The sequence below is a fragment of the Pseudomonas sp. ANT_J12 genome (assembly GCF_008370045.1).
GTDB lineage: Bacteria > Pseudomonadota > Gammaproteobacteria > Pseudomonadales > Pseudomonadaceae > Aquipseudomonas.
Genome location: NZ_VOBN01000005.1, coordinates 56,925 through 408,672, shown reverse-complemented (window position 1 = coordinate 408,672; position 351,748 = coordinate 56,925). Strand labels below are relative to the sequence as shown.

Annotated in this window: 302 protein-coding genes, 2 tRNA genes, 4 pseudogenes and 1 riboswitch (1 of these 309 running past the window's edge); of the genes and pseudogenes, 154 read left to right on the top strand and 154 right to left on the bottom strand. The window is 60.2% G+C overall.

All coding sequences use genetic code 11. The features are described 5' to 3' along the window. Positions 1 to 380: 380 nt before the first annotated feature. The 3 genes from FQ192_RS14860 to motA all read right to left on the bottom strand — a co-directional run bounded on the left by FQ192_RS14860 (position 381) and on the right by motA (position 3,538). Positions 381 to 1,547: a sterol desaturase family protein gene (locus FQ192_RS14860; protein ID WP_149659268.1), complete on the bottom strand. Its 1,167-nt coding sequence runs from the start codon at positions 1,545 to 1,547 to the stop codon at positions 381 to 383. 86 nt (positions 1,548 to 1,633) lie between these two features. Next, positions 1,634 to 2,683 carry a flagellar motor protein MotB gene (gene motB, locus FQ192_RS14855; RefSeq protein WP_149659267.1) on the bottom strand — a complete coding sequence of 350 codons (1,050 nt, stop codon included), beginning with the start codon at positions 2,681 to 2,683 and terminating at the stop codon, positions 1,634 to 1,636. A 3-nt stretch (positions 2,684 to 2,686) separates the two neighbouring features. Then, on the bottom strand, positions 2,687 to 3,538 hold the full coding sequence (gene motA, locus FQ192_RS14850; RefSeq protein ID WP_149659266.1) for a flagellar motor stator protein MotA: 852 nt from the start codon (positions 3,536 to 3,538) through the stop codon (positions 2,687 to 2,689). A 166-nt stretch (positions 3,539 to 3,704) separates the two neighbouring features. Between motA and FQ192_RS14845 the strand changes: the two genes are divergently transcribed. Genes FQ192_RS14845 through asd form a run of 3 tightly spaced genes read left to right on the top strand, consistent with a single transcriptional unit; the run spans position 3,705 to position 6,980 of the window. Beyond that, positions 3,705 to 5,243: an HDOD domain-containing protein gene (locus FQ192_RS14845; protein WP_149659265.1), complete on the top strand. Its 1,539-nt coding sequence runs from the start codon at positions 3,705 to 3,707 to the stop codon at positions 5,241 to 5,243. 42 nt (positions 5,244 to 5,285) lie between these two features. Next, on the top strand, positions 5,286 to 6,101 hold the full coding sequence (rhdA, locus tag FQ192_RS14840; protein ID WP_149659264.1) for a thiosulfate sulfurtransferase: 816 nt from the start codon (positions 5,286 to 5,288) through the stop codon (positions 6,099 to 6,101). An 18-nt stretch (positions 6,102 to 6,119) separates the two neighbouring features. After that, on the top strand, positions 6,120 to 6,980 hold the full coding sequence (gene asd / locus FQ192_RS14835; protein WP_149659263.1) for an archaetidylserine decarboxylase: 861 nt from the start codon (positions 6,120 to 6,122) through the stop codon (positions 6,978 to 6,980). A 282-nt stretch (positions 6,981 to 7,262) separates the two neighbouring features. On the opposite strand, the gene FQ192_RS14830 is transcribed toward asd, so the two are convergent. Then, positions 7,263 to 7,664, bottom strand: coding sequence for a hypothetical protein (locus tag FQ192_RS14830; protein ID WP_042932429.1), 402 nt, complete (start codon positions 7,662 to 7,664; stop codon positions 7,263 to 7,265). Positions 7,665 to 7,863: 199 nt separating this feature from the next. Here FQ192_RS14830 and FQ192_RS14825 point away from each other — a divergent pair, with 199 nt between their 5' ends. Further along, entirely contained in the window at positions 7,864 to 9,645 is a 1,782-nt protein-coding gene (locus tag FQ192_RS14825) for a molecular chaperone (protein ID WP_149659262.1), read from the top strand. Positions 9,646 to 9,818: 173 nt separating this feature from the next. On the opposite strand, the gene serB is transcribed toward FQ192_RS14825, so the two are convergent. Next, positions 9,819 to 11,033 (bottom strand): phosphoserine phosphatase SerB, encoded by a 1,215-nt coding sequence (serB, locus tag FQ192_RS14815; protein ID WP_054053330.1) that lies wholly within the window; start codon positions 11,031 to 11,033, stop codon positions 9,819 to 9,821. Positions 11,034 to 11,168: 135 nt separating this feature from the next. Between serB and FQ192_RS14810 the strand changes: the two genes are divergently transcribed. Further along, on the top strand, positions 11,169 to 12,695 hold the full coding sequence (locus tag FQ192_RS14810; protein ID WP_149659261.1) for an AhpA/YtjB family protein: 1,527 nt from the start codon (positions 11,169 to 11,171) through the stop codon (positions 12,693 to 12,695). Positions 12,696 to 13,001: 306 nt separating this feature from the next. Here FQ192_RS14810 and FQ192_RS14805 read toward each other — a convergent pair whose 3' ends face one another. The 9 genes from FQ192_RS14805 to FQ192_RS14760 form a co-directional block, all read right to left on the bottom strand. Then, positions 13,002 to 13,715: a membrane integrity-associated transporter subunit PqiC gene (locus FQ192_RS14805; RefSeq protein ID WP_133840556.1), complete on the bottom strand. Its 714-nt coding sequence runs from the start codon at positions 13,713 to 13,715 to the stop codon at positions 13,002 to 13,004. 176 nt (positions 13,716 to 13,891) lie between these two features. Beyond that, complete coding sequence (gene parC / locus FQ192_RS14800; protein WP_149659260.1) at positions 13,892 to 16,159, bottom strand: DNA topoisomerase IV subunit A; 2,268 nt, start codon at positions 16,157 to 16,159, stop codon at positions 13,892 to 13,894. Between the two features lie 7 nt (positions 16,160 to 16,166). Further along, positions 16,167 to 16,691, bottom strand: a complete 525-nt coding sequence (locus FQ192_RS14795; protein WP_149659259.1) for a TIGR02281 family clan AA aspartic protease — start codon at positions 16,689 to 16,691, stop codon at positions 16,167 to 16,169. Beyond that, positions 16,688 to 17,677, bottom strand: a complete 990-nt coding sequence (locus FQ192_RS14790) for an esterase-like activity of phytase family protein (RefSeq protein WP_149659258.1) — start codon at positions 17,675 to 17,677, stop codon at positions 16,688 to 16,690. The genes FQ192_RS14795 and FQ192_RS14790 overlap by 4 nt, the downstream gene beginning before the upstream one ends. Next, positions 17,677 to 19,581 (bottom strand): DNA topoisomerase IV subunit B, encoded by a 1,905-nt coding sequence (parE, locus tag FQ192_RS14785; RefSeq protein WP_054053318.1) that lies wholly within the window; start codon positions 19,579 to 19,581, stop codon positions 17,677 to 17,679. The genes FQ192_RS14790 and parE overlap by 1 nt, the downstream gene beginning before the upstream one ends. A gap of 42 nt (positions 19,582 to 19,623) precedes the next feature. Next, positions 19,624 to 20,232 carry a YqiA/YcfP family alpha/beta fold hydrolase gene (locus FQ192_RS14780; protein ID WP_149659257.1) on the bottom strand — a complete coding sequence of 203 codons (609 nt, stop codon included), beginning with the start codon at positions 20,230 to 20,232 and terminating at the stop codon, positions 19,624 to 19,626. Positions 20,233 to 20,803: 571 nt separating this feature from the next. Next, positions 20,804 to 21,619, bottom strand: coding sequence for a 3',5'-cyclic-AMP phosphodiesterase (gene cpdA / locus FQ192_RS14770; protein ID WP_149659256.1), 816 nt, complete (start codon positions 21,617 to 21,619; stop codon positions 20,804 to 20,806). Between the two features lie 99 nt (positions 21,620 to 21,718). Then, positions 21,719 to 22,171: a DUF1249 domain-containing protein gene (locus FQ192_RS14765; protein ID WP_149659255.1), complete on the bottom strand. Its 453-nt coding sequence runs from the start codon at positions 22,169 to 22,171 to the stop codon at positions 21,719 to 21,721. Next, the gene (locus tag FQ192_RS14760; protein ID WP_133840563.1) at positions 22,162 to 22,779 is read right to left on the bottom strand and encodes an NUDIX domain-containing protein; all 618 of its coding nucleotides are present in this window, start codon (positions 22,777 to 22,779) and stop codon (positions 22,162 to 22,164) included. Before FQ192_RS14760 ends, FQ192_RS14765 begins: the two co-directional genes overlap by 10 nt. Before the next feature lie 228 nt (positions 22,780 to 23,007). On the opposite strand from FQ192_RS14760, the gene FQ192_RS14755 reads away from it, so the two are divergent. Beyond that, complete coding sequence (locus tag FQ192_RS14755) at positions 23,008 to 23,751, top strand: RsiV family protein (protein WP_149659254.1); 744 nt, start codon at positions 23,008 to 23,010, stop codon at positions 23,749 to 23,751. Here FQ192_RS14755 and cytX read toward each other — a convergent pair. Beyond that, positions 23,720 to 25,000, bottom strand: coding sequence for a putative hydroxymethylpyrimidine transporter CytX (gene cytX, locus FQ192_RS14750; RefSeq protein WP_149659253.1), 1,281 nt, complete (start codon positions 24,998 to 25,000; stop codon positions 23,720 to 23,722). The genes FQ192_RS14755 and cytX overlap by 32 nt on opposite strands. A 289-nt stretch (positions 25,001 to 25,289) precedes the next feature. Next, on the bottom strand, positions 25,290 to 27,179 hold the full coding sequence (gene thiC, locus FQ192_RS14740; protein WP_149659251.1) for a phosphomethylpyrimidine synthase ThiC: 1,890 nt from the start codon (positions 27,177 to 27,179) through the stop codon (positions 25,290 to 25,292). Positions 27,180 to 27,347: 168 nt separating this feature from the next. After that, positions 27,348 to 27,453, bottom strand: a riboswitch (TPP riboswitch). Positions 27,454 to 27,645: 192 nt separating this feature from the next. Between thiC and FQ192_RS14735 the strand changes: the two genes are divergently transcribed. Next, entirely contained in the window at positions 27,646 to 29,085 is a 1,440-nt protein-coding gene (locus FQ192_RS14735; protein ID WP_149659250.1) for a TolC family outer membrane protein, read from the top strand. 161 nt (positions 29,086 to 29,246) lie between these two features. On the opposite strand, the gene waaA is transcribed toward FQ192_RS14735, so the two are convergent. Both waaA and FQ192_RS14725 read right to left on the bottom strand, forming a co-directional pair. Beyond that, positions 29,247 to 30,527 (bottom strand): lipid IV(A) 3-deoxy-D-manno-octulosonic acid transferase, encoded by a 1,281-nt coding sequence (gene waaA / locus FQ192_RS14730; protein ID WP_149659249.1) that lies wholly within the window; start codon positions 30,525 to 30,527, stop codon positions 29,247 to 29,249. Further along, positions 30,520 to 31,440, bottom strand: coding sequence for a LysR family transcriptional regulator (locus FQ192_RS14725; protein WP_149659248.1), 921 nt, complete (start codon positions 31,438 to 31,440; stop codon positions 30,520 to 30,522). Before FQ192_RS14725 ends, waaA begins: the two co-directional genes overlap by 8 nt. Positions 31,441 to 31,543: 103 nt before the next feature. Here FQ192_RS14725 and FQ192_RS14720 point away from each other — a divergent pair, with 103 nt between their 5' ends. The 4 genes from FQ192_RS14720 to FQ192_RS14705 all read left to right on the top strand — a co-directional run bounded on the left by FQ192_RS14720 (position 31,544) and on the right by FQ192_RS14705 (position 34,976). After that, positions 31,544 to 31,876 carry a multidrug efflux SMR transporter gene (locus FQ192_RS14720; protein ID WP_123402464.1) on the top strand — a complete coding sequence of 111 codons (333 nt, stop codon included), beginning with the start codon at positions 31,544 to 31,546 and terminating at the stop codon, positions 31,874 to 31,876. A gap of 114 nt (positions 31,877 to 31,990) precedes the next feature. Beyond that, complete coding sequence (locus FQ192_RS14715) at positions 31,991 to 33,166, top strand: FAD-binding oxidoreductase (RefSeq protein ID WP_149659247.1); 1,176 nt, start codon at positions 31,991 to 31,993, stop codon at positions 33,164 to 33,166. Further along, complete coding sequence (locus tag FQ192_RS14710; RefSeq protein WP_149659246.1) at positions 33,163 to 33,975, top strand: aldo/keto reductase; 813 nt, start codon at positions 33,163 to 33,165, stop codon at positions 33,973 to 33,975. The genes FQ192_RS14715 and FQ192_RS14710 overlap by 4 nt, the downstream gene beginning before the upstream one ends. Positions 33,976 to 34,007: 32 nt before the next feature. Further along, complete coding sequence (locus tag FQ192_RS14705; RefSeq protein ID WP_149659245.1) at positions 34,008 to 34,976, top strand: metal ABC transporter ATPase; 969 nt, start codon at positions 34,008 to 34,010, stop codon at positions 34,974 to 34,976. A gap of 117 nt (positions 34,977 to 35,093) precedes the next feature. Here the strand turns inward: FQ192_RS14705 and hldE are convergent, their stop codons facing one another. From hldE to msbA, 4 genes are all read right to left on the bottom strand, one after another. Continuing rightward, complete coding sequence (gene hldE, locus FQ192_RS14700) at positions 35,094 to 36,515, bottom strand: bifunctional D-glycero-beta-D-manno-heptose-7-phosphate kinase/D-glycero-beta-D-manno-heptose 1-phosphate adenylyltransferase HldE (protein ID WP_149659244.1); 1,422 nt, start codon at positions 36,513 to 36,515, stop codon at positions 35,094 to 35,096. 102 nt (positions 36,516 to 36,617) lie between these two features. Continuing rightward, entirely contained in the window at positions 36,618 to 37,229 is a 612-nt protein-coding gene (cysC, locus tag FQ192_RS14695; protein ID WP_149659243.1) for an adenylyl-sulfate kinase, read from the bottom strand. Further along, positions 37,222 to 37,926, bottom strand: a complete 705-nt coding sequence (locus FQ192_RS14690) for a sulfotransferase family 2 domain-containing protein (protein WP_149659242.1) — start codon at positions 37,924 to 37,926, stop codon at positions 37,222 to 37,224. Before FQ192_RS14690 ends, cysC begins: the two co-directional genes overlap by 8 nt. Before the next feature lie 184 nt (positions 37,927 to 38,110). Continuing rightward, entirely contained in the window at positions 38,111 to 39,913 is a 1,803-nt protein-coding gene (gene msbA / locus FQ192_RS14685; protein WP_149659241.1) for a lipid A export permease/ATP-binding protein MsbA, read from the bottom strand. Positions 39,914 to 40,069: 156 nt separating this feature from the next. Between msbA and FQ192_RS14680 the strand changes: the two genes are divergently transcribed. Both FQ192_RS14680 and FQ192_RS14675 read left to right on the top strand, forming a co-directional pair. Further along, positions 40,070 to 41,935 carry a bifunctional O-antigen ligase/aminoglycoside phosphotransferase family protein gene (locus FQ192_RS14680; RefSeq protein ID WP_149659240.1) on the top strand — a complete coding sequence of 622 codons (1,866 nt, stop codon included), beginning with the start codon at positions 40,070 to 40,072 and terminating at the stop codon, positions 41,933 to 41,935. Continuing rightward, positions 41,935 to 43,149 (top strand): acyltransferase, encoded by a 1,215-nt coding sequence (locus FQ192_RS14675; RefSeq protein WP_149659239.1) that lies wholly within the window; start codon positions 41,935 to 41,937, stop codon positions 43,147 to 43,149. The genes FQ192_RS14680 and FQ192_RS14675 overlap by 1 nt, the downstream gene beginning before the upstream one ends. 25 nt (positions 43,150 to 43,174) lie before the next feature. Here FQ192_RS14675 and FQ192_RS14670 read toward each other — a convergent pair whose 3' ends face one another. The 17 genes from FQ192_RS14670 to glnE all read right to left on the bottom strand — a co-directional run bounded on the left by FQ192_RS14670 (position 43,175) and on the right by glnE (position 63,148). Continuing rightward, positions 43,175 to 44,059: a glycosyltransferase gene (locus tag FQ192_RS14670; RefSeq protein WP_149659238.1), complete on the bottom strand. Its 885-nt coding sequence runs from the start codon at positions 44,057 to 44,059 to the stop codon at positions 43,175 to 43,177. Continuing rightward, the gene (locus FQ192_RS14665) at positions 44,056 to 45,210 is read right to left on the bottom strand and encodes a glycosyltransferase family 4 protein (RefSeq protein ID WP_149659237.1); all 1,155 of its coding nucleotides are present in this window, start codon (positions 45,208 to 45,210) and stop codon (positions 44,056 to 44,058) included. Before FQ192_RS14665 ends, FQ192_RS14670 begins: the two co-directional genes overlap by 4 nt. Then, positions 45,173 to 46,093: a DUF6625 family protein gene (locus FQ192_RS14660; protein WP_149659236.1), complete on the bottom strand. Its 921-nt coding sequence runs from the start codon at positions 46,091 to 46,093 to the stop codon at positions 45,173 to 45,175. Before FQ192_RS14660 ends, FQ192_RS14665 begins: the two co-directional genes overlap by 38 nt. Before the next feature lie 58 nt (positions 46,094 to 46,151). Then, positions 46,152 to 47,576, bottom strand: coding sequence for a PIG-L deacetylase family protein (locus tag FQ192_RS14655; protein WP_149659235.1), 1,425 nt, complete (start codon positions 47,574 to 47,576; stop codon positions 46,152 to 46,154). An 8-nt stretch (positions 47,577 to 47,584) separates the two neighbouring features. After that, positions 47,585 to 48,481 carry an antimicrobial resistance protein Mig-14 gene (locus FQ192_RS14650; RefSeq protein WP_149659234.1) on the bottom strand — a complete coding sequence of 299 codons (897 nt, stop codon included), beginning with the start codon at positions 48,479 to 48,481 and terminating at the stop codon, positions 47,585 to 47,587. Then, positions 48,481 to 49,611: a glycosyltransferase gene (locus tag FQ192_RS14645; protein ID WP_149659233.1), complete on the bottom strand. Its 1,131-nt coding sequence runs from the start codon at positions 49,609 to 49,611 to the stop codon at positions 48,481 to 48,483. The genes FQ192_RS14650 and FQ192_RS14645 overlap by 1 nt, the downstream gene beginning before the upstream one ends. Next, complete coding sequence (locus tag FQ192_RS14640) at positions 49,595 to 51,352, bottom strand: carbamoyltransferase (protein ID WP_133837954.1); 1,758 nt, start codon at positions 51,350 to 51,352, stop codon at positions 49,595 to 49,597. The genes FQ192_RS14645 and FQ192_RS14640 overlap by 17 nt, the downstream gene beginning before the upstream one ends. A 227-nt stretch (positions 51,353 to 51,579) precedes the next feature. Then, positions 51,580 to 52,446, bottom strand: coding sequence for a DUF3800 domain-containing protein (locus tag FQ192_RS14635; RefSeq protein WP_149659232.1), 867 nt, complete (start codon positions 52,444 to 52,446; stop codon positions 51,580 to 51,582). Between the two features lie 5 nt (positions 52,447 to 52,451). Beyond that, positions 52,452 to 52,787 carry a YceK/YidQ family lipoprotein gene (locus FQ192_RS14630; protein ID WP_178129125.1) on the bottom strand — a complete coding sequence of 112 codons (336 nt, stop codon included), beginning with the start codon at positions 52,785 to 52,787 and terminating at the stop codon, positions 52,452 to 52,454. A gap of 121 nt (positions 52,788 to 52,908) precedes the next feature. Next, on the bottom strand, positions 52,909 to 54,360 hold the full coding sequence (locus FQ192_RS14625; protein ID WP_149659231.1) for a lipopolysaccharide kinase InaA family protein: 1,452 nt from the start codon (positions 54,358 to 54,360) through the stop codon (positions 52,909 to 52,911). After that, entirely contained in the window at positions 54,360 to 55,112 is a 753-nt protein-coding gene (locus FQ192_RS14620) for a lipopolysaccharide kinase InaA family protein (RefSeq protein WP_149659230.1), read from the bottom strand. The genes FQ192_RS14625 and FQ192_RS14620 overlap by 1 nt, the downstream gene beginning before the upstream one ends. Next, a complete protein-coding gene (locus FQ192_RS14615) occupies positions 55,109 to 55,843 on the bottom strand; it encodes a lipopolysaccharide kinase InaA family protein (protein WP_149659229.1) in 735 nt (244 codons plus the stop codon). Before FQ192_RS14615 ends, FQ192_RS14620 begins: the two co-directional genes overlap by 4 nt. Beyond that, positions 55,843 to 56,649 carry a lipopolysaccharide core heptose(I) kinase RfaP gene (gene rfaP, locus FQ192_RS14610; RefSeq protein WP_149659228.1) on the bottom strand — a complete coding sequence of 269 codons (807 nt, stop codon included), beginning with the start codon at positions 56,647 to 56,649 and terminating at the stop codon, positions 55,843 to 55,845. Before rfaP ends, FQ192_RS14615 begins: the two co-directional genes overlap by 1 nt. Further along, positions 56,649 to 57,770: a glycosyltransferase family 4 protein gene (locus FQ192_RS14605; protein WP_149659227.1), complete on the bottom strand. Its 1,122-nt coding sequence runs from the start codon at positions 57,768 to 57,770 to the stop codon at positions 56,649 to 56,651. The genes rfaP and FQ192_RS14605 overlap by 1 nt, the downstream gene beginning before the upstream one ends. Further along, complete coding sequence (gene waaC, locus FQ192_RS14600) at positions 57,770 to 58,831, bottom strand: lipopolysaccharide heptosyltransferase I (protein WP_149659226.1); 1,062 nt, start codon at positions 58,829 to 58,831, stop codon at positions 57,770 to 57,772. The genes FQ192_RS14605 and waaC overlap by 1 nt, the downstream gene beginning before the upstream one ends. Position 58,832: 1 nt before the next feature. After that, positions 58,833 to 59,867: a lipopolysaccharide heptosyltransferase II gene (gene waaF / locus FQ192_RS14595; RefSeq protein ID WP_149659225.1), complete on the bottom strand. Its 1,035-nt coding sequence runs from the start codon at positions 59,865 to 59,867 to the stop codon at positions 58,833 to 58,835. Between the two features lie 341 nt (positions 59,868 to 60,208). Continuing rightward, positions 60,209 to 63,148 carry a bifunctional [glutamate--ammonia ligase]-adenylyl-L-tyrosine phosphorylase/[glutamate--ammonia-ligase] adenylyltransferase gene (gene glnE / locus FQ192_RS14590; RefSeq protein ID WP_149659224.1) on the bottom strand — a complete coding sequence of 980 codons (2,940 nt, stop codon included), beginning with the start codon at positions 63,146 to 63,148 and terminating at the stop codon, positions 60,209 to 60,211. 383 nt (positions 63,149 to 63,531) lie between these two features. Here glnE and aceE point away from each other — a divergent pair, with 383 nt between their 5' ends. The 5 genes from aceE to msrA all read left to right on the top strand — a co-directional run bounded on the left by aceE (position 63,532) and on the right by msrA (position 73,546). After that, complete coding sequence (gene aceE / locus FQ192_RS14585; RefSeq protein ID WP_133837944.1) at positions 63,532 to 66,177, top strand: pyruvate dehydrogenase (acetyl-transferring), homodimeric type; 2,646 nt, start codon at positions 63,532 to 63,534, stop codon at positions 66,175 to 66,177. 11 nt (positions 66,178 to 66,188) lie between these two features. After that, positions 66,189 to 68,174, top strand: coding sequence for a dihydrolipoyllysine-residue acetyltransferase (gene aceF / locus FQ192_RS14580; RefSeq protein ID WP_149659223.1), 1,986 nt, complete (start codon positions 66,189 to 66,191; stop codon positions 68,172 to 68,174). Positions 68,175 to 68,450: 276 nt separating this feature from the next. After that, positions 68,451 to 69,845 carry an alkaline phosphatase D family protein gene (locus FQ192_RS14575; RefSeq protein ID WP_149659222.1) on the top strand — a complete coding sequence of 465 codons (1,395 nt, stop codon included), beginning with the start codon at positions 68,451 to 68,453 and terminating at the stop codon, positions 69,843 to 69,845. A 290-nt stretch (positions 69,846 to 70,135) separates the two neighbouring features. After that, the gene (locus FQ192_RS14570) at positions 70,136 to 72,829 is read left to right on the top strand and encodes a GGDEF and EAL domain-containing protein (protein ID WP_149659221.1); all 2,694 of its coding nucleotides are present in this window, start codon (positions 70,136 to 70,138) and stop codon (positions 72,827 to 72,829) included. A gap of 69 nt (positions 72,830 to 72,898) precedes the next feature. Then, positions 72,899 to 73,546, top strand: a complete 648-nt coding sequence (msrA, locus tag FQ192_RS14565; protein ID WP_149659220.1) for a peptide-methionine (S)-S-oxide reductase MsrA — start codon at positions 72,899 to 72,901, stop codon at positions 73,544 to 73,546. 98 nt (positions 73,547 to 73,644) lie between these two features. Here the strand turns inward: msrA and FQ192_RS14560 are convergent, their stop codons facing one another. The 8 genes from FQ192_RS14560 to putP form a co-directional block, all read right to left on the bottom strand. Beyond that, the gene (locus FQ192_RS14560; protein ID WP_123402494.1) at positions 73,645 to 74,481 is read right to left on the bottom strand and encodes a 23S rRNA (adenine(2030)-N(6))-methyltransferase RlmJ; all 837 of its coding nucleotides are present in this window, start codon (positions 74,479 to 74,481) and stop codon (positions 73,645 to 73,647) included. Positions 74,482 to 74,713: 232 nt separating this feature from the next. After that, a complete protein-coding gene (locus FQ192_RS14550; protein WP_149659218.1) occupies positions 74,714 to 75,037 on the bottom strand; it encodes a hypothetical protein in 324 nt (107 codons plus the stop codon). A gap of 371 nt (positions 75,038 to 75,408) precedes the next feature. After that, on the bottom strand, positions 75,409 to 76,041 hold the full coding sequence (locus FQ192_RS14545) for a hypothetical protein (protein ID WP_256672283.1): 633 nt from the start codon (positions 76,039 to 76,041) through the stop codon (positions 75,409 to 75,411). Positions 76,042 to 76,109: 68 nt separating this feature from the next. Beyond that, positions 76,110 to 76,466: a hypothetical protein gene (locus tag FQ192_RS14540; protein WP_149659217.1), complete on the bottom strand. Its 357-nt coding sequence runs from the start codon at positions 76,464 to 76,466 to the stop codon at positions 76,110 to 76,112. 2 nt (positions 76,467 to 76,468) lie between these two features. Next, the gene (locus tag FQ192_RS14535; protein ID WP_149659216.1) at positions 76,469 to 81,256 is read right to left on the bottom strand and encodes an RHS repeat-associated core domain-containing protein; all 4,788 of its coding nucleotides are present in this window, start codon (positions 81,254 to 81,256) and stop codon (positions 76,469 to 76,471) included. Further along, entirely contained in the window at positions 81,256 to 81,993 is a 738-nt protein-coding gene (locus tag FQ192_RS14530; protein WP_149659215.1) for a DUF4123 domain-containing protein, read from the bottom strand. The genes FQ192_RS14535 and FQ192_RS14530 overlap by 1 nt, the downstream gene beginning before the upstream one ends. Next, entirely contained in the window at positions 81,983 to 83,995 is a 2,013-nt protein-coding gene (locus tag FQ192_RS14525; RefSeq protein ID WP_149659214.1) for a type VI secretion system tip protein VgrG, read from the bottom strand. The genes FQ192_RS14530 and FQ192_RS14525 overlap by 11 nt, the downstream gene beginning before the upstream one ends. Before the next feature lie 319 nt (positions 83,996 to 84,314). Then, a complete protein-coding gene (gene putP / locus FQ192_RS14520; protein ID WP_149659213.1) occupies positions 84,315 to 85,799 on the bottom strand; it encodes a sodium/proline symporter PutP in 1,485 nt (494 codons plus the stop codon). Between the two features lie 465 nt (positions 85,800 to 86,264). Between putP and putA the strand changes: the two genes are divergently transcribed. Together putA and FQ192_RS14510 are read left to right on the top strand one after the other, a co-directional pair. Next, complete coding sequence (gene putA, locus FQ192_RS14515) at positions 86,265 to 90,215, top strand: trifunctional transcriptional regulator/proline dehydrogenase/L-glutamate gamma-semialdehyde dehydrogenase (protein WP_149659212.1); 3,951 nt, start codon at positions 86,265 to 86,267, stop codon at positions 90,213 to 90,215. Positions 90,216 to 90,381: 166 nt separating this feature from the next. Continuing rightward, positions 90,382 to 92,184, top strand: coding sequence for an acyl-CoA dehydrogenase (locus FQ192_RS14510; protein WP_149659211.1), 1,803 nt, complete (start codon positions 90,382 to 90,384; stop codon positions 92,182 to 92,184). A gap of 379 nt (positions 92,185 to 92,563) precedes the next feature. Here FQ192_RS14510 and FQ192_RS14505 read toward each other — a convergent pair whose 3' ends face one another. From FQ192_RS14505 to FQ192_RS14495, 3 genes are all read right to left on the bottom strand, one after another. Next, complete coding sequence (locus tag FQ192_RS14505) at positions 92,564 to 94,501, bottom strand: methyl-accepting chemotaxis protein (protein WP_149659210.1); 1,938 nt, start codon at positions 94,499 to 94,501, stop codon at positions 92,564 to 92,566. Positions 94,502 to 94,601: 100 nt separating this feature from the next. Further along, positions 94,602 to 94,904, bottom strand: coding sequence for a cell division protein ZapA (locus FQ192_RS14500; RefSeq protein ID WP_123402505.1), 303 nt, complete (start codon positions 94,902 to 94,904; stop codon positions 94,602 to 94,604). Beyond that, positions 94,901 to 95,131 (bottom strand): hypothetical protein, encoded by a 231-nt coding sequence (locus FQ192_RS14495; RefSeq protein ID WP_008149645.1) that lies wholly within the window; start codon positions 95,129 to 95,131, stop codon positions 94,901 to 94,903. The genes FQ192_RS14500 and FQ192_RS14495 overlap by 4 nt, the downstream gene beginning before the upstream one ends. Positions 95,132 to 95,406: 275 nt before the next feature. Between FQ192_RS14495 and FQ192_RS35030 the strand changes: the two are divergent. From FQ192_RS35030 to trxC, 9 genes and pseudogenes are all read left to right on the top strand, one after another. Continuing rightward, positions 95,407 to 96,177, top strand: a pseudogene (locus FQ192_RS35030) (MCP four helix bundle domain-containing protein); the annotation flags it as partial. Further along, positions 96,160 to 97,032, top strand: a complete 873-nt coding sequence (locus FQ192_RS35025) for a methyl-accepting chemotaxis protein (RefSeq protein ID WP_371925560.1) — start codon at positions 96,160 to 96,162, stop codon at positions 97,030 to 97,032. The pseudogene FQ192_RS35030 and the gene FQ192_RS35025, both read left to right, overlap by 18 nt. A 296-nt stretch (positions 97,033 to 97,328) precedes the next feature. Further along, positions 97,329 to 99,071: a potassium/proton antiporter gene (locus FQ192_RS14485; RefSeq protein WP_149659208.1), complete on the top strand. Its 1,743-nt coding sequence runs from the start codon at positions 97,329 to 97,331 to the stop codon at positions 99,069 to 99,071. A gap of 34 nt (positions 99,072 to 99,105) precedes the next feature. Beyond that, positions 99,106 to 102,486 (top strand): mechanosensitive channel MscK, encoded by a 3,381-nt coding sequence (gene mscK, locus FQ192_RS14480; RefSeq protein ID WP_149659207.1) that lies wholly within the window; start codon positions 99,106 to 99,108, stop codon positions 102,484 to 102,486. Between the two features lie 48 nt (positions 102,487 to 102,534). Then, positions 102,535 to 103,998, top strand: coding sequence for a protein adenylyltransferase SelO (gene selO, locus FQ192_RS14475; protein ID WP_149659206.1), 1,464 nt, complete (start codon positions 102,535 to 102,537; stop codon positions 103,996 to 103,998). Positions 103,999 to 104,040: 42 nt separating this feature from the next. Then, positions 104,041 to 104,379 (top strand): hypothetical protein, encoded by a 339-nt coding sequence (locus tag FQ192_RS14470; protein ID WP_149659205.1) that lies wholly within the window; start codon positions 104,041 to 104,043, stop codon positions 104,377 to 104,379. A gap of 86 nt (positions 104,380 to 104,465) precedes the next feature. Then, a complete protein-coding gene (locus FQ192_RS14465; RefSeq protein ID WP_149659204.1) occupies positions 104,466 to 105,002 on the top strand; it encodes a hypothetical protein in 537 nt (178 codons plus the stop codon). 207 nt (positions 105,003 to 105,209) lie between these two features. Then, complete coding sequence (locus tag FQ192_RS14460) at positions 105,210 to 105,533, top strand: hypothetical protein (protein WP_149659203.1); 324 nt, start codon at positions 105,210 to 105,212, stop codon at positions 105,531 to 105,533. Positions 105,534 to 105,669: 136 nt separating this feature from the next. Next, entirely contained in the window at positions 105,670 to 106,104 is a 435-nt protein-coding gene (gene trxC, locus FQ192_RS14455) for a thioredoxin TrxC (protein WP_149659202.1), read from the top strand. Between the two features lie 126 nt (positions 106,105 to 106,230). Here the strand turns inward: trxC and FQ192_RS14450 are convergent, their stop codons facing one another. Beyond that, the gene (locus tag FQ192_RS14450) at positions 106,231 to 107,001 is read right to left on the bottom strand and encodes a ParA family protein (protein ID WP_054053184.1); all 771 of its coding nucleotides are present in this window, start codon (positions 106,999 to 107,001) and stop codon (positions 106,231 to 106,233) included. A 355-nt stretch (positions 107,002 to 107,356) separates the two neighbouring features. On the opposite strand from FQ192_RS14450, the gene FQ192_RS14445 reads away from it, so the two are divergent. The 21 genes from FQ192_RS14445 to FQ192_RS14345 all read left to right on the top strand — a co-directional run bounded on the left by FQ192_RS14445 (position 107,357) and on the right by FQ192_RS14345 (position 125,970). Next, positions 107,357 to 108,082, top strand: coding sequence for a beta-ketoacyl synthase chain length factor (locus FQ192_RS14445; RefSeq protein ID WP_149659201.1), 726 nt, complete (start codon positions 107,357 to 107,359; stop codon positions 108,080 to 108,082). After that, positions 108,058 to 108,867, top strand: coding sequence for a 1-acyl-sn-glycerol-3-phosphate acyltransferase (locus FQ192_RS14440; protein ID WP_149659200.1), 810 nt, complete (start codon positions 108,058 to 108,060; stop codon positions 108,865 to 108,867). The genes FQ192_RS14445 and FQ192_RS14440 overlap by 25 nt, the downstream gene beginning before the upstream one ends. After that, positions 108,848 to 109,108 (top strand): phosphopantetheine-binding protein, encoded by a 261-nt coding sequence (locus tag FQ192_RS14435; RefSeq protein WP_149659199.1) that lies wholly within the window; start codon positions 108,848 to 108,850, stop codon positions 109,106 to 109,108. The genes FQ192_RS14440 and FQ192_RS14435 overlap by 20 nt, the downstream gene beginning before the upstream one ends. 9 nt (positions 109,109 to 109,117) lie before the next feature. Next, positions 109,118 to 109,372, top strand: coding sequence for an acyl carrier protein (locus tag FQ192_RS14430; RefSeq protein ID WP_007947135.1), 255 nt, complete (start codon positions 109,118 to 109,120; stop codon positions 109,370 to 109,372). Beyond that, a complete protein-coding gene (locus FQ192_RS14425; RefSeq protein WP_149659198.1) occupies positions 109,369 to 109,914 on the top strand; it encodes a hypothetical protein in 546 nt (181 codons plus the stop codon). The genes FQ192_RS14430 and FQ192_RS14425 overlap by 4 nt, the downstream gene beginning before the upstream one ends. Beyond that, positions 109,911 to 111,590, top strand: a complete 1,680-nt coding sequence (locus FQ192_RS14420; RefSeq protein ID WP_149659197.1) for an AMP-binding protein — start codon at positions 109,911 to 109,913, stop codon at positions 111,588 to 111,590. The genes FQ192_RS14425 and FQ192_RS14420 overlap by 4 nt, the downstream gene beginning before the upstream one ends. Next, positions 111,583 to 112,317 (top strand): glycosyltransferase family 2 protein, encoded by a 735-nt coding sequence (locus tag FQ192_RS14415; RefSeq protein ID WP_149659196.1) that lies wholly within the window; start codon positions 111,583 to 111,585, stop codon positions 112,315 to 112,317. Before FQ192_RS14420 ends, FQ192_RS14415 begins: the two co-directional genes overlap by 8 nt. Beyond that, positions 112,314 to 113,261, top strand: coding sequence for a glycosyl transferase (locus FQ192_RS14410; RefSeq protein WP_149659195.1), 948 nt, complete (start codon positions 112,314 to 112,316; stop codon positions 113,259 to 113,261). The genes FQ192_RS14415 and FQ192_RS14410 overlap by 4 nt, the downstream gene beginning before the upstream one ends. Continuing rightward, the gene (hutH, locus tag FQ192_RS14405) at positions 113,242 to 114,786 is read left to right on the top strand and encodes a histidine ammonia-lyase (protein ID WP_149659194.1); all 1,545 of its coding nucleotides are present in this window, start codon (positions 113,242 to 113,244) and stop codon (positions 114,784 to 114,786) included. Before FQ192_RS14410 ends, hutH (FQ192_RS14405) begins: the two co-directional genes overlap by 20 nt. Further along, positions 114,779 to 115,204, top strand: a complete 426-nt coding sequence (locus tag FQ192_RS14400; protein WP_149659193.1) for a thioesterase family protein — start codon at positions 114,779 to 114,781, stop codon at positions 115,202 to 115,204. Before hutH (FQ192_RS14405) ends, FQ192_RS14400 begins: the two co-directional genes overlap by 8 nt. Continuing rightward, positions 115,201 to 115,803, top strand: coding sequence for an outer membrane lipoprotein carrier protein LolA (locus FQ192_RS14395; RefSeq protein ID WP_149659192.1), 603 nt, complete (start codon positions 115,201 to 115,203; stop codon positions 115,801 to 115,803). Before FQ192_RS14400 ends, FQ192_RS14395 begins: the two co-directional genes overlap by 4 nt. After that, positions 115,787 to 118,129, top strand: a complete 2,343-nt coding sequence (locus FQ192_RS14390) for an MMPL family transporter (RefSeq protein WP_149659191.1) — start codon at positions 115,787 to 115,789, stop codon at positions 118,127 to 118,129. Before FQ192_RS14395 ends, FQ192_RS14390 begins: the two co-directional genes overlap by 17 nt. Next, a complete protein-coding gene (locus tag FQ192_RS14385) occupies positions 118,126 to 119,286 on the top strand; it encodes a sodium:proton antiporter (protein WP_149659190.1) in 1,161 nt (386 codons plus the stop codon). Before FQ192_RS14390 ends, FQ192_RS14385 begins: the two co-directional genes overlap by 4 nt. Further along, entirely contained in the window at positions 119,273 to 120,520 is a 1,248-nt protein-coding gene (locus tag FQ192_RS14380) for an NAD(P)/FAD-dependent oxidoreductase (RefSeq protein ID WP_149659189.1), read from the top strand. The genes FQ192_RS14385 and FQ192_RS14380 overlap by 14 nt, the downstream gene beginning before the upstream one ends. Next, positions 120,517 to 121,242 (top strand): class I SAM-dependent methyltransferase, encoded by a 726-nt coding sequence (locus tag FQ192_RS14375; protein WP_149659188.1) that lies wholly within the window; start codon positions 120,517 to 120,519, stop codon positions 121,240 to 121,242. Before FQ192_RS14380 ends, FQ192_RS14375 begins: the two co-directional genes overlap by 4 nt. A 167-nt stretch (positions 121,243 to 121,409) precedes the next feature. Continuing rightward, positions 121,410 to 121,892, top strand: coding sequence for a DUF3261 domain-containing protein (locus tag FQ192_RS14370; protein WP_149659276.1), 483 nt, complete (start codon positions 121,410 to 121,412; stop codon positions 121,890 to 121,892). Beyond that, positions 121,889 to 123,085: a beta-ketoacyl-[acyl-carrier-protein] synthase family protein gene (locus FQ192_RS14365; protein ID WP_149659187.1), complete on the top strand. Its 1,197-nt coding sequence runs from the start codon at positions 121,889 to 121,891 to the stop codon at positions 123,083 to 123,085. Before FQ192_RS14370 ends, FQ192_RS14365 begins: the two co-directional genes overlap by 4 nt. Continuing rightward, the gene (locus FQ192_RS14360; RefSeq protein ID WP_149659186.1) at positions 123,082 to 123,540 is read left to right on the top strand and encodes a hotdog family protein; all 459 of its coding nucleotides are present in this window, start codon (positions 123,082 to 123,084) and stop codon (positions 123,538 to 123,540) included. Before FQ192_RS14365 ends, FQ192_RS14360 begins: the two co-directional genes overlap by 4 nt. Further along, the gene (gene fabG / locus FQ192_RS14355; RefSeq protein WP_149659185.1) at positions 123,540 to 124,268 is read left to right on the top strand and encodes a 3-oxoacyl-ACP reductase FabG; all 729 of its coding nucleotides are present in this window, start codon (positions 123,540 to 123,542) and stop codon (positions 124,266 to 124,268) included. The genes FQ192_RS14360 and fabG overlap by 1 nt, the downstream gene beginning before the upstream one ends. Then, on the top strand, positions 124,268 to 125,494 hold the full coding sequence (locus FQ192_RS14350; RefSeq protein WP_149659184.1) for a beta-ketoacyl-ACP synthase: 1,227 nt from the start codon (positions 124,268 to 124,270) through the stop codon (positions 125,492 to 125,494). The genes fabG and FQ192_RS14350 overlap by 1 nt, the downstream gene beginning before the upstream one ends. Positions 125,495 to 125,523: 29 nt before the next feature. Continuing rightward, complete coding sequence (locus FQ192_RS14345) at positions 125,524 to 125,970, top strand: excinuclease (protein WP_149659183.1); 447 nt, start codon at positions 125,524 to 125,526, stop codon at positions 125,968 to 125,970. 561 nt (positions 125,971 to 126,531) lie between these two features. Here FQ192_RS14345 and FQ192_RS34045 read toward each other — a convergent pair. Together FQ192_RS34045 and FQ192_RS14330 are read right to left on the bottom strand one after the other, a co-directional pair. After that, on the bottom strand, positions 126,532 to 126,861 hold the full coding sequence (locus tag FQ192_RS34045) for a DUF6124 family protein (RefSeq protein ID WP_178129119.1): 330 nt from the start codon (positions 126,859 to 126,861) through the stop codon (positions 126,532 to 126,534). A gap of 350 nt (positions 126,862 to 127,211) precedes the next feature. Next, positions 127,212 to 128,114, bottom strand: a complete 903-nt coding sequence (locus FQ192_RS14330) for a LysR family transcriptional regulator (RefSeq protein WP_149659181.1) — start codon at positions 128,112 to 128,114, stop codon at positions 127,212 to 127,214. Positions 128,115 to 128,232: 118 nt separating this feature from the next. Between FQ192_RS14330 and FQ192_RS14325 the strand changes: the two genes are divergently transcribed. Beyond that, complete coding sequence (locus FQ192_RS14325; RefSeq protein WP_149659180.1) at positions 128,233 to 129,510, top strand: MFS transporter; 1,278 nt, start codon at positions 128,233 to 128,235, stop codon at positions 129,508 to 129,510. A 78-nt stretch (positions 129,511 to 129,588) separates the two neighbouring features. Further along, a complete protein-coding gene (locus tag FQ192_RS14320) occupies positions 129,589 to 130,077 on the top strand; it encodes an ATP-binding protein (RefSeq protein ID WP_149659179.1) in 489 nt (162 codons plus the stop codon). Here the strand turns inward: FQ192_RS14320 and hemE are convergent. The 11 genes from hemE to FQ192_RS14260 all read right to left on the bottom strand — a co-directional run bounded on the left by hemE (position 129,998) and on the right by FQ192_RS14260 (position 145,895). Further along, the gene (gene hemE / locus FQ192_RS14315) at positions 129,998 to 131,065 is read right to left on the bottom strand and encodes a uroporphyrinogen decarboxylase (protein ID WP_133837894.1); all 1,068 of its coding nucleotides are present in this window, start codon (positions 131,063 to 131,065) and stop codon (positions 129,998 to 130,000) included. The two genes, FQ192_RS14320 and hemE, sit on opposite strands and share 80 nt — an antisense overlap. Positions 131,066 to 131,318: 253 nt before the next feature. Continuing rightward, a complete protein-coding gene (locus FQ192_RS14310) occupies positions 131,319 to 132,737 on the bottom strand; it encodes an FAD-dependent oxidoreductase (protein ID WP_149659178.1) in 1,419 nt (472 codons plus the stop codon). Positions 132,738 to 132,859: 122 nt separating this feature from the next. Then, complete coding sequence (gltB, locus tag FQ192_RS14305) at positions 132,860 to 137,305, bottom strand: glutamate synthase large subunit (protein WP_149659177.1); 4,446 nt, start codon at positions 137,303 to 137,305, stop codon at positions 132,860 to 132,862. A 351-nt stretch (positions 137,306 to 137,656) separates the two neighbouring features. Continuing rightward, positions 137,657 to 139,240 carry an AAA family ATPase gene (locus tag FQ192_RS14295; RefSeq protein WP_149659176.1) on the bottom strand — a complete coding sequence of 528 codons (1,584 nt, stop codon included), beginning with the start codon at positions 139,238 to 139,240 and terminating at the stop codon, positions 137,657 to 137,659. Between the two features lie 10 nt (positions 139,241 to 139,250). Then, positions 139,251 to 140,351, bottom strand: a complete 1,101-nt coding sequence (aroB, locus tag FQ192_RS14290; RefSeq protein WP_149659175.1) for a 3-dehydroquinate synthase — start codon at positions 140,349 to 140,351, stop codon at positions 139,251 to 139,253. 151 nt (positions 140,352 to 140,502) lie between these two features. Next, a complete protein-coding gene (gene aroK / locus FQ192_RS14285; protein ID WP_149659174.1) occupies positions 140,503 to 141,021 on the bottom strand; it encodes a shikimate kinase AroK in 519 nt (172 codons plus the stop codon). Between the two features lie 4 nt (positions 141,022 to 141,025). Continuing rightward, positions 141,026 to 143,107 carry a type IV pilus secretin PilQ family protein gene (gene pilQ / locus FQ192_RS14280; RefSeq protein WP_149659173.1) on the bottom strand — a complete coding sequence of 694 codons (2,082 nt, stop codon included), beginning with the start codon at positions 143,105 to 143,107 and terminating at the stop codon, positions 141,026 to 141,028. A gap of 13 nt (positions 143,108 to 143,120) precedes the next feature. Continuing rightward, a complete protein-coding gene (locus FQ192_RS14275) occupies positions 143,121 to 143,648 on the bottom strand; it encodes a pilus assembly protein PilP (protein WP_149659172.1) in 528 nt (175 codons plus the stop codon). Further along, complete coding sequence (gene pilO, locus FQ192_RS14270; protein ID WP_149659171.1) at positions 143,645 to 144,268, bottom strand: type 4a pilus biogenesis protein PilO; 624 nt, start codon at positions 144,266 to 144,268, stop codon at positions 143,645 to 143,647. The genes FQ192_RS14275 and pilO overlap by 4 nt, the downstream gene beginning before the upstream one ends. Continuing rightward, positions 144,265 to 144,831: a PilN domain-containing protein gene (locus FQ192_RS14265; protein ID WP_149659170.1), complete on the bottom strand. Its 567-nt coding sequence runs from the start codon at positions 144,829 to 144,831 to the stop codon at positions 144,265 to 144,267. The genes pilO and FQ192_RS14265 overlap by 4 nt, the downstream gene beginning before the upstream one ends. After that, positions 144,831 to 145,895, bottom strand: a complete 1,065-nt coding sequence (locus FQ192_RS14260) for a pilus assembly protein PilM (RefSeq protein ID WP_149659169.1) — start codon at positions 145,893 to 145,895, stop codon at positions 144,831 to 144,833. Before FQ192_RS14260 ends, FQ192_RS14265 begins: the two co-directional genes overlap by 1 nt. A 218-nt stretch (positions 145,896 to 146,113) precedes the next feature. Between FQ192_RS14260 and FQ192_RS14255 the strand changes: the two genes are divergently transcribed. Continuing rightward, positions 146,114 to 148,555 (top strand): penicillin-binding protein 1A, encoded by a 2,442-nt coding sequence (locus FQ192_RS14255; protein ID WP_372242345.1) that lies wholly within the window; start codon positions 146,114 to 146,116, stop codon positions 148,553 to 148,555. Between the two features lie 399 nt (positions 148,556 to 148,954). Here FQ192_RS14255 and FQ192_RS14250 read toward each other — a convergent pair whose 3' ends face one another. From FQ192_RS14250 to rpmE, 3 genes are all read right to left on the bottom strand, one after another. Further along, complete coding sequence (locus tag FQ192_RS14250; RefSeq protein ID WP_054054610.1) at positions 148,955 to 150,223, bottom strand: malic enzyme-like NAD(P)-binding protein; 1,269 nt, start codon at positions 150,221 to 150,223, stop codon at positions 148,955 to 148,957. Positions 150,224 to 150,403: 180 nt separating this feature from the next. Next, positions 150,404 to 151,207: a thermonuclease family protein gene (locus FQ192_RS14245; RefSeq protein WP_149659167.1), complete on the bottom strand. Its 804-nt coding sequence runs from the start codon at positions 151,205 to 151,207 to the stop codon at positions 150,404 to 150,406. Positions 151,208 to 151,221: 14 nt separating this feature from the next. Next, complete coding sequence (gene rpmE, locus FQ192_RS14240) at positions 151,222 to 151,449, bottom strand: 50S ribosomal protein L31 (RefSeq protein ID WP_123511093.1); 228 nt, start codon at positions 151,447 to 151,449, stop codon at positions 151,222 to 151,224. A 170-nt stretch (positions 151,450 to 151,619) separates the two neighbouring features. Between rpmE and FQ192_RS14235 the strand changes: the two genes are divergently transcribed. From FQ192_RS14235 to FQ192_RS14180, 12 genes are all read left to right on the top strand, one after another. Then, a complete protein-coding gene (locus FQ192_RS14235; protein ID WP_149659166.1) occupies positions 151,620 to 153,839 on the top strand; it encodes a primosomal protein N' in 2,220 nt (739 codons plus the stop codon). Between the two features lie 128 nt (positions 153,840 to 153,967). Then, on the top strand, positions 153,968 to 155,704 hold the full coding sequence (argS, locus tag FQ192_RS14230) for an arginine--tRNA ligase (RefSeq protein WP_149659165.1): 1,737 nt from the start codon (positions 153,968 to 153,970) through the stop codon (positions 155,702 to 155,704). A 1-nt stretch (position 155,705) separates the two neighbouring features. Beyond that, positions 155,706 to 156,413, top strand: a complete 708-nt coding sequence (locus tag FQ192_RS14225) for an SPOR domain-containing protein (protein ID WP_123402550.1) — start codon at positions 155,706 to 155,708, stop codon at positions 156,411 to 156,413. Positions 156,414 to 156,701: 288 nt separating this feature from the next. After that, the gene (gene hslV, locus FQ192_RS14220; RefSeq protein ID WP_007899242.1) at positions 156,702 to 157,232 is read left to right on the top strand and encodes an ATP-dependent protease subunit HslV; all 531 of its coding nucleotides are present in this window, start codon (positions 156,702 to 156,704) and stop codon (positions 157,230 to 157,232) included. A 54-nt stretch (positions 157,233 to 157,286) separates the two neighbouring features. Beyond that, positions 157,287 to 158,627, top strand: coding sequence for an ATP-dependent protease ATPase subunit HslU (gene hslU / locus FQ192_RS14215; RefSeq protein WP_133837878.1), 1,341 nt, complete (start codon positions 157,287 to 157,289; stop codon positions 158,625 to 158,627). Positions 158,628 to 158,708: 81 nt separating this feature from the next. Next, positions 158,709 to 159,086, top strand: coding sequence for a gamma-butyrobetaine hydroxylase-like domain-containing protein (locus FQ192_RS14210; RefSeq protein WP_149659164.1), 378 nt, complete (start codon positions 158,709 to 158,711; stop codon positions 159,084 to 159,086). 259 nt (positions 159,087 to 159,345) lie between these two features. Then, positions 159,346 to 161,025, top strand: coding sequence for a class II poly(R)-hydroxyalkanoic acid synthase (phaC, locus tag FQ192_RS14205; protein WP_149659163.1), 1,680 nt, complete (start codon positions 159,346 to 159,348; stop codon positions 161,023 to 161,025). Positions 161,026 to 161,181: 156 nt separating this feature from the next. Beyond that, complete coding sequence (gene phaZ, locus FQ192_RS14200; RefSeq protein ID WP_133837875.1) at positions 161,182 to 162,036, top strand: poly(3-hydroxyalkanoate) depolymerase; 855 nt, start codon at positions 161,182 to 161,184, stop codon at positions 162,034 to 162,036. 125 nt (positions 162,037 to 162,161) lie between these two features. Beyond that, a complete protein-coding gene (gene phaC, locus FQ192_RS14195) occupies positions 162,162 to 163,844 on the top strand; it encodes a class II poly(R)-hydroxyalkanoic acid synthase (protein WP_149659162.1) in 1,683 nt (560 codons plus the stop codon). Positions 163,845 to 163,903: 59 nt separating this feature from the next. Next, complete coding sequence (locus tag FQ192_RS14190; protein WP_149659161.1) at positions 163,904 to 164,524, top strand: TetR/AcrR family transcriptional regulator; 621 nt, start codon at positions 163,904 to 163,906, stop codon at positions 164,522 to 164,524. A 127-nt stretch (positions 164,525 to 164,651) separates the two neighbouring features. Continuing rightward, a complete protein-coding gene (locus FQ192_RS14185; RefSeq protein WP_149659160.1) occupies positions 164,652 to 165,746 on the top strand; it encodes a type IV toxin-antitoxin system AbiEi family antitoxin in 1,095 nt (364 codons plus the stop codon). Positions 165,747 to 165,750: 4 nt separating this feature from the next. Then, complete coding sequence (locus tag FQ192_RS14180; RefSeq protein ID WP_149659159.1) at positions 165,751 to 166,659, top strand: hypothetical protein; 909 nt, start codon at positions 165,751 to 165,753, stop codon at positions 166,657 to 166,659. 190 nt (positions 166,660 to 166,849) lie between these two features. Here the strand turns inward: FQ192_RS14180 and FQ192_RS14175 are convergent, their stop codons facing one another. The 3 genes from FQ192_RS14175 to FQ192_RS14165 all read right to left on the bottom strand — a co-directional run bounded on the left by FQ192_RS14175 (position 166,850) and on the right by FQ192_RS14165 (position 168,626). After that, entirely contained in the window at positions 166,850 to 167,677 is an 828-nt protein-coding gene (locus FQ192_RS14175) for a phasin family protein (protein WP_149659158.1), read from the bottom strand. Positions 167,678 to 167,687: 10 nt separating this feature from the next. Then, a complete protein-coding gene (locus FQ192_RS14170) occupies positions 167,688 to 168,110 on the bottom strand; it encodes a phasin family protein (RefSeq protein ID WP_149659157.1) in 423 nt (140 codons plus the stop codon). Between the two features lie 240 nt (positions 168,111 to 168,350). Further along, positions 168,351 to 168,626 carry a polyhydroxyalkanoic acid system family protein gene (locus tag FQ192_RS14165; RefSeq protein WP_149659156.1) on the bottom strand — a complete coding sequence of 92 codons (276 nt, stop codon included), beginning with the start codon at positions 168,624 to 168,626 and terminating at the stop codon, positions 168,351 to 168,353. A 155-nt stretch (positions 168,627 to 168,781) separates the two neighbouring features. Here FQ192_RS14165 and ubiE point away from each other — a divergent pair, with 155 nt between their 5' ends. The 11 genes and pseudogenes from ubiE to FQ192_RS35015 all read left to right on the top strand — a co-directional run bounded on the left by ubiE (position 168,782) and on the right by FQ192_RS35015 (position 177,270). Beyond that, complete coding sequence (gene ubiE / locus FQ192_RS14160; protein WP_007948968.1) at positions 168,782 to 169,552, top strand: bifunctional demethylmenaquinone methyltransferase/2-methoxy-6-polyprenyl-1,4-benzoquinol methylase UbiE; 771 nt, start codon at positions 168,782 to 168,784, stop codon at positions 169,550 to 169,552. Beyond that, positions 169,552 to 170,175 carry an SCP2 domain-containing protein gene (locus FQ192_RS14155; RefSeq protein WP_149659155.1) on the top strand — a complete coding sequence of 208 codons (624 nt, stop codon included), beginning with the start codon at positions 169,552 to 169,554 and terminating at the stop codon, positions 170,173 to 170,175. The genes ubiE and FQ192_RS14155 overlap by 1 nt, the downstream gene beginning before the upstream one ends. Beyond that, positions 170,172 to 171,776 (top strand): ubiquinone biosynthesis regulatory protein kinase UbiB, encoded by a 1,605-nt coding sequence (ubiB, locus tag FQ192_RS14150; protein WP_149659154.1) that lies wholly within the window; start codon positions 170,172 to 170,174, stop codon positions 171,774 to 171,776. The genes FQ192_RS14155 and ubiB overlap by 4 nt, the downstream gene beginning before the upstream one ends. A gap of 115 nt (positions 171,777 to 171,891) precedes the next feature. Next, positions 171,892 to 172,293 carry a phosphoribosyl-AMP cyclohydrolase gene (gene hisI / locus FQ192_RS14145; protein ID WP_149659153.1) on the top strand — a complete coding sequence of 134 codons (402 nt, stop codon included), beginning with the start codon at positions 171,892 to 171,894 and terminating at the stop codon, positions 172,291 to 172,293. Then, entirely contained in the window at positions 172,286 to 172,618 is a 333-nt protein-coding gene (locus FQ192_RS14140) for a phosphoribosyl-ATP diphosphatase (RefSeq protein ID WP_007899279.1), read from the top strand. Before hisI ends, FQ192_RS14140 begins: the two co-directional genes overlap by 8 nt. Positions 172,619 to 172,643: 25 nt before the next feature. Then, positions 172,644 to 172,922, top strand: coding sequence for a twin-arginine translocase TatA/TatE family subunit (locus tag FQ192_RS14135; RefSeq protein ID WP_149659152.1), 279 nt, complete (start codon positions 172,644 to 172,646; stop codon positions 172,920 to 172,922). A 10-nt stretch (positions 172,923 to 172,932) separates the two neighbouring features. After that, a complete protein-coding gene (gene tatB, locus FQ192_RS14130) occupies positions 172,933 to 173,385 on the top strand; it encodes a Sec-independent protein translocase protein TatB (RefSeq protein WP_149659151.1) in 453 nt (150 codons plus the stop codon). Positions 173,386 to 173,641: 256 nt separating this feature from the next. Then, positions 173,642 to 174,442: a twin-arginine translocase subunit TatC gene (tatC, locus tag FQ192_RS14125; RefSeq protein ID WP_149659150.1), complete on the top strand. Its 801-nt coding sequence runs from the start codon at positions 173,642 to 173,644 to the stop codon at positions 174,440 to 174,442. Then, positions 174,439 to 175,146, top strand: a complete 708-nt coding sequence (locus tag FQ192_RS14120; protein WP_149659149.1) for a 16S rRNA (uracil(1498)-N(3))-methyltransferase — start codon at positions 174,439 to 174,441, stop codon at positions 175,144 to 175,146. The genes tatC and FQ192_RS14120 overlap by 4 nt, the downstream gene beginning before the upstream one ends. Positions 175,147 to 175,353: 207 nt before the next feature. Continuing rightward, positions 175,354 to 176,412, top strand: a pseudogene (locus tag FQ192_RS35020) (methyl-accepting chemotaxis protein); the annotation flags it as partial. Beyond that, positions 176,398 to 177,270, top strand: a complete 873-nt coding sequence (locus FQ192_RS35015; protein ID WP_372242344.1) for a methyl-accepting chemotaxis protein — start codon at positions 176,398 to 176,400, stop codon at positions 177,268 to 177,270. The pseudogene FQ192_RS35020 and the gene FQ192_RS35015, both read left to right, overlap by 15 nt. Positions 177,271 to 177,305: 35 nt before the next feature. Here the strand turns inward: FQ192_RS35015 and FQ192_RS14110 are convergent, their stop codons facing one another. From FQ192_RS14110 to hutC, 24 genes are all read right to left on the bottom strand, one after another. Then, positions 177,306 to 177,776: an HIT family protein gene (locus FQ192_RS14110; protein ID WP_149659147.1), complete on the bottom strand. Its 471-nt coding sequence runs from the start codon at positions 177,774 to 177,776 to the stop codon at positions 177,306 to 177,308. Between the two features lie 61 nt (positions 177,777 to 177,837). Further along, positions 177,838 to 178,806, bottom strand: a complete 969-nt coding sequence (locus tag FQ192_RS14105) for a ThiF family adenylyltransferase (RefSeq protein ID WP_178129117.1) — start codon at positions 178,804 to 178,806, stop codon at positions 177,838 to 177,840. A 70-nt stretch (positions 178,807 to 178,876) separates the two neighbouring features. After that, positions 178,877 to 179,092, bottom strand: coding sequence for a hypothetical protein (locus FQ192_RS14100; RefSeq protein WP_149659145.1), 216 nt, complete (start codon positions 179,090 to 179,092; stop codon positions 178,877 to 178,879). Positions 179,093 to 179,301: 209 nt separating this feature from the next. Then, positions 179,302 to 180,036 (bottom strand): amino acid ABC transporter ATP-binding protein, encoded by a 735-nt coding sequence (locus FQ192_RS14095; RefSeq protein ID WP_123402566.1) that lies wholly within the window; start codon positions 180,034 to 180,036, stop codon positions 179,302 to 179,304. Further along, positions 180,029 to 180,988, bottom strand: a complete 960-nt coding sequence (locus tag FQ192_RS14090; RefSeq protein WP_149659144.1) for an amino acid ABC transporter permease — start codon at positions 180,986 to 180,988, stop codon at positions 180,029 to 180,031. The genes FQ192_RS14095 and FQ192_RS14090 overlap by 8 nt, the downstream gene beginning before the upstream one ends. A gap of 138 nt (positions 180,989 to 181,126) precedes the next feature. Beyond that, the gene (locus tag FQ192_RS14085; protein WP_149659143.1) at positions 181,127 to 181,924 is read right to left on the bottom strand and encodes a transporter substrate-binding domain-containing protein; all 798 of its coding nucleotides are present in this window, start codon (positions 181,922 to 181,924) and stop codon (positions 181,127 to 181,129) included. 302 nt (positions 181,925 to 182,226) lie between these two features. Then, positions 182,227 to 184,797 (bottom strand): glucans biosynthesis glucosyltransferase MdoH, encoded by a 2,571-nt coding sequence (gene mdoH / locus FQ192_RS14075; protein WP_149659141.1) that lies wholly within the window; start codon positions 184,795 to 184,797, stop codon positions 182,227 to 182,229. After that, positions 184,790 to 186,613, bottom strand: coding sequence for a glucan biosynthesis protein G (locus FQ192_RS14070; protein WP_149659140.1), 1,824 nt, complete (start codon positions 186,611 to 186,613; stop codon positions 184,790 to 184,792). The genes mdoH and FQ192_RS14070 overlap by 8 nt, the downstream gene beginning before the upstream one ends. Before the next feature lie 275 nt (positions 186,614 to 186,888). Further along, a complete protein-coding gene (gene dtd, locus FQ192_RS14065; protein WP_149659139.1) occupies positions 186,889 to 187,326 on the bottom strand; it encodes a D-aminoacyl-tRNA deacylase in 438 nt (145 codons plus the stop codon). After that, the gene (gene pip / locus FQ192_RS14060; protein WP_149659138.1) at positions 187,323 to 188,294 is read right to left on the bottom strand and encodes a prolyl aminopeptidase; all 972 of its coding nucleotides are present in this window, start codon (positions 188,292 to 188,294) and stop codon (positions 187,323 to 187,325) included. The genes dtd and pip overlap by 4 nt, the downstream gene beginning before the upstream one ends. Before the next feature lie 103 nt (positions 188,295 to 188,397). Further along, a complete protein-coding gene (locus FQ192_RS14055) occupies positions 188,398 to 189,315 on the bottom strand; it encodes an alpha/beta hydrolase (RefSeq protein WP_149659137.1) in 918 nt (305 codons plus the stop codon). A 190-nt stretch (positions 189,316 to 189,505) separates the two neighbouring features. Further along, entirely contained in the window at positions 189,506 to 190,453 is a 948-nt protein-coding gene (locus FQ192_RS14050; RefSeq protein ID WP_149659136.1) for a choline ABC transporter substrate-binding protein, read from the bottom strand. A 211-nt stretch (positions 190,454 to 190,664) separates the two neighbouring features. Next, on the bottom strand, positions 190,665 to 191,465 hold the full coding sequence (gene hutG, locus FQ192_RS14045; RefSeq protein WP_149659135.1) for an N-formylglutamate deformylase: 801 nt from the start codon (positions 191,463 to 191,465) through the stop codon (positions 190,665 to 190,667). A gap of 10 nt (positions 191,466 to 191,475) precedes the next feature. Next, positions 191,476 to 192,681, bottom strand: coding sequence for an imidazolonepropionase (hutI, locus tag FQ192_RS14040; protein WP_149659134.1), 1,206 nt, complete (start codon positions 192,679 to 192,681; stop codon positions 191,476 to 191,478). A 16-nt stretch (positions 192,682 to 192,697) separates the two neighbouring features. Next, positions 192,698 to 194,107, bottom strand: a complete 1,410-nt coding sequence (locus tag FQ192_RS14035; protein WP_149659133.1) for an amino acid permease — start codon at positions 194,105 to 194,107, stop codon at positions 192,698 to 192,700. A 145-nt stretch (positions 194,108 to 194,252) separates the two neighbouring features. Continuing rightward, entirely contained in the window at positions 194,253 to 195,785 is a 1,533-nt protein-coding gene (gene hutH, locus FQ192_RS14030; RefSeq protein WP_149659132.1) for a histidine ammonia-lyase, read from the bottom strand. A gap of 114 nt (positions 195,786 to 195,899) precedes the next feature. Beyond that, positions 195,900 to 197,423: a histidine ammonia-lyase gene (gene hutH, locus FQ192_RS14025; RefSeq protein WP_149659131.1), complete on the bottom strand. Its 1,524-nt coding sequence runs from the start codon at positions 197,421 to 197,423 to the stop codon at positions 195,900 to 195,902. 158 nt (positions 197,424 to 197,581) lie between these two features. After that, a complete protein-coding gene (locus FQ192_RS14020) occupies positions 197,582 to 198,412 on the bottom strand; it encodes a glycine betaine/L-proline ABC transporter ATP-binding protein (RefSeq protein WP_054054680.1) in 831 nt (276 codons plus the stop codon). Further along, positions 198,409 to 199,260 (bottom strand): proline/glycine betaine ABC transporter permease, encoded by an 852-nt coding sequence (locus tag FQ192_RS14015; RefSeq protein WP_133837848.1) that lies wholly within the window; start codon positions 199,258 to 199,260, stop codon positions 198,409 to 198,411. The genes FQ192_RS14020 and FQ192_RS14015 overlap by 4 nt, the downstream gene beginning before the upstream one ends. 70 nt (positions 199,261 to 199,330) lie before the next feature. Further along, entirely contained in the window at positions 199,331 to 200,299 is a 969-nt protein-coding gene (locus FQ192_RS14010; RefSeq protein WP_149659130.1) for an ABC transporter substrate-binding protein, read from the bottom strand. 70 nt (positions 200,300 to 200,369) lie between these two features. After that, positions 200,370 to 201,842 carry a cytosine permease gene (locus FQ192_RS14005; RefSeq protein ID WP_149659129.1) on the bottom strand — a complete coding sequence of 491 codons (1,473 nt, stop codon included), beginning with the start codon at positions 201,840 to 201,842 and terminating at the stop codon, positions 200,370 to 200,372. Positions 201,843 to 201,998: 156 nt separating this feature from the next. Next, positions 201,999 to 203,696 carry a urocanate hydratase gene (hutU, locus tag FQ192_RS14000; RefSeq protein WP_149659128.1) on the bottom strand — a complete coding sequence of 566 codons (1,698 nt, stop codon included), beginning with the start codon at positions 203,694 to 203,696 and terminating at the stop codon, positions 201,999 to 202,001. Between the two features lie 488 nt (positions 203,697 to 204,184). Next, positions 204,185 to 204,754, bottom strand: a complete 570-nt coding sequence (locus FQ192_RS13990) for a HutD family protein (RefSeq protein WP_149659126.1) — start codon at positions 204,752 to 204,754, stop codon at positions 204,185 to 204,187. Further along, positions 204,751 to 205,461: a histidine utilization repressor gene (hutC, locus tag FQ192_RS13985; protein WP_154505298.1), complete on the bottom strand. Its 711-nt coding sequence runs from the start codon at positions 205,459 to 205,461 to the stop codon at positions 204,751 to 204,753. The genes FQ192_RS13990 and hutC overlap by 4 nt, the downstream gene beginning before the upstream one ends. A 305-nt stretch (positions 205,462 to 205,766) precedes the next feature. Here hutC and FQ192_RS13980 point away from each other — a divergent pair, with 305 nt between their 5' ends. Continuing rightward, the gene (locus FQ192_RS13980) at positions 205,767 to 207,131 is read left to right on the top strand and encodes a formimidoylglutamate deiminase (protein WP_149659125.1); all 1,365 of its coding nucleotides are present in this window, start codon (positions 205,767 to 205,769) and stop codon (positions 207,129 to 207,131) included. Between the two features lie 134 nt (positions 207,132 to 207,265). Here the strand turns inward: FQ192_RS13980 and FQ192_RS13975 are convergent, their stop codons facing one another. After that, positions 207,266 to 207,835 carry a lipocalin family protein gene (locus FQ192_RS13975; protein ID WP_149659124.1) on the bottom strand — a complete coding sequence of 190 codons (570 nt, stop codon included), beginning with the start codon at positions 207,833 to 207,835 and terminating at the stop codon, positions 207,266 to 207,268. 31 nt (positions 207,836 to 207,866) lie between these two features. After that, a complete protein-coding gene (locus FQ192_RS13970) occupies positions 207,867 to 208,121 on the bottom strand; it encodes an outer membrane protein assembly factor BamE (RefSeq protein WP_149659123.1) in 255 nt (84 codons plus the stop codon). A 285-nt stretch (positions 208,122 to 208,406) separates the two neighbouring features. Between FQ192_RS13970 and FQ192_RS35010 the strand changes: the two are divergent. Together FQ192_RS35010 and FQ192_RS35005 are read left to right on the top strand one after the other, a co-directional pair. Further along, positions 208,407 to 209,441 (top strand): annotated as a pseudogene (locus tag FQ192_RS35010) (cache domain-containing protein); the annotation flags it as partial. A 93-nt stretch (positions 209,442 to 209,534) separates the two neighbouring features. After that, entirely contained in the window at positions 209,535 to 210,299 is a 765-nt protein-coding gene (locus tag FQ192_RS35005) for a methyl-accepting chemotaxis protein (RefSeq protein ID WP_372242343.1), read from the top strand. A gap of 125 nt (positions 210,300 to 210,424) precedes the next feature. Here the strand turns inward: FQ192_RS35005 and FQ192_RS13960 are convergent, their stop codons facing one another. From FQ192_RS13960 to FQ192_RS13935, 5 genes are all read right to left on the bottom strand, one after another. Beyond that, the gene (locus FQ192_RS13960) at positions 210,425 to 211,027 is read right to left on the bottom strand and encodes a DUF924 family protein (protein ID WP_149659121.1); all 603 of its coding nucleotides are present in this window, start codon (positions 211,025 to 211,027) and stop codon (positions 210,425 to 210,427) included. Positions 211,028 to 211,030: 3 nt separating this feature from the next. Next, the gene (locus tag FQ192_RS13955) at positions 211,031 to 212,041 is read right to left on the bottom strand and encodes a class 1 fructose-bisphosphatase (protein ID WP_149659120.1); all 1,011 of its coding nucleotides are present in this window, start codon (positions 212,039 to 212,041) and stop codon (positions 211,031 to 211,033) included. Positions 212,042 to 212,327: 286 nt separating this feature from the next. Then, complete coding sequence (locus FQ192_RS13950) at positions 212,328 to 213,701, bottom strand: DUF3999 domain-containing protein (RefSeq protein WP_149659119.1); 1,374 nt, start codon at positions 213,699 to 213,701, stop codon at positions 212,328 to 212,330. Continuing rightward, positions 213,698 to 217,324 carry a DUF2339 domain-containing protein gene (locus FQ192_RS13945; RefSeq protein WP_149659118.1) on the bottom strand — a complete coding sequence of 1,209 codons (3,627 nt, stop codon included), beginning with the start codon at positions 217,322 to 217,324 and terminating at the stop codon, positions 213,698 to 213,700. Before FQ192_RS13945 ends, FQ192_RS13950 begins: the two co-directional genes overlap by 4 nt. A 259-nt stretch (positions 217,325 to 217,583) precedes the next feature. After that, the gene (locus tag FQ192_RS13935) at positions 217,584 to 220,034 is read right to left on the bottom strand and encodes a glycogen/starch/alpha-glucan phosphorylase (protein ID WP_149659116.1); all 2,451 of its coding nucleotides are present in this window, start codon (positions 220,032 to 220,034) and stop codon (positions 217,584 to 217,586) included. A gap of 260 nt (positions 220,035 to 220,294) precedes the next feature. On the opposite strand from FQ192_RS13935, the gene FQ192_RS13930 reads away from it, so the two are divergent. Further along, a complete protein-coding gene (locus tag FQ192_RS13930; RefSeq protein WP_149659274.1) occupies positions 220,295 to 220,735 on the top strand; it encodes a YkgJ family cysteine cluster protein in 441 nt (146 codons plus the stop codon). 202 nt (positions 220,736 to 220,937) lie between these two features. Here FQ192_RS13930 and typA read toward each other — a convergent pair whose 3' ends face one another. Both typA and thiI read right to left on the bottom strand, forming a co-directional pair. Then, complete coding sequence (gene typA, locus FQ192_RS13925) at positions 220,938 to 222,758, bottom strand: translational GTPase TypA (RefSeq protein WP_064675456.1); 1,821 nt, start codon at positions 222,756 to 222,758, stop codon at positions 220,938 to 220,940. A gap of 139 nt (positions 222,759 to 222,897) precedes the next feature. Beyond that, entirely contained in the window at positions 222,898 to 224,352 is a 1,455-nt protein-coding gene (gene thiI, locus FQ192_RS13920; RefSeq protein WP_149659115.1) for a tRNA uracil 4-sulfurtransferase ThiI, read from the bottom strand. 330 nt (positions 224,353 to 224,682) lie between these two features. Here thiI and glnA point away from each other — a divergent pair, with 330 nt between their 5' ends. From glnA to ntrC, 5 genes are all read left to right on the top strand, one after another. After that, positions 224,683 to 226,089, top strand: coding sequence for a glutamate--ammonia ligase (gene glnA, locus FQ192_RS13910; RefSeq protein WP_149659114.1), 1,407 nt, complete (start codon positions 224,683 to 224,685; stop codon positions 226,087 to 226,089). 291 nt (positions 226,090 to 226,380) lie between these two features. Continuing rightward, on the top strand, positions 226,381 to 226,890 hold the full coding sequence (locus FQ192_RS13905) for a DUF4124 domain-containing protein (protein WP_149659113.1): 510 nt from the start codon (positions 226,381 to 226,383) through the stop codon (positions 226,888 to 226,890). After that, complete coding sequence (locus FQ192_RS13900) at positions 226,887 to 227,513, top strand: DUF4124 domain-containing protein (protein ID WP_149659112.1); 627 nt, start codon at positions 226,887 to 226,889, stop codon at positions 227,511 to 227,513. Before FQ192_RS13905 ends, FQ192_RS13900 begins: the two co-directional genes overlap by 4 nt. Positions 227,514 to 227,744: 231 nt before the next feature. Continuing rightward, positions 227,745 to 228,830: a nitrogen regulation protein NR(II) gene (glnL, locus tag FQ192_RS13895; RefSeq protein WP_149659111.1), complete on the top strand. Its 1,086-nt coding sequence runs from the start codon at positions 227,745 to 227,747 to the stop codon at positions 228,828 to 228,830. Continuing rightward, a complete protein-coding gene (ntrC, locus tag FQ192_RS13890) occupies positions 228,827 to 230,263 on the top strand; it encodes a nitrogen regulation protein NR(I) (protein WP_149659110.1) in 1,437 nt (478 codons plus the stop codon). Before glnL ends, ntrC begins: the two co-directional genes overlap by 4 nt. Positions 230,264 to 230,821: 558 nt before the next feature. Here ntrC and FQ192_RS13885 read toward each other — a convergent pair. Next, entirely contained in the window at positions 230,822 to 231,262 is a 441-nt protein-coding gene (locus FQ192_RS13885) for a hypothetical protein (protein ID WP_149659109.1), read from the bottom strand. Here FQ192_RS13885 and FQ192_RS13880 point away from each other — a divergent pair. Then, entirely contained in the window at positions 231,261 to 231,716 is a 456-nt protein-coding gene (locus FQ192_RS13880; protein ID WP_133837827.1) for a tRNA (cytidine(34)-2'-O)-methyltransferase, read from the top strand. The two genes, FQ192_RS13885 and FQ192_RS13880, sit on opposite strands and share 2 nt — an antisense overlap. Positions 231,717 to 231,911: 195 nt before the next feature. On the opposite strand, the gene secB is transcribed toward FQ192_RS13880, so the two are convergent. The 3 genes from secB to FQ192_RS13865 are packed head-to-tail and all read right to left on the bottom strand — an operon-like array spanning position 231,912 to position 233,111. After that, positions 231,912 to 232,403: a protein-export chaperone SecB gene (gene secB, locus FQ192_RS13875; RefSeq protein ID WP_149659108.1), complete on the bottom strand. Its 492-nt coding sequence runs from the start codon at positions 232,401 to 232,403 to the stop codon at positions 231,912 to 231,914. Positions 232,404 to 232,441: 38 nt separating this feature from the next. Beyond that, positions 232,442 to 232,696: a glutaredoxin 3 gene (grxC, locus tag FQ192_RS13870; protein WP_149659107.1), complete on the bottom strand. Its 255-nt coding sequence runs from the start codon at positions 232,694 to 232,696 to the stop codon at positions 232,442 to 232,444. A 1-nt stretch (position 232,697) separates the two neighbouring features. Further along, positions 232,698 to 233,111 carry a rhodanese-like domain-containing protein gene (locus FQ192_RS13865; protein ID WP_149659106.1) on the bottom strand — a complete coding sequence of 138 codons (414 nt, stop codon included), beginning with the start codon at positions 233,109 to 233,111 and terminating at the stop codon, positions 232,698 to 232,700. A gap of 153 nt (positions 233,112 to 233,264) precedes the next feature. Between FQ192_RS13865 and gpmI the strand changes: the two genes are divergently transcribed. The 4 genes from gpmI to FQ192_RS13845 all read left to right on the top strand — a co-directional run bounded on the left by gpmI (position 233,265) and on the right by FQ192_RS13845 (position 238,367). Beyond that, positions 233,265 to 234,794, top strand: a complete 1,530-nt coding sequence (gene gpmI, locus FQ192_RS13860) for a 2,3-bisphosphoglycerate-independent phosphoglycerate mutase (RefSeq protein WP_149659105.1) — start codon at positions 233,265 to 233,267, stop codon at positions 234,792 to 234,794. 136 nt (positions 234,795 to 234,930) lie between these two features. After that, positions 234,931 to 236,226 (top strand): murein hydrolase activator EnvC, encoded by a 1,296-nt coding sequence (locus FQ192_RS13855; RefSeq protein WP_123402605.1) that lies wholly within the window; start codon positions 234,931 to 234,933, stop codon positions 236,224 to 236,226. 34 nt (positions 236,227 to 236,260) lie between these two features. After that, entirely contained in the window at positions 236,261 to 237,589 is a 1,329-nt protein-coding gene (locus tag FQ192_RS13850) for a S41 family peptidase (RefSeq protein ID WP_149659104.1), read from the top strand. Position 237,590: 1 nt separating this feature from the next. Next, positions 237,591 to 238,367: a divergent polysaccharide deacetylase family protein gene (locus FQ192_RS13845; protein ID WP_149659103.1), complete on the top strand. Its 777-nt coding sequence runs from the start codon at positions 237,591 to 237,593 to the stop codon at positions 238,365 to 238,367. Positions 238,368 to 238,486: 119 nt separating this feature from the next. On the opposite strand, the gene FQ192_RS13835 is transcribed toward FQ192_RS13845, so the two are convergent. The 7 genes from FQ192_RS13835 to FQ192_RS13805 form a co-directional block, all read right to left on the bottom strand. After that, the gene (locus FQ192_RS13835) at positions 238,487 to 239,242 is read right to left on the bottom strand and encodes an ABC transporter substrate-binding protein (protein WP_149659102.1); all 756 of its coding nucleotides are present in this window, start codon (positions 239,240 to 239,242) and stop codon (positions 238,487 to 238,489) included. A 75-nt stretch (positions 239,243 to 239,317) separates the two neighbouring features. After that, entirely contained in the window at positions 239,318 to 240,088 is a 771-nt protein-coding gene (hisF, locus tag FQ192_RS13830) for an imidazole glycerol phosphate synthase subunit HisF (RefSeq protein WP_121731627.1), read from the bottom strand. Positions 240,089 to 240,198: 110 nt separating this feature from the next. Further along, positions 240,199 to 240,939 carry a 1-(5-phosphoribosyl)-5-[(5-phosphoribosylamino)methylideneamino]imidazole-4-carboxamide isomerase gene (gene hisA, locus FQ192_RS13825; protein ID WP_123596631.1) on the bottom strand — a complete coding sequence of 247 codons (741 nt, stop codon included), beginning with the start codon at positions 240,937 to 240,939 and terminating at the stop codon, positions 240,199 to 240,201. A gap of 100 nt (positions 240,940 to 241,039) precedes the next feature. Continuing rightward, positions 241,040 to 241,297 (bottom strand): DUF2164 domain-containing protein, encoded by a 258-nt coding sequence (locus tag FQ192_RS13820; RefSeq protein WP_008024930.1) that lies wholly within the window; start codon positions 241,295 to 241,297, stop codon positions 241,040 to 241,042. After that, positions 241,298 to 241,936 carry an imidazole glycerol phosphate synthase subunit HisH gene (hisH, locus tag FQ192_RS13815; RefSeq protein WP_149659101.1) on the bottom strand — a complete coding sequence of 213 codons (639 nt, stop codon included), beginning with the start codon at positions 241,934 to 241,936 and terminating at the stop codon, positions 241,298 to 241,300. Further along, positions 241,936 to 242,529, bottom strand: coding sequence for an imidazoleglycerol-phosphate dehydratase HisB (gene hisB / locus FQ192_RS13810; protein ID WP_003218037.1), 594 nt, complete (start codon positions 242,527 to 242,529; stop codon positions 241,936 to 241,938). The genes hisH and hisB overlap by 1 nt, the downstream gene beginning before the upstream one ends. A 306-nt stretch (positions 242,530 to 242,835) precedes the next feature. Further along, on the bottom strand, positions 242,836 to 244,500 hold the full coding sequence (locus FQ192_RS13805) for an OFA family MFS transporter (RefSeq protein ID WP_149659100.1): 1,665 nt from the start codon (positions 244,498 to 244,500) through the stop codon (positions 242,836 to 242,838). Positions 244,501 to 244,832: 332 nt separating this feature from the next. On the opposite strand from FQ192_RS13805, the gene FQ192_RS13800 reads away from it, so the two are divergent. The 5 genes from FQ192_RS13800 (at position 244,833) to FQ192_RS13780 (ending at position 249,057) form a co-directional block, all read left to right on the top strand. Then, positions 244,833 to 245,237, top strand: a complete 405-nt coding sequence (locus FQ192_RS13800) for an acetyl-CoA sensor PanZ family protein (protein ID WP_149659099.1) — start codon at positions 244,833 to 244,835, stop codon at positions 245,235 to 245,237. 76 nt (positions 245,238 to 245,313) lie between these two features. Further along, positions 245,314 to 247,545, top strand: coding sequence for an AsmA family protein (locus tag FQ192_RS13795; protein WP_149659098.1), 2,232 nt, complete (start codon positions 245,314 to 245,316; stop codon positions 247,543 to 247,545). Beyond that, positions 247,542 to 248,609 (top strand): A/G-specific adenine glycosylase, encoded by a 1,068-nt coding sequence (gene mutY, locus FQ192_RS13790; protein WP_123511222.1) that lies wholly within the window; start codon positions 247,542 to 247,544, stop codon positions 248,607 to 248,609. Before FQ192_RS13795 ends, mutY begins: the two co-directional genes overlap by 4 nt. Beyond that, positions 248,606 to 248,878 carry an oxidative damage protection protein gene (locus tag FQ192_RS13785; RefSeq protein ID WP_149659097.1) on the top strand — a complete coding sequence of 91 codons (273 nt, stop codon included), beginning with the start codon at positions 248,606 to 248,608 and terminating at the stop codon, positions 248,876 to 248,878. Before mutY ends, FQ192_RS13785 begins: the two co-directional genes overlap by 4 nt. Before the next feature lie 103 nt (positions 248,879 to 248,981). Further along, a tRNA-Phe gene (locus tag FQ192_RS13780) sits at positions 248,982 to 249,057 on the top strand. A gap of 266 nt (positions 249,058 to 249,323) precedes the next feature. On the opposite strand, the gene FQ192_RS13775 is transcribed toward FQ192_RS13780, so the two are convergent. Both FQ192_RS13775 and FQ192_RS13770 read right to left on the bottom strand, forming a co-directional pair. Further along, entirely contained in the window at positions 249,324 to 249,611 is a 288-nt protein-coding gene (locus FQ192_RS13775; RefSeq protein ID WP_149659096.1) for a YceK/YidQ family lipoprotein, read from the bottom strand. Positions 249,612 to 249,673: 62 nt separating this feature from the next. Beyond that, positions 249,674 to 250,204 (bottom strand): hypothetical protein, encoded by a 531-nt coding sequence (locus tag FQ192_RS13770; protein ID WP_256672282.1) that lies wholly within the window; start codon positions 250,202 to 250,204, stop codon positions 249,674 to 249,676. Between the two features lie 251 nt (positions 250,205 to 250,455). Here FQ192_RS13770 and FQ192_RS13765 point away from each other — a divergent pair, with 251 nt between their 5' ends. Together FQ192_RS13765 and FQ192_RS13760 are read left to right on the top strand one after the other, a co-directional pair. Continuing rightward, on the top strand, positions 250,456 to 251,880 hold the full coding sequence (locus FQ192_RS13765; protein WP_149659095.1) for an L-lactate permease: 1,425 nt from the start codon (positions 250,456 to 250,458) through the stop codon (positions 251,878 to 251,880). A gap of 30 nt (positions 251,881 to 251,910) precedes the next feature. Continuing rightward, a complete protein-coding gene (locus FQ192_RS13760; protein WP_149659094.1) occupies positions 251,911 to 253,365 on the top strand; it encodes a PLP-dependent aminotransferase family protein in 1,455 nt (484 codons plus the stop codon). On the opposite strand, the gene FQ192_RS13755 is transcribed toward FQ192_RS13760, so the two are convergent. Further along, positions 253,362 to 253,811, bottom strand: coding sequence for a carboxypeptidase regulatory-like domain-containing protein (locus FQ192_RS13755; RefSeq protein ID WP_149659093.1), 450 nt, complete (start codon positions 253,809 to 253,811; stop codon positions 253,362 to 253,364). The two genes, FQ192_RS13760 and FQ192_RS13755, sit on opposite strands and share 4 nt — an antisense overlap. A gap of 261 nt (positions 253,812 to 254,072) precedes the next feature. Here FQ192_RS13755 and FQ192_RS13750 point away from each other — a divergent pair, with 261 nt between their 5' ends. From FQ192_RS13750 to FQ192_RS13735, 4 genes are all read left to right on the top strand, one after another. Next, complete coding sequence (locus tag FQ192_RS13750; RefSeq protein ID WP_149659092.1) at positions 254,073 to 255,131, top strand: YhcG family protein; 1,059 nt, start codon at positions 254,073 to 254,075, stop codon at positions 255,129 to 255,131. Between the two features lie 66 nt (positions 255,132 to 255,197). After that, complete coding sequence (locus tag FQ192_RS13745) at positions 255,198 to 256,160, top strand: alpha/beta fold hydrolase (RefSeq protein WP_149659091.1); 963 nt, start codon at positions 255,198 to 255,200, stop codon at positions 256,158 to 256,160. A gap of 37 nt (positions 256,161 to 256,197) precedes the next feature. Next, positions 256,198 to 256,614 (top strand): hypothetical protein, encoded by a 417-nt coding sequence (locus FQ192_RS13740; protein ID WP_133837810.1) that lies wholly within the window; start codon positions 256,198 to 256,200, stop codon positions 256,612 to 256,614. A gap of 5 nt (positions 256,615 to 256,619) precedes the next feature. Further along, complete coding sequence (locus FQ192_RS13735) at positions 256,620 to 257,090, top strand: hypothetical protein (RefSeq protein ID WP_149659090.1); 471 nt, start codon at positions 256,620 to 256,622, stop codon at positions 257,088 to 257,090. 80 nt (positions 257,091 to 257,170) lie between these two features. Here FQ192_RS13735 and FQ192_RS13730 read toward each other — a convergent pair whose 3' ends face one another. Continuing rightward, positions 257,171 to 257,497 (bottom strand): hypothetical protein, encoded by a 327-nt coding sequence (locus FQ192_RS13730; protein ID WP_149659089.1) that lies wholly within the window; start codon positions 257,495 to 257,497, stop codon positions 257,171 to 257,173. Positions 257,498 to 257,872: 375 nt separating this feature from the next. Then, entirely contained in the window at positions 257,873 to 259,264 is a 1,392-nt protein-coding gene (gene gabP / locus FQ192_RS13725) for a GABA permease (RefSeq protein ID WP_149659088.1), read from the bottom strand. A gap of 551 nt (positions 259,265 to 259,815) precedes the next feature. On the opposite strand from gabP, the gene FQ192_RS13720 reads away from it, so the two are divergent. From FQ192_RS13720 to FQ192_RS13675, 9 genes are all read left to right on the top strand, one after another. Then, a complete protein-coding gene (locus FQ192_RS13720) occupies positions 259,816 to 260,589 on the top strand; it encodes an ABC transporter ATP-binding protein (RefSeq protein ID WP_133837806.1) in 774 nt (257 codons plus the stop codon). Positions 260,590 to 260,602: 13 nt separating this feature from the next. Then, positions 260,603 to 261,349, top strand: a complete 747-nt coding sequence (locus tag FQ192_RS13715) for an ABC transporter substrate-binding protein (protein WP_149659087.1) — start codon at positions 260,603 to 260,605, stop codon at positions 261,347 to 261,349. Positions 261,350 to 261,426: 77 nt separating this feature from the next. After that, positions 261,427 to 262,122, top strand: a complete 696-nt coding sequence (locus FQ192_RS13710; RefSeq protein ID WP_149659086.1) for an ABC transporter permease — start codon at positions 261,427 to 261,429, stop codon at positions 262,120 to 262,122. Continuing rightward, a complete protein-coding gene (locus tag FQ192_RS13705; protein WP_149659085.1) occupies positions 262,119 to 262,808 on the top strand; it encodes an ABC transporter permease in 690 nt (229 codons plus the stop codon). Before FQ192_RS13710 ends, FQ192_RS13705 begins: the two co-directional genes overlap by 4 nt. After that, positions 262,789 to 264,021 carry a methyltransferase gene (locus tag FQ192_RS13700; RefSeq protein ID WP_149659084.1) on the top strand — a complete coding sequence of 411 codons (1,233 nt, stop codon included), beginning with the start codon at positions 262,789 to 262,791 and terminating at the stop codon, positions 264,019 to 264,021. The genes FQ192_RS13705 and FQ192_RS13700 overlap by 20 nt, the downstream gene beginning before the upstream one ends. A 332-nt stretch (positions 264,022 to 264,353) precedes the next feature. After that, a complete protein-coding gene (locus FQ192_RS13695; RefSeq protein WP_149659083.1) occupies positions 264,354 to 265,190 on the top strand; it encodes an FkbM family methyltransferase in 837 nt (278 codons plus the stop codon). Positions 265,191 to 265,268: 78 nt separating this feature from the next. Beyond that, positions 265,269 to 265,344 (top strand) — tRNA-Thr (locus FQ192_RS13690). Positions 265,345 to 265,506: 162 nt separating this feature from the next. Continuing rightward, positions 265,507 to 266,829: an integrase arm-type DNA-binding domain-containing protein gene (locus tag FQ192_RS13685; RefSeq protein WP_149659082.1), complete on the top strand. Its 1,323-nt coding sequence runs from the start codon at positions 265,507 to 265,509 to the stop codon at positions 266,827 to 266,829. A gap of 901 nt (positions 266,830 to 267,730) precedes the next feature. After that, positions 267,731 to 268,711 (top strand): integrase domain-containing protein, encoded by a 981-nt coding sequence (locus FQ192_RS13675; RefSeq protein WP_149659081.1) that lies wholly within the window; start codon positions 267,731 to 267,733, stop codon positions 268,709 to 268,711. A gap of 395 nt (positions 268,712 to 269,106) precedes the next feature. On the opposite strand, the gene FQ192_RS13665 is transcribed toward FQ192_RS13675, so the two are convergent. The 6 genes from FQ192_RS13665 to FQ192_RS13640 all read right to left on the bottom strand — a co-directional run bounded on the left by FQ192_RS13665 (position 269,107) and on the right by FQ192_RS13640 (position 276,062). Beyond that, entirely contained in the window at positions 269,107 to 271,449 is a 2,343-nt protein-coding gene (locus FQ192_RS13665; RefSeq protein WP_149659079.1) for an AAA family ATPase, read from the bottom strand. Next, positions 271,433 to 272,128: an ABC-three component system middle component 1 gene (locus tag FQ192_RS13660; RefSeq protein WP_149659078.1), complete on the bottom strand. Its 696-nt coding sequence runs from the start codon at positions 272,126 to 272,128 to the stop codon at positions 271,433 to 271,435. The genes FQ192_RS13665 and FQ192_RS13660 overlap by 17 nt, the downstream gene beginning before the upstream one ends. After that, on the bottom strand, positions 272,125 to 273,405 hold the full coding sequence (locus FQ192_RS13655) for an ABC-three component system protein (RefSeq protein ID WP_149659077.1): 1,281 nt from the start codon (positions 273,403 to 273,405) through the stop codon (positions 272,125 to 272,127). Before FQ192_RS13655 ends, FQ192_RS13660 begins: the two co-directional genes overlap by 4 nt. 1,028 nt (positions 273,406 to 274,433) lie before the next feature. Continuing rightward, on the bottom strand, positions 274,434 to 275,144 hold the full coding sequence (locus FQ192_RS13650; RefSeq protein WP_149659076.1) for an SDR family NAD(P)-dependent oxidoreductase: 711 nt from the start codon (positions 275,142 to 275,144) through the stop codon (positions 274,434 to 274,436). Between the two features lie 43 nt (positions 275,145 to 275,187). Then, a complete protein-coding gene (locus tag FQ192_RS13645; protein ID WP_149659075.1) occupies positions 275,188 to 275,844 on the bottom strand; it encodes a DsbA family oxidoreductase in 657 nt (218 codons plus the stop codon). Beyond that, on the bottom strand, positions 275,841 to 276,062 hold the full coding sequence (locus FQ192_RS13640; RefSeq protein ID WP_123511287.1) for a 4-oxalocrotonate tautomerase family protein: 222 nt from the start codon (positions 276,060 to 276,062) through the stop codon (positions 275,841 to 275,843). The genes FQ192_RS13645 and FQ192_RS13640 overlap by 4 nt, the downstream gene beginning before the upstream one ends. A 229-nt stretch (positions 276,063 to 276,291) precedes the next feature. Here FQ192_RS13640 and FQ192_RS13635 point away from each other — a divergent pair, with 229 nt between their 5' ends. Both FQ192_RS13635 and FQ192_RS13630 read left to right on the top strand, forming a co-directional pair. Continuing rightward, positions 276,292 to 276,615: a helix-turn-helix domain-containing protein gene (locus FQ192_RS13635; RefSeq protein ID WP_149659074.1), complete on the top strand. Its 324-nt coding sequence runs from the start codon at positions 276,292 to 276,294 to the stop codon at positions 276,613 to 276,615. A gap of 584 nt (positions 276,616 to 277,199) precedes the next feature. Beyond that, positions 277,200 to 277,484: a DUF3077 domain-containing protein gene (locus tag FQ192_RS13630; protein ID WP_123598117.1), complete on the top strand. Its 285-nt coding sequence runs from the start codon at positions 277,200 to 277,202 to the stop codon at positions 277,482 to 277,484. 188 nt (positions 277,485 to 277,672) lie between these two features. Here the strand turns inward: FQ192_RS13630 and FQ192_RS13625 are convergent, their stop codons facing one another. From FQ192_RS13625 to FQ192_RS13610, 4 genes are all read right to left on the bottom strand, one after another. Then, positions 277,673 to 278,350, bottom strand: coding sequence for an RES family NAD+ phosphorylase (locus tag FQ192_RS13625; RefSeq protein ID WP_149659073.1), 678 nt, complete (start codon positions 278,348 to 278,350; stop codon positions 277,673 to 277,675). Then, on the bottom strand, positions 278,350 to 278,760 hold the full coding sequence (locus FQ192_RS13620) for an MbcA/ParS/Xre antitoxin family protein (protein ID WP_149659072.1): 411 nt from the start codon (positions 278,758 to 278,760) through the stop codon (positions 278,350 to 278,352). Before FQ192_RS13620 ends, FQ192_RS13625 begins: the two co-directional genes overlap by 1 nt. A 289-nt stretch (positions 278,761 to 279,049) precedes the next feature. Next, positions 279,050 to 279,364 (bottom strand): type II toxin-antitoxin system YafQ family toxin, encoded by a 315-nt coding sequence (locus FQ192_RS13615; RefSeq protein WP_123511297.1) that lies wholly within the window; start codon positions 279,362 to 279,364, stop codon positions 279,050 to 279,052. Then, positions 279,330 to 279,620 (bottom strand): type II toxin-antitoxin system RelB/DinJ family antitoxin, encoded by a 291-nt coding sequence (locus FQ192_RS13610; RefSeq protein WP_149659071.1) that lies wholly within the window; start codon positions 279,618 to 279,620, stop codon positions 279,330 to 279,332. The genes FQ192_RS13615 and FQ192_RS13610 overlap by 35 nt, the downstream gene beginning before the upstream one ends. Before the next feature lie 482 nt (positions 279,621 to 280,102). Between FQ192_RS13610 and FQ192_RS13605 the strand changes: the two genes are divergently transcribed. Then, entirely contained in the window at positions 280,103 to 281,029 is a 927-nt protein-coding gene (locus FQ192_RS13605) for a LysR family transcriptional regulator (protein ID WP_149659070.1), read from the top strand. On the opposite strand, the gene FQ192_RS13600 is transcribed toward FQ192_RS13605, so the two are convergent. The 6 genes from FQ192_RS13600 to FQ192_RS13575 all read right to left on the bottom strand — a co-directional run bounded on the left by FQ192_RS13600 (position 280,946) and on the right by FQ192_RS13575 (position 285,617). After that, a complete protein-coding gene (locus FQ192_RS13600; RefSeq protein WP_010464672.1) occupies positions 280,946 to 281,263 on the bottom strand; it encodes an AzlD domain-containing protein in 318 nt (105 codons plus the stop codon). The genes FQ192_RS13605 and FQ192_RS13600 overlap by 84 nt on opposite strands. Continuing rightward, a complete protein-coding gene (locus FQ192_RS13595) occupies positions 281,242 to 281,958 on the bottom strand; it encodes an AzlC family ABC transporter permease (RefSeq protein ID WP_149659069.1) in 717 nt (238 codons plus the stop codon). Before FQ192_RS13595 ends, FQ192_RS13600 begins: the two co-directional genes overlap by 22 nt. Next, positions 281,955 to 282,392, bottom strand: a complete 438-nt coding sequence (locus FQ192_RS13590; RefSeq protein WP_178129123.1) for a GNAT family N-acetyltransferase — start codon at positions 282,390 to 282,392, stop codon at positions 281,955 to 281,957. Before FQ192_RS13590 ends, FQ192_RS13595 begins: the two co-directional genes overlap by 4 nt. A gap of 13 nt (positions 282,393 to 282,405) precedes the next feature. Further along, a complete protein-coding gene (locus tag FQ192_RS13585) occupies positions 282,406 to 283,152 on the bottom strand; it encodes a 2OG-Fe dioxygenase family protein (RefSeq protein ID WP_149659068.1) in 747 nt (248 codons plus the stop codon). A 229-nt stretch (positions 283,153 to 283,381) separates the two neighbouring features. Further along, complete coding sequence (locus FQ192_RS13580) at positions 283,382 to 284,668, bottom strand: OprD family porin (RefSeq protein ID WP_149659067.1); 1,287 nt, start codon at positions 284,666 to 284,668, stop codon at positions 283,382 to 283,384. A gap of 277 nt (positions 284,669 to 284,945) precedes the next feature. After that, on the bottom strand, positions 284,946 to 285,617 hold the full coding sequence (locus FQ192_RS13575; protein WP_149659066.1) for a DsbA family protein: 672 nt from the start codon (positions 285,615 to 285,617) through the stop codon (positions 284,946 to 284,948). A 244-nt stretch (positions 285,618 to 285,861) separates the two neighbouring features. Between FQ192_RS13575 and FQ192_RS13570 the strand changes: the two genes are divergently transcribed. Next, on the top strand, positions 285,862 to 287,955 hold the full coding sequence (locus tag FQ192_RS13570) for a TonB-dependent siderophore receptor (protein WP_149659065.1): 2,094 nt from the start codon (positions 285,862 to 285,864) through the stop codon (positions 287,953 to 287,955). A 281-nt stretch (positions 287,956 to 288,236) separates the two neighbouring features. On the opposite strand, the gene FQ192_RS13565 is transcribed toward FQ192_RS13570, so the two are convergent. The 4 genes from FQ192_RS13565 to FQ192_RS13550 all read right to left on the bottom strand — a co-directional run bounded on the left by FQ192_RS13565 (position 288,237) and on the right by FQ192_RS13550 (position 293,833). Beyond that, positions 288,237 to 288,449, bottom strand: coding sequence for a hypothetical protein (locus tag FQ192_RS13565; protein ID WP_123598111.1), 213 nt, complete (start codon positions 288,447 to 288,449; stop codon positions 288,237 to 288,239). 244 nt (positions 288,450 to 288,693) lie between these two features. After that, positions 288,694 to 289,800: an agmatine deiminase gene (aguA, locus tag FQ192_RS13560; RefSeq protein WP_149659064.1), complete on the bottom strand. Its 1,107-nt coding sequence runs from the start codon at positions 289,798 to 289,800 to the stop codon at positions 288,694 to 288,696. A 5-nt stretch (positions 289,801 to 289,805) separates the two neighbouring features. Continuing rightward, the gene (gene aguB / locus FQ192_RS13555) at positions 289,806 to 290,684 is read right to left on the bottom strand and encodes an N-carbamoylputrescine amidase (RefSeq protein WP_149659063.1); all 879 of its coding nucleotides are present in this window, start codon (positions 290,682 to 290,684) and stop codon (positions 289,806 to 289,808) included. Positions 290,685 to 290,920: 236 nt separating this feature from the next. Then, the gene (locus tag FQ192_RS13550; RefSeq protein WP_149659062.1) at positions 290,921 to 293,833 is read right to left on the bottom strand and encodes an aminotransferase; all 2,913 of its coding nucleotides are present in this window, start codon (positions 293,831 to 293,833) and stop codon (positions 290,921 to 290,923) included. A 165-nt stretch (positions 293,834 to 293,998) separates the two neighbouring features. Between FQ192_RS13550 and rfbC the strand changes: the two genes are divergently transcribed. From rfbC to FQ192_RS13530, 4 genes are all read left to right on the top strand, one after another. Then, the gene (rfbC, locus tag FQ192_RS13545; RefSeq protein ID WP_149659061.1) at positions 293,999 to 294,544 is read left to right on the top strand and encodes a dTDP-4-dehydrorhamnose 3,5-epimerase; all 546 of its coding nucleotides are present in this window, start codon (positions 293,999 to 294,001) and stop codon (positions 294,542 to 294,544) included. A gap of 104 nt (positions 294,545 to 294,648) precedes the next feature. Further along, complete coding sequence (locus FQ192_RS13540; protein ID WP_149659060.1) at positions 294,649 to 296,457, top strand: ATP-binding protein; 1,809 nt, start codon at positions 294,649 to 294,651, stop codon at positions 296,455 to 296,457. Then, entirely contained in the window at positions 296,454 to 297,848 is a 1,395-nt protein-coding gene (locus FQ192_RS13535; protein WP_149659059.1) for a sigma-54 dependent transcriptional regulator, read from the top strand. Before FQ192_RS13540 ends, FQ192_RS13535 begins: the two co-directional genes overlap by 4 nt. Before the next feature lie 40 nt (positions 297,849 to 297,888). Then, positions 297,889 to 298,344, top strand: coding sequence for a YiiD C-terminal domain-containing protein (locus FQ192_RS13530; protein WP_149659058.1), 456 nt, complete (start codon positions 297,889 to 297,891; stop codon positions 298,342 to 298,344). A 116-nt stretch (positions 298,345 to 298,460) separates the two neighbouring features. Here FQ192_RS13530 and cysQ read toward each other — a convergent pair whose 3' ends face one another. Together cysQ and nudE are read right to left on the bottom strand one after the other, a co-directional pair. Beyond that, the gene (cysQ, locus tag FQ192_RS13525; RefSeq protein WP_149659057.1) at positions 298,461 to 299,294 is read right to left on the bottom strand and encodes a 3'(2'),5'-bisphosphate nucleotidase CysQ; all 834 of its coding nucleotides are present in this window, start codon (positions 299,292 to 299,294) and stop codon (positions 298,461 to 298,463) included. Beyond that, positions 299,291 to 299,857 carry an ADP compounds hydrolase NudE gene (nudE, locus tag FQ192_RS13520; protein WP_133837780.1) on the bottom strand — a complete coding sequence of 189 codons (567 nt, stop codon included), beginning with the start codon at positions 299,855 to 299,857 and terminating at the stop codon, positions 299,291 to 299,293. The genes cysQ and nudE overlap by 4 nt, the downstream gene beginning before the upstream one ends. A gap of 90 nt (positions 299,858 to 299,947) precedes the next feature. Here nudE and yrfG point away from each other — a divergent pair, with 90 nt between their 5' ends. Beyond that, positions 299,948 to 300,610 carry a GMP/IMP nucleotidase gene (yrfG, locus tag FQ192_RS13515; RefSeq protein ID WP_149659056.1) on the top strand — a complete coding sequence of 221 codons (663 nt, stop codon included), beginning with the start codon at positions 299,948 to 299,950 and terminating at the stop codon, positions 300,608 to 300,610. 197 nt (positions 300,611 to 300,807) lie between these two features. Here the strand turns inward: yrfG and lysM are convergent, their stop codons facing one another. Further along, a complete protein-coding gene (gene lysM, locus FQ192_RS13510; RefSeq protein ID WP_149659055.1) occupies positions 300,808 to 301,257 on the bottom strand; it encodes a peptidoglycan-binding protein LysM in 450 nt (149 codons plus the stop codon). Positions 301,258 to 301,393: 136 nt separating this feature from the next. Here lysM and FQ192_RS13505 point away from each other — a divergent pair, with 136 nt between their 5' ends. From FQ192_RS13505 to FQ192_RS13490, 4 genes are all read left to right on the top strand, one after another. Further along, positions 301,394 to 302,281, top strand: a complete 888-nt coding sequence (locus FQ192_RS13505) for a LysR family transcriptional regulator (RefSeq protein ID WP_149659054.1) — start codon at positions 301,394 to 301,396, stop codon at positions 302,279 to 302,281. 92 nt (positions 302,282 to 302,373) lie between these two features. Continuing rightward, positions 302,374 to 303,213: a formate dehydrogenase accessory sulfurtransferase FdhD gene (gene fdhD / locus FQ192_RS13500; RefSeq protein ID WP_149659053.1), complete on the top strand. Its 840-nt coding sequence runs from the start codon at positions 302,374 to 302,376 to the stop codon at positions 303,211 to 303,213. After that, positions 303,210 to 305,558: an FdhF/YdeP family oxidoreductase gene (locus FQ192_RS13495; RefSeq protein WP_149659052.1), complete on the top strand. Its 2,349-nt coding sequence runs from the start codon at positions 303,210 to 303,212 to the stop codon at positions 305,556 to 305,558. The genes fdhD and FQ192_RS13495 overlap by 4 nt, the downstream gene beginning before the upstream one ends. A gap of 322 nt (positions 305,559 to 305,880) precedes the next feature. Beyond that, positions 305,881 to 306,366, top strand: coding sequence for a glycine zipper domain-containing protein (locus FQ192_RS13490; RefSeq protein WP_149659051.1), 486 nt, complete (start codon positions 305,881 to 305,883; stop codon positions 306,364 to 306,366). Positions 306,367 to 306,435: 69 nt separating this feature from the next. Here FQ192_RS13490 and FQ192_RS13485 read toward each other — a convergent pair whose 3' ends face one another. The 3 genes from FQ192_RS13485 to FQ192_RS13475 form a co-directional block, all read right to left on the bottom strand. Next, positions 306,436 to 306,855, bottom strand: coding sequence for a thioesterase family protein (locus tag FQ192_RS13485; RefSeq protein WP_149659050.1), 420 nt, complete (start codon positions 306,853 to 306,855; stop codon positions 306,436 to 306,438). A gap of 132 nt (positions 306,856 to 306,987) precedes the next feature. Next, the gene (locus FQ192_RS13480) at positions 306,988 to 308,214 is read right to left on the bottom strand and encodes a 3-hydroxyacyl-CoA dehydrogenase (protein WP_149659049.1); all 1,227 of its coding nucleotides are present in this window, start codon (positions 308,212 to 308,214) and stop codon (positions 306,988 to 306,990) included. 115 nt (positions 308,215 to 308,329) lie between these two features. Continuing rightward, a complete protein-coding gene (locus tag FQ192_RS13475) occupies positions 308,330 to 310,258 on the bottom strand; it encodes an ATP-dependent DNA helicase RecQ (RefSeq protein ID WP_149659048.1) in 1,929 nt (642 codons plus the stop codon). Between the two features lie 268 nt (positions 310,259 to 310,526). Between FQ192_RS13475 and FQ192_RS13470 the strand changes: the two genes are divergently transcribed. Next, on the top strand, positions 310,527 to 311,579 hold the full coding sequence (locus tag FQ192_RS13470; RefSeq protein ID WP_256672284.1) for a S8 family peptidase: 1,053 nt from the start codon (positions 310,527 to 310,529) through the stop codon (positions 311,577 to 311,579). A 10-nt stretch (positions 311,580 to 311,589) separates the two neighbouring features. Here the strand turns inward: FQ192_RS13470 and FQ192_RS13465 are convergent. Next, positions 311,590 to 312,092 (bottom strand): annotated as a pseudogene (locus FQ192_RS13465) (polysaccharide deacetylase). Between the two features lie 297 nt (positions 312,093 to 312,389). Between FQ192_RS13465 and FQ192_RS13460 the strand changes: the two are divergent. The 5 genes from FQ192_RS13460 (at position 312,390) to FQ192_RS13440 (ending at position 315,717) form a co-directional block, all read left to right on the top strand. Next, positions 312,390 to 312,671: a hypothetical protein gene (locus FQ192_RS13460; RefSeq protein ID WP_149659046.1), complete on the top strand. Its 282-nt coding sequence runs from the start codon at positions 312,390 to 312,392 to the stop codon at positions 312,669 to 312,671. A 513-nt stretch (positions 312,672 to 313,184) separates the two neighbouring features. Beyond that, a complete protein-coding gene (locus tag FQ192_RS13455; RefSeq protein ID WP_149659045.1) occupies positions 313,185 to 313,484 on the top strand; it encodes a hypothetical protein in 300 nt (99 codons plus the stop codon). Positions 313,485 to 313,794: 310 nt separating this feature from the next. Beyond that, complete coding sequence (locus FQ192_RS13450) at positions 313,795 to 314,148, top strand: DUF1493 family protein (protein ID WP_149659044.1); 354 nt, start codon at positions 313,795 to 313,797, stop codon at positions 314,146 to 314,148. 82 nt (positions 314,149 to 314,230) lie between these two features. Beyond that, the gene (locus tag FQ192_RS13445; protein WP_149659043.1) at positions 314,231 to 314,719 is read left to right on the top strand and encodes a helix-turn-helix domain-containing protein; all 489 of its coding nucleotides are present in this window, start codon (positions 314,231 to 314,233) and stop codon (positions 314,717 to 314,719) included. Positions 314,720 to 314,862: 143 nt separating this feature from the next. After that, complete coding sequence (locus FQ192_RS13440) at positions 314,863 to 315,717, top strand: DMT family transporter (protein ID WP_149659271.1); 855 nt, start codon at positions 314,863 to 314,865, stop codon at positions 315,715 to 315,717. A 60-nt stretch (positions 315,718 to 315,777) separates the two neighbouring features. On the opposite strand, the gene FQ192_RS13435 is transcribed toward FQ192_RS13440, so the two are convergent. Next, complete coding sequence (locus tag FQ192_RS13435) at positions 315,778 to 317,319, bottom strand: phosphoenolpyruvate carboxykinase (RefSeq protein WP_149659042.1); 1,542 nt, start codon at positions 317,317 to 317,319, stop codon at positions 315,778 to 315,780. Between the two features lie 182 nt (positions 317,320 to 317,501). Beyond that, positions 317,502 to 318,404 (bottom strand): Hsp33 family molecular chaperone HslO, encoded by a 903-nt coding sequence (gene hslO, locus FQ192_RS13430; protein WP_123515852.1) that lies wholly within the window; start codon positions 318,402 to 318,404, stop codon positions 317,502 to 317,504. Positions 318,405 to 318,506: 102 nt separating this feature from the next. Here hslO and FQ192_RS13425 point away from each other — a divergent pair, with 102 nt between their 5' ends. Further along, on the top strand, positions 318,507 to 319,316 hold the full coding sequence (locus FQ192_RS13425; RefSeq protein WP_149659041.1) for a phosphatase PAP2 family protein: 810 nt from the start codon (positions 318,507 to 318,509) through the stop codon (positions 319,314 to 319,316). A gap of 114 nt (positions 319,317 to 319,430) precedes the next feature. Here FQ192_RS13425 and FQ192_RS13415 read toward each other — a convergent pair whose 3' ends face one another. Then, positions 319,431 to 319,838, bottom strand: coding sequence for an RNA-binding S4 domain-containing protein (locus FQ192_RS13415; RefSeq protein WP_149659039.1), 408 nt, complete (start codon positions 319,836 to 319,838; stop codon positions 319,431 to 319,433). Positions 319,839 to 319,954: 116 nt separating this feature from the next. Between FQ192_RS13415 and FQ192_RS13410 the strand changes: the two genes are divergently transcribed. From FQ192_RS13410 to rimK, 3 genes are read left to right on the top strand one after another with little or no spacing between them, the layout of a single operon-like run. Next, positions 319,955 to 320,734 (top strand): EAL domain-containing protein, encoded by a 780-nt coding sequence (locus tag FQ192_RS13410; protein WP_149659038.1) that lies wholly within the window; start codon positions 319,955 to 319,957, stop codon positions 320,732 to 320,734. Between the two features lie 34 nt (positions 320,735 to 320,768). Further along, entirely contained in the window at positions 320,769 to 321,230 is a 462-nt protein-coding gene (locus FQ192_RS13405; protein WP_177331474.1) for an ATP-dependent zinc protease, read from the top strand. Beyond that, complete coding sequence (gene rimK / locus FQ192_RS13400) at positions 321,227 to 322,132, top strand: 30S ribosomal protein S6--L-glutamate ligase (RefSeq protein WP_054047778.1); 906 nt, start codon at positions 321,227 to 321,229, stop codon at positions 322,130 to 322,132. Before FQ192_RS13405 ends, rimK begins: the two co-directional genes overlap by 4 nt. Before the next feature lie 107 nt (positions 322,133 to 322,239). Here the strand turns inward: rimK and FQ192_RS13395 are convergent, their stop codons facing one another. Both FQ192_RS13395 and ompR read right to left on the bottom strand, forming a co-directional pair. Next, positions 322,240 to 323,553, bottom strand: a complete 1,314-nt coding sequence (locus tag FQ192_RS13395; protein WP_133837757.1) for an ATP-binding protein — start codon at positions 323,551 to 323,553, stop codon at positions 322,240 to 322,242. A 102-nt stretch (positions 323,554 to 323,655) separates the two neighbouring features. After that, positions 323,656 to 324,396, bottom strand: coding sequence for a two-component system response regulator OmpR (ompR, locus tag FQ192_RS13390; protein WP_123402686.1), 741 nt, complete (start codon positions 324,394 to 324,396; stop codon positions 323,656 to 323,658). A 361-nt stretch (positions 324,397 to 324,757) separates the two neighbouring features. Between ompR and FQ192_RS13385 the strand changes: the two genes are divergently transcribed. The 7 genes from FQ192_RS13385 to tauD all read left to right on the top strand — a co-directional run bounded on the left by FQ192_RS13385 (position 324,758) and on the right by tauD (position 333,015). Beyond that, a complete protein-coding gene (locus FQ192_RS13385; RefSeq protein WP_149659037.1) occupies positions 324,758 to 327,082 on the top strand; it encodes a Tex family protein in 2,325 nt (774 codons plus the stop codon). Further along, the gene (locus FQ192_RS13380; RefSeq protein ID WP_140668028.1) at positions 327,082 to 327,465 is read left to right on the top strand and encodes a PaaI family thioesterase; all 384 of its coding nucleotides are present in this window, start codon (positions 327,082 to 327,084) and stop codon (positions 327,463 to 327,465) included. The genes FQ192_RS13385 and FQ192_RS13380 overlap by 1 nt, the downstream gene beginning before the upstream one ends. A gap of 214 nt (positions 327,466 to 327,679) precedes the next feature. Beyond that, complete coding sequence (gene gshA / locus FQ192_RS13375) at positions 327,680 to 329,263, top strand: glutamate--cysteine ligase (protein ID WP_149659036.1); 1,584 nt, start codon at positions 327,680 to 327,682, stop codon at positions 329,261 to 329,263. A 236-nt stretch (positions 329,264 to 329,499) separates the two neighbouring features. Continuing rightward, a complete protein-coding gene (gene tauA, locus FQ192_RS13370) occupies positions 329,500 to 330,477 on the top strand; it encodes a taurine ABC transporter substrate-binding protein (RefSeq protein WP_149659035.1) in 978 nt (325 codons plus the stop codon). A 15-nt stretch (positions 330,478 to 330,492) separates the two neighbouring features. Further along, positions 330,493 to 331,287 (top strand): taurine ABC transporter ATP-binding subunit, encoded by a 795-nt coding sequence (tauB, locus tag FQ192_RS13365; protein WP_149659034.1) that lies wholly within the window; start codon positions 330,493 to 330,495, stop codon positions 331,285 to 331,287. After that, entirely contained in the window at positions 331,284 to 332,117 is an 834-nt protein-coding gene (gene tauC / locus FQ192_RS13360) for a taurine ABC transporter permease TauC (protein WP_149659033.1), read from the top strand. Before tauB ends, tauC begins: the two co-directional genes overlap by 4 nt. 55 nt (positions 332,118 to 332,172) lie before the next feature. Beyond that, positions 332,173 to 333,015, top strand: a complete 843-nt coding sequence (gene tauD, locus FQ192_RS13355; RefSeq protein ID WP_149659032.1) for a taurine dioxygenase — start codon at positions 332,173 to 332,175, stop codon at positions 333,013 to 333,015. A 116-nt stretch (positions 333,016 to 333,131) separates the two neighbouring features. Here tauD and mgrA read toward each other — a convergent pair whose 3' ends face one another. Beyond that, positions 333,132 to 334,169, bottom strand: coding sequence for an L-glyceraldehyde 3-phosphate reductase (mgrA, locus tag FQ192_RS13350; RefSeq protein ID WP_149659031.1), 1,038 nt, complete (start codon positions 334,167 to 334,169; stop codon positions 333,132 to 333,134). A gap of 824 nt (positions 334,170 to 334,993) precedes the next feature. On the opposite strand from mgrA, the gene FQ192_RS13345 reads away from it, so the two are divergent. After that, the gene (locus FQ192_RS13345; protein ID WP_149659030.1) at positions 334,994 to 335,251 is read left to right on the top strand and encodes a hypothetical protein; all 258 of its coding nucleotides are present in this window, start codon (positions 334,994 to 334,996) and stop codon (positions 335,249 to 335,251) included. A 17-nt stretch (positions 335,252 to 335,268) separates the two neighbouring features. Here the strand turns inward: FQ192_RS13345 and betT are convergent, their stop codons facing one another. Together betT and epsC are read right to left on the bottom strand one after the other, a co-directional pair. After that, the gene (gene betT, locus FQ192_RS13340; protein WP_178129121.1) at positions 335,269 to 337,224 is read right to left on the bottom strand and encodes a choline transporter BetT; all 1,956 of its coding nucleotides are present in this window, start codon (positions 337,222 to 337,224) and stop codon (positions 335,269 to 335,271) included. A 418-nt stretch (positions 337,225 to 337,642) separates the two neighbouring features. Further along, entirely contained in the window at positions 337,643 to 338,569 is a 927-nt protein-coding gene (epsC, locus tag FQ192_RS13335) for a serine O-acetyltransferase EpsC (protein WP_149659028.1), read from the bottom strand. 190 nt (positions 338,570 to 338,759) lie between these two features. Between epsC and FQ192_RS13330 the strand changes: the two genes are divergently transcribed. The 13 genes from FQ192_RS13330 to FQ192_RS13265 all read left to right on the top strand — a co-directional run. Next, positions 338,760 to 339,752: a D-cysteine desulfhydrase gene (locus tag FQ192_RS13330; RefSeq protein WP_149659027.1), complete on the top strand. Its 993-nt coding sequence runs from the start codon at positions 338,760 to 338,762 to the stop codon at positions 339,750 to 339,752. Positions 339,753 to 340,086: 334 nt separating this feature from the next. Further along, the gene (tcyJ, locus tag FQ192_RS13325; RefSeq protein WP_149659026.1) at positions 340,087 to 340,887 is read left to right on the top strand and encodes a cystine ABC transporter substrate-binding protein; all 801 of its coding nucleotides are present in this window, start codon (positions 340,087 to 340,089) and stop codon (positions 340,885 to 340,887) included. Next, entirely contained in the window at positions 340,887 to 341,552 is a 666-nt protein-coding gene (gene tcyL / locus FQ192_RS13320; protein WP_178129110.1) for a cystine ABC transporter permease, read from the top strand. Before tcyJ ends, tcyL begins: the two co-directional genes overlap by 1 nt. A 4-nt stretch (positions 341,553 to 341,556) precedes the next feature. Then, on the top strand, positions 341,557 to 342,312 hold the full coding sequence (gene tcyN / locus FQ192_RS13315; protein ID WP_149659024.1) for an L-cystine ABC transporter ATP-binding protein TcyN: 756 nt from the start codon (positions 341,557 to 341,559) through the stop codon (positions 342,310 to 342,312). Between the two features lie 468 nt (positions 342,313 to 342,780). After that, positions 342,781 to 343,545 (top strand): hypothetical protein, encoded by a 765-nt coding sequence (locus FQ192_RS13310; RefSeq protein ID WP_149659023.1) that lies wholly within the window; start codon positions 342,781 to 342,783, stop codon positions 343,543 to 343,545. Positions 343,546 to 343,995: 450 nt separating this feature from the next. Next, a complete protein-coding gene (locus FQ192_RS13300; protein ID WP_149659022.1) occupies positions 343,996 to 345,237 on the top strand; it encodes an SfnB family sulfur acquisition oxidoreductase in 1,242 nt (413 codons plus the stop codon). A gap of 38 nt (positions 345,238 to 345,275) precedes the next feature. Continuing rightward, on the top strand, positions 345,276 to 346,469 hold the full coding sequence (locus FQ192_RS13295; protein WP_149659021.1) for an SfnB family sulfur acquisition oxidoreductase: 1,194 nt from the start codon (positions 345,276 to 345,278) through the stop codon (positions 346,467 to 346,469). Further along, on the top strand, positions 346,469 to 347,836 hold the full coding sequence (locus tag FQ192_RS13290; protein ID WP_149659020.1) for an LLM class flavin-dependent oxidoreductase: 1,368 nt from the start codon (positions 346,469 to 346,471) through the stop codon (positions 347,834 to 347,836). The genes FQ192_RS13295 and FQ192_RS13290 overlap by 1 nt, the downstream gene beginning before the upstream one ends. Before the next feature lie 156 nt (positions 347,837 to 347,992). Continuing rightward, positions 347,993 to 348,802, top strand: a complete 810-nt coding sequence (locus FQ192_RS13285; protein WP_149659019.1) for a MetQ/NlpA family ABC transporter substrate-binding protein — start codon at positions 347,993 to 347,995, stop codon at positions 348,800 to 348,802. Between the two features lie 2 nt (positions 348,803 to 348,804). After that, positions 348,805 to 349,926 carry a methionine ABC transporter ATP-binding protein gene (locus FQ192_RS13280; protein ID WP_149659018.1) on the top strand — a complete coding sequence of 374 codons (1,122 nt, stop codon included), beginning with the start codon at positions 348,805 to 348,807 and terminating at the stop codon, positions 349,924 to 349,926. After that, a complete protein-coding gene (locus FQ192_RS13275; protein WP_133840084.1) occupies positions 349,916 to 350,560 on the top strand; it encodes a methionine ABC transporter permease in 645 nt (214 codons plus the stop codon). The genes FQ192_RS13280 and FQ192_RS13275 overlap by 11 nt, the downstream gene beginning before the upstream one ends. Positions 350,561 to 351,099: 539 nt before the next feature. Beyond that, on the top strand, positions 351,100 to 351,444 hold the full coding sequence (locus FQ192_RS13270) for a DUF6124 family protein (protein ID WP_149659017.1): 345 nt from the start codon (positions 351,100 to 351,102) through the stop codon (positions 351,442 to 351,444). Between the two features lie 152 nt (positions 351,445 to 351,596). Continuing rightward, positions 351,597 to 351,748, top strand: the start of a protein-coding gene (locus FQ192_RS13265; protein ID WP_149659016.1) for a bifunctional 2-polyprenyl-6-hydroxyphenol methylase/3-demethylubiquinol 3-O-methyltransferase UbiG. The gene runs 478 nt beyond the window's last position; 152 of the gene's 630 nt are visible here — the first part of the coding sequence; it begins with the start codon at positions 351,597 to 351,599; the stop codon falls past the right edge of the window.

Sequence of the window (351,748 nt, the reverse complement as noted above, 5' to 3'; positions counted from 1 at the left end):
GAGAGGCCGAGTGGAGGTTCTGCGCAGTGGGCAACCCGGCATGGATGCCGGGTTAGCCGCCCCCGGCCATGGATGGCCGATGGCGGCGGGCCCACGGAGCAGGACCGGAGCGAGGGCATGCCGAGCCACAGCGAGGCACCGAACGAAAGGGGCAAAAGCGCTTTGGTTACTTTCGCGCTTTTCGAAAGTGACTCGCTGTAAGAGCGAAACCATAAGCGGCCGTTACCGCAGGAATGGATATGTAACCCCCCAAAAACCACGGCGCCTGACACAAAGCCTTCGCGGGCAAGCCTCGCTCCTACAGGGATCGTGCCCGCACTGAAAATGAAGTGGCCTCCAGGCACAAAAAAGCCGACATCACTGTCGGCTTCATCGCTAACTCAGGAAACCGCCGCCGGCGGCTTCGGCGCAACGACCTTCGGCTCAGGCTTCTGAAACGGATAAAGATGCTGACGCACAATCCCACCCGGCAACTCCTTGCCAAACACCCCGTAGCGCACCGGCCATTCCTTGGGCGGCAACTTGAACGTACCAAACAGCATGTCCACCAACGGCGTGTGGATCGCGTAGTTCTTGTAAATGTAATCCTTGTGCCGCGCATGGTGCCAATGGTGATAACGCGGCAAAACCATCACGTAGTTCAGCCAGCCACCATTGATCCGCACATTGGCATGGGCCAACACAGCCTGGACGCCGACCAGAATCACATAGGCATTCAACGCCTGCGGCGCAAAGCCCAGCAGCATCAGAGGCACCAGCACGCCGGTACGGGTCAGCAGAATCTCGATAAAGTGCACGCGCGAACCGGCAAGCCAATCCATGTGCGTGCTCGAGTGATGCACCGCGTGGATGCGCCACAGCCACGGCACCACATGATAGAGACGATGCAACCAATACTGACCAAGGTCGGCCACCAGCACGGCGAGGAAGAACTGCACAACAAGCGGCAGGCTTTGCACGCTGGCCTGCAATTCCGTCGACATCGCCCAACCCGCCACGTAGCTCGACGAGGCGGTGATGAAGATCAGGATGAATTGCACCAGCATGTGGCTGACGAAAAAATAGGTCAGGTCGGTTCGCCAGTGCGGGCGCAGGATGTTTTGCTCGGGGTCCTTGGAATAGAGTTTTTCCAGGGGGATGAAAACGATGGCCGACACCAACAGGGCCAGGACGAACCAGTCCAGCCCCAGCGAGTAAGGGGTCTGCCCGATCGAGCTGATCTGCACATTGGTGCCGCCGAGGAACACTGCCAGCCCCGAGGCCACCAACCCGGTGATCCCCAGGCGCTTGCGCTTGTTGAGCAGGATATTCAGGGTGCCGAGGCTGAACGACAGCACCAGCCCGAGCAACAGCGTGGTGCGTGCGAACTGCTCGTCGTAGACCTTGCGCAATTCGGCGGTGGTCAGCCACTCGGGAAACAGGAAGCAGAATACTGCGAGCAGGCTCAACAGCCCGAGCGTGGCCGAGATGTAGCCACTGACCCGGCCTTCACCGAATTTGAAGGGCGCATTGCCGTGTCGCTGGAAATAGGCTTTGAGTCTTTCCATCTCTGATCTTCCCTGATTCTAAAAAAACGTGCAGTGGTGACGCCGCCAGACACAAAAAAGCCACGATTACCGTGGCTTTTTTGAGGTTATTGCTTGGGTGGCTCCGCCGGTTTAGCCGGATCACCCGGCTTCGGCGCCGCGTCCTCGAACAGATTCAACCGCTCGCGAAGCTCATGGGCCGGCACCGGCTGCTTGTCCGCAGGCAACGCATTCGGATCAACCGGTGTGGCTGGCGCATTCGGCGCTTCACCCGGCGCGCCCTGCCCCGGCGTCGTTGTTGGATCGGCACCTTGCGCCCCTTCGATGGCCGCCTGTGCCTTCTTGGTCAGCACGACAATATCGATCCGCCGATTGACCGGGTTGAACGGATGTTCCCGATCAAACAACGCCGACGACGCATAACCCACCACCCGCGCCACTTGCGACTCCGGATAGCTGCCAGCCACCAACGCACGGCGAGCGGCGTTGGCGCGGTTGGCCGACAATTCCCAGTTGCCGAAATCACCGGTGCCGGTGTACGGCTTGGCGTCGGTATGGCCGCTGATGCTGATCTTGTTCGGCACCGCTTTAATGGTGTCGGCCATGGCCAGCAGGATGTCTTCGAAATACGGTTTCAGACGCGCCGAACCCGAGTCGAACATCGGCCGGTTATCCGCGTCCATGATCTGGATGCGCAAGCCGTTCGGCGTGATCTCGAACAGGATCTGGTCCTTGAACTTCTGCAGTTGCGGGTTCTCTTCGACCTTGTTCTGCAGTTCTTGCAGCAGCAATTCCAGGCGTTCTTTCTCGACCTGTTCGGCCATGCCTTCGACCTGATCGGTATCGACGGTCACTTTGTCCGGTTGGGGCTGGGATTTCACCTCGGGGTTGAGGGTGTTCTCCGGCGCCAGGGTCGGCGTGCCGCCCAGGTCGATGATGTAGGGCGTGCCGCTTTCGGAGAAGCCGACCGGGTCTTTGAAGTAACCGGCGATGGCGATCTTCTGTTCCGGGGTGGCGGTGGACAGCAGCCACAACACCAGGAAGAACGCCATCATCGCCGTGGCGAAGTCAGCGAAGGCGATTTTCCAGGCGCCCCCGTGATGCCCGCCGGCGATGCGCTTGACGCGCTTGATGATTATCGGCTGGTTATTTTCCATGGCTTAACGACCGCGAACCGCTTGTTCCAGCTCAGCGAAGCTAGGACGGTGCGCCGGGTACAGAACCTTGCGCCCGAACTCCACCGCCAACGATGGCGGCATGCCGGAAGCGGAGGCAACCAGCGAGGCCTTGATGGCTTCGTAGACGTTCAGTTCTTCCTTGGCATCGTGGGCCAGGGAATGGGCCAGCGGGCCGAAGAAGCCGTAGGCCGCGAGAATACCGAAGAAGGTACCGACCAGCGCCGCACCTACGTGCATGCCGATGGCTTTCTGGTCGCCTTCGCCCAGGGAGGCCATGGTCACCACGATACCGAGTACCGCCGCGACGATACCGAAACCGGGCATGGCGTCGGCAATGCCGTTCACCGCGTGGGACGGGTGCTCCAGGTCTTCCTTGAGGCTGTAGAGTTCCATGTCGAACAGGCCTTCCAGCTCATGAGGAGCCATGTTGCCGGAGGACATGATGCGCAGGTAGTCGCAGATGAACGCGGTCATGCGTTCGTCTTTCAAGACTGTCGGGTACTTGGCGAAGATCGGGCTCGCAGCGGCATCTTCGATGTCGCCTTCGATGGCCATCATGCCTTCGCGACGGCTCTTGTTGAGGATCTCGTAGATCAGGCCCAGCACTTCAAGATAGAAGGTGTGGTTGAAACGCGAACTGAACATGCTCAAGGATTTCTTGAGCACGTGCATGGTCATGTAGCCGGGGTTGGCCTGCAGGAATGCACCGAGGGCCGCACCACCGATGATCATCACCTCGAAGGGCTGAATCAGGGCGGCGATTTTGCCATGGGAAAGCACGTATCCGCCGAGCACGCTCGCGAATACGACGATGATGCCGATTATTTTAGCCATAGGTAGGAGAGCACTTACTGAGTCGGGTTCAAGGTCATATTCGGAAGTTAAAAAATCTCTTCTTCTACTTATCGGCAAAACTGCGCCAGACTATAGCCAGTTCAGGCGAAAAGCCAATTTAGCCCGCGCCGGGCGTGTTTACAGCCAATGATGATCCCGTCCAGCCATGGCTAACGAAACGAACGTTCCACCTCCAAAACCGACCACTCTCGAAGGCTGGGTCAAGCTTCTCGATGGCGTGCGCCTGCCGGTTCCGCAAGAGAGTCACGACCGGGTCTGCAAAGCCATTCGCAATAACCGCAGCTCGTTGCGCGACATTGCCGAATTGATGCAGGAAAGCCCGGCCCTGGCCTTGAGTGTGATTCGCGAGGCCAACCGCCACACCCACGGCAGCATGACGGAGCCGGCGGAAAACCTCGACGTGGCGCTCAATCGCCTCGGCCTGAAACGCACCGAAGAACTGCTCGATCGCCTGCCCGCCGAACCGCAATCCGAGATCCCCAAGGCCCTGCGCCAGCTGCAACTGATCAGCCAGCACGCGACGCAACAGGCCAACGGCTTCTTCGCCAATCGCCTGGCGCGGCTGTGGCAGGACATTCATTGGGGCAGCCTGCTGTTTCTCTCGCCGCTGTGGCCAATGGCGCTGACGCACCCGCATTTGCTCGAAGAGTGGGAACTGCGGGTCATCCATAAAGGCGAGTCGGCGCGCAAAGTCGAAAAGCAGTTGTTCGGCGTACGCCTGCTGGAAATCTGCCTGGCACTGGTGGACATCTGGCGGCTGCCGATCTGGGTGCAACAGGGTTATCGCCTGCTGCTCAACGAGCAGCGGGAATTGGTCAAAGTGCTGCGCATCGCCCGGGACAGCGAGCACCCGCTGCGTCAGCAAAACCGCCTCGACGACGATCCTACCCTGCGCCGCTGGCTCAATCAGCCGGCCAACACCGTGCTGCTGGCCAACGGCCTGGCGCTGTCGGCGCAACAGGCCTGGGACTGTCCGCACGCTGAGCGCTGGCAGTACCTGACCAGTCTTTATCTGCAAATATCGATGGACGAAGTACAGCAACAGTTGCACCAACAGGCCGCCAACAGCGCCCGCCAGCATGCGATGCCGGATCTGTGGCACCCGGCGGTTTCGCTGCTGTGGCCGTGGGGCATGAACCGTATTCACGCCGGGTTGCTGCCGGCCCCGGCACCGACCACTGAAGATTTGAGCCATTGGCGCAAACAATGCGCCGAGCTGCTGGTGGAACCGAGCCGCTTCTCCAACGCGATGCACCTGACCACCTCGGCCCGGGATGCACTGGTGGCCTGCGGCATGCGACGGGTGATGATCCTGATGGCCGACCGCACCCACGCCAATCTGCGGGTGCACCAGACCGCCGGGTTGCCGAAAGAAGCCGCCGGCCTGAATTTCCTGGTCAGCCAGAGCAGCGTGTTGCAGCGTTTGCTCTCGCAGCAGGCCCAAGTACGCCTGACGCCGGCCAACAATGCCCAGTTCTCCGCCCTGCTGCCCGCCAGCCTGCGCTCGCAGTTCAGCGGCGAACACTTGCTGTTGCGCTCACTGGTCAATAATGGCCGGGTGATCATGATTGTGGTGGCGGACCAGGGCGGCGGGCCGTTCTCGGAAATTACCGTGCAAGCCTTTGGCAAAACCGCGCAGTGCATCGAAAAGGCACTGAGTACTTTTAGCAGCCGCGGCCAATGATGCTGCGCTACAATCCTCCCTTTTTCGCCCTGGAGACCTCACATGTCTGACTTCTCTGGCTTGCCGCTGGTGATCGAGCCGAGCGACTTGCTCCCGCGCCTCGACGCCCGCGAACTGATTCTGGTGGACCTGACCAGCACAGCCCGCTACACCGAAGGGCATTTGCCCGGCGCGCGGTTTGTCGATCCAAAACGCACCCAGCTCGGCCAGGCTCCGGCGCCTGGCTTGCTGCCGACCCACGCGGCCCTGGAAACATTGTTCGGCGAACTGGGCCACAACCCCGATGCGGTCTACGTGGTGTATGACGACGAAGGCGGCGGTTGGGCCGGGCGTTTCATCTGGTTGCTGGATGTGATCGGCCACAACAAATATCACTACATCGACGGTGGCCTGCCAGCCTGGCTGGCGGCGGGCTTGCCGATGTCGATCCAGGTCCCGGCCCCGGTCGGCGGCCCGGTCAAACTGACCTTGCACGACGAACCCACCGCCACCCGCGAGTACCTGCAAAGCCGTCTCGGCGCCGCCGACCTGGCGATCTGGGATGCCCGTGGGCCGCTGGAGTACTCCGGCGAGAAAGTGCTGGCGGCCAAGGCCGGGCACATTCCGGGCGCCGTCAATTTTGAATGGACCGCCGGCATGGATCAGTCGCGTCACCTGCGCATCCGCACCGACATGCCGAAGATCCTCGAACAACTCGGCATCACCAAAGACAAAGAAATCATCACTCACTGCCAGACCCACCACCGCTCTGGCTTCACTTATCTAGTGGCCAAGTCCCTCGGTTATCCGCGGGTCAAAGGCTACGCCGGCTCCTGGGGCGAATGGGGCAACCATCCCGACACCCCCGTAGAGATTTAAGGTTTTTAAGGACAGTTAATGAATAAGCGTCTGTTTATCCTCAGCCAATACCTGCTGCCTCACCACTTGCTCTCGCGACTGGCCGGCTGCGTCGCCGAATGCCGCGTGCGCTGGTTCAAGAATGCGTTCACCGCGTGGTTCGCCAAGCGTTATCAGGTGGACATGTCCCAGGCGCTGGTCGAAGACCTGACCGCCTACGAGCACTTCAACGCGTTCTTCACCCGCGCCCTGAAAGACGGCGCGCGGCCGCTGGACGAAACCCCGGGCGCGATCCTCAGCCCGGCCGACGGTGCGGTCAGCCAGCTCGGCCCGATCGAACACGGTCGCGTGTTCCAGGCCAAGGGCCACAGCTTCAGCGTGCTGGAATTGCTGGGTGGCGATACCGCGAATGCCGCGCCGTTCATGGGCGGTGATTTCGCGACGATCTACCTGTCGCCGAAGGACTACCACCGCGTGCACATGCCGCTGGCCGGCACCCTGCGCGAGATGGTCTACATCCCGGGCCGGATCTTCTCGGTCAACCAGACCACCGCCGAAAACGTCCCCGAGCTGTTCGCCCGCAACGAGCGTGTGGCGTGCATCTTCGACACCGAGCGCGGGCCGATGGCCGTGGTGCTGGTGGGCGCGATGATCGTGGCGTCGATTGAAACCGTGTGGGCCGGGCTGGTCACGCCGCCGAAACGCGAGCTGAAAACTTTCCGCTACGACGAAGCCGCCCGTGCGCCAATCCATCTGGAGAAAGGTGCGGAACTGGGTCGCTTCAAACTGGGTTCGACGGCGGTCGTGCTGTTCGGGCCGGATCAAGTGAAATGGGTCGAAGGCCTCGGCGCGACGTCGCCGGTGCAGATGGGCCAGGCTTTGGGTTTGCCGAACGCCTGATCCCGGATGGCCGAATGAAGAACCTGTGGGCGAGCCTTTGTGGCGAGGGGGCTTGCCCCCGTTGGGGCGCGAAGCGCACCTGAAAACGAGTCAACGCGATCTAAATATAGAAGCACCGATTGGTTTTACGACTGCTTCGCAGTCGAACGGGGGCAAGCCCCCTCGCCACACAAGCTCGCACCTACATGGGTTGCGGCGCTCCACTTCTACACTGACTGGCATTCACCACAGTTCCGCCCTTTCGAACGTCTTCGAAGGGGCGGATACCACTCGGTGGTGCCGTTACTCTATCTGTCCACGGAAGCCGATCGGCCCTTCGTTGGCATAGGTATTGGTGCCACTGAGGTTTTTCCCTCCATCGCTGGAGGTCACGCTCAACGCCACAACGTTCTGATTATCGCGACCACCGATGACCCACTTGCCACCCGGGTGCCATGGAGCGTCGTTGCCGCCCCACTGATTTTCAACGTTGTACTGGTTCTGGCCCGTGCGCTGAGCCTTGAAGCCAATGGGACCTTCACCCGCATACGTCATGGTGCCGGTGAAACTCTTGCCGCCATCGCCTGACTTGATCTCGATCGCGACAACGTTCTGGTTGTCCCGCGCGCCCAGCGTCCAGTCTCCACCGGGATGCCAGGGTGCCGAACTACCGCCCCATTGATTTGCCACTACGTATCTAGACATGAACCTCATCTCCTTGAAGTTACAAAGAGACCTGCTCTGCGTAGGCAGCAGGCCGTACGACTGTGCGTATCCAGTCGCACGCCTGAGAGATTAGTCGGACGCTCGGCCCTCACTCAATTGGCAGACAAACGGTAACGACCAGCAAGTGCTACAGTCAGACCATTCACTGCCCATTTCCCGGTCGGAGTTTTTCCACGGCATGAATGAGAACAAGCCCACACTGTTGCTGCGCGCACCGATCCCCGCCGGCTTGCGCCTGTCGTTCTGCGAAGCCACCCCGCGCGACCTCAAGCGCTGGATCGCCAACCTGCCCAAAGCCAACATTGGCGAAACCGCTCGTCAGTTGTATCAAGGCTTGAGCGAACTCAATCAATTGCTGACCCCCAGCGATAATCGCCTGCAATTGCTCGAACTGCTGCGCCCCGAGGTGTATTACGTCTGCAAGCACCTGGAGCGGCATTTCCTGCATCAGGCGATTGTCCTCGACGAGCGTTCGCGCAAGATCGCCAACCTCTGCCAGGCGCTGCAAAGTCATTTGGCAATCGGCTACAAACAGATCGTCATGCGCATCGCCCCGCGCTTCAGCAAGGACCGCGCGCCGCTGCTGACCCAGGCGTTGCAACGGGCGATCCATTGCCTGAACGGCCCGTTGATCCGCGCTACCCAGTTGTATTGCCCGGTGCCGGAAGGGGTGTGGCTGGAGCTGCATCAGTTGTATCGAATCGGCTGCGAGCATCGGCTGCAAAACATCAGCGTGCGCGATGAACTGGCCAGCGAGACCCCCGACCTGAGCATCGAGCAGACCTACGTGGCCGCCCTGCTGCTGGGCGCCTCACGCTGCAATCAACTGCGCCAGAACCAGATCGCCCGCCTCGCCGAGGTGCTGGAACCCTGGAGCAAATGGATCAAGTTGCACCCCGGCAAACCGGGCAATGAGCTGTTTGCGGTGGCGCCGGAACTCGATGTCGGGCCACGCTATCGGTCCAAGTTCCGCGCCGAGCAGCAGGCGAGTTTGCTGGGAATTGATCCGCAGCCGCTGGTGGCCGCCATCGAGGCCCGGCTGCTGAACCCGACCGACACCGCGTTGCCCGTCCCGACCGGGCTGAACCTCGATACCTTGCAACACTTGAACGCCGCCTGGGGCCAGGCCGCCGAGCGCAGTTTCCAGCGCACCGCCGGCAACGGCACCTTGACCCTGTGCGTGGGCATGAGCGCGTTGCACTTCTACCTGGGCGGGCAACGTTCGTTCAGCGACATCCTGAAAAACCCCGCCGGGCGACTGGCGCAGTTTGCGGCGACGGCACCGGCCGGCGGCAAGGACAACTGGAGTCAGGCGTTCGACGCCGGGCCCAATGGCACCGCTAACGACCTGCTGCCCTACGAAGAAATCGAATACCCGACGTTGCAGAACGACGACAGCCATGAAGCCGCCGACCGCAACCGGCACTTCCCGACCTACGCCTTGCCGGTGATCAACCACAGCCCCGGCGGTTATTGCCTGGCATGGCCCGGCGCCGTGCCGCCCGAGCTGCAAGCCGGGGAAATGGTCGGCATCGAAGACGCTGCTGGCCAGGGCTGGAGCATCGCTGTGGTGCGCTGGATTCGCCAGGTTCGGGGCGGTGGGACCCAGATGGGCATCGAGCAGGTCGCGCCGTATGCCGAGCCCTGCGGCTTGCAATTGGTGCGCACCCGGGACGATCACAGTCAGTATCTGCGCGGCTTGTTGCTGCCGGCGATCAGCGCGATTGATCTGCCCGCCACCCTGCTGGCCCCGCGTTTGCCGTTCCAGGAAGGCAACAAGGTGCTGATCAACACCAACGGCCAGGAACGCCGCGCCGGGCTGGATCGGCGGGTGTCGAGCACCAACAGTTTCAACCAGTTTGCTTATCGCTCGCTGGAGGCGAGCAAAACCGAAAACAACCCGGGGAGCGGCGTGGTCGGGGCGGAAGAGGATTTTGATTCATTGTGGAAGTCGCTTTAAGAGAGACATAAACCCCTGTGGCGAGGGGGCTTGCCCCCGTTGGGTCGCGAAGCAGCCCCAAACCTGCCATCGAGTTATTTCAGGCACAACGCATTTACAGGTTTTGCGTCTGCTACGCAGCCGAACGGGGGCAAGCCCCCTCGCCACAGAGGACCGCTCAGGAAACCAAGAACTCAGAGCTGCCCATCACGATCCCTGAACCCCAACAAATACAACACCCCATCCAACCCAAGCGTCGAGATCGCCTGCTTCGCCGACTGTTTCACCAACGGCTTGGCGCGGAACGCCACGCCCAACCCGGCAATCGCCAGCATCGGCAAATCGTTCGCGCCGTCGCCGACCGCGATGGTCTGCTCCAGCCGCAAACCTTCCTTGTGCGCCAGCTCTTTCAGCAGATCGGCCTTGCGCTGGGCATCGACAATCGGCTCGACCGCCACGCCCGTCACCTTGCCGTCCACCACTTCCAGCTCGTTGGCGAACACGTAGTCGATGCCCAATTTCGCCTGCAACTGCTTGGCGAAGTAGGTGAAGCCGCCGGACAGGATCGCGGTCTTGTAGCCCAGGCGTTTGAGTTCGGCGAACAGGGTTTCGGCGCCCTCGGTCAGGCGCAGCGAGGCGCCGATGGAGTCCAGCACGCTGACGTCCAGCCCTTTAAGCAGGGCCAGGCGTTCCTTGAAGCTGGCGCGGAAGTCCAGCTCACCGGCCATAGCGCGTTCGGTGATTTCGGAGACTTGATCGCCCACGCCGGCAGCCTTGGCCAGTTCGTCGATGACTTCGGCTTCGATCAAGGTCGAGTCCATGTCAAACACCGCCAGGCGCCGGTTACGGCGGAACAGCGAATCTTCCTGGAAAGCGATGTCGACGTTCAGTTCCTGGGCGACGCTCAGGAACTCGGCGCGCAGGGCCTGCGGATCGGCCGCTTCGCCACGCACGGAGAACTCGATGCAGCCCTTGCCCTTGTCGGCCGGAGTGTCCAGCGGCATGCGCCCGGACAAGCGATCGATATGGTCGATGTTCAGCCCGTATTTGGCGGTGATCGAGCTCACAGCCTGCAATTGCCCGGCGGTGACCTTGCGGGTCAACAGGGTGACGATATGGCGTTTTTTGCCCTGATTGCCGACCCACTGCTGGTAATCCTCTTCGGACACCGGGGTGAAACGCACCTGTTGGTCGAGTTCGTAACCCTTGAACAGGATGTCCTTGAGCACCGACTTGCCTTGCTCGGTGTCAGGAATTTCAACCAGGATGCCGAACGACAGGGTGTCGTGGATCACCGCCTGACCAATGTCGAGAATGTTCACACCACCCTGGGCCAGAACGCCGGTAATGGCCGCAGTCAGACCCGGTCGGTCGACTCCCGTGATGTTTATCAGGACGATTTCGCGCAAGGCGCACCCCCGCAGGTGGAAAAAAACCGCATTCTACCCACTTTCAGTGACCATCGGGCACCGTCAGCGCTTTGCCGGTCTAGGGCCTGTCGCTATACTGCGCGTCAACTTCACGGACAAAAGAGCCGAGCTCAAGTGAACCGGCCCACGCCAGTAAAAACCGATAACTTCTTCCTGCTGATCTTCCGGGCACTGCGCCACCGCCGTGTACCGATTGCATTGCGCATTGCCAGCCATAACGTGATCCTGGTCGCTCTGGCCCTGGTGATTTATGCCTGTGTGATGGGTTTGCAGTTCAAGCAGGCCATGCACGAGCAGGCCGATGCGCTGGGCGAAAGCCTGACCACGCAGACCGCCACCTCGGCCACCGAGCTGTTGGTGTCCAACGACATCCTCAGCCTCAACGTGCTGCTCAACAACCTGACCAAGAACAAGCTGGTGGCCCACGCCGCTATCTACAGCGTGGACAACCGCATCCTCGCCGAGTCCGGCCAGCGCCCCAAGCACAGCCTGTTGGGCGAAGCCGAAGGCATGTATGAGAGCAAAATCACCTTCCAGGACGTGACCGCCGGGCAACTGCGCATCAGCCTGGACATGGATCAGTTCCAGCAGCCGATGACCATCAGTCTGCAAAGCATGGGCATCCTGAGTGCGATTTTGCTGGCACTGTCCCTGGCCTTGAGCCTGCGCCTGGGTCGCCACATCTCCACGCCGCTGATGCAATTGCGGGTGTGGCTGCGCAATATCGACGAATACACCCCGGCCATCGAGCGTCAGGATGAAATCGGCGATCTCGCCCGTCAGTTGCACGCCAACTTCGCCCCGGAGCCGGCCGAGCCTGAGCCCGTGCCGGAGCCTGAATTCGACGACGTCGATTACGACGAAGAGGCTGATCCAGCCTTCGAAGTGCGTAACCTGCGCGATCCAAGTTTTGATGAAACCAAGCCGGTGGCCAGTCTTAAGCCTGCGCCAAAGCGCAGTGTCAGCACCGTCGAAGACGATGACGACGATGATGCGTTCGCCGACCTGCGTGACGAGTCGGCAGACAACGCGCCGATCACCCTGGCCAAACCGGCGGTTTCCAACGTGCCGCAGCACAGCGCGGTGCTCGCCGTGCAACTGGGCGCCCAGGATCAACTGCGTCGCCTGCCCCGCACGCGCCTTGAGGAACTGCTCAAACGTTACCGTGACTGCCTTGACCAGGCGGCGTCGCTGTATCAGAGCGAACTGCACACCCTGAACGATGGCAGCACGCTGATGCTGTTCCACACCGAAGACAGCGGCGACGACTACCTGACCAACGCGATCTGCTGCGGTGAGTTGCTGCGCGCCCTGGGCCACCAGTTGCAGATCGAAGTCGCCGACAGCGGCATCACCCTGCAATTGCAACTGGGCCTGACCCTGGGCGACGAGTTGTTCGGCCTGAGCCAGATCGACCTGCTGCTGACCGAGTCGGCCCAGGACGCCCTGGCCCTGTCGCAACACAGCCGCAACCTGCTGCTGGTGGAGCGCAAGATCGGCGACGACGCCCTGATCCGCCAGCGTGCGCGGATCCGGCCGATCGCCAGCCCTGAGGGGGCTTGCTGTGTCGAGCGGTTGATGGAGCCTTATCCGTCGATGCTGGAGCGGCAACTGGCGCGGATGCATGAGCGCCGGGCGTAAAAGCCCTGCTGTGAAAAAGCCCGCCGACAAGTGATTGTCGGCGGGCTTTTTTGTTGTTCTCGCTGGCCCCTTCGCGGGTAAGCCTCGCTCCTACAGGGTTTACTGATCGTTCCCACGCTCTGCGTGGGAATGCCTCCAGGGACGCTCCGCGTTCCAGCCTCACCTCATAGGCGACGTCCGGTACCGATGTGACGCGGAGCGTCACGGGCTGCATTCCCACGCAGAGCGTGGGAACGATCAGCTCTCCAATCCGCAGAAACAACAAAGCCCGCATCTCTGCAGGCTTTGTGTTGGATCAATCCAGGCTCAGAACCTGAACACTTCCATATCGGTCCGAATCGGCGAGGCCATCGGGATCTTCGGCTGTTTGTCTTGCTCGGCGGCCGGAGCCACAGGCTTGGGCTCCTTTTTACGCGGTGCTTCGGCAATCGGCGGCTGGTTGGCCAATGGCTTCAGCGCCACGGACAATTGCTCGGCCAGACGCTGCACCAGCACACCTTGCGCTTGAACCTGAGCCGCCGTCCCGCCTGCATGTTGCTCTTGCAGATGAATGATGCGGTTATCGCGAACCTGACCACGACGGTCGATCAAACGCCATTGCGCATCCAGGATCGCCGGTTGCGACTCACCCGAATCCAGGCGCGTGATCGTCAGCAGCACCTGAACATCCGGGGTAAACCCCAAGGTTGCCGGTGCCAGCACTACGCGTTGACTGTCCAGATGACCGGCAACCTGACGCAGCAGCAACTGATCGATGTCCGAAGACAGGCTGCCCGCCCAACGCCCATCGGACGAAGCCTGGAGGCTGCCATCCGGCTGACGCTGCAGCAAGGTTTCGCGTTGCAGGTAGTCGGCAATGGTTACCGGGCCCAGCAATACAGCCATGCCCGCGCTTTGCGCAGGCTGAGCCGGACTTCCGCTGTCCAGCTGATACAGCGACACCGGTTGGTGAACGCTGCAACCCGCCAGGCCAAGAACGCCAGCGAGCATCAAAATTAACGGAAGGCGCAGAGCAGTCATCGTCCCATCCAGGTGGTTGCCACAAGGCTAACCACAGTGAAAATACTCAATAAATATGAAGAACGCTCGGCCACGCCGGCGCTTGAAAGGCCATATCATCCGTGAATATGCGTTCCGACTCCAGCGGCAAAGCGCCGATCTACGGGTTAAATCGTAGATCCGCGCCTCTAGCACGCCTAATTGAGGTTTTCGACGAGCAGCGCATCTACCCTCTGGAAGCCACGTGGCAATTTGTTACCACGACGTCCTCGCTCACCTTTGTAGTGTTCGAGATCGTCTGCTTTCAGTGACAAGGTACGTTTTCCGGCCTGCAGCACCAAGGTGGCACCTTCCGGCAGAACGGCGATGTCTGTGACGTATTCTTCGCGGCTGGCCACACGCTCACCGGAGATGCCGATGATCTTGTTGCCTTTGCCCTTACCTAATTGTGGCAGGTCGCTGATCTTGAAGATCAGCAGGCGACCTTCGGTCGTGACCGAAGCCAGCCAGTTGTTCTCACGATCAGCCACCGGCCGCGGCAGGATGACCTTCGAGTTGTTCGGCAAGCTCAACAGCGCCTTGCCGGCCTTGTTCTTGGCCTGGAAGTCTTCACCCTTGACCACAAAACCGTAACCGGCGTCGGAGGCGATCACGTACAGCGAATCGTCTTCCGGCATCAGCACGCATTCGAAGGTCGCGCCTGGCGGTGGCGTCAGACGACCGGTCAACGGTTCGCCCTGGCCACGGGCCGATGGCAAGGTGTGGGATGGCACCGAATAACTGCGACCGGTGGAGTCGATAAACACCGCAAACTGGTTGGAACGCCCCGGCGCCAGAGCCTTGAAGCCGTCCCCGGCCTTGTACGACAGCCCGGTGGCGTCGATCTCGTGACCCTTGGCCGAGCGAACCCAGCCTTTTTCCGACAGCACCACCGTCACTTTTTCGTTCGGCAGCAGGTCGTGTTCGGTCAGGGCCTTGGCTTCGGCGCGTTCGACGATTGGCGAACGGCGGTCGTCGCCATAGGTTTCGGCGTCCTTGATCAGCTCGGTGCGGACCAGTTTTTTCAACTTGGCTTCGCTGCTCAGCAAGGCTTGCAGCTTGGCTTGTTCCTTGAGCAGTTCATCCTGCTCGGCACGCAGCTTCATCTCTTCCAGTCGCGCCAACTGACGCAAACGGGTGTCGAGAATGTAGTCGGCCTGGATTTCGCTCAGGGCGAAACGGGCGATCAGCGCGGCTTTCGGGTGCTCCTCGGTGCGGATGATGTGGATCACTTCATCCAGGTTGAGGTAGGCAATCAGCAAACCGTCCAACAGGTGCAGGCGACGCTCGACCTTGTCGAGGCGAAATTGCAGGCGACGACGCACGGTCTGCACCCGGAACTCCAGCCACTCGACCAGCAACGCCCGCAGGTTTTTCAGCTGTGGCTTGCCGTCCAGGCCAATGATGTTGATGTTGACCCGGTAGCTCGACTCCAGCTCGGTACTGGCGAACAGGTGGGTCATCAAGGCATCGTGGTCAAAGTTCTTGCGCGCGCCGGGGATGATCACGATCCGGCACGGGTTTTCGTGATCGGACTCGTCACGCAGGTCGGCGATTTGCGGGGCCTTGGACGGCTTGGCCTGCATCATCGCCGCGATCTGCTCCAGCACCTTGGCACCAGATACCTGGTGCGGCAGCGCGGTGACAATGATGTCGCCGTCTTCGATGTGGTACACAGCGCGCATACGCACCGAGCCCTTGCCGGTTTCGTACATTTTCAGCAGGTCGGCGCGGGGGGTGATGATTTCCGCTTCGGTCGGGTAATCCGGGCCCTGGATGTGTTCGCAGAGCTGTTCGACCGTGGCTTTCGGCTCATCGAGCAAACGCACACACGCCGTCGCGACTTCGCGCAGGTTGTGCGGCGGCACGTCGGTGGCCATGCCCACGGCAATACCGGTGGTGCCATTGAGCAGGATGTTCGGCAAACGCGCCGGCAACACCAGCGGCTCGTCGAGGGTGCCGTCGAAGTTCGGGCCCCAGTCCGCGGTGCCCTGGCCCAATTCGCTGAGCAGCACTTCGGAATAACGGGACAACCGCGCTTCGGTGTAACGCATGGCGGCGAAGGACTTGGGATCATCCGGCGCACCCCAGTTGCCCTGGCCGTCCACCAACGTGTAGCGATAGCTGAACGGCTGGGCCATCAGGACCATGGCTTCGTAGCACGCCGAATCGCCGTGGGGGTGGAATTTACCGAGCACGTCACCGACGGTACGCGCCGATTTCTTGTGCTTGGAATCGGCGTCCAGCCCCAACTCGCTCATCGCATAGATGATGCGCCGCTGTACCGGTTTCAGGCCGTCGCCGATATGCGGCAAGGCACGGTCCATGATCACGTACATGGAATATTTGAGGTAGGCATTTTCGGTGAAGTCAGCCAGTGACCGGCGCTCTACACCGTCCAGGCTGAGATCAAGGGAGTCGCTCATGCGGGCCTCATCGGTTCGTTGTCTGGCGCAGCAGCATGGTGCCACCGCGCTGGGTAAATTCAAGTTTGTTCAGTGCGCTCATGCCTAGCAGCACCTGATTGCCATCCAGCCCTGGCGCGACCAGCGCGCGAACATCACGCAGCACGATATCGCCCAGTTGCAGCCGGTCGATGCGGGTTCGGTAACCCTGACTCAAACCGTTGGCCGTGCTCAGGGTCACCCCGAAGCCCTCCTCCAGTTTCAGCCGTTCGGCCAGGCTGGCCGGGATCGACACATCGGTCGCCCCGGTATCCAGCATGAAATCCACCGGCTGGCCGTTGATCTGGCCGCTGGCGACGAAATGACCCTGACTGTTACTGACCAGTTTCACTTCGACAAATCCTTCGCCCTGCTGTGAAGTGACCACCGCATTGGGGTTTTGCTGACGCTGTTCCCACTGCCCGAAAAACCGCGTGGCCAAAAACAGTGCCGCGCACCAGGCCAACACCATAAACACCCGACCGGCGCGTTTACCCGGCGGTTGCTGGCTCATGGCTTGGCGCTCCAGCCACCTTCCGGCGCGGCGAAGCGCCAGACAACCGGGCGGACTTCACCATCGGCACGAGGGCCGAAATTGTTGTCGACACCGATCCAGGCGCCATCGGCGTCGATGATCAATGCTTCCTCCAAACCAAAGTTCTGCGAATAACGCCGGTTTTCCTGCAACAGCTCAGCGGCATACGACCAGCAGCGCTCGACCTTGGCCGTCTGCGGGTCGCGGCGACAAATCTGATAGGCGTTGCGCTCAAGGGTAAAAAGCTTGCCCTCGAACAACGACAGGTCGGAAAAATCCCGGTCAACCGCGCGGGCCTTGGGAAACTGCGGCGGCTGCATTTCCTTGCCGGCTTCACTCAACAGCACACAGCGACCGTCGCAATCCCACACGGTCTGCTGACGTTTGATCAGCAGCAAGCCCCGGCTTTGACGCTCGGCGGCGAGCCACATCTGGTCGCCTGCCGGATTGATCGCCAGGCCTTCGAATATCGCATTGAATTGCAGCAACATGCCCCGAGCCCGTGCTTCGCGAACCATCATGGGCGAGATTTTCAGCCAGTTCGCCGGGCCCGTTGGCGGCACTTGCAAGACGGCCGCATGGCCTTCGCTGACAATGTAACGATTGCCGGCGCTGTCGCAGGTGATGCCTTCGAAATCCAGGTCCCCGCCGCGCACGAAAGACGCCGCCCAGGTCCGCGAACGCAAACCCCAGGGCAAACCGGTATCCGGCACCTCGGGCACATCGATGTGCACGGGTTCGGCTTGCCAGGTGCTGGCGGTCGTATCGAGGCGGTAGATTTGATCGTCGTCGCGATCGGAAACGGTCCACAGGTCCTTGCCACACTGGGCCAGCCCCGACAGGTTGCCACCGCGCATGCCATCGACGGCATGCTCGGACAACACGCGCAGCTCCGGCGCCGGCTCGGCAGACACCGTCAACGAGGTCAGCAGCAACGCACACGCCAGGGCAAAGCCAAACCGCATCAGCCCAGAACCTCGGCCAGGTTGCCCTTGGACTCCAGCCAGGATTTGCGATCACCGGCGCGTTTCTTCGCCAGCAGCATGTCCATCATTTCCGAGGTTGCTTCGAAATCGTCCAGCGTCAGCTGCACCAGGCGCCGCGTGTTCGGGTCCATGGTGGTTTCGCGCAGCTGCGGCGGGTTCATTTCACCCAGGCCTTTGAATCGTGTGACCTGCGGCTTGCCGCGTTTCTTCTCGGCCACCAGGCGATCGAGGATGCCATCACGCTCTGCTTCGTCGAGGGCGTAGTAAATCTCTTTGCCCAGGTCGATGCGGTACAGCGGCGGCATGGCGACGTAGACGTGACCGGCATCCACCAACGGACGGAAATGCTGGACGAATAACGCGCAGAGCAGCGTGGCGATGTGCAGGCCGTCGGAGTCGGCGTCGGCGAGGATGCAGATCTTGCCGTAACGCAACTGGGCGATGTCCGCCGAGCCTGGATCGACGCCGATGGCCACGGCGATGTTGTGCACTTCCTGGCTGGCCAGTACTTCGCTGCCGTCGACTTCCCAGGTGTTCAGGATCTTGCCGCGCAACGGCAGGATCGCTTGAAACTCTTTGTCCCGCGCCTGCTTGGCCGAACCGCCAGCGGAATCACCTTCGACCAGGAACAGCTCGGAACGCATCGGGTCCTGCCCGGCGCAATCGGCGAGTTTGCCCGGCAGTGCCGGACCGGCGGTGACGCGCTTGCGCTCGACCTTCTTACTCGCCTTCAAGCGACGGCCGGCGTTGTTGATCGCCAGTTCCGCCAGCAGCATGCCGGTTTCCGGGTTGGCGTTGAGCCACAGGCTGAACGCGTCCTTGACCACGCCGGAGACGAACGCCGCCGCTTCACGGGACGACAGGCGCTCCTTGGTCTGGCCGGAGAATTGCGGTTCCTGCATCTTCATCGACAACACGAAGGCGATGCGTTCCCAGACGTCTTCCGGCGCCAGCTTCACGCCCCGTGGCAAGAGACTACGGAATTCGCAGAATTCGCGCATCGCATCGAGCAAGCCCTGGCGCAAACCGTTGACGTGGGTACCGCCCTGGGCCGTCGGGATCAGGTTGACGTAGCTTTCCTGCACACTGTCGCCACCTTCCGGCAACCACAGCAGCGCCCAATCCACCGCCTCCTTATTACCGGCCAGGCTGCCGCAGAACGGCTCGTCCGGCAGGCGTTCGAAGCCGTTGACCGCGTCCACCAGGTAGGAGCGCAGGCCGTCTTCGTAATGCCATTCGACTTTTTCGCCGGTGGCCTTGTCTTCAAAACTGACCAGCAGCCCCGGGCACAGAACAGCCTTGGCCTTGAGCACGTGCTTGAGGCGGCTGATGGAGAATTTCGGCGAATCGAAGTACTTCGGGTCCGGCGCGAAGAAAACGCTGGTGCCGGTGTTGCGCTTGCCGACGGTGCCAATGACTTCCAGCTCGGTTTTCTTGTAACCGTCGGCGAAGGTCATCTGGTATTCGTTGCCGTCACGCTTTACGCGCACCCGGACTTCGTTCGACAAGGCGTTGACCACGGAAATACCCACCCCGTGCAAACCGCCGGAGAACTGGTAGTTCTTGTTGGAAAACTTGCCGCCCGCATGGAGCTTGGTGAGGATCAGCTCGACGCCCGACACGCCCTCTTCCGGGTGAATGTCCACCGGCATGCCACGGCCATCATCGCTGACTTCCAGGGAGTGATCGGCGTGCAGGATGACCTGCACCGAAGTCGCGTGCCCGGCCAAGGCTTCGTCGACGCTGTTGTCGATGACTTCCTGGGCGAGGTGGTTCGGCCGACTGGTGTCGGTGTACATGCCGGGGCGTTTGCGCACCGGGTCGAGGCCCGAGAGGACTTCGATGGCGTCTGCGTTATAAGAGCTAGCGCTGGGAGTGGCCATGGGGTCTCGTCGTCAGTGTTCGTTTAAATGGGGGGCGATGATTCACAGTGCGGTGAAATCGATCGACTGATACAAATCTGCGCCGATGCCGGCAAAACTCAACATGGCCGGCAATTGCCCGGCAAAACCCTGGAAACTATGGTCGCCGCCGGCCTGGATGCGCAAGGCACAGGCGCGGTAGTACTGCTGGGCGAGGCGATAGTCCAGCGTTTCATCGCCGGTCTGCAACCACACCTGATAACGCTGCGGGTCCCGGGGCGCCGGCACTTCCAGCTCGGCCAGGGCCGTCACATGGTCGTGGGTCAATTCCCAGGCCTCATCGGTATACAGGTTTTTCTGCGTCCCCAGATACCCGTCAAACATCCGGTGCGGACTGACGGCAGGGTTGATCAGCAGGGCCTTGAGGCCATGGTGCTCGGCCAAGTGAGTCGCATAGTAGCCGCCGAGTGAGCTTCCGACCAGCAGCGGCCGCCCAAGCTCCTCGATCGCCCGGTTCAACTGACCGATGGCCTCACGCGGGTGATGATGCAAGGCCGGAACCTGCAACCGATCGCTCAAGCCCAGGCGCTCCATCACATTGATCAACTGGCAGGCCTTCTTCGAGGCCGGCGCACTGTTGAAACCGTGGATATAAAGGATCGAACCGGACATTTGAACTCCCTGGGCGTCGGGTAAAGAGGCGCAGTTTACAGGGAGACGGAGGGATCGGGGATATCTCAGCGCTCAAGGGTGCCAAGACTGACGCCTTCGCGAGCAAGCCCGCTCCCACAATTGGACCGGGTACATTCGGGAGGGGCTGGTCGGCTGTCAGGCCGCCTTCGCGGGCAAGCCTCGCTCCTACAGGATTGATGTACACCGCCCCGCTCTTCACCACTCATTAGGCCGAGCGTTAGCTCGCCTGCTTTTGATTTACCCGCCCCTTCGGGAGGCTGAGTGGAGGTGTTCATCTGGGGGTGGGCGCGTAGCGCCGTGCGGCGAAGCCGCACACATCGAGAGGAGGTCGAAGCGAAGCCGACCGGAGGCGATGCCCCCAGATGGACACCGGAGCGAAGGAACGCCGAGCCTCAGCGAGGGGCCGGACGCCGGGGCGAGCCTTTTGGGGTACTTTTTTGGCGTTTGAAAAAAGTGCCTCGCCGTAAGGGCGAAACCGCCAGCCGCCGTTACCGCAGAAATGGATATGTACTCCAACCAAGAACATGGTCGGCCCAAAGGCCGCCAAGTCTCAGTAACCGTTGGAACCGTAATCAACCGTAAACTCGAAACCAGTGACACGCTCAACCCCAGTTTCAATCAGCCCATCCGGCATCAGTCGCAACCACCGATACCCCGGCGCCTGCTCCCCGACCTTGAAATCCTCACTCCCCGGCTCAAACTGAATGCAAGTCGAAGGCGAAGCCATCAACCGCACCCCCTCGCGCATCTGATCGATCTCCTGATGCACATGCCCCCACAAAACGGCGCGCACCTGAGGAAACCGATCCAGCACCGCAAACAACCCCTCAGGATTGCGCAACCCAATCGGCTCCATCCACGCACACCCGATCGACACCGGATGATGATGGAAACACACCAGATGATGCCGCTCCGGCGCCTCGCTCAGCGAACGAGCCAGCAACTGCAACTGCTCATCCTGCAAATACCCCGGCACCGACCCCGGCACGGCGGAATCGAGCAACGTCACCCGCCAGTTACCGATGTCCACCACCGGCTCCAACAACGCACTCTGCACCGCCGCTTCAGCCATGATCCGCGGTTCATCGTGATTGCCGGGAATCCAGCGCGCCGGGGCATCGAGCTGCCGGGTCAGATCGCGAAAAAGCTGATACGACTCCAGCGTGCCGTCCTGGGACAGGTCGCCACTGGCAATGATCAGATCGATTCGCGGCTGTTGCACACGCACCAGTTCAATGACCTTTTGCAGGCTCTCGCGGGTATTCATGCCCAGCAACGTGCCATCCGCCTCGGCGAACAAATGACTGTCGGAGATTTGCACCAGCAACGCCGGATCGGCGGTGGTCAATGTGGATACGCTCGGCAAGGCGTTCTCCCAGGGGTGAATCACGGGGTTGGATAGAGGCCGCAATTATGCTGGGGGACGGTCAAAAGAGGAAACCTGTGAACCGGACGCAGTTCACATCTATCGCACGACGGCGTACTCGTGCCCACACGCCAGACAGTGGCTCAGCCATTCCCCCAGGAACAGATTGAGCTGCGCCTTTTCATCAGGCTGATGCATCGCGGCGTTCGGGTAAGGATAGATGCCCCGGAAGCGTCTTGCATGTTCGGCGCTGACGACCTCGGCCATGCACGCGTCGTGGTAGACCTGGACTTCCAGTTGCGGCACCGGCAACCACGGCAGGCTGTGTTCCTGGCGCACTTGCAGGGTGGTGGTGTACGGATTGACTTGCAGCACTTCCAGGGCCAGCACGCCCAGCATCTGCTCGCCCTGGGTCACGGCGATGCGCCGGGCCTCGGGTTCGCTGCGCATGTCGGGCAGCAGTCGCATCAAACGCGCATAGTTCGCCTCGCAGGAGGCTTGCAGCCCCACGAGGTCCACCCGATAGCGATCGCGCAGCTTGTTTACGACCATAACCCCCTCACTTCAGCGCGGTTCAAAGCAAGCCATTGCAAAGCAATGATGCTGGCCGCGTTGGCAATTCGTCCGTCGCGTACGGCTTGCAGCGCATCTTCGAACGCCCAGACCGTGACGCGGATATCTTCCGCTTCTTCTGCCAGTCCATGCAGGCCGCCTACTCCGTTGGTTTCACAACGCCCCAGGTACAAATGCACGAATTCGTTACTGCCGCCGGGCGATGGAAAATATTTGGTCATCGGCCACAGCGCCCCGAACACAAGCCCAGCTTCCTCCTGCGCTTCACGGTGAGCAACTTCTTCCGGTTCTTCGTCTTTATCGATCAGACCGGCGACCAGCTCGATCAGCCACGGGTTGCTGGTCTTGCCCATGGCGCCGACCCGGAACTGCTCGATCAACACCACTTCATCGCGTTGCGGATCGTAGGGCAGCACGCACACCGCATCGTGGCGCACGAACACTTCACGATTGATCTCGCGACTCATGCCGCCGGCGAATAATTCATGGCGCAAATGCAGGCGGTCGAGCTTGTAGAAGCCCGCGTAGCACTGCTCGCGTCGAACGATCTCAACGGTGGTCGGAATGGCGTTGGCAAAATCAGTCATGACAATCCTCGTTTACTGCAATCCGTTACGAGGCGCCTTTTTTGTACCTGGCAGCCTCGACTTCGCGCCATCCTAACGCGCCGTTGATGTTTGATGCAGCCCCTTTACCTTCAGCGGGATAGACGGTGAGGGCGAAACCAACTCTAATTAGCTTAGTGGCGAACTGACTGCTTCGTTGACAGTCGAAGCGGTAACTTTTCGCCTTTCCCTGTTTTATGAAGGACGCCCATGTCGCTTTTTAAAATCGCCTCCGTGGCCGCTATCGCCCTGACGCTGGGCGCTTGCCAGAGCCTGTTCCAACCCAACTACCGCACGCCGCTGGAAACCACCCGCGATGCTTCGGAAATCCTGAAACCGGGTTGCACCACGCCTGACTGCCCACTGGTGAACATCGATACCCTGACATTCCCCGCCGAACCGCAACTGGACGGCATCGTTGAAAAGAACTTGCTGCAATTGACCCGCACCTCGGACGCTCCGGCGGCGCCGACCCTGGCCGCCTACCGCGATCAGTTCCTGCGCACCGCGGCACCGCGCTCCAGCAGTTACCTGCAAGCCAAAGTACGTGAGCAGCATGACGGCTTGGTGATCGTCGAGTTTTCCAGCTACCTGGACACCGGCGGCGCCCATGGCACGCCGGGCCGCAGCTTCATCAACTATTCGCGCCAGCAGCACAAAGTGCTGACGCTGTCGGACATGTTGCTGCCGGGTCAGGAAGAGGCGTTCTGGAAAGCCGCGCAGGTGGCACACAACAGCTGGCTGATCAGCACCAAACTCGATCAGGAGCCGGATTTCCTGAAGAACTGGCATTTCCAGAAAACCCAGAACGTGGCGCTGACCTACGGCGGGGTGATCCTCAAGTACGAAGTGAGCACCATCGCGCCTTACGCCCTGGGCCACATCGAACTGAAGATCCCCTACCCGCGCCTGAACGGTATTCTCAGGCCCGAGCTGTTTCCCGGCCGTAACTGAAGGCTCGACCGAGCACGAGTTGCAGCAGCCCTGCCAGTACCAGCGACGGCAGGGTTGCGCCGACATCCGGATACAGATTCGCCAGCAGATGATAAGTGCTCACCCCGCCCAGCCAGGCGAGCAACGCCGGCCAGCGCAACGCGGCTGACGCGACCTGGGCACTGCGTTTGCGCAGGATGAAGTGATCCACCAGCACCACGCCGAACAGCGGCGCAAACACCGAACCGATCAACAGCAGGAAGTTCTGGTACTGGGCCAAAGGCGCCAGGCAGGCGATCAGTGTGCAAATCACACCAATGGCCAACGCCAGATGCTCGACTTTCAAGCGCAACAGAATCCCGCTCGACACCGCCGCCGAGTGAATATCGGCGAAAGCGTTTTCCGACTCGTCCAGCAGAATCAGCAGCAGCGGAATCCCCAGGCCAGCCCCGGCCAACGCGAGCAGCAGGGCATTCACTTCACCACTTGGCGCGAACGCCAGCGTGTAGGCCACGCCCAGGCTCATCAGCCAGAAGTTACCGATAAAGAAGCCCAACGCCGTTCCGCCGAACACGTTTTTCGCGCGTTTGCCGAAACGCGAGTAGTCGGCAATCAGCGGCAGCCACGACAGCGGCATCGCAATCGCAATGTCGAAGCCCACGGCGAAGGGCATCGAACCGTCACCGGCCTGAGCCCACAACGCGGCCAGATCGGCTTTGGCGAACAGGTTCCAGGTCAGCCAGATGCACGCGGCCAGCAACAGCCAGATACCCCACTTGCGCAGGATCTGCCGCACGAACGTCAGCGGGCCGCTGACGGCGAGCAAGGTTGCCAAGCCACCGAAGAACACGGTCCAGAGCAAAGGGTTCGACAGCAAGCTGCCTTCGCTGAACGCCCGGGCGCCGAGCAGGCTGGCGGCGTCGCGCATGACGATGATTTCGAACGAGCCCCAACCGATCAGCTGCAGCAGGTTCAGTACCGCCGGCAGGCTCGCGCCATGTTTGCCGAGGCTGAGCTTGAGCGCGGCCATCGACGACAGGCCGGTGTCGCTGCCGATCACGCCCACGGCGGCCAGCAGCAAAACGCCGACCAGCGTGCCGAGGAAGATCGCCAGCAGCGAGCCAGAGAGGCCCAGGCCCGGCGCGAGCAATGCGCCGGTCTGCAAGACCATCAGGCCGATGCCGAGGGAAAACCACAGGGAAAACAGATCGCGACCGCCGAAGACGCGCCTATCGGCGGGTACGGCTGTGTCAGGGGAATAAGTGTTCAAGTCAGGTATCTCGAGGGAAAGATGGGTTACTAGTTTCAAGCGGCAAGCCTCAAGGAAAAGCAGATCCAGCCTTGCTTCTAACTTGCCGCTTGCAACTTGCCGCTTAGATCTTTTGATCGTTCCCACGCTCCGCGTGGGAATGCCTCCTGTGACGCTCTGCGTCACGCCGTTCGGGGACGCGGAGCGTTCCGGGCTGCAACATGGGTTACTAGCTTCAAGCGGCAAGCCTCAAGGAAAAGCAGATCCAGCCTTGCTTCTAACTTGCCGCTTGCCGCTTGCAACTTGCCGCTTAGATCTTCTTGTACAGCTGACTGCCTTCCTGCTTGAACCGCTCTGCCTGGTCCGCCAGTCCCTGGGCGACTTCGGCATCGATGGTTTCGATCCGCTGGTTGGCCGCGTATTCGCGGACTTCCTGGGTGATTTTCATCGAACAGAACTTCGGCCCGCACATGGAGCAGAAGTGCGCGACCTTGGCCGAATCCTTCGGCAGGGTTTCATCGTGATACGAACGGGCGGTGTCCGGGTCGAGGCCGAGGTTGAACTGGTCTTCCCAGCGGAATTCGAACCGCGCCTTGCTCAAGGCATTGTCGCGAATCTGCGCGCCCGGATGCCCCTTCGCCAGATCGGCGGCATGGGCCGCGATCTTGTAGGTGATGATCCCGGTCTTCACGTCATCCTTGTTCGGCAGGCCCAAGTGTTCCTTCGGCGTGACGTAGCAAAGCATGGCGCAACCAAACCAGCCGATCATCGCCGCACCGATGCCGGAGGTGATGTGGTCGTAGCCCGGCGCGATGTCGGTGGTCAGCGGGCCGAGGGTGTAGAACGGCGCCTCGTCGCAGCACTCAAGCTGCTTGTCCATGTTCTCTTTGATCAACTGCATCGGCACGTGGCCCGGGCCTTCGATCATGCACTGCACGTCGTGCTTCCACGCGATTTTGGTCAGCTCGCCGAGGGTTTCCAGCTCACCGAATTGCGCGGCGTCGTTGGCGTCGGCAATCGAACCCGGACGCAGGCCGTCGCCCAGCGAGAAGCTGACGTCGTAGGCCTTCATGATTTCGCAGATGTCTTCGAAATGGGTGTAGAGGAAGTTTTCCTTGTGATGCGCCAGGCACCACTTGGCCATGATCGAACCGCCACGGGACACGATGCCGGTCACGCGCTTGGCGGTCAGCGGCACGTAGCGCAATAGCACGCCGGCGTGGATGGTGAAGTAGTCGACGCCCTGCTCGGCTTGCTCGATCAGCGTGTCGCGGAACAACTCCCAGGTCAGGTCTTCGGCGGCGCCGTCGACTTTTTCCAGCGCTTGATAAATCGGCACGGTACCGATCGGCACCGGCGAGTTGCGGATGATCCACTCGCGGGTTTCGTGAATGTGCTTGCCGGTGGACAGGTCCATGACCGTGTCCGAACCCCAGCGAATGCCCCAGGTCAGTTTCGCCACTTCTTCTTCGATGGACGAACCCAAAGCGCTGTTGCCGATGTTGCCGTTGATCTTCACCAGGAAGTTACGGCCGATGATCATCGGTTCCAGTTCGGTGTGGTTGATGTTGGCCGGGATGATCGCGCGACCGCGGGCGATTTCGTCACGGACAAATTCGGGGGTGATGATTTTCGGCACGCTGGCACCGAAGCTGTGACCGGCGTGTTGCTGGTCCAGCAGCCCGGCGGCACGGGCCACTTCGAGCTTCATGTTTTCGCGGATGGCGACGTATTCCATCTCGGCGGTGATGATGCCTTTGCGCGCGTAGTGCATCTGGCTGACGTTGGCCCCGGCCTTGGCCCGACGCGGGTTGTTGACGTGGGCGAAACGCAGCTTGGTCAATTCGGCATCGGCGAGGCGTTCCTGGCCGAAGTTGGAGCTCAGGCCCGGCAGGCGCTCGGTGTCGCCACGGGACTCGATCCACGGCGAGCGAATATCGCCCAGGCCTTTGCGCACGTCGATGATGACGTTGGGGTCGGTGTACGGGCCCGAGGTGTCGTACACCACGACCGGCGCGTTGATCTCACCGCCAAAATCGGTCGGGGTTACGTCGAGGCTGATTTCGCGCATTGGCACGAGGATGTCCGGGCGGGAGCCCTGGACATAGATTTTTTGCGAGCGGGTAAACGGTTGAACCGATTGTTGATCGACTTGGGCCGAATCACTCAGGTTCGTCGTATTTTTTAGTTTTATCGTCATCACGGGCTCTCCAGACAGCATCCAGGCAGTGGAATTTTGTCGGAGTGAACCTGTAACGAATGGACGCGACCAATCAGCGATAGAAATGCCGTTGGTGCTGTGCTCAGTGCTCGAGGGGTGTTCGATTGTCGAACAACATCCCGGACGAAGCACAAGAGGACTCGCCGGGTGACGAGAAATCTTGTTCCCTACGCAGGCGCTAACCTGATCAGGTTCAACGGGATCCGAAATTATTCGATCTCAGCCTCATAGCAAGGCACCCCGACAAGAACCCGGCCAGTCTAGACACAACTGGCAAAGAACGCCAACACCGCGGTAAACACCATGATGAATGGCGCAATTACCAGATTGTTGCGGTACGCCCGTGCAACTACACTCGCTACGCCGTGCTGCGCCTTGACGCTGCGCGGGCCGCGCCTTACCTTTGGCGCTCAAATTATCAGCGTAATTTTTTAGGGATGGCCGCATGCTGCGCAAACTCTCACTGGCCCTTGCCGTGTCTTGTGCTTCCAATGGAATGGCCTGGGCAGCAGAAGCGCCCTTATCCACCAAGACCGATCTGGTCAGCGTCTACCAGGAAGCGGTGGACAACAACGCCGACCTGGCGGCCGCCCGCGCCCAATATGGCGCCCAGAAAGAAGTCGTGCCCCAGGCCCGCGCCGGGCTGCTGCCGAACCTGTCGGGCGGGGCCAATTTGAGTTCCGTGCGCACCCAGCTCGATCAACCGTCGGGCACCGCCAACCGCAACGCTCATTCCTATCAGGCGACCTTGGCCCAGCCACTGTTCCGTGCCGATCGCTGGTTCCAGTTCCAGGCCGCCAAGGACGTCAACGAGCAAGCCTCGCTGCAACTCTCGGCCACCGAACAGAACCTGATCCTGCAATCGGCGGAAAGCTATTTCAACGTGCTGCGCAGCCAGGACAACCTGGCCTCGACCAAGGCGGAAGAAGCAGCGTTCAAGCGTCAGCTCGACCAGTCCAACGAGCGCTTCGATGTCGGCCTGTCGGACAAGACCGACGTGCTGCAATCCCAGGCCAGCTACGACACCGCCCGAGCCAATCGGATCCTCGCCCAGCGCCAGGTGGATGATGCGTTCGAAGCCCTGATCACCCTGACCAACCGTCAGTACAACGCGATCCAGGGCATCGTCCACACCTTGCCGATCCTGCCGCCGGCACCGAACGACGCCAAGGCCTGGGTCGACACCGCCGCCAAACAGAACCTCAACCTGCTGGCCAGCAACTACGCAGTCAGCGCCGCCGAAGAAACTCTCAAGCAACGCAAGGCCGGCCACGCGCCGACGCTGGATGCGGTAGCGAAGTACGAAAAGGGTGACAACGACGCCCTGGGCTTCAGCAACCCGAGCGCCTTCGGCCAGCCTTACGGCGGCAACGTCGAGCAGACCACCGTCGGCTTGCAAGTGAACATCCCGATCTACAGTGGCGGCCTGATCAACTCCCAGGTGCGCGAGTCGTATTCACGCCTGGATCAAACCGAGCAACAGCGCGAGCAACTGCGCCGGCAAGTGGTGGAAAACACCCGCAACCTGCACCGCGCGGTGAACACCGATGTCGAGCAGGTGCAGGCGCGCAAGCAGTCGATCATCTCTAACCAGAGCGCGGTGGAAGCCACCGAAATCGGTTATCAGGTAGGCACGCGCAACATCGTCGATGTGCTCGATGCCCAGCGTCAGCTGTACACCTCGGTGCGCAACTACAACAACACCCGCTACGACTACATCCTCGACAACCTGCGCTTGAAGCAGGCAGCGGGCACGTTGAACCCGGGGGATTTGCAGGATTTGTCGCGTTATCTCAAGGCTGACTACAACCCGGACACAGACTTCCTGCCGCCGGATCTGGCGAAGGCTGCGGCCGAGCAATTGAAGGCTCGGCCGGGCAAGTAAACGCAAACCCCTGTGGCGAGGGGGCTTGCCCACGTTCGGCTGCGAAGCAGTCGTGAGATCAGCCGATGCGGTTTGCCTGGCAGACCGCGTATCCAGGTTTTGGGGCTGCTTCGCAGCCCAACGGGAGCAAGCCCCCTCGCCACAATGGATCTACGGCGGAGTCAAGATTTGTCAATCAACCGCCCGAGCCCATCCAACAACCGCTGCAATGCGCCTTGATTGGTGCGCATCACCTTCAACCCCGCCTCGGCCATGCGCTGCGCATCCCGCGGCAGTTCGAATAATCGCTGCACCGCCACCGCCAACCCTTCGGCATCATCGACTTCCGCCAACGCCCCGGCGCTGCGTAACTGCGCGGCGATTTCGAGGAAGTTGAACAGGTGCGGGCCGCTCAAAACAGGCTTGGCCAGTGCTGCCGGTTCCAGCAGGTTATGCCCGCCATTCGGCACCAGGCTGCCGCCAACAAACGCGCTGTCGGCCAATGCGTAAAGAAACAGCAACTCGCCCATGGTGTCGCCCAGCAGCACCGACGTATCGGCGGTGACCGGCTCGCCGGTGGAGCGGCGCACCGTGGCGAAACCCTGCTGCTTGCACAACTCGAACACCGAATTGAAACGCTCCGGGTGACGCGGCACCAGGATCAGCAACGCATCGGGGTGATTGGCCAGCAACCGGCGATGGGCGGCCAGCACCACTTCGTCTTCACCTTCGTGGGTACTCGCGGCGATCCATACCGGACGCTCCAGCGCCTGCCATTGCCCGCGCAACTCGGCGGCGCGCTCAAGCAATTGCGGGTCGATGGTCAGGTCGAACTTGATCGAACCGGTGACCTCGACCGTTTCCGCACGCGCACCGAGTGTACGGAAACGCTCGGCCTCGGCCTCGGTCTGCACCGCGAACAGGCTCATCTCGGCCAGCATCGGCCCGGTCAGTTTGTGGAAGCGGCCATAGCCCTTGGCCGAGCGCTCGGACAGCCGCGCATTAGCCAGCGCCACAGGAATCCCACGCTTGGCACATTGGTGGATGTGGTTGGGCCACAGCTCGGTTTCCATGATCACCGCCAGTTTCGGCTGAACCCGATCGAGAAACCGCGCCGCTGCGCACGGCAAGTCGTAAGGCAGATAGCAGTGCTGGATGCGCGGCTCGTTGGCGAACAAGGCGTGGATGCGCTCCGAGCCGGTCGGGGTCATGCAGGTCACGGTGATCGGCAGCGTGGGATAGCGTTGCAGCAAGGCGCGAATCATCGGCGCCGCCGCAATGCTCTCCCCCACGGACACGGCGTGCACCCAGATGCCGCCCGGCTGCATCGTCGGCAAGCCGTAGGAGAAGCGCTCGCCAATGCGTTTGGCATACGCCGGCGCCTTGCGCGAACGCAGCCATAGCCGAATCGCTACCAATGGCAGCCCCAGGTAAAACAGCGCGGTGTAGAGAGTTCTATTCATGGCGGCGGAGTTTATCGGTTTTTAAGCCGATCGCCTGCAAGTGCACGGCAAAACGTTCGGCCAACCAACGCGCCGCCGGCCCGAGGGGCTCGTCGCGGCGCCAGACCAGCTCCACCACCAGGGCCGGCGGGGTCCATTCGCTGACCAGTTCGACCATCTGATCCTGATACGTCGGGTACTGCACCACATGCCGGGGCAGCCAGGCCCAGCCGAGCCCGCGCACCAGCCATTCGGCCATCACATAAAAACTGTCGGCGCGCCAGACTTGCGGACTGGCGGGCTCGCTACCGGGGTAAACGCTAGACTCGGTGGACATCAGCAATTGCCGGTGCTGCGCCAATTGCTGGCAATCGACTTCGCCCATGGCCGCCAGCGGATGGCCCTTGCCGCACACGGTGACCATTTCGACGCTGCCGACGACGCGGCGTTCCAGCGCTTCGGGAATCTGATCATGGAAGAACAGCAGCCCCAGGTCGGCCCGGCGCTCCACCAGTTTGCGCGCCACATCGCCTTGGGCGGCGCTGGTCAGTTGCACTTCGAGGCTGGGAAATTTTTCCGCCAGGGCTTCGAAGCTTTCGATGATCGGCTGATAAGGCATCGCCTCGTCCTGCGCTACCCGCAGACGCGCTTCCTGACCGCGCATCATCGCCAGCGCCCGACCGTTCAGGCGTTCGCATTGACGCAGCACCTCCCGCGCCTCTTCCAGCAGCGCACCGCCGGCCTCGGTCAGCTTCGGCTGGCGGCCACTGCTGCGGTCGAACAGGCTTACGCCCAGGTCTTCTTCCAGCAACGCAATCGAACTACTGACCGCCGACTGCGCCTTGCGCTGGTCCCGCGCCACCGCCGAAAACGAGCGCTGTTCCGCTACGCTGACAAACAAACGCAGCTGTTCCAGATTCCATTGCATGTTCATGGCTCAACCCATCTCTACGGCAGATAGGTAATGACTTTACCGCATCTGGAGAATCTCTAGAATGCCGACCTCAGAGAGCAACACTTCATTCGAGGATTACCCCATGACCGCCTACTACTACCTGGCCATTGCCATCTGCGCCGAAGTGATCGCCACTGTTTCGATGAAAGCGGTCAAAGGCTTCAGCACACCCCTGCCGCTGATCCTGGTGATCGTCGGCTACGGCATCGCCTTCTGGATGCTGACCCTGGTGGTGCGCAGCGTGCCGGTGGGCGTGGCGTACGCGGTGTGGGCCGGCATGGGGATTGTGATGGTCAGCGTGGCGGCGCTGTTTATCTATGGGCAGAAGCTGGATGTGCCGGCGATGCTGGGGATGGGACTGATTGTGTTGGGTGTCGTCGTGATCCAGCTCTTTTCCAAAACCGCCGGGCATTAAGAGCGGCTACAAGCGACAAGCCATAAGCTGCAAGCAAGTGCGCGATGTGTTCTTGCTTGCAGCTTGCGGCTTGAAGCTTGAAACTTGCCGCTTCACTTAGCCTGAGGTTGCTGCATGCCATCCGTTATTTCCACCGACGTTCTGATTGTCGGCGCTGGTGTCGCCGGCCTCTGGCTGAATGCGCGTCTGCGCCGTCAGGGTTTTTCGACCGTGCTGGTGGAAAGCGCCAGCCTCGGTGGCGGGCAGAGCGTGAAATCCCAAGGCATCATCCACGGCGGCGCCAAGTACGCGCTGCACGGTGCGCTGACCGGCGCCTCGGAGGCCATCGCCGACATGCCACGGCGCTGGCGTGAAGCGCTGGCCGGTGACGGCGAGCTGGACCTGAGCGGCGTGCGCCTGTTGTCCGAAGCTCACTACCTCTGGTCCCCCGGCACGATCGCCGGCAACCTCACCAGTTTCTTCGCCAGCAAAGCCGTGCGCGGCCGCGTCGATCAGGTCAAGGGCGATCAACTGCCGCCAGCCCTGCAAGACAAGCGCTTCAAGGGCAAGGTCTATCGCCTGGCCGAATTGGTGATCGACGTGCCGAGTCTGATCCAGCGCCTGGCCGATCTGGCGGGTGACGGTTTGCTCGCCGGGCAAACAATTGACCCGTTGCTGGACGGTGGCATTCTGGTTGGTCTGAAGGTCGACGGACGCGAGATCCGCGCCCAGCGCATCGTCCTCAGCGCCGGCGGTGGCACGGCCGCGTTGCTCGAAGCGTTGGGGCTGACTCAACCCGCCATGCAGCGCCGACCGTTGCACATGATCATCGCCAAGGGCCCGAGCCTCAAACCGCTGTACGCCCATTGCCTGGGCGGCGGCACCAAGCCGCGCATCACCGTGACCACTCACCCGGCCGCCGATGGTCAGTGGGTCTGGTACATGGGCGGCGACATCGCCGAAGCCGAAGGCGTGGCCCGCGAACCCGCCGAGCAAATCGCCACCGCGCAAAAAGAACTTGGGCAATTGCTGCCGTGGATCGACCTCAGCACGGTGCAATGGGCAACCTTGCGCGTGGACCGCGCCGAGCCGCTGCAAACCGGCCTGAGCCGCCCGGACAATGCGTTCCTGGCCGAACAGGGGCGGTTGCTGGTCGGCTGGCCGACCAAACTGGCACTGGCGCCGGACTTCGCCGACCGCGTCATCGCCAGCCTCGCCCGGGACGGCATTCAACCCGGCCCGGCGGCGCCGTTGCCTGAACTGCCGAAACCACCGATGGGCGTCCCTGCCTGGGAGCAACTGCTGCCATGAGCGTACAAACCCTGCACGACTTGCATCGCCCGCTGGGCAGCACCGGCCAGCTGGTTTCGCCCCTGGGCCTGGGCACCGTGAAACTCGGTCGCGACCAAGGCGTGAAATATCCCAACGGTTTCCAGATCCCGGACGATGACGAAGCGCGCATGTTGCTCAAACTCGCCCGGGACATGGGCATCAACCTGATCGACACCGCCCCGGCCTATGGCCGCAGCGAAGAACGCCTCGGCCCGCTGTTGCGCGGCCAGCGTCAGGACTGGGTGATCGTGAGCAAGGTCGGCGAAGAGTTTGTCGATGGCCAGTCGAGCCACGACTTCAGCGCCGCCCACACACGCCTGTCGGTGGAGCGCAGCCTGCAACGTCTGGAAACGGATTTTATCGACCTGGTGCTGGTGCACTCCGACGGCAACGACCTTAGGATCCTCAACGACTGCGAGGTCTATGCCACCCTGGCCGAGCTGAAGAACGAGGGCAAGATTCGCGGCTTCGGCTTTTCCGGCAAAACCGTCGAAGGCGGTTTGAAGGCTCTGGAACAAGGTGATTGCGCCATGGTCACCTACAATCTGAACGAACAAAACGAAAAAGCCGTGATTGACTATGCTGCTGCCCATGGCAAAGCGATCCTGGTCAAGAAGGCCCTCGCCAGCGGTCATGTGTGCCTGAGCCCCGGCGTGGACCCGGTGCGTGCCAGCTTCGAGTTGTTGTTCCAACATCCGGGTGTTGCCAGTGCTATTGTCGGGACCATCAATCCGCTGCACCTCGCCCACAACGTCGCGACCGTTGCCCAGGTCCTTCGTAGTCACTGACGCCGCCCACGCGGCCTTAAGCAGGAGCCGACATGCCGCGTACGCTCATTAGAAAGAACCCGAGCAACTTCAAGACCCTGCCGTTGTACGTCGAAGCGACTCCCGAAGGCTTGAGTTACCAGAGCGTCGGGATGCCGCTCAATTTCTCCCAGACCCTGCAACGTCGCCGCCCGGTGGCCGTGGCCGACACCGAGCGCTTTGCCCTGGAACTGGCCAATCTCGGGGTCTCCGTGCGCCTGACCCTGCATTGGCAGAATCGCGATTACTGGGTGCTGGTGCGCCAGCGTCGGCAAGACCGTGGCGACGTGGTGCTCAAGCTGATTTCCGGTTACGTGCCGGCCCACGAGCTGAACCTGCCGCTGCACACGGCGATCCAGGAGATTGCCGAAGAGTGCCTGCTGGAAACCCCGGAAGGCTGGTTGACCGGGCGTTTCAATGACACCTGGCTACCTGCGCCCTACTCGTCCGCCCTGCATTATCGCGAAGCCCTGCCGTTTCGCCTGACGCCGCTGTCCGGCGCGGCGCGACCGGTGCGTTGCGCCAATATGCAGTTGATCGAACGGCCTCGGGCTTACGTGCATTTGCCAACCGCTTCGTTGCAACTGATCTACGACTTGCGCCTGGACGTGCCCAAGGAAGCCAAATCCCTGAGCCTGTTTCATGTCGACGAGCGCCTGGAGGGCGATCAACTGGTGGCGCGGCTGGACCGCAAGCGTCCAGACTTGTACTTGATGCCCCTGGAGGATGGCCAGCCGATGGCTGAGCTCTACACGCTGAAAAAGGATCAGCTGTACCCGGCGAGTACGCGTGGGTTGTACCTGGCGGAGAGCTTTGCCCAGCAGGAAGGCTGGCTGGTGCGCGATGAACGGATTCGCTGGAAGGATTGGGTGCGCCAGCAAGGGCTGGCGCCACCGGGAAAAGATTCGGGGTTGGCGCGGTTGCGGGGGAAGGCGAAGCAACTGCTGAAGAAAATCGTGCCGCGCAAGAAAGTCGGCTCTTGATTGATCGTTCCCACGCTCCGCGTGGGAATGCAGCCCGGGACGCTCCGCGTCCCAACAGCGGACGCAGAGCGTCCATTGAGGCATTCCCACGCAGAGCGTGGGAACGATCAACCGCAGTCAGTTATTGCGGATCTTCTCGACAATCGCCGTGGTCGAGCTGTTTTCCACCAGCCCCAACACTTTCACCGTGCCGCCGTAAGCGCTGACGATGTCTGCGCCGACCACTTGGTCGATCCCGTAATCCCCGCCCTTGACCAACACGTCCGGCTTGACCTCGCGCAGCAGGTTTTCCGGGGTGCCTTCAGGGAAGCTGATGACCCAATCCACTGCGCCCAGACCGGCCAGTACCGCCATGCGCCGGTCAACGCTGTTGATCGGGCGACCCGGCCCTTTCAAGCGGCTTACCGAGGCATCGTCGTTGACTGCGACGATCAGACGATCGCCCTGGGCCCGCGCCTGCTCAAGGTAGGTCACGTGGCCGGCATGCAGAATGTCGAAGCAGCCGTTGGTGAAGACGATCTTCTCGTTATGCGCACGGGCATCGTCGACTGCCAGCAGCAATTGCTCAAGACCGAGCACACCGCGCTCGGAACCTTCTTCACGCTGGATGGCGCGGCGCAGTTCCGGTGCGCTGATGCACGCCGTACCGAGCTTGCCCACCACAATGCCCGCCGCCAGGTTGGCCAGGGCCACCGCGTGGGGCAGTTCTTCGCCAGCGGCAATCGCCGCCGCCAGGGTCGAAATCACCGTGTCGCCGGCGCCGGTCACGTCGAACACTTCACGGGCGCGGGCCGGCAGGTGCAGCGCCGGATGATCCGGGCGCAACAATGTCATGCCGTGTTCGCCACGGGTCACCAGCAAGGCGCCGAGGTCGAGGTCGTGCATCAGGGTCGCGCCCTTGCTCACCAGTTCGTGCTCATCGGCGCAACCGCCGACGATGGCTTCGAATTCGCTGAGGTTCGGGGTGATCAGGCTCGCACCGCGGTAGATCGAGAAATCCTTGCCCTTGGGATCGGCCAGCACCGGAATGCCACGGGCACGGGCGGCCTGGATCAGCACCTGATGGTTTTTCAGCGCGCCTTTGCCGTAGTCGGACAGCACCAGCACCTTGATGCCTTCGAGCAGTTCTTCAACCTGTTCGCCCAGCGCCAGGGCGTCGGTGGCGAAGGGTTCTTCGAAGTCGATCCGCAGCAGTTGCTGGTGACGGCTCATGACCCGCAGCTTGACGATGGTCGGCTGGTGCGCGATGCGCTGGAACAACGCCCGCACACCAGCGCCCTTGAGGCTGTTGGCCAGGCTGTCGGCGGCTTCGTCGTCGCCGGTCACACCGACCAGCGAGGCCGGGGCGCCGAGGGCGGCAATGTTAAGGGCAACGTTGGCGGCACCGCCCGGGCGGTCCTCGATTTGCTCGACCTTGACCACCGGCACCGGCGCCTCAGGGGAAATCCGTGAGGTACCACCATGCCAGTAACGGTCGAGCATGACATCGCCGACCACCAAGACAGGGGCTTGATCGAATCGCGGCATGGACAACTTCATGGAGCAACCCACATACAAAATGAACAGGGGCGCGATATTACCACAGGGTTGGCGCAGGCTTGCGCGACGGCTGCAACAGGATGAATTGACAGGTTTTTTTGATCATTTATTGAGCAAAAAACTCGATAGCCGAGCGCAGGCGTCTTCCAGCGCCAGCCGCTGCGTGTCGATCTCGCACTCTGCGCTCAGCGGTGGTTCATACGGGCTGTCGATGCCGGTGAAGTCCTTGATCCGGCCTTGCAGGGCGGCCTGATACAAACCCTTGGGGTCGCGTTGCGCGCAGACCGCGAAGGACGTGCTCACGTAGACCTCGATGAAGTCATCTTCGGCGAACAGCTGCCGCGCCGCCTCACGCTCGGCGCGAAACGGCGAGATCGCCGCCACGATCACAATCAGCCCGGCATCGACCATCAGCCGCGCCACCTCGGCCATACGCCGAATGTTTTCCCGGCGACAATCAGCCCCCATCCCCAAATCGCTGCACAGGCCGCCGCGCAGGTTGTCGCCATCGAGGATAAAGGTGTGCAGGCCACGTTGATTGAGTTGCAGCTCCAGGGCATTGGCCAGCGTCGACTTGCCCGCCCCGGACAACCCGGTCAACCAGAGGCAACGCGGACGCTGGGACTTGAGCGCGGCCCGGGCCTGGCTCGACAGCGCCAATCCATAGGGGCGAATCCCAGGCATGGGTGCTGACATCGACGGGGCCTCATTCATAGCCGAGCATCTCGTAATCGCGCTGATAAACCCGGCGCACCAGGCGACGGGTCCGCACCGAACAGAAGTCACGGGCCAGCCTGGGCTGACGCTGCTGCGAACTGTTGATATGGGGCAGCGCCACCGGATGCTTCAACTGCTCGCAAACCAGCGCAAAATCCCGCGCCAGATGTTCTTGATAGCCGATAAAGTCCAAGGCCAGATGCCCCAGGGAATCGGTGAGAAAATCCGTTTGCGCGGCAAAATGCAGTTGTCGGCCAATCGTCTCCGGATGCAGCCAACGCGCCACGAAGTCATCGAAGTCGCGGTACTGATTGACCAGTTTCTGCGCAGCGTGATCGCGCCGACCCAGCTCATTGCCGCGCAGAAATGCGTAAGCCGAGTAGGCCCTTTCCAGCGGATCGCGAACGAAGGCGAACTTGAAACTGGCGGCAAACGCCTCGGGAAATTGCTCTTCGTACCAGTACAACGGCAAATGCCCGGGGCTCCAGTCGTCGAATAGCGCGGCACATACACTGCTTCCGGCGCATTTAGGGACGTGGATGAACAGGCAGGCGTGCCGGGCGAAGGACGGGGGGAATTGCAGATTGGCTGACATCGACTTGTTCACAACCTGGCGATCGACGACCGACAGGCGTCCCAGCAGGAAGGCCCGCTGCTGCTTGGGCAACAGTTTCCAGAGATAGCGTTGCAACATGACAGTACCCGCGCGACGGGGATGACCCCCTCGATGAAAGTCAGAAGTTCGTTCAGGAACCTTAACAAGCGCGGCGCAGAGATTTATTCAGGTTTGGTCAAGACGGGTAAGCATGCCGATACAAATCACCGCAAGCCTTGCACTTGCGGTGAACGAGGGTGAGACACGCTCACCCTCGCGCAGGTCAGGCGATGTCTTCTGCCGGGGCGTCGAGGCCCATGGCGTTCAAGCGGGCATAGTAGCCGTTCTGTGCAAGCAACTCGGCATGGGTGCCGCGCTCGACGATCCGGCCCTGGTCCATGACCAGAATCAGGTCAGCCTTCTCGATGGTCGACAGACGGTGAGCGATCACCAGGGTGGTCCGGCCTTTCATGACCTGGTCCAGTGCTGCCTGGATATGCCGCTCGGATTCGGTATCAAGGGCCGAAGTGGCTTCGTCGAGGATCAACAGCGGTGCGTTCTTGAGCAGTGCCCGGGCAATGGCCAGGCGCTGGCGCTGACCGCCGGACAGCAACACGCCGTTCTCGCCGACCTGAGTGTCCAGGCCTTCGGGCAACTGCGCGATGAAGTCCATGGCATAAGCGTCTTTCGCCGCTTTCTCGATGTCTTCACGGGGCGCGCCGGCCAGATCGCCGTAGGCGATGTTATTGGCCACGGTGTCGCTGAACAGCGTCACATGCTGGGTGACCTGGGCGATGTGCTTGCGCAGGTTCAACAGCTTGTATTGTTCGACTTCAACACCATCGATCAGGATCTCGCCCTTGTCGTGGTGATAGAAGCGCGGGATCAGGTTGGCCAGGGTCGACTTGCCGCTGCCCGAGCGCCCTACCAGCGCCACCATCTGCCCCGGTTCAACCGAGAAGCTGATGTCGTTGAGGACCTGGCGATCGGTGTCCGGGTAGGTGAAGCTCAAGTGGCGCACGTCCAGGCGACCAGTGACCGCATCGCGCTCAATGGTGCCGGTATCGATTTCCGGCTCGACATCCAGCTGTTCGAAAATGCTCTCGGCACCGGCCACGCCTTTCTGGATGGTCGAGCTGACTTCGGACAACTGGCGGATCGGCTTGGGCAGCAGGCCGGCCAGGGTGATGTAGGCAATCATGTCACCGGCCGAAGCATCGCCACGCAGGTACAGCACCAGGAACATCAGCACCGCCATGGCGGAGTAGATCACCAGTTGCAGCAGCGGCGTGTAGATCGCGCCGGTACGGGTCATGCGCAATTGCTTGTCGGTGTTGCCCTGGCTGGCGGCCAGGAAGCGTTTCTGCTCGTAGACTTCGCCGCCAAAGCTGCGGACCACGCGATAGCCCTGGATCGTCTCCGACGACACGTGGGTCACGTCGCCCATGGCGGCCTGGATCTTCTTGCTTTGCTTGCGGAATTTCTTGCTCGCGGTGCGCACCATGACGGCGATCAGCGGCAGGATCGCGATCATCACCAGCGTCAGCTTCCAGTTCATGAACAGCAGCGAGGAGAACAGGAAGATCACCGTCATGCCTTCACGGATTACGACCTTGATCGCATCTGTGGCCGCCCCGGTGACCATGGTCACGTTGAAGGTGATACGCGAAATCAGATGACCCGAGTTATGCTTGTCGAAATACCGGTTCGGCAGGACCAGCAGGTTGTTGAACAACTGCACCCGCAGGTCATGGACCAGCCCGAGGGAAACCTTGGCCAGGAAGTAGTTGCCCAGGTAGGAACCGAAACCTTGCCACGCCGCGATCAGGATGATCAGCAACGGGACCGCCTGCAGCAGTTGCAGGTCGCGCAGGTAGGGCACGGTCGGAAACAGCACGGCCTCCGGATTGGACAGGCCATCGACGAAGTACTTGAGGATGTAGCCGAGCATTGGCTGCGTCGAGGCGAAAATCAGAAAGCCTACAATGCTGATCAGGAACAGGCTGATATACGGCCGGACATAGCCGAGCAGACGGAAGTAGATTTTCAAGCTCGATGGGCTTGCGGAGAGACTGGAGTCGGTCATATCACGCGAATGTCGATAAAAAGGACGCTGACTTTAGCACAGCTTCTTCAGGGTTCTGGCAAACGCATAAAGGCTGTTATTGTTAGGCACTGCATTCAGCATCAAATAGCCATCACCCCGAAATGGCCGATCAACTTCAGGATTGAATCTCTCAGCATGCAACTCAGCGGTTTCAACAGCACGTCCAATCGAGTTTTCGACTTCATCTGCCTGTGGATACTTCCACTGGGCTATCTTTTGCTCCTGTGCGCGCTGTTCTTTCTGCCCGGGCGCAGTCTTCACCATAAGCTGTTTTATGGCCTGTTTAGCATTCCATCGCTGATTGCCCTGTGCCTGCGACCGCGGGAACTCAAGGAATTGGTGCGTGAGCCGGTGTTTGTCGCGCTATTGCTGTTCGCTGCCTGGGCCCTGCTGAGCCTGTGTTGGGGACCGGCGGATGACGAGAGCATCCCCGCCCAGTTCAAGCCGGCGCTGCATACGCTGTTGCTGTTCGCCGGTTCCTATCTGCTGGTGCGCCATCGCAGCGAAATCATCCAGCCGCTGCTGTTCAGTGCCGCGCTGGTCGGGTTGATTGCCTCGGTCTACAACCTGTTCATGTTTGCCCATATCTATCAGCCGGGCATGCGTCTGATAGGTGGCGGTGCGTTCGACAACCCGTTGCTTAGCTCGCACATCTTCGGCTTTTTCTGCGCCTACTGGTTAAGCCTGAGCATGACCTGCAAGCGGCGGCAGATGCTCTGGCTCAGCCTTCCGGCGATGGCCATCATGTTCGCCGCGGTCATCGCCACGGGCTCCAGAACCCCACTGGTGGCCTTGACGCTGGCAGCGCTGTGGCTGAGTTTCATCTGCTGGAATCGTCGCTCGATCGTATTGCTCGCCGCCCTGATCGTCAGTGGAGTCGGGGTCAGCGTGCTGTTTTCGCGGATGATCGTTGAGCGAGGCGACTCCTTCCGCCTCGAAATCTGGCAGTTGGTGCTGCAGCGAATTGCCGAGCACCCGTGGATCGGCCATGGCTACAACGCCAGCCTGTCACTCGACCCCGGCGTCGGCTACAACCTGCAAGAACCCCATAGTTTTGCCCTTGGCGTGCTCTATTACGTCGGCATTCTAGGCTTGTTGCCCTGGCTGTTCTTTCAGGGCTGGGCCCTGCTGAGCAGCTGGCGCAATCGTGTGCAGCCACTGTTTATCGTCGCGTCGACCTGGCTGATATTCGGCATCGGTGCGGGTTTGACCGAGGGCGGCGGCATCATTTCCCGTCCCAAGGAGCACTGGTTCCTGCTGTGGATCCCCCTGGCGCTGATCGCCGCACTGAGCATCAACCAACGCGCCAGGCGCCTGCTGGCCACGCCGGTCAACGGGCTGACGCCAACGGCATTCGAGCACATGACTGCCAATGCCCAGGTAATCGAAGAGGATGGCCTCGGGCCGAAAGTGCTGCGCCTGGTCGATGGCAGTTTCCTCAAGTTGTTCCGCCGTCGCCGCTGGTACACCTCGGGCAGTTTCAACCCTTATTCCGAACGTTTTGCCATCAACAGCGAGCAACTGCGGACCCTGGGCATTCCAACCCCACAGACCCTGGGCCTGTATCGCCTCGAAGACGGCAGCAGTGCCGTGCATTACTCGCCACTGCCCGGCAACACCCTGCGCCAGGTCCTGCAAGGGATCACCGCACCGGCGGTGCGTCAGGCACTGGTGGAGCGTTTCGGCAAGTTCATGGCGCAGTTGCATGAGCAAGGCGTGTACTTCCGCTCCCTGCACCTGGGCAATGTACTGGTGCTCAGCGACGGCGAGTTCGGCCTGATCGATCTGGCCGACATGCGCATCTACCCGTCGTCATTGAGCCTGTCGCTGCGTCAGCGTAATTTGCGCCATATGCAACGCTACAACGAGGATCGGCGCTGGCTGTTCGAGGATCACTTCCAGGCGCTGCTCCAGGGATACGCCGCCACCGCATCCACATCCGCCGTAGACAACCTGCACAGGCAAGTGCTGGCCGCCAGCAACACGGCCAAGGCTCATTGATGACCGAAACCAACCCCTTCATCGCGCTGGGCGCCTACCTGGTGGCCATCGTGACCGCCGCGTTACTGCTGCGCGCCGTTCCGAAAATCGCCCGGCACCTGCAGCATTCCGGCGAAAGTCGCTTTGCCAGCATCGACGGCCTGCGTGGCTATCTGGCGTTTGGGGTTTTTGTACACCACTCGATCATTACCTGGATCTTTCTGCGCACCGGCGTGATTGATTTTCCACCGAGCAACTTCTACTCGCAGCTTGGCCAGGGCAGCGTCGCGCTGTTTTTCATGATCACCGGTTTTCTGTTCTGGAGCCGACTGCTCACCCAAGGGCGCGAACATGACTGGCTGGCCTTCGCGGTCTCCCGCTTGTTTCGCCTCTACCCGCTGTACCTGCCACTGATGTTGCTGGTGTTTGTCTCCGTCTTCCACCTGCAGAACTGGGAGCTGAAGGAGACCGGCTTCCGGCTCGCCGGGCAGATTCTGGCCTGGCTGACCTTCGACCGCCCGGACATCAACCAGTACCACCAGACCGGCATGCTGATTTCCAACGTCACCTGGACCCTGGGCTACGAGGTGTTTTTCTATCTGGCGCTGCCCTTGGCCGCGATGGTGTTCATCTATCGCGGTAACTGGCTACAAGTGGTGTTGTGCCTGGTCGGCATTTACGCGCTGTACCAGGTCGTCGGCTGGGAGCATTCGCTCAAGAAGCACTTCCTGGCCAGCTTCCTCGGTGGCATCGGTGCCGCGTACTGGGTACGCCGCCCGCAACTGGTGGCCTGGAGCCAAACACGACTGGCGGGCATTATCGCGTTGCTCGCCCTCGCGATTGCCTTTACCGCTTTCAACCGGGCGTTCAGCCTGATTCCGCTGTTGCTGATGTCGGTGTTTTTCGTGATCGTGGCGTCGGGGCACACGCTATTCGGCGCCTTGAAGCCGCGCAGCATCCGCTGGCTCGGAGAAATCAGCTACAGCACTTACCTGCTGCACGGTTTCCTGCTCTGGATCATGTTGCAGCGTCTGCCACACATACTGCCCATCGATACGCGTGAAACCTGGACCTTCCTGCCGATGATGGCGCTGTGCGCGTGCCTGCTGATCATCATCAGCAGCGCGACCTTCCTGTACATCGAAAAGCCTGGCATCAACGCCGGCAAGCACGTCCTGAAGTGGCTGCGTCAGGGTCGGATGACAAAGAGCCTGAGAGAAAAGTTCGCTCGATAACATCGAGCGATCTTCCTCAGCGGATTCAGTCCTTTTCCAGCGGCGAAAAGAACAGTCGCCCCAGACCACGCCAGGTCTTCTTGTTCCAGGCCTTGAACGGGATCTGCGACAGCAGCTCCCGCGCCAGTTTGCGGTCGCGGTTGGCGGTTTTCAGGAACATCGAGCTGAGGAACTTGTAGCGCACCTCGTCGTACAGCGGATGATCGCTGAACAGCGCGTAGGACCGCAGGATGTTGTCGATCATGAAGCGGTGGTTCTTGTAGGAATTGGTGGCGTGCTTGCGATAGCGCGCCATCAGCACATTCAGGCCATCGATGAAGTAACCGGCACGGGTCACCTTCAGTTCGATCAGCAAATCCTCCAGGCGGATGTTCGTATCGAACCCGCCCACCTTGTCCAGCGCTTCACGACGGATCATCAGGGTCGGCGCCGGTGGATAGGGCTTGCGCTCCAGGAACATGTCATCGAAATCCAGACGACGGAACGGTACATCCCGGCGCTGGCGTTTCTCCGGGTACAGATTGCCGTCGGCGTCGATCAGCTCGATGTTGCCGGCGCAAATGCCGACCTCGGGCTTGCCGTCCATGTACGCCACCTGCGTGGCGATGCGTTCCGGCAACATGATGTCATCGGAACCGAACGGCACGATCAGGCTGCCCTTGGAGCGGGCGATCGCGCCGTTGAGCGTGTTGGTCAGCCCCTGATTCTCCTGGACGCGAAAGTCGAAGCCATGCTGCGCCTGCAACGCCTTGATGCGCTCGACGCTGTCGTCTTTTGAACCATCATCAACCACCAGAAATTCGATGTTCGGATAGGTCTGGTTGACGACGCTGAGGATGCTTTCCTCGATGTAGGGAGCGTGGTTGTACGACGCGATAATGACCGTGACGATGGGTTGCTCGTCGTTCATTTGGGTTCCTTGCGAGCCTGTTCCAGGCCGGAGTCGATCAGGTTCAGGTATTCCTGGCGGAACACCTCGATGTCGTGTTCGGTCTGCAGATATCGGAACGCCTGCTCGCCCTTGGCCTTGAGTTCTTCATCCGACAGGGCGAGGTAGTTATCCAGCGCCGCGACCAGACTTGGCACATCTTTCGGGGTAATCGCCAGACCACCGGCGCCCTCGATCAGCGGCAGCATCGCCGGCACGTTCGAAGCGATGACCGGCAGATGCCCGCTCATCCCTTCGAGCAGCGCCAGGCCCAGGCCTTCGGCCAGGGACGGCATGGTCCAGACATCGAACGCGCGAATGTACTGCAAGGCGATTTCCTTGAAGCCCAGCAGGTGCGCCCGGCCGGTCAGGCCCAGGCGTTCGATCTCCGCCGCCAGCTTCGCTTCTTCGCGCCCGGCACCGATGATCGCCAGTTGGGTGTCGGGGTATTTGTCCTTGAGCGCGGCAAACGCTTGCAACAGATAGGTGTGACCCTTGACCGGCACCAGACGGCCCAGTGCGCCGATCAGTCGCACCGACGGATCGATGCCCAGCATCTCGCGGGCGCGCTCGCGGCTGTGCTGCAAGCCTTCGGCCTGCTCGATGTCGATGGCGTTGGTAATGGCGTAGGTGTTCTGGTCGGTAAAGCCGCAGTCGGCATCCAACAGGTACTGCTTGACCGCCGGCGAGACGCCGACGAAGCGCCAGTGACGATCCACCAGGCGCTGGGTCTGGCGGCGCCGGTAAAACCGGTCGTACTCGCCGAAGCCGTGGGAGATGCCGATGCACAGCGGCACTTTCAGCCAACGGTTGAGCGTCAGCATCATGTTCACGGGTTTGAAACGGTTGCAGATCACCACGTCGAATTTTTCGGCGCGGCAAAACTTGTACAACGCCCACATCGCACGCAGGCGCATGCCCTTGAGGGATTTGTCGGAAAACTCGAAATACACCGAACGGTCGGCACGGCTCACCGCCTCGCCTGGCCCCGGCTTGCTGCGCAGGAACGCGGCAGTCACCTCATAGCGATCGCTTGGCAGCGCCTTGACGATCTGCTCTGCCAGGTCGGCAAAATCATGGGCTTTGACGTTGTAGTCAGGCTGCAGTTGCAGAACCTTTGACCGTTGACTCATAACTCTCCCCGTGGAAACCAGTCGCATCGATGACCCAGACCGGTTCGGCGGCGAGGCGCCTGACCTCGGCTGGATCGGGTGGGGTCAACCGTGACCACTCGTTGCGTTTCCAGCAAACGAAGTGGAAGTACGGAAACCGGCGATCGCCATCGCGATCGCGATCATTGCTCAAACTGCCATCGCGCCAATACCAGTGACGCGGAAAATCGTCCGTGCCGTCATGCCATTTGATGCAGCCACCCGGCGTGCTGAAGGCCTCGGTGAACTCGCTGCGGCGACGCCACGGATTGAGCTTGCCCACCAGGGTGAACAGAGGCTCGGGAAAATTCTTGCGCCAGTGGAAGATACGGCTGAAGGCCCCTTCGTCCAGCGCGTGATGCTCCTGGTCGGTAAAACGCTTTTGCCAACCCTTGATCTGCATGAACAACTCACGCTTGCGCGCGGTGTTGCGCATCAGGCACAAATGCCCCGCAACCCGCCGCTCATGGGTGGAAAACAGGTCATAACCGGCCAAGCGATCCGGGGTGAAGTAACTTCGCAGGTCACCATACACCAGATCAATATCGCCAAACGCCCAGAAATCATAGCCTTGCAGGCGGTCGACATGAATATGCCCCAACGCCGGCTTGATGTCGCACAGCTTGTAAGCGGCAGTGGGCGCAAAGTCGATCTTCAAGCGCCGTGAGACCAACGCACAATAATCACTGAAGGTCATGGCCTCGACGGTGACATTGGGTGGCAGATTTTCAGGCGTGCCGCAGTCACTGAACAGCAGCCAGTCGATGTCGGCGTTACGCCTGCAACTCTCCAGAAAGAACGGCATCCAGAACGGCCATTGGCCGAAGTAAGGAATCAGAAAAAGAATACGCGGGCGCTGGTCCATTACACAAAGTCACGGCTGGTTGATTTGACGCCATGCTAAACCGCGTCATGCTTCATTTTTACTGTGCAGATGTATCTGTATGCTTCAAAACCCACAACAATTCATGGCGTCTGACCGCTTTACGGAAGAACTCGTTCTCGCCATAAGTCGGCGGTACCCGCCCCGCCAACAGTCGCTGTATGCAGCGGCGCAAACGTCGCTTGAACGGCATGGGCGGTTGCAGGTCATGCATCATCCCCAGCGCCATCGCCTTGTCGCGCTGTTGCTCAATGGACATCGGCAGGCAGCACGGCTGCATGGGCATGGACGAATCGAACGCCGGCGGCAGCGCGACGCCATGGCCCTCATTGCCCATCGGCCAGCGATCGTTATCGTGCAGATGATTGGCGTAGCCGAGCAGCGTCGGCTGCCAGTCCAGGCCACGGAGCGCTTCGAGGACCGCTTCCTGGGCGCAGATATGATCGGGATGCGGATCGAGGGTCGGGTGCGGCAGCACGATCACCTCCGGACGGGCTCGCAACAGCACTTCACGCAGGTCGGCCAGCAGGTTGTTCCAGGTCGGCGCCCCGTCGGCGTCACCGGGCAGGGTAAACGGGTTCAACTGGCGGAACAGGCGGGTGTCGCCCAGCTCCGCTTCCCGTGATCCCATGGGTTGCGATGGCGCCGCTTTCATGGCCGCCAGTTGCAGGCAGAAATAACCCAACTGCACGCAATGCTCTTGCGGCACGCCAGCCCAACGCGGCACGGCGATGCTGTCCCAGGCGCGCAAGCGGCCCTTGAGCCGCGCCGCTTCAACCTTGTTCAGACCCATCTGCTGATAATGTTCGGCTTCGATTTCGCCGGCGGTAAGGGTGACGATCCAGGCTTCATTGGCCTGGCTGTACAAACCGTAGGCCGCCAGTTCGGCGTCGTCGGCGTGGGGCGCGATCACCATGACCCGCTGACGGTGGTAATCCGGTTGTTCAAAGGCCCAGAGCACCGGTTCGCCGAGCAACCGGCAGAAGCGCCCGCGCAAACGCAACTGCCCTTGGGACAGCACGTGCGACTGACCCGTCAGGTTCAAGTAGCGCAGGCCATCGACGCCGCGTTCGAAGGTTTGCCGGTCCGGGTGGTTACCACCCGCCAACTCGATCACCGGGTCGATAAAACGGCCCAGCCAGGTGCTCTTGACCCGCAACGCCAGGACCAGCGTGGCGTCGTCGACCAGCATCACGCCTTCATCCAGCCGCAGATGCTCGCCCACCAGATGGACCTTGGGCCGCTGGGTGTAGGGCGGGAAGCTGTACTGGTAATCGTCTTTGGGCGAATAGAACAAATGGTCGGCAAACCACGCCTCGTGGGCGATCCAGCCCAGGACCGCCAGCACCAGCGGCAACCACCAGGCCACCAGCAGACCGATGACGATCAACAGCGCCAGCGCGATCAGCAGGCCGATGCGCTTGTTGCGACGGTGACGCTTGAGCAGTTGCTGTTTGCGACTCATGGGCTGGCTCATACGGTGAAGACCGGCACAGGATTGCACCAGCGGTCCTTGTATTCACGGTCGGCCCGACCGAAGGAAAACCGCAACGGTTTACCCAACGCGCGAGCGTGTTCCCAGGCGCTTTGGGTATTGAGGAAACTCAGCACGCTGCCGGGGCTGAACTCGCGGGTTTCCGGGTCGACGCCGCCATTGATGTACTCGACACTGATCCACTCCGGGGCTTCGACGCGATACACCAGTTGAATCGCAATCGGCGCCTCGTTGAGGAATATCACCGAGCCGATCAGCAACTCGCGCAGCAACTCGATCACCTCGGCCATGCGCGCCGCGCCGGTCGCCGGGAAGCCCCAACGCCGCAGGAACAGGTCGCAGTAAATCGCCGCCAGTTCGCTGCTGGAAAACTCGCTGACCGGCCGCACCACGCCACCCGCCTCTTCCAGCAGGCGCAATTCGCGACGCTGGTTGTAGCGAAACTTCTTCGACAGTTCTTCGGGGGTGCGGGCCATGGCCAGTTGTTCGGTCTGCAACTTGATGCCGGTGAAGCGGCCTTCGTTCAGTGCGGACAAGTAACGCCCGCGATGACGCAACGGGGCCAGGGTCTCGGCGGCGGCCGGCAGGATCAGCTCGGCGTTGCCGAGGTCGAACAGGCCTTTTTTGCCGCTGCGCTTGAGCACGTCCTTGGACAGTGCGAGGTCGCGGCCCCAGGTCGGGATCGCGGCTTTGATGTCGCCATCGTGCTCCCAGGCCAGGTAGCGCACCGGAATCTGCGCCAGCGCGGCCAGGCGCTCGACGACGATGGGATGGGTAGCGACACTGCCGCCAAAACGCTGCCAGGCATCGGCATACGTCGAGGCGTCAACCGACGCCCAGCCTCGTTCGCGCCAGCCTTGAAATCGGTTGAGCATCAGCCCCTCTGTGCCAGTTCGGTAACGTGCGGCAAATGCCAGAAAGCCTCGCGTACCGCGCGGTCGGAGAAGCGCTCACGCAAGCGGTCGAGCATCAGCTCGGCACACTGGCGACGTTGCTGCTCGTTCATCGCGGCCAAATGTTGCAACCCTTGCGCCAGGTGCTCGGCATCGCCCAGCGGGAACAGAATGCCCACGCCTTCGACCACTTCCTTCGCCCCGCCACAGGCCGTGGCGAGCAACGGTACACCGGCGGCCATGGCTTCGAGCAGCACCATGCCGAACGGTTCGTGATCGGAACTCAGGGCAAATACATCAAAAGCGCGGAAGTAACGTCGGGCGTCAGGCACCTGGCCGAGGAACAGCACGCGATCGCCGATCCCGAGTTCACGGGCCAGGTCCTTGAGGTTCTGTTCCAGGCGACCGGAACCGAGAATCACCAGTTGGCTATTGCCCGGCAAACCCGGCAACGCTGCGGCAAAACCGTGGAGCAGCGTGGCCTGATCCTTGTCCGGGTGCAGCCGCCCGACGTTGCCGACCACCCAGGCGTCCGCCGCCAGACCGAGGGTTTCCCGGGCCTCGCGAGTCGACACCTGAGTGACCTGCAACGCCTGCACGTCGATACGGTTGTACAGCGTCTGAATCCGCGCCGCCGGCCATTTCGGCAGGCACTGGCGCATGTCGTCGCGCACCGCATCGGACACGCCGAGCAGGCTCAAGCGCTTGCGGAAGATGTGCGCGAACAGTTTGCGCGTACCGCGTTTGTAATCGCCAAACGCGTGGTGCACGCCAATCACCGGCAACGAGGTGCCGAGCAAGGCGATGTAGATCGGCTTGAAGCGATGGGCGATGCAGAAACTGAAGTTGCGCGAGGCGGCGATCTTGCGCAGATCGCCGATGGCGCCCAGCTTCAGGCCGCGAATGGCCTTGGAGCTGTATTCCATGAACAGCACTTCGTCGGAAGCGCAGCCCGCGGCGACTTCGCTATCGGCGGCCCCGGTCAAGAAGACCGTGGTCACCCGATAGCCAGTCCCCGCGAACAGGCTGGCGTATTGCCGGGCGCAGTCCAGGAACGGCCCGTCATAGCCGTGGCAGAACTGCAGCACATGGCGTTCAGCCGAGCGTGTCATAAGCGTCCGCGCCTTCTTTGACCACCAGAATGTCTTCCATGATCAGGTATTGCAGGTCGGAGCCGAAGAACATGTTCAGGGCGTCGGTCGGCGAGCAGATCATTGCCTCGCCACGACGGTTGAGCGAGGTGTTCAGCGACACGCCGTTGCCGGTCAGCACTTCCAGCGCTTTCATCATGTCGTAGTAGCGCGGGTTGTATTCGCGCTTGAGCACCTGGGCCCGGGACGTGCCGTCTTCGTGGACGACTTCCGGCACGCGGGTCTTCCACTCCTCCGCCACTTCAAAGGTGAAGGTCATGAACGGCGCCGGGTGATCGACCTTGATCATCTGCGGGGCCACGGTGTCGAGCATCGACGGGCAGAAAGGCCTCCAGCGCTCGCGGAACTTGATCTGGTGGTTGATACGGTCAGCCACGCCGGTGGCACTCGGGCAACCAATGATCGAACGACCGCCCAAGGCACGCGGACCGAACTCCATGCGCCCCTGGAACCAGGCCACCGGGTTGCCGTCGACCATGATCTTGGCGATGTTTTCCGGCATGTTCTCGATCTTGCGCCAGGCCGGCTTGCTCGGGTGACGGGCGCACGCGGCGATCACGTCTTCGTTGCTGTAGGACGGGCCGAGGTAGACGTGTTCCATCTTCTCGACCGGTACGCCACGGGCGTGGGACACATAGGCCGCTGCACCCACCGCCGTACCGGCATCACCCGACGCAGGCTGCACGAACAGTTCCTTGACGTCGTCGCGGGCGATGATTTTCTGGTTCAGCTTGACGTTCAACGCACAGCCACCAGCGAAGGCCAGCTTGCCGGTTTCCTTGAGCACGTCGCCCAGGTAGTGGTCGATCATCTGCAGCGAGATCTTTTCGAACAGCGCTTGCATGCTGGCGGCGTAGTGGATGTACGGCTCGTCGGCGATGTCGCCTTCGCGCTTTGGACCCAGCCACTCGATCAGCTTCGGCGAGAAGTAGAAGCCTTTGCCCTTCTCTTTATATCGACGCAGGCCGATGACGTTGGCGTAGTCGGTGTTGATCACCAGTTCGCCGTTTTCAAACGACGCCAGGCGCGAGAAATCGTATTTGCTGGCGTCGCCGTACGGCGCCATGCCCATGACCTTGAACTCGCCGTCGAGCATCTCGAAACCGAGGAACTCGGTGATCGCGCCATACAGGCCGCCGAGGGAGTCCGGATCGAAGAATTCCTTGATCTTGTGGATCTTGCCGTTTTCGCCATAACCGAAGAAGGTCGTGGCGTACTCACCCTTGCCGTCGATCCCCAGGATCGCGGTTTTCTCTTTGAAACCGGAGCAGTGGTAAGCGCTGGAGGCGTGGGCCAGGTGGTGCTCGACCGGCTCGATCTTGATTTTCTTCGGGTCGAAGCCCAGTTGCTCAAGGCAGAACACGATCTTGTTGCGATAGCGCTTGTAGCGACGGTTGCCCATCAGGATCGCGTCGAGGGCGCGGTCCGGGGCGTACCAGTAACGCTTGGCGTAGTGCCAGCGCGCCTTGCCGAACAGGCTGATCGGGGCGAACGGGATCGCGACCACGTCAACGTCGGACGGCTTGATGCCTGCCTGTTCGAGGCAGAACTTCGCCGATTCGTAGGGCATGCGGTTCTTTGCATGTTTATCGCGTACGAAGCGCTCTTCCTCAGCCGCCGCGACCAGCTTGCCGTCGATGTACAAGGCTGCGGAAGGATCATGGCTAAGGGCGCCGGACAGGCCAAGAATCGTCAATGCCACAGGGGTCTAGCCTCTTTAGTCTGCATTCAGGCGACAAGCGCCTCAAAAATTAATGTGCCCTCGCAAGGGGCGAGAGACAGCTAAAGGGCGGGATTATAGCGTAAAAGCGCTGGCAAACCTCTAGCGGGAAGCGGCGGGGTCGCGCGTTGACAGACACGCGACCACGACATAGACTCCTGCGCAAGTGGACTGGGAGAACCTGGTCGGCGTTCTAGCCTCGGTGAGTTTCATCGGGGCTTTTCGCTTTCTGAGCGCGGGAAAATCTTTAAACCCCAATTTTCGAAACCCTCTCCCACATGATTACGGCCACCACTGCAATAAAACTTACGTTTGAGCACGTCAAAGGCACGATTTTCCTGCCCCGACCGCAAAACGCTCATACCAATGGGTCTTGCAACGAGGTCCGCCAGCTGTAGCCCCGTGGAATTCACTTGTTTGGTTGCAAAGACGATTTCGAACGGCAGCTTAAAGCCCAATCGGTTCGCGCCATCGCGCATGCGGCGAAACTCCAAGTCAAGCTCGTTATCCTCTCTCTTCCCCCGTCGCTCGAAAATCACATGAGTCAATGCGCTCTGCTGGTTCTTTTCCTGCAAAAACTCATAAAGCGTTTCCAAGCAGAAGCCGAGTGCGACGTGATAAGGATTGTGAACAGATCCCTCTTTTTCGCGGAGGACGGCCTTGTCGATCACGCAACTGATCAGGACGAAATTGCTGGCCTCAATAATGTCCGTCAGCTCATCGAGAAAGGCATGTTTGTGTTGCCTGGACAGGAAGAGTCCGGAAAATTCGCCCTTTTCCCTCCGAATTTCCAATTCATGCAGACCGATCAGATCGTGCCCCATGTGATTGAATTTAAATTTCTGAAGGGAAGGAATGACCTTTTCGCAATAATGCCTTTTATGAAAAACACAGAATGCCAACACAAACATTGGATAGTTTGGGTCTAGCTTTTGCATTCCATGGTCGCCGCTCTCGTCGACATAAACGATGAAGTCGCTGTACTTCCCAGCCGAAGGCAACAGCCTCTTCCTATCAGCATTGGCTTCGCTATCGCTATCGCTTTGGTTTTCAAAAAGAAAGAGTTGTTGAGGCAAGTGAGTTACCCACGCCCCGCCCGCCAATAAATCGCGATATTGCCGTCGGTGCCCTGCCGATAGATCGTGTACGGCAAGACCACCGTATCCAGAGCCCCCGACAGGCCCAAATCCAGCAACACCAGCGGCACCAGAACCCCGGTGGGGTCGGGCGGTGCGTTCAGTACGCAGAAGTCATAGGCCAGGCCGCTGTAGACGCGGGGGATGGATTGGCAATAGGTCTTTTGTTTCCTGAGGCCGCGAGCGGCGTCGGCGTCGTCTTGCAGCACCGTCAGCGCGGTGCCGCAGCCGGATAAGGTCAGTGAACATGCGCCCAGTACAACCGCCATTTTCTTCATCAAAATCTGCCTGTCGAAATCGTCAGGCAAACTAGCATCGGGGTTGTTCAGGGCACAGTTCATGGGGTCTGTGGATCATGTAGGACAGTTCTTAAGAACTTGTCCTCCGATGACGGATCGGGATTCAGACCGGGCTGGAGATGTCCTTCGGCAATCGTTGATCAATCACCTGATACAGCGCGCTGCTCTCAGGCCAGTTGCGCATGAATCGCGCCCGATCCCGCGCATACGCCGGGGCGAAGCTGCCCGCCGAGCCGTGCTGACACATCGAATCCAGATCGATCAGCGCCCAACGATCCTGCTGCCAGAACAGATTGTGACCCTTGAAATCGCCATGGCTGATCCGCTCGCGAATCAGTTCCGCGAACAGATGATCCAGCGCCAGCAGTTCATTTTCCGGCGCAGCACCACTCTCAACATACGGCGCAAAGCGCTCGATGATGTCCGGCCCCGATAGGTACTCGGTCACCAGATAAGCCCGGCTGCGCAGCCAGAGAAAACGCTTCTCCAACACCGCCAACGGCTTCGGTGTCGCGATACCCAGGAATGCCAGTCGATTGCCTTCACGCCAGGAATGCCAGGCGCGGCTCGGGCGCCAGAAGCGTTTGAGCCAATGGGCAAAGCCCTTGATGTTGTAGCGCTTGATCACCAGCGTGCGCCCGCCCGCCTCAACCTTGCCGACGCTCGCCGCGCCGCCGGTCTTGTACAAGTGGCCCCGATCGAGCAAGGCATCGGCCTGCTCCAGCACAGGCACCATCGCGGCTTCTTCCTCGCGACGAATCGCCCGCAAGCCGAAGGCCCCGCGCTGGACGCTGAACAGCGTGCATTCGCGGCCGCACTTGATCAGGAAGTCTTTCAAACGCCAGCGACGAACCTTGTCGATCTGCTTCTGCAAGGCTTCCATCGGCAACGCGTGCTCGCCGTTGCTCAACAGGTAATACACCAGCAGTTCTTCGGTGAACGGTTCCAGCGACTTGGGCAACTGGGCGAAAAACACCCCGAGGTTTTCCAGGACTTTCTGTCGCGACAGCGGCTGGCCAGGGGTTTCGGCGCAGACGCCGCCGCCATCGATCAGGTACAACCGACCGCGCTGACGCAGCAGGTTGTCCAGATGCAAGTCTTCCTGCCACAGGCCCTTGCGATGCATTTGGCCAATGGCGCCCAACGCCTCGGCCAGCACGGCACCTTGCATGTCTGCCAGCACTGGCTGGTGTTCAACTTTTTTCCAGGTGTCCCCCAGGCTCTCGGCGCCTTCGATGAACTCGAACAGCAGCCAGCCGCCCTCGCCGTCCTTCAGCCCATCCGCCAACAACTGCGGCGTGGTCAGGCCCTGATCGGCGAGCAAACGCACGCCATCGCGCTCACGCTGGAAATGCCGCGCCGCTTTGCTGCCGACCAGCAATTTGGCCAGCACCGGCCGACCGCGCCAGACGCCCGCGCCCACATAACGCTGCCCCGGCAACACCCGCAACAGACTCAACAGTTGCAACTCGGCAGGCCCGGCGGCATCGGCCAATGGAATGTTCAACGGCAGGCTCGGGCTGCGGCCGGCGTTTTTCAGGTCGGACAAACGCATCAACGCGTCTCCTTGTGACTGCGCCGCGCGGTGAGTCGTGAAACCCAGGTGTCTACCAGCGAACTGGCTGGCGACTGATCCACATAGCCGGCCAACATCTCGCGCAGCTGGCTTTCGGTCCATTCCGGCGCCCGACGCAGCAACGGTTCCAGATCCTTGATCCGGTCACGCTGACCGAACAGCAAGGGCCGGGTCTTTTCCAGGTCGATCAATTGCGCCTGGTAACCGTCGCCGGTGGCCCGCAGGAAAATGTGTTTGGGGTAGAAGCAACCGTGGACCTGTCGCACGCCATGCAGGCGCCGCGCCAGTTGCCCACAGGCGTGCAGAATCGCCGAGTGCTGCGCCGGGCTCAGGTCCGACCAGCGCTGCAACAGCGAATCCAGGTCATCCCAGCCATCCAGGGCACGGGTCAGCAGAATCGCCCGGACTTCGCCGTCGACCTTGCGCTCACCGAAGAACGCCGCTTGCAGCGCCGGGATGCCCATCTTTTGATAGCGGGTGATGTTACGAAACTCGCGAGCAAAACTCGGTTCGCCGAACGGTGCATGCAAGGTCCGCGTCAGGTAGTTGCTCTGGCGCTTGAGGTAAAAGCCCTGACCTTCCAGGTCCAGCCGAAACACACTGCTCCAGCCGCCACCCGCGGTGTTGGGTTCATCCACCGCGTCGAGCTGCTTGGCCCAGAGGGCGTCGAAGGTGCTGAGACCATGGCGCTCAAGCAGCACCTGGTCTTCAGCGGCCAGAAAATCAGTCATTCGCGTCCCTCGAAGAATCTCACCACGTGCCGGATGCGTTTTTTGTCGGCCGCGTTGAGCCGGGTCCGTCCGCGATATTGCAGGTAAAAGCGCAGGCGCTGGGTAGCGGACAGGTGATACTTGGCCACCTTGTCGAGACAGGCCAGGTCCTTGGTGATGCGGTATTTGAGCCAGAAGCCGCGCCAGAAATCGCCGTTGGGGCAATCGATCAGGAACAGTTTGGCTTCGTCATCGATCAGCAGGTTGCGCCACTTCAAATCGTTATGAGTGAAGCGATTGTCGTGCATGGTCCGGGTGTAACCCGCCAACTGCCGACTGACACCGTCGACCCAGGCGCGATCCGCCAGTTTCGGGTCATGCCGGTCAGCCAGGGCCGACAAGTCTTCGGTGTGCGGCAACTCGCGGGTGATCATCGCCCCACGGTCGTACGCCGCACCACGACGTTCCAGGCCCCAGGCCACCACTTCGGCGGTGGGGATGCCCCACTTGGCGAAGCGCTTGAGATTCTGCCATTCGGCTTTCACTCGTGGCTTGCCCAGGTAACGACGCAGGCCTTTGCCAGCGCCGACGTAGCGCTTGACGTAATAATTGACGCCGTTGCGCTCGACTCGAATCACCTCGGACAACGGGTCGCGCGTCAGGCGCTCGCCCTGAAGCGCGAAGACCGCCTCAAGACTGCCAAAATCTTCCGCCAGATCGCTGTAAGCAGGTTCCAGTCTCCAACCCGGCATCAGAGCGCATCCCCGTATCGCAGTTTACGGTCGTAAAGCTTGTTGGCCTTGCCTTCGAGCCAGGCGAGCAGCGCCGCTTCCTCGGCCAGGATCTGGCGCAATGGCTGCTGGAAGTAGCCCTTGAGGAAACGCAATTTGTCGCGCTGGGTCAGGCCGATGTCCAGGGCCGAAAAGTACAGCGCCGCCAGGTCCTTGTTGCGCCAGCGCTGGGTAATCGCCGGGCGGGTCTGGGCGCGGTGCAGGTCGATCACCGAGAGCTTGAAGTCGTCGGCCGACACCGGTTTGTCGGTGTGCAGCAGGAAGTGGCAGATGTAGCAGTCGCGATGGTTGACCCCGGCGCGGTGCATCATGCCGGTCATGCGCGCGACTTCAGCGATCAGTGCGCGCTTGAGTTTCGGCTCAGGCGGACTCTTGACCCAGTCGATACTGAAATCTTCGAGGCTGACGGTCGGCGCCAGTTCTTCGGTGACGATAAACGAGTGCTGGTCCGCCGGGTTGCTGCCCTTCTCGCCGTACGCCACAGCGGTCATGGTCGGCACGCCGACGTCTTGCAGGCGCTGGATGGCTTTCCATTCCTGGCCCGCGCCGAGTACCGGCAGCTTGGCGGTGAGCAGGTTCTTGAAGATCTCGCCCCAGCCGATGCCACGGTGGATTTTCACGAAAAACCCGTTGCCGTTCACTTCAGTGCGCAGGGTCCGGCGCGCTTCAAGCTCGCGGTACACCTCGCCCTGCAAGCCCTCGACTTCGGCGAACGGGTCACGTCCGGCCCAAAGGCTTTTGAACGGTTCAGCCAGCATCAACTTCATTAAGCGTGCTCCGCCAGAATCACATCGGCCGCGTGTTGCGGCATGCTGTAGAGGTCGGCCGTCTCGGCGAAGGCCAGACCGTTGCGGCTCCAGGCCGCCCGTGCTTGAGCGTCATTCAACATGCCGGTCAGGTACTGCGTGAGTTGCGCCTGCTCGAAGGGGTCGTCCAGCACCAGGCCGGCGTCGGCCTCAGCGATGTAATGGGCGTAACCGCAGACCGCGCTGACCAGCACCGGCAACCCGGCGACCAGCGCTTCAAGCAGCACCGTGCCGGTGTTTTCGTTGTACGCCGGATGGATCAACAAGTCGGCGCCCAACAGGAAACGCGGGATATCGCTGCGACCCTTGAGGAACGTCACGTTGTCGCCGAGCCCCAGTGTGGCGCTCTGCATCTGGAACAATTTGGGGTCATCCTGGCCAATTACAAACAGCCGGGTGCGTTTCTTCAGATCAGCGGGCAACGCCGCCAATGACTTGAGGCTGCGATCCACACCCTTGGTCTTGAACCCGGAGCCGATCTGCACCAGCAGCAAATCGTCATCCTTGAGGTTGAACTCGCGACGGAATTCGGCGCGAATCTCGGCGGCATTCGCTGGCGCGCGACGGTCCTGGGAAATGCCCGGTGGCAGCAGATGGAAGCGTTCCAGCGGCGTGTCGTAATGCTTGATGAACAGCGGCTGCTGCACTTCGGAAATCATCAGCACTTCGGTCTTGGCGTCCTTGGCAAACACCGCGCGCTCGTATTCGGCGAAGTGCCGGTAGCGGCCCCAGCGCCGGTACAGCGAGTTGCGCAGGTTCTGCGCCTTGTCTTCGAAGCAGCCGTCGGCGGCGTAGTAGACGTCCAGGCCCGGCATCTTGTTGAAACCGATCAGGCGATCCACCGGACGCTTGGCCAGGTCGGCCTCCATCCATTCGCTGAGCTTTTCGTTGCGCCGATGGTTGAAGAACGCTTTGACCGGCGCCACCAGCACTTCAAAACCCGACGGCACGTCGCCTTCCCAGATCAGCGTGTAGACGCGAATCTGATGCCCGCGCTGCTGACATTCCAGGGCGATGCGCATGAAATCGCGCTGCAATCCGCCAAACGGGAAATATTTATAAAGGACAAAAGCCAATTGCATCAGCGCAGCTCCTCAGCCAGTAACAACGTGCTCAGTCGGCTGGCGACACGCTGGGGATTCAGACGCGTGAAGCACAGAGGCCACTCGCGTTTCAGGTCGAACTGACGGGCGTCTTCGGCCGTCGGTTGATAGGTGCATTTCTTTTGCAGGCACGGCGCGCAGGGAAAGTCGCTGGCGATGTGAATCTGCGCCTTGCCATAGGCGCCGGTCAGGCCCGGGTTGGTCGGGCCGAACAGCGACAGGGTCGGCACGTCCAGCGCGGCGGCCAAGTGACCGAGGCCAGTGTCCACGGCCACGCACGCTTGCGCGCCGGCCAAAACCTTGCCGACACCGGCCAGGTTCAATTTGGGCAGCACTTCGACATGGCGGAAACCGGCGGCGATGCGCTCGGCGCGGGCCTTCTCGATCGGATTGCCCCACGGCAGCTTCACCGCCACGCCGAGGTGACCGACACGCTCGGCCAACTCGCGCCAGTAAGCTTCGGGCCAGTGCTTGGTGTCCCACGTGGTGCCGTGCAGGAACAGCACGTACGGATTCTTGCGCGGCAGTTCCACCAGGCGCTCGACGCTCAGCCCGTAATCGCCCAAACCCTTGGGCAAGTCGTAGCCCAGAGCCAACGCAAACAACTGACGAACTCGCTCGACCGCGTGCTGACCACGGCCCACGGACAAACGTCGGGAGTAGAAACGCGCAGCCATCGGCTCGCGAGCCGAATCCTTGTCCAGCCCGGCCACCGGCGCCTTGACGTAGCGCGTCAGCCAGGCACTTTTCAGCAGGCCCTGGGCGTCGATCACCAAATCGTATTTAGTGGCGCGAACGCTTTGTTTGAAGCGTTTCCACTCGCCGCTCTTGATGGTCTGCCAGATGTTTTTGCGCCAGCGCCGGATCGCCACCGGGATCACCTTGCCCACAGCCGGGTGCCAGGTCGGAATCTCGGCGAAGCCTTCTTCCACCACCCAGTCGAACGTGATGCCGGGGATCGCCCGCGCCGCGTCGGTCAACGCTGGCAACGCGTGAATCACGTCGCCCAGCGAGGAAGTCTTGATCAACAGTACCCGCAAACTAATTGACCTCGACCACAGTGCCCTGCAACCGCTGCAAGGCTTCATTGACCGGTTGCGGCTCCAACTGACGCAGGCAGTTGTAATGGCCGAATCGGCAGGTGCGATCAAAGCACGGGCTGCATTCGAGGCCCAGGCGCACGATCTCGACGTGCTCGGCCAGCGGCGGCGTGAAGCCCGGCGAGGTCGAGCCGTAGACCGCCACCAGCGGACGGTTCAGCGCAGCGGCGACGTGCATCAGGCCGGAGTCGTTGGACACCACGGCATCGGCGCAGGACATCAGGTCGATGGCCTCGGCCAGGGACGTGCCGCCGCTGAGGTTCACCGACTCTTCACGCAAACCGGGAATCAGCCGCGCGCGGATGTCTTCGCCCACCGCGTGATCGTTTTTCGAACCGAACAGCCAGACTTGCCAGCCTTCGCGGATCTTGGTTTCGGCGACCTTGGCGTAGTGCTCGGACGGCCAGCGCTTGGACTCGCCAAACTCGGCGCCGGGGCACAGGGCCAATACCGGACGATCCAGGGTCAGGCCGAATTTGGCCAGTGCGGCTTCGCGGGTGATCGGGTCGATTTGCAGGCTCGGCCGTGGATACGGTTGCGGCAGCTCAGCGCCACGCTCGTAGGCCAGGGCCATGAAGCGCTCGATCATCAACGGGTAGCGTTCTTTATCCAGGGTGCGCACGTCATTGAGCAGGCCGTAGCGAAATTCGCCGCGCCAGCCGGTGCGTTTCGGGATGCCGGCGAAGAACGGCACCAGCGCCGACTTCAGGGAATTGGGCAGCAGGATCGCCTGGTCGTACTGGCCGGCCAGGGATTTGCCGATGCGCCGACGGGTCGCCAGCTCAAGGGCGCCGTGGCCTAGCGGGAAGCTCAAGGCCTGACGCACTTCGGGCATACGCTCAAGGATCGGCCGGCTCCACTCGGGGGCCAGCACGTCGATTTCGCACTGCGGGTGGCGTTGCTTGAGACACTGAAACAGTGTCTGCGCCATCACCATGTCACCGACCCAACTGGGCCCAACGATCAGAATTTTCATGTGGTTTCCAAAAACGAACCGGGGAGGCATACGCCTCCCCGCCTCGAGAATCCAGCACCTGCAGCCTTGGCCGGCAGGTCATTTGGACGAGCCGGTTGGGGCTCGTCGGATCAATTTCATGCATATTCGAGTCAATTTATACACATTGTATTTATGACATCTGTGTCAATTTACATAAATCTCGTGGCGAGGGAGCTTGCTCCCGCTGGGTTGCGAAGCAGACCCAAAACCTGCCACTGCATTTTCATCTGACGGACCGCGCAATCTGATTTGGGAGCGCTTCGCACTCTAACGGGGGCAAGCCCCCTCGCCACAAAAGCCAGCCACATTCCAAGTCAGCTTCAGCTTAGCCCCAGCTCACGCCAGATCCGCGACACTTGCCGCCGTTCGTCCACGAACTGGTCGCCTGGAATCACCCCGGGATCCTTCTGCAAGGCCTGTCGGTGCGCGGCGGAGCGGTAGGCTTTATAGGCCTCGCGCAGCAGGCTCGCGTCTTCGACGGGCATCAGTCCTGCCTTTTCCAACTCTTCCAGAATGCGGATGTTGTCGGTCCAGCGCAGCAATGACGGGTGCTGTTCGGACCACGCCAGGGCCGCGTATTGCACCATAAATTCAATATCGACGATACCTCCGGCGTCCTGCTTGAGATCGAACGGCGCCGTGGCCTCGAAGGCATTTGCCCCGGTGCCGGCGGCGGTGCTCTTGCTGCCGAGGTTATCGCGCATCTTGGCGCGCATCTCGCTGACCTCCTGGCGCAAGGTCGGCAGATCCCGGGCCTTGCCCAGAATCGCCGCCCGAACCTTCTCGAACGCCTGGCCGACTTCCTGACTGCCCACCAGCACCCGCGCCCGTACCAGCGCCTGATGTTCCCAGGTCCAGGCCTCGTTTTCCTGATACCGGGCAAACGCCCCGAGGGAACTCACCAGCAACCCCGACGCACCGGACGGTCGCAAACGCATGTCCACTTCGTACAGCTGGCCGGAGTTGGTCTGCGCCGTGAGCAAGTGAATAATCCGCTGCCCCAGCCGCGTAAAGAACTGCGCGCCATCAATCGGCTTGGCCCCGTCGGTTTCCGCTTGCGGATCGCCATCGTGGATAAACACCAGGTCCAGGTCCGAACCATGCCCCAATTCCAGGCCGCCGACCTTCCCATAACCGACAATCACGAAGCCGGGATCGCACAAGGTGCCATCGGTGCGCAGCGGCGTGCCGTATTTGGCCACGGTTTGACGCCAGGCCAGGGCCAACACTTGTTCGAGGATCGCTTCCGCGAGCCAGGTCAGGTAATCGCTGACTTTCATCAACGGCAGGCTGCCGGCGATTTCCGAGGCGGCAACACGCAAGCGGTGCGCCAGTTTGAAATGGCGCAGGGCTTCCATCTGCTGTTCGAGGTCGTCCTCGGGGATCCGCGTCAGGCGCTCGCGCAATTCGGCGGCCAGTTCCGGCGCCAGCGGTGGCTTGAACAGCCGGCCTTCGTTGAGCAACTCATCGAGCAACAACGGGAAACGGGTGATCTGCTCGGCAATCCATGGACTCGCGGCGCACAGGGTCAGCAAGCGACGCAGGGCGCTGGGGTTTTCCGTGAGCAACACTAAATAAGCCGAACGCCGGGCCACGGCTTCCACCAAGGGCAGCACCCGTTCCAGCACCAGGTCTGGATTGGCGTGTTCCACCGCCTGGGCCAGCAACCGTGGGATAAAGGCATCGAGGCGTTCGCGCCCCAAACGCTGCATGGCGCGCAACTGCGGACTGCCGCGCAGGCTGGCCAAGGTTTTCAGGGCCTTGGAAGCATCCGCAAAGCCGCCCTGCTCCAATTGCCGGCACGCGGCCTCTTCGTCCTGGGATTCTTCCCACAACGGCAGCCATTCACCACCGACCACCACTTCGGCCTCAGTGCCTTCCTCTTCATCGGGATCGGCAATCACCTGAGCGAAGTGCCAAGCCACGCGACCGCGCCAATACATCAGCCGCTCGTGGAACGCATCCCAATCGGCAAAGCCGAGCATGTAAGCAATCCGCGCCTGATCCTGTGCGCCGTCCGGCAGCATCTGGGTCTGGCGATCGGCAATCGCCTGGATCGCGTGTTCGGTGTAACGCAGGAATTCATACCCATTGCGCAGCTCGGCGATCACCGGTGCCGGCAGATAACCCTGACCTTCCAGGGTGCTCAAGACTTTTAATAGCGGACGTTGTTGCAGGCTCAGGTCGCGACCGCCGTGGATCAGCTGGAACGCCTGGGCGATGAACTCGACTTCACGAATGCCGCCGGAGCCGAGCTTGATGTTGTCGGCCATGCCTTTGCGCCGCACTTCCTGCTGGATCAGCTGCTTCATGGTGCGCAGCGCTTCGATGGCGGAGAAGTCCAGGTAACGGCGGTATACGAACGGGCGCAGCATTTCCTGCAATTGTGCGCCGGCCACTTGATCGCCGGCCACCACCCGCGACTTGATCATCGCGTAGCGTTCCCAGTCGCGGCCCTGATCCTGGTAATACTGCTCCAGCGCGTTGAAGCTCAAGACCAGTGCACCGGCGGAACCGTAAGGCCGCAGGCGCATGTCGACGCGGAACACGAAACCATCGACGGTCATCGGGTCCAGGGCCTTGATCAGACGCTGGCCCAGGCGAATGAAAAACTCCTGGTTATCCAGCGAGCGCTTCACGCCCACGGTTTCGCCGCCCTCGGGGTAGGCGAAGATCAGGTCGATGTCGGAGGACAGGTTCAGCTCCACGGCGCCGAGCTTGCCCATGCCGAGGATGACCATTTGCTGCGGCTCGCCGCTGCGCCGGCCGGTGGGCACGCCGAATTGCTGGCAATGCCGCGCGTACAACCACTGATAGGCCTGATCGATGCTGGCATCGGCCATGTCCGAGAGGTCGCGGCAGGTCTGGACCAGATCGGCCTGGCGGGTCAGGTCGCGCCAGATGATCCGCACTTGCTGGCGGGTGCGCTGACGGCGCAGGACCCGGCCGAGTTCATCTTCGCTTTCCGCCGCATTCACCGCCGCCGCAATCTGCGCGCACAGTTCGCCGGGGGCAAAAGCGCGATCCAGTTCACCGGACTGCACCAGCGCGAGCAACATCAAAGGGTCACGAACGCTCTGTTCAATCACGAAGTCGCTGGCGGCGCTGACGCGCGCGAATTGCTCCCAGCGCTCTGGCGTCCAGGTCGACAGACCATGATCGTCTTCTAATAAGGCAACGGCCGCACGGAACGACTGCTCGGCACGGGTGACCAACGGCTCAAGAATGGCGGGCAGTTCGGCAAGCGAAGGCAGGGTCATGGTCTATCCTTGATCGGCGTGTGAAGGGCTGCATGTAGTGATTCTTGAAAACACGCTACGTGACCGACTGTCGAACAAAGGTTAGAAATAGCTGAAATTTCTTTTATTTTGGCAGCCAACATCAAGCTTTCACCTTTTCTGGTTGGCAAAAGACCAACCTTAACGATTATTCTCACAACGCAGCCGGAGGCCACAAGCCATTCATCTGTAGTTTTACTACTCGTCTATACATTCGAAAGGCTGAAATGCCCGTTGATTTGTAGTAAAACTACACGCCGCCGGAACAACCTCTCGGCAATCCAAGAATTTATATCGTCTGCCCACAAGGCCAGTCGCAAACTCAGGCAACCGATTCTGGAAGCCTTTCCGCCCTGGAGCAAGCCATGCAAGACCTCGATCCCGTCGAAACCCAGGAATGGCTGGACGCCCTGGAATCGGTTCTCGACAAAGAAGGCGAAGACCGCGCTCACTATCTGATGACCCGTATGGGCGAATTGGCAACCCGCAGCGGTTCGCAATTGCCTTACGCCATCACCACGCCATACCGCAACACCATTCCTGTGACCCACGAAGCACGCATGCCTGGCGACCTGTTCATGGAACGCCGCATTCGCTCGTTGGTTCGCTGGAACGCGATGGCCATGGTGATGCGTACGAACCTGAAAGATTCGGACCTGGGCGGTCACATCTCCAGCTTCGCCTCCAGCGCCACTTTGTACGACATCGGCTTCAACTACTTCTTCCAGGCCCCGACCGACGAACACGGCGGCGACCTGATCTACTTCCAGGGCCACACCTCGCCAGGCGTCTATGCCCGTGCGTTCATGGAAGGCCGCATCACCGAAGAACAAATGAACAACTTCCGCCAGGAAGTCGACGGCCAGGGCTTGTCGTCCTATCCGCACCCTTGGCTGATGCCTGATTTCTGGCAGTTCCCGACGGTATCCATGGGCCTTGGCCCGATCCAGGCGATCTACCAGGCACGCTTCATGAAGTACCTGGAAGCCCGTGGCTTCATCCCTGAAGGCAAGCAGAAAGTCTGGTGCTTCCTGGGCGACGGCGAGTGCGACGAGCCGGAATCCCTGGGCGCCATCTCCCTGGCTGGCCGCGAGAAGCTCGACAACCTGATCTTCGTCATCAACTGCAACCTGCAGCGCCTCGACGGCCCGGTTCGCGGCAACGGCAAGATCATCCAGGAACTCGAAGGCGTGTTCCGCGGTGCTCAGTGGAACGTGACCAAAGTCATCTGGGGCCGTTTCTGGGACCCACTGCTGGCCAAAGACGTCGACGGCATCCTGCAACGTCGCATGGACGAAGTCATCGACGGCGAATACCAGAACTACAAAGCCAAAGACGGCGCGTTCGTGCGTGAACACTTCTTCAACTCGCCAGAACTCAAGGCGATGGTTGCAGACTTGTCCGACGACGAGATCTGGAAACTCAACCGTGGCGGCCACGACCCGTACAAGGTCTACGCGGCGTACCACGAAGCGGTCAACCACAAAGAACAACCCACCGTCATCCTGGCCAAGACCATCAAGGGTTATGGCACCGGTGCCGGCGAAGCGAAGAACACCGCGCACAACACCAAGAAGGTTGATGTTGAAAGCCTGAAGCTGTTCCGCGATCGTTTCGACATCCCAGTACGCGACGAAGAGCTGGAAAACCTGCCGTTCTTCAAGCCAGAACCCAACAGCGCCGAAGCCCGCTACCTGAGCGAGCGCCGCACTGCACTGGGCGGTTTCGTGCCACAGCGCCGCGCGCAAAGCTTCAACATCCCGACGCCGCCACTCGACACCCTCAAGGCCATCCTTGACGGCTCGGGCGACCGTGAGATTTCCACCACCATGGCCTTCGTGCGGATCCTCGCGCAACTGGTCAAGGACAAGGAAATCGGCTCGCGCATCGTTCCGATCATCCCGGACGAAGCCCGTACCTTCGGTATGGAAGGCATGTTCCGTCAGTTGGGCATCTATTCGTCCGTCGGCCAGCTCTACGAGCCAGTCGATAAAGACCAGGTGATGTTCTACAAGGAAGACAAGAAGGGCCAGATCCTCGAAGAAGGCATCAACGAAGCGGGCGCCATGAGCTCCTTCATCGCTGCCGGTACTTCGTACTCCAGCCACAACCAGCCAATGCTGCCGTTCTACATCTTCTACTCGATGTTCGGCTTCCAGCGTATCGGCGACCTCGCCTGGGCCGCTGGCGACAGCCGTACCCGTGGCTTCCTGATCGGCGGCACCGCCGGCCGGACCACGCTGAACGGCGAAGGCCTGCAACACGAAGATGGTCACAGCCACATCCTGGCCGGCACCATCCCGAACTGCCGCACCTTTGATCCAACCTACGGCTATGAGCTGGCGGTGATCATTCAGGACGGCATGAAGAAGATGACCGAAGAGCAGCAGGACGTTTTCTACTACATCACCGTGATGAACGAGTCCTACCAGCAGCCAGCCATGCCGGCCGGTGTCGAGGAAGGCATCATCAAGGGCATGTACCTGCTCGAAGAAGACACCCGCGAAGCGGCGCACCACGTTCAGCTGATGGGCTCCGGCACCATCCTGCGTGAAGTCCGCGAAGCCGCGAAGATCCTGCGTGAAGAGTTCAACGTCGGCGCTGACGTGTGGAGCGTTACCAGCTTCAACGAACTGCGTCGCGACGGCCTGGCCGTGGAGCGCAGCAACCGTCTGCACCCGGGCCAGAAGCCTAAGCTGAGCTACGTCGAAGAATGCCTGAACGGCCGTAAAGGTCCGGTCATCGCGTCTACCGACTACATGAAGCTGTTCGCTGAACAAATTCGTCAGTGGGTCCCGTCCAAGGAATTCAAAGTCCTGGGCACCGACGGTTTCGGTCGCAGTGACAGCCGTAAAAAGCTGCGTCACTTCTTCGAAGTCGACCGTCATTTCGTGGTGTTGGCAGCCCTGGAAGCCTTGGCTGACCGTGGTGATATCGAACCTAAGGTGGTGGCTGAAGCTATCGTCAAGTTCGGGATCAACCCGGAAAAACGCAACCCACTGGACTGCTGAGGAGACAATCTGTGAGCGAACTCATTCGAGTACCTGACATCGGCAGCGGTGAAGGTGAAGTAATCGAACTCTTTGTGAAGGTCGGCGACCGTATCGAAGCCGACCAGAGCATCCTGACGCTTGAGTCGGACAAGGCGAGCATGGAAGTGCCTGCGCCGAAAGCCGGCATCATCAAGAGCCTGAAAGTGAAACTGGGTGATCGCCTGAAAGAAGGCGACGAACTGCTGGAGCTGGAAGTCGAAGGTGCCGCTGCGCCGGCCCCTGCGCCTGCCGCTGCTGCGCCGGCTGCCAAGGCTGAAGCGAAACCGGCTGCTGCACCTGCCGCCGCTGCTCCGGCTGCCGCGCCTGCTGCCGCTTCGGTTCAGCAAGTGCACGTGCCGGACATCGGTTCGTCGGGCAAGGCCCAGATCATCGAGATCCAGGTCAAGGTTGGCGATACCGTCGCGGCTGACCAGTCGCTGATCACCCTGGAATCCGACAAGGCAAGCATGGAAATCCCATCGCCTGCCGCTGGCGTGGTCAAGGCCATCAGCGTCAAGCTCAATGACGAAGTCGGCACCGGCGATCTGATCCTGGACCTGGAAGTGGCGGGTGCTGCGGCCCCTGCTGCGGCCGCGCCAGCTCAGGCGGCTGCACCTGCTGCTGCGGCTGCACCTGCTGCTGCCGCTGCTCCAGCGCCAGCCGCTGCGGCCCCGGCTGCACCGGTTGCCGACAGCGTTCAGGACATTCACGTCCCGGACATCGGCTCGTCGGGCAAGGCCAAGATCATCGAAGTGCTGGTCAAGGCTGGCGACACCGTCACCGCCGACCAGTCGCTGATCACCCTGGAATCCGACAAGGCGAGCATGGAAATTCCATCGCCTGCTGCTGGCGTGGTGGAAAGCGTTTCCATCAAGCTGGATGACGAAGTCGGTACTGGCGACCTGATCCTGAAGCTGAAAATCAAAGGCGCTGCGCCTGCTGCTGCACCGGCCCCGGCCGCTGCTGCCGCACCTGCCGCTTCTGCTCCAGCCGCCGCTGCACCCGCTGCCGCACCGGTAGCGGCCGCACCTGCTGCTGCCCCGGCCAAGCCTGGCGCCAAGGTTCACGCCGGCCCGGCTGTTCGCCAACTGGCCCGTGAATTCGGCGTCGAGCTGAACGCGGTTGGCGCAAGCGGTCCGCACGGTCGCATCCTGAAAGAAGACGTGCAGGTTTACGTCAAAGCGATGATGCAGAAGGCCAAGGAAGCACCGGCCGCTGCGGCTGGCGCAACCGGCGGCGCGGGCATCCCGCCGATTCCGGTCGTGGACTTCAGCCGCTTCGGTGAAACCGAAGAAGTGCCGATGACTCGCCTGATGCAAATCGGCGCGTCGAGCTTGCATCGCAGCTGGTTGAACATCCCGCACGTGACTCAGTTCGATTCGGCTGATATCACCGACCTGGAAGCGTTCCGCATCGCACAGAAAGCCGTGGCGGAAAAGGCCGGCGTCAAGCTGACCATCCTGCCGCTGCTGCTCAAGTCGTGCGCGCACCTGCTCAAGGAACTGCCGGACTTCAACAGTTCGCTGGCACCAAGCGGCAAGGCGATCATCCGCAAGAAGTACGTGAACATCGGCTTCGCGGTCGACACCCCGGATGGCCTGCTGGTACCGGTCATCAAGAACGTCGACCAGAAGAGCCTTCTGCAGCTGGCGGCGGAGGCGGCCGTGCTGGCTGCCAAGGCCCGCGACAAGAAGCTCACTGCTGACGACATGCAAGGCGCCTGCTTCACCATTTCCAGCCTCGGCCACATTGGCGGCACCGGCTTCACGCCGATCGTCAACGCGCCGGAAGTGGCGATCCTCGGTGTTTCCAAGGCAACCATCCAGCCAGTCTGGGACGGCAAAGCCTTCCAGCCGAAACTGATGCTGCCGCTGTCGCTGTCCTACGATCACCGTGTGATCAACGGCGCCGCTGCTGCACGCTTCACCAAGCGTCTGAGCGACCTGCTGGCGGACATCCGCACCATCCTGCTGTAACAACCGATGGGCCCTCCTTCACCGGAGGGCCTGTTGTGTTCCAAGATTTCCGAGCGCCACGCTCGTACCTCAACCCCGCCAATTTGGCGGGGCTTTTTTTGCCTCGTAAAAACCTCGGCACTTTCCTACATTCCTGGCTGATTTCACCTACAACTCCAGTCCCCTTCGACTCGATATTTTTTGCCGGCCAGTAACTAGTCTTAGTTGCCATAAGTTCAGCACGAACTTTGACACCCTTAATAGCTTAGTTAGCATTACTTCGAACGGATTCGAAACATGTTCAAACCGACTGTCGGCCCGATCATTGGCCACACTACAACTCATCACGCGCGCATTTTCTTGCGCGGTAATACACAGGACAGCGACACCGTATTTGCCGGCATCCGTTACCGGCGCGCGGGCGATGAACGCTGGACTAAAGGCGTGTTTGCCAAACTGTCGCTCTTGCGGGATATGTCCGACGTTATTGCATTAAATAATCTGGGTGAAGATACCGAGTACGAATATCAGGCTGGCTGGTTCAGCCCGATGAACCCGGTGCATACCGTGGAAACGGTGCAGGAGTTGCCCTTGCAATGGCCGCGGGAGATCTATCAATTTCGCACTCGCTCCAGCCAGCACGCGCAGCCCCGAGCCTATATCGTCGGCTCGTGCCGCTACCTGCGCATGACGGCGGGCATTGCCTCGGCGCCGCATCTGGGCGACCGGATCTTCGCCTCGATCACGCAACTGGCGGAGCACGCCAATCCGCCGATCAGCGCCACGCTGATGACCGGAGACCAGATCTATGTCGATGACATGAACCGTATTGCCCCTGACCGTGAATACAAGGAAATCCTCAGCAAGTACCGGGCGGCGTTTTCCCAACCCAATATCAGTAAGTTGATGTCCGGCACATCGACTTACATGATCCTCGACGACCATGAAATCGAAGACAACTGGCCGGTCAATAAAAGCGGAAACGATGATTACTTGTATAAAAACGCCATCGCCGCCTATGAGTTGTATCAGGCCAGCCACAGCCCCGCGCATGAACTATTGGCTAACGGACAAATAAGCCGGAAGCTGGAACAGTATTGGTACCAGTTTGCCGAGGGTGATATTGAATGGTTTATCACCGATAGCCGGACCCGACGCAATTTGTCTGCCCAGGATCGACGGATCCTCGATGAAGAACAGGAGCAAGCGCTGCTTGAATGGCTGATCCACAGCCCGGCGCGGGTGAAGTTCGTGGTCACCAGCGTGATGTTCTACCCCGATCGTAAGCTTCATGGTGATGACGCGTGGAAGGCGTTCCCGGAACAACGCCTGCGGCTGCTGGAAACCATTCGTACGCATCGCATCCAGAACGTCATCGTCGTTTCCGGCGATGTCCACGGCTCCCTGACCAGTCGCCTGACCCACAGCGAAGATCCGGACTTCGAGGTGCACACCATCGTTTCGTCGCCGCTGTGCAACAGCAAGCTGCTGCCGTATGCCCACAAATCGACGTTCATCCTCGATCAGCCTTTGGCGCAAACAACCGCCGGGGACTATCGGCACGCACTGACGAGCAAGGTGGTCAGCCAGGATAACTTTGCGCATCTGGTGGTTGAGGCTGAGCAGATTCGGGTCAATTACCACGATCGGGAGGGCGGGCTGCTGCAATCCATCAGCATTCCCTTAAGGTAATTCGCAATCCCGTGGCGAGCGTGCTTGCTCGCGCTGGGCTGCGCAGCGGCCTCAGGATTTTTGTGAGCGCTGCGCACTCAAGCGCGAGCAAGCTCGCTCGCCACAGGGCTCCAAACGATTACTTTCACCCCCGCGCTGGAGAAATCCCCCCTCCTGCCGACATATTCTTATAGCACTTGGCCTTCATGTCTCTTGTCAGTCGGTGCCGCAATGATGCAACCTTGCCGCAGGCAACAGTTAAGAGGGCGAGAGCCCGGCGCGATCAGCATATTCGAAGCGAGTTCCCTCCCATGAAAAGCCAACCCGATGCCGCCAGCCGTATGGTGGCCGAGGTAGTGACGCAGTTGCCTGTGCCCTCGCGGCTCGGCATGCTGCGTTTCGAACGGCTGAATGAAGCGAGCTGGGCGCTGTTGTTTCTCGATCCCAATTGCGAACGCCAGTTCGGCCTGCCGGCGGTGGAGCTGTGTGCACTGGTGGGTTCGCCCTACGCCAGCCTGATGGAGCCCGAAGCGCGCTATCAACTGCATGACGCGATCCAGCTGCAACTCGCCGACAGCCCGCATTACCTGATTCGCTACACCCTGCACACCGCCGCCGGCACCTTGAGCCTGCTGGAACTCGGCGAAGCCTACAAACAACACAATCGGCACCTGCTGCGCGGCTACCTGCTGGTCGTCGATGGCTTGTTCGACGGTGAGCCGCTGCTGCCGGCCCTGGACCTGGAAACCCAGAACTCGCGCCTGCAAATCGCCCTGGAACTCAACCAGCGCGCGCAGCAGGAACAACTGCAGCACCTGGACCGGGTGCGTGCCCAGCAAGACTTGATCCTGCTGCTGACCCGCCAGCGCTACAGCACCGGCAATTCCCTGAAAGAAGCCGCCGAACTGATCACCCGCTGTGCCTGCGACATCTACGAAATCGACTGCGCCAGCCTGTGGAACCTCGAAGGCTCAACGTTGGTGCCGATCTCGGCCTATCACCGCGCCACTCAGGAATACCTGATGCCGGAGCCGATCGACGCCAGCAGTTTCCCCGATTACCTCGACGCCCTGCACACCAGCCGCGCCATCGATGCGCACAACGCGATCCGCGACCCGCGCACCCGGGACATGGCCGAAAGCCTGCGGCCACGGGACGTCAACGCCATGCTCGACGCCAGTATCCGCGTCGATGGCCAAGTGGTCGGCGTGTTGTGCCTGGAGCAGACCGGCGCCACCCGCGCCTGGCAATCGGACGAAATCGCCTTTGCCGGTGAGCTGGCGGATCAGTTCGCCCAGGTCATCAACAACCACAACCGCCGCACCGCCACCAGCGCCCTGCACCTGTTCCAGCGTGCGGTCGAGCAAAGTGCCAACGCCTTTTTGCTGGTCAATTGCGACGGCGTGGTCGAGTACGTCAACCCGAGCTTCACCGCGATCACCCAATACAGCACCGAAGAAGTCCACGGCCAGCGCCTGTCGGAACTGCCGGCGCTGGAGAATCTCAGCGAACTGTTGTTCGACGCGCCCTCGGCGCTGGCCAAGAGCAACAGCTGGCAGGGCGAATTCAAGAGCCGGCGCAAAAACCTCGAACCGTACTGGGGCCAGTTGTCGATCTCCAAGGTCTATGGCGACAACCGCGAACTGACCCATTACATCGGCATCTACGAAGACATCACCCAGACCAAACTGGCGCAGCAGCGCATCGAGCGCCTGGCCTACACCGACAACCTGACCAACCTGGGCAACCGTCCGGCGTTTATCCGTAACCTGGATGAACGTTTCGCCCGAGACAGCGATACCCCTATCAGCCTGTTGCTGGTGGACATCGACAACTTCAAGCGGATCAACGACAGCCTCGGCCATCAGACCGGCGACAAACTGCTGATCAGCCTCGCCCGGCGCTTGCGCAATAGCCTGAGCTCCAGCGGCAGCCTGGCGCGCTTCGCCAGTAACGAATTTGCCGTGCTGCTGGACAACACCGACCTCTCGGCCGGCCAGCAAGTCGCCAACCAGTTGCTGGCGACCCTCGACAAGCCGATGTTCGTCGATAACCAGCTGATCAGCGTCACCGGCTCCGTGGGCCTGGCCTGCGCGCCGCTGCATGGCCGCGACCCGCAGACCCTGATGCGCAACGCCGGCCTGGCGCTGCACAAGGCCAAGGCCAACGGTAAACATCAGGTCCAGGTGTTCACCGAAGCGTTGAACGCCGAGGCCAGCTACAAGCTGTTTGTCGAAAACAACCTGCGTCGCGCCCTGACCCAGAACGAGCTGGACGTGTTCTACCAGCCCAAGCTGTGCCTGCGCAGCGGTCGCCTGCTGGGCATGGAAGCCTTGCTGCGCTGGAACCATCCGGAAAAAGGCATGATCCGCCCGGACCAGTTCATCAGCGTGGCGGAAGAAACCGGCCTGATCATTCCGATCGGCAAGTGGATCGCCCGCCAGGCCTGCCGCATGAGCAAGCAATTGACGGCTGCTGGCCTGGGCAACCTGCAAGTGGCAATCAACCTGTCGCCTAAGCAGTTCTCCGACCCGGACCTGGTGGCGTCCATCGCCAGCATCCTCAAGGAAGAAGCGCTGCCGTCGAACCTGCTGGAGCTGGAGCTGACTGAAGGCCTGCTGCTGGAAGCCACCGAAGACACGCATTTGCAGCTCGACCAACTCAAGCGCCTGGGCCTGACCCTGGCCATGGACGACTTCGGCACCGGTTACTCGTCGCTGAGCTACTTGAAAAAATTCCCGATCGACATCATCAAGATCGATCGCAGCTTCATCCACGAGATCCCGGACAACCAGGACGACATGGAAATCACCTCCGCGGTGATCGCCATGGCCCACAACCTGAAACTCAAGGTCGTGGCCGAAGGCATCGAGACCGCCGAGCAGTTGGCGTTCCTGCGACGCCACCGCTGCGACGTCGGCCAGGGCTACCTGTTCGACCGCCCGATCCCGGGTTCCGAGCTGATCGAAAAGCTCAAACGCTACCCGCGCGGTCCTCTCGCCTGACAGCGGCGAAACACTCGGGCAAACTGCGTGTCTGACAATTTACATTCAACCTGACTGAGGGGACTGATCATGGTCTTGCGCTCGGAAATTCTGGTGAACAAAAACGTGCTCCCGACTAAAGAACAAGCTCTGCCCGGCCGTGAAACCCCGATGAACCTGCCGGAAAAACACTTCGTCCACGACGCGCCGCTGCTGGGCCCGTTCGCCATGGACGTGGATTTCGCAATTTTCGGCCTGGGCTGCTTCTGGGGCGCTGAACGCAAATTCTGGCAGCGCGAAGGCGTGGTCAGTACGGTGGTGGGTTACGCCGGCGGCTTTACGCCGAACCCGACGTATGAAGAAGTCTGCTCCGGCCTGACCGGCCACAGCGAAGTGGTCCTGGTGGTCTACGAACCGGCCAAAGTCAGCTACGAAGAATTGCTGAAGATGTTCTGGGAACTGCACAACCCGACTCAGGGCATGCGCCAGGGCAACGACATCGGCACCCAGTACCGCTCGGTGATCTACGCCACCAACCCGGATCAGCTGGCCGCCGCCAAGCACAGCGAACAAGTGTTCCAGGCTGAACTGACCAAGGCTGGCAAAGGCACCATCACCACCGAAATCGACGAAGCGCCGACGGTCTACTTCGCCGAGGCGTATCACCAGCAGTACCTGGCCAAAAACCCTGAAGGGTATTGCGGAATTGGCGGTACAGGCGTGGTTTGCCCGATCTGAAGATAGCTATAAGCGGCAAGTTTCAAGCTTCAAGCTTCAAGTAAAAGCCCTGCGCTAATCACTTTTACTTGTCGCTTGCCGCTTGCCACTTACCGCTGCTACTCCGCAATTAGCCAATCCATCTGCCACCCACCCTGGGTCTGCCCCAACTTCTGGGACAACCACGGCAACAACTCACGCAATTCCTCTTCCAGCCCCCACGGCGGATTCGCAATCGCCAACCCCGAACCGTTCAGGCTGTTCGGCGTATCCAGCGGATGCACCAACAACTCCACCCGCAACAACTTCGGCGCGCCCGAGCCCGCCAGGTCCTGATAGAAACGACGCAGCAGACGCTGGTCCTTCACCGGGTACCAAATCGCCGCCACGGTCTGACGCATCCGCCCCACCGCTTCTTTGAGCGACGCCGCACAACGCTGCATCTCATCGAGCTGCTCGAACGGCGGATCAATCAACATCACCGCGCGCTTCTCCTGCACCGGCAACATCGCGCGAGGCACATGCCAGCCTTCGCCCAGGTGAACCTTCACCCGACGATCACCGGCCATGTTGTCCTTGAGCAGCAAACCGTCTTCAGGGTGCTTCTCGTTGAGCATCACCCGATCCTGCGGCCGCGTCAGGCGCCGCGCCAACTCCGGCGAGCCCGGGTAATAGCGCAACTGGCCATCCGGGTTCATGTCGTGCAGCACCTTCATGTAATCGGCGGTCAGCGCCGGTAGATCCGGCTGATCCCACAACCGCGCGATCCCTTCCAGGTACTCCCCGGTACGGCTCGCCTGATCACCCTGCAGGTCATACAGACCAATACCGGCGTGAGTGTCGAGATAGGCAAACGGCTGCTCCTTGCGCGACATCAGGGCGATGAGGCGGGTCAAAGTCAGGTGTTTGAACACATCGGCGTGATTGCCGGCATGGAAGGCGTGACGATAATTCATGATTGCTCCTGCGAAGGCCGGGAAGTTTACCTTGTACCGAGCCGAACGTCAGGGGTTCACGGCCGAGCGGGCATTCCGCACTCTGATCGTTTCCACGCTCCAGCGTGGGAATGCCTCCCGGGACGCTCCGCGTTCCAGCTGCACCACCGATGCCGCGCCTGACACCGAAGTGACGCAGAGCGTCACGGGCTGCATTCCCACGCTGGAGCGTGGGAACGATCATCACGCAGCCTTACTCCGGCGACCGAGCCCGCAGCCGCCTCCCAATCACATCCAGCACATCACACCCATCCCGTAACGGAATGGCACAGAGCAACGCAAAATCACTAAGGATGAAGGACTCACATTCGATGGAATCGCGCATGGACAGGTTTTCCAGCACCTGGGTAACGGCGCGGATTCGATAGTTGGCAGCGTCATACAAAACATCGAGCGGGGCGTGGGTGTCGACGAACAGAGTGGGCATTTCGCAGCAATTGCTGGTGAGCGCCATGTAGCGGTTGTCGGGGTGAGGAACTGGTTTTTCGTAGGGTGGGTCGGGGTGAAGAGTTTTCATAATCAAATTCCAAAGGCAGAAATAGGAACTGCCATCAGCCTTCCTACAGGCTTGGGTGGCAGCTATGCGCGGGGTAGGAATATCGAGGCCTTTGGAAAACTCGACCACGCCGAAGCGTGCCCGCGCACAGCCGCCGCAACTGATCTTACGGACGCTCGTTAACGGCCGCAAACCAAGCTTCGACGCCAATACATTTCCAACGACTTTGAAGGGTTCCTACACCCTGCCACTGAGTTTTCAGCGACCACCAAAGACTATCGTTGGAAAATATTTCACACCAGTTCATGAAAGCCGCCGCAGCTTGAAGGAAACTTCCGATGACCTTGTCCGGAAATTTCGATACCACCACAAAATTTTTAAACACCTTCCGATTAGTCTGTGGTACTGGCAATCAAAGCACTGAGAGTTCGACGCTTTGGATTCCAAATCGTTAGGCACCACACTCCCCACCATTCCAAGCCAGCATCAAAATAATCGCTCCAAGACTCACGCCCTGGAATTGCATCATCATTATCAAGCCATTCCAACTTAAAGCCTTTAACCCAATTTATTACTACAACACCATCCTGCTCTTCGAGCCCCAGAGTTTGGCGCCACTCATGGAACAGCTCTTGTGCCTCGAGCTCTCCACCTTTGAATTTTGTACCATAAGGTGGCTCTTTAAAATGTCCATAAAGCGCCAGCGGCCCTCGCTCATAGTCGCCATCCAGCACCAAGTTATGTATTTCTTCTTTGCTCAATGGTGTAGCAACAGCCTTGTCTAGTTCCCATCTGAATTCTGGCTCTGTACGATCCTTATACTCTGGATTCTTAATGAGCTGATGATATCTATCAAATGCATCTTGTAAGAGCTTATCATGAAGTGCGATCAATACCCGACGGTGAGTCGACTCATCAACTAATGTATTTACGCCCGGCGCAAGTACAATAAATTCAAAAACACAACCTGCCTCCTCCATTCGCTCACGTAATGCTTCACTTTCCTCCTGCAAGATAACATCCAAAATAAAAACTCCTTGCATCACCAACATTCAACAAATTACATGGAACAAGCACAGATTTACTCACCCTATTACTTATGAATACTTCCGTCCTGATACCGCATCAAACACACATATAAAGTCCGCATAAATTCTCGACCATCATCTATTTCATCAGTAAACAAAAAGCTGCGCTTTTCAAGAACAGATCTAAAACTCTCGTCCTTCTCAAGAAAAAAACGTAGCGTGTCTATATGCCATTGCTGCTCATCTGTCAAAAACCGTTGATACATAGGTTTTAGGGCGAGATCCATAATTTTTGAAAGTGCAACCGGATCATTGACATCCGTAGCGCAAATCTCATCTAACAGGGACTCATCATGAGGATAGTCAATATCAAAGACAAAGAGCAATCCGGGCAAAATCGACATATCAGGTTTAAACGTCACAGTCAGTACTCCGCATATGCAGTTATCAGCTTACCGTACTCATTCATGATCACTACCGTTTTGGTAGGTTCAATATACACAAGCCCATCACTTTTATATCCCTCGCCAACCTTCCTGTGCATTTCCACGGGACGCTTAGACAGAGTTAAACTTCCAGTCTGCCTGAAAATCAATTGCGCACGATTTATCGCGTTCAGTTGATCCCTATGACTAATGAAACGTGTCGCAGCTCTAGGAATATTGGGCTCATCTAATTTTGTTTTTCTATTTTTCCTCATCTCTATTTTTCCCGTAGTCGGATTACGGGCCGTGTCCGCACGCTCAAGTTGAGACGCTAAAGAGGTTTGAGCACCGTGCTTATCCAAAAAATGAGCCGTAGGCTGGTGGGCTGCTTGAATTTTTACCAATTCCTTATAGGCGATATTTTCTGCAAGCTCATCAATCCTCGCCCGCCGCTGCTCCGCCGTCATCTTCGGCAGCGCTGGCTCACCCTCATCAACCCTAGCGCCAGTCGTATCACCCGGCACCGTACAACCCGATTTATTCGGCGGCGGACAATTCCCGCTCAACCCCAACGGATCAACCCACCCCGTCGGATTCGGCGTGTACTGGTACTGGTTCAGCCCACCCGCCAACTTGATCGGATCAGGCGTCAGGTACCGGCCAATGTCCGGATCATAGTACCGATGCCGGTTGTAGTGCAGGCCTGACTCGGCATCGAAGTACTGCCCTTGAAACCGCAATGGCTGTTCAAGTTGTTCGCCGGCCCCGCGTGTCAGGCGGGTGACGTTGCCGTAGGCGTTGTATTTCGCGGACCAAACGATTTCGCCGCTGTAGTCGGTCAGTTCCTGCGGGGTGCCGAGGTGGTCGAGTTGGTAGTAGAACGGGCAGGCTTTGCGCGGGCCTTTGCCGTCGAGCATGGCCAAGGGGCGGAAGGTGCCGGGTTCGTAGACGTAGCTGCGGTGGTGTTCGCGGCTGCTTTCGGCGACGACTTGGTCGCCTTGCCAGAAGAATTCGGTGGTTTTGCCGTCGACGGTTTTGGCGATGCGGCGGCCGAAGGCGTCGTAGCGATAATTCGTACAGCTGCCATCGGGCAACGTAACGCCCACCAACCGGTGCTGGCAGTCGTAGCGGTATTCGGTGACCCGTTTTTGCGCAGTACCACGGCGTTCGCGGATGAGGTTGCCGAAAGCGTCGTAGTCGTAATGCCGGTCGCCCTGCATCAGCAGGCGATTGCCCTTGATGGTCGCCGCGCCGGGGCGGTCCTGCATCAGCAGGTTGCCCGCCGGGTCGTGGGCGAAGCTTTCCGGTGGGTCGTCGCGGGTGTGGCGGACGCGGGTCAGGCGGTTGAGGGCGTCGTAACCATAGCTGCGCTGGCCGTGGCGGGTGTCGGCGATGTGGTCGAGGTTGCCATTGGCGCTGTAGGCATAGTCGCGGCGATACAACGGTTGCTGCTGTTGGCTGACAGCGTGAGCCTTCAAACGCCCCTGATCGTCGTAGGCATATTCGCTGAGCAGCAAACCTTGCTGGCGCTGACGCTCACGGCCGAATTGGAATTGATGAGCGGTGAGTCGCGCGCCGTTGAGGTCGATGGCCGTCAGCGCACCGCCCTTGGCGTAGTGGTAGTCGAGTTTGCTGTTGTCCGGCAGGCGCAGGCGTTTGAGTTGGCCGCAGGCGTCGTAGCTGTAACGCAACGTTCCCCAACCCTGGTGCTCGGTGATCAACCGATCCTGTTTGTCGTAGGCAAATTCCAGTGGATGATCGTGACCGTCATCGACGCTGACCAGGCGCCCGAGGCTGTCGTAGCGATACTCGACCTTGACGCCATCGGGCAGGGTCTTGACCAACAGGCGCCCGGCCGAATCCCGCGCGTAACCGGTGACCAACCGCGAGCCGTCATCGCCTAACTCGGTTTTCTCCAGCAGTTGGCCATTGAGGTCGTAGGCATACGCCGTGCGCTGCCCGTCGAATCCAGTTTCCTGTCGGATCAATCCATTGGCGGTGTAGTCCAGCTGATATTTTTCGCCGGATTCGTTTTCAATTTCTGTCAGCAGAAGTTGCGGATTGTCGTAACGGTATTTCAGCTGCGTGCCGTCGGGATTGATCCGGCGGCTGACCAGGTGCAGGTCTTCGGCGTATTCATAACGGGTGATGCGGCCGAGTTCGTCTTGCTCGGCGGTGATCTGACTGTAGGCGTTGTAACTGAAGGCGCGAGTGGCACCTGTAGGAAGGGTCGTCTGGATCAGTCGGCCAACGGCGTCCCACTGGTAACGGGTGACGGCGCCATGTTCGTCCTGGCTGGTAATCCGCCGCCCCATGACGTCGTAGGAAAACTTTCGCTGTCCGCCACCCGGCAAGGTCTCTTCTACCAGTTGCCCCAAACCATTCCAGACGAAGATGTGCCGACTGGTATCGGGGTAGCGGATCGTCAGCAACCGCCCTTGGACGTCGTAGTAGTAATGGGTGACCTGCCCGTCCGGATCGACCGCCTCGGTCACATCGCCCTGGGCATTGCGGCGATAGGTCCACACTGCGTCGCCGCGATAGCGCGCGTGTAGGAAGCCGTTGCGATACTCGTAGGCCGTTGGCTCGTCTTCCGGCGGAATCAGCGCCACCAGGCGTCCGACCTCGTCATAGCGGTATTCGGTGATCGCGCCGAGCGGGTCTTGCTCGGCAATCAATCGCCCCTGTTCGTCGTAGGACTTGAGGTGTTCGCCGCCGTCGAGTTCGACCTTGCGCACCAACCGCGCCCGGTCGTCGTGGACGTAAACCTCCTCGCTGCCGTCGATGTTCTTGACGGTGACACTGCCTTCGTCATCCCAGACATAACGCGTGTCCATCTGCGAAAACGACGCCCAATGCCGGACGCATCGCGCAGCCTTGCCGGACTTTTCCCACTCCCAAAAGAAACTCGCCCCACCGGTCAGTTGTCGCTGCAGGATGACGTGATGGTCGTCGTAGTCGTAGCGCTCGCTGTCGCCGGCCGCGTTGATGGCGGCGATCAGCCGGCCACGCTCGTCGTAGTCGTAACTGACCAGCGTTTGCTCGGTGTGCCAGGCCTCCTCGAGGGTGGCCGCCGGGCGGAATTGCTGGTAGTCGATGGCGATCAAATGGCGCCGCACATAGCGCAACAGCAAGGCGCGGCCCGCACTGTTGTCGAGGCGTTTGATCCGGCCCTGGTGGTCGCGGGTGATGCGCAACCGGTTGTCGTACCCGTCGCTGATCGCTGTCAGAAAACCGCTATGAAAGTGGTAGAAACGGGTTTCTTCGCCGGCCTGGGCGAGGATCAGTTCTTCAGGCTCTTCGCCGAGATAAATCGCCGCGCGCGACAGGCTGTTGTGGATGGTCGGGCGTTCGCTGCTCGGTAGCGGAAAGGTCGTACGCCGGTTTTCGTGGTCGATCCAGATGACGTGTTCGCCATCGATTTCCAGGCGATGGGCCAGGCTGTGGCTCCAGCCGAAACCGAGGCTGCTGTCGATCTCGGCGGCGCTGGTGCGGTAGAGTCGGGTGAAGTCGAACGGCAGCACGCCGTCGAGGGTGCCATCTGTCAACGTCAGCAGTTCTTCGCCAGTGACCATCGACACCGGGCAGCCATTTTTGCAGGTCGATGGCACACAGGTGGCGCTGTCGCCGTTGGGGTTTTTCGCTTGGTCGGAGGCGTCGTCGTGGTGTTCGTCTTTCTTCAGCGAAGTGTTGCGGCGGGCACGCCAGTTCAGCCGCATCCGGCCTTTTTGCATGCCGGCCGCGATGCCTCGTGCGGCGATTTTTTTATAGCGGTCAACGTAGCTGATGAAGGTGTTGATGATCGTGAAGATCGCCTTCACCAGACGCAGCACGGCACTGAGTAATTGCGCGCCTCGGTCCGCCAGACGCATCGTCAAGTAGGCGATGCCAGCAACCGCTCCGGCGAACGTCAGGACGATGCCGATCAGGATGTCGATCAACAACTGCACCACGATCATCGACATTGCTTCGGCGGTTTTACCGGCGATTTCGCTCGGTGGCAGCATGTCCAACCAGAGGCTGGCACTGCGCACCAGCAAGCACAGCGCGGCCTCGTCACTGGCCAGCAATTGGGCTTTTTCCATAACGTGCGGGGCGGTTTGCGCGAGGTCCTTCAGCGCTGCGGCGCTCTCGCCCAACCGCTCGGCAAACTTTCCGGGATCCTTGAGAATCTCCGACAGCAGGCTGATACCGTCCCACACGCCTTCGATAGCCGCCCAACTGCCCGCGAGCAGTCCATTGCCTACAGCCGCCGAAGAAGATTCCGACCACTTCGGTTTAAACGTCTGCCACTCATCCCGCAGCCACGTTTCCAGCTCCCTCGTCAGCCCATCGTAGGAAGAGAAGAGATCTTCAACCTGCTCCGGCGTGACTTCGTCGTGAACGTGAATACGGTAGAACTTGCCCTCTTCTCCTCTGAATGTCCCTTTACCGTTTTCATCCAGCGTGACCGGCGTCACCTCCCCGCCATCGGCCGCAATCACATCGACCTGGATATTTCCTACAGGGATGTCATAAACCGATTCGAACTTGCTCTCGATCTCGAGCGTTCCGCCCTTCGGGCACTGCACAACGGTGGAAATAAAGTCGTCGTCAGCACTGCCCACAATGGTGCTGGCATTGCCGAACCGGACGATCCGCTCCATCCCCATCAACGAAGGCAAATCAGCCGCATGACTGGCCGCGTCCGCCGTCCGGCTGAACCAATGCTTAAGCTGTTCACGGTAGAGGGAAAGGGTGTTCGGAAAACTGTCGAGCTCCTGCTCGATACGCACAATCTGATCCATCAATTCAGCTCCGCCGTCAGGTAATCCACCAAGGCTTGTTTCGGTGCTCCAGGAAGGGACGGCGCCCCAAGAAAACTCGCGACCTTGTGTCGCAAAACGCTGTAGGAAAAAGCTTCGAACAGATCACGATGGTCCTCACTCAGCCACTTCAGTAAGTTGTTGATCCGGGTGATTTCAGACTGTGTGGCGAGTTGTTCCAGCAGGGCCTCGGGGACCTGCCACCAAGGAAAAACCTGCGAACTCTTCAGTGCGCGTCCACCGATTTCGAGCGGCTGGCCGTTGATCAGGCAACGACTGATCAGCGGCAGCAGTTGCGCACCATCGACTTCGCCGGATTGCAGAATCGGCAGCAGATAACGCCCATCCCAGAAACGGAAAAACACCGAGTCGCCGTTGGGCAGCAGCGCTTGCGTGAGGGAGCGCAAGTGCTCGACCAGCGCTTCCTGGCTCGCGGAAGAAACCGCCAACCAACCCCAATCGCGAGACTCGGTGGTGGCGACCCACTCCAAAAACTCACTGTCAGCGGCAACGATTCCCACAAAGGGCATCACCGGTTCCCACTCGGCATACACGGTGTCAGCCCAGATCGGGCTCGGTGCTTGCGCGGTGATCGAGCGTTGCCAGGCAACGAAAGGTTCAGCGGCGCTGGCATTGCTGAAAATGGCGAAGAGTTTTTCCGAGGGCTTGAGCGGTTGCTGCTCCAGCCAGTCGCGAGGAGCCAAGAGATCAGGCTGCACAAACACCCTCCTTGCAGCGCTCGCATTCTTCACAGAACGGCGCATCACTTTTCAGGCTGAAAATCTGTGCGGTGCTGAGCAACGCCGCTGGCGCTGCGGCGAGTTTCAGTGGCACGTCTGGCGAACTCGCAACCGCCGCCATGGCCGCCATCGGCGCCCCGCCGACCTGGATCGGCACGCTGCTGAAAATCCCGCCGGGGCCGATGTTGATCCACTGCCCACCCGCCTGAATGGTTGCGCTGGCGCCGCCGTCGATGACTACTTGCTGGCCGGCGCGGACATGGAATTGCTGGCTGGCGTTGAGGGCCTGACTGTTCACGCGGATGTGGCGGTCGCCGGTCACCAGCAGGTGGTCGTCCTGGCGGATTTCGGTTTGGCGCTGGCCGTGGGTGATGCGTTGTTCGTCGGCCTTCAGCTCGTGCCGGGCGATGCCAGTGACGACGATGCTGCGGGCGTTATCCACTTGCACCTGTTGATCATTCAACACGTGCTGAGTCCAGTTTCGCTGGGCGCGCAGGTAAATTTCCTCGGCGCCTTTGCGATCCTCGATGCGCAACTCGTTGTAGCCACCGCCGCCGGGGCTGCTCTGGCTGCGGAAAATGCTGCGGGTCTTGTCGGCGGGAAGGTCCAGCGGCACGGGGGTCGCGGCGTTGGGCAGGCAGCCCATCACCACGGGTTTGTCGGCGTCGGCGTCGATGAAACCCACCAGCACTTCCATGCCGACGCGGGGTATCAATACGCTGCCGTAGCGGTCGTGCGCCCAACCGGTGGCGACCCGCAGCCAGCAACTGGAATGCTCGTTAAGTTGGCCGTCGCGGTCCCAGGCGAGCTGGACTTTGACGCGGCCATATTCGTCGCAATGGATTTCGCTGTCGGACGGACCGGTGACGACGGCATGTTGATAGCCGAGCATGCGCGGCTTGTCCGGCCCCAGCGGTGGGCGAAACGGCGCACTCCACGGCGTCGCGAGAAAGGTATTGCGGTAGCCCTGGAATCCGCCGTCGTCGGTGACGGACTCCTCAAGCACTTGCGGTTGACGGCCCTGGTGCTCGATTTCCGTAACCAGCCACAAGACATTCCAGTCGGCACGCGGATGCTCGGCCAGCTGCAGGAAATGTCCGCTGACCAATGCCGATTGATCGCTGCGACCTTCCGCCAGACGGTAATCCGCCGCATGGCGCTCCAGGGCTCGCTGGGTCAGTTGCTTGCCGGATTCGCGATCAGTGAATTGACCGGGGAAGTGGTAATCCTCCAGTACCGGCAGCTGTTCGCTGTCGACACGGCTTTCGAGTTGCAGGCGCGGTTTGTGGAAGTCGTAGTCCCGGCGTGTAACGGTTGTAGTCCGAGTTTCCCAACGCACGTTGAAACGCTTGATCGCCGGCGCGCTCGCGGCCATGCCGCTGCCGGGCAGGTACAGCGTGGGCTCGGGCAGCGGCGGGAACACGGTCTGGTCGTCGCCGAACACCAACAGATGCCCGTCGGGGCTGTGTTGAAAGTGGAAGTGAATGCCGATCTCGGCGCAGAGGCGCTGGATGAACGCCAGGTCGCTTTCCGCGTACTGCACGCAGTACTCGCGCTCGGGGTAGTCGCTGCCAAGTTGAAACTTGAAGGCATCGCGCTGGATGCCGTGGTCCTTGAGAACCTGCGCGATGATCGCCGGCACGCTTTTGTGCTGGAAGATCCGCTGATTGAAGCGCTGACCGAGGTAGGTCAGACGCGGGACCAGGCTGACTTGATAGCGTGTCAGACGTTTACCGCAATCCCCTTGGCCAATGCGATAGATCTGACCGTGAATACCGGAACCTTGCCCATCGAAACTCAGAAACGCCTGACGGTGCAGGAGGTTTTCCAGTTCCAGATCCGGCCGCTCGCTGACCAGTTCCAGGTCGAAACGGAACGGTTGGCTGATGGCTTCCTTGCCGGTGAACTCAAGTACCTTGAGCTCATTCTGGACGCCGTCGAGGGTCAACGTGAAACGCGGTTGATTGGCAGGCGCGAACATCCGATGTGTCTCTGCAGAATGAGGGCGGGCGATTCTGCATGAGCAACAGGGCGGTTTGAGCAGAGGGCAGGGAAATCAGATTTTCCCTACTTTTTTAGGGAATTGTCCTTCAAGAATCGGTGCCTTTAGCTACAGACATTTCCCTACGGAAGCAGTGTGGTGAAGCTGAAGACGCCTTCGCGGGCAAGCCTCGCTCCTACAGGATTGCGCTGGATCGTGAGCTGAACCCTGTCGGAGCGAGGCTTGCCCGCAAACAAAAAAAAACGGCCCGCCTCCACAGGAGACGGGCCGCTTTCCTACAAGCGATGGCGTTAAATCATCACTTGTTCAAGCGGAAATCCGCTTCAGCCGCCGCAAAGCGCATCAGCATGCCTTTGGTCGGCGCGCCCAGCTTGCTGACGATGTAGATCGCCAGGCTGGCGAAGATGAAGCCCGGGATAATTTCGTACAGACCCAGCAGTTCGAAATGTTTCCAGACAATCACGGTGATTGCACCGACCAGAATGCCGGCCAGTGCGCCGTTGCGGGTCATGTCTTTCCAGATCACCGAGATCAACACAACCGGACCGAACGCAGCGCCGAAACCGGCCCAGGCGTAGCTGACCAGCCCCAGTACACGGTTGTTCGGGTTGGCCGCCAACGCGATGGCGATCAGGGCAACCAGCAACACCATGGCGCGACCGACCCAGACCAGCTCGACCTGGGAAGCGGTTTTACGCAGGAAGGTTTTGTAGAAGTCTTCGGTCAGCGCGCTGGAGCACACCAACAACTGGCAGCTCAGGGTGCTCATTACGGCCGCCAGGATGGCCGACAGCAACACACCGGCAACCCATGGGTTGAAGAGGATTTTTGCCAGTTCGATAAACACACGTTCGTGGTTTTCGGTTACCGGCGCGGCCAGCTCAGGGTGAGCCGAGAAGTAGGCGATGCCAAAGAAGCCTACCGCGACGGTGCCGCCCAGGCACAGGATCATCCAGGTCATGGAGATGCGGCGTGCTTTAGCAATCGACTTGACCGAATCCGCCGCCATGAAACGCGCGAGGATGTGCGGCTGGCCGAAGTAGCCCAGACCCCAGCCCATCAGCGAAATCACGCCGATGAAGGAGGTGTTTTTCAGCATGTCGAAGTTGCTTGGGTCTTGCGCTTCGATCGCCAGGAACGTGGTGTCAACGCCACCGGTGGCCAGCAGCACGATGACCGGCGTCAGCAACAGCGCGAAGATCATCAGCGTCGCTTGTACGGTATCGGTCCAGCTCACGGCCAGGAAACCGCCGACGAAGGTGTAGGCAATTGTCGCCGCAGCACCGGCCCACAGCGCCGTTTCGTACGACATGCCGAAGGTGCTTTCGAACAGACGGGCACCGGCCACGATGCCGGAAGCGCAATAGATAGTGAAAAACACCAGGATCACGATGGCGGAGATGATCCGCAGCAGGCCGCTTTTATCTTCGAAACGGCTGGAGAAGTAGTCCGGCAGGGTCAACGCGTCGCCGTTGTGCTCGGTCTGTACCCGCAGGCGACCGGCCACGAACAGCCAGTTCAAATAGGCACCGACGATCAGGCCAATGGCAATCCAGCTTTCGGACAGGCCGGACATGTAGATGGCGCCGGGCAAGCCCATCAGCAACCAGCCACTCATGTCGGAAGCGCCGGCGGAAAGCGCGGTCACGACGCTGCCCAGGCTGCGACCGCCCAGGATGTAGTCAGAAAGGTTGTTGGTGGAGCGATAGGCCATGAAGCCGATCAGCACCATTGCTGCGATGTAGATCACGAACGTGATCAGGGTTGGATTGCTTACGCTCATTCGAATGCTGCCCTGGCTTTGTTTTTATGTAGTGGCGAAGTGTGAAACGCCGACAAACGACACTGTTTGTTCAGACGGTTTCCAGCCCCGCGCATTTATGACTGATGTTTCCCCAGGAAAGCCATCAGCCGGTGCACCTGTCTTTTTTTGACCGGTTGCACCTTGGGCGCGAATCCTATTCAACAACCCAAACGAGGTGCAACCCATTTCTTGAGAATAAGTTGCACCTAGTCGGATTTTCGTGAAAAAGCCTAGTTTTTGCTCCTTTTTAGAGCAGTCCTGGCCATTTACTAGAAGCAAAAGCACCAAGCAGAAGCGGCACGTTCGTACCGGAATTTAATTCCTGACGAGCTGCTTATTATTCCGACAAAAAAAGGGTTGCACCCGGTTGCACCTCTGCCAGCGCAGAGCTAATCTTGCCGCCAGCTGATGCCACGCAGTCGTGGCAAACATGAGGATAAAAATATGGCTACCACCACCCTTGGGGTCAAACTTGACGACCCAACCCGCGAGCGCCTCAAGGCTGCCGCGACCTCGATTGATCGCACGCCGCACTGGCTGATCAAGCAGGCAATTTTCAATTACCTGGAAAAACTCGAGGGTGGTGCAACCCTGACCGAGCTGAGCGGTTTGACCAAGGATGCCGACGACGCCGTCGATGCGCCAACGGATCACGCCCATCAGTGCTTCCTCGAATTCGCTGAAAGCATCCTGCCGCAATCGGTGCTGCGCGCTTCAATCACTTCCGCTTACCGTCGCCCTGAGCCGGAAGTGGTGCCGATGCTGATCGAACAGGCACGCCTGCCAGCAGCAATGGCCGAAGCCACCAACAAACTCGCCTCCTCGATTGCCGACAAACTGCGCAATCAGAAAAGCGCTGGCGGCCGTGCCGGGATTGTTCAGGGCTTGCTGCAGGAATTTTCCCTGTCGTCCCAGGAAGGCGTGGCGCTGATGTGCCTGGCCGAAGCGCTGCTGCGCATCCCGGACAAAGGCACCCGTGACGCACTGATCCGCGACAAGATCAGCACCGGTAACTGGCAGCCACACTTGGGCAACAGCCCGTCGCTGTTCGTCAACGCCGCCACCTGGGGCTTGCTGCTGACCGGCAAACTGGTCGCCACCCACAACGAAACCGGCCTGACTTCGTCCCTGAGCCGCATCATCGGCAAGAGCGGCGAGCCGATGATCCGCAAGGGCGTCGACATGGCCATGCGCCTGATGGGCGAGCAGTTCGTCACCGGCGAAACCATCGCCGAAGCCCTGGCCAATGCGAGCAAGTTCGAATTCAAGGGCTTCCGTTATTCCTACGACATGCTGGGTGAAGCCGCACTGACCGAGCACGACGCGCAGAAGTACCTGGCCTCGTACGAACAAGCCATCCACTCGATCGGCAAAGCCTCCCACGGTCGTGGGATTTATGAAGGCCCGGGCATTTCCATCAAACTGTCGGCCCTGCACCCGCGTTACAGCCGTGCGCAGTACGAGCGTGTGATGGACGAGTTGTACCCGCGCCTGCTGTCGCTGACTTTGCTGGCCAAGCAATACGACATCGGCCTGAACATCGACGCCGAAGAAGCCGACCGCCTCGAGCTGTCGCTGGATTTGCTCGAACGCCTGTGCTTCGAGCCGCAATTGACCGGCTGGAACGGCATCGGTTTCGTGATTCAGGCGTATCAAAAGCGTTGCCCGTACGTGATCGATTACGTGATCGACCTGGCTCGCCGCAGCCGTCATCGCCTGATGATCCGCCTGGTAAAAGGCGCGTACTGGGACAGCGAAATCAAGCGCGCCCAAGTCGAAGGCCTGGAAGGCTATCCGGTCTACACCCGCAAGGTGTACACCGACGTTTCCTACATCGCTTGCGCCCGCAAATTGCTGTCGGTGCCGGAAGTCATCTACCCGCAATTCGCCACGCACAACGCCCACACCTTGTCGGCCATTTACCACATCGCCGGTCAGAACTATTACCCCGGCCAGTACGAGTTCCAGTGCCTGCACGGCATGGGTGAACCGCTGTACGAACAGGTTGTAGGCAAAGTTTCCGAAGGCAAGTTGAATCGTCCGTGCCGCGTGTACGCACCGGTCGGTACTCACGAAACACTGCTGGCGTACCTGGTACGTCGCCTGCTGGAAAACGGCGCAAACACTTCGTTCGTCAACCAGATTGCCGATCAGTCGATTTCGATCCAGGCGTTGGTGGCCGATCCCGTGGCCAGCATCGAGCAGATGGCGACGGTGGAAGGCGGCTTCGGCCTGCCGCACCCGCGTATCCCGCTGCCCCGCGACCTTTATGGTGCCGAGCGCGCCAACTCCAGCGGCATCGACATGGCCAACGAACATCGTCTGGCTTCGCTGTCCTGCGCCCTGCTGGCCACCGCGCATAACAGCTGGAAAGCCGCGCCGATGCTCGGTTGCGCTTCCAGCACTGAAACCCCGGCGCCGGTGCTCAACCCGTCGGATCTGCGTGACGTGGTCGGCTATGTCCAGGAAGCCACCGTCGAAGACGTCGACAACGCGATCCAGTGCGCACTGAATGCTGGCCCAATCTGGCAGGCCACCCCGCCCGCCGAACGCGCCGCGATCCTGGAACGCGCCGCCGATCTGATGGAAGGCGAGATTCAGCCGCTGATGGGCCTGCTGGCTCGCGAAGCCGGCAAGACCTTCGCCAACGCCATCGCCGAAGTGCGCGAAGCCGTGGACTTCCTGCGTTATTACGCGGTGCAGGCACGCAACGATTTCACCAACGACGCCCACCGCCCATTGGGTCCGGTGGTCTGCATCAGCCCGTGGAACTTCCCGCTGGCGATCTTCAGCGGCCAAGTCGCTGCTGCCCTCGCCGCCGGCAACCCGGTACTGGCCAAGCCTGCGGAACAAACCCCATTGGTGGCGGCTCAAGCCGTGCGTTTGCTGCTCGAAGCCGGTATTCCGGAAGGCGTGTTGCAACTGCTGCCGGGCCGTGGCGAAACCGTTGGCGCCCGTCTGGTGGGTGACGATCGGGTTAAAGGCGTGATGTTCACCGGTTCGACCGAAGTCGCGCGCTTGCTGCAACGTAACGTCGCCGGTCGTCTGGATGCACAGGGGCGTCCGATTCCGCTGATCGCTGAAACCGGCGGCCAGAACGCGATGATCGTCGACTCGTCGGCACTGACCGAACAGGTTGTGATCGACGTGGTGTCCTCGGCCTTCGACAGTGCCGGTCAACGTTGCTCGGCTCTGCGTGTGTTGTGCTTGCAGGAAGATTCCGCCGACCGTGTCATCGAAATGCTCAAGGGCGCCATGGCTGAATGCCGTCTCGGCAACCCGGAGCGCCTGTCCGTGGACATCGGCCCGGTGATCGACGCCGAGGCCAAGGCCGGCATCGAGAAGCACATCCAGGCCATGCGCGACAAAGGTCGCAACGTGTACCAGGTGGCTATCGCCGATGCCGAAGAAGTCAAACGCGGCACCTTCGTGATGCCGACGCTGATTGAACTGGAAAGCTTCGACGAACTGCAACGGGAGATCTTCGGCCCGGTGCTGCACGTGGTTCGCTACAAGCGCAAAGACATCGATCAACTGATCGGCCAGATCAATGCGTCCGGCTACGGCCTGACCCTGGGCGTGCACACCCGGATCGACGAGACCATCGCCAAGGTGATCGACAACGTCAATGCCGGTAACGTCTACGTAAACCGCAACATCGTTGGCGCCGTGGTTGGCGTGCAGCCGTTCGGTGGCGAAGGCCTGTCAGGTACTGGTCCGAAGGCCGGTGGCCCGCTGTACCTGTACCGTCTGCTGTCGACCCGTCCTACGGATGCGATCGAACAATCCTTCGCTCGCGGTGACGCTATCGCGGCACCGGATGTGCGTTTGCGCGATGCCATGAGCAAGCCGCTGACCGCCCTGCAAACCTGGGCCGACAGCCACAAGTTTGCCGACCTGAGCACCTTGTGCGTGCAGTTCGCCGCGCAATCGCAAAGCGGGATCACCCGCGTCCTCGCTGGCCCGACCGGCGAGCGCAACAGCTACGCCATCCTGCCGCGCGAACACGTGCTGTGCCTGGCGGAAGTCGAAGGCGATCTGCTGACGCAACTGGCGGCGGTATTGGCAGTGGGCGGTTCGGCGGTCTGGCCGGAGGCTGACTTGACCAAGGCCTTGTTCGCACGTTTGCCGAAGGAAGTTCAGGCGCGGATCAAGCTGGTTTCCGACTGGAACAAGGACGAAGTGGTGTTTGATGCGGTCCTGCATCATGGCCATTCCGATCAGTTGCGTGCGGTGTGCCAGCAAGTGGCAAAGCGTGCCGGGGCGATTGTCGGGGTTCACGGGTTGTCCCAGGGCGAGACCAACATTGCGCTGGAGCGCTTGGTGATCGAGCGGGCGTTGAGCGTTAACACGGCTGCGGCGGGTGGTAATGCGAGCCTGATGACCATCGGCTAAGCAGCAGCGGCAAGTTATAAGCTGCAAGCTGCAAGTAGAAGCAAATTGCTTTTACCTGCAGCTTGAAGCTTGTAACTTGTGCCGCCCCATCACCCCCATCTATCTTCCTTCCCCATTTTTATAAGCCAACCTAGACTGCGGCATACTTTTTTAAAGGTAGGCCGACATGTCCGAGACGTTGCTCAGTTCCCGCAATCTGGCTTTTGAGCTGTACGAAGTCCTCGATGCCGAGGGCCTGACCCAGCGTGAGCGGTTCGCCGAGCACAATCGCGAGACGTTCGACGCCGCCATCGGCACCGCCCGCAACATCGCCGAGAAGTTCTTCGCCCCGCACAATCGTAAGGGCGACGAGAACGAGCCGCGCTATGAGAACGGTCAGGCGATTCTGATTCCTGAGGTGAAACCGGCGGTGGATGCGTTCCTCGAGGCTGGTTTCCTCAACGCCGCGCGAAGTTTCGACGCCGGCGGCATGCAACTGCCTACGCTGCTGTCCCAAGCCTGTTTTGCCCACTTCCAATCCGCCAATGCGGCGTCGACCTCGTATCCGTTCCTGACTATGGGCGCGGCCAACCTGATCGAAAGTTTCGGCACCGAGGAACAGAAGCAGCGCTTCCTGCAACCGATGATCGACGGTCGCTTCTTCGGCACCATGGCATTGACCGAACCCCACGCCGGATCGTCGTTGTCGGATATTCGTACACGGGCCGAGCCGGCGTCTGACGGCACTTATCGACTCAAGGGCAACAAGATCTTCATTTCCGGCGGCGACCATCCGCTGTCGGAAAACATCGTGCACATGGTGCTGGCCAAGTTGCCGGACGCACCGGCCGGGGTGAAGGGGATTTCGCTGTTTATCGTGCCCAAGTTTCTGGTCAACGATGACGGCAGCCTCGGTCAGCGCAATGACGTGTTGCTGGCCGGGTTGTTTCACAAGATGGGCTGGCGCGGCACGACCTCCACCGCGCTGAACTTCGGCGATAACGGTGAGTGTGTCGGCTATCTGGTGGGCAAGCCGCACCACGGTTTGAGCTACATGTTCCAGATGATGAACGAGGCGCGGATCGGCGTCGGCATGGGCGCGGTGATGCTCGGTTACGCCGGGTATCTGTACTCGCTGGAGTACGCCCGCGAGCGGCCGCAGGGCCGGGTGCCGGACAGCAAGGATCCGAACACCGCGCCGGTGGCGATCATTCAGCACGCGGACGTCAAACGTATGCTGCTGACGCAAAAGGCCTACGTCGAAGGTTCGTTCGACCTGGGGCTGTACGCGGCGCGGCTGTTCGATGACACCACCACCCTTGAAACCGAAGACGCACGCAAGCAGGCCCATGAACTGCTGGATTTGCTCACGCCGATCGTCAAATCCTGGCCGTCGGAGTTTTGCCTGAAGGCCAACGAACTGGCGATCCAGATTCTCGGCGGCCACGGCTACACCCGCGAATACCCGGTGGAGCAGTACTACCGCGACAACCGGCTGAACCCGATCCATGAAGGCACCCACGGCATACAGTCCCTGGACTTGCTCGGTCGCAAACTCGCGCAAAACGGTGGTGCCGGCCTCAAGCAATTGATTCGCCTGATCGCCCACACCGCCGAGCGCGCCCAAGCCCACGAATCCCTGACCCCACTGCGCGAGCCGCTGGAGAAACTGGTTGCACGCCTGCAAACCGTGACCATCGGCCTGCTGACGGATCTGGGCCAGGGCAAGGTCAACAGCAGCCTGGCGAACTCGGCGCTGTACCTGAAAGTGTTCGGTCACACGGTGATTGGCTGGCGCTGGCTGGAGCAGGCGATTCGCGCCGAGGAAGGGCTGGCCAAGGGTAATGCGGCGGATGTGAGCTTCTATAAGGGCAAGTTGCAGGCCGCGCGGTATTTCCTGACGTGGGAAGTGCCGGGTTGTCACCATGAGTTGGCGATTCTGGAGGCGCGGGATGATGTGTGTCTGAGCATGCAGGATGAATGGTTCTGACACCGGCCGATCGTTCCCACGCTCTGCGTGGGAATGCAGCCCGGGACGCTCCGCGTCCCATAAAAGCGTGACGCAGAGCGTCACAGGAGGCATTCCCACGCGGAGCGTGGGAACGATCAGTCAGGTGAGTTTGAACCCACCCATCTGCCGCGCCAAATCATCCGCCAACCGCTGCAACGTCTGACAATCCTCGCGACACGCCCTGATCTCCCCCGCCGTCGCCCGTGCCAGGTCGGAAACACCGACCGATCGTTCCCACGCTCTGCGTGGGAATGCAGCCCGGGACGCTCCGCGTCCCATTAACAGCGTGACGCGGAGCGTCACAGGAGGCATTCCCACGCGGAGCGTGGGAACGATCATTCGGCGTGGGAACGATGGGTCAGCTCAACTTGAACCCACCCATCTGCCGCGCCAAATCATCCGCCAAGCGCTGCAACGTCTGGCAATCCTCGCGACACGCCCTGACCTCTCCCGCCGTCGCCCGTGCCAGGTCGGAAATGCCCTGCACGTTGCGGTTGATTTCTTCGGTAACGGCGGACTGCTCTTCGGTCGCCGTCGCCACCTGATGGTTCATGTCGCTGATGCGCTCGATCTGCCCGGTAATCGCCGTCAACGAGGTCCCGGTACGCTGGCTCGATTCGACGCCGGTGCCGGTCGCGGCTTGCCCCGAATGCATCGACGACACGGCGTTTTCCGCGCCCTGCTTGAGGCTGCCGATCATCTGCTGGATCTCGTCGGTGGACGACTGTGTACGTCTGGCTAACGTGCGCACTTCATCCGCCACCACCGCAAAGCCGCGCCCCATGTCCCCGGCCCGCGCCGCTTCAATCGCAGCATTGAGCGCCAACAGGTTGGTCTGCTCGGAAATCCCGCGAATCACCGCCAGCACTTGATCGATAGACGCCACCTGATGCGCCAACTCGCCCACCGCCGTGGCCGCGACACCGATTTCATCGGACATGCTTTCTATATGCCGGATCGAACCACCGACCACTTCCCGCGCCTGCAGCGCTTCATCGCGAGCGCTTTGCGATGCCACTGCCGCGTTGCCGGCGTTCTGGGCAATTTCCTGCACGGTCAGGCCCATTTCGTGGACAGCGGTGGCCACCATGTCGGTCATTTCCTGCTGACGCCCGGAACGCTCGGCGGTGTTGTCCACCACCTTCGCCACTTGGCCGACGGCGGTGCGCAGACGTTCGCTGGTGGTCAAGACTTCGCCGATCATCTCGCGCTGACTTTCCAGGAAGCGGTTGAAGCCCCGGGCCAGGTCGCCCAGTTCATCGGCGTGGCTGGAATCTAACCGGTGGGTCAAATCTCCACCACCGCTACCGATGGCCACCAGTGCCGCTGTTACCTGACGAATCGGTCGCACCAAGCCACGGGCCAGCAACACCACCAGCATCAGGCACACCAGCGCCACCGCCAGACCGATTGCGCTGCTGGTCCACATCGCGCGGCGGGCTTCGGCGTAGATCTGCGACTGAGGCACTTCGGCCACCAGGGTCCATCCGAGATCCCGCAGCGGCAGGCTCAATGCCAGAAAATCTTCGCCATCGCGGACAAAACTGCTGTTGGTGGCAACTTTTTGACCCATCACCGCTTGGGCCGCCGGGCCACCAATTTGCTCGGCCAACGTGCGCTTGCCACTGAACTGCGCCTCGGGATGAACCTGGATCAAACCGTCGGAACGCACGAGATAGACCTTGCCGCGCGCTCCGAAGTTGAAGTTGTGGATGAGCTCCGACAGCTCTTTCATGCTCAGCCCCAAGCCCGCAACGCCCACGACTTTACCGGCCTGCTCGACCTTGAGGTCGATGAACAGCGCCAATTCTCCGGTCGCGGTGTCGTTATCGATATTGAGGGTGCGCGGCTGGTTGCTGTCGAGGAATGTGTAGAACCAGGCGTCTTTCGGGTTGGAGCGGCTGAGGGTGCGGTCCAGGCCTTTTTCCGTGAGGTAGTGGTTGGACGCGGTGCCGACGATCAGTGCGGTAAAGGCCTTGTGCTCGGCGCGGATGCCTTCCAGGTACTTCACGAAGGTGTCGGTCTGGGCACTGTTTTCACCCCCGGCCAACCAGTCGCGCACCATGCTGTTGCTGGCGATGTCCTTGGCGGCGGTGAGGGGTTGCACGAGGATGCGTTCGATGTCGTTGCGCATCGCTTCGATGCTCGACGGCAGCGCCTGTTCGACCAGATAGCTCTGGGCGAGACGGTTGACCACCAAGGTATAAACGCCAACCACGATCAGAATACTGACCAGCAGGGCGGTGCCCATACTCAGGATCAACTGCCATTGAATACTGCGTCGCCAGAACTGCATGGAGCACCCCCAAAGAATAAGAGGCTGAAACACTGCAACAGCCGTGCCGATTGTATACAACGCAAACGACAATTTTATTCTTTGGTTGTGCGCAAACCGATCAGGCCTGATTGATCGTCTTGGCGATTACTTCAACCGTGGCGCTGACTTGCTCTTGGTAACGGTCGAGTTCCTGCTGGTGCTGCTTTTTCATTTCGATCTGCTGGGAGCACAGATTCATCGCCGCCAGCACCAGCAAACGATCACCGATCAACGTCGGATATTTGCGTTTGGTGTCGGCCAGGGCAGCCTTCAACATCATGGCGGCGTCCAGCAGGGTTTGCTCTTCCCCGGCCGGCGCCTTGATCGAATAGTCCTCCCCCAGGATCGAGACGACTTTTACCCCTGCGGCGCCCTGATTCATGCGCTGACAGGGCCGGCGCTGACGCGCTCGACCAGGGCCTGGATGCGGGCGGCGGTGGCGCCTTGTTTCTCTTCCTGTTCCATCAGGCTCAGTTGCAGGCTTTCGTTTTCATCCTTGGCCTGGGCCAGTTCGGCGCTCAGGGTCTGGTTGGTGCCGAGCAGAGTCTGGTTCTGTTGCACCAGGTCGCTGACCAGTTGTTCCAATTGACTCAGGGATGCTTCCAACATTTTGATTTTCCAAGCTTTTTCAAAGGGCGCGTACGATAAAGAAAAGTCACCACGGATGCCAGGGTTATTGGGGCGCAAGGCCTTGATTTTCCTGGCGGGCAACCTTGCTCGCGAGTTTTAAAGACTGTGATTGGCGGATCTGGTTCCTGCACTTCGTCGCCGCAGCCCGCGTGCGACAAATACGCGCAGGGGCTCAAGACTTTAGTCGTAGAACCGATAAGTCACTCATACAGCAGTCTCAGCCCCGCACGGATGCGCCTTTCACGGTAAACACCATGTCCCTTCGTAATATGAATATCGCGCCGCGCGCGTTCCTCGGTTTTGCCCTGATTGGCGCCCTGATGCTGATTCTGGGTGTGTTCGCCCTGAACCAGATGAGCAAAATTCGCTCGGCCGGCGAAGACATCGCCAACGCCAGCGTGCCGAGCATCAAAAGCCTGGACGAGTTCACCCAACTGACCCTGCGCCTGCGCGTGCTGTCCTACCGTTTGCTGATCAACCGCGAACCGGACGTGCAGCAGAAAACCATGGACCTGTTCGAGGTGCGTAACCAGCAGATCCGCGACGCCCAGCGGGTTTACGAACCATTGATCGACGGCCCGCAGGAACGTGCGGCTTATGATCAGTACGTGCAGTTGCTGGCGCAGTACCGTCAACTCGAAGACCGGATGAAGAGCCTGTCGCGCAACAACCAGATCGATGAGTTGCGCAGCATGCTCAACACCGAACTGCTGGCCAACTCCGAGGCGGTCAACAATGCCCTGGCGAAGCTGCTGGAGATCAATACCCAGCAGATTGCCGCGACCGATCAAGGGGCGAGCGATCAGTATTCGTCGTCGTTCAACCTGGTGATCACACTGCTGGTGATCGCCACCGGCCTGACCCTGCTGTTCGCCTGGCTGCTGACCAACAGCATCACCAAGCCAATCGCCAACGCCTTGAGCGCTGCGGAAGAAATTGCTGAGGGCAACCTGACTCGTCCGATTACGGTCGATGGCGAAGACGAAGCCGGTCGCTTGCTGGCGGCCATGTCGAAAATGCAGGACAAGCTGCGCGACACCCTGCAGCGGATTTCCGGCTCGGCCACACAATTGGCCTCCGCCGCTGAAGAGCTGAACAGCGTCACCGACGAAAGCGCCCGTGGCCTGACCCAGCAGAACAACGAAATCGAACAGGCCGCCACCGCAGTCAATGAAATGACCAGCGCCGTGGAAGAAGTCGCGCGCAACGCGGTGAGCACGTCCGAAGCCTCGAAAAACGCCACCACTTCCGCCGGTGACGGCCGTGACCTGGTGCAGGAAACCGTCAGCGCCATCGAACGCATGAGCGCCGATGTGCAGAGCACCGCGACCCTGATCGGCGATCTGGCCAACGAATCCCGCGACATCGGCAAAGTGCTGGACGTGATTCGTGGCTTGGCCGACCAGACCAACTTGCTAGCCCTGAACGCCGCGATCGAAGCGGCCCGTGCCGGTGAAGCCGGGCGTGGTTTTGCGGTGGTGGCGGATGAGGTTCGTGCCTTGGCGCACCGTACCCAGCAGTCCACCAGCGAAATCGAACGCATGATCGGCAGCATCCAGAGCGGCACCGAACACGCGGTGGATTCGATGCGCAACAGCACCGAGCGCGCCGAGTCGACGTTGAACATTGCCCGGGGTGCCGGAATGTCGCTGGACACGATCAACAGTGCGATTGTCGAGATCAACGAGCGCAACCTGGTGATCGCCAGCGCGGCCGAAGAGCAGGCGCAGGTGGCTCGCGAGGTTGACCGCAACCTGGTAAACATTCGCGATCTGTCGGTGCAATCGGCGACCGGGGCGAATCAGACCAGTGCGGCGAGCAATGAACTGTCGCGGTTGGCGCTGGACCTGAACAACATGGTTGGGCGGTTTAGCCTGTAATCCGTCAAGAGCAAAAGATCGCAGCCTTCGGCAGCTCTTACAGGACGTACGCCGGACTGCGATCTTTTGATGATCGTCCCCACGCTCTGCGTAGGAACGCAGCCCGGGACGCTCCGCGTCCCATCAAGAGCCGATCGCGGAGCGTCCGTTGAGGCATTCCCACGCAGAGCGTGGAACCGATCGACACCACACCGTTAAAACCTTTTTGACAGCATCACATTTCAACAGGTTAGAATCGCTGGCACGCAGACTGCATGGTCAGTTTGTCCGCCTTTCAGCTTTCTGGAGTATTGCCTTTGAATGCGACGACCATCAACAGCCTGTTCTTGATCGGCGCGTTGCTGGTAGGTGCAAGCATTCTGGTGAGTTCCCTTTCGTCCCGCCTCGGTATCCCGATTCTGGTGATTATCCTGGCCGTGGGCATGGCCGCTGGCGTCGACGGCGGCGGCATTATTTTCGATAACTACCCCACGGCTTATCTGGTCGGCAACCTGGCGTTGGCCGTCATCCTGCTCGACGGTGGCTTGCGCACCCGGGTCTCCAGTTTCCGCGTGGCGTTGTGGCCGGCGCTGTCGCTGGCCACGGTCGGGGTGTTGATCACCACCGGGCTGACCGGCATGGCCGCAGCGTGGCTGTTCAACCTGAACATCATCCAGGGCTTGCTGATCGGCGCCATTGTCGGCTCTACCGACGCCGCGGCGGTGTTTTCGCTGCTGGGCGGCAAGGGCCTGAACGAACGGGTGACCGCCAGCCTCGAAATCGAATCCGGCAGCAACGACCCGATGGCGGTGTTCCTCACCGTAACCTTGATCGACATGCTCGCCAGCGGCCAGACCGGCCTGCACTGGAGCCTGCTCGGTCATCTGGTGCGTGAATTCGGCATCGGCGGCGTGATCGGTTTGGGCGGCGGCTGGGTCATGCTGCAACTGGTGAACCGCATCAACCTGGCCAACGGCCTCTACCCGATCCTGGTGATTGCCGGCGGCCTGCTGGTGTTCGCCCTGACCAACGCCTTGCACGGCAGCGGCTTCCTCGCCGTTTACCTGTGCGGGCTGGTGATCGGCAACCGCCCGGTGCGCAGCCGCCACGGCATTCTGCACATGCTCGACGGCATGGCCTGGCTGGCGCAGATCGGCATGTTCCTGGTGCTGGGCCTACTGGTCACGCCCCACGACTTGCTGCCGATCGCCCTGCCCGCTTTGGGCCTGGCGCTGTGGATGATCCTGTTCGCGCGGCCGCTGTCGGTGATGGTCGGCCTGCTGCCGTTCAAAGCCTTCCATGGTCGCGAAAAAGCCTTCATTTCCTGGGTCGGCCTGCGCGGCGCGGTGCCGATCATTCTGGCGGTGTTCCCGCTGATGGCCGGGCTGCCGCACGCCCAGCTGTATTTCAATCTCGCGTTCTTTATCGTGCTGGTGTCGCTGCTGGTACAGGGCACAAGCCTGCCGTGGGTCGCCAAACTGCTGAAGGTAACCGTCCCACCGGAGCCGGCACCTATCTCCCGCTCGGCGCTGGAAGTCCACGTCACCAGCGAGTGGGAGCTGTTCGTTTACCGCCTCGGCGCCGAGAAATGGTGCATCGGCTCGCCCCTTCGTGAACTGAAAATGCCCGAAGGCACCCGTATCGCGGCGCTGTTTCGTGGCCAGCAACTGCTCCATCCGTCGGGTAGTACGGTGCTGGAAGTCGACGATTTGCTCTGCGTGATCGGCCATGAACACAACTTGACGGCCCTCGGAAAACTCTTCAGCCAGGCGCCGCAACGGGGCCTCGATTTGCGTTTCTTCGGCGACTTCGTGCTCGAAGGAGACGCCCAGTTGGCCGCGGTTGCTGCGCTGTACGGGTTGAAAGTCGAAGGCATCGATCCGGACATGTCCCTGGGCCGCTTCATTGCCCAGAAGGTCGGCGGTGCACCGGTCGTGGGCGACCAGGTGGAGTGGAACAACACCATTTGGACGGTCGCGGTCATGGAAGGGAACAAGATCGGCAAAGTGGGCGTCAGATTCCCCGAAGGAAGTCGCCCGGGTCCCGGACTCTTCCTCTAAACTGCCATTCTTTTCACCTGATCGATCGGTCTCTATGCCAACCCTGCGCTCTTTGTTTGCCATTGCCCTGCTGGGCTTGAGTCTCTCCATCGGTACCTTGCAAGCGGCGGAACCGCCGTCCAGCGAAGCCGTGCAGGGCAGCCTGGACCGGATCGCCGAGCGCAAACTGCCGGAAGCCGATCAAAAGGCGCTGCAAAACATCCTGCAGAGCACGCTGACCCAGCTCAACAGCAAGCGCGATTACGATCAGAAACTGATCGATCTGAAGCAGCAATTGGCCACGGCGCCCAAGCAGAACATTGAAAACCAGCGCGAACTGGCCCGGCTCAAGGGCACCAAGGTCGTGCCGATCGAGCAACGCTACGCCAATTCGTCGATCCAGCAACTCGAACAGATGCTGACCGAGCGTTCCACCCAACAAGGCAATCTGCAAAAAGCCCTGGCCGACGCCAACAGCCTGATCATCACCGCCCAGACCCGCCCCGAGCGCGCCCAGGCGGAGATCGCCGGCAGCCAGACGCGTATCCAGCAGATCAACAACATCCTCAAGGCCGGCAAAGACAACGGCAAGGCCTTGAGCATCGAGCAGCGTGACCAGCTCAACGCCGAACTCGCGGCGCTCAACGCGCTGATCCCGCTGCGCCGCCAGGAACTGGCCGGCAACAGCCAGTTGCAGGATCTGGGCAACAGCCAGCACGACTTGCTCTCGGAAAAAGTCGCGCGCCAGGATCAGGAAATCCAGGAACTGCAAACCCTGATCAACCAGAAGCGCCTGGCCCAGTCCCAAGAGACGGTGACCCAACAGTCCATCGAAGCGCAGAAGTCCGGCAGCAGCAGCCTCCTGGCCACCGAAAGCGCGGCCAACCTCAAGCTCTCGGACTACCTGCTCAAAAGCACCGACCGCCTCAACGAAGTCACCCAGCAAAACCTGCAAACCAAGCAACAGCTGGACAGTGTGACCCAGAGCGATTCGGCCCTGGACGAGCAGATCAACGTGCTCAAGGGCAGCCTGCTGCTGTCGAAGATTCTCTATAAACAGAAACAGGCCCTGCCGCGCCTCAAGCTCGACCGCGACCTGGCGGACCAGATCGCCGACATTCGTCTGTATCAATTTGAAGTCAGCCAACAGCGCGAACTGCTCAGCAACCCGGCGACCTATGTCGACAACCTGCTGGCTACCCAACCGCCGGAGCAAGTCACCCCGCAGTTACGCAAGAACCTGCTGGAGCTGGCCAATACCCGTGCCGACCTGCTGGAACGCCTGAACCGGGAATTGAGCGCGGTACTCAACGAATCGATCACCCTGCAACTCAACCAGAAACAATTGCTCAGCACCGCGCAAAGCCTGCGGGCGACCCTCGACGAGCAGATGTTCTGGATCCCCAGCAACAAACCGCTGGACCTGGAATGGATGCACGCCGTGCCGGAGCGTCTGCAACGGCAAGTCACCACGCTGCCATGGACCTCGAGCCTGAGCGAATTGAGCGATGGCCTGTTCCAGCGACCGCTGCTGTTCCTACCCCTGGTGTTGCTGATTGGTGCCCTGCTGTGGCGACGCAAGAGTCTGTATGCCCGCCTGAACAAGGTTCACCAGGACATCGGCCACTTCAAGCGTGACAGCCAGTGGCATACGCCCCAGGCGATCCTGATCAATATCCTGCTGGCGATGCCGGTGGCGCTGGGCCTGGCCTTGTGTGGCCTGGCCTTGCAGATCGACGCCCGTGGGCAGAACGCCAATATGGGCGCGGCACTCCTGCAAATGGGCCAGGCCTGGCTGGTGTTCTACACCGCCTACCGGATCCTCGCGCCGGGTGGCGTGGCCGAATTGCATTTCCGCTGGGAAAAGCCCCAGGTCGAATTCCTGCAAGGCTGGGTCCGGCGTCTCGGGCTGGTCGTGATGGCTCTGGTTGCGGTGGTGGCCGTCGCCGAATTGCAACCGGCGGCACTGGCCGATGACGTGCTGGGCATGCCGGTGGTGCTGACCTGTTACGCGTTGATGGCCTGGCTGCTCGGTCGCTTGCTGATCAGCAGCCCGACCCATGAGAGCGCGTCGCTGTTCCGCAAGGCCGTGGGGATCATGTTCACCGTCCTGCCGGTCGCGCTGTTCGTCGCCGTGTGCTTCGGCTACTACTACACCGCGCTGAAACTCAGTGACCGGTTGATCAACACCTTGTACCTGCTGATGTTCTGGCTGGTGATCGAAGCCACGTTCGTGCGCGGCCTGAGTGTGGCGGCGCGGCGCCTGGCGTATCAGCGTGCCCTGGCCAAACGCCAGGCGGCGAAAGAGGCTGGCGAAGGCGAAGCGGTGATCGAAGAGCCGACGCTGGACATCGAAAAGGTCAACGAACAGTCGCTGCGCCTGATCCGCCTGGCGCTGCTGGCCGGCTTCATCGCGGCGCTGTATTGGGTCTGGTCGGACCTGATCTCGGTGTTCTCGTACCTGGACAACGTGACCCTCTACGAATACACCAGCGGCACGGGCGCCAACTTGAGCATGGTGCCGATCAGCATCGGCGACTTGCTCGGCGCGCTGATCATCATCGGCATCACCTTCGCCCTGGCGCGCAACTTGCCCGGGCTGTTGGAAGTGTTGGTGCTGTCAAAGCTGAACCTGGCCCAGGGCAGCGCCTACGCCACCACCACGTTGCTGTCCTACGTGATCGCCGGTGTTGGTTTCGTCTCCACCCTGTCCACCCTCGGCGTCAGTTGGGACAAATTGCAGTGGCTGGTGGCCGCGCTCTCGCTGGGTATCGGTTTCGGGATGCAGGAGATTTTCGCCAACTTCATCTCCGGCATCATGATCCTGTTCGAACGCCCGGTGCGGATCGGCGACACCATCACCATTGGCAACCTGTCCGGCACGGTGAGCAAGATCCGCATTCGTGCCACGACCATTACCGACTTCGACCGAAAGGACATCATTGTCCCGAACAAGACGTTCATCACCGGGCAACTGATCAACTGGTCCCTGACCGACACCATCACCCGGGTGACCCTCAAGCTCGGCGTCGATTACGGCTCGGACCTGGACCTGGTCAAAGCCTTGTTGCTGCAAGCCGCCCGGGAAAACCCGCGAGTGCTCAAGGAACCCGAGCCCCACGTGTACTTCCTGAACTTCGGCGAAAGCACCCTCGACCACGAGTTGCGCATGCACGTGCGCGACCTCGGCGACCGGAACCCGGTGCTCGATGAGGTCAACCGCTTCATCAACCGCGAGTTCAAGAAGCAGCACATCAACATCTCGTTCCGGCAGATGGAGGTGTACCTGAAGAACCTTCACGGCCAGGAATACAAGTTGGTACCGGTCGAGGAAGAGAACAAAACCATCATCTCCCGCGAAGCGCCCCGTGACGCGCCCCTTGAGTCCACGCCCGACGTTCCGGAACAAGAGCCGCCTCCGACCAAACTCGACTAACCGCCTTATCCCTAGCAGAATGCTCGGACATTCTGCTGGAGATGGCCGTTGAAAGCCCTCGACGAACTGACCTTCGACAATCGCTTCGCCCGCCTGGGCGATGCGTTCTCAACCCACGTGCTGCCCGAGCCCATCGCTGCGCCGCGACTGGTGGTCGCCAGCCCCGCCGCCATGGCGCTGCTGGACCTGGACCCGGCCGTGGCCGAGACGCCGGTGTTCGCCGAACTGTTTGGCGGGCACAAGCTCTGGGCCGAAGCCGAGCCCCGGGCGATGGTCTATTCCGGGCATCAATTCGGTTCCTACAACCCGCAACTGGGCGATGGTCGCGGCTTGTTGCTGGGCGAGGTGTACAACGAAGCGGGCGAGCACTGGGACTTGCACCTCAAGGGCGCCGGTCAGACGCCCTACTCTCGGATGGGCGATGGACGGGCGGTTTTGCGTTCCTCGATCCGCGAATTCCTTGCCTCCGAAGCGCTGCATGCCCTGAACATTCCGACCACCCGCGCCCTGTGCGTGATCGGCTCCGATACGCCGGTATGGCGCGAGAAACAGGAACGCGCGGCCATGGTCCTGCGCCTGTCGCCGAGCCACGTGCGCTTCGGCCATTTCGAATATTTCTACTACACCAAGCGCCCCGAACAGCAAAAGGCCCTCGGCGAACACGTGCTGGCCATGCACTTCCCCGAATGCCTGGAACAGCCGGAACCCTACCTGGCGATGTTCCGCGAAATCGTCGAGCGCAACGCCGAACTCATCGCCAAATGGCAGGCCTACGGCTTCTGCCACGGGGTGATGAACACCGACAACATGTCGATCCTGGGCATCACCTTCGACTTCGGCCCGTTCGCCTTCCTCGACGACTTCGACGCCAACTTCATCTGCAACCACTCCGACGACCAGGGCCGCTACTCCTTCAGCAACCAGGTGCCGATCGGCCAGTGGAACCTCAGCGCCCTCGCCCAGGCCCTGACGCCGTTCATCAGCGTCGACGCCCTGCGCGAAACCTTCGGCCTGTACCTGCCGCTGTACCAGGCTCACTACCTCGACCTGATGCGCCGCCGCCTCGGCCTGACCACCGCTGAAGATGACGATCAGAAACTGCTGGAGCGTCTGCTGCAATTGATGCAGAACAGTGGCGTTGATTACACGCTGTTCTTCCGCCGATTGGGCGATGAATCAGCCGAGTTGGCCGTCGCTCGCTTGCGTGATGACTTCGTTGATATCAAGGGCTTTGATGCCTGGGGCGAGCAGTATGTGGCCCGGGTTGGCCGCGAAGGTCCGCTTGATCAAGAACAGCGCCGGGTTCGGATGCATGCGGTTAATCCGCTGTACATCCTGCGCAACTATCTGGCGCAGAAGGCCATCGATGCGGCGGAGAGCGGTGACTACTCGCAAGTTCGTCGCCTGCATGCGGTGCTGAGCAACCCGTTCGAGGAGCAAGCCGGGATGGAAAGCTACGCCGAGCGGCCGCCGGAGTGGGGCAAGCATCTGGAGATCAGTTGTTCGTCGTGAGATCCATCAGGTAAACGCTTACTCAATGAACAGGGACGTTCCATGCATTACCAACAGCATCTCAGCGTCGGCGAACTGATCGCGATACTCAGAAAACAGGAAAAAACCCTGCATTTCTGTGTCTATGGCGCTCAGCACTCCAGCACCATCACCTTGCAGACCTTGTGCGTGATCGACGCCTTTCCCCAGATCACCGACAACGACGAAGAAATTTACCCGGACTTTGTCGTCCACCAAGGGCTGGAGTTCTGGTTCAGCGACGAACTACTGGAGGATGTGGTGATGAGCGCGTTGCATCACAAACCGTCAGTGACAGACTCCGAACTGCTCAAAGCAATCGGGCATTACGCCGAGCACGATTGCTTCATGAATTTCGACTGATCCCTTTCCAGTAAACCCGTGAAATTTCACGACAAGGACGTTCCCGTGCCTTTCTGTAACACCCCGCAGCAGGATGAGGTATTGGTGTGATCAGCAAAAGCGATCTTGAAGGGCTGCTGATCCTGGGTTTTGGAGTGATCGTGCTGCTCAAGGTGACTCCCATTGCCTGGGAGTATTTTTCCTTGGCCCTAACGACCCGAAGCGTAATCAGGAACGCCGTGCCGGTTCGTCAACTAAGCGACGAAGAAAGAGCCGCGCTCGCATTTCTTGGTGGTCCCGCCAGGTTTTATGTTGATTGGGTCGGCGTCACGCAACTGCCGCTGCACAAACTGGCCACCGCGCAAGGCGCGAAAGCTGCGGTTTATCAACTACGCGGGCCGTTAGGCGGATGGGGCTACCAGATGCACCCGGGGGGCGAGGTGCATTACGCGATACAAGGTGCAGAAGTATTTATGCCGCTCGAAGACATTACCGTCTGCACGACCAAGGACAACATTGTCGAGGTCGTGTTCTGCAAAAAAATCGGGGTCATCCTCACCTGCAATAACCAGTACTCCATTGTCGACACCAGCGATAAATGGCAGATATTGTTTCAATCACGCAAGGACGGCCCGTCGTCGTGATGATCCCCTTCTGGTGAAAAGGACTTCGCCACCCACGACCCGTATTCGACCGCACCCCCCACTGATGTGCTGGTCGGTCAAGGTCCAGACCCGGCCGACCGGAGCATGGAATATCGCCATGTCGGTACTTGTTCTGCCAGGAATCGTCGTTCTGGCCAACAGCCTGTATGAAAGCCACTTCGGCCCACCCGGCCATGGGGGAAATCCGTGCTGTTCAACAGCGTCTTTGGCGTGGCCTGGCTGCTGATCATGGGCTACTTGTGGGTCATGATGGGTCGCCGCAAGACCGTCCACCACTACAGCATCCACCACTGGCTAGGGCTGGACATTGAGGCGCGCTCGGAGATCTCGGTGCCCTGGAGTTCGTATCAGCGAGTGCTGATCGATCGCCCAAACAACCGGGTTGTCGCGTGTCAGGCGGACCGCAATGACAGGTTCGATGTGCATCTGCCGGAACACCTGCTGGATCGCTTCCTCAGCATCCTGGGCTCGTTGCTGCCAGACACCGCGCTGTTCATACAAAACCGCTGATTTCGCGCACCAGCCCTGGACCTCATTGCCAGTCTGAGTGCGCCAGTCCACGGTAGTGGATCTCTCAGGCAACTTGATATTCGCCCGCGCGCCACCATCTACCCTGCTTCTTATCGATTTTTGCGGAGCCGCACGCATGTCCGAGCCACTGCTAATCCCCTGCCCCCACTGCAACGGCCTCAACCGCATCCCCGCCGAGCGCCTCAGCGATCATCCGAAATGCGGGCGCTGCAAGGCCGGGGTGTTGCTGAGCAAGCCTTTCGAATTGAAGCAAGGCGATTACGCCAGCCAGATCAAGGGTGATCTGCCGTTGCTGGTGGACGTGTGGGCGGAGTGGTGTGGGCCGTGCAAGTCGTTTGCGCCGGTGTTTGAGCAGGCGGCGGGGCAGTTGGCGGGGAAGTGTCGATTGGCCAAGCTTGATAGTGAGGCGAATCAGCAGTTGTCGGCGCAGTTGGGGATTCGTTCGATTCCGAGCCTGATTCTGTTCAAGAACGGCCGGGAAGTGGCGCGCCAGAGCGGGGCGTTTCCGTTGCCGCAGTTGATGAGCTGGTTGCGTAGCCAGGGGATTTGAACGAGATCTCGAAAACACCGCGAAACCGTAGGAGCGTGGCTTGCCCGCGAAGGCGAACTGACATTCAACGACAGCGTTGAATGTTAAACCCTCTTCGCGGGCAAGCCACGCTCCTACAAAGGGCAGTCAGGCGTTTTCCAGCAAATTGTGCAACTCGACAAACTGCTGCGTCAGCTTGTGCCGCGGGTCGAGGTGGATCAGCGGCGTATTGGCCTGGTGCGATTCACGCATGCGCACCGAGCTGCCCAGGTACACCGGCAGCACCGGCAGGCCTTCGGCGATCAGTTCGTCGAGGATTTGCTGAGGCAGGCTCGCACGGGCCTGGAACTGATTGACCACAATGCCTTCGACTTCCAGCCCTTCGTTGTGGTCTTCCTTCAACTCTTCGATTTCCGCCAGCAGGCCGTACAACGCTTGACGCGAAAAGCTGTCGCAATCGAACGGGATCAGCACCCGATCAGCGGCAATCAACGCCGACACCGCATAGAAGTTCAGCGCTGGCGGGGTGTCGAGGTAGATCCGGTCGTAGTCTTCGCTCAACTCATCCAGCAGTTTGCGCAGCTTGTTGATCTTGTGTTTGGCCTCAAGCTTGGGCTGCAAGTCGGCCAGTTCGGCGGTGGCGGTGATGACGTGGAGGTTATCGAACGGAGTTTCGTAGATATCCACCTGGTTTTTCTTCGAGAACGGCCCGGAAGACAGGGTCTGCTTGAAGAAATCGGCAATGCCCATGGGGATGTCATTGCCGGTGAGGCCGGTCAGGTACTGAGTGGAGTTGGCCTGGGCATCGAGATCCACCAACAGGGTGCGATAGCCCTCGCTGGCACTGACCGCTGCCAGATTGCAGGCGATGCTGGATTTACCCACACCGCCTTTCTGATTGAACACCACGCGCCGCATGTCAAAACCTCCGTGTACCAAAGAATGACCGAGTGTAGTAGTCCAAAGCGCTGCTTAGCTACCTCGCGGGCATGGGGACTACACAGTCAGACGTAATCTCCTGGCGAAAAAGCCGCGAACTCGTCGGTTGATTGCAGACAGGGACGACAGACTTGCTTGCCGCAACGTGGATAATGGCCAAACGACAGCTTTTTCACGAACCAAGCGGTACATTTGTTTGCGCAAACTGTAACCAGTATTTGCTACACGCCGGCCGCACCGGGATAATGCGCGCCACTCGGCGTTAAGCGCCACGTCAGGTCGGCTGTGGATTTTGCGACCGGCCCGTCAAGGAAAGCCCGCAGGGGCGGGATGAATCTTTGTGATCAACTTCAACATCGCCCAATGGCGCGCATGGGCCCCTGGGCTCGAAAGCGTGGACGATTGGCAGGCCTGGAGCCGACAACCGGTCGCACTCCCATGCAGCGATGCCGCCCCCGATGTGTCGTTCCTGCCGGCCATGCAGCGTCGTCGACTCAGTCGCCTGGCGCGGATGGCCTTCAGTGTGGGCTGGCCGTTGGCCGATGGTCGGCAGGACCTACCGTTGGTCTTTATTTCCCGTCACGGCGAAACCCCGCGCACCTTCGACATTCTCAGTGACCTGGCGGCCGATCAGCCGCTGTCACCGACCCAATTCAGCCTGTCCGTGCATAACGCGGTCATCGGCCTGTGGTCGATCATGCGCGGCGAAACCAGCGAGATGACGGCCCTGGCCGCCGCTGGCGACGGCCTTGAACACGGCATGCTTGAGGCTGCGGCGCTACTTTCCGAGGGCGCGCCCGCCGTTCTGCTGGTGGTTACTGAAGAACAACCGCCCAAGGCCTACTCGGCCTGGATCGACGATGTGCCCTTCCCTTATGCGGTCGGTCTGCTGCTCACCCCCGGCACCGACTGGCAGCTGTCCCTGAACAGCAACCCGGATGCACTGTCCAACGCTCACTGGCCCCATGCCCTGAATCTATTGCGTACCCTGCTCGGCCAGCAGTCAACCTGCCAACATGCCTGGAAAAATCGTGTATGGACCTGGCAACGCAACCTGTAGCCGATAAAAACCGCGACGCCTATTACTGGCGCCTGCTGGCCACCGCCGTGAGCTTCACCCTGTTCGGGTTGGGCGGGCTGTGCCTGCGGCTGCTGGTTTTTCCGCTGCTCGGCTGCCTGCCCGGCGATGCCCAGGCCCATCGGCTGCGGGCGCGCAAAACCGTCAGTCGCTGTTTCTGGTTTTTTGTCCGGTTCATGGCCCGCGCAGGAGTGCTGACCTACGACATCCAGGGTGCGGAAAAACTCGGCCGTGCGGGGCAGATGATCATCGCCAACCACCCGTCGCTGATTGACGTGGTGTTCCTGATCGGCCTGGTGCGCCACGCCAACTGCGTGGTCAAAAAGAGCCTCTGGGAAAACCCCTTTACCCGCGGTCCACTGCGCAGCACCGAATACATCAGCAACGATGGCAGCATGGACATGCTCGACGCCGCGGCCGATGCCCTCAAAAGCGGCCAGACCCTGATCATTTTCCCCGAAGGCACGCGCACCCAACCCGGCCAGGCGCCAGCCTTTCATCGGGGTGCCGCGGCCATTGCCCTGCGCGGTGCGAAAATCCTCACCCCGGTGATCATCAAGGTCAGCCCGAGCACATTGACCAAGGCCGAGCCCTGGTATCGGATACCAAAACGTCGCGTGCACTTCAGTTTCCGTGTGGGTGCCGATATAGACCCACAAGCCTTCGCCGCGCAAGGCGCTCCCCCGCAGGCTTCGCGCAAGCTCAACGACTATCTGCATCACTACTTTATTAAGGAGCTCGCCGAAGATGAGCGATCTGCACCGTGACATAAAACTACTGATCATCGACGCCCTGGGCCTCGAAGACATCAGCATCGACGACATCGGCGACGACCAGACCCTGTTTGGCGAAGGCCTGGGCCTGGACTCGGTAGACGCCCTGGAACTCGGCCTGGCGATCCAGAAAAAGTACGGCATCAAGATCGACGCCGACGCCAAGGACACCCGTAATCACTTCACCAACGTGGCGAGCCTTGCGGCGTTCGTCACTGCAAAACAGGCAGCTTGAGACCGGACCATGCAAACTCGTGACGACATTTTCAACACCCTGCGCGATGCCCTGGTCGAACTCTTCGAGCTGGACCCAGCGCGTGTCAGCCTGGAATCCAACCTGTATCAGGACCTGGAAATCGACAGCATCGACGCCGTCGACCTGATCGACCACATCAAGCGCCAGACCGGCAAAAAAATCGCCGCCGAAGAATTCAAATCGGTGCGCACCGTCAGCGACGTGGTTGAGGCGGTCTACCGTCTGGTTCAACCGGCCGCATGAGCCGATTGATCGGCCTCGGCCTGCTGCTGGCGGGCCTGCTGTACCCCTTTGCGGTGTATTTCGGCATGGAGCACTTCGCCCCGTGGCAGTTTGGCTTGCTGCTGGGCAGCCTGTGGCTGGCGCGTGCGCTGACCGGCGTGCGGCGCCCGGGCAGTCGATGGATGGCCATTATCGCCATCGTGTTTTGCCTGCTGCTGGCGGTGTTCGATAGCCCGGAACTGCTGCGTTGGTATCCGGTGCTGATCAGTGGCTTCATGCTCGCGCTGTTCGGGCTGAGCCTGAAATATGGCCCGCCCATGGCTGAACGCCTGGCCCGTCTGCGTGAACCGCAACTGCCGGCCAAGGCAATCGTTTATACCCGCCAGGTCACGGTGGCCTGGAGCGTGTTTTTTCTTTGCAACGGATTGTGCGCCGCCGCGCTGACCCTCTGGGCGCCGCTGAGTTGGTGGATGTTGTACACCGGCCTGATCTCCTATGGATTGATCGGCCTGATGTTTGCCATTGAATGGCTGATACGACAACGGGTACGAGGCCACCCATGAATTGGATAACACTTGAGCATTTGCTGCTCAAGGCTCAGCAGGAACGTGCCATGACGGCCGAACCGGCGCTGAATCACGCGCAACTGTGCGAACAGGCCCTGAGCCTCGCCGCCGGCCTGCAAGCCCAGGGCGTGCAGCGCATCGCCGTGCACCTTGAAGATGGCGCCGAGCTGGCGATTGCCCTGCTGGGCGCCTGGCGTGCCGGGGTCAGCGTGCTGCTGCCGGCCGATCTGCAAGCCCAGACGCGCCAGCGCTGGTCGAGCGAAGTCGATCTGTGGCTGACCGATCAGGCCGACGATGCGCACCTTGGCGACTATCAGCATTCGCCGATGCCCGCCGCCGCGCTGGATCTGGATCGCTGCCAGCTCAGCCTGTGCACCTCCGGCTCCAGTGGCGAACCCAAGCGCATCGACAAAACCCTGCGCCAGCTGGCCAATGAAGTCCAAGCCCTGGAACAGCTGTGGGGCGCTGACCTCGGCCCGGCCTGCATCATCGGCAGTGTCGGCACCCAACACATTTACGGTTTGCTGTTCCGGGTGCTGTGGCCGCTGTGCGCCGGGCGACCGTTCGTGCGCAAGCAACTGGCCTTCCCGGAAGACTTGCAGCGCGCCAGCCGCGAACACCCGGCGTTCGCCTGGGTCGCCAGCCCGGCGCTGCTCAAGCGCATGGGTGACAACCTCGACTGGCCCGCCCTGAGCGCGGTGCGCCGAGTGTTTTCCTCCGGTGGCGCATTGCCCGCCGAAGCTGCCCGAAGCCTGTTCGAGCGCTTGCAGCAATGGCCGACAGAAATCCTCGGCAGCTCGGAAACCGGCGGCATTGCCTGGCGTCAGGGGCAAGACCTGTGGCAGCCGTTCGCCGACGTGCTGCTGAGCCAGGACAGCGACGGCGCGCTGCTGATCGCCTCGCCCTACTTGCCCGCCGACCACGTCGAACACACCGCCGACGCTGCGCGGATCGCCGCCGATGGCCGTTTCGAATTGTTGGGACGGCTGGACCGCATCGTCAAACTGGAAGAAAAACGTATCTCGCTACCGATGCTGGAACAGGCGCTGATGGCCCACGACTGGGTCGCCGAAGCGCGCCTCGGGGTGGTCCAGGAAAACCGCGCCTCACTGGGTGCGCTGCTGGTGCTCAGCCAAAAAGGGCTGCATGCCCTGCGCAATCAGGGGCGGCGTACGCTCACCCAAGAACTGCGGCAGCACCTGAGCCAGCATTGCGAAGCCCTGGCCTTGCCTCGGCGCTGGCGCTTGCTGCGACAACTGCCACTGAACGCCCAAGGCAAACTGCCTCAGGCCGAGGTCGAAGCGCTGCTACTGGCACCGCGTCCCAAGGGACCGGAGGTGCTGGAACAGCTCGAAACCGACGGCGAGTGGAGCCTGCAACTGGCCGTGCCACCGGACCTCGCCTACTTCAGCGGACACTTTCCCCAGGCACCGGTCTTGCCCGGCGTGGTGCAGGTGGATTGGGCGCTGAGCCTGGGTCAACAGCTGATGGACCTGCCGGCCAGTTTCGCCGGCATGGAAGTGCTGAAATTCCAGCAACTGGTGCGTCCGGGCGATGAAATCCAGCTGCACCTGCGGTTCGACCCGGTGCGCAGCAAGCTGTATTTCACCTTCCGCAATGACACCGCCACCTGCTCCAGCGGGCGGATTGTGCTGGAGGCAGCGGATGCATAACCCCTGCGCCATCATCCCGGTCTACAACCACGAAACCGCCATCACCACGGTGGTCGATGCCCTGCTCGCCAAAGGTTTGCCGTGCATTCTGGTGGACGACGCCAGCACCCCGGCCTGCGCCAAGGTGCTCGATCAACTGGCGCTGCGGGACAACGTCTATCTGATCCGCCTCACCGTCAATCAAGGCAAGGGCGGCGCGGTCATGACCGGTTTGCGCGAAGCCTCGCGCCTGGGCTTCAGCCACGCCTTGCAAGTGGACGCCGACGGCCAGCATGACCTGACCGACGTCGCCGCTTTCATCGAACTGTCCCGCGCCCACCCGGACGCGGTGATCTGCGGTTATCCGCTGTACGACGCCAGCGTGCCCAAGGGCCGTTTGTATGCGCGCTACCTGACCCACGTGATGGTGTGGATCAACACCTTGTCGTTGCAGATCCGCGATTCGATGTGCGGGTTCCGCGTCTATCCCTTGCCACCGACCCTGGCGCTGATCAGTTCGGCGAAGATCGGCAAGCGCATGGATTTCGACTCGGACATTCTGGTACGGCTGGCCTGGCAAAACCTGCCGATGCAGTGGCTGCAAACCAAGGTCCATTACCCGCTGGATGGCGTTTCGCACTTTCGCCTGTTCCACGACAACGTTTTGATTTCGAGCATGCACACCCGGCTGTTCTTCGGCATGTTGCTGCGTGCTCCGGTGATCCTCTGGCGACGGTGGCGGGCATGAGCACTGACGCGGATAAAAAGCATTGGGCCGACCGCCAGGAGCGCGGCAGTTTCTGGCTGATGAAATTCACCGCTGTCTGCGCCAAAGTGCTCGGTCGGCGGCTGTTGAGCCCGTTGCTGTACGGCATCGTTTTGTACTTTTTCCTGTTCGGCCGCAGCGCGCGCAAAAGCACCTGGCAATACCAGCAACGCCTCGCCGACTTCAGCGCGCGCCCAGAGTTGCGCCCGACCCATTGGCGGGTCTTCGGCCAGTTCATGGCCTTCGCCGATTCCATGCTCGACAAGCTCGACGTGTGGAACGGCAAGCTGAGCATCCAGCAGATCGAAATCGACGACCCGGCGCTGTTGCGCACCCAACTGCGCGGCGCCCGTGGGCAGATGCTGGTGGGCGCGCACCTGGGCAATCTCGAGGTCTGCCGTGCGCTGGCGGAGATCGGCGAACAAGTCACCATGAACGTGCTGGTGCACACCAAGCACGCCGAGCAGTTCAACCGCCTGCTCGGCGAAGCCGGGGCGACCAATTTGCGGCTGATTCAGGTCAGCGAACTGGACCCGGTGATCATGCTGCAACTGCACGAACGCCTGGAGCGCGGCGAGTGGCTGGCGATTGCCGGCGACCGCGTGCCGCTGCATGGCGGGCGTCGCGTGATCGTGGACTTCCTCGGGCATCCGGCGGCGTTCCCTCAGGGCCCTTGGCTGCTGGCCGGTTTGCTCAAGTGCAAGGTCAATCTGTTGCTGTGCCTCAAGCAACCGACGGGCGCCTACCGACTAAGCCTCGAACCCTTCGCCGAGGCCGTGGAGTGGAAGCGCAGCGACCGCGAACAGGTCATTCATCAGTGGGCTTCCCGCTACGCCGAACGCTTGGGTCACTATTGCCTTGAAGCGCCACAACAATGGTTCAACTTTTACCCTTTCTGGAAGACCGATGACGACGCCAACGCTTGAGCCGGTAACCTTCGGCGAACTCCCTTTGCGCATCGAAGACGTGCTGGCCCTGGCCAATCGTCAGGCGCCGACGCAGTTGCAGGGTGACCCTGAATTTCGCGAGCGCATCGCCAAAGGCGCGCGATTCCTCGATTCCCTGCTGGACAAGGAAGGCGTGATCTATGGCGTGACCACCGGTTACGGTGATTCCTGCGTGGTCGCGGTGCCGCTGCATCACGTCGAAGCGCTACCGCGTCATCTGTACACGTTCCACGGCTGCGGCCTGGGTAAACTGCTCGACGCCCAAGCGACCCGCGCCGTACTCGCGGCGCGTTTGCAGTCGCTGTGCCACGGCGTGTCCGGGGTGCGCGTGGAACTGCTGGAACGCCTGCAAGCCTTCCTCGAACACGACATCCTGCCGCTGATCCCGGAAGAAGGCTCGGTGGGCGCCAGCGGTGATTTGACGCCGCTGTCCTACGTCGCCGCGACCTTGTCCGGCGAGCGCGAAGTGATGTTCCGTGGCGAACGTCGCGAAGCTGCCGATGTGCATCGTGAACTGGGCTGGACGCCGCTGGTGTTGCGCCCCAAAGAAGCCCTGGCGTTGATGAACGGCACCGCCGTAATGACCGGCATCGCCTGCCTGGCCTTCGCCCGCGCCGATTACCTGCTGCAACTGGCCACGCGCATCACCGCGATGAACGTGGTCGCGCTGCAAGGCAATCCTGAGCATTTCGACGAGCGCCTGTTCGCCGCCAAGCCGCATCCGGGGCAGATGCAAGTCGCCGCGTGGTTGCGCAAGGATCTGGCGATCGACGCGCCGACCGCGCCGCTGCATCGCCTGCAAGACCGCTATTCCCTACGTTGCGCACCCCATGTGCTCGGCGTGTTGGCCGACAGCCTGAACTGGCTGCGGTCGTTCATCGAGATCGAGCTCAACAGCGCCAACGACAACCCGATCATCGACGCCGAAGCCGAGCGCGTGCTGCACGGCGGGCACTTCTACGGCGGCCATATCGCGTTCGCCATGGACAGCCTGAAAACCCTGGTGGCCAACGTCGCCGACTTGCTGGATCGGCAACTCGCGCTGCTGGTGGACGAGCGTTACAACCACGGTTTGCCGAGCAACCTGTCCGGCGCCAGTGCCGACCGCGCGATGCTCAACCATGGCTTCAAAGCCGTGCAGATCGGCACCAGCGCCTGGACCGCCGAAGCGCTGAAAAATACGATGCCGGCCAGCGTGTTCTCGCGCTCCACCGAGTGCCATAACCAGGACAAAGTGAGCATGGGCACCATCGCCGCCCGCGATGCCGTTCGGGTGCTGGAGCTGACCGAACAGGTCGCCGCCGCGACCCTGCTCGCGGCTAATCAAGGCGTGTGGCTGCGTGGCCAGGCCGAGGACGCACGCCCCCTGCCGCCGTCCCTGGCGGCGATGCACGAGGAACTGGCCAAGGACTTCCCGCCGGTCATCGAAGACCGCGCCCTGGAAGGCGAACTGCGCCTGTGCCTGAAACGAATCGCCGAGCAACACTGGAGGCTGCATGCGTAGCAAGGGAGTGCTTCACGCCGATACGGAAATCCTCGTGCCGTTCTTCGACGTAGACACCATGCACGTGGTCTGGCACGGCCATTACGTCAAATATCTGGAAGTTGCCCGGTGTGCGCTGCTGGACAAGCTCGGCCACAACTACACCGCCATGGTCGAGTCGGGTTTTGCCTGGCCGGTGATCGACCTGCAACTGCGTTATGTGCGCGGCGCGGTGTTCGGCCAGACGCTCAACGTGCGCGCCAGTCTGGTGGAGTGGGAGAACCGGTTGAAGATCAACTACCTGATCAGCGATCAGCAAACCGGCGAACGCCTGACCCGCGCCAGCACCGTGCAGGTCGCCGTCGACATGAGCAGCCGCGAGATGCAATTGGCCTCGCCGAAAGTCTTCACCGATGCTGTTGAAAGGATGCTGCCATGAACACCATTTTCAAATGCCTCGGCGCGTTGACGCTGCTCGGATTGTCATCGCTCGCCAATGCCTTCGACCTGCAACAGCTCAGCGATCAACTGGCCAAACCCGACGTGATCCACGGCCACTTCATCCAGGAAAAACACCTGCGCGCCCTGCCGCAGCCGCTGGTCAGCAAGGGCAGCTTCGTCCTCGCGAAAAACCACGGCTTGCTGTGGCTGCTGAAAACCCCGCTGCAACAGGATTACCGCATCACCGCCAAGGGTATCGCCCGGCGGGATGCCAACGGCTGGCAGTTGCTGCCGGGCAAGAGCGCGGGCGCGGAGCAGAACCGTTTGTTCCTCGCCGTGTTGCAAGGCGACAGCAGCGGTCTGCAACGGGATTTCGAGCTGTCGCTGAGTGGCGACGCTCAGAAATGGAAGCTGACCCTGACCCCGCGCTCGATGCTGCTCAAGCAGGTGTTCAACCAGATCAACATCGACGGCGGCGAACTGGTCAACAGCATCGAACTGCTCGAAACCCAGGGCGACAGCACCCTCATGCGCATGCAGGACAGCACCAGCGCCCAACCGTTAAGCGATGCGGAGCAACATGATTTTGCCGAGTGAACGGAGGCTCCCACGGCTGTTCCTGATCCTGCTGCTGGCGGTGCTCGCACTCGCCGGTTGGCAATGGCGTGACGGCGCCCCGCTGTCGGCCAACCTGATGGAACTGGTGCCCGGCACGGCGCCGGACGCGCTGGAACTGCGCGCCGAACAACGCATGCAAGAACCGCTGAACCGCGAAATGCTGGTACTGGTCGGCCACACCGATCGCCAGCACGCGGTGGCCATGGCGCAGAAACTCGGCGAACAGTGGCAGGCCAGCGGCCTGTTCGAAAAGGTCCAGTGGACCCTGCAAGCCGACTTGCCCGCTCTGCGCACGCAACTGCTGCAAGGCCGGCTGGCGATGCTCGCGGACGCGGATCGGCAACAACTGATCAAACATCCCGACGCCTTTATCCAGCAACGGGTGCAAGCACTGTTCGACCCCTTCACCGGTTTCAGCCTGGTGCCGAGCCAGGACGACTGGCTGGGCCTGACCGGGCGCATCCAGAACAGCCAGCCACAACATGGCGCGGTGCAACTGGACATCGGCAGCGGCGCCTTGATCGCCGATGCCGACGGCAAGAGTTGGGTGCTGCTGCGCGCGCGCACCACCGGCAACGCCTTTGACATGAACCTGCCGCTGCAAGTGGCCGACCTGCTCAAACACAGTCGCGAAGAAGCCGCCCAGGGCGACGTGCAATTGCTCGCCGCCAGTGGCTTGCTCTATGCGGCCAACGGTCAGCAACAAGCGAGCCGGGAGATGACCTGGGTCGGTGGCGGCGCCACTCTCGGCATCCTGTTGCTGCTGTTGCTGGCCTTCCGGCGTTTGCGTGTATTGCTCGCATTCGTCCCGGTGTTGGTGGGCATGTTGTTCGGTGGCGTGGCGTGCGTGGCGCTGTTCGGCCATATGCATGTGATGACGCTGGTACTCGGTTCGAGCCTGATCGGCGTCGCCGTCGATTACCCGCTGCACTACCTGTCCAAGAGCTGGAGCCTGAAACCCTGGAACAGTTGGCCGGCCCTGCGCCTGACCCTGCCGGGGTTGACCCTGAGCCTGATCACCAGTTGCATCGGCTACCTCGCCCTGGCCTGGACACCGTTCCCGGCGTTGACGCAAATCGCCGTGTTCTCCGCCGCCGGCCTGCTCGGTGCCTACCTGTCGGCGGTGTGCCTGTTGCCGGCGCTGCTCAAGGGTTCTGACCTGCGTCCGGCGCAATGGCCGTTGCGGGTGGCCGAATTTTTGGTGAACCTGCGCGAAGCGATGCTCCAGCGTGCCCGCACGCCGGTGTTGCTGGCCCTGCTGACCGCCTTCTGTATCGGCGGTCTGTTGCAGCTCAGCACCAAGAACGACATTCGCCAATGGGTCAGCATGCCGCAGCACTTGACCGACGAAGCGCAAGCCATCGCGCGCATCACCGGCTACCAGCCCACCAGCCAGTTTTTCCTGATCCGCGCCGCCAACCAGCAAGAATTGCTCGAACGCCAGGCCGCCCTCGGTGATCGCCTGGAGCAACTGGTCAATCTCGACAAGCTCCAGGGTTTCCTGTCCCTCAACCAACTGGTCAGCCAGCCGAGCGAACAGAAGCAAGTACGCGACGCGCTGAACAAGCTGCCGCAATTCTGGCAACCGTTGATCGACGTCGGTGTACCGGTCGAGGCGTTGCAAGCCGAGTTGACGAAGTTACAGGCGCTGCCCACCGAAGACATCGACGCAGCCCTGGCCGGGCCGTTGGCCGAACCCTATCGCACCCTGTGGCTGGGGCCGACCGATGACGGCGGCGTGGCGGCCATGGTCAGCCTGCAAGGCTTGAACAACCCGTCGCTGCTGCGGGTCCAGGCCCTGGACTTGCCGGGGGTGGAACTGGTGGATCGTCTGGGCGAACTGAATAAGGTGTTCGCTGAAACCCAGATCAGCGCGGCGGAATTGAAACTCGCCTCCTGCGTATTGATCGTGCTGGTGCTGATCCTGCCGTTCGGCCTCAGCGGCGCCTTGAGAATCGTCGCCCTGCCGCTGCTCGCCGCACTGTGCAGCCTGGCCAGCCTCGGTTGGCTCGGCCAGCCGCTGACCCTGTTCAGCCTGTTTGGCCTGCTGCTGGTCACGGCGATCAGCGTCGATTACGCGATCCTCATGCGCGAACAGGTCGGCGGCGCCGCGGTGAGCCTGCTGGGCACCTTGCTGGCGGCGCTGACCACGTGGCTGTCGTTCGGTTTGCTGGCGGTGTCCAGCACACCGGCGGTGAGCAACTTCGGGCTGTCGGTGAGCCTCGGCCTGGCGTTCAGCTTCATCCTCGCACCATGGGCGGGCCGTCAGACCCACGCCGTGGCAGTCGCGGAGCCAACAGCATGATGATCGCGCTGTTTTGGGCAATGGCCCTGGGGATGTTCGCCGTGGCCACCCGCGTCGGTCGGCATTTCGGCTTGATCCCGATTGTCAGCCAGTTGCTGCTGGCGACGTTCGGCCTGCCGCTGCTGATGTATTTCTGGATCGAACCGGGCTGGCAGCTCAGCGGCGCCGCGCTGATTTCCCCGGTGTGGCTGAAAAACCTCTACAGCCTGAGTTTCGCGCTGTTGCTGGGGCACATTCTCAGCGATGTGATCGACCTGAAGCTGGATCGCCAAAGCCTGAAAATCGCCCTGCCGAGTTTCTGCCTGCCGTTCGCCTGCGGCTTGGCGACGGCAGTGTGGCTGTTGCCGCCGCAAGCGTGGATCAGCTCGCTGGCCGTCGGTTTGGTCTTCGCCATCACCGCGATCCCGGTGTTGTACCTCTACCTGCGACACATCAACTACCCGCCCGACGCCACCCGGCGCCTGGTGCAGACCGCGATCCTGATCGACCTCACCTGCTGGACGCTGTTCGGCTTCGCCCAGGGCAGCCTGCATCTGAGTAGTCTGTTGCTGCCCTTGGCCGGCGCCTGTTTGCCGGTGCTGTTGCGCTTGCTCGGTTTGCGCCAACCGTTGTTGTACAGCGGCGGCTTCTTCGCGCTGCTGGTGGTGGCCGAGCACTTCAAGCTCAACGCGCTGATTTTCGGCATCGGCTATTTGCTGTGCATGGCCGCGCTCAAAATACCGCTGGTGTTGCCGTTGCCGGCGCTGTGGATGAATCGTTTGCAGACCTGGATCGCCATCCCGCTGATCCTCACATTCGGCATCGTGCAGATCGATGTGCACGCCGCCATGGCCAGCCTCGGTTGGTTGCCACTGATTGCGCTGTTGCTGTTACCGATTGCCAGCAAATTGCTGGGCAACTGGCTGGGCCTGGGCTGGGCCGGCGTTTCGGTGGATGGCGCCAACCGCTGGCGCGAAAGCCTGCTGCTGAATATTCGCGGGTTGAGCGAGATCGTCTTTCTCAACCTGCTGCTGCAACAACACCTCATCAGCCCGGCGCTGTACTTTGCGCTGATGCTGATGGGCCTGATCGCAACACTGCTGCCGGCACTGGCCGGCATGCATCGAATCCCGCTGAATATCGCCACCCCGGCAAGGAGTCCACGTGCCAATCGTTGAAATGGAACATCGTCAGGTAGTGGTCATCGGGGCCGGGCCTTCGGGCGCCATCGCCGCCGCGCTGCTCAAGCGCAAGGGTCACGATGTATTGGTGATCGAGCGCCAGCATTTCCCACGCTTTTCCATCGGTGAAAGCCTGCTGTCCCACTGCCTGGATTTCGTCGAAGAAGCCGGCATGCTCGACGCGGTGAACGCCGCCGGGTTCCAGCTCAAAACCGGTGCCGCATTCGCCTGGGGCGAGCAGTACAGTGCCTTCGATTTTGGTGACACGTTCAGCAACGGCAAGCCGACCACCTTCCAGGTGCAACGCGCCGATTTCGACAAGTTGCTGGCCGATCAAGCGGCGCTGCAAGGCGTGGAATTGCGCTATGGCGAAGCCATCGTCAGCGCCGATTTCAGCCTGGCGAAACCGCAGCTGACGGTGCTGCGCGAGGATGGCAGCGAGTACCGTGTCGAAGCCGATTTCGTGCTGGATGCCAGCGGCTACGGCCGGGTGTTGCCGCGCTTGCTCGACCTCGAAGCGCCGTCGAACTTCCCGGTGCGCCAAGCGGTGTTCACCCACGTCGAAGACCACATCGACCACCCGAACTTCGACCGCACCAAGATCCTCGTCACCACCCACCCGATTCATCGCGATATCTGGTTCTGGACCATCCCGTTCAGCAACGGCCGTTGCTCGGTGGGCGTGGTGGCGGCGGCCGAACATTTCGAAGGCCGCACCGATGATCTCGACGAGTGCCTGCGCGGCTTTATCGCCGAAACCCCAAGCCTTTCCGGTGTGCTGAACAATGCCGTGTGGGACACCCCGGCACGCACCATCGGCGGCTACTCGGCCAACGTCAAAACCCTCCATGGTCCAGGCTTTGCGCTACTGGGCAACGCGGCGGAATTCCTCGACCCGGTGTTCTCCTCCGGCGTGACCATCGCCATGCGCTCGGCGAGCATGGCCGCCGGTGTATTGCATCGGCAATTGCAGGGCGAAAGCGTTGACTGGCAGACCGAGTTTGCCGACCCGCTGAAACGCGGCGTCGACACCTTCCGTTGCTACGTCGAAGGCTGGTACGCCGGCACCTTCCAGGACGTGATTTTCCACGACGGCAGCTCCACCGATATCCGCCGCATGATCGCCTCGATCCTCGCCGGTTACGCCTGGGATGAACGCAACCCGTTCGTCAGCGAAGCGAAACGCCGGTTGAAGGTGATTTCGGAAATTTGCGCACGGGAAGCCACATGAGCTACCTGAGCGACAACTACGTCGAGGAAACCAAATTCGGTTTCTGGTTCCTGCGTAGCCATACCTGGCAGCACCATGTGCTGCGGGTGGCAATCAATGATTTGCGCGGTTTGTTCAGCGAGTCGCCACCCAGCCACCCGGTGTTGCTGGATGCCGGTTGCGGCCAGGGCAAGTCGTTCCAGTACCTGCGCCAGACCTTTGCGCCCCAGCGTCTGATCGGTGTGGATGCCGATCCGCACAGCCTGAACCTCAGCGGTGAAGAAGCGGCGCGCCAGGGCATGAGCGTGGAACTGATCGGCAGCGATTGCGCGACGCTCAACGTGCCGGACGCCAGTGTCGATCTGCTGTTCTGCCACCAGACCTTTCATCATCTGGTGGAGCAGGATCAGGCGTTGGCCGAGTTCTACCGCGTGCTTAAGCCCGGCGGCTATCTGCTGTTCGCCGAGTCCACCGAGGCTTACATTGATACGTGGGTGATTCGCTGGTTGTTCCGGCATCCGATGCACGTGCAAAAGAGCGCGGCCGGGTATCTGGAGATGATTCGCCAGCAGGGTTTCGAATTCGGCCCGCAGAATGTGTCTTATCCGTACCTGTGGTGGAGCCGCGCCAAGGATTTCGGTTTGCTTGAACGCTTTGGTTTGCGCAAGCCCAAGCCCTTTGGCCAACGGGAAGAAACCCTGGTCAATGTGGTGGCGCGCAAGCCGCTTGAAGGTGCTGTGTGATGTCTGGCGCAACTGAAGAGCTTTTGTGGCGAGGGGGCTTGCCCCCGTTGGGCTGCGAAGCGGCCCCAAAACCTGCAATCGCAAAATGTCTGGTTAACCGCATGCAATGGTTTCACGACTGCTGCGCAGCCGAACGGGGGCAAGCCCCCTCGCCACAGAGATTCTCACTGATTCGTTTCCTGCTCCTGGGTTGTGTCCTGCTGCTGAGCGCCTGCGCCAGCCGCGCCCCGCTGCCCGAGCACAGCCCGAGCCTGGCGCTGCCGCTGCAATTGCATATCCAGCGTCTGGCGGCGGACCAGCGTCAGGACTGGGTGTTGGTGATTCAGCAAGAAGGCCCGGCCCTGCGTTGGTCGATGATGGATTTACTGGGCATTCCCCAGGCCCGGCAGAAGCTGATCGACGGCGCCTGGCAGGCCGACGGTCTGCTGCCGCCGAATCCGGAAGCCCGGGAGCTGTTCGCCGCGCTGTTGTTTGCGTTGACGCCGGAAGGTGAGTTGCAAAGCAATTACCCCGTCGCCTGGCAGCATGGCGCGCAACGAACCTTGCCCGAGCGCTGGGACGTCCGATATTCACGCCCGATGAGCTTTGAATTGAACCTGCCCAAAGGCCCGAAATACCAAATCACGCCGCTGAACGGGGACACGCCATGACCGCCTGGTTGAACGCCTTGGGGGTGATCTGCGCCCTGGGTCGCGACAAACGGGAAGTCGCGCGCAACCTGTTTGCCGGCGATTGTTCCGGCATGCGTAGCGAGGCGGGCTGGGTGACGGGACGTTCATTGCCCGTGGCCGCGGTGCAGGGCGAACTCGCGCCGATTCCCCCGGAACTGGCCGACCAGCGCAGCCGCAACAATCAACTGCTGCTGGAAGCGGCGCTGCAAATTCGCCCGAACATCGAGCAAGCGATCCAGACCTACGGCCATGACCGCATCGGCATCGTATTGGGCACCAGCACCTCGGGCATCGACGAAGCCAGCCGCGGGTTGGCGCATTACATCCGTGAGCATGAATTCCCCGCCGACTACGATTATCGGCAGCAGGAACTCGGCGCACCGGCGAATTTCCTGGCCGACTGGCTGCAATTGAGCGGCCCGGCCTATGTGATTTCCACCGCGTGCACCTCCAGCGCCCGGGCCTTGATGAGTGCCCAGCGTCTGCTCGACCTTGGGTTGTGCGATGCCGTGCTGTGCGGCGGCGTCGACAGTTTGTGCAGACTGACCCTCAATGGTTTTTCGGCCCTGGAAGCGGTGTCCGAGCAGCGCTGCATCCCGTTCTCGGCCAACCGCAACGGCATCAACATTGGCGAAGCGGCGGTGCTGTTCTTGATGAGCAAGCAACCGGGCGACGGCCCATCGATTGCCCTGCTCGGCAGCGGCGCCAGCTCCGACGCGCACCATATTTCTGCGCCAGAACCGACCGGCCGTGGCGCCCAGCAAGCCATGCGCAAGGCCTTGAGCCGCGCGGCCCTGGAGCCGTCGCAAATCGCTTATCTGAACCTGCACGGCACCGCCACCCAGCACAACGACGCCATGGAAAGCCTGGCGGTCGCTGCGCTGTTCCCGGACGGCGTGCCCTGTTCGTCGACCAAACCGATGACCGGCCACACCCTCGGCGCCGCCGGGGCCCTGGAAGCGGCGTTCTGCTGGTTGAGCCTGAGCGCCGACAATCCCGAGCATGCCCTGCCGCCGCACCTCTGGGACGGCCAGCCCGACCCCGACTTGCCGCCATTGAACTGGGTGACGCCGGCCCATCGCCTGGCGTCCATTGCACCCCGCTACCTGATGAGCAATTCGTTTGCCTTCGGTGGCAATAACGTCAGCCTGATTATCGGAGACGCCCCATGATTGCCTGGCCGCTCGCCGAACTGCTGCCTCACGCTGGCGACATGATCCTCATCGAGCAGATCCTGTCGTTCGATGACGAGCAGATTCACACTCGCCTCACCGTCAAACCCAATGGCCTGTTCAACCGCCCCGACGGCAGCCTGCCGGCCTGGGTCGGCATCGAACTGATGGCCCAGAGCGTCGCCGCCTACGCCGGTTGCCATGCCCGGGCCCGTGGCGATGCGGTGGAGCTGGGCTTTTTGCTCGGCACCCGCAAATTCGAATGCAACGTCGAACACTTCCCCGCCGGCACCGAGCTGACCATCCACGGCCTGCGTTCGCTGGAAGACGACAGCGGCATGGGCGTGTTCGAATGCCACATCAACGCGCCCGGCATCCACGCCACCGCCCGGCTCAACGTGTATCGCCCGCCGCAAGCGGCGCAATACCTTCAAGAAATCCAAGGAGTCGAGTGATGACTGAATTCGTACTGGTCACCGGCTCCAGCCGTGGCATCGGCCGCGCCATCGCCTTGCGCCTGGCCCAGGCCGGGCATGACATCGTGCTGCATTGCCGCAGCGGCATGGCCGAGGCGATCGCTGTTCAAGGCGAAATCCAGGCGTTGGGCCGTAATGCCCGCGTGCTGCAATTCGACGTGTCCGACCGCGCCAGTTGCAAAGCCATTCTCGAAGCCGACGTCGAAGCCCATGGTGCCTATTACGGCGTGGTGCTTAACGCCGGGCTGACCCGCGACGGTGCTTTTCCGGCGCTGAGCGAGGATGATTGGGACGTGGTGATGCGCACCAACCTCGACGGTTTCTACAACGTGTTGCACCCGGTGATGATGCCGATGATTCGTCGTCGCGCCGCCGGGCGGATTGTGTGCATCACGTCGGTGTCCGGCTTGATCGGCAACCGTGGCCAGGTCAACTACAGCGCCTCCAAGGCCGGTTTGATCGGCGCCGCGAAAGCGTTGGCGATCGAACTGGGCAAGCGCAAGATTACCGTCAACTGTGTCGCACCCGGCCTGATCGACACCGCAATGCTCGACGAAAACGTGCCGGTGGAAGAACTGATGAAAATGATCCCCGCACAACGCATGGGCACCCCCGAAGAGGTGGCCGGCGCCGTGAATTTCCTGATGTCGGCGGAAGCCTCGTACATCACCCGCCAGGTTCTGGCCGTCAATGGAGGCCTGTGCTGATGAAGCGCGTCGTCGTCACCGGCATGGCCGGCATTACTTCACTGGGCAGCGATTGGGACACCATCGCCGGCAACTTCGCGGCCAACCGCAGCGGCATTCGCCGCATGGACGAGTGGGATCGCTTCACTGAACTCAACACGCGCCTGGCTGGCCCCATCGATGATTTCAAAGTCCCGAGCCACTGGACCCGCAAGCAACTGCGCAGCATGGGGCGCGTTTCGCGCCTGGCTGTGGGTGCTGCTGAGCAAGCGCTGGCCGACGCCGGGCTGTTGGGCGACGAATCGATCAAGGACGGGCGCATGGGCGTCGCTTGTGGTTCGTCCACCGGCAGCACCGACGAGATCAAGGCATTCGGCAACATGCTGCTCAACTCGGTGGCCGAAGGCCTGAACGCCAACTCCTACGTGCGGATGATGCCGCACACCACGGCGGCGAATATCAGCATCTTCTTCGGCCTCACCGGCCGGCTGATCCCGACCTCCAGCGCCTGCACCAGCGGCAGCCAGGGCATCGGCTACGCCTACGAGTCGATCAAGTTCGGTCGCTTGCCGCTGATGCTCGCCGGCGGCGCCGAAGAACTGTGCCCGACCGAAGCCATGGTCTTCGACGCGCTCTACGCCACCAGCCTGAAAAACGACGCGCCGCAAACCAGCCCACGTCCGTACGACAAGGGTCGCGATGGCCTGGTGATCGGTGAAGGCGGCGGCATGCTGGTGCTCGAAGAACTGGAACACGCCCTGGCACGCGGCGCACACATCCATGCCGAACTCGTCGGTTTCGGCAGCAACGCCGACGGCCAGCACACCACCCGCCCCGAGCAGGTGACCATGCGCCGCGCGATGGAACTGGCGCTGGAAGATGCCGGTTTGCAGCCGTCGGACATTGGCTACGTCAACGGTCACGGCACGGCTACAGAACAGGGCGACATTGCCGAAACACTGGCCACCAGTGCGCTGTTCGGTGAACACATGCCGATCAGTTCGCAGAAAAGCTTCCTCGGTCACACGTTGGGTGCCTGCGGTGCGCTGGAGTCCTGGTTCAGCATCGAAATGCTCAATCGCGACCTGTACGTGCACACCTTCAACCTCGACGAGATCGACCCGCACTGCGGCAAGCTCGACTACCTGCGCGGCGAGTTCCGGCAGATGAGCAACCAATACGTGATGAACAACAACTTTGCCTTCGGCGGCGTCAACACTTCGCTGATCTTCCGCCGCTGGTCGTAACCGAACTAATCCGGGTCAAGGAGACCTCCATGCACTTCAAGAAACTCGCTACCGCCGCCACCCTGCTGATCTGCGCCCTGCCGGCCATCAGCCAGGCCCGTGACACCGCCGTGTACCTGCCCTTCGACAAAGCCGTCGCCGAAGCCACCCGCACCGGCAAAATCGATGGCAGCGTGAAGTTCTACCTGGCGGGCAACAACCCGGCCGGCAACGTCACCGTCCTTACTGCAGGCTCGGTGACCAACAAGAAAACCAACGCCTTCAACAAGACCGACACCGTGGCCTGCGAATGGGTCGCGCAATCGGCCATCATCAGCCTGCACGAGGCGGCCAAAAGCGCCGGCGCCAATGCCGTGACCAACATCGTGAGTTTCTACAAAAGCAATGAGCGTAAAGACGCCAAGAACTATGAGTGCCACGCCGGCGCGATCATGGCCGGTGTTGCGTTGAAAGGGGATTTGGTGAAGGTTCAGTAAGGCCAGAAACGACAAAGGGCGCCTTTTCAGGCGCCTTTTTTTTGAGCCCGTTTTGATCGGACGCGGAGCGTTGATCGTTCCCACGCTCTGCGTGGGAATGCAGCCCGGGACGCTCCGCGTCCCTGCCGAGGCGGACGCAGAGCGTCCATTGAGGCATTCCCACGCAGGAGCGTGGGAACGATCATCGTCAAAGATCGCAGGCTGCTCCAGTTCCTACAGGGTTGGTATTGTGTCGTCTGGCGTTGATGGCTGATCTTTGTGAGCGCTGCGCACTCAAGCGGGAGCAAGTTCTCTCGCCACAATGACAAAGGGCGCCTTTCGGCGCCCCTTCGCAAACAGGTCGGCTTGTCATCGCCCTTCACCTGTCTGGCTCTGCGATGGCTGGTTACCCAGGATCCTCAGAGTCTCACAAGCCCCTTTCGGGTTCGCCGTTGATTGATCGTTCCCACGCTCTGCGTGGGAATGCAGCCCGGGACGCTCCGCGTCCCTGCCGAGGCGGACGTAGAGCGTCCATTGAGGCATTCCCACGCAGGAGCGTGGGAACGATCATCTCTGTCGTTTTCAAGGTGAGTCGAAGTTGTCCAGCACCCGGTTGACCGCCAGCTCTCCCAACATGATCGACTGCTGAATCCCAAGCAGTGTGTTGCACTGCGATCCCTCCAGAAATCTCACGAAATCACTCGCCATGACATTCGCCGATGCCAGCGATTCACTCGCGTATTCCAGCAAGGTCCGGTTGTCGACTTCGGGCGCGATGAAAACGATGTTGCTGGGTTGTCGCTTGTAGAGGGGCGCTACGTTATCGGCGGACTGATTGAGCGTTTCTGCGTCCGGGGACGTGTCGAGAGATGCCGAATGACCATCCGGCGGGTTTGGTGTGTCCTTGAACATAATTCGGTCTCCAAAAAAGTGGAGCCGTCACCGAATTGCTACTAAACAAAAGGGTGGCAGCTGAACGCAGGTTAGTAGACCGGGGAGACACGAAACCGGCGCGCCCGAGAGCGCCCTGCGCACAGCTACCATCAAGCACAGGCATGGAAAATACCTGACTGTCTGGAACGCAAATACGCTTCGTGTAACCACGAGCTACTAAACCCGATCACTGATGAGCAGTGATGCGAATCAAGTTACCGATGGCCCCCAAAGCGTACAAGCCGGCGGATTCTGAGCCTGTCGTAAGCTCCGCCGCAAGGCGTTGTAGTCTTCCGGAACATAGCTTCGGAAATGTCCCACAGAGGGCATCACGATTTCAGGGGCTCCACCTTCCTCGTCAACAACTCCACAAACGCCTTCGCCATCGGCGATTTCTGATCCTTGCGCTGCACCAGCCACACCGCCGACACCGCTTCCGGATCCAGCAGCGGCCGATACACCACACCATCGATCCTCATCCGCTGGTACGACGCCGGCAGTACCGACACACCCAACCCCGCCGCTACCAACCCAATGATGGTCATCGCCTCGCCAGCCTCTTGGGCAAAGTGCGGGCTAAACCCGGCATCTCGCGCCAGGCTGAGTAGCTGGGCGTACAGACCACTGCCATAACTGCGTGGGAAAAAGACGAAAGGTTCGAGGGCAAGGGCAGACAGAAACAGGCCTTCTTCGCTGTCGTTCGCCAATGGATGCTTGGAACTGAGCACCGCCACCAGGGGCTCGCGCATCAACTCCACCACGCTGAGGGAATCCGGCAACCCGAGCGGTCGCATGATTCCGATCTCGATTGACTCATCCACTAACGCGTCGGCGACTTGGGTGCTGCTCATCTCCCGCAAGTTCAGGTGCACAGCGGGGAAGCGCTGACGAAACGAGAAAATCGCCTGGGGGATGGTCGAGTTGAAGGGTGCCGACGAGGTGAAGCCGATTTTCAACTCGCCCAGCTCCCCGAGTTGCGCACGGCGGGCAACGTCTGCCGCTTTGTCGACCTGGGCCAGCACCAGTCGCGCCTCTTCCAGAAACAACCGACCAGCCTCACTCAGCTCGACCCGACGATTGGTCCGCTCGAACAACCGTGCGCCAACCTCCGCTTCCAGTGCCTGAATCTGTTGACTCAACGGCGGCTGCGAGATGCCCAACACCTGAGCGGCGCGGCCAAAGTGCAGCTCTTCGGCGACGGCGATGAAGTAGCGCAGGTGGCGTAATTCCATGAAAACTCCATTAGGTCGCTAAACCTATCAAACAGGTCGAACAATATATTGGATTGAATCATTAGGCAGCTATATGCTTTTTTCATTGCCTGACCGGCTGCGCCCTCCGAGGTCCGAAGTGAAAACTGCTGTCACCCCACTCGCCCATGAAGTTCCGCCCACTGCGCTGGACGATGTCGTCGCCGAGCTGAACGAGATCTACATCGAAAAAGGCACGCCGATGTTCATGCGCACGGTGCTGGCGCTGTTCTGCGGCGGCTTCGCGACGTTCGCCCTGCTGTATTGCGTGCAGCCGATGATGCCGCTGCTGTCCCACGAGTACTCGATCAACGCGGCCCAGAGCAGCCTGATCCTGTCGGTGGCCACCGGCATGCTCGCGATTGGTCTGCTGATCACCGGCCCGATTTCCGACCGGGTCGGGCGCAAGCCGGTGATGGTGACCGCGTTGTTCGCCGCTTCGCTGTGCACCATGGCCAGCGCGATGATGCCGAGCTGGGAAGGCGTGTTGATCATGCGGGCGTTGATCGGGCTGTCGTTGAGCGGCCTGGCGGCGGTCGCCATGACTTATTTGAGCGAAGAGATTCATCCGCAGCACATTGGCTTGGCCATGGGTTTGTACATTGGCGGTAACGCGATTGGCGGGATGTCTGGACGCTTGATCACTGGCGTGTTGATCGACTTCGTCAGTTGGCACACGGCGATGTTGGTGATCGGCGGTCTGGCGCTGATCGCGGCGGCTGTGTTCTGGAAGATCCTGCCCGAGTCACGCAACTTCCGCGCTCGCTCGATGCACCCGCGCAGCCTGCTCGACGGCTTCACCATGCACTTTCGCGACGCCGGCCTGCCGCTGCTGTTCCTTGAGGCTTTTGTGCTGATGGGCGCGTTCGTCACGCTGTTCAACTACATCGGCTATCGCCTGCTGGCCGCGCCTTACAACATGGACCAGGCCTTTGTCGGGCTGCTGTCGGTGGTGTACCTGTCGGGGATCTATAGCTCGGCGAAGATTGGTTCGCTGGCGGACAAACTGGGCCGCCGTAAGGTGCTGTGGGCGACGATCACCTTGATGCTCGCAGGCCTGGCGCTGACCCTGTTTACACCGCTGCCACTGGTGATCATTGGCATGCTGATCTTCACCTTCGGCTTCTTCGGCGCGCATTCGGTGGCCAGCAGCTGGATTGGGCGGCGGGCGATCAAGGCCAAGGGGCAGGCTTCGTCGCTGTATCTGTTCAGCTATTACGCCGGGTCGAGTATTGCGGGGACGGCGGGTGGGGTGTTCTGGCACCTCGGCGGGTGGAACGGGATCGGGTTGTTTATTGGCGGGTTGCTGGTGATTGCGTTGTTGGTAGCGTTGAAGCTGGCGAAGTTGCCGCCGCTGCCAGGCACCGCACAGGTCTAGCCACAACTGCGCCCCAGCGGTAATCGCGAGCCAAGGTACACTGACGGCATTCGTCAGTCTTGGTAAAGGGAAACCAGAATGCGCCTGGACCGTCTTCACATTCAGAATTTTCGTTGCTACGAAGATGCCACTTTCGACTTTCAGCCGGGTTTCAATCTGGTGGTGGGGGTTAATGGGAGTGGGAAGACTTCGTTGTTGCAGGCGGTGGCAGTTTCATTCATCGAATTCGGCAATGCGATGAAACCTAGCCAGACCTCCCTAAAAAATGAAGACATACGTTTTGTCATAGATCGTTTTGATGGCCGAAGCCGGTACGAACGCAAATTTCCATTACTTGTGCACGGCATGGGTGACGTGTTCGAAGCAACAGAATGGGTGATTAAACGAGATGGGGAAGCCCTTCCACACCTGGTCGATTCCATTTTCGACGCTGAAAAAAAGCAAAAACGCCCGGCACAAGCCGGGCGTTTTGGTTATCGGGCAACGATCACTCGTGATACTGCGCCGACAATTCATGCACCGCGCGCAGGAACGCGCCCGCATGCTCCGGATCAACTTCCGGGGTGATGCCATGACCCAGGTTGAACACGTGGCCACTGCCCTTGCCGTAGCTGGCAAGGATGCGGCCGACTTCGGTGCGGATGGCTTCTGGCTTGGCGTAGAGCACGGTCGGGTCCATGTTGCCTTGCAGGGCGACTTTGTTGCCGACGCGGTCGCGGGCGTTGCCGATGTCGCAGGTCCAGTCCAGGCCCAATGCGTCAGCGCCAGCGTCGGCGATGCTTTCCAGCCACAGCCCCCCGCCCTTGGTGAACAGGATGACCGGCACTTTGCGGCCTTCGTGTTCGCGGATCAGGCCACTGACGATCTTGCGCATGTAGGCCAGGGAGAATTCCTGGTACGCCGCCGCCGAGAGGTTGCCGCCCCAGCTATCGAAGATCTGCACCGCTTGGGCGCCGGCCATGATCTGGCCGTTGAGGTAGCTGGTGACCGACTGAGCCAGCTTGTCCAGCAACAAGTGCAGGGCTTGCGGGTTGTCGTAGAGCATGGTTTTGGTCTTGCGGTAGTCTTTCGACGAGCCGCCTTCGACCATGTAGGTGGCCAGGGTCCATGGGCTGCCGGAGAAGCCGATCAGCGGCACGCGGCCGTTCAGTTCGCGGCGGATGGTGCTGACCGCGTCCATCACGTAGCCAAGGTCTTTGTGCGGATCCGGGATCGGCAGGGCTTCGATGTCGGCCATCGTGCTGACGACTTTCTTGAAGCGTGGGCCTTCACCGGTTTCAAAGTACAGGCCTTGGCCCATGGCGTCCGGGATGGTGAGGATGTCGGAGAAGAGGATCGCCGCGTCCAGTTGCGGGTAGCGGTCGAGCGGTTGCATCGTGACTTCGCAAGCGAACTCCGGGTTCATGCACAGGCTCATGAAGTCACCGGCCTTGGCGCGGCTGGCGCGGTATTCCGGCAGATAGCGACCGGCCTGACGCATCATCCAGACAGGCGTGACGTCTACGGGTTGCTTGAGCAGGGCGCGAAGGAAACGGTCGTTCTTCAGGGCAGTCATGTCGGCATCCGGAAAAAAAGTGCGGGCATTTTCTCAGAGCGCGACGCAAAAGGCACGGTTGCAGGTCAGCCTTTTGTCTATCGGGTCAATTTGTCGCGGTGAAAATCCGGCATTCGCAACACCCTGAAACCAATGTGGGAGCGGGCTTGCTCGCGAAAGCGGTGTGTCAGTCGACATCAATACTGACTGTTACACCGTCTTCGCGAGCAAGCCCGCTCCCACATTTTGATCGCATTCCTGTTCAGGAAAGCGATCAGACCTCCAGGTAATCCAGGATCCCTTCAGCCGCATTGCGGCCTTCGAAGATCGCCGTCACCACCAGGTCAGACCCGCGAACCATATCGCCACCGGCGAAGATTTTCGGGTTGCTGGTCTGGTGCTTGTATTTACCCTGCTCCGGGGCCACGACGCGGCCCTGGCTGTCGGTCTGGATTTCGTACTGTTCGAACCACGACGCCGGGCTTGGACGGAAACCGAACGCGATGACCACGGCGTCGGCCGGGATGATCTCTTCGGAACCCGGGATCGGCTCGGGGCTGCGACGGCCACGGGCGTCCGGTTCGCCGAGACGGGTCTCGACCACTTTCACACCTTCGACGCGGTCTTCACCGACGATGGCGATCGGCTGGCGGTTGTAGAGGAATTTCACGCCTTCTTCCTTGGCGTTCTTCACCTCTTTGCGCGAGCCGGGCATGTTCGCTTCGTCGCGACGATACGCACAGGTCACCGACTTGGCGCCCTGGCGGATCGACGTGCGGTTGCAGTCCATCGCCGTGTCGCCGCCGCCCAGCACCACGACCTTCTTGCCTTTCATGTCGACGAAATCTTCCGGCGACTTTTCAAAGCCCAGGTTGCGGTTGACGTTGGCGATCAGGAAGTCGAGCGCGTCGTGCACGCCCGGCAGGTCCTCACCGGCAAAGCCGCCCTTCATGTAGGTGTAAGTGCCCATGCCCATGAACACGGCATCGTATTCGGCGAGCAGTTGCTCGATGGTCACGTCCTTGCCCACTTCGGTGTTCAGGCGGAACTCGATGCCCATGCCGGTGAAGACTTCGCGGCGATTGCTCAACACGGTCTTTTCCAGCTTGAACTCGGGGATACCGAAGGTCAGCAGACCGCCGATTTCCGGGTTCTTGTCGAACACCACCGGGGTCACGCCGCCGCGCACCAGCACGTCGGCACAGCCCAGGCCAGCAGGGCCGGCACCGATGATTGCGACACGCTTGCCGGTCGGCTTGACCTTGGACATGTCCGGGCGCCAGCCCATGGCGAAGGCGGTGTCGGTGATGTACTTCTCGACCGAACCGATGGTCACCGCGCCGAAGCCGTCGTTGAGGGTGCAGGCACCCTCGCACAGACGATCCTGGGGGCACACCCGACCGCAGACTTCCGGCAGGGTGTTGGTCTGGTGCGACAGCTCGGCGGCCTGGAGGATGTTGCCCTCGGCCACCAGTTTCAGCCAGTTGGGAATGAAGTTGTGCACCGGGCACTTCCATTCGCAATACGGGTTACCGCAACCCAGGCAGCGGTGGGCCTGATCGGCCGAATGCTGGGGTTTAAAGGGTTCGTAGATTTCCACGAACTCTTTCTTGCGTTGACGCAACAGTTTCTTCTTCGGATCTTTGCGCCCGACATCGATGAACTGGAAGTCGTTATTCAGACGTTCAGCCATTGTTAAAACCTCTCAACAGCAGCTCGAAGCTACAAGCTTCAAGCTGCAAGACAATCACGGTGGCAGGCACATCGCGCACTGCTGTTAACTGGCGGCTTGAAGCTTGCCGCTTGCAGCTGCCCTTATTGCGGATTGGCACGGGTGCTGGAAAGCAACGATTTCAGGTTGGCAGCCTTGGGCTTGACCAGCCAGAAACGACGCAGATAGTCATCGAGGTTCTCAGCGAGGTTACGACCCCATTCGCTGTCGGTTTCCGCGACGTATTCGTCCAGCACGCGTTGCAGGTGGCTGCGATAGGCTTCCATCGCTTCGCCGCTGATCCGCTGGATTTCCACCAGTTCGTGGTTGACCCGGTCAACGAAGGAGTTGTCCTGGTCGAGCACGTAGGCGAAACCGCCGGTCATGCCTGAGCCGAAGTTGTAACCGGTCTTGCCCAGAACGCAAACGAAACCACCGGTCATGTACTCGCAGCAGTGATCGCCAGTGCCTTCCACCACGGTGTGGGCACCGGAGTTACGCACGGCGAAACGCTCGCCTGCGGTGCCAGCGGCAAACAGCTTGCCGCCGGTGGCGCCGTACAGGCAGGTGTTGCCGATGATCGCACTGTCCTGGGTCTTGTAGACGCTGCCCTTCGGCGGAACGATGACCAGCTTGCCACCGGTCATGCCTTTGCCGACGTAGTCGTTGGCGTCGCCTTCCAGGTACATGTTCAGGCCGCCGGCGTTCCACACACCGAAGCTCTGACCGGCCGTCCCTTTGAAGCGGAAAGTGATCGGCGCGTTCGCCATGCCTTGGTTGCCGTGCTTGCGGGCGATTTCACCGGAGATCCGCGCGCCGATCGAACGGTCGCAGTTGCAGATATTCAGCTCGAAATCAGCGCCGCTCTTGTCGTTGATCGCCGAGGTGGCCATGTCGACCATTTTCTCGGCCAGCAGGCCTTTGTCGAATGGCGGGTTGCGCTCGACCTGGCAGAACTGAGGTTTGTCTGCCGGGATGTGATCGCTGCCCAGCAACGGGGTCAGGTCCAAGTGTTGCTGCTTGGCGGTCTGGCCTTCGAGGATTTCCAGCAGATCGGTACGACCGATCAGCTCTTCGAGGGAGCGCACGCCCAGCTTGGCCAGCCACTCACGGGTTTCTTCGGCGACGTAGGTGAAGAAATTCACCACCATGTCGACGGTGCCGATGTAGTGATCCTTGCGCAGCTTCTCGTTCTGAGTCGCGACGCCGGTGGCGCAGTTGTTCAGGTGGCAGATGCGCAGGTATTTGCAGCCCAGGGCGATCATTGGCGCGGTGCCGAAGCCGAAGCTTTCGGCGCCGAGGATCGCAGCCTTGATCACGTCGAGGCCGGTTTTCAGGCCGCCGTCGGTTTGTACCCGGACTTTGCCACGCAGGTCATTGCCACGCAGGGTCTGGTGGGTTTCGGCCAGGCCGAGTTCCCACGGCGCGCCCGCGTATTTGATCGAGGTCAGTGGCGATGCACCGGTGCCGCCGTCATAGCCGGAGATGGTGATCAAGTCCGCGTAGGCCTTGGCCACACCGGCAGCGATGGTGCCGACGCCTGCTTCTGCCACCAGCTTCACCGAGACCAAAGCCTTCGGGTTGACTTGTTTCAGGTCAAAAATCAGCTGCGACAAGTCTTCGATCGAGTAGATGTCGTGGTGCGGTGGCGGCGAAATCAGGGTCACGCCCGGCACTGCGTAACGCAGCTTGGCGATCAGACCGTTGACCTTGCCCCCTGGCAGCTGACCACCTTCGCCGGGCTTGGCACCCTGGGCGACTTTGATCTGCAGCACTTCAGCGTTGACCAGGTATTCCGGGGTCACACCGAAACGGCCAGTCGCAACCTGCTTGATTTTCGAGCTCTTGATGGTGCCGTAGCGCGCCGGGTCTTCGCCGCCTTCGCCGGAGTTGGAACGCGCACCGAGGCGGTTCATGGCTTCGGCCAGGGCTTCGTGAGCCTCAGGCGACAAGGCGCCCAACGAGATGCCAGCGGAGTCGAAGCGCTTGAGCACCGATTCCAGCGGTTCGATCTCGCTGATGTCCAGCGCCGTGTCCAGGGTCTTCACCTTGAACAGGTCGCGGATCATCGACACCGGACGGTTGTCCACCAGCGCCGTGTATTCCTTGAACTTGCTGTAGTCGCCCTGCTGCACAGCGGCTTGCAGGGTGCTGACCACGTCCGGGTTGTAAGCGTGATATTCGCCACCGTGGACAAACTTCAGCAAACCGCCCTGCTGGATTGGCTTGCGCGGGCTCCAGGCTTCGGCGGCCAAGGCTTTCTGCTCGGCTTCGATGTCGACGAAACGCGCACCCTTGATGCGGCTCGGCACGCCACGGAAGCTCAGTTCGCAGACTTCTTCGGACAGGCCAATGGCTTCGAACAACTGCGCACCGCGGTACGAAGTGATGGTCGAGATGCCCATCTTCGACAGGATCTTCAGCAGGCCTTTGGTGATGCCTTTGCGGTAGTTCTTGAACACCTCGTAGAGGTCGCCCAGTACTTCACCGGTACGGATCAGGTCGCCCAGCACTTCGTAGGCCAGGAACGGATAGACCGCCGAGGCGCCGAAACCGATCAGGACCGCGAAGTGATGCGGGTCGCGAGCGGTGGCGGTTTCCACGAGGATGTTGGAATCGCAGCGCAGGCCTTTTTCGGTCAGGCGGTGATGCACCGCGCCGGTGGCCAAGGATGCGTGAATCGGCAACTTGCCCGGGGCAATGTGACGGTCACTCAGCACCACCTGGGTACGGCCGGAACGCACGGCTTCTTCAGCCTGATCGGCAACGTTGCGGATCGCCGCTTCGAGGCCGACGCTTTCGTCGTAGTTCAGATCGATGATCGCGCGCTCAAAGCCCGGACGATCGAGGTTCATCAGCGAGCGCCACTTGGCCGGAGAGATAACCGGCGAGCTGAGGATCACGCGCGAAGCGTGTTCCGGCGACTCCTGGAAGATGTTGCGCTCGGCACCGAGGCAGATCTCCAGCGACATGACGATGGCTTCACGCAGCGGGTCGATCGGCGGGTTGGTCACCTGGGCGAACTGCTGGCGGAAATAGTCGTACGGCGTGCGCACGCGCTGGGACAGCACGGCCATCGGCGTATCGTCGCCCATCGAGCCCACGGCTTCGTAGCCTTGCTCGCCGAGCGGACGCAGCACCTGGTCGCGCTCTTCGAACGTGACTTGATACATCTTCATGTACTGCTTGAGCTGGTCGACGTCGTAGAAAGCCGAACCGTGGTCGTTGTCTTCCATGGTCGCCTGGATGCGCAGGGCATTCTTGCGCAGCCATTGCTTGTACGGATGACGGGACTTCAAGCGGTTGTCGATCGCATCGGTGTCGAGGATCTGACCGGTTTCGGTGTCCACGGCAAAGATCTGGCCCGGGCCTACACGGCCCTTGGCGATCACGTCTTCAGGCTGGTAGTTCCAGACACCGATTTCCGAGGCCAGGGTGATGAAACCGTTCTTGGTGGTGACCCAACGCGCCGGACGCAGACCGTTACGGTCGAGCAGGCACACCGCGTAGCGACCGTCGGTCATGACCACGCCGGCCGGGCCGTCCCACGGCTCCATGTGCATCGAGTTGTATTCGTAGAACGCCCGCAGGTCCGGGTCCATGGTTTCGACGTTCTGCCACGCAGGCGGAATGATCATCCGCACGCCACGGAACAGGTCGATGCCGCCAGTGACCATCAGCTCGAGCATGTTGTCCATGCTCGAGGAGTCAGAACCGACACGGTTGACCAGTGGGCCGAGTTCTTCCAAGTCCATCAAGTCGTTGGTGAACTTGGTGCGACGGGCCACGGCCCAGTTGCGGTTACCGGTGATGGTGTTGATCTCGCCGTTATGGGCGAGGAAGCGGAACGGCTGCGCCAGCGGCCATTTCGGCAGGGTATTGGTCGAGAAGCGCTGGTGGAACACGCAGATCGAGGTTTGCAGGCGCTGGTCGCTGAGGTCTGGATAGAAGGCGGTCAAGTCCGCCGGCATCATCAGGCCTTTATAAATAATGGTCTTGTGCGAAAAGCTGCAGATGTAGTGATCGGCGTCGGCGGCGTTGGCCACGGACGAGCGACGACGGGAAGTGAACAGTTTGATCGCCATGTCCTGATCGCTCAGGCCTTCACCGCCGATGTACACCTGTTCGATCTGCGGCAGGCGCTCCAGGGCCAGGCGGCCGAGGACGCTGGTGTCGATCGGCACTTTGCGCCAGCCGACGAGGGTCAGGCCGGCCGCAAGGATCTCGCGGTTCATGTTTTCGCGAGCGGCTTCGGCTTTGACCGGGTCCTGGTTGAAGAAGACCATGCCCACGGCATATTGCTTGGGCAGTTCGACGCCGAAGGTTTCCTGGGCAATGGCTCGCAGGAACACGTCCGGCTTTTGAATCAGCAAGCCGCATCCGTCACCGGTCTTGCCGTCGGCGTTGATCCCACCGCGGTGGGTCATGCAGGTCAGGGCCTCAATGGCCGTTTGCAAAAGGGTATGACTGGGCTCGCCCTGCATATGGGCTATCAGGCCAAAACCGCAGTTATCCTTGAATTCATCTGGTTGGTACAGACCTGCTTTCATAGACACTTTCTCACCAGGCTGCCTCTTTTCGAGGCAAATTTCTTTTCAATTCAACCACTTGCATTCCGCGCCGAACGTACGCCAGCTTAGCGGGGGCAAAAGGGTGGTCATTGTACACAGCGACACAGACGCTCACAAATTTGACGACGAACTGTCGCAAATCTATGTCGCATTTGTGAAAGGTTTAAAGCGATCTGCTGTGCTAGTCAAAACTTTTTTAATTTTGACCGCAACGACTCAAAGACTACTGTAACGCAGACACCACAAGGCACGCGGCCTCTGGGGCAGCATGCTACTTGCGGAAAATTTTGAGGTGCCGGGAGAGGCGGCCTGGGTAAGGCCGCCGAATCATCAGCGAGCTGTAGCCAGTTCCTGTTGGACGCTGGCGACGGAGCGAGGCCAAGGTTTACCAGCCTGAACCTTCGCTGGCAAGGCCTTGATGGCGGTAACGGCTGCATCGCGGTTGGCGAAGCTGCCGTAGGTGATGACGTAAAGCGGTTTGCCGTTCAGCACTTTCTTGAAATAACGGTACTCGCCGCCCTGCTCCTTGACGAAGGATTGTGCAGCGGTTTCGGAGCTGGTGCCGAGGATCTGCACCACGTAGTTGCTCGTCGGCTGCCCGGCGTACCAAGTGCCGCCGGCGGCTTTAGCGACGGTAACCGGCTTCTCGGCCGGTTTGGCGGCGACTACGGGCTTGGCCGGCGCTGGAGCCGGCTTGGCCGCTGGCGCAGGCGCTGGCTTGGCGGTAGCGACCTGGGTCGGTGCCGGCGCCGGTTTGGCGGCAGGCGTCGGTGCAGGGCCAGGCTGGATGCCGGTCGGCGGTGCGATGGTGGTCACGGTTGGCGGCGTGGCGCTGGAGCCTTCGACCGGCACGCCGTCGTCGCCTTCAGTGATACCACCGGCCGCTTCGGCCAGTGGGCTGCGCATGACCGGTTGCTGCTGGCCGACGAGCGGCAACGGCATCGGCTGCGTGTTACCGGCGAACTCTACCGAAGGCGCGCCCCCGGCAGCGTTAGGTTTTGGCGTGCCCAGTGGCAGTTGGGCCTGTTCGTTGGCCGGTGCGCCGGTGGTCGGTGTCTTGCTGCGGCCCGGCATCAACCAGGCGGCGGCTACCGCGACCACGACTACGGCGGAAATCGCCAATACGTGTTTCTTCGGCATGTTGAACCCCATACTTGGACGCTTCACCGCTGTGCGGCTGGCAATCATGGCTTCGATCATCGCATCGCGGGCGACCTGGTTGATGTTGCCAGGCCAACCGTCGGAGCTTTCGTGAATATCAGAGATCTGATCCGCGGTGAAAAGTTCGATACCCCGACCGGCGCCTTCGAGACGCTGATCCAGGTATTCGCGGGTTTCTTCTTCGGTGTAGGGCTGCAATTCGATGACGTGGAAGCGCTCTTCCTCGAGGCTCAACGCCTCCAGTTGCGCAATCAGCGACGACTCGCCGAACAGGAACACATGAGGGCGACCCTCCGGTGCACCGGCGGCCAGGGCCATCAAGGCTTCGAGCGCGGACTCGTCGAGTTGCTCGGCGTCATCCACCAGCAAGTAGACTTCCTGCCCGGTCAGGGCCAGTTGCACCACCTGGGCCAGGATCGCGTTGATCTCGGCCTGGGCCACGTTCAGCGCCTGGGCGACCTGGCGCAGCACACCGGCGGCATCACCGGCACCACGGGCGGAAACCACCACGCTTTGCACGGACTGCTTGTTGGTGCTGGCCACCAGGGCCTGGCGCAACAGGGTCTTGCCGCTGCCTTGCGGGCCAGTGACCACCAGCAGCAACTGGCTGTAACGCGCCAGGTGATGCAGTTGCCCCAGCACCGGTTTGCGCTGGGCCGGGAAAAATTTGAAGCCAGGCACCCGTGGAGCAAAAGGGTCATGACTTAACTGGAAATGGCCAAGGAAAGCCTCGTCGGCATGCAAACTAGTCATCGGGATCTTATTAACCTTTAAGCTGAGCCAGGGCGCGGTAATCCGCTCCCAGCGTGGCCTGTAGAACCTCTTTCGGATAATCGTCGGTCACCACTGCTTCGCCCATGTGGCGCAGCAGCACCAGGCGCAAACGACCGTCGATCACTTTCTTGTCAATTGCCATGTGTTCGAGAAAATCGGCTTCGGTCATCTCTTGCGGCGGGATGACCGGCAGGCCGGCACGCTGGAACAGGCGAATACCGCGATCTCGCTCCTGTTCGCTGATCCAGCCCAGGCGCGCGGACATTTCCAGCGCCATTACGGTGCCAGCAGCGACCGCCTCACCATGTAGCCACACACCATAGCCCATGTGGGTTTCGATGGCGTGGCCGAAGGTGTGACCCAGGTTCAACGTGGCGCGCACGCCGGTTTCCTTTTCGTCGGCGCCTACCACTTCAGCCTTGGCCTCGCAGGAGCGCTTGATGGCGTATGTCAGGGCGACCTGATCCAGGGCGCGCAGGCGATCGACGTTTTCTTCGAGCCAGGTCAGGAACGGCTCATCGCAGATCAGCCCGTACTTGATAACTTCGGCGAGGCCCGCAGACAGTTCGCGAGCCGGCAAGGTATTGAGCGTCGCGGTATCGATCAGCACCACATTGGGCTGATAGAAGGCGCCCACCATGTTTTTGCCCAGGGGATGGTTGATCCCGGTCTTGCCTCCCACCGACGAGTCGACTTGCGACAGCAGCGTGGTCGGCACCTGGATGAAGTCCACGCCGCGCTGGTAGCAGGCGGCAGCAAAACCGGCCATGTCACCGATCACGCCGCCACCGAGGGCGATCACCGTGGTGCGGCGGTCGTGCCGGGCGGTCAGCAGACCGTCGAAAATCAGTTGCAGGGTTTCCCAGGTCTTGAAGGCTTCGCCGTCGGGCAGCACCACCGAGACAACTGAAAACTGTGCGAGGCTTTTGGTCAGACGTTCGAGATAGAGAGGCGCCACGGTCTCATTGGAAATGATTGCCACTTGCCGTCCGCGAACGTGCGGGGCCAGCAATTCGGGCTGATCCAACAAACCTTCGCCAATATGAATCGGGTAGCTGCGCTCGCCTAGATCGACCTTGAGTGTCTGCATGTGTCCCCACAGTGAAGATGGAATCAGGCGTCCTGCCTTGAGTTAACGAATGTGCGCGGCGCCTGCTGGTGTGACGCCATTTGATAGCCATCCGCCACAACCTTGGTCGGCCATGACAGGACGCCGAGGATAGCGCATTTCGCGCCGCGCTTTAACGGGGCGGAAGTTGCTGCAAGCGTTCGAGGATGTCTAGCACGACCATTCGCGGCGGCCGCTCATCGGTTTCCACCACCAGATCAGCGATTTCCCGATAAAGCGGATCGCGGATCGTCAGCAGGTCGCGCAGGGTCTTGGCCGGATCGGCGGTGCGCAACAGCGGACGATTGCGATCGCGGGAGGTGCGGCCAACTTGCTGCTCGACGGAGGCGTGCAGATAAACCACGCGCCCCCCGGCATGCAGGGCCCGACGATTGGCTTCGCGCATCACGGCACCGCCGCCGGTCGCCAGCACGACGCCGTCGCAGGCGCACAGCTCTTCGATCATCGCTTGCTCGCGATCACGAAAGCCGGGCTCGCCCTCTTTATCGAAGATCCACGGGATATTGGCGCCCGTGCGCAATTCAATTTCCTTGTCGGAATCTTTGAATGGCAGGCGCAGCTCTTTGGCCAGCAACCGGCCGATGGTGCTTTTTCCAGCCCCCATCGGTCCAACAAGAATCAAATTTCGCACAGAATCAATGACTCACAGCAATCGCCTGGTTGTTCATGATACGCGGAGTGAGAAATACCAGCAGCTCGGATTTTTTCTCCGAAACCACGTCACGCCGGAAAAGGCGGCCAAGATACGGCACATCGCCGAGAAATGGCACCTTATCTACAACCTTGCTCTGAGTATTTGAGAAAACCCCGCCAATGACGATGGTCTCGCCATCGTTGACCAGCACTTTGGCGTTGACTTCGTTTTTCTTGATCGGCGGGACATCGTTGAGCTTGTTCAGATAGTCCGGCTCATCCTTGGTGACCTTGACCTCCATGATGATGCGGTTGTCCGGGGTGATTTGCGGCGTCACTTCCAGGGACAGCGACGCCTCCTTGAACGACACCGAAGTCGCGCCACTGGAGCTGGCTTCCTGATAGGGAATCTCGGTGCCCTTGAGGATTTTCGCGGTCTCCTTGTCGGACGTAACCACCTTGGGCTGCGAGACGATTTCGCCGTTGCCGGTCTTCTCCATCGCCGTCAGCTCAAGATCGAGCAGCACGTTGTCGGTGATGAACGCGATGCCGAGCCCCGAAGTATTGGCCGCCGTCCCCATGTCGACGAACGACGAGTTGGTGTTCGTGCCGCCAGGCGTACCAATGGTGGCCGACCCGCCGGTGCCGTTGCTGACACCCGACGTGTTCCAGTTGCCCTTGTTCTGGACCGACCCACCCCAGCGCACGCCCAGGCTCTTGTCGTAATCGACGTTGGCTTCGACGATCCGCGCCTCAATCATCACCTGGCGCACCGGGATATCCAGTTGCGCGACGATGCGCCGGAGCTCGTCGAGGCGATCCTGGGTCTGGTAGGCGATGATGTTGTTGGTCCGCTCGTCGACGGTGATCGAACCGCGCTCGTCGACTTTCGCATCGGCGCTGGTCACCGAGGTGAACAGCTTGGCGATGTCCGCGGCCTTGGCGTAGTTGACCTGCAACAGCTCCCGACGCAGTGGCGCCAGTTCGGCGATCTGTTTCTGCGACTCCAGCTCCTGACGCTCCCGCGCGGCGATTTCATCGGCCGGCGCGACCAGCAACACGTTACCGATCTTGCGCTTGTCCAGACCTTTGGTTTTCAGCACCAAGTCCAGCGCCTGATCCCACGGCACGTTCTGCAGGCGCAAGGTAATGCCGCCCTGCACCGTGTCGCTGGCCACCAGGTTGAGATTGGTGAAGTCGGCGATCAGTTGCAGCACTGAGCGCACATCGATGTCCTGGAAGTTCAGCGAAAGCTTTTCGCCGGTATAGGCAAAACGTTCAGCATTGCGCTTCTGCAAGTCGTCGGCAGTGACCGCACGGATGCTGACGGTCAGCTTGTTGTCGGTCTGGTAGGTCGAATACTCGAAGGCGCCGCTGGGTTCAACACTGATCACGGCGCGGTCGCCCGTGGCACTGGCGTTGACGAATTGCACCGGGGTGGCGAAATCCTTGACGTCGAGACGCACGCGCAATCGCTCGGGCAATTGGGTCCTGGCGAAACCGAGGAGGATCTTGCCGTCGCGCTCCTGGATGTCCGGGGCAATGGAGGGGTCCGACAAATCGATCACCACATTGCCTTCACCCTGGGTGCCGCGCTGAAAGTCCACGCCACGGATGGCCTTGCCCACCGGCGCGTAGGTTTTCGCCGGGGCCGGCGTTGCGGTGGCGACGCGCGGTGCGACGGGCTTGGTTGCCGCGCTTTTGGCGCCTTGCCCGACGACCACGAACAGATTGTTGCCTTCGACCCGGGAGCTGTACGGCGCCAGTTGGGTCAGGTTGATGATCAGTCGCGTCCGGTCCTTGGCCTCCACCACCGTGGCAGTGCGGGCGTTACCGCCACCCAGGTCGCGATTCTTGCTGGCCAGTTTGCTGACCACGCCCGGCAAATCCAGCGCAATGCGCGCCGGTTGCTCCGTGGTGTAGCCATGGGGCGGCGGCGGTGGTCCGTCGAAGGTCAACTTCAACTCGACGCGGTCACCCGGCAGCGCAGCGACATCCAGCGCATTGAGGTTGGCCGCTTGTACCATCGGCGACAGCAGCGCTATCCATAGCGAAATACCGAGGGTTGAGAAAATCCTGTTCATTGTTCGAGTTCCACTATGAGTGCTCTTTCAAAGGGATGGTCCGTGGTCGTTCCAGCCAGGCGCCTTCGCCGTCGGGAACGATTTCGACCACATCGACTTGCGAGCCGCTGATGGCGACGATCCGTCCATCGTTACGCCCCAGGTAATCGCCGACTTTCAACCGATGCACACCGCCCGCCCCGCGCAGCAGCGCAAAGGAGCCAGAGGCATTGGAGATGGTGCCGACCATTTCAAACTGCTCGATGTTGAAACCTTCGAGGTACTGCTTGACCCGATTGGGGTCGGGCTTGACGTTGCGTGAACCGTGCTTCTGGCCCGCCAGGTCAACCCTGACCTGCCGGGAAAACGGACTGCGCAGGTTCGCCGCGCTGTACGTGAATGTGGGGTAAGACCGGAATGTCGGCGTTGGTTCAATCTTGCCCGGCGGACGCAGGCGCACTTCGTTCAGGTACGCGTCCAGGTCGCCGAAGCCATTGTCGCCGCCGCAACCGGCCAGCCCCGCCAACAACACCCCCATCGAAAAACAACGCAACGGGCTCATTTTTGCAGCCCCTTGTCGTTGTAGCGGTAGGTCTTGGCGAGGATGCTCATGCGCAGCTTCGTCCCGCCGTCGGGATTGGCCGGCGCCAGGTCAAAGTCATGCAGGGTGACGATGCGCGGCAGGCCGGCCACGCCACTGACGAACGTGGCCAGGTCGTGATAGGCGCCAGTGACAGTGATCTGGATCGGCAATTCAATGTAGAACTGCTGGGTGACTTCCGGCAGCAACTTGATTTCTTCGAATTCCAGACCGCTGCCCAGGCCGGTACGGGTGATGTCCTCCAGCAAACCGGGGACTTCGGTGTCGCTGGGCAGTTGGCGCAACAGTACACCAAAGGAGTTCTCCATCTCCTTCATCTGCTGGGTATAGAGCTCGAGGTTCGCCGCCATACTGGCCTTGCTGGCGAATTGCTCCTTGAGCGTCGACTCTTCCGTGCGCTTGAGATCGAGCTCGTTTTGCTGGTCGCTGATGAAGAAGTTGTAGCCCAGCGCCAACACCAGAACCATCAGCAGGATGCCCGCCAACGCCTTGATTGCCGGTGGCCAGGAGCCGATGTTGTTGGTGTCCAGATCATTGATGTCGATCTTGCGCAGCCCTTCGAACCATTCCGATGGCGTCATTTAGCGGCCTCCATCGAGACTGGTCGGGTCTGACGCACGGTCAACTGAAAGACGTTGGCCTGGTCCAACTGACCGGCGGTCGTCGCCTTGACCTCGGTCAGGCTTGGCGCGTCGAACCAGTCCGAGGCATCAAGATTGCGCATCAGCTCCGAGACCTTGTTGTTCGACTCGGCCGCGCCGGTAATCGCCAGGCTCTTGCCTTGCATTTTCACTTCGGTGAAATACACGCCGTCCGGCAGGGTACGCGCCAACTGCTCGAAGATACGCCCGCTGATCTGCCGGTTGCCCTGCAGGTCCTGGATGATGCGCATGCGCTCCACCAGTTGCTGGCGGCGGGCCTTGAGGTCGCTGATTTGCTTGATCCGCTCATCGACCACGGCGATCTGTTTGCCGAGGTAATCGTTGCGGGCCATTTGCTGGCTGATGGCGCTGCTGAAAACCTGGTTGGCAATCAGGACCAGGCCCACCGAACCGACCAGCACGCCCACCAACGTCAGCAGAAAACGCTTTCGGCGCTCTTCGCGCAGCTCTTCACGCCAGGGTAAAAGGTTGATCCGCGCCATCAGTCGAAACTCCTGAGGGCCAGACCGCAGGCAATCATCAAGGCCGGCGCATCGCTGGCCAGGGCGCCGGCGTTGACCTTGCTGCTCAGCGACATGTCGGCGAACGGGTTGGCGACCTGGGTCGGGGTGCCCAGTCGTTGTTCGATCAACCGATCGAGCCCGGGCACCGAAGCGGTGCCGCCGGCCAGCAGGATATGGTCGACCGCGTTGTACTGGCCGGACGCAAAGAAAAACTGCAATGAACGGGAGACCTGCTGCACCAACGCTTCGCGGAACGGTTGCAACACCTCGCTGACGTAGTCGTCCGGCAAGCCGCCCTGTTTCTTCGCCAGCCCGGCCTGCTCGACCGTCAGGCCGTAACGGCGCTGGATCTCTTCGGTGAGTTGGCGACCGCCGAACAATTGTTCGCGGGTGTAGATGATCCGGCCGTTGTGCAGCACGCTCAGGGTGGTCATGGTCGCGCCGATGTCCACCACCGCGACGGTCGGACGCTCTTGATTCGAAGCGAGCTGGGGCGCCAGCAGGCCAAAGGAGCGCTCCAGGGCGTAGGCTTCGACGTCCACGACCTTGGCGGTCAACCCGGCCAGGGCCAGGGCAGCCTCACGGACCTCGACGTTTTCTTTTCGACAGGCGGCAAGCAAAACATTGACCCGTTCGGGGTTGCGTACCGATACGTTCTGGACTTCGAAGTCGATGGCGACCTCATCCAAAGGGTAAGGAATGTATTGATCGGCCTCGATCTTGAGCTGGTTTTCCATCTCGTCGTCGGACAGCCCGGCATCCATCTCGATGGTCTTGGTGATCACCGCCGAACCGGCCACGGCCACGGCGACATTGCGGATCCCGGTGCGGGCCTTGAGCAGCACGCGAGACAGGGCCTGGCCCACGCCTTCGAGCTCGGCGATGTTTTTTTCGATGACGGCGCTGGCCGGCAGCGGTTCGACCGCATAGGCCTCGACCCGGTAGCGATCGCCCTGGCGGCTCAGCTCCAGAAGCTTCACCGACGTGGAGCTGATGTCGATCCCCAGAAGCGTTCTGGTCTTTTTATTGAAGAGTCCTAGCACTACCAATTCCCTATGACTATCCGTGAGTTACGGACTCTGTAATGTGCATTGCGTTCAATCACTGCGTCTTGACAGAAGCGCCAATGACGCCCCCGGCGGAAAAATGCTTATAATGCCCAGCGATTTTTTCCGCTTTTACTGCCCGCGCGGGTCGTTCTCTGTGTAGTCGAGACCCTGACGCCAAATTCATTCTTTACCCTGGATGTCCAAACGCCTTGATTCGTCTGCTGAAATTTTTCGGTTGGTCCATCGTCGCCGTTTTCTGCGGACTACTTTTAGGTCTCAGTGGCGCCTATCTTTACCTTAGTCCGGGTTTGCCGTCCGTGGAGGCGCTGAGAAGCATTCAGTTGCAGATTCCTCTACGGGTATACAGCAGCGATAACAAGTTGATTGCAGAATTCGGCGAAATGCGCCGCACGCCGATCCGGTTCGCCGACATTCCCCCCAATTTCATCAATGCGTTACTAAGTGCTGAAGACGATAACTTCGCCAACCACTATGGCGTCGACCCGAGCAGCCTGATGCGTGCGGCGACCCAATTGGTCAAAAGCGGCCACATCCAGTCCGGCGGCAGCACCATTACCATGCAGGTCGCGAAGAACTTCTTCCTGACCAGCGAACGCAGCTTCTCGCGCAAAACCACCGAAATCCTCCTGGCCTTGCAGATCGAACGGCAGCTGACCAAGGACGAAATCCTTGAGCTGTACGTCAACAAGATTTACCTGGGCAACCGCGCCTACGGCATCGAGGCCGCCGCGCAGGTTTACTACGGCAAATCGATCCGTGATGTGAGCCTGGCGCAGATGGCGATGATCGCCGGTCTGCCCAAAGCCCCGTCGCGCTTCAATCCTTTGGCCAACCCGGCCCGCAGCAAGGAGCGTCGCGACTGGATCCTGGGGCGGATGTACAAGCTCGGGAAAATCACCGAAGCCGACTACACCACCGCGATCAACGAACCGCTGAACGCCAGCTATCACGTGCCGACCCCGGAAGTGAATGCGCCGTACATCGCTGAAATGGCCCGCGCCGAAATGGTCGGCCGCTATGGCAGCGACGCCTACACCGAAGGTTTCCGCGTCACCACCACGGTGCCGAGCAACTTGCAGGAAATGGCCAACACCGCGCTCCACGAAGGCTTGATGACCTACGACCAGCGTCACGGCTATCGTGGTCCCGAGTCGCGCCTGCCGGGCAAGACCCGCGAAGCCTGGGCCACCGAGCTGACCAAGCAGCGCACCATCAGCAGCCTGGAGCCGGCCATCGTCACCCAGGTCGACAAGAATGGCCTGCAAGTGATGACCCGCACCGGCGACGAACACGTCAGCTGGGACACCATGAAATGGGCACGGCCATTCCTCAACACCAACAGCATGGGTGCCAACCCGAAGCAGCCGGCGGACGTGGCCCAAGTCGGCGACCTGATTCGTGTGCAGCGCCAGCCGGACAACTCGCTGAAGTTCAGCCAGATCCCGCAGGCACAGGGCGCCTTGGTTTCCCTGGATCCGCAGAACGGCGCGATTCGCTCGCTGGTCGGCGGCTTCGCTTTCGAGCAGAGCAACTACAACCGCGCCTTGCAGGCCAAGCGTCAGCCGGGCTCGAGCTTCAAACCGTTCGTCTACAGTGCCGCCCTGGATAACGGCTACACCGCCGCCACCCTGGTGAACGATGCGCCGATCGTGTTTGTCGACGAGTACCTGGACAAGGTCTGGCGTCCGAAGAACGACACCAACACCTTCCTCGGCCCGATCCGCTTGCGCGAAGGCCTGTACAAGTCGCGTAACCTGGTGTCGATCCGTCTGCTGCAGGCCTTGGGCGTTGATCGCACCATCGATTACATCAGCAAGTTCGGCTTCAACAAGCAGGACCTGCCGCGCAACCTGTCCCTGGCCCTCGGCACCGCGACCCTCACGCCGATGGAAATCGCCACCGGCTGGAGCACGTTCGCCAACGGCGGCTACAAGATCACCCCGTACATCATCGACAAGATCGAAAGCCGCAACGGCGACACGCTGTTCGTCGCCAACCCGCCGAGCGTGCCTAAGGGTGATGCGGCGACCAGTGGCATTGCCGCACCAGTCGCCCAGACGTTCACGGTCAACCCGCCTCCTGGCGAGGCCACGACCGCTCCCGCTACGGTGCCGCAAACCCCGGCCCTGGCCGAACGTATCGTCGATGGCCGCACCACGTTCATTCTCAACAGCATGCTGGAGGACGTGATCAAGCGTGGCACCGGCCGTCGCGCACTGGCTTTGGGCCGCTCTGACATCGCAGGCAAGACCGGTACGACCAACGAATCCAAGGACGCCTGGTTCTCCGGTTACAACGCCGATTACGTGACCACGGTCTGGACCGGTTTCGACCAACCCGAGAGCCTCGGTCGCAGAGAGTTCGGCGGCACCGTCGCGCTGCCGATCTGGATGAACTACATGGCTGCCGCGCTCAAGGATAAGCCGCCGCACACGCAAGCGGAGCCGGAAGGCATCCTCAGCCTGCGGGTCGACCCGGTCAGCGGCCGTGCGGCCACGCCAAGCACGCCTGGGGCCTACTTCGAGCTGTTCAAGGCCGAAGACACGCCACCGACGGCCAGCGAACTGGGCAACGGCACCGCGCCAGGCAGCCCGTTGCCGGCGGACGAAGCGGCGCCGATCGATTTGTTCTAGAGAAACAGCTACAAGCGGCAAGCTTTAAGCGGCAAGAAGAAGCAAGAGCCATGCGCACCGCTCTTAACTTGCAGCTTGTAGCTTGCCACTTGAAGCCCATAAAAAACCCAGCACTAGGCTGGGTTTTTTATGGGCGCTGCGATGATCGTTCCCTCGCTCCGCGTGGGAATGCCTCAACGGACGCTCCGCGTTCGGCTGTGAGAAGGGACGCGGAGCGTCCCGGGCTGCATTCCTTTGCTGCGCGTGGGAACGATCAAGAAAGCAGCGACTAGCTTTAAGCTGCAAGCTACAAGTAAAAGCAAGAGCCATGCGCGCCGCTTTTGACTTGCAGCTTGCAGCTTGTCACTTGAAGCCCATAAAAAACCCAGCACTAGGCTGGGTTTTTTATGGGCGCTGCTCTTATCCGTTGAACACGTCATCCACGCTTTTCAGCGGGTAGTTCTTCGGATACGGCAGGGTCGCTACGCCGGTCTCAATGGCGGCTTTGGCCACGGCATCGGAGATCACGGTGATCAGGCGGGCGTCCATTGGTTTCGGGATGATGTACTCACGACCGAATTCCAGCTTGATGCCGCCGTAGGCGTCGCACACTTCCTGAGGAACCGGCAGCTTGGCCAGTTCACGCAGGGCGTTGGCCGCAGCCACTTTCATTTCTTCGTTGATGCGCTTGGCGCGAACGTCCAGGGCACCGCGGAAGATGAACGGGAAGCCCAGTACGTTGTTGACCTGGTTCGGGTAGTCCGAACGGCCGGTCGCCATGATCACGTCATCACGGGTGGCGTGAGCCAGTTCCGGGGCGATTTCCGGATCAGGGTTGGAGCACGCGAACACGATCGGGTTGGCCGCCATGGACTTCAGGCCTTCGGCGCTCAGCAGGTTCGGGCCGGACAGGCCGACGAACACGTCTGCACCGGTCAGGGCGTCAGCCAGGGTGCGTTTTTCAGTCGCGTGAGCGAACACAGCCTTGTACTGGTTCAGGTCGTCACGGCCGGAGTGGATCACGCCGGTACGGTCAACCATGAAGATGTTTTCGATGTTGGCGCCCATGCTCACCAGCAATTTCATGCAGGAGATGGCGGCCGCACCGGCGCCCAGGCAGACGATCTTGGCGTCGGCGAGGGTTTTGCCAGCGATTTCCAGGGCGTTGATCATGCCGGCCGCGGTAACGATCGCGGTGCCGTGCTGGTCATCGTGGAACACTGGAATGTCGCACTGCTCGATCAGGGCACGTTCGATCTCAAAGCACTCAGGTGCCTTGATGTCTTCCAGGTTGATGCCACCGAAGGTGATGGAGATACGCTTGACGGTGTCGATGAAGGCTTGCGGGCTTTCGGAGTCGACTTCGATGTCGAACACGTCGATGCCGGCGAAGCGCTTGAACAGCACGCCTTTGCCTTCCATCACAGGCTTGGAAGCCAATGGGCCGAGGTTACCCAGGCCGAGAATCGCGGTGCCATCGGAAATGACTGCAACCAGGTTGCCTTTGCCGGTGTATTTGTAGGCCAGTTCAGGATCGCGGGCGATTTCGCGTACTGGTTCGGCTACGCCGGGGCTGTAGGCCAGCGACAGGTCGCGGGCGGTAGCGGTGGCCTTGGTGAGCTCGACACTCAGCTTCCCTGGACGAGGATGGGCGTGATATTCGAGAGCGGCAGTTTTCAAATCAGACATGTGGGCATTCCGCTTTTTACTGTTGGACAGACGGACCGCCGAGGATACGCGTGTCGCAAAGTCCCTACAAGACTGACCAGTCACCCCTGTCAAGCGCCCGGGCCTACGACTTTGGGCCAAGAGCCACGGAACACAAGGGATTGACTGTTCACAATCCCATCAAAAAATGTCTACAATTTTTTATCGACGTCCTGTTTGAAGCATGGCGGGATCACTCAGAGGCAAAAGCCATCGCGCCTGACCTTTTTCGAGTCCGCCCCGACGCGAACGGTCCAGCACCCAGCCACGCGCCTCGATCTGCTTGCCCTTCAGACGTTCCAGCGCGGCCACATCGAACCGCCCCAGCACATTGGGTGCAACGCGCAATACAACTGAATCCTGAAACTCGATCCAAACCCCGCCGCGATTGCGCTGGACCTTGCTCACACGACCGCTGAGCAGCGCAAAACCGGACGCCTTGATCTGATCCGCTTTCAGTACAGGCGATTGCCGCCATAGCCCGCGACCCGCCTGCCGGGCCGCGCGTTCCGCCGCCTGCTGGCAACTCACCAAATCGACATTCGGCGCGATCGCCACCTGAAAACCGAGACCTTCGGCGAGCATTTGCGCTTCGAGACTGGCGCCGTCGGCACTGTAGACATGGGCCAATGTGCGACCGTAGCGATCCTTGCCCTCTTTACCCGGCAGCAAACCGACCCGGCCCTTACTGGCAGCCACCAGCGCTTCGAGGCGTTTGCGCGCCGCCACGGCGAAGGGTTCGTCGCTTCGGCCTTGCTTGCCCAGTTCCGGGGTGTTCAGGCCGATCATGCGCACACTGCGGCCATCGCGCAGGCGCAGGGTGTCGCCGTCCACTACCCGTTGCACGGCAACAGGCGTCAAACCGCTCGGCGCAGGGCAAAAGGCCTGGGCGCCGGAAAGCCAAATCGCAGACACAAAAAAGGCGCCCACAAGGGACGCCTTTTTCATTAGCAAGGAAAAGCCCATAAGGCCTTTGAACCTTACTCTGCAGCAGCAGGTTTCTTGCCGAAGGCACCGAAACGGTCTGCGAAGCGCTGTACACGGCCGCCAGTATCCAGAGTCTTCTGCTTACCGGTGTAGAACGGGTGGCACTCGTTGCATACGTCAGTACCCAGTGGCTTGCACAGGTTCGAACGGGTTTCGAACTTGTTGCCGCAGCTGCAAGTGACTGCAATGGTTTCGTACGCTGGATGGATATCGGCTTTCATGGTGTATTCCTCAGGCTAGCGTGCCGCCACTCAACACTATTGTTGAATACCGCACGTAATTAGGCCGCGGATTCTACCAGACCTTTGCAATCACGCAAGCTGTCCCTTCTACCGACCGTCTGCTAGGCTCCCTGCCTTCTTCACCGCCCCATCATCGAGAAAACCTTCGCGTGCCCGACGCCATTCTGCGCCTCGCCCTGCCCTCGCCCCTGCGCCGCCTGTTCGATTACCGTGCCCCGGCCGGGGTCCTGCGCGCCCAGTTGCAGCCGGGCATGCGCCTGCGGGTGCCGTTCGGCCGGCGGGAGATGATCGGCATTCTGGTGGAGGTCACCGACACCAGCGAAGTGCCGGTGGAAAAGCTCAAGCCGGCCATCGCCCTGCTCGATGCCACACCGCCGCTGCCACCAGCGCTGTTCAAGCTGTGCCTGTGGACGTCCCAGTATTACCAGCACAGCCTCGGCGATACCTTGAGCTGGGCGTTGCCGGTGCTGCTGCGCCAGGGCGAACTGGCCGAGGCCCGCCAGGAGCGCTTCTGGTCCGCCGCCCCCGGCGCCAGCCTGGATGATCCGCGCATCGCCCGCGCTCCGCGTCAGCGTGAAGCCCTGGCCACGCTGGCCCAGCACCCCCACGGCGTCGCTCATCAGTTGCTGAGCAAATTGATGCTGAGCAAGGACAGCCTCGACCTGTTGCTGGCCAAAGACCTGGTGCAAGTCGAAATCCGCAAGCACGCCCCCGACGCCCGCCACGAACGCTGGCTGGCGCAACCGGAACTGCCGCTCAACCCGGAACAGCGCGCAGCCTACGAGGCGATCCGCGCCGGGTTCGACAGCTATCACGCGTTCCTGCTGGCCGGCGTCACCGGCAGTGGCAAGACCGAAGTCTATTTGCAGTTGATCCGCGAAACCCTCGAAGCCGGCAAGCAAGCGCTGGTGCTGATCCCGGAGATCAACCTCGGGCCGCAGACCCTGGCGCGCTTCGAGCAGCGCTTCAATGCGCGCATCGCGCTGATCCACTCGGCGGTCAATGATCGCGAACGCCTGGAAGCCTGGCTCGCGGCCCGGGACGGCGATGCCGACATTATTATCGGCACCCGTTCGGCGCTGTTCACGCCGATGAAAAACCCTGGCCTGATCATCATCGACGAAGAGCACGACGGCTCCTATAAACAGCAGGAGGGCCTGCGCTACCACGCTCGCGACCTGGCGCTGGTCCGTGCGCGGCAGGAAAACATCCCGATTGTCCTCGGCTCCGCCACGCCTTCGCTGGAAAGCCTGCATAACGCCTACACCGGTCGTTACGGTCTCCTACGCTTGAACGAGCGTGCAGGTGGCGCCAAGCAGCCGCGTTTCCTGCGCCTGGATGTGAAAAGCCGTCCACTGGACAGCGGCATTTCCGGGCCGATGCAGCAAGCCATCGGTCAGACCCTGGCCGCCGGCCAGCAAGTATTGGTCTTTCTCAACCGTCGCGGTTTTGCCCCGACCTTGCTGTGTCACGACTGCGGCTGGATGTCCGAGTGTCAGCGCTGCGATGCGCGGATGACTGTGCACCAGCGCTCCGGCGAGCTGCGCTGCCACCATTGCGGCTACGTCGAACGCGTGCCCCGGCACTGCCCGAAATGCGGCAAGGTCGATCTGCGGCCCGTGGGCGCGGGCACCGAGCGCGCCGAAGAGCGTTTGGCGATTCTGTTCCCGGACGTGCCGGTGCTGCGGGTCGATCGCGACAGTACGTCGCGCAAGGACGCGATGAATCAGCTGTTCGCCACCATCCAGAAAGGCCAGCCGTGCATTCTGGTCGGCACGCAGATGCTTGCCAAAGGGCACCACTTTCCACGGGTGACGCTGGTGTCGATTCTGGATGCCGACGGCGGGTTGTTCTCCGGCGACTTCCGCGCCAGCGAGCGCATGGCGCAGCTGATCGTCCAGGTCGCCGGCCGCGCCGGCCGGGCTGAAGAGCCGGGCCGAGTGATCATCCAGACCCACCTGGCCGACCATCCGCTGCTGGTGCAACTGACTGAACAGGGTTACTTCGCGTTTGCCGAGCAAGCCTTGAGCGAACGTCGCGCCGCCGGCCTGCCGCCATTTGCGCACCTGGCACTGCTGCGGGCCGAAGCGCACAAACCGGGACAGGCCGAAGGCTTTCTCGATGAGGCGTGCAGCGAGGCGGAACGATTGCTGGCCGAGCAGAACCTGAGCGGGATCGAATTGCTCGGGCCGGTGCCGGCGCCGATGGAGCGTCGGGCCGGGCGTTATCGGGCGCAGTTGTTGTTGCAGGCCACGGCGCGGGCGCCGCTGCATCGGTTGCTCAGCAGCTGGTTGTTGATGCTGGAACAGATGCCGAGTGGGCGGGCGGTGCGGTGGTCATTGGATGTTGATCCCGTCGATTTGTATTGATTTTGAGATCGCCACATATCCCTAACCTGCCCGCTATAGTTGGCAAGCACGTCCATGCCACGGATAATGCCCAGTTTTTCCACTAGCGCATCCAGGCGCCGCCGCGCTTGCGGTCGAAAGAGAACACCATGAAAGACACCATTCGCCAGCTGATCCAACAAGCCATCACCCAACTCGTCAACGAAGGTGTGTTGCCTGAAGGCCTGTCGCCGGCGATCCAGGTGGAAAACTCCCGCGACAAGAAGAACGGCGACTTCGCCAGCAATATCGCGATGATGCTGGCCAAACCGGCGGGCATGAAGCCCCGCGATCTAGCGGAAAAGATCATCGCCGCCCTGCCCGCTGACGAAAACGTCACCAAGACCGAAATCGCCGGTCCGGGCTTCCTGAACTTCTTCCAGAACACTGACGCCCTGGCTTCGCGCCTGGACGCCGCTTTGGCCGACCAGCACGTCGGCGTGCGCAAGTCCGGTCCGGTGCAGCGCACCGTGGTCGACCTGTCGGCACCGAACCTGGCCAAAGAGATGCACGTCGGCCACTTGCGCTCGACCATCATTGGCGACGGCGTGGCCCGGGTGCTGGAGTTCCTCGGCGACACCGTGATCCGTCAGAACCACGTCGGCGACTGGGGCACCCAGTTCGGCATGCTGATGGCCTATCTGCAGGAAAACCCGATCACCAGTGACGAGCTGTCGGACCTGGAAAACTTCTACCGCGCCGCCAAGCAGCGCTTCGACGAATCCGAAGAGTTCGCCGACCGCGCCCGTGGCCTGGTGGTCAAGTTGCAGGCCGGCGACGCCGAGTGCCTGGCCCTGTGGACACGCTTCCGCGATATCTCGCTGTCCCACTGCCAGGCGATCTACGAACAACTGAACGTCAAACTGACCATGGCCGACGTGATGGGCGAAAGTGCCTATAACGACGACTTGATCAACGTGGTCAACGACCTCAAGGCCGCCGGCCTGCTGGTCGAGAGCAACGGCGCCCAGTGCGTGTTCCTCGACGAATTCAAGAACGCCGACGGCGACCCGCTGCCGGTGATCATCGTCAAGGCCGACGGTGGCTACCTCTACGCCACCACCGACCTGGCGGCCGTGCGTTATCGCAGCGGCAAGCTCAAGGCTGATCGCGCGCTGTACTTCGTCGACCAGCGCCAGGCCCTGCACTTCCAGCAAGTGTTTCAGGTCGCGCGCCTGGCCGGTTTCGTGACGCACCCGATGGAAATGGAGCACATGGGCTTCGGCACCATGAACGGCGCCGATGGCCGTCCGTTCAAGACCCGTGACGGCGGCACCGTGAAACTGGTGGACCTGCTGAACGAAGCCAAGGACCGCGCCTACACCCTGGTGAAAGAGAAGAACCCGGAGCTGGCCGAAGACGATCTGCGCAACATCGCCAAGGTCGTGGGCATTGGCGCGGTGAAATACGCCGACCTGTCCAAGCACCGCACCAGCGACTACAGCTTCAACTTCGACCTGATGCTCAACTTCGAAGGCAACACCGCGCCGTACCTGCTGTACGCCTACACCCGCGTCGCCGGTGTATTCCGCAAGCTGGGCAAGGATTTCACCGAAGTCGAAGGCCAGATTGTCCTTGAAGCACCGCACGAACATGAGCTGGCGGCCAAACTGGCGCAGTTCGGCGAAGTGCTGAACAACGTTTCCGACAAAGGAACGCCGCACATCCTCTGCACCTACCTGTACGATGTCGCCGGTCTGTTCTCCAGCTTCTACGAGAACTGCCCGATCCTCACCGCCGACACTCCGGCGCAAATGCAGAGCCGCCTGCGCCTCGCCGCGCTGACCGGCCGCACACTCAAGCAAGGCCTGGAACTCTTGGGTCTGGAAACTCTGGAGCGTATGTAAGTTGGCTGCCAAGAAAAAACCTGCACCCAAGCGTGGCGCCAGTCGTTACACCGCTCCTGCCAAACAGCCGATCCCGGGCTGGCTGTGGATGGCCATCGGCCTGACGGTCGGCGCGTTTATCGTGTTCCTGATGAAACTGGAGCCGGGCAAGGGCAGTGAAAGCGTCAAGCGCGAAAAAATCGAGCAGCAGAAAGCCAGCAAGATCGCCGAGGCCAACAAGACCCCGCCGAGCCCGACGCAACCGGTGAAGCCGAAGTACGACTTCTACACCCTGTTGCCGGAATCGGAAGTGATCGTGCCGCCGGACGCGGTGCCGGAGAAAACCCTGCCGACGCCGCAAGTACCGACGGTGCCGACCACCCCGGTGACGCCAGAGCAAGCCGCGAAGATCGACACCGCACGGGCCCAGGCCGCGCTCGCCGGGATCACCCCGCCACCGCCGCCACCGGTTTCCAAAGCGGCGCCTGTGACCAAGTTCTTCTTGCAGGCGGGTTCGTTCCGCAAGGAAGCTGACGCCGACAAGGTTCGCGCGCAGATCATCTTGCTCGGCCAGGCCGTGGCGGTTGAGTCCGGCATGGTCAAGGATGAAACCTGGTATCGGGTATTGGTCGGGCCGTTCAGCAACCGCGAACAACTGACCACCGCCCAGAAACAACTGGCCGGCAGCGGTTTCAGCAACCTGTTGTTACAACAACGCCAGAGCCGCTGACCCCCCGATAACGGCGCCCTTTCCCTGGGGCGCTGCCTGCTTTTGTGGCGAGGGGGCTTGCCCCCGTTCGGTTGCGAAGCAACCGCAAAACAGCAATCCCCGTTCTATCTGACACTACGTGGCGCCTGACTTCAGGGCCGCTTCGCGCCCCGACGGGGGCAAGCCCCCTCGCCACAAGTTCGCCACACGCCATTCGTCCCCCGCCGCTGCCTGCAGTTGAAAAAATCTCCACCACCCCCATATGAGTTGGCATAAGGCATTTTCGCCCCGCTGCGTGGAGACTCTCCCTTGACCACCATCGTTTCAGTTCGCCGCCACGGCAAAGTCGTCATGGGCGGCGACGGCCAGGTTTCTCTCGGCAATACCGTGATGAAAGGCAACGCGAAGAAAGTTCGTCGCCTGTACCACGGTCAGGTCATCGCCGGTTTTGCCGGGGCCACCGCTGACGCCTTCACCCTGTTCGAGCGTTTTGAAGGCCAGCTCGAGAAACATCAGGGTCACCTGGTTCGCGCCGCCGTCGAACTCGCCAAAGAATGGCGCACCGACCGCTCCCTCAGCCGCCTCGAAGCCATGCTCGCGGTCGCCAACAAAGACGCTTCCCTGATCATCACCGGCAACGGTGACGTGGTCGAACCCGAAGAAGGTCTGATCGCCATGGGTTCCGGTGGCGGCTACGCTCAAGCCGCAGCCAGCGCCTTGCTGAAGAAAACCGACCTGTCGGCTCGGGAAATCGTCGAAACCGCGCTCGGTATCGCCGGCGACATCTGTGTATTCACCAACCACACCTTCACCATTGAGGAGCAGGACCTCGCCGAGTAAGCCTGTTTCGGCCTTGTGCCACGGCTCACTTTGACCAGAGGACCGCCAATTACTATGTCCATGACTCCCCGTGAAATCGTCCACGAACTCAATCGCCATATCATCGGCCAGGACGATGCCAAGCGCGCCGTCGCCATCGCGCTGCGTAACCGCTGGCGCCGGATGCAGCTGCCGGAAGAGCTGCGTGTTGAAGTCACGCCAAAGAACATCCTGATGATCGGCCCGACCGGTGTCGGTAAAACCGAGATCGCCCGTCGCCTGGCCAAATTGGCCAACGCGCCGTTCATCAAAGTCGAAGCGACCAAGTTCACCGAAGTCGGCTATGTCGGCCGTGACGTCGAATCGATCATTCGTGATCTGGCTGACGCCGCGATCAAGCTGCTGCGCGAACAGGAAATGACCAAGGTTCGCCACCGCGCCGAAGACGCCGCCGAAGACCGCATCCTCGACGCCCTGCTGCCACCGGCACGCATGGGTTTCAGCAACGAAGAATCGACGTCGTCGGCCGATTCCAACACCCGTCAGCTGTTCCGCAAGCGCCTGCGTGAAGGCCAGCTGGATGACAAGGAGATCGAAATCGAAGTCGCCGAAGTGGCGGGCGTCGATATCTCTGCGCCACCGGGCATGGAAGAGATGACCAACCAGCTGCAAAGCCTGTTCGCCAACATGGGCAAGGGCAAAAAGAAAAGCCGCAAGCTCAAGGTCAAGGAAGCCCTGAAACTGGTGCGTGACGAAGAAGCCGGGCGCCTGGTCAACGACGAAGAGTTGAAGGCCAAGGCCCTGGAAGCGGTCGAGCAGCACGGTATCGTGTTCATCGACGAAATCGACAAGGTCGCCAAGCGCGGCAATTCCGGTGGCGTCGACGTCTCCCGAGAAGGCGTGCAACGCGACTTGCTGCCGCTGATCGAAGGCTGCACCGTCAACACCAAGCTGGGCATGGTCAAGACTGACCACATCCTGTTTATCGCCTCCGGTGCGTTCCATTTGAGCAAGCCGAGTGACCTGGTGCCTGAGCTGCAAGGTCGTCTGCCGATCCGCGTGGAATTGAAGGCGCTGACCCCGGAAGACTTCGAGCGCATCCTCAGCGAACCGCACGCGTCGCTGACCGAGCAGTATTGCGCCCTGCTGAAAACCGAAGGCTTGACCATCGAGTTCCAGCCGGACGGGATCAAGCGCATCGCCGAGATCGCCTGGCAGGTCAACGAGAAAACCGAGAACATCGGTGCCCGTCGCCTGCACACGCTGCTTGAGCGTCTGCTGGAAGAGGTGTCGTTCAGCGCCGGTGACCTGGCCAGCGCCCACGATGACAAGGTGATCCTGATCGACGCCGAGTACGTCAACAGCCACCTCGGTGAATTGGCGCAGAACGAAGACCTGTCGCGCTACATTCTGTAGAGCCTCAAGTTGCAAGCCGCAAGCTGCAAGTTGGTCACCTACCTCTTGCAGCTTGAAGCTTGGAGCTTGTAGGCTGGCTCCATGAGCCAGATTCCCACCGACATCAAGTTGCACAAAGCCTCGAAAACCCTGTCGCTGAAATACGCGTCCGGCGAGGAATATCACCTGCCCGCCGAGTTCCTGCGCGTGCATTCTCCCTCCGCCGAGGTCCAGGGCCACGGCAAACCTATCCTGCAATTTGGCAAGATCGCCGTCGGCCTGAGCAAAGTAGAACCGGCCGGTCAGTACGCACTGAAATTGACCTTCGATGACGGCCACGACAGCGGCCTGTTCACCTGGGAATACCTGTACCAGTTGGCCGTGCGCCAGGAAGACCTCTGGAACGATTATCTTGCCGAGCTCAAAGCCGCTGGCAAAACCCGCGATCCGAGCCAGTCCATCGTCAAGCTGATGCTCTAGGTCAGGCCTCTTGCTCTTTAGAGGGCATTTTCTAATTTCATCTGTTTGAATGCTCCGCTGTGTGGCCGAGGATCGGCCCGCTTGCGAAAAAAATTAAACTCGGGTAACCAATGGAACTGGCAAGTTCCCTGCAGTGCTCGTTGTGTTGAAAAAGCAGCGATGCAGTATTAACGGTCACCCGAGCAGCAGTACCTGGTATTGGTTGTGTGACTACACGGCTGGCCCCGGGTACTCGTCTCAGGACAATGGAGCGTCGTAGATGAGTAACAAGAACAACGATGACCTGAAGTATCAAGCCTCGGAAAACACCCTGGGGCTTAATCCTGTTGTTGGGCTGCGTGGAAAGGATCTACTGGCTTCTGCTCGGATGGTGCTCCGGCAGGCCATCAAACAACCGATTCACAGCGTCAAGCATGTCGCTCATTTCAGCCTCGAACTCAAGAATGTGCTGTTCGGCAAATCCGAGCTGCACCCGCCGGGCGATGACCGTCGCTTTGCCGATCCGGCCTGGAGCCAGAACCCGCTTTACAAACGTTATCTGCAAACTTACCTGGCGTGGCGCAAGGAACTGCATGCCTGGATCGACGACAGCAGCCTGTCGCCCAAAGACGTCGCCCGCGGGCACTTCGTGATCAACCTCATGACCGAAGCCATGGCCCCGACCAACAGTGCGGCCAACCCCGCGGCGGTCAAGCGCTTCTTCGAAACCGGCGGCAAGAGCCTGCTCGACGGCCTCTCCCATCTGGCCAAGGACATCGTCCACAACGGTGGCATGCCGAGCCAGGTCAACATGGGCGCCTTCGAAGTCGGCAAATCCCTGGGTGTGACCGAAGGCGCGGTGGTGTTTCGCAACGACGTGCTGGAGCTGATCCAGTACCGTCCGATCACCGAGCAGGTGCACGAACGCCCCCTGCTGGTGGTCCCGCCGCAGATCAACAAGTTTTATGTCTTCGACCTGAGCCCGGACAAGAGCCTGGCGCGCTTCTGCCTGCGCAACAACGTACAGACGTTCATTGTCAGCTGGCGCAACCCGACCAAGGAACAGCGCGAGTGGGGCCTGTCCACCTACATCGAGGCGCTCAAGGAAGCGGTGGATGTGGTGATGGCGATCACCGGCAGCAAAGACGTGAACATGCTCGGCGCCTGTTCCGGCGGCATCACCTGCACCGCCCTGCTGGGCCACTACGCGGCGATCGGCGAGAAGAAGGTCAACGCCCTGACCTTGCTGGTGAGCGTGCTGGACACCACCCTGGACAGCGACGTGGCCCTGTTCGTCGACGAGCAGACCCTCGAAGCCGCCAAGCGTCATTCCTACCAGGCCGGCGTACTGGAAGGCCGCGACATGGCGAAAGTCTTTGCCTGGATGCGCCCCAACGACCTGATCTGGAACTACTGGGTCAACAACTACCTGTTGGGTAACGAGCCGCCGGTGTTCGACATCCTGTTCTGGAACAACGACACCACCCGGTTGCCGGCCGCGTTCCACGGCGATCTGATCGAGATGTTCAAGAGCAATCCACTGATCCGCGCCAACGCACTGGAAGTGTGCGGCACGCCGATCGACCTCAAGCAGGTCACCGCCGACATCTTTTCCCTGGCCGGCACCAACGACCACATCACCCCGTGGAAGTCCTGCTACAAATCGGCGCAACTGTTCGGCGGCAACGTCGAATTCGTGCTGTCGAGCAGCGGGCACATCCAGAGCATCCTCAACCCGCCGGGCAACCCGAAGTCGCGCTACATGACCAGCGCCGACATGCCGGTGAAGGCCGAGGACTGGCAAGAGAACTCCACCAAGCACACCGATTCCTGGTGGCTGCATTGGCAAGCATGGCAGGCCGAGCGTTCAGGCAAGCTGAAGAAATCCCCGACTGTTCTGGGCAACAAAACCTACACGGCGGGCGAAGCTGCGCCGGGCACTTACGTACATGAGCGGTAACTGACACACCTCGCCCTCTGTAGGAGCGAAGCTTGCTCGCGAAAGCGGTCGTTCATTCAACGTAGATGTCGACTGGACTGACGTCTTCGCGAGCAAGCTTCGCTCCTACAGGGGATCGGGGATGAATTTGAGAGCGAGACCCACAGGGCCTGAAGCATGCCGCAACCGTTCATTTTTCGTACCGTCGACCTGGATGGCCAGACCCTCCGCACTGCGGTACGCCCCGGCAAGCCTCACTTGACGCCCTTGCTGATTTTCAATGGCATCGGCGCCAACCTGGAGCTGGTGTTTCCGTTCGTCGCGGCGCTGGACCCGGACCTGGAAGTCATCGCCTTCGACGTTCCCGGGGTCGGCGGTTCGTCAACGCCGAATCACCCGTATCGCTTCCCGGGCCTGGCAAAACTCACGGCACGGATGCTCGACTATCTCGACTACGGCCAAGTCAACGTGATCGGCGTGTCCTGGGGCGGTGCCCTGGCGCAACAGTTCGCCTATGACTATCCGGAGCGCTGCAAGAAACTGGTGCTGGCGGCCACGGCAGCGGGCGCGGTAATGGTGCCCGGCAAGCCGAAAGTGCTGTGGATGATGGCCAGCCCACGGCGTTATATCCAGCCATCCCACGTGATCCGCATTGCACCGATGATCTACGGCGGCTCGTTCCGCCGCGACCCGACGCTGGCCGCCAGCCATGCGGCGAAGGTGCGTTCGGCGGGCAAGCTCGGTTACTACTGGCAGCTGTTCGCCGGCCTCGGCTGGACCAGCATTCACTGGCTGCACAAGATCCACCAGCCGACGCTGGTGCTGGCCGGCGATGACGATCCGCTGATCCCGCTGATCAACATGCGCATCCTGGCCTGGCGGATTCCCAACGCCCAGTTGCACATCATCGATGACGGGCATCTGTTCCTGATTACCCGCGCCGAAGCGGTGGCGCCGATCATCATGAAATTCCTCGAGGAAGAGCGGCAGCGCGCTGTGATGCATCCGCATCCGACGCCATTGGGCGGCTAATCCGCCGTTCAGCCGACGGAAAGGGAATGGCAGGACGCCGTTCCGCGCAACAACCCGTAACAGCGTCTATGGTGTTCTGGTTCGGTGTGTTTGTTTTTGGCCTGAAGACGAAGGAGTGTTGATTCATGCGCGAAAAACCAGCGAGGGAGTTTTTGCCCACTCCCGCCGCGTTCATCAACGCACAGAGTGCGATTACCGGCCTGCGTGGTCGGGATCTGTTTTCAACCCTGCGCAGCGTGGCCGCCCACGGTTTGCGCAACCCGGTGCACAGCGCCCGGCATGCCCTGAAACTGGGTGGCCAGTTGGGTCGCGTGCTGCTGGGGGAAACCCTGCACCCGACCAACCCGCATGACAGTCGCTTTGCCGACCCGGCATGGAGCCTCAACCCGTTCTATCGGCGCAGCTTGCAGGCTTATCTGAGCTGGCAGAAACAGGTCAAGAACTGGATCGACGAGAGCGCCATGAGCCCGGACGATCGCGCCCGCGCACACTTCGCCTTCGCCCTGCTCAACGATGCCGTGGCGCCGTCCAACACCTTGCTCAATCCGCTGGCGATCAAGGAGATATTCAACTCCGGCGGCAACAGCCTGGTGCGGGGTGTCGGGCACCTGATCGACGATTTCCTGCACAACGATGGCTTGCCCCGACAGGTCACCAAGCAAGCCTTCGAGGTCGGTAGAACCGTCGCCACCACCACCGGCTCGGTGGTGTTTCGCAACGAACTGCTGGAGCTGATCCAGTACAAGCCGATGAGCGAAAAGCAGTATTCCAAACCGCTGCTGGTGGTGCCGCCGCAGATCAACAAGTACTACATTTTCGACCTCAGCCCGCACAACAGCTTCGTCCAGTTCGCCCTGAAGAACGGCCTGCAAACCTTCATGATCAGCTGGCGCAACCCGGATGTGCGTCACCGCGAGTGGGGGCTGTCGACCTATGTGGAAGCCGTGGAAGAAGCGATGAACGTGTGCCGGGCGATCACCGGCGCCCGGGAAGTCAACCTGATGGGCGCCTGCGCCGGCGGGCTGACCATTGCCGCGTTGCAGGGTCATCTCCAGGCCAAGCGGCAACTGCGCCGGGTGTCGAGCGCGACCTATCTGGTGAGCCTGCTCGACAGCCAAATGGACAGCCCGGCCACCCTGTTCGCCGACGAACAGACCCTGGAAGCGGCCAAGCGCCGTTCCTATCAGAAGGGCGTGCTCGATGGTCGCGACATGGCCAAGGTGTTCGCCTGGATGCGCCCCAACGATTTGATCTGGAGTTATTTCGTCAATAACTACCTGCTGGGCAAGGAGCCGCCGGCGTTCGACATCCTCTACTGGAACAACGACAACACACGCCTGCCCGCGGCGTTCCACGGCGACCTGCTGGACTTCTTCAAGCACAACCCGCTGAGCCATCCGGGTGGTCTGGAAGTGTGTGGCACGCCGATCGACTTGCAGAAAGTCACGGTCGACAGTTTCAGCGTGGCCGGCATGAACGATCACATCACGCCGTGGGATGCGGTGTATCGCTCGACCCTGCTGCTGGGCGGTGAGCGGCGCTTTGTGTTGTCCAACAGCGGCCATGTGCAGAGCATTCTCAACCCGCCGTCCAACCCGAAAGCCAACTTCGTCGAAAGCCCGAAACTGAGCAGCGACCCACGGGCCTGGTATTACGACGCCAAGCAAACCGATGGCAGTTGGTGGACCCCCTGGTTGAGCTGGATTCAGGAACGTTCCGGCGCGCAAAAAGAAACCCACATGGCCCTCGGCAACCAGAACTATCCACCGATGGAAGCCGCACCTGGCACTTACGTCCGCGTGCGCTGACGCTCAAACCACCACGGCCGGCGCCGGCCGTGGCCTGACTCGACCATTAAGAAGACTGGATGAAAACCCGCGACCGGATCCTCGAATGTGCCCTGCAGTTGTTCAATCACAAGGGCGAACCGAACGTCTCCACCATGGAAGTTGCCAACGAAATGGGGATCAGCCCCGGCAACCTCTACTACCACTTCCACGGTAAGGAACCACTGATTCTGGGGTTGTTCGAACGCTTCCAGAATGAGTTGGCGCCGCTGCTCGATCCGCCTTCCGATGTGGAGCTGGGGCCTGAAGATTACTGGCTGTTCCTGCACCTGATCGTCGAGCGCCTGGCGCACTACCGGTTCCTGTTCCAGGACCTGTCGAACCTGGCCGGGCGCCTGCCGAAACTGGCCAAGGGCATCCGCAATTTGCTCAATGCGTTGAAGCGCACCCTGGCGTCATTGCTCGCGCGGTTGAAGGCTCAGGGACAATTGGTCAGCGATACCCAGGCGTTGGGCCAACTGGTGGAACAGATCACCATGACGTTGCTGTTTTCCCTGGACTACCAGCGGATTCTGGATCGCGAGGGAGAGGTTCGGTTGGTGGTGTACCAGATCATGATGCTGGTCGCGCCGCACTTGCTGCCGCCGATCAAGGCTGCGACGGAGCAGTTGGCGTTGCAGTATCTGGAGGAGCATGAGTGAGCCGGCATGATTCAACGCATGCAGCGCTTTCTTTATTTATGATAACTAGCTAGTTTAGCTGTGCAGCTAAACTAGCTAAATAACATAAACAAATGATCTCTCCATAATCCACCCGGACCATACCGCTATGCCAAGTGAGTCTCCTGAGCACACTCAACAGCCGCTGATTGATGCATTCATCGAATCCTTTCAAAGCGCTACAGGGGCCAAGATTCTCAATAAAAAAAACGCACGCTCCCCTGCCAACGGCATTGACCTGCTATTGACGATCAAGTCCCCCGGCGGCACATGGAACGTGGCCGTAGCAGTCAAGCGGGTGGTTTACCCTCGGGACATTCGCGACGCTTTATGGGTATTTGAACGTTATCGCATCGAAAACGAACACAAGCGAAATGAGACCTTCATCCCCTTAGTGATCGCGGAGAAAATAAGCCAGGGGGCACGCGAAGAACTCAAGGATCAGGGAGCGGGTTATTACGACACCAGCGGCTCTTTGTACTTTCGTCATGATCAATGGCTGATCAATATTGATCGGCCAGCCACTGCATCCGCCCAGAAAAAACAACGAGCCCCTCTTTTTGCCGGGGCTAAAGAAATGGTGGTCCACGCACTGCTGCACAAAAGAGGCGAATGGTTCACCGGGTTGGAGCTGGCAAAAATCTCTGAAACATCTGTATTTACCGTCTCATCGGTTTTACGGGAATTGGAGTTGCGCGAATGGGTGGAATCCGAGGGCAAAGGTCGTCTTCTTCGCCGCAGGCTCAGCAGACCAGGTGACTTACTGGATGCCTGGGTTGAGGTGTGGCAGAAACGTAAGGAAAACAAATCCAGCTGGTATTTCTTTTCCTCCGACCCCAAAAAGCTACTCGACAGCCTGGCCCTCAAAACCGAAAGAGCCCGTATTGGGGACTGGGCCTTTACGGGCGCAATCGCTGCTAATTACATGTCACCGTTACTCACTCATGTCGATGTAGCTGAGCTGGAAACCTTGCCTGGGACCCACGTTCAGTTCGCCGAAGCCTTGGGTTTGAAGCCGGCAGAAAAAGGCAGCAACGTCGTTTTGATCGAGCGCTCAGGTGCAGGGATGCTTTTTCGACGCCCCCATCCAGAGTCAGGTGGCTGGCTGGCCAGCGAGTTCATTCAATATCTCGATTTGCACGATGGGCGAGGTCGCAATGAAGAGTTGGCGACTCAACTTCGACAAGACATTCTGAAGGTCTGAATACATGGCTTTAGCACCAAAACCGAAGACTGCAGCAGGCTACTCTGCCGAGCAAACTGATACCTGCGAGCAAGTTCTGGTGACGCTGCTCGGCGCATTCGGAACATTGAAGTCGACCCTGCGACTTGTTGGTGGTCTGGTTCCCCGCTACCTCACTCCGCAATCTCCACCGGACGTCCCGCCTCACTTTGGCACCTCCGACGTAGACATCGTTTTAAACCTTCAAGTAATTGCAGAGGGCGAGGGGTATGCGTCGCTTGCCCAGCAGCTCAGGGGCAGAGGCTTTGAGCCCTTTGTAGACGACAACGGCTGGACCTCGGCATGGCGCTGGATGCGAAGACTGTCGGAGAAGGAATACGTCCTTGTGGAATTTTTAAGGGGGGCCGATGCGCAATGCCCTGCCTTTGAAAAGAAACTCCTCGACGGGGAAGCTGTTTCCGCCCTGGCGATTGAGCACGCTGAAATTGTGCATGACTGGTTTGATTCGAAAGAAATCAAGGCACCCTTGCTCGATGACGGTGGCGTCTCAATCGAGACTATTCGATACGCAGATGTGGTTGCGTTCATCATCCTTAAAGCGCTTGCCTTCGATAGTCGTGGTGAACCCAAGGACGCTGGCGACCTTATTCACGTTATGCGCTACGCCGGCACACCGGAATACGTCGCTTCGAAATTCATAGAGAAATCGCTTACCCGTCAGCACGAGAACGCCTTGAAGGCAGGACTCGATGCGCTGCAAAAGAAGTTTGCCGAGGGCAACGGTGTGGAGGGCTACGAACTGACCGGACCGGTCAAATACGCGCAGTTCCTGTTTGGTCGCGGCGAAGAAGGAACCGATGAGAGAGTTGCAGCGCAGCGCTATGCTTCGGGGCTTGTAACGGAAGTACTTAGCCTTATCCATAACGGCATTTAACTGAGACATCTGCATAGGCGTTACGGAAAACTGCACACGTTCAACCATAAAAAACGCCCGACCTTTGCAGGCCGGGCGTGATCGTTCCCATGCTCCGCGTGGGAATGCAGCCGGTGACGCTCTGCGTCACTGCCGCAGGGGACGCGGAGCGTCCGTTGAGGCATTCCCACGCAGAGCGTGGGAACGATCATCAGGACTGACTGGTTGGCGTCGATGGAGCTGGCGCGGCAGTCGGGGTAGCAGCAGGGGTCGGCGCTGCAGCGGAGTTCGCTGAAGTGGCCGGGGTTGCCGGTTTGGCGGCAGCCACTGCTGGTTTTGGCGCGGCGGCTTTTGGTGCTGCCGGTTTTTTCACCGCGGGCTTCTTCGCGGCGGCAGGTTTTGCCGCTGGCTTGGCCGCTGCGGTTTTGGCAGCAGGTTTCGCTGCTGGTTTTGCAGCTGCTTTGGCGGCGACCGGTTTGGCCGCTGGCTTGGCTGCTGCAGGTTTTGCTGCGGCCGTTTTGGCGGCTGGTTTGGCAGCCGGTTTAGCGGCAGCTTTAGCCAGTGGCTTGGCAGCAGTTTTAACCGCTGGTTTGGCCGCTGCGGTTTTCGCCGCAACAGGCGCAACCTTGGCACCGGTGAGTTTTTCGATCTGCTTGGTCAGGGTATCGACCTTGCTGTGCAGCGCTTTGACTTCGTTGCGGCTCGGAACACCCAGGCGCGAAATGGCGCTATTCAGACGCTTGTCGAAAGCCCCTTCCAGCTCATCCCACTTGCCCAGTGCGCGATCTTTCACGCCGCTGATGCGCGACTTGGCCGACGAAGCGGAGTCCTTGGCGGCGTCGACTTTCTTGCCAACAGCGCTTTTGGTGAGCTTCTCGGCTTTCTCGCCGTCTTTAACCAATGTATCGAAGAGTTTGCTGCCGTCAGTGTCGATCTTCGAATACACGCCTAAACCAGCCAGCCAGATTTTGCGGGAGTAGTCTTCGACTTTCCCGATCCACGAGCTGCCTTCTTTTTCAGTATTCTTTTTGCCAGCCATCCCGTTCTCCTTAAGATTTACGCGCGACACGTTCGAGCAATGCCGTCAGCTCATCGAGCTTAGCAGAGAGTGTCTCAACGTCATGTTTAGACGGAATGCCGATACGATTCAAGGCACTTGCGACACGCGAGTCAAAAGCCTTCTCGACCTTGTCGAGTTGCACTTCGACCTTGCCTTTGAAAGTGCTCACTTCAGTCTTGGCTTCATCGATCTCGGCATTAGCCGCTTCGAGTTTTTCAGCAACGACTTTTTTGCCTTTCTTTTCAACAGTTTGACCAGCCTTGATCAACTCTTGAAAGTACTCGCTGCCCTCGTGGCCAACCTTAGTGTAGGCACCCAGGCCTGCCAGCCAGATCTTGCGGGCATACGATCTGACGTCTTGCAGAGCGTTAGTCGATGCGTCGATTTTTTTCTTCAAAATAACTTTGGCCATGGTGCACCTCACGCGCAGAAGGTTTGAGGAACTGCCCGCGAAAGTGTCGGGCTCAGGCACAAAGTAGGGAGAAAAATTAGAAACGGCACCCTAACAACCGCAACATTTGCGTGCCGTGAAACCTGTAGGAGCGAGCGGTGCGGCGATCCGACTTGCCCGCGAAGGCGGAGTTCCTGCCAAAGAAGATGCAGCGAATGTACCGGCCTCTTCGCGAGCAAGCTTCGCTCCTACAGGTATTAATTACACCAACGCTTTGTCGAGGGCCTTTTCGATTTCCGATTTGATGGTGCCGCTCATGGCCGACATCAATAGGCCCAGTTCGACATCGACCTTGATCGAATCCTCACCGACCAATACCGCGCCTTTCACACCCGAACGCTTGAGGTTCAGGGTATCGCCGGACCACGACGGCTCCAGGCCATATTGCTCGGACAGTTTCTGCGCCAACAGGTCGGCCTTCTCGCGCGCCGCTTCCTTGCCCAGGCCGTGGGCACGTTCAACACTAATTCGGGCCATCGAATGACTCCTGCGTTATGGATACTTTCCTGAAGCATCTTGACCGCTGCTGCGGCAAAACGTCCCGGTGGTCGCCTATCTTACCTTCAGTGTTGCCAAGACAAAGCAGGCCACCGGGATTAGAATGTCCCGCATTCTCTTCTGGTGACAGCGATATGACTGATCAGCGCAAAGGCAGCGATGCCGAACCCACCACTCACTTCGGTTTCAAAAACGTTCCGGAAAGCCAAAAAGCGGAAAAAGTCGCTGAAGTTTTCCACTCGGTAGCCGCCAAGTACGACTTGATGAACGACCTCCTGTCGGGCGGCATGCACCGTCTGTGGAAGCGTTTCGCGATCGAACTGTCGGGCGTTCGCACCGGTAACCGCGTGCTGGACATTGCCGGCGGCACCGGCGACCTGACCAAAAAGTTCTCGCACCTCGTGGGCCCGACCGGCCAGGTGGTGTTGGCCGACATCAACGAATCCATGCTCAAGGTCGGTCGTGACCGCCTGCTGGACCTGGGTGTGGCCGGCAACGTTGAATTCGTCCAGGCCGATGCGGAAAAGCTGCCGTTCCCGGACAACCATTTCGACTGCGTGACCATCGCTTTCGGCCTGCGCAACGTGACGCATAAAGAAGACGCCCTGCGTTCGATGCTGCGCGTGCTCAAGCCGGGCGGTCGCCTGCTGGTGCTGGAATTCTCCAAGCCGACCAATGCGCTGATGTCCAAAGCCTACGACGCCTACTCGTTCGCCTTCATGCCGCTGATGGGCAAGCTGATCACCAACGACTCGGAAAGCTATCGCTACCTGGCCGAATCGATCCGCATGCACCCGAATCAGGAAACCCTGAAGTCGATGATGGTCGAGGCCGGTTTCGACCGCGTGACCTACCACAACATGACCGCAGGCATCGTTGCCCTGCACCGCGGCATCAAGCCCTGATGCTGCTGGCCGGCCTGCTCGCCAGCGTTGAACTCGGCCTGAACCGGGTGCTGCGGCTCGACAGCACCGCGCTGCCGCGCCTGGCGCATTTGAGCGGCCGGGTGATTGCCGTCGACTGCCGCAGCCCGGCGCTGCAGCTGTTCATCCTGCCCAGCGATGAAGGCCTGATGCTCGCCTCCCAATGGGAAACCGGCGCCGACTGCACCTTGCGTGCACCGGCATCGAGCCTGTTGAAACTGGCGCTGAGCAAGGACAAGACTTCGATCTTGCACAGCCCGGAAGTCGAACTCGACGGTGACAGCGGCGTGCTGCTGGAACTGGCGGCCATCCTGCAAGACCTGGAGCTGGACTGGGAGTACGAACTCTCGCGCTGGCTCGGCCCGGTCGCCACGCAACTGGTCGGCGGTCACCTGCGCAGCCGCGCACGTTTTTATCAGCAAGGGTTTGCCAGCCTGAATCAGAACCTGGGCGAATACCTGGCCGAAGAATCACGCACCCTCGTCGGTCAGCGTGAAGCCGAAGCCCGTTTCAGTGAACTGGACCAGATCAAACTTGATCTTGAACGTCTCGAGGCGCGTTTCGAGCGCCTTTCCCGATCCCTCGACCCAAGCGATAACGCATGAAGCTGCTTGCCGTCCGCCGTTTGTTGCGCATCCAGCGCGTCGTGATCCGCTACCGCCTCGATGACCTGCTGTTCGCCCTGCCGCTGCCCTGGTTTCTGCTGGCGCTGCGCTATGCCTTGCCGTGGCGCTGGTTCCCGCGCAAGACCCTGGACCTGACCCGTGGCGCGCGATTGCGCCTGGCGTTGCAGGACCTGGGGCCGATTTTCATCAAGTTCGGACAGATTCTGTCCACTCGCCGCGACCTGTTGCCGGAAGACATCGCCGATGAGCTGATGAAGCTGCAGGACCGCGTCCCGCCGTTCGACTCGCAAGTCTCGATCAAGCTGATTGAAGAACAGCTCGGGAAAAAGATCAGCGAAGTCTTCAGCCGATTCGACGTCGAACCGCTGGCCTCGGCCTCGGTGGCGCAGGTGCATGCCGCGCAGCTGAAAACCGGTGAAGAAGTGGTGGTCAAGGTGATCCGCCCGGGCCTGAAGCCGATCATCGCCCAGGACCTGGCGTGGCTGTTCATCCTCGCCCGCGCCGCTGAAAAACTCTCGGCCGATGCACGCCTGCTGCACCCGGTGGACGTGGTCCAGGACTACGAAAAAACAATCTACGACGAACTCGACCTGTTGCGCGAGGCGGCCAACGCCAGCCAGTTGAAGCGCAACTTCGAAGGCTCGGACCTGCTGTACGTGCCACAAGTCTATTGGGACTGGTGCCGGCCGAAAGTGCTGGTCATGGAGCGCATCTACGGGATTCAGGTCACGGACCTGGCGACCCTCGCCGACCAGCGCACCGACATGAAAATGCTCGCCGAACGCGGTGTGGAGATCTTCTTCACCCAGGTGTTCCGCGACAGTTTCTTCCACGCCGACATGCACCCGGGCAACATCTTCGTCAGCACCGTCAACCCGTGGAGCCCGCAATACATTGCGATCGACTGCGGCATCGTCGGCAGCCTGACTCCGGAAGACCAGGACTACCTGGCGCGCAACCTGTTCGCGTTCTTCAAGCGTGACTACCGGCGTGTGGCGCAGTTGCACATCGATTCGGGCTGGGTCCCGGCGGAAACCAAACTCAACGAATTCGAAGCGGCGATCCGCACCGTGTGCGAGCCGATTTTCGAAAAACCGTTAAAAGATATTTCCTTCGGCCAGGTGCTGATGCGCCTGTTCCAGACCGCTCGGCGCTTCAACATGGAAGTGCAGCCGCAGCTCGTCTTGCTGCAAAAAACCCTGCTGAACATCGAAGGCCTGGGCCGTCAGCTGTACCCGGACCTGGATCTGTGGAACACCGCCCAGCCGTTTCTCGAACGCTGGATGCGCGAGCGCGTCAGCCCGAAAGCCTTGATCGGCAACGTACAGAGCCAGTTTGAGCAGTTACCGCACTTGGCCAACATGGCCCGCGACCTGCTGGAACGCATGTCCCAGCCTCACGCTTATGACCCGCCGCCACCGTGGCATCGACGCAAGGACGACTGGTTCCTGCGCCTGCTCGGTTGCGCGCACCTGGGCGGTGGCGCGGTGCTCGCAGCGGGTGGCCCGCTGAATGAACTGGGGCATTGGCCGGCCGGGATCATGATGGTGGTCGGTTTGTATCTGGTCGTTCGCCGATAGCCGGATTGAGCTGCAAGCGATAAGCTTCAGGCTTCAAGCGCTTCGTTTGCACGACGCAGATTGTTTTTTACTTGCAGCTTGCAGCTTAAAGCTCGCCGCTGCTCCGGGACGGACCATGAACAACTGGCTGGACGAGATCAAGTGGGACGTTGACGGACTGGTCCCGGCGATTGCCCAGGATCACAAGACCGGGCGCGTCCTGATGATGGCCTGGATGAACCGCGAAGCGCTGGAACTGAGCGCTGCCGAGAACCGGGCCATTTACTGGTCACGTTCCCGTGGCAAGTTATGGCGCAAGGGTGAAGAGTCCGGCCACGTGCAGACCCTGCATGAGATGCGTCTGGACTGTGACGCCGACGTGATCATCCTAATGGTCGAGCAAATCGGCGACATCGCCTGCCATACCGGCCGACAGAGCTGCTTCTACCGTGTCTTCGAGAACGGCGACTGGAAAACCGTCGACCCGGTCCTGAAAGATCCGCATGCCATCTATTCCGCAGGACACACACATGAGTGACACTCTCACGCGTCTGGCGCAGGTTCTGGAAGAGCGCAAAGGCGCCGCCGCCGACAGCTCGTATGTCGCCAGCCTGTACCACAAGGGCTTGAACAAGATTCTGGAAAAAGTCGGCGAAGAGTCGGTCGAAACTATCATCGCCGCCAAGGACGCCGCCATCAGCGGTGACTGCAGCGACGTGATCTACGAGACCGCCGATTTGTGGTTCCACAGCATGGTCATGCTCGCCCAACTGGGGCAGCATCCACAGGCTGTGCTCGATGAACTGGACCGTCGCTTCGGTCTGTCCGGACACGCCGAGAAAGCCTCGCGTCCGTCCGCCTGAATAACTATTTGAGAGGAGCAGTAACATGGGCATTTTTGACTGGAAACACTGGATCGTCATCCTGGTTGTCGTGGTGCTGGTGTTCGGCACCAAAAAACTGAAAAACCTCGGCACTGACGTCGGCGAGTCGATCAAAGGCTTTCGCAAAGCCATGAACGACGAAGAGAAACCGGCCGATCCGACCGTGACCCCGGCCCAACCGGTGCCACCTGCTCAACCAACCACGACCTCGCCACTGAACCAGCCGCACACCATCGACGTGCAGGCACAGAAAGTCGAAGAGCCGATCCGCAAAGACGTGTGAGCACTGACTAATGTTTGGTATCAGCTTCTCTGAACTGCTGCTCGTCGGCCTCGTGGCCCTGCTGGTGCTGGGCCCCGAGCGTCTGCCGGGTGCTGCGCGCACCGCCGGTCTGTGGATCGGGCGGCTGAAGCGCAGCTTCAACGCGATCAAACAGGAAGTTGAACGTGAAATCGGTGCCGACGAGATTCGTCGGCAACTGCACAACGAGCACATCCTGTCCCTGGAGCAGGAGGCGCGGAAGATCTTCACGCCGACCCAGCAGGAAGCCACGCCGGTGCAGCCGGTTGAACCGGTGGCCGAGCAGACGATTCACGCGCCGGGCACCGAACCGGTGGCCTCCATGGGCGGCGTCGAACCCGCACCTGTTGTCCCCGCGCCGACACCCGTAGAACCTGTTGCTCCTGCTGCCGCGCCAACTGCGCCGGCTCCTCACGACCCAACACTGCCGCCGCGAGCCCCATGATAAGGGCCTGTCATCGGTCATTTCCTGTGTCGCGTTGTCGCCTGAAAGCGGGCCAGGCAAGGCGTAGGCCGCAGGGAATGGTTGTTCCCTTTCCAAGGGCTACAACGCAGCCTGGCCCGCTTTCAGGCACAACCCGAAGGGCCGGCCTGTATTTGCGCAGGGCTGCGTTACTCGTCGCTTATTTGAAACGCCAAACTACGCTTCTCGCGCCTTGCCCTGCGCAAATACAGGCTCGGCGCGACACAGGAAATGACCGATGACAGGCCCTAATCTTCCGGAAAACGACCAGCACATGCCCCTGGTTTCGCACCTCACCGAGTTGCGTACTCGCCTGCTGCGCTGTGTAGCGGCGATTTTCATCATCTTCGCCGGGTTGTTCGCGTTTACCCAGCAGATCTACACCTTCGTCTCCACGCCGCTGCGCCAGTATCTGCCGGTGGGCGCGACGATGATTGCCACTGACGTGTCGTCGCCGTTCCTGACGCCACTGAAGCTGACGATGATGGTGTCGCTGTTCCTGGCGATCCCGGTGATCCTGCATCAGATCTGGGGCTTCATCGCGCCGGGCCTGTACAAGCACGAGAAGCGCATCGCGGTGCCGTTGCTGGTCTCCAGCATCCTGCTGTTCTACACCGGCATGGCCTTCGCCTATTACCTGGTGTTCCCGCTGATCTTCAAATTCTTCGCCGCTGCCACCCCGGCCGGCGTGGAGATGATGACCGACATCAGCAGCTACCTCGATTTCGTCATGACCCTGTTCTTCGCCTTCGGCGTGGCGTTCGAGATCCCGGTGGCCGTGGTGCTGCTGGTGTGGATCGGCGTGGTCAACGTCGCTTACCTGAAGAAAATCCGCCCGTACGTGGTCATCGGCTGCTTCGTGGTCGGCATGATCCTGACCCCGCCGGACATCTTCTCCCAGACCCTGTTGGCGGTACCGATGTGGTTGCTGTTCGAAATCGGCATCCTGTTCGGCAGCCTGGTCAGCAAGCGCGGCGAGCACCCGGACGATCAACCGGCTGACGATCACAACGACCAGCCGCCAGCGACCCAGCCGTGAACCTGCTGCTGCTCGAAGAGGCCGACTTTATTGCGGCCGACCGGGTGATCCTGCGCGATCGGCGCTTGACGCATATGCAGGAAGTCCATCGCTGCGTGGTGGGTGACAGCATGCGCGTCGGCCGGATCGGCGGCTTGATGGGCTCGGCCGAAGTGCTGCGCCTGGAGGCCGGCGAAGCGGAATTGCGCGTCGTCCTCGACCAACAACCACCGACCAAGTTGCCATTGACCCTGGTATTGGCTCTGCCACGGCCGAAAATGCTCCGTAGGGTGTTTCAGACCGTGGCGGCCATGGGTGTGCCACGGATCGTGCTGGTGAACAGCTACCGCGTCGAGAAGAGCTTCTGGCAAACCCCGTTCCTGGAGCCTGAAGCGATTCGCGAGCAGTTGATCCTGGGTCTGGAACAGGCCCGGGACAGCGTGCTGCCGGAAGTCGTCATAGAGAAGCGCTTCAAGCCGTTCGTCGAAGACCGGCTGCCCGCGATCACCGAAGGCACCCTCGGCCTGGTCGGCCACCCTGGCAACTACCCGCCCTGCCCTCGCGGCCTGGATGAACCGGTGACCCTGGCGATCGGCCCCGAAGGTGGCTGGATTCCTTATGAAATCGAATTGCTGGGCAAGTCCGGGCTGAATCCGGTGCAACTGGGTGATCGCATTCTGCGGGTTGAAACCGCCGTCACCGCGCTGCTGGCACGCCTCTTCTAACCGCCCCCCTCTTCTGTAGGAGCAAAGCTTGCTCGCGATAGCGGACGGTCAGTCAGCCCTTTATTGGCTGACACACCGCCATCGCGAGCAAGCTTTGCTCCTACAGGGGATGTCGTCGCTCCAACCCACGTGTACGCCTACAGATTCCCGCCCGCCAGCCGATACAGCTCCCATAAAACCAAATTGTGTTCCGAGGGGAGTAGCAGCATGTACCGTTGGCTAGCCGAGAAACTGGGAAACGTAAGCGTTAATCGCAAACTGGGTGTCGGCTTCGGTCTCGTCCTGCTCCTGACCTTATTGATCACATTCACCGGCTGGACCGGGTTGACGGGTGTGATGAGCCGTGGCGACAAGCTCGGGTTCATTGCCAGCATCAATGAGCTGGCCAAGGATTTACGCGTGGCGCGCCTGGACTACGAAATGCGCCGTGGCGAACAAGGCCCGGGCGCGGTCAACGGCTATTTGGATCAGATCGAAGCCGGCCTGCAAACCGCACGCAAGATGATCGAGCAACCCGCCGACGTCGCGATGATCGACCAGCAACTGGCCGGCGTCAGCCAGTACCGGCAAGCCTTCACCGCCATGATCCAGGCCGGTGCCAACCGCGAAGATGCCCGCAGCAAACTCGGTGCCACCGCCGACAACGCCGTGGCCAAGGTGTCTGAGGTCGAGAAGGCACTGCTGCAAGGTGACAGCGTCGCCCAGTTCAACAGCGTGATCGACCTGAGCAAACTGATCCAGCAAGCGCGCTTCCAGGTACGCGGCTACACCTACAGCGCCAAAATCGAGGCCGAACAGCCGGCGCTGGACGCCATCGATAACGCCCTGAAAAACCTCGAGAGCCTGCCAGCCAAACTGCCGGAACAGTTCAGCGCCAACCTGCAACAGGCCTCCGATTCGCTCAAGGCCTACCGTGCCGCTGTCAGCCAGTACCGCGACTCTCAGGTCGCCAGCGCTGCCGCCCTCAAGCGTATGGCTGACCAAGGCGACAATCTGCGCGAACTCAGCAAGAAACTGACCATTTCGCAAACCGTCGTGCGTGACACCGATGCCGCCCACGCCAAGAACCTGCTGCTGATGGCCACGGTCCTCGCCCTGGCTTTCGGCCTGCTCGCCGCTTGGGCCATCACTCGCCAGATCGTCATTCCCCTGAGCCAGACCCTCAAGGTGGCCGAGCGCGTCGCCTCGGGCGATCTGACCCACAACCTGATCTCCGAACGCCAGGACGAACTCGGCCAGCTCCAGCGCGCCATGCAGAGCATGACCCTGGGCCTGCGCGAGTTGATCGGCGGCATCAGCGATGGCGTTACGCAAATCGCCAGCGCTGCCGAAGAGTTGTCCGCCGTGACCGAGCAAACCAGCGCCGGGGTCAACAGCCAGAAGGTGGAAACCGATCAGGTAGCCACTGCGATGCACGAGATGACCGCCACGGTGCAGGAAGTCGCGCGTAACGCCGAAGAAGCCTCCGAAGCCGCCGTCGCTGCCGATCAACAGGCCCGTGAAGGTGACAAAGTGGTCGGCGAAGCCATCGCCCAGATCGAACGCCTGGCCATCGAAGTCGGTAACTCGACTGTCGCCATGAGCGATCTGAAGCGCGAAAGCGACAAGATCGGCAGCGTGCTCGACGTGATCAAGTCCGTGGCGCAACAGACCAACCTGCTGGCGCTCAACGCCGCCATCGAAGCGGCCCGTGCCGGTGAAGCCGGACGCGGTTTTGCCGTGGTCGCCGACGAAGTCCGCAGCCTGGCCCAGCGCACCCAGAAGTCCACCGAAGAAATCGAAGAGTTGATCGTCGGCCTGCAAACCGGCACCCAGCAAGTCGCGACCATCATGGACAACAGCCGCAGCCTGACCGACAGCAGCGTCGAACTGACCCGCCGCGCCGGTGGCTCGCTGGAAAGCATCACCCGCACGGTGTCGGCGATCCAGTCGATGAACCAGCAGATCGCTGCGGCCGCCGAGCAACAGAGCGCCGTGGCCGAAGAGATCAACCGCAGCGTGCTGAACGTGCGTGATGTGTCCGAGCAGACCTCGGCGGCGAGCGAAGAGACCGCGGCGTCCAGCGTTGAGCTGGCGCGGCTGGGGACGCATTTGCAGATGTTGGTTGGGCGGTTCAAGGTTTAACAGGGGAAAAGGGGCCTGCACCCAGGCCCCCCGACTTACTCTGCAAGCCCGGCGACACGGCGAATGTGCCGTGCCATGGATGCCAAGTCCTGGGTAGTTTCGCCTTTGAAGTCATGAGATGAGATGTAACCCTCGTAACGCTCAAAGTACTTGTCGATGTTCGAACTGATGGGCTTGAAGGCGCTTGAGTCACCAGTGCCGTGCATGGGAAAGAGTTTGGCGTGCAAATGGTCAACTCCGTAACCTTCCAGCATCAGTGCGGTGCGACCGACATCTGCAAAGGATTCGTCGAGCAGCAGTGCAACTTTCTTGGCCGCTATGATCAGCCCCGATAACACTTCATCGGACTGCGCGAATGCATAACTTCCAAAGTGGCGCTTTGGAACAACCACCGAAAAACCCGGCGTATTGGGATAAATGGAAAGGAATGCGGCATGGGCATCATCCTCCCAAATCAAATGCATCGGCGCCTGACCGTCGATCATCTTGCAAAAGATACATTCCATGTGATTGAACCACCCTCGGTACTCTTTATTTTTCGACAGTTAGACAAACGATTTCATCCCACTAACCTAACAACGTATTGAACTTCAAAGGCACACTATTGGCGTCCCAGACAACGCTATGTTGTTCTGAACTTCCGAGCGTACGAGACGCCAGCGCTGCAATGACCGAAGACGCCAATATCGAAGCCAGGCCGAAATTACTTGGGCCATAACTGGGCATGATCCCCTTTGGCAAACGCTGCCATTCGAATGAGCGAGCGGATGTCCCGACACCGGCCATCGAATCAGTCTCCTGATGGCCGCTACCGTTATAAAAATTAGTCATGCACATACGATGCAGATAACCGCCGCTGACCACAGGAATACGATGTTTATCGGCCAGTCGCTTGCACTCACTGGCCAGCGTGGCCGGTTCGTCAGCGGTCACCACGACGGCGTCGTAACCCTCTGAGATCAAGCGATCAGCGTCATCCAGATCAAGTTGGCGCTTGATCGTCTGGACGTTTATATCCGGAAACTTTTCTTGCAGGATTTCCTGCAGCACGTCTGTCTTGAACCCGCCAACGTCGCTTCGACGCCAGAACAACTGCCGGTTCAGGTTGCTTTCTTCAATGCGGTCGCCGTCGCTCAGCGTCAGATGCCCAATGCCACTGCCCGCCAATAGCATGCTGGCAGTGCTGCCAATGCCGCCGCAGCCAAACAGCAAAATCCGCGAGCGCTGTAACGTGGCCATGTCTTCCAGCACGTCCTCACAGGAGCGGGCGCTGCAAAGCAGATAGCTGACGGTGCGACTGGTACGTGGGTCCTCAAGCAATTGACGTACACCCTGCATGGCGCAGGCTGATCCTGGAACCAGTGCACCAGCGGTGTCCAGCGCCTCAAGCATCGCCGTCTCCCCCTGCCCCGCCAGTTGCACGACGCCCGAGGGACCACTGATGTACATTCCGCCATCGTGTATGCCGTACAGGGTGGAGGGCGCAACCACGCCCATGAATCCTGAACCGGCAAAAAAATCATCCTGATTGTTCATCACACACTCACCCTCAAACCTCGTCCCGCAAGGGACGAGGTCAACACTCATGAAAGTCTTGGTTCAAGTCTTAGTTACAGAGCGGGGTGAAGCCATGCTTGCGCATATACGCCAGTTCCTGAGAAGTGCAAGGGAGCTGACCGTAAGCAACTACTTTATTGCCCGGTTGCATTTTGTATTCGGCCACGAATGGGTTTGCCGGTTTAACTTCATCCGCCTGAACGGTAGAAGAAATAGCCGCCACACCTGCCAACAGAGCGATAAGGCCAAACGTTTTCTTTTCCATAAGAATAAATGCTCACCAACAGTGGGTTAATTGAAGTGGAATGCGCAACTTCTTGATGCGCTTTCAATAAACGCGACGATCAGTTAGAAATTTAGACTTCACGTAAATTAAAAATTAAATACAACTCACGCGCGTCGCAGCCTTCGACAACACAAGCAGTTTTATATAAAAACCAAGCTGTCGAAGGCTGCGATTTTTTAGCGCCGGGGTTACAGAACCTGCCGCAAAAACGCCTGCGCCCGAGGATCCTTCGGCGCATCAAAAAACTCGGCCGGCGAAGCGTCTTCCAGCAATTTGCCGTGATCGAAGAACAACACCCGATCTGCCACTTCCCGGGCAAAGCCCATTTCGTGGGTCACGCAGACCATGGTCATGCCTTCCACGGCCAGGGTTTTCATCACGTCCAGCACTTCACCGACCATTTCCGGATCCAGCGCCGAGGTTGGCTCATCAAACAACATGACCTTCGGTTCCATCGCCAGCGCCCGGGCAATCGCCACGCGCTGTTGCTGACCGCCGGACAGGCGTGACGGAAACTCGTTGGCCTTTTGCGCGATGCCGACCTTCTCCAGCAACGCCAGGGCCTTGGCCTCGCGTTCCTTTTTGCCGCGCTTGCGCACGACCTTCTGGGCCAGGCAGAGGTTTTCCAGCACGGTCATGTGCGGGAACAGGTTGAAGTGCTGGAACACCATGCCGACTTCCCGACGATAGGCATTCACGTCGGTTTTCGGATCGGCCAGTTGCAGGCCGTCGATGCTCACCGAGCCCGAATCGAACTCTTCCAGGCCATTGAGGCAGCGCAGGAAGGTCGATTTGCCGGAACCCGACGGGCCGATCACCACCAGCACTTCGCCCCTGGCCACGGTCGTGGACACGTTATCCACCGCGCGCACCACCTGACCACGGGTGTCGAAGACTTTTACCAGATCGCGGACTTCAATCACTTTGCGCGAGCCTCCGCTCAAGCCGGCTGGCGATTTTCGACAGCGGCAGGTTGATCAACAGGTACAGCCCGGCCACGCAGAACAGGATTTCGAACGGCGAGAACGAGGTGGTGATGACTTCGCGGCCACTTTTCAGCAGTTCGGTAATCGCGATCACCGACACCAGCGACGTGTCTTTCACCAGGCTGATGAACTGCCCGGCCAGCGGCGGCAGCACGCGTTTCAAGGCTTGCGGCAATACCACGTGACGCATCGACTGGCCGGCGCTCAAGCCGAGCGAGCGCGCGGCTTCGTTCTGCCCACGGGCAATCGACTGCACGCCGGAACGGATGATCTCCGCCACGTAGGCGCCAGTGAACAGCGACAGTGCGGCGATCCCGGCGAACTCCCGGGACAGGTTCATTACCGTGCCGATGAAGAAGTAGAAAATGAAGATCTGCACCAGCAGCGGCGTACCGCGCACCAGTTCGACGTAAAGGGTCGAAAGGTCGCGCAGGGTCGGGTTGTTCGACAGCCGGCACAGGCCGGTCGCAAGGCCGATCAACAGCCCGAGCACGCCAGACACCACGGACAGCCACAACGTGGTCCACAGGCCCCACAGCAACGGTCCGGCGGCCCAATGCCGGGTGACACCGATCACGTCGCCTTCCGCCACGTCATCGCCCCGGGCGACTTGCAGGCTGTTTTCATCGACGATCAGGTGTTGTTCTGTACCTGCGTCATTGCGCAGGGTGACTTCGGCCTTGTCGCCCTGGCGCACCAGTTCGCCGACCGTGGAGATATCGGCGGCGCGCTGGGATTCTTCGGCGTGGTAGGCGAAGTACTGCGGCACGCGGTTCCAGCGCCATTCGTAGGCCATCAGCGAGGTGGCGTAATACAACGCGCCGGCCAGGCCGATCAGCACCAGCACCGTTAACACGTGCCAGGGCAGTTGGGATTTCTTGTGTTTCATTTGCTTTGGAGATTCCGGATTTGTGTCGCCTGGGAGGCCGCCTTCGCGGGCAAGCCTCGCTCCTACAGGGGAACGCATTCCAAATGTAGGAGCGAGGCTTGCCCGCGAATGGGGCGGCGCGGTCTAGCTGACCGAGCCTTATTCCATGTCCTTGAGCCAAGCGGTGTCTTTAAACCACTTGTCATGGATGCGGTCGTAGGTGCCGTCTTCGTGGATCTGGTGCAGGAAGTTGTTGATGAAGTTGAGGCTGTCGTAGTCGCCCTTCTTCAAGCCGAAGGCCAGCGGCTCGTAGGTGAACGGCTTGTCGAGGAACACCAGTTTGCCGGCGCCGACCTTGTTCACCGCGACCACGTTGTACGGGGCGTCGTAGATGAAGGCGTCGGCCTTGCCGTTGACCACGTCAAGCACGGCTTCCTGCTCGTTGTCGTAGCCGTGGTACTTGGCTTTGGCGATCAGCTTCCTGGCGACCATCTCGCCGGTGGTGCCGAGCTTGGAGGTGATGCGGTACTCGTCGGTGTTCAGGTCTTTGTAGGACTTGATGGTGCCTTCCAGGTCCTTGCGGATCAGCAGGGTCTGGCCGACGACGATGAACGGTTCGCTGAAGTTCAGGCGCAGGTTGCGTTCCTGGGTCAGGGTCATGCCGCTGCCGATCATGTCGAACTTGTCGGTCATCAGGGCCGGGATGATGCCGTCGTAGCCGGTGGACACCAGCTCCAGCTTGACGCCCATGGCCTTGGTCATAGCCTTGAGGAGGTCGACTTCGAAGCCGATGATCTCGCCACGCTTGTTGGTCATTTCGAACGGCATGTAGGTCGGGTCCATGCCGACTTTCAGCGTGCCGCGCTTGACCGCGTCATCGATGGCACCGGCCTGCGCCGCGTTGACTGCAACCAATGCCGTGACGCCGACCAGCAGCATCGAGAGATACTTCTTCATCATCAAGTCCCCAAAACCATTGCGGTGTGAGGCGCGCAATCGGCGGTTTTCGTTAGAAAACCGGAAGATACGAACAGAAAGCTGTCCGGGCGCACCAATTCGGGGACGGATCCTATCGCACTCGTTCGTTTGCACAAGGGTTAGCGCAGGAATTTGATCGTTCCCACGCTCTGCGTGGGAATGCAGCCCGGGACGCTCCGCGTCCCAAGAGCGGACGCAGAGCGTCCATGGAGGCATTCCCACGCAGAGCGTGGGAACGATCAGTCGGGCCAAAAAAAACCCCGCTTTCGCGGGGTTTTTCATTACGCCAACTGAGGCTGTGCACTCAATGGCTTGAGCGGCAACAGCGGCGCATGGGGATCGGCTTTCACCGATTTGCGCCAGGCGTCCAGCCACTCGGCGTGACCTTCGCTCCAGACCGCGTCATGCAGACGACCCAATGCCACCGGATCGCTCAGCAATTGCAGGCGCTCATGGTTGTTCAGCCCGGCAGGGCCGGCCTTCAACGCATGACGAACCCGTTCGACGCGCAACCACTCGATCGGCTCGGCCTGACCGTGACGGGACGTCGCCAGCGCGCACGCCAACGCATTCTGCTGTGGATCGACCACCGCCCGGATGAAGCCGTCATTCAACGCGTGATAACGGTTTTCATGGGTGTACTGGTCGGTCGCCACCAAGGCCTGTGGCGGATTGTATTCCTCAGGGATCATGAACAGGCTCTCGTCACGGGACTTGAGGCCCAGGCCGACACGGCTGGAGATCACCGACACCGGGATCGACAGCATCAACGAACCGACGATCGGTACCAGCCACCAGAGAAAGCTCGGGTTCAGCCAGATCACCAGCAGGGCCCAGAAGAAGCCCAGCAAGGTTTGCGGACCGTGGCGCTTGACCGCCTCGCTCCATGGCGTGGAGTCGTCGTCACGTTGTGGCGAGTTCCAGGTCGCGGCCCAGCCGAGGAACGCGGCGAGCACGAAGCGGGTGTGGAAAATCATCCGCACCGGCGCCAGCAGCATGGAGAACAACATCTCCAGCAGCATCGACGTCGTCACCTTGAACTTGCCACCGAACTCTTTCGCGCCCTTGGCCCAGATCAGGATGATGCTCAGCAACTTCGGCAGGAACAGCAGCACGACGGTGGTCGAGAACAGCGCGACGGCCTTGTCCGGGTGCCATTGTGGCCACAACGGATAGAGCTGGCGCGGCGCCATGAAGTACTGCGGCTCCATCAGGGTGTTCACCGCCAACAGCGCGGTGGACAACACCAGGAAGAAGAACCACAACGGCGCCGACAGGTAAGACATCACGCCGGTCAGGAACACCGCGCGGTGCACCGGGTGCATGCCCTTGACCAGGAACAGGCGGAAGTTCATCAGGTTACCGTGGCACCAGCGACGGTCACGCTTGAGTTCGTCCAGCAAGTTCGGCGGCAGTTCTTCGTAGCTGCCCGGCAAGTCGTAGGCAATCCACACGCCCCAGCCGGCACGGCGCATCAGCGCGGCTTCGACGAAGTCGTGGGACAGAATCGCACCGGCAAACGCACCTTTACCCGGCAACGGCGCCAAGGCGCAGTGCTCGATAAACGGCTTCATGCGGATGATCGCGTTGTGACCCCAGTAGTGGGATTCACCCAACTGCCAGAAGTGCAGGCCGGCGGTGAACAGCGGACCGTACACACGGGTCGCAAATTGCTGCATCCGCGCATACAGGGTGTCCATGCCCGACGCACGTGGCGCGGTCTGGATGATCCCGGCGTCCGGCGTGGCTTCCATCAAGCGCACCAGACTGGTCAGGCATTCGCCGCTCATCACGGAGTCCGCGTCGAGCACGACCATGTACTTGTAGTCACCGCCCCAACGACGGCAGAAGTCGTCGAGGTTGCCGCTTTTACGCTTAACGCGACGACGACGGCGGCGATAGAAAATCTTGCCGAAGCCCTTGGCTTCCCGGCAGACGTCCAGCCAGGCCTGTTGCTCGGCGACGCAGATATCGGTTTCGTTACTGTCGCTGAGGACGAAGAAGTCGAAGCGGTCCAGGTCACCCGTGGCCGCTACCGACTCGAAGGTCGCGCGCAGACCGGCAAACACCCGTGGCACGTCTTCGTTGCAGATCGGCATCACCAGTGCGGTGCGTGCGTCCTTGGCGATCGGCTCATTGCCGGCGCTTTTGCCGGAAATGCGGTATTTGTCGTGACCGGTGAGCAACTCGAGGAAGCCCATCAGCGCAGTCCAGAAACCGGCCGACACCCAGCAGAACAGAATCCCGAACAGAATCAGGATGCTGGTTTGCAAGGCATAAGGCAGGACCTGCATCGCAGTTTGCGTCAGGGACTGGTTGATGATTTCGTCCATGTCGACGAACGACCAGCCCTGGTACGGCATGATGCCTTTCATGTACCAGCCGGCCACGATGGTCTGGCCGAGCATCAGCACCAGCAGAATGTAGCGACGGATCGAACCGACGGTGCGCCAGCGAGCCGCTGGCAACACGCGTTCATCCTTCGGCGGGGCTGGTGGATTGGTGCGACCGGTCATCCGGCGCCAGCCGCGCACCAGGATGTTGGTACGCCACGGCTCCGGCACGACCTTGGTCCGACGGATCGGCGGAGTCGCTTTGAGTACGACACGACCACTGGCGTCAAGCGCCAGCATCTCCGCTTCTTCCAGCTCTTCAGCACTGTTGAGGAGCAAGCGTTTGCCCACCGAGGCTTGTGCAGCCTCGGCAGGAGCGTCGAACGTCGAAGACGAAAGACGCTGGTGCAGTTCACTGAAGGACTGGCAGCCTGCGAGTTCCGCGCGCTGCTCGTCGGTCATCGGTAAATGCGCCAGATACTCGGAGAGAGTCTCTGGCTTTAGTTGAGAATTACTCATCGGCAGGCAACTGGTAGCTCCAGGTCTCGGTCAGGACTTCTTCAGTCTCGTTCGATTCCGGTGTGGCTGGGGCCGCGTCCGCAGCAGCAGGCTGCTTGGCGTCTTTGTTGTCCTTGTTCTTGGCATCGGTCACTGGCTTGGCATCAGCCTGCTTGGCGTCTGCCTGCTTGGCGTCCTTGGTTTCCTTGTCCACTTTCTCTTGCTGCTTGGCGGCGACTTTGTCGGCCTTGGCAACAGAGGAGCTGGAGGAAGGCACCAACGACTTGGCCAGATCTTCAGGCTGGATCTTCTGGACCAGCGCCGCGCGCATCTCGGTGGCCTTGCTCGGATCCTTGATTTTCATGCGCAGCATCAGGCGCCAGCCCTTGGTTTCAGGGTTGTAGCGCACGGTGTTCTCGACCAGTTCGGCATTGTCGCCAATGCTGACCTGGCTGCGCACGTCGGCGTTTTCCGGCAAAGCGGCCAGGGACGGGCCTTCGAAGTCCACCAGGTAGGCAACGCTGCCATCCGGCTGACGGATCAGGTTCGACTGTTTGACGTCGCCGGTGGAACGCAGGGTCTGTTTGACCCAGGCGCTGTCCGGTGCGTGAATCGAGGCTTCGTCAATGGTCCAGTGCATGCGATAGGCGACGTCGAGTGGCTGGCCTGGTTCAGGCAGTTTTTCCGGGCTCCAGAAGGCAACGATGTTGTCGTTGGTTTCGTCGGCGGTCGGAATTTCCACCAGGTCTACAGAACCCTTGCCCCAATCGCCTTTTGGCTCGATCCACGCACTTGGGCGCTTGTCGTAGCGGTCGTCGAGGTCTTCATAGTGGCTGAAGTCACGACCACGCTGCAGCAAGCCGAAGCCACGCGGGTTTTCGATGGCGAAGTTGCTGACCGCCAAGTGTTTTGGATTGTTCAGGGGGCGCCAGATCCACTCGCCGTTGCCGGCATGGATCGACAGACCGCTGGAGTCGTGCAGTTCACGGCGATAGTTCAGCACTTTCGACGGCTGGTTGGCGCCGAACAGGAACATGCTGGTCAGCGGCGCAACGCCAAGCTTGGTGACTTTGTCACGCAGGAACATCTTGGCCTTGACGTCGACCACGGTGTCGCTGCCTGGACGCAGGGTCAGACGGTAAGCACCGGTGGCACGCGGGGAATCCAGCAGGGCGAAGATCACCAGGTGCTTGTCACCTGGCTTGGGCTGTTGAATCCAGAATTCGGTGAAACGCGGGAATTCTTCGCCGGACGGCAAGGCGGTGTCGATGGCCATGCCGCGAGCGGACAAGCCATAGGTGTGACCCTTGCCAACCACGCGGAAGTAACTCGCGCCGAGCATGGTCATGATTTCGTCTTGCTTGTCGGCCTTGTTGATCGGGTACAGCACACGGAAACCGGCATAACCCAGTTGTTCGGTGGCTTTAGGATCGAACGACACATCGCCGAAATCGAAACGACTTGGGTCGTATTTGATCTCTTCGACGGTGTTGGCCGTGATTTCGTTGATTTTCACCGGGGTGTCGAAGTGCATGCCCTGGTGATAGAACGACAGCTTGAACGGGGTTTTCTGATCGGCCCACTCGGCTTTTTCAGTGCGGAAACGAATTTTCTGATAGTCCGCGAATTTCATTTCGCGGAATTCGTTCGGCAGGTTACTGCGCGGGGCTTCGTATTTCTGCCCGGCCAGCTCTTTCGCCTTGACCGACACATCATCCAGGTTGAATGCCCAAAGCTGGCCGGCGCTGAGCAGGCACAGCAGTGCAGAGCCCGCTACCAGAGCGCTTCGGAACCGTTGGGCAGACAATTTTGGTGCATTACAGGGACTAACAATCACGAGCAACCCTCGCCGAAAACAGATCAAAAAACCAACGGCCAGCTATCTATATGCCAGGTTGGCGAGCATTGTTCCGACTCCTATGGGGCTAAATGATTCCCCAACAGGTCCGGGCAAGTCTCTACATAAGTCAAATGGGCCAACGAACGCTGATCCCCGTAGCGCGCGATTATCTAGTAGGCCGCGTTACAAAGCATCAGGGGGTAACAAAGTATTTATCGCGCAAAACCCCTGTTTTCAGTCGAAACGCCCTGAAAAACAGGTTTCAGGGCGTTTCAGGCCTGTAACAGGAAGGTGACCGGGCCATCATTGACCAGATGCACCTGCATATCCGCGCCGAATCTACCTGATGCCACAGTGCCATGCACCTCTTTCGCTTTGCCTAATAGATAGCCGAAAAGTTCTTCACCCAGAGCCGGAGGTGCCGCGGTCGAAAAACTCGGGCGCAGCCCACTCTTGGTGTCGGCCGCCAGGGTGAATTGCGAGACCAGCAGCAACCCACCGCCAACGTCCACCAGGGACAGATTCATCTTGCCCTCGGCGTCACTGAATACACGATAGTTAAGCATCTTATGCAGAAGTTTGTCGGCACTGGCCCGAGTGTCCCCGGGCTCGACCGCCACCAATACCAGCAAACCCTGGTCGACGGCACCGACCACCTCCCCCGCTACCTCGACACGCGCGCCTCGCACGCGCTGCAACAGACCCTTCATGCTTCTTCAGGCGGCAGATCAAGCAAGCGTCGGGCCATCTGACCGGCGGCACGTACCAATGCATCGGTGATGCCCGGTTCGGAGGCGGCGTGGCCGGCATCGCGGATGACCTGCAGTTCGCTGTTCGGCCAGGCCTGGTGCAATTCCCAGGCGTTGTCCAACGGGCAGATCACGTCGTAACGGCCATGGACGATCACGCCAGGCAAATGGGCGATCTTGCCCATGTCGCGAATCAGCTGGTTCGGTTCAAGGAACGCATTGTTGGTGAAGTAGTGGCATTCGATGCGGGCAATCGACAAAGCGCGTTGAGGTTCGGAGAAACGATCGACCACCAGCGGGTTCGGGCGCAGGGTCGCGGTCCGGCCTTCCCAGGTGGACCAGGCCTTGGCCGCGTGCATCTGGGCGATCTGATCGTTGCCGGTCAGGCGCTTGTGGAAAGCGGTGAGCAAGTCGCCGCGCTCGTCCAGCGGGATTGGCGCGATGTAGTCCTGCCAGTAGTCGGGAAACAGGCGACTGGCGCCGGCCTGGTAGAACCACTCGATTTCCTGCGGCCGGCACAGAAAGATCCCGCGCAGGATCAGGCCATGCACACGTTCCGGGTGGGTTTGCGCGTAGGCCAGCGCCAGGGTCGAGCCCCAGGAGCCGCCGAACAATACCCATTTTTCGATATTCAGGTGCTTGCGGATCCGCTCCAGGTCGGCGACCAGATCCCAGGTGGTGTTGTTTTCAAGATTGGCGTGGGGCGTGGAGCGACCGCAACCGCGCTGGTCGAAGGTGACAATGCGATACAGGTTCGGGTCGAAATACCGACGGCTTTGGGCATCACACCCGGCGCCGGGGCCGCCATGGATGAACACCACCGGCAAACCTTCCGGGGAACCGCTTTCGTCGACGTACAGCGTGTGAGTCTTATCGACGGCCAGATCGTGCCGGGCGTAGGGTTTGATCTGCGGGAACAAAGTCTGCATTGCGCGCTCCGTAAGGGGTCGGGTCATCCCTGGGGGGACTTCTATTATTCTGCCGTCCGGCATCATAAACCCGAATTACGTCAATGAGCATGCCCTTGCAACGTCAGAGCCTGTCAGCCAGAAACCCGACCAGCGTTTCATACAGTCGGTCGACCTCGGCGACCTGCCCGCGACCCCGCAGGCAGCCGTGCACCAGCCCTTCGCCGTAGTAAAGCGTTGCACTGATGCCCGCGGCATTGAGTCGCTCGGCATAGCGCACACCGTCGTCGCGCAGCGGGTCGAATTGCGCCACGGCGATCCATGCCGGGGGCAAACCGCTGAGATCGTCGGCAAGCAGGGGCATGGCGTAGGCGCTCGGTGGTGCGTTGCCGCGCAAGTAAAGGGCGTGATAGCAATCCACGTCGCGGCTGCTGAGCAACGGCGCGTCGGCGCATTCGCTGCGGGACGGTAGACGGTGATCGCCACCCAGGCCCGGGTAAATCAGCACTTGTGCGGTGGGCAACGGCTCGCCCGCGTCGCGTAACGCCAGGCATAACGCGGCGGCGAGATTGCCGCCGGCGCTGTCTCCGGCGGCGACCATTCGCTCCGGGTCGAACCAGAACGGCCCTGACCGAAGCGCCTGCCAGACCTTCAGGCAATCGTCGAACCCGGCCGGGAACGGATGCTCGGGCGCCAACCGATAATCCACCGCGACCACCATCGCTCCCGTCACCGATGCCAGTTCGGCGCAGATGAAGTCATGGGAATCCAGATCCCCGACCACCCAGCCACCGCCGTGTAGATACAGGATGCACGGCCAGCCGCTGGTCGGCGGCGTCACCGGGGGACGATAGGAACGCACCGCCACGCCCGCGAGGGTGAAGTCGGTGACCTCAAGCCCGGCGGGACGGGGTGGGGTAAACGCCCGGCACATCTCGCTGTAGGCCTGGCGCAACCCGGTGAGGCTGCTGTCGGTGCTGTTGAAGCCGAGGGTTTTCTCGACGAAGGCCGACATTTGGATAGAAAGAGGGTAAGGAGCCATGGACCGGCCTTTAGTCACGGATAAATTGAGGTGCTTTTGTGGCGAGGGGGCTTGCCCCCGTTCGGCGGCGCAGCCGTCGTAAAACCGGCTGGCAGAGTGCATCTGATGCTACTCGGCTGAATGGTTTTGGGGCTGCTTCGCCGCCCAACGGGGGCAAGCCCCCTCGCCACAATGTGCGCACACCTGCCGATCAGTTTTTGAGGCTGGCCTGCACCGTCGCCACACCCTCTTTACCATCAAAACTGCTAACCCCCGCCAGCCAACGCTGAAGGTCTTCCGGATGCTCACGCAACCACTGCTTGGCAACGTCCTGCGGCGTCTTGCGTTCCATGATCGGCACCATCAACTGGCTTTCCTGGGACGCGGTGAAGGTCAGGTTTTGCAGCAGGCGATTCACGTTCGGGCAGCGCTCGGCGTAGTCCGGGGCGGTGACGGTGGAGACGGTCGCCGCGCCTTCGTTCGGGCCGTAGACGTCTTCGCTGCCGGTCAGGTAGGTGATGTTCATGTTGATGTTCATCGGGTGCGGGGTCCAGCCGACGAACACCACGAATTCCTTGCGGTTCACCGCCCGTTGTACGGCGGCGAGCATGCCGGCCTCACCGGACTCGATCAGTTTGAAATCCTTCAGGCCAAAGTGATTGGTTTCGATCATCGTCTTGATCGTGGTATTGGCGCCGCTGCCCGGCTCGATGCCATAGATCTTGCCGCCCAGTTGGTCTTTGAATTTGGCGATATCCGCGAAAGTCTTCAGCCCGGCCGCTGCCACGTATTCAGGTACGGCGAGGGTTGCCTGGGCATCGGCCAGGCTCGGCTTGTCCATGACCTTGACCTGATTGGCCGCCACGAACGGGGCGATGTTCTTGTCCATCGCCGGTTTCCAGTAACCGAGGAAGATATCGAGGCGCTTGTCGCGGATGCCGGCGAAGATGATTTGCTGCACGGCGCTGGTTTGCTTGCTGTCGTAGCCCAGGCCATTGAGCAGCACATCAGCCATGCCGCTGGTGGCGATCACGTCGGTCCAGTTGACCACGCCCATGCGCACGGCTTTGCAGGACGCGTCGTCACTGGCCATGACGCTGGTGCTCAGGAGAGCGGTGCCGCAGAGGATTGAGAGACAGCGGGTGAACAGTCTTTTCATCGGAGGGATCTCGTGCGGCAGCAATTATTGTGGGATTCGGCGTCTTTGTGCACCGTGCCCAGAACATTACGCAGCAGACGAGCGGTAAAAGCGAACTGTGGCGACCGAGATTTGCACGGTGGCGACTTGATAGCGAAGTGCTGATCGTTCCCACGCTCTGGTCTGCGTGGGAACGATCAGCGCGCTCTGTGTGTGAACGGTCGGCGGCCGGTTACGCGTAGTGCTTCTGGCCCCAAGCCAACAACCCTTCCAGCAATTCCTTGAGCACCACCTGCGTCGGCGCCGCCAGGTCCGGGCGATAGCGGAACGGCTCAAACTCTTCCATATACGTGCACTGCCCCAGCTCCAGTTGCACCGCGTGGATGTTTTCGGCCGGGTTGCCGTAATGGCGGGTGATGTGGCCGCCCTTGAAGCGTCCGTTCAGCACATGGCTGTACTCGGTGTGTTTGGCGCAGATCGCTTCCAGTTGCGTGGCCAACTGAGGATCGCAACTGGCGCCGTTGAAGGTGCCGAGGTTGAAGTCCGGCAGTTTGCCGTCGAACAGGTGCGGGATGATCGAGCGGATCGAGTGCGCATCGAACAGCAGCGCGTAGCCGAACTCGGCCTTCAAGCGTGCCAGTTCGCTCTGCAAGGTGCGGTGATACGGCGTCCAGATCTGTTCCAGGTAGGTCGCGCGCTCGGCCGCCGTCGGCTCCATGCCCTCGCGGAACAATGGAATGCCATCGAACAGTATCGACGGGTACAGGCCGGTGGTGGCGCCGACGTACATCGGTTTGTCGTCGGACGGTCGGTTCAGGTCGATGACAAACCGCGAGTACTCGCCGGCCAGGGTGCTGGCGCCCAGTTCGGTGGCGAAATCGTAAAGCTGCGGGATGTGCCAGTCGGTGTCCGGCAGGCTTTTCGCGTCGGGGATCAACCCGGCTTCGACCACAGGCGTCAGGCGCAGGCCGGCGTGGGGCATGCTGATCAGCAGCGGCACGCGGCCTTGTTTGAAGTTCAGAACCTTATCCACAACTGCTCTCCTAAAGACTTGTCTCGATGCCGTGACGCACGACGCGTTTTTCCAGGTCGCCGCCCAGCCAGTACGACAGGTCGGCGGGACGATCGATTTGCCAGGCGACGAAATCCGCAACTTTGCCGACTTCCAGCGAACCATGGGTATCAGCTATGCCCAGCGCGGTAGCGGCATGAATGGTTGCGCCGGCCAGGGCTTCTTCCGGGGTCATGCGGAAACAGGTGCAAGCCATGTTCAACATCAGGCGCAGCGACAACGCCGGCGAGGTGCCGGGGTTGAGGTCGCTGGCGATGGCGATTTTCACCCCGTGCTTGCGCAGGGCCTCCATCGGCGGCAACTGGGTTTCGCGCAGGAAGTAGAACGCCCCCGGCAGCAGCACCGCGACGGTGCCGGACTGGGCCATGGCGATGGCGTCGTCTTCGTCCATGAATTCCAGGTGGTCGGCGGACAGCGCGTGGTAACGCGCGGCCAGGCTCGAACCGTGCAAGGACGACAACTGCTCGGCGTGCAACTTCACCGGCAGACCGAGTGCCTGTGCGGTAATAAATACCCGCTCGACCTGCGCCGGCGAGAACGCCAGGTATTCGCAGAACGCATCCACCGCATCCACCAGCCCTTCAGCGGCGAGAGCCGGCAGCATCTCGGCGCAGATGTGATCGATGTAGTCGTCGGCGCGATCCTTGTATTCCGGCGGCAAGGCGTGCGCCGCCAGGCACGTGCTGCGCACGCTGACCGGCAACTCGGCGCCGAGGCGACGCGCGACCCGCAGCATTTTGCGTTCGTTGACCAGGTCCAGACCGTAACCGGACTTGATTTCGACCGTGGTCACGCCGTCGCGCAGCAGGCTTTTCAAACGCTTGGCGGCGCTGACGAACAGGTCATCTTCAGTGGCCGCACGGGTGGCGCGCACGGTGCTGGCGATGCCGCCACCGGCCGCGGCGATGTCCGAATAGCTGACGCCTTGCAGACGCTGTTCGAATTCACCGCTGCGGTTACCGCCGAACACCGTGTGGGTGTGGCAGTCGATCAGGCCCGGCGTGACCCAGGCTCCTTTCAAGTCGTTGACCGCCGGGTAGTCGCCCGACGGCAATTGAGCACGTGGGCCGATCCACTCGATGTGCGCACCGGACGTCACGATGGCCGCATCCTCGATGATCGAGTAGACGCCTTGCGCCATGGTTGCGACGTTGCAGTGTTGCCAGAGCGTTTTCATCCTGGCCTCCGTTAGGTTATCGATGAGAAAAATCAGGGTTTCGCGTCACTAATGCAGCTTTACCGGCCGCGGGTTTGACCCAGGTCAGGTAGGCCAGCACCAGCAACACGATCCAGACCACGCCAACGACCAGCGCGGCCTGGGTATCCGGGAAGTAGCCGAGCACGCCGAAAATAAACAGCATGAACGCAATCGCCGCCATCGGCGCATAAGGCCAGAACGGCACCGGGAATTTCAGTTGCGCGACCTGTTCGGCGCTCATGGAACGGCGCATCGCCACCTGGGTGAACAGAATCATCAGCCAGACCCACACCGTGGCGAAGGTCGCGATGGAGGCAATCAGCAGGAACACGTTCTCCGGGATCAGGTAGTTCAGCAGCACGCCCAACAGCAGCGCGACACTCATCACCACTACGGTCATCCACGGCACGCCATTGCCGGACAAGCGGGCGAACCCCTTGGGTGCGTGGCCTTGCTGGGCCAGGCCGTACATCATCCGACCCGCGCCGAAGATGTCACTGTTGATGGCCGACACCGCCGCCGAGATCACCACGATGTTGAGGATGGTCGCTGCCGAGCTGATGCCCAGGTTGTCGAAAATCTGCACGAACGGGCTGCCCTGGCTGCCAATCTGCTGCCACGGGAAGATCGACATCAGCACAAACATGGTCAGCACGTAGAACAGCAGGATGCGCAACGGCACGGCATTGATCGCCCGGGGCAGCACGTGCTGCGGGTCCTTGGCTTCGCCGGCGGTGACGCCGATGATTTCAATGCCGCCAAAGGCGAACATCACCACGGCGAACGAGGCAATCAGGCCACCCACGCCATTGGGCATGAAACCGCCATGGCTCCAGAGGTTGCTGATGTCAGTCGCCTGGGCGCCAGGGGCGGTGCTGATGCCGAACAGCATGATGCCGAAGCCGCCGAGGATCATCGCGACGATGGCCGCGACCTTGAGCAGCGACAGCCAGAACTCCATTTCGCCAAAGACTTTGACGTTGCACAGGTTCAGGCCGCCGACCACCGAAACGATGCCCAGGACCCAGATCCAGCGCGCGACTTCCGGAAACCAGAAGCCCATGTAAATACCGAACGCGGTGACGTCAGCCATGCCGACGATGACCATTTCAAACGCGTAGGTCCAACCGAGGATGAAGCCCGCCATCGGCCCCAGGTAGGTGCTGGCGTAGTGACCGAACGAGCCGGCCACCGGGTTGTGCACCGCCATCTCACCGAGCGCGCGCATGACCATGAACACCGCCGCGCCACCCATCAGGTAGGCGAGCAGTACCGCAGGCCCGGCCATTTGAATGGCCGAGGCAGAGCCGTAGAACAGCCCGGTGCCGATCGCCGACCCCAGCGCCATGAAGCGAATATGTCGGGCAGAGAGCCCGCGTTTTAATCCTTTTGCTTGCGGTTGCATTGCTCGTCCTTAATTATTTTTATTGGTGGAGTTGATCGTTCCCATGCGCAGCAAAGGAATGCCTCTGGGGACGCTCCGCGTCCAGTGACGCGGAGCGTCACGGGCTGCGTTCCCACGCAGAGCGTGGGAACGATCACCAACAGACTTACAGGCTCGGCAACAACTTCGCCGCTACCAGTTCGTTCAGGCAACGGGTCGCCAACAACTCGCTCGCCGCATTGATGTCCGGCGCGAAGAAGCGGTCCTTCTCATAGAACGGCACTTCGGCACGCAGGATGGCGCGGGCCTTTTCCAGTTTGGTCGAGGTCTTCAGACCGTCACGCAGATCAAGGCCCTGAGCCGCCGCCAGCCACTCGACCGCCAACACGCCGCGCGTGTTTTCGGCCATTTCCCACAGACGCTTGCCAGCGGCCGGCGCCATGGACACGTGGTCTTCCTGGTTGGCAGATGTCGGCAGGCTGTCCACCGAATGCGGATGGGACAACGCCTTGTTCTCGCTGGCCAGGGCCGCCGCCGTCACCTGGGCGATCATGAAGCCGGAGTTCACGCCGCCATTGGCCACCAGGAACGGCGGCAGTTGCGACATGTGCTTGTCCATCATCAGCGAGATACGACGCTCGCTCAGGGAACCGATTTCGGCGATGGCCAATGCCATGTTGTCAGCGGCCATGGCCACTGGCTCGGCGTGGAAGTTACCGCCGGAGATCACGTCGCCTTCAGCGGCGAAGACCAACGGGTTGTCGGACACGGCGTTGGCTTCGACGGCCAACACTTCGGCCGCCTGACGGAACTGGGTCAGGCAGGCGCCCATGACTTGCGGCTGGCAGCGCAGGGAGTACGGGTCCTGGACCTTTTCGCAGTTCTGGTGCGAATCGGACACTTCACTGCGCTCGCCCAACAGATCGCGGTAAGCAGCAGCGGCGTCGATCTGACCTTTCTGGCCACGGGCGGCGTGAATGCGTGCGTCGAACGGCGAGCGCGAGCCCAACACCGCTTCAACGGTCATGCCGCCAATGGCCAGGGCGCCGGCGAACAGGTCCTCGCCTTCGAACAGACCGCGCAGTGCATAAGCGGTCGACACCTGGGTGCCGTTGAGCAGCGCCAGGCCTTCTTTGGCCGCGAGGGTCAGCGGCGTCAGGCCCGCGACTTTCAGCGCTTCGGTGGCTTCCATCCACTCGCCCTTGTAGCGCGCCTTGCCTTCGCCCAGCAGCACCAGGGACATGTGCGCCAACGGCGCCAGGTCGCCGGATGCACCGACCGAACCTTTCAATGGAATGTGCGGGTAAACCTCGGCGTTGATCAGGGCGATCAGCGCGTCGATGACCACGCGGCGAATCCCGGAGAAACCACGGCTCAGGCTGTTGACCTTGAGCACCATGACCAGGCGCACCAGTGCGTCGCTGATCGGCTCGCCGACGCCGGCGGCGTGGGACAGAACGAGCGAGCGCTGGAGGTTTTCCAGGTCTTCGCTGGCGATGCGGGTCGAGGCCAGCAGGCCGAAACCGGTGTTGATGCCGTAGGCGGTGCGGTTTTCGGCGAGGATCTGTTCCACGCAGGCAACGCTGGCTTCGATCTGGGCCGAGGCGCTGTTGTCGAGGGTGAGTTTCACCGGTTGCTGATACACATCACGCAGTTGGGCAAGGCTCAGTTGGCCGGGAATCAAATTAAGCGCAGTCACATCGTTCTCCTTTTGAGAGTTTTTTATTAACTCACCAGACGCTCCGGAGATGTCCGTTGTCCGTCGCGTCTCGTTTGTGGGGAGACGCGCCTTGGCACGCTGGTGTTGTGGATTTCAGTTCAGATTGGGTAAAGCCATTTGCAGCAAAATCGGGTCTTTCAGCACGCTGGCAGCGGCGGCGATGTCCGGTGCCAGCCAACGGTCCTGGTCGTAGGCCGGAACCCGTTCGCGCAGCAGACGCCAAGCGGTATCGGTGCCGGCGCCGAAGCGTTGTTCCTTGAGGAATTCAAACGCCTGGGCCGCCAGCAGGTACTCGATGGCGAGGATCTGCGTGACGTTTTCCAGGGCGCGGTGCAGCTTCAGCGCGGCGTTGGTGCCGAGGCTCAGGTGGTCTTCCTGCAGGCCAGAGGTGACGTAGTTGTCGAGCACCGCCGGTTGCGCCAACTGGCGGTTTTCCGCACACAGCGAAGCGGCGACGTATTGGACGATCATCATCCCGGAGTTCACCCCCGGATTGGCCACCAGAAACGCCGGCAAGCCACTGACGTGCGGGTTGATCAAGCGATCCAGACGCCGCTCGGCAATCGAGCCGATTTCGGCCATGGCCATCGCCAGCAGATCCGCCGCCATCGCCACGGACTGGCCGTGCGGGTTGGCCTGGGATATCACCCGGAAGTTGTCCGGCGTGCCCAGCAGCATCGGGTTGTCGGTGACCGAGTTGAGTTCGGTTTCAATCTGCTTTTTCGCGTGCTCAAGCTGATCGCGAGCGGCGCCGTGAACCTGCGGAATCGAACGGATGCTCAAAGCATCTTGCGTGCGAATGCCGAGGCTTGAAGCAATCACTTCACTGCCATCGAGCAGCGCCCGCAGATTGACGCCGACGTGCTGCATGCCCGGGTGTGGCTTGAGCGCGATGATCTCGGCATCAAACGCCGCAATCTGACCGCGCTGGGCTTCGAAACTCATGGCACCGATCACGTCGGCCCATTGCACCAGGCGCGTCGCATCGGCCAGGGCCAGGCAGCTCAGACCGGTCATGCACGGCGTGCCGTTGACCAGGCACAAACCGTCCTTGGCGCCGAGTTGAACCGGCTCCAGACCTTCCTCGGCCAGGGCTTGCTGCGCGGAAACGATCTGCCCGCGATAGCTGACATTGCCGACGCCCAGCAGCGTGATGCTGATGTGGGCCATGTGGGTCAGGTAACCCACCGAACCCTGGGACGGCACTTGCGGGGTGATGCCGCGATTGAGCAGCGCCAGCAAGGCCTCGACCACCCGGCGATGGATGCCGGATTTGCCGTGACTGTAGTTGCGGATCGCGGCGCAGATGATGGCGCGGGTCTGTTCGTCGGCCAATGGCGCGCCAACGCCGCAGGCGTGGCTGAGCAGCGTGTTGCGCGACAGTTGGCTGAGTTGTTCGTCTTTCAGCGAGACATTGCACAAGGCGCCGAGGCCGGTGTTGACGCCGTACGCACGCTCACCGCTGGCGACGATGCGCTGCACGATGGCCTGGGCATTGTCGATCCGTGCCCAGGTCTCGGCCGACAGCTCAAGCTGCGCGCCATGACGGGCGACGGCCACCACATCCTGCCAACGCAACGGGGCGTCGGCGATAACGATTTTTTCAGCCTGGGACATCTTTGACCTCTTGAAGTTGATCGTTCCCACGCTCTGCGTGGGAATGCCGCCTGGGACGCTCCGCGTCCCGTGTTCAGCGCAAGGTTCAAGCCCGGCGCAGGGGTGACGCGGAGCGTCACGGGATGCATTCCCACGCAGAGCGTGGGAACGATCGACTGTTAAACCACCGCAGCCCGCCGCTGCACGAAGCGGTCAACATACTCATCCGCCGGCGAATGCAGGATCTCTCGCGGCGTGCCGACCTGAATCAACCGGCCATCCTTGAGAATCGCAATGCGATTACCGATGCGCACGGCCTCGTCGAGGTCGTGGGTGATGAAGACGATGGTCTTGTGCAGGGTCTTTTGCAGTTCCAGCAACTGGTCCTGCATCTCGGCGCGGATCAGCGGGTCAAGGGCGCTGAACGCTTCGTCCATCAGAATGATGTCGGTGTCTGCCGCCAGGGCGCGGGCCAGGCCCACACGTTGGCGCATGCCACCCGAGAGCTGGTGCGGGTATTTGTTTTCGTAGCCTTTGAGGCCCACGGTGTTGATCCAGTGCAGCGCACGCTCGGAGCACATTTGCTTGCTCTCGCCACGCACTTTCAGGCCGTAGGCGACGTTGTCGACCACAGTCTTGTGCGGCAGCAGGCCGAAGCTCTGGAACACCATGCTGATCTTGTGGCGACGGAATTGGCGCAGGGCTTCCATGTCGTATTGCAGGATGTCCACGCCGTCCACCAGGATCGCGCCGCTAGTCGGATCGATCAGGCGATTGAAGTGACGCACCAACGTCGATTTGCCGGAACCGGACAGGCCCATGATCACGAAGATCTCGCCGGTGCCGATGCTCAACGACAAATCGTTCACGCCGACCACGCAGCCGGTTTCGGCCAGCACCTGATCCTTGGTCTTGCCCTGGCCAATCATGCCCAGGGCTTCCTTGGAACGGTTGCCGAAAATCTTGAAGACGTTTTTGACTTCGATTTTGCTCACGGTTGCGTCGTTCATTTGCTCACCTCATGCCGTGGCCGACCGTACGCTTGCGTAATGCGGTCGATCACCACTGCCAGAATCACGATCGCCAGACCGGCTTCAAGGCCACGTCCGACGTTGAGGGTCTGAATCCCCACCAACACGTCTTCGCCCAGGCCACGGGCACCGATCATCGAGGCAATCACCACCATCGACAGGGCCATCATGGTGGTCTGGTTAATCCCGGCCATGATGCTAGGCAGGGCCAGCGGCAGTTGCACGCCAAACAGTTGCTGCCAGCGGTTGGCACCGAAGGCGTTGATCGCTTCCATCACTTCGCCGTCCACCTGGCGAATGCCCAGGTCAGTCAAGCGAATCAGCGGCGGCGCGGCGTAGATCACCGTGGCGAAAATCGCCGGGACCTTGCCCAGGCCGAACAGCATCAGCACCGGGATCAGGTACACGAAACTCGGCATGGTCTGCATGATGTCCAGCAGCGGCATCAGCACCGAACGCAGGCGATTGCTGCGCGCCGAGAGAATGCCCAGGGGGATGCCGATCAGCACCGAAATGATCGTCGCCACCATCATCAGCGCCAGGGTTTGCATCAGCTTGTCCCAGAGGCCGACCGCGCCGACCAGGAACAGCAGGCCGACGATCACCGCCGTGGTCACGACTTTACGGGTCGCGTGCCAGGCCACGCCCGCCACGATGAGCAGCATCAGCCACCACGGCGCCGCACGCAGCATGCCTTCAAGATTGACGATGGCCCACAACAGGGTGTCGGAGATGTGCCGGAACACGTCGCCGTAGTTGGTGACCAGCGAATCGACCCAACTGTTGACCCAGTCGGCGATGGAAAAGGTAAAGCTTTCGGGAAACATAAGAGACTCTCAATCAAGGGGTTGCGATCAAGCGTCCGACTGCCGTCGCCAGCAGTCGGAGAGGCTCAACCTACAAGGCCGCGTCGATTTTCTTGGCTGCGTCGTCGCTCACCCATGCGTGCCAGACTTCAGGATGTTCCTTCAAGAAGATCTTGGCCAGTTTTGGCGATTCGATCCGCTCTTTGGTCATGCGCCCCAGGTTCTGGTTCAGCAGGTCGATTGGCAGGTTGACCTTTTCCAGCACGGCCACCAGTTCCGGGGCCTGCTCGTGGAACACCTTGGACAGGCCGACCTTGATGGTCACGCGCTTGTCGACGCCTGGCTTCTCTTCGAGTTTGACCAGGTCCACCTGGCCCATCAGCGGGGTTGGCGACCAGTAGTAGAACAGGATCGGCTCACCACGCTTGTAGCTCGACAGCACGGCCGCATCCAGCGCCGGGCCGGTGCCTGGGCGGAAGTTGGTGTAGGTGCTTTCCAGGCCATAACTTTTCAGCATTTCGCTGTTGTCGAGTTCACAGGTCCAGCCGGCCGGGCAGTTGTAGAAACGGCCCTTGGCTGGCTCTTCCTGATCCTTGAACACCGAGGCGTACTTGGCCAGGTCGGCGATGTTTTTCAGGTCCGGCGCCTTGGGTTCCAGCTTGCGCTTGGCGTCGCCTTCGATCACGTAGCGCGGCACGTACCAGCCTTCGACTGCGCCCACCACTGGAGCGCCGACGCCGACGACTTTGCCGGCCTTCTCGGCCTTGTTCCAGACCTCGCTGCGGCCCACCCACTCTTCGGCGAACACCTGGATGTCGTTGCTGCTCAGGGCGTTTTCCATGGTGATGGAGTTGCCCGGCAGGCTGTCGGTCTTGCAGTCGTAGCCTTTCTCCAACACGACTTGCAGCACGTCGGTCAGCAGCATGGCGCTTTCCCAGTTCAGGCCGGCGAATTTCACCGGTTTGCCCGATTCGCACCAACCGGCAGCCTGGGTGGCGCCGGCGCTGGCGAGCAGGCCCATGGAAAGCAATGTGGTCAGCAGGGTCTTGTTCGATTTCATTGTAGTGACGCTCCTAATCATGAGTTGGCTTACGGCAGTCAAGAGGCATCCAAGCCCTGTCCACATCCCGTCAGGCCTGCGCCGCAGCGCGACCGGCCCCGCTTTTTATAGGTGCTGCATCGCTGTCCTGCTCGACTGGCAGAATCAGGTGATCAGGTACTGCGCTGTGCCATTTTTTCGCGCACACGTAATACAGCGCGGCGGGAATCACCAGGCCGATGATCCAGGAAATATCCACATCACCCAGGGCCGCGACCAGCGGACCGGTGTAGAACTTGGTGGAGATGAACGGCAATTGCACCAGCACACCGAAGACATAGACGCTGATGCCAAGGATGTTCCAACGGCCGTAGCGACCGTTCGGATCGGCCAGCGCCGGTACGTCATAGCGCTCGCGGGTGATGCAGTAGTAGTCCACCAGGTTGATCGCGCTCCAGGGCGTAAAGAACGCGAGCAGGAACAGGATGAAGGACTTGAACGCACCGAGGAACGAGTGCTGACCGAGCAACGCCATCAGGGTCGCAGCACCGACGATCACCAGCACGAAGACCAGACGCTGCAAGCGCGATACTTTCAAATCACCACGGAAGCCGCTGATGACGGTCGCAATGCACATGAAGCTGCCGTAGGAGTTCAGCGTGGAGATGGTGACCTTGCCAAATGCGATGCTGAAATACAGCAGCGCCGCGGTGGCACCGGTACCGCCCAGGCCCACGATGTAGGCGACTTCGTGGCCGGCGAATTGGCCGTTGGCCGATGCGGCAGCGAACACGCCGAGGACCATCGCAACCTGCGCACCAATGACCGAACCTGCGCCTGCGGCGAAAAAGGTTTTCACCGAGGAAGTCTTGCTCGGCAGGTAGCGAGAGTAGTCAGCCACATAAGGGCCGAAGGCGATCTGCCAGGACGCCGCGAGCGATACCGCGAGCAAGAAACTGCTCCAGCTGAAGTGGCGGATTTGCAACAGTGCGCCAACATCAACCTGGCTCATCAGACGGCTGAACAGATAAACAAAAGCAATCACACCAATGACACTGGCAATACGGCCGATCCAATGGATCACTCGATAACCGAGTACCGTGACCAGCACGATGACACTGGCGAAGAGAAGAATGCCGACGCTGTCGCTGACGCCAAACAACTGGCCCAGCGCCTGGCCGGACAGCACGGTTCCGGTTGCGGTGAAACCGAGGTACATCAAGCACACCAGCACGATCGGAATCGCGGCGCCATACACGCCAAACTGCACCCGGCTGGAGATCATCTGCGGCAGGCCAAGCTTCGGTCCTTGCGCCGCATGCAACGCCATCACACCGCCGCCGAGCAATTGGCCGATCAGCAAACCGATCAACGACCAGAACACGTCACCGCCCAACACCACGGCCAAGGCCCCGGTGACAATCGCGGTGATTTGCAGGTTGGCACCCATCCACAGGGTGAACTGGCTTAACAGACGACCGTGTCTTTCCGCTTCCGGGATGTAGTCGATCGAACGTTTCTCGATCAACGGTTTGTTGCCTGCACGATCGGTGTTAACAGCCATGATTCAACCTCTGTGGATTGTTGTCGGTGTTAGTGGAATCCCTGTAGGAGCGAGGCTTGCCCGCGAAGCTTTTGGCGGCCTCAAGGCCCCCTTCGCGGGCAAGCCTCGCTCCTACAGATTTTGCGTTGGGCCACCCATCACAGGCGGCCCGTTCCATCATTTGCCGGTAATCATCGGCAAATTCAGGCCCTGTTCCTTGGCGCAGTCGATCGCGATCTGGTAACCCGCATCGGCGTGACGCATCACGCCGGTCGCCGGGTCGTTGTGCAGCACGCGAGCAATACGCTCGGCCGCTTCGTCGGTACCGTCGCAGACAATCACCATGCCCGAGTGCTGGGAGAAGCCCATGCCGACGCCGCCGCCGTGGTGCAGGGAAACCCAGGTCGCGCCGCTCGCGGTGTTCAGCAGAGCGTTGAGCAGTGGCCAGTCGGACACAGCGTCGGAACCGTCCTGCATCGACTCGGTTTCGCGGTTCGGGCTGGCTACCGAACCGGAGTCCAGGTGGTCGCGACCGATCACGATTGGTGCGGACAATTCACCGCTACGCACCATTTCGTTGAACGCCAGGCCAAGCTTGGCACGCAGGCCCAGGCCAACCCAGCAGATACGTGCCGGCAGACCCTGGAAGCTGATGCGCTCGCGGGCCATGTCCAACCAGTTGTGCAGGTGGGCGTCGTCCGGGATCAGTTCTTTGACCTTGGCGTCGGTTTTGTAGATGTCTTCAGCGTTGCCAGACAGTGCAGCCCAACGGAATGGACCGATGCCACGGCAGAACAGCGGACGGATGTACGCCGGTACGAAGCCTGGGAAGTCGAAGGCGTTCTCGACGCCTTCTTCCTGGGCCATCTGACGGATGTTGTTGCCGTAGTCGAAGGTCGGAATGCCCATTTTCTGGAAGTCGAGCATCGCTCTGACGTGCACGGCCATGGATTGCTTGGCGGCTTTCACCACGGCAGCAGGCTCGGTCTTGGCGCGAGCGCGGTACTCTTCCCAGGTCCAGCCGGCTGGCAGGTAACCGTTGAGCGGGTCGTGGGCGCTGGTCTGGTCGGTGACCATGTCCGGGCGCACGCCGCGCTTGACCAGTTCCGGCAGGATTTCCGCCGCGTTGCCCAGCAGCGCGATGGAGATCGCCTTGCCTTCTTTGGTGTATTTCTCGATACGGGCCAGGGCGTCGTCGAGGTCTTTGGCTTGCTCGTCAACGTAACGGCTGTTGAGGCGGAAATCGATGCTGACCTGCTGGCATTCGATGTTCAGCGAGCAGGCGCCGGCCAAGGTAGCAGCCAGAGGCTGAGCGCCACCCATGCCGCCGAGGCCGGCGGTCAGGACCCAACGACCTTTCAGGTCATCGTTGTAGTGTTGGCGACCGGCTTCGACGAAGGTTTCGTAGGTGCCCTGGACGATGCCCTGGCTGCCGATGTAGATCCAGCTGCCGGCGGTCATCTGGCCGTACATGGCCAGGCCTTTGGCGTCGAGTTCGTTGAAGTGTTCCCAACTCGCCCAGTGTGGCACCAGGTTGGAGTTGGCGATCAGCACGCGCGGTGCATTGGTGTGGGTCTTGAACACGCCGACCGGCTTGCCGGATTGCACCAGCAGGGTCTCGTCGTCGTTCAGATTGGTCAGGCTTTCGACGATTTTGTCGTAGCACTCCCAGTTACGCGCCGCACGCCCGATACCACCGTAAACCACCAGTTCTTTAGGGTTCTCGGCGACTTCCGGGTCGAGGTTGTTCATCAACATGCGCAGCGGCGCTTCAGTCAGCCAGCTCTTGGCGGTCAGCTTGTTACCGCGGGCAGCGCGGATTTCGACGTCACGATGCTTTGTGAAAGAAGCGGTCGTAGATTTATTGTCAGTCACGAAAAAGACTCCTCAGCGATCAATTCAAACCAACCCTGGCGGTGGGCAAGCCAGCCTGTGCGCGTCACAGCGCCACAAGCGAATCAGTGGACGCTGCGAGGAGTCTCGGTCGACTCATACGCATACGTCTTTACTTGTACATACAAGCATATGCAATCAAGCGGCCAACTTGTTGGATGGGCATTCAAGAAAAGTTTCTGGAGGACTGGAAAGCTTGTAGATCAAGGGTTTTGAGGATGATGAAATTTTTCGCGGGGATTTTGCGTGGGCGTGGCGGCTGTTACTTGAGCGTGGTTTTGCGCCACGCTGGGGCGTTCGGTAACAAAGTGGTGCGCTTCGGGGAACAGGAGGGACCGCTTTTTGTGGCGAGGGGGCTTGCCCCCGTTCGACTGCGCAGCAGTCGCAAAATTTGATGCGAACATCGAGGGCGGCTTCGCCACCCAACGGGGGCAAGCCCCCTCGCCACAGAGATGTTCTAAACAGTTGGATCAGCGTGCGATCAGCTCGATCACGCAGCATTGGCCGCTGACGCAGACTTCCAGCAGGCCGGTATTGCGGTCGAGTTGCAGGCAATCATGGCGCCCCAGTTGTGCGTCGCTGTTACCGACTTTCACTTCTAACGCCTCGGTGACACTGAACACCAGCACAGTCCCCGCCGAACTGAAAAACCGCTGCTCGCCCTCCAGCCACTGCAACCGCGCGCTATAGCGTTGCGGCGCATAAATCAGGTTGAAATCGCGAATCGGCCCGCCGAGCAAGGTGCACGACACCTGACTCTCGCCGCTGAAGGCAAACGGGTCCAGCGGTAACAACGGCCGTGTGTCCTGGCCGTCAACGCGCAGGGTCATGCCGTCGCCTTGCAGCACGGTAATCACCCGCTCGTAGCCGGCGAATGTCGAGAAGCCGCCCGACTCACCAATATCGGCAATCGACAGGCGCCAGCCGAAACCATCAAGGCCGGTACCCGCATCGCGGGTGATTTCTTCCGTGCTGCCGCCGCCGTTTTTCCACGGCATGCGCGGGTAATCTTTGGCGCGTAAAACTTTCATCTCACTCATTTATGGAACCGACCTTCCAGACGATGACGGGAACCGGGGTGGATCAAACGGGCGGCGGTCACGGGCTGGCGGCCGGACCAGGTGCGGCGGCGGATCAGCAGGCACGGCTCGCCCTTTTCAATCTGTAGCAACTTGCACTCGGACGCCTCGGCCAGAATTGCCTCGACCACGTGCTCGCCTTCGGTCAGCGGCGCAACCTGGTTCAAATAGGCGTAAGGCGTTTGCAGGGTGAAGTCCTGCTTGAGGTAATCCGGGGCGACCAGCGCGTTGACGAAACGGTCTTCGATTTGCACCGGGATATCGTTCTCGAAATGCACGATCAGCGAGTGGAACACCCGTTGCCCTTCACGCATGTCCAGGGCCAACGCGCGCTCGGAACCGGCGGCCTCTTCTTCGAGGGTGATGACCTTACAAGTGTGACGATGGCCGCGGGAGGCGATTTCATCGGCGATGTTGTGCACTTCAAACAGTGCGGACTGGCTTTTGGGCTCGGCGACGAAGGTGCCGACACCTTGCATGCGCACCAGCAGGCCGTCGGCGGTCATCTCGCGCAGGGCGCGGTTGATGGTCATGCGGCTGAAACCCAGTTGGCTGACCAGCTCGCTTTCCGACGGAACGCGGTAGTGCGGCGGCCAGTTTCCACTGTCGATTTGCTGGGTGATCATCTGTTTGACGCGGGCGTACAAGGGCGCCGGACTGTCGCCCATGTTCGCGGCCAACGGTGACACTGCAGGCGGAGTCGGCACGGTTAATCCTTGTTCGTTTGGTGAGGGTAATGTGGCTCGTGTGGTCAGTTCTGTCAGTCAAGTTCGGCGCCGGAAATCCAGATCCTGCGTTGCTGCTCCTCGCCATAGCCAGCTATGACTCGTCGCAGCGCCTTGGCTCTGAATTTCCGGCATCCGAACTTGAACTGACGAACTGACCACACGAGCCACATAGCTTGCCGGAGTTTACCGAGCAGGCAAACGTCTGTATATGTATATACAAATAACACACGATGGGGTGCTGAACCATGTCCGCCTTCTTTGCCGAACGCGCGCTGCTGCCTAGTGGATGGGCCAACAATGTACGTCTTGAGGTCAGCGCCGACGGCGTATTGACCCATATCCAGGCCGATTCCAATGCAGATGGCGCCGAACGGCTAAGCGGTCCGCTGCTGCCGGGGATGCCCAATCTGCACTCCCACGCCTTCCAACGGGCGATGGCCGGATTGGCCGAAGTGGCGGGTAATCCGAACGACAGTTTCTGGACCTGGCGCGATCTGATGTATCGCCTCGTCGGAAAAATCAGCCCCGACCAACTCGGCGTCATCGCCCGTCAGCTGTACATCGAAATGCTCAAGGCCGGTTACACCTCGGTCGCGGAATTTCATTACGTACACCACGACACCAATGGCCAGCCTTACGCCGACCCCGCCGAACTGGCGCTGCGCATCAGCCAGGCCGCCAGCTCGGCCGGCATCGGTTTGACCTTGCTGCCGGTGCTCTACAGCCATTCCGGTTTCGGCGGCCAGGCCCCGAACGACGGTCAGCGCCGGTTTATCAACAGCACCGAAAACTACCTCACGCTGCAGTCGCGCTTGCAGCCGATCCTGGCGCAGCAACCGGCGCAGTCGCTGGGGCTGTGTTTCCACTCGTTGCGCGCCGTCACGCCGCAGCAGATCAGCGACGTGCTGGCCGCCAGCGACAAGCAGTGCCCGGTGCACATTCACATCGCCGAACAGCAGAAGGAAGTCGATGACTGCCTGAGCTGGAGCGGTCGTCGCCCACTGCAATGGCTGTACGAAAACACCGAAGTCGATCAGCGCTGGTGCCTGGTCCACGCGACCCACGCCAACCCGGAAGAAGTCACGCTGATGGCCAAGAGTCGCGCCATCGCTGGCTTGTGCCTGACCACCGAGGCCAACCTCGGCGACGGGATTTTCCCGGCGGTGGACTTCCTCGCTCAGGGCGGGCGCATGGGCATCGGTTCCGACAGCCATGTGTCGTTGAGCGTGGTGGAAGAATTGCGTTGGCTGGAATACGGCCAGCGGTTGCGGGATCAGCGGCGCAATCGCTTGTATGGCGCGGATCAGCCAATGGTCGGCCGCACGCTGTACGACGCGGCGCTGGATGGCGGTGCCCAGGCGCTGGGGCAGCCGATCGGTGCATTGGAAGTCGGCAAGCGCGCGGATTGGCTGGTGCTCGACGGCAACGATCCGTACCTGGCGACAGCCAGTGGCGACGGGATTCTGAATCGCTGGCTGTTTGCTGGCGGCGATCGCCAGGTGCGCGATGTGCTGGTCAATGGCCAGTGGGTTGTGCGGGATGGGCGTCATGCCGGCGAAGAAGAAAGCAGCCGCGCGTTCACCCAGGTCCTGCGCGATCTTCTCGGATAATCCCTGACCGATCGTTCCCACGCTCTGCGTGGGAATGCAGCCCGGGACGCTCCGCGTCCCATTCCAGAGCCGAACGCGGAGCGTCCGTTGAGGCATTCCCACGCAGAGCGTGGGAACGATCAGTAGCCGAGTGATCAGTTCGAGGTCTTGGCCATCTTCGTATCCGACGCTCGCCAGATCAGCCGCGTCGTGTCGTAACCCTGCTGCCGCGCCTTGCTCAGCAGTTCTTCACGCACCACACCGTTGACGGTCGGGGTCCGCGACAGCAACCACAGGTACTTGCGGCTCGGGTCGCCAACAATAGCGGTCTTGTAGTCGTCGCTGACGTACAGCACCCAGTATTCGCCCTTCGCCACACCCGGAATCAAACGCGAAAACCAGTTATCGAACTGGACCCACAGTTTGTCGGTCTTGCCCGGCACCTGCGGCCAGGCCGTGCCCTTGGCCTCTTCCCACTGCCAATCCGGGGTCAGGCAGCGGTTGAGTACCGCCACGTTACCGTCAGGCAAGAGCGTGTAATGCGCTTCGGATTGCGCGCAATTGCGCTGGAAATACATCGGCAGCCGGGCCAACTCGTACCAGGTCCCCTGGTATTTCTTGAGATTGACGCTGTTGGCTGTCTTGGGTGCCAACGGATCTACGCCAGAAGAGGCGCAGCCGGCCAATACCAGGCCGGCAAAAAGTACTATCAATAACCGCTTCATTGTTTTTCTCCCGCGGGCGCGTAGCCCCGGTTTACTTCAGGCCTTGGCCAGAAAACATCAGCACTTTGTCACCGGCGTACTGCACGCTGATAAAGCTGTTTTTGTCGCCCCAGGTGCAACTGGACATCCCAAGCGCGCCCGAGCAATCGGCGGGTTTGCCCAGCAAGGTTTCAACCTCGGCCTTGGGCATGCCGGCCGACAGCTTGGAGTAGTTCTCTTGATTGACCTTGCTGCACGCGACCAACAACACGCAGAACGAGAGCAAGGCGAAAGATCGCAGCGACATGGTGTAGCTCCTGGGGCGAAGGGGGAATGGCATGGCTGCCAAGCTGAAGCTTAGAAGAGAAAACCCCCATCTGGTTCCCCGACTGCCCGGCTATTTGTTGGGCCGCTCGTCTGCCTTTCGCCGATAAATCAGCGACTTTCTCGCGCCGTTGGGCAATTCGTCGGTTTTCGCTGAATAACGCCTAATCTTTGGCGTTGGTCAGTCGAAATAGAGGCAGCGCAAAGCCCGCTACTGTGGCAAATTGCCGCTCCCTCGTTGACCAGCCCTTTTGCGGTAGTTCACCTAATGACCAGAAACATGAAGTTCAGCCACAAGATTTTGTTGGCTGCCGCCCTCGTAGTGGCCGTTGCATTCGCCTGTTTCATCCTCTTCAACGACTACCGCCAGCGCCAGACCCTGCGCAGCAGTACCGAATCCTCGATGCAGGAACTCGGTAGCCTGACCACCAGCAACATCCAGACCTGGCTGGAAGCGCGCATCCAGTTGCTGCAATCGCTGTCGCAACAGATCGCCGTGGACGGCAGCGCCCCGGCCAGCCTGAAACGCGCCATCGACCTGCCGGCCTACACCGGCAACTTCCAGTTGAGCTACTTCGGCAGCACCGAAGGCGTGATGACCTCGATCCCGGCGGGCAACCGCGCCGCCGACTACGACCCTCGCGCCCGTGGCTGGTACAAGGCTGCCGACAGCGCGCGGCAAACCATCGTTACCGAACCCTACATCGCCGCGTCGTCGGGCAAACTGGTGATCACCGTCGCCACGCCGGTGCAGCACGAGAACAAGATGATCGGCGTCGCCGGCGCGGACATTGATCTGTCCAGCGTCAGCGCGATCATCAACTCGCTGAACTTCGGCGGCCACGGCTATGCCTTTATCGTCAGCGCCGACGGCAAGATCCTGATCCACCCGGACAGCAAACTGGTGCTCAAAACCCTGGCCGAGGCCTACCCGAACGGTGCGCCACGGGTCAGCCCGGGCATGAAAGAAGTCGAGGTCGACGGCAAGTCGCAGTTCATCTCCTTCACCCACGTCAACGGCGTGCCGTCGGCGGATTGGTACGTGGCACTGGTGCTGGATCAGGACACCGCGTTCGCAATGCTCAGCGAATTCCGCACCTCGGCGATCATCGCCATGGTCATCGCCGTGGTGATCATCATCGCGCTGCTGGGCATGCTGATCAGCTTCCTGATGCAACCGTTGCTGACCATGGGCCGCGCGATGCATGACATCGCCGAGGGTGAAGGCGATCTGACCAAACGCCTGACCATCCACGGCCACGATGAATTCGGCGCCCTGGGTACCTCGTTCAACCGTTTTGTGGAGCGGATCCACACCTCGATCCGCGAAGTGGCCTCGGCCACCGGCCAGGTCAACGAAGTCGCCCTGCGCGTAGTGGCGGCGTCGAACTCGTCGATGTTCAACTCCGACCAGCAAGCCTCGCGCACCAGCAGCGTCGCCGCGGCGATCAACGAACTGGGGGCCGCCGCCCAGGAGATTGCGCAGAACGCCGCCCTCGCCTCCCAGCATTCGAGCGACGCCCGTGCCCTGGCCGAAGACGGTCAGAAAGTGGTGGATAAAACCATCGCTGCGATGCAGCAGCTGTCGGCGAAGATCAGCGATTCGTGCGGCAACATTGAGACGCTCAACAGCAACACGGTGAACATCGGGCAGATTCTGGAAGTGATCACCAGCATCTCCCAGCAAACCAACCTGTTGGCACTGAACGCCGCCATCGAAGCCGCCCGCGCCGGTGAAGCCGGACGCGGTTTCGCGGTCGTGGCCGACGAAGTGCGCAACCTCGCCCACCGCACCCAGGATTCGGCGCAGCAAGTGCAGAAGATGATCGAAGAACTGCAAGTCGGCGCCCGGGAAGCGGTCAGCACCATGACCGACAGCCAACGCCAGAGCGAAAGCAGCGTCGGCATCGCCAACCAGGCCGGCGAACGCCTGGGCAGCGTGACCCAGCGCATCGGCGAAATCGACGGCATGAACCAATCCGTCGCCACCGCCACCGAAGAACAGACCGCCGTGGTGGAATCGATCAACGTCGACATCACCGAAATCAACACCCTGAACCAGGAAGGGGTGGAGAACTTGCAGGCGACCTTGCGTGCGTGCTCGGACCTTGAACAGCAGGCGGCGCGGTTGAAGCAGTTGGTGGGTAGTTTCAGGATCTAGATCATTCTTGCGGGCCCCTTCGCGGGCAAGCCTCGCTCCTACAGGATCAGCGCTGCATTTTGAACAGCGCGCCACCTGTAGGAGCGAGGCTTGCCCGCGAAGACGGCATCAGCCACAACAAAGAATCAGAACCTGGACCCAGGCCCCGAAAGAAACTCAATCTCCTCAGCCGTAGACTCGCGCCCCAACACCGCATTGCGATGGGGAAACCGTCCAAACCGCGCAATCACCTTCTGATGCCGCTCGGCATAGTCCAGGTTATCGGCGAACACCGCGCGATCCGCTTCTGGCTGTTCATCAACCAACGCGATAAACCGCGAAACCGCCTCATTCTGCACCGCCAAATTCTCGCAATGCTCAAACACCAGGTAGATGAATACCCGCTGGATCGGTCGTAACTGCCGATCAAAATCCGCAGCAATACCTTGCGCCACCAGGGCTTGGGCCCGGAGGTCACCGGAGAAGGATTTGGGGGTGTCGCGAAAGATCATTCGCGGGAGTTGGTCGAGGAGCAGCACCAAGGCCAGCCAACCTTCGGGGCGTTGCGCCCAGTCGGTCAAACCGCCGGCCAGTGCCTGCTCGACCCAGTCCCCGAAACGCTCGCGCGCTTCGCGGTCCTGGCTGTCGCGCTTGCCGAACCACAACTTGCCTCTGTCAGCCGCTATGTCGTTGGGGGATTCGAGGGTTCCGAACCACCATTCGAGCAACGGCTGCCAGGGCGCGGTCATGGTTTATTCCTTGTGGTAAGCCGTGACGCGGGCGACTTCTTCTTTCGAGCCGAGGAACACCGCTACGCGCTGGTGCAGGCCATCGGGCTTGATGTCGAGAATGCGCTGGTGGCCATCGGTGGACGCGCCACCGGCCTGTTCGACCAGGAACGACATCGGGTTGGCTTCGTACATCAAACGCAGTTTGCCCGGCTTGGAGGGCTCGCGGCTGTCACGTGGGTACATGAACAGGCCACCACGGGTCAGGATGCGGTGCACATCGGCAACCATCGCGGCCACCCAGCGCATGTTGTAGTTCTTTTTCAGCGGGCCTTCATCGCCGGCCAGCAATTCGCTGACGTAGCGTTGGACCGGCGCTTCCCAGTGACGCTGGTTAGACGAGTTGATCGCGAATTCCTGAGTGGATTCCGGAATCTGGATGTCTTCGTGGGTCAGCACGAAGCTGCCCATTTCGCGGTCCAGGGTGAAGCCCTTCACGCCGTCGCCCAGAGTCAGTACCAGCATGGTTTGCGGGCCGTAGATGGCATAACCGGCGGCAACTTGCTCGGTACCTGGTTGCAGGAAGGCTTTTTCGTTCAGCGCTTCGTTCTGGCTCAGGTATTCGTTCGGGCAACGCAGCACCGAGAAGATGGTGCCGACCGGGGCGTTGATGTCGATGTTCGACGAACCGTCCAGCGGGTCGAAAACCAGCAGGTACGCGCCTTTCGGGTATTTGCCCGGGATCTGGTAGGCATTGTCCATTTCTTCGGACGCCATGCCGGCCAGGTGACCGCCCCATTCGTTGGCTTCGAGCAGGATCTCGTTGGAGATCACGTCGAGCTTCTTCTGCACTTCGCCTTGGACGTTTTCAGTGCCCATGCTGCCCAGAACACCACCGAGGGCGCCTTTGGACACGGCGTGGCTGATCTCTTTGCAAGCACGCGCCACCACTTCGATCAGGAAACGCAGATCGGCAGGGGTGTTATTGCTACGGGTCTGCTCAATCAAATAGCGACTCAGGGTAACGCGGGACATGGAAGGCTCCGGTGGAATGGGGGGCTAAAAACCCGCGCAGTTTAACGCGAGTCGGGGCGTATTTCCTCCTATCAGACGTGATACGCCCAATAGAGTTCATGTGCGGGGTTGAGCGTAGTTCGAAACCGACCAGATCAAATGGCGGTTTCAAGATTTTTGCTGACTCCAAGGACGCCATCGCGGGCAAGCCTTGCTCCTACGGTTTTGTGTCGTTCGCGGAAATTGGCACGACGCGAACCTGTAGGAGCGAGGCTTGCCCGCGAACGGCGCGCAGCGCCGGCCATTCTCAAGGTTTGACCGGCGGCTTGCGCAACAGACTGAACGCCATCACCGCCAAAAACAGCACACTGAGCAACAACACCGCCCACAACCCGAATTTCTTCCAGTGGGTGTCCGCCGTCACCGCCGCCACCGCTGGGGGCGCGACCGTGACCACCGCCCCGCCCTCGACCGAGGCCTTGCCCAACGACGCAAACTTCGCCGCACTGTAATCCGGAATCAACGTCGACAGCGGCAGGTTCGCCGTCTTCACCGTGGCATTGCCCAGCGCCAGGGTATACGGCCCGGCGCCACGGGCCAGGAACACCACTTGCGTCGAGCGCACCGCGAATTTCACGCTCGGCGCCTCAGCCCCCAGGCCGCCACCGCGCTCATCCACCGTCAGTTTCAATTGCTGCACGGTTTGCCCCGACAGCTGCAATTCGTTCTGCACCACGTCCTGACCATTCTGGGTCAGGCGATACAGCAAACCGCCACTGAGCGGCTGCCACGGCAGACTGCTCTCGCGGCGCCCGGACAAGGTCACTGGCGCCAGGCTGTTAGGCTGATTCAACTCGATCTGCACTCGCTCGAGATTCAGGCCCATCGGCAATTGCCAGGTGTATTCACCGGCCTTCGCGCTGCTGCCGGCCAAGGGTGGCGACCAGACCAACGGCAGCGGCAGGCTGCGGGTGCTGGCGCTTTCCAGTTGTGCGGAGGTCAAGGTAGGCGCCGATTGCGGGGCGTTCCACAGCAAACGCAGATAGCGTGCCGATTGCCCCGGCAGGCCGACTTCATGTTGCTCGACCCGCTCGTCGGCAAACGACAGCCGCGCCACCTGGCCTTCGCCCCACGACTGCCAGTGCTGCAAGTCGTCGCTGGCTTCGATGCTGAAACGCTGGAAACCTTCGCGCTCGCTGGTCCAGTCGAGGATCAACTGCTGCAACGGCGCCTTGATCCCGCTGGCATCGAGCAACCAGCCGCGCAACACTTCTTCGCCCGCCTCCAGTTGAGTCGACGGCTGCACTTCCACCAGCGTGCCGTTGGCGCTCGACTGCACCCGCACACTCGGCGCACGTTCGGTGGCATCTGCCGAGCTGTACAGCGGGAACCATTTCACGTCGGTGGTGGTACGGCTTTCGGCGGACTGCGCGGTTTCCCGGGCCAAGGCATAGGCCTGGGGCTCACCGGCCGCGTTGAACACGCGCACGTCGCTGAGATCGGTCTGTCGTGCGTTCAGTTGCACGCTCAGCGGCAGTTCGAGGCGATACCACGGCCCCTCGCCGCTCACGGACAACGGCACCTGCGTGCTGAAGTCCGACGGTTTTTCCAGGGCGCTGGCCGACATCGCCACGCCCAGCGCAACAGCGCCCAACCACCCCAGGTTCAGCTTCTGACTCAAGACGACACTCCTTCGGTTTCAGGGGCCGGTTTTTCAGGCTCCGGCTCGGCTTCGGCGCGCTTGGGTGGCAACGGGGCGAAATAGCCCACCACCAACAGCAACACGCCCACGCCGATAAACGAGACGATCCGGGCGAGTCCGCCACGGTTACTCAATTCGACAAAGAACAGTTTGGCCACCACCAGCCCGATCAGCGCGGCACCGATCAGCCAGACCTCACGGCGATGGCGCAAATGGCCGCCGATCATCAAGCCCAGCGCCATCAAGGTCCAGACGATCGACAAACCGGCCTGCACCTGCATCGACACCAGCAGTTGATCCAGCTCGAATGGCACGCCGCCCCAATGGTGCGCGGTGCGCGTGACCACGGCGGAGAAAAACACGAACAACGAAGCCCCGGCGATCAGCTGCGTGGCGTTCTCGGCGTACACCTTCGGCAGGGCAAATTGCGTCACGGCGCTACGCGACCACACGTAAACCCCGAACAGCGCGAACAGCAGGCCCAATTCCAGCGGGTTGATCAGCGGCACGTACGGCAGCGGCTCGGCGGTGCCGTCGCTGACGCCGTTCGCCAGCCAGAACCAGCCCAGCATCAACAACGCCAACGGCGCCGCAGCGTAAACACGGTACTCGCGGGAATACGCCGACACCGGCCATGGCCACGCACGCGGCGCGGCAGCCAGCACCAGATACAGACTCGGCAGAATCGCCCAGCCCAACCAGCGCCAGGCGTTGTACTGCTCGGACAACAGCAGCAAGCCATAACGCAGCTCCAGGGCCAGCACACCGAGCAACAGCCAGCAGCCGAGCACATGGGCGGTGCTGAGGGCGCGTGCCGGCAGCATTGGCGCCAGGCGCCGCAGGGAGATGAAATGCACGACGAACACCGCCGCCCACACCAGCCAGCCGAAGTTGGCCGCCGGGTGATAACGCGACTGCCATGCGGCGACCAGCACCAGGCCCGCCGCCGGAATCAGCAAGGTGCAGAGCAAGCCCAGCGCCGACCATTTCAGGCGCAGCGCCAACACCGTCCACAGCGCCACACTCAGCGCCGCGACGGCCAGCAGCAAGGTCGCTTGCAGATTCAGCGGGGCAAAGCGCAGCACTTCGCTGAGCCACGCCAACGTCCACCAGCCCGCGCCCCACATCAGGAGCAATTCGGACAAGCGATTCAGGCTCAGCGCATCAAACGCCGACGCATGATTGCCCACTTGCAAGCGCCACGCACCGACCAACGCGGCCAGGCCGAGCACCAACGGTGTCCAGAAACCGCTATGCGCCAGCGGCTTCAAGCCTTCACTGGCCAGCGGCCCCAGAAGGTCCGGCCCGGCGAACAGGAACGCCGCGCCACCGATCACCTGCAACAGCAGGCCAAAGACAAAACTCACCCGCTGCTTGAGGTACAGACTCAGCCAGATGATGAACAACCCGCTGGCAGCCCACACCGCACTCGCGGTTTGCCACGGCAGCACGAACAGCACCGCGAGGTTGATCAGCACCAGACCCGCCAGCAGGATCACTGACAAGCCGCGCAGCAATCGAGGATCGTTGCGCACCATCTCATCCCGAGCCGCCAGCAACATGCCGCCGATCAACGCCAGACCGATCAGCGAGGCGCTGAGCAATCCGCTCCAGCCAGCGCTGAGCACCGCCGCCGAATCGCCGCTCGCCCCTTTCAGCCGTAGCAGGAACAACGCGCCGCCGAGCAATTGCACGGCAAACGCGGTGAACAGGAACGTGCGCGATTGCAGGCGCAGGCCGACGAACAGCGTCGCCAGCCCGGCCAGCGCCCAACTGATCGCGGTGCCGTGGGTCAGGAAAAACAACGGCGCCAGCAGGTACAGGAAAGTCAGGCCCAGGCATGCCAACACCGGCAAGCCCTGGCGTTCCCAGGCGCAAGTCTGCTCCGGCGGGGCCTGGCGCAATTGGTAGAAACTGAACAGCAACGCCACGCCGAGCATCAGCGCGCCGAGCCAGGAACCGTCCAACAGGCTGCCTTCGCCGGGCTGCAATTCGCTGAGAAAGGCCAGCGCCGAGCCCAGTTGCAGCAGCAAGGCGAAAGCCCGGGCCAGCGGCCGTTGCTGACGCAGGCCGAGCCAGAAAATCCCCGCGCCTTCCACGGCCCAGGCGGCAGCGGTCCAGCGTGCGTCGAGGCCCAACGGGATCGCGAGGCTGGTGAAGATCACGCCCAGCGCCAGGCAAGTTTCCGCCAGCAGCAACGCGCGACCGCCCATCAGCAAGCGGGCCAGGCCCATGTAGAGCATGCCCAGCGCCAACGCACTGAACGCGGCGGCGAATTCCAGATGCTGGACCAGCGCCAACTGCAAGCCGAAACCCACCAGCGGCGGCCCGAACAGCATCGTGCCGTCAACGTAATCGCCCTTGCGCGCCGACCAGTGCAGCAACGCCTGACGGCTGTCGTCTTCCGGCGCGTCGGTCATCTCCAACAGCTTGCGCCGGGTAAACAGCAGGCCAATGCCCAGGTACATCAGGAAGAACAGAATCAGGAACGGTTCGGTGCTCCACAGCAGTTCCGGCGTGTAGGAGCGCGCGCCCCAGGCGAAACCGATGCCGAAGGTGCCGACAAAACCGATCAGGTTGAGCGGACGCCAGGCCTTGAACCAGGCGATGGCGAGGATGCCGGTGTTGAGCAGCGCGAAGTAGCTGAACAACGCGACGTGGTTACCGGAGCCGGTGGACGTCAGGATCGGCGCGGCGAATCCGCCCAACGCAGCGACGCAGGCCAGTGCCAGAGAGTCCTGGGTGATCGCCAGGATCGCCGAGAACACCGTCACCGCCACCAGCAAGCCCAAGGCTGCCGTTGGGTCGAGCAGCGGATGCAAGCGCATCGCAGCGAACACCGTCAGGTACAACACGGCAATCCCGGTGCCTTGCAACATCAGCGCGTATTGGCTGTTGCGATGGCGCAGCCACCAGCCCAGACCGAGCAAGCCCAGGGCACTGGCGGCAACCCCGGCGTAACGCATCTCGATCGGCACCACCATGCCTTCAGTGGCGTAGCGCAGCAGGAAGGCCAGACCGAGGAACAACAGCACCACGCCCACCCGCAGCACGGTGTTGCCGCCGAACAGCCAGTTGCGCGCGCCCATGATCGCGCGGTCGAAGACATTCGGTTCGCGTGGGGCCGCCGGTTGACGCGGTTCGCGGGCGACCGGCTCCGGGGTCCAGACATCGGCGGGCAGCGGACGGCTGGCCTCGGTGGGGGTGGCGGTGATCGATTGGAGTTCGGGCGGAAGTGTCCACACCAGCTCCGGGGATTGGGCGGGGGCTTTGACGGGGATGTCGAGGTGAACGTCGTCGAGGATGAATTCGGGGGGGGCGACGGGTTCGCTGACGTCAGCCTGAGCGGCTTCGGCGGGCGTGGCGTGCGGCGGCATGACGCCGGACGCCTCTAGCGTCCTAACCCGTTGCAGCAACGTATTGAGCGCCACCTGCGTCTGCTCAAGCAGTTGATGGTGCCGGGCCGCTTGCGCGTGCAAACGGGCAATGTGAATGGCCTGGCCAATGCCCAACCCGAGCAACCCGCCCAACAGCGCATCGCTGAGTGACTCATCGAGTACCCAGCCGAGCACCAAGCCAATCAGCATGAAAATCCATTGCATGGTCGATATCCCTAAGCGGCCCATTGGCGGGCAAGTCCAGAAGCCTGGCGTCGTCTGTGCTGACGTCTTCGCGGGCAAGCCTCGCTCCTACAGGTTATGTGTCGTGGCCCAATCCATGGCACACGCAAAACCTGTAGGAGCGAGGCTTGCCCGCGAAAGCGTTCGCGCAGACGCCACTGAAACATCCGGCAAAACTGACGCTTAGTATATCGATCCGGCCCAACGTACGTTGGGCCTTGCTCGCAATTATTGCTAAAAGTTACTCCAAAGCCTTCCAGATATCGGTCGCGTACTCACGAATCGTCCGATCCGACGAGAACCAGCCCATCCGCGACGTGTTCAACACCGCCGACCGCCACCATGCCTGGGAGTCATGCCAGTGCGCTTCTACGCGCATCTGTGCGTCCCAATAGGAGTCGAAATCGGCGCAGACCAGGAAGCGGTCGTAGTCGATCAGCGAGTCGATCAGCCCGGTGTAGCGCGACGGATCATCCGGCGAGAACACCCCGCCGCGAATCGCTTGCAACACGTCGTTGAGGCGATGGGACGCGGCAATGTCCGGCGCGGCGTTGAACTCATGGTTCTGCTTGCGCGCTTCGACCTGTTGCGCGCTGAGGCCGAAGATGAACATGTGCTCCACGCCAATGCGCTCGCTCATTTCGACGTTGGCGCCATCGAGGGTGCCGATGGTCAGCGCGCCGTTGAGGCCGAATTTCATGTTGCTGGTGCCCGACGCCTCGAAACCGGCGGTGGAAATCTGCTCCGACAAATCCGCCGCCGGAATGATGCTCTCCGCCAGGCTGACGTTGTAGTTGGGCAGGAACACCACCTTGAGCAAGCCGCGCACGGTCGGGTCGTTGTTGACCACCCGGGCGATGTCGTTGGTCAATTTGATGATCAGCTTGGCCTGGTGATAACTCGCCGCGGCCTTGCCGGCGAAGATCTTCACGCGCGGCACCCAGTCGATTTCCGGCTCGGCACGAATCGCCTGGTACAGCGCGACGGTGTGCAGCAGGTTGAGCAACTGGCGCTTGTATTCGTGGATCCTTTTCACCTGCACGTCAAACATCGCCGCCGGGTTGACCGCGATGCCCAGCCGTTCGTGAATCAGGTACGCCAGGGCTTTCTTGCTGTGCAGGCGCTGTTCGGCGAAGGCCTTGCGGAACGCGGGTTTCTCGGCGAACGGCTGCAGATCGAGCAAGCGCTCTTCCGGGTTATCCAGCAAGTCAGGACCCAGCGCATCGACCAGCATCGAGGTCAGTTCGGAGTTGGCCTGATACAGCCAGCGGCGGAACGTGATGCCGTTGGTTTTGTTGTTGATCCGTTCCGGGTAGAGCTTGTGCAGTTCGGAGAACACGGTTTTACGCATCAGTTGCGTGTGCAATGCGGATACACCGTTGACGCTGTGGGAACCGAGGAATGCGAGGTTGCCCATGCGCACGCGGCGGCCATTGTCTTCCTCGATCAGCGACACCGCGCGCAGCACGTCGAAGTCGTGGATGCCTTTGGCCCGCAGCGAATCGATGTGCTGGGCGTTGATCAGGTAAATGATCTGCATGTGTCGTGGCAGCATGCGTTCCATCAAGCCGACCGGCCAGGTTTCCAGCGCTTCCGGCAGCAGCGTGTGGTTGGTGTACGACAGCGTATCGACCGTGACCTGCCACGCGGCATCCCACGCGACATCGTAGACATCGACCAACTGACGCATCAGCTCGGCCACGGCGATTGATGGGTGAGTGTCGTTGAGCTGGATCGCCGCGTGGTCACCCAGGGTCAGCACCGAGGTGTGCATGTTGCGATGGCGGCGCAGCAAATCCTGCAGGGACGCGGCGACGAAGAAGTATTCCTGGCGCAGGCGCAGTTCCTGGCCGGCTTCGGTGCTGTCCGCCGGGTAAAGCACGCGGGAAATACTTTCGGCCCGGGCGACTTCGGCCACGGCGCCCAAGTGGTCACCGGCGTTGAAGCGTTCCAGGTGCAAATCTTCCACGGCGCGGGCGCGCCACAAGCGCAGGGTGTTGACGCTGGCACCGCGCCAGCCGACCACCGGGGTGTCGTAGGCAATCGCCCGCACGGTTTCCACCGGAGTCCAGACTTGCCGGGACTTGCCCGTATCGTCGGTGACAGTTTCGACGCTGCCGCCAAAGCCGATCGGGTACACGACCTCTGGCCGTTCGAACTCCCACGGGTTACCGAAATCCAGCCAGTGTTCGGTCTGCTCCTGCTGCCAGCCATCGACGATGGCCTGGCGGAACAAACCGTGCTCATAACGAATGCCGTAGCCGTGGCCGGCGATGCCGAGGGTCGACATGCTTTCCATGAAGCAGGCGGCCAGACGACCGAGGCCGCCGTTGCCCAGCGCCGCATCGGGCTCCAGCAGGCGGATGCGTTCGAGGTCGACGCCGAGCTCGGTCAGCGCTTCGCGGGCGACGTCGAGCAGGCCGAGGTTGCTCAGGCTGTCGTAGAGCAAGCGGCCGATGAGAAATTCCAGGGACAGGTAGTACACCCGTTTCTGCCCTTTGCGGTAGATCTGCCGGGTGTGGTCCATCCAGTGCTCGACCATGTGGTCGCGCGCTGCCAGGGCAATGGCTTCGAACCAGTCGTGGTCGAAGGCGTGGTCCGGGTCTTTGCCCACCGCGTAGGTGAGTTTGGTCAAGACGGCGTCGCGGAATGCGGCCACCTCTGCTTCGCGAACAAGTGGTTCTTGAGTCATCGATAAGACCTCGAGCGAGCTTTGAGTTGTCTGAGCCTAGACGGTCTGACAGGCGGTATGGGCTCTGGTTCGGCAGTTTTTCCTGATAGTGCGAGATAGGTCGGCATTACATTGGCACGTGCCTGAATCAATGCAGGGGCCGTGCCGGATTAACGGTGTTTATGGGGCCTTTCAGAAAAAAACTGGCGAAAGGTTGTTCAAAAATCCACCAGTCCCGGTATGATCGCGCGCCCTGATGCACACGCTGGTAACAACCGATGATGAAGTCCAACCTGATCGCCGCCGCGGAGATCGACCGCCTCGATACCTGGGCCAAATATTCTGCCCCGATGTGCGGTTCCTGCGTGTCGAGCTGCTGCACCTTGCCGGTCGAGGTCAAGATCAAGGATCTGATCCGCATCGGCATCGTCGACGAGTTCGAACGTGGCGAGCCGGCGAAGAACATCGCCAAGCGCTTGCAGAAGGAAGGGATCGTCGAGCGTTACAACCAGAAGTCCGAGATCTTCACTCTCCAGCGCATGAGCAACAACGATTGCCTGTACCTGGATCGTAAGAGCCGTCTGTGCACTATTTATGAAAAGCGCCCGGATACTTGCCGCAACCACCCGAAAATCGGGCCGCGGCCGGGGTATTGCGCTTACAAGCCCAAAGCAGTGGCGCGTGAGAGCAGCGAGAGCCGGCGTACCCTCGAGAAATTCTGATCCGCAATCTCACTGCCCGATGATCGTTCCCACGCTCCGCGTGGGCATGCAGCCCGGGACGCTCTGCGTCCCAAAGCGGACGCGGAGCGTCCATTGAGGCATTCCCACGCAGAGCGTGGGAACGATCATCAAACGCTAGACAAACAAAAACGCCCCCGACCTTGCGGTCGGGGGCGTTTTTTTTGTCAGCTAACTAAATAACTCAGTTACCGGACTTCTTGGCAGCGCGGGTACGCTCGCTTTCGCCCAGGATCTTCTTGCGAAGACGGATGGACTTAGGAGTGACTTCGCACAATTCGTCTTCTTGAACGAATTCCAGCGCTTGTTCCAGGGTGAAACGGATAGGCGGAACCAGAGCGATGGTTTCGTCTTTACCCGAGGCACGCATGTTGTCGAGCTTCTTGCCTTTGGTTGGGTTGACGCCCAGGTCGTTGTCGCGGCTGTTGATGCCGACGATTTGACCTTCGTACACGTCTTCGCCGTGACCCAGGAACAGTTTGCCGCGAGCTTGCAGGGTTTCCAGCGAGTAAGTCAGCGCCTTACCGGTAGCAACCGAAACCAGCACGCCGTTCTGACGGCCGGACATGTCGCCGGACTTCATCACGTCGTAACGGTCGAAGATCGAGGTCAGGATGCCTGCACCGGAGGTCAGGGTCAGGAACTCGTTACGGAAACCGATCAAGCCACGAGCCGGGATGTTGTACTCAAGGCGCACACGGCCCTTGCCATCCGGAACCATGTTGGTCAGGTCGCCTTTACGGATACCGATCTGTTCCATGATCGAACCTTGCGATTCTTCTGGCAGGTCGATGGTCACGTTTTCGTACGGTTCGTGCTTAACGCCGTCAACCATACGGATGATCACTTCCGGACGACCAACACCCATTTCGAAGCCTTCGCGACGCATGGTTTCGATCAGTACCGAGAGGTGCAGCTCACCACGGCCGGAGACTTTGAACTTGTCGGCGGTGTCGCCTTCTTCAACGCGCAGGGCAACGTTGTAGAGCAGTTCTTTGTCCAGACGCTCTTTGATGTTACGGCTGGTGACGAACTTGCCTTCACGGCCGCAGAACGGCGAGTCGTTAACCTGGAAGGTCATCGAAACGGTTGGTTCGTCAACGGTCAGCGGCTTCATCGCTTCAACGTTCAGTGGGTCGCACAGAGTGTCGGAGATGAACAGCGAATCGAAGCCGCTGATGCAGACGATGTCGCCGGCAGCTGCTTCGTCAACGTCGACACGGTGCAGACCGTGGTGACCCATCAGCTTCAGGATACGGCCGTTACGGCGCTTGCCGTCGGCATCGATCGCCACAACCTGGGTGTTCGGCTTGACGCGACCACGAGCGATACGGCCAACGCCGATGATGCCCAGGAAGCTGTTGTAGTCCAGTGCCGAGATTTGCATCTGGAACGGACCGTCACGGTCAACTTTCGGTGCTGGTACGTTGTCGACGATCGACTGGTACAGCGGGGTCATGTCTTCAGCCATGTCGGTGTGTTCCAGACCGGCAATGCCGTTCAGGGCCGAGGCGTAGACGACTTTGAAGTCCAGCTGTTCTTCGGTAGCACCGAGGTTGTCGAACAGGTCGAAGATCTGGTCCAGAACCCAGTCCGGACGCGCGCCTGGACGGTCGACCTTGTTGATCACCACGATTGGACGCAGGCCGGCTTCGAAAGCCTTCTTGGTCACGAAACGGGTTTGCGGCATAGGGCCGTCTTGAGCGTCAACCAGCAGCAGAACGGAGTCAACCATCGACATTACACGTTCAACTTCGCCGCCGAAGTCGGCGTGGCCCGGAGTGTCCACGATGTTGATGTGGTAGCCGTTCCAGTTGATGGCGGTGTTTTTCGCCAGAATGGTAATACCGCGCTCTTTCTCCTGGTCGTTGGAGTCCATCACGCGCTCGTCGTTGAGCTCGTTGCGCTCCAGGGTGCCGGATTGACGCAAGAGTTTGTCTACCAGGGTGGTTTTACCATGGTCAACGTGAGCAATGATGGCGATGTTGCGTAGATTTTCGATCACTTGTGTATCTCGATCAGAGGATTCGGTGTGCTGACAAGTCTTGGCAGCGATTAACAGTAGAGTCCGGCAAAGCCGTTACAGCTTGACGGCGGCGTCGGGGGGCCGGTGACGCAGGCCACAGGCAAACAGCCCCGGGCACTTAGCTCGGTCGATAAACGCGCACATTGGCATGCCCCTCACTGAGCAAATGGTGGGCATGCAGGCGACTCATCACGCCTTTGTCGCAATACAGCAGGTACTGGCGAGTAGGGTCCAGTTCCTTGAAACGAGCGTTCAATGCATAAAACGGCATCGTCTGTACCTCAATGCCAGCCAGTTCCAGCGGCTCGTCTTCAGCGGCATCCGGGTGACGGATGTCGATGATGATCTGGCCCGCCAGAGCTTCGCTGACTTCTTCGATCTGCAAGTCCTGGCCCAATTCGTCGATCACGCGATCGATCGGCACCAGTTTGGCGTTTTCGAGCGCACGCTCGAGGACCGCCATGTCGAACTGTTGTTCTTCGTACTCCACGCGGTTGCGCTTGGCGTGGGTCTTGGGGTTCACCGAGATGACCCCGCAGTATTCGGGCATGTGCTTGGCGAAGTCGGCGGTGCCGATTTCGTTGGCCAGGTCGATGATGTCCTGCTTGTGACTGGCGATCAGCGGGCGCAAGACCAGCTTCTCGGTCACACAGTCGATCAGGGACAGGTTCGGCAACGTCTGGCTCGAAACCTGGGAGATCGCCTCACCGGTGACCAGCGCATCAATATCGAGCCGATCGGCAATCTTCGATGCAGCGCGCAACATCATACGCTTCAAAACTACGCCCATATGACTGTTATCGACTTTCCCGAGAATTTCTCCCAGTACTTCCTCGAACGGCACACTGACAAATAACACGCGTTGGGAGCTGCCGTACTTCTTCCAGATGAAGTGCGCGACTTCCATGACGCCCAGTTCATGGGCCCTGCCGCCCAGGTTAAAGAAGCAGAAATGGCTCATCAGGCCACGGCGCATGATCTGGTAGGCGGCGACTGTCGAGTCAAAGCCGCCGGACATCAGTACAAGCGTCTGTTCCAGCGCTCCCAGCGGATAACCGCCGATGCTGTTGTGCTGGCTGTGGATCACATACAACCGTTGGTCGCGAATTTCGATGCGAACTTCGATTTCCGGCTCTTTCAGGGAAATCCCGGCGGCGCCGCACTGACGACGCAGCTGGCTGCCGACGTATTTCTCCACGTCCATGGACGTGAAGGTGTGGTGCCCGCCGCGCTTGCAGCGCACCGAAAAGATCTTCCCGGCCAGGGCATCGCCGTAGTGCGCTTTGCACTTGGCGACGATGTCGTCGAAGTCACCCAGCGGGTATTCGTCGACCTGCAGGAAATGCGCGATGCCCGGCATGCAGCTCAGGCGCTCGGTCATCTCCTTCAGGGCCCGGGGCTCAGTGACGCGGGTTTCCAGCTCGAGGTTGTCCCACACACCGTTCACCACCACAGCCGGGTCCAGATCGCGGAGCACGGCACGGATGTTCTTGGCCAACTGGCGGATGAAACGCATCCGTACCGGGCGGCTCTTGATGGTGATCTCGGGAAAGACTTTTACGATTAGTTTCATGAAAACAGCGCGCGCTGGGCCAGCCGAAAAAGGGGGGCGCGGATTATAGCGGAAATTGCTCAAGGTTTAACCAGTTAATATGCAGAAGGTTTCGCGCGCACCAAAACGGGTCATTTGTGGAAATAGACGCTACATTACAGGGCGCTTATTTCAGCTTTGCGACGCTTTGCACCTCTATAAGCGTGAAATTGGGGCAAAAAACCCATGGTGGGGCACTGGCATGCAATTTGCTCCCTTGTGAGGCAGGTTGCCTTGGCAGAGTATTCGCGCCGGCATCACCCACATTCTAAGGGCATCCACTACTAAGCCCGAAGCCACCCGGAGGACACTATGTCGAAGTCGGTTCAACTCATCAAAGATCATGACGTCAAGTGGATTGATCTGCGCTTCACGGACACCAAAGGCACTCAGCACCACGTGACCATGCCGGCTCGCGATGCGCTGGATGAAGCTTTCTTCGAAGAAGGCAAAATGTTCGACGGTTCCTCCATCGCTGGCTGGAAAGGCATCGAAGCCTCCGACATGATCCTGCTGCCGGACGACAGCACTGCCGTTCTCGACCCGTTCACCGAAGACCCAACGCTGATCATCGTTTGCGACGTCATCGAGCCTTCGACCATGCAAGGCTACGATCGCGACCCGCGTGCGATCGCCAAGCGTGCCGAGGAATACCTGAAGTCGACCGGTATCGGCGACACCGTATTCGTAGGTCCAGAGCCTGAGTTCTTCATCTTCGACCAGGTGAAGTTCAAGTCCGACATCTCCGGCTCGATGTTCAAAATCTTCTCCGAACAGGGTTCGTGGATGTCCGACCAGGACATCGAAGGCGGTAACCACGGCCACCGTCCAGGTATCAAAGGCGGCTACTTCCCGGTGCCTCCGTTCGACCACGACCACGAAATCCGTACCTCCATGTGCAACGCCATGGAAGAAATGGGCCTGGTCATCGAAGTTCACCACCACGAAGTGGCGACTGCCGGCCAGAACGAAATCGGTGTGAAGTTCAACACCTTGGTCGCCAAGGCTGACGAAGTTCAGACCCTCAAGTACTGCGTGCACAACGTAGCTGTGGCTTACGGCCGCACCGCGACCTTCATGCCTAAGCCTCTGTACGGCGATAACGGTTCGGGTATGCACGTTCACCTGTCCATCGCCAAAGATGGCAAGAACACCTTCGCTGGCGAAGGTTATGCCGGCCTGTCCGACACCGCCCTGTACTTCATCGGCGGCATCATCAAGCACGGTAAGGCCCTGAACGGCTTCACTAACCCGTCGACCAACTCCTACAAGCGTCTGGTCCCAGGTTTCGAAGCTCCGGTAATGCTGGCCTACTCGGCGCGCAACCGTTCCGCTTCGATCCGTATTCCTTACGTGTCCAGCCCTCGCGCTCGCCGTATCGAAGCCCGCTTCCCGGATCCGGCAGCCAACCCATACCTGGGCTTCGCTGCACTGTTGATGGCTGGCCTGGACGGCATCCAGAACAAGATCCACCCAGGCGACGCAGCTGACAAAAACCTGTACGACCTGCCGCCTGAAGAGGCGAAAGAGATCCCACAAGTTTGCGGCAGCCTGAAAGAAGCCCTGGAAGAGCTGGACAAGGGTCGCGCGTTCCTGACCAAAGGCGGCGTATTCTCCGACGACTTCATCGACGCTTACATCGCTCTGAAAAGCGAAGAAGAAATCAAGGTCCGCACCTTCGTACACCCACTGGAATATGAGCTGTACTACAGCTGCTGATCCGGTAGCGCTGCGCTACGCGGCGTGACAAAAAGAGGCCTCCTTCGGGAGGCCTTTTTTGTGGGCGCTCGTTTACCTGATCGCCCTGTTGGTGATCGTCCCCACGCTCCGCGTGGGAATGCAGCCCGTGACGCTCTGCGTCACTGGACGCGGAGCGTCCCTTGAGGCATTCCCACGCAGAGCATGGGAACGATCAATCCTGCTTTTCCATTCCAAAATGTTTACAACTTGGGTCTATCGCCAGCCCTGACCTATGCTGCAACCCAACGTCTTCGCTTCCGGTCGATTTTTATGGGTCGTGGTTTTCTCCTGATGCTGCTGTTGATCGCCCTGCCCGCCGCAGCGCAGATCTATAAGTACACCGACGCCAACGGCAACACCGCCTACAGCAATCAACCGCCCGATGGCGTCAAAGCGCAGCCGGTGGAGTTGCCGCCGCTCAACAGCGTCGCGCCCTCGGCGCCGCCCGCCGCTCCCGTCGAGGCCAGCAGCCGTGAACAACCCCGCCACGCCTACGAGGTGCTGGAGTTGACGGGCCTGCCCACCACCGAAGCCCTGCGCGCCAACAACGGCACCTTCACCGTCAATGTGCTGATCAAGCCGCGCCTGCAAGGCCCGCATCAGTTCCGGTTGTTGCTGGACGAGCAGCCTTATGGCCAGCCGAGCAACGTGCCGATCCTGCAACTGGTGAATGTGGATCGCGGCGAACACAGCCTCGCGGTCCAGGTGATCAGCGGAGAGGACGTCATCCAGCAAAGCCCCAGCGTGACCTTCACCGTGCAGCGGGTGCATACGCCTTGAGCCGCTGGCTGATCGGCGCACTGCTTTTGCTCAGCAGCCTGACAGCGATGGCTGACGTCTATACCTACGTCGACGCCCAGGGCAATCGGGTCTTCACCGATCAACCGCGCCCCGGCAACGCCAAGCGTGTGCCGCTGGCCACCAGCAATCGCATGTCGGCCAACCCGACCAAGGCAGCGCCGGTGATCGCCGCACAAAAGTCCGAAGTAAAACCGCCGTTCCACTACGACATGCTGCGCGTACTGGTGCCAGAACCCGACGCGACAATCCGCAGCAGCGCCGGCGAGGTGATTGTCAGCGTTACCAGCGAACCCGGCCTGCAACCGGGGCATCGCTACCGTTTGCTACTCGACGGCCAGCCCACCGCCGAACCGGGCCTCAGTCCGGTGTTCGCCCTGAGCAATCTCGACCGTGGCAGTCACAACCTGTCGGTAGAAATCCTCGACGAACAGGGTCGCACCGTCGAGCGCACGGCCAATCAACCCTTCCACATGCTGCGCATCTCGCTGGCGCAGAAGCGCCAGGTCAAGCCCTGCACCCTCACCGACTACGGCCAACGGCCGGAATGTCCGCTCAAAGACAAACCTCCTGAAGAAAAAAACCCCTTCCTGAAGTTCTTCTAACCTCGTTCAGCTTTGCGCACTATATTGGTGCAATCGGTTGCACCGTACCCACATCGAAACCCATTTTGGTTCGAAAGTACCCGCGAAAGCTGGCAGAACGCCACGCGATCGAGCGCTAAACGCCCGTTTCAGGCCTTAAACGCTTCTTTTCGGAGCTTTGGTTTGGTTTTTGCATTTTCCTCGCATCAGCGCTCAGTTCATGGGCGCGCCCCTGCTCCAAAAGAGGTCCGGATGACCATTAGCGACGCACTGCATCGGCTATTACTCGACAACCTGACCACCGCCACCATCCTGCTCGACGCCGAACTGCGCCTCGAGTACATGAACCCGGCGGCGGAGATGCTCCTGGCCATCAGCGGCCAGCGCAGCCATGGGCAGTTCATCAGTGAGTTGTTCACCGAATCCACCGAAGCGCTGAATTCCCTGCGCCAGGCGGTCGAGCAGGCGCACCCGTTCACCAAGCGCGAAGCGATGCTCACCGCCCTGACCGGCCAGACCCTGACCGTCGATTACGCGGTCACGCCGATCCTGAGCAATGGCGACACGATGCTGTTGCTGGAAGTGCATCCCCGTGACCGCTTGCTGCGCATCACCAAGGAAGAGGCGCAGCTGTCGAAGCAGGAAACCAGCAAGATGCTGGTGCGCGGCCTCGCTCACGAAATCAAGAACCCGCTGGGCGGGATTCGCGGCGCCGCACAATTGCTGGCCCGTGAGCTGCCGGAAGAAAGCCTTCGCGACTACACCAACGTGATCATCGAAGAAGCCGACCGCCTGCGAAACCTGGTGGACCGCATGCTTGGCTCGAACAAGCTGCCGTCCCTGGCCATGTGCAACATTCACGAGGTGCTGGAGCGGGTCAGTCAGTTGGTCGAGGCCGAAAGCCAGGGCTGCATCACCTTGGTGCGCGACTACGACCCGAGCATCCCCGATGTCCTGATCGACCGCGAACAGATGATTCAGGCCGTCCTCAATATCGTGCGCAATGCGATGCAGGCCATCAGCAGCCAGAACGAACTGCGCCTGGGCCGCATCAGCCTGCGCACCCGCGCCATGCGCCAGTTCACCATCGGCCATGTGCGCCATCGCCTGGTGACCAAGATCGAGATCATCGACAACGGCCCCGGCATCCCTGCGGAGTTGCAGGAAACCATCTTCTTTCCCATGGTCAGCGGCCGCCCGGACGGTACCGGGCTGGGCCTGGCCATTACCCAGAACATCATCAGCCAGCACCAGGGCCTGATCGAGTGTGACAGCCACCCAGGCCACACCACCTTCTCGATCTTTCTGCCACTGGAACAAGGAGCCACATCGACATGAGCCGTAGTGAAACCGTGTGGATCGTCGATGACGACCGTTCTATCCGTTGGGTCCTGGAAAAGGCCTTGCAGCAAGAAGGCATGACCACGCAAAGCTTCGACAGCGCCGATGGCGTGATGAGCCGCCTGGCGCGCCAGCAGCCGGACGTGATCATCTCCGACATCCGCATGCCGGGTGCCAGTGGCCTGGACCTTCTGGCGCGGATTCGCGAACAACACCCACGGCTGCCGGTCATCATCATGACCGCCCACTCCGACCTCGACAGCGCGGTGGCCTCGTATCAGGGCGGCGCGTTCGAATACCTGCCAAAACCCTTTGATGTCGATGAAGCGGTGTCCCTGGTCAAGCGCGCCAACCAGCACGCTCAGGAACAGCAAGGCCTGGAAGTCCCGGTCGCGTTGACCCGCACCCCGGAAATCATCGGTGAAGCGCCGGCGATGCAGGAAGTGTTTCGTGCCATCGGGCGCTTGAGCCACTCCAACATCACCGTGCTGATCAACGGCGAATCCGGCACCGGTAAAGAATTGGTGGCCCACGCCCTGCACCGCCACAGCCCTCGAGCGGCGTCGCCGTTCATTGCGTTGAACATGGCAGCGATCCCCAAGGATCTGATGGAGTCCGAGCTGTTCGGCCATGAGAAAGGCGCGTTCACTGGCGCGGCCAACCTGCGTCGCGGGCGTTTTGAGCAGGCGGACGGCGGCACGCTGTTCCTCGATGAAATCGGCGACATGCCGGCGGACACCCAGACCCGTTTGCTGCGGGTGCTGGCTGACGGCGAGTTCTATCGCGTCGGCGGTCATACGCCGGTGAAGGTCGATGTGCGCATCATCGCTGCGACCCACCAGAACCTGGAAACCCTGGTCCACGCCGGGAAATTCCGTGAGGACTTGTTCCACCGCCTCAACGTGATCCGCATTCACATCCCACGGCTGTCGGACCGTCGCGAAGACATCCCGACCCTGGCCAAGCACTTCCTCAGCCGCGCCGCGCAAGAACTGGCGGTGGAGCCGAAGCTGCTGAAAAGCGAGACCGAGGAATACCTGAAGAACCTGCCGTGGGGCGGCAACGTGCGTCAGCTGGAGAACACCTGCCGCTGGATCACGGTGATGGCTTCGGGTCGTGAAGTGCACATCAGGGACCTGCCGCCGGAGTTGCTGAACCTGCCGCAGGACTCGGCGCCGGTGACCAACTGGGAGCAAGCGCTGCGCCAGTGGGCTGATCAGGCACTGGCTCGCGGCCAGTCGAGCCTGCTCGACAGCGCCGTGCCGGCGTTCGAGCGGATCATGATCGAAACCGCCCTCAAACACACCGCCGGCCGCCGCCGCGATGCCGCGGTTTTGCTGGGTTGGGGGCGCAATACCCTGACGCGCAAGATCAAGGAATTGGGGATGAAGGTTGATGGTGGGGATGACGATGAGGCGGAAGAGGGTTAAACAGCCTTTAAATCTTGATCGTTCCCACGCTCCGCGTGGGAATGCAGCCCGGGACGCTCCGCGTCCCAAAGCGGACGCAGAGCGTCCATTGAGGCATTCCCACGCAGAGCGTGGGAACGATCAATCATTGTGTTCGCGGGCCCATCGTGCACCGCCGCAATGCACCGTGAACCGCAATCGCGCACGGCGACCGATCTCAAATCCCGCCTTCCCTCGCAATGAAACCCACATCATAAAAATGGCTAAGCCCCGAATCACGGGGCTTTCAGCGCTTTAACACGACTTTGTGTTTCATTTTATTAAAACCTGGCACGCCCCCTGCAATAGTCCATTCAGTGATTCAGTTCACTACCCGGTTTCGGGGACCTTGGTACAGGCAGGCCGGGGATTCCCCTCTTTACATCGGGCTCACACCGCACTGGCGACGAGCCCAACCCGTTTTGGGGCCCTTGATACAGGCAGGTCAGGGGTTCCTTCTTTACACCGGGACTTGCACGCAATGCGCGAGTCCCTGCCGTTTTGGGAACCTTGGTACAGGCAGGCGGGGGATTCCCTCTTTTATTGCTCCCGGAGATGGATCTCCAGCCGCCAGCGGTCATCGACCTCGCGACCGACCCACTCGCCCAGCAGTGGCCGGGCCGCCACCACCGTCAGCAACAACCCCCCATCACTCAACCGCACGCGCCAGTTCACGTCTTTGCCGTTGACCTTGAGTTGGCCTTTCTGCGCCTTGCCTTCAGCCTCAAACAGCAACGCAACGCTGCCGTCCACAACCTCGCCGTGGGTCTTGGGTTCGTTGTTGAACCACACCACCAACCCATCGCCGGTGACCTCGACCTGCTGCAATTCGCTGGGGTCGGGAGTGGTCAGGCGACCGATCATCAGCCCGACCATCATCCCGACAATCGCCAGCGAACCGATCACCCGCGGGAATAGTTTCGAACGGTTGTCCACGGGCGGCGTAGAATGCCGCTCATCTTTACCTTCGGAGCCGTGCATGTTTCACGTCATCCTTTTCCAACCAGAAATTCCGCCGAATACCGGCAACGTTATCAGGCTGTGCGCCAACAGTGGCTGCCACCTGCATTTGATCGAGCCGTTGGGCTTCGAGATGGACGACAAGCGCCTGCGCCGGGCCGGCCTCGATTACCACGAGTACGCCACCCTGCAACGCCACGCCGACCTCGCCAGCTGCCTGGAAAGCCTGGGCCATCCACGGCTGTTCGCGTTCACCACCAAGGGCTCGCGACCGTTCCATGATGCCAGCTTCGCCGAGGGCGACGCCTTCCTGTTCGGCCCGGAAAGCCGTGGCCTGCCCGCCGACGTGCTCGACGCCCTGCCCGGCGAACAACGCCTGCGCCTGCCGATGCGCGAAGGCTGCCGCAGCCTGAACCTGTCGAACACCGTGGCCGTCGCGGTGTATGAAGGCTGGCGTCAATTGGGTTTCAAGTAACCCTGCGACCTGATCGTTCCCACGCTCTGCATGGGAATGCAGCCCGTGACGCTCCGCGTCACTGGACGCGGAGCGTCCCTAGAAGCATTCCCACGCGGAGCGTGGGAACGATCATTGCGCCGACCCGCCGCCGTTTCATCCCGCCCATGAAAAAAGCGCCTGTTACGGCGCTTTTTTCGTTACGGCATCGAACGCTTATTGCACAGTCGGGGTTTCGCCCGAGGCCTGCATGCGTTGCAGTTCTTGTGCGTACAGCGCGTCGAAGTTCACCGGAGCCAGCATCAGAGCCGGGAACGAACCACGGGTCACCAGGCTGTCCAGGGTTTCGCGAGCGTACGGGAACAGGATGTTCGGGCAGAACGCGCCGAGGGTGTGGCTCATCGAGGCGTCGTCCAGGTTCTTGATCAGGAAGATCCCGGCCTGTTGCACTTCAGCGATGAACGCCACTTCGCCGTTCTCACCGTTTTTCACGGTCACGGACAAGGTCAGCACGACTTCGTGGAAGTCGCCTTCCAGGGCCTTTTGACGGGTATTCAGATCCAGACCGACGCTCGGCTCCCACTGCTGGCGGAAGATCGCCGGGCTTTTCGGGGCTTCGAAGGACAAGTCACGTACGTAGATGCGCTGCAAGGAGAATTGCGGTGCGTTTTCTTCTTCGCTAGCTGCAGTGTTCTGTTGGTCAGTCATCTCAGATCCTTTCTGATCTTGGGTCTTATAGGGAGGCACTAGGCCTTGAGCATGGCGTCGAGCTTACCCGCGCGCTCAAGGGCAAACAAATCATCACAACCGCCGATGTGGCGCTCGCCGATCCAGATCTGCGGCACGGACGTGCGTCCGGCCTTCTGAGCCATCGCGGCGCGCACCTGCGGCTTGCCATCGACCTTGATCTCTTCGAAGGCCACGCCTTTGTTCTCGAGCAGGTACTTGGCTCGCGAGCAGTAAGGGCAGTAATCGCTGGAATAGACGACGACGTTGTTCATCTCACTTCACCAACGGCAGGTTGTCGCCTTTCCAGCTGGAAATCCCGCCGGACAGCTTGGCGGCGTTGAAACCGGCTTTCAAGAGTTCGCGGGCGTGGGTGCCAGCGGTCTGACCTTGGGCGTCGACCAGGATGATGGTCTTGTCCTTGTGCTTGTTCAGTTCGCCGACACGAGCAGTCAGTTTGTCGTGAGGAATGTTCAGCGCGCCAACGATATGGCCGGCGGCGAAATCCTTGGCCGAACGGATGTCGATCACCACGCCTGCGTCCTTGTTGACCAGCCCGGTCAGTTCACCGGTGCTCAGGCTACGACCGCCGCCTTTCATCTCATGGGCGATCAGCAGAGCCAGCAGAACAACGAAAATACCGGCCAGCAAATAGTGGGTGGTGGCAAATGCAATCAGGTGATCAAGCATTTAAGGTGGTTCCAGGGCGTGAAAAGTGGGCCAGTATACACAGCCCCTATGGCGGGCCAAACCCCGTCCGGCGGTGACGCGGTCGGAACTTCGCTTTAAACTGCCACTCCCTTTTCCATCGCCCTCTTTTTAACTCAGCCACGAGTGGAATCCATGACTACCACGCCTAAACCTTTGGTCCTGATTATTCTCGATGGCTTCGGTCACAGTGAGAGCCACGAAGCCAACGCCGTGTACTCGGCCAGGAAGCCCGTTCTGGACCGTCTGTCGGCCACCGTGCCGAACGGCCTGATCTCGGGCAGCGGCATGGACGTCGGCTTGCCCGATGGCCAGATGGGCAACTCCGAAGTCGGCCACATGAACCTCGGGGCCGGTCGCGTGGTGTATCAGGACTTCACCCGCGTGACCAAATCGATCCGCGACGGCGAGTTCTTCGAGAACCCGACCATCTGCGCCGCCGTGGATAAAGCCGTGGCCGCCGGCAAAGCCGTGCACTTCATGGGCCTGCTGTCTGACGGCGGCGTGCACAGCCATCAGGATCACCTGGTCGCCATGGCCGAACTGGCCTTCAAGCGCGGCGCCGAAAAAATCTACCTGCACGCCTTCCTTGATGGTCGCGACACGCCGCCGAAAAGCGCACAGTCGTCCATCGAACTGCTCGACGCGACCTTCCAGGCCCTCGGCAAAGGCCGGATCGCCAGCATCGTCGGCCGTTATTTCGCCATGGACCGCGACAATCGCTGGGACCGTGTAGCCCAGGCCTACAACCTGATTGTCGACGGCAAGGGCGAATTCAACGCCGCCACCGCTCAGGAAGGCCTGCAAGCCGCTTACGAGCGTGGCGAGAGTGACGAATTCGTCAAAGCCACTTCCATCGGCGAGCCGGTGAAAGTCGAAGACGGCGACGCCGTGGTGTTCATGAACTTCCGCGCCGACCGCGCCCGCGAACTGACCCGCGTGTTCGTCGAGGACGGCTTCAAGGAATTCGAACGTGCGCGCCAGCCGAAACTGGCAGGCTTCGTAATGCTGACCCAATACGCAGCCAGCATTCCTGCGCCTTCGGCCTTCGCCGCCGGCAGCCTGGAAAACGTGCTCGGCGACTACCTGGCGAAGAACGGCAAGACCCAACTGCGCATCGCCGAAACCGAAAAATATGCCCACGTGACCTTCTTCTTCTCCGGCGGGCGCGAAGAACCGTTCCCGGGCGAAGAACGCATCCTGATCCCGTCGCCAAAAGTCGCTACCTATGACTTGCAGCCGGAGATGAGCGCCCCGGAAGTCACCGACCGCATCGTCGACGCCATCGACAACCAGCGTTATGACGTGATCGTGGTCAACTACGCCAACGGTGACATGGTCGGCCACAGCGGTAACCTTGAAGCCGCGATCAAAGCCGTGGAATGCCTGGACCTGTGCGTCGGGCGCATCGTCGATGCCCTGGATAAAGTCGGCGGCGAAGCGCTGATCACCGCCGACCACGGCAACTGCGAGAAAATGTCCGACGAAGAAACCCACCAGGCCCACACCGCCCACACCACCGAGCCGGTGCCGTTCATTTATGTCGGCAAGCGTGACTTCAAGGTGCGCGATGGCGGCGTGCTGGCGGACGTGGCGCCGACCATGCTGATGTTGATGGGCCTTGCGAAGCCGGCCGAAATGACGGGCACTTCGATCCTGGTCTGAGCGTAAAAGCCCCTTATAAACAGCCTGAAACGGCTTTTTATGACGAACGCCTCAAAGCAGTTGCCTTTGAGGCGTTTTTTTTGCGGCGCTTGGCGGGCATACTAGGCCGTCCCTTTCCCTGGTGTCGCCCGCCTCTATGCTTCGCGTCCTGATAGCCCTTGCTCTGACTTGCCTGCTCCAACCGGCCTTTGCTGACGAGCGCGCGCAAACCCAACAACAGTTGGACGCCACGCGTCAGGACATTGCCGAGCTGAAAAAACTGCTGGGCAAGCTCCAGGAAGAAAAATCCGGTGTGCAAAAGGATCTCAAGGGCACCGAGACCGAGATGGGCAAGCTGGAGAAGCAGGTCGACGCTCTGCAAAAAGAGCTGAAGAAAAGCGAATCCGAGCTGCAGCGACTCGATGGTGAGAAAAAAAAACTCCAGAGCGCGCGCATTGAACAGCAGCGACTGATCGCCATCCAGGCCCGCGCGGCCTATCAGAATGGCCGTCAGGAGTACCTGAAACTGCTGCTCAACCAGCAGAACCCGGAAAAATTCGCCCGCACCCTCACCTATTACGACTACCTGAGCCAGGCCCGCCTGGAGCAGCTGAAGAATTTCAACGAAACCCTGCGCCAACTGGCCAATGTCGAAAAAGACATCTCCATGCAACAGGCGCAGTTGCTGGTGCAGAAAAGCAGCCTCGACAGCCAGCGCGACGAACTCGACAAAGTTCGCCAGGAGCGGCAGAAAGTCCTGGCCAAGCTCAACGACGACGTCAAGGCGCGCGATCAGAAGCTCGCCACCCGCGAGCAGGATCAGGCAGACCTGTCTAAAGTCCTTAAAACCATTGAAGAAACCCTGGCCCGTCAGGCCCGTGAGGCAGAAGAAGCGCGGCAAAAAGCGCTGATCGCCCAGCAGGAAGCCGAAAAAAAGCGTTTACGTGAGGCTCAGGAACAGGCCGATGCCAACACTGATGCCCCACGCAAACCGCCTAAATCGACACCCGGCGCGCTGGTTTCAAGTTCAGGCGAAACCTTCGGCGGCGCATTTGCGTCAGCCCGCGGCAAACTTCCATGGCCGGTTGATGGTCGACTGTTGGCGCGCTTCGGCGAAAGCCGCGGCGATGATGCCCGGACCAAGTGGGATGGGGTGATGATCAGCGCCTCCGCCGGCAGCCAGGTGCATGCCGTGCACGGTGGTCGCGTGGTGTTCGCCGATTGGTTGCGCGGCGCGGGGCTGCTGGTGATTCTGGACCACGGCAACGGTTTCTTGAGTCTTTATGGTCACAACCAGACGCTGCTCAAGTCTGCGGGTGATGTGGTTAAAGCCGGTGAGTCCATCTCCACTGTCGGTAACAGCGGCGGGCAGGACACACCGGCGCTGTATTTCGCAATTCGTCAGCAGGGTCACCCGAGTGATCCGGCGCAATGGTGCCGCGCGCAAGGATAGGCGTTGAGTCACCTACATTAGGAGTTCGTTCGACATGCTGCATTTGTCCCGCCTTACCTCGCTGGCCCTGACGATCGCCCTGGTGATCGGCGCGCCTCTGGCGTTTGCCGCTCAGCCTGCCCCGGCAACGGCGCCAGCGCCTGCACCTGCGGGCACGGCTGCGACCACCAAGGCGCCATTGCCTCTGGACGAGTTGCGCACCTTTGCCGAGGTCATGGACCGGATCAAGGCTGCCTATGTCGAACCGGTCGATGACAAGACCCTGCTGGAAAATGCCATCAAGGGCATGCTCAGCAACCTCGACCCGCACTCCGCCTACCTGGGCCCGGAAGATTTCGCCGAGCTGCAGGAAAGCACCAGCGGCGAATTCGGTGGGCTGGGCATCGAAGTCGGTGCCGAGGACGGTTTCATCAAAGTGGTGTCGCCGATCGATGACACCCCGGCCTCCAAGGCCGGCATCCAGGCTGGCGACTTCATCGTCAAGATCAACGGCGCCCCGACCCGCGGCCAGAGCATGACCGAAGCCGTGGACAAGATGCGCGGCAAGATCGGCCAGAAAATCACCCTGACCCTGGTCCGCGATGGCGGCACACCTTTCGACGTGGTGCTGACCCGCGCCACCATCCAGGTCAAGAGCGTCAAGGCGCAGCTGCTGGAATCGGGCTACGGCTACATCCGTATCACCCAGTTCCAGGTCAAGACCGGCGAAGAGGTCTCCAAGGCCCTGGCCAAGTTGCGCAAGGACAATGGCAAGAAGCTCAACGGCATCATCCTCGACCTGCGCAACAACCCGGGCGGCGTGCTGCAAGCAGCAGTGGAAGTGGTCGATCACTTCATCACCAAGGGCCTGATCGTCTACACCAAAGGCCGCATCGCCAACTCCGAGCTGCGCTTCTCCGCCACCGGCAAGGACGAAAGCGAAGCCGTGCCGATGGTCGCACTGATCAACGGCGGCAGCGCCTCGGCTTCGGAAATCGTCGCCGGCGCCTTGCAGGATCAGAAACGCGCAGTGGTCATGGGCACCACGAGTTTCGGCAAAGGCTCGGTACAAACCGTGCTGCCGCTGAATAACGACCGCGCCCTGAAGATCACCACGGCGCTGTATTACACGCCGAACGGTCGCTCGATCCAGGCCCAGGGCATCGTCCCGGACATCGAAGTGCGCAAGGCCAAGATCACCAACGAGCAGGACGGCGAGTACTTCAAGGAAGCCGATCTGCAAGGTCACTTGGGCAATGGCAACGGCGGCGCCGACAAGCCGACGTCCAGCAGCAAAGCCAAGGCGATGCCGCAGGATGACGATTACCAACTGGCCCAGGCCCTGAGCCTGCTCAAAGGGCTGAGCATCACCTCCGGCCGCTGAGATGCGCCTGCGGTTGATCCTCGCTCTGGTGTGCTGCCTGGCGGGTGCTGCTCACGCAGAACCCGCCAAGCCGACGCCACACAAGGCTTACCTGACACTGATCATCGATGACCTGGGGCAAAACCTGCCCCGGGATCGTCGCGTGCTCGCCCTGCCCGGCCCGGTGACGACGGCGATCATGCCCGACACACCCCACGCCGCCGAATTCGCCCGCGAAGCTCATCGCGCCGGCAAAATCGTCATCCTCCACATGCCCATGGACCCGGCCACCGGCCCGTTCGCCTGGCACCCCGACCTGCCTATCGAAGAGCTGGAAAAACGCCTCGACTCCGCGTTCAAGGCTGTGCCGTACACCGCCGGCATCAACAACCACATGGGCAGCCGCATGACCGCGCAACAACCGGCCATGGCCTGGCTGATGGCGGACTTGCAGCGCCGGCACAAATTCTTCGTCGACAGCCGCACCAGCGCGCAAACCGTGGGCGCGGCTGAAGCACAGAGGATCGGATTGGCGAGCGTTTCACGGGATGTGTTTCTCGATGACGAACGCACGGAAGCGGCGATCTTCACTCAGCTACAGACGGCGATCAGCCTCGCGCACAAACAGGGTTCGGCGGTGATGATCGGGCATCCATATCCGCAGACACTGGCGGTGCTGGAACGTGAGTTGCCGAAGCTGAAGGCTCAGGGGATTGACTGGATCAACATCAAAATGATGATCAGTGTGCGCAGCAATCGGGCGACGGCTGCGCATGGAAAAGATGGCGTGTACCGCTGAAACACGATCGTTCCCACGCTCTGCATGGGAATGCAGCCATGGATGCTCCGCGTCCACTGTGACGCAGAGCGTCACGGGCGGCGTTACCACGCGGGAGCGTGGGAACGGGCAGCCAATAGTCAGAGATACTTCGCCATGATCTCGTCAACCACGCCTTCCTTGCGCAGCTGGTCCAGCGCCGCTTGCAGCTTGGCCACGGTCTCATCCGGCACCTCTTTATTCAGCGCCAGATACAACTCGGCGCTGTTGAAGCGCAGTACGGTCTTGAGCCCGGTCACGCCGTCCTGGCGGGCCAGATAACGCCCGGCCGGGTCGCCGGTGGCCCACAGGTCAATCTGGCCGCTGACCAGTTTTTTGGCATTGTCCTGATCCCGTAGCACCACAATCGGCTTCAAGCCTTGCTTGGCCAGGGTCTCGGCAATCGCGTCGCCCTTGTAGGCGCCGATCTTGTACTTGCGCGCCTGCTCCAGGGTATCGAGGGTGATCTTGCTGTCAGCCTTGGCCAGCATGATCCAGTCATCCGGGCCGATGGGGCCGACCCACTTGAAAAGCTTTTCGCGATCCGGCAGCCGCGCCATGACAAACACGCCGTAACCGGGTTTTTCCAGGGCGATCTTATAGATGCGCTCCCAGGGGAAACGCAGGGTCAGGCTGTAGGTGATGTTGGCGCGTTTGAACATCTCGCGGACGATGTCCACGGCGATGCCATTGATGTTCTCGTCCTGAGCGAAGTTTTTGCCGTTCTTCGCCATGTTGTAGGGCGGGAAGTTTTCCGTCAGCAGCACCAGGTCGGTGGCGGGACTTTCTTCGGCGCGGGCTGCGTTGATGAGCAACAGAGAAGCGCTGGCGAGGACAAGAAGAAAACGTTTGAGCATGTCGGGCTACCGAAATCCATGGCGTGCCCAAGAGTGCCCTGAGCCCGCCATGCTGTCCACTGGCCTGTATGGGTTTTAGCGCATCACGATGCCGCGATGGGCCATGTAAGCCTTGGCTTCCTGCACGGTGTATTCGCCGAAGTGGAAAATACTCGCCGCCAGCACCGCACTGGCGTGGCCTTCGATAATGCCGTCAGCCAGATGTTGCAGGTTACCGACACCGCCGGAAGCGATCACCGGAATGCCCAGCGCATCGCTGATCGCACGGGTAACACCCAGGTCGAAGCCGTTCTTCATGCCATCCTGGTCCATGCTGGTCAGGAGGATTTCACCAGCGCCCAGGCCTTCCATCTTCTTCGCCCACTCGACGGCGTCGAGGCCGGTCGGCTTGCGGCCACCGTGGGTGAAGATTTCCCAGCGAGGGGTTTCGCCCGGCAGTGACACCTTCTTCGCGTCGATGGCGACGACGATGCATTGCGAGCCGAAATGCTGCGCCGCTTCGCCAACGAATTCCGGGTTGAACACGGCGGCGGTGTTGATCGACACCTTGTCCGCGCCGGCATTCAGCAAGTTGCGAATGTCCTGCACGGTACGCACGCCACCGCCCACGGTCAGCGGGATAAACACCTGGCTGGCCATGCGCTCGACGGTATGCAGCGTGGTGTCGCGGCCATCGACGCTGGCGGTGATGTCGAGAAAGGTAATCTCATCGGCACCCTGCTCGTCGTAGCGACGGGCGATTTCCACCGGGTCACCGGCGTCGCGGATGTTCTCGAACTTCACACCTTTGACGACCCGGCCGTTGTCCACGTCCAGGCAAGGGATGATGCGTTTGGCTAACGCCATGGGCTTAATCTCCGATTAAGAGTTGCAAGCTTGGAGCTTCAAGCTGCAAGACAGAGCAGATCACTGCCGCGCTCTAACTTGCAGCTCGCAGCTTGCAACTTGAAGCTGCTTTATCTGGCCGCGTAGCCATCACAAAAGGCTTGGGCTTCTGCAACATCAAGCGTGCCCTCATAAATCGCGCGGCCGGTGATCGCGCCGATGATGCCCGGCGCCTTGGCGTCGAGCAGCGACTTGATGTCACCGAGGTTGTGAATGCCACCGGACGCGATCACCGGAATGCGCGTGGCAGCGGCCAGCGCGGCGGTGAACGGTACGTTGCAGCCCTGCATCATGCCGTCTTTGGCGATGTCGGTATAAACGATCGCGGACACGCCGTCGGCTTCAAACTGCTTGGCCAGGTCGATCACCTGGATGGTGCTGATTTCAGCCCAGCCGTCGGTGGCGACGAAACCGTCTTTAGCGTCGAGGCCAACGATCACCTTACCCGGGAATGCGCGGCACGCTTCAGCGACGAAGGCCGGATCTTTCACGGCTTTGGTGCCGATGATCACGTAGCTCACGCCCGCTTTCACGTAGTGCTCGATGGTTTCCAGGGAGCGGATACCGCCGCCGATCTGGATCGGCAGGTTCGGGTAGCGCTTGGCGATGGCTGTGACCACTTCGCCGTTGACCGGCTGGCCTTCGAAGGCGCCGTTCAAATCGACCAGATGCAGACGACGGCAACCGCCCTCCACCCACTTGGCGGCCATGCTCACCGGGTCATCGGAGAACACCGTGGAATCTTCCATGCGGCCCTGGCGCAGACGAACACAGGCACCGTCTTTAAGATCGATAGCGGGAATAATTAGCATGCTTTTCCTTCGTCAAAGAGCTGCAAGCTGCAAGCCATAAGCTGCAAGCGCGCACGCGTGTCTACTTCTTGCAGCTTGCAGCTTGAAGCTTGCCGCTGCCCTAATTCTTCTCAAGCGCCCACAGGTCGCTTTCGATGCTTTCGAACCTTTCTTTAAGGTGCGTCTGCACATCGAAAATCGCTCTGTTGTAATAGTGCGGCGCAATTTCGCGGGTAAACAGCTCAAGGATTTCAGCCGCTTCGAACGAACCCAGGTCCAGTTCGAAGCGATCCTCCATAAAGCGCTTGATCTTGTGATTGGCCTCGTTCTCCTGTTCGGGAGTGAGGGTCAGGATCGGCGGCTTCTTCTTGACGGCCATTTACCAGCGACCATCCCACGCGGCGAAGTTCTGCAGCAATTGCAGGCCATGGGTATGGCTCTTCTCCGGGTGGAACTGCACGGCGAAACGCGAGCCATCGGCCAGCGCTGCGGCGAAATCGACACCGTAGTGACCGCCACCCACCACTTGCCGCGCATTGCCTGCAGCGATGTAGTAGCTGTGCACGAAGTAGAAACGCGCCAGGTCCGGAATGTTGTGCCACAGCGGGTGACTCACCGTCTGCTTCACTTCGTTCCAGCCCATGTGCGGGACTTTCAGGTGTTCACCGTCTTCATGCAGGTCTTTGCCGAAGAACTTCACCGCGCCAGGGAACAGGCCGATGCAGTCCACGCCGTCGTTCTCTTCACTGCTGTCGAGCAGGGCTTGCATGCCCACGCAAATGCCGAGGAACGGACGGTCCTGGCTGACTTCACGCACCAGAGAATCGAAGCCCAGGCGACGGATCTCCGCCATGCAATCGCGAATCGCGCCGACGCCGGGGAATACCACCCGGTCAGCTTCGCGAATCACAGCGGCATCGCTGGTGATCAACACCTTGCCGGCACCGACGTGCTCGAGGGCCTTGGCCACCGAGTGCAGGTTGCCCATGCCGTAATCGATAACCGCGACCGTCTGCATTACAGAACGCCCTTGGTCGACGGCATTTGTCCGGCCATGCGGTCATCCAGCTCGACCGCCATGCGCAATGCGCGGCCGAAAGCCTTGAACACGGTTTCGATCTGGTGGTGGGTGTTGGTGCCACGCAGGTTGTCGATGTGCAGGCTGACGAGGGCGTGGTTGACGAAGCCCTGGAAGAATTCCTGGAACAGGTCCACGTCGAAGCCGCCAACGGTGGCGCGGGTATAGGGAACGTGCATCTGCAGGCCAGGACGGCCGGAGAAGTCGATCACTACGCGCGACAGCGCTTCATCGAGCGGCACGTAGGCGTGGCCGTAGCGACGGATGCCTTTCTTGTCGCCGATGGCTTTGGCAAAGGCCTGACCCAGGGTGATACCGACGTCTTCCACGGTGTGGTGGTCGTCGATATGCAGGTCGCCCTTGCTGACAATATCCAGGTCGATCAGCCCGTGACGGGCGATCTGGTCCAGCATGTGCTCAAGAAAAGGAACACCGATATCAAATCGGGCCTTTCCGGTGCCATCCAGGTTGATCGAGGCTTTGATCTGGGTTTCCAGAGTGTCGCGCTCGACTGACGCCTTACGTTCGGCCATCACCAGCTCCGCAAAATCATTGGGCGAAAAAGGCAGCCATTATAGGGGCGCGGGGCCGAAACAGAAACACGAGAGGTGATATGGCTGACGGACAGACCCCAACGGTGCCGGGGATATACCTGTAATGACATGTAGGAGCGAGGCTTGCCCGCGAAGACGGTATGCCAGACATACCTTATCGCTGATCGCTCCCACGCTCTGCGTGGGAGTGCAGCCCCGGACGCTCCGCGTCCACTTCGAAAGTGATGCAGCGCGTCACGGGAGGCATCCCCACGCGGAGCGTGGGAACGATCAGGTGCAGAGAACTTAGTGGAACAGAACCGCCGTCTTCTGCAGGGTCACCCACACACCCCACGCCAACGGAATCCCCACCACCAGCCACGCCGCAACCGCCAAAGGCTTGCTGCCCGGCGCCGCTTTCCACTCCAGCACGGTGCTGCTGTCAGCACCCTTGTCGTGGCCCAGCGCTTGTTCGGCAGCCAGTTCAGCGTCGGTCATGAAGTACTTGTCGGCCACCGGACGCACCAGCAGGTTGCACAGGAAACCCAGCACCAGCAGGCCCGCGAGGATGTACAACGTGATGTCGTAAGCCGCGGCACGTTCAACGCCGATGCTCAGTTGATATTCACGCAGGTAGTTCACCAACACCGGACCCAACACGCCCGCCGCCGCCCACGCCGTCAGCAGACGACCGTGGATCGCGCCGACCATTTGCGTACCGAACAGGTCCGCCAGGTAAGCCGGAACGGTCGCAAAACCACCGCCGTACATCGACAGGATGATGCAGAACGCCGCCACGAACAGCGCGACGTTGCCCAGGTGACCCAGGTTCGGGATCAGCGCGTACAGGGCAAAGCCCAACGCAAAGAACACGAAATAGGTGTTTTTACGACCCAGGTAGTCGGAGAACGAAGCCCAGAAGAACCGGCCGCCGATGTTGAACAGACTCAGCAAACCGGTGAAACCGGCGGCAATCGCCGCGATCGAGGCCAGTTGCCCGGCGTCCAGCTTGCCAAATGGCAGGTCGACACCGATCAATTTGCCGCCGAACACTTCCTGCAACAGCGGCGAAGCCATGCCGAGGATGCCGATACCAGCCGATACGTTCAGGCACAGCACCAGCCACACCAGGCGGAATTGCGGGGTTTTCCACGCGACGTTCACGTGAACGTGGCGATGAGTGATCATCGCGTTCGACGCTTTTTTCGCCGGAGCGGTCCAGCCTTCAGGCTTCCAGCCAGTAGGCGGAACGCGATAGGACAGTGCGCCGCCGATCATGAACACGAAGTAGATCGCGGCCATCACCAGGAAGCTCTGCCATACGCCCACGCCCGTTGGCGAAGCGAAGTGACTCATCAGTGCCGCCGCCAATGGAGCGCCCACCATCGCGCCGCCACCGAAGCCCATGATCGCCATGCCGGTCGCCATGCCGCGCTTGTCCGGGAACCACTTGATCAGGGTCGACACTGGCGAGATGTAGCCCAGGCCCAGGCCGATACCGCCAATGACCCCGGAGCCGACCCACATCAGCCAGATCTGGTGGGTATAAATCCCCAGCGCCGAAATCAGCAGGCCACCGCACCAGCACAGTGCCGATACAACACCGGCCTTGCGCGGACCCGCATGCTCCAGCCAGCCACCCCAGATCGCTGCCGAGCAGCCAAGGAAGATGAAGAACAAGGTGTAGATCCAGCCGAGCATCGAGATCGGCCAGTCACATTGGGACGAGAAGATTTGTGAGATGAAGCTCATGTCCGGCGCACAAGCGACCGGAGCGGTGACGCCCAGGGCCTTGGACAGCGGCAACCAGAACACCGAGAAGCCGTAGGCCATGCCGATGCAAAGGTGGATGGCCAACGCGGCCGGTGGTACCAGCCAACGGTTGAAACCGGGCTTGGCGATGATGCGTTCCTTGGACAGGAACGCGGGCTGGCCGGCGATGACGCCGTCCGCCGTGATGCTCGTGCTCATTGTGTATCCCCCAATTATTAGTATGGTTCGCCAGCCACTCCTCACCCTCAGCCTTATATGCACGCAGGCATGACCTTTTTCTTGGGTGAAGCTCCATTTGGGCGCGACGTTACGTCGCAGAAGGACGGACGAACGTGGAGAGGTTACCATTTGCTCGTGACAGAAAAACCAAACTGACATCACCTTTTCTATGTCATCTGATCTCTTTCTTTTGCAGGAGCTGCCGAAGGCTGCGAACTTTTGATTTTTTTGTAACCGACGAAAGATCAAAAGATCGCAGCCTTCGGCAGCTCCCACAGGTCGAAATCTGTACCCATCTGACAGGAGCCGCCATGCCGATAATAGTCGAGCCGTTGACTGAAGCCACTTATCAGGATCAACAAGACCTGCAGAAGATCTACCGCGACGCACCGGACTGGCTGTTTGCGCCGTTTGCCGGCGAGGTGCAGTTGATCGAAGGCTGCCTGGGCGACGGTTCGCTGATCGCCGGGCGCTTCAACGATCGGTTGCTGGGCGCCGCACGCCTGCAACGCCAATCGGACGTCTGGCACCTTTCCCAAATTTGCGTACGAAAAATCACCCGACGCCGTGGCGTGGCGGAGCGCCTGGTGAACGAAGCGCAAAAAATGGCGTCGCAGTCGGGCGCAACTTTGCGCCTGCTGGCGCCCGCCGGGCATCTGGAAGCCCAGGCACTGGCAGCCAAACTGAACGTGCCGCTGGACGTGCTGCCCATATGAACTGACCGGTCGTCAGTTTCGGAGCGCTATACTCCCCGGCTAAATTTCGAATTCGACTAACTACAAGGACTCGCCCATGAAAGCGTTCGGCAAAATCCTGGGTCTGGTACTTCTCGGGCTGTTGCTGATCATTGTGGCGCTGGGCTTTGCCCTGACCCACCTCTTCGATCCCAACGACTATAAAGACGAGATTCGCCAGATTGCCCGCGACAAGGCCCACATCGAGCTGACGCTCAATGGCGACATCGGTTGGAGCCTGTTCCCGTGGCTGGGCCTGGAATTGCACGAAGCCAGTGTCGCGACCCTGGTCAAACCCACCGAACCGTTTGCAGACTTGCAGATGCTCGGCCTGTCCGTGCGCGTGCTGCCACTGCTGCGCCGTGAAGTGCAGATGAGCGACGTACGCGTCGAAGGCCTGAACCTGCGCCTGAACCGTGACAAGGATGGCCACGGCAACTGGGAAGACATCGGCAAAGTCCCGGCCCCGGCCACTACTGGCGCGACCCCGCCTGCCGTTGCCGCTGGCGAACCGGCCCCGGAAGCGCCCGTCGTCGCGGAAAAACCGCCGCAGCCGATCCGCCTGGACATCGACAGCCTGACCGTGAACAACGCGCGGGTTGAATACAACGATGAAAAAACCGGCAAGATCTACAGCGCCGAAAGCATTCAGATGAGCACCGGCGCGGTCCACGACTCGACCAATATTCCGCTCAAACTCACCGCATTCCTGTCTTCCAACCAGCCGGCGCTGCGCGTGCGTACCGAGTTGAACGGCGAGTTGCGCATCGCCCGCGCCCTCCAGCGTTACCAGTTCGAAGACATGAAACTGTCGGGCGAAGTCACTGGCGATCCGCTGCAAGGCAAGACCATGACCTTCGCCGCCCAAGGCCAGTTGTTGCTGGATAAAGCAGCCAACGTCGCCGAATGGACCGGGATCAAGATCTCCGCCAACCAGTTGCGCGCGCTGGGCGAGCTGAAGGTCAACGACCTCGACAAGACCCCGCAAGTCAACGGCGGCCTGTCGATTGCCCAGTTTGACCTGGCCAAATTCGTCGACAGCATCGGCCAGAAACTCCCGGCCATGGCCGAGGGCAGCCTGAGTAAAGTCGAGCTGGTCAGCCGTCTCTCCGGGACGCCTACCAGCCTGGCGTTCGACAACATCAACCTGAAAGTCGACGACAGCAGCTTCAGCGGCCGTATCGCCATCGAGGATTTCGCCAAGCAATCGCTGCGCGCGATCCTCAAGGCTGACACGTTCAACGTCGATCGCTATCTGCCGCCGAAATCCGCCGCAGCCAACAGCGCGACGCAAGTGCGCCAGGCTGAAGTGGCCAGCACCGAGGCCGATGCCATGGCGGGCGCGGGCAGCACGCCGCTGCCGCCCTCACCGACCAAAGGCGCGTGGAGCACCGAGCGCCTGTTGCCGGTGGAGCGCCTGGCCAAACTCGATGTGGATGCCGACCTGACGTTCGGCCAACTGACCCTCGACAAACTGCCGATCCAGAACGCTGCGCTCAAGGCCACCGGCCAGGGCGGCCTGCTGACCCTGGAGAACCTGCGGGGTGACTTGTACAACGGCAACTTCGAAGCCAAGGGCACCCTCGACGTGCGCCAGCCCGTGCCCGCACTGAGCATGCAAACCCGCATCACCAAGGTGCCGGTGGAAAAAATCCTTGAAAGCCAGGGCAAAAACCCGCCGGTCAAAGGCCTGGTGACGCTCAACAGTGCGCTGACCGGTAGCGGCAATAGCCAGAGCGCGCTGATCGAAACGCTCAACGGCAACGCCAGTTTCGTCATCAACAATGGCGTGCTGCTCAACGCCAATCTTGAACAACAGCTGTGCAAAGGCATCGCCACCCTGAATCGCAAAACCCTCAGCGGCGAACCCCGGGGCAAGGACACGCCATTCCAGGAACTCAAGGGCAACCTGACCTTCCGCAACGGCGTGGCGAGCAATCCGGACATGAAAGTGCGCATTCCCGGCATGACCGTCAATGGTGACGGCGACGTCGATCTGCGGGTGCTGGGCATGGACTATCGCGTCGGCATCCTCGTCGAAGGCGACACCAGCGCCATGCCTGATCCGGCCTGTCAGGTCGGCGAGAAGTTTGTCGGCATCGAATGGCCGCTGCGCTGCCGTGGTCCACTTGAACTCGGGGCCAAGGCTTGCCGCGTGGATAACGAACGCATGGGCCAGGTCGCCGCCAAACTGGCGGGCGAGAAACTCAGCGACAAGATCGACGAGAAGCTCGGGGACAAAGTCAGCCCTGAACTGAAAAACGCGTTGAAGGGGCTGTTCAAGCGATGAGAGCCGAGCAGTTTTCATCGGCGGTGCTGGATTGGTACGACCGCCACGGCCGCCACGATTTGCCCTGGCAACAGGGCATCACCCCGTATCGGGTGTGGGTCTCGGAAATCATGCTGCAACAGACCCAGGTCAGCACCGTGCTGAATTACTTCGACCGGTTCATGGCTTCGCTGCCGACGGTCGAGGCCCTGGCCGCCGCGCCGGAAGACGAAGTGCTGCACCTGTGGACGGGCCTGGGTTACTACACCCGTGCGCGCAATCTGCAGAAGACCGCGAAGATCGTCGTTGCCGAACATGGCGGTGAGTTTCCCCGGGATGTGGAAAAACTGGTCGAGTTGCCGGGCATCGGGTTGTCCACGGCCGGCGCCATCGCCAGCCTGAGCATGGGCCTGCGGGCACCGATCCTCGATGGCAACGTTAAACGCGTGCTGGCGCGCTTTACCGCGCAAGAGGGTTATCCGGGTGAGCCGAAGGTCGCCAAACAGCTCTGGGCGAACGCTGAGCGCTTTACGCCCCATGATCGGGTCAACGCCTACACCCAGGCGATGATGGACCTGGGCGCCACGCTCTGCACCCGCAGCAAACCGAGTTGCCTGCTCTGCCCGCTGGAAAAGGGCTGCGAAGCGCACATGCTCGGCCTGGAAACCCGCTACCCGATCCCCAAGCCACGCAAAGCCGTACCGCAGAAGCGCACGCTGATGCCGATGCTCGCCAACGGCGAAGGCGCGATTCTGCTTTACCGTCGCCCTTCCACGGGCTTGTGGGGTGGTTTGTGGAGTTTGCCGGAGCTCGACGACCTCGACGACCTGCAACACCTGGCCACCCAGCACTCGCTGGAACTGGGCAGCCAACAGGCGTTGCCGAGCCTGGTGCACACCTTCAGCCACTTTCAATTGTCCATCGAACCCTGGCTTGTCCAGGTCCAGGAGGCAGGCCATCACGTGGCCGAGGCCGACTGGCTCTGGTATAACCTCGCCACCCCGCCGCGCCTGGGCCTTGCCGCCCCGGTCAAAACCTTGCTCGAACGCGCGGCCGCCGTATTGAACGCAGGAGAGTCGTCATGACCCGCACCATCATGTGCCGCAAGTACAAAGAAGAATTGCCCGCCCTGGCGCACGCGCCGTTCCCGGGCGTAAAAGGTCAGGACATTCTTGACCACGTTTCCGCCAAGGCCTGGGCCGACTGGCAGAAACACCAGACCCTGCTGATCAACGAAAAACGCCTGAACATGATGAACGCCGAAGATCGCAAATATCTGCAGGGCGAGATGGACAAGTTCTTTTCCGGCGAGGAATACGCCCAGGCCGAAGGCTACGTTCCGCCGGCTGAATAATCCCGATTTTTCGGGGGTCGGAACGTAAGCGACGGTAATAATTAAAATTTTTTTGAAAACTTTCTTGACGACCCCCTGAAAAACCAGTTTAATGCGCCCCGTTGCCCAGATAGCTCAGTCGGTAGAGCAGGGGATTGAAAATCCCCGTGTCGGCGGTTCGATTCCGTCTCTGGGCACCAAATACCGAAAACCCTGAATCGCAAGATTCAGGGTTTTTTTATGCCTGCGATTTGATCCGGTGCGGTTTCTGCGTTCGAACGGACGTGCTGGTTGCTGATTGCCAGGCACAGCATCAGCGCCCTTGGTTTGCTTGCCACGGGAACAGCAGCGTTCTGGCTGCGCAGAATCGTGATGGCGCCGTCGGACGAGCCAAACGCAAACAGCCTCGTCGATTAGCCCGGCCAGCCTCCTGACGCGCCACAGGACGCGTCAGATTAAGGTTGCGTCATAACGTGTTGACGTAATCCACTGGCAGCAACACGGTGTCCAGCGCGGCATCCACCGGCAGGGACACCACCGTGATGAGCGGACACACAATCATGAAGTAGCAAATGACCGCCTCCGGCATACCGCTGCTACCGCCGCCCCTGGCGCCCAGCAGGTGGAGATCGCCATCAACGCCTTTGTAGTAATTTTCTTCCGATGCGCCATTCAGTCGGCCCATCAGCGTTCCACAACCGGCGAGCACCAGAGCAAGGCTCACCACAGAACCCACGCGTAAAATCCGTTTCAAATCCAGCATCCTTTTTTAAATCATATGGCGTCGCGACAATCCAACCAGCACTCGAGGCCGCCTTAGTCCGCATCTGAATCCATCAGCGACTCGAGCGCCGCGTCGGCCTCTTTACGCTGGGCGGGCGTTGGCGCGGCTGCGAACTGGCTGCGCTGTTTGTCGAGGGTCAGGTAGGCGTTGTCACCATTGCCCCAGATGTACGAATAGACCAACAGGAAACTGTCGGAATTGGCTTCGCAGTAAGGGGCAACACTGCGCAGCGGCGCCAGCAACTGGATCATCTCGCCGTAGTTCTCGCTGAATTGCGGCAAGGCATACTGCCAACTCCCTGTGGCCGGGTCATACCGAGACAGCCCGCCCCAGGCTTGCAGCAGCTCCTCCAGGCTCTGCGCCCCAGAATCACGCAGCGATTCGGCATCGACCTTGCCCGAGCCGGACATGTCCACCCCGTCGAACCACTGTTGCCAGTCGCTGTACGCGTGCGCCGAACCCGGGGCCGCCGCCATTGCCTTGGCGTACTGCGCCGGGGCCATGGTGCAACGCAGGTACACCGAGGACGGCTCGCTCGCCCACGCTTGTCCGGTTGCGCTCAATAGCGCCGCCACCGCCGGTCCCATCCATGAGTGCCGCTTTATCATTGTCGTCCCTGATCAATCGCTAAAGGACGTGATCATACCTGCGCGAACAGCGCGGGATTTCAGCTGTACTGAAAAAAACACAAAACCTGTGTCTCTCCCCTCGCCGGAAAAATCGCCAACCTCTCCAAGCCTCGGCGAGTCACTGATTGCCCCCATCAATGCAAGCGCCCCACTGCGGACAGACTCACGGTTAAGGAAAACAGCGTATGGCTCCACTCTTGCTGCAAATGTCGCCCATCGGCCTGGTAATCGCCCTGATCCTCATCATGCGCAGGCCTCCGGTACAAGCCGCGCTGGCGGGTGTCGCGCTGGTGTTTGTGTTGTGGGTCTCGGGGGCTGCGGGCCCTCTTTCGGTGGCGATCACGACGGCCATCTTTCAGGACACTGCGATACTGTTACTGAGTACCGCCTGCGTGATTGTGCCGGGCCTGGCCTTTGTCATATTCGTCGAGCGCGGTGGCGCGCCACAGGCCATTGGCGACTGGGTCAAGGAGCTCGGCTGGACACCCCCCGCGCAAGTCCTCTTCATTGTGCTGGGCCTGGCCCCGCTGCTCGAATCGATGACAGGCTTCGGCGTGTCCCTGATCGCCACCGTGCCGCTGTTGATGGGCCTGTTCACGCGCCAGTCGGGTATGAAAATCGCCCTCGCCGGCATGGTCATCATGCCGTGGGGGACCTTGGGGCTTGCCACCGTGATTGGCGCGTTGCTGGCTGATTTACCGCCTGAAACACTCGGTAGTCACTCGGCACTGATCAGCGCGCCCGTCTTCCTCTGCCTCGCCGCCATCGCCTTGTGGCAAGCGGGAGTACGCACCGTCGCGCCGTGGCTTGGGCTCATGATGGTGACGGCGCTGTTCGTGGCGGTGCTCTATGGCGTCAATCGGTGGATAGGCCCGGAAGTGTCAGGCGTGCTGGCGGGCCTTGCCGTTGCGGGCGTGGGCCTGGGGATTTCGTTCTTTCAGCGTAAAAAGCGGGTGCGCTGGCCGAGCGCGGCATGGCCTTACCTGGCGTTGCTGGGCGTCATCGTCGCGTCGCGCGGGTTATTTGTGCTCACCGGTTGGGACGCACTCTGGATCGTCAAAGGCGAGCATGTGTCGTGGAAACCGCTGGCATCCCCCGGGCTGGCGCTGCTGATCGTCACCCTGCTGATGTCGATAAAGGACGGCGCGGCGACGGGCTTCCCCTGGCGCCCCCTGTTCAACCGAGCCAGGTTCCCGGTCAGCACGATTTTCCTGTTTCTGCTGTTGTCCCAGGTCATGGTCAACGCCGGGTTTCTGCTGGAGGCGCAACACACACTGCAATCGCTGTCCGGTGTCTCACTGGCTCCGACCATCGCGGTGCTGGCGGGTATTGCCGGCTATGTCACGGGATCCAACGTGGGCGGCAACACCCTCGTCATGCCGTCTATCGCCGCCCTGGCAACGGGGCACGGGCCCTGGCTTGCCGCGATGGTCAACAGTGCGGCCGGGCATGGCGCGCTGGGATCGTTGTCCATTCTTTCTCTGATCACCGGGCTGGCAGGCGCCAATCGGCAGGAGGAGCACACGCTGATCCGATTCGCCTTTGGCCTTGTTTGCCTCAATATCGCCATCGTTGCTGCGGCCGGGGTCGTTTTACTTTATTTTCTTTGACGTCATTCCCGAATTCGCCCACGAGAACTTATGGATAGGTTTGATCGAGCCGACAAACACTGGCGGATAGTCAATGACTGGGTGATTCGCCAGATCGAAAGTGGTGAATGGGCGGCGGAATCAAAACTGCCCTCGATCCGGACCCTGGCCCGGCTGTTTGAAACCAGCATCACCACCGTTCAGCGCGCGCTGTCTGATCTGCAAGCCAATGCCTATGTCTTTACCGTTCCGCGTGTCGGTTATTTCGTCTCGGCATCAGCGCAGGCGAAACCTGCGAGCGGTTTTGATTTCTCCAGTGTCACGGTCAACGTCAATCATGCCGTCGTCACAATGCTCTCCCAGGCAGCCTCGCGCGCCACGGCATCGTTGAGTTCCGCCGTCTTGCACAGCGATCTCACCCCTCACGTGCTGTTGAACAAGTGCCTGGGCGCCGTGGCGACCAAAGCCGACAACGCGTTGACCGGGCTGGTGGCCCCTCCCGGCCTGCCGGCGCTGAGACGGCGAATTGCCGGACTCATGCTGGCACGCGGTGTCGTCTGCGGACCGGACGATATCCTCGTGACGTCAGGCGATACGATCGCCTTGGAACTGGCCCTCGAAGCCATCGCGCCCAGGGGCTCGACCGTCGCCATCGAAACCCCCACTTACTACGGAATACTCCAGACCATTGAACGCCTGGGCATGCGCGCCCTGCCTATTCGGACGCACGGCAAACTGGGCATCGATGTCGATCATCTCGAAGAAGCCTTGAAACAGAAAAAGGTTGCGGTGATCTTTCTCAATCCAACCCTGCAAAACCCACGCGGCTTCATCATGCCCGATGAAACCCGCGCACGACTTTCACGGGTGGCACGCGCGGCGGATGTGCCGATTATCGAAGACGATATTTTTTTCGATCTGGTGCCTGAAGGTGAGCGCACACGCGCCATCAAGAGCTACGACACCAGCGGCCAGACGATTTACTGCTCTTCATTCTCCAAGACGGTTGCCCCGGGTTATCGCGTGGGCTGGTGTGTCGCCGGCAAGTACCGCGATGCGATTCTTGCGCACATGTTTTCCCGCAACCTGGCTGTCTCAAGCCTTGCGCAACATGTACTCAGTGAGTTCATCGGCCGTGGGTACATGGAAGAGCACTGCGCCAGGCTCAGGGCGCAACTGTCCTCGCTCTCCCGTTTTTTTGAAGCACGGGTTCGGTCGGATTTTCCCGTGGGTACGCTCTACGTTCCTCCACAAGGCGGTTTCATCCACTGGATCGAACTGCCGGAGCACACGGACATGTCGGCGCTGGAACGTCTGGCGAGCGAACGAGGTTGCCATGTGGCCGGCAGCGGGATCTTTTTCGCCGACGGGCATCCCACCACCGGACTCAGAATATGCCTGGGGACAACGCTGTCGCCGCCAGTCATGCAGAGCTTGAGCGTCATTGCCGAATGCGCGCACCTGGCGGCGGGCAACTCGCCGGTGCGGCAGAAAATGCACCTCTAGCTGTCACCATTCCAGTGGAAAACCAGATTGCGCGCCGTGCCGTCCCCGACATCCGTCACGTCACGCCGCACCTCGCCATTGCGTGTCGCAACCACGGTGTACTTGCCGGCGGGCAACTGGACATAAACCAGAGGGCCAGCCTGATTAAGCGTCAGCACGGTTTGCCCCTGGGCTTTTTGAATGACCACATCCACGTCGGGGATGTATTCATTCAGCGACCCCACGGAAAACGTCATGTGCAGGTTGTAACCCTTGGCCTGCTGGATGGCCTTTGCCTCATCCTCGCCAATACCACCGGACAGGTAGCTGATCCCGTTTTGCAATTGCGGCTGGACTTGCACGCCCGAACTGTCGACCGGGTCGAGGCTGGCGGCATAGGACAGGGTTGGGAACATCAACACGCCTAGAGCGGCGAGTAGCACTACGAGGGAATGAACGTATTTCATGATGGCGACTCCCGGGTTCCACGGAACCCAATCGTTACCTCTTTTAGATTTCTGGCGGGATGCTCGAGTTTTAGATTGATTGGCACTTGGAATCACTGCGAATGGGACTACAGGGTGTATTCCGAATTCCTGGGTGTCGTCGGCATGATCCTGCAAAACGAATCCGGCATTTCCTTCCGATCTATCGGCAACGCCCGGCATCGCTGACCCGTCCGTCATTGGCATCCTTTTCCGCCTGTTCATCCAGCGGCGGAAAACTTCATGAGCAACCTCAAACCCGACAACACTCAAGAACCACAACTCGCCTCACTGCTTGGCGACCTTGGGGAGCTGATCCGGCAGGCACGCCAGAAAGTGTTGAGAGCGGTCGATACCGCTCAGGTGCAAACCTGCTGGCAGATTGGGCGACATATTGTTGAGTTCGAGCAGCAGGGGGCCCGGCGGGCGGAATATGGCAAGCAGTTGCTTTTGACGCTTGCGCAGAGTTTGACAGCGGAGTTCGGCAAGGGGTTTGACGAGACCAATTTGCGAAAAATGCGACTGTTTTATCAGGCGTTTCCAATTCGAGACGCACTGCGGCTCGAATTGAGCTGGACCCATTACCGCCGACTGCTGCGCGTCGACAATGACAAGGCACGCACGTGGTACATGGACGAAGCCGCCAACCAGAACTGGTCAAGTCGCGCCCTGGAACGGCAGATCAATACCTTGTACTACGAGCGCCTGTTGATGAGTCGGGACAAGGCGCCCGTCATGACGGAAGCCGCGACCAACATCCATGCGATGGCCGAGAGCCCCCGGGAATTCATCCGGGATCCCGTGATGCTGGAGTTTCTTGGCCTGCCCAATGCAGGGCTCGTCCAGGAAACCGAACTCGAACAAGCCCTCATCGAGCAACTCCAGGGCTTCCTGCTGGAACTGGGCAATGGTTTCGCCTTTGTCGCCCGCCAGCAACGCATCAGCACCGAAGGCCGAGACTTCTACATCGATCTGGTGTTCTACAACTACCTGCTCAAATGCTTTGTCATCTTCGATCTCAAGCGCGGTGAACTGACCCATCAGGACGTCGGGCAAATGGACATGTATGTGCGCATGTACGACGACCTCAAGCGCAACGCTGAAGACGGACCGACCGTCGGCATCATTCTGTGCGCGCAAAAAAACGAGTCGGTGGTGCGCTACTCGGTGTTGCAGGGCAACGAACAACTGTTTGCCAGTAAGTACAAACTGGTGCTGCCGAGCGAGGATGAACTGCGAGCGGAGTTGGATCGGGAACGAGCGGCGCTTGAGGAGCGGTTGCTCAACCAGCAAACATGTTAGCTGACGGATTGTTCACAGGCTGCGTGAAGACTATCGTTGGCAGCTACCCGCAAAGGTTCGAAGTCGATGAATTTGCAGGACATGTCCTCACTGGCACCAACAGAGTTGGCGCCATCTGCTCCCGGTGCCCCCATCAAGGAACCCGCCCCCGACGGCTTCCTCCTCGGCGGCTTCACCTGGCGCCACGCCCATGCAGACAGCACGCGCCCGGTCGTGATCATCAACGCCGCCACCTCCGTCCGTTGCCGCCATTACTCGCGTTTCGCCGATTACCTGTTTGCCAATGGCTTCGACGTCATCACCTACGATTACCGCGGCATCGGTGAATCACGGCCGGCATCGTTGAAAGGCCTCGACGCCACGTGGTCCGACTGGGGCGCGCTGGATTTTGAAGCGATGCTCAAGCGTGCTCAGCGTGAATTCCCCGGGCAACCCATCGACGTGGTTGGCCACAGTTTCGGCGGCTGTGCGGCGGGCCTTGGGGCTTCCGGGCACTTGATCCGGCATCTGGTGACCGTCGGCGCGCAGTTCGCCTACTGGCGTGACTATGCGCCCGCTCATCGTTGGCGGATGTTCGGCAAGTGGCACTTGGTGATGCCGTTGGTGACGATGATCTGCGGCTACTTCCCCGGCAAACGCCTCGGCTGGCTGGAAGACACGCCCGCCGGCGTCGTGCGCGACTGGAGCACGCCCACCTCGCGCTACGAGACGCGCCCCAGCGGCCGTGTGATCCACGCAAAGCACGGACGGTTACCGTTCGCCAATGTCACGGCGAAAACCCTGGCGATCAGCATCAGCGACGATCCTTACGGCACCGTCCCGGCGATCGAGCGCCTGCTCGACTACCTCACCGACGGCACGACCACCCATCTGCGAATCGAGCCGAAAGACATCGGCGAAGAAGAAGTCGGACATTTCGCCTTTTTTCGTAGCCCATACCAAGCCACACTATGGCCCATTGCATTGTCCTGGCTGCAAAACGGCGAACTGGCCCCCGATACCCCCGGGCGGCGAGTGCCACGCGGCTGAGTGACCTGCCCTCTCAACGAAATACGGAACGACGCCCATGGCCTCCGCCGACAAGCAGCAAAAACGCGCCACCCGTGCCAAAGCCAAGGCCAAGCAGAACCGCACCCAACGGGCCGCCGCCCCCGTCGAGCTGGACCCGAACGATGATCGCATCGACTTCGAATCGGTGGACCTGACCGAACTGTTCAAAGAAATGATCGACGCGCAAAAGATCAGCCAACAAGCGATGTGCGCGGCGTTTCTTGAACACCCGCTGCTCGCACTGGTGCTGGAGCAGGAAGGCGAAGAAACAGCGACAGACTTCATCCTCGCGGCACTGATCGAGTATCGCCAGTGGTCCGCCGAAGTGGACGAAGCCGCCGCCCTGGCGTGGATCGAATCCCCAGCCTTCCAGGCTGACTACGTGGCGGCGTCCGACGCCATCGCGGCCCAAACACAACCGAAAGCGAACTGAAATAAATGGCATCCCTGAACAAGCAACAGAAACGCGCCAAACGCGCCAAGATCAAAGCCAAGCAAATCAACATCCACGGCCGTAAACCCGCCGCGCTGGACGAAGATCTGGATGATGACCTGGGCGAAATCGGCGAGCCGATTCCGGAATACACCCTGGCAATGTTCAGCAAAATGCGCGACGCCGAAGCCATCGGCCGCAACGACATGCTGCTGGCCCTGCTGTCGGACCTCGCCGGGATCATCAGCGACCATCCAGAACTGCTGGACATGGAAAACGCCGACAACGAAGCCATGGCCGCCACTCACCTGGCTGCCGACATGCTGATCGATTACCGCATGTGGGCCGACGGCATGGACCGCGACACCGCCCAGGCCTGGCTGACCGATCCGCAGTTCATCACTGATTTCGGCAAGGCACTGGACAGCTATCGCCAGACGCTGGACGACGCCGAGGCCAAGGACGAGTCCGTCTGATCAACTGAACTACGGACAAACAAAACGGGCGCAATCATCGCTGATTGCGCCCGTTTTTTTTGCCCGCCGAAGATCAAATCTTAGGCAGCGACACCTTCCAGACGCGGGATTTCAATGCCGATCTTGGAGCTGGCGTAGCTCAGGTCACCTTTGGCGATGGATTGGGCTTTGAAGCCGGCACCGATCAGGTCCTGCACGTACAGCTTGTTGTAGATGAACATGAACACCAGATTGCTCAGGCTGAAGGTAAAGCAGGCCACTACGAACATGATCGCGGCCCACTTGATGTCGCCACGGAACAATGCCGGAAAAAAGCCAAAGAAAAACACGGTCCACGAAAAGCCGATTGGCGCTTCTTTCATGGCACCGGTTTGAGGGTTTTTGAACACAACCGATGTAAACGCCATGCCTATCTCCTTGATGCCCCGATGATTGGCTGAATGGCGGGGCTAGCTCCATGCAGCTCTGATTCTGATCTGCCGTGTTAATCGGCAGGCACACGCAAATGCATCTGTGACGCGCGTCAGATGAGGGAGCAGGCATGAAAGGGTCGGGGGCTTTAGCCAGGAAGGCTAGGGGCGTCGAACAATCCGTGTCCTGAATCTCCATTGCATCTCGCAATAGCGAGATACACATTCGGTGCGAAGGCTACTATCTCGCCACCACTGTGTCCATCAGATCGCCACCCAATCAAGCGCCTGAATGAAAACAAAAACGACCGCGATCATGTCTGATGGCGGTCGTTTCCGTATTTCAACAGCGCTTGGCTTGAGTCAGAACACTCAGCGCGCGACTGCTGCGATCAGCTTTTCATTGCGACGACGGTGAGCCACAAACAACCCGACCGCGACCACCATCAAACTCAGGAACCCGGTCGCGAGGATTTCCACGCGGTGGGCTTCCTGGAACAGCATGATGGTCAGGGCCGCGACGATGAAGACGATCACCGCGTAGGTCAGGCCCGGGAACAGCCACATGCTGAAGGCGATTTTTTCGCCGCGAGCCATGCGCTGTTTGCGCATACGCAATTGCGAAATGGCGATCACCAGGTACACCAGCAGCGCGATGGCACCGGAAGTGGCCAACAGGAATTCGAACACAGCGGCCGGGGCCACGTAGTTGGCGAATACCGCAACGAACGCAGCACCGGTGGACAGAATCACGGCCCAGTAGGGCGTGCCGCTTTTGTTGGTGCGTTGGGAAACGGCCGGTGCATCACCGCGTTTGCCCAGGGAGAACATCATGCGCGAGGCGGTGTACAGCGCCGAGTTCAGGCAGCTGGTCACGGCAACCAATACGACGATGTCGACGATCAGCTTGGCGTTCGGGATGCCCATGCGTTCAAGCACGGTCTGGTAGGAACCGACGGCGGCCAGTACTGGATCGTTCCACGGCACCAGGGCCACAACGATGAAGATCGAAACGAGGTAGAACAAGCCGATCCGCCAGATCACCGAGTTGGTGGCCTTGGAAATTTGCTGGCCCGGGTTCTTCGATTCGGCGGCGGCGATGGTGACGATCTCGGTGCCCATGAAGGAGAACATGGTGGTCAGGATCGCGCCCAGTACAGCGCCCATGCCGTTTGGCAGGAAGCCTTGGGTGTCGAACAGGTGCGAAACGCCGCTGACCTGGCTGTTCGGCAGGAAGCCGAAGATCGCCAGAATGCCGAGGCCGATGAAGCCGATGATCGCGATGACTTTGACCAGGGCGAACCAGAATTCGAACTCACCGTAGTTCTTCACGCTGAACAGGTTGGTGACCGTCAGCAATAACGTGATCACGAGGGTGAAGGCCCAGATCGCCACGTTCGGGAACCAGGCATGCAGGATGGTCGCGGCGGCGTTGGCCTCCAGCGGAATCACCAACACCCAGAACCACCAGTACAGCCAGCCGATGGTGAAACCGGCCCAGTGACCGATCGCGCGATCGGCGTATGTCGAGAAGGAGCCGGTGTCCGGCGAGGCCACGGCCATTTCGCCGAGCATGCGCATGACCAGGACCACCAGCGCACCAGCGGCAGCGTAAGCCAACAGCACGGCCGGGCCGGCCGCTGCGATAGCGTGGCCCGAGCCAACAAACAGGCCGGCGCCGATAACCCCGGCGATCGACAACATGGTCACATGACGCGGTTTGAGCCCCTGTTCGAGGCCATTGGAGCTTTGGGTGCTGCTCATTGAAACTACCTTTGCAAGGAAAGCGATTCAGTCCACCGCGTCTGGCATTTCTTTCTCGTAAAAAGAATCCAACGGGGCGTTCCTTATTCTGCACGCAATAATTGCGCCAAAATGTTACAGACTCCCCAGAACCGCGGCTCTCCGCTTGACCGGTCAGTCATCGCAAGTCATTGAGATTAATGGCAATTCGCCAGAGCGTTACCCAGCGACCCACATTAGGAACGAATCAGCGCACCAGAAACACACTGAAAAAATGTGGGACGCACAATAAAAGTGCAGATCAGGAACGTTTGGCCGGTTAGCGCTTCCAACACCCCGTCAAAGCTGGCAACATCGCGCCCTTTTTTACGCAACACCCGCGGGCCGACTGGTTCAAACGGCTGTTCGGTTGATAGCAGCGCGACACACGGCTGTACCGATGCGACAACCTGCCACACACCATCCGTTTACCGCCCGCAGCGCTGTTGGCTGCCATTCGAACGCTATGCTAGCTTGGCCGCCTCGCCAGGAAGGCCGCCAACAGCAGGAGCGAAACACTATGAGGAACGCACATGGCTGAGGCCACGCCCGCGCTTGAAATCCGCAACTTGCACAAACGCTACGGAAAGCTTGAGGTGCTCAAAGGCATCTCGCTGACCGCCCGCGACGGCGATGTGATCTCGATCCTGGGTTCCTCCGGTTCCGGCAAGTCCACGTTCCTGCGTTGCATCAACCTGCTGGAAAACCCGCACCAGGGCCAGATCCTGGTGGCCGGCGAAGAACTCAAGCTCAAGGCCGCGAAAAACGGCGAACTGGTTGCCGCCGATGGCAAACAGATCAATCGCCTGCGCAGCGAGATCGGTTTTGTGTTTCAAAACTTTAATCTGTGGCCGCACATGAGCGTGCTCGACAACATCATCGAAGCCCCGCGCCGGGTGCTCGGCCAGAGTAAAGCCGAAGCCATCGAAGTCGCGGAAGCCTTGCTGGCCAAGGTCGGCATCGCCGACAAGCGCCACGCCTACCCGGCGCAATTGTCCGGTGGCCAGCAGCAACGGGCGGCGATTGCCCGCACGCTGGCGATGCAGCCCAAGGTGATCCTGTTCGACGAGCCGACCTCAGCCCTTGACCCGGAAATGGTCCAGGAAGTACTTAATGTCATCCGCGCCCTGGCCGAAGAAGGCCGCACTATGTTGCTCGTGACCCACGAAATGGGCTTTGCCCGTCAGGTCTCCAGCGAAGTGGTGTTCCTCCACCAGGGCCTGGTAGAAGAACAAGGATCGCCACAGCAGGTGTTCGACAACCCGCTTTCGGCACGCTGCAAACAATTCATGTCCAGCAACCGCTAACGGAGCTACCCGCATGCAGAACTTCAAAAAGATCTTCCTGGCAGCCGCCGTCACCCTGGCCTTCAGCGCCGGTGCCATGGCCGAGACCTTGAAGATGGGCATCGAAGCGGCCTACCCGCCGTTCAACAATAAAGATGCCAGCGGCAATGTCGTCGGCTTCGACAAAGAAATCGGCGACGCCCTGTGCGCCAAGATGAAAGTCGACTGCACCGTCGTCACGTCCGACTGGGACGGCATCATCCCGGCCCTGAACGCCAAGAAGTTCGACTTCCTGATCTCCTCGATGTCGATCACCGACGAGCGCAAGCAAGCGGTGGACTTCACCGACCCGTACTACTCCAACAAGCTGCAATTCATCGCCAAGAAAGACGTCGATTTCAAAACCGACAAGGCTTCCCTGCAAGGCAAAGTGATCGGCGCGCAACGTGCGACCCTCGCCGGCACCTGGATGGAAGACAACATGCCAGGCGTTGACGTCAAACTCTACGACACCCAGGAAAACGCCTACCTCGACCTGACTTCCGGTCGTCTGGACGGCATCCTGGCGGACAAGTACGTCAACTACGAGTGGCTGAAAAGCGAAGCCGGTCGTTCTTATGAATTCAAGGGCGACCCGGTGGAAGAAAGCGACAAGATCGGTATCGCTGTACGTAAAGGCGACACCCTGCGCGCGAAGCTGAACCTGGCCTTGAAAGAAATCGTCGAAGACGGCACCTACAAGAAGATCAACGACAAGTACTTCCCGTTCAGCATCTATTGATTCTGACCTGCCTGGCCGGCGCCGTTCGCTGACGGCGCCAGTCCTTGGCATTGCCTGCCGCGATTGAAAAGAAACCCATGATTATCGACCTCTACGGATTCGGCCCGGCGCTCGCCGCTGGTGCGCTGATGACTGTGAAACTGGCACTCTCGGCGCTGTGCCTGGGGCTGGTGCTCGGTCTGCTCGGCGCCTTGGCCAAGACATCCCCGCACAAGCCGCTGCAATGGCTGGGCGGCACTTATTCGACGCTGGTTCGCGGCATCCCGGAATTGCTCTGGGTGCTGTTGATCTACTTCGGCACCGTCAATCTGATGCGTGCCTTGGGCGAGTTTTTCGGCAATCCCGACCTCGCCCTCAATGCCTTCGCCGCTGGTGTAATTGCGCTGGGCCTGTGCTTCGGCGCCTACGCCACGGAAGTGTTTCGCGGCGCCATCCTGGCGATCCCAAAGGGTCATCGTGAAGCCGGCGTGGCCTTGGGCATGTCGAAATTCCGCATCTTCACCCGATTGATCATGCCGCAGATGTGGCGCATCGCCCTACCAGGCCTGGGCAACCTGTTCATGATCCTGATGAAAGACACTGCGCTGGTGTCGGTGATCGGCCTGGAAGAAATCATGCGTCATGCGCAAATCGGCGTGACCGTGTCCAAGCAGCCGTTCACCTTCTTTATGGTCGCTGCCTTTATGTACCTGGGCCTGACCATTCTGGCCATGACCGGCATGTACTTCCTGGAACGACGCGCCGCTCGCGGCTTCGCGAGGAGCACCCAATGAACTGGGAAGTCATCATCAAGTGGCTGCCGAAACTGGCCCAAGGCGCGACGCTGACCCTGGAACTGGTGGCCATCGCCGTGATCGCCGGATTGCTGCTGGCAATCCCGCTGGGCATCGCACGCTCGTCGCGGCGCTGGTACGTGCGGTCATTGCCCTACGCGTACATCTTCTTTTTCCGTGGCACGCCGTTGCTGGTGCAACTGTTCCTCGTCTACTACGGCCTGGCGCAGTTTGATGCGGTGCGTAACAGCTCGATGTGGCCGTACCTGCGCGATCCGTTCTGGTGCGCCACGGCGACCATGACCTTGCACACGGCGGCCTATATCGCCGAGATCCTGCGCGGCGCGATCCAGGCGATTCCGCCGGGCGAAATCGAAGCAGCGCGGGCGCTGGGCATGTCCAAGCCCAAGGCGCTGTTCTACATCATCCTGCCCCGTGCCGCGCGCATCGGCCTGCCGGCCTACAGCAACGAAGTGATCCTGATGCTCAAAGCCAGCGCCCTGGCCAGCACCGTGACCCTGCTGGAGCTGACCGGCATGGCCCGCACCATCATTGCCCGGACCTACCTGCCGGTGGAGATCTTCTTCGCCGCCGGCATGTTCTATCTGGTGATGGCTTACGTGCTGGTGCGCGGCTTCAAGCTGCTGGAGCGCTGGTTGCGCGTCGATGCCTGCCAGGGGCGTTGACTCTTCCTGCGTGCTGACGGGCGAGGCCCTACTCGCCCGTTTCACGGCGCTGGACGCTTTTCTGATTGAGCATCAGGCGCTGTGGAAGCCACGACCGTTTACTCATCTGCAACTGCCTTGGGAAACGTCCTACCCTTCGTTGTCTTCCTGGCTACGCGGCCGGTCGCTCGAAGAGGCGGAAAACAGTCATAACCAACCTCATTTACTCGATGCGCCGGAGCCGTTTGCTGCATTGGCGGCGTCGTCCCTTGAGCTGAGTTCGGTGGGTGAATTGCCGGGGCATGCGCTGGAGGCGGCCGGGCATCGGTTGAATGTCGATGTGCCAGGGCGCAAGTGGCAGCAGATTGAGGCGTTTGCCAGTCGCTTATCGTTCACCGCGCCAGCGAGGCATTGGCTGGATTGGTGTTCGGGCAAGGGGCACTTGGGGCGACGCCTGTTGCAAACCGGGCAGCAGCTGACCTGCCTGGAATACGATCCTTCTTTGGTGTTGAGCGGCCAAACACTCAGCCAGCGTCATCAGTTGCATGCGCTGCATATTGAGCAAGATGTACTCGCGGTTGGCGCTGCTTCCTTTTTGAAGGCTGAGCACACGCCGGTAGCGCTGCACGCTTGTGGTGATCTGCATGTGCGGTTGATCCGGCTCGCCAGTGCGGCCGGATGTAAACAATTGGCCATTGCACCGTGCTGCTATAACCGGATCAGTCTTTCGACGTATGAGGCGCTTTCCTCAGCGGGTAGGCGATCCGACCTACAACTATCCCTCGAAGACCTCGCACTACCAATGAGCGAAACCGTTACCGCCGGTGCACGGGTCCGACGTCAACGGGACACCTCCATGGCCCAGCGCCTGGGTTTCGACCTGCTGCAACGGCAACTGCGTGGCATCGACGAATACCTGCCAACGCCGTCCCTGCCCAGCGCCTGGCTGGATAAATCCTTCGCCGACTACTGCCATCATTTGGCCGCGTTGAAGGAGTTATCCACAGTCGGTGTTGTTGATTGGGCAGCACTCGAAGCCGCCGGGTGGCAGCGATTGGCCGAAGTGCGCAACCTGGAGCTGCTGCGGGGCCTTTTCCGACGCCCGCTGGAGCTATGGCTGGTGCTTGATCGAGCACTTTTCCTATCCGCTCAGGGTTATGCCGTTCGCCTCGGCACCTTCTGCGAAACCTCCCTCACACCGCGCAATTTCCTGCTCCTGGCCGAACGCCCTTAATCAGTCGCAGCCTGTGGATAACTCTGTTGATGAAATTCTCGTGGATCCAATAAATGCGCTGTTTCGCGACTGAAACACAACTGTTCATTTTTCGTACACATAAATAAAAAACCCTAAAAACAGGGATTTGCGAACAAATGAGAACGAGTCCACAAAAGCGCTGTTGATCGAGCTAATCAGCGGTCCCGTTGTGCATAAGCATTCAACCGAAAGGACATAAACGCCGAATTCCGGACCTCACCAGCGGAAAATTGCGCCCGGCATCCGCCCTTGTTATACAAGACGCCAAGGACGCCGAAAGCGCGGCCACGAACCACCGACAGGAAGCCGCAGTGACCTTCATTTCCTATGCCCAGAATTTCGAAGACATCCGCCTGTGGCGCGCCCTCAAACAGTTCGAAAACGGCTTCTACATCGACATAGGCGCCAACGACCCCACCCACGACTCCGTGACCAAAGCTTTCCACGATCGCGGCTGGACCGGCATCAACGTCGAGCCGATGCAGCACTACTACGACGCCCTGTGCCAACAACGCCCCACCGACACCAACCTTCAATGCGTAGCCAGCGACAGCACCGAAGACCTCATCCTCTACGGCATCCCCGGCACCGGCCTCTCCACCGTCGACCCGGTCACCGCCCAGCAACGCACCGCCCTTGGCATGGACATCCACCGCCAAACCGTCAAAGCCCGCACCCTCACCTCCATCTGCGAGCAATACGCCCAGAATCGCCCGATCCACTTCCTGAAAATCGACGTCGAAGGCCACGAAGAAACCGTCCTGCGCGGCATGGACTTCGCAAAATGGCGCCCCTGGATCATCCTCATCGAAACCCCATGGGCCCGCGACCACACCTGGGAACGCCTCGTCACCGACGCCGGCTACCAGGCCATCCTGTTCGACGGCATCAACACTTGGTTCCTGGCCAACGAACACATCGACCTCAAACCGGCGTTCGAGATTCCGCCGTGCAATCTGGACAACTTCCAACTGTGTCAGGGGCATGCCCTGGCCCACCCGGTCAGCGCCGCCTATCCGGACGTTGAAAAACAACTCGCCACCGCCCTGCAACGCGCCGAATCCGCCGAAGCCCAGCTGCGCGCCATGCAGAATAGCCGGGGTTGGCGCACCCTTCAGAAACTCAGGAAAGCCCTGGTTCGAGGCTAACCTGAAGGCCGCGTAAAAATAGTCTGAATTCAGGGGTTTACAGAACCAACGCAATCGCTATAATCGTCGCCCTAACACGCCGGTATAGCTCAGTTGGTAGAGCAACTGACTTGTAATCAGTAGGTCCCGGGTTCGACTCCTGGTGCCGGCACCATACAAGGTTCCATAGAAGGCTTTCAAAATCTCTGGAACCCCCGAAAAACCCGCCTTCTGGCGGGTTTTTTCGTTTTGGCGTTCCGTCGGATTCCGGTAGGTGCCAGCCGTTTTAAGGGTAGTGTTTGGGGTAGCGTCCAGTTCGATAAAAGGGAGTACCCTTATGTCGCGTACAACCGCCCCTCTCTCCGACTCTGCTTGCCGCTCGGCAAAGCCCGCAGACCGCGCCTACAAGCTTTTCGACGGCGACGGCCTCTATCTCCTTGTGCAACCCAATGGCCGTAAAGGCTGGCGCCTCAGGTACGTGAAGCCTGATGGCCGGGAAGGACTGACCGCGTTCGGCAATTACCCCGTCGTCGGTCTTGCTGATGCACGCCGCAAGCGGCTTGAGATTAAACAGATGCTCGCGAATGGCATCGACCCCATTGCGACCAAGCACCAAACCAAGACCGAAGCCATCATCAAAGGTCGCACCTTTGAAAGCGTCGCAGTGGACTGGCATACGGAAATGTCCGCCAAGTGGGCACCAGGCCACTCCAAGACTGTTATGAGCCGCCTCAAGACTCACGTCTTCCCGTTGATCGGGGCACGCGCGATCGTCGACCTGGATACCCACGACCTCATGCAGCCGCTGGAGGCGATCAAGAAGCGAGGCACAATCGACGTCGCCTTAAGGGTACAAAACTACCTACAGAGCATCATGCGCGAGGCAAAACGGCTTCGGCTAATCACCGTGAATCCTGCCTACGACCTAGAAGGCTCGATCAAAGCACCGCGGGTTACCCACCGCCCCGCTTTACCCTTGTCGCGCCTGCCTGAATTGCAGGAACACATTGATAGCTACAAGGGCCGCGCGCTCACTCGCCTGACGGTCATGCTGTCGTTGCACGTGTTTGTGCGCTCCAGCGAACTGCGCTTTGCCCGCTGGAGCGAGTTCGACCTAAAACGCGGCGTATGGGAAATCCCGGACACTCGGCCAGCCCTTGAGGGAGTACTCTTTTCCACAAGGGGTACAAAGATGGCAGGCGACATCCATCTTGTACCCTTATCGCCCCAAGCGGTGGCCCTGCTCGAGCAGATCCACGCGATCACAGGAAAATTCGACCTGGTATTCGCAGGTGATGCCAAATCCTGGAAGCCGATGTCCGAGAACACCGTAAACAGTGCACTGCGGAAAATGGGCTACGACACCAAAACTGACATCTGCGGTCATGGCTTTCGCTCCATGGCCTGTAGCGCCTTGGTGGAGTCTGGGCTTTGGTCAGAGACCGCCATCGAACGACAAATGAGCCACAAGGAACGAAACAACGTTCGGGCGGCGTATATCCACAAAGCTGAGTTCATTGAAGAACGAAGGATGATCATGAGCTGGTGGAGCCGTTACCTCGAAGCGAACCAGCAGGAGCATGTCACGCCGCACGAATTCGCGAACCAGACCGGTGCGAACATCACACGCCTCAAGGCAAAGCGTGGCGCTACCGAGTAAGCGCTCGTCCTCCAGATCTCGGCGATCCGCTTGTCCAAGCGGGTCCATCCAAACAGGGCTGCAAAGCCGCCCTGTTTGGATGGACCTCACTTTACAAAGCTAAAAGTCTCCGCTCAGTCTGTGGAAAACCACTGATTTCCACCGGTGGATAATTTCATCCACAGCCGCAAAACACCCATAAAATCGAGCCTTGACCGAAACTATCCACAGGCGTAGAAAAGATCGTGCAAGCGCTGTCGTTGACAGCAACCCAGGTAGCCCGAACCTTGAAGGCTACGCCACGAATGTGGTGGTTCTTCCCAAGTGCGACTAGCATCCGGCGGCTCGCACGGTCACTCGAAGAGTGATGGATGCCTCTTCTACTATATGCACATTGCGGCAATCCCCTACCCCACTGCCCTGCAGCAACCTATCTGCTTGGCCAATTCTTGCGCCAACCTGCGCCCGTCTCTTTCTGCCGGAAAGAGACGGGCGCTCCTACCGCTGCTGCAGCCCATATCGCACGTGGCTTTGCGGCAACTCCCCTCATGACAATCGGCGTGACAAACACCGAAGTCACCTGCAACAGCGATACAGATGATGGTGCCGCAGACCACGGATTGGACTGCACCTGACCGACAGTCAGGCATGCCCCGGTCATCGTATTGCTGCCTTCACCCAACTCAGGATCTCGCGGCGTTGGACTCGTCAGCCAATGCGGCCTCCACCCGCCCACTTCCTCGGAAGTGCTCAGGAGGCCAGATCATGAGATGCCCAAGCTCCCGGTCGTAAGGAGCCGCAAGTCCCGCGTTAGTGGACAACCCCCACAGGTCGCAGGGGCCTTGATCCCTGATAACACTCAACATTCTTGGCGGGATGACGTGGGGATGGTTTCAAGAGTTGGCTCGAGAGGAGTTTGATCATGGCACTGGTTGGCAGACGGGCTGGGCGAAATTTTGGCTATGGCCGGCAATTGAGTTATGCCGGGCCCCAGGCGTTGCGGGACATGTTTGTCGGCGGGCATTACGGCACGGTCAAGGCGCACAGTGATCGCTGGCAGGCGTTTGTACGCTGGCGTCGATCGGAGAAAGGGCCAGGGCTTAACGATGCGCGGCGGATAGATCGCCAGATCTTGCTGGACTACGCCGGATACCTACGCCAGCAAGTTGAACATGATGAGCTTGCCATCGCGACTGCGCAAAACCGATTGTCCAGCGTCAACCGAACCATGGCAGCGCTTCGTGGTGATCAGTATGTAAGGGTGGCGAGTCCGAGCAAGGCGCTTGGGATGCAGCGCACCAGCGTCCGCACCATGTCACCGCAAGGCCAGGACCGCGATCACGTAAAACGTATCGCCGACGTCCTCTCCGAACATCTGCAGCCGCGCGCCGCGGCCATCGCTAAGTTGGCGCGAGCAGCCGGCATGCGCTTGCGAGAGGCCATTTTGGCTGATATTCCTCGACTGCAAAGGGAAGCCGAACGATACGGCAAGATCAACATTCAAGATGGCACCAAAGGTGGCCGCTCGGGTGCGTCGGCGCCTCGTTGGATCTGGGTGGATAATCATATTCGTGAAGCGCTCACGTACGCAGAGCAGGTCTCTCCCGTCGGAAGTGGCAACTTACTTGCACCGAACGAAAGCTACCTAGACCTTCAACAGCGAATCATCCGACCTGCAAGGGACATCCTTCACGCGCACAACCTCAAGGGATTCCACGAATTGCGTGCGGCCTACGCATGCGAACGGTATGAGCAGATCACAAACCGACTTGCGCCAGTCAAAGGAGGTATTTGCTACCAGCTCGACCCACACCTAGATCAGGAGGCACGCGTACAAATCAGCTATGAGCTGGGGCACGGCCGTATCGACGTAGTTTCGGCTTACATCGGTGGCCGAGCATGAGCAAGACATTCGATATGGAGGTATTCCTCGCGGGAGTCATTAGCGGATCGCAAACGACACATCAGCGCCACCTACACCAAGCGAAAGCCATCCAAGCAGCTATAGCTGTGCGCTGGCACCGAGACAATCCATGGACTTGGCAGCGAAAGCATCTCGTCTGGTTTTTAAATCAGCACGTGAGCCAGCGCGCAGAACCAACGCGCTATTACTATATATTGACCGTAAAGTTACTCACTCTTCGATTAGGAAAGTCTTGGCAGTTCTAAATCATCAGCAAAGCCAATCATCCGCATTAAATATCTCACCATCAACACACAATAACTTTGAAGCCACTGAGACCATACAAGATGGTCTCTTTAACAATAGAATCAGGCACACATAGAAAATCAGAGCCCTTAATTAACCGCAAAAACTTGTTTAAAATCTAAACCCTCAGCATCCAAATTATACTTTTTGAATTTATATTGCATATAAGCCGACATTTCATCTTCGTGCGTGGAAAGAATTATTTGCCTATCGGAAAACTCGGTCCTTAACAAATCAACAAATCCAGCAACATTTATATCGTCTAGTGTTTGGACAGGATCATCAATTAACAAAATAGCGTTCCTTGCGTACCTTTTATTTAAAGCCAGCGTAAATGAAAGCACCAACGAAGAAAGCTGCCCCGAGCTCATAGAAAATATTACATCATGCAGCTTTTTAGGGTTTTCTCGAAATGATAGATTTTTACCATCGGTTTCAATAAAAATTCCAAGCCCACTTTGAAAATTCTGCAAAAGCCGCCCAGAATATATATGAAATAGAACTTCAATGCCTTTAGCAATTGACGCTACATAAGAGTTCAAATTCTCATTATAAATATCCTTGAGTTTACCTAGAGCCTTATCCAGATAAATAGCTTTCTTGTAAATATCCTCGGCTGCACTATAGGTTTTTTCCTTGTCCTTGATATCGCTATAGATACTTCCAGTATAGGCAGCTTTCACATAGGAAATTTTTCTATCAATCGAATCCAACTCAAGACCTAAAGCCGCTTTATCATCCTCCAAAAATACTTGCTCAAAAATTTCTTGGAAGTCCTCATCAATAGCATCATGGTCGACAAAGCGATACAAACCACTAACAGCCTCACCAAGCCTATTGACGTCCAAAGGCTCTTGCAAATCAAAGCTTGCACAGTAAAAAGGTCTTACATCAATACCATAAGATAAGTATGCACGTACAAGCTTACGCAAATACGAAACCTGCTCCTCGCGAAGCTCTGTGATTTTTTTCTTATAATCTATAGAGTCTTTCTGAACAGCAGCGTGTTCGCCTATAGCTTTGCGAATAGGACCTAAAACTTTCCTTTCAAACAGTTCTATATTTCGTTTCAGCGCTTCTCCATTAACATCAACAAGGGTCTCTAGAACTAATCTTTGGGATTCCATGTGACGCAGCAACTCGTCGTACGACTTCCAATCATAGCCACATGCAGGACAATGGGCATCATCATGTTTTACATGCTCAGAGGAGTACTTGACAACAAATAGATCTCGACTAGCCTTCAACTCATTATAGGCAAGCTCGACGGAGTTTGAGTTCTCCACAACCAATTTTATTTCAGCAACAGCCTGTGAAAAATCATTGTAGCTCAACTCAAAACCAAAACCATCAAACACATCAGCGTCAAACTTCAAATCTTCTTTTAACGATAAGGGAAGCCCGCTTTCAAATTTACTTAAAAAGTCCACACCGAAATCATAAAAAGCGACATCATTTATATATACTGCGATTGAATCCAGACGACCACCAAACCTTAGTAAACTCTCAAGCGCTTCCTGCTTTGGCTTCAAGACCTTATCAATCTTAGAGTTATATTTGGAGTTAATAAAATTATCTACTCCTTCTATAAATTTTCTAAGCCTATTCAATGCCCCTTCATCACCTAACCAGGTAGCTATAATTGAAGACTTGACTGCGATATCTTCATGATCCCATGGCTGATGAGTAACAGAGATTAATTTTTGATAAGCTTCGCCTACATTTTCATCCCCGACATTAACAGATCGATGCAACTGCTCAATCTCTGCTTTTCGCGAAAGCAAGTCTTCCTTTTTCGCAGTTGTCTTTAGGCTAGCGATTAATTCCTTCGCACTATCAATTTTTTTAATTTTTTCTCTGTAATCCCCCACATCAAACAAGTGGTCAATTTTCTGCTGCTTAGTCGACGCTTTGCTCTTTAAAATAGCCGTATTGTCTTCTTGCTCAATGTAATGAAAAAGTTTGAAATCTCGTAAATAACCAACCCCAAGCATTGTTTCTAAGAAAGGCCCTTCATCCTGAACTAACCGCCCCTCCCCATCTAAGCTAGTCAACTCATAAAGCTTAAACAGCTTTAATCCAAGCCCCTTCCCTTTATCCAGTTTATCCTTACTCGCGCTTCTTTTTAAATAGAACAGCCCATGACTGGTTTCAATTTCGGCCACAATTGAAATTTCAGCCCCTGCAACCGCTTGGTCATGGACTATTGGGCTTCCTAAGGCTATCGAACGCTTATCAACTACGGAGCTTTCCAAGTTGTTGTAGCGGCCAATATCGCCAGTCAGAAGAAACTCTACAGCATCAAAAAAAGAGGTCTTCCCAAATCCATTAGGCCCATCCAAGATAGCCAAGTTACAACTACCAATCTCAAATTGATGAGCCACAAATGCTTTGAAGTTTTTCAGAACAAGCTTCTTAATATTTAACTTCATGGCCGGCCTCAGCTATTTTATCAACCAAATCTTTCAATAGAGACTCGGCGCTATTAAATCCATCAACATTCAAACCAAGCACACTGGACTCAATAAACGATAAGAGCTCCGGCTGTTTTGTGCTCCTAATTTTTTCACGATGTCGAACGTAAAGCCCTTCTATATCAGCCGCCTCACCTTCTCCGATATCTATAAATCCAAGCTTGATGACCACCCTATAAATTAATTCCTCCCAGCTTTCAGTGCCCAAAGAATTTTTATAACTGGAAAAAACATCAGGATTGTTCACCGAATTTAAAACCAAATCTGCAACATTACCCTCTCCGAGTCTTTCATTAAGGCTAACTATCTCGGCATCTGTATGGTAGAGCACATGTTTTTTGAAAAAAAATAGATCTTCTTCCGTGGCATGAACCTCAGAAATAATTTTATCGGTGATTTTTTCGACAGGCCAAATACAAATGAGGTTCGTATTTTTTTCGATCGCAGGATTTCGGTATATCTCTCGGCATTTAGTTAGCCAGGAATGCTGTTTCTCAATTACAGTTCGCGGCGAGGACTCTACAACCAGCCAGTAGGCCTCCTTATTAATATCTTCAGGTACGAATAGGCTAAATTCTTCAGACACCGTCTCTGAATAATTATGCCTAGAGAACAATTCAGATAAGAGCTGCTTCATTTCTTAATCCCGTTTGGCAAATTAGCAATAGACACCAACGCTACATCTTTGAACTTGTTAAATTTAGTATGATCATGAAGTGCCCCACCTCGGGGACCAACATTCGCGACCGAAAATATAGAATCAGCATCTATATCAGTAGTTATCAATGTTCCACTTTCATAGAGAAATTCGACATCATGCTTTAGGGCATTATCGACAATTTTTTTACAAATAGCACCGGCACTCTTCTTCCCTTGGTGAATTGCCGTTGGATAATAGCTACACCCAGAAAACTCCCAGAAAAAACCTGCGCCCCGCGTCCCATCATTGAAATCCGGCTCAATTAGATCATCGAAAACTCTAAACAATCCATACTGGAGATCATCAGAGTTTACAGACTCATCCTTGTACTCCGCCAAGGAGTTAAACCGACCTTTTTTACTAGGTAGAATTGAGCGCATAAACACTTTAAGTTTTTCAACATCAAACTTATTAATCCTAGCAACGCACCTTCCCAACTTATCTAAATCCTCACCCGCCAAGTCGTTCTCATCGCAAAAATCGGAATAGTAACTACCAATATCTTTAAGTATTACCGAAAAGAAATAACTCTCACAAAGTATGGCGGAAGTTAACTCAGAAGATAGAATATCGAAAAAATCCAAGAAGCTAATTTTTTCTCTATTTGCAATCTGTCGTTGGACTGCCCCTTTGGCAAGTTGGATTTCAGCGTGCATCGAGATTATCTTACTTACAATAATATCCTCTAGAAGATTTCTAGACCATTGCAAATAGTCAGATACAGCTTTATGCTTTGAGCCCGGTTCATACTTACTATAAAACTCGCATATAAGCTTTTCCAGTAGCGAGTCAACTTCTGATAGCGCACAGTAATTTTCTGTTTGTGCAATTTTTTTGTAACTATAAAAAATTGCAGGCGAGTAAGCACTACTGAAATCAGCAGGGAGGATAAGATCCTTGGAAACATGGAATAAGACCTTGCACCCAGGATATGCCTTTGACTTTTCGACTTGTTCGCTTATCGCCCCAGAATAAGCGGAAAAATCATCGCTTTTATATGCTTTAACTTGATGTATGGACTGACATACACCATCTAATAAAATGGCAAAATCATCGATACTATCAAGCTGCAATGCGAATTTTCTACTATCAGCCGCATTTTTCAACATCAAACTAAGGCAGTGATACAGCGCAATTTTTCCTTGATATATATATCCACCCCAAGTCGCAACCGCTGTATGGGGCAAGCTTGCTTCAACACTATTTTTCGCCATAGTTCTAAACCTTCAACTGCAGATTAAAATATCTGCGACTTCAAATTGGCATATAATTACACTCCGGCCTGCGCAACCAAGCCGAAACTGCGTAGTAAGTATGTGACAATTCATAAATGCCTACTTGTATTTTCAACTTGAATAGTCTGAATCTGATTTGTACAGCGTGGCTTATATAAAGGATATGGCGACATGCCGGGTTGGTTGAGGGACCTCCAAGGCTGGCCCTCAAAAATTGGCCGCAGCATCATCTGGCGACCCAATTCCACTTATTGGATTGGTCGAATAGATCTTCGGGAAGGACGATTTTACTTTGGCTTTCCATGGCCAGACTCCCACATGAATCGTTGACGGCGCAATGCCACTATCGACACTACCGTTTAGCGCCTAAACCGTAAAGGACCGAAGAAGATAAGGGGGCTGCTGCGCTGAAAAAGGCTTATGAGGCGACTATAGCCCCATTTGCAGCGATGCAGAGGAGGCTCGGAATCCAACCCTTGAGGCGACAGGGGCCTCAACGCGCAAATTCACTATGAACGGACAGGGGTCAAATTGATGTGTTGTCGCCGATATTGATGGTTGAGAATGCTTAGACGCCTCAACACAAAACCGAGTCTGCTAGCGTCTAAACTGCGCCAGAACACACATACTTGAGCCAGTAACCCCTCTGCCTTGGCTGCACTGCGATGCGGGCGACACCAAGAAATGTAGAGCTGAGACCAAGCTGAGGATATTCCAAGAGGTAGAACTTAACTTAATCGTACGATAACTATATTTAAAACAATGACTTATTTTTCGATTCGACTCCTGGTGCCGCACCATATTTCAAAGCCCCGCAATGCGGGGCTTTGTTATTTCTGGGATTCGGAACGCCCGTCACGACTAATCGTGAAAACGTCCACAAAGTGTCCACACCTGATTTTTGCAGTCCACCCGAAAGCCTGGACGTTGGGCTGCTGGCACCAGACAACAAAGCCCTCGCATTTCTGCGAGGGCTTTGTTGTTTCTGCAGTTTGTAAAATCAGGTCTTAGTGACCCGCACTCTGCCCACCATCCACATGCAAAATCTCGCCAGTCACAAAGTTCGCACGGTCCAAGTACACCACTGCCTGTGCAATGTCGCTGATCTCCCCCATCCGCCCAACCGGATGCAAATTCCCCAGCGCTTCGTGAGTTTCCTCATCATGCATCGGCGTCTTGATAATGCCAGGGCTCACCGCATTCACCCGAATCCCACGCTTGGCATATTCAATCGCCAACGACTTTGTCGCCGCATTCAAGCCACCCTTGGTCAACGAAGCCAGCACCGAAGGCACGCCATCAATCGCATGGTCCACCAGGCTGGTGGTGATGTTGACGACATGACCACTGCCCTGCTTCTCCATCTCGGAAATCGCAAGTTGGGTGATGTAGAAGAAGCCATTCAGATTCACCGAGAGCACCGCAGCGTAATCTTCCTGGGTGTATGCGGTGAATGGTTTGGCGACGAAGATCCCGGCGTTGTTGACCAGCGTATCGACGCGACCAAAACGCTCAATCGCTTCACGGATAACGCGCTGGGCAACCGCCGGATCGCCGATGTCGCCGGCAACTGTGTGAATGTCCGGATCGGTGGACGGTTTGATCGAACGCGAAGTGGCGACCACTTTGTAATCCAGTTCACGGAACGCCTTGACCATGCCCGCGCCGAGACCTTGGGAAGCGCCAGTAATTACGATGACTTTTTTCGAATTGCTCATGATGAACCTCAACTAATAAATGATGGTTTGAAAAAGTGATGAATCAGGCTTCAACAGGCGCCTGCGCCATTTGTCGCAACGTCTGTTCGTAGTACTCGACCGACTGCGAGCCGGACACCAGGTGACGACCGTTCAGCACCATGGCCGGGACCGAATTGATGCCGCGCTCGCGATAAAACGCCTCAAGATCACGCACTTCCGTGGCGAACGCCCCGGACGCCAGCACCTCGCGGGCTGCCGCCGCATCCAGCCCCACTTCTGCCGCCAGTCGAACCAGCGTCTCGCGATCACTCAGGTTCTGGCCGTCGGTGAAGTAAGCGCGCAACAAGGCTTTTTTCAGCGCGACCTGCCGCCCTTCCCGCAATGCCCACGTCAGCAACCGATGCGCATCAAACGTGTTGTAGAAGTGGCTGCGTTTCTCCAGATCGAACTTGAAACCAATGGCCTCACCGCGAGCGATCTGCATCGCTTTACCGGCGGCGACGTCTTCGGCGGTGCGTCCATATTTGCGCATCAAATGCTCGACGGCTTTTTCGCCGACTGCTGGCATATCCGGGTTCAACTCGAAAGGCTTGTAAGTCAACTCGACCGACACTTCACCGGCCACGTTCTCGATCGCCTGCTCCAACGCCGTCGCGCCCAACGCACACCACGGGCACACCACGTCGGAGATGAAATCAATAGACACGGTCGCGGTCATGACTTGCCCTCCGCCTCTGCCAGTTGCTTGCGGTACTGGGTGGTGGTGATGCCGGCATAACCCCAGTTATCGGTGTCGACTTCTTCGATCACGATGTGGGTCAGGTGCGGGTCCTTTTTGAGGACGCGCTGCAGGGTTTCAGTAATTTCGGCGATCACCTGAGCTTTCTGCTCCGAGGTAACGCCATCGCGAGTGATGCGAACGCTTACGAAAGGCATGAGGGAATCTCCAGTGACCTGCCCCGTCGGGATGATGGGGAGGCGTTGGAGAAGAATGTAGGGGGTTGGGTCAGAGGGATAAAGGTGGGGGTGGGTACTTCATTAGTTACGCCGCGTAATGAGTGCCGAGATTGTCGCTCGAAAAAATGTTTGCCTGGGAAATGATCAATTAGCTAATCTTCAATTATCGTAAATTTTAGATAACAGCAGAAATTGAGGTTAATCGTTTATGGCAATTCAATTCTTCGACAGCCCATTCCACGTCACCCACGATGAGGAGGTTGCCAGCAAAATGGCTTTGAAAATGGAGCTTTCAATATTCATCACTGACTGCATCAAAAAACTGGGCCTCAAACAAAGTGAGGCCGCAGCCAAGCTGGACGTAACCCAATCACGTGTTTCTGAACTCACGACTGGCAAGATCGAGAAATTCACAATCGATGCAATGATGGACATGCTGGATAAACTCGGCTTTCGCACCACTTTTACCTTGCCGCCCAACGATGCCGGCGTCTCGCCTCAGATCGTGATTTCGCAGCGTCGCACCTGCTAAACGTTGTAACCCTTCCTCCTAACATTCATGCCCTCTGAGTGCGTCAGTAGACGATTTTGGAGGCGCTGTTTAGTAGTTATCGAGGACTGTTTGAGCAGTAGGATCTTGCCCCTTTTTTTGTAGTCCATTGAGTTGGGTATCGCCAACGACACGTGATACTCCAAGCGCTCAAGCACTTAGCCCGGTAGCAAAGTAAATTTTTGACCGACGCCACCACCTGGCCACGATTGCGCTCCCTCCCGCCTAAAGCTACCTTCAAGCCGTCGCTGCCAATTCAGCGACCGGGCCTGAGAACCCGGGTAATATGCGCGCGCACCAGCGCCCTAAATCACGTTTGCGGCGTTTTTTTGTGTCTGCATTTCCGTGTTATGGCGGCTGTGCGTGGGAGACCTTCGGGTCTGCCGGGTCGTGCATACCGGTTTCTCAGCCTGCGCATAGCTGCCACCCATTCGCCTGAGAACGAACGTGGCAGCTCTACTTTGATTTTCTGGAGTATTGCTAATGCACGTAATTGATCCGTCAAAAGAAACCACCACTGCTGCACCGGTCATCACCCACCACCGCCCAAAAACCGGAGGTGCCCAATGACCATCCCTCAAGACCTGAAAACCATCGGCCTCACCCCGTTCTCCTACCACGCCAACGAAGCGCTGTTCCGCATCAACTCCGGTGTCCCGGTGATCGAAGCCCTTTCCCACGCTTCCAACCTGCTCCACGTCGCCAAACTGCTCGCCTCTGACGCTGCTATGGTTCGCGAAACCGACCGGCATGCCTGGGCGTCGTATTATTTGCAGGAAATGAGCAAGGCGATCATCGATGACGTGGTGAAGGTGCTCGATGCACCGTGTAACAACCGCCGTCCAACGTAGTCGCGCACGCATAAAAAAGCCCCGAATCAATCGGGGCTTTTTGCGTGCTGCAATCATTAAAAACCTGAGCTCCGTGCATAAAAACGATTCTCCCTGCATAAAAACGAATATAAAACGGACCTTTTGCATAAAAACGATTAGAAACTGGCCAAATCATTCGCAACTCCTAACAATTTCGGGCCTCCCCCTCAAACCTCACTCACCTCAAACACAAACGAAATCCTCCGACTGCTCGCACTCCACACATACCGAATGTGCTTCCCCTGCTTCGGAATCGACACCGCCGGTGGTCGAAACGCCGCAACACATTCATGCCCCGGCAAACGAACGCTGTTGTAGAGCAATCCCCAGGACAACGTTTCGCGCAGTTGCCGAGCGAAGGCCTGGGAGGGGCCGTAAGCAGTCGGGTCCGGATCATGAAGCTGCGGATAGTTCTGGCGAATGTCATGCAGCGGTTTGACGACCTTGTTGACGTAGGTGCGCATGGTCAACTCAAGGTCTGGCTCATTGGTCGCAGCGAGAAATCGTTCCTGGTGATAACTCGTCTCGGCAATGGCAGCAGCCTGGCTACTCGCAGCGTAATAGACGCCGAACGTGCCATCCGTAAAGCGACTGCTTTTGCCGATGTGCGTAAACGCAGCCATCACGGGCGTAGAGCCGGGCCCGGAAATTCGGTCTTCGGGACGGACTCGGGAGAGCACGCCGGCCTCTTCCATCAGCCGATCATTGGTCAGTGCTTCAAGTGCGTAGGCCGTGGGCAAATCTTCTGGATCGAGCACGTCTTCAAATAACGAGATCGGCGGGAAGCAGCTGTTAACGATCCGATAAGCCCGCGGCCACTGCGGGTCGGTCAGTTCCGGCGCCATCAACCGCGCACTCCGTCGAGGTAGCGGCGCACGTCAGCGATGTCCACCACGCGGCCTACCAACATGTAATCCAAAGCGGTTTGGCCATTGAACGGCGCGGCGGTGTTCGGGCTGCTGACCCATTTGTAGGCGCGCTCGCGGCTGTTGCTGAAGATGATGCTCAGCGCTTTGTGGATACCCATCAGGTAGGAAATGCGCTCCAGGGTGTCGTGGGGCAGACGCACGTTGGGCGGTAAGTGTTTGTACTTGTAGAACGTAGTGTTGCCGACTTTGCCCAGCAGCGTGCGTTGTTGCTCGGCGCTGCAGCCCCAACGCTCCATGAGGTTGAAGAAGAACTTGAGCGCGACGCGGCCGGCTTCGGGGGAGTCGAGTTGTTGCTGTGGGCTGAGGGCGGGGGATGAGGTAGGCATGGGGTGGCCTCCTTGAGAATGTCTTAGGGCCAGATTAGTACAGATGCGGATAGATATGTACTATTAATTCGCAAGTGTACTAAGCACTATTTCAGCGCATTGACACAAAATCGTTTGCTGCAGAAAATCGCGTCAAGAGCGCGAAACCGACTGCCTTCAAGTGGCGATAGTCGGCGTTAGGAACCCTGTTGATGACTTGAACGTCAGCGCTCGGGTGAGACCTCTTATGTGAAGCAGCCTAATTAAATTGGGCTGCTTTTTTTGGAGCGTTGACCGAGATTCATACCCTCTATTTGAACAGCTCAGAATGGCTTCCGAGATCAACAAATGTAATCAGGTCGGGGCGAGTGTTCTGGTAGATCAGCAAGAAATCACCACCAATATGACATTCCCGAAATCCAGCCCAATCGCCAGTCAAAGCATGATCCAGGTACTCAGCTGGTAATTGCTCACCTAGAAATAACAGGACCATCATGTGGCGGACTTCATTCATGTCACGACGCCCAGCTCGTTTATAACGTTCCCAAGACTTCTTGAATTCCGACGTTTGCGCGCACTGCTTAGGCAGCTCAGCGCGCTTTTGCTTTTTTTCCGGTTTTGCCATCAACGTCCCTCAGCATGTCGTCTATCGAGCCGAACCGCTGGCCAATCTCTTGTGCTTCCATCATAGCCCGGGCGGTTTTCTCAGAAGGGACGCGAACCTCAAACGGGAGTCCTTGAGTCGCTACGACCTGGCGGAGAAAAAGACGCATGGCGTCACTGATACTCAGCCCGCAAGCGCTTAATACTTCTGTCGCACGCATCTTCAGATCCTCATCAATGCGGCACCGAACGTCGGTAGTTTTCAGTAATGCACCCATGTTAATAACCTCATCGTCATTTGTAGCTACATTGGCGCTACCTCTGCATTGTGATTGGGGGTCTCATTTTCGGTCAATGGCAAGTTGATAGGCGGCCTTACCATTTGCTCAATCGAAGATATTTATCGACCGGAGATCTCTCGACCTATTACAACCGCTGCCGATAGCGACAACCATCAGCCCGATCGCAATCTTCCCTGAGACTCTTCCGAGACCGCTGCAGGAAGAATCCCCGCAGCCGTAAGCCCCACCCAATAAAAAATGCCCGAACCTTTCCAGTCCGGGCATCTTTTTTGACCTCAATCACCCCAACCCCACCAAAAACCCCGATCCTGTGTAAGCCTCCAGCCATCGGCTGCGGAATCAATTCGCTACTAAACTCGCGACAACTATGCTCAGGTGCAGGAATATAGCCGGCATACGGCGCCGGATAGGCCGCAGGTACACAACAATTGCCAGCCCACTTTAGAGGGCATTACCCCATGGATAGCAGAACCTTACGCAACCTCATGCGCATCGTGCAGACCGGCTCGTTGTCGGCGGCAGCAGAGCATTCCTGTTTGACGGTGCAGGCGTTGGCCGCGCAGTTGAACAAGGTCGAAGAGCAGTTTGGATTTCGTCTGTTTCGACGTTCCAACAAGGGCCTGACCCTGACTGTGCAGGGCACGGAGCTCACGCCCTATATTGACAAGGTCCTGGTCGCGACGCGGCAGATGGAAGAGAAAGTGGCGGCGCTGAAGGTGCCCGGCCAGCGCACGCTGAAGGTGGCGTTGAATACCACGCTGTCGGAGGATTTCAATCGACGCATGATCGGACGCCTGTTTGAGGTGTTTCCTGACCATCAACTGGAGTTTTCCTACGCCGAGTCGATGGAAAACCTCAGCAAGCTGAAGAACGAAGACTTCGACCTGGCCATTTTGATCGGCCCGCAAAAGCCGGGGCTGCCGAGCATTTTGCTGCCGGACGTGCACGTTCAGGTGGTCGGCGCGCATTGCGGTCAGGAAAACGACCCGCTGGTTATGCTGGGCGACAAGTTTCAGGTTCGTCCTGCGGATGATTGTCCGTATTCCCACAGTTTCCTGCGCTTTCTCGACGCCGGCCTGGGCAACTACGAAACCGGCCAACGGATGATTTATTCCTGCAGTGAAACCCTGACCCTGTCGCTGATCCCGCAAATGGACGGCATCGGCATGGTGTCTCGCGACGCCGCGCAGCGTAACGGCTTGACCATTTTCCCTGGCTTCGAGGATTTCCTCGAAGTGCGGCTGGCGGTCAATAACCCTGAGTTGTCGGGCCAGGCCTTGAGCGATGTGGTCGACCTGCGCCTACATGAACGAGCCGAGCGCAATGTACGCAGCCGTCCCAACCGCCACACTGAGAAAGAGGTTTTTGCTGAAATACGCACATAACAACGTCGGAATCGCGGCATAGAATTCCGGGCGATCGAGCTGCACATGCTGGTCCTTGATCAACAAGGGCGTAAGGCTGATCGCAGCGACGATCGCCACTGGCAAGTATTCCAGCGCTCGGGCGACGAAGGGCGGCCAGTGGTCGGTGTTGACTTGCAGCGGCAGTGCGCGTGGCAGGAAGGTCACGGCCATCATCAGCACGACGACCAGGATCAGGAACGTTTGGTCAGGCATACACCCACCCCGCAACCCACGAATGTGGCGATAAACACGTTGAACGGCGAACTGCCAACCAGGCTCAAGGCGCCCATGCAGACGACTGCGGCCGCTGCGGCGATCAGCTTGTTACGGGTGTTGCACAGCGACACCAACACGTAGAGCATCATCGCGGTCAGGGCGTAGTCGAGTTGGTATTTGATCAAGTGCGAGGCGTACTGCGCGCAGATCGCCCCGAGCAAACCGCCGAGCACCCACGAGGTGTGGCAAAACAGGTTGAAACCGATCAGGTAACGCACGTTGACCGGCGCGCCGCTGCCCAGTTTCACGCTGTGGAAGGCGAACGATTCATCGGTCAGCCCACCGGCATAACACCAACGTTCAAAACGACTGAGCCCCAGCGCCCGCAAGGCCTTGGCCATGTAGACCGACATCAGCATGTGCCGCGCGTTGATCAAAAACGTGGTGAGGATAATCGTGGTCAGCGACGCGCCGCTGGAGATCAGCGCCAACGCGGCGAACTGCGAAGCGCCGGCATACACGAACAGGCACATCGCAACCGGCAACCACACGGGCAACCCGGCGTTGACGGCCATCAAACCAAACACAAACGACACCGTGAAGTAACCGGCCACCACCGGGCTGGCTTCTGCAAAGGTGCGCGAAGGCTGCGGCTCGACCATCAGCGGCTGGCTGCTGGACGTCTCATTCATAGGTCCCTCTCAAAGGTCGTTTCGCCACGCGGCTCGCAAAAACCCTGGGCAGTCCAAAAACGTTTGCCGGCAAGGTTAGCATCGTCGACGAACAGGAACATCCGCAGCACGCCCACGCGCTTCATGTCCGCCGAAGCCGCTTCCACCAGGCGCTGGCCCACGCCTTGGGCGCGATAGTGCGGGCTCACCGCCAAGTGGTTGATGGTGCCACGGCTGCCGAGCATACCGCCCAGCACCGCGCCGACCACTTCGCCGCTGAGGTCGAGCGCCAGGTAGGCGGTGGTGGTCTTTTGCACCAGCACACCGCGCAGGCATTTGGCGTCCTGCCATTCGCAAAACGACACCTCGTCGAACTGCCGAAAAAAGCGCTCCAGGCGCACGGCATCCTTTGCATTGGCCCGCCACATCATCACGGATGTGGCGGGGCTGTCCATGGGGTCGAGCTGTTCAGCGAACAATGTCGAAAGCGGTCCCGGGCCGCGAGAAGGAAATCGCCAGGATCTGCCGATACGCCATGTCGTGGGAATGGGTATTGCGGGCAGGGGTTACGTAGTGGCGCATGTCGCGGTCGAGGAAGAACGTGGTGTCGAGGATTTCCTGATACGTCGTCGACGCCAGTTGCTCTTCGTGGGCGCTGTAGAGGCGGCTTTCAGCACCGTCCACATTGTTGCGGCCCCAGAAGTGCACACCGCTGAACGGGTAACCGTCGCAATGAATGCCTTCAGGGGTGATTTCCAGTTGCTTGCCCGGTTTGATCTCGATGCGGATCTGATGGATCTGGCATTGCCAGATTTCATCGTGCAACTCCGGCGGCAGCACGTTTTTATACACTTCGAAATCGATGTCGATCAGGCTGCGCATCACCGGCGAATTGATCACTTCTTCGGAGAAGTCCTGGAAGTGCCGAATCATGCCGCCGACGTAGCTGTTGTTGGCCTTGGATTGCACATAGGCGCGGTGTTCCAGCTGCGTCAGTTCGCGGGTCACCGGGTTGTATTCGAAGTCGCTGTAACGACGGAAACGCATGCCGGATTCGGCCTGGCCGTAGTAGCTGTCCGGCTCCATGTTTTCCCAACTTTTGGTCAGGCGGACGAAGTCGGCGAAATGACCGTAGAGGTTGAAGTCACCACCCTGGACGTTGACAAATTTGTCGCGCCGTAGCGATTCGCCAACTTCTCTGTTTAACACGATCATTACTAGTCTCCGCTGCATTGAGCGGCCTAATCTATTAGGTGCAGGATTTGCGTCCATGAGAAAGAATTTCAGGCATCTCAAGCATTGCTTGAAGCGCCATAAAAAGATCACTTGAATCGACATTTTTATGCCAAAAAAAGAGCTTTTAGAGCGTTTTCATCAGAAAACAGCAAAAAAAAACCCCGAGCCAGTCGGGGTTTTTTATTGAGTTTTTTAACTCAGCCGATCATCAGAAGATGTTGATCGGGTAGTCCACGAACACACGCAGTTCGTTACCGCTGGCGTTGTACTCACTGGATTTCTGCGACACGCGCAGGATCGAGCTGCGCAACTTCACGCTCAGGTCTTTGGCCGGGCCGCTTTGCACGACGTACTTGAACTGGTTGAAGATTTCGCGCTCGGTACCGCCCTCGCTGGTGGAGGTGGTGATGTTGTCGCCGCGCACGTAAGCCACGTTGTAGCTCAGGCCCGGAATGCCGAAGGTGCTGAAGTCCAGGCCATAGCCCAACTGCCAGCTGCGTTCGTCTTCGGCGTTGAAGTCAGACCAGTAGGAGTTGGCCAGGGAGATCGTGTTGCCACCGTCGCCGACACGACCCTGGTCTTTCTGATAGCCGCCGTAGGCGTAGCCCAGGTTGCTGTCGCCGGTACTGCGCTGGTGCGCGATGGTGAACGAGTGCGGGCCGGTGGCGAAGATCGCGGCCAGGCTCCAAATTTTGTTGTCGTCGCCGGTGATTCCGTTTTCGCGGACGTAGGAATTGTCCAGCTTGGTGCGGTAGCCGTTGAAGTCCAGGGTCAGGGACTGATCCTTGTCGATCGGGAACACGTAGTTGGCGTTCACGTATTGCTTCTTCAGCACGTCTTCGACGTCGGAGGCGTAGACCGCAGCCTTGAACTGTTCGGTGAACTGGTAGCTGCCGCCCAACACGTTGATCGACTTCAAGCCACCGCTGTCACGGCCTTCCGCGCTTTTACGCGATTCGGCGGTGAAGCGACCGGCGTTCAGGACCAGGCCTTTGATCTCCTTGGAGGTGATCAGCGTGCCGGTGTAGCTTTCTGGCAGCAGGCGCGAGTTGTCGTAGTTCAGCACCGGCAATTCCGGCATCTGGTCGCCGTAGGTCAGCGTGGTGCTGGACAGGCGGAATTTGACGGCGGCGCCGCCCTTGGACAGGTCGTTGGCCGGGTGGCCGCTGTCGCCCTTCTTGAAGAAGTCGATGCCCTGGGCACCGCTGCGGTCTTCACTGCGCTCCAGATTGAGGGCATACAGACCAAAAGCGTCGACACCGACACCGACGGTGCCTTGGGTGAAACCGGACGAGAACGTACCGATGGCCGCTTGGCCCCACTCGGATTTATCGTCGTTGCCGTCTTTGTAGTCACGATTGATGTAGGCATTGCGCAGCAGCACTTTGAGGCTGCTGTCTTCAACAAATCCCTTGGCTTCGGCCTGGTCGTTAGCCATGGCCTGTGTAGCGCTCAACATCCCCAGAGCGATCAGGCTGATTCGCTTATTCAACATTTTGTTTTCCTTATTACGGGTTGATACGCGCTGTGCCGAACGGCTGAAATGGCGCTATTGCGCTCTTTTTTCACCCCGAAACAAAAAGGCCCGCCCACGAAAAATCGCGGCGGGCCTTTTTATTGTTTTGTGAGTCATGGCGGTTAGCCACAGGCGTTGGCGTGGATCCTATCCGCGCCCTTCACCGTGTGTCAATTTCATGAATCGTCTGAGAATAGGCAAAAATCGTCTAAGAATCTCTGATAGGCGAGCGCCAGTTGCAAAGTTTCACGGGAATTCAGTGGATGCAGCCGTCGAGGCCGCAGGCTTGAAACCCGGACGCCGGGGCTTGGGCGGGCAGCGATTGACGCAGCCACGCCGCGAAGGCTTCCGGTTTGCCGAGCCACGGGCCGATGTCGATCAAGGTGAATTGGCCGTTGTGTTCCAGGGCGAAAGTCGGGAAGCCTTGGCCGCCGACATTGGCCAGCAATGCGCGGCTTTCCTTGATATGCCGCTCAGTGTCGGCCTCGTGGAAAGCGCTTTGGAAAGCCTGTGGATCGAGCCCGATGGCGTTCGCCAGCTCAAACAGGACCGCTTCGTCAGCGATGCGGCGTCCTTCCTGGTAGTGAGCCGTCTGCAAACGGCCCAGCAACTCCAATCCACGACCGGCCATGTGCTCGGCGGCCAACACAGCGGCAATCGGCGGCGCGGAATCGAACACCGCTGTTTCGTCGCGCAGCAAACCTTCGAAATACGCCTCACCAAACGGCTGACCGGTGAATTCGGCGATGCGCCGGTCGTGGGGCATCACGTAGTTGCGCAGCTGTGGTGAAACGGTCTGGCGATTGGCACCGGTCATCATGCCGCCGCCGTGGGCGATCACGGGCAACACGGCTTGTGCGGCTTGCACCAGGGGTTTGGCGCCGTAGCACCAGCCGCACAACGGGTCGTAAATGTAGTGAAGAGTCATAGGAAGGCTCCGGCAAAAAGGTAGGAAAAATCGATGCCGGCAGACTAGTCCTCAGACCGTTGCGGAAAAACGCTGGAATGGCTTTCAGACTGTTTCGGGAATCGGGCGAATGCGCTGGGTATCACCCTCGACACAAGTTGAAACAATCATTCAAGGGAACCCTTTAGGAATAGTTAACGAAAGTAAATAGCAAGCATTACCATTCGCACCCTCGAATTCTTCCACCCTTCCGGATGCGCTTCAGATGCCTGCCCCGTTCCGCTTCACGCCCGTCACCCTTGGCCTTTCTGCTTTGTTGTCTGCCGGTTTCGTCGGCGCCGCGACCACCGTATTACCCGAAACCTCCATCAGCGCCGAATCCGAAGCGGACGACCCGCGCGTCAAGGAAACCAGCACCGCTACCCGCACGGCAACCCCGGTGCGCTATGTGCCGCAAGCCATCGACTCGGTTAAAACCGCCAACATTTCGGACTACGGCACCAACGACCTGGGCACTGCGTTAAGTGGCATCCCCAACGTCAGCAGCGGCGCCGACACGCGTTTCGACAGCCTGCGCATCCGCGGTTTCGACGCCAGCAACGACTTCTATCTCGACGGCATCCGTGACGACAGCCAGTACGTGCGCGACTTGCACAACATCGAACGCATCGAAGTGCTCAAAGGCCCGGCCGCCGTGTTGTATGGCCGTGGCAGCCAGGGCGGGATCGTCAATCGGGTCAGCAAGCTACCCGAGTTCGGCCGCCGCTCGACCATCGAAGCCCAAGGCGGCAGCGATGATTTGCGCAGTCTTTATGCGGACCTGAGCACCGACCCGAGCGAGAACATCAGCCTGCGTTTGAACATGGGCAACATGGATCAGAACAGCTTCCGCGATGGCGTCAGCGGCAACCGCCAACTGTTCGCGCCGTCCATGAGCTGGCAGCTGACGCCGGACCTGAACTGGCTGGTGCAGTACGAATACAGCCGCTACAACCGTACGCCGGATCGCGGTATCCCCGGGGTAAATGGACGCCCGGCGGATGTAGGACGGGATACGACCTACGGCAACGATCACGACTTCATCGACGACAAGTCACAATCCCTACGCTCCAAACTCAGCTATGAACTCAGCGACAACTGGCAGCTGCGCCACACCCTCGGTGTGTTCAAGCTCGACAGCGATTTCGATAACACCTACCTCATGGGTTACACCCCGGCGACCCAAAAAGTCACCCGCCAGCACTGGCAACAGGACCTGACCACCCGCAACGTTTACAACAACGTCGAGCTGGAAGGTGGTTTCGATACCTTCGGCCTGGAGCACCGCCTGCTGACCGGCATCGAGATCGGCAGCCAGCGTCGCGATCCGAAGCTGTCCAACGCCGCAACCTCAGGGCCGGGCAGTTCGCCGGTGCCGGCGCTGGACCTGTACAACCCGAACCGCGATCTGCGCCACACCGGGCGTATGCAGGTGTCCAGCGACAACCACACCGAAGTCGAAAGCCGTGCGGTGTACGTGCAGGATCAACTGCGCCTGAACGATCAATGGCAACTGCTCGCCGGTTTGCGCTACGACACCTTTGATATCGAATCGACCAACAAGCTGCGCAACCTTTCCGAAGACCGTGACAGCCACAGCACCAGCCCCCGTGTCGGCATCGTCTGGACGCCGCTGCAGAATCATTCCTTCTACGCCTCCTGGACCAAGACCTTCTCGCCGGTCGGCGGTGGCTTGATCGGCATCACGCCTGGCGTGGCGGGTAACAGCAACGACCTGAGCCCGGAGCTGACCAAGCAGAAGGAAATCGGGGTGAAAAGCGACTGGCTCGACGATCGCCTGAGCACCACCCTGGCGATCTACGAATTGGAACTCTACAACCGCCGCACCAGTGATCCGCTCAACCCGACCGTTACCCTGCTCACCGGCGAGCAACGCTCCCGTGGTATCGAGTTGACCGGCACCGGCAAGCTCGGCGGCAACTGGTACGTGCGCGGTGGCGTCGGCGTGCAGGACGCTACCGTCGTCAAAGACAACAATGGCTTTGAAGGCAAACGCATCAGCAACGTGGCCAAGCACAACGGCAGCCTGTTCCTGACCTGGAAACCTGAAATGGGCTGGTACGCCGAAACCGGTCTGACCCTGGTCGGCGAGCGTTACGCCGACAACCTCAACACCACGGTCCTGCCGGGTTATGGGCGTTGGGATGCCCTGGCCGGGTTCCGGCAGAAGGATTGGGACTTGCGCGCGGCGTTGAACAACATCAGCGACAAGACCTATTACGCGTCGTCCACCAGCCAGTATCAGATTCAGCCGGGCGAGCCGCGTAGCCTGGTCGTGACCGGGACCTACAGTTTCTAAACACCATCAATGTAGAAGCGAGGCTTGCCCGCGAAGACGGTATAACAGCCGACGAATAAGTTGGATGTTCTGACGCCTTCGCGGGCAAGCCTCGCTCCTACAGCTATTTGATGATCGTTCCCACGCGCAGCAAAGGAATGCAGCCCGGGACGCTCTGCGTCCCAAAAGCCGAACGCGGAGCGTCCGTTGAGGCATTCCCACGCAGAGCGTGGGAACGATCAGCGCCCAAAAAAAAGCGCCGCCTTCCCGGCAGCGCTTTTATCAATCCGTTGTTGTTCTTCTTATCCTTCCATCACATCCCACAACGCTTCCAGCTCCGCTTCGCTGAATAAACCAGCGGGGTAGCGCTCGATCATCATCCGGCGCGGATCAGGTTCCCTGATCTGACGCGTTCCATTGGACTTCAACCAGTGCGCAAGGATCTGTAGCGATTCGCTATTGACTGCCAGGGGATGCAATGTCCGCTCGCTCACCACATTCACTTCGGCGTTCATTTCAGCGCTCTCTCCCGGTTTGTGAGCGGCTAACTTATCCAAGGTTTATGACAGAACGTCGCCGTTCTCCCCTCCCTGTTTTGCCCCATGACAGATACAAGAGCTGTGCCAATGTTTCGGACCTGTCGATGAGCGGATACAAAAAAGCCCGCGGTCCTGACGGGCTGCGGGCTTTCTGTAAGGCGAAACGGGAAAACGTTTGCGAGACTGATTTTGCAATCAACTCAGGCTGTTACAACGGCACTCACTCGTTGTGCGGCGCGGGCTGTTGTTGGGTAAGGCAGTGGATGTTACCGCCTCCCAGTAACAATTCGCGGCCAGGCACCATCACCACTTCGTGCTGCGGGAACAGGCTCTGCAAAATCTCCTTGGCCGGGCCGTCCAGCGGATCGTCGAAGCTCGGCGCAATAATGCCGCCGTTGACGATCAGGAAGTTCACGTAGGAACCCGCCAGGCGAACGGTAGGATTGCGCTCCTGGGTGCCGTCCACGGGATCGACACCGGCGCACTCTTCCTCGGTGGCATACAGCGGCCCCGGAATCGGCATCTTGTGCACCGTGAACGGGCGACCCTTGGCGTCGGTGCTGCTTTCCAGCACCTTCATGGCCGCCTGGCAGCGCGGGTAGTTCGGGTCCTGCGGGTCATCGGTCCAGGCCAGCAGTACTTCGCCCGGACGCACGTAGCAGCAGAAGTTATCCACATGGCCGTCGGTTTCGTCGTTGAACAGACCGTCCGGCAGCCAGATGATCTTATCCACAGCCAGATTCGCGCTGAGCACCGCTTCGATGTCGGCACGGTTCAGGTGCGGATTGCGATTGCGGTTGAGCAGGCATTCTTCGGTGGTGATCAGGGTGCCTTCGCCATCGACGTGAATCGACCCGCCTTCAAGCACGAAGCCCTCGGTGCGGTAGCGTTGGCTGCGCTCGATCTCGAGGATCTTGCCGCCAACCTGGGAATCACGGTTCCACGGCGAGTACAGACCGCCGTCAAAACCGCCCCAGGAGTTGAAGTCCCAGTTCACGCCACGGACTTCGCCGCTGTGATTGATCACGAAGGTCGGGCCGGTGTCGCGAACCCAGGCGTCGTCGCTGGACATCTCGACCACGCGGATATTCGGCACGTCGAGACGGGCGCGGGCGTTTTCGTACTGGCCGGCAGAAACACCAACGGTCACCGGTTCAAAACGCGCGATGGCCTTGGCCACCGCAACATGCGCGGCTTGCGCCGGTTTGCCGCCCAGGCGCCAGTTGTCCGGGCGCTCGGGCCAGATCATCCAGGTCTGGGTTTGCGGCGCCCACTCGGCGGGCATGTAGAAGCCATCGGCGCGCGGGGTGCTGTTTAAAGTGGTCATTGGGATCAGGACTCCAGGGAACCGTCGAGGGTTTTGAGCGCATTGTATAGGTTCGGACGACGATCACGGAACGAGCCCCAGGCACTGCGGGTGTGCTCCAGTTCGTCGAGGTCGAAGCTGTGGACCAGCACGCCCTCTTCGGTTTTATCGAGTTCCTGCACTTTCTCGCCGAACTGGTTGGCGATAAACGACGAGCCGTAGAAGGTGATGTCGTAGCCGTCCTGCTCCTCATTACCGATGCGGTTACTGGCAATCAGCGGCATCAGGTTGGCGCCGGCATGGCCCTGCTGCACACGCTGCCAATGATCGCGGGACGAAATGGTCTTGTCATGGGGTTCGCTGCCGATGGCGGTCGGATAGAACAGGATTTCCGCGCCGAGCAACGCCATGCTGCGGGCGCACTCCGGGAACCACTGGTCCCAGCAGATGCCGACGCCGATTTTCGCGTAACGGGTGTTCCAGACCTTGAAGCCGGTATCGCCCGGGTTGAAGTAGTACTTTTCGTGGTAGCCCGGGCCGTCCGGGATGTGGCTTTTACGATAAATCCCGAGGTTGGAACCGTCGGCATCGATGATCGCGATGCTGTTGAAGCGGGCGCGGCCGGCCAGTTCGTAGAAGCTGATCGGCAGCACCACTTGCAGTTCCTGGGCGACTTTCTGGAAATGCTTGATCGCGACGTTGTCTTCAACGGTCGTGGCCAGTTGCAGGTAATCCGGGTTCGGCTTCTGGCAGAAGTACGGCGCCTCGAACAATTCCTGGATCAGGATGATCTGCGCACCTTTGGCCGCGGCCTCGCGGACCAGCTTCTCGGCGGTCTCGATGTTGGCTTCAAGGTCCCAGGAACAAGCCATCTGGGTAGCGGCGACGGTAACGATACGGCTCATGAATCATCTCCTGGGTCTTTTTTATAGGTAGGCAATGGCGACTTTATAGCCGATAAATATCGGCTTTAAAAGTTACTTGAACGCCTTTCGTCTAAATAGACCCATCAAAAGCCGATAAGAATCGATATTTAGCGTCGGTTTTGAGGACGCCTTCGCGGGCAAGCCTCGCTCCTACAGGTTTGTAAACGCCACCGACCTGTAGGAGCGAGGCTTGCCCGCGAAGGCGGTCTCAAATCCTACAACCCTTCCCCCAACACCTTCGAAAGCATGTCGACAAAGAAATCCACACTCCGGCGCGAAGTCACCATCGGCGGCTTAATCTTGAGCACGTTCAGAAAATCCCCCGTCGGCTGCATGAAAATCCCCAGCTCACGCAAGCGGTCACACAGCGCCGTGGTTTCTTCGGTCGCCGGTTCCAGGGTGTCGCGGTTGCGGATCAGCTCGACCCCTAGATAGAAACCGGAACCATGTACCGCACCCACCAACGGATGAATGTCGATCAACGCTTCCAGCCGTTCCTTGAAGTAACCGCCGACGACCTGGGCGTTGTCCCAGAGCTTTTCTTCTTCCATGACATCCAGCACCGCCATGCCGATCTGGCAACTGACCGGACTGCCCCCGGCCGAGGAGAAGAAGTAACCCTCGGCTTCCAGCGCCTCGGCGATTTCCCGGCGGGTGATCACCGCGCCCAGCGGCTGGCCGTTGCCCATGCCCTTGGCCATGGTGATGATGTCCGGCACCACGCCCTGCTCTTCGAAGCCCCAGAAAAAGTGGCCCATGCGGCCATAACCGACCTGCACTTCATCGGCGATACACACGCCGCCCTGAGCGCGGACCATTGCGTAAACCTGCTGCAAATACCCAGGCGGCAGCGAGATGCCGCCGGCATTGCCGTACACCGGTTCACAGATGAACCCGGCGAGCTGGCGTTTCTGTTCAGCGATTTTCGCCAGGTTGTGTTCGACGCTGCGCACGTAATCCGGCGCGCTGTCCGGGCCACGGAATTCGCCACGATAGGTGTTCGGCGCAATCACCGGATGCACCCAGTCGGGACGGCTGCTCAAGGCCTTGGGGTTGTCGGCAATCGAGGTCGACACCGCGTCCGCGCCCACCGTCCAGCCGTGATACGCCTCAAGCACGCTGAGCATGTCGCGCCCGCCGCTATACGCCCACGCCAGACGAATCGCCAGGTCGTTGGCTTCGCTACCGCTGTTGACCAGAAACACGCGGTCCATGGAATCCGGCGCCAACTTCAACAAGCGTTCGGAGAATTGCGCCACCGCCGCGTAATTGAACCGCGAGTTGGTGTTGAGCAGCGACCACTGGCGGCTGGCGACGGCGGCCATGCGCGGATGACCGTGGCCGAGCACCGCGACGTTGTTGAGCATGTCGAGGTAGGAACGGCCCTGCATGTCGATCAGGTGATTACGCCAGCCGCGCTCGATGCGTGGCGGGTCGACGTAATAGTGTTTTTGGGTGCGGGCGAAACTGGCCTCGCGACGTGCCAGCAACGTCTTCGAATCAAGTTCCTCCTCAGCGTCACAGGCCAGCCCGAGCAGCACCGCGGGTGACGGGCACAACGCCTGCCAGGCCAAGGCGCGGGACGGCGTGCAAAACAATGGCGCATCGAACGCAGCGCCTCGGCACAACTGCACCCTCAGCGGCCCGCTGACCGAACCCAGCACCTGGCCTTTGACCAGCGCCGCGCCACTGTGCAGCGACGGGGTCACACCCCACAGGCGCACGCTCAGTTGCGGACCGTCGAGTTGCAACACCCCCGCCGATGGCTGGTGAACCACCCCGGCAAACGGCGATTCAACCGCCGTGCCGTGTGGCACGCATAACTCGACGTGCAATGGGCAAGTATCGGGTTCGTCGGCACTGTCCGGTCGGGTACGAGACAACCGATATTGGCCATAACGGCTGGCCGCCAGGCCGTGGGCCGTAGCAGCTTCCGTCAGCAGGCGCTGATCGATCCCTTCTTGCTCCCAGTTACCGGCCTCGAAATGCGGGCTGAGTACGCCCAAATCGATCAAGGCAAATTCACGGCCGACCAGGCTCGGCAGCAACGGTGCGAAACCTTCGCTGCCGATACTCGGCAAGCTGTGGCCGACGGTGGTCAGGATCGCCGCTTCCATCAGTTCTAACGGCACCGAGGTAGCGACGCGGAAAATTTCCCATTCGTGGGTCAGGTTGTCACGACTGTACTCATTGCCCGGATCGATGCTGACCTGCTGCTCGCCGCTGAGCACCAATACCGCCGCGCGGGCCACGATCAACGGCCACAACGCCTGTAACTCTTCATGCTGCAGCGGATTGACCGCGTGATAGGCCTGCACCGCCGGCAAGATGCAGAACGGGTCGCCATCGGCGTGGTGCAGCAGCGCCGCGCAGGTCACGGACAGATCGGTAATGCGCCAGGTCCGGATCAAGTCGCCGAAATCGATCACACCCTGCAATTGCCATTGCCGTTGCGAATCCCGCTGCCAGACCACGTTGTCGTCGGTGATGTCCATGTGAATCGCCTGCACCGGCAGTTTCGCCACTAACGGCAGCAAGCGTCGTTCGGCCTGTTCGGCGGCGGCGGCAATCAACCCGCGCTGCCGATCATCCTGAATCACTGGCAACAGGTGGGCGATCAAGGCATTGGCATGGCGGGCGTCCCATTGCAGCGTGCGCTCCAGCCCCGGATGGTCAAAGGCCGCCAGCGCCAGATCCATTTCGCCACAGAGTCGACCAAAACCGGCGACCACCGAACCCGGCAAGTGCTCAAGGTGAGTCAGCGACCGGCCTTCGATGTAATCCAGCAGGCGCACATGCACCGCTTGCCCGTCGATGTCCAGAGAAAGCAGATCGGCACCGTTGTTCGCGGCAATCACGCGCGGCACGTGCACATCAGGGTGCTCAGCCAAATGCTTGAGCCCTGCGTGCTGGGCTTGCAGCTCCAGCGCCGAGTAATCACCCCGGCAGATTTTCAGGACGAAACGACCGCGTTCACTGTCGACGCGGTAGTTCAGGTCCTGCTGGCTGCCCAGGGCCTGCAATGTCCCGCTCAACCCGTAATGTGCCTGCAACAGCGCTGACGCTTGCTCCGCAGACACTTGCGGGCTGGGCAAACTGGCGCGATGAATCAACGTGGCGAGCGGCATACAACGACCCCTGAGATTTTATTAGGCGCATATATCGCCACCGCTGCGGCCGATACGCAACCCCCCGCCCCTGATCGGCACGGGGCAAAAGACATCGCCGCACTCGCGCCCGCCAGCACTTTGCGCAAGAATGTCCCCCATCTTTTCTATCGCTGGAGAAAACCCATGAACGTAGTCACCACCGACCTGCCCGGTGTCCTGATCATCGAGCCCAAGGTATTTGGTGACGAGCGTGGCTTCTTTTACGAAAGTTTCAACGCCAAGGCTTTCGAAGAAGCGACCGGCCTGAACACGCAGTTCGTTCAGGACAACCATTCCCGCTCGCAAAAAGGCGTGCTGCGCGGCCTGCACTACCAACTGGAAAATACCCAGGGCAAACTGGTGCGCGTCACCGCCGGTGAAGTGCTCGACGTGGCGGTGGACATTCGCCGCAGCTCGCCGCACTTCGGCAAATGGGTCGCCGTTCGCCTGTCCGCCGACAACCATCGTCAACTGTGGGTCCCGGAAGGTTTCGCCCACGGCTTCGTGGTGCTAAGCGAGTTCGCCGAATTCCTCTACAAAACCACCGACTACTACACCCCGTCGGCCGAACGCGCCATTCGCTGGGACGATCCGGACCTGGGCATCGACTGGCAACTGGATGAGGCGCCAAAACTGTCGGGCAAGGATGCAGCGGCGGCGTTCTTTAAGGACGCTGACGTCTTTTCCTGAAACCCTGCCTGAATCTTCACTTCAGCCGTGCGGTGCCGCAGCTGCGCAGACTGCGCCCGCAACCCTAGGCATAATGCGCCTGTCCCCCCAGGCGCTCGATGCCCATGACTCCGACCCTTCCCCGCAGACCCCGTTGGCGCAGCCTGGCCCTGCTCGCGCTGTGCCTGGCACCGTTGCTGTGGCCGTTGCAGCATCTGGCGGAGCGCTACTACCGCAGTGAACTGGCCGGGCAGAATCGTCAGACCCTCGACCTCTACGTCGCCAACCTGCTGGGCACCCTGCACCGTTATGAAGTATTGCCGCAAATCCTCGGCGACCTCCCCGCCTTGCGCGCCGTGCTCGGGGCGCCTGACGATGGCGTCACCCAAGGCAACGCCAACCGCCTGCTGAAAAACATCAGCGCCCAGACCGGCGCCGAAGTCATGTACCTGATGAACACCAGCGGCAAGACCCTCGCCGCGTCCAATTGGGACAAACACGACAGTTTCGTCGGGCGCAATTTCTCCTTCCGGCCGTACTTCAGTGAAGCCATGGCCGGGCGACTCGGACGCTTTTTCGGCTTGGGCACCACCTCGGCCAAGCGCGGTTACTTCTTCGCCGCCGCCGTGCGCGAAGGCGAAAAAGTCATCGGCGTGCTGGTGGTCAAGGTCGATCTCGATCACACCGAAAGCCTGTGGGGCAAAACCCCGGAACAACTGCTACTGACCGATAACAACGGCGTGGTCATTCTCACGTCGCGGCCCGAGTGGCGTTTTCGCTCCACCCGCGCGTTGAGTGATGACGAGAACAAAGCCATCAGCGCGATCCAGCCCTACCCGACCCGCGATCCGAAGCCGTTGAAGCTCAACCCCAATGCCTGGCTGACCCAGACCCAGTCGATTGCGGAAACCGGCTGGAACGTCAGCATCCTCGCGCCACGCACCCTGATCGACCGCCCGGTGCGTACGGTCGTGGCCATCGGTGGCGCCACCTTGCTGGTGTTGATGTTGCTGCTCGGGCTGATGATGCAGCGCCGTCGCCATTACCTGGAGCGGATCGCCTTCGAAGCCAAGGCCCGCCGCGAACTGGAAGGCCGGGTGGCCGAGCGCACCAGCGACCTCGAAGGCCTCAACCGGCGCCTGAAACAGGAAGTGCTGGAGCGCGAACAGGCCCAGCAGGAACTGGTGCGCGCCCAGGACGATCTGGTGCAGGCCGGCAAGTTGTCAGCATTGGGGACGATGTCCGCGAGCATCAGCCATGAACTCAATCAACCGCTGGCGGCCATCCGCAGCTACGCGGAAAACGCCGAAGTACTGCTCGATCACCAGCGCACCGACGATGCCCGGGGCAACCTCAAGCTGATCAGCGAACTGACCGGGCGCATGGCCTCGATCATCGCCCACTTGCGCGCCTTCGCCCGCCGCGATCGCCACGCCCCGGAAAGCGTGGCCCTGCAACCGGCGCTGGACGATGCCCTGGCGTTGCTGGCCAAGCGGCGGCGCAGCATGGAAGTCGAGCTGATCCGCGACCTGCCGGCGGCCACGTTGTGGGTCGAGGCCGGGGAAACCCGGTTGCGCCAGGTGCTCGGCAACCTGCTGGCCAACGCCCTCGACGCCCTGACCGAAAAAGGTCCGCCGCGTAAACTCTGGCTGAGTGCCCAATCCACCGCCGATGGCGTCAACCTGTACATTCGCGACAACGGCCCGGGGTTTTGCATGGAAGCCCTGGGTCGCGCCAGCGAACCTTTCTACACCACCAAGACCCGCACCCAGGGCCTTGGGTTGGGGTTGGCGATTTGCGACACGTTGATGCGCGCCTTCGGTGGTGAACTGTCGTTCTCCAACCACAAGGAGGGCGGCGCCCTGATTACCCTGAAGCTGCGCGCCGGCGCACCCGGCGTGAGCCTGCAACCGTCCGAGGACCGAAGTGCATGACCATCGATAACCGCATCCAGGTCGTGTTGATCGACGATGATCCGCACTTGCGCCAGGCCCTGAGCCAGACCCTGGACCTGGCCGGCCTGAAAATCCTGCCCCTGGCCGAAGCCAAGGGCCTGGCCGGGCAACTGGAGCGCGACTGGCCGGGCGTGGTGGTCAGTGACATTCGCATGCCCGGCATGGACGGCCTCGAATTGCTGACCGAGCTGCATGCCCAGGACCCGGAGCTGCCGGTGCTGCTGATCACCGGCCACGGCGACGTGCCGCTGGCGGTGCAGGCCATGCGCGCCGGGGCCTATGACTTCCTGGAAAAACCCTTCGCCAGCGACGCCCTGCTCGACAGCGTGCGCCGCGCCCTGGCCTTGCGCCGATTGGTGCTGGACAACCGCAGCCTGCGCCTGGCCCTGAGCGACCGCAATGAACTGAGCGCCCGACTAGTCGGGCAGTCAGCACCGATGCTGCGCCTGCGCGAGCAAATCGGCGCCCTGGCGGCGACCAAGGCTGACGTGCTGATCCTCGGCGAAACCGGTGCCGGCAAAGAAGTGGTGGCGCGGGCGCTGCACGATTTGTCGAGCCGTCGTAACGGTCCGTTCGTGGCGATCAACGCCGGGGCCCTGGCCGAATCGGTGGTGGAAAGCGAGTTGTTCGGTCACGAACCCGGCGCGTTTACTGGCGCGCAAAAACGCCGCATCGGCAAGTTCGAATTCGCCAACGGCGGCACGCTGTTTCTCGATGAGATCGAGAGCATGAGCCTGGATGTGCAGGTGAAATTGCTGCGCATGTTGCAAGAGCGCGTGGTCGAGCGTTTGGGCGGCAATCAACTGATCCCGCTGGACATCCGCGTCATCGCCGCCACCAAGGAAGACCTGCGCCAATCCGCCGATCAGGGACGTTTCCGCGCCGACTTGTATTACCGGCTGAACGTCGCGCCCTTACGCATTCCGCCGCTACGCGAACGCGGTGAAGATGCGTTGATGCTGTTCCAGCATTTCGCCGACGAAGCCAGCGCCCGCCACGGTTTGCCGCCCCACGAACTGCAACCGGGGCAACGGGCTTTGCTGCTGCGCCACACCTGGCCAGGCAACGTCCGCGAGCTGCAAAACGCCGCCGAACGCTTTGCTCTCGGCCTGGAACTGGCCCTGGACAACAGCGCTCCGGACGGCGGCGTCAGCACCACGGTCGAAGTGGTCAGCGGCGGGCTCAGCGAGCAGGTGGAAAACTTCGAAAAAACCCTGATTGCCGCCGAGCTGGCGCGCTCCCACAGCTCGGTGCGCAGCCTCGCCGAAGCCCTGGGCATTCCGCGCAAGACCCTGCACGACAAACTGCGCAAGCACGGGCTGAACTTCGCCGACGGCGGCGCCCACAGCCACACCGATGACCTCGATTGAGCTACCGTCCCATCATCATCTTCAAACAAGAGAACCGTGCATGAGCCGCGACAGTCGTCACCTGGAATCGATCCTGCACCACGACATCCCCCTCACGCGGGACATGGGCCTCCGGGTGCTCGACTGGCACGACCAGCAACTGCGCCTGCACTTGCCGCTGGAGGCCAACGTCAATCACAAAAGCACCATGTTCGGCGGCAGCCTGTATTGCGGCGCGGTGCTGGCGGGTTGGGGCTGGCTGCATTTGCGCTTGCGTGAAGAAGGGATTGAGGACGGGCACATCGTGATTCAGGAAGGCCAGATCCATTACCCGCTGCCGGTAACCACCGATGCCATCGCCATATGCCAAGCGCCGGGCGCGGTGACCTGGAAGAAGTTTGTGGCGATGTACAAGCGTTATGGCCGGGCGCGGTTGACGCTGCAGTCGCGGATTGTGAATGTGGGGAGTGAAGAGAGTGCGGTGACGTTTACCGGGCAGTACGTCCTGCACCGCTGAGCCGGGCTGACATTGATCGTTCCCACGCTCTGCGTGGGAATGCAGCCCGTGACGCTCCGCGTCACTGGACGCGGAGCGTCCCTTGAGGCGTTACCACGCAGAGCGTGGGAACGATCTTAACCGCGTGCAAGCTCCAGCAGTTTTTCCCGCCACGCCGCCTTCGCCGGCAACGCCAAAAAGAACTCATTGCGCAACGATTCCCGCGCCGGATAGCTGAACGGCGCACCACTCAAATCCAGCACTTCACCGCCCGCCCCTTCCAGCACACCTTGCGCCGCCGCCGTGTCCCACTGCGAAGTCGGTGCCAGGCGTGGATAACAATCCGCCGCCCCTTCGGCGACCATGCAAAATTTCAGCGAGCTGCCGTAATTGGCCAGTTGCAACTCACCCAGGCTTTCGCTCAGCCCCGCCAGTAAGCGCTCTTGCTCCGGGCTGGAATGCCGACGACTGGCCACCACGGTAAACGCCTCGCCAGCCGCCGGCACGTCGCGCACCTGAATCGGCAACGGCGTTTCGCCTTGATCACCACGCCACGCACCCAACCCGGCGCCACCGACGTAGAAACGCCCGTTGGTTGGCATCGACACCACGCCAAACACCACGCGACCCTGTTCGATCAGCGCGATGTTGACGGTAAATTCTTCGCTGCCGGAAATGAATTCCTTGGTCCCGTCGAGCGGGTCCACCAGCCACCAGCGCTGCCACCCGGCGCGCACGCTCTGGGGGATGTCGGCGTCTTCCTCGGACAGCACCGGGATGCTCGGATCCAGTGCCGTCAGCCCTGCCAGAATCAGATGATGAGCGGCCAGGTCGGCGGCGGTCACCGGCGAATCATCAGACTTCGCGGTCACGGCCGTGCCAGTACGCCAGAACGGCAGGATCGCATCGCCTGCCTTCAATGCCAGCTCAACCACCGGCGCCATCAACGGATGGGGGAAATTCAATTTCATGGCAAAAACACCCCACGTTGAGTCAGTAAGTCACGGGCCAGATACAACGCCGCCAAGGCACGGCCCTCGGTGAATTTGGGGTTCTGGGCCAGGCCCGACAACTCGCGCAGGTTGACCTTGTCCACGCCCATCGGCTCAGGCTCGTCGCCCTCCAGGCGTTCTTCGTACAGGTCGGTGGCCAGGACCACCTGGATCTTCTGGCTCATGTAACCGGGGGACAACGACAGCTCGGTCAAATGCTCCAACTGCCGCGCGCCGTACCCGGCCTCTTCCTTGAGCTCGCGCTCGGCCGCAGCCAGCACGTCTTCGCCTGGCTCGATCAAGCCTTTGGGCAACGACAATTCGTATTCATCGGTGCCGCCGCAATATTCTTCGACCAGCACCGCGTGGTCCGCATCGAGCATCGCCACGATCATCACTGCGCCATACCCGGCGCCCTTGCCGACCAGACGCTCGTAGGTGCGCTCCACGCCATTGGAAAAGCGCAGCTTCAGCTCTTCGACGCAGAATAAACGGCTGGTGGCGACAATCTCGCGGGCAAGTACGGTGGGTTTCTGGCGCATGAAAAGCTCCTTGGCGTGAACGCGTTACTATACCCGGCCTATCCTGATTGTTTGAGCCGGATATCTTTTTTACCGCTGGAGAAGTTTTTTATGTCCCTGCTGCCCTGGCGTGACATCGACACCGTTCTGCTGGACATGGATGGCACGCTGCTGGACCTGCACTACGACAACCATTTCTGGATGGAACACCTGCCCCAGCGATATGCCGAGTTGCACGGAGTGAGCCGGGCCATGGCGGAAATGGAATTGCAGCCGCTGTTTGAGCGCAATGCCGGCCAGTTGCGGTGGTACTGCCTGGACTTCTGGAGCGCCGAGCTGAATATCCCGGTACGCGAACTGAAACTCGAAACCGCACACCTGATCGCCCTGCGCCCGGATGCCGATACCTTTCTGGCGGCGATCAAGCAGGCCGGCAAGCGTGTGGTGATGATCACCAACGCCCATCGCGATTCGCTGTCACTCAAGCTGGAACGGATTGAACTGGCGCCGTATTTCGAGCGTTTGATCAGCTCCCACGATTATGGTTTTGCCAAGGAAAACCCGCAGTTCTGGGATGCCTTGCAGGCGGACATCGGTTTCGATCCGGCGCGCAGCCTGTTTATCGACGATACGTTGCCGATCCTGCGCAGTGCGCGCCAATTTGGCGTGGCGCATCTGTTGGCCGTGAGCGAGCCGGACAGCCGCAAAGGGCCGAAGGACACGGCGGAGTTTGCGGCGGTGGTCGATTATCGCGAGTTGATTGCAGGCCTCTGAAACCGCGTCGACTGCTTCGCGGGCAAGCCTCGCTCCTACAGGTCTTGCGCCATTTCTGATCGTTCCCACGCTCTGCGTGGGAACGATCAATTGTGGCGAGGGGGCTTGCCCCCGTTGGGTTGCGAAGCGACCCTAAAATCTTTACGACTGCTTCGCAGCCGAACGGGGGCAAGCCCCCTCGCCACAGGTCTTGAGCCTTACTCAGGAATCCGCAACGACTGCCCCGGATAGATCTTGTTCGGATCCTTGAGCATCGGCTTGTTGGCCTGAAAGATTTTGTCGTACTTGTTCGGATCGCCATACACACGCTTGGAAATCGCGCTGAGCGTGTCGCCCTTCTCGACCGTGACGAATTTCGCTGGCGTGGCCACTCCTCCCGTCACAGTGATCTGATCATCAACGCCACTGACACCGGCTACGTTACCCAGCGACAGCAGGATTTTTTCTTTCTCTTCCTGTGTCGCGGCTTCGCCTGTAGCAATGACTTTATCGCCTTCGACCTTCACTTGAATCTTGGAAGTATCGATGCCCGTCAGTGCATCCTTGACGTGCTTGGTCAGCGCCTCGCTGTTGGCCTCGGCCTTGTCCGGCGTCAGCGCATCAAGGATTTTTTCACCGGCATCTTTTAAAAAGCTGAAAAGGCTCATCGTGTTCTCTCCATGGGATAAGGGTCCAGACGCAAAAGACTAGACCAAGCCTGCAAGCCCTGGTTCCAACCCGACCAATGACCCCACCCCGCGCAAGCGCTAGAATCGCAAACCCTGCCCGCGCCCTGGAGCGAAGATGGACATCAAGCAGCTCAAATTCCTCATCGCCCTCGACGAAACCCGGCACTTCGGCCAAGCCGCCGCGCGCTGTCACATCACCCAGCCAACCCTGTCCATGCGCCTGCGCAGTCTCGAAGAAGAACTGGAGCTGCCGCTGGTCAATCGAGGCCAGCGCTTCGAAGGCTTCACCGCGCCGGGCGAACGGGTGCTGGCCTGGGCACGCACGGTGTTGGCGGCTTACGACGGGTTGCAGGCCGAGGCGGCGGCGTGTCGCGGCAATCTGGTGGGGACGTTGCGCCTGGGCGTGGTGCCGCTGTCGAGCTTCGACCCGCTGCCGTTGATGCAACGCCTGCACGCCGAACACCCGAACCTGCGCTTCGAACTGTCGGCGCTGAGTTCCGAGCAGATCCTCGAACAACTGGCGAACAATCGGCTGGACCTCGGCGTGTCCTACCTGGAGCGCCTCGACGGCGAGCGCTTCGATTCCCTGGCCTTCAGTGAAACCCGCATGGGCCTGCTCTACGACCAGCGTTTCTACACCTTCGGCGAGGCGCCGCTGAGTTGGGAATCACTGATCGAATTGCCCTTGGGCATGCTCACCAGCGGCATGCACTTTCGCCAGTCCATCGACCACAACTTCCACAGTCGCGGACTGACGCCCCAACCGTTGCTGCAAACCGACGCAGTCCACCAGTTATTACAAGCGGTGCATGGCGGCTTCTGTTGCGCGGTGATGCCTCTGGAGGGCGGCCTGGAAAATCTCACCGACCATCTACGCCTGCAACCCATCGAAAACGCGCAAACCCTAGGCCGGCTGGGGCTGATCATGCGTCGTAGCGCCCCGCGTTCGGCATTGGCGGAAGCCTGTTTTGCGATCTATCAGAAATCGCCGACAGGTTCTTGATCGACGTCATCTATCGGTACATCAGTACTAGTGATTAGACGCGACATGTTGACGCGCCTAGTCTTACAACTGATCAATCCGTTGGTGATGCCATGAACGCCAAGCGCCCTGCGAGCGCGGCGCCCGCACTCGAAACGCCCGCGCCAGACGCAAGCCAGACTTACAGTTACAGCGACCTTCAATACACCGATTCGGACAGCACCGCGCTGGCCGAGGAAGTCGCGTTGGCGATTGCCTATAACGGCATCAGCCAGGCCGTCATGTTGGTCACGCCGACCGATCTTGAAGACTTCATCGTCGGTTTTAGCCTCGGCAGCGGCATCATCGAAGACGCCACCGACATCTATGACCTGCAATTGACCGGCGAGGGTTCGGCGCAATACGCGCAAGTGACCATCGCCAACCGCGCCTTCTGGAACCTCAAGCAGCAACGTCGGCAACTGGCCGGCACCAGCGGTTGCGGGCTCTGTGGTGTGGAAGCGGTGGAACAAGCGTTGCCCGACCTCAAAGTGCTGCCCGGCGCGCCGTTGCCGCCCGCCGAATGGCTCGATGGCCTGCGCCAGCGCATCGGCGCCTTCCAGCCGCTGGGCCAGCATTGCGGCGCCGTGCATGCGGCGGTATTCATGAACGGCCAGGGCGAATTGTTGATGGGTCGCGAAGACATCGGCCGGCACAACGCCCTCGACAAGCTCATCGGCGGCTTGATCCGCCAGAACATCCCGACTGCGGGCGGCGTGGCGATTGTCACCAGCCGTTGCAGCCTCGAACTGATCCAGAAAGTGCTGCGCGCCGGGATTCAAACCCTGGTCAGCCTGTCGTCGCCCACCGGCCTTGCCGTGCAATGGGCCCGTCGGCACAACCTCAACCTCATCCACCTGCCGCAAAAAAGTGCGCCGCGGGTCTACAGCCCTGCGTTGGAGAATCAAGCGTGAGTCAACACAATCAAGCCGACCAGACACCCGTTCCGCGTTACAAGCCTTACAAGGGTCCGGCTGGTGGTTGGGGCGCACTGGCCAGCGTGGCCCGGGCCTGGTTGACCAGTGACAACGCACTGAAAAACCTGCGCATGATGCTCAAGACCAACAAGAACGGCGGGTTCGACTGCCCCGGTTGCGCCTGGGGCGACTCCAATGAAGCCGGCATGGTGGCGTTCTGCGAGAACGGCGCCAAGGCAGTGAACTGGGAAGCGACCAAACGTCGTGTCGATGGCGCATTCTTCGCCAAACACAGCGTCAGCTCCTTGCTGGAACAGAGTGATTACTGGCTTGAGTACCAAGGCCGTTTGACCGAGCCGATGAGCTACGACGCCGAAACCGATCGCTACAAGCCGATCAGCTGGGACGCGGCGTTCGCCTTGATCGCCAAACATTTGCAGGGCCTGTCGAGCCCGAACCAGGCCGAGTTCTACACTTCGGGCCGTGCCAGCAACGAAGCGGCGTACCTCTATCAATTGTTCGTGCGCAGCTACGGCACCAACAACTTCCCCGACTGCTCGAACATGTGCCACGAGGCCAGTGGTGTGGCATTGGCGCAAAGTGTCGGCGTCGGCAAAGGCACCGTGACCTTCGACGATTTCGAACACGCCGATGCGATTTTTGTCTGGGGCCAGAACCCGGGCACCAACCACCCACGGATGCTCGAACCCCTGCGCGAAGCGGTAAAACGCGGCGCTCAGGTGGTGTGCATCAACCCGCTGAAAGAGCGTGGCCTGGAACGTTTCCAGCACCCGCAACACCCGATCGAAATGCTCACCAACAGCGACAAGCCGACCAACACCGCGTACTTCCGTCCGGCTCTGGGCGGCGACATGGCGATCATGCGCGGCATGGCCAAGTTCCTGCTGCAATGGGAACGCGATGCGCAGAAGGCCGGTGAGCCTGCGGTGTTCGACCACGACTTCCTCAATGAACACAGCGTCAACGTACTGGAGTACCTGGGCATCGTCGACGACACGCCGTGGGAGCAGATCGTCGAGCAGTCCGGCCTGCCGCTGGTGGAAATCGAGCAAGCGGCGCGCATGTACGCCAAGGGCAAGAACGTCATCATGTGTTGGGCGATGGGCATTACCCAGCATCGCCATTCGGTGGCGACCATCCAGGAAATCGCCAACCTGATGCTGCTGCGCGGCAACATCGGTCGGCCGGGTGCCGGTCTGTGCCCGGTGCGCGGTCACAGTAACGTGCAGGGCGACCGGACCATGGGCATCAACGAGCGTCCGCCGGTGGCGTTCCTCGATTCCCTGGAACGTCGCTTCCAGTTCAAGGTGCCGCGCGACAACGGTCACAACGTGGTCGAGGCGATTCACGCCATGGCCGACGGTCGCGCCAAAGTCTTCATCGGCCTGGGCGGCAACTTCGCCCAAGCCACCCCGGACAGCCCGCGCACCTTTCAGGCCCTGAGCAATTGCGACCTGACTGTGCAAATCAGCACCAAGCTCAACCGCAGCCACTTGGCCCACGGTAAAGAAGCGCTGATCCTGCCGTGCCTGGGCCGCACCGACATCGATATCCAGACCGAAGGCCCGCAAGCCGTCACCGTGGAAGATTCGTTCAGCATGGTCCACGCCTCCAACGGTCAGTTGCAGGCGCTGTCGAAGCAGATGCGTTCGGAGCCGGCAATCATCGCCGGCATCGCCGCCGCGACTCTGGGCAGCAAACCGGTGGACTGGAACTGGCTGGTGGCCGACTACGACCGCATCCGCGACCTGATCGCCGACACCATCCCGGGTTTTCGCGATTTCAACGAGCGGGTGAAAAATCCGGGCGGCTTCTACCTCGGCAACAGTGCCGGTGCGCGCAAGTGGAACACGCCGTCGGGACGGGCCAATTTCCGTGCAAACGTTTTGCCGAAAGACCTGGTGCACGAGCGCGCGCGTGCCACGGGTGTGTTGCCGGACCTGATCATGCAGTCGCTGCGTTCCCACGATCAGTACAACACCACGATTTATGGTCTGGATGACCGTTATCGCGGGGTGAAGGGTCAGCGGGATGTGTTGTTCGTGAACGAAGCGGACATCATTCGCCTGGGCTTCAAACCGGGGCAGAAGGCTGACATCGTGTCGATCTGGGACGATGGTCGTGAGCGTCGGGTGAAAGGCTTTACGCTACTGGCGTTTGATATTCCGGCGGGTCAGGCGGCGGCGTATTACCCGGAAGTGAATCCGCTGGTGCCGCTGGAAAGCACCGGGGATGGCAGCCATACACCGACATCGAAATTTGTGGCGATCCGGTTGGAAATGGCCAGTGAGACGGGGTTGATCTTCGCGAAGTCGGCCTGAGTCTGATCGTTCCCACGCTCTGCGTGGGAATGCATAAGTGGACGCTCTGCGTCCGTTTTGGGACGCGGAGCGTCCCGGGCTGCATTCCCACGCAGAGCGTGGGAACGATCGGATACCGCTTTCCAATCGCCCACAAAAAAGGCCGTTTCTGCAAAGAAACGGCCTGTCCGAAGTAGCTAAAGACCGGCGAAAAACCCTTAAGTTCCGCTCAAAAAACAGTAACTTATAGAATTGTGTACAAGTCGTGTTACTCGTCGGATTTCGATTGTCACAATCAGGACACAGCCTCAGGATCGCGCCGTCATCCCCTTGAGGTTCCTCTATGAAGTTCTCCTCGATTCTCTTGTTGTCCCTTAGCCTGGCCAGTGGCTTAGCTTCTGCCGGAGGCACCACCGAAGCAGGTGTGGGCGGCGCATTGGGCGGGGTTTTGGGCTCGGTCGTCGGTCAATCACTAGGCGGCAATACCGGTTCCACCATTGGCGCGGCCCTGGGCGGCGCGGGTGGTAGTGCCGTCGGCGCCGACAAACGCAGCCGTGGCGAAGCCGCCATTGGCGGTGCGTTGGGCGCAGCCGGCGGTAACGTGGTCGGTCGCAGCCTGGGTGGCGGCACCGGCAGCCTGATCGGCTCCGCAGCCGGCGGTGGCGCCGGTGGCGCGCTGGGTAACTACATGGGCAACAAGAGCAATGAGGATGACGATCGTCGTTCGTATCGGGGTCGTGATGACCGTCGTTACTACCGTGACGACCACCGGGGTCGCGGTCATGCCTACGGCCACCGCAAGCATCACAGATACTATCGTGATCGCTGAGGCCGGCACGGCTTCGCGGTCAGGTAGATCAGAAATCGCAGCCCCAGGGCTGCGATTTTTTTTGGCCTGTCAAACCACCAACCGTTCCAGCGCCCCGCGCAATCCGGCTGGAATCGCCACCGGCTGATTCGACGCCCGATCCACAAACACATGCACAAAGCGCCCAGCCGCACAGGCTTCCTCTTCACCTTGCTTGAACACGGCCAGTTCGTACTGCACTGAGCTGTTGCCCAACTTGCCAACCCGCAGGCCGATCTCGATGCGATCCGGGAAAGCGATGGACGCAAAGTAATCGCACGCCGAGCTCACCACAAAACCCACCACTTCGCCGTCATGGATATCCAGCCCGCCCACTTCGATCAGGTAGGTGTTCACGGCCGTGTCGAAAAAGCTGTAGTAGGTGACGTTGTTCACGTGACCGTAGGCGTCGTTGTCATGCCAGCGGGTGGTGATGGGCTGGAAGTGAGGGTAGTCGGTGCGTTGGTTCATGGGGTTCTCGAAGATCGTTCCCACGCTCTGCGTGGGAATGCAGCCCGGGACGCTCCGCGTCCCAACAGCGGACGCAGAGCGTCCATGGAGGCGTTCCCACGCGGAGCATGGGAACGATCAAACAGGTGGAGTCTACCTGTCGGCAAACCCCTTACCCACCGCCGCCAACTCCCCAATCAACCGCGCCGGCTTCCACTGATCGCCCTGCCGGGTTTCCAGCGCCAGCAATCGCTGGTGAATATCCGCCAACCCCTGCTGATCCGCCCAGGCCATTGGCCCGCCCTTGTCCGCCGGGAAGCCATAGCCATTGAGGTAAACCAGGTCAATGTCATGGGCTGATGCGGCAATGCCTTCCTCAAGAATCTTCGCCCCTTCGTTGACCAGCGCCAGCAAACAACGCTCCAGCACCTCCTCAGGCCCGATCTCACGCCGCTGGAAGCCCAAACCCTCGCTGACCTTCAACACCAGCGCATCGACCTCCACATCGTGCTCAGCCTGCCGGCTGCCCGGCTCATAGTGGTAATAACCGTTGCCGCTCTTCTGGCCAAACCGTCCCAACTCACACAAGCGATTGTCGATCTGAACCTCGGGCGCATCCTGACCTTTACCGGCCAGTTCGCGGGCCCGCCATTCCAGATCGATGCCGACCACGTCGTACATGCGAAACGGCCCCATGGCGAAACCGAAGCCTTGCAGCGCCGCGTCCACCTGATAGGGGAAAGCCCCTTCGAGCAGCATCTTGCGCGCCTCGAGCACGTAGGTATGCAGCATGCGATTGCCGATAAAACCGTGACAGTTGCCCGACACGACGCTGACCTTGCCCATGCGCTTGCCCAGATCCTGCGCGGCATCGAGCACCGCCGGAGCGGTTTGCGCACCGCGAACGATCTCCAGCAGTTTCATGATGTGCGCCGGGCTGAAGAAGTGCAGGCCCAGCACCTGTTTCGGCCGGCGAGTGGCGGCGGCAATCGCGCCGATGTCCAGCGCCGACGTGTTGCTGGCCAGGATCGCTTCGGGCTTAAGCAGGCCATCCAGTTCACGGAAGATTTTCTGCTTCAATTCGAGGTTTTCGTACACCGCTTCAATCACCAGATCGACATCACGGATTGCCGCGTAATCGGCAGCCGATTTTATCCGCGCAATACGAGCATCGGCTTCAGCCTGATCGATCCGGCCCTGGCGCACATTATTGGCGTAGGTCTCAGCGACGGCGGCCAACGCCTGTTCCAGCATCTGCGGATTGTTATCGACCCACTGCACCGGCACCCCGGCATTGGCCAGGCACATGACAATGCCTCGGCCCATGGTGCCCGCGCCGATCACGGCGGCGCGCTGAATATCGAACGGCGTCTGGCTCATTGTTGTTCTCTTGTTGGCGGCTCAGGGACAGCCTTCACCATAGTCAGCCATCGCACGTTTTTGAAATTTATTCGTGTGATGGGCGACATTCAGGGGATGGATGCGCCCCAAGGCATCAGAGATGCGCCTGCGCCCATTCCCGCACATCGGCATATGGATAATCCTCCAGTGCACCCGAGCCCGGAATCGACCGCGCCTTGAGCTTGGTAAACAACGGCACACTGATCCCGCACAGAAACCGCGTCACCCGCTCCGCCGACGGAAAATGCCCGGTGTGCTGCTCATGCCTGTGGATAAAGTCACCACACAGCGCTTCAAAGTTTTTATCCACAAGCGCTGGCAACTCCGGCGGTGCCGGCAGCCGCGCCACATCCCCGTGACACACCGAACAATGCCCGCACTGCCGGGGTGCGTTTTCGTCGCCGAAATATTCGGCCAGGCGATAACCCAGACAGTGATCGGTGGCGAACAGATCGAGCATCGCGTGGATCCGTGCGATCTCGGTTTGCTCATGCCGAGTGAAGTAGGCGTGCAACTCTTCGCTCAGAGCCTGGGCATCAAAACCGGTTTGCAGCAGGCTGTAGACCTCGGTCATCTGCTTGCTTTCAAGTTCGACCCAGCCCTTCTCCTGGAAATAATCCAGCGCCTTGACCACCCGATTGCGCTCGGCCGAATGCTGCTCGTACAGCGCATCGAAATTCACCGTCGCCCAGGTCCGCGCACGGGTGGAGGTCTGGATAATCGCCGCGACGAAATCCTTGCGCTCACCCTCGAAACGGGCGAGCAACGCCTCGGGTTCCTGCAAATATTTGAAACGGTATTCCGCGTAATAGGCATAGCGCGGAGCGATGATTCCGCGCAGCTCCAATTGCACCAGCAAGGTCTTGAGCGGCAACTGACGAATGTTGCTCTGATCCGCCAACGGCCCCAGCAGAAACTCCCATTGCCCTTCGGGAGCAGCCGCTTGCAACTCGTCGAGCACGCAGCGAATGCCATCCAGTTCCGGCGTGTCGCCGTAGACGAAGTTTTCCAGCACATTGAGGCTGTCGCGGTTGGCTAAGACGAGGCAGTCGGAGGGCTGCCCGTCACGCCCGGCGCGACCGATTTCCTGGCTGTAGTTTTCGATGGATTTGGGCAGGTCGAAATGCACGACGTTGCGGATGTCGCTTTTATCGATGCCCATCCCGAATGCAATGGTGGCGACGATGCAATTCGACTGCCCGCCCATGAAGCGCTTCTGAATGCCTTCCCGTTGTTCATGTGGTAAACCGGCGTGATAGGCCTCGGCCTGAATGCCGTTGCGGCCCAGATGCTCGGCTATGTTCTCGGCGGTTTTCTGCAGGGTGACGTAGACGATGCTCGGCTGGCCGGGACGCTGGCTCATCCACTCGACCAGACGTCGGCGTTTGTCCTGGCCGCGCACCGGTTCCACCAGCAGGTTGAGGTTCGGCCGATAGAAACCAGTGGTCACCACGTCTTCGGGAGCGATGGCGAATTTCGCCTCCATGTCCGCGATGACTTTGGGCGTCGCCGTGGCGGTCAGCAGCAAGGCCTGGGGGATGTTGAACTGGCGCTGATAGTCCGGAAGCTTGAGGTAGTCGGGGCGGAAGTTGTGGCCCCATTCCGAGATGCAGTGCGCCTCGTCCACCACCAGCAGCGAGATCGGCACCTGCTGCAAGAAATTGCGGAAGCGCTCGTTCTTCAGGCGCTCCACGGAAATCATCAGAATCTTCAACTCGCCCGACTTGGCCCTGGCCATCACGTCACTGGCGTCGTCGCGGCTCTGGGCCGAATCGATACTGCCCGCCGAAATGCCATGGCGTTGCAGGAACGCCAACTGATCCTGCATCAACGCCAGCAGTGGCGACACCACCAACGTCAGGTGCGGCAGCAATAGCGCCGGCAATTGATAACACAGGGACTTGCCCGAGCCGGTAGGGAAAATCGCCGCCGCCGAGCGCCCGGCCAACACCGCGCTGACCGCTGCCTCCTGGCCGGGCCGAAACTGTGGATAACCGAAAACCTGTTCCAGGGTGTTGTGCATAAGCTGTCACTCCGTTGACTGCTGCGATGCCAAAAGCCTAGCCGGCGATTGCAGCGAGTCGAGAAAAGGTCGGGGACCAAAACGATACGAGATGATACAGCCTTCGCCGCCCTGGGCTTTTGCCACAGGATGAAACAAACGAAACACTTTAGGCCCTCGCGGCACCAGCCGATCTGCAGGTAATGTTCGCCCTCACAAAACCACTGTCCGCGCACCTCCCATCATGGCAGGACGCCTGATGCGCGCGGATCCAGACGAAGGAACGACCATGCTGCCCACACCACTTTATCCAATAGCTTTTGCCTCTCTGCTGCTCACCGGTTGTATGCAGCTCCCCGAAGATCCACCGCTCCTCGCCACGTTCGAAACCCCGGAATATCAGGCCCAGAAAGGCCTCGCAGTGATTAATGCCGCAAGCCTCTACGCACGCGGCGGCACCGGTCAGGACGTGTCCGTTGCGCTGATCGACTCAGGCCTGAACAGCCTGTTGCCGGAGTTTCAAGGGCGGGTCCGTGACCCGGGATTCGACTACGTCGAGCAAAAGGTCGGCACCATTGACCGGGTCGGTCACGGCACTCAAATGGCCGGTATTCTCGCGGCCAACAAGGATGATCAGGGCATGCACGGCGTCGCGTACAACGCGCAACTGATCCCCTTCCGATTCGGCGACGACAATGAGCCGTTTTTTTTCGACAATGAAATCGCGCGCTCCTGGCAGTCAGGTTTCGATAAGGGCGCACGAATCCTCAGTAACTCATGGGCCAATGCCATCCCGGCGACTGAGATTAATGAGGCGCGCTATCGCCAGGTAATGCCCAAATCGATGACGACCGCGCAAAAGCTTGTGCAGGAAGGCGCGGTGTTTGTGTTTCCGACCGGCAACGAACTGAAAAGAGAACCGTTGGCCGAGCCCGGTTTGCCCATTGCATCACCCGAGCTGGAGAAGGGATGGCTGGCGGTGGTCGCGCTGAAAAATGACGGCAGCGCCATCAATGCAAAATCCAATTACTGCGGCGTGGCAGCAGACTGGTGCATCGCCGCACCGGGTGGCGACGCGGGCGAAGAAAATGGCTTGCTGACGACCAGCAAGGACGGCAAATACGTACAAACCGCGGGCACATCGCCTGCCACTGCACTGGTCAGCGGCGCACTGGCAGCCCTGCAAAGCCATTATCCCGAGCTCAGCGCCCAGCAAGTGCGCGATCACCTGTTGGCGACCGCCAATCGAACCGGCATCTACGCCAACAGTGAAGCCTATGGCAGAGGGCTGCTGGACCTTGACGCTGCATCGCGCCAGCCTCCACAGCGGATGAATAATTGATTCAAGCTGCTTAAGGAATCAACACCGCCACTCTCAGCTGCTCATTCAGCGCCTGCTCATGAAATACCCGGCTCTTGCTCGCCCAGGCGGCATAAGCCGGGCTGATTTCACCGGTGAACGCCGCTGCCAACTGACGCAAATCAGCAACGCTGCGCGCACGCGGACAGAAGAGTTCGCCATCGCAGTTCTGGCTGGCATTGCGGTAAGTGGTGAGCAAGCGATCCCACAAGCCGTCACGCACTTGTCGCACAGACTTGAGCTTCACCGCCTGCACGCCCAGTCGTTGTTTCAGACCGGGTTGTCCAGCGCTTCGCTGTCCAGCAGCGCCTTGCCAATCATCAGCACTTCGGCGCGGGACGCGGTATCGACTTCAGCCTGAGTGGTCAGGGCGTCCGGCCAGCCGGTGCGGTCCATATTGGCCTGCACCATCGAACCACCCGCGTCAGTGGCGCCCGCCACACGACAGACACCGGCCCACAACAACACCATCGAGGCCATACGTAGCCAATGCATACCTAATTCCCTTTAAGCGTGTGTCAGACGTTTGGAAACGTCCTACAGATTCTGGCGCGCACCATACAGAGGTTTGCCGCGCAATGCCTGACAAACCCGTGGGAAATTTAACCCGTAAGGGTTTTTCCATAAAAACCCTCGGCAAACGCGTAGGCCAAGTCCTAAAACACGGGTAAAACCCCTACGAATCCTGTCCATCGCGGTCCTATAGCCGCGCCGTGTGATGCCCTTTTATAGTCTTTGGCGCGGCTGAATCAGTGTCTCGGCCTGCCGTGATTTCGCACAGGACGAACCTTGATGAACACGCTCCAATCACAGACCGACCGCTATCGCCCTCTCAAGTCCAGCTACAGCGACACCCCGGTGCTGGTCATCGATACCGAAGCCGACCCGCACGAAATCCTCGACGCCGCCCGCCAACGCATCGGCGCCGCCAACGACCTGCTCGAAACGCTTTATTGCCAGAGTTTCAATGAAGCGGATATCAAGGACATTCCACATATCATTAATGCACTTTACTTATTAACCCAGGACGGACACCAACTTCTGGAAGTTGCAACAACACGAATAAAACCCTGATACGAAACCGGCAATAACTCACTGCTTTATTATTTATCCGACTAAAACTGGTCTGCAGACTCTTATAATCCATCAAGTCTTTTGTGGTACCGGCTCGACTAAATTTGATAACAAGAACCCTGCTTACCGAGACGGTGGGCGAGGTCGAAAAACACGACGTGTTTAAAAGACTGGCGAATCCGTAGGAACGGCCTATAAAAGCTTCGTCCCGTTCCTACAAGCGAAGACTCTTTGTCTTCTATCGCAGCCCCGTAGCCCATCTCTATAGTTGTGACTGTCGCTGCCAAATCAGCGACTCGGGCTTGGTCACCCGTATTAGATTCACGCACGCACCCGTTGTATGCTGCCGGCACTTTTGTGTCAGTACGCTTTATGGCGGCTGTGTTTGGGACGTCTTTAGGCGTGCCGGGTAAGCGTGCGATCTCACCGGTTGACCAACCCGAACACAGTCGCCTCCCATCGCTTGGTCACGATGACGGCGCTAACTTCTGACACATTTCGAGATTGCACACCATGAATAGCTGGAATCCGTTCACCAACGATCGCTACCTTCCACTCCAAACCAACCTCACCGACTCCCCGCCCCTGATCATCGACACAGAGGCCAACCCCCAGGACATCCTCGAAGCCGCCCTCCAGCGAATCCGAGCCTCCAGCGACCTCCTCAAAACCCTGCACTGCACCTGTTTCAAAAACGGCGACGTCGAAGACATCCCCCACATCACCCACGCGCTCTACCTGCTCAGCCAGGACGGCTGCGACCTACTCAAAGTCGCCCAACAACGCATGATGGGCTGGAAAGCACCCGCCTGACACCCAGCGAAGATCGTTCCCACGCTCCGCGTGGGAATGCCTCAACGGACGCTCCGCGTTCGGCTCTTGGGACGCAGAGCGTCCCGGGCTGCATTCCCACGCAGAGCGTGGGAACGATCAACATCTGAGGATAACCGTGAGCATGTTTTTTGATGAGCTATTGGAAAGTGTGCAACAGATGAACGAAGTCCTACGCGGCGAGCGTCAACCTTTCCGCAAACACCATGTTCACAGCACGGATCAACATCCGACACGCCGCGAAATCAGGCTTAATCCACCTCATCGAAATGCCCCTGACGGAAGACGCACCATGAACCTCGCCCCCAACTTCCCCGACGACCACGCCATGCACCTGCTCATGCAGTTATTGCACGAAGAACTCGGCCTGCCCGAACGCAAAACCATCAGCCTCGCCACCTCGATCAACTTCGACCTCGGCTGCGACGGCGCTGACGCGCAAAACCTGATGGAAGCGCTGGAAGAACAGTTCGGGATCGACTTCATCGACTACGACGCCTACCGCTACTTCCAGCCGGAAGGATTCGATGTGCATCTCAAGCGTCGGGCAAAGGGACGCGGCGATAAAGTCCCGCTGACCATTGGCATGCTTTACCAAGCAGTCAAATCGCAACGCTGGGATACACAGGAAATGGAAGGCCAGTGAAGCAGGTGTTGCGACTCAACAGGCCCGCATAACTGCAATTATTCTGGCGCTACCACCTCAGAAGTGAAGGAATATTAGCTGCATGGCTAGAAAAACAGCGCCACTGCTTCCTCGAACCAAAAGACTCCTTACCGAATTAGGCGAACGCCTGAAACTGGCTCGCTTACGTCGAAGGCTGACCGCCAAAATGGTGGCAGAGCGGGCCGGCATGTCTGTCATGACCTTGCGTTCACTGGAGTCTGGTGGCGCTGGAGTGACGATGGGGGCGTATTTGTCAGTGATGCAGGCATTGAGTCTGGAGCAAGACCTGAACAAGATTGCCGAATCCGACGAGATGGGACGTCGATTGCAAGACGCTCAGTTAACTCGAGCCTCTAGGCCAAAGTTAAAAAAAGCCAAGCGTGAACAAAACGACATTGCCGCCAAGGTAAGCAAACCATCCGGCTCTCAGATAGGTCGTGTTATTCGTGAGTCGGATTACATCGGGTTTGACCCGGATGACTTCCCACTGAATACCCACGCTTTCTCCGCTTTATTTACAAAAAAAAAGAAACCTGAATCCAACACATAGCGAGGCATGTAGATTGGGGCGCGAGCGAGGCTTTGATACTGAGAAATCGCTCCCCTCGATTTCACCAGCTATCGATACTTCCGACCCAAAGGTTACGATGTGCTCCCCAAACACACCTATAAGGACATAGCGTGGACGTACTGATGGGTTTACTCGCCGCCCTGCTCTGGGGCGGTACGGATTTTCTGGTGGGCTTGAATGCCCGCGCAGTCGGCGTCAAACGCGCAGTATATTTTGGCCAGGCGCTGGGCTTCACAATCATGAGCCTGCTGCTGATCGCCGTTCCCAGCTTCATCTTCAAATCCATGGCTGCACCACTCACTGTCTGGTTGATTGGCATCGGCGCCGCCATCCTGACCGTGTCCGGTGCCCTGGCCCTGTCCAAAGCCTTCGCCCTTGGCAAAGCCTCTATTGTCGCGCCGCTGGTGACGTCCTACGGTGTGGTGACGACGTTGCTGTCCTGGGCCGGAGGCGAACAAATCAACCTGGTCCAGTTGCTGTGCATCGCCTTGTGCGTACTCGGGGTCATCCTCTCCAGCATTCACTCTGACTCGAAGATTCCACACACCACACAAGCCAGCAGTTCGATTACCTATGCGTTGTTGGCTGCCGTGTTCTACGGCACCAGTTTTTGGCTGCAAGGCCACTTCGTCCTACCCGTTCTCGGGCCCGTGACAATGCTGTGGCTCGCCTATCTTGTTGGGCTGATCGTGCTGGTGCTCATGGTCATCAAAATAAAGGACGGCTTGAAAATACCGCCCCTGAAAAACTGCATGACGCTGACGGGCGCGAGCCTGATGAATCTGGGTGGTTTTTCGTCATTCGCTTGGGGTGCGGTGGCTGGATCCGTATCGGTAGTGACCGTGATCAGCACATTGTCGGGGGGGATTGCGGCGATTTTGGGTTATGTGTTTTTCAAGGAGCGGTTGGCCAAGATCCAAGTGCTCGGTGTTGTTTTGGTCTTGGTCGGTGCGTTTATTCTGCACCTGAAAACCTGAAAAGCGCCCACAAAAAAGCCGCCCCGAAGGGCGGCTTTTTCATTTCGCTAAACCCAAACCTTACAACTTAGGCCCAGCCGCCTTAATCGCATCACTCACTTCAAACTTCTTGAAGTTCTCAACAAACAACCCAGCCAACGCTTTAGCCGCTTCATCGTAAGCAGCCTTGTCGGCCCAGGTATTACGCGGGTTTAACAGGCCAGTCTCAACACCAGGAACAGCCAACGGCACGTCCAGGTTGATGGTGTCCAGGTGTTCGGTTTCAACGCCAATCAACGCACCGCTCTGGATCGCTGCGATCACGCCACGGGTGGTCGGGATGTTGAAGCGTTTGCCGACGCCGTAGCCGCCGCCAGTCCAACCGGTGTTGACCAGGTAGACCTTGGAGCCGAAGCCGCGGATGCGTTTGATCAGCAGTTCTGCGTATTCGCCGGCCGGACGCGGGAAGAACGGTGCGCCGAAGCAGGTGGAGAAGGTGGATTTGATGCCGCTGCCGGAACCCATTTCGGTCGAGCCCACCAGTGCGGTGTAGCCGGACAGGAAGTGGTAGGCCGCTTGTTCTTCGCTGAGGATGGACACTGGTGGCAGGACGCCGGTCAGGTCGCAGGTCAGGAAGATCACAGCGTTTGGCTCGCCACCGAGGTTCTTCTCGGAACGCTTGGCAACGTGCTCCAGCGGGTAGGCGGCGCGGCTGTTCTGGGTCAGGCTGACATCGGCGTAGTCAGCGTGCTTGGCGTCGTCGATGACGACGTTTTCCAGGACGGCGCCGTGCTTGATGGCTTTCCAGATGACCGGCTCGTTCTTCTCGGAGAGGTCGATGCACTTGGCGTAGCAGCCGCCTTCGATGTTGAAGACAACGCCTTCGCCCCAGCCGTGTTCGTCGTCACCGATCAGGTAACGGCTTTCGTCGGCGGACAGTGTGGTTTTGCCGGTGCCGGACAGACCGAAGAACAGGGTCACGTCGCCTGCTTCGCCGATGTTGGCGGCGCAGTGCATTGGCAGCACGTCCGAAGCCGGCAGCAGGTAGTTCTGCACGGAGAACATGGCTTTCTTCATTTCACCGGCGTAACGCATGCCGGCGATCAGCACTTTTTTCTGTGCGAAGTTCAGGATCACGCAACCGTCGGAGTTGGTGCCGTCACGCTCAGGCACGCACTCGAAATTGGCCACGTTGAGCACTTGCCATTCGTCACGACCGGCCGGGTTGTACTTTTCCGGGTTGATGAACAGGCAACGACCGAACAGGTTCTGCCAGGCAGTCTGGGTGGTCATCTTCACAGCCAGGTAGTGGTCTTCAGACGCACCTACATGCACGTGGGAAACGAAATGCTCTTGCGCGTTGTTGAACGCCTCGACGCGAGCCCACAGGGCATCGAACTTGTCGGCAGGGAACTTGCGGTTGATCGGGCCCCAGGCGATGGAAGCCGAAGTGGACGGCTCGTCAACGATGAAACGATCAACTGGCGAGCGGCCGGTGCGGTGACCGGTGCGAACAACCAGCGCGCCGGTATCGGCAAGCTCGCCTTCACCGCGATTCAAGGCTTCTTTTACCAGATCATCAACACTCAGATCGGTGTACACGGCGTTATTGGCTTGCGTCATGAGATTCCCCGTCGGCCAGTGGCCGAGTGTGCTCCAAACGTTTTGTAGTAGAAAGTCGTGCACTACTACCGCGACAAAAAGTGGGCCGGATTATGCCAGAAACGCCCAAAAATAGTAGGGCCCTCCCGTCGTAACGGCGTTATTCCGGCGCTAACCAGTGAATTTACCTGCGCTGAACCGTTTTAGTGCCGGGTATCTGACGGCGTATCGACACCCGCGCCGGCGAACAATTGAGTGATATCCGCGGCATCGAACAGGTAGCGCTGGTTGCAAAACTGGCAATCAATCTCGATGTGGCCGCCGTGTTCGATCACCAGCGACTGGGCATCTTCCAGACCCAAGCTGACCAGCGCATTGGCAGAACGTTCGCGCGAGCAACTGCAACGGAAGCGCAGTTTCTGCACATCGAACAGGCGCACCTGCTCTTCGTGGTAGAGGCGATGGAGCACGGTTTCGTTGTCCAGGCTCAGCAATTCGTCGGCGGTCAGGGTGCTGCCCAGCGCGGTGATGTGCTGCCAACTGGCGGCGCGTTCTTCTTCGTCTTTCAGACGGTCGGCAGGCAATTGCTGCAGCAACAGGCCACGGGCGCGACGGCCGTCGGCGTACAGCCAGAAGCGCGTGCCGACTTGCTGGGACATGACGAAGTAGTTGGTGAAGCACTCGGACAGGGTTTCGCCGTCGAGGTCGACGATGCCCTGGTAACGCTGGCCCTGGGTCGGGTCGACGGTCAGCGCCAACACGCCGTTGGGCATGAGGTCGGCGAGGGTCGCGTCGGGGGCAATCTGGTCGGCTTCGTAACGGGCCAGGCCACGGATTTCGCGCTCGCTGGAACACTCGATCATCAGCAAAGGGATCGGGCCATCGGAACGCGCCTGCAGGATCAGCAGCCCATCAAACTTGAGGGTGCCCACCAGCAACGCGGCGGCGGCCATCAGTTCGCCCAGCAGTTGCGCAACCGGCTCTGGGTAGGGGTGTTTGGCCAGCACTTCGGCATAGCTACGTTCCAACGCCACCAGCTCGCCGCGGGTGTCGCTGTCATCGAAGATGAAGCGTTGGGTGAAGTCGGAATCCGGTAGATCGGTCATAGGTCTGGGTATCTGAAGTGATGACAATTTAGTTACAAGTAGTGACAATTACGCTTTGCGGCACCGTTTTGGTGCGCAATGTTCAGCCATTGGAGGCATTTTATGAACAATCCGGGTTTGTTCCAAGCAAGGTGGAACCTCCGCCGGTTGGTGCTGTGCAATTTCGTGCCTCTGGTACTGCTGGCATTCTGGTTATGGCCTACGGGTCAGATGTTGTGCGTGTTTTTCGACGAGTGGCTGTTTCACCTGCTCAATGCTCCGTTGGCCAGCAACCCGATATGGCTCCACATTTGGGCAATTGCAAGTCTGCGTCCGTTTGACGCGGTGGTCGGGGTGATTTTGCTGACACTGCTGATCAAGGGCGATTGGGTGTTCGACGCCATCGATGTCCGCCGGGCGTTTTTCGGCTTCCTGGCGATCCTGTTGTTGCTGCTGTTTATCCGCATGCTGTTTTCGAAACTCGCCGAGCACATGGGCTGGCAGCACAGCAGTCCGTCGATGATGATCAACGGCGCGATTCAGATGAGCGATTACTTCCCCGGGCTTGAGAAGACGTGGGAATTGAAGGACCGATCGAGCCAGAGCTTTCCCGGTGACCATGCGTCTGTTCTGTTGATCTGGGCACTGTTCATGACGGTGTTCAGCCGTGGAACCGGGCAGACGCTGACGATCTGGGGCCTGGCGTTGCTGTTTATGATGCCGCGACTGGTGGCGGGCGCGCATTGGGGCCAGGACGATTACATCGGCGGCGTACTGCTGGCGGTGTGGGCGTTGGGCTGGGGTTACTACACGCCCTTTGCGTATCACGTTTCGGGGTTTTTCCTGAAGGTGACGGCGCCGGTGTTCGGGCTGCTGGGGAAATTGCCGGTGCTTTCGCGGATGAGTGTGGTGCGTAGCGTTTCAGTTCGGTAATTGATCGTTCCTACGCTCTGCGTGGGAATGCAGCCCGGGACGCTCCGCGTCCCAAAGCGGACGCGGAGCGTCCATTGAGGCATTCCCACGCAGAGCGTGGGAGCGATCCTTGGACTACTCGTCGTTACTGCTCCCGCGGAACTTGAACAAATCCCGTCGCTGTTTCTTGCTCGGTTTGCCATCGGTGCTCACGCCCAACGACCCGGCCTTGCGCATCGCTGCGGCCGCTTCACGCTTGGCGACACTTGCCTCGGTCTCGGCGTACAACGTCTGCGCTTCTGGCGCGCCACGGCGCACGATCGACAGCGCCTGGACCACAATGGTCTTTTCCTCAAACCCGATGCGAATCTGAAACTCATCACCGATGCGCGGCTCCTTGCCCGGTTTGCAGCGATCTCCCCGGCAGTGCACCTTGCCACTCTCGATGGCCGACTTGGCCAAGGCCCGTGTTTTGTAAAAACGCGCGGCCCACAACCATTTATCGAGACGGACCTTGTCGTCCTCTTCCTGTTTTTGTGCCATACGAATTCCTCTTTCTGCCAATAGTCGGAACTGTACTACTGATTCTGTCGGGCGCAAGAACCGGGTCTGCCAGCTAGAATCTGGTCTCGGCCGGATCTCCGGCATGGAGTGATCGAGTGACTATATTTCCGTCTTCATTAACTTCGCCCCAAGACGCTTGCAAGGGCTGCCAGCAAAGCGAGCCGCTGGGCTTCGATTTTGCCTTTGCCTTCCAACCCATCGTCGACCTGCGGGACCAATCGGTGTTCGCCCACGAAGCCCTGGTCCGTGGCCTGGCCGGTGAAGGCGCGCTGTCCGTGTTAGATCAGGTTACAGAAGAGAACCGCTACCGTTTCGACCAGCGCTGCCGGACCCGCGCGATCGAAGGTGCGGCCAATCTTAATATGCAGACACACTTGTCGATCAACTTCATGCCCAACGCGGTCTATCGTCCAGAACTATGCATTCGCAGCACCCTGGCGGCGGCGAAGGAACACAATTTTCCGATCGACCGACTGATTTTCGAAACCCTGGAAAGCCAACACGTAGATAACTATCGCCATTTGACCAATATTCTGCGTGAATACCGCGAATTCGGCTTCAAGACCGCCATCGACGATTTCGGTGCCGGTTATTCGGGGCTCAATCTGCTGGCTGATTTCCAACCGGACCTGATCAAACTCGACATGGCGCTGATCCGCGATGTCGATCGCGACCGTGTTCGTCAGGCTATCGTTCGGGGGGTTGTCACAATGTGTGCGGAGTTGAACGTTACAGTCATTGCCGAAGGCATTGAGAGCGCCGGTGAACGGGATTTCCTGGCGGACTGTGGAATATTTCTGATGCAGGGCTTCTGGTTCGCCAAACCTGCATTCAAGGCATTGCCCCAGGTACCCCCTGAGGCGTGGATGCGTTAATCGCCGGTTTTTCCTATTGAAGACATTTGACCATTTGACCGTTGTCGGTCTGCGCGAGTGGGTGGCGCTCCCGGATTTGGGAGTCGCGGGCCTTCGGGCAAAAATCGACACCGGCGCCAGCACCTCCAGCCTGCACGCCACCGACATCGAGACCTTCGAGCGGGACGGGCAGGAATGGGTGCGCTTCACCGCGCACCTGGGCACGGTGGTGCAACTGCGCCACCGCCGCTGCGAGGCGCCGCTGGTGACGATGAAAACCATCAAGAGCTCCAACGGCCACGCGCAGATGCGCTACGTGGTCAGCACCACCCTGGCCCTCGGTGATCGGGTCTGGCGGGTCGAGTTCACCCTCGCCTGCCGCAAGTCCATGCGTTATCGCCTGTTACTCGGTTCCAAAGCCCTGATCGACGGCCAGCTGGTGGTCAATCCGGGGATCAAATACGTACAAGACAAGCCGGTGTTCCCGGTATCTACCTCTTCCACAGGTGTTGCATGAAGATCGCTGTGCTGTCGCGAAACCCGCGTCTGTATTCCACCCGTCGTCTGGTCGAAGCCGGTATCGAGCGTGGCCATGAAATGGTGGTGATCGACACCCTGCGCGCCTACATGAACATTGCCAGCCACAAACCGCAGATCCACTACCGCGGCAAGCCGCTGGAAGGTTTCGATGCGGTGATCCCGCGGATCGGTGCGTCGGTGACGTTTTATGGCTGCGCGGTGTTGCGTCAGTTCGAAATGATGGGCGTGTTCCCGCTCAACGAGTCGGTGGCCATCGCCCGTTCCCGGGACAAATTGCGCTCGCTGCAATTGCTGTCGCGCCGGGGCATCGGTTTGCCAGTCACCGGGTTTGCCCACTCGCCGGACGACATTCCCGACCTGATCGACATGGTCAACGGCGCGCCGCTGGTGATCAAAGTACTGGAAGGCACCCAGGGCATCGGTGTGGTGCTGTGTGAAACGGCCACCGCGGCAGAGTCGGTGATCGAGGCGTTCATGGGCCTGAAGCAGAACATCATGGTTCAGGAGTACATCAAGGAAGCCGGTGGAGCGGACATTCGCTGCTTCGTGGTCGGCGACAAGGTAATCGCGGCGATGAAGCGCCAGGCCAAGCCTGGGGAGTTCCGCTCCAACCTGCATCGCGGCGGCAGTGCCAGTTTGATCAAGATTACGCCGGAAGAACGCATGACCGCGTTGCGTGCCGCGAAGGTGATGGGTTTGGCGGTGGCCGGTGTGGATATCCTGCGTTCCAATCACGGGCCGCTGGTGATGGAAGTGAACTCGTCGCCGGGGCTGGAAGGGATTGAGACCACCACCGGTAAGAATGTGGCGGGGATCATCATTGAGCATTTGGAGAAGAATGGTGGGCCGAACATGACGCGCACCAAGGGCAAGGGATAGAAGCAGCTTTAAGCGGCAAGCTTTAAGCTGCAAGGGAAAAGCGACGGCGGCTTAACGCTGGACTTGCTTTTCACTTGGGGCTTGCAGCTTGCCACTCGCAGCTGTCGTCAGACCGCATCCCGCGGCAGCATCAACCCCAGCGGCAATCGCACCCGCGCCTCAAGTCCACCACCCGAACGGTTACGCAGCTCAACATTCCCGCCATGCATCGAAGCAATCCGCTTCACAATCGCCAGGCCCAGGCCTGTGCCCTTCCCGCCCCGCGCCCGATCACCGCGGGTAAACGGGTTGAAGATCGCCTCCAGCTCCGACGGATCAATCCCCGCGCCACGGTCCATGACGCTCAGTACCACATACGGCGCACTGATGTCGCCGGACACATAGGCCGCGACTTCAACACTGCTGCCCGCATGGTTCAAGGCGTTGCCGATCAGGTTGTTCAACAAGCGCTTCATCGAGACTCGACGTAGCGGAAACGGCTGGATCGGCTCCAGGCGCAACTGGACTTTCTGTTCGTTCTGGTTGTACGGCGCAGCCACTTCCCGCACCAGATCCGTCAGGTCCACCTCTTCCACCGACTCGTCACGACCGTCGCGAATGAACGCCAGGAACTGATCGAGAATCGCGTCCATGTCTTCGATGTCGCGCACCATGTCATCGCTGAGATCACTGTGGTCGCCCATCAATTCCAGGGACAGGCGCAAACGGGTCAGCGGCGTGCGCAGGTCGTGGGACACCCCGGCCAGCATCAACTCGCGCTCGCGGCCGGCCTGCTCGACGTCTTCGGCCATCTGGTTGAAAGCGCGGTAAACCTCGGCCATCTCGCTCGGCGTGTCGCTGATCGGCAGGCGCACGCTGCGGCCCTGGCCGAGTTGCCGTGCGGCATAGACCAGGCGTTTCAAGGGTTGATTGAGCTGGCTGACGAAGATCCACGCCGAAGCGGTGGACAGCAAGCCGATGGCGAGGAACCAGCCGAGCACGTTCCAGATTTTCTGGCCACGCAACGGATGCGGGTACAGCGGCACTTTCAGCCAGCCATCGCCCAGGCTCGGCGCCCGGACCCACAGCGCTGGCGGGGAGTGCATGCGTAATCGAACCTCGGTGTCGGCGCCCAGCTCCGCCTGCATTTGCCGCTGGTAGATCTCGCTGTACGGCCAGTGTTGTTCGCCTTCCGGCACACCGGCGCCCACGACCCGGATCAGGGTCGCGGCATCTGCAATTTTCGTACGGTTTTCTTCATCGGCGGCCCAATAGGCGCGCAGCGTCAGGGCGACGCCGTGGCTGTATTGGCGGTCCACCAGCACGTCTTCGTTCATCAATAGATAAACCAGGGTCAGCGCTTTGGAGAACAGGACGACAATCAGCACCAGCCACAGGGTGCGGGAGAAGAAACTCTGGGGGAACCAAACGGGGGTTTTCATGGATAACCGCTACACACTTGCAGGAGCGAGCGATGCTCGCATATTGCGGATCGCGAGTCTGCGGACAACTTCGTCCGCAAACCCGCTCCTACAAATCGCCGATCACTTGGTGGCGGCGCCGTCCGGAACGAACACGTAACCCACGCCCCAGACTGTCTGGATGTAGCGCGGTTTGGACGGATCGGGCTCGATCATCCGGCGCAGACGGGAGATCTGCACGTCGATGGAACGCTCCAGGGCATCCCATTCGCGGCCACGGGCCAGGTTCATCAGCTTGTCGCGGGTCAGCGGCTGACGGGCGTTCATGACCAAGGCCTTGAGTACCGCGAACTCACCGGTGGTGAGCATGTGTACTTCGTCACCGCGCTTGAGTTCGCGGGTGGCCAGGGACAGTTCGTAGTCACCGAAGGTCACGCTTTCGTCTTCGCTGCCCGGCGCACCCGGCACTGGCGCGGCCTGACGACGCAGGACCGCTTTGACCCGGGCCATCAGCTCGTCCGGGTTGAACGGCTTGGCCAGGTAATCGTCGGCGCCCAGTTCCAGGCCCTTGATGCGGCTCAGCTCATCACCCTTGGCGGTGAGCATGATGATCGGGATCAGGTTGTTCGCGCCACGCAGGCGGCGGCAGGCGGTCAAACCGTCTTCGCCGGGCAACATCAAGTCGAGGACGACCAGGTTGAACACTTCACGCGCCAGCAGGCGGTCCATCTGTTCGGTGTTCGGTACGGCGCGGGCGCGGTAGCCCTTGCTGACGAAAAAGCGTTCCAGCAGGCTGCTCAGCCCTGGATCGTCATCAACAATCAGAATTTTTTCGCCTTCAGCATTGTTTGCAGTGCTGCTCATTAGATGCTCCTTTTAGCTCGGCGCGCATTATGGCGTAGCTGCCGTTATACGCACCGTGTGCATTGTTAGCAGATTTTTCCTTCATCGCCAGAAAACCGGTATTTCTGCCTACAGGGTGCAATGCCCCCGAATGACAGAACGCTGGTTATAATGCGCGGCGTTTTGTGTCAGGCAACGTCTGATCGTCACTGTGGGTGGCCGCTTTTTATTTTCACGGCTTGCGCAGTAATTGTTCGATTTCACGGGTCAACGGAATGCCTTTTGACCCAGGCAGCGGCGCAGGCCAGGCCGCTCAACCAGACTCGCCGGGCCTTTATCCCTGCGCCTGCGAGCCTGCTTTCACAATTTGTCAGGTGGTTTTATGGACAGCATCAACAGCCGCATCGCCGAGGAACTCGGTGTACGCCCACAACAGGTCGAAGCGGCCGTCGCGCTACTCGATGAGGGCTCTACCGTTCCCTTCATCGCCCGCTACCGGAAAGAAGTGACCGGCAGCCTCGATGACATCCAGTTGCGGCACCTGGAAGAGCGTCTGCGCTACCTGCGAGAACTCGACGAACGGCGCATCAGCATCCTGGCCAGCATCCAGGAACAGGGCAAGCTGACCCCGCAACTCGAGCGCGACATCAAACTCGCCGACACCAAGACCCGCCTCGAAGACTTGTACCTGCCGTACAAGCAGAAGCGCCGCACCAAGGGCCAGATCGCCCTGGAAGCCGGCCTCGGCGAGCTGGCTGACGGCCTGTTCAACGACCCGAGCCTGACGCCAGACGCCGAAGCCGCACGCTTCGTCGACGCCGAAAAAGGCGTGGCCGATGTGAAGGCCGCCCTCGAAGGCGCCAAATACATCCTCATGGAACGCTTCGCCGAAGACGCCGGCCTGCTGGACAAGCTGCGCAGCTACCTCAAGCAGGAAGCCACCCTCAGTGCCCGCGTGATCGCCGGCAAGGAAGAGGAAGGCGCCAAGTTCCGCGACTATTTCGAACACGATGAACCGCTCAAAAGCATGCCGTCGCACCGCGCGCTGGCGATTTTCCGTGGCCGCAACGAAGGCATCCTGAGTTCGGCGCTGAAAGTCGGCGACGAGTTGCCGGGCACCATGCACCCGTGCGAAGGCATGATCGGCCAGCAATTCGGCATCCAGAACCAGAACCGCGCCGCCGACAAATGGCTGGGCGAAGTGGTGCGCTGGACCTGGAAAGTGAAGCTCTACACGCATTTGGAAACCGATCTGCTGGGCGAACTGCGCGACGGCGCCGAGACCGAAGCGATCAACGTGTTCGCGCACAACCTGCACGACTTGCTGCTGTCGGCCCCGGCCGGCCCGCGCGCCACCCTGGGCCTCGACCCGGGCCTGCGCACCGGTTGCAAGGTCGCCGTGGTCGATTCCACCGGCAAGCTGCTGGATCACGCCACGGTTTACCCGCACGTGCCGCACAACAAGTGGGACCAGACCATCGCGATCCTCGCCGCCCTGTGCGCCAAGCACTCCGTGGACCTGATCGCCATCGGCAACGGCACCGCCAGCCGTGAAACCGACAAACTGGCTGCTGAGCTGATCAAAAAATACCCAGCGATGAAGATGACCAAAGTCATGGTGTCCGAGGCCGGTGCATCGGTTTACTCGGCGTCGGAACTGGCGTCCAAGGAATTCCCGGACCTCGACGTGTCGATCCGTGGCGCGGTGTCGATTGCTCGGCGCTTGCAGGATCCGCTGGCGGAGTTGGTGAAGATCGACCCGAAATCCATCGGTGTCGGCCAATACCAGCACGACGTGTCGCAGCTGAAACTGGCGCGCGGCCTGGACGCGGTGGTCGAAGACTGCGTAAACGCCGTGGGCGTGGACGTGAACACCGCTTCCGTGGCGCTGCTGGCCCGCATCTCCGGCCTCAATGCGACCCTGGCACAGAACATCGTCAGCCACCGCGACGAGCACGGCGCGTTCAAAACCCGTGCGGCGCTGAAGAAAGTCGCGCGTCTGGGCGAAAAAACCTTCGAACAGGCTGCCGGTTTCCTCCGCGTCATGAATGGCGACAACCCGCTGGATTCGTCCGCCGTTCACCCGGAAGCCTATCCGCTGGTGCAGCGCATTGCCGCTGAAACCGACCGAGATATCCGCTCGCTGATCGGCGACGCGAGCTTCCTCAAGCGCCTCGATCCGAAGAAGTACACCGATGAAACATTCGGTCTGCCAACGGTCACCGACATCCTGCAAGAACTGGAAAAACCCGGTCGCGATCCGCGTCCCGAGTTCAAGACCGCCGAGTTCCAGGAAGGCGTCGAAGACCTCAAGGACCTGCAACTGGGGATGATCCTCGAAGGCGTGGTGACCAACGTGACCAACTTCGGCGCGTTCGTCGACATCGGCGTGCATCAGGACGGTTTGGTGCACATCTCCGCGCTTTCGGAGAAGTTCATCAAGGATCCGCGCGAAGCGGTGAAGGCCGGTGATGTGGTCAAGGTGAAGGTCATGGAAGTCGATATCCCGCGCAAACGCGTCGGCCTGTCGATGCGCATGAGCGACACGCCGGGCGAGAAAATCGACGGCGCCCGTGGCGCACGCCCGGGCTCGTCTTCGCGCCAATCCCAGAACACTGCACCGCGCAAGGAAACCACGGCGCCGGCCCCGGCCAACAACGCCATGGCTTCGCTGTTCGCCAATGCCAAGCAGTTGAAGAAACGCTGATGGACATCCCTGCCGGGCTGACCGAAAGCGCTTTTTTCAAGTTGCTGGGATGTCGTTTGCACAGTCTGGAAACCGGGGTGGCGCAAGTCGCCCTGGGGCTGGCGCCAGAACTGCGCAATCGCGGCGGCAAGCTGCACGGCGGGGCTTTGTTCAGTCTGGTGGACATTGCCATGGGGCTGGCCTGTTCCAGCACCCACGGCTTTGACCAGCAGAGCGCGACCATCGAATGCAAGATCAACTACATTCGCGCCGTGTCTGACGGTGAAGTGATGTGCACGGCGCGGGTCATCCATCCGGGCCGCCGCACATTGGTGGTCGAAGCCGACGTGATGCAAGGCGACAAATTGGTCGCAAAAGCGCAAGGCACGTTCGCTGTCCTATAGCTCCCCACCCTCGATTTGAGTTAATTTCGGCGCTACGACTGCGGCGTCGAACTTTTCCGCGTGCGCGACAGCCAGATTCAGGGAGTGAAGTTGGCATTTCAGTACGGGCCGATATGGCTCAAGAACCAGGCGAAAACGCCAGTTTTAACTTCACCCTTGTAGACCGTCTTGCCCACCCCCATATTGGGGCGACTGACGCGTGAAGGAATCCAACTTGAGCGAACTTCTCAACCGCCGCCTGGCTCTGCTCGGCGAGCGCGCTAACCTCTCTCTGCTCGAACAGTGCCTTCACGGCATCGAACGTGAATGCCTGCGCGTGACCGATGAAGGTCGACTGGCGCAAACGCCGCACCCGGAAGAATTGGGTTCCGCGCTGACCAACGAAAAAATCACCACCGATTATTCCGAATCGCTGCTGGAGTTCATCACGCCCGCCCTGCCCGACCCGGCAGACACGTTGGCGAGCCTGGACAGCATTCACCGTTTTGCCTACAGCAAGCTCGGCAACGAGTACCTGTGGAGTCCATCGATGCCGTGCCCGTTGCCGGCCGAGGAAGATATCCCGATCGCCTATTACGGCACGTCCAACATCGGTCAACTCAAGTACGTCTACCGCAAGGGTTTGGCCCTGCGTTATGGCAAGACCATGCAGTGCATCGCCGGGATTCACTACAACTTCTCCTTGCCGGAACAGCTCTGGCCGCTGCTCAAAGAGGCTGAAGGCTTTGTCGGCACCGACCGCGACTATCAGTCGTCGGCCTACATCGCGCTGATTCGCAACTTCCGTCGCTACAGCTGGCTGCTGATGTACCTGTTCGGTGCCTCGCCGGCGCTGGATGCCGGTTTCCTGCGCGGCCGCTCCCATCAACTGGAGCAACTGGACCCGGACACCTTGTACCTGCCATACGCCACCAGCCTGCGCATGAGCGACCTCGGTTATCAAAGCAACGCTCAGGCCGGCCTGACGCCGTGCTACAACGACCTGGCGAGCTACACCGACAGCCTGCGCAAAGCGGTGGCCACGCCTTACGCCCCGTACGTTGAAGTCGGCACGCACAAGGACGGTGAGTGGATTCAGCTCAACACCAACATCCTGCAGATCGAAAACGAGTACTACTCCAACATCCGCCCCAAACGCGTGACTTACACCGGCGAGCGGCCGATCCAGGCGCTGGTGGCCCGTGGCATTCAGTACGTCGAAGTACGTTGCCTGGACATCAACCCGTTCCTGCCGATGGGCATCGACCTGACCGAGTCGCGCTTCCTCGATGCGTTCCTGCTGTACTGCGCGTTGAATGAAAGCCCGTTGCTGGCCAACACCACCTGCACCAATGCCACGACCAACTTCCTCAGCGTGGTCAAGGAAGGTCGCCGCCCGGGCCTGCAATTGCAGCGTGACGGCCAACCGGTGGACATGAAGGAATGGGCCACTGAGTTGCTGGAGCAGATTGCCCCGCTGGCCGCGTTGCTTGATCAAAGCCATGGCGGCGAGGCGCACAGCAAGGCGCTGGACGTGCAATTGGAGAAGATCAAGGACCCGTCCCGGACGCCTTCGGCCATGGTGCTGGCGGCGATGGCCGAGCATAAGGAAAGCTTTGCCCAGTTCTCCCTGCGTCAGAGCCGGGTTCATGCGGAGTACTTTCGCAGTGAACCGCTGAGCGTTGAAGAGCAGGCGAAGTTTGAGGAGCTGGCGCGCAAGTCGCTGGCTGATCAGACGGAACTGGAACAGAACGAAGTCGGCGATTTCGATGTGTTTGTCGGGTCGTATCAGGCGAGTATTCTGGCGATCAGTAACTAAACGACGATCTTGATCGTTCCCATGCTCCGCGTGGGAACGCCTCAAGGGACGCTCTGCGTCCAGTGACGCGGAGCGTCACGGGCTGCATTCCCACGCAGAGCGTGGGAACGATCTGGTGATGTGCTTAGAATTTTCCGCTCATAAGCTAATTCGAAAAAGTTATTTATTTTAGGATTCTTATATCATTTAGTCTCCTTTCACGCCGATCCTCGGTCGCCTGATAGGAGCTTCTCTCAATGAAAATGAATTTCCCTCTTCGCCTCCTGGCGGCCGCGTCTTTGGCTGCGGCGAGTTTCTTTGCCCAGGCGGCTGACGTCACCGTCGCCTACCAGACCACCGTCGACCCGGCCAAAGTCGCCCAGGCTGACGGCGCATACGAAAAAGCCACCAACGCCAAGATCGACTGGCGCAAATTCGACAACGGTGCCGACATCATCGCCGCCATCGCCTCCGGCGACGTGCAGATCGGCTACCTCGGTTCCAGCCCCCTGACCGCTGCGATCACTCGCAAAGTCCCGGTGGAAACCTTCCTCATTGCCACCCAGATCGGCGCCGCTGAAGCCCTGGTCGCTCGCGACGGTTCCGGGATCAAGACCCCGCAAGACCTGATCGGCAAGAAAATCGCCGTGCCATTCGTTTCCACCGGCCACTACAGCCTGCTGGCCGCGCTCAAACACTGGAACATCGACCCGTCGAAAGTCACCATCCTCAACCTCGCGCCGCCGGCCATCGTGGCTGCGTGGAAACGCGGTGATATCGACGCCACTTACGTTTGGGACCCGGCTCTGGGCGTCGCCAAGGAAAACGGCAAAGTGCTGATCACCTCCGGCGAACTGGCCAAGTTCGGCGCACCGACTTTCGATGCCTGGATCGTGCGTAAAGACTTCGCCGAGAAGCACCCGGAAATCGTCACCGCATTCGCCAAAGTCACCCTCGACGCCTACGCCGACTACCGCAAAGACCCAAAAACCTGGCTCGCCAACCAAAGCAACGTCGACAAACTGGTGAAGCTGTCCGGCGCCAAAGCGGCTGACATTCCATTGCTGCTGCAAGGCAACGTCTACCCACTGGCGGCTGATCAAGTGATCACCCTCGGCGCACCGACCACCAAGGCCATCACCGACACCGCCGCGTTCCTGAAAGAACAAGGCAAGGTCGAGGCCGTGCTGCCGGACTACGCCCCGTATGTCAGCGCGAAATACATCACCAACTGATCGGAGTTAACCGCGATGGCTTTGCTACAGCTGGAGCGCATCAGCGCACAGTACCCCGGCAGTCCGGAACCGGTACTGACGGATATTTCCTTGAGCCTGGGGCCCCAGCAATTGCTGGTGGCCCTCGGCCCGTCCGGCAGTGGCAAGACTTCGCTGTTGAACCTGATTGCCGGTTTCGTCGAACCCAGCGCCGGACGCATCACCCTCGATGGCGTGCCGGTCAAAGGCCCGAGCGCCGAACGCGGCGTGGTGTTCCAGGACGATGCGTTGCTGCCTTGGCAGGACGTGCTGGCCAATGTGGGTTTCGGTCTGGAACTGGCCGGTGTGTCGAAAGAAAAACGCGAGATCCGCGCCAGGGAAATGCTCGCACTGGTGGACCTGTCCGGTTTCGAAAACCGGCGCATCTGGCAGCTCTCGGGCGGCCAGAAGCAACGTGTCGGCCTCGCCCGCGCCCTTGCTGCCGACCCGCGCGTGTTGCTGATGGACGAGCCTTTCGGCGCCCTCGATGCCTTCACCCGCGAACAGATGCAGGAACTGTTGCTGCAAGTCTGGCAGCGCACCGCCAAACCGGTGTTCCTGATCACCCACGACATCGAAGAAGCGGTGTTCCTCGCCACTGACCTGATTCTGCTGGCGCCCAACCCCGGGCAAATCGTCGAGCGCCTGAGCCTGGACTTCGGCCAGCGTTACGCCGCCGGTGAGTCGGCACGGGCGATCAAATCCGACCCGCGCTTTATCGAAACCCGCGAACACGTGCTCGCCAAAGTGTTCTCCCAACGCAGCGCCGCCACGCGGCAGGAGCGCGCATGAGCAGCTATGAAATTCCGGCCGTGACGGTGAAACCCGGTTCGACGGTGATTCCGGTGCGGCGCAGTGTGAGCACGCGCTGGATCAGCATGCTGACGTTGTTCGCTTTGGTGTTCATCTGGTGGGCCGTCACCGCCACCGGCATGATCGAGCCGCTGTTCCTGCCACCGCCGTCCGCCGTGCTGCAAAAAGGCTGGCTGCTGGCGACCACCGGCTACATGGATTCGACCTTGTGGCAGCACTTGGGCGCGAGCCTGAGCCGTATCGGCCTGGGCCTCGGCTTCGCGGTGCTCACCGCCGTGCCGGTGGGGATTGCCATCGGCCACAACCGCATCGCTCGCGGCATTCTCGATCCGCTGATCGAGTTCTACCGCCCGATTCCACCGCTGGCCTACCTGCCGCTGATCGTGATCTGGTGCGGCATCGGTGAGCTGTCGAAAGTCTTGCTGATCTACCTGGCGATCTTCGCCCCGATTGCCATCGCCACCGCCACCGGCGTGCGCACGGTTGATCCGGCCAAGTTGCGCGCCGCGCAGTCCTTGGGCGCGACCCGGGCGCAGTTGATTCGGCATGTGATTCTGCCGAGCGCGCTGCCGGATATTTTGACCGGCGTGCGCATCGGTCTGGGCGTGGGATGGTCGACGCTGGTCGCCGCCGAATTGATCGCCGCCACCAGCGGTTTGGGCTTTATGGTGCAGTCGGCGGCGCAATTCCTGGTCACCGATGTGGTGGTGCTGGGGATTCTGGTGATCGCGCTGATTGCCTTCGCCATGGAAATGGGCCTGCGCGCCCTGCAACGCAAACTGGTGCCGTGGCACGGCCAGGCGCACTGAAGATTTGTCACTGACTACGCCGACAACTCGGCGCCCCGGATTGAAGAGAACCACCATGAGCCACCTGACCATCGTCCCTTTAAGCTCGGCCCTCGGCGCGCAGATCAGCGGCATCGACATCAGTCAGCCGCTGACCCCGCCACAGCGTGACGCCATCGAACAGGCGCTGCTCAAGCATCAGGTGCTGTTCTTCCGCGACCAACCGATCGAGCCGCAACAACAGGCACGGTTCGCCGCGAATTTTGGCGACCTGCACATTCACCCGATCTACCCGAACGTGCCGGAACAGCCGGAAGTGCTGATCCTCGACACCGCCGTCACCGACGTGCGCGACAACGCGATCTGGCACACCGACGTCACTTTCCTGCCGACCCCGGCGATGGGCGCGGTACTCAGTGCCAAGTTACTGCCGGAGTTTGGTGGCGACACGTTATGGGCCAGCGGGATTGCGGCGTACGAAGCGTTGTCGGCGCCGATGAAAACCCTGCTCGAAGGGCTGACCGCGACTCACGACTTCACTCGTTCTTTCCCGCTGGAACGCTATGGCAACACGCCAGAAGCATTGGCGCAGTGGGAGGAAGCCCGACGCAAGAACCCGCCGCTGTCGCACCCGGTGATTCGTACACACCCGGTGAGCGGGCGCCGGTCGCTGTTCGTCAATGAAGGGTTTACGTCGAAGATCAATGAGCTGTCGGAGACCGAGAGCGAGGTGATCCTGAAGTTTCTCTTCGCCCACGCCACACGGCCGGATTTCACCATTCGCTGGCGCTGGCAGAAGGACGACGTGGCGTTCTGGGATAACCGCGTGACTCAGCATTACGCGGTGGATGATTACCGCCCGGCGCGGCGGGTGATGCAGCGGGCGACGGTGTTGGGGGATGTGCCGTTTTTCCGGTGAACCGATCGTTCCCACGCTCTGCGTGGTAATGCAGCCATGGACGCTCCGCGTCCGCTGTGACGCGGAGCGTCACGGGATGCATTCCTTTGCTGCGCGAGGGAACGATCAGTACTCAGTTACTCAGCGGTAGAAGGCTTCTCCCAAAGATTGATCCCGCCCTCCTGGGCAAACCGATCAATCTCCGCCAACTCTTGCGCGCTAAAGCTCAGATTCTGCAACGCCCCGACGTTCTCGATAATCTGCTCCGGCCGGCTCGCGCCGATCAGGGCCGAGGTCACGCGCGGGTCACGCAGGGTCCAGGCCAAGGCCAGTTGCGCCAGGCTCTGGCCACGCCGCTTGGCAATCTCATTGAGCCCGCGCACGTGGGCGATGTTGGCTTCAGACAGGTGCGCCGACTGCAACGAACCACCGCCCGGACGGTTGACCCGCGCATCCTTCGGAATGCCGTTGAGGTATTTATCGGTCAACAAACCCTGGGCCAACGGGGTGAACGCAATCACGCCAGCGCCGAGTTCATCGGTGACATCCAGCAGATCTTTTTCCACCCAGCGATTGAGCAGGTTGTAGGCCGGTTGGTGAATCAACAGCGGCACTTTCCACTCTTGCAGCAGCGCGGCCATTTCGCGGGTTTTCACCCCGGAGTAGGACGAGATGCCGATGTACAACGCCTTGCCCTGCTGCACGGCAGTGGCCAATGCGCTGGCGGTTTCTTCCAGTGGGGTGTCCGGGTCGAAGCGGTGGGAATAGAAGATGTCCACGTAGTCCAGGCCCAGGCGTTGCAAGCTCTGGTCGAGGCTGGCCAGCACGTATTTGCGCGAACCGCCGCCCTGGCCGTACGGGCCTGGCCACATGTCCCAACCGGCCTTGCTGGAGATAATCAGTTCGTCGCGGTACTGCTTGAAGTCTTCGCGCAGCAAGCGACCGAAGTTGATTTCGGCGCTGCCGTACGGCGGGCCATAGTTGTTGGCCAGGTCGAAGTGGTTGATGCCCAGGTCAAACGCCGTGCGCAGCAACGAGCGCTGGGTGTCGATCGGCGTACTGTCGCCGAAGTTGTGCCACAGCCCCAGGGACAGTGCCGGCAGCACCAGCCCGCTGCGACCTACGCGGCGGTAAGGGATGGACTCATAGCGGTTTTCGGCAGCGGTGTAAGTCATCGAATCCTCTCTTGTCTGTTTTGAAATGGTGTCGATTTCCACCCGGGCCAACTCGCTTGCGGGAGAGGCCCGTCTTCTAATGTTCAGTGACTTCGATACGTCGAAGTTGACCAGCATACGCCCAAGTAATGCGCCGCCAACCCTGGCTGCGACTATTTGCTGAAACGTTTCATACTTCTTCCACACGCGGCTCTCGGCTTGCACGCGTGCGGCCCGAACGATCACCGACTACCCTTTGGATGAGCGCCACATTCAACGACCCTCCGAGTCGGTGGTGCCCACCGCCGCCGCCCAAATGTGTACTTTCCCGAGAAGCAGTATGTACCGCGAACCTTAGCGCTACCTGCACAACGAAACCTCGACAACTTCGGTACAAAACGGTCAGATCACGGGCCGAGCGCCACTCTGAAACTGACTTGGCGAGGCAATATTTCGTACTACATGGCATGCATTTTTATAGGGGGTACAGCGATGACACCCAGGCCCAAAGCGACCGTTCAGGGCGCTCGATACAGCCTGCAAAGTCAAGGGTTCAGCGTGGTCTGAGCGCGTCATGGACTGGAAATCGCTCCGGGCGCAGCGCTCGGCCTTGGGGACTACTCGCTCACACGGGAGACCGCCCGGCTGGCGACGATGCGAAGGGGGATGGAGAGTCCGGACGCGGGAACACCCGAGCGAAAGACACATCCCGGATCGACATGCACTACGCCCACACTGGATCTCCAGCGACCACTAAACTGGTGAACAACAAGGATCAATTGTGGGAGCGAGCTCGCTCGCGATGGCGGTCGGACAGGCAACACCTATCGACAGGCGGAGCACATATGCACACCACCATCATCATCTTCTTCGGCCTGGTCCTGCTCGCACTGATGCTCTACATCGGCGAGCGAATCGGCTTCAGCCCCCAGACACTGACTTACAGCTTCGTCGTCCTGTGGCTGGCACTGACGGTGATCAACGGCGCGGTGGGCGTGGTCACGGCCAACCAGCCCGTGAGTTCGGAACTGGTGGTCGGCACGGTGGTGTTCAGTGTGCCGGTGGCGGCGCTGGTGTTGTTCATGGTGTTGAACAAAGCCTAGCCGCCACCGGCGCTCGATCAACGAACCAGGTGCAGGAACTGCATGTGCCGTTCGTACTGGTCGAGGATGTCGTTGATGATCTGCTCCTTGGTGTAGCCCACCAGATCGTAGTCCTGACTGCCCTCGCTCAGATGCACCTCGGCGCGGTAGTAGCGACGGTTGTTGAGTTGCTTGGAACCCATGCCGCCACGGGCGAAGGAAGGCGTGAAGTAGCCGCGCATCTGCACCTGATAGATGAACGGATGCTGCTCGCCATGACCGATTTCCAGGCTGACGCTGTCGTTGGCCGGGTCTGGCTGAGCAACCACGCTCAAGCCCTTCTCGACAAACACCGCCGTCACTTCTTCAATCGCCGGACGCACCGAGGTTTCGAGGAAGCGATAGACCTCATCCCGCGACGGGAAATGCACCGCCTGACTCAAGCGCTGACGCCAGCCTCCACGCTTGGAACCGGAGACCGGCGCCAGGGAGTGCATCTGCGCAATCTGCTTCTGCGACTCCAGGTAGAAGGCCTTGTGCAGCCCCCACATCATCAGCAGCAGGATCATCGAGAACGGCAACGAGGTCAGCACTACCGCCGACTTCAGCGCATCGATGCTGCCGGAGAACAGCAGCGCGCTGGTCACCAGCGCCGTCATCGCGCCCCAGAACACCCGCAGCCATTTCGGCCCGTCTTCATCCGGGTTGCCGCCCTTGGCCGACAGCGTCGACAGGACTACGGTGCCGGAGTCAGCGGAGGTGACGAAGAACACGAAGCTGATAAACACCGTGACCGCGATCACAGTCTTGCTCCACGGATAGGTTTCCAGCAGCAGGTACAGGGTCATCGACGGGTTATCGATGGCCGACATACCGAGCGCCGTCATGCCGTGGTTGAGCACCTGGTCGATGGCGCTGTTGCCGAAGATCGACATCCACGCCAGGGTGAAACCGAGCGGGATCAACAGCACGCCGAAGACGAATTCGCGGATGGTCCGGCCACGGGAAATCCGCGCGATGAACAGGCCCACGAACGGCGACCATGCGATCCACCAGGCCCAGTAGAACACCGTCCAGCCGCCTAGCCAGTCGCTGGGTTTATCGTAGGCGTAGAGGTCGAAACTCTTCATCGGCAACGCGCCGAGGTAGTCGCCGATGTTCTGGATCAAGGTGTTGAGCAGGTGCTGGGTCGGGCCGGCAAACAGCACGAACAGCAGCAGCGCGCAGGCCAGCAGCATGTTGATGTCGGACATCACCCGCACGCCTTTATCGACGCCGGAGACGGCAACGATGATCGCCGCGCCCATCATAAGCGTGATCAGGCCCACCTGAATCCAGTGGGTGTGGGCGATGCCGAACAGGTAGTCGAGCCCCGAGTTGAGGTGCAACACGCCAAAACCCATGTCCGCGCCGAGGCCGAACACCGTGGCGATGATGCCGAAGCCATCCACCGCGTAACCAATGGGGCCATTGATGCGCTTGCCGATCAGCGGGTACAGCGCCGAACGCAGGGCCAGCGGCAGGTTATGCCGATAGGCGAAGTAGGCCAGCGCCATACCGACAAAGGCGAAAACGCCCCAGCCATGCAGGCCCCAGTGCAGAAACAGAATCTGCATCGCCTGGCGCGCCGCTTCCGGCGTGCCGGCGGTGCCTTGGGGCGGCTGCGCCAGGTGCGTCAGCGGTTCGGACACACAAAAGAAAAACAGCGTGATACTGATCCCGGCCGCGAACAGCATGCCGGCCCAGGACAGGTAACTGAATTCGGGTTCGTCGTGGTCGGCACCGAGCTTGATCTTGCCGTAGCCCGATAACGCGGTGACCACCACGAAGACCAGATACAGGGTCATCGCGAGCATGTAGTACCAGCCGACCGTATTGGCCGCCCAGTTTTGCGCTTCCAGCAGCCAGGCACCGGCCTGTTTGGGGAAGGCCATGACAACGATGCCGAACAACAGGATGAAACCCGCCGCGAAGTAAAACACCGGTGGATTCATGCGGACTTGGCCGCTTGGAAGGGTGGACGGTGCACTCATGAACAGCGCACCTCAAGGGGGTGAAACAGGGCAATCAGAAACGGACTCGGCAAGGGCAAGCCTCCTGTTGTGAGCGGGCAGCAAACCGGCGGTTTAACTTGAATGAGCGTTCAAGTTAAACATGAATAGCGTGCTAAGGACTAATCGCAGGGCTCGGCGGTCGCTTTCCTACGCTAGCTCAAGGAAGGGTATGACGTGGGGGTAGGGGGATTCGTTCACTGGGAAATTGGCGGATTGCCATTATCGCGGTTCGGCTTGAAACCATTCGCGGGCAAGCCTCGCTCCTACAGGTCCGCGCAATTTCGAAAAATCGCGCATAACCTGTAGGAGCGAGGCTTGCCCGCGAAGAGGCCAGTTCAGTCAGCCCAGATCTCGGGCCTTACTTCTGCGTCCCATCATCATGCTGCAAATTCGCCTGCGTCAGGTTGCACCCCGCCGGTACGCTGCGGGTCAGCCATACGTTGCCGCCAATGGTCGAGCCCTTGCCGATGGTGATCCGCCCCAGAATCGTCGCCCCGGCATAGATCACCACATCGTCCTCGACAATCGGATGCCGCGGATGGCCCTTCTGCAACTGGCCGTCCTCATCCGATGGGAAACGCTTGGCACCCAACGTCACGGCCTGATAAATCCGCACCCGCTCGCCGATGATCGCCGTTTCGCCAATCACCACACCCGTCCCGTGATCGATAAAGAAGCTGCGGCCGATCTGCGCCCCCGGATGAATGTCGATGCCGGTCGCCGAGTGCGCGATTTCCGCGCTGATCCGCGCCAGCAACGGCAACCCGGCGCGGTACAGATGGTGGGCGAGGCGATGGTGAATCACCGCCAGGATCCCCGGATAGCACAGCAGCACTTCATCGACGCTGCGCGCCGCCGGGTCGCCGTGATAGGCCGCCAGCACGTCGGTGTCGAGCAGACTACGCAGCCCCGGCAAGGCAAGGGCGAAGTCCTGGATGATGGAAATGGTCTTGGCCTCGACTTCGGTGTCGACCTCGGCGCTGTGCCGGGCGGCGTAACGCAGTTCGAGTCGCGCCTGGGCCAGCAATGCGTTCAGCGCCACGTCGAGGGTATGGCCGACGTAGAAGTCTTCACTCTCTTCACGCAAATCCACCGGCCCCAGACGCATCGGGAACAACGCCCCGCACAAGGCTTCAAGAATCTCCGCCATCGCCGCCCGGGACGGCAACTCGCGACCGCCCTGCTCGCCGCTGGCGCGGCCGTTTTGTGCACGCCATTGATCACGTGCCGTGCGCAGCTGGCTGACGATGGTCTGCAATTGCCAATGGCTGGAACGCTCGCTCACGGTAAAAACTCCACACGGGCGGCCGGACTGTCTGGCCGCGCTGACGGCGATTACTTTACGGCAAGGGCTCGGAGCCGAATTAAGAACCAATTGTGCTGTGTTCAGCACATTCGGATATAAGCGATTGGCGGTTGCTCGCACAAATAGCCGTGCCTATAGTCCTGACATCCTCCTCCGCCAGTACGGACCCATGATCAAACAATCGCTTGCCCGCTTTAACCGCCTCGACCTGCTTGGCCACCCTACCGCTCTGGAAAAACTCGAACGCTTGTCCACCTGGCTGGGCCGCGATGTCTACGTCAAACGCGACGACCTGACACCGCTGGCGATGGGCGGCAACAAGCTGCGCAAACTCGAATACCTGGCCGCCGATGCGCTGGCCCAGGGCGCCGACACCTTGATCACCGCTGGCGCACTGCAATCCAACCACGTACGCCAGACCGCCGCCATCGCCGCCAAACTGGGCCTGGGTTGTGTGGCGCTGCTGGAAAATCCGCTGGGCACGGATGACGCTAACTATGTTGGCAACGGCAATCGGCTGTTGCTGGATTTGTTCGATGCCAAGGTCGAGCTGGTGGAGAACCTCGACAACGCCGACGACCAACTCCAAGCCTTGGCCGATCGCCTGCGCAATAACGGCAAGCATCCGTACGTGGTGCCGATTGGCGGCTCCAACGCCTTGGGTGCGCTGGGTTACGTTCGCGCCGGGCTGGAATTGGCAGAACAGATCAAGGACACCGGCCTGAAGTTCGCGGCCGTGGTCCTGGCGTCGGGCAGTGCCGGCACCCACAGTGGCCTGGCATTGGCCTTGAATGAAGCACTCCCGGATTTGCCAGTGATTGGCGTGACGGTGTCCCGTAGCGAGGAAGATCAGCGACCGAAAGTCCAGGGCCTGGCCGAGCGCACGGCGGAGTTGCTGGGGGTGAGTTTGCCGTCATCGTTCAAAGTCGAGTTGTGGGATGAATACTTCGGCCCGCGTTATGGCGAGCCGAATGCCGGGACGTTGTCGGCGGTGAAGTTGCTGGCGAGTCAGGAAGGTTTGCTGCTGGATCCGGTGTACACCGGCAAGGCCATGGCCGGGTTGCTCGATGGCATCGGGCGTGGACGGTTTGATGACGGGCCGATCATCTTCCTGCACACCGGTGGGGCGCCGGCGTTGTTTGCCTATAAAGACTTTCTTTGACCGATCGTTCCCACGCAGACAGATCGTTCCCACGCTCCGCGTGGGAATGCAGCCCGGGACGCTCTGCGTCCCATTGGAACGCGGAGCGTCCCTTGAGGCATTCCCACGCAGAGCGTGGGAACGATCAACTGCGTCGGCCGCATATTCTATAAACGAATAACAAAATTGATATTTAGTATTTTCCTATCTAACGCCATCATCATATAGTCGCGCCGCAGGCGAATTTGGCGCGAGACGCATAAGCTGCTTTAGGGCAGGATATCGCAATCGTTCAAATCCCGATTTTGCCAACATTCCTAATAGCGTCTTCCATAAGAAAACACAGGGGCTTGTCATGAATTTTCCCGCACTACGTCGCAACCTGCTGGTAGGTTCGCTGGGCCTGGCATTGAGCGCCGGCCTGTTGGGGCAAGCGGTTGCCGGTGAGCAGCTGCAAAAAATCAAGGACGCAGGCGTGATCAACGTCGGCCTGGAAGGCACTTATCCACCGTTCAGTTTCGTCGACGCCGATGGCAAACTGGCCGGCTTCGAAGTCGAGCTCTCCGAAGCCCTGGCCAAAAAGCTGGGCGTTAAAGCCAAGATTCAGCCAACCAAGTGGGACGGCATCCTCGCCGCTCTGGAATCCAAGCGCCTGGACCTGGTGGTCAACCAGGTGACCATCTCCGACGAGCGCAAGAAGAAGTATGACTTCTCCGAGCCGTACACCATCTCCGGGATTCAAGCGCTGGTGCTGAAGAGCAAGGAAGCCGCGCTGAACATCAAGACCGCCGCTGACCTGACCGGCAAGAAAGTCGGTGTAGGCCTGGGTACCAACTACGAACAGTGGGTCCGCGCCAACGTGCCGGGCGCTGACGTGCGTACCTACGACGATGATCCGACCAAGTTCGCCGACCTGAACAACGGCCGTACCGACGCCATCCTGATCGACCGCCTCGCGGCACTTGAATACGCCAAGAAAGCCCCGAAAACCGTGGCTGCCGGCCAGGCATTCTCCCGTCAGGAATCCGGGATTGCCCTGCGTAAAGGCGAGCCAGAACTGTTGGCTGCAGTGAACAAGGCCCTCGACGAGCTGCGCGCCGACGGCACACTGGCCAAGATCTCGGAAAAATACTTCCAGACTGACGTCACCAAATAATGGAAGAAGCTTTCCAACTCGCACTGGACTCCGCGCCCTTCCTGTTGAAGGGCGCGTACTACACGGTGATCTTGAGCCTGGGCGGGATGTTCTTCGGCCTGGTGATGGGCTTCGGCCTGGCGTTGATGCGCCTGTCGCGGTTCAAATCGGTGAGCTGGCTCGCCCGCATCTACGTGTCGTTCTTTCGCGGCACGCCGTTGCTGGTGCAACTGTTCGTGATCTATTACGGCTTGCCGCAATTGGGGGTCGAACTTGATCCGCTGCCGGCAGCCCTGATCGGCTTCTCGCTGAACATGGCCGCCTACGCCTGCGAAATCCTGCGTGCCGCGATCAGTTCCATCGAGCGTGGCCAATGGGAAGCCGCCGCGAGCATCGGCATGACCCGCGCGCAGACCTTGCGCCGGGCCATCATTCCGCAAGCGATGCGCACGGCTTTGCCGCCGCTGGGCAACAGCTTCATTTCCCTGGTCAAGGACACCGCGCTGGCCGCCACCATCCAGGTGCCGGAGCTGTTCCGCCAGGCGCAATTGATCACCGCCCGCACCTTCGAAGTGTTCACCATGTATCTGGCCGCCGCGCTGATCTACTGGATTCTGGCCACGGTGCTCTCGCACCTGCAGAACAAGTTGGAAGCGCGGGTCAATCGGCACGACCAGGAGTCCTGACCCAATGATTGTCGTGGAAAAACTGACAAAGCAGTTCAAGGGTCAAGTGGTGCTTAACGGCATCAATCTGGAAGTGAAAGAAGGCGAGGTCGTGGCGATTATCGGGCCCAGCGGCTCGGGCAAGACCACGTTCCTGCGTTGCCTGAACTTCCTTGAAGAACCCACCAGCGGCCGGATCAAGGTCGGCGACATCGAGATCGATGGCAGCCGCCCGCTGAACCAGCAGCAAGGCCTGGTGCGACGTTTGCGCCAGCACGTGGGCTTCGTGTTCCAGAACTTCAATCTGTTCCCCCATCGCACCGCCCTGGAAAACGTCATCGAAGGCCCGATCATCGTTAAGAAGATCCCGCACGCCGAAGCCGTGGCCCTGGGTAAAAAGCTGTTGGCCAGGGTTGGCCTGGCGGGCAAGGAAGACGCTTACCCGCGACGCCTCTCCGGTGGTCAGCAACAGCGCGTGGCCATTGCCCGAGCGCTGGCGATGGAGCCGGAAGTGATCCTGTTCGATGAGCCCACTTCTGCGCTCGACCCCGAGCTGGTCGGTGAAGTGTTGTCGACCATCCGCAGCCTCGCCGAAGAGAACCGCACCATGGTCATCGTCACCCACGAAATGGGCTTTGCCCGTGACGTAGCGAACCGCGTGGTGTTTTTCGACAAGGGTGTGATCGTCGAGCAAGGTGACGCGAAGGCGCTGTTTGCCAATCCTAAAGAAGAACGGACCCAACAGTTCCTCAGCAAGTTTCTGAACAACTCGCACAACTGAAAGATGATTTAAAACTTGTTAACTTCCATGGATGGAAGTGACAGTTACCTTCCGCTTCAAACACCCCTCTCTCGAATCAAGCCTATATAACTTCGCCGGCCTGAATGCGGTACATATATATGTTCTGCAACAGAATCCTCCTGCCTAAAATTCGCCATTAACCCAAACCACCCGGCTCAACGGGTCTGCGTACCCGACGGGTCAAACCGGGAGAAAACGTGGGTAAAGTTCGACAGCACGCTGCAGCTTATTAACTGCACCGTGTAGGAAATTTCTGAATAACACTGAATCCATCATCCAACTAACAAACTCTATTGACACCTATTCCGGCGCGCTCTTATCTAGTCTGCAACAGACGCCAATTATCCCGACGCATTCGTTATCACTACGAACTTTTTGTTGCCCGGTAATTCACGCCTATTGAACTTCCAGAAACGGACTTCGCTGCAAGGCTTCAAGGAGAGAACCATGACAAGCACCTCGAACAAACCCGAACTTGCGGCCCCGACCCTGGCGCAATCCCACAGGAGTGGCATCAACATCACCTCGGCCGCCCACTTGCTGATCGCTGTAGCGCCCTACCCCGGGATGGACGAAGGCGATCTGATCGAACTGTACTGGGACGACTGCTACGTGGCTTCAAAAGCCCTGATCGTCGACGACGTCAATCAGACCGTGCAACTGCGCGTGCCCGAGAGCTTTGTCGTCAATGGCACCTCCCACGTCCACTACCGCGTCATGCAGGTCGGGCAGGACCCGGCGCTGTCGCTGACCACGCGGTTGCAGATCAAACTCGATTGCCCCGGCGGCCAGGCGCCCGCGGTGTCCGGTGACGAAAACCAGGGGCTGGCCCCGGTCAACCTCCCCGATACCATTCGCCGTCACGGGGTCAACCCGAACCAGATCAAACGCGGTGTGCCGCTGACCATCGAGCCCTACCTGAACATGGCCGTCGACGACGAAATCACCCTGCAGTGGGGCGATGTGCGCATGGACCTGCCCAAGCTCAAGGCCGGGGATATTGGCCAGCCGATCCAGGTCTGGGTGCCGCCGGCGATCATTCTTGAAGCCGGCGAAGACCTGAGGCTGGAAGTGACCTACTGCATCCTCGACCGGGTCGGCAATAACTCGCGCTGGGCGCCGCCGCGAATGCTCAGGATCGGCTGCGCCAATCCCTACCTGAAAGTGGCGTTGAAAGAAGAACTCAAAGCCGCAGAACCCCGCAAGAAGTGAAGCCACCGTTGTGGCTGGAGGGCTTTTGTGGCGAGGGGGCTTGCCCCCGTTGGGGCGCGAAGCGCCCCCAAATCTACAACTGCGATTTATCTATTAATCGCGGTGACGGGGTTGGCGACTGCTGCGCAGTCGAACGGGGGCAAGCCCCCTCGCCACAGCAAGCCCCCTCCCACAGGAGCCCCTCTCCACCCCAGCCCACGCGTCGACTGTTGCTCCACAAACAACTGTTGCCCCACGGACAGACGCCCTTCTATGCATATTCCCAAAAGTTAGTTTATTAATTTTTTATACACGCTTAGGGTATATACACCGGACCACCGGACATTCTTGTTTTTCGCTCGCCGCCACCCTCGCGGCGTTTTTCATGAGATGTGAGGTAGGTATGGTCCGGAACACAATCACCCCAGTGCAGATCGCCAGGGCATTGCGTGCAGCCAAGGAGCGGCACTGATGTCCAGTCTGGCAGAAGCCACTATCCAGAGTGACCTGGATATCGCCCCCCTGTTGTTGCCCGCGCAGGTTTTGCGCAACGACGCACAAGCCATCAAGGCCGCCCATGAGCTGGCGCAAGTCGCCCGCCTGCAAGCCGCCAAACGTGACCAGCAGCGCAAGCTGCCGTGGTCGGAAATCGAACAGTTCACCCGCAGCGGCCTGGGCAGCATTGCCATACCGCGCGAGTACGGTGGCCCGCAGGTTTCGTTCGTCACCATTGCCGATGTGTTCGCGATCATTTCCGCGGCCGATCCGGCACTCGGGCAGATCCCCCAGAACCAGTTCGGCATCCTGAATCTGGTGCTTGGCAGCGCCACGCAAGCGCAGAAAAAGCAGTTGTTCAAAAGCGTGCTCGAAGGCTGGCGCATCGGTAATGCCGGGCCGGAACGCGGCACCAAAAACACCCTCGAACTCAAGGCGCGGATCACGGCGGATGGTGACGGTTTTGTCATCAGCGGCCAGAAGTTCTACTCCACCGGCGCGCTGTTCGCCCACTGGGTCGCGGTCAAGGCCTTGAACGATGACGGCAAGCAAGTGCTGGCCTTCGTCCGCCGTGGTACGCCGGGCCTGCGCATCGTCGATGACTGGTCCGGTTTCGGCCAGCGCACCACCGCCAGCGGCACCATTTTGCTCAACAACGTGCGGGTCGACGCCGAGCTGGTGGTGGATAACTGGAAGATCAACGACAGCCCGAACATCCAGGGCGCCGTGTCGCAATTGATTCAAGCGGCCATCGACGCCGGCATCGCCCGTGGCGCCATCGACGACGCCATCGAATTCGTCAAAACCCGCGCCCGCCCATGGATCGACGCCAAGGTCGAACGGGCCAGCGATGACCTGTATGTGATCGCCGACATCGGCAAACTGAAAATCGAACTGCACGCCGCCGAAGCGCTGCTGCGCAAAGCCGGGCAAGTGCTTGATCAAGTCAACGCTGCGCCGCTCACCGCCGAATCCGCCGCCCGCGCTTCGATTGCCGTGGCCGAAGCCAAAGTGCTGACCACCGAGATCTCGTTGCTGGCCAGCGAAAAGCTCTTCGAACTGGCCGGCAGCCGCGCCACCCTCGCCGAATTCAACCTCGACCGTCACTGGCGCAACGCCCGCGTGCACACCTTGCACGACCCCGTTCGCTGGAAGTACCACGCTGTCGGCGCTTATCACCTGAACGGCACGCTACCCGCTCGTCACTCCTGGATCTAACGACCAGAACACTTTTGACCAGATCTCTGGAGAAACACATGACTCTTTCTCACCACGTCGCGGTCATAACCAGCGATGAGCAAGCCCTGATCGTCGCCAGTGACCTGGCCGACGACTTCAAACGCGACAGCGCCCTGCGCGACCGCGAACGCCGTTTGCCACACCCGGAACTCGAAGTGTTTTCCCGCTCGGGCCTCTGGGGCATCAGCGTGCCAAAAGAATACGGCGGGGCTGGCGTGTCCAACGTCACCCTGGCCAAGGTCATTGCCTTGATTGCCCAGGCTGACGGCTCCCTCGGGCAAATCCCGCAGAACCATTTCTACGCCCTCGAAGTGCTGCGGGTGAATGGCAGCGAAGACCAGAAAAAGCGCCTGTACGCCGAAGTCCTGGCCGGCCAGCGTTTCGGCAATGCCCTGGCCGAACTCGGCACCAAAACCGCCCATGACCGCGTCACCAGCCTCAAACGCGACGATGATGGCTACCGCATCAACGGTCGCAAGTTCTACGCCACCGGCGCGATCTACGCCCAGCGCATCCCGACTTCGGTGGTGGATGAACACGGCGTGCAGCAACTCGCCTTCGTGCCGCGTGACAGCAAAGGCCTGACGGTGATCGACGACTGGAGCGGCTTCGGCCAGCGCACCACCGGCAGCGGTTCGGTGGTGTTTGAAGACGTGTACGTCGCCGCCGAAGACGTGATCCCGTTCCAAAGCGCTTTCGAACGCCCGACCACCGTCGGCCCGCTGGCGCAGATCCTTCACGCCGCCATCGACACCGGCATCGCTCGCGCCGCTTACGAAGATGCCCTGCACTTCGTGCGCACCAAGACCCGGCCGTGGATCGACGCCACCCATGAAAAAGCCGTCGACGACCCGCTGACCATCAAGAGCTTCGGCCATTTGGCGATTCGCCTGCACGCCACCGAAGCCTTGCTCGAACGCTCCGGCGAATTTCTCGACAAGGCCCAGGCCGAGATGAACGCCGAGACCGTCGCCGCTGCCTCGATTGCCGTTGCCGAAGCCCGGGCCATCAGCACCGAAATCTCCCTCGCCGCCGGCAGCACGCTGTTCGAACTCGCCGGCAGCCAGGCGACCCTGATCGAACACGGTCTGGATCGGCACTGGCGCAACGCTCGGGTGCACACCCTGCACGACCCGGTGCGCTGGAAGTATCACGCGGTAGGCAATTACTACCTCAACGATGAAAACCCGCCGCTGCGGGGGACCCTCTGATGGCCGACGCGAAGAAAAAGATCCTGCTCAACGCGTTCAACATGAACTGCATCGGGCACATCAACCATGGCTTGTGGACCCATCCACGGGACACGTCCACCCAGTACAAAACCATCGAATACTGGACCGAACTGGCGCAACTGCTGGAGCGCGGACTGTTCGACGGCTTGTTCATCGCCGACATCGTCGGCGTGTATGACGTCTATCAAAACTCGGTGGACGTGCCGCTGAAAGAGTCGATCCAGCTGCCGGTCAACGATCCGTTGCTGCTGGTCTCGGCCATGGCCGCCGTGACAAAAAACCTCGGCTTCGGCCTCACCGCCAACCTGACCTACGAACCGCCGTATCTGTTCGCCCGGCGCATGTCGACCCTCGACCATTTGAGTCGCGGTCGCGTCGGCTGGAACATCGTCACCGGCTACCTCGACAGCGCCGCCAAGGCCATGGGCCTGAGCGAACAGGTCGAGCACGACCGCCGCTACGACCAGGCCGATGAATACCTGGAGGTGCTCTACAAACTCTGGGAAGGCAGTTGGGAGGACGGCGCGGTGCTCAACGATCCCAAGCAACGGATCTACGCCCAACCGGAGAAAGTGCACAAGGTCGAGCACAAGGGCGAGTTCTATCAGGTCGAGGGTTATCACCTCTGCGAACCGTCGCCACAACGCACGCCGGTGCTGTTTCAGGCCGGCAGTTCGGATCGCGGCTTGCTGTTCGCCGGGCGTCACGCCGAGTGCGTGTTCATCAGCGGCCAGAACAAACCGTCGACCAAAGTCCAGGTGGACAAGGTCCGCGCCAGCGCGGTCGAGGCCGGGCGCAATCCCGAGGACATCAAGGTGTTCATGGGTTTGAACGTGATCGTCGGCGCCACCGAGGAGCTTGCCTGGAAGAAGCACGCCGAGTACCTGAGCTACGCCAGCGCCGAGGCCGGTGTCGCGCATTTTTCGGCGTCCACGGCGATCGATTTTTCCCAGTACGAAATCGACGAGCCGATCCAGTACGTGAAAAGCAACGCGATCCAGTCGGCGACCAAGAACCTGCAAAACAACGACTGGACCCGGCGCAAATTGCTCGAACAACACGCCCTGGGTGGCCGCTACATCACCGTGGTGGGTTCGCCTGAGCAAGTGGCGGATGAACTGGAATCCTGGATCGCCGAAACCGGGCTGGATGGCTTCAACCTGACGCGGATTGTCACGCCGGAAAGCTATGTGGATTTCATCGATCTGGTGATCCCGGAGTTGCAGCGTCGTGGGTCGTACAAAACCGCCTACGACAGCGGCAGCCTGCGCGAGAAGCTGTTTCACGGTGAGGCGCACTTGCCGGAGCAACACACCGGCGCCCACTACCGACACAAACCCCTGTAACCGATACCTGATCGTTCCCACGCTCCGCGTGGGAATGCAGCCAGTGACGCTCTGCGTCACAGCCGCAGGGACGCAGAGCGTCCATTGAGGCATTCCCACGCGGAGCGTGGGAACGATCTATCCACAAACTTCAATGCCCTGACTGGAATAACCATCATGACCAAGCACTACCTCTCTCACCCAGTCAAAGCACTGGCCCTGGCCCTCGGCCTCTTCAGCTCGGCGGTGTTCGCCGCCGACGCGCCGCTGAAAGTCGGCACCACCGCCGCGTTCGCCATCCCGCTGGAAGCCGCCGTCGAAGAGGCCTCCAAGCAAGGCCTGAAAGTCGAACTCGTCGAGTTCAGTGACTGGATCGCCCCGAACGTCAGCCTCGCCGCCGGCGACATCGACGTGAATTACTTCCAGCACATCCCGTTCCTGGAAAACGCCAAGGCCGCCGCCGGGTTTGACCTGGTGCCGTTCGCGCCGGGGATCATCAACAACGTCGGCCTCTACTCGAAGAAATACAAAAGCTTCGACGAGCTGCCAGAGGGCGCCAGCGTGGCCATCGCCAACGACCCGATCAACAGCGGGCGCGGCCTGCAACTGCTGGCCAAGGCGGGCCTGATCACCCTCAAGCCGGGCGTGGGCTACAAGGCCACCGAAGAAGACATCATCGCCAACCCGAAGAAAATCAAAATCCTCCAGGTTGAAGCCGTGCAACTGGTTCGCGCCTACGACGACGCTGATCTGGTCCAGGGCTACCCGGCCTACATCCGCCTGTCGAAGACCTTCGATGCCGGCTCGGCGTTGCTGTTCGACGGCCTCGATCACAAGGAATACGTGATCCAGTTCGTGATCCAGCCGAAAAGTAAAACCGACCCACGCCTGATCAAATTCGTCGACATCTACCAGCACTCGCCCGCCGTTCGTGCAGCGCTGGATAAAGCCCACGGCAAGCTCTATCAAGCCGGCTGGGAAAGCTAAGCATGACGGCCGCGATCCAACGGCGACTGGAGATTCCAGAGCCCCAGAAAGCCGAACACACCGAACTGCACCCGGACCTTAACCGCGCCCACGTGCGCTTCATCGGCCTGGGCAAAACCTACAACGGCCAGCAAGGCCCGGTGGCGGCGTTGCACGGCATCGACCTGGCGATTCAGCGCGGTGAGGTGTTCGGCATCATCGGCCGCAGCGGCGCCGGCAAGTCGTCGCTGATCCGCACGATCAATCGCCTGGAACAGCCGAGCACCGGGCGGGTATTGATCGATCAAGTGGACATCGGCGACTTCGATGAAGACCGCTTGGTGGCGCTGCGTCGGCGGATCGGCATGATCTTCCAGCACTTCAATCTGATGTCGGCCAAGACGGTTTGGCAGAACGTTGAGTTGCCGCTGAAAGTGGCCGGTGTGCCCAAGGACAAGCGCGAGAAAAAGGTCCGCGAACTGCTGGAACTGGTGGGCCTGCAAGAGAAGCACAAGGCCTACCCGGCGCAGCTTTCCGGCGGGCAGAAGCAGCGCGTAGGCATCGCCCGCGCATTGGTGCATGACCCGGAAATCCTGCTGTGTGACGAAGCGACTTCGGCGCTGGATCCGGAGACCACCCAGTCGATCCTCGGCCTGTTGCGCGAGATCAATCGGCGCCTGGGTTTGACCATCGTGCTGATCACCCACGAGATGGCGGTGATCCGCGATATCTGCGACCGGGTCGTGGTGCTTGAGCACGGACGTGTCGTCGAGCAAGGGCCGGTGTGGGAAGTCTTCGGCAACCCGCAGCACGAGGTCAGCAAGACCTTGCTCGCGCCGCTGCAACACGCGTTGCCGGAGGAATTGCAGAGTCGCCTACAGGCACAGCCGCAATCCTCGGACGCCGCGGTGGTGCTGCGTTTGCAATTCACCGGCAGCGCCACCGACGAACCGGACCTGGCGGCATTGTTCGCCGCCCTCGGTGGCCGCGTAAGGTTGCTTCAGGGCGGCGTGGAACGGATTCAGGGGCATGCGCTGGGGCAATTGCTGTTGGCGGTAGCTGGTTCGTCCCTGGGCGCCGAGGCACTGCGTCAGCGCGCCGGCCACTGGGCGCAACAGGTGGAGGTGCTGGGTTATGTGGTTTGATCGCTTGCTGCAGGGCTTTATCGACACGTTTTTGATGGTCGGTGTCTCATCGCTCATCGCGCTGCTGGCGGGGATTCCGATGGCCGTGATTCTGGTCACCAGCGACAAGGGCGGCATCTACCAGGCGCCCGTGCTGAACCGTGTACTGGGGGCGTTCGTGAACCTGTTCCGCTCGATTCCGTTTTTGATTCTGATGGTGGCGCTGATCCCGTTCACGCGGCTGATTGTCGGCACCACTTACGGTGTCTGGGCGGCGGTCGTGCCGCTGACCATTGCCGCGACACCGTTCTTTGCACGCATCGCTGAAGTGAGTTTGCGCGAGGTCGATCACGGCTTGATCGAAGCGGCGCAGGCGATGGGTTGCCGGCGCTGGCATATCGTCTGGCATGTGCTGTTGCCAGAGGCGTTGCCGGGGATTGTTGGCGGTTTCACCATTACCTTGGTGACGATGATCAACTCATCCGCCATGGCCGGGGCGATTGGTGCTGGTGGGCTGGGGGACATTGCGTATCGGTACGGGTATCAGCGCTTTGACAGCCAGATCATGTTGACGGTGATTGTGTTGTTGGTGGTGTTGGTGGCGATTATTCAGCTGGGCGGGGATCGGTTGGCGCGGGGCCTCAACAAACGCTGACTGCTTGTGCAACTGCAGAGCTTTTGTGGCGAGGGAGCTTGCTCCCGCTCGATTGCGCAGCAATCGCAAAACCTGCTGACCTGTTTTGCCTGACACACCTCTTTGAATGGCTGGGGCTGCTTCGCAGCCCAACGGGGGTAAACCCCCTCGCCACAAAAGCTCGTCTGCCGTAAGTCATCACCGATCTGTGAAGGGAAGTTTTCGTACAAGAAAATCAGAGTGCCAGCAGGCCCGTTCCCTTTCATTTGCAGGACATTTCCTAGATCATTTCGCACGCTTGCGCCTGCCAAATCCCGTGGCTAGTCTTCGGTCCGTCACTGCTTATCAGTGATCGGGTTTAGTCGCCCGGATTACCGGGCGCACAGCGCCACCTCATCTCAGGTGTTTTATCGCCTGTAATTTATGGTGGCTGTGCGCAGGGCACCCTCGGGTGCGCCGGTATTGCCTGGTGACCGGTCGACTAACCTGCGCGCAGCCGCCACCTCTGTTCGTTTAGTCGCGATATCGGTCGGCTCCAATCAATATCAGGAGTTTTACCCATGAAAAGATCCGTTCCCGATCCACCCTCCAACGCACCTGAAACCGACGCCCCGCTCAGAGACCGATCCGCGCTCTATCGCGCAATCGATTTCTACCTCACTGGCGACCAGCCTTCGGCGCCCGATGAACTGCGTTTCTACAACGTCAGTGACGATGTGAGCTTTGAAGACACCCAACTCTATGTGGCTGACTTGCTGCGTTGTGCCTCAGTCACGGCGTATCAGTGTGGCGACCAACTTAAGGGGGCCGAACGCGCCATGGTGTTTTCGGTTTGGCATTTGCTGGAGATCGCCAAAGCCATGGTTGATCGTTCGATTGATTGCCTGGGGATGAAGCAGGGCTGAGTCGTCAGTGATATCGCCTTCGCGGGCAAGCCTCGCTCCTACAGTTGACCGCACTCCCCTGTAGGAGCGAGGCTTGCCCGCGAATGGCTGCGAAGCAGCCCAAAGATTGATGGCGTATATTCGGCAAATCCCCATTGCCTGCGCAGCCCGCCATGAAACAAACCACCGACGACCTCGAAAAAATCACCGCCACCACCCTGGGCCATTACAACTCCGTGGCCGAGGGCTTTCGCGAGGGGACGCGCGATCACGATGTCAGCCAGAACATCGACGCGCTGTTGCGGCACATCCAGGGTGAGGCGCC

Bases quoted from the DNA above. Each gene is read 5' to 3' on its own strand.
- aguA (WP_149659064.1), bottom strand. From the start codon at position 289,800: ATGACCACTTTAAACAGCACCCCGCGCGCCGATGGCTTCTACATGCCC.
- FQ192_RS13665 (WP_149659079.1), bottom strand. From the start codon at position 271,449: ATGAAGTTAAATATTAAGAAGCTTGTTCTGAAAAACTTCAAAGCATTT.
- FQ192_RS14085 (WP_149659143.1), bottom strand. From the start codon at position 181,924: ATGAAGAAGTATCTCTCGATGCTGCTGGTCGGCGTCACGGCATTGGTT.
- FQ192_RS13855 (WP_123402605.1), top strand. From the start codon at position 234,931: ATGCTTCGCGTCCTGATAGCCCTTGCTCTGACTTGCCTGCTCCAACCG.
- FQ192_RS14655 (WP_149659235.1), bottom strand. From the start codon at position 47,576: ATGAGTCGCAAACAGCAACTGCTCAAGCGTCACCGTCGCAACAAGCGC.
- FQ192_RS13535 (WP_149659059.1), top strand. From the start codon at position 296,454: ATGACCATCGATAACCGCATCCAGGTCGTGTTGATCGACGATGATCCG.
- parC (WP_149659260.1), bottom strand. From the start codon at position 16,159: ATGAGCGACTCCCTTGATCTCAGCCTGGACGGTGTAGAGCGCCGGTCA.
- fabG (WP_149659185.1), top strand. From the start codon at position 123,540: ATGACTGAATTCGTACTGGTCACCGGCTCCAGCCGTGGCATCGGCCGC.
- FQ192_RS13300 (WP_149659022.1), top strand. From the start codon at position 343,996: ATGTCCAGTCTGGCAGAAGCCACTATCCAGAGTGACCTGGATATCGCC.
- FQ192_RS14845 (WP_149659265.1), top strand. From the start codon at position 3,705: ATGGCTAACGAAACGAACGTTCCACCTCCAAAACCGACCACTCTCGAA.
- FQ192_RS14825 (WP_149659262.1), top strand. From the start codon at position 7,864: ATGAATGAGAACAAGCCCACACTGTTGCTGCGCGCACCGATCCCCGCC.
- FQ192_RS14575 (WP_149659222.1), top strand. From the start codon at position 68,451: ATGTTCAAACCGACTGTCGGCCCGATCATTGGCCACACTACAACTCAT.
- tatC (WP_149659150.1), top strand. From the start codon at position 173,642: ATGACAGGCCCTAATCTTCCGGAAAACGACCAGCACATGCCCCTGGTT.
- FQ192_RS13415 (WP_149659039.1), bottom strand. From the start codon at position 319,838: ATGGCACAAAAACAGGAAGAGGACGACAAGGTCCGTCTCGATAAATGG.
- hisH (WP_149659101.1), bottom strand. From the start codon at position 241,936: ATGCAGACGGTCGCGGTTATCGATTACGGCATGGGCAACCTGCACTCG.
- FQ192_RS14560 (WP_123402494.1), bottom strand. From the start codon at position 74,481: ATGAATTATCGTCACGCCTTCCATGCCGGCAATCACGCCGATGTGTTC.
- asd (WP_149659263.1), top strand. From the start codon at position 6,120: ATGAATAAGCGTCTGTTTATCCTCAGCCAATACCTGCTGCCTCACCAC.
- FQ192_RS13645 (WP_149659075.1), bottom strand. From the start codon at position 275,844: ATGACCGCGACCGTGTCTATTGATTTCATCTCCGACGTGGTGTGCCCG.
- pilQ (WP_149659173.1), bottom strand. From the start codon at position 143,107: ATGAACAGGATTTTCTCAACCCTCGGTATTTCGCTATGGATAGCGCTG.
- hisB (WP_003218037.1), bottom strand. From the start codon at position 242,529: ATGGCCGAACGTAAGGCGTCAGTCGAGCGCGACACTCTGGAAACCCAG.
- FQ192_RS13685 (WP_149659082.1), top strand. From the start codon at position 265,507: ATGTCGCGTACAACCGCCCCTCTCTCCGACTCTGCTTGCCGCTCGGCA.
- FQ192_RS14535 (WP_149659216.1), bottom strand. From the start codon at position 81,256: ATGGATCAGATTGTGCGTATCGAGCAGGAGCTCGACAGTTTTCCGAAC.
- FQ192_RS14245 (WP_149659167.1), bottom strand. From the start codon at position 151,207: ATGGGCTTTTCCTTGCTAATGAAAAAGGCGTCCCTTGTGGGCGCCTTT.
- FQ192_RS13450 (WP_149659044.1), top strand. From the start codon at position 313,795: ATGAACCTCGCCCCCAACTTCCCCGACGACCACGCCATGCACCTGCTC.
- yrfG (WP_149659056.1), top strand. From the start codon at position 299,948: ATGTCCCTGCTGCCCTGGCGTGACATCGACACCGTTCTGCTGGACATG.
- FQ192_RS14345 (WP_149659183.1), top strand. From the start codon at position 125,524: ATGCACTTCAAGAAACTCGCTACCGCCGCCACCCTGCTGATCTGCGCC.
- FQ192_RS14320 (WP_149659179.1), top strand. From the start codon at position 129,589: ATGCGCCTGGACCGTCTTCACATTCAGAATTTTCGTTGCTACGAAGAT.
- FQ192_RS13605 (WP_149659070.1), top strand. From the start codon at position 280,103: ATGGATAGCAGAACCTTACGCAACCTCATGCGCATCGTGCAGACCGGC.
- FQ192_RS14500 (WP_123402505.1), bottom strand. From the start codon at position 94,904: ATGAATCAGGGCGCCGCAGGGGTAAAAGTCGTCTCGATCCTGGGGGAG.
- FQ192_RS14650 (WP_149659234.1), bottom strand. From the start codon at position 48,481: ATGCTCAACCGATTTCAAGGCTGGCGCGAACGAGGCTGGGCGTCGGTT.
- FQ192_RS14385 (WP_149659190.1), top strand. From the start codon at position 118,126: ATGATGATCGCGCTGTTTTGGGCAATGGCCCTGGGGATGTTCGCCGTG.
- FQ192_RS14620 (WP_149659230.1), bottom strand. From the start codon at position 55,112: ATGACTGATTTTCTGGCCGCTGAAGACCAGGTGCTGCTTGAGCGCCAT.
- FQ192_RS14440 (WP_149659200.1), top strand. From the start codon at position 108,058: ATGGACCTGGCAACGCAACCTGTAGCCGATAAAAACCGCGACGCCTAT.
- FQ192_RS13990 (WP_149659126.1), bottom strand. From the start codon at position 204,754: ATGAGTGAGATGAAAGTTTTACGCGCCAAAGATTACCCGCGCATGCCG.
- FQ192_RS14660 (WP_149659236.1), bottom strand. From the start codon at position 46,093: ATGGACCAGCGCCCGCGTATTCTTTTTCTGATTCCTTACTTCGGCCAA.
- FQ192_RS13755 (WP_149659093.1), bottom strand. From the start codon at position 253,811: ATGAAATACGTTCATTCCCTCGTAGTGCTACTCGCCGCTCTAGGCGTG.
- FQ192_RS13290 (WP_149659020.1), top strand. From the start codon at position 346,469: ATGGCCGACGCGAAGAAAAAGATCCTGCTCAACGCGTTCAACATGAAC.
- FQ192_RS14675 (WP_149659239.1), top strand. From the start codon at position 41,935: ATGACCGAAACCAACCCCTTCATCGCGCTGGGCGCCTACCTGGTGGCC.
- FQ192_RS13580 (WP_149659067.1), bottom strand. From the start codon at position 284,668: ATGTTGAATAAGCGAATCAGCCTGATCGCTCTGGGGATGTTGAGCGCT.
- FQ192_RS14735 (WP_149659250.1), top strand. From the start codon at position 27,646: ATGCTGCGCAAACTCTCACTGGCCCTTGCCGTGTCTTGTGCTTCCAAT.
- FQ192_RS14690 (WP_149659242.1), bottom strand. From the start codon at position 37,926: ATGTTGCAACGCTATCTCTGGAAACTGTTGCCCAAGCAGCAGCGGGCC.
- FQ192_RS13600 (WP_010464672.1), bottom strand. From the start codon at position 281,263: ATGCCTGACCAAACGTTCCTGATCCTGGTCGTCGTGCTGATGATGGCC.
- FQ192_RS13575 (WP_149659066.1), bottom strand. From the start codon at position 285,617: ATGACTCTTCACTACATTTACGACCCGTTGTGCGGCTGGTGCTACGGC.
- FQ192_RS14410 (WP_149659195.1), top strand. From the start codon at position 112,314: ATGAGCACTGACGCGGATAAAAAGCATTGGGCCGACCGCCAGGAGCGC.
- FQ192_RS13470 (WP_256672284.1), top strand. From the start codon at position 310,527: ATGCTGCCCACACCACTTTATCCAATAGCTTTTGCCTCTCTGCTGCTC.
- FQ192_RS14400 (WP_149659193.1), top strand. From the start codon at position 114,779: ATGCGTAGCAAGGGAGTGCTTCACGCCGATACGGAAATCCTCGTGCCG.
- FQ192_RS13675 (WP_149659081.1), top strand. From the start codon at position 267,731: ATGGCACTGGTTGGCAGACGGGCTGGGCGAAATTTTGGCTATGGCCGG.
- FQ192_RS13285 (WP_149659019.1), top strand. From the start codon at position 347,993: ATGACCAAGCACTACCTCTCTCACCCAGTCAAAGCACTGGCCCTGGCC.
- FQ192_RS14550 (WP_149659218.1), bottom strand. From the start codon at position 75,037: ATGAAAACTCTTCACCCCGACCCACCCTACGAAAAACCAGTTCCTCAC.
- FQ192_RS13565 (WP_123598111.1), bottom strand. From the start codon at position 288,449: ATGAACGCCGAAGTGAATGTGGTGAGCGAGCGGACATTGCATCCCCTG.
- FQ192_RS14155 (WP_149659155.1), top strand. From the start codon at position 169,552: ATGCTGCTGGCCGGCCTGCTCGCCAGCGTTGAACTCGGCCTGAACCGG.
- FQ192_RS13540 (WP_149659060.1), top strand. From the start codon at position 294,649: ATGACTCCGACCCTTCCCCGCAGACCCCGTTGGCGCAGCCTGGCCCTG.
- FQ192_RS13730 (WP_149659089.1), bottom strand. From the start codon at position 257,497: ATGGCGTTTACATCGGTTGTGTTCAAAAACCCTCAAACCGGTGCCATG.
- FQ192_RS35005 (WP_372242343.1), top strand. From the start codon at position 209,535: ATGTTCAACTCCGACCAGCAAGCCTCGCGCACCAGCAGCGTCGCCGCG.
- FQ192_RS13345 (WP_149659030.1), top strand. From the start codon at position 334,994: ATGCACACCACCATCATCATCTTCTTCGGCCTGGTCCTGCTCGCACTG.
- FQ192_RS13710 (WP_149659086.1), top strand. From the start codon at position 261,427: ATGATTATCGACCTCTACGGATTCGGCCCGGCGCTCGCCGCTGGTGCG.
- ompR (WP_123402686.1), bottom strand. From the start codon at position 324,396: ATGAGCAGCACTGCAAACAATGCTGAAGGCGAAAAAATTCTGATTGTT.
- grxC (WP_149659107.1), bottom strand. From the start codon at position 232,696: ATGAACAACGTCGTCGTCTATTCCAGCGATTACTGCCCTTACTGCTCG.
- FQ192_RS13310 (WP_149659023.1), top strand. From the start codon at position 342,781: ATGACAAGCACCTCGAACAAACCCGAACTTGCGGCCCCGACCCTGGCG.
- cysQ (WP_149659057.1), bottom strand. From the start codon at position 299,294: ATGAAATTGAATTTCCCCCATCCGTTGATGGCGCCGGTGGTTGAGCTG.
- tauA (WP_149659035.1), top strand. From the start codon at position 329,500: ATGAAAATGAATTTCCCTCTTCGCCTCCTGGCGGCCGCGTCTTTGGCT.
- aroB (WP_149659175.1), bottom strand. From the start codon at position 140,351: ATGCAGACACTCAAGGTCGATCTAGGCGAGCGCAGCTACCCGATTCAT.
- FQ192_RS13735 (WP_149659090.1), top strand. From the start codon at position 256,620: ATGGCATCCCTGAACAAGCAACAGAAACGCGCCAAACGCGCCAAGATC.
- FQ192_RS14055 (WP_149659137.1), bottom strand. From the start codon at position 189,315: ATGGCTCCTTACCCTCTTTCTATCCAAATGTCGGCCTTCGTCGAGAAA.
- FQ192_RS14830 (WP_042932429.1), bottom strand. From the start codon at position 7,664: ATGTCTAGATACGTAGTGGCAAATCAATGGGGCGGTAGTTCGGCACCC.
- FQ192_RS14715 (WP_149659247.1), top strand. From the start codon at position 31,991: ATGCCATCCGTTATTTCCACCGACGTTCTGATTGTCGGCGCTGGTGTC.
- FQ192_RS14170 (WP_149659157.1), bottom strand. From the start codon at position 168,110: ATGGCCAAAGTTATTTTGAAGAAAAAAATCGACGCATCGACTAACGCT.
- FQ192_RS13395 (WP_133837757.1), bottom strand. From the start codon at position 323,553: ATGAAAACCCCCGTTTGGTTCCCCCAGAGTTTCTTCTCCCGCACCCTG.
- pip (WP_149659138.1), bottom strand. From the start codon at position 188,294: ATGCAGACTTTGTTCCCGCAGATCAAACCCTACGCCCGGCACGATCTG.
- FQ192_RS14390 (WP_149659191.1), top strand. From the start codon at position 115,787: ATGATTTTGCCGAGTGAACGGAGGCTCCCACGGCTGTTCCTGATCCTG.
- FQ192_RS13480 (WP_149659049.1), bottom strand. From the start codon at position 308,214: ATGAGCCAGACGCCGTTCGATATTCAGCGCGCCGCCGTGATCGGCGCG.
- FQ192_RS14100 (WP_149659145.1), bottom strand. From the start codon at position 179,092: ATGGAAAAGAAAACGTTTGGCCTTATCGCTCTGTTGGCAGGTGTGGCG.
- FQ192_RS13385 (WP_149659037.1), top strand. From the start codon at position 324,758: ATGGACAGCATCAACAGCCGCATCGCCGAGGAACTCGGTGTACGCCCA.
- FQ192_RS13590 (WP_178129123.1), bottom strand. From the start codon at position 282,392: ATGGACAGCCCCGCCACATCCGTGATGATGTGGCGGGCCAATGCAAAG.
- FQ192_RS13445 (WP_149659043.1), top strand. From the start codon at position 314,231: ATGGCTAGAAAAACAGCGCCACTGCTTCCTCGAACCAAAAGACTCCTT.
- FQ192_RS13655 (WP_149659077.1), bottom strand. From the start codon at position 273,405: ATGGCGAAAAATAGTGTTGAAGCAAGCTTGCCCCATACAGCGGTTGCG.
- rpmE (WP_123511093.1), bottom strand. From the start codon at position 151,449: ATGAAAGCCGATATCCATCCAGCGTACGAAACCATTGCAGTCACTTGC.
- FQ192_RS13835 (WP_149659102.1), bottom strand. From the start codon at position 239,242: ATGCTCAAACGTTTTCTTCTTGTCCTCGCCAGCGCTTCTCTGTTGCTC.
- FQ192_RS14795 (WP_149659259.1), bottom strand. From the start codon at position 16,691: ATGAGCCAGCAACCGCCGGGTAAACGCGCCGGTCGGGTGTTTATGGTG.
- FQ192_RS14570 (WP_149659221.1), top strand. From the start codon at position 70,136: ATGAAAAGCCAACCCGATGCCGCCAGCCGTATGGTGGCCGAGGTAGTG.
- FQ192_RS35015 (WP_372242344.1), top strand. From the start codon at position 176,398: ATGCAGAGCATGACCCTGGGCCTGCGCGAGTTGATCGGCGGCATCAGC.
- FQ192_RS13440 (WP_149659271.1), top strand. From the start codon at position 314,863: ATGGGTTTACTCGCCGCCCTGCTCTGGGGCGGTACGGATTTTCTGGTG.
- FQ192_RS14330 (WP_149659181.1), bottom strand. From the start codon at position 128,114: ATGGAATTACGCCACCTGCGCTACTTCATCGCCGTCGCCGAAGAGCTG.
- FQ192_RS13280 (WP_149659018.1), top strand. From the start codon at position 348,805: ATGACGGCCGCGATCCAACGGCGACTGGAGATTCCAGAGCCCCAGAAA.
- FQ192_RS14670 (WP_149659238.1), bottom strand. From the start codon at position 44,059: ATGAACGACGAGCAACCCATCGTCACGGTCATTATCGCGTCGTACAAC.
- gpmI (WP_149659105.1), top strand. From the start codon at position 233,265: ATGACTACCACGCCTAAACCTTTGGTCCTGATTATTCTCGATGGCTTC.
- secB (WP_149659108.1), bottom strand. From the start codon at position 232,403: ATGACTGACCAACAGAACACTGCAGCTAGCGAAGAAGAAAACGCACCG.
- FQ192_RS13745 (WP_149659091.1), top strand. From the start codon at position 255,198: ATGAATTTGCAGGACATGTCCTCACTGGCACCAACAGAGTTGGCGCCA.
- waaF (WP_149659225.1), bottom strand. From the start codon at position 59,867: ATGAAAATTCTGATCGTTGGGCCCAGTTGGGTCGGTGACATGGTGATG.
- FQ192_RS14470 (WP_149659205.1), top strand. From the start codon at position 104,041: ATGCATTACCAACAGCATCTCAGCGTCGGCGAACTGATCGCGATACTC.
- FQ192_RS13650 (WP_149659076.1), bottom strand. From the start codon at position 275,144: ATGAGCAATTCGAAAAAAGTCATCGTAATTACTGGCGCTTCCCAAGGT.
- FQ192_RS14720 (WP_123402464.1), top strand. From the start codon at position 31,544: ATGACCGCCTACTACTACCTGGCCATTGCCATCTGCGCCGAAGTGATC.
- tcyN (WP_149659024.1), top strand. From the start codon at position 341,557: ATGATTGTCGTGGAAAAACTGACAAAGCAGTTCAAGGGTCAAGTGGTG.
- FQ192_RS13785 (WP_149659097.1), top strand. From the start codon at position 248,606: ATGACCCGCACCATCATGTGCCGCAAGTACAAAGAAGAATTGCCCGCC.
- FQ192_RS13740 (WP_133837810.1), top strand. From the start codon at position 256,198: ATGGCCTCCGCCGACAAGCAGCAAAAACGCGCCACCCGTGCCAAAGCC.
- FQ192_RS14780 (WP_149659257.1), bottom strand. From the start codon at position 20,232: ATGTCCGGTTCGATCCTTTATATCCACGGTTTCAACAGTGCGCCGGCC.
- FQ192_RS14275 (WP_149659172.1), bottom strand. From the start codon at position 143,648: ATGAGCCCGTTGCGTTGTTTTTCGATGGGGGTGTTGTTGGCGGGGCTG.
- FQ192_RS14020 (WP_054054680.1), bottom strand. From the start codon at position 198,412: ATGAACGACGCAACCGTGAGCAAAATCGAAGTCAAAAACGTCTTCAAG.
- FQ192_RS14210 (WP_149659164.1), top strand. From the start codon at position 158,709: ATGAGCCAGATTCCCACCGACATCAAGTTGCACAAAGCCTCGAAAACC.
- rfbC (WP_149659061.1), top strand. From the start codon at position 293,999: ATGAACGTAGTCACCACCGACCTGCCCGGTGTCCTGATCATCGAGCCC.
- trxC (WP_149659202.1), top strand. From the start codon at position 105,670: ATGTCCGAGCCACTGCTAATCCCCTGCCCCCACTGCAACGGCCTCAAC.
- FQ192_RS14360 (WP_149659186.1), top strand. From the start codon at position 123,082: ATGATTGCCTGGCCGCTCGCCGAACTGCTGCCTCACGCTGGCGACATG.
- FQ192_RS14250 (WP_054054610.1), bottom strand. From the start codon at position 150,223: ATGTCTGATTTGAAAACTGCCGCTCTCGAATATCACGCCCATCCTCGT.
- FQ192_RS14765 (WP_149659255.1), bottom strand. From the start codon at position 22,171: ATGGTCGTAAACAAGCTGCGCGATCGCTATCGGGTGGACCTCGTGGGG.
- FQ192_RS14495 (WP_008149645.1), bottom strand. From the start codon at position 95,131: ATGTTGGAAGCATCCCTGAGTCAATTGGAACAACTGGTCAGCGACCTG.
- hisF (WP_121731627.1), bottom strand. From the start codon at position 240,088: ATGGCGTTAGCCAAACGCATCATCCCTTGCCTGGACGTGGACAACGGC.
- FQ192_RS13550 (WP_149659062.1), bottom strand. From the start codon at position 293,833: ATGCCGCTCGCCACGTTGATTCATCGCGCCAGTTTGCCCAGCCCGCAA.
- FQ192_RS14310 (WP_149659178.1), bottom strand. From the start codon at position 132,737: ATGGCTGAACGTCTGAATAACGACTTCCAGTTCATCGATGTCGGGCGC.
- FQ192_RS13455 (WP_149659045.1), top strand. From the start codon at position 313,185: ATGAATAGCTGGAATCCGTTCACCAACGATCGCTACCTTCCACTCCAA.
- FQ192_RS14015 (WP_133837848.1), bottom strand. From the start codon at position 199,260: ATGTTTCCCGAAAGCTTTACCTTTTCCATCGCCGACTGGGTCAACAGT.
- FQ192_RS14755 (WP_149659254.1), top strand. From the start codon at position 23,008: ATGTCGCTTTTTAAAATCGCCTCCGTGGCCGCTATCGCCCTGACGCTG.
- FQ192_RS14090 (WP_149659144.1), bottom strand. From the start codon at position 180,988: ATGAAACACAAGAAATCCCAACTGCCCTGGCACGTGTTAACGGTGCTG.
- FQ192_RS13460 (WP_149659046.1), top strand. From the start codon at position 312,390: ATGAACACGCTCCAATCACAGACCGACCGCTATCGCCCTCTCAAGTCC.
- aceE (WP_133837944.1), top strand. From the start codon at position 63,532: ATGCAAGACCTCGATCCCGTCGAAACCCAGGAATGGCTGGACGCCCTG.
- FQ192_RS13800 (WP_149659099.1), top strand. From the start codon at position 244,833: ATGCCGATAATAGTCGAGCCGTTGACTGAAGCCACTTATCAGGATCAA.
- FQ192_RS13380 (WP_140668028.1), top strand. From the start codon at position 327,082: ATGGACATCCCTGCCGGGCTGACCGAAAGCGCTTTTTTCAAGTTGCTG.
- tcyL (WP_178129110.1), top strand. From the start codon at position 340,887: ATGGAAGAAGCTTTCCAACTCGCACTGGACTCCGCGCCCTTCCTGTTG.
- hslU (WP_133837878.1), top strand. From the start codon at position 157,287: ATGTCCATGACTCCCCGTGAAATCGTCCACGAACTCAATCGCCATATC.
- FQ192_RS14110 (WP_149659147.1), bottom strand. From the start codon at position 177,776: ATGGAATGTATCTTTTGCAAGATGATCGACGGTCAGGCGCCGATGCAT.
- FQ192_RS13750 (WP_149659092.1), top strand. From the start codon at position 254,073: ATGAGCAACCTCAAACCCGACAACACTCAAGAACCACAACTCGCCTCA.
- rfaP (WP_149659228.1), bottom strand. From the start codon at position 56,649: ATGAAGTTGATGCTGGCTGAACCGTTCAAAAGCCTTTGGGCCGGACGT.
- FQ192_RS13945 (WP_149659118.1), bottom strand. From the start codon at position 217,324: ATGCAATGGATTTTCATGCTGATTGGCTTGGTGCTCGGCTGGGTACTC.
- FQ192_RS13705 (WP_149659085.1), top strand. From the start codon at position 262,119: ATGAACTGGGAAGTCATCATCAAGTGGCTGCCGAAACTGGCCCAAGGC.
- FQ192_RS14265 (WP_149659170.1), bottom strand. From the start codon at position 144,831: ATGGCGCGGATCAACCTTTTACCCTGGCGTGAAGAGCTGCGCGAAGAG.
- FQ192_RS14425 (WP_149659198.1), top strand. From the start codon at position 109,369: ATGAGCCGATTGATCGGCCTCGGCCTGCTGCTGGCGGGCCTGCTGTAC.
- FQ192_RS13505 (WP_149659054.1), top strand. From the start codon at position 301,394: ATGGACATCAAGCAGCTCAAATTCCTCATCGCCCTCGACGAAACCCGG.
- mdoH (WP_149659141.1), bottom strand. From the start codon at position 184,797: ATGAGTAATTCTCAACTAAAGCCAGAGACTCTCTCCGAGTATCTGGCG.
- glnA (WP_149659114.1), top strand. From the start codon at position 224,683: ATGTCGAAGTCGGTTCAACTCATCAAAGATCATGACGTCAAGTGGATT.
- hisA (WP_123596631.1), bottom strand. From the start codon at position 240,939: ATGCTAATTATTCCCGCTATCGATCTTAAAGACGGTGCCTGTGTTCGT.
- cysC (WP_149659243.1), bottom strand. From the start codon at position 37,229: ATGAATGAGGCCCCGTCGATGTCAGCACCCATGCCTGGGATTCGCCCC.
- hutC (WP_154505298.1), bottom strand. From the start codon at position 205,461: ATGGGCGACAGTCCGGCGCCCTTGTACGCCCGCGTCAAACAGATGATC.
- FQ192_RS14295 (WP_149659176.1), bottom strand. From the start codon at position 139,240: ATGACTAGTTTGCATGCCGACGAGGCTTTCCTTGGCCATTTCCAGTTA.
- thiI (WP_149659115.1), bottom strand. From the start codon at position 224,352: ATGAAACTAATCGTAAAAGTCTTTCCCGAGATCACCATCAAGAGCCGC.
- FQ192_RS14375 (WP_149659188.1), top strand. From the start codon at position 120,517: ATGAGCTACCTGAGCGACAACTACGTCGAGGAAACCAAATTCGGTTTC.
- FQ192_RS14450 (WP_054053184.1), bottom strand. From the start codon at position 107,001: ATGCGGCGCGTGGTGTTCAATCAGAAAGGCGGTGTGGGTAAATCCAGC.
- hemE (WP_133837894.1), bottom strand. From the start codon at position 131,065: ATGACTGCCCTGAAGAACGACCGTTTCCTTCGCGCCCTGCTCAAGCAA.
- FQ192_RS14185 (WP_149659160.1), top strand. From the start codon at position 164,652: ATGCCAAGTGAGTCTCCTGAGCACACTCAACAGCCGCTGATTGATGCA.
- FQ192_RS14395 (WP_149659192.1), top strand. From the start codon at position 115,201: ATGAACACCATTTTCAAATGCCTCGGCGCGTTGACGCTGCTCGGATTG.
- phaZ (WP_133837875.1), top strand. From the start codon at position 161,182: ATGCCGCAACCGTTCATTTTTCGTACCGTCGACCTGGATGGCCAGACC.
- gabP (WP_149659088.1), bottom strand. From the start codon at position 259,264: ATGAGCAGCACCCAAAGCTCCAATGGCCTCGAACAGGGGCTCAAACCG.
- FQ192_RS13980 (WP_149659125.1), top strand. From the start codon at position 205,767: ATGTCCGCCTTCTTTGCCGAACGCGCGCTGCTGCCTAGTGGATGGGCC.
- mscK (WP_149659207.1), top strand. From the start codon at position 99,106: ATGCCAACCCTGCGCTCTTTGTTTGCCATTGCCCTGCTGGGCTTGAGT.
- FQ192_RS14790 (WP_149659258.1), bottom strand. From the start codon at position 17,677: ATGCGGTTTGGCTTTGCCCTGGCGTGTGCGTTGCTGCTGACCTCGTTG.
- rimK (WP_054047778.1), top strand. From the start codon at position 321,227: ATGAAGATCGCTGTGCTGTCGCGAAACCCGCGTCTGTATTCCACCCGT.
- FQ192_RS13620 (WP_149659072.1), bottom strand. From the start codon at position 278,760: ATGCCTACCTCATCCCCCGCCCTCAGCCCACAGCAACAACTCGACTCC.
- FQ192_RS13475 (WP_149659048.1), bottom strand. From the start codon at position 310,258: ATGCACAACACCCTGGAACAGGTTTTCGGTTATCCACAGTTTCGGCCC.
- hldE (WP_149659244.1), bottom strand. From the start codon at position 36,515: ATGAAGTTGTCCATGCCGCGATTCGATCAAGCCCCTGTCTTGGTGGTC.
- FQ192_RS14350 (WP_149659184.1), top strand. From the start codon at position 124,268: ATGAAGCGCGTCGTCGTCACCGGCATGGCCGGCATTACTTCACTGGGC.
- FQ192_RS13865 (WP_149659106.1), bottom strand. From the start codon at position 233,111: ATGCTTGATCACCTGATTGCATTTGCCACCACCCACTATTTGCTGGCC.
- FQ192_RS13820 (WP_008024930.1), bottom strand. From the start codon at position 241,297: ATGGCCGTCAAGAAGAAGCCGCCGATCCTGACCCTCACTCCCGAACAG.
- FQ192_RS13630 (WP_123598117.1), top strand. From the start codon at position 277,200: ATGACCATCCCTCAAGACCTGAAAACCATCGGCCTCACCCCGTTCTCC.
- parE (WP_054053318.1), bottom strand. From the start codon at position 19,581: ATGGCCACTCCCAGCGCTAGCTCTTATAACGCAGACGCCATCGAAGTC.
- FQ192_RS14415 (WP_149659196.1), top strand. From the start codon at position 111,583: ATGCATAACCCCTGCGCCATCATCCCGGTCTACAACCACGAAACCGCC.
- mutY (WP_123511222.1), top strand. From the start codon at position 247,542: ATGAGAGCCGAGCAGTTTTCATCGGCGGTGCTGGATTGGTACGACCGC.
- betT (WP_178129121.1), bottom strand. From the start codon at position 337,224: ATGAATCCACCGGTGTTTTACTTCGCGGCGGGTTTCATCCTGTTGTTC.
- glnL (WP_149659111.1), top strand. From the start codon at position 227,745: ATGACCATTAGCGACGCACTGCATCGGCTATTACTCGACAACCTGACC.
- hutH (WP_149659131.1), bottom strand. From the start codon at position 197,423: ATGTCCCAGGCTGAAAAAATCGTTATCGCCGACGCCCCGTTGCGTTGG.
- hisI (WP_149659153.1), top strand. From the start codon at position 171,892: ATGAACAACTGGCTGGACGAGATCAAGTGGGACGTTGACGGACTGGTC.
- FQ192_RS14175 (WP_149659158.1), bottom strand. From the start codon at position 167,677: ATGGCTGGCAAAAAGAATACTGAAAAAGAAGGCAGCTCGTGGATCGGG.
- tatB (WP_149659151.1), top strand. From the start codon at position 172,933: ATGTTTGGTATCAGCTTCTCTGAACTGCTGCTCGTCGGCCTCGTGGCC.
- FQ192_RS14665 (WP_149659237.1), bottom strand. From the start codon at position 45,210: ATGAGTCAACGGTCAAAGGTTCTGCAACTGCAGCCTGACTACAACGTC.
- FQ192_RS14190 (WP_149659161.1), top strand. From the start codon at position 163,904: ATGAAAACCCGCGACCGGATCCTCGAATGTGCCCTGCAGTTGTTCAAT.
- FQ192_RS14645 (WP_149659233.1), bottom strand. From the start codon at position 49,611: ATGACACGCTCGGCTGAACGCCATGTGCTGCAGTTCTGCCACGGCTAT.
- FQ192_RS14805 (WP_133840556.1), bottom strand. From the start codon at position 13,715: ATGACTGCTCTGCGCCTTCCGTTAATTTTGATGCTCGCTGGCGTTCTT.
- tauC (WP_149659033.1), top strand. From the start codon at position 331,284: ATGAGCAGCTATGAAATTCCGGCCGTGACGGTGAAACCCGGTTCGACG.
- FQ192_RS14135 (WP_149659152.1), top strand. From the start codon at position 172,644: ATGGGCATTTTTGACTGGAAACACTGGATCGTCATCCTGGTTGTCGTG.
- FQ192_RS13805 (WP_149659100.1), bottom strand. From the start codon at position 244,500: ATGAGCACGAGCATCACGGCGGACGGCGTCATCGCCGGCCAGCCCGCG.
- FQ192_RS14605 (WP_149659227.1), bottom strand. From the start codon at position 57,770: ATGCAATTGGCTTTTGTCCTTTATAAATATTTCCCGTTTGGCGGATTG.
- FQ192_RS13715 (WP_149659087.1), top strand. From the start codon at position 260,603: ATGCAGAACTTCAAAAAGATCTTCCTGGCAGCCGCCGTCACCCTGGCC.
- ubiE (WP_007948968.1), top strand. From the start codon at position 168,782: ATGACTGATCAGCGCAAAGGCAGCGATGCCGAACCCACCACTCACTTC.
- hutI (WP_149659134.1), bottom strand. From the start codon at position 192,681: ATGAAAACGCTCTGGCAACACTGCAACGTCGCAACCATGGCGCAAGGC.
- FQ192_RS13425 (WP_149659041.1), top strand. From the start codon at position 318,507: ATGAACAATCCGGGTTTGTTCCAAGCAAGGTGGAACCTCCGCCGGTTG.
- FQ192_RS13610 (WP_149659071.1), bottom strand. From the start codon at position 279,620: ATGGGTGCATTACTGAAAACTACCGACGTTCGGTGCCGCATTGATGAG.
- FQ192_RS13905 (WP_149659113.1), top strand. From the start codon at position 226,381: ATGGGTCGTGGTTTTCTCCTGATGCTGCTGTTGATCGCCCTGCCCGCC.
- FQ192_RS13490 (WP_149659051.1), top strand. From the start codon at position 305,881: ATGAAGTTCTCCTCGATTCTCTTGTTGTCCCTTAGCCTGGCCAGTGGC.
- FQ192_RS14615 (WP_149659229.1), bottom strand. From the start codon at position 55,843: ATGCCGGGTTGGAGACTGGAACCTGCTTACAGCGATCTGGCGGAAGAT.
- glnE (WP_149659224.1), bottom strand. From the start codon at position 63,148: ATGACCCTGCCTTCGCTTGCCGAACTGCCCGCCATTCTTGAGCCGTTG.
- FQ192_RS13850 (WP_149659104.1), top strand. From the start codon at position 236,261: ATGCTGCATTTGTCCCGCCTTACCTCGCTGGCCCTGACGATCGCCCTG.
- FQ192_RS13960 (WP_149659121.1), bottom strand. From the start codon at position 211,027: ATGACCGCGCCCTGGCAGCCGTTGCTCGAATGGTGGTTCGGAACCCTC.
- hslO (WP_123515852.1), bottom strand. From the start codon at position 318,404: ATGACCGATCTACCGGATTCCGACTTCACCCAACGCTTCATCTTCGAT.
- FQ192_RS13275 (WP_133840084.1), top strand. From the start codon at position 349,916: ATGTGGTTTGATCGCTTGCTGCAGGGCTTTATCGACACGTTTTTGATG.
- FQ192_RS13640 (WP_123511287.1), bottom strand. From the start codon at position 276,062: ATGCCTTTCGTAAGCGTTCGCATCACTCGCGATGGCGTTACCTCGGAG.
- FQ192_RS13595 (WP_149659069.1), bottom strand. From the start codon at position 281,958: ATGAATGAGACGTCCAGCAGCCAGCCGCTGATGGTCGAGCCGCAGCCT.
- FQ192_RS14710 (WP_149659246.1), top strand. From the start codon at position 33,163: ATGAGCGTACAAACCCTGCACGACTTGCATCGCCCGCTGGGCAGCACC.
- FQ192_RS14705 (WP_149659245.1), top strand. From the start codon at position 34,008: ATGCCGCGTACGCTCATTAGAAAGAACCCGAGCAACTTCAAGACCCTG.
- FQ192_RS14035 (WP_149659133.1), bottom strand. From the start codon at position 194,107: ATGCAACCGCAAGCAAAAGGATTAAAACGCGGGCTCTCTGCCCGACAT.
- phaC (WP_149659163.1), top strand. From the start codon at position 159,346: ATGAGTAACAAGAACAACGATGACCTGAAGTATCAAGCCTCGGAAAAC.
- aguB (WP_149659063.1), bottom strand. From the start codon at position 290,684: ATGAGCCGTATCGTTACCGTCGCCGCTACCCAGATGGCTTGTTCCTGG.
- rhdA (WP_149659264.1), top strand. From the start codon at position 5,286: ATGTCTGACTTCTCTGGCTTGCCGCTGGTGATCGAGCCGAGCGACTTG.
- FQ192_RS13955 (WP_149659120.1), bottom strand. From the start codon at position 212,041: ATGTCCCGCGTTACCCTGAGTCGCTATTTGATTGAGCAGACCCGTAGC.
- FQ192_RS13435 (WP_149659042.1), bottom strand. From the start codon at position 317,319: ATGACGCAAGCCAATAACGCCGTGTACACCGATCTGAGTGTTGATGAT.
- FQ192_RS13935 (WP_149659116.1), bottom strand. From the start codon at position 220,034: ATGACTCAAGAACCACTTGTTCGCGAAGCAGAGGTGGCCGCATTCCGC.
- FQ192_RS13295 (WP_149659021.1), top strand. From the start codon at position 345,276: ATGACTCTTTCTCACCACGTCGCGGTCATAACCAGCGATGAGCAAGCC.
- tauD (WP_149659032.1), top strand. From the start codon at position 332,173: ATGAGCCACCTGACCATCGTCCCTTTAAGCTCGGCCCTCGGCGCGCAG.
- FQ192_RS14050 (WP_149659136.1), bottom strand. From the start codon at position 190,453: ATGAAAAGACTGTTCACCCGCTGTCTCTCAATCCTCTGCGGCACCGCT.
- FQ192_RS13880 (WP_133837827.1), top strand. From the start codon at position 231,261: ATGTTTCACGTCATCCTTTTCCAACCAGAAATTCCGCCGAATACCGGC.
- ntrC (WP_149659110.1), top strand. From the start codon at position 228,827: ATGAGCCGTAGTGAAACCGTGTGGATCGTCGATGACGACCGTTCTATC.
- hutH (WP_149659194.1), top strand. From the start codon at position 113,242: ATGACGACGCCAACGCTTGAGCCGGTAACCTTCGGCGAACTCCCTTTG.
- FQ192_RS35025 (WP_371925560.1), top strand. From the start codon at position 96,160: ATGTCGAAAATGCAGGACAAGCTGCGCGACACCCTGCAGCGGATTTCC.
- FQ192_RS14680 (WP_149659240.1), top strand. From the start codon at position 40,070: ATGCAACTCAGCGGTTTCAACAGCACGTCCAATCGAGTTTTCGACTTC.
- FQ192_RS13625 (WP_149659073.1), bottom strand. From the start codon at position 278,350: ATGGCGCCGGAACTGACCGACCCGCAGTGGCCGCGGGCTTATCGGATC.
- dtd (WP_149659139.1), bottom strand. From the start codon at position 187,326: ATGAAGGGTCTGTTGCAGCGCGTGCGAGGCGCGCGTGTCGAGGTAGCG.
- FQ192_RS14010 (WP_149659130.1), bottom strand. From the start codon at position 200,299: ATGAAATCGAACAAGACCCTGCTGACCACATTGCTTTCCATGGGCCTG.
- FQ192_RS14180 (WP_149659159.1), top strand. From the start codon at position 165,751: ATGGCTTTAGCACCAAAACCGAAGACTGCAGCAGGCTACTCTGCCGAG.
- FQ192_RS14430 (WP_007947135.1), top strand. From the start codon at position 109,118: ATGCAAACTCGTGACGACATTTTCAACACCCTGCGCGATGCCCTGGTC.
- thiC (WP_149659251.1), bottom strand. From the start codon at position 27,179: ATGACGATAAAACTAAAAAATACGACGAACCTGAGTGATTCGGCCCAA.
- FQ192_RS14510 (WP_149659211.1), top strand. From the start codon at position 90,382: ATGTCCGAGACGTTGCTCAGTTCCCGCAATCTGGCTTTTGAGCTGTAC.
- FQ192_RS13970 (WP_149659123.1), bottom strand. From the start codon at position 208,121: ATGTCGCTGCGATCTTTCGCCTTGCTCTCGTTCTGCGTGTTGTTGGTC.
- FQ192_RS13975 (WP_149659124.1), bottom strand. From the start codon at position 207,835: ATGAAGCGGTTATTGATAGTACTTTTTGCCGGCCTGGTATTGGCCGGC.
- FQ192_RS14625 (WP_149659231.1), bottom strand. From the start codon at position 54,360: ATGCGTTTGTCCGACCTGAAAAACGCCGGCCGCAGCCCGAGCCTGCCG.
- msbA (WP_149659241.1), bottom strand. From the start codon at position 39,913: ATGACCGACTCCAGTCTCTCCGCAAGCCCATCGAGCTTGAAAATCTAC.
- FQ192_RS13485 (WP_149659050.1), bottom strand. From the start codon at position 306,855: ATGAACCAACGCACCGACTACCCTCACTTCCAGCCCATCACCACCCGC.
- FQ192_RS14005 (WP_149659129.1), bottom strand. From the start codon at position 201,842: ATGGCTGTTAACACCGATCGTGCAGGCAACAAACCGTTGATCGAGAAA.
- FQ192_RS14505 (WP_149659210.1), bottom strand. From the start codon at position 94,501: ATGCAGTTCTGGCGACGCAGTATTCAATGGCAGTTGATCCTGAGTATG.
- FQ192_RS13885 (WP_149659109.1), bottom strand. From the start codon at position 231,262: ATGCACGGCTCCGAAGGTAAAGATGAGCGGCATTCTACGCCGCCCGTG.
- putP (WP_149659213.1), bottom strand. From the start codon at position 85,799: ATGAGCGTAAGCAATCCAACCCTGATCACGTTCGTGATCTACATCGCA.
- FQ192_RS14165 (WP_149659156.1), bottom strand. From the start codon at position 168,626: ATGGCCCGAATTAGTGTTGAACGTGCCCACGGCCTGGGCAAGGAAGCG.
- FQ192_RS13795 (WP_149659098.1), top strand. From the start codon at position 245,314: ATGAAAGCGTTCGGCAAAATCCTGGGTCTGGTACTTCTCGGGCTGTTG.
- FQ192_RS13530 (WP_149659058.1), top strand. From the start codon at position 297,889: ATGAGCCGCGACAGTCGTCACCTGGAATCGATCCTGCACCACGACATC.
- mgrA (WP_149659031.1), bottom strand. From the start codon at position 334,169: ATGACTTACACCGCTGCCGAAAACCGCTATGAGTCCATCCCTTACCGC.
- msrA (WP_149659220.1), top strand. From the start codon at position 72,899: ATGGTCTTGCGCTCGGAAATTCTGGTGAACAAAAACGTGCTCCCGACT.
- FQ192_RS13930 (WP_149659274.1), top strand. From the start codon at position 220,295: ATGAAGTCCAACCTGATCGCCGCCGCGGAGATCGACCGCCTCGATACC.
- FQ192_RS13270 (WP_149659017.1), top strand. From the start codon at position 351,100: ATGAAAAGATCCGTTCCCGATCCACCCTCCAACGCACCTGAAACCGAC.
- FQ192_RS13570 (WP_149659065.1), top strand. From the start codon at position 285,862: ATGCCTGCCCCGTTCCGCTTCACGCCCGTCACCCTTGGCCTTTCTGCT.
- FQ192_RS14525 (WP_149659214.1), bottom strand. From the start codon at position 83,995: ATGTTCGCGCCTGCCAATCAACCGCGTTTCACGTTGACCCTCGACGGC.
- FQ192_RS13635 (WP_149659074.1), top strand. From the start codon at position 276,292: ATGGCAATTCAATTCTTCGACAGCCCATTCCACGTCACCCACGATGAG.
- waaA (WP_149659249.1), bottom strand. From the start codon at position 30,527: ATGAATAGAACTCTCTACACCGCGCTGTTTTACCTGGGGCTGCCATTG.
- motA (WP_149659266.1), bottom strand. From the start codon at position 3,538: ATGGCTAAAATAATCGGCATCATCGTCGTATTCGCGAGCGTGCTCGGC.
- FQ192_RS14420 (WP_149659197.1), top strand. From the start codon at position 109,911: ATGAATTGGATAACACTTGAGCATTTGCTGCTCAAGGCTCAGCAGGAA.
- FQ192_RS14435 (WP_149659199.1), top strand. From the start codon at position 108,848: ATGAGCGATCTGCACCGTGACATAAAACTACTGATCATCGACGCCCTG.
- nudE (WP_133837780.1), bottom strand. From the start codon at position 299,857: ATGCGCCAGAAACCCACCGTACTTGCCCGCGAGATTGTCGCCACCAGC.
- FQ192_RS34045 (WP_178129119.1), bottom strand. From the start codon at position 126,861: ATGTTCAAGGACACACCAAACCCGCCGGATGGTCATTCGGCATCTCTC.
- FQ192_RS13700 (WP_149659084.1), top strand. From the start codon at position 262,789: ATGCCTGCCAGGGGCGTTGACTCTTCCTGCGTGCTGACGGGCGAGGCC.
- FQ192_RS14105 (WP_178129117.1), bottom strand. From the start codon at position 178,806: ATGAACAATCAGGATGATTTTTTTGCCGGTTCAGGATTCATGGGCGTG.
- FQ192_RS13720 (WP_133837806.1), top strand. From the start codon at position 259,816: ATGGCTGAGGCCACGCCCGCGCTTGAAATCCGCAACTTGCACAAACGC.
- ubiB (WP_149659154.1), top strand. From the start codon at position 170,172: ATGAAGCTGCTTGCCGTCCGCCGTTTGTTGCGCATCCAGCGCGTCGTG.
- gltB (WP_149659177.1), bottom strand. From the start codon at position 137,305: ATGAAAGCAGGTCTGTACCAACCAGATGAATTCAAGGATAACTGCGGT.
- pilO (WP_149659171.1), bottom strand. From the start codon at position 144,268: ATGACGCCATCGGAATGGTTCGAAGGGCTGCGCAAGATCGACATCAAT.
- fdhD (WP_149659053.1), top strand. From the start codon at position 302,374: ATGAACGCCAAGCGCCCTGCGAGCGCGGCGCCCGCACTCGAAACGCCC.
- FQ192_RS13845 (WP_149659103.1), top strand. From the start codon at position 237,591: ATGCGCCTGCGGTTGATCCTCGCTCTGGTGTGCTGCCTGGCGGGTGCT.
- argS (WP_149659165.1), top strand. From the start codon at position 153,968: ATGAAAGACACCATTCGCCAGCTGATCCAACAAGCCATCACCCAACTC.
- tauB (WP_149659034.1), top strand. From the start codon at position 330,493: ATGGCTTTGCTACAGCTGGAGCGCATCAGCGCACAGTACCCCGGCAGT.
- FQ192_RS13765 (WP_149659095.1), top strand. From the start codon at position 250,456: ATGGCTCCACTCTTGCTGCAAATGTCGCCCATCGGCCTGGTAATCGCC.
- FQ192_RS14860 (WP_149659268.1), bottom strand. From the start codon at position 1,547: ATGGAAAGACTCAAAGCCTATTTCCAGCGACACGGCAATGCGCCCTTC.
- FQ192_RS14365 (WP_149659187.1), top strand. From the start codon at position 121,889: ATGACCGCCTGGTTGAACGCCTTGGGGGTGATCTGCGCCCTGGGTCGC.
- FQ192_RS14140 (WP_007899279.1), top strand. From the start codon at position 172,286: ATGAGTGACACTCTCACGCGTCTGGCGCAGGTTCTGGAAGAGCGCAAA.
- FQ192_RS14725 (WP_149659248.1), bottom strand. From the start codon at position 31,440: ATGAACATGCAATGGAATCTGGAACAGCTGCGTTTGTTTGTCAGCGTA.
- lysM (WP_149659055.1), bottom strand. From the start codon at position 301,257: ATGAGCCTTTTCAGCTTTTTAAAAGATGCCGGTGAAAAAATCCTTGAT.
- FQ192_RS13660 (WP_149659078.1), bottom strand. From the start codon at position 272,128: ATGAAGCAGCTCTTATCTGAATTGTTCTCTAGGCATAATTATTCAGAG.
- phaC (WP_149659162.1), top strand. From the start codon at position 162,162: ATGCGCGAAAAACCAGCGAGGGAGTTTTTGCCCACTCCCGCCGCGTTC.
- FQ192_RS13585 (WP_149659068.1), bottom strand. From the start codon at position 283,152: ATGATCGTGTTAAACAGAGAAGTTGGCGAATCGCTACGGCGCGACAAA.
- FQ192_RS14760 (WP_133840563.1), bottom strand. From the start codon at position 22,779: ATGACTGATTTTGCCAACGCCATTCCGACCACCGTTGAGATCGTTCGA.
- FQ192_RS13330 (WP_149659027.1), top strand. From the start codon at position 338,760: ATGATCAAACAATCGCTTGCCCGCTTTAACCGCCTCGACCTGCTTGGC.
- FQ192_RS13760 (WP_149659094.1), top strand. From the start codon at position 251,911: ATGGATAGGTTTGATCGAGCCGACAAACACTGGCGGATAGTCAATGAC.
- putA (WP_149659212.1), top strand. From the start codon at position 86,265: ATGGCTACCACCACCCTTGGGGTCAAACTTGACGACCCAACCCGCGAG.
- tcyJ (WP_149659026.1), top strand. From the start codon at position 340,087: ATGAATTTTCCCGCACTACGTCGCAACCTGCTGGTAGGTTCGCTGGGC.
- FQ192_RS13615 (WP_123511297.1), bottom strand. From the start codon at position 279,364: ATGGCAAAACCGGAAAAAAAGCAAAAGCGCGCTGAGCTGCCTAAGCAG.
- motB (WP_149659267.1), bottom strand. From the start codon at position 2,683: ATGGAAAATAACCAGCCGATAATCATCAAGCGCGTCAAGCGCATCGCC.